Here is a 458,097-nt window from a genome sequence, read left to right on the forward strand (position 1 = left end):
GGCAGGCGAGAAGCGGCGAATACTTCACCACCCATCTGTTCAGCGTCGCGTGGTCAACGGTAACGCCGCGCTCGGCCATGATCTCTTCCAGATCACGATAGGAGACTGCATATCGGACGTAGAAAAATACCGCGTATAGAATAACCTCTTTCGGGTAATGGCTGCCTTTGAAATCGACCATGATCTGGAACTCAACCTGCCTGCTCATCTTCAACCCAGATCTATGGCATCACCAACCTGGCGGCAAATGTGCTGAGAAATTTGCGACAGAACCGCGGCTATTTCCACTCTTTGCCGAGATCTAATCGGAAGTCGCAAGGCGGAACTGCAGTCTACCCCGCATTGACCTTGGCTGCGCCCACGGATTGCCTTTTGTCTCCGACTTTGCTAGGAAATCGCTGTCGAAAGAGTGCTGGCCGGATGGTAGCCCGGTCGCCGTCCCCTTGGACGGCAACTCCTCCCATTTGGGTATCCGCGACACCTGGACCGGCTCGCCGGTCGTCGAGGTGTGTCCGCTGATAACCCTGAGGTCATTGTCGGCTCACCTTTCAAACTCGATGGAAGGACGCACGACTTTGACTATTACAGGAAACACAATTCTTATCACCGGTGGCGCGACCGGCATCGGTCTGGCGCTTGCGCGGGGCCTTGCCGAGAGGGGCAACAAACTCATCATCTGCGGGCGAAGTGGCGATGCGCTGGCCAAGGCACAGGCGGACTTGCCGGCGCTGGTCACGCGGGTTTGCGACGTTGCCGATGCCGGGAGCCGCCGTTCGATGGTCGAATGGCTGAAGGCGGAACATCGCGATCTCAACGCAGTCATCAACAACGCCGGTGTTCAGAACCACCGCGACTTCACCTCCGATCCCGGTATGCAGACACTCGACCAGGAAGTGGCCATCAATCTTACGGCACCGATCCACCTGATCGCCGAACTCCTGCCAATGCTAAAGGAAAAAAGCCACGCGTTGATCGTCAACGTAAGTTCCGGTCTCGCTTTTTCGCCGATGGCTGATGTCCCCGTCTATTGTGCCACCAAGGCAGGGATCCACTCTTTCACGCTCAGCCTGCGCCACCAGTTGAAGGCGACGGGGATACGTGTGGTGGAAGTCGCCCCACCGATCGTCGATACCGGTCTTGGCGGCGACAAGCGCAGCGAGGGGACGGCTAACAATATGATGGTCACTCCCGAAGCGTTCGCAACCGAAGCGCTGGCCCAACTGGAGGCTGGCAATGACGAGGTTCTTGTCGGGGTTTCTGTTCAGACGCGCAAATTGGGTGAAGCCATGTTCGAGCGCATGAACAGCCGCTCCTGATACATGATGCGGATTGTCGCGATCAATCGCGGCAATGCCGAGTGCACATGCCTTTCGGGTCGATATCGCATTCGGATAGAAGGCAGCACGCGCACGTCGGGGAGGTGATGAGTGTGACTATTCTGGCAGTCGGAGCGGCCGGCGACCTGGCGGGGCTCGTGATCCCCGCGCTCGTCGATCGCGGTGCACTGGTTCGCGGCCTGGTTCGCAAACCGGAGCAGGTTCAAACCGCAAAAGATCGCGGCGCTCATGAGGTGGCCGCAGGGATCTCTCTAACCCAAAAAGCCTTGATGCGGCTTTGCAAGGCGTGAGCGGTGTCTTCTACATCGGCCCTGTGTTCGAGCCGAATGAAGTCCAATTTGGACTAAACATGATCGCGGCGGCTCAGCGCGCTGGCGTGCGCAAGTTCGTGTTCTCGTCGGTGATCCACCCGATCCTTAGCCTGCCCAACCATGCGGCTAAGACGCCGGTCGAGAACGAACTGATCAACTCGGATCTCGATTACACGATACTTCCCATGCGTGTAGTTTCAGAACTACGCGCCCCTTCATGGGAACGGATCGTCGAGACCAGTTGCCTGGCTGAGCCGTGGTCAGCCGAGACCCGTTTCAGCCGCGTGGATTACCGGGACGTCGCGGAGGTTGCCGCCATCGCGCTCACCGAAGATCGCCTGGCCTATGGAACTTTTCGAGCTGTGTGCGCCTGATATCATGAACCGCAACGATGTGGCGGCGCTCATTGGTCAAGTTATGAGAAGGAAGATCAGGGGCAACGGTCGATCGGGCAAAGAATTCCACCCCGAAACTGAACCGGCTCAGTTCCGGATGGAAATCAACCGAACGACCTGAGCCGGTAACGCGGCAATAGTTCGCGCTTCATGTTCAGGTCGTCGACGAGGCCGTCTCCTGCAGATGGCGCCTGCGCCAGGCAGCGGGCGCCTCGCCGGTACGCTTGCGGAAGAAGCGAGTGAAATAGGCCGGATCCTCGACACCGATTTCGCGCCCAATGTCTTCCACCGATCGGACGGTGAACATCAGAAGACGCTTCGCCTCCAGCAGCCGCCGCTCCAGCAGCAACTCCTTGACGGACAATCCGAAGACTTCGCGGGCCGCCTTGTCGAGCAGATGTGGCGTGGTCGCAAGCTCATTCACGTAGGCCCTGACAGGCCAATCCTCCTTGTAGTGAAGGTCGATGACACGGCGTAGCGCAAGACCGAGTGAGACCGTCGTCGAGGTGGACGGCAACGCCACGCGACCGCCGATGCGGCCCATCAGTGACAGCACGACGCCGATCAGACCACACAGCACCTTCTCGTCTTCCGTACCGCGATCACGATAATCTTCGGCAATCATGTCGAGGAGTGTGCCGAGCTTCGACCATACCGGGTCCGACGGCTGGCCGGCCAGGAAGGTCGGCACGTCGAGATTGAGCGCGACCTGCGGCACGATCGCCTTCAGCATGTCGTCCGAGATCGACACGACAATCGCGTCGGACTGTTCGTCGACATCGAAACCATGCACCACGTTGCTCGGCACGAAGCTCACGGCGGGAGCGGAAAAATTCCAAGTCTCCTCTTCGATCCGATAGGCTCCGCCACCTTGAAACCAGTAAGTGATCTGCCCCATCAGCGGATGTTTGTGCGGCGAAACATGTCCGAAATGCAGGGTTTTTCGCTCCATCACTGTTTCGACATGCAGGAATCCCACATCGAGCGAGCGGCTCGGCTCGCCATAGACGAAAAAAATCGGAACGTCGCTTCGTGTCGCCATGCCGGAAAAAGTACCAGCGAATTCCCTTCTTTGTCCATGGTCTATCCGCGGCTCCCGTTTTAGCTTCTGACAATATTCCAAGGGAGGAACCTGAGATGCGAGCTGAAGACCACCGCGGCGACAAGACCCGTCCGTTTACCGGCGCCGAATATCTCGCCAGCCTGCGCGACGGTCGCGAGGTCTATATCAACGGCGAGCGCATCGCCGACGTCACCAGCCATCCGTCGATGCGTAATTCCGCGCGTTCGATCGCGCGGATGTATGATGCGCTGCATAACGAAAAGACCAAAGACCGGCTGACATCGCCGACCGATACCGGCAATGGCGGCTATACCCACAAATATTTCCGGGTGGCGAAATCTTCAGCTGAGCTCGTCGCCCAGCAGGGCGCCATCGCCGATTGGGCTCGCATGTCCTATGGCTGGATGGGCCGCACCGCCGATTACAAGGCGGCGCTGATGAACACGCTCGGTGCCAATGCCGACTGGTATGGGCCGTTCAAGGACAATGCACTCGCCTGGCACAAACGCGCGCAGGAAGCAGCGCTGTTCATGAACCACGCGATCGTCAATCCGCCGATCGACCGGCACAAGCAGGCCGATGCCGTCAAGGATGTCTTCGTCCACATCACCAAGGAAACCGATGCCGGCATCTACGTGTCCGGCGCCAAGGTGGTCGCCACGTCCTCGGCGCTGACGCATTACAACTTTCTCGCCCAAAGCTCGGCGACGGTGACGGAAGACCCCTCGCTCTCGGTCATGTTCATCGTTCCGATGAATGCGCCCGGGATCAAGATGTTCTGCCGCGTCTCCTACGAGCAGACCGCCAACACGATCGGCCAGCCCTTCGACTATCCCTTGTCCTCCCGCTTTGACGAGAACGATGCAATCCTGGTGCTCGACAACGTCTTCGTCCCCTGGGAGGACGTGCTGGTCCTGCGCGATGCGGCCAAGATCCTGTCCTTCCATCCGGCCTCCGGCTTCATGCACGGCTATTGCTTCCAAGGCTGCACGCGCTTTGCCGTCAAGCTTGACTTTATGGCGGGGCTGCTTGCAAAGGCACTGCGGGCCACCGGCGGTGATGCCTTCCGCGGCAATCAGGCGGCGCTCGGCGAGGTCATTGCGCTGCGCCACATGTTCTGGTCCTTTTCCAACGCCATGGCCCACAATCCGCAACCATGGGCGAACGGCGCCGTGCTGCCCAACATGGAAGCGGCGCTTTCCTACCGCACCTTCATGTCGGAGGCCTATCCGCGCGTCATCGAGACGGTGCGCAAGGTCGTAGCCTCGGGGCTGATCTATCTCCCCTCCTCCACCAAGGATTTCGGCAATCCCGAGATCGACCGCTATCTCGCCCAATATGTGCGCGGTTCCAACGACATGGGCCATATCGAGCGCATCAAGATCATGAAACTGCTTTGGGATGCGACCGGCACCGAATTCGGTGGGCGTCACGCGCTCTACGAACTTAACTATGCCGGCGCGCCTGAGGAAGTTCGGCTGCAGGTGCTGAAGGGCGCCGAGCGCGGCGGACGGCTGAAGGAGATGGAAGCGCTCGTCGACCAATGCATGAGCGACTACGACGAAAATGGCTGGACCAGCGACACCTGGCTGCCGCCGCTCGATGCAGCGTCTCCCGTGCGTAACGCGGCCGAATGAGGCGACGACCATGGAGGAGCAAGTCTCGAAAACCGAGTTCCGCAATGCGATGGCCAGGGTCTGCGCCCCGGTCAACGTCATCACCACCAACGGACCCGCCGGGCGCGGCGGGTTCACCGCCACCGCCATGTGCAGCGTCACCGACGAACCGCCGACACTGCTCGTTTGCATGAACGGTCGCTCAGCCCAATGCGGCGTCTTTCTCGAAAACCACCGCTTTTGCGTCAACGTACTCGCAGATGATCACCAGGAGCTGGCCGGCTATTTCGCCGGCCGCCAGGCGGATATGGCGGCCCGGTATGCCGCGGCGGAATGGGTCGATATGCCATCGGGAACCCAGGCACTGGCCGGCGCCATGGTCTCCTTCGACTGCCGGCTCGCCGAGGCGCGCCTGGTCGGCACGCACCATATCTTCATCGGCCAGGTCATTGGCATTCGCTCGCGGGCGGATGGCAATGCACTGCTTTACTTCGACCGCAACTATATCAACGTGCCGACGCAGGTGGGCAGTTTCGGTGGCTAGTGCATCGGGCCGATGCCTGGCGTCAAAGTGGTACAGCGCCTGAAAAAACTCCTGCGCTGTACCACCTATCGCAGCGTGACGTTCGATGTCGAGGGAGCGCTGAATTCCCAGCCGCGAATCTGCACCGGGCCGTCATCACGGAGCGCGATCTCCGGCGGTTTGTCGATCAGATAGGGGGACGCCGAAGTGATCTACTGCCGGGCAAACCAGCGCCCTGCACAAAAGTGATGGCCGAAGCCGAAGGCCGCGTGACTTCCCTCGTACGGTGAATGTCGAAGCGTCCCGGATCCGTGAACCGCTCTCGCAATACGAGGCCGAGGCGAGCACGGCGGCGACCGGTTGATTGGCGGGATCGTCACGCCACCGATTTCGACGGCCTGTGTCGTCTGTCGCGTCTGCGTAGCGATCGGCGTGATCCAGCGCAAGGCTTCGTCGACGGAGCGCGGAAGAAGCGCATCGAGATCGCCCTTCACTTCCGCGAACTGATCCGGGTTCTGCAAAGGGCCTGCCATGATCGAACCCGCTCCGTGGCCAGGCTCCTGCATGCCGCCGAGCTGCACGATTTTGAGTGTCGGCAGCACGAATTCTATGGTGCGAGTCTGGTCCTCGGGCATGCGGTCATGCAGCATAAGCGACAAGGCGGAATCGTCCGGCTCTTCGATGAGCTTCTGCATCACGGGCGTCACGGTGATTTCGGTGCTGACTGCTGGCCGAAATTCCTGTTTTAGAGCTGGATCCACGCGGTTTTCAGATCGACATATTTGTCCAGCGCATGCAACGATTTGTCATGACCATTGCCCGATTGCTTGACGCCGCCGAGCGGAACGCTGTTGTCTGACCCGCCATAGGTATTGACATGCACGACGCCGGCGCGGATTCCGCGCACCATCCGGTGGGCGCGCGACAGGTTCGACGTCCAGACGGCGGAGGCCAGGCCGTATTCCGTGGCGTTGGCGATCTGCAGGGCTTGCGCCTCCGTCTCGAACGGAATGACCGACAGGATCGGCCCGAAGACCTCCTCACGGGCAAGCGCCATCGATGGCGTCACGTCGAAGACCGCCGGCCGCATGTAATAGCCGCCCGTCTCCTCCAGGATGCGGGCGCCGCCGGTGCGCAGCAGAGCGCCCTCCGACACGGCCTGGGCGACATGGCCGAGGTCTTTCTGCAACTGGATCTCGCTTGAGATCGCGCCCGCTTCGGTGGAAAGCTGCAGCGGGTCTCCGACCCTCATGGAGGCGGCAATGCCGGCGACCTTTTCCGAAAATTCCTCGTGGATCGATTTTTCCACAAGCAGGCGGGAGCCCGCGACGCAGACCTGGCCGGAATTGCGGAAGATGCCGTGGGCCGACACCGTGGCCGCCTGATCGAGATCCGGCGCATCGGCAAAGACTATGTTCGGAGATTTGCCCCCGAGTTCGAGATAAACGCGCTTCAGGTTGGAGTGCGCCGAATATTCCAGCAGCCGGCGCCCGACCGGGCCTGAACCGGTAAAGGCCAGCACATCGATATCCATGTGCAGCCCGAGTGCTTCGCCGCTGACGGCGCCGCGCCCGGTGACGACGTTGAGCACGCCATCCGGCAATCCCGCCTCTGCGCAAAGTTCGGCGAGCCGCAACAGCGTCAGCGACGCGCCCTCGGCCGGCTTCAGGACCACGGAATTGCCGGCCACTAGTGCCGGTGCAATTTTCCAGGCGCCGATCATCATCGGGAAATTCCACGGCACGATGGCGGCGACGACGCCCACCGGCACGCGGTGAACGAGACCGAGAATATTGTCGACCGTCGGAGCGATCTCGCCATAGACCTTGTCGATCGCCTCGGCATAGTAGCGGAAGGTGCCGGCGGCACTGCCCGGCTCGGCCTTCAGCGCCATGGAGATTTCCGTGCCGTTGTCGCGCACGCCGAGCACGGCGAGTTCGAGCGCGCTCTTCTCGATCAATTCGGCAATCTTCAGCAGCACTTTCTTGCGCTCAGCAGGTGCTGCCTTCGACCAACTGCCCTTTTCGAAGGCACGCCGCGCTGCCTTGACGGCGAGATCGACATCGTCGGCGCCGGCATCGGCGATCGTCGTCAACCGGGTTCCGTCGATCGGCGAGATGACATCCATCGCAGCACCGCTGACAGGCGGTCGCCATGCGCCGCCGATGAACAGCGACCGAGGTGCAATGTCGAGCATCCGGAGTTGATTGATCTTGTCCTGCATCTCAATCCTCGCAAAATTAAAGCATGTCGCGCAAAACTGTGCAGCGATTTTGCGCGCGTTAGATCGGCGGGCGATGCGCCCCGCCCGCCAATCTAACCAGTTTCATCAGGCTTCCTGGCCCGCGCCGAGACGTCCGAAGCTCACTGAATCCGCCGATCTCAACCGCGCGGCAGCCATGAAGCCGATGATCGCTGCGATCAGCACGAGACCCGGAAGGAAGACGGCCAGAACGCCGCTCGCTCCGGCAATGCTGCCGAAATAGATGGTGATATAGACCACCAGCGCCATCAGGATTACGCCTGTCACAACCGGGAGCACCTTGGTCACCAGCATATTGTTTTCGAGACCTGGATTGCGGCCGAAGAAGGCAACGATCGCAAATGCGGTAAACGCCATCAGCAGGATGATTGCCAGCGTGCCGACATTGGTGAGCCAGGAAAACAGCGCCAGCACCGGATCCTGCCCGGTGAAGGCAAAGAGAGCGACGACGACAGCCGCAATGACTGTCTGGATCACTGAGCCGACATGCGGGCTCTGGAATACCGGATGGGTGACGCCGACAGACTTCGGCAGCAAGCCTTCGCGGCCGGCGACATACATGTAACGGGCAACGCCGTTGTGGAAGGCAAGCACGCCGGCAAACAGGCTGGTGACAAACAGGATGTTCATGACCACGACAATCCAGTGGCCGACATAGCGCTCGGCGAGGCCGAACAGGAACGTCGTCGGATCGGCAAGGCCCTGCAGTTCGGGAACAAGCTTGTCGGCGCCGCTGCCGGCCACCATCAGCCAGGAGGTCAGCATGTAGAAGAGGCCGATGATCAGCACGGAAATATAGGTCGCACGCGGCACGGTCTTGTGCGGCTCGCGGGCTTCCTCGCTGTAGATAGTGGTGGCTTCGAAGCCGATGAAGGCGGCAAAGCAGAAAAGGATGCCGATTGCCGGCGTGCCGCTCATGAACGCAGCTGGCGTGAAGGGGGTGGCCGAAAGGCCGCTGTCGCCGCCCTTCAAGAAGATCGCCGCATCGATGACCAGGACGACCAGATATTCGAGAATGACGAGAACGGTCAGAACTTTGGCCGAGAGATCGACACGGCGATAGCCGAAGACGGCCACGATCGCGATACCGATAAAGGTCCAGACCCACCAGGGCAATTGCAGGCCGAGGCCGGCGAAGAGGCCCGAGGTTGCTGCGCCGAACAGGCCGAAGACGCCGATCTGCATCGCATTATAGGCCAGGATGGCGATCAACGCCGCTGCTCCTCCCATCATGCCGCCCAGACCTTGGGCCGTGTAGGCATAGAATGCGCCGGCATTGCGGATGTGCCGGGCCATGGCGACGTAGCCGACGGCAAAGAGCAGCAGGATCAGCGTGACCAGCAGAAAAGTGAGCGGAATGCCCGGTCCATTGCCAAGCATCATCGACAGCGGCACGCCGCCGGCAACCGCCGTCAGAGGGGCTGCGGCCGAAACCACCAGGAAGGTCACGGCACCGACGCCGAGGCTGTTCTTGCGCAGCTGGTTCTCAGCCGTGCCTTGCGAGTTTTGCGTATTCATCTGCCTTCGTTCCCCTTGTTAAGAACATCCGATAATCCCTGCGATTGCGCGCAGGCGACCTCCACCAGAACCGGACTGACAAACGGGCGCTTATGCTTTTGTTGATTTTACCGCCGTCAGCGCTTATGGTTCATTATTTGAACCGCAGCTTCAAATATAGACTTGCAAACAATCCCTGCGTCTGTCAAGTTATTTCGCATGTTAAGTATCTTGGGTCGCCGCCATCGTGCCGCGGCGCAGGGTCTGCGGCCTGATTTGACCGATGGCGCCGAGCCGACGCGGGGAAACCTGGGCATGACCCGACCCAAGAGGAGGAACGATGAGCACGATCGGAAAGGCGCTTTCATTGCTGGATACGCTGTCGCGACTGGATAAGGAGGCGGGTCTGACGGACATCGCCCGCCTGTGCGCGCTCGACAAGGCGACGACCCGCCGCTTTCTGGTGGAATTGGAAAAACACGGTTTCGTCGAGCAGGATCCCGATACCCGCCGCTATCGGATCGGATCGGCGCCGGTTCGTCTCGCACGCATTCGCGAGGCCCGCTATCCGTTCCTGCGCGTTGCCATTCCCTTCATCAAGGCGCTCGCCGAAACATCGATGGAAACGGTGCATTTCTCCGAGTTCTCCGGTGGCCAGCTTTCGACCATCCACGTGGAGGATTCGCCGCGGGCTCACCGCGTCATCGTCGAAGTCGGCATCCCCCTGCCCTTTCACGCCACCGCATCCGGCCTGGCCTTCCTCGCCTTCTGCCCGCCGACGGAGATCGACGAAGCGCTTGAAAAGCCACTCGAAAAGTTCACAGACCACACCGTCGTCGATCCCGCACGGGTGCGCGATCTGCTCCAGGAGACGGCTGCGCGAGGCTTTTCCATCAGCCATCAAGGTCTCGAAGCCGGTGTCGTCAGCACGGCTGCGCCGATCCGCGCACCCGGCGGTCATCCGGTCGGCTGCGTCGCCATCGCCGCCCCGCTGGCCCGCATCACAAAGGCGGCGATCGACGAATTCGGGGCTCAGGCCATCACGGCCGCCGATGCGATTTCAGAAAAATACTACGGATCGGAAAGGCCCATGGGAACCAGTGTAAAAATCAGGAGGACGGATCGATGAGCCCTGTGGCTCCTTCGCCAAGAATACTCGTCATCGGAACCGGTGACACCAAATGCGACGAACTGCAATTCATGGCGTCCGTCATAGAAGAAGCCGGCGGCCGACCGGTCATGGTCGATGTCAGTGTTCTCGGCGACCCGCCCTACCTACCCGATTATTCCAAACATGACATCGCGCAAGCCGCCGCGACCTCGATTGCGGCGATCACCGAAAGCGGTAACGAAAACAGTGCCATGGCCGCCATGGCGAAGGGGGCGACTGCACTTGTCCGTAAGCTCTACGATCAAGGATTGGTGGACGGCATCATCGTGCTCGGCGGCTCCATGGGCACGGATCTGGCGCTTGACGTCGCAGCCGTCCTGCCGCTCGGCGTGCCGAAATTCGTGGTTTCGACCATCGCCTACTCCCATCTGATCCCGCCCGAGCGCATCGCGCCCGATCTGATGATGATCCTCTGGGCCGGCGGCCTCTACGGCCTCAACGGTATCTGCCGCTCAGTCCTGTCACAGGCCTGCGGCGCCGTTGTCGGGGCCGCCAAGCACGGAAGCAAGCCCGACTGCGAACGCCCGCTCATCGGCATGACTTCGCTCGGCTCCTCCTGCCTGAAATACATGAAGCATCTGAGGCCCGAGTTGGAAAAGCGCGGCTACGACGTCGCCGTGTTCCATTCCACCGGCATGGGCGGGCGCGCCTTCGAAGCCATTGCCTCCCAGCGCGGCTTTGCCGCCGTCTTCGATTTCTGCATCCAGGAGGTCAGCAACCATCATTACGGCACGGTGGTCACCTCGGGACCGGACAGGCTTGAAAATGCCGGCCGCGCCGGCATCCCTCAGATCGTCGCTCCGGGAGCCATCGATATGGTCGATCTGCAGGCCTGGCAGCCCCTGCCCGACATCTTTACTGACCGTCCGTATCACGCTCACAACCGGCTGATCGGATCGGTGACGACATCGCCCGAGGGACGGCGGGAAGTCGCCCGGCTGATCGGGCGAAAGCTCGAGCGCGCCGATGCGAAGGTCGCCTTCCTGCTGCCGACCGAAGGGCTGCAGGAATGGGACAAAGCCGACGAGCCGCTGCATGATCCGGAAGGGCTGACCGCCTTCCTCGACGAGATGCGCCGGGCCCTCCCAGCCTCCGTCGCCCTTCACGAGGTCGATGCCCATATCAATGCGCCGTCCTTCTCGGCCGCCGCGCTCGCCATTTTCGACAATTGGGTCGCCGAAGGCGTGATCCCGAAAGGACGGCCATGACTGCAAACCGCGCCCTCATCCTCGACTTCGGCGGCGTGGTCACCCGCACCCTGTTCGAGACGCATGACATCACAGAACGCACGCTCGGGCTTGCGAAAGGCTCGCTCGGCTGGCTCGGGCCTTTCGACACCACAACCGATCCGCTGTGGGTGGCGATGCAGAACCGCGAGATCACCGAGCGCGATTACTGGCTGAGTCGCACCAGTGAAGTCGGCGCCCTGCTCGGCGAAACCTGGACGGATATGCGGACTTTCGTGCGCCGGGCCCGTGGCGCCGAGCCCGAACTCGTGCTGCGTCCGGAAGCCCGCGACGCCATCCTGCGCGTCAAGGACGCAGGGCTGAAGCTTGCGATCCTGTCGAACGAGCTCGATCTTTTCTACGGCGTCGAGTTCCGCAAGCGCTTCCCGCTGATCGAACTCTTCGACGTCATCGTCGATGCCACCTACACCAAGATCCTGAAACCCGATCCGCGCGCTTACGAACAGGTGCTTTCCGAGCTCGGCCTGCCGCGCGAAGCCTGCGTTTTCGTGGACGACCAGAAGAAGAACATCGAAGGCGCTGAAGCCGTCGGATTGCCGCATGTGCATTTCGACGTCACCCGGCCTGCCGAAAGCTATGCCCGCGCACTTGCGATGCTGGGGCTCTGAACCGAAGGGAATAGAGATGCGTGAAACCAATTTCATAGCCGAAAACAATGCCCGTCACATGTGGCACCCGATGGCCCACCCGGCCGAAATGCAAGCGCATCCGCCGCGCATCATCAGCGCCGGCGAGGGCGTGGAGATCGTCGATATCCAGGGCAAGAAGGTGCTGGATGCGGTCGGCGGCCTCTGGAACGTCAATCTCGGCTATTCCTGCGAACCGGTGAAGAAGGCGATCCGCGACCAGCTCGACGAGCTGCCCTACTATTCGACGTTCCGCGGCACGACGAATTCGCCGCTGATCGAACTGTCCTACGAGCTTGCCGAATGGTTCCGGGAAGACGGGCTCAACCGCTCCTTCTTCACGTCGGGCGGCTCGGATTCGGTCGAAACCTGCCTCCGGCTCGCGCGGCAATATCACAAGATCAACGGCCAGCCCGAGCGCACCAAATTCGTTGCGCTGAAGAAGGGATATCACGGCACCCATTTCGGCGGGGCATCCGTCAACGGCAACCAGAATTTCCGCCGCAACTACGAGCCGCTGCTGCCGGGCGTCTTTCACCTGCCCGCACCCTTTGCCTATCGCAATCCGTTCGGTATGAGCGACGCCGCAGAGATCGCGGCGGCCATCGGCCGGCTGTTCGAAGACGAGATCGCCTTCCAGGGGGCGGACACCATCGCCGCCCTGATCGTCGAACCGGTGCTCGGCGCCGGCGGCGTCATCGTCCCGCATGAGACATTCCTGCCGCTGATGCGCGAGATCTGTGACCGCCACGGCATTCTGCTGATCGCCGACGAAGTCATCACCGCCTTCGGTCGTGCCGGCGCCTGGACGGGATCGCGCCTTTGGGGCGTCAAACCCGATCTCATGTCCACCGCCAAGGCGATCACCAACGGCTACTTCCCCTTCGGCGCCGTCATGATCGCCGACAACGTCGCCGAAGTTTTCGAAAGCAACAAGAACGGGGTCGGCACGATCGGCCACGGCTATACCTATTCCGGCCATCCGGTCGGCGCCGCCGCCGCACTTGCGACGCTGAAGGAGACCAAGCGGCTGGATGTCGCCGCCAATGCCGCCGCCCGCGGCGACGAACTGCTGGCCGGCCTGAAAAAACTGCAGGAGAAGCACGAGCTGATCGGCGACGTGCGCGGCAAGGGCCTGATGTGCGCGCTCGAACTCGTCAGCGATCGAGGCAAGAAGAGCGCGGCGTCGAAGGATGTCCTGCAAAAGGTGCAGGATGCTGCCTATGATGCCGGCGCCCTCGTCCGCACCTCGGGAGCCAATGTCATCATGTCGCCGCCGCTCGTCATCACGGCCGGGGACGTGCAGACGATATTGACGGCGCTTGACGCCGGTCTCACCGCCGCGGGAGCCTGATCATGTCCAACAATGCTGCCCTCATCGCCCGTCGCGAGCGCCTTCTCGGCCGGAACATGTCGCTCTTCTACGAGGAGCCGGTCCACCTTGTCCGTGGCGAGGGCGTCTGGCTTTGGGATGCCGACGGCCGCAAATTTCTCGACTGCTACAACAACGTGCCGCATGTCGGCCATTGCCATCCGCGCGTGGTCGAGGCGATCACACGACAGGCCTCGACGCTCAATACCCATACGCGCTATCTGCATGAAGGCATTCTCGACTATGTCGAACGCCTGACCGCGACCTTCGATAGGAGCCTTGACGCCGCGATCCTCACCTGCACCGGCAGCGAGGCGAACGACATCGCGCTGCGCATGGCGCAGGCCGTCACCGGCAAGACCGGCGTGATCGCCACCGACCATACCTATCACGGCAACACAGCTGCCGTGTCGCAGCTGTCGACCCGCATGCCGCCGGTCGGCGGCTTCGGCGGTCATGTCAGGCACGTGCCGGCGCCCGATAGCTACCGTCCGCTCGGCGGCGAAGGCGGCGATGCCTTTGCCGCGGCCTTCGCTGCCGAGGTCGAGAAGGCGATCGCCTCGCTTCAGGACGGCCCGCACGGGTTTTCGGCGCTGATCATCGATCCGTTCTTTGCCAATGAAGGTTTTCCGGATCTGCCGCCGGGCTTCCTCGTCAAGACGGTGGCTGCCGTGCGCAAGGCCGGCGGCCTTGTCATCACCGACGAGGTGCAGCCGGGTTTCGGCCGCACCGGCTCGCATATGTGGGGCCATCAGCGCGCCGGCATCGTTCCCGACATCGTGACGCTCGGCAAGCCGATGGCCAATGGTCATCCCGTCGGCGGCGTCGTCGCCAATGCCGATACGCTGAACGCTTTCCGCAAGGCGTTCCGCTATTTCAATACGTTCGGCGGCAATCCGGTCTCCTGCGCCGCCGCCATGGCGGTCCTCGATGTGATCGAGGATGAGAAGCTCGTCGAGAACGCCCGCCATGTCGGCGAATATACACGCGGCGCCTTCAAGCGGCTTGCGGAAAAACATGCGATCATCGGCGACGTGCGCGGCAGCGGCCTGTTCATGGGCATGGAATTCGTGCTGGACCAGACGACCAGGGAACCGGCCGTCACGCAGGCGACCCGGATCGTCAATGCGATGCGCGAGCGTGGCGTGCTGATGGGCAAGATCGGCATCCATCAATGCGCCACCAAGATCCGCCCGCCGATGCCGTTCTCCAGGGATCATGCCGACCTGATGCTGTCGGTCTTCGACGACGTCCTTGGCAGCTTGTGAGGCAGGGATGGGCGATCAACTGCCGCAAACCATCCGGGATGCCCTGCAGGAACGGGCGCTGGAAGCGCTCGGCCACTGGTCGGCCTTGGCGGACGACCCGGTTCTGCTGAAATACCGGGAAAACGCCGTCTTCCGTATCACGCTTGCCGATGGCCGATCTGCCGCCCTGCGGCTGCATCGGCCGGGCTATCATGACGAGACGAGCCTGCGCTCGGAACTGGACCTTATGGCAGCGCTGCGGTTCGGCGGCCTCGATGTGCCGTGCCCCGTGCCGACCGGAAACGGGCAAAACCTCATTTGCCTTCCGGAGAGCTGCCGGTTTCCCGAGCAATATGCCGACGTCGTCAGCTGGGTCGACGGCGCGGCCCTTGGGCAGAGCGGTACGCCGCTGTCGCAACCGGCTGAAACGCAGGCAGATATCTTCTTCTGCATCGGCCATGCCATGGCGACCATGCATGATCTGGCCGACGCGTGGGCTCTGCCGGCAGATTTCCGCCGTCCGGCATGGGACGCCGAAGGCCTGCTCGGAGAAAAACCCCTCTGGGGCCGCTTCTGGGATTGCCCGGGACTTTCACGCGACGAGGCCTCGGCGCTCTCGGCGTTGCGCGACGACTTGCGGCACCGCCTCGCCAATGCGCAGCGACACGGCCTCGACTACGGCCTGATCCATGCCGATCTTGTACGCGAAAACATCTTCCTGACGGGAGATGAAGATCGTGTCGCCTTTATCGACTTCGACGATGCGGGATATGGCTTCCTCTTGTTCGATCTCGCCACGGCACTGCTGAAGAACCGCCAAGAGCCAGCCTACCCCGCCATCGAGAATGCCTTGATCACAGGCTATCGCAGCCGGCGCGGTCTTTCCGATGCGGCGCTGGAATGCCTGCCGTTGTTCATGGTGTTGAGGAGCCTCACCTATATCGGCTGGCTTGCCGAGCGGCCCGAAATCCCGAACGCCGCCGAGCGCCTGTCGCGTTATGTCGCCGAAAGTCTGGAACTCGCAAGAAAGCTCGATACCGGAGCTTGACATCCACGGTCAATTTATTAACATGTTAAGTAAATAGAGATCGGGGAGGATCGATGCCACATCTCACCATCGAATATTCGGCCAATCTCGACGATCGCGCTGATATCGGCGCGCTCTGCGAGGCGCTGCTGAAGACCGTGCTGGAGACGGGCCTCTTCGAACTCGGCGCGGTGCGCGTCCGCGCCCTTCGCGCCGATCATTATGCGATTGCCGACCAGCTCCCGGAAAACGCTTTCGTCGACCTGAACTTCCGCATCGGCAAGGGCCGCACGGCTGAGGAGAAGAAGGGCACGGGCGAAGCGATCTTTGCGGCGGCGGCGGACGTTCTCGGCCCGCTCTTCGAGACGCCGCATTTCGCGCTGTCGCTGGAGATCCGCGAGATCGATGCGGAGCTGAGCTGGAAGAAGAACGCCATCCATCCGCGGCTTCGCGGCAAGTGACAACGCCCGCGTCGCGGGATGAGACAACATCGAGGAAATAGACGATGTCCAAACTGCAGGAAAACATCGCAAAGGCCGAAACCTATCTTGCGCGGCTGAAGGAACGCGGTGTCCTGAACCGGATCGGCGGCGAGGATGTGACGGCCGATGACGGCTCGACCTTCGAGACGATTTCGCCGGTCGATCTGCAGCCGCTCGCCACCGTCGCGCGCGGCAAGGCCGCCGACATCGACCGGGCCGCCAGGGCCGCCAAATCAGCCTTTGCCGAGTGGGCCGCCATGCCGGGCGATGCCCGCAAGAAGCTGCTGCACAGGATCGCCGACGCGATCGTCGCGCGGGCCGAAGAGATCGCTTTTGTCGAATGCATGGACACGGGGCAGTCGCTGAAGTTCATGGCCAAGGCGGCGCTGCGCGGTGCGGAGAACTTCCGTTTCTTCGCCGATCGCGCCCCTGAAGCCCGCGACGGCAAATCGATTCGCGCCGACGGCCAGGTCAACATCACGACCCGCAATCCGATCGGCCCCGTCGGCATCATCACGCCCTGGAACACGCCGTTCATGCTGTCGACCTGGAAGATTGCGCCGGCACTCGCCGCCGGCTGCACCATCGTCCACAAGCCGGCCGAGTTCTCGCCGCTGACGGCACGCCTGCTCGTCGAAATCGCCGAAGAGGCCGGCCTGCCGAAGGGGGTCTGGAACCTCGTCAACGGCTTCGGCGAGGATGCCGGCAAGGCGCTGACCGAACATCCGCTAATCAAGGCGATCGGCTTCGTCGGCGAGAGCCGCACCGGCTCGATGATCATGAAGCAGGGCGCCGACACGCTGAAGCGGGTGCATTTCGAGCTTGGCGGCAAGAACCCGGTCGTCGTCTTCGCTGATGCCGATCTGGAGCGCGCCGCCGATGCCGCCGTCTTCATGATCTACTCGCTGAACGGCGAGCGCTGCACCTCGTCCTCGCGCCTATTGGTCGAGGACAGCGTCTATGACAGGTTCACTGCGCTCGTCGCCGAAAAGGCGAGCCGCATCAACGTCGGCCATCCCCTCGATCCCGAGACGGTCATCGGACCGCTGATCCATCCGGTACACGAGAAGAAGGTGCTGGAATATATCGCGATCGGCAAGTCGGAAGGCGCAACGGTCGCGGCCGGCGGTGCCAAATATGACGGTCCGGGCGGCGGCTGCTATGTCTCGCCGACCCTGTTTATCGGCGCCGACAACGGAATGCGCATAGCCCAAGAAGAGATCTTCGGGCCGGTGCTGACCGCCATTCCGTTCAAGGACGAAGCCGAGGCGCTCGCCCTTGCCAACGACGTCCAGTACGGCCTGACCGGCTATCTCTGGACATCGGACGTCACCCGCGCCTTCCGTTTCACCGATCATCTCGAGGCCGGCATGATCTGGGTGAACTCGGAAAACGTCCGCCACCTGCCCACCCCCTTCGGTGGAGTGAAGAACTCGGGCATCGGCCGCGACGGCGGCGATTGGTCTTTCGACTTTTACATGGAAACCAAGAACGTCGCCTTTGCCACCAAGCCGCACGCCATCCAGAAGCTCGGCGGCTGAACGACAGCAGCAGGTATAAAGAGGAGGAACCCCCATGCCCTTGCCGCAACCCAATCTCTACCCGCCCTTCAACATCGTGCGCCTCAGCCATGTCGAATACGGCGTCAAGGATCTTGCCAAATCGCGCGCCTTCTATGTCGATACGCTCGGCCTTCAGGTGACCGACGAGACGGCCGACACCATTTATCTGCGCGCCATGGAAGAGCGCGGCCACCACTGTATCGTCCTGAGGAAGTCGGAGATATCGGAGGCCCGCGACCTCGGCTTCAAGGTCTTTGGCGACGAGGATCTCGACAAGGCTGCGCACTTCTTCAAGGGCAAGGGCCTGCCGGTGGAATGGGTCGAGCGGCCCTACCAGGCGCGCACCTTCCGCACCCGCGATCCGCTCGGCATTCCGCTCGAATTCTATTCGAAGATGGACCGCCTGCCGCCGATCCACCAGAAATATGCGCTCTACAAGGGCGTCAAGCCGCTCAGGATCGACCACTTCAACTGCTTCTCGCCCAATGTCGATGAATCGGTGGCCTTCTACAACGAGATCGGTTTCCGCGTCACCGAATACACCGCCGACGAGGAAACCGGCCGGCTCTGGGCCGCCTGGACGCATCGCAAAGGCGGCGTGCACGACATTGCTTTTACCAATGGCAAGGGTCCGCGGCTGCACCACACCGCCTTCTGGGTGCCGACACCACTCAACATCATCGACCTGCTCGACCTGATGGCGACGACCGGCTGGGTGTCCAACATCGAGCGCGGCCCCGGCCGCCATGGCATCTCCAACGCCTTCTTCCTCTATATCCTCGATCCGGACGGCCACCGCATCGAGATCTACTGCTCGGATTATCAAACGGTCGATCCCGACCTCGAGCCGATCAAGTGGGATCTGAAAGATCCGCAGCGCCAGACGCTCTGGGGCGCCACGGCGCCGAAATCCTGGTTCGAGCATGGCAGCCTGTTTGCCGGGACGCCGATACGGGAAGCCGATCTCAAAGCGCAGCCGATCGTTGCCCCATGATCGGCATCAGCCCATGATGCGACGCCGCGCGTCGGCTTCGCATCAACTCCATCGATAAAGGACCGTCACCATGCAGCTCAAAGATATCAGTCTGTTCTGCCAGGCAGCCCTCGTCGGCGATCACTGGATTGAGGCTGACCGGGAGACGGGTATCGCGGTCACCAATCCGGCCACGGGCGAGACCATCGGCTACGTCCCGAAGCTCGGGGCCGCCGAGACCCGGGCCGCGATCGAGGCCGCGCGGATCGCGCAGAAGGGCTGGGCTGCCAGGACCGCCAAGGAGCGCTGCGGCATCCTGCGCAAATGGTATGAGCTGATGATCGAGAACAAGGACGATCTCGGCCGCATCCTGACGCTGGAGCAAGGCAAGCCGCTGGCGGAGGCCACCGGTGAGATCGTCTATGGCGCGAGCTTCATCGAATGGTTCGCCGAGGAAGGCCGCCGGATTTACGGCGACCTGATCCCCGGCCATCAGCCCGACAAGCGCATCATGGTGATGAAGCAGCCGATCGGCGTGGTGGCCGCGGTTACGCCGTGGAACTTTCCGAACGCCATGATCACCCGCAAGGCCGGGCCCGCCCTGGCCGCTGGCTGCGCCATGGTGCTGAAGCCGGCCAGCCAGACGCCGTTTTCGGCGATCGCCATCGCCATCCTTGCCGAACGCGCCGGACTTCCCAAGGGCCTCTTCAGTGTGATCACCGGCTCCGCACGGGAGATCGGCGGCGAAATGACCGCCAATCCCGTCGTGCGCAAGCTGACCTTCACCGGCTCGACCGAGGTCGGCGCCGAGCTTTACAAGCAGAGCGCGCCGACCATCAAGAAGCTCGGCCTGGAGCTCGGCGGCAATGCGCCGTTCATCGTCTTCGACGATGCCGATCTCGATGCGGCGGTAGAGGGCGCCCTGATCGCGAAGTTTCGCAACAATGGTCAGACCTGTGTCTGCGCCAACCGCATCTATGTGCAGGAAAAGGTCTACGACGCCTTTGCCGAGAAACTCGCTGCCGCCGTATCCAAGCTCAAGACCGGCAACGGCTACGACGAGGGCGTGATCCTCGGGCCGCTGATCGACAAGGCAGCGCTTGATAAGGTCGAGGAGCACGTGGCCGATGCCGTCGACAAGGGCGCCCGCATCGTTCAGGGCGGCAAGAAACACGCGCTCGGGGGCACTTTTTACGAAGCGACCATCCTCGCCGATGTCACCAGGGAGATGGCGGTTGCCCGCGAGGAGACCTTCGGTCCGCTGGCACCGCTCTTCCGCTTCAAGGACGAAGCCGACGTGATCGCCCAGGCCAACGACACCGAGTTCGGTCTCGCCTCCTATTTCTATGCCAAGGATCTCGCCCGCGTCTTCCGGGTCGCCGAGGCGCTGGAATACGGCATGGTCGGCGTCAATACCGGGCTGATCTCGACGGCCGAAGCCCCCTTCGGCGGCGTCAAGCTCTCCGGCCTCGGCCGCGAAGGCTCGAAATACGGCATCGAGGAATTCACCGAAATCAAATATGTCTGCCTCGGCGGCATCGCCTGAGGCCAAAGCAAGGCCCGAGAGAAAAGCATGACCCATCCAAGATTCCTGTCCTTCTCCAGAAACGGCCGTCATGGCTACGGGCTTGCCATCGACGGCGGTGTCGTCGACCTGTCGGCCCGCCACGGCGCGACCTGGCCGAGCCTGCGCGAGGTCATCGAGGCAGGCCGCCTCGCTCAGCTCGCCAACGAAGGCAAGACATTGAAGCCGGATTATACGTTGGATGAGATCCGCTTCGAGATCCCCATTCCGTCGCCGGAAAAGATCATCTGCGTCGGGGTCAACTTCCCCGACCGCAACGAGGAATATAAGGACGGCCAGGCGGCCCCCTCCAATCCCTCCCTGTTCATCCGTTTTCCCCGGTCGTTTACCGGCCACGGCCAGCCGCTGATCCGGCCGCCGGAAAGCCCGCAGCTCGACTATGAAGGCGAGATCGTTATCGTCATCGGCAAAGGCGGCCGGCGGATTGCCGAAGCGGATGCATTTTCCCACATCGCCGCCCTGTCGCTTTGCAACGAGGGCACGATCCGAGACTGGGTGCGGCATGCGAAATTCAACGTCACCCAGGGCAAGAACTTCGATCGGACCGGCTCGATCGGTCCGTGGCTGATCCCGTTCACGGATGAGAGCCAACTCGCCAATATCAAGCTTGAGACGCGGGTCAACGGCGAAGTGCGCCAAAGCGACCGCACCAGTCGGATGATCTTTTCCTTTGCCAGAATCATCAACTACGTCTCGACCTTCACCACCCTGGTTCCCGGCGACGTGATCGTCACCGGCACGCCGACGGGCGCCGGCGCCCGCTTCGATCCGCCGATCTGGCTAAAGCCCGGCGACGTCGTCGAAGTCGAGGCGAACGACATGGGCGTCCTCACGAACACGATCGCCGACGAGGTGTGAGATGCTGACGTCAGACGAGATCAGGCAGGCCGCCGAGCGGCTCGATATAGCAGAACGGACGCGCGTCCAGACGGAGCTTCTGTCGCTGAAGTATCCGCACATGACGATGGACGATGCCTACGGCGTACAAGCCGCCTGGGTGAAGAAGAAGATCGCCGCCGGCCGCAAGCCGATCGGCTGGAAGATCGGACTGACCTCGAAGGCGATGCAGTATGCATTGAACATCGACACGCCGGACTCCGGCGTGCTCTTCGACGACATGCTATTCGAGGACGGCGCGACAGTGCCCGCCGACCGCTTCATCCAGCCGCGCATCGAAGCCGAAATCGCCTTCGTCATGAAGGCGCCGCTGAAGGGGCCTGGGATCTCGATCTTCGATGTGCTGAACGCCACCGATTACGTGACGCCTGCGCTCGAAATCCTCGACACCCGCATCCTGCGCGCCGATCCTGGGACAAAAAAGGCGCGCACCATCGTCGACACCATTTCCGACAACGCCGCCAATGCCGGCATCGTCACCGGTGGCCGCGCCGTAAAGCCCGACCAGATCGACATGCGCTGGATGGGCGCGATCGTCAGCCGCAATGCCGAGGTCGAAGAGACGGGGCTCGGGGCCGGCGTTCTCAATCAGCCCTCCCGCGGCGTCGCCTGGCTTGCCAATCGCCTGGCGCAATATGGTGACGGCATCGACGCCGGCCAGATCGTGCTGGCGGGTTCCTTCATTCGTCCGATCGAGGCGCGGCACGGCGATACCATCGTCGCCGACTTCGGCCCCTATGGCTCCGTCAGCCTCTTCTTTGCCTAAGGATCAGCACCATGCCCGCGCCCAAAAACCTCTTCAAGCAGGCTCTGAAGGAAGGCCGCGCCCAGATCGGCCTCTGGCAGGCGCTCGCCAACCCCTACACGGTCGAAATCTCAGCCGGCGCCGGTTATGACTGGCTGCTGCTCGACGCCGAACATGCGCCGAACGACGTACCGCTTCTGGTCTCGCAGTTGCAGGCTATGAAAGGCGCGGCGAGCCATGCGGTGATCCGCCCGCCGGTCGGCGAGACCTGGATCATCAAGCAGATGCTCGATATCGGCGCGCAGACGCTGCTCATTCCGATGGTCGACAGCAAGGAGATGGCGGAGGCCATGGTCCGCGCCATGCGTTATCCGCCGCAGGGTGTGCGCGGCGTCGGCGCCGCCCTTGCCCGGGCGTCGGCTTTCAACCGCATTCCCGACTACCTGCAAACCGCCAATGACGAGATCTGCCTGCTGCTGCAGGTGGAGAGCCGTGCAGGGCTTGCCGCACTCGATGCGATCGCTTCGACCGACGGCGTCGACGGCGTCTTCATCGGCCCGGCCGATCTTGCCGCCGATATGGGGCATCTCGGCAAGCCGGGCGCGCGCGCGGTGCAGGCGGAGGTTGAAAAGGCACTTGCCAGGATCCAGTCGCACGGCAAAGCCGCCGGTATTCTCATCGGCGATCTCTCTCTGGCCAAGCGCTATCTCGAGCTCGGCGCCACCTTCGTCGCCATCGGCAACGATGTCACGCTGCTCACCAATGCGACGACCAGGCTCCTCGACGACTTCAAGAAAGCGGAACCTTCTAGACCCGCAACCGATGCGAAGGTCTACTGACACTTTCCGCCTGTATTGTTTTGCACGGCCTGCATCATTTTGCACGCTCAGTCAAAACCAACTGCACAAATAGACGCTACGCCTCGGCATGCTTCGATCATGATTGCGAAGGTCAAGAGGAGGCAGCATGCGTTTCAAGAACAAAACAGCCATAATCACCGGCGGCGGCACGGGCATCGGCGCGGCGGTTGCCCGCCGCATCCGGCAGGAAGGCGGCAATGTCACGCTCGTCGGGCGACGTCCCGAGCCGCTTCGGGCCGTCGCCGATGAAATCGGCGCGACCGTCGTTGCCGCCGACGCGGCCGATGGTGCGGCGATGAAGGCTGCCGTCGAGAAGGTCAACGAGACTTTCGGCGGGCTCGATATCCTGATTGCCAATGCCGGTGGCCACGGGGTCAGGCCGACGGTCAGCATGATGGATGAGACCTGGGATCTCGCCGTGATTGACCACCAAAATACTGGCTCTGACAGACGCCCTAGGAAATCTGGTTCGCTTCGAACTCCTGCCCGGCAACCGACACGACACAGTTGGTGTCGCGCCCCTCATTGACGGCATCGAATTTGGCGGGTTGCTGGCAGACAAGGCTTTCGACAGCAATTGTGCCCGATCGACGAGGCTGCGATTCTGCAATAGATCCAACTCTGCCTCCCAAACAGCGTTAGCATAATTGGAGACTGCTACAGTTCATACGGATCGTCAATTTTATTTAACATATTAATTAGTTCAGGTATCAGGCGCTTCTTCGAGCCTTAAAGCGGTGAGCTCTTCCAGCATGTCGAGAAGTCTCTCCATTCGCTCGGCTCCAAATCGCCTATCGATGTCAGCATACACCTTCAAGCTTTCCGGCATAACTTCTTCGACGATAGCCTGTCCTGCCGAAGTAATCTGTAACAGCACCCGTCGGCCGTCGTCGTCATCCCTATGTTTGGTAATGAAACCGCGCTCCTCAAGCGACCTGATCATCCGCGTCAGGCTCGGGGCGAGAATTGAGGCCTTATCTGCCACCTCGCTCGCATCCAACTTGTCCGCCTCGTACAGAACACGAATGACGCGCCACTGCTGTTCTGTCACATCATGCGCTGCCAGGATCGGCCGAAAATGGCTCATCACCCCTTCGCGAGCACGCAAAAGTGAAATTGCCAGAGAGCGGCGGGCGCGCTGCGGCTGAGTCGTCTCGTCGGACGAGGGTTCAGACGGAAGTTGAGTGTGGCTACCAGCTGTTTTTTGCTGCATTTTGGCGATCCGCTCGCATCAACATGCTGATTCCATTAACATGGTAACGACCAAACACAAGTCCTAACGTCTTTTCAACCACCCGAATGACGGGCTTCACCAACCTGGGACGAATTTGTTGCCGCAGGGCCTGCATTGAAGGCGGCCGTGAGGCCTCGCTCATCTCACCGTCACGCTAACATACCGCTACGAACTCAAGACCCAACAGCTTTCCCAGCTTTTCGATGCGCCCGGCAATATGCCCGACGCCGACGGCGCAGTGATGGGCCGGTCCTTGCGCATTCCACGCTTCGACAAAGCGCCGCGCTCCCAGCGGAAACTGATACCGGCTGTTGGTATTGCCGATTTCGAGGATCGGGCCTGCGACTGAGGCGCCCTCTGCGCAGAGCAGCTTGATCTTGCCGGCGCTCTCGACGACCGAAAGCAGCGTCACCGGTCCATGCTTGACAGACATCTCGACGCTGACGCCGAAGCCGACCTTGCCGTGGAAAACCTGCAGCGGGCGGATCTTGGTGCGCCCCTCGGCAATTCCGGTATGCCCGGGCCCGTCATGCCCCATCAGCACGACGTCTGCGGCGAAATCCATGGCATAGTATTCCGTGAACGAGCCGCCGACACCGAAGCTATCCATGATCTTCATGGCCTGAGCGTTCTTGATCTCGTACTCACCGGCAACCGGCACGCCATTGGCCGTCAGCATCGAACAGCCGACGATGACCGAGGTGATAATGTCCTCGTATTCGTTGCCGGGCTGAGATTCGTAATAATAGGCCAGCGACCCGAGCGATTTCTTGATCACCAGTCTTCGCAGCGCCACTGCGGTTTTTGCCGCACGCGCCAGCTCCTTGGGGTCGCAGTCGGGCTGCACATCGAATTCGGCTTTGATCGTCGCCAGACAGGCGAAGACATCCGCCTCGCTTACGTCATTGCGGAGCCGCGCCAGCTCGTCGATTTCCAGCACTTCGATATGTGTTCCGAAGGCTGCCGCTTGCGCGGTCAGATCCGAATAGATATCGAGCATGCCATTGTAGTAGCGGCCCATGACGCCGAGCCGATTATGCGCCATTACATGGGCGACGCGCGCAGCCTCGATCCAGTCGTTGATCTCCTCCTCGACGATCGGATCGCCGGTGAGAACGCCGGTCACCTGATGAAAGCTAATGCCCGCCCGGTGGAAGACATTGGCAATTTCCGGGACGGGGCAGGCCGAGCAATGCGCCAGCCAGTCGCCGGTCATCGCGGTGCGATCGCCGAGCGCGTTGAAGCTGGCATAGTCAATGGCTGCGGTCGGTTGCAGATTGAGAATGATCACCGGAACCTTTGCACGACGGACCACCGGCAGAACGGTCGACGAGAGGGCATAGGTGGTGATGTAGAGAAAGATTATGTCGACATCGGCCTGACGAAACTGATGGCCGGCTTCCAGCGCTTTTTCGGGCGTATCGATCAGCCCAAGGTTGACGACCTCGACGCCGGGGCGCGCAAGCTTTTCCTCGACGGTATCGACATAGCCGCGCAAACGCGTTTCAAGACCTTTGAATTGCGGCCAGTAGGCCTCCAGGCCGATGCCGAATAGGCCGGCCTTCAATGGGCGTTCAGACATTTGTATTTCTCCGATGCAATATGGAATGGCGTCAGCTTTGCAGGCGCACGCGCAATTGATCGAGGCCGACAGCCATCAAGAGAACGACGCCGCGGGTCACATCCTGCCAGAAGGAGGACACGTTCATCAGCGTCAGACCGTTATTGAGTGTGCCGAGAATGAGGACTGCGATCAGCGTGCCCCAGACGCTGCCGCGTCCGCCAAACAGGCTGGTGCCTCCAAGGATGATGGCAGCAATGATGGTCAGCAGATGCTGTCCGGCGGCATTCGGTGCTGCAGCGCCAAGCATTGCGGCAAGGATGATGCCGGCCGCAGCGCCTGAAAGTCCGGAGACGATATAGAGCACCATCTGGGTCCGCTCGACGGGCACGCCGAGCAAGCTGCTAGCCTCTGGATTGCCGCCGGTCGCATAGACGAAGCGTCCGAACGGTGTCTTCGACAGGATTAGCCACAGCGCGACGAACACGAGCAGCATCAGGATGATCGGAAACGAGATGCCGAACAGGCGGCCGGATCCGAGCCAGTTGAAGGCTGGAATGAAGAGGGGCTTCGACAGGCCGCCGGTCATGACCATGGAGAGACCGGAAAATATGCTCATCGTCCCGAGCGTGGCGATGAGGGGATTGAGCTTCAGCCGAGTGACGATAAATCCGTTTAGTACGCCAACCGCGCAGCCAATAACAAGCGCCGTGAGGCAGCCAGCCCAGATATTGATGCCGTTGGCATGCATCAGCGCCACGATGACGCCGGCAAGACCGGCAACGGCGGCAACCGACAGGTCGAGTCCGCCGCCGATGATCAGCGGCGTACCGGCGGCAGCCATCAAGCCGATGAAGGCCATGTTGGTGCCGATGTTGGACAGGTTGCTCAGCGTCAGGAAATAGGGCGAGAGAAGCGAGAACGCGGCCAGAAGCAGGATGTAGAACACCAGGAGGAGCACGATGCCGGCGGCCGGGCGGCCGAGAAAGTCGGTCAGCGAACTTGGCTGCTTCTTCGAAACACCTGGCGCTGCGGGAATGGAGGACGACTTGCTCATGATTTCTCCGGTTCATTCGTATCGCGGACGGCAGGCCGAAGCTCGGCTGCGCGCATCAGGTCCGTCGCGGTCGCATCCTGTCCAAGCTCGGCCACGACCTTTCCATCCTCCAGAACGAGGCTGCGATCGGCGAGCCCCGCCACCTCTTCCGCGTCGGAGGAGACGATCAGGATCGCAAGTCCCGCTTCCGCCAGGCGGCGGATTTCCGCGTAAATCTCGCGCCGGGCGCCAAGATCGACGCCACGTGTCGGCTCTTCGAGGATCAGGAAACTGGGGCTTCCGAGCAACCAGCGGGCCAGGCAGATCTTCTGCTGGTTGCCGCCGGACAAAAGGCGGATCTCCTGATCCGGGCCAGATGTCTTGACCCGCAAGGTTTTGATCCAGTCGCTGGTACTCGCGTCTTCGCGCTTCTGATCGACGACGCCGGATTGCGTGAAAAGGCTGAGATAGGGCAGCGTGGTGTTGGTGCGCACCGACAGATTGCCGATCAGCCCCTGACGCTTGCGCTCGGCGGCGACAAAGCCGATACCCGCGCGTACGCTCTTTCGCGGCCCGGACAGGCCGATGTCGATATCGTTCAGCCGGACGGCTTTGGCACGCGCGGCAGACTCGGCGCCGTAGATGGCAGGGCCGATCTTTTCGGCGCCGGAACCGATCAGGCCGAAAACACCAAATACCTCACCGCGCCGCACGGAAAGCGACACGCCGTTAAGCCACCCGGGAAGAGACAGGCTCTCGACGGACAGGACGATCTTGGCATCCGAACGCGCTGCTGATTTGGCCGGATAGAGGTCGCCGAGATCGCTGCCGAGCATTGCCGTCAGCACCTCGTCGCGACAGGTCTCCGCCGTCTTGAACGCGCCACGAACCTCGCCGTCGCGCAACACGACGATACGGTCGCTGAGCCGGAAGACCTCGTCCAGATAATGCGAAATATAGATGATGGTGACACCCTGGGCTTTCAGCGCCTCGATCACCTCGAATAGATTGTTGGCGTCAGCCTCGCCCAGCGATGCCGTCGGCTCGTCCATGATAAGGATCTGCGCCTTGCCGGAAAGCGCGCGGGCGATTTCGACAATTCGCTGTTCGGACAAAGGCAGCGAGCCCATGCGCCGACCGGTCGCGACATGATCGAGCCGCAATCGCTTGAGCAGCGTCTCCGCCTGTCCGTCCATTGCCGGCCGGTCGATCATGGGAATGCCCGCAAACCTCCGCTTCGGCATGAAGCCAAGCGCGATGTTTTCAGCGACAGACAGGTCCGGATGCACCGAAAGCTCCTGCGGCATCAGCCGGATGCCGGCCGCAATCGCATCCTGTGGGGTGGCGATCGTCGTGATTTTGTCGTCGATTCGGATTTGTCCGCTGTCCAGCGTGTAGACGCCTGACAAAATTTTCATAAGCGTCGACTTGCCGGCCCCATTGGCACCGAGAAGTGCAACGATTTCGCCCGCATGGGCCGCAAGGGACACGTTCTTCAAAACCGTCACGCCAGCAAACGCTTTCGTGACATTGGCGATCTGGAGCCGCTGATTGCGGCTCCCTTCAGTTCTCTCGTCCATCACGTGACGCTCCCTTGACGGCATCCCTCTTACTGCTGAGGGAGAATTGCCTCGTAGCCTTTCAGCCAGTCCTGCTTCTTCAGGTCTGCGAGGTAACTTGCGAATTCCGTTTCCGGAAACACGTACGCATCAGCCTCGCCGACGCATTGAAATTCCTTGTAGAACTGGCAGATATTGGACTTGGTGACCATCTGGTGGGTGACGAACGTCGCCTCCGGGACGGGTTTTCCGGCAAGGGCCGAGAGCGCGATCGGGATCAGGTAGTTTCCGTAGCTGCCGGGGAACGAACCGGTAGCGGCAACCAGGTTCGGATCGGTGGCAAGCGCCTCGGCCTCGTCTGCCCCGTTGCCGACCGCAATCGCCTGATCGGCGCGGCCCGCAGCCCGCACGGCCTGCAGCATCCCCATCGTCGCTTGGTCATTGATGGCGATGAGCAGAATTGGCACGCCCGGCGGAATGCGGCCGATGACGTTGTTCATCTGCGCAAAGGATTCCTGCAGCGTGTTCTTGGTATCGATTTCGATGATGTGATCGGCCGGGAAGTCCTTGGTCAGCGCCAGGAAACCGGCCCGCTGGCCTTCCGTGCGCATGCGCGGGATGACGCCCGATTGCGGCAGGGCGCCGATGACCAGATAGCCGGTCTTGACGGCATCGACGCCAAATTTCTTCTGCGCCGCCGTTGCCAGATAGGACCCGCCCATAAACCCGGACTTCGGATTGTTGACGCCAAAGAAGCTCGCGCCCGGCATCGGAATGTCGATTGCCGTCACCTTCGTGCCGTCCGCTTTGAAGACGTCCATTACGGTCTGGCCGAAATTGGCATCGGTCTGGAATTCGATGACGTAGTCAACCTTGCGCTCGGCAAACGATTTGGCATTGGCCAGCGCCGTCGGCCCGTCGAGACGGTTATCCGCGATCAGGAGTTCGACGCCTGCGGCATCCGCATTCTGCTGAATGCCTTTTTCGACAAGTACGCCGAAGGAAATATCGCGCTGCAGATTGGCAAAACCGATGCTGTAGGTCTTGCCGTTTTTCGGCGGGGTGATTTTGGCGGCATCTGCCGCCATCGCCTTCAGATTATCGGCCGACAGCATGTTGCCGCCGAATTTTAGCGGATCGAACCCGTGGAAATCCTCGGCATAGGCAGCAGAAGCCGCAAGGCAAGCGGCCACCACCAGCAGTCTGGCTTGATGTTTCATGTCTCTCTCCTCCCGGCCCCTGCCCTCCCTGGCAACGGCAGCGCTGATGATCTCAGCGCAGATGTTCAGGTCATCCGAAAACTGACCTTACCTATTGACGTTAACACCAAGCATTCTCGTTGACACGACAGCATATTCCGCAAAAATGATCTTTTGCATACAAAATATGATCCTCAGGCGCAGCAAGGAACATGCAGAACTATTTCGTTTACATGCCAGACAATCGTCTTTGCGCCGCCTGGGGATGCACGGCCGTTTCTACCGGCTATACAGAAATCGCGCCCCATTCCGACTACCCACCGAGCCGTCATCCGGACGATCATCATTTCAGTTGGTCGCGCGGCCGTATCCTGAACGCCTACCAGGTGGTGCGCATTAGCGCCGGAAGCGGACGGTTGGAATTTGGGCATGAACGTCGACAGGTCACGATCGCCGGAGGCTCGATTTTCCTGCTCTTTCCAGGGGTATGGCACCGGTTTGCCCCCGATCGTCGCACGGGGTGGGTCGAGCACTGGATCGAATGTCGGGGAAGTGCTTTCGACTTTGCCTGCGATGCAGGCCTGCTGCAACCGGAGCGGCCAGTTCATCAGAGCAGCGCGGAAGTTTCCGATGTTTTCGCCTCGATCCACGCGCTGGCGCAGGACGATACCTTGCGCAATCAGCCGCTGATTTCGACCTTAGGCCTCCAACTGCTTGCTCTCTTATGCCGGCCCACCGACATCAGCAGCAACGCATCAGGCAGGCTTGTCGATCGCGCGCGTATGACCTTGATGGAGCGTTGCGGCCATGCGCTTTCTGTCGAGCAACTCGCCGAGGAGCTAGGCGTCAGCTATCCCTACTTCCGGCGCCTGTTCCGGGAGCAGACCGGCATGTCGGCCAAGCAATATCAAATGACCGTGCGCATTCAGCGGGCTGGAGATTTTTTAGTAAACACCGACAAATCGATCAAGGAGATCGCCGGTATTCTCGGTTTTCATTCGGCGTTTCACTTTTCGACTCAGTTTCGTCAACTGATGGGCGCAAGTCCGACGGATTTCAGGGCGACGAGCCACCGGTAAGCTTGCCACGCTTTGGGTTTCCGATGCCGTTATCTTCTTCAGCCGGACAGCAAAGGGTTTCGTCGCAAATTTTTCCGGTCATTTGCAACCTGATTTATGATGGCATAGACCCGGGGTGAAGATGCACCGGCGGGTTGAGTTCTCGGTCATGGTCGATTTCAAGGGCAGCCACTATTCGAGAGACGTGATTTTGTATTCGGTGTTTTTCCGATCCCCGGTCCGACATGCTTGTCACCAGGCTCGAGCGAAAAACCGTGTTTCGGCGACGCCCGGAAGTCGGACGTGGCCAACAACTTGTTGCTGCCAACGTCGATACACTGTTGATCGTGACGTCGTGCAACGCCGACTTCAATACTGACCGGCTAGAACGTTACCTGATCATGGCCAACCAGGCAGGAAGCAAAGCGGTGATCGTGTTGACGAAGGCTGACACTGTGGACGACGTTAGCCTATTTCAGGCCAAAGCCGAGGCTTTGCAGCGTGACCTACCTGCCGTTGCAAGCTCTTTTTTGAGTTCCTGGTGCGGCGTTGGCCAAACGATTGCCCTGGTGGGATCTTCCGGCGTTGGAAAATCGACGCTGGTGAACACGCTGACCGGACCTGCATCTGACTCAGTGCAGAAAACCGGGACTATTCGCGAATATGACGCCCAAGGCCGTCACACCACAACGGCGCGATCGCTGCATGCTATTCCAGGCGGCGGCTGGGTCATAGATAATCCAGGAATAAGAACACTTTACCTCAGTGATGTGACCGACGGGATCGATACGCTTTTTGCCGACATAACGGAACTGGCACTGCTTTGCCGATTTCGCGATTGTACCCATGCGCATGAACCGGGCTGCGCAGTTCAGGGCGCTGTCAAAAGCGGCACTTTGGCCGACCACCGCCTCGAACGGTGGCGAAGCCTTGTGGCTGAAAACGGCGATAGAACACCAGTCCTCAGCGGACCACGCGGCAACAAGATCGTTCGCAAAAAGAAATATTGAAGGTCTGCACGGCTTCAAACGATACGAACCAACGACCACGATCTTTGGACGTCGGTCTGTCAAAGCTGGTTAGAGCCGCGACGGTTCCAGCCAATTAGAAACGCGACACTTGTTCCTCGGATCAGCCCCCGATCCGACCGGCTGGGCCGGGTTGCTAGGGAGGAGCGGGGGCGGATGAGATGCCTTCGGCTTTAGCTTTGAGATATGCTCGCCACCATTCATTCTGCAGCTTCCATACGAGCCAGAGCTTTCTGTCGCTTAGCAATCACGTCCGGATCGCTCATGAAATCCTTCCTTTTACCCGGCTTGCGCCCGCGCTTCTGATATCCGTTGCTCGTGCTGCCGTCGCGAATGCCAAACATATGATCTGTCTGTCCAGTGCGACGAGGGCCGCTTTTGCTGCGCTGCTGGTCCCGCCCTGCCTGCTGTTCTATGATGACCGAGAGCACGTCATCCAGACGCTTGTTCTCGACAACAACTGACCGATGAACCGAGCGCAAGGTGTCAAAGGTTCTATAAGGTAGGACGTAACTCTCATGCATGATCTCGAGGCGTCCATCCGGATAGTCGCAAACCACGACCTTCTTGCCTGCCAAGGGCCTGGAGACGGCACTGGGTTCGAGAACGAAGAGGACTTTGTCATAGCGCAGTGTCAGGGATTGCGACAGCGTGCGAGCTTCTTTCCTACACATGGCGCCGTCAAGGTTCTCATGATCGGCAAGCGGCCGGTGCATGTCCTTCGGATTGCGCGGCGATTTGCCGAAGCGGGAATTGAAATCCGCAATGAATTCTGATGCATAGGCGTTGGCAGCCTCGATCGTGTCGATACTGCGAAGCCGCAACTCCTTCACCAGCCGATCCTGCAGCGTCTGGTTGGCGCGTTCCACGCGGCCTTTGGCTTGCGGAGTGTTGGCGCAGATGATGTCGATGTTCAGCTCATAGAGCGCACGTCCAAACTGCGTTAGCCCGCTCGTCCGGTCTTTCTCCGATGCATTAGTCGAGCGAAAGACGCTGTGCTTGTCGCTGTAGAACGCCAGTGGTTTACCCCATTGCTGCAGATACGCCTTCGTCGCATGCAGATAGTCGAACGTGTTCTCTGATCCGGCGAACCGCAGATGCAGCAGCTTGCCGGTAGCATCATCGATGTAGACGAGCAGGGCGCATTTAGGACCGCGGTTCTCAAACCACCAGTGATGCGATCCATCGATCTGAACCAGCTCCCCGAAACAATCGCGCCGGCCGCGCGGCTGGAAAACCCGCTTCTTGCGCTCACGCCGCGAGATCCAGATGCCGGCCTCTGTCATCCATTGCCGCAGCGTCTCCTTGGCGACCGAAATATGATGCAGTTCGATCAGCTTCTCGCGAGCCAGCGTCGGACCGAAATCCAGATAGCGTTCGCGGATGAGATCCAGCGCCGCATTGCGAAACTCCTCGCTATGGCGCCGATTGCTTGGTCTCGATCGCTTCTTCGAAACCAGGCCGGCCGCACCGGCATGGTCATACGCCTGCAGCAGCCTGTGCATCTGACTTCGGCTAAGGCCCAGCAGTTCGGCGGCCTGGACAACGCTAAGGCGCCGATCGCGGATCTTCTGGACAACTTCGAGGCGATGCAATTCTTTCTGCGACATGGTGATCATAAAGGACATGACGACTCCGACCGCTCCTGGTCTCGACCAGGCTGAAGATCGTCATCCTTGCTCCCAACGTTGGCATTAACCAGTGCACCAAGAGGCAAGATTGTCGCATCTCTAACTGGCCCAACTGTCGCATTACTAAATAGCCGCTACAAGTGTCGGTGGCGTAAGAGGTATTTATGGAACTGGAACATGCAGCAGGCGCGAACGAGCGGGTTTACTTCGGCCGGATGATTGGCATCACGCCAGAAAAAGAAGATAATCGCTCATGCAGCTCAATCGAGCGCACTGCCGAGGAGGGCGTAAAACTCCGGGAGTTTGTCTCGCTCGTCATCGAGGCTCATGCACATCTCCCGTCAGAGCGGTGACATGCGTGCGGTTTAGGGCTGCTTTTCAATTTCACAATAGACAACGCTCCGATTCGAGCCGGGCCAAACAGACACCTTCAGATCCGCCCCAGCCGCGCTTTCACTGGCGATCAAGCCCATCTCGCGTTCTGACCGCAACAGCAGTTCCCAGTTCATAAATGTCTCCATATAGCCATCGACGTCCGTCTCCGGGGAGAAGTTGGCGAACAGGAATGTGCCGCCGGGCTTGAGCATGCTGACGCACTTCTTGGTCAGCTTTACGGCTACGGCATCCGGCAAATAGTCATAAAGACCCGCGGCATAGACGAAATCGAACATTCCCAGCGCATGCCTTCCACCGAGCAAGGATTTGACCGACCCGTTGATTGACTCGACGGACGTGCCGGCGAAATCGCGGGCTACGGTTCCAACGCTCATCGGGTCCTGATCCAAAGCCACCCAGCGTTTGATCGCGCCGGCGCCGAGAGCGCGCGACAAAGGCCCCTCGCGAAGATGGCCCGACGCGATGGCCAAGACTTCGGCGGAACCGGGCCGAGCCGAAGCGATTTCGTCTACTCTGCGCGCCAGAATGTCCCGGCGCTCCCTTACCGCGACGGATGACGAAGCATTTCGAGTGTAGGCATAGATTGAACGTCCCAAGGTGCTCGATGATGCGACGGCGTCCTCGATCTCGGGCCTGCCGTAGATGAAGTCGAGAAGACGTGCGTCGCCAGAATAGCCGCGGGGTTTTTCAAACGACCAGCGGGTCAACGGATCCTGATTTAGATAGTGAGCAACTGGATGAGATTGCGCGATAGGAACGATGATATCCCACACCTCTGGATGAACGCGACGCCGTAACCGATGCAAGGCGTCGGTAAGACGCTCGATTATCGCACTTGCCTCGACGCCGGATTTGAACTGACGGATCGACACGTCAAGGCTGACAGCAAGGTCGGCTTTGGCAACTGTAAAGTCGCAGGGATTTGGCGCAGCAAACCTCCTTGTTGCCTGACGAATTTCACCCGGCGCAACAAGACTTTCACCGTCCAAGACAAGACTTCGTGCCATTTCGAGACTCCCTTGACCTCGCGTTAAGCATAATCACCCTCGAAATTAGATGCGACTAGAATCTGCACGGGATAAGGGTATTTCTACTGTTGCGGGTGGGAACCTGCTCCTCTACGAATGTTAAGTAATAAGACAAACCGGTTGCAGGTTGCCGAACGTAATTTTGGAGGGCGCCCAAGCATGGCTTACTTTTTACGCTCGTTAGCTCGCTGTCGGGCTGGTGTTGTTGAATGATCGCGGCTTACGCTAATGTTCAGCGCGACGAATCAACCGCCAGCTTTTCATTCGCCGAGGCTCGTAACTCTCTGGAAATTGAGAATGATACTGTCCGAAGGCGAAGCTCACGGCATGGCCTTTGGATCGCGGTTGCCGTTTATGTGGCCTTCGCACTTCCCGACCGATGGCTCATCCCCGATGTTGCGCCTGTGACGATCGCCGCGCGATTCGTTGTTGCAACGATCGCGCTGCTGGCTTTCGAAGCCTTGCGACTGGCAAAAGCGAAAACCGTCTGGCTGGACATCACATGCGCCTCTGCATTGCTTGTGGGCTATGTGGGCTGGCTTTACCCGGCGATCGGCACCCGCGATGTCACTGCCATGTCATACTACATGATATTTGGCGCCATCTTCATGATGGGCGCCAACCTCTTTTTCAGTTTTCCGTTTCGGCTCTCCGTGATCACCTCCAGCTTCGTTCTCGGCGCATTTTTTGTTACCATCGAGGAGTTCTTTCCTTCAGGCCAAACCTACAAGCTTGCCTTCGGGATGTTCTACATTTCGTGCTTTGTCTTCACGTCTTTCGTCAATTGGCGATTGAACGTGGAGCGTCGAAACGTGTTGCTGAACGCGGCAGAGGCTCGCTACCAGCACTGGGAAGCGTCCGAGCGTGGAAGATCACTGCTCGAGCTTTCAAATACCGATTACCTGACAGGCATAAGCAACCGACGCGCGCTGGATCGGCGACTCGACGAATGCTGGGCCATCTGGAAAGACGAGCGCCGCGACTTCGTCGTCTTCCTGATCGACGTCGATTTTTTCAAACGCTTCAATGACCGCTACGGGCATCAGGAAGGAGACCGATGCCTGACTGTCATCGCCAATGCGCTGAAGGCGGTTGTGGAGTCGTCCGGCGGCATGATCGGCAGGTATGGCGGCGAGGAGTTTATCGTGGTCTTGCCGGTTGAAACTCCTAAGATCGCGATGAGCCTGGCCGAAAAGATCAGAATGGAAGTCGAGTTTCTTGCGATTGCTCACGACGGGCGACCAGATGATAGCCCGATCGTAACCGTCAGCATTGGCGTCGCGTTCACTCGCGAGAAAGTTGGAGAGAAAGTCGAACGAATAGTGCGTGAGGCCGATCTTGCTCTCTACAATGCCAAAGCAAGTGGCCGAAATTGCATTCGCAGGTTTGATCCGTTGTTGCCTCGCCCCGACGACAATGCTGGTAAACTCGTCCCGCTGCTGACGGCCGCCATTGATCGCAAACTGGTCTCGCTCGTTTACCAACCGATCTTCGATGTGACCAACGAGAAAGCAAGAGCTGTCGAGGCTTTGATGCGCCTTAGGATGCCGGACGGCACCGCGGTTTCGCCGAAGACTTTCATTCCGGTTGCAGAACGGACGGGCGCTATCCTCGAATTGGGTAAGTGGGCGATCGAGACGGCATGCCGTGACATACTGATGACCGATCGCATGGCGACCGTCAGCGTCAACGTGTCGCCCATACAACTACGTTCCCCCGGCTTTGCTGCGAGTGTCGCTGATATTCTTGCCCGGTGCGGGGTCTGCGGGTCGCGACTGGCCTTAGAAGTCACCGAGGGCCTGGACATGGATATGCAGTCGGAGGTGCTCAAATGCATTGCAGATCTGCGGGCTCTCGGCGTCGAGATCTGGCTTGACGATTTCGGCTCCGGCTTCGCAGGCCTCTCTTGGCTGAGGGCGATCGAGTTTCAGACGGTCAAGGTCGATCGCACCTTCCTGCACGACTGCTCCAACCCGCGCGGGTTGACGATGCTTCAGGACATGATTGCTCTCATCCGCAATCGTGGGAATACGATCCTGGTGGAAGGCGTCGAAACTGCAGCACAATTGTCGCTGCTCAAGGATCTTCGCATTGACCGCGTCCAGGGCTTTCATATGGGGATGCCGGTTAGCGCTGAACTTCTAAGCGCGGCATAACTGGATCTCAAGGCTTCCAGAAGAACGTTGATTGCAGACGCGACGTCGCCCGCGATCTTGGGCCTGAACCGGCCCACGGCGCCGGAGGCACTTAGAAATTCTTTAGATGAAAGCGCACTGAACGCCTGAATTCCCGATCCGCGCTCGCAAGCGATCTTCGTTTCTTGAGGTGGTCGACTTAGACGGACATTCGATTACCGAGGAAAAATTTGTATCGCTCGGGTCGGATGAAGAATTCCGACCACTCGGCGCAGGCGCCATGATCGAAATATGAGGTTCGTTCAAGGACGAGCAAGACCGCATGTGCAGCAGTACCGATAAAGGACGATATTTGCGGCGGGACGGCGCGCGCGCCTATCGCGATCTCGGCGGAGGCAATATCGGCGCCTGCTTTCTCTTTAAGGAGGGCATAGGTCGGCCGTTGTTCGGCCGTTTCCAAAGCCAGCTCGGACATGACGGCGGGCAGGAGGCTCCGACCCAAGGCAATGGGCTCGTCATCCACCATGTGAAGACGCTCCAACAGCGCGCATTTTGCTCCGAACAACGGGACAAACGCCGACGGTGTGTCAATCGCCGTCAGTGCGACGATCCGCATCGTGGCATCGAAACCCTGCACTTTCAGCGACTCGTGGGACGCTGCCGTGGAGACTATCCATAGCCTCAACGAGCCCGGCCGCTTCGTCTGTTATCCGGGCACCGAATGGTGCGGCAACTCGGCAGCCGGCGGCGACCGCAACGTCGTCTTCCTTCGTGATGGCAAACCCTTCGATCAAGAGGGGCGGTCCCTTCGCTCTTTCGAATGGAATGAGACGACGGCCGGAACAATCCGACCCGGCATCTGGCCTGTAGAGCGGCTCCATACCGCCTATGAGGACGATCCAAAGGGCCATTTGCTGATCCCACATGTGGGCGGCCGGCGCTGCATTCTGGATTGGAACCATCCCGAGCTGGAGCGGCTGATCGAGATTGGGTCCGCCTGGGGACAATTCCATTGGCTCTACACCGAGGCGCTCGCGCGCGGATACAGGGTCGGAGCTTCCGCGGCGAGTGACGAGCACCAGGGCCGATGGGGTGGCGGCGCACCGGCAACCGGCACCTTCGGGTCGCGCGGCGGTCTGACCGGCGTCATCGCCGACCGCTTCGACCGTGCCGGCGTCGGCAGCGCACTCAGGGCACGGCGCACCTTCGTCACGACCGGTGAACGCAGTTTTGCTGTTCTGTCGCAAGGACGGCATTTCATGGGCGAGGTGTTCCATGCCGAACCGGAAAAGCCGCTGGCCTACCGCCTGCTCGGCCAGGTCGGCTGGGAAGAGGTTCAGCTTTATGACGGCGATCGCCTCGTGTGGAGCCGCGACCTGCATGTGGAGGCGGGTCTCAGCCAACGCAGCGTCCGGGTCCGTTTCGGCGGTGCGCGGATCAAGGACCGCTATCGGGCCGCCTATTGGAGCGGCGAGGTTGCTGTGATCGGCGCGGGGCTTCTTGATGCGCACGGAGTTGGCTTTGACCACCCTGAACAAAGCGTATGGCGTACCGGACTCGGCAAACTCCGCTTTAGAACGGCAACACATGGCGATGTCGACGGGATCGAGCTCAAGCTTTCCGACCTAAACGATGCTCACATCACGATTGCCGCGGACCTTCATGGTTACAGCAAGATCGGCGACCCGCTGCAGCCGCCACCGCATGTGCATGCCCCGGAAGCAAGACTAGAGGTAAATGGGAAGGATCTCCTTGCGAAGGGCTCGGTCACACTCGATCTACCAGGCGTCGAGCTGCGCCTTATCGTGGAAAGGGTGACAGACCAACCGCTACCGAGAGATCTTGCGGGTGAGATATTGCTGCGCGAACTGAAGCTCGATCCGGAACGCGAACATCCATTGTTCATCACGGCGCGCCAGCGTGACCAATCCCGAATTTGGACGTCTCCGTTGTTCTTGAAGCCTCGGTAGTTAATGCTCCTACAACAGGATGATTTTTGGCCGGATCGGCCTAAAATCTGAATCCTGTTCTACATCAAGGAGTTAGGCGCGACGATTGAGTCGCAGCTTGGGCGGCCCTTAGCCTGTCGAGTGTCGGCGGGTTGGGGCAACGGGAGGCGATTGATGCAGAAGGCGCCATGCCAACTCGGCAAAGAACGCAGCCGTTCCGCCGATAGTCGAAGACAGGAGGATCGACGGCGCCGATCTCAAAGGCCACCCGCCGTCATTGAGCGCAATTGGCTGATATGGGCGTGCCCAAGGGATCCATGAGGATGAAATTCGCAGAAACGTTGCGCGGGTTTGTGGCCAGCCAGCGCTCTGTCGAAAAATACGCCTTAGTCCTCACCTGCGAAGCTGAAGTCGCCTTAAGGCCAAGAACAAAATCAAAATTGTTTCCGCTGCCGGCTTCGCGCGTGAAGCTGAGATAGGCCCCGAATCGTTCATATTCGACATTTCGAAGGTTTTGGATCGCCTCAAGAGTATCCTCGAAATCACGCCAGCATGCCTGCTTCACAATGATCGCGAAAAGGTGCAGGACGGCGGGGGCTAGGCGCCCCTTCGCGTCTGTCGTCGGCTTAACGATCTTGGCGCGGATCTCAAGAATATCGCCGGTTTCATTGCCACGAACCTTGAGGAAGGTGGAACTGAGGGGACGCACCTCGTCCCGTTCGTAGATGCGCTGAAAATAACATTCATAATTGCGATTGCGCATCGATGCGGCTTTCCATTCGCTCATCTCGATGCCGGCCTCCCGAAGAGCACCGCAAATAACCGGCCCCGAGACGCGCCACGTCCGCAGAAATTGACTTGCCAACTCCGGCTTCGGGACCTCGATCAGCCGCGGCGATATAGACATCGGCGGGAGAAGAGAGGGAGCCGCCGTATCAGGACGGACGGCTATGGGCGCCGATCGGGCAGCGTTATGGAGAGCTCGATTTTCGGAGAGCCCGACCGGATCTTCGACGCGGTGGATTTCACGGTAAAAAACAACGCCTGCAAGAAGCAAAACGGATATCAAAAGCACTGGCCAACGCAGCCAGCGGCGGTCGCTCCGCAATAGGAATTTCCAGTGCCAAAACGGGATGTCGCGAGGCGGATCGACTGCTGATAACACCTTATCCACGGCGCGACCTCACGAGAAAAATAGCAGCGGATGCGAGTTCGAACGCAATCAACCTCGATCCTGTTTGCGACCAACCGGCGTCGGTCGGCGCGTGAGCCAAAGCTCCTGCTGGCGACTCCTTCTGAGGTGGGCAACGGATGTGAACAACGGTACAGTCTGTCCGACTCACCTTCGATACCGCGAGTGTGAGGTCGCGTGTGTGGAGCGTCAAGCAGCAACCCCGGTGGACGGCGTTCGCCCCCAAAATTCGCGCGGAAGAACGCACCGGCGGCCCTCAAGACAATCACATCAGCTAGAGCCTGTCTCGCAAAAGTGTGCTGCGGTTTTGCGTTAAAGACATGCGTAAAAACAAAGACCTAAAGCGTGACAAGCGAATCTGAAAGATCGCGACACGCTTTAGCGTCGCGACAACTGCGCAGGTCCTGAGTGGAGATGCTCAGCGTCGCATTTCTAACTGGCTGGCAGCGTCCCGTCTCTGATCCGTCGCGTCATCGCCACGTCCGCGCGAGCGATCATTGTGAATTCCAGATGAAAACAATGAAGCCGAAAGCGATCGCCATTGTCGTGGTGGCGGCGTAAAGCATGGTGAACCGGGCGGGACCGACGGATGCTGCCAGTATCACGCGGCCAATTGCGTTTGCAGCCATGGCGCCCAGTACCGCGTGGACGACGATGTCCGAAGCCTGGAGGTCGGTCCGGCGCAGCGCCGTCAACACTGCGACGTCGACGTCGAAGCTGCCAGAGATGATCGAGGCCAACAGGACCGCAGAATTTCCCAGGTATGCGACCAGGACTTCGCTCGCAGAAAGCGCCAGTACGTATATCGTCGCAAAAAGGAAAAGCGAGCGGACCTCGAAGGGGTTGCGGGCCGAGACGTCGACGGCGGCCCGCTTGTGTTCAGACCTCGTCAAGAACACGGCCATGCAGGCGAAAACCACTGCCGCGACCGTTGCCACAGGCGCTATCTTCGGCAAGACTGCGGGACCAACGATCAAGGTCAGCCCAGCCACGCGCAGGATAGACACCGTGGCCGCCAAACACGCGGCGCCGGCAAGTCTCCAAAATTCCGCTCCATCCTTGGCGGAACGAGCCAGCGTTAGCGTCACGGCCGTGGACGAGACCAAGGCGCCGGCGGCTGCGCCGATCAAAGTGCCCTTCCTCTCGCCGAATAGGCGTACGGTGATATAGCCTGCAAAAGAGATGGTCGCGGTCAAGACGGTGAAAAGCCATACTTCAAAGGGGTCACCGTCAGTGCCCGACCTACATCGCGGTTTGGTAAAAGAGGAAGTATGACGGCCGTCATGACCGCAAGCATCAGAGCCGAGCGCAGCTCGACCCAAGTCAAACGCCTGAGGAAGGCGTGAAGAACGTCGCGGCTCGCCAGTATGGCTGCAAGGGCAGTGCCGCCCGCCGCCGCGGCGACGGGATCGCCATCGACTGCAAGAGCGCCGAGTCCGAAAACGCATAGCGCGGCAATGATCGAGGTGACGCTGTAGTCTTCGTCGTCCCAGGCCTCCCGCAGCTTGAAGAGTCCGAATACGGCGGCAAAACTCATGAAGCCGCAAGCCAGGAGCAGCGAGGACCCGGTCGCGTTGGCCAAGGCCGCAATTACACCTCCAAGCAACCCCGAGATGCCAAAGGTTCGGATGCCCCCGGTTCTGCTCCCTGCAGGAGAATCCCGCTCCCGCCAGCCACGTTCCAGCCCGACCAGGAGACCGATGGAAAGCGCTAATGCAAATCTTGCAACGACCATGGAATTCACAAGGGCCTCCCTATGTCAAAGTTGCTGCGAGTCAGTCAGCACGCGCAGTACCGCCCGGACTGGTTTGGCAGACATCGTCGTCTGCGGTCCGACGTCAGTTTGTCCGGGTTGCGCTCCGACCGGACACGGCGGTGCTTTGACGAAGCGCAATGCGAAGTTCGGCTCGGGATGCATCATGGCGGAGGTATAACCTCAGGAGGTCAGCATGAAACCACAATTCCATCTCCCTTTGTCAACTTATCCCGATGCAAGTTCCTTCACCATCGTTGACAACGCGATCGACCTCGCCCGCCAGATTGGCGCCGACCTCCTCGCCAGTATCCCGCAGGTGCGGATCCCACCGATCCACCCGCCGTTTCCAACGGTGGTCGATGTAGACTCATGGCGGGGGCAAGCGGAAGGGTATAGCCGCGACAGTGGGGCCTCGCTTCGAAAATACATTGCCGACGCGGCCTCGGAGAGCGGCGTCGAGGTGCGAATTCATGGCTTCGACGCCAGGGAGCCGTTCGTCTTTGAGTGCTTCGCGAAAATCGCCAGGAGCCACGACCTGTCCATAGTGGAGGCATCGGAACTCTCTCGCCAGCTTTCGGAGACGCTGTTGCTCGAGAGCGGCCGTCCGTTGATTCTGTTTCCTGCCAGTAGCGTCTGTGGTCGCGTCGATACCGTTGCGATCGCCTGGGACGGCAGCGCGACCGCGGCACGAGCGATCTCCTGCGCCCGTATATTCGCCGAGCGGCTGACGAAGATGCAGGTCATCTCGGTGATCGACGACAAGCAGGTCGACGAAGCGAACCGTTCGCTCCTGATATCCTCGTTGAGGCACTCCGGGTTCGAGGTAGAAGACGTATCGATTCAGGCCGGCGGGCAGTCCCCGGCTGCCGCCCTTCAAGCGGCCGCGCTCGAACGGAATGCGGATCTCCTGGTGGCGGGCGGATTTGGCCACTCCCGGCTTCGGAGTTTATCCTTGGCGGCGTCACTCGGGAACTCCTTTGCAATGCTGACATGCCGGTCCTTCTCGCGCACTAGAAGGCGCGAGGGGCGTGCCGATTCAGGCGGCGGGAGAGACCTCTGCAGCGGCGTTGAATTGGCAGCATTGGAACGGTGCCCAGAATGGATGCCAGGCGCTCCTGAGACGATGGCCTTCCGTGACCAAGATCAAAGACATCAACTTCGGCATCGCTGGCAGCAGACGCTTTTCGGGGGCGTGACCCGCAGCATGATCGAAAACGGTAGGACGCCGATATTCCTGTCGCATTGATTGGAACTCGCTTTAACAGATTACCTTTGACGGTCGCGCAAAGTTCATAGGCGTCATCATCGGCCAGGGCCATTTGATGGCCGTGGCCTTGTGCAGCAGGTCCTACAAACGGGCGCAGCTCGTCCGACGAATAAGTCAGCGAACAGCTCGCCGACCCGCTTGAAGGCGCGGTTGACCGCGACCGCGAGATGCGCGACTTCCCGCGGCATTTCGTCGAACCCAAATGCGAACGGGAATCCATTGGGTCGATGCGATCGGCCGCTTCTGCCGCGGCCCGCACCGGACGCAATGCCTGCCGGACGGACAACAAGGTTCCACCGAGGACGAGGACCAGGAGAATGCTCATCGGCACGATCAGGTGTTCTATCACCTCGTTCCAAAAGGACATCGGACATGACGTCGGAAGGATCATCGATCGTTGCGATATCGACAAGGAAACGCTGATTTCCAATGAAAAATGCCCTGCCGCCAACAAGCGACAACGGCTTGCCGGGCGTCAAGGATCGCAACCAGAAATCCGGCGGGTTGACATCGGCCGGAAGGACGATCTCCTCGAACATGCTCTGGTCAACGCTGTCGAGCCGCGCGAGAGCGGTGAGCTGGCCAACGAAACGGACGAGATCATCGACGTCGGCCTCCGCCTGCCTCGCACGAGGATGGTCGATATGCCCGAGTTCCAGCTTCAAAGCCGCAAGCGGCGTTCGGACTTCATGGGCGATCCCAGATGTCAGGATCTTTTGCGACTTCATTAAACAGCGTGGGGGCACCCTGCAGCCCAGCGGCTTGGACCTGACAAACGAACTTCCAGCGAATGATTGTTTTCGTAGACCCACGGGGCGAGTTAAAGCGCTCCTCGCAGGCGGCATCGCAAGACTCGAACAGGAGCGCGCCGCTTGCTTGACGAACACGGGCCACGTAGCCGGTGCTACCCTGACTGTAACGCTGCTGCACATTTTCAGGAATTCGGTATCGAACGCCTGCACCATCGACCACGATCCCAGATGCGAGCCGCTCCGTTTCCTGCTCGACGAACAGTCGAGAAAGCTCCCCTACATTCCAGTAGTAGTCCGAGAAGACGACGGCGAGCTGCAAGAGCATGGCCAGGATCGCGAAGAATGCAATCCGGCGCGCCAGAATGGCTCCGAGCGTCGGGCGGGATCGGCTCAATCGCGTACCTCGCGCATCATATAGCCAACCCCTCTGATTGTTTCGATCGATGAGTAGGTCCCATGACCTTCCAACTTCTTGCGCAAACGGGAGATTGCCAGCTCGACGGCGTTGCTACTTCTTTCAGCGCCAAATTCCGAGAACGTGTGCTCGATCCTTGATTTTGCGACCACCTTGCCACCGTTACGCATCAGAAGCTCGAGCAATCCTTTCTCCGATGGGGCAAGCGCAATCTCTGTGCCGGCGCACATTACCTGTCGTGAAGCGACATCGAATTGAATTGCCGCATATTCCAGCACTGGCATGGAAGTGAGGGGCGCCCGGCGCATGATTGCGCGTATCCGGGCAACCAGTTCGCCATTGTGAAACGGCTTGGCCAGATAGTCGTCGGCGCCTGCATCAAGCCCGACTATCCGCTCGTCGATCGCACCACGCGCCGTCAAAAGAAGCACCGGTGTCTGCATGCCAGCGGCCCGAAGAGACTTCAAGACGTCAATGCCATCTTCGTCAGGCAGACCGAGATCGAGGAGCAGGAGATCGTACTCGCCCTCACGGAGCGCAAGCCGGCCTTCCTGCGCTGTCCCGAAGGCGTCGATCTTCCAACCTTCGTCCCTGATCGCCTCGCAAAGAAGATCGCGAAGCCGGGCGCTGTCCTCGATGAGCAGAACTCTCATGCCTTCTTTCGACCTGTAACCATCGACCAGACGAGATTTTATCGATGCCGCCAGCTTTCCAAAATAGCAGCGCCGCCATGGATGAAAGCAAGCACTATAATGCTGTTGGCAATCGTGCCGTGCAATCGCTCCAACCATTTTTCGCCCCAGAAGGCATCCAGTGTCGTCATCCAACCAGTCGTGGCAGTTGCCACAAGAAGCACGATCAGCAACAGCATCATCACAGATGCCAGGGGACTGTGGCCGAGATGGCGCTTCTCGTTCCGACCGACAATGCCGCGGATTTGATCCATGACCTTACGCGGCGTCGGAAAGAAATCGCTAAAGAGCGCGTGCTTCGTGCCAACGAAACCCCATATCAAGCGAATGCCGATCGCAGCGGCCACCACGCCCGTAATGCGATGCCAGTATTTGCCCTCTTCCAAAATGAAAAGATTGAGGGTGCAGGCAACGACGATGGTCCAGTGGAATACCCGGACAACCGGATCCCAGACCTTGACGCTTTTCGGAGCGACGTCGGAGGGCGATGCGCCCTCCTTCCTTAGCGAGATCACCGTCATCCTCATTCGCCCTTCTGGACAATATCACCGGATACCGGATTGAAATAGACCTCGGCTCGCTTGCCGTCCTTGTCCTTGCCGTAGATTTCATAGCAATTGCCAGTGATTTCGAATGTCTTCACCTTGTAGCCAAGCGTATCGACCTTGGCCTTCATGGCGTCTTCGGACATCCACTTTGATTTCGGCTCCTTGGTGCAACTTGGGCTAGCCGATGCCAATATCGGCGTGGCGGCGATGATTGCGACAGCGGCGATCAGTTTCAACATGATGTTTTTATCCTTTGAGTAACCCGTCCGGGCGACCTCCGATCAATAGAGGTCACTAGCTGTCGGTTTACTGTCAGGACTTTCGAAACGCTCTCGGGGATTGAGATCGGAATCATTTCGTCAATATGTGAAGGCCACATCGGGTACCGCTCATCCAAGTGCTTTCTTAGCCCTACGTCTGGCGTACACGAAGTCCGCAACCAGAATCAGCCCGGCGACGGCAAATCCAGAATAGTCCCCTCTTTTCCCGCTGACCGGCTCCTTCGACGCGATATCGTCGGAAATCGTCTGGCCATACTGCGACGCGTGGTTCGTGACCGCGGTTTCGATGCATATGGTCTCCCTGGGGCGGGCGTGGGCATGAAGTCACCCGGATCGAGGACCTGCGAAGTCACTCGGGATCTCGTTCGGGGCGAACTGATCCATCGCGTCCTACGGTTCGCGTATTGCGTTATCGAGGCCACGCAGCAACGGATACAGAAAATAGGAGATCACCGTGCGGTTGCCGACCTTGATTTCCGTGGATACGGTCATGCCGGGAAGCAGCCGCACCGGCACATCTGCGGCATTCAGCCTTGTATCGGCAAGCAGTATCCGGGCCTTGAAGAAGGGGGCTGCCGGCTGGCCGGGGGTGGCGCTCTGTTCCTGTTGGCCGGTGAGGAACGTGTCCTGGCTGATGGTTCTCACCTCGCCCGAGGCGGTGCCGTATTTCTGGAAGGGATAGGCGTCGAGCTTGACACGCGCTTCCTTGCCGACGGCGACACGGCCGATGTCGCGGGTGTTGATCGAGACTTCGGCTTCGAGCGGCACGTTGATCGGCACCAGCGTCACCACCGGTTCGGCCTCGCGCACGACGGAGCCGACCGAGCGTTGCGCCAGGTCGAGCACGACGGCATCGGCGGGTGCGGTCAGCGCCACCATGTTGCGGCGCAGCTCCATCTTTTTCAGTTCCTCGTCAGCCATGTCGCGCTGGCCGCGCAGCTCCACCAGCTGCTCCATTGCAGCGCGGCGGAAATCCTCGATGAAGGCCTGGCGGTCGGCTCGGAGCTTGGCATACGAGTGGGCGGCCTCGTCGGCCCGGCCGCGGACGGCGGTCAGATCGGATTCGACGTCGAGGCGGGCGTCGCGGGAGCCGAGCAGCGTGATCAGCGAGCCGCTCTGTGTGTTATAAAGCCGCTCCCGCGCTGCCTCGATCTGCGAGAGCCCATCGCGCCTTTGGGTCAACACCGCTTCCTGGTTCTTGCTGGCGGTGAGCGACGCCGACTGGCCGGCGATTTGCTGCTCGAAATTCTGCAGCTGCGCCGCGTAGAAGGCCTGTCGCTGGCCGAAGAGCTGCGACTGCAGTATCTGGTCGGGCGTATCTCCCGCCATCTTCGTATAGTCGACGCCGGCAAGCTCGGCCTCGATGCGTCTCACCTGGGCGTCGAGTGCGGAGAATTTCGCCTGCTGCTGGTCGACATCGGCCTGGCTGAAAGTGGCATCGAGGGTCGCCAGCGTCTGCCCGGCATGCACCACCTCGCCGGCCTTCACCTCGATCGTGCGAATGATCGATGTTTCGAGCGGCTGGACGACGATGGTCGGCTGGGTGGTGACGAGCTTGCCGGGCGCAATCACCACCTCGTCGATGGAGGAAACCGAGGCCCAGATGATCGCTGAGGCAAGCAGCGCCGTCACGCAGTAGAGCGTCATGCGCGCCACCCGCGGCGGCGCGCGCTCCTCGAGCTCGACGGCATCGGACTGAAATTCCGCTATTGCCGGCGGCAGCGGCGGCCGGGCAGTCAGTTGCCTTCCCGTGTCTGAGGGGCCCTTGTCTGAGAGGCCTTGGCCTGTGGAGCCTTTGTCTGAAGGAACCGGCAGGTTTTCGCTGGATTTTCTGGCGTGCGCGTTCATGCGACCTGCCTCATTTGTTGGGACCACAGGTGGCGGTAGGTCATGCAGCGCGACACGAGCTGATCGTGCCGGCCGATATCGGCGACCTTGCCGCGATCGATGACGAGAATGGCATCGGCATCGACGAGCGTCGAAAGCCGGTGCGAGACGATGACCACGGTCCGGCCGGCGGCGATGCGGCTGAGGTTGTCGCGGATGATCGCCTCGCTGTCAGGGTCGAGCGCGCTCGTCGCCTCATCGAAGATCAACAGCTTCGGATCGGTGATCAGCGCGCGGGCAATCGCCAGGCGCTGCTTCTGGCCGCCCGACAGGTTGGCGGCGTTTTCTTCCAGCATGGTGTCGAAACCGCGCGGCAGACGCTCGATGAACTCCTCGGCGCCGGCGATGCGGGCGGCTTCCATGATCTCCTCGATGCTGGCATCGGGCTTGGCGGCGGCGATATTCTCGCGAACCGAGCCGCGAAACAGGAAACTATCCTGGAGCACCACGCCGATGCTGGTTCTTAAGTGCACCAGGTCGATCTCGCGGCTGTCATAGCCATCCATGCGCACGAGGCCTTCCTGGCTCTGATAAAGCCCCTGGATGAGCCTTGTGATCGTCGTCTTGCCCGACCCGCTCTTGCCGACCACGCCGAAGACGCAGCCCGCCGGAATGGCGAATGAGACATTGTCGAGCGCAGGCGCACTATCAGGCGCATAGCGGAAGGTGACCCTGTCGAATTCGATGCGGCCCTTCAGATGCGGCCGAACACCTCGCCCGCGGCCCGCCTGCTCCGGCCGCTGGTTCATGATCTCGCCGAGCATGCGCACGGAGAGCGCCACTTCCTGATATTCGTGCACCATGGTGACGATCTGCACCAGCGGTCCGGAGACCCGGCCGGCGAGCATGTTGAAGGCGACCAGCGCACCGATGGTCATCGAGCCGTTAAACACATCGAGCGCGCCGAGGCCGATGATCGCGACACTCATCAGCTTCTCCAGAAGCCCGGTCAGCGACTGGGCGATGGTCGAAATCTTGTCGACCCGGAAACGCACGGAGATCGACTGGGCTGAATAATCGTCCCACACCTTGCGCTGGCGCGGCTCCAGTGCCAGCGATTTGACGGTGCGCATGCCGTGCACGGTTTCCACCAGTAATGCCTGCCGGTCGCCTTCGGCCTGGTAAAGCGCCTGCAACCGGCGCTGGAACGGCCCGACGAGCATCATCACCACGAGGCCGACGAGCGCTGCGAAACCGAGCACCACAAGCGTCAGCTTGACGCTGTAGAGAAGCAGGATCGGCACGAAGACGAAGAGCGAAACGCCGTCGAGAAGCGTCAGGAACAGGCGCCCCGTCAGGAATTCGCGGATGCGCCCCGTCTGCTGCATATGCTTGACGAGAACGCCGGCCGAGGCCTGCTCGAAAAGTGCGATCGGCAGGTTGAGCAGATGGCCGAAGGTGCGTGTCGCGACGCGGATGTCGATCCTGTTCGTCGCGTAGAGCAGCAGATAGCGACGCAGGAAGCTGAAGGTCGCGTCGAAGACGAGCGCGATAGCAATACCGATAGTCAGAACCGTCAGCGTCGCATAGCTCTGGTGCACCAGCACCTTGTCGATGACAAGCTGGAAGAAGATCGGCGTCGTCAGGCCCAGCCCGTAGAGCACGAAGGCAGCGAGCGCGACATCGCGGAAGAAGCTACGCTGCTTGATGATCTCGGGCACGAACCAGCGAAATCCGAAGGGCCGGTCCTCGTCGGACATGCGATAGTTGCGCTTCAGTAGGATCACCGATCCGAGCCAGGCCTTGGCGAACTGCTCTTCGCTGAGCATCATCACTTCGGCGCGTGACGCGAGCGGGTCAAGAACGCGAATTCTCTCCTCCTCACCCTCCCCGACGGCGCCGGCGATGACCACCCAGTTGCCGTTCGTCAGTTCCGCGATCACCGGAAAGGCTTCGCCGAGCTGAAACAGGGATCGCCAGCCGAGCGTCAGATGCCGGGCTCTGAGGCCGGCATCCTTGGCCATGCGCAGCAGCTGCCGCACGGCAACGGGATCGTTGCCGACGGCATAGTCGTGCTGCAATCGCTCAGGCGCGAGATCGACGCCGTGATGACGCGCGACGAGCGCTAGACAGTGCAGGTTGGTATGCAGAAAACCACTCATGGCCCACCCGAAACAATACGAGACCCAGTCACTATTTGCTTTATCAGTTGAAGTTCGGCGAAGCGTTCGAAGCGCCGGGCTGTACCGACTGGATATCGGCAGCCGCCGCAGCTGACATATCGCCGATACGACGGACCGCACCCGCCTCGACCAACCCGCCGAGCGCCTTTTGCATGAGGTCGACCGCATTGGCGAAGGCATCGACAGGCATGATGATGCGCTGACGGAAGACCGGCTTCGGGTTGTTGTTGGCGTCACGATCGGTTGCCGAAAGCGACATCAGGTCGATGCGCACGATCGTTCCGGTAATGGTGATTTCGCCGATGCCATCTGCATAAAGTTCGTCACTCATTGTTCTCTCCTCTGGTTGGTAATCAAAACGTCTTCACACTAGGCCGTCTTACGCCCATCATGACACTTCTAACTATTTGAATGTGCGAGGATATGTACGTGCTGCCATGCCGGAAACGGATCGCGGAGGCCGACGGCGGCTTGCGGATCGAAACCCGCCTCCTCGCCGGTCAGGCAATCGCCGAGCGCAGCACGGATCGCTTCCTCGTCGAAGCCGGAACCGATGAAGACGATCTCCTGGCGGCGATCGCCCCAGACATCGTCCCAATGCCGGTCGATGAGCTGGCGGAACTGCGGAAAGCGCGGCCATTGCACCCGCGGCACCGAGGCCCACCAGTACCCCCTGGTCTCGATGCGGCACTGGGTGCCGGCAATCGACAGAAGGCCGATCTCGTCCGGCCTCGTCGCCAGCCAGAAATGGCCCTTTGCGCGGATGAGGCCCGCCCATTTCCGGTCGAGGAAATCCTTGAGCCTCAGGGGATCGAAGGGCCGGCGACTGCGATAGACGAAGCTTGTTATGCCGTATTCCTCGGTCTCCGGCACATGATCGCCCCAGCCGAAAAGTTCCTTGTGCCAGAGCGGATGGCGGGCGGCCTTCGCTTCGCTGAAGAGGCCGGTATCCAGGATCGCGCCAAGCGGCACCTGGCCAAAAACCGCCTCGACGACCTGGGCATCCGGATTGAGCGCCGCGACGACCCGGCGAACCTCGGCAAGGTCGGCGCACGGCACATCGCCTGCCTTGTTGATGATGACGACATCGGAAAATTCGATCTGCTCGACGAGCAGGTCCACGAGCTTGCGCTCATCGTCCCCGTCACGCCTTTCGCCGCGATCGGCAAGGAATTCGGCGCTCTGGTAATCGGTGAGAAGATTGACCGCATCGACGACGCAGACCATCGCGTCGAGACGCGCCACGTCGCAGAGGGCAGCCCCGCTCTCGTCGCGGAAGGAGAAGGTGGCTGCGACCGGCAGCGGCTCGGCAATGCCGGTTCCCTCGATCAGCAGATAGTCGAAACGGCCGGCGGCTGCGAGCCGGCGCACTTCGCTCAGAAGATCGTCGCGCAGGGTGCAGCAGATGCACCCGTTGGTAAGCTCTACCAGCGTCTCGTCGGTGCGCGAGAGGTCTGCACCGCCCTCGCGCACGAGATCCGCATCGATATTGACCTCGCTCATATCGTTGACGATGACAGCAACCCGGCGACCCTCCCGATTACTCAGGACATGATTGAGCACAGTCGTCTTGCCGGCGCCGAGAAACCCGGCGAGAACCGTTACGGGCAATCTGTTGTCTGCACTCATCATCGAAACTCTCACTCTTTACGGCATGCTTGGCCTTGCATCCTCGCGGGCTTTACGCCGCGAGCTGCGGTTTGAACGCCACATCCACATAGTAGTTCGTGCTGTTGTAGCTGGCTGTCGGGAACAACCCGCCCGCCCCGTAGGCATAGACGCCGTTGCTGCCGCCGGGCGCCTTGAGATCGCCGTTCGTCACATCGCTGGCAAAGTAATTGCCGGTCGCCGAGTAATTGCCGTTGCTCGAATAAGAAACGACATAGCTCGTATCCGCCTGGACCGCGATCTGCTGGGTGAGCTGCGCAGTCTGCCAGCCGCTGGCCGTCTCGTTGTTGAAGGTGACGCTGCCGAGCAGCGTGCCCGAGGCGGTCCAGAGATAGCCGTTATGCGGGCCGGTGTTGTCGGCCCCCTTGTAGAAGCGGACGCCGGTGATCCAGCCTGACGTATCGGCCTGGAATTTCATGCCGAGATTGATTTGCTGGTTGTCGTTGATGGAGACGATCGACGGCGTCGCACCGGCGGCAAAGAGGTTCTGCTCCGGCCCTCCCGTCTGGCCGCCGTTGATGGTGAGGGCAACCTGCGCCGACGCCGTGCCGCCCTTGCCGTCTGCTATCGCGTAGCTGAAGCTCGCCGGTCCCGAATAGCCTGCCGTCGGCGTGAAGGTCACCGTCTGGGCCTGGGCATCGTAGGCGACCGAGCCGTTGACCCCGCCGCTGACGCCGGTGATGACAAGCGGATCGCCATCGGCATCCACGTCGTTTGCCAGCAGCACGGAGGCCTGGATGGTAATCGGCGTGCCGGTATTGGTCGAGAAGCCGCTGTCATTGGCGGCGACCGGAACCGCATTCTGCGCGCCGCCCTGCTGATAGAGCACGTCGACCCAATAATTGCTGGCATTGTAGGAAGCGGTCGGGAACAGGTTGCCCGAGCCATAGGCATAAAGGCCGTTGCCGCCGCTCGCCGCACTCGACGGCGCCGTCAGCGCCCCGTTCGTATGATCCGTCGTGAAGTAGTTCGCCGTTGCGGAATAGAAGCCGTTCGAATGGTAGCTCGCCACATAGGTGGCGCCGGCCGTCACATTGATCGGCTGGATGAAGGAAACCGTCTGCCAGCCGCTCACCGTCTCGTTGATGAAGGTCGCCTGAGCCAGAAGCTGGCCGCTCGCTGTCCAGAGCGAGCCGGCATGCGTGCCGGTATCCTGGGCGCTCCTGTAATAGGTGAGCCCGGTGATCTGGCCGCTGGCGGAAGCGATGAACTTGACGCCGAGTTCGACCGAGTTGGCATCATTGGCGGCGGTAACGCCCGACGTGTCGGCGCCGGTGAACAGGCTTGCGGTCGTGCCGCCGCCAGACTGCGAATTGACCGCGAGGCTTACGGTGGCCGACGACGTGCCGCCATATCCATCCGAGATCGAATAGGAGAAGCTTGCTGAACCCGTATAGCCAGAGTTCGGGGTGAAGATCACCGTTTTGCTCTGGCTGTTGAACGACACGGTTCCGTTGACCGCACCATTCGCGCCGGTGATGCTGAGCGGATCGCCATCGGCGTCATGGTCGTTTGCAAGCAGGCTGGCTGCGGCAATCGAAAGTGCGGTGTTGGAATAGGTCGTGTAGCCATTGTCATTGGCGGCGACCGGCACCGCATTGGTTGTCTGGTTGAAGACGACATCCACCCAGTAGTTCGACGACTGGTAGCTGGAAGTCGGGAAATCCGTGCCATTGCCGAAGACGCCGTTACTGCCGGCAAGCGCCGTCAGCGCGCCGTTGGTATGGGCTGAGGTGAAATAGTCTGATGTCGCCACATAGGAGCCTGTCGTGTGGTAGGAGGCGACATAGGTTGTGCCGGCTGCGATATGCACCAGGTTGGCGAATGTCGCGGTCTGCCAGCCGCTCACCGATCCGCTGTCGGCGAAAGTGACGGTCGCGACCAGCGTGCCGTCGGCCGTCCAGAGGGAGCCGGTATGGGCGCCGGTATCGCCGGCCGCCTTGTAGTAGCGGATGCCGGAAATCATGCCGCTGGACGAAGCGACGAACCTCATCCCGAGTTCCAGCGACTGACCGTCGTTGAAGCTTGCGCCCGTCGGCCCTTCGCTTGAGGTAAACAGTGCTTCCCCGGCAGGGCCCTGGTTTACGGTGAGGCTGACGTTGCCCTGATCCGTGCCGCCGCGCCCGTCCGACAGCGTATAGGTGAAGCTTGCAGGCCCCGAATAATTGTTGGTTGGCGTGAAGATGACGGCGCCGTTCTGCTTGTTGAGCGTCACCGTGCCGTTGACGGCATTGCCGACGGCCGAAATCGTCATCGCATCGCCATTCGGATCCGTATCGTTTCCGATGAGCGAGGCGATCGAGATGACGACGCTGTCGTTGCGGGTGATGGTCAGCCCCGTATCGTCGGTCGCAACCGGGGCGCTGTTGGGCCCGGCATCGAAGACTACGTCGACCCAGTAATTGGTGCCGGTGCCGGGGCTTTGGCCGGGGAACGTGCCGGCAGTGGTGCCGTAGGCGAAGACGCCGCCGCCATCGACGGCCTTCACCGCGCCGCTGGCATAGGTGCCGCCGGTGAAATAATTGTTTGTCAGCGAGAAGAAACCGCCGCTGTGATAGGAGGCCACGTAGGTCGTGCCGGCGGCAATCTGGATCGGCGAAGAGAACATCACCGTCTGCCAGCCGGAGAGCGGTTCGTCGACGGACACGCCTGATGCCAGCAGCGTTCCGTTGGCGCTCCAGAGGCTGACGACATGGTCGCCGATATTGGAGAAGCCCTTGTAGAAGCGGATGCCCTCCACGGAGCCTGCTGTCGTCGTCTGGAAGCGCAGGCCGAGCTCGACGGAATCGCGATCGATCGCCACTTCGACCGCCGGCTTTTCCGCAAGCGTCCAGAGGCCTGTCGTTCCCGGCAAGGTGACGGTGACTTGCTTGCCGGCCGATGACGCCTCCATATTGACGCTGTCGTCGACGGCCCGTGACATGATCGTGTAGGTTCCGCTCGCCTGGACGACCCAGTTATAGCTCCAGCTCTCGCGGCCGGTGGCCTTGAACCAGTGCTGGCCGCCATCGGTCGAGACTTCCACGCCGGCAATGATGCCGCCGCCGAAATCCTGCGCCGTGCCCGTGATCGTCACATGCTGCCCTTCGAGGAAGCTTGCGCCGACGATCGGCGACGTGACCGACGAGGTGGGCTTCAGCGTGTCGGTCGATTGTGTCGCAAGGATCAGGCTCGCATCCAGCGTCGTCGGCTGAATGCCCATGTCCGCGAACATGTTGACCATCGCCTGTTGCACATTGCGATCGGTTGACGTCGCCGCGCCCTGATGGTTGTCACTCAGCCCCCAGGACCAGAAGACCGTGCCGGCGCCGAAGACCAGCGCGCCGCTTGCCGCCCGGTACATGGTCAGGCTGTGGGTCGCCACCGCATCGCCGACCGTCGTGCCGTAATCGCGCAGATAGGTGCTTACCGAGACCGAGGAGAGTGACAGGTCGATCAGCCCATCCGGACGGAAGCCGTTCTCGACATCGGAATCCCATTCGTAGCCGAGCAGGTTCTGCACGAGATTGTAGCTCTCGCCCTGCTGCAGCTCCGCAACATCGGTGTTGCGCCAGAAGCGCAGGTTCGAATAGTCGTAGGGAATGGAGATCGTATCGGAGCGGTAGCTGTCCACCTGGAACATCGTGCCCGTCAGCGAATTCTCCGGCTCCTGTCCCGCATCGGCATAACGCGGATCGCGCCAGGTGCCGGTGCCGACATTGCTCGGATCCGTGCTCGTGCCCCAGGTTTCCTTGTAGCAGACCATGGTGCGGTAGGCCTGGCCGCTGCCGTCGATGCTGCTTTCCCAGCGGACCTTCCAGTAGCACTCGTTGCCGCTCCAGAAGGCGAGGTTGACGCCGGCATCGCGCGCCGCCTCGACATTGGCGCGCTGTTCGGCAGACCAGTATTCGTCATGCCCGACGGAGAGATAGGCGTCGTGGTTGAGCAGCAGGCTGCCGCTGCGCGCTGCATCGACGCCCGAAATATAAGATACGTCGTAGCCGTTCTGCTCCAGCCACGAGATGGCAGAGGATTCGGCGCCGAAGATGTAGTCGTGCGAACCGCCGATCGGGCTCGTATTGGTAATGATCGGTCTGTTATAGCTGACCGCCGAGGCCCGGCCGATGGCCTGCAGGCCGCAGCTGCAGTTCGGTGGCAGGTAGCCGATCATGCTTGCGGGATCGACGGGCACTTCGCCATAGTAGAGGCTGGCGCCGCCCCAGGCATTATAGGCCTGCCATGTCGTGTCGGACGTCTGGAAGACGATATTGCTGGTGGAGGCGTCGTCGCGCACAACGAAAGGAATGATGCTGGCGTCTGCGGTGCCGTCCTCGCGCACCAGCTTGGCGAAATAGACGCCGGAGACCGCGTCCGTCGGAATCTGCCAGCTCGCCGAGACCGACCAGTTGCCGCAGTCGATGAGGCCGAGTGACATATCGACGATCGGATGCGGCTGGATCTGCGCCGTGGTCAGCGATTGCTCGATCGAGTCGACCTTGCGCGCCCCGGCCCCGCCATAATAGCCCATGCGGTAGATATCGATGCGGTAATGGGTGGAATCGGTGGCGATCTTGAAATCGACCGTCTGGCCGATATTCGTGCTGATTTCGGTGGCGAAGCCCTGAATGGTGCCGCCGCCGTCACCCTCCAGACCCCACTCGCTGATCGGGTTGCCCTGCTTCAGGTTTTCGAGCGCGATCTTGTTGGGCGTCGCCGCAGCCGAAGCTGCCGGTATCGATGCCATCAGTGCCGTCGGGGCCGCGGTCGTCTCAGCAGAAACGTCCTGGCTCGGCTCCACCGAGATGGATGCTATCGAGGCCTGAAGGCGCAACGAAGCCGTGCCGAGACTGCTGGAAGAACTGACCGGCGCCGCCGTTTTGGCGCTGCCGGTATCGGCATCGCTGGTAACACCCGTAAGCGCGGGAGCAGCAGGCAGTGTCGCAGCCTCCTCGGCCGGATCCGGGCCAAGCACAGTGCGTTGCAATGTCGAGGAAGGCGTCTGGAAGACCGTCGCAGCCGACGCCGTCTTCGTGGACGTATCCTGCGCGCCGCCATCGGCAGCAGGCGCAGGCATCGCCGTCGACGACGCAGGGGACGATTGCATGTCGCCTGATGATATCAGGAAAGATGTGACCGTGCCGGTGAAGGAGGATTGGACGGTTGCGCTGCCCTGATTGGCAAAGCTTGGGGAGCCATCGGTACTTCTCGACGATACGACCGTCGCGGATGCAAGTACTGCGCTCCAGGCGGAGGATGCACGAAAGATACTCAACGCTCCACCAAATGTACTCAGGTACTCACGATTACTCACATGAATTCTCCGCATCAGCGGCGTCCCCTTCCGCATCGGCCGGCTCTTCGCCCGCTGTAGCATGACGTTCATTCTGGCACCTTTGCTAAGGGAACGTACGACAGCAATCCGGGGTATGAGGGAGGTATCCCCCTACGCCCATAGGATGACCCTCGCCGCATGCCGGCCGACAAGGCTCCAAAGCTGCCCACCGTTCTGCCAAGTGGCCGACGCTGGTTGAAAGGAATTCTGATTCCGTATCATTTTGCCGGTCCGGCTGGTCGAGGTGGTCAACTCGAGCGTTGTCCTGCGCCGCCCCGTGCTACCAGGCCGGAAACGGATCCTCGAGGGTGGCCCAGTCGCGCGGATCGGCGCTGGCGAGGCATCCGTCCAGCGCGGTCCGTACACCTATCTCGTCCATATCAACGCCGATAAAAACCAATTCCTGCCGGCGGTCGCCCCAAGCGCTGTCCCACCGGCTCTCAAGATGCTGACGAAACTGCTGATGGCCCGGCCAGTCCTGCCGGGGCACGGCTGCCCACCAAAGCCCCATGGGCTCGCAGCGCCGTTGCACGCCAGCGGCCGACATTAGGCCAACGTGACGCGGGCGCGTGGCAAGCCAGAAATGGCCTTTGGCGCGGATCACCCCCGGCCACGGCTCGTCCAGGAATGCTCGAAACCGCTTGGGGTCGAAGGGGCGCCTCGTGCGATAGACAAAGCTCGAGACCCCGTACTCCTCCGTCTCCGGAACATGCTTATCAGGGCTGTACAGTTCCTTGTGCCACAACGGGTGCGCTGCCGCCTTTGCTTCATCAAAGAGGCCCGTATTGAGGAGGGTTGCGAGCGAAACCTCACCGAAATCCGTCTCCACCTGGCGTGCGTCCGGGTTGAGTGCAGAAATGATCTTGCGAACTTCCGCGCGGATCCCTTCGGTCGCCTCCGAGATCTTGTTGATCACGACGACATCGGCAAACTCGATCTGATCCACCAGCAGATCGATGAGTGTGCGCCGGTCCTCACCGTCGCGCTGCAGGCCGCGGTCGGCAAGCAGATCGGCACTGCTGTAGTCGGCTAACAGGTTTGCAGCGTCGACCACGGTGACCATTGTGTCGAGCCTGGCAAAATCGGCGAGCGAGACGCCGTTCTCGTCGCGGAAGGAAAAGGTTGCCGCGATGGGGAGCGGCTCGGCAATGCCGGTACCTTCTATCAACAGATAGTCGTATCGCCGGTCTTCGGCCAGCCGTCGTACTTCCGTCAGGAGGTCGTTGCGCAGGGTGCAGCATATGCAGCCATTGCTGAGCTCGATCAATGTCTCCGTCGTATGCGACAGGTTGCAGCCGCCGTCTCGAATGAGACTGGCGTCTATGTTCACTTCGCTCATATCGTTGACGATGACGGCGACCCGCAGGCCCTGACGGTTATTCAGGACGTGGCTGAGGAGCGTCGTCTTACCAGCGCCGAGGAAGCCGGCCAGCACGGTTACCGGGAGCCGCTCGATCCTGTTCATCGGCATTCCTCGAATGTGGGGTCGGAGCGCCTCCCGCCGCGACCAGCATTTGCGTCGTATCAGAGCATGATGCCGAAAAGTGTGAGCGGTTTTCTTATGACATCATGCTCTAACTCTTTAAATTAGAACAGGATTCAGATTTTAGGCCAACCGGGCCTAAAATCATCCTGTTCTACCCTCATTCGAAATCGGTCCGTAACCTTGTCCTTTCTTCACCCGGCGAGCTGCGGCCGGAAGACGACGTCGGCATAGTAATTCGATGAATCGAAGGAGTTGGTCGGGAAGAGACCTGTGGTGGCGGAGCCGCCATACGCATAGACACCGTTGCCACCGGCGACCGCGCTTGTTTGGGCCGTCAACGGACCGTTGGTGACGGCAGTGGCGAAGAAGGCATCCGTTGCCACGTAGCCTCCGGTGGTGTGGTAGGACGCGACATAGTTGGTATTGGCGGCGATGGTGACGGGCGTTGTGAAGTTCACCGTCTGCCAACCGCTCCCTGTGGTGCTGGCGAAGGTGGCGGTGGCGAGCTTGGTGCCCGTCGTGGTCCACAGGTCGACGACGTTCTGGCCGTTGTCGTTGGCGCTGCGATAGAACTTGATGCCGGTAACGTCACCGGCAACGTTCGACTGGAACTTGACGCCAAGCTCGAGCTGCTGACCATCGTTGAGGTTCGTCTGGGTCGGCGTGCTGGAGGCGGAGAACAGGCTGTAGGTCGTTGACGTCGCCGACACCGCGACATTGAAGCTCTCGTTGGTGGCAAGGCCGCCAAGATCTGTCGCCGTCACCTTGACGCCATAGGTGCCCGATGCCGTCGGTGTGCCGGAAAAAGTCCGCGTCGTGGCATTGAAGCTCAGCCAGGCGGGCAGCGCCGTGCCATCGGCAGCCGTTGCCGAGTAGGTCAGCGTCTCGCCGCTGTCGACATCGGTGAAGGTCGTCGTCGGCAGCACGAAGGAGAAGGCCGAGCCCACGGTGGCATTCTGGGCGACGGTCTGGACGGCCAGCACCGGCGCATCGTTGGCGCCATGGATGGTGACGGTAAGACTTGCCGTGGCCGTCGCGCCGGCGGTATCGCGCATCGTATAGCTGAAGACATCGCTCAGCGTGTTGGTCGACTGGCGCAGCCCCTGGACGGCGGTATTGCTCTCGTTGACGGCATAACTATAGGCGCCCGATGCACTGAGCACGAGACTGCCATAGGTGCCGCTCAGTGCCGTGCCGAGCGTGCCTGATGTCGCACCAAAGATCACTGCCGTGACGGTCTTGGTGTCACCGGCATCCGGATCGGTGTCGTTGGTCAGCACGTTGCCGCTCGCAACCACGCCGCCAGAACCGTTGGCCACCCCGCCCTTCTCGGTCGCATTACCCACATCGGCAACCGCCGTCGGTGTCGTGTTCGAGCTCGGCGTCGTGAACATCACATCGACCCAATAGTTCGTCGACTGGAAGGTGCTCGTCGGATACAGGCTGGCGCTACCATAGGTGTATACGCCGTTGCCGCTGGCTGGCGCCGTCAGCGGTCCGCTCGTCACATTGGCGATGAAGTAGTCGGTGGTTGTCGAGTAATTGCCGGTATTGGTGTGATAGGATGCCGTGTAGGTCTGCCCGGGCGTCAGGCTCACCGGGCTGGTAAAATAGGCAGTCTGCCAGCCGCTGGCGGTCTCGTTTGTGAAGGTGAGGGTCGCAACCCGCGTACCCGTGCTCGACCACAGTGAGCCTGTATGCGTACCGGTGTCCAGGCTGCCCTTGTAGAAACGAATACCGGTGACGGTGCCTGCCACGGAGGTCTGGAATTTGACACCGAGCTCGACGGCTGACGTATCGTCGGTATTGACGACCGCCGGCGTCGCCGCGCCAAAGAGAGAGGTAAAACTTGCCCCGGTCACGGTGACCGTGCGTCCTGTCGAGGGTGTTTCAAGGTTGATGTTATCGTCGACGGCCCGCGACCGAATCGTGTAGCTGCCCGCGACCTGCGGCGACCAAGTATAAGTCCAGTTCTCATCGCCTGTCGCCGGATGCCAGCTCGCGCCATTGTCGGTCGAAACCTCGACACTGGCGATGACACCGCCGCCCGTATCGGTGGCGGTACCTGTAATCGTGACTGTGGAGCCAACCGTCGCCGCTGACGGCCCCGTGATAACGGAAGTCGGTGCAACATGGTCCGTAGAACCGGTTGCGGCGGCGAGCCCGGATTGCAGCGTCCCAGGCTGAATACCCATGTCGGCCAGCAAATTCACCATTGCCTGCTGCACGCGGGGATCGGTCGCGGTCGCCTCGTTATCGTGATTGTCGCTCAGGCCCCATGTCCAGTAGACTGTGCCGGCCCCGAACACCAGTGCACCGCTCGGCGCACGATAGAGCGTCAGATTGTGGGTCGCGGTCGCATTGCCGGTCGTGTTTCCGTAGTCGAGCAGGTAACTGCTGACCGGAAGCGTCGTCGACGACAGCTTGACGAGGCCGGCCGGATCGAAGCCGTTATCAGGCGCTTCGTCCCATTCGTAACCAAGATAGTTTTTGGTGAGCGTTGCCGTCTGGCCAGGCTGGAGATTGGCGACGCTCGTATTGCGCCAGAAGCGCAGGTTGGCGTCGTCATATCCGACCGTGATCGCGCCGAGATTGCTACCGACATCGTCGACCTTGAATAATTGACCCGTTAGCGAGTTCTCAGGATTGCCGCCGCCGATAGCAGGTGGGCTGAGGCGTGGGTCGCGGAAGGTGCCGGTCCATTGGTCGGAAGGATCGAGGCTGGTACCGGGTGGTCCCCATGTCTCCTTGTAGGAGATCAGGGTGCGATAAGGCGTTCCGTCGGCGCTGTAGGCATTGCCCCAACGGGTGCGCCAGTAGACCTCGTTACCGCTCCAGAACATCAGATTGACGCCCGCATCGCGTGCGGCTTCGACATTGGTCCTCTGCTGTCCCGACCAGTATTCGTCGTGCCCGGCATCGATATAGGTCTTGTGATTGAGCAACAGGCTGCCATAACGGTCGGCGTCGACACCCGACATGTACGAAACATCGTAGCCGTTCTGCTCCAGCCAGGAGATGCCCGCATATTCGGCGCCGAACAGGTAATCCTGCGGACCGGCATAGGTGCCGACGCCGCCGCGGGTCGCAATCGGCCTGTTGTAGCTGACCGCATAGGCACGACCCGCCCCCTGCCCCGTCGCCGGACCGTTGCCGCCGTAGAAGTTTGCACCACCCCAGCCGTTGTATGCCTGCCAGGTCTCGTCGGCGGTCTGGAAAACGATGTCGCTGTGGCTGGCATCGTCGCGCACGATGAACGGGATCTGATTTTCGCCGGAGGTGCCATCCTGGCGCACGAGCTTGGCGATATAGACGCCTGAGACGGCATCATCAGGTACCGCCCACGAGGCGGAGACTGCCCAGTTGCCGGCATCGACCGTGCCGGTCGTAGCATTGCGCAACGGATTGGGCTGGGTCTGCAATCCGGTGTGCTGCATGGTCGCAACCTTGCGGGCGCCCATGCCGCCATAATAGCCGAGCCGGTATATATCGATCCGGTAGTTGGTGGAATTGGTGTTGATCTTGAAGCTGACGGTCTTGCCGTTGTCGACGCTGATGTCAGTCGCAAACCCCTCGATGTTGGTGCTGCCGGCACCGTCGATGCCCCACTCGCTTTCCGGATTACCCTGCTTCTGGTTTTCCAGCACGATCGCGTTGCTGGCCGTCGCCGCAGCGGCCGCCAGATTTTGCGTCGTCAACGAGCGCTGCGCAGAAGTTTGAGGCGGCGTCGTCACCGAGCCGGAAAGGACGCCGACACCTTTCGTGGTGGTGCCCTTTCCGGTCTCTCCGCCGCCTGGCAATGATCCGTTCAGGGCCGTTGATTCTGTCCAATTTGCGGTTCCGCGCCAGCCCGAGAGAGGAGACAGGCTACGATCGAGAAGCGGGTCGCTGACCGAGGCTCCGATGGCCTTCTTGATCGACTCCACATAGTCCGGTCCTTCGGTCAGCCTTGTTCCCGGCAACTGACCATCTTGCTGAAGCAAGGCGCCGCCATGGGCCCAATCGAGAATCCGTGTGGGGGACGTATAGTAGCCGCACCCGCACACACCAAAGGGCATGCCAAACGCCAGCGCATTTGCTCCAGCATGCTGCCCGGTCGTCTGCGCCGTTGGCGTCGATTCCAGAATGACGACTTTGCCCGAGTGTGCACGCTCGCTAGCGACGGTGGCAGAACCGTGGCTCGACGCTGTCGGTGAAGGGCTTTGCGGCAGATACGGCGCCAAAGGATCGTCGCCTATGAGGTTCATCCCAGCGTAGGTGCGTAAAAGGGGTGATGCCGCCCCGAATGCAACTCCGTTCGCGTTCCCCTCGAAATGGGCAAAATCCGGCATATGAACTGACAATACGGACGCGGCTCTATCACCGCTTCGCTCTCCGATTTCGCGATTGATTACGAAAGCGTCAGGCAAGGGCGGCGCTACGAGGCTGTCGTCGGCCCGACCGTCAGCGTCGCCGTTCACGCCCGCGCTCTGCCCAACCTCATGCTCGTTGAGCGCCGCGTCCTTATGGGGATCGCCGACGAGGGGGGCCTGCTTGTTTCCATCCGCCGTTTGCACCTCTGCCGCGAGTTGAGCATCGTCCCCGTGCTTTCCGGCAGGCTTGCGCGGCCTTTCCTTTCCGCCGACAGTCAACCATCGGGGAACCAACGAATCCAGCAGGAGTGAGCGCGAAGTCCACCGGCGAGCGTTGCGATACATGGCAGGTACCTCTCGCGAGATTGTCAGGGTCGAATCTATGAGGATCGCTTAAAGGCGAAGCTCTGAAGTATAGTCGAAATTAGCAGAGTATATCCTACGCCTTTCGCTCTACCGGCGGCATCCTTTGGGCAAGCGGCCGTGTTGCGTCGCCCACGCTACGTATCAGATGCCTGAGGACAGAGATTCGCCGTTTCCTGGGCAAGGCTCGAAGCCGCAGAGGTGGCGAAGCGGCGGGGCATCGTGCGGTAAAATCGGCGATCCGGAGCATAAAGACGCTGCCGGAGGGGTTGCGCTTTACCGAAGCGAGCGCGCCTATTTCTGCGTGCAGAACCTATTGATTTTCTGTGACGACGTCTGTGTGGCGCACCGACGATATATGTTTCTACCCAATTTAGTCTCCGCACCCTCCCCACCTCATCAATATTGATGTGGCAAAGCAGGCGACCTCCACCTTCCTCAAGGCTTCGCCAGACTGCACACTGGCGAAGCAGCTTCGGAATTGGCTTCCGGCGTTCGAGCAGAGTTCAAGTTATCGTATCAGCGTCCGTGTAAGAATGTTTTGCAGGCGAGACATATACATGAATCTATCGCACCGCGCCCCTAGCGTGTTCTTTCGCGCGACGTTTGTCGTCAGCGCACTCGTCTTTCTCGCCGGGGCTGTGTCGCCCGCTGTTGCCGACAGCGCCCCCTTGGCTCCACAAACGAGAATCCGCCTGACGATCGTCCAATGGATCCAGTCCAAAGGCCAGTTTGAGCGATGGGATGGGATTGGAGGCGACTATACGGTTTCGGATGCAGGTACGGTCTCCCTACCCTTTCTGGGGGCGCTGTCGGTTGGAAATCTGGACAATGCGAGCCTCACCAACGAGATTGCCAAGCGCCTTCAGGCGAAGATGGGTCTGGCCCAGGCACCTGCAGTGACCATCGATATCCTCGACTATCCGTCCATTTACGTCGTCGGAGACGTGGTGGCGCCGGGAGAATACAAGTTTCGCTCCGGCCTCAGCGTCCTGCAATCCCTGGCCATGAGCGGCGGCCCGTTGCGGGCTGCGGCACAGCAGCAATCGCAGACGATCAGGCTTGCCGGCGATTTGCAGGAAATCGACCATTCGCTGCTGCGCGGTTCGGCAAAGCTCGCGCGGCTGCAAGCGGAGATGGCCGACGCGAAGGAGATCGCCTTCGATCTGCCGCCCGCTGCCGATCGGCAATATGCCGAGAGTATCGACCAGGAGGAGCGGGTCATTTTTCAGGCCCGTGCAAACGCGCTGGACAAGCAGTCGGTGGCGCTCGTCGAATTGCGCAATCTCTTGACGGCGGAAATCGATACACTGGAAGAAAAGCTGAAAGGTTCGGATGACAATATCCAGTCGGTCGAAGAGCAACTGACGAGCGTGAAGACGCTGGTCCAGAAGGGGCTTACGATCACCTCACGCCAGATGGATCTGGAACGATTGCTCACCACCTATCGCTCCGACCGGCTCGACCTCGTGACTGCCATCATGCGGGGCCGCCAGGCGATCAACGAGACGACGCGCAATCTCGAGGGACTTTCCGACACTCGCCGCAGCGAGGTCGCTTCCGAGGTGCAGGCGGAAAAAGCCAATCTCGATCAGCTCAAATTGAAGCGCGACACCACGCAACAACTGCTTCTCGAAGAATTTTCGAACGGCGCCAACGTGAATGACCGCCGTGAAGAACTCCCTCTGACGTTCGTCGTGAACCGGCGGGACAAGGGACAAGTCAATCAATTCCAGGCCTCCGAAACGACCGAGCTAGCGCCGGGCGACGTGATCAGGGTAACCCGAGGCCGCATCGCCGATGCGCCGTCCGAAGACGCCGCTGCCCCGCCTGTTCAGACCGAGGCGCATGTCAGTCAGGTAAGCCGGTGATACGCGAAAAGCATGTGCTGCAATCGAGCCTGCGGCGGGCCGTTGAACGCCAGCACGGGATAAACGGCTCGAACAGGATGATTTTAGGCCTGATCGGCCTAAAGTCTGAATCCTGTTTCAAATTAAGGGTTAGAGCATGATGTCGTCCGAAAACCGCGCACACTTTTCGGCATCATGCTCTAGGGGCTTCCGATGACTTTGCGCATCACCCCACCCACCAGCCAGACCTACACTCAGATCCTCAAGTCGACGATGCTGATGGGCGGCGCTTCGCTCGTGAATGTCGCACTCAGCATTATCAGAAACAAGGCGATGGCCGTTCTGCTCGGGCCGGAAGGCATCGGGCTTATGGGCCTTTATAGCTCGATCGTCGATATCGCGCAGTCTATCGCGGGGCTGGGCGTTGGCGGCAGTGGCGTGCGTCAGGTCGCGGAGGCTGCCGGCACCGGCGACGCAGCGAGGATTGCCCAGTCGGCGACCGTACTGAGACGTATATCGGTGGTGCTGGCGCTGCTTGGCGCGCTTCTTCTGGCCGCTTTGGCATATCCTGTCTCAGGTTTCACCTTTGGTGATTACCAGCACGTCGGCGGCATTGTGCTGCTGTCGCTCGCCGTTTTCTTCCGGCTGGTATCTGCGGGGCAGAGTGCATTGATCCAAGGCATGCGCGGCATTGCGGATCTTGCTCGCATCAACGTGCTTGCCGGGCTCTTCGGTACAGCCGTGAGTATCCCGCTGATCTACCTGTTCGGGATCCAGGCGATCGCACCGTCGCTCGTGGTAATTGCAGCTGCCTCCATCCTTCCGACCTGGTGGTACAGCCGGCGGATCTTCCCGAATCCCTCGCCCATGTCGACGCGCCAGTTCAGCGGGGAGGTGTCGGCGCTGCTCCGGCTCGGTTTCGTCTTCATGGCAAGCGGACTTCTGACCTTTGGTGCGGCCTATGCCATCCGCATCATCGTGCTGAAGGAGGGCGGCGTCATGGCGGCGGGATTGTATCAAGCAGCTTGGGGCCTCGGCGGTCTTTACGCCGGTTTCATCCTGCAGGCCATGGGAACGGATTTCTATCCGCGCCTGACCGCAACGATCGACAACAATGCCGAATGCAATCGGCTGGTCAATGAACAGGCCGAAATCAGCATGCTGCTCGCTGGCCCCGGCCTGCTCGGCACGCTGACGCTCGCGCCGCTCATGATGAGCCTGTTCTATTCGGCGGAATTTCACGGGGCAGTCGAGCTTCTGCGCTGGATCTGCCTTGGAATGATGCTGCGGATTATTTCCTGGCCGATGGGTTTCATCGTCGTGGCGAAGCGTACCCAGGCGATTTTCTTCTGGACGGAAGTTGCGGCGGCAGTCGTGCACGTGGGGCTTGCCTGGCTCTTCGTATCGCTGCTCGGTACGCAAGGAGCCGGCATGGCGTTTTTTGGCCTCTATGTCTGGCACAGCATCCTGATCTATGGGATCGTGCGGAAGCTGACCGGTTTTCGCTGGTCCGCCGCCAATCGCAGACACGCGCTGCTTTTCTTGCCCGCATCGGCAGTGGTTTTCCTGACGTTCTCAATTATGCCGCTATGGCCGGCGACGGTGATTGGCTTCGTCGCCGTCGTTCTCTGCGGGCTCTATTCGCTGCGCATGCTGATCGACCTGCTTCCGCCGGAGTCCGTGCCAGCAACCATCCGCGGATGGCTCACGAAATCGGCATAACGAACAATGCGCGCATCCGGAGACACGCGCATTGTTCGGTATGCCGATTGTTGCGTCAGGCAAATTGCGGGTTCAGGCGACAGCGACATCCATGGCACGTTGCACGCTGGCGGCTCCGATGATCGCTTCCGCAAGGGCTGCGCGAAGTGCCTCAACAACCCGGTCCACGTCAGACACCGTCATCTGGGCATAAAGCGGCAGGATGATCGTTTGCTGCTGCGCAGATACGCCCCGCGTCAGGCTCGTGGCAGCGCGGTGGGAACTCTCATCGGAATAGGCTCCCTCCAGATGAATGTTCATCACACCACGCCGGGTCGAGACACCCTGATCGAGCAGGGTTTGCATGACGGCCCGCTGGTCGGCCGTATCGGGCAATCTCACACAGAAGCTCTGCCAGTTGCTGCGAGCCCAGCGCGGCTCGACCGGCAAAGATAGCCCGGCAATCGTCGACAGCTGTTCGCAATATTGCTCGGCAAGCAGCCTGCGCTGGGCAACCAACTCCGGCAGCCGCCGCAACTGCTCGCGTCCGACGGCAGCCTGAAGATCGGTCATCCGGTAATTGTAACCCAACTCGTCATAGTCTTCGAAGATGACCTGTTTCGAGCCGTGACGAACGGCATCGGTGACGCTCATGCCATGCTGGCGCCAGAGCCGGAACTTCCGGTCATATTCGGGATTGGCCGTGGTCAACATGCCGCCATCTCCCGTCGTGACGACCTTCCGGGGGTGGAACGAGAAGCAGGCAATGTCGCCATGCGCTTTGCCGATCTTTTCCCAACGTCCATCCCACAGGATTTCGCTTCCCGTCGCACAGGCGGCATCCTCGATGACCGGTATCTGATGGCGCTTGCCGACCTCGACGATGGCGCGGAGATCGCAAGGCATGCCGAGTTGATGCACGCAGAGAATTGCCTTGGTGCGGGGTGTGATCGCTCTTTCGATCAGACTGGCTTCGATGTTGTAACCATCTTCTTCGATATCGACGAAAACAGGCACTGCATCGCAGTATCGAACCGCGTTTGCGGTCGCGATGAAAGAATGGCTGACCGTGACGACTTCATCGCCGGCGGATACGCCGACCGCCTTCAGCGCCAGATGCAACGCGGTCGTGCAATTGGACATGGCGCAGGCATGCACGGCGCCCACAAAGGCAGCGAATTCACGCTCGAAAGCCGCGACTTCCGGCCCCTGCGTCACCCATCCCGACAGAATAACGCGGCGCGCAGCCTCAGCCTCTTCCTCGCCGAGGACGGGTTTGGCGACCGGAATTGTGGCCGGAATTGTGGATTGAGATGAACTCATGCTGCCTGCCCCCCTGCATCGGTCTGCTTTTGCCACCAGGCAACAAGATCACGAAGCCCTTGCTCCATAGAGATCTCCGCCTTGAAGCCGAGGAGCCGCTCGGCCTTGCTGATATCGGCGAGACGACGGGTCACGCCGTTGACCGTGCGGGCTTCCTTGTGCTGCGGTTCGAGTGAGGAACCCATAATGTCGCTTAGCATTTTCGCGAGTTCCAGCAGGCTTATTTCCTTGCCGCTGGCGACGTTGAACACCTCGTCCGTGACATCGCTTTTCGCGGCCAGAATGTTTGCGCGGGCGATGTCGCGGGCATCGACGAAGTCCATCGTCTGGCTACCGTCCCCGTAGATGAGGGGCGGCATTCCGGCCACTAGACGTTCCATCCAACGGATCAGAACTTCCGTATAGGCGCCGTAGACGTCCATGCGCGGGCCGTAGACGTTGAAATAGCGGAGCGCGACATAGCGCAGGCCATACATCTCCGCAAAGCTGCGCATCAGCCCCTCGTTGAATGTCTTCGCCGCGCCGTAGATCGTCCGGTTATTGTAGGGATGATGCTCTTCGGTCGTTGGAAAGCTCTCGGCCAGCCCCAGCACGGAAGCCGAGGAAGCAGCAACCACCTTCGAGACACCTGCCTTGACGGCAGATTCGAGAACGTTGAACGTGCCCTCTGCAAGGACATCGAAAGCCAGTCGTGGCTCTTCCGCGCATTGCGTGATGCGGATTGCGGCCTGATGAAAGACGATGTCGACGCCTTCGAAGATTTTGGCCAGAAGCGCCCTGTCGCGGATATCTCCCTCGATGATGTTGACGGACCCGCTGGCTATTGCCGTGCTGAGATTGTCCCGGCGTCCGCGCACGAAGTTGTCGAGGATGATGATCTCACGCGGTTTTTCCAATGCGACGAGATCGGCAATATGCGACCCGATCAGGCCGGCTCCGCCGGTAATGAGCACCCGTTGATTTCTCATGATCTTCCCTCACGCGACATGTTCGTCATCGGATCATTATCCGAACGCCAACGTATGAATTTCGCAGGTACACCTGCGACAACTGAGAACGGCTCGACGTCTGAAACGACAACTGCCCCCGCTCCAACGATCGCTCCCTTCCCGATGGTCACACCGGGTAGAATGGTCGCATTCGTCCCGATATCGGCCTCTGCACAGATGCGTACCGGCTTGATTTCAAGATCCGTGCGAATGATCGGCACATCCATCGGCAGTGCCGTGTGGGTCGAGCCAAGCACCTTGGCGCCAGGTCCCCACCCGACAGAATCCTCGATCACCAGATCGCGAGCGTCGAAATAAGCCATCGGCCCGATCCAGACATTGTCGCCGATCACGCAAGTACCGTCAAAGCGTCCCTGGATATAGGCCTGGGCGCCAATGAACACGCCATCGCCGATTTCGAAAGTTTCCGGATGTTTGAAACCGGCACCGCCTGCAACCTGCAATCCTGTGCCGCAGCTCCGCGCAATGGCTTGCCAGATGGCTTTTCGCATCAGCGTATCGATGACACCGTCACCGACCGCGAAACGACCGTAGAGCTCAATCAGGCCAGGGCGGCCATAAGATTGCCTGAGTTCTTCGGCCAACCCAGCTTGGTAGGCAGGGTCCGCCGGCCTTTCATGACGGCCATGGACCGCCTGCACGACCCGGGCCTCGTCGGCACGACTAGCTGACATAGGCGTACTCCAGCGCGGCGGCCACCTGATCGACGTGCCGCGCCGGCATCTCGGGATAGATCGGCAGCGACAGGACCTCCCGTGCGGCGACTTCCGAGATTGGGAAATCGCCGGGTCGGTAACCAAGGTCGGCATGGGCCTTCTGCAGATGAACGGGAATCGGATAGTGCAACCCGGACTGAATGCCCTCCGCGCTCAATACGCGCTGAAGCTCATCGCGATCGCGACTTCTGATGGCATAGACGTGATAGACGTGGCGCCGGTCGGTGATTTCGACAGGCGTCCTCAAATTCGCCGAACCGCCAAGCAGCAACGAGTAGCGGCGTCCATGGGCGCGCCGCGCTTCGGTCCAGGCTTCGAGATGCCGGAGCTTGATGCGCAGGATCGCACCCTGAATGGCATCCATGCGGTAGTTGAAGCCCTTCAGCAGATGGTGATAGCGCTGTTCCTGACCCCAGTCGCGCAACATGCGCATCGTTTTGGCCTGATCGTCGCTGTTCGTGACGACGATACCCCCCTCGCCGCAGGCCCCGAGATTTTTGCCGGGATAGAAGCTGAAACAGCCGGATGCGCCGATGCTGCCGGCACGCGCGCCTTTGTATTGCGCTCCGTGCGCCTGGCAGGCATCCTCGATCACCGGTATCCGGTAGTGGTCAGCAATCGCCCTGATCGCGTCCATATCGGCCATCTGACCATAGAGATGGACGGGAACAATGGCCTTGGTTCTGGGTGTGATCTTTGCCTCGAGCTGAGCTGGATCCATCGTGAGCGTCACGGGCTCGACATCGACGAATACTGGTCGTGCACCTGCGTAGCAGATCGCCGATACGGTCGCGACGAAGGTAAATGGCACGGTGATGACTTCATCGCCGGGGCCGACGCCTGCCGCAAGAAGCGACAGATGCAGGGCACTCGTCCCGGTATTGACGGCTATCGCATGTTTGACATCGCAATAGTCCGCGAATTCCTGCTCGAGGCTGGCGACCTCCTCGCCCAGTATGTATTGCCCCGAGGCAAGCACGCCGAGCACGGCGGCGTCAATTTCGCTCTTGATCGATTGATATTGTGCTTTGAGGTCCAGGAACGGGATCATGCGATGCGCCTCGCCTCTTCAAGCTCGATGATGCGACCGCGCTGGGCAAGCGACCGGCTTGCGGCTTCAAGGATGCGGACGACGCGCAGCCCGGCCTGGCCATCAGTGATGGGCCGCGAATTGTGCTCGATGCAATCGACGAACTGATCCAGTTCGCGTTTCAACGCTTCGGTCATATCGAGCTTGGGCGCCCACATGTCGCCGCTGCGGTAACCGACCATCATCTGATGCACCTTCTCGCCATACGCGTCGGAATTCGGGCACATGGTGATGCCCTTGTCATAGACCTTGATCTTTTCACTGGGCTCCAGATCGTCATAAACGATCATCTTGTTGCTGCCGCCGATCAACGTGCGGCGGACCTTGACAGGGGCTAGCCAATTGACGTGGATGTGCGCGATGAGCTTGCTCTCGAAGAAGAGCGTCAGATAGGCGATGTTCTCCGGCTCGCCGAGTACATGGCTCATGCCCGTCGCAGAAACAGCCACCGGCCTTTCCTGCAGGACATGGTCCAGGATGGACAGGTCGTGCACCGCGAGATCCCAGATGACGCTGACATCGTGCTGGAAGAGCCCCAGATTGACCCGGACGGAGTCATAATAATACATGTCGCCGAGGCCGCTTTCGACGAGTTCGCGCATCTTGCGGACGGCGCCGGTGTGGACGAAGGTATGATCCACGGCCAGCACCAGGCGTCTGCGCGCGGCTTCCTCGACCATCCGCGCGGCTTCCTCCGTCGTCGATGCCATCGGCTTTTCGACGAAGACATGTTTTCCGGCCATCATAGCCTGCATTGCGAGCTTGAAATGGGTCGAGACCGGCGTTGCGATGGCGATTGCATCCACCCTCGGATCGCGCAGAACTTCCTCGAAATTGTCAGTGATCGTTACTGCGGGATACCGGCTTTTAACAGCCGCCAACCGTTCGACGTTCAGATCACAAACTGAAAGGAGGTTCGCGCCGGCCGCTTCCGAGATGTTACGAACCAGGTTCGGACCCCAATACCCATACCCAATAACAGCAATGCCGATCATCGCATTCCTCCCAACTCTTGCATGTTGACTGACCGGTCATGAACGCGACCGGTGATCCTCGCCGGAACGCCGGCAACAATGGTGCCGTCAGGCACATCCTTCGTTACAACCGCGCCCGCGCCGACTTGTGCGGCCTCTCCGATGGTCACGCCAGGCAGAATGGTGGCGTTGCTGCCGATCGACGCGTGGCGCTTGACCAGAGTGGGGATGACAACCCAGTCAGCCTCCGTCTGCAGACTGCCGTCCGAATTGACGGCGCGCGGGTAAGTATCATTGGTGAACATGACCCCGTGACCGATAAAAACGCCGTCCTCCAGCGTCACGCCTTCACACAGGAAGGAATGGCTGGAGATCTTGCAGTCTTTTCCGACGAGGACGTTTTTCTGGATTTCAACGAAGGTGCCGATGCGCGTTCCCGCGCCGATCGTGCAGCCGTAGAGATTGACAAGATCCCGATGGTGGATAACGCAGCCGTCACCCAGGTTGACGTTCGATGCAATCATCCCAACTCGCCCCCTACTCCTCAACAAACCCTGACTTGGGTGAAACCGGCAATCGCAAGAATGCATCCAAGGTTTCGTTTCGTCAGAGCAAATATTTCTTCCGCTTCAAAAAGAATTGTTTTCTTCCTTTTAGTAAAGAAACAAAACGTGGAAGCTCATCCACCTAAAGGCGTATCTGCTTACGAAATTTGATGACGATCGCATGCGAACGTCTATGGCCATCGATCATCAGCAGCGACAGGTCACGCAACGATCGATCCTGATCCTCCACGTCGAAGACGGGCATAGTTTACATGGGTTTAGCGAGTTAAATTGAATATGTGTAGCAACCCCATGGATCGACATACAAATGAACTAGACTCAGATTGATCAGTTTTAGAGATTCAACCATTTGTATCTTTCCATGGAACCTATGTGCTGAGGTAACCACTATTAATTAGTTTAACATCCCCGAAACTGTGGTATTAAATTAGCACTTTTGCTAATTAAACTCCCATATTTGCAGAGGAGTTTGATATTCGACTTTGAAGTACCGCGTAAAAAAGGCTGGGAGGATGGGGCGTTGGATACAATAAATATAAGCCACAGGCAGGAATCCGTATCTCTTCCGATAGAGATAGAAGATGGCTCGACGGCGTTTACCCGACCGTCGAAGTCAAAGCACTCACTAGTCATTCTTGACAGGAGGGAACTTGATCGGCACTGCCTTGCGCAATGCATGGCCGCCCACACGGCGGATTTCGTGATTCTGGCGTTCGGATCGATTGAAGAGTGGAAGCAAAAGCGCGAAGAATATCCTCCGCTTTCGGCAATCCTCTTGAACGTCGGTGGCAAGACGGTCGACGACCCTGTCGTTTCGGAGCAGATCAAGAGCCTTTCGTCGGAATTCGTGTCGACACCGGTCATCATATTGTCGGATAGTGACGATTTCGCTCAAATCGTCAGGGCGATCGACTACGGAGCCAAGGGTTATATTCCTGCCTCCGTCAGCATTAGCGTGTGCATGGAGCTGATTGCGCTATCGGTAGCAGGAGGACTCTTCGTGCCCGCAAGCGCCCTGTTCGCCATGCGTCACTTGCTGCAGTCGAACAACCCGACAGCGCACCCGCTGGCCGGGATATTCACGGACCGCCAGGCCGAAGTCGTCGCGGCACTGCGGCGCGGAAAGGCGAACAAGATCATTGCCTATGAGCTCAACCTGCGAGAAAGCACCGTCAAGGTACACGTTCGCAACATCATGAAAAAGGTCAAGGCAACCAACAGGACGGAAGTCGTGTTCAAGCTTAACGACTTGTTCCAGAGTGGAATTCCGGCACTAGCGTGAACAATACGTAGTGATGATACTAGGGCTTGGACAAATCTTTTCTTGCAACCACATTCTTGCTCAAATCACCCCCGGTGGCGCGAATGCGTCACCGGGTCTTCTTATACCAAGGCGATCTATTACGCTTCCCGCGATTTTGGCATGAGTAGCAATCGGGCGCTCAACCACGGCCTGTTTTTACCATACTTGCGGATGAACTGACCCGGCCCGATCCTGCCCATTCACGCCGCAACTCTTCGCCGCACAGAATTCAAGGCATACCAGCATTTTGGCCCGATCGTTTGCTTGCAGATCAACTTGATCCAGGGCAACGAATTTCGCACCTCAGGAGAAACCTCCAGTGCAAAACGCTGAATAGCCACGGCCGTCGCAACGTCGAAGTTGTTGAATGCAATACCAGCCTGTCGAAGCGCCTGTTTTCCGAGATCTCTGGCAAGAAAGCGTCGCAACATCTCATCTTTCCTGAGGCTATCGGCCGCTTGGTTAAACAGGATATCAAAAGCCATTTTTCTTTGTAGAAGGTCGGAGAGGATATTTTCCCCATAGTATTGCAGCGACATATTCGAAGCATGCTGGCGATAGACTGCTTGGTCGTCATTGATGTAGCCAACGCCGGCATGTGATGCGAGTCGCAGCCACATTTCCATATCGCCGGCATGCGGCAGTTCCTTGCGATAGCCGCCGACCTGCTTTTGCAGCGCCGTCCTCACAACAGCTGTCGGCGTTGGAACGAGATTGCGCGCTCCACTCAACCGCATGAATTGCCGACCGGACAAGACCTGCATGGGGTGCACGTTATTGTCGCCGAGAGGATCCGCGCGCTTGCTCGTAGTACCATCTGGCTCAGCTATGAGCGCGTTCCCGAACACCAACCCCACATCCGGATACTTGCGCATCAGCTCCGCCGAGCGGTCCAGCGCGCCCGGCAGAAGATAATCATCCGCAGAAAGAAGCAGGAATAAGTCACCGCCTGCCCAATCGATCCCTTCATTGTAGGTAGCGATGTGCCGCATGTTTGCAGTGTGCCGCCGATAAGTGACCCGCGTGTCGCGGGATGCCAGGGCCATCCCGACTTCCGGCGTATTGTCTGGCGAGCAGTCATCTATAATGAGCACGCGCACATCGACGCCCGCCTGCGAAAGGACGCTTTCAACGCATTCCTGCAAGAAATGGGAATAATTATAGCAGGGGACTACGACATCAACACGTTGCAAACTTCTTCCTCCGTAAGCACTGCGTCACTCCTGGTTTGACAAATCTTTCGGACGCGGCATCGTTTCTTTGTTATGCGTAATTTGTTTTCCGATTATTCTCGCATGCGTTGAGAATGTTTTCGCCTGGCTGATTTCACGCGAGGCCAGACAGTTGCCAACAAGGCGGACCGGGCAAGAAGACGGGATATTGCCGGCTCGGCAAGACTTTGGGTGTTCATATTTTGGCGCCGAGATAAGAGGTGGGGGAAAGCCTTGACAGCGCATATTGGCCGACCAGCTTTGCCACCGTGCGGCGCCTGAGGGGAAAGCCGAAATCCTGCCAGATGCGCCAGCGGTCCCGAGCCGGGAGAGACTTGAACCAGTGATATGGCTGGTCGGTGAACGCGAGGGTCTTGCTGCCTGCAGGAACAGGTTCTCCCATTCGCTTGTAGTCGGCTTCCCAAGTCGTCCGGTAGCATACCGTCGCGGTCGGTTCATGAGAGAGCGACAGCCGAGAGCTTCGGATCGAGCTCCAATAGACGGAATCTCCGACTGGATAGAGTTCCCTCGGCATGTGAGCCCAGCGCGCAATGATCGGCAGGGACGGTCGCGTGAGAAATAAGCAGTTCGTATCCACGTGCGTGCGACCGTCGCTCTTTGAGTCGTCGAACATGTAGGTGCCGTCCGCACGGTGCATCGAACGTCTCGATGTGCAAACCGCAGCACCGGTACAGCGGTGAAGCTCAAGCAAGCGCTGGATGTGGTCGGATCTGTACCAGTTGTCCGCATCGAGAAACGCCACCGCGTCATAGCCCTGGGCAAAGGCGCTGAGGCTGCCGATCACGCGAGCCATGTTGCCGGCGTCGCCGTGAGCATTCGGCAGAATGAAATGTTTTGCGCGCCAGCCACCGACGATAGCGTTCGGAAACCCGTCGGCAACAAAAACATGGTCGCATGCAACGGTTTGGTCGAGAACGCTCGCCCGGCATTGCTCAAGGAGCTCGTTAGGCTCCTTGTAGTATGGCGTAACAACGGCAACGCGCATGCCTCATTTCCTCATTGTTGTTTTTGCAGCGATTTGCACGTCCGACGGTTGCCGCTCATTTTGCAAACCGCGATTTGGGGCTCGGTCTATTGAAGAAACCGAGCCTTGATTTTCGCTTGCCGTTTCTGTTCACGTTCCCAGGGGCGCAGCTTGCGCAACAGGAAGGCCGACGGCCGGAGTAGGCAGATAGGTGTAAGCCGTTCGCGAGGACCGGACGCCAGGCACGCTCTTGGCTCCGCCAGAAAGCTTCCACTCGAAATACGCGATCGTTTTCTCGAGCCCCTCACGCAGGTTCACCGTCGGCTGCCAGCCCAGGTCCTGCTTTGCCCGGCTGATGTCGGGCTTGCGCTGTGTGGGATCGTCAATCGGCAGAGGATTGTAAACGATGCTTGATTTCGATCCGGTCATCTCGATGACCATTTCGGCCAGTTCCCGGACCTGGAATTCTCCTGGGTTGCCGAGATTGATCGGACCCGTGACGCCGGCCGGCGTACCCATCAGGCGGATGAAGCCCTCGATCAGATCGTCTACATAGCAGAAGGAGCGCGTCTGCGTGCCCTTGCCGAAGATGGTGATCGGCTCGTTTTGAAGCGCCTGAACGATGAAATTGGAGACGACGCGGCCGTCGTTGGTCTGCATACGCGGCCCATAAGTATTGAAGATCCGCGCCACGCGGATTTCCACACCGTATTGGCGATGATAGTCGAAGAATAATGTTTCGGCACACCGCTTGCCTTCGTCATAACATGCCCGCGGGCCTATCGGATTGACGCTGCCTCGATACTCCTCGGGTTGAGGGTGCACGGCCGGATCGCCATAAACTTCGCTGGTGGAGGCCTGGAAGATCTTCGCCTTGGTGCGTTTTGCCAAGCCGAGCATGTTGATGGCCCCGTGCACATTGGTCTTCACCGTTTGCACGGGGTCGTGCTGATAGTGGACCGGAGATGCCGGGCAGGCGAGGTTGTAGATCTCGTCGACCTCCACATACAGCGGGAAGGTAATGTCGTGGCGAAGAATCTCAAAGCGCGGGTCGTCGAGAAGGTGCAGCACGTTGTCGCGCGAACCGGTGTAGTAATTGTCCACGCAGAGGACGTCATTGCCCTCTCGCAAAAGCCTTTCGCACAGGAATGATCCCAGAAACCCGGTGCCGCCGGTAACCATAATTCTCTTGTGTCCGTGCATTGGTGTGCTCCGTTGTTGATGGTTGCCTCGTGGAAGTGGTCAGCAGGCTCCCCTGCGCTTGAAAACCGCGGGGATTGTGCCGAGAAGAATTTGGCAGTCGAACCACAGGGACCGGTTGTCGATGTAGAACTCGTCGAGTTGCTGCTGCAGCTCGATGTCCGCATCGCTTCGTTCAGAAATTTGCCAAAGGCCCGTGAGCCCCGGCGTGACGGAACGGCGCTTGTCCCGAAATTCGCCGTCCATCGCCGAAAGGTGATACTCCGGGAACGGGCGTGGTCCCACAAAGGCCATCTCGCCCGCAATGATGTTTGCCAATTGCGGGAGCTCGTCGATGCTCGATGAGCGCAGCATATGTCCTATAATCGGAAGGACGCGCGGATCGTCCTTGAGCTTGAAGTGGCTCAACCACTCGGCGCGCATGGCAGGGTTGTCTCGGAATAGTGCTTCGAGGCGCTTTTCCGCGTCTTGGTACATCGTCCTCAGTTTCAGGACGTGCACCGGCCTGCCGGACCGTCCTTCCCTGGCATGCCGAAAGAAGACAGGGCCTGGATCGATGGCATAGATTGCGGCCGCTGCCATCGCGATGAATGGCGCGACCACGATCGTTGCAGGGACGGCGATTGCGAGATCGAGGATCCGGCGAACCGGATCCGAGTTGATCGAACTCCCACCGGTGGTGAGGCGAATACCGATCTCTCCGCCGATATCCGCAGGTCGCAATCCACTTACCTTAAGGCTCGGCGTGTCGGACAGCAAAATGATTTCGGCGAACTTCCGACGCATCGCCGGCAAGTCGGACACAAGCGAGCCAGTGTCGCCGGCAATCACCGCAATGGATGGCCCGCCACCCGGCAATGCCTCCAAAGTATCGGAGGAAGAGGGCTCCGGCCTGATGCCATACTGCCAGTGGTCGTTGAAATGTGCCACGAGCGCGGGAGCAAGGTTGCGCCCCCCTATGACAACCGCGCGCTCCCCCCAAATTCCAAGTCTCCAGCACAGGCCACGTGCAAGCCAATGCACAAATGGCTGAACAATCAGCCCGAGACCGAGGAACACAATAGTGGCAAGCAGCAGTCGTTCCCCCTCCGGCAGGACAATCGCTGCGAATGCCGCCAGGACAGCCACCTTGACGGCAGCCATAGTGCGCCGCCGCAGATGTTCGTGGTCATGCAGCCGATATCCAGGATAGAGGCCGGCCGATGCGTAAAGAACAATCGCAGCCAGTGCGGCGATCGTGAACGCACGCTCCACGAGCGTGCCCTCCGAACCACTGGGAAGAAAGAACAGGAGAACGAAATAGGCAGTCAGATAGCTGGCAATGTCGCCGGCGACCAGGAAGGACGACGTTGCAAGCCGAGGAAGCTGGCGCCCTAGTGCGACGGGCATATTCAGTCCAGCCGGCGCAAAGGCATCGGCAGTCCTGGCTGCTATGGGCGGCACGGACCCTGCCGGAATCGCCCGCGATGTCATGTCATTTGGTGTGGATGCCTTCGACGGACCCGGTGTCATAGCTGACGGCACAAATATGGACATGACGCTTTTACCCCTCTACTGCATTTGTCCCGACGCGCCCGATTCAGAAATGGCGTCTTCGATCGGAAACTTCCGAAGTCCCAGTCTCTGGAATGCTGACAGTGAGATGAAGGTCGGCACGACGAGCGCATAGCGCCGCCACAGCCGCCGCGGCTCGCACAGAAGACGAAACGCCCATTCGAAGCCGCTTCTTTGAATGAACCTCGGAGCCTGCCGCTTGAGGCCGGCGTGGAAATCGAACGCAGCTCCGACACCGATGAGCATCGATGCTTCCAGACGATCGCGCATGCGCGCCATCCAGAGTTCCTGTTTGGGACTGCTCAGCCCGACCCAGATGACATCGGCGCCCGACCGGTTGAGCCGGTCAGCAATATCCGTTTCCTCCCGCGTCGACAGTTTGCGAAAAGGCGGTGCATAGGAGCCGACGATCCGCGCTTGCGGATATTTTGCGAGAAGGCGCGCCTGCAGTTGTTCGAGCGTTTCGGCCGTTGCGCCATAAAGGAAATGGCGCAAGCCCTTGGCGCTGCCGGCATCGAAAACGGATAGCATGAGATCTGGTCCATAGACCCTGTCGCTTTCGGCATGACCAGCATGTCTCAGCGCCCAAACAAGCGGCATGCCGTCGGGGGTTACGAGGAACGCCCGGTTATGGATCGACCGGAGCTCGGGATCATCCTGACATCGGACGATGCCGTGTGCGTCGCGAACGCATACATATTCCTTCCTGCCGTCTTCGACCGCTTTTTGAATAAATCCCGTCGCGCTTTTGAGATTGACTGCCGAGACGCGAACACCAAGGACATTCGTCCATCCTAAAGAGCCCCCTGGATGAAGAACTGAAGTTGGGCTGCTGCCTACTGATTGTTTTCTCATGACCTACGCTTTCGCGACTGAAACTGTCATCAGAATATCCCGGCAGGTCGATTGCCTCCATACTTGCCGCTCCAGCTATTGGACGTAGAAGAGACTTCACGTTTACGTCTTACGCCGGGATGGCGTACGATATTCGAAGTAAGTCTACGTACCCCATGGCTTGCCATGTTGCTCTTTTTGATGACCGAAGAGCTGCAGAAGATATTCGCTCGCGCGAACAAAGCCGGGGAGGATCGTGTTCTATCGCCAGAATCGGAATGAACTCGCCGGCGACATTGAAGGTTCGACCGAAATCTCATCTCAAGGGTCTGGTAAAGGCCTTGCTAGAGAAGAGCCTGCGCGTACGAGCTGGCAATGCCATCATCTTTGATGTGCGGATCGAACATGCCCGGCAAATGCCGACGCTGGTTGACAGGAGCCAGCAGATCTTCGAGGCGATCTGGCTGCGGCTTCGCCTGACCCTCAAAAGGCCTTCGCCTTGACGCGATTGATCATTCGACGGATCGGCAGATCCCGGCGAACATTATCGCCGCAGAACACCGCTCGTCGCGGGGCGCGCGCCTTTTGTTACTCGGGCGGCGCGGCCACGCTCCCGGTGTCCGCCCCAGCCTTCTGAAGATCGCCTAGACTGCCAAATTCTCCCGAACGCATGATCCTCGGATCTATTCGGAAGCTCTTGTCGTTCAAGTTGCCGCTGTAGCGGTTGCGCGCGAATTGCACAAATCCAAGCCCAAGATCGGGAGCGTTGACGTACGCGACAATGCCGCTGTCACTGTCAACCGATACAACGTTCTCCTCAATACGATTGGGGCGTGCCCACGGTGGACGCCAACCCCTGCCGGTACCGTCATCAACGCGAAAAGCAGCGCCCGATCCGTTCGTGATGACGTTTCCCGCCACCAGGTTGCTCCAACCGCCATTGATACCGATCGCCGCGACGTTGCCCGAGAGCGTATTTCCCTCGATGCGCAGCCCGCTCGCCTTCCCATCCGTATAGATCGCCCAGCTGATAGGGGACGGCCATTCACCGGTATTTTCATATCCGGGAGGCCAGAACGTCCCATCGGCCCTGTTCATGAGATGACCGGTGCCGGTCACGAGATTGGAGCGGATGGTGCTGTTCAGAGGGTCGGCCTGCTCGCCCATCATCTTGATGGCACCGCCATCTGCCGTCTGCTGATTGGCGTTATGGATCACGTTGTGCTCGATGACAGCGTTATAGACGGCGTCATTGGAACCCCACAGCGAACCGCCGGCGATTCCGAACTGCGCCGTGTTTTCGATCAGATTGTCGGCGATCCTGACATTGTCAGCCGCCTGAAACCATATTCCGGCGGTTTCAATGTAAACCTTTCCGATGTCATGGATATGGTTTGAAAGGATCCTGGCGCCGTTCGACTTGCCGAAGGTGCCATAATTTGTGCCGACGTAGATCCCGTTGCCAGCCACATCCGCAATCACATTGGCGGCAATCAACGCATCCTTGCTTTCCGTCACATGGATCCCGACGCCGACATTCTCGATGCTGTTGCCGACAATCTTGACGCCATCAGCGTGTTCGATCCGAATGGCGCCAAATCCTCTGGTTTCCGTATAGAACTTGCCGCTGCCTTCGGGAGCTCCATCTCTAAACTCGAACCCTGATACAACCATCCCGCTGGCCCCATCCAACTTGAAGAATGTCGGCAGGATGCCAGCAACGACGACGGAATTGGGCAACGACTGATCGACAGGGATATAATGAAGCTCGCCCGCGACAAGGTCGTACCACCACTCTCCGGGAGCATCGAGCAAGGTCTTGGCTCCGGCAAGGAAATAGCGGCTGCCTTCTGCGGTAAAGAAATAGCCTGTGCCTTTCGTATGGACAGTCCGGCCGGCGTCATCGATGGATACAACGGGGAGCGTATCATTGCCCCACTGGCTTCCGGGTTGATACCCCCCAACGATGTCCACGACCAGTCCACTTGTATCACCCACTGCCGGAAGATCGCCGGCATGGAAACAAAAGCCCGTGTTTCCTTCCGACGCGTCGACGGTAGGCTGGCACTTTGCGGCAAACAACCATCCCTTGCGTGGATCGCCATCAGCGGGGGCGTTGGGGAATCGAGCTCTGGTTTGGCGTATCCCATCGACGAAAAGGTCACCGACCCCTTCATCCGGCGGCAACTTCAGCGGCGCCGTCCAGCGACCATCGGCTTGCTGCGCGAAGTCGCGCACGCGCGGCCCCCCATGCAAAATCGGCGCTTCATTGCATCTTGCCGTCAGGATCAAGCCCGTATCGCGGGCATCAAAGACGATCGGCTGAGTAAGGTAGTAATCGCCTTTACCCAGCGCGATGGTGTTGGTGCCGCCCTTCTCACGGGCAGCATCACGGGCTCTTTCAATGCTGGCGAAAGGGCCGTCGCCACCCTGCTGAGTTGCGGTCGGAAGGAGGCCACTCCAGGTGTCTTTGCCATCGGGAGAAACGTAAAATATCGTCCGCACCCCGGTGCTGCTGCTCAATTCGTCGCTTAAAGAAGTCCCCTTCAACTTGGCTGACAAAGTCGCGGAAGCTTCCGCGCAAGTCGCCTCCCTGACGAGCACCTGCAGGCGCTCGGGCCCATCTATCTCTGTCCCAACTGGCGCCGGATTGCCGGGCTGGGGAAAGAGCATGACAGGCAAAATGCTCAGGATCCGTCCAAAACGCCGCCTCATGATGTCTGCAACCCGCTCGTAAGGCCATGCGCGGGCGCCTGCCAAGCTGGCGAACGGCTGGTCGAAACGACGGGCGCGTATAGCGAAAACATGATGATGGCTGTGGTAAACAGGATGAAGATGGCGTCATTCTGAACGAAAAAAATACTCTCGGTCAGATTCATCACCGGAATCATGATCGTAAGGACATTGAGCCAGAGCCACCCGTACTGCGGATCATGACAGTGAAGGAACGCGCCCTGGCGAATTGCGTAGGGAAGCATCAGAGCGAACGGAATCATTCCAATGATGCCAAAGCTCAACAGGATATCGCGGTATCCATTATGCGCGTGGGGCGCCGGCCATCCGATTTTTAACCAGATGTGCGTCGCTTCAGGGTTCGCGACTGTCCAGAAAGCCTGGTAACCGTAGCCAAGCAACCAACGATCGGATATTTCGCGGTCAACCAGCTCCCACAATGGCACCCGACCCGTCAAAGTCGCGTCCTTGCCGAGCGCTACAAGGGCCGGAACCAGGAATTCGTGCAGCGAAATCAGAATGCCGACAGACAGCTGAACGAAAAACAGGACGATGACGACGCGGCCAATGCTGCTGCTTCTTTGCAGGAGGGAATAAAAGCCGATCAGGCAATACGCCACTGACGTTGCAATGATCGCGGTCATCGATCCGGAGCTTGCAAGGCAGATCACACCCGCCGCCAACAAGATGAACGCGGTTCGCCGCAGACCGAGCGTGCCGTCGATCAGCACCGCGGTCGCCACCAAGATCATCAGAGCCGCGTACCAGCCCAGGACGTTCTTGTGAATGAAGACGCCCCGCATAGCACCGTCCGGCATACTGGCGAGGCTTGGTGACACCACGGAGATAACCACACTCAGGCCGATACAGGCTCCAAGCGTCACAAATAGCAGGAACAGCAGCTGCCTTGGCGTGAAACGTATCGCCAGGACATAGGAAAGAAGCATGCAAAACAAAAGGCCGATTGCGCGCCTCAAGGTCGTTGGCGGTGATATTGACCACAGGGCAGACAAAAACGGCAAGACGAGCATCAGGGGAAGAATCAGATTTCGTCTGAGCGCCGTTAGAAACTGCGGAAAATTGCGTATCAGGATCACGATTGTAAATGCATAAACAGGAAAGCAAGGAAGACGCAGTATAGATTTGGCAGATTCGCTGAGCGTTCCGTCCGCATCAGCCAGGATAAGTGGCAGAAGAGCGCCTGCCTGAAGAAAAAGGGATATGCCGGCGCCCCAGCATTCTATGGCCCGCCAACTGATGGTTGGTCCGCTGGCAGTTCTGAGGCTATCTACTCTCATTATCCGTCCCGACTGACTTGAACAGACAAGCGGCTGTTGATCGCGGCAGATCAAAAAAACAGGTGTCGGCCTTTGTGGCTGCGCTGCTCTCAAGCAATCATCCGGCCACATCCCCGGTCAACCTGTTCTAGTGAAGGGCGGGCTACGCCTAATGCACCTTCGCTCCACCCAAAGACGATGTTGCGCCTAAGCTTTCAGCCGGCATTTACCCAAAAGGTGGGTCTTCATGCCCGCGAATTGCCCTTAAGAGCAGATGTTGCGCTTGTCCGTTCACCGGTACCGTGGCGATGAATCTCTCGTGAAGCGTGGTGGGTAAGCCGCGGTTCCACTGCAATGAGGCAACAATTCTGACAGAGGCTATCTCTGCAGTCGAAGCCTGGAAGGTTAGGATTACTATGTTTCTGCGTCATGATCCTAGTTCTCTATGCAACACGACCGGCGCTCTGCTCGTCGTGGCATTTTCAGCGGCGATCTCATCGGCTCTGCGCGAGATGCTGTTCGGCCGACATGGTATTTTGAATATCACCATCACCGAGGCTCCAAGCCTCGATGGCTACCTAAAGGTCGACCTCTCAAGCAACTTTGCGCTGCTGCACAGCAGCGCATCGCGGCAACCCGCCTGAGCGCGCGCCATGGAGCGGCCGGCCCTCAGTGTCCTCATCAATAATTACAACTACGCTCGCTTCGTTGGGCGGGCGATAGACAGCGTGTTGAGCCAGGACGCGCGCAACGTCGAGATAATCGTCGTCGATGACGGCTCTACCGACCAGTCGCGGTCTGTTCTGGAAGTGTATGACAACCGAGTAAAGGTGATCTTCCAGGAGAACGCAGGACAGGCGGCTGCGATCAATACCGCTGTGAGATCAAGCACGGGCGAGATCCTCTGTTTTCTGGATGCTGACGACTGGTGGGCGCCGAGCAAGCTGTCGGCGACGGCTGCAGCGTTCCGCGCAAACCCGCAAGCATCGCTCGTCTATCACCGACTGCAGCCAACGCTTGTCGATGGCACGCCGACTTCCAAGCCGATCCCTCGAACCCTGTGTTCGGGCGCTTTGTCGCCGCTACTCACCAGATCGGCTGGCTGGTGGCCTTTTCCGATGACGTCAGCCGTCGCGGTACGGCGTAGCGCATGGAATGCTGCCGGCAGCATTCCCGAACAATTCCGCATATCGGCCGACGCCTGGCTCGTGGGGATCTATCCGTTTCTGGGGGACGTCATTGCCATGCCGGATCCGCTTGGATTCTACCGCATCCACAATAACAACTGGTATCGCTCGACCGAGGATGCCACCACGCTAAGGAGGCGGATGACGCACTGGCAGCGTACCGTTGAAGCGACGAACCTGTTTCTCTCAACCCATCAACTGCCGGCAAGACTACGTCTGACGGATCACCATCCCTATCGCATCGCGTCGGCAAAGCTGCAGGGAGCCGATACACGCACCCGGTTCAAGCTTGCCGTCGAAGGCCTCTTCTTTGCCGGCGAACCGAACCTGCTCCGACGGACGCGCGATAGTTTGCGCTCTGCGCGCGGCCTGTCACGGCTCGGCCTGGACGTCGGCTTGTCGGAGGCAGCGAAATGAAGGCGCTGCTATTGGTTTCCGAACTGGAAGACTATACCATCTCCTTCGCCAGCGGCGTTGCCCAACACCTGAACGTTGTGCTTGCCGTGCCTCGCCGGCGCTATGCACATCTCGCCTCTTCTTTCGATCCGGCTGTCGATCTGCACCTTCTGGACTGGCCGAGACACCGTTCTCTCTCCAATCCCTGGTTTCTCTACCAGCTTACGCGTCTGATCCGGCGGGAACAGCCAAACCTCATCCATCTCCTCAGCAATTCTACGCTTTGGCTGAACCTTGCCGTGCCGTTCTGGCGCCCGATCCCGCTTGTGACGACCGTTCATGACGTGGAAATCCATCCCGGCGATTCCGATACGCGTACGCTGCCCGACTGGGCCCCCGAATTGATGGTGAAACAATCCGGACATGTTGTCGTCCACGGCGAGGGACTGAAGCGGCTTGTCCTCGATCGATATTCAAAATCGCCGGACTGTGTCCATGTCCTGTCGCATCCCTCCATCCTTCGCTATGCGGAACTCGCGCGGCGACAGAAGATGGCACCGCGCGAAGCGGATGGTACCATACGCGTCCTGCTCTTCGGACGGATTTTCGCCTACAAGGGCCTGGAACATCTGGTTCGGGCCGAGGCGATGCTCAAGGACGCCCTTCCCAACCTGCGCATCACGGTCGCAGGCCGTGGCGACAATCCGCTGATATTCCAGCCGCTTATGGGGGATGCCGGCCGCTACGACATTCGCAATCGTTTTATCGAGGATGCAGAGGTCGCCCAGCTTTTCCTGGACACCGACATTGTCGTGCTTCCCTATACTGAAGCATCCCAAAGCGGTGTACTCAACCTTGCTGCCGCATTTGGCAAACCGGTGATCGTCACGGATGTCGGCGAGTTGCGGGGCACCGTTCAGCCCAACGGGTTGGGAATGGTGGTCCCTCCCGGAGATGCCAAAGAGCTCTCGGCAGCAATCAGGACATTGGCAGACAACGGCGAACTGAGAAACAATTTCGGCGCCAATGCGCTCGAATGGGCCAAAGGACCGAATTCGCCTGAACGGGTCGGCGCCCAGGCCGCGGCCGTTTATCGGGAGGTGATCGGGTCATGCTGATGGAGGCCGTGACGGACAGAAGTCGAATGGCACTACGGAGCACGGCCAGCGTCCGCCACTATGTTCCGGGCGGCTGCGAGAACGGCGGCGGCATTGGCAGGCTGGTCGGCTATATAACAGAGACAGCGAACGAGACCGGCACCGAACATTTCGTCACCGATACCAGAGGGGCTCGATGGTCCAAGGTGACGTCACCCGCACGCCTGCTCGGCGCCATCCTGACGATGGCAAAGGACCGGATTGTCGCGCCGGCCCGCATTCACCATATCCATATCGCCGGCCGCGGCAGCACCTCCCGAAAACTGATCCTGACCGAGGCTGCCCGTTTGTTCGGGTGCTGCCACATATTGCACCTGCACGACTACGACTATGCCGGCGACTTTGCGCAACGCTCGCCGCGCCAGCAACGGCTCATCCGTCGGATGTTTCAGAATGCCGATTGCGTTGTGGCGCTCGGCCGGCGCGATCGCATGACGCTGACCACACTTCTGGGCGTTGACGAGCGTCGCACGGTCGTTGCCCATAATTGCGTCCCCGATCCCGGGGCGCACGATATTCGCGTCGGCCAGACACCGCTGATCGTATTCCTCGGCCGGTTGAGCGAACGCAAGGGCGTCACGGAGCTTTTGTTGGCCCTGAGCCACCCGCTCATGAAAGAACTCCAGTGGCGGGCTGTACTGGCAGGCGACGGACCTGTCGAGGATTATCGCCGTCAGGCTGACGCCATGGCGCTTTCCGATCTGGTAGAGATGCCCGGCTGGCTCGACGCCGGTGAGGCGCGAGCCCTGTGTGCGCGTGCAGATATCCTGGTTCTGCCTTCGCACGCCGAAGGTCTGGCAATGGCCCTGCTCGAAGGGCTGTCCCACGGGCTCGCGGTCGTCACCACGCGTGTCGGAGCGCATGACGAAGTCATTACCGACGGTGAAACCGGGATTTTCGTGCCCGTCGGAGATCCGAATGCCTTGGCTGCAGCCATGGCGAAACTGGTGACCGATCCAGAAACCTGCATCCGCCTCTCAGTCCGGGGGCGCACGCATTACCTCAACCATTTCAGCATGAAGGCCTACATGCGGTCGCTCGAGAAACTATACGAAACCGTTTCCGCGAAACCTCAAGCAATGGTTGGCGCACGATGACGATTTCCACTCTTCCGCCGGACCGCAATCTTCCGATCTCGCCGATGCGCTATGACCCACGCTTTCAGGTAGAGACCAAGGCGGACAACTTCGATCTGGCATCCATTTACCGTCTCGTTCGCCGAAGAATGATCATGATCATCACGATAACCATGCTGCTCATGGCGCCCGCGGCGATTATGATCTTTGGGCTGAAGCCCACCTACCAGGGCTGGGCCCGGTTGATTGTCCACCAGCCCCTCGCAACATCGCTTGATACGGACGATGCCAACCACAGTGATCTACTTGACGCGAAATCGGAGACTGAGCGGCTTCTATCCAGAAGTATCGCAGAGCGAGTTGTCCGCGAACTGCAGCTTGACGTGCGGGAGGAATTCAATCCAGCGCTGCGGGAGACCTCGTTCATCGAAAGGATCCGGACAAAGGTGCGCGCCCTGTTCGACACAAAAAACCCCACCTCGCCTTTACGGGACAACATCAACGCCATCATCCCGGAATATTTTAGGGCGCTCGGCGTGTGGCATGAAGATAAGAGTGACGTTATCCAGATCAGCTTCAATTCGACTGATCCTGAACTCGCAGCCGCGGTTCCGAACCGGGTCATCGGCATTTACCTCGATGAGCGGAAGGAGAGTGTCCGTGGCCGCCTGGATGCGGCGGAAGAGTGGATACGACAGCGCATCACGGAACAGCAGGTTCGCGCTGACACTTCTCGAGACGCTGCCCGCAACTATCAAGAATCGATGGACGTCGTCTCGAAAGAGGACGCTCAGGAGGAACGGATCAAGTCATTTCTGGAACTCACTGGCCGAGAAGGGAAAATCGAAGAAAGCCGGGTTGAGGTAGAGGCGGCGATCTCGACGCTGGAAACAGCCGATAACGCTTCGGTCGCAGCGCAGAACATCGTCGTCCCCGACAGCATTGCCATAAAGCAACGCGATCTTCGCGGACAGGAACAGGATCTCGCCCGTCTTCTCGAGACATATGACGGCAATGCCGACGCCGTGGTGGAGCTACGTGGAGAGATCCAAGAATCCCGTGCCGATCTCGAACTTGCGACCAAACAATATCTCCAGACAATGCGGATCAAGCTCGTCGCACTTGATCATGAAGCTGAAGCAGTACAATCCAGGTTGGTTGTTGCTAATGAAAAACGCATACGCGATGCGCTGGTGCAGACGGAATTGTTGCGACTTCAGAAGATCGCGGAAAAGGAACAAACGGCACTCGACAAGCTTGAGAACCAGCGCCGTGACCTCGCCGCGAGGGCCCTGCTGCCGGGGGCGGAGTTGGAAGTTTTAACACCGGCTACAGTGCCGCTTGCATCACAGGGACGTGGACGGCTTTCCTATCTGGTGGGCGCCCTCCTGGCCGCAATCTCGGCCGCCATAACGGCCGCTTTCGTGATCGAAATGTGGGACCGGACGGTCCGGAGCTTCGACCAGATATCTGGAATGGCGCGCACGATACCGGCTGGACTTATCCCGCGCCTGGCGCGAAGGGAACATTCGAAGACGATGTTCACACATATACCGGTCCCGATGTTTGACGAAGCAATCCGTACCGTGGTGCTTTCACTCAAGCAGTCCAATGGCGGTAAGTTGCCGAACAGCATCGTCGTTACGTCGGCTCACAGCGGGGACGGCAAGTCGCTTGTCGCGCGATCGCTGGCTATCGAACTTGCCGCCGCCGCGATTCCGGTGCTGCTGGTCGATGGCGACCTTCGGCGGGGAAAACTCGATTCGTTTTTCAGGTCGGAGCTAACGCACGGATTGAACGAATTCCTGAATGGTCAAGCCGATTTCCGCGACATCGTCTACCACCATCCAAGCGGTATCGATTTCATTCCGTCTGGAAATTTCAGTCTCCAGCGGCGCGTCCGTCCGAACGGCCTCGCAGAAATCATCGAGATGGCGGTCGCGGCCGGCCAGGTTGTCATCTTCGACAGCGCGCCTGTGCTCGCCTCGACAGATACCGTGCATTTGACTGCCCTGGCGGAAAGAACACTGGCAATCGTTGGATGGGGAAAGACGAGCCGCCGCGCCGTCGAGTTCAGCCTGCAGCAAATGAAAAGCTCGCGGAACTCGGAAATCGTTGTCGCGATCAACAAGGTAAATCCCGAAAAGCACGCACTGTATAATTTCAGCGACTCGGAGCTTTTTTCAAAATCCCTGATGAAATACTACAAACTCAAAGTGTGAATACATCACACGCACTGATTAAATGCTCATTTTTTGAAATTGCACGAACTACACAGCATAATTTGCTTCTGCATTGGCATCCAAGTTGGAGGACCCATGGATACGAGAATGAGAGAGAACCGAAAAGTTGCGCTGATTACCGGTATAACAGGTCAGGACGGCGCGTATCTGGCCGAAATGCTCTTGGAGAAGGGCTATATCGTTCACGGCCTCAAGCGACGCTCATCGTCCTTCAACACCAGTCGTATCGAGCATCTCTACGAGGATCCCCACATCGAGAATCCTCGCTTTATTCTGCATTTCGGGGACATGACCGATTCAACGAATCTCATCCGTGTCGTTCAGGAAACGCAGCCGGACGAGATCTATAATCTCGCCGCACAGAGCCACGTTCAAGTCTCTTTCGAGACGCCGGAATACACGGCTAACGCGGATGGAACCGGCACTCTTCGGCTACTTGAAGCAATTCGCCTCCTGGGGCTGACCAAAAAGACCCGCTTCTATCAAGCGTCCACCTCAGAGCTCTACGGCAAAGTCCAGGAAGTCCCGCAGAGCGAAACGACGCCTTTCTACCCCCGATCACCCTACGCGGCGGCCAAGCTCTACGCCTATTGGATTGTGGTCAATTATCGCGAGGCATACGGCATGCACGCCTCGAACGGCATTTTGTTCAATCATGAAAGCCCAATCCGCGGCGAAACATTCGTGACACGCAAGATCACCCGGGCGGCGGCGGCGATCCATCTTGGCCTGCAGGAAAGGCTCTATCTCGGCAATCTGGATGCCAAGCGCGACTGGGGACATGCACGAGAATATGTCCGCGGCATGTGGCTGATGCTGCAACAGGACGAACCGGAGGATTATGTCCTGGCGACAGGCGAAACGCACTCGGTTCGTTCCTTTGTCGATAAGGCTTTTGCCAAGGTGGGCATGCCAATTGATTGGCGTGGGAACGGGGTTGAGGAAAAGGGATACGATAAGACATCCGGTCAGTGTGTGGTGGAGATCGATCCAGCTTACTTTCGTCCGACTGAAGTTGATCTTTTGATCGGCGATCCGACGAAGGCGCACACCAAGCTTGGCTGGAAACACGAGACCAGCCTTGATCAGCTGGTTGCGGAGATGGTTCGCGAGGATCTGAAAGTCATGGCACGAAATGTTCCGTCGCTAGGCGCAACCAAAGGCTTTGCTCATGCCTGAGGTGATCTACAGCCTTGCCGGAAAAAGGGTCTATGTCGCGGGCCACCGCGGCATGGTGGGCTCTGCGATCGTGCGGCGTCTCGCTTCCGAGGGTTGCGAGATTTTGACGGCCACCCGCGCCGAGGTCGACCTCAGACGGCAGGAGCAGGTGGAGGCCTGGATGAGTAAGAATCGTCCCGACGCCGTCTTCCTGGCTGCGGCGAGGGTCGGCGGCATTCTGGAGAACGCTACCTATCCGGCCGACTTTCTTTACGACAACTTGATTCTCCAAGCGAACGTCATCCACGCAGCCCATAGAACTCACGTCGAAAAACTGATGTTTTTGGGCTCGTCCTGCATTTATCCGAAATTCGCCGACCAGCCGATCGTGGAGGACTCCCTTCTGACTGGATCGCTTGAGCCCACGAATGAATGGTATGCGATCGCCAAAATTGCCGGATTAAAGCTCTGCCACGCCTATCGCAAACAGCACGGTAGAGATTTCATCTCGGCCATGCCGACCAATCTTTATGGTCCCGAGGACAATTTTGACCTCGGGTCAAGCCATGTCATGCCGGCGCTCATACGCAAGGCGCATGAAGCCAAGGTCAACCAGCAGCAAGAGATCTGCATCTGGGGTACTGGCACGCCGCGGCGCGAATTCCTGCATGTTGACGATTGTGCCGACGCCTGCCTCCATCTCATGAAGACCTATTCCGCCGAAAGTCATGTGAATGTCGGTTCCGGCGAAGACATTTCCATCCTCGAATTGGGACAACTCGTCTCCAAGGTCGTTGGCTTCGAAGGCAAGATCAAGCACGACCTCACCAAGCCAGATGGAACGCCACGTAAACTCTTGAGCATCGACAAGCTTCGCGCTCTCGGCTGGTCTCCCAAGATCGGTCTGAAGGAGGGTATCGAAGACGCCTATCGCTCTTTCCTTGACGGTCATTATCTCGAACGCAGCAACAGGATTATTTCCGGCGACCTGGTCGGCCAAAGCGACATCGGTATTGAGAGAGCCGAGACTTCGGCGCTGCATGCGTCCACGCTCTCTTCGGTCGCACATCATCCTCGCGCATAGCGAATTTGCGCGAGGCACAATGAGCTTTTGTCTCGGGGGGGACGCATATGCGGGGATGGAGCAAACAATGCGACCGGTAGAAATCAGGATTGTAGCGCTCATTTTCCTGATAGTCGTGTGGGCGCTGATTATCGGTGCGGCAATGGATTTTTTCGCGGTCGAGATGCCGATATCGCTTGTCGCTCTATTAAACGGATAACCACGTCGGATGGCTCCACGAGATCGCCTTCGGCCGGGCTGTCGGACGACGATTGCTACGGTAAAGTCGGCAGGCGCGGCCGCACCCACATGCAAACCGTTGCTCGAGCCAGTTTGCCAAACCAGCTCCGACTTTGCCGGGCTGCGCCTTGAGACAGGGTGGTTTCTGGAGCAATAGAATCAGTTAGTTACGCGCATCCACAGGAAAAATTGTTACGAGCATCGACCGGAAGCGTGGTACACAATCGAAATGGTGCTTTAGAACAGGATGATTTTAGGCCCGGTCGGCCTAAAATCTGAATCCTGTTCTACATTAGATAGTTAGAGCATGATGTCATGAGAAAACCGCTCACACTTTTCGGCATCATGCTCCAGGGAAGACGATCATGCGGTATCTTCGATCAGGGCCGCGTCGGCTTCAAACCCAGGACATGGGTGCCCCGCGCGCCAAAACAATTGGCCTCAGGTCCGGTGAAATCGCCGATCGAAATATTCGCGTCATTCTGGAAGCCATCCGCCGCCATGGTCCGTTGACGCGGATGGAGCTTGGCCGGCATAGCGGCCTGTCAGGCCCCGGCATCACCAATATTCTTCGCCGATTGGCCGACCAGAAGCTTGTCACCTCCCATCGCCGCAGCGGTCCCGGTGGCGGGGCGACCGCCACCGAGTTCGCCTTGCGTCCGGAAGGCGCCTTTTCGATCGGCGTCAAACTCCGCCAGCGGCGCGGCGAGATCGTGCTCATCGATCTCAGCGGCCAGGCTCATGATCGGGTCTATTTCAGCCTGGGCCCCACAGACAGGGTCGGCGCGGTGCACGCCGCCGTCAAGGACATCGCCGATCGCCACGCCGCCATGCCGATCCTCGGCCTTGGCATCGCCGCCAACGATTGGACGGACGAGCAAAGCGATCAAATCGCCGCACTGTCGGCGATCGCCCGTCCCTATGCCGAGAACGAGTGCACCGCGAGCCTACTCGCAGAGCGCACGATCGGCAGCTCTACGCGGGAGGGCGGGCTGGCGATGATCATCATCGATGACGACGTTCAGGCTGGTTTTCTCATTCGCGGCATTCCCTATTCCGGCGTCCACGGCAGGGCGGGCAGCATCGGCGAAATGCTGACCGGCCCCGACAATGTCCAGCTGAACACCGTCGTCGGTTTCGAGTCCCTGCGGTCGAGGATCGGCGACCAGGAATTCACGCGCTTGCTGGACGGGGAAGAATTCTCCTCGCCATCATTGTCGCAATGGATACGCGAGGCCGCCGGCCATCTGCTCGACCCGATCATCGCCATGGCCGGCTTTCTTGCGCCCAGCGTCGTCATGATCGGGAGCGATTTGCCACAAGGCGTGATCGAAGCCCTGATCCATCAACTTTCCATCGAGCGGCGCGACACCTCGACGAGGCCGTTGCTGACACCATGGATTTCGCCGATGAAACCGGCGAGCTTCAGCGGCGGCGGGGTGGCACTCGGTGCCGCCCTCCTGCCCTTCCTCAACACTTTACTGCTGCCGCCAGCTTCCGCCTGACGCCATTGCGTATCATGCATCACGCTAGAGCATGATGCCGAAAAGTCTGGGCGGTTTTCGGACGACATCATGCTCTAGCTATCTAATGTAGAACAGGAATCAGATTTTAGGCCGACCGGGCCTAAAATCATCCTGTTCTAGCGCTTCGTCGGCATGGCTGAGATCGGATGCCAGCGCCTTGTCGAGGATCTTCTGGATATTGGCGGCGCGGCGGAACGACGGTTCCTGCGTCCTGCCGGCTCGCACGGCCTGGACGAAACGCTGGTAGTTGGTCTCGACAGGATCGAACGGCACGTCGCTCCAGGTCGCAGTATGCACGTCTTCGCCGAGACAGGCGCGCAGCGTCGATTGTCCCGTATCGTAAATCATCTCGATCGAGCCGGTTTCGCCGTAGACCCTGAGGCGCAACTGATCCATCTGGCCGGCTGCCGTGCGTGTGGCCTGAATCGTGCCGATCGCACCATTGGTGAAATCGACATTCATCGTGAAGCTGTCGTTCGCATCGAGATCATATTCGCCGATCTTGTGGCCTGGCGCCTTGTCGAAGGTTTTCAGCCGCGCGAAGACATGGGCGACGTCGAGCCCCGAACCGTATGAGGCGAAATCGACGATGTGGATGCCGATATCGCCGAGTGCGCCGTTCGATCCATGCTTCTTGCTCAGCCGCCACAGCCATTTGCTTTCGCTCTTCCAGTCGCCCCAGTGTCGACCGACCAGCCAGCTTTGAAGGTGGGAGGCCTCGACATGGCGCACCGCGCCGATTTCGCCGGCGAGCACCATCTGCCGACCTTTCTGCAGCGCCGGCGAGTTGCGATAGGTGAAATTGACCATGCCGACCTTGCCCGATCGCTCGATCGCCTCGGTCATCTCCATCGCCTTGACCGCATCGGTGGCAAGCGGCTTTTCGCAGAAGACGTGTTTTTCGGCGGCGATCGCCTGAAGCGTCGTCGGGTGGTGGATGTTATCAGGCGTGACATTGGCGACCGCATCGAACTCGCCCCAGGCGAGAGCCTCTTCGAGGGAAGTGAATTGATTGGCGATGCCATGTTCGGTGCAAAAGGCAGTAAGCCTTTCCGCAACGACATCGACGCCTCCAACGACGCTGACGCCTTCGATCGCCTTGAATCTCGCGGCGTGCTGGTTGGCCATGCCGCCTGTGCCGAGAATGAGTAACCGCATCTTATCCTCCATGAGTTCGCTTCCGGCTACCGCGCAGCCGGACAAAACCTTTGCCTTGCCATCGCGGCCATCCGCGATCGCCTCGTGCTCTTCTTCAGGAAAATTGCGGATGGATGCGCCACGTGTCCGAAAGGCACGCGCTCCGTCACTTTAATTGGCGCATATCCCTTCCGAAAACCAGCGTGCGCGCTAGCTGCTGTTGAATGTCGCCAGCATTTCGATCCTCCCAAAAGCTCTGGCTTGACATCAAATCAAAGTAACTTAATCTATTTAATGCAGCACGGAAATGAGGAGAGGTCAACTGACCGCCAGGCTGTATTCGTTCCAAATGGGGAGGAGACCCATCATGAAGAGCGCCACCGTCAGCGCATTTGCGCTGAGCACAATGTTATTTTCAGCATCCGTTTCATTTGCCCAGGAACTCGCTACCAAGGACAGGATCGGCTTGGCCGATGCCCCGAAATCCCTCGTCGTCCGTCTGACGAACGACAGTCCGAACAATGCGGATCCGGCGATCGCCGAGGGCTATCAGAAGCTCTTCGTCGATTTCATCAAGAAGCATCCCGACTGGAAACTGCAGATGCAGTTCATGTCGTCGGACATCGGCACCGAACAAGCCAAGATGCTGGAGCAGGCCAAGGCCGGCAATGCGCCCGATTGCGCCGCCGTCGATTCCTTCGTGCTTTCACAGTTCATGGTCAATCACGTGCTTGCGGACTTCACACCCTACTTCTCGAAGGAAGAAGTGGCTGACCTCTTCCCCTTCATCCGCAGCGGCATCACCGACAAAGACCAGACGGTCCGGGCATGGTGGTGGGACACGGACCTTCGGGTGCTCTACCGCAACAAGTCGATCGTCGCGGATGCGCCGCAGACATGGGACGACCTGAAAAAGGCCGCGCTCGCCTCCACCAAGGAAGGCATGGAAGGCGTGCTCTTCAATGGCGGGCGCTGGGAAGGGACGACGTTCGACTGGCTCGCAAATTATTGGGCGCTCGGCGGCAAGCTCGTCGACGACTCCGGCAAGCCGGTCTTCGGCGAAGGCGAGAACAAGGAGAAATTCCTCAAAGCGCTGAATTACTTCAAGGATCTCGTCGATTCCGGCGCAGCGCCCAAGCGCGTCAGCACGATCGCCAATTACGACGACATGAATGCTGCGGCCGCAGCGGCGACGACGGCGCTCTTCATCGGCGGCAACTGGCAATATGCGCAGTTGAAGACGACGCTCGACGCGGACGAATTCAAGAACTGGACCTTCTCGCCAATCCCCGGTCCCAGTGCCGATCAGCGCTCGACCGGCACCGGCGGCTGGACGATCGCCTCCTTCAGCAAGGACAAGGACAAGGTCGAGATGTGCGCCAACCTCGCACGCGAGGTCTATATGGGGCCGGCAAACGCGCTGCAGCAGCAGCTGCCGACCCGCAAATCGCTCTTCGACAAATATGAGGTGTTCTCCACGGAGGCCAACAAGACCTTCGCCGCGGCTCTGGTCGACGGCCAGGCACGCCCCGGTGTGCCGATCTATCCGGAGATCTCCAACCAGATCCAGATCATGATGGGCGACGTGCTCTCCGGGACCAAAAAGCCGGAGGACGCTTTGAATGCCGCCTTCAACGCGGCAATGGAGGCTTACAAGCGCCTGTAACCCCGCGCCAAGCAATCGTAACACTTCAGACAGCGGCGACGCCTGCCCTTCAGGCGTCGCCGACTTTGCCAAACCCGGACAGAGAGCTAATGAGCCCCATTGCCATCGAGGCTGACAGCCCGCCTCAAAGCAGAACGTTCATGCGCCGTTTCGCCGGCGCGCCCTTGCCCTGGATCATGCCCGTGATCATCGTCATCGGCATTTTCTATCTTTATCCGGTCATCGACGTTTTCAGGCTGTCATTTACCAATGCGACGCTGATCGGCGACAATCAGCAATATACGCTGGGCTCGATCACCAATGCCTTGAGTTCGCCGCAGCTGCCCGACATTTTATGGGCGACGCTGATTTTCGTCGGCGGCAGCGTTATCGGCCAGCAAATTCTGGGCATTGCCGTTGCCGTCGTGGTTATCCGCGGCGAAAAACGCGGCCTGTTCGGCACCACGATCCTGAGAACGACGGCGCTGATCGCCTGGGTCGTCCCCGGCATTGCCGGCGGCATCATCTGGCAGATGCTGTTTTCCGAAGCGCCTTACGGCGCATTGAACAGCATTTTGCGGCTGATGCACATGCCTGTTGTCGCCTGGCTTTCCGATCCCGCAATCGCCCCATGGTCGACGCTGATCTCCAACATATGGCGCGGCACGGCCTTTTCGATGGTCGTCATGTATGCCGCGCTGAAGGCGATCGATCCCTCGCTCTACGAAGCCGCCGAGGTCGATGGCGCAACCGCATCGCAGCAGTTCTTCTTCATTACCCTGCCGCAGCTGCGCGCGGCGATCCTCGTCAATATGATCCTCATCACGATTCAGACGGTGAATACTTTCGATGCGATCATCACGCTGACCGGCGGTGGTCCGGGGCGCGCGACCGAGGTCATCTCGCTCTACGTTTTCAATATCGTCTTTAGAAACTACGATCTATCAGGCGGCAGCGTGCTCTCCGTGCTCATGCTGATCATCAGCCTCGGGCTTGCTTTCGTCTATGCGTCATTCCTACCGAAGGAGGAAGAGCAATGAGCGGACGGACCGGAACGCGGCTCGGCGATGCCTTCAGCTATCTCTTCATGCTGGTGATGTTCATCTTCTTCGCCGGCCCCCTCACCTATCTCCTGTCGATGGCGATGCGTGACAAGCGCGAGATCTATCGCGGCGCGGCGCGCTATATTCCCCAGAATCCCACCATCGACAATTTCATCACCGTTCTGAACAACAGCTATTTCCCGGTCTATCTCTGGAACGGTCTCAAGCTTGCGGCCTTGAGCGGCTTCGGCGTGCTGATCGTAGCACTGCCCGCGGCTTACGCCTTTTCCCGCTTTCAATTCCGCGGCAAGGGCCTGTCGATGATGGGTCTGCTGCTTTTCCAGATGATTTCGCCGCTTGTCATCATGGTGCCGCTCTACCGCTACATGAACCGCCTCGGAATGCTGGACACCCATTTTGCCGTCGTCATGGTCTATATCGCCCTCGGCGTTCCGCTGGCGACCTGGCTTTTAAAGAGCACCGTGGACGGCATTCCGCGCAGCCTCGACGAGGCCGCCATGATCGATGGCTGCAACAGGTTTTCGGTGTTCTGGCGTATTGTTCTGCCCTTGTCGGCGCCGGGCATCGCCTCGGTCTTCATCATCACGGTGATTGCCGGCTGGTCGCAATTCCTGGTGCCTTTCCTGCTACTCACCAAAAATGACCTGATGCCGATCGGCGTCGGAATCTTTAACTTCCGCGGCATGCAGACCGACTCGTCCATCCAGCTTCTCGCCGCCGCCTGCCTGATCTCGGTCGTTCCGGCGATCGTGGCCTTCCTGTCGCTCCAGAGGCTGATCCTCGGCGCAATGACCAGCGGCGCGGTGAAGGGATGAGGGACGGTCAATCTCCATGCGTGAGGAAGGATACGACCCCATGAACCAAACGCTCGGCGCCAGGCTTTCCCCGGATTTGACCGGCGCCAATGTCGAAGATGCAGGCGAGCACAACAGGGCCGTCGTCCTGCGCTGCATCCATCGCCAGGCACCGATTTCACGCGCCGAAATCGCTCGGCAGACGGGTTTTACCAAACCGGCAATCGCCCGCATCGTCGATCGTTTGCTGGATGAGGGCCTGATCATGGAAGCCCGTCGGCGGCATGGGCTGAGAGGGCAGCCGGCGATTGAACTGGAGATCAATCCGGACGCCTGTTTTGCGATCGGCATCAATATCGATCGCGATCATCTGACAGTCCTGGCCGTCGATGCCGTCGGCAATGTCCGTGCCCGCGTGCATCATGAAAAGCGCTTCATCCTGCCGGTAGAATTCCTGCAGCTGACATCAGATGCGATTTCGCATTTCCAGCGCAGCCGGCTGATCGACGACGCGCGCCTGGCCGGCATCGGTCTGGCGATGCCGGATTGGCTTGGGGAGATTTCGCTGCTCGGTAAGCCCAAGGCCTATCAGGAATGGACGGCATTCGATGTGCGCGCGGCACTGGAAAACCTGACACAGCATCCTGTCTTCATCGAAAATGAAGCCAATGCCGCAGCCCTTGCCGAGCTCGATTATGGACTGGGGGCCGAAAGCAGCAGCTTCTTCTACATCGCCATCAATGCCTGCCCCGGCGGAGGTCTCGTGCTTGACGGCAACGGTCATCGCGGCGCCATGGGCCTCAGCGGCGAGATTGGCTGGCTTCCAATTGCCGACGGCAGAGACGAAAAGAGCCAAAAGGTCCAGCTTCTCGGCGAGATATTTTCGCTGTTTTCCCTTTACGATTTTCTTGCGCGGCACGCCGTCGAGGTGAGTGTTCCGCACGACCTCCTGAGCCTGGATGCGCATGGCAGGCGCCTGGTTTCGCAGTGGCTGAAGGAAATGAGCGCGCACCTGGCCGTCGCCGTCAAGCATATCGGCATGATCGTCGATCCCGACGCCGTCCTCGTCGGCGGCAGACTGCCGATCCGCATCGTCGACGAGTTGCTGCGTTATGTGCACGAGCATCTCGACCCCGAGGATACCAACCTGCCCTCGCTTCATCGCGCCTCGCTCGGCGAGGATGCCTCGGCGATGGGGGCGGCGGCCATGCCGATGGCGGCAGCACTGATGCTCGCATCGGCCGACGCGGCTCAACGCACCCGGTCGCCGCTCAAAAACATGGATCGCCTGAACAGCTGAAAACGGCCGGCACGGCCCCAGGCATTTGGTGAAGATGGGAGGATTTTGGTGAAGATCGGCTTTTACACCTCGACATTCAATGATCGCCCACTGGAGGAAGTGGTGGATTTCGCCGCATTGGCGGGGTTCGATGCCATCGAAATCGATGTCGGCGGCCATATCAAAACGCCCGACCGGGTTGAGGCCGCCGTCGCCCTCGCCCGCAGCCGCGGCCTCTTCGTCTCCTCGATCACCTATTTCGGCAATCAGCTCGACGCCGACCGCGACAAGCGCCGGGAGCTTCGGGCGAAAACCGCCGATTTTGCCAAGGCAATCGGTGAGGCCGGCGTCCCGATCTTCGTGATTTTTCCCGGCCGCGACGACAGCGCCAGCGAAGACGCCAATTATGACGACTTCGCCGAATTCGCAATCAGGCTGATCGGAGAGACGCAATCCGCCGGCCTGACCTTCGCGATCGAAAACTGGCCGGGTCCGAAGGACAATTTCATCGGCACGACGCCGAGAGGATGGCAGGAGCTTTTTCGGCGAATCTCGGATCCTCGCTTCGGCTTGGAATTCGACCCGTCGCATCTCATCCGCATCGGCGTCGATCCTTATCAGGCGATGGAAGCAGTGAAGGATCGCATCGCCATCCTGCACGCCAAGGATACGGCGATCGATAAAGATGTGCTGGAGGCTGTGGGGTATCACGGCAAGGGCTGGTGGCAATACAAGCTGCCGGGTCTCGGCCTCATCGACTGGCCGCGCTTTCTGCGCCAGGCGCGTGGGGCCGGCTTCGACGGCACGCTGTCGATCGAGCACGAGGACGCCGCCTATGGCTGGCCCGGCAAGGATTTGTCGGCGCGTAAGGAGGGCGAGCGTCTCGGCCTCGATTATCTCAGAAATGTCTTGAGCAGGCTTTGATAGCGATTTCAGGAGGACTGCAATGGCCCATGTTTCGGTCAACAATGCACGCAAGGATTACGGCGCTTTCAAAGCCATTAAAGGCGTATCGGTCGACATCGGCGACGGCGAGTTCGTCGTTCTGGTCGGCCCCTCGGGCTGCGGAAAATCCACGTTGCTCAGGATGATCGCCGGCCTGGAAGGCATCACCTCAGGGCAGATCCAGATCGGCAGGCATATCGTCAACGAGCTTGCGCCCAAGGATCGGGACATCGCCATGGTGTTTCAGAATTACGCGCTCTATCCGCACATGACCGTTGCAAAGAATATGGGTTTTTCGCTGCGGCTGAAACGAATGCCGAAGACGGAGATCGATCAGCGGGTCGGCAATGCCGCCAAGATCCTCGGCCTGGAAAGTCTGCTGGAGAGATATCCGAAACAGCTGTCGGGCGGCCAGAGGCAGCGTGTCGCCATGGGCCGGGCGATCGTGCGCGACCCGGCCGTCTTCCTCTTCGACGAGCCGTTGTCGAACCTCGACGCCAAGCTCAGAGTACAGATGCGCTCAGAGATCAAGGAACTGCATCAACGGCTGCAGACGACCACCATCTACGTCACCCACGACCAGATCGAAGCCATGACCATGGCCGACAAGATCGTCGTGATGAAGGACGGAGTGATCGAACAGTCAGGCTCGCCGCTGGAATTGTACGACCGCCCCAACAACCTTTTCGTTGCTGGCTTTATCGGCTCACCCGCGATGAATTTCATCAGCGGCAACATGACGCAAGACGGGTTCCGAACCGCCGACGGGCTGCTGCTGCCGAGCGAGCGCCGCCCGGATGATGCCGTGACTTATGGCATCCGTCCCGAGCATATTTTGCTGGATTCCAACGGCATCGAAGTGACGACCGTCGTCGTGGAGCCTACGGGTTCGGAAACGCTGGTTATCGTCCGGTTAGGAACGCAGACGCTCACCTGCGTCTTCCGGGAGCGGATCAGGGCGGCCCCCGGCGAGGTGCTGAGGGTTGCTCCGGTCCCTGATGCCGTTCACCTGTTTGCCGCCGGCGAGCAACGCATCACATCAGGCGAAACCCCGGTGAATTAAGCCGGCCGATTGCCCCTCCCCTTCGGCCGGGTGTCGGCCGGGGGCGCGTTTTCCGCGCCCCCGGCCGCGAAAACTCTTAAGTCTTCAGGCACTACAGCGCAAAGGACGCTGTAACTTGGAATTGCTGCAGCACCGGCCAAGTGCTTGAACCAACGCCGAAAAGGTTAATATGCGTTAACCTTAAAATTCTTGGCTGGCATCGGAGAATCGCGGATAATAACGGTTAGAAGGGCTTTTGGTCCCGAAAATCGTTATCCGAGAGATTGCTGCCAATGAACGCTAGTTTGATGCCTTTGAACAAGGCGCCGTTGCAATTCGAGGATCAGATCCTCGAACATGGCGACGTGATTTCAAAGAAGCTGCATCTGCTCAGCGTGCAGCGCTTTCCGCCCAATGCGAAGAAAACGCTGCGCAACTTCTCCCTGGCGGAGGTCGCGAATTTCGTCGGTGCCTCGCAAAGCACGCTGAAGAAACTCCATCTCGAAGGCAAAGGCCCCTGCCCGCAGACGTCGCCCTCCGGACGCCGCTCCTACACCGCCGAGCAGATGCTGGAACTGAGACGATATCTCGATGTCCACGGCCGCTCCGAAAGCCGCATGTATGTTCCCCATCGCCGCGGCAATGAGAAGCTGCAGGTGCTGGCCGTCGTCAATTTCAAAGGCGGCTCCGGCAAGACGACGACGGCCGCCCATCTTGCCCAGCATCTTGCGCTGACCGGCCACCGCGTGCTTGCCGTCGATCTCGATCCGCAGGCATCGCTCTCGTCCCTGCATGGGTTCCAGCCGGAGTTCGACCAGGCCGCATCCATCTACGAAGCGATCCGCTACGACGGCGAGAAGAAGTCGCTCGCCGACATCATCCACAGGACGAATTTTCCCGGCCTCGATATCGTGCCGGCCAATCTCGATCTGCAGGAATACGAATACGACACGCCGCTCGCCATGGCCGACAAATCGACCAATGAGGGCAAGACGTTTTTCACCCGCATCTCGCGCGCCCTTGCCGAAGTCGACGATCGCTACGATGTCGTCGTCATCGATTGCCCCCCACAGCTCGGTTACCTCACCTTGACGGCGCTGACGGCGGCAACAAGCGTGCTGATCACCATCCATCCGCAGATGCTCGACGTCATGTCGATGGGCCAGTTCCTGCTGATGCTCGGCGGCATCCTGAAGCCGATCCGCGCGGCCGGCGCCGAAGTGAACCTCTCCTGGTACCGCTATCTGATCACCCGCTACGAGCCGACCGACGTGCCGCAGGCGCAAATGGTCGGCTTCATGTCGACGATGTTCCACGAGTTCATGCTCCGGAACCAGATGGTCAAATCGACGGCGATCTCGGATGCCGGGATCACCAAGCAGACGCTCTACGAGGTCGAGCGTTCGTCGATGAACCGGGGAACCTACGATCGGGCGCTGGAGGCGATGGGCTCGGTCAACGCAGAGATTGCCGATCTCATTCACCAGGCATGGGGGCGATGAACTTGTCGGCTGACAAATTCATCGTTTCCTTAAACCGAATCAATTGATTGACCGCAATCGGGGGACGTGATGGCACGAAAGAATCTTCTGGAAGGGCTGGGCGACATGCCTGACGAGGGCGCAGGCGCGCCGAACTATCCGATGCGCGGGGCAGGCCGGTCGCTTGTCCGCTCGCTGGATGAACTGGCCAAACAGGCGGAGAAGTTCCTGGAGGGCGAGGCGGTCGTCGATCTCGACCCGGATGTCGTCGATGTCTCCTTCGTCAAGGACCGCCTGTCCGAGGACGACGAGGAATTCCGCGCGCTGGTCGAAGCGATCCGCGCCCGCGGGCAGGATACGCCGATCCTGGTGCGTCCCCATGGCAAGATCGACGGACGCTATCAGGTTGTCTTCGGCCATCGGCGCCTGCGCGCGGCCCGCCAACTCGGCCGCAATGTCAGGGCCGTCGTCAAGGCGATCGACGATCGGACCCATGTCATCGCCCAAGGGCAGGAGAATTCGGCCCGGGCCAACCTTACCTTCATCGAGCGCGCCCTCTTTGCCAGCCGGCTGGAGGAGCTTGGCTACGACAGGGAGGTCATCTCGACCGCACTCGCCGCCAATGCGGCGTCGATTTCGAAGATGATAACGGTAATGGATCGCATCTCGCCGGAGGTCGTCCAGGCGATCGGCGCGGCGCCCGGCATCGGCCGTGAACGCTGGGTGGAGCTTTCGCTGCTCGCCGGCAAGTCGGCCAATGCGGCCGATATCGCCAAGATCCTGGAAGACGACGATTTTCTTGGATCGCCCTCCGACAAACGTTTCGAAGCGCTCTACACGGCGCTGAACAAAAGCGCCCGGCCGGTGAAGAAAACCCAAGCCGCGGCAGGCAAGGTCAAATGGCAGCCGCGGGACAAGGCAGTTCAGGCAGAAATGAAGAATGACGGCAAGGCATTTTCGCTTTCGATGAAAGCCAGGAATGCCGGCCGCTTCGGAAAATTTCTCTCCAGCAGGCTGGATGTGCTCTATGAGCAATTCCTCGCCGAGGAGAGCAATCAAGGAGACTGAAACCGCAAAAGAAAAAGGCCCCCAAACGACCAGGTCGTGGAAGCCCTTCTCCTATCCTTAAGCAAGACAGAGAATCGCATTTTCACGAATCCCAGTCAAGAGTCCTGCAGCGCCGCCCGTGTCTTTTTCAGACACGCAAGGAACGCTGTAGCGCTTTGAAGCTACGCGCCGTTTGGTGAGCGGATTTCTTTTGCCTGATGAAAGGTGAAGGAAATGGAGAGTGAATGTGTGACGACGCCCTTCGGGCGGCGGCCAATGTCGCTTGCCATGCTGCTGAAACAGCGGCGAGGCGAAGCGATCGAGCCCGGGACGAGACGCAACAAGTGGAAACTGTTCAGATCTGTCTGCGAGGCCCGCGCGCGTCTCGGCGTGAGCGACCGCGCGCTGACGGTGCTCGATGCCCTGCTGACATTTTTTCCCGACGACGAGCTGTCCGGTGGGAAAGGACTGGTCGTCTTTCCCTCGAACGCGCAACTTTGCCTCAGGGCACGCGGCATGGCCGCCGCGACATTGCGCCGGCATCTCGCAGGTCTCGTTGAAGCCGGCCTCATCTCCCGCAAGGACAGCCCGAACGGCAAGCGCTATATCAGGCGCCACAGGGAAGGCGGGCTCGACGAGGCCTATGGCTTCAGCCTGGCGCCGCTTCTTGCCCGCGCCACCGAGATCGAAACGATCGCCGCCCGCATCGCCGCTGACCGACAGATGCTGCGCGCAATGAAGGAGCGGCTGACGATCTGCCGGCGCGATATCGCCAAGCTCGTTTCCGCAGCCGTCGCGGAAGCGGTTCCCGGTGACTGGGAGCGCACCTCTTCGATGTTCCAGGCGCTCCTGCAGCGCATTCCGAGGGCAGCAACGCCCGAAAACCTCTCGCCGGTCCTCGAAGAGCTCGAGACGGCGCGCCGAAACATCATCAACACATTGGAATCGCACGATAAAATTCAGATAGCGAGCACCAATGAATCCCAGATTGAGCGCCACATACAGAATTCGAACCCTGAATCCACATCTGAATCTGAACCGGGCTTGGAAACGGGGCAGAAGGCGAACCGAGATTGCGAGCCGAGGGCAGGGCTGGAAAGGTGCGAACCCAGAATGGTGGGGAAGGACGGGGAGGGATCGCGGGCCATCGCCCGGACGAATGCTGCGGGATTGAAATCTTTCCCGCTCGGCATGGTTCTGCAGGCCTGCCCTGACATTGTCGACTATGGGCCAGGCGCCGCGATCGCCAGTTGGCGGGACCTGATGATGGCGGCGGTCGTCGTGCGCTCGATGCTGGGCGTCGGCCCGTCGGCCTATGAGGAAGCGGCGAAGGTGATGGGACCGGAGAACACCGCCGCCGTCATGGCCTGCATTCTGCAGCGGGGAGAGAGCATCAACTCCGCCGGCGGTTATCTCAGGGACCTGACGCGACGCGCCGAACGCGGCGAATTCGCGCTCGGTCCGGTGCTGATGGCGCAGTTGCGCACGAGGGGCTCATCTCCCTCGCACCCCGCTCAGGCAGCATTGCGATAGGCCCGCGTGCCGGACGCCGCCCTGCCCAGTTCGAACTGGGTAACCAGCTCGCGCAGGCGCTCGGCCTCGCCGGCAAGCGTGACGCTGGCGGCTGTGGTTTCCTCCACCATTGCGGCGTTTTGCTGGGTCACCTGGTCGAGCTGGTGCATGGCCGCATTGACTTCCGACAGGTTGGTAGACTGTTCGCGCGCCGCGCCTGCCAGTGCTTCCATGAACCGATTGATATCGACGATGAAGCGGCCGATATCACCAAGTGCTGCGCCGGTCTGGTTGACCAGTTCGACGCCGGTGGTGACCTTGGCGGACGACCGCCCGATAAGGTCCTTGATCTCCTTGGCGGCCTGGGCCGAGCGCTGTGCGAGTTCGCGCACCTCCTGGGCGACAACGGCAAAACCCTTGCCGGCCTCGCCGGCCCGGGCAGCCTCGACACCAGCATTGAGCGCCAAGAGGTTGGTTTGGAAGGCAATCTGGTCGATGACGCTGATGATGTTGTTGATCTGCTTGGACGATTCCTCGATCTGCCCCATGGCATCGACTGTCTGGGCCACGACCTTGCCCGAGCCTACGGCGCTGCGATTGGCACTGTCGGCGACACCGCGGGCCTCTTCGGCGATCTTGGAGGCTTCGTTGACCTTGGCAGTCACGGCGCTGAGCGCCGCGGCGGTCTGTTCGAGCGTCGCCGCCTGCCGCTCGGTGCGGCCGGAGAGTTCGTTGGAGCCGTTGCTGATCTCGCGAGTGCCGGAATTGATGATCGATACGCTTTCGGAAACGGAAAGGAGCGTGCCGCCGAGCTGCTCGACGGAGGCGTTGAAATCATTTCGGAGGGGCTCGAATTCCGGCGCGAACCGGTCCAAGAGCTTGAAGGCGAGATCGCCCTCCGCGAGCCGCTTCAGCCCGGCCGCGAGACCCGACGTGGCAACCGTCAGCCGCTCGGCCGCGCTCGCCTCCGCCTGCTCCTGGTCAGCCAGCCGGTTTGCTTCCGCCAGCCGCCGGTTTTCCGCGGCTTCGCCTTCGAGCCGGGTGCGGGCGATGGCGTTCTGGCGGAAGACTTCCACCGAGCCCGCCATCAGGCCGATCTCGTCGCGGCGCCCCGCATAGGGGATCGCCTTGTCCGTCTCGCCGCTCGCGAGCTCCTGCATGGAGTGCGTGATGCGCTGGATCGGGCGCGACACGTGCCGGGCGATGGCGATCAGTATGCCGAGACCGATGATGGCGGCAAGGCCCGCCAAGGCCAATTCGATTTCGATCTTCGTCTCCAACGCGCTGCCGGCGTCAGCCACACTCTCCGTCGCAATCTGATCGACGATGGCATTGACGGCGGCAATTCCGGTCAGGATCGCCTGCTGCGAACGCGCCAGCTTTTCGGCCGTCGGGACCTCTTCCGCCTGCTGCAGTCCAAGGCTGATCCTGACATTCTTATCCCAGACCTCATGCGCCTGGCGGAGCGATCGTACCCCCTCGGTCAGCGAAGCGGCGAGATCGATGCGGCCAAGCTCATCGAGCGATTGCGAGAGCACGCTGTCGGTCGCGTCAAACTCGGCCTTGACCTCGGTCGCCGGCACGAAGTTCGTCATCGACAGCACCCGCTCGACCACCGATGTGGCTTGCCGGAACTGCTGTTCGATATGAGCGGAGGCCAGCTTGGCGTTCACCGCCTCCTGCACCACCGCGGCGACCCGGGTCTGGCCGGTGACCGCCTGGTAGCCGATCAGGAATGCGCTGCCGAAGCCGACGACGATCGTTGCCACCATCGGCACGAGAATCTGCATGCGTATCGAGAGTTTCATTGCCTGCACCTCAGTTCGGCAGCGTCGGCAAGGGGATGTCTTGCTTTTCCGCGGTCAAAGTTCCCAGAAAGGCGATCAAATCTTTGCTCTCCTCTTCCGTCAGCAGGAAGGGCGACATCGCCGGATCGAGCGACGGACGGCTGACGCCGCCGCTTTCATAATGGGCGATCACCTCGTCCATGCTCTTCAGGCTTCCGTCATGCATATAGGGACCACGGTAGAGCGTGTTGCGCAGGCCGGGTGTCTTGAAGGCGTATTTATTGTTCGGGCTGCTCGCGTCGATCTTGTAGCGGCCGATATCGTCGCCTGGCAGACCGATGTCATGGAATTTGTTGTCGGTGAAATTCCAGCCCGTGTGGCAGGAGGAACAGCCCACAGTGCCGGTGAACAACTCAAAGCCCCGCTTGGCGCTGTCCGAAACCGCCTTCTCGTCGCCATCCACCCAGCGATCGAACGGCGACCAGTTGGAAACCACCGTCCGCTCATATGTGGCGATCGCCGTCAGCAGGGTCTCCTTGCTGATGCCCTTGTCGGGAAACACCTCACCGAACCAGTTCTTGTAATCGGGTATGCCCTGCATTTCGATCACGGCGTCGTCGAGCTTTCCGTTCATTTCGGCGGCAGCGGTGATCGGACCTGCCGCCTGCTGCTCCAGGTTCGGCGCGCGCCCGTCCCAGAAGAAGGGCGACACCCAGGCAACGTTCAGAACCGTCGGCGCCTGGCGCGCCAACGGGGTATTGGCGGCGCCGATCGGCGTCGTCACCGGCGTCTCGAAGCCGAAGGAAGGATTATGACAGCTGGCGCAGGTCATGTTCTTGTTGCCGGAAAGCCGGGGATCGAAGAACAGCATCTTGCCGAGCGTCGCCAATTGCGGGGAATAGGCCGTCACCCCCTCGAAAGGGACCGTCAGCGGTCTTTTATAGGCGGAAAGATCCGCGGCCGCGCTGGGCTGGACTGCGGCCAATGCGAAGAGGGAAGCTGCAATCAGGAGACGCGTCATTCTAGCAGGTCCGGAGAACGTTTCTGGCTGATGCTAAAATTAGCGCAATTGCATTAATGGTATGTAAAGCAAAATATATTTGAGGCCGACGTGAAGATTTTGCCAGCCAGCATTGCAATGCGGATATTTATCCCAGCGAAATACAATACCAGGTCTACTTATATCGATGTTGCGGATGCACGAACGACTTAAAGGAAGCCGGATATGGGCAAACCCAATGTCATCCTGCTCTGGCCGACGCGCCCTTCTTGCCGAGAAGAGCTGCGCGGATCTGTTCGCTCTTGCTCAGCAGGGGAAGGGGAACCGGTACTGGCGCTTCGGGCGCTTCGGCCTTGCCGGTGCTCTGCTTGAGACTCAGGAAGCGTTTTTGCGCGACCAGCCGGTCTTCGGGCGTCATTGGTTCGACGGGTTCGCCCTCGAGGCCGTGGCGCATGGAATCGGGCTGGGCGCTTGCAAAATAGTAGCGCCGGCAGTGAACATAGGCGGCGGTCGCCCGACGCAGCGTCGTCACGCCGGCTTCGGGCTTCAGCAGCGGACGCAGTTCGTTGAAAAGGCCGACGGCAAAGGGAAGGATCGGATCTCCTGCTTTGGCCGGAAGGACGGCGACCGACCGGATCAACAGCATGTTGATCGCGGTTGCCTTCTCAACGTCGAGCTCGGTTGCCGCAATCGGTCCGCGGCTGATCTTCCAGGGCTTGTCCATGCGTCCTCCATATAACGTCCATAGCGACCGACTATGATGGTATTTTGACGAAAAGGGCGAGTAACGGACGTGGCACATCGTCGGTCCGGCTGCAAGCCGCACTGAAGCGGTGCGGCAGCCCTGTGGCGAAATGCCGTTTCCTGGGTTGATGTCGCTCGGTGTTTTCGGAATGCCGTTTCATCTAATCGTTTTTATCGAGCAATATGCATTGACCTCCAGCATCGATTACAGTCCTTATCCGCGCCCAAGATAGAGTGACCGGCCGCGGGGAGGATGTATGCGGGTTTTCTCGAGTATTGACGAGCTGCGCCACACGCTGGATGCGCTGAAGCGGCAGGGGAGGACTGTCGGCCTCGTTCCGACGATGGGCTATCTTCATGCCGGTCATATGGAACTCGTCTCGCGCGCGCGCGCCGAGAACGACATCGTCGTCGTCTCGATTTTCGTCAATCCGCTGCAGTTCGGCCCGGCCGAAGACCTGAGCAAATATCCGCGCGATCCGGAACGCGACGCAGCCATGCTGAAGCAGGTCGGGGTCAATTTCCTTTTTTCGCCCGACGTCGAGGATATGTATCCCCAGCCGATGCTGACCGTCGTCGACGTTCCCGATCTCGGACACGAGCTCGAAGGGGCGGTCAGGCCTGGGCACTTTGCCGGTGTCGCCACCGTCGTCAACAAGCTCTTCAACATCGTGCAGCCGCAGACCGCCTATTTCGGAGAAAAGGACTATCAGCAGGTCGTCATCATCAAGCGCATGGTGGATGATCTGGCCGTGCCGGTGCGGGTGATATCGGTGCCGACGGTTCGGGACGGCGACGGCCTCGCATTGTCGTCGCGCAACGTCTATCTCAGCGAGGCGGAGCGGCGTGCCGCGGTGATCGTGCCTCAGACCCTCGACGAAGCGGAGCGTCTCATCGCCGGCGGCCTGACGGATCCAGCTGAACTCGAGAAAAAGCTCAAGGCGTTTCTCGGTCGAGAGCCTCTGGCAAAGCCCGAGGTCGTTGCCGTCAGGGATGCTTCGACGCTGCAGCCGGTCGCGTCGATCACAGAACCCGTCGTCGTGGCGCTCTTCGTTCGGCTCGGCACGACACGGCTTCTCGACAACCGGGTCCTCGGGGGTAACAGAGTGATCGGCGGGCGGGGCTTGCCGGGAAAGGGAGTGACCAGATGAGTGCGGCCGGGATTCAAAAGCGCCTTACGCCAGCCCGCATTTTAGCAATGAAGGGCGGCAAACCGATCGTCTGCCTCACCGCCTATACGACGCCGATGGCGCGGCTGCTCGATGAGCATTGCGATTTGCTCCTGGTCGGGGATTCGCTCGGCATGGTGCTCTACGGCATGGAGAACACCATTGGCGTCACGCTCGACATGATGATCGCACATGGCAAGGCGGTGATGCGCGGCGTCGGCAAGGCTTGCGTCGTCGTCGACATGCCGTTCGGCAGTTATCAGGAATCGAAAGAGGTTGCCTTCCGCAACGCCGTCCGCATCCTGCAGGAAACTGGCTGTGATGCCGTCAAGCTGGAGGGGGGCGAAGAGATGGCCGAGACCATCGCCTTTCTGACGAAGCGAGGGGTCCCGGTGATGGGGCATATCGGCCTGATGCCGCAGCAGATTAATACCGCAGGCGGTTATCGTTCCGTCGGCCATTCCGAACACGAGACGTCGAAGATCCGGCGTGACGCGCACGCCATCGGCGGCTCGGGCGCCTTTGCCGTTGTCATCGAGGGCACGGTGGAACCGCTCGCCCGAGAGGTGACTTCAGCCATGCACATCCCGAGCATCGGTATCGGCGCCTCCTCAGCCTGCGACGGCCAGGTTCTGGTCTCTGACGACATTCTCGGGCTCTTCAACGATTTCACGCCGCGTTTCGTCAAACGCTACGACGAGCTCGGCAAGCGGGTCACCGAGGCTGCCGCCGCCTATGCCGCCGAGGTGCGATCGCGAAAGTTTCCGGCAGCAGAGCACACGTTCAAGCGGCGATCCTGAGGACATCCGGCCATCACCGTGCGACCTGTCGTTCGCGCATAATGTCGGCCGACCGGCGAACCGCCTCGGAGACCTGCAGGAGCTGTTTGGCCATGGGGGTCGAATTGCGCCAGACCATGCCGATCGTTCGCGACGGCTGCGGAGACTGGAAGCGGGAGATCGAAACGTGCGCCGAGCGCGTTTCCACAGGAACCGCCATCTCCGGGATCAATGTGATGCCGATGCCGGCGCTGACCATCTGGACCAGGGTGGAGAGCGAGCTGCCTTCCATGACTTCCCGGGGGCGGGCCGACCCGATCTTGCAGAACGACAAGGCCTGGTCGCGGAAGCAATGGCCTTCTTCCAGCAGCAGCAACCGCATTTCGCGCAGCGCCTCGCGTTCGGGCACCGGCTTGCCCTCGTCTTCTGGCCGCCGCACCAACACGAATTCTTCCTTGAAGAGCTCGAGCTCGGTCAGCGACGGTTCCGACACGGGCAAGGCGACGATTGCCGTGTCCAACTGGCCTTGGGTAAGCTCCTGAACAAGCTTTGCCGTCTGCGTCTCGCGCACCTCGATCTGAATTCCGGCGAAAGTTTTGTTCAGATCGTTTATGATGACCGGCAGCAGATAAGGCGCGATGGTCGGTATGATACCGATGCGCAGCCGCGTCAGGAAGGAGTCGCTGGAGGCGCGCGCCAGCTCCCCCAGCTCGTCCACGCCGCGCAGGATCGCGCGGACCTTGAGAGCGAAGGTCTGGCCGAAGGCCGTCAGCTTTACTTCACGCGCGCTGCGCTCGAAAAGCGCGCTGCCCAACTCCTGCTCAAGTTCTTTGATCTGCATTGAGAGTGCCGGCTGGGAGATGGCGCAGGCGTCGGCAGCGCGCCGGAAGCGGCCATCCCTCGCCAGGGCTTCAAAATAACGCAGCTGTTTCAAGGTCAGGTTCTTCATAAGCTCAGCTTATCGCAGCAATCAGTAAATCCAACTTAAAATTATCATATGCTTCCGATATGAAGACAGCAAGGGAGAGCGGGGCGCCCACTCGGCTCAACGTTTGAATGGCAGACAGATCAAGCAATGAAGGAGACAATCATGGACAACCCCGCTGACAGCACAGGCAAATGTCCTGTTGCGCATCACAAGGCTCCAGCCGCCCGGTCGAACCGTGACTGGTGGCCGAACCAGCTGAACGTGCAGATTCTTCACCACAACTCCGGCCGCGCCGACCCGCTCGGCCAAGCCTTCGATTATGCCGAGGAGTTCAAGAAGCTCGATCTCGAGGCGCTGAAGCAGGATCTTCATGCGCTGATGACGGATTCGCAGGATTGGTGGCCGGCCGACTTCGGACATTACGGCGGCCTGTTCATCCGCATGGCCTGGCACAGCGCCGGCACCTACCGCATCACCGACGGCCGCGGCGGCGCCGGCCAGGGCCAGCAGCGTTTTGCGCCGCTCAACAGCTGGCCTGACAATGCCAACCTCGACAAGGCCCGCCGCCTGCTGTGGCCGATCAAGCAGAAATACGGCAACCGCATCTCCTGGGCCGACCTTCTGATCCTCACCGGCAACGTCGCCTTGGAATCCATGGGCTTCGAGACCTTCGGCTTTGCCGGCGGCCGTGCCGACGTGTGGGAGCCCGAGGAACTGTTCTGGGGTCCTGAGGGAACCTGGCTGGGCGACGAGCGCTACAGCGGTGAACGCCAGCTGGCAGAGCCACTCGGCGCCGTGCAGATGGGTCTCATCTACGTCAATCCGGAAGGCCCTGGCGGCAATCCCGATCCGATCGCTTCGGCGCGCGACATCCGCGAAACCTTTGCCCGCATGGCGATGAACGACGAAGAGACCGTGGCGCTGATCGCCGGCGGCCACACCTTTGGCAAGACGCATGGCGCAGGCGATCCGTCCCTTATCGGCGCCGAGCCGGAAGGCGGCGCGATCGAGGATCAGGGCCTCGGCTGGAAGAGCTCGTTCGGCAGCGGCGTCGGCAAGGATGCCATCACCGCCGGTCTGGAAGTGACTTGGTCGCAGACGCCGACCAAGTGGAGCAACTACTTCTTCGAAAACCTCTTCGCTTTCGAGTGGGAACTGACGAAGAGCCCGGCCGGCGCGCATCAGTGGCAGGCCAAGAACGCCGCCGCCTCCATTCCGGATGCCTATGATGCCTCGAAGAAACATCTGCCGACCATGCTGACCAGCGACCTGGCACTGCGTTTCGATCCGGTCTACGAGAAGATCTCGCGCCGCTTCCTCGAAAATCCAGATCAGTTCGCCGACGCCTTCGCCCGCGCCTGGTTCAAGCTGACCCACCGCGACATGGGACCGAAGGTCCGTTACCTCGGCCCTGAAGTGCCGGCCGAAGACCTGATCTGGCAGGATGTGATCCCGGCCGTCGATCATCCGCTGGTCGACGACAAGGACATCGCCGAGCTGAAGGCAAAGGTGCTGACAACCGGTCTTAGCGTGCAGGAACTGGTCTCGACCGCCTGGGCGTCGGCCTCGACCTTCCGCGGTTCCGACAAGCGCGGCGGCGCCAATGGCGCGCGCATCCGCCTTGCCCCGCAGAAGGACTGGGACGTCAACCAGCCGGCACAGCTCACCAAGGTGCTCGGCGTTCTTGAAGGCATCCAGAAGGACTTCAACGCTGCCCAGACCGGCGGCAAGAAGATCTCGCTCGCCGACCTGATCGTTCTCGCCGGTGCTGCCGGTGTGGAGAAAGCGGCAGCCGCCGGGGGTCATCCCGTCAGCGTGCCGTTTACGCCGGGCCGCACGGATGCATCGCAGGAACAGACCGATGCTGCCTCCTTCGCTGCCCTTGAACCGCGCATCGACGGCTTCCGCAACTATGTGAACGGCAAGCGCCTGCAGTTCATGAAGCCGGAGGAAGCCTTGGTGGATCGCGCCGAGCTTCTGACGCTGACTGGACCCGAAATGACGGTCCTCGTCGGCGGCCTGCGAGTCCTGAAAGCCGGCACGCCCGATCATGGCGTCTTCACCTCCGGCCCGGAAACGCTGACGAACGACTTCTTCGTCAACCTGCTCGACATGGCCACGCAGTGGTCGCCCGCAGCTGGCAAAGAAGGCGTTTACGAAGGCCGCGACCGCAATACGAACGCAGTCAAGTGGACCGGCACCCGCGTCGACCTGATCTTCGGCTCGCATTCGCAGCTTCGCGCCTTTGCCGAAGTCTACGGCCAATCCGACGCCAAGGAGAAGTTCGTGAGAGACTTCGTCGCGGCCTGGACCAAGGTCATGAACGCCGACCGTTTCGACCTCATCTGATCGGTAAGCATTCCCCCGGGCGCAGCTTCGGCTGCACCCGGGCATTTCTTTCTTTATGGAATGCCGCGCATCGGGAACTACCGCCCGACCATCCAATCCTCGACGCGCAAGCCATCCACGCGCCGGAACTCCCCGACATTGTTGGTAATGACAAACAGATCCCGGGCCTTCGCCTGGGCGGCGATCAGAACATCGTAGGGACCGATTGGCCTTCCCTTTGCCGCCAATGCCGCGCGGATCTCGCCGGCGGCCAGCGCATCCTCGCGTTCGAAACCAATGGCTGGGAAATCCGCCATGAACAGGCGCAGGGTCTCAAGATTGTAGGAAATTTTCGCGCTCCCATAGGCGCCGTAATAAAGCTCGTGCATCACGATCGTCGACAGTCCGATCGATCCCTCGTCGCTCTCAATCACGCGGCTCAAGAGTATGTCGGACTTCCGGCCGATCAAAGCGATCACTGCATTGGTGTCGACGAGATGGGTGATCACTTGAACAGGTCCTGTAGCCCAGGCCTCTCCTGATCCTCCGGCTGCCCGCGTCCTTCCGCCATGAAATCGTCACTGAAGCCGCGCTCCAAGGCGCTCTGCAACGACGCCCAGCGCCTGCCGTGATCGGTCCGCGGCCGCAGGATTATGGCATCGCCTTCCCGCGTCACTTCTACCTGGTCAACGTCGAAACGGAATTCCTTCGGCAGACGAACCGCTTGTGAATTGCCGGATTGAAACACTCGTGCATATTGCGGCATAGGAGCCTCCGCGATTTGTATATATTAGAACGTATATACGCGGTGCGCCATGTTTTTAAAAGAAGGAGAAGGCGTGCCAGGCACACCCCTCCTGTGTCATGCCGGCTCCGTGCCTCGAGCATCTGCCATCGATCGATGACAGATGCTCGAGGCACAAGCCGCGCACAACGAATATGCAGTCAGCAGTAGGAGACCCCGTGTGGGGTGAACACGGGATCTCCCTGCCGGACCAATAAGTCGATGAAACGTTACTTCTCCGGCATCATCGACGAGTGGTGCGAGGTGATCAGCCAGCTGCCATCCTTGAACTCATAGGTGTAGGTATAGCGGGCCGGCACCTTCGAACCGTCCTTCAGCGCGAATGTATAGGTGCCGGTATCGACTGCCCAGTTGCAGCCGGTCTTGATGTCGCGGCTGTCGATGTGGCCCTTGGGCTCCTTCGCCAGGAAGTGCTCGAAATAATCGATCCGTTCCGCCTGGGTCAGGCGAGGTTTGTCGGACAGGGTGGCGAGAAGCACGGAATCCTCGCTATAGTTCTTTGCGACTTCCTGCGGGCTCAGCGTCGCCAGCGACGTATTCCAGCGGTCGAAAAGCTTTGCCACTTCCTCCTCGCTGACTGGCGCGCAAGTCGCCGTTTCGGCCGCTGCCGCCGACTGGACCTGAACGAAACCGAGGACGAGGGCGGCAGCGATGATCGTACGCATGTTTGACTTTCCTTTATGGCGGCTCCGGCGGACATCGCATCGGTCAACCGCATGACCAATATCTAAGCGGCCGGCGCTGCGGCCCCATCTGCCGGGTGGCTCCGATCCGATTTGCCGAACGGCATAGATGACATTCCCACCGGAATGACTATCGTGCCCGCGTCATTCATTTCAGGAGCAGTCCCGTTGGGTCTGGAGCATAACACAGATACGGCGCATTCGCCTGATGTCGCGGAGATGAGAGCCCTTTACAGCGCGGGCGGCACGTCTGCGTTTCATCATCGAAGTGCGGAACCTTCTCGACACACACGCCTTCGAAACGGCCGCCCCAGAGGTCTTGTCCCGGCTTGCCGATTTCGCCGGAGCGCCGCTTGCCAGGCTCGTCTTTCCGCCCTTGCAGGGAGAGGCGCCCGTGCAGCTTACGGTCGGGCAATCGAGGAGCTCGGAAAGCGACGGCATCCTGTTTGCCTCGCAGGATGGTTCCGCTCTCCATCTGACGCTCATCGGTCCTTCGAGGGCGCGCGCATACGATGCCGACGACCGGCAGACCTTGGAGGTGGTGGCGGGCCAGCTCGCCGACGCCTGCAATCTCGAACGTCAGGCGGCAGAAAAGCAGGCGCTGCTCGGCGATCTCGAACGGCAGCGCAGCGAGCTTGCCGCCCTGGTCGCGCAGCTGATCCAGGCACAGGAGCAGGAGCGGCAACGGGTGGCGCTCGATCTGCATGACGGCTCGGCGCAGCCGATCCTGGTTCTCACCGCCGACGCGACCTTGCCGACGCGCAGGCGGGCGCTGTCCCTCGGCGCTAAGGATTTCCTGACGAAACCCTTCGATGCGATCGAGGCGGTCCTGCGCATCTTCAACCTTCTTGAAACTCGCATTCTGACGTTGGAGCTCGCCAGACACGGGCTGGCGACGCCGAAGTCGGAACGGCCGTGGGTCGATCCACCCTTATCTTGAAGGGGCGTTGGCCGTCGGCGGCGGTTTGCGCGCTCGCGTGTCAGGCGAGCAGCACCTTACCGCCCGTCCGGAAGGGAAGGGCGGATTGCAGCGCCTGGCGGATATTTTCCAAGGGAAAAACCTCCCGCACCTCGGTCGCGATGACCTTCGAGGCGATCTGCGCCGCCACCTCGGCATAGGCGCGCTGGACGTCGCCCACGGCTTCGGAATGAACCCATTCGCGAAGATGGAAGAAGGAAAAAGCGACATCTGGATGCGACGACCAGAAAGACGGCGGGATGCTTTGTCCCGAGAGCAGGCCGTAATGCACGAAATGCCCGCCGGGTTTGAGCGCAACGGCAAGGAGGCCGGCGCGCGTGCCGCCGACGCAGTCGAGCACCGCGTCGAGCCCATGCCGGCCAGCCATCCCCGCTGCCAGGTCGCCGTCCGCCCTGTCGACGATGACGGCCTCGAGGCGGCCGCGGAGGCGCTGGAGGGATTCCTCGCTGCGGACGATCGCCACCGGCTCAACATCGACGGCATTGGCCAGACCGATCAGGATCGATCCGATCGAAGAGGCAGCGGCATTGATGGCGATGCGCATGCCCGGCCTCAGCCCGATCTTCTTGTGCAGCATCAGCCAGGCCGTCATCGGGTTGACATAGCTCGTCGCAGCCTCGAAGTCGGACAGCTCGTCCGGAACACGCAGGCACCAGCTGGGATCGGTATCCTTGTATTCCTGCCATCCGCCGACGCTGCGCACCGGCAGCACGCGTGTGCCGGGGACAACCCCATGGACCTCTTCGCCGCACGCTTCGACCACCCCGAAGGCTTCGAAGCCGGGAATGAAGGGCAGGGTGGTGCGTCCGGCATAGGTGCCCGATATGGTGATGATATCGGACGGATTGATCGACCGCGCAAGCAGCCGCACGCGCACCTGGTCGCGCCGCAGCACCGGCAGTGCGGCCCGCTCGATCTCAACGACCTCCTCGGCCGGCCCGAATTTTCGCACGACCGCCTGATATTGCATTGCATCCCCCAGACAACAGCGGTTAGAACACGCCTTCGAAATTTCGGTGATCGAATGAGTGTTGACGACAGGCCTTTAGCATCGTTCCGGGTCTCGATGCGAGACATCGACATCTATGGTCATGTCCACAATTCGGTGTATCTCGATTATTGCGAGGATGCCGTCGTCGAATTCCTGCGGCACCGGCAAATTCTCAGCCACTTCCGCCACACCTCCTCGGGTGTCGCCTATCACGTGAAGAAGGCGGAAATCATTTTTCACAGCCCCATCGACGTCGACGATGTCGTCGAAGCGAAGGTGGCCGTCGGGAAAATCGGGCGCACGAGCCTCTCCTTCGCGCTCGAGCTCTTTCGCCAGCGCGACGGCGCCCATTGCGCCTCGGCCGGCCTTGTCTGGGTCTGCGTCGGCCTTTCCGACGGCCGCCCGACGCCGATTCCGGAAGCGACCAGAGCCGCTTTGGGCTGACGGCAGATCTTCAAACCAGCGGGTGTCCATGCCGATCCATGCGCAGCTTCTTCGACATGCAACGGAAAGGCCGGATAAACCGGCCCTGGTGATCGACGGCCGCTCCTTGAGCTACCGCGAGCTCTATTCGCGCGCCAAGGCGATTTACCGTTTTCTCCAGGAATTGCCGCGCTCGAGCCGCCGCAAGCTCGAGCTGCCCTCGGTGGAGAAGCTTGCTGCGCTCAGCCTCGGCAATCATATCGGCTTCGCCGAGTATTTTGTCGCCGCCACCGCCATCCCGAATGCCTGCGCAGTGATCGACCCGATGATGCCGCCGGAGAGGATCGAGCGCATCATCGAGCGGCTGGCGCCGGACGTGCTTGTTGTCGACGACGATGCCGGGCCGAACGCCGAGATCGGCCGCAGGTTCGGCGTTCCCGTCGTCGTCGCCGGAACCGAACCCTTTGATGTTGGCGCAGCGGCAGGCGACCTGCCTGATGATGCCGAGGGAATTTTTCTGATCGGCTTTACCTCAGGCACCACCGCCGAGCCGAAAGCCTATTATCGCTCGCGCGAGCAATGGCGCAGCAGCCTCGACCGGGGCCGTCTCGTTTTCGAGCTCGAAGACGCGCCATCGACCCTATGCCCGGGAGCGCTGGCGCATGGGCTGGCGCTTTACGCCTTGGTCGAAGCCTTGGATGCCGGCGGCACCTTTTATTCGGTGAGGAAATGGGATGCCGAGGCCGTCGCGCGCACGCTCTCGGCCGAAGAGATCGAGCGGCTGGTCGCCGTGCCCACCCATATAGCCGGCATATCAAGGGCCTGGGCCGCCAAACCGGCTCTGACATCCCTGCGCGATGTCCTGACCGCCGGCGCAAAATTGGACGTGAACGGGGTCGAATCCATGCGCCGTCTTTTTCCGAAGGCGCGCATAAGGGAATATTACGGCGCATCCGAAATCGGTTTCATGACGGTCTCGACGCTCGTCGGCGGCGCGGTCGATTTTCCGATCGATCGGGTGGGACAAGCCTATCCCGGCGTGGAAATTTCCATTCGCGACCCTGATGAAAACAACGTCGGGACCGATGTGCCGGGAACCATATTCGTCAGGAGCGACCTGATCGCCGACGGCTATCTCTGGGGTGACGACGGTCAGGCATTCCGGGTCACCGAGGCGGGAGCGACGGTCGGGGACCTCGGCGAACTCGATGAAAACGGCATGCTGCGGGTGATCGGCAGGGCAGGCGGCATGATGATATCCGGCGGCAATAATGTTTATCCCGCCGAAGTCGAAAGCGCCCTAAAAGCTTGCCCGGGGGTCGACGATGCCGTCGTCTTCGGGCTGCCGGATGCCTATTACGGCCAGCGGATCGTCGCGGTCGTGTCGGGAGAGGCGACAGATCCAAAAATCCTGGCCGATTATTGCGCGGATAAGCTCGTCAGGTACAAGATCCCCAGGCAATTCTACCATATCGGATCCTGGCCGATGACGAGCAGCGGCAAGATTGCCAGGGGGCACGTGGAAACGGCTGTGATCTCGGGAGACGATCTTGTCCTACGCCTATCAGCCTGACGAGGATTGGCAGCCGGTCGTGGTTGCCGCTTACCGCACGCCGATCGGGCGGGCTTTCGGATCGCTTTCGACAGTTGCGGCGGAAGACCTGCTCGCGCCGATCATCCGTCGGATCCTTTCCGAAACGGCAATTGCGCCCGACGTTATAGACGACGTCCTGGTCGGTAACGCCGCCGGCGGTGGTGGCAACATCGCGCGGCTGGCGGCACTCGCCGCAGGCCTGCCCATGGCGGTTCCGGGTGTGACGATCGACCGGCAATGCGGTTCAGGCCTGGAAGCGATCATCATGGCCGCCCGCCTGATCCAGGCGAAAGCGGGCTGCTGCTTTCTGGCCGGCGGCGTCGAGAGCGTCAGCACCGCGCCATGGCGTGTCGAACGACCAAAAGCCAATGGGGCACTACCGCGCTTTTATGGGCGCGCCCGGTTTTCGCCTGATGCCGTCGGCGATCCTGAGATGGGAATTGCCGCCGAAAACGTCGCCCGTCAATTCGGCATATCGCGGCAGAGACAGGATGAATTCGCGCTCCGCAGTCACCAGCTCGCCGCCGCGGCGGCCGATGCCGGCATCTTTCGGCCCGAGATCGTCGAAATCTCCACCGGCCACGGACTGGTCGAACGCGACGAATGCCCGCGCCCATCCACATCGCTCAAGGCGCTCGCAAACCTCCGGCCGGTCTTTCTCCCCGGCGGTTCGGTGACAGCAGGCAATGCCTGCCCTGTGAATGACGGCGCCTGCCTGGTGCTGGTCATGAGCCGCGGGATGGCGAAAAGTCTCGGCATCGACAAGGGCCTCGCCTTCATCGACAGCGCGGCGGCCGGTGTCGACCCCAACCTGCTTGGCATCGGTCCGGTTGCCTCGACCAAAAAGCTCTTTCAGCGTCAGCCCGGGCTCTCGCTCGCCGCCGTCGATGCCATCGAATTCAACGAGGCTTTCGCGGCCCAGGTTCTGGCATCGCTGGATCAACTCGAAGTTTCCGCGGACGCGGTCAACAGCAATGGCGGCGCCATTGCCTTGGGTCATCCGTTCGGCGCATCCGGTGCAATCCTCGTCACCCGGCTCTACAGCCAGCTGATCCGCGCCCATAAAAGCGGCTCAGCTGCCGGCGCGACCGGCCTGGCAATGATCGGCATCGGCGGCGGCATCGGGCTGACCGCCATGTTCGAGACCGCCACGCTTTCCTGATCATAAGGGTATCGTGTGTCGTCGCCACCAAACATCACACCGAGTAACAAACCAGGTTTTTAGCAAACTGAGCCGGGCGAAGCTCTTCGCCCGGTCCGTTCTTCATGCTGCGATCCCGTCAGGCGGCGATGCGATTGTGATCCGCGGGGTGCTGAAGCCGGAAGCCGATCGCCAGCCTGTTCCAGGCGTTGATCATCGCAATGCCGATCGAAAGGGCCACGAGTTCGTCATCCGAAAAATTGCTATGCGCCTCTTCATAAACATTATCAGGCGCATGGCTTTTCGCGATTTCTGTGAGCGCCTCGGCCCAGGCGAGGGCGGCCCGCTCCCGTTGGGTGAAGAGCTGCGACTCGCGCCACGCATTCAGAAGCAGCAGCCGGTCGTCCGTTTCGCCGAGCTTCAGGGCGTCCTGACGGTGCATATGCAGGCAGTGAGCGCATCCGTTCATCTGGGAAACGCGCACTTTGACAAGTTCGAGCAGCTTCGGGTCGAAGCTCTTGGCGATCCAGGCTTCGACGGCGACCAGACCGTCAACGCCGCTGTTCTTATGGGCTATGAAGTTCAAACGCTTGATCATTCTCGTCTCCATCGAGAGGGTTGATGACGCAAGCCACGGCTTGCCCGACAGTGGATACGCCGTGCCATCAGGCTCGCCTATCTGCTCCGAGGGTAGGTTCGGCCGATCCCGGATGACGTGAAACTCCTCCATTTCGGCCGGATGGATCGAGCGCAGGGCGAGCCCGGCTACTGCCTACGCATAGGGTGACCGCGACTGGGGGAGAATGGTTCGGGGCCGCGATCCGGCGCATTCTGCAGCCCGTCGGTTCCGGCCGGCCGCGCCGGAAAATCCCCGCGGCGACGGTCCCCATTCCGATGAAGTCGCTTGCCTCGCCGAGGAGGCGATTTCGGCAGCCACCTCAGGTCAACAGAGGAAATCCTCGCAAGGACAAGGAGACTACCCATGAAGATCGTCATTATCGGCGGCACCGGGCTGATCGGCTCGAAGACCGTGGAAAGATTGCGCAACAAGGGACACGAGGTGCTGGCGGCGTCGCCGAATTCGGGCGTCGATACGATCACCGGCAAGGGCCTGACGGAGGCGCTCGCAGGTGCCCAGGTGGTGCTCGATCTCGCCAACTCACCCTCCTTCGAGGACAAGGCGGTCCTCGAATTCTTCCAGACTTCGGGCCGCAACCTGCTCAAGGCAGCGGCTGCCGCCGGCGTGAAGCATCACATCGCGCTGTCGATCGTCGGCATGGAGCGGCTGCAGGGCAGCGGCTACATGCGCGCCAAGATGGCCCAGGAACAGCTGATCAAGGCTTCCGGCATCCCCTACACCATCGTGCACTCGACGCAGTTCCATGAATTCATGGCCGGCATCGCCCAGTCGGGCACGGTCGGTCAGATGGTGCATCTGTCGCCGGCCTATGTGCAGCCGATCGCATCGGACGATGTCGCCGACGTCATGGCCGAAGTGGCGCTTGCCGAGCCTGCGAACGGCACGATCGAGATTGGCGGACCGGAGAAAATCCGCCTCACCGACATCGTGACGCGCCTCCTGAAAGCGACGAACGATCCGCGCCAGGTGATGGCGGATCCCCACGCCCGCTATTTCGGCGTCGAGCTCGAAGACGACTCGCTGGTAACCGGAGCCAAGGCGCGGCTCGGCCGGATCCGCTTCGACGATTGGCTCAGCCGGCAGCCGCCGCAGAAAAAGAGCGCCTAACAGCGAGACCACGTCCCATCAACGCAGGAGACCACACATGCTCAGGAAAATGATCTCGGCGGCCGCGCTCGCCATTGTCCTTGCCGCCGGCACTCAGGCTTATGCTGCAGGCGGCGACGCGAAGGTTCGCGTCGTTTTCGACCAGAAGCTTCCCAATGTTCCCGGCAAGAGCATGCGGGCGGTGCTCGTCGAATATGGGCCGGGCGGCTCGTCGCCCGGCCATACGCACCCGGCCTCGGCCTTCATCTACGCCACCGTTCTCGAAGGGGCGATCACCAGCAAGGTGAATGACGGGCCGGAGAAGGTCTATAAGGCCGGCGAAAGCTTTCCCGAATTTCCGGGTGATCATCACGCCGTCAGCAAGAATGCCAGCAAGACAAAGCCGGCCCGCCTGCTTGCGGTCTTCGTGCTGAATACCGACGAGACGGAACTGACAACCGACGACAAGTGACGTCCCCACGATGCCCGGCGCCGCCGGGCATCGATTTCCCCGCCGTATCAGGCCGCCTGCAGCGCCATCTCCAGGTCGGCGATCAGATCGTCCGGATGCTCGATGCCGATCGACAGGCGGATCGTCGATTCCAGCACGCCGATGCGCTGGCGGACATCGGCGGGCACGCCGGAATGCGTCATGGCGGCCGGATGGCTCGCAAGCGATTCCGTGCCGCCGAGGCTGACCGCAAGTTTGAAGACCTGCAGCGCGTTCAGGAATTTGAAGGCGGCCGGCTGGCCGCCGCGAATGTCGAAGGAGAAGGTGGAGCCGGCGCCGGTGCATTGCGCGGCGAAGGTCCGGCCGGATGGTGAATCCGGATCGTGATAGGGCAGGTAGTGGACTTTCTCGACCTTCGGATGATCGCGCAGAAAATCGGCAACGGCCCGCGCATTGCTGTTTGCCCGTTCCATGCGCAGCTGCAGCGTTTCCAGCGACCGGCCGAGCATCCAGCAGGAATGCGGATCGAGCTGCGTGCCGATCGCGCCGCGCAGCGCCTTGACCTGCTTGATGACAGCCTTGCGGCCGAGAACGGCGCCGGCGATCAGGTCGGAATGGCCGCCGACATATTTGGTCAGCGAATAGAGCGAGATATCGGCGCCGTGTTCGATCGGCCGCTGGAAAACCGGGCCGAGCAGGGTATTGTCGCAGACGATGATCGGCGTATGCCCCTGCTTTGCGCCGATCGTGTGGGCCACGCGCCGGATCATCGCGACATCGACCAGGCTGTTGGTCGGATTGGCGGGTGTTTCGATCAGGATGACGGAAACGCGGCCCTTCGCCATCGCCTCTTCCGCCGCCTTCTGCACCGATCCCTCGCTGACGCCATCGGCAAAGCCGACGGCGCCGACGCCGAAATTGAGGAACGTCTTTGCCAGCAAGGTTTCCGTGCCGCCATAAAGCGGCTGCGAATGCAGGATCGCATCGCCCGGCCGGACGAAGGCGAACAAGGTCGTGGCGATCGCCGACATGCCTGAGGAAAACAGCGCGCCGCTTTCCGTCCGCTCGTAAACGGCGAGCCTGTCCTCGACGATCTCGCTATTGGGATGATTGAAGCGCGAATAGACGAGACCCGCGCCTTTCCCCGCCGGCGGCTCGCGGCGGCCCGAGACGTAATCGAAGAAATCGCGGCCATCCTCGGCCGACTTGAAGACGAAGGTGGAGGTGAGGAATACCGGCGGCTTGACCGCCCCTTCCGAGAGTTCGGGATCGTAGCCGTAATTCAGCATCTGCGTTTCGGGATGCAGTGCATGATTGCCGATATGGGTTTTGGAAGGATGCGGGGCCGTCATGATCGTCTCCTCTGTCGGGGTTGCGGAAGGATAAAATACATCAAAACCACAGGTGAGGCGCAGTCATTGATGATGCTCCTCAATGATCAGTTGACGGCCTCGCCCAGAGTGTCTGCAACATAGGCGCCACGCGCGCCCATCGGCAGCGGCGTGCCCGTCGTCGTATCCCTCGCGGTCTGATGCTCCAGTTCGGCGTTGAGCTCCGCGCCGATGACGAGAATGACGACGGAAAGCCAGATCCAGATGAGGAGGCCGATCAGCGCACCGAGCGTGCCGTAGGTCGCGTTATAATTGGCAAAATGATCGAGGTAGAAGGAGAAGCCGAGAGACATGGCGGCCCAGGCGACCGTCGTCAGAACGGCGCCCCACGTCATCCACCGGAGCTTGGCAGGCTCCCGGCTGGGGCCAAAGCGGTAGACTGAGGTAACCGCCACCGCGACGACCAGCAGCAGCAGCGGCCACCGCAGGAGAAGGGCCATGTGCTCGTTGAACTGATCGAGCCAGAGATAGGAAAGCACAACCGGCATGACGCCGACAAGCGCCACCATCACCACCGTCAGAAGCATCGCGCTCAAGGTGAAGCAGAGTCCGACGAGGTTCAACCGGATAAGACCGCGCTTTTCATTCTCCTCATAGGCGACGTTCATCGCATCGAAGATCGCCAGCGTGCCGCTATGCGTGCTCCATAGCGCGATGCCGAGACCGACGAAAAAGGTGATGCCAAGTGCACTGTCGCGCTTATTGACGAGTTCCTTGATCTGATCGGCAAGTAGATCGAACGCTCCCGGCGGCATGAGGCCGGCCAATTCGCGAAGATGTTCGGATATGGTGATCGGATCGGCAACCAGCCCGTAGAGCGCCACCAGAGCCGCCATGGCGGGAAACAGCGCCAGCAGCAGATAAAAGGTCACACCCGCGGCAATGAGTGTGACCCGGTCGTTCAGGACTTCATGGTAGACGCGCCAGAACACATCGCGAAGTCCGCGGAGCGGAATAGCCTCGGGCGTCGCGGCGCTGCGGCCATGATCGTCAACCGCGCGGCGGGGTTCGGCACTCGGGGGAACGGAACTGCGCTCCGTTGCCTGCATCAACGCAAGTGCGCCGATCGCCGCAGCCACCATCGCCGCTGCGATCGACATCTTCTTGAGGTGAAGCACATCTGGCATGAGGATGCTCTCCGCTCTGGTGCGGGGATAACGCAGAGTGCCGCTAAAGGATGCAAGCCGCTGCCTCCCGCGACCATTCGAGCGGGGGGCAAAATCATTCCGTTCCTCGAGCCTGTCGAGTAACGGCAATTTTGACCGATTCGGGCTTGTCAAACCGGTCGCTGCGGGGGAATCTATCGCCTGGTGGCGGGGGGTATGGTGCAGCTTACAAAATTCTAAGCCATTGATCTCGTTATTATCACTTCCAGTTATGGAAGTGAATTCGCACTTTAGTTTCGTTACTGACTGGGCGGTCTTTTCGACAAGCCTGCCCGACAACCATCGTTTCGGTCTCAAAGGCAGCGAATTCTGGCTCCAAGCGTCTGCAATGTTGCGACCACAGCGCCTGTCAGCGATCGACAAAACAATAACGCCAGTGGCAATCCCCTGCAATAGCTGCTCTCGTTATCGACCGCGAATATCGGGAACCGGACGCGGAGGTGCTTCTGCCCGGCATCATCCATGTTGCCCGCCGCCGAAGCCGGAGCATTGCCTGCCCGCGATCGAGATCGAGATCTCAATACCTCGGTCGCAGCCGGACAACGCATTCACGATACGCCCCCGAAAGTCTCGTCTGCAGACCGGGTCGGCGCTGCTTGAGAACCAGCCCCTGCCGTGCGCCTCGACCAGCCATCGCGCGATGGATGCGGTGTCACATGGCGGAAGGGCAATCGGCTCGATATCTCCAAGCATCGACCGATGAAAAATGCACGTCCGACGATGCACGCGATCGCCTCGTCACGGGCGTGCGACAGCCGAGCCTCGGCCGGGTCAGACCTCGGCCAAAGGCTCTTCCCGGCACGAGGCCTGGCGCGTCACCAGGCGAATCCCTGAACTCGGATGTAGGTCCGCTTGCCTGATTGCCCGTTGTCCGCGGACAACTTCCAATCAGACGATGGCCGCAAAGCCTATTCAACACGCCCCGCAACTGGTGTGCATGGCAGCGAAATGCGAGGGGCGCACCGACGCCGAATGGATGCAAAGAGCAGCGCTGCGGCGTCTCCCTCGAGGCAATGGCCTTCGGCCTGTGCCCCTTAGGATGAGGGACGCCTAGAGGGTGCCGCCGTCCATAGGAGACGCCAGGAATCTGCGCCCAACAACGAGCGCTGGAGAATGCCGTGCCGTGGCCCACGAGAGCCTCATCCCGAGGCGCACCGCCTCGAAGGACGAGGCGGGCGCGCCGACGTCGAAGGAATGCAAGGAGCAGCGCTGGAGCGGACCCTTCGAGGCTCCGGCCGTCGGCCTGCGCGCCTCAGGATGAGGAACGCCCTGAGGGTGCCGTCCTCAACAAGGGACACTGCGGATCTGCGCTCCAATAGTGCGCGTTGAAGAACCCGCGCCACCGCACACGAGAGCATCATCCTGAGGCGCCCCGCAAGAGGCCTCGAAGGGCGAGGCCGGTGCGCCGACGCCGAAGGAGTGCAAGGAACGGCGCTGAGCACGTCCTTCGAGGCTCCGGCTGTCGGCCTGCGTGTCTCAAGATGAGGCGCACGCTGGAGGATGCGCCCCCAACAAGGGGCGGTAGATTTCCTGCGTCTCAATTTCAGGCGTTGAAGATTCCGATACTACCCCCGAGAGCCTCACCCTGAAGCGCGCCGCTCGGGGCCTCGACGGGCGATGCGGGTGCGCCGACGTCGAGGGAAATGCAAGGAGCAGCGTCGGCGCCGCGCGCTAAAGGTGAGGAAGGATCAGCTATGCAAAAGCCTGAGCGTCGAGAATACGGGATTGATCGTAAATGGGTTGTCCGCGGACAACCCGGTGACCATCGAGACAGAACAAGTTCTCGAGAACACTTCACCTTACGCTGTCGTCCAATTGAGCCTGAGGCGCTCCCCGCAAACGCCTCAAAGGACGCAGCGACCTGCTCGCTTCGGGAATGAGTGGCGGCGCAGCGCAAGTTGTCCGCGGACAACGCCGCCGAATCCGGCCGCGAGCAATAATCAAAAGCTGCGCCCAATTCGACCCTCTTGCAGCGTCACCCGTCTTGCCACCCAGCCGCCAAGCTTGAATTTGCCGCGTCGCGGCACTACCTCGTGATGGACCGAAGCGCTTCACCCCTCCGAGCCGCTTGGGTCCGACAGACAGTCATTCCTCCTCCCAGGCTGTCGCTCACTATCGAAGCCCGGTGCCTCTCCCGCGCCGGGCTTTCGCTGTTTCGGCAAACCACTGGAGTAGCCGGACAGGCCACATCCTCCATTTCTTCCGCTCCTATCGATCCGGTCCTCAAACGGGATCGGCGGAGCCGGCGGCAAAGTTCATTGCCTGCGTCGCCAACCTGCGCCGAAGCTGCCGCCTTGCCGCCGGCGGTGGTGCGCAATTCATATGAACTTTCGCCGCATGGCCGCGGCTCGAATACTCGGCGCCTCCGGCTCGATCTCGAAGATCATCGACAGCAAATTTCAACAGCAGAGCTTCCCGCTTCAACTGGGGAGAGGCGCCGTTGGCGAGCTTGCGCTAAGCTTCGGGAAGGCCGGATCTAAGGTCGACACTCCGAACGTGTCATCGCCCATACCATCTCCGCCGGATGCTCGGGTGTTGCGATGTCGTCGCTGATCAAACCTGCGGCCGACTGATCGCGCCGGGCGAAGGGGCGAGGGGCATCGAGATCTTCGGCGTGGTGGGCTGCGTCGCTGTTCGCAACGGAGATGCAGCAGTCGGCACTCTGGAAGGAATGCTTCAGGGATCGTCATAGCAGAGCGCCCATTGGTCGCCGATATACCAGCAGCGTCCTATCCGCGGGTCCGTCTTCCAGAGCAGGCTTTTGATGAACTCGATGCCGCCGCGCTGGAAGGCGGTCGTCAGCGCCTCGATCTCGTTCTCCTCGATCATCAATCCACCATCGGCGCAGACAAAATAGGCTGTGCCGATCCAACGCGCTGCAAATCCACTCGCGCCGCGCTCAATACGAAGTGCGGCGCCGTGAGAGGCATGACGACCGCCATTCGCCGGCCGGCCCTGGCGCGGTACGCCGAGGGGCAACACCAGGCGCCCTCCGGCTCGCAGCTTTTCGATCCACGGCGCTGCGGGACGCCCGACGGCGAAATTCACGCAGATCGCATCCACTTCTTGCTGCGGCCATTGGTTGCCGTCGGCGGTGATGACGCTGACATTGGACCGGTCGGCAAGCGCTGCTTGGGCATGGCCGGCCAGATCGGGGTCCATTTCTACGGCATAGACATGCCCGGTGGCGCCCACCAGCTCCGCGAGAATGGCGCTATAATAACCGGTGCCGGCACCGATATGAGCGATGCGATCACCGATCTGGGCGTCCAATTCCGCCAGGAGACGGGCATGCAGCGACGGGCTGCCATTGTTGACGCCCTTGTCGGGCTGCAAGGCGAACAGCGCATCCTAATAGGCCAGAACCACATCTGAGGAGAGCAGGGGGCGATATCCGCCACCGAGATTGGCGATCTGCCATGGCGGCGCACCGAGGAATTTTTCGCGGGGGACAGCGGCAAAGGCAGCCTCGATCCGCGGGTTCGTCGTTCCGGCGGTTGCTGCCACCTGATGGGCGTAAGCGCGGCGGATCAACGCAAGTTCGTCGGTCGTGAACATCGCAGCGGACATGGCTAATCTCCGGACATGACTTTGATCTGTGCCGTTTTCTCCGTCTTTGCGCCTGCAAATCTATCCACGCTCGACACCTGGCCGCTGTCGACGGCGGATAGCATCCTGCAGCAGTCTGCACGTATGGCGGAAGTTAAGCCCATGTTTGCTTCCATTACAGAAAACTACGTTGTTACGTCATAGACTTAACATGGCAACGCTATATAATTCGAACCCGCCGCCGCAGGTCAGAACCGACCTGCACGCGGGCATCACCGGCGCGTGGCGTCGACACCTCCCCATAACGTCGTCGAGGCATTCAGCCGTGCGGCGTCGCGCGACCCATGGCGTTTACGCTGAAACGCTTCTTGATCCTGTCGACTTGCGTTCCGTCCTGAAGCGGAACCTGAACCAGCCTGTCATAGGTCTCAAAGCCCATCTTCGCGTAATAGCCAAGTCCGCTGATATTGTCGGCGCGGATGGTCGCATTGATGAATTCCAGCCCGAGCTCTTTTGCTGCCGCTCTTGTCGCGGGAAAAAGCGCGCTGCCGACGCCCGCGGTCTTTGGGCTCAGGCGGGCAAAGGTCGCAATGTCGGCGACGCCTTTCGGCGGATCGCCGTATAAGCTCAGCGATTGAAAGCCGACAAGCGACTGATCGTGCTCTGCAACATGGCAGACAAGCGGAAACTCGCCGTCGATGAACCAATCGACGAACTCGCCGGCCGAAAGCGGGGTCTCGAGCGCTGTCGTTCCGCCTGCCCGGATGAGCTCGTTCAGGAGAGCGCTCAGCTCCTCTGCGTCGGAGGAGGCGGCTTTTCGGATGTGCATGTCTTGGCTACCTCGTCGTTCGCCAACAACCTATCGGCGAAATTTCGAGATGACAAGTCACCATTTCGTCTGCCAGATGAGGCATCGTCCAGCGCACCCGACACCGATTTCGCGTTCGCCGATTGCGCGCAAACTGTCGTCAGGCGTTCAATCGCTGCTGCGTCTGCCGGTCGAAGAAATGAACCTTGGAGGTTTCGAAGGAAAGCTTCACCGGCTGTTCCGGGACGAGCTCGACACGTTCGCGCACGACCCATGTCAGCTCCCGGCCGTCGACTTCCACGGCGACATGGGTTTCCGATCCTGTCGGTTCGACCACCTTGACCACGGCATCCACCCCGTTCTCGTCGCCGAAGGCGATGTCTTCGGGACGGATGCCGAGTGTCAGCGGCCGTTTGGCGGAATTGGCCGGCGCCCGCGAGAGCGCTACGCGCGAACCGCTGGACAGCGCCAATGCCGGCTTTCCCCCATCGTCGATCGTCCCTTCGAGAAAATTCATGGCGGGGGAGCCGAGGAAACCGGCGACGAAGATGTTGCGCGGCCTGTCATAGAGCTCGAGCGGGCTGCCGATCTGCTCGACGCGGCCGGCATGCAGCACGACGATCTTGTCGGCCATGGTCATGGCTTCGATCTGGTCATGGGTGACGTAGACGATGGTGGTCTTCAGCCGCTGGTGCAGGGCCTTGATCTCCGCCCGCATCTTTACACGCAGTTTCGCATCGAGATTGGAGAGCGGCTCGTCGAACAGAAAGACTTTGGGATCACGAACGATGGCGCGGCCCATGGCGACGCGCTGGCGTTGCCCACCGGAAAGCTGGGCCGGCTTGCGGTGGAGAAGCGGCTGCAAGCCGAGAATAGCGGCGGCTTCGCCGACCTTCTTCTCGATCTCAGGCCGCTTGGCGCCGGCAAGCTCCAGCGCGAAGCCCATGTTCTGGGAGACGGTCATCTGTGGGTACAGCGCGTAGTTCTGGAAGACCATCGCGATATCGCGATCCTTCGGCTGCAGATTGTTCACCACCCGGCCGTCGATGCTGATCTGGCCGCCGGTGACGTCTTCGAGCCCGGCGATCATGCGCAGCAAGGTCGACTTGCCGCAGCCGGAGGGGCCGACGAGAATGGTGAATTCACCATCGGCGATCTCGACGTCGACACCATGAATAATATCGACGGTGCCGAAGGATTTCTTGACGTTTCTGATGCTCAAGCCTGACATTTTGGACCCCTTGATTAGTTCTTCCCGCGCCGGCGCACGCGCAGCGCCTGGTATGGCTTGGGCGGGATTTTGACGCCGAAGGCCGCGTCCGGCTTGCCGCCGCGCACGATCGAGCCATGGCGGGTCGGATGCGGAACGGGCGCGGCCACCTTTTCAGCCGGCGTGATCGTCATCTCCCAGGTGTCGATGATATCGACATCGTAATCGTCGCCATCGACAGGCAGGCCAGTGGACCAGATGACCGGCTGATGTTCGCCGAAATAGATCAGCCGGAAATCGCCGTCGCCGTCACGCGCGCCCGATACCCGCGACCAGGGCCATTCGCCGATGATACCGAGCGGCTCGAGCCCATGTTTGACGTCGGCCTCCAGCAGATCGCGAAGGAAGCCGATGCGCTTCCAGGCCTCGCCGCGCAGCTCGCCGCCCTTGGCCCACCAGATCAGATCCTCGGGATGGGAATAGGTCTCGCCATGGCCGGCATAACCGCCGCGCGCCATGGTGATCCAGAAGCGATGCACGAGTTCCCCCGCATGGAGATTGCCCCATGACTGCAGGATGTCGCCCTCATATTCCGGCTCGTCGTTGACGACAGGCTTGCCATAGGCATCGCGCCATTCCTGGGTGCGCTTGACGTCAGGGTTCTGAATGCAGCTATGCGTGACCCACGGCTTGCGATGATCGAAATTCGCCGTAACGTCGCCATTGTGGATGGAACGCAGGTGCTGGTAGGGGTCGTTTTCCTCCAGGATGTGGAAGTAGCGGTCCCACTGCGCCATCGGTTTGGTGTCGATGAGGAAATCATATTCATTGGCGAGCGACCACCAGACGTTCCGGCAGGCGGAAAGACGCGCGGCCAGATATTCGACATAGCGGAAATCCTGCGCGGCCGACATGTCGGCATAGCCCCAGCGGTCATAGGGGTGGAAGATGATGATATCGGCCTCGATGCCGAGTTCGCAAAGCGCCGCGACCTGCTTTTCGAAATGCTGGAAGGCGGCGGGGTTGGGCCGGTCGAAATCTTGGCCGCCATCCGCGCCGCGTTCGAAGCAGGCATGCAGCGGCTCGTTGACATTATAGGGATAGTCCTTTGGAAACACGCCCATGCGCATCTTGTTGAAACGCGCCGTCTTGAGGGTTTCCAGCGTCTGCTTCTGCATGTCGAGCGGCTGGTGCGTCCAGGCGTAGCAGGTTGTTCCGAAGGAGAGGAACGGCGTGCCGTCGGCATAGGCGAAATGGAATTTGTTGCGCACGCGCACCGGGCCGTGATTGCCGGCCGAAGGTGCGGTCGCGGTCAAAACACCGGTCTTGCCGTCGAGGGCCGCGGTCTTGGAGCGCATCTTGAACGACCACTCACCCTCACTGTCGGGCATGAAACGGATGCGATAAGTGCCGTTGCCGTCATAGAAGCCCGGTACGCGCACATCGCGGCTCTTCTGGGTGAACACGGCATCGAATGCCACGTCGAGATAGGGATTGCCGCCGGCCGGCCCCTCGAAGGCGGCCTCGAACACACCCCATTTTTCGACTGTTGCATCAGACATTCTGTCTCTCCTCGTGAGATAAGATTTCGCGATCAGCCCTTGACGGCGCCGGAGGTGAGGCCGGAGACGAAGTAGCGCTGGAACATGAGATAGACGATCGTCGCCGGCAGAACGGTCATGACGATCGCCGCGTTGAGCTGGCCGTAATTGCTGGAGAACTGCCCCTGGAATGACATCAGGCCGAGCGGCAATGTCCACATGTGCTGGTCCTGCAGCAGCACCAGCGCCATGGCGAATTCGTTCCAGGTGGAAACGAAATCGAGGATGAGCAGCGCGGCAAGCACGGGCAGGCACACCGGTAGGAAGATCCGCCGGAAGATGGTGAAGTGGGTTGCGCCGTCGATCAGGGCCGCTTCCGACAGCTCCTTGGGAATGCCCTTGAAGAAGCCATGCAGGATGAAGACCTGATAGGGAACGCCAAAGGCGATATAGGGAAGGATGACGCCGGGATAGGTGTCGATCAGGCCGAAGGAATTGACCAGGGTGAAGAGCGGCGCCAGCATCACCTGGAAGGGGATCATCGTGCCGAAGACGACGACGAGCAGCAGGGCCTTGCTGATCTTCAGCTTGATCTTGGCCAGAGCATAGGCGGCCATGGCCGACAGGAACAGGCCGAGCGGCACCTTGATGACGGTGATGACGACGCTGTTCAGAAAGGAGTTGGCGAAATTGCCGCGGCTCCAGGCAGCGCTGTAATTGTCATAGGCAAGCTGGGTCGGCGGCATGAAGGCGCCGGTGCTCGTCACCGCCGCCGGCGTCTTCAGCGAGGTAAAGACGATGAACACGAAGGGCGCGACCCAGACGAGGGCGACGATGATAAGCGTGATCCAGAGGCCGATCAGAACGGGATCGCGCTTCATCGACGACGGCTGGACTTCGAGATGCACGGCGGCGGTATCGCTCGGCACTGCTGTCACGATTCGACCTCCTCGTGCTTCTGGGTCCATCTCAAATAGGGAATGACGACGGCCATGGTGATCAGCAGCAGGACGACGGAGATCGCCGCACCCCGGCCGAAATCGAAGATCTGCATGGCCTGCGTGAAGGCCCAGAGCGCCAGCATCTGGGTGGACTGCGCCGGCCCGCCGCCGGTCAGGCCGTAGACGATATCGAAGGCCTTCAGCGAGGAGATGATCGAAAGAACGAGAACGATGGTGATCGTCGGGCGCAATGCCGGCAGCGTCACATGCTTGAACACCGCCCAGCGGCCGGCGCCGTCGATGCGCGCGGCCTCCACCAGCGTCTGCGAGACATTCTGCAGGCCGGCCAGGAACAGCACCATCGAGAAACCCACCGTCTGCCAGAGATAGGCGACGAAGACGGAATAGAGGGCGATATCCCTGTTGCCGAGCCAGTCCTTGATCCAGCTCTGCATGCCCCAGGAGGTCAGCAGCTGGGCGAACAGGCCAAAGAAGGGATCGTACATCCATTTCCACATGGTGGCGACGGCGATCGGCGCGATGATGACGGGCAGATAGAAAATCGCCCTCAGGCCGTTGCGGCCGAAGATCTTCTGATTGAGGCTGAGCGCCAGGAGCAGTCCGACCATCGGCGGGAAGATCAGGCTCATCAAAGTCCAGATCACCGTGTTGCGGAAGGCAACCCAGAAGACCGGGTCCCGGGTGAAGATCGCCGAATAATTGGCAATGCCCACGAATTGCCGGTTGGCATCCAGCCCGTTCCACTTCTGGAAGCTCAGGATGACGACGTTGAGCATCGGGTAGAGCGCAAAGACCGCATAGATCGCCAGCGCCGGCACCAGCAGGATCGCCGCTTGCACGCGCGGATCATGAGTCGATTGTCGAAGTGACATGCTTTCCTCCTGAGGGCAAAGCAGCCGCCAGCTGATGAAAGAATGTGCCAGCCGATCAACTCAGCGGTCGATCGACTGGCGCCTTGGAAGGAATCAGCTTCTGCTTGCGATGAAGCTCTGCAGCTGCTTGACCGCGTCGGCCGGCTCGGTGTTGCCGGAGGCGACGTCGTTGATGACACGGAAATATTCCGTCGTGACATCGAGCGGGAAGGCCTGATCGCCGTTCATGTAGACCTTGCCGAATTTCTGGAAGATCCCCAGCCATTCCGCCTCGAGCGGCTTCTGGTTGGCGTACTGCACGTTCTTGTTGACGGAAGTCGAGCTCAGCTGGCCGAGCAGATCCTGCTGCACCTTCGTCGACAGGAAATAGTCGAGGAATTTCGCGGCGGTGTCAGGATTTTTGCTCTTGGTGCTGATGTAATTGTACTCGGCGAAGCCATAGAGACGGTCGGTATTGGTCGGGAAGGGGAAGATGCCGTAATCGTCGAGATTGGCGCCGGAGCCGTTGAGCTGGCTGACCAACCAGTCGCCTTCGAGCATCATCGCCGCGCGGCCTGCGGTGAAGAGGCTGTAGGACTGCTTGTTGTCGATGCCCATGAACGGCTGCAGCGTATAATCCTTCGTCCACTTCGCAAACTCGGCGAAGGCCTCCGTCGCACAGGGTTCCTTGGTCCAATCCAGCGTCATAGCCTTCAGTGCATCATGCTTTTCGGCGCCGCACTTGGTTTCGAGGATGACGTCCATCAGGCGCATGACGTGCCAGTTGACCGTGCCACCGAAGGTGAAGGCAGGGATGCCGGCGGCTTTCAGCTTGTCGGCCGCGGCGAGAAATTCCTCATAGGTCTTCGGCTCTTCCTTGATGCCGGCCTGTTCGAAAAGCTTCTTGTTGTAATAGACGGCTTCGCCCTTGAAGGTGAAGGGAACGCCATGCTTGCCACCCGGATAGAGGTCGGCGAAAGCCGCAGCGGCGGGCAGCAATTCGTCGTTCCATTTATATTCGGCATAATATTTGTCGAGCGGCAGGGAGAGACCGGCCTTCACATATTCGCCGCCAAGGCCGAGGCCCGCCCAGCTGAAATAAATGTCGGGGCCTTTGTCGGAACCGGCCGCGACGCGGAGCGCCGTCTTATGCTCGTCGACGGCGCGCTGAACGATCTCGACATGGGTTCCCGGGTTTGCCGCTTCAAAATCCGTCGCAACCTTCTTGAGCGCGCCGTTGGCGGCGTTGTTGTCGAAGTTGAGGGTCCAGAGCGTGATGTCTTCGGCAAGAACCGGCGTCGCGGCGAAAGACGCCATGGCGATCGCGACGATGCTCGCAGTCTTCAATTTCGCGGATAGGGTCAGCATTACCGTCCTCCTCTTGATAAGCGGCCCCCTTGTTGCAGATAGTCATTCACATGTCAACTGGTATGATGAGATAACCATCATGCTGCCGAACGAATTTTGCGATCGCGGTGATGATGATGACGGCCGAGGCCGCTCCGGGGTCGATATGGCCGATCGCTCGTTTCCCCAGCCGCGATGCCCGCCCCTTGGCCGCCGTCATATCCCGGGTCGCTTCGCAGCCTTGGCGCGCTGCCCGCTCCGCCATGTCGAAGCATTCAGGAAGGGCGGTTCCCGACGCCCAGGCCTTGAGCGCCGCATCGGCCGCCGGCTTCCAGGCGTCGACCATGGTCTTTTCGCCGGGCTCCGCCTTGCCGCGTTCCTGAATGCCTTGCGCCATCGCCGCGAAAGCCCGCACAAAATTGTCATCGCTCAGGTTAGACCTGTCCTTGACCGAAGCGCCTGCGCGCATAAAGGCGGTGGCATAGAGCGGGCCCGATGACGCGCCGACCGCATTCAGAAATGCCTTTGCCGCAGCGTTGAAGGCAGGCGTCGGCGCAGTCTGCGCGGCATCGAGCCCGCCGACGGCCTTGGCGGCGGCTTCACAGCCGGCGTCCATGGCAAGGCCGTGATCTCCGTCGCCGATGGCGCCATCCAACTCGCAGAGATGATCGCGCTGCGCGGCGATGCCCTCGGCGATCAAGGCAAAGAGGTGCTGCAGGTCTTTCGTCGTGATCAGCATCGATCACCTCGTAAACATGGCGCAATCGCAGGGATGGTCGATTAGCCGCTGAAGCTCGTCGTCGAGGTGCATGAGCGTCACCGAAGCGCCGGCCATTTCGAGCGACGTGCAGTAATTCCCGACGAGCGAGCTATGGATGACAAGCCCCGCCTCGTCGAGCCGCGCCTTCACGCGCCGCATCATGATGTAGAGCTCCATCATCGGCGTGGAGCCCAGCGAGTTGACGAGCACGGCGACACGGTCGCCCCGTTCTGCCTTCATCTCGCGGAGGATGCTGTCCATCAGTTCGTCGGTCACCGCGTCGGCCGCCTTCAGCGGCTCGCGAGCCATGCCGGGCTCGCCATGGATGCCCATGCCGATCTCCATCTCGCCGTCGCCGATCAGGAAATTCGGTTTCAAGGTCTGCGGCAGCGAACAAGGCGCGAGCGCCACACCCATCGTATAGGTTCGCGAATTGGCATGGCGGGCGGCGCGCTCGACCTCGTCGAAGGAATAGAGAAGATCGCAGGCAGCACCAGCGGCCTTGAAGATGAAGACATTGCCCGCCACGCCGCGCCGCCTGTCCCTCTGATCGGCGGGGGCGGACGCGACATCGTCGGTGGTCAGGACGGTGCGCACCTCGATCTCGTCAAGCGCCAGCATTTCGGCGGCCATGTCGAAGTTCATGACGTCGCCGGCATAATTGCCGTACATGAAGAGCACGCCGGCGCCGCCGTCGACGGCTTTGGCGCAGGCGATGATCGGATCGGGGGGCGGCGAGGCGAAGACATTGCCGATCGCGGCGGCATCCGCCAGCCCCTTGCCGACATAGCCGAGGAATGTCGGTTCGTGCCCGGACCCGCCGCCGATCACCAGCCCGACCTTGCCCTTGCGCGGTCCGTTTCGGGCAATGATGGCGCGCGGCATGTCGTCCACGGCATAAAGGTGCCCGGGATGGGCCGCGAGAACGCCTTGCAGCATCTCATCGACGGCATCTGCGCCTGCATTGATAAGCTTCTTCGTCTTCACGCCGATCCTCCCCAGAACGAGCTCCGACTGCATAGATGCGGCTGGCGCGCCGGACGTCAATCCGCCCGCGGCAAGACGACCGTTCCGAAAGGCGCGAGCCGCAGCTCTTTATCCAGTGCGCCGCCGTCGACCCTTCGCTCTTCGCTGGTCAGATTGACCACAAAGATCCTGGCGCCTGCGGCATCCCGCGCCATGAAGGACAGCACTTCGGACGGCGAAGACGAGACGCATTCCTGCCAGGACGCGCCGGCGAGGGCCGACAAGGTCCGCACCGTGTTGAACAGCGGCCGCCGCCCGCCTTGCTCGACCGGTTCATCCGGGCCGGCGATCAGGCCGAAAGGGCCGGTCAGGGCCGAAAGCGTCAGGCATTCGAGATCGGCATCCAGCACCCGGATCGCGTAGCCGAGCGCGAAAGCCTCCGCGAAACGCCCGTTGTGGCGCGGGTCGCGATTGGCCATCGGGATGCGTCCGCCCGCAGGATTGTCCATGGTGCGGCTACCATAAGGGTTCTGCCGCATCGGGATCGTCGACGGGCCGATGCGATAGGGCTTGTCGCCGTAGACCGCGCGGACGGATCGCGTGATGAACGGCAGCGCTTCCAATGTCTGCATGACGCTGAGATCGTCGGCCGCATGCACGATCGGATTGGTGCAATGGCTGACGAAATCGATCTCGCCTGATGGCACGCGCTTGCGGTTGAGTTCGGTGAAATAGCTCAGCATGCCGCCGCCGATGCGAGTGCCGGGGAAGGCGGCGCGGGCCGCGGCATAGATCTCTTCGAGGGGAGGGCAGTCCGGCCATTTGCTGCCAGGCGGCGTCGATTGCCGATCGACGGAAGGCGAGATCAGGATCGCTTCCGGTTCGAAGTCCGCGCGCTGCATCTGGCGGGCAATCTCGGCCGCTTCGCTCGATGGCGACGACTTGCAGGCAAGCGCGATCTCCAGCGTCGTACGGCCCCGATGGGCGGCAGCGATCGCGGCAAATTTCTGCAGCGCTTCGGCGCCATGTCCAGCGTTCGCATCGAAATGGAAGACAAGCTCGCGCGGCGCGATCTCCGACAGGAGGGACCGGGCCGAGAGCGTCGCATCGGCCTCCTGCGGCGTAACGACCACGCCGATATCGGGCATGGTGCCGGTCCGTGTTCCAAGTTCGAGCCTTATGACATCGCTCGACGTCGCGGCTGAGACCGCTGCGGAACGGCTGGCGTCGCTGATCATCAGCGACGTCTTCTGCCGAACCGGTTGGTTGGCGAAAATCCGATAGGGCCAGGGCAGGGCGAGCGGCCTGACATAGGTCTTGTAGGAGGCATCGGACCAGTTCCTCTGATCCTCCATTTCGAAAATGTCGCCTTCCATCCGGCATTCCGCCGCAACTCCGGGCACGACCTCATGGGAAATAGCGCGCATATCCTGGAACGGCTGCCAGGGTTCGATCACATCGGGAAAGCGTGTCTCGACGATCCGGCCGTCGACATGCTCGACCGTCGCCGCTGAACCGGCCACACCGACGATCGGATGCAGGATGCAGAAGCCGCAGCGATTGGTCTCGAAGCCGGTCTCGCTCGTGGCTTCGGCTTCGGCTTCGAAGTCGAGCCGGTCCGCCCGTCCCACGATGCGGACGTCGATGACGAGCCTCGTCTCGTCGGGTCCCTTGCAGCGGGCCTGATAGCCAACTTCGAAACGATCGTCATCCTGCTCAATCCTGAGATCGGCGATCTCGGGGCCGTAGGTTCCCCAGTCCCGGTCGCGAACGAGGTAGGAAATCGCCCGCAGCACCTCGACCCCATCGTAGCAGATGGTGCGGAGGTTGCCGTCGGCGAGATCGACGGTCAACTTTCCGGCCGTCAGGCGAACCGGCGGCCTTTCCTGGGCGCGGGTGCCGTAAAGCTGGAACGAATCGGCCGTCATCGCAGCATCGCCCCGACATCGATCGTCTGCCCCCGCGCCGCACTGTCATAGGCGGCCTCGACGAGAGCGAAGGTCTTCAGATTGTCGGCCCCTGACGTCGAGTGCTCCGCGCCGCGCTTGAGCTGATCGACCCAATGCTGCTGGATCGCGTAGACGCTCTCCTGGATATTGTGCCAGGGCCGCGAGGCCCAGGATAGCAGCTTCGGAGAGACGTCCGTGGTGGTGGTGCCCTTGGCGTTGGTCACTTCAAGGCTGTAGCCCTGGGTCAAGCGAATCGTGCCCTCGGCGCCGTCGAGTTCGATCAGGGTCTCGGGGAAGGGCTCTTTCGAGAGCTTGGTGGCGTAGCTGACGTCGACGACCGAAGTCACTCCGTTCTCATGATCGAGCAGAATGGTAGCGACATCCTCGCCCTTGATTTTTGGATTGACCCGCCTGGTGCGAGCCGTCAGCGAGCGGATGTCGCCGAGGATATAGCGAGCGATGTCGAGTGTATGAATGCCGAGATCTTCGATGATGAAGCGCTCGCCTTCGGCGAGATAGGGCTGGCCGGAAAAAACGTCGTAGCCCGAGCGGAAGGAGAAGCGGCCCCAGAAGGGCGTGCCGATCGCGCCGGCAGCGAGCGCCTTGCGAACCGCCTGGATCGGCGCCTGCCAACGAAAATTCTCGTGCACCATCAGGGCGACGCCGGCATTGCGGCAGGCCTCGACCATCGCCTTCGCATCCGACAGCGTCTTGGCGAACGGCTTCTGGCAGATGGCCGGCACCCTATTGCCGGCGGCCATTTCCACCAGCGCGCGGTGGCTCTGGACGGTGGTGGCGATATCGACGAAATCGAAGCCGCCATCGGTAAACAAGGCCTCGGCATCGCTATAGCGGCGCTCGATGCCGAACTGGTCGCCGACGATCTTCAGCCGCTCCGGATCGCGGTCGCAGATCGCGACGATCGTGGCGCCGTCGACATCGCTCCAGGCGTGCATCTGGTTGATCGCAAAGAAGCCGCAGCCGATCAACGCGCCTTTCAATTCGGTCATCTCAACCTGCCCTTGCCATTTGCATGAGGGTGACGCGCTGCTGCAGGCGGCGCTGCGCCTGGTCGACGACCACGGCGATGATGATGACGAGACCCTTGATGACCATTTGCCAGAAGGAGGAAACGCCCATCATGACGAGCCCGTCGGAAAGGATGCCGATGACGAAGGCGCCGATAATCGTTCCGCCGATCGTGCCGCGGCCACCCGACATCGAGGTGCCGCCGAGCACGGCTGCCGCGATCGCATTGAGCTCGAAGCTCTCGCCCGTGGCCGGATGGGCGGCCATCAGTTCCGAGGAGATGACGACGCCGACGATGGCGGCGCAAAGACCGGAGAACATGTAGACGAAGATCTTCACGACATCGACGCGGATACCGGACATGCGCGCGGCTCGCTCATTGCCGCCGACGGCAAAGATGTGGCGGCCGATCGGCGTCGAGCGGGCGACATAGGCGGCCACAAGCGCCAGCACGATCAGGATCCAGATCGAGACAGGCAGGCCGAGAATGCGTCCAGCGCCGAAGAAGTCGAAGCCGGTCGTGGCATATTCCGGCCGGCCGACGAGGTTCGGAAAAGTCTGACCATCAGACGACAGCAGCGCCAGGCCGCGGGCGACATAGAGCGTGCCGAGCGTCGCGATGAACGGCGCGACGTTGAGCTTGGTGATCAAGAGGCCGTTGATCAGACCGATGATAAGGCCGATCGACAGCGTGATCAGCACGATCTCGAAGAGGTTGAAATAGATGGTGTAGCCGATTGGCAGTTCGATGCCGTAGAGGATCAGGCCGCCGGCAACCATGCCGCACAGCCCGACGATCGAACCGACGGAGAGGTCGATGCCGCCGGTGATGATGACGAAGGTCATGCCCATCGCCAGGAAGGCGTTCAGCGCCACATGTTTCGACATCAGGATCATGTTCGCTGTCGAGGTGAAGTTCGGCGCGAAGATCGCAAAGAAGATGATGACGGCGAAAAGCGCGATGAAGGTCCTGAGCTTCATCAGTGTCAGAAGCGCGGAGCCGTTGGCGCCTTTTGGCGCAAGAGTGGTAGATGTAGCCGCCATCATGACGCGAGTTTCCCTTGATGTCCGTGTCCCTTGGCCGAAGCCGCGATGATCGCTTCCTCAGTCGCCTCATCCCTGTCGAAGACAGCGACCAGCTGGCCGTTGCTCAAGACCGCGATGCGATCGGAAAGCGCCATGACCTCTTCGAGGTCGGAGGTCGAAAACAGAATGGCGAGCCCGTTTGCCGCCAGCCGGCGCATGGTGCGGAAGACGTCTGCCTTGGCGCCGACATCGATGCCGCGGCTCGGCTCGTCCATCAGCAGCACCTTCGGATTGGTCATCAACGCCTTACCGATGACGACCTTCTGCTGGTTGCCGCCGGACATCGAGGTAACCTCGAAATCCGGATTGGGCGCCTTGATCGAGAGATCGCGGATCGCCTCCTGAATGGCGTTCTTTTCCGCGCTGCTGTCGATATGGAAGAGCCGGGTGAAGCGCGAAAGGCTTGCAAGCGTCAGGTTGGAGGCGATGGAGAGCACCTGCACCAATCCCTCCCGCTGCCGGTCTTCCGGGATCAGAGCAAGGCCGCGGCGGATGCGCCGCGTGGTGTCGCGGGCGCGCACTTCCTTGCCGTCGATGAAGATCCTGCCGGTCGAATGCGCATGGCGCCCGATCACGCATTCGAAGAATTCGCTGCGCCCGGCGCCCATCAGGCCGTAGATGCCGAGGATCTCGCCTGCCTTGACCGACAGGGAGACATCGTTGACGGCAAGCCCGCCGGTCGGCCTGGGAAGGCTGATATTTTCGGCGCGGAAGACCTCTTGGCCGATGGAATGGGTAACGGATTTTGCAAAATCCTTGGCGTCCGAGCCGATCATCGAGCGCACGATCCAGCGCGTGTCGATATCGCGCACCATGGCATGGCCGGTGATCTGGCCGTCGCGCAGCACCGTGATGTAGTCGCCGATCCGCATCAGCTCTTCCAGCCGGTGCGAGATATAGACGATCGCCACACCGTGGGCTTTCAGCTCGGCGATCACCTTGAACAGGATTTCGACTTCCGCCGCCGAAAGCGCGGAGGTCGGCTCGTCCATGATCAGGATGCGGGCATCGAGCGACATCGCCTTGGCGATCTCGACGAGTTGCTGCTGGCCGATCGGCAGATCCTCGACCATCGTATCCGCCTCGATGCCGGCATCGAGACGCCGCAGAAATTCATTGGCCTTTTCGACCTGCGCCTTGTGATCGATGCCGAGCAGGCCGCGGGTGATCTCGCGCCTTGTGAAAATGTTTTCGGCCACCGACATGTTGGCGAAGAGATTGAGCTCCTGGAAGATCATGCCGATGCCATTGGCCTGCGCGTCGGCCGGACTGTCGAAGGATATGGGCTTGCCATCCAGGATGATGCGGCCGAGCGTCGGGCGCTCGACGCCGGCGATGATTTTCATCAGCGTCGATTTGCCGGCGCCATTTTCGCCAACCAGAACGTTCACCGCGCCGCGGCGCAGCTCCAGATTGGCGCGCTTGACGGCGACGATGCCCGAATAGACCTTCGACACATCGTCGAGGCGCAGGATGATGTCGTCCTCTTGTGCCTCTGCCGCTGTCATGAGCCCACCTTCAGTTCCGAAGGTGTCACGAGCGGAAGCTCGCCGCTTTTCGGCAGCGGAAAGGCGCCGATCACCGTCACCGTCTTGCCGGCCAGGCCGTCGCGCGGAACGGCGGAGAGAACAGCGGCATTGGCCTTCTCGTTGAACGCCTTACCGAACTGCGCCCATTCGATCTGGTTCTTGAATTCATTGAAATTGACGAAGTCTAGCGTGTCGCGCAGTGCGGTGCCGCGCAGCGCCGGCCCGATCTGCACCTTGGCATCGGCCTTGCCGTCGCCATCGGCGTCGAGATCGAGCGTTGCCGCGCGCGACGCCGTGTCGGCCGCAACGACCGTGCCGGTGATCTTCACCGCATAGGTCCAGGGCGAGCTGCTCTGCTTGCGAGTATTGCCGTATTTCTCGCCGGCGGCATCCGGGTTGGAGGCGGCAAGCTGCATGACGTCCTTCAGCTCGCCGGCGCGCTTTTCGAAATACGGCACGACGTCAGGCTGCCAGATCGCCTCGACCTTGGCATTCGGGTCGAAAGCGGTCTTGGCCGCTGCCGCCGCCTTCTCCTCTGTAGTCGGCGTCTTGATGATCTTGCAGCCGGGCAAGGCCGCCGCCACGACGGCGGCTAGCAGGGCGCCCTTCATTCTCAACATGCGATGAACCTCGACGTCTTGCAAAATGCATTGCGGAGGGCGCAACACTGCACCCTCCGCAATTGGCGCTGATCAGTTCGTCAGGGCGAAGGTCTCGAGCTTGCCGGCATTGTCGGCATTGACGAGAACACAATCCATCAGCTGCTTCTCTTCCTTCGGCGTCGTCTTGTTCTTGATGTAGGCGTCCGCCTGTTCCACCGCCAACTGGGCCTGCGCATAGGCGGGCTGCAGCACGGTCGCCTTGATGCCACCCGACTTGATGGAGTCGCGCACGTCGTTGGAGCCGTCGAAGCCGACGACGATCACGTCCTTGCGGCCGGCCGCCTGAAGGGCTGCGATCGCGCCCATGGCCATGGTGTCGTTGCCGGAGATGACGCCCTTGATATCGGGGTTGGCCTGGAGGATGGTTTCCATCTTCGAATAGGCTTCCGTCTGGCTCCAGTTGGCCGACTGCTTGGCGACGGACTTCAGCTCCGGATAATCGTCGATGACGTCGTGATAGCCCTGTGAGCGGATGCCGGCATTGGTGTCGGACTCCTTGCCCACCAGCTCGACGTAATTGCCCTTCTCGCCCATCAGCTTGACGAATTCCTGCGCCCCGAGCTGGGCGCCCTGATAGTTGTTCGAGACGATCTGGGCGACGGCAACGCCGGTCGCATTGATTTCGCGGTCGATCAGGAAGGAGGGGATGCCGGCATCCTTCGCCTTCTTGACGGCGGCGACGGAAGCGTCCGCGCCGGCATTGTCGAGGATGATCGCCTTGGCGCCGCGCCCGATCGCCGTATCGATCATTTCCGACTGCTTGTTGGCGTCGTCGTCATGGGTCATGACGAGGGTCTCGTAGCCGAGTTCCTTCGCCTTGGCTTCGGCGCCGACGGCTTCGGCCTTGAAGAAGGGGTTGTCATGTGCCGGCGTGATGATGGCGATGAGGTCGGCCGCAAAGGCCGGCATGGCAGTTCCGAGCGCCAGCGCGCCGGCAAAGGCTGCAAGTGTTAGTCTGCGCGTCAGTTTCATTTTTTTCCTCCCGTTGTGAATGAAGCCCCGTTCTCCCCGGAGCGGTTGCCCCGTCTCCGGGGCGGTAGAGGGGGAGGGACTTGCCTCCCCGGGCCGGTTCAGGTGATGCGCCGGATGCTCTCGGCGATCTCCTGCGGTTCGAATACTTTCTTCCAGTCGTCGCGCATCAGCGCCGGAATGCCGAACTCGATCGCCTTGTTGCAGGCGTCCGAGAACACGCCGTCGACCTCCTTGAAGATGACCGCGCCGAGCACGTTCATATGGCCGAGCAGAAAGTCGCGGGCTGCTTGTTCAGGCACGCCGCGCGCCACGCATTCGTCCATGGCCTGGCGCATGACGACGAGCAGCGATGCGCAGACGGTTTCGGAAAGGCCGGGTTCGAGCATGGCGAGCTGGTCGACAGTAACCCGGTGCGAGCGCATGACCGGCGCCCAGATGAGCTTGGCAATTTCCTCGCCGAGTGCATAGGCGCTGTCGGGCCCCTGCATCAGCGCTGAGACGATGTGCTGCTTGGCGAACAGGCCGCCGAAATGGTCCTTCTTGGCCTGCATATCCGTCTCGTCGTTGAAGATCGGCGGATGGCAGGGATGGGTGACGAAATAGGTGAGGTCGTCGCGCTTCGGCAGGTGGCCGGCAAAGGGAGCGGCGGCATCGAGCGCAACCACCATCGTGCCGGGTGCGAGCTTGTCGACGATGCCGGCTGCGACCTTGCCGATCGCCGTATCCGGTACGGCGAGGATGACAACATCAGCGCCGTCGAGCGCGGCCTCGACAGGCACGCAATCGAGACCGAGATCGTTCTTCAAACGCGCCTTGCCCGCGTCGCTCACCTCGACATGGCGCACCTGGAAGCGTGAGCCTTTGAGATTTTTGGCAAGCCGGTATCCCATTTTGCCGCCGGCGCCGAAGAGAGCAATCTTGGTCATGTTTTCCTCACTTTTTCAGTTCTGGATAGGATCATAAACTGGTATGATGAGTCAATCACCATATCACTACTTTAGTTGTTCAAGACCCATGTTTTTCGGCGTCGAGCCGGTCGATCGCCTCAACGTTGCCTGCCGATGGGCCGTCAGGGTCGAATTCGGATGCAAGCCAGACGTCGACGATCGATTTCGCCAGTTCCGGCCCGATGACGCGCGCCCCCATCGTGATGATCTGGGCGTTGTTCGATTTGGCCGCGCGTTCCGCCGAATAGGTATCGTGCGTCAGCGCGGCGCGGATGCCCGGCACCTTGTTTGCGGAAATGCACACACCGATGCCGGTGCCGCAGAACAGGATGCCGCGCTGATGTTCGCCGTCGACAATCGTCTGCGCGAGACGCTGGGAGAGATCGGCGTAGAAGCCGGCCTGACTGAGATCGTGAACTTCGAGATCCGCCTTGCCGGCGAGATGGGCGGCAATAACATCCAGGAGCGGTTTGCCGGCGCTGTCGGCGCCAATTGCAATCTTCATAGCAGTTTCCTTTCATCGCCCTCGGGCATGGAAATCACCTTTCGATCGCCGCGCTGACGCGGCGAAGAATGTCGAGGTAACCGTCGACGCCCCAGGCGGAGCGGCCGATGAACAGGCCGTCGATATGCGCCTCGGTGATCAGTTCCTCGCAATTTTCCGGATTGACGCTGCCGCCGTAGAGAACCGGCACCGCACGTCCAACAATGGACTTCGCCACCTCGGCGATCTTTCCGTGTCGCTCCGACGCGTAGTCGGCGGTCGCCGGTATACCCTTGGCGCCGATCGCCCAGACCGGCTCATAGGCAAGCAGGACCGGAGCCTCGGCCCCGGCGTCGACGCCCCTCAAGGCGGCCTCGACCTGCCGCCGTAAAACCGCGTCGGCCCGACCCTCCCGGCGCTCCTGCAACGTCTCGCCGATGCAGATCAGCGGCGTCAGGCCATGGCGGATCGCGGCGGAAACCTTGAGGCCGACGGTTTCGTCGGTCTCGCCGAAATGCTCGCGCCGCTCGGAATGACCGAGTTCGACGATATCGAGTTCGCAGTCCTTCAGCATCAGAGGCGAAATCTCGCCGGTCCAGGCGCCGGCGTCTTCCCAGTGCATGTTCTGGGCGCCGACCTTGACCGATGTCTCGGCCAGCACACGCTTGACCTCGCGCATCGCGGTAAAGGCGGGAATGACGAAGCGCTGCACGCGGATGTCGCGTTCGCTGTCTGCCTGGGCGAGGTGGCGCGCGAAGGCGAGCGCTTCCTCAACGGTCTTGTTCATCTTGAAACTGGTGCCGACCCAGACGACCATCAGCTTTTCCTTCCGTCGCGGATCTGCGCGAAATAGCCGTCCGTCCCGACCTGGCCGCCTTTGAGCGCGATCTGCAGGCCGTTGGTCGGCGGAAAGTCGCCATGGGCGAGGCACAGCGGCGACCCCGGCGTCTGGGGAAGCGGCAGAAGCGTCGTCAGCGCGTCGATCTTCAATTGCCGGAGTGCGTGACTGGAGGTGTCGCCGCCGGCGACGACCGCACGCGACAGCCCTTCCGCCTCGACCAACCGGCAGAGGATTGTGCCAAGCGCGCTTCCCAGCCGGTGACGCGCGCCAGGCAGCCGGTCGATATCGGCGCCGCGGTCCGCGGAGGGGCCGAGAGCCGTGTAGAGGATGACGCTCTTGCCTTCTTTCAGCTTTTGAATGCCTGCCTGTATCGCTCCATCCACGGCGCCTTCGCCATTCGAGACCAGCGTCAGCGGATCGAGCGCAATGCTTTCGAAGCCGTTCTCGACAGCGGTGCGGATTTGCCGCTCGGTCGTCGGCGAGACGCTACCCGAGACGACGGCGAGGCGGTCGACGGGGCCGACATCGGGAAATTCGCCGCTGCTCGCGCCGATCAAGCCGGCCCGCCGCCATGCGCTGAGCAGGGCATATTCGACCCCCGAGGAGCCGGCGACAAAGCTTGCCGAGCGGCTGGTGACACGCAGCATCTGCCCGCCTGCCGCGATCTGTGTTGCCTCGGAGTCGACATCGAGGAGCAGGATCCCGTCCGGGCTCGACGCTAGCGCGTCTATCCGTTGATCGGCGTCCGCCGCGGTGATCGTGACAAGATCGGCAAGCAGGACGGGGAGGGAGGTCTGCTTCGACAGGTGGACCGTAAGGTCCGCCTCGTCCATCGGCGTGACCGGGTGGCGGCTCATGACGGGATGGCGGTCGATGCGGAAGACGCGGCCCTGATAAGCGGCGAAGAGATTGCCGAAGGCGGTATAACGCTTCAATTGCGGCGCGCCGACGATAACTGGCACAATGGATTGCCCGAATATCGTGCGGCCGATTTCGATCGCCTTGCCGATATTGCCGATCTCGGGGCTGGAATCGAAAGTCGAGCAGACCTTGTAATGGCAGATGGCAGCGCCGAGCGATTTCAGCCAATCGAAAGCAGGCGCAAGGTGCTCCTCCATCCAGTCCGGCGTCTCGGAGCGGCTCGTTCCGGCAATGCCGATCGCCCGGCAGTGTTTGAAGCGAGCGAGCAATCCCGGCGTCGGAATGTCGAGGAAGAGTGCCGTCTCGACACCGCTCGAGGCGAGCGCCTCCATGACATCGGTCGAGCCGGTAAAATCATCCCCGTAATAGCTGACGAGAAGTCGATCCATATCGGTCACGCGCCTTTGCCGTCGCTGAATTTCGCAATCGAGGCGGCAAGCTCCGGATGATCTCTCGCGTAGATCTCAAGTGGTATGTCGGCGACAGCCGCCTGCCAGGCCTGCTGCACCGCCCGGACGCCGGCAGCCGGGCCGCCGGGATGGCTGACGATGCCGCCGCCGCAGAGATAGAGCAGATCGACAGTGCGGCCGGTGCGGCGATAGGTTTCCGGCGCCTGTCCGCCCCACTGGCCGGAGCCCGCGACCGGAAGCGGGCAATCGGCGGCGTCGAACAGCGGCGTGCTGACCGCCTTGAAGGATGAGACGAAGCTGTCGTCCGGCTCCCAGTATTTGACCCTGATGCCGTTGATCTGAAACTGATCGACCCCGAGCAGCCGCCAGAACTGCTGATAGACCTTGAAATCCAAGCCGGCGCCCGGATCGCGGGTCAGCACGTCCCAGCCGTTTCGATGCGCGTGCAGCACCAGGCTCGAGCGTTTGCGTAGAAAGCTCATGCCGCCGAAGCCGATCGAGTTGATGTTGACGACGGCGCAATTACCGCCGGCCGCAGCCACGATGTCGTGGTTGCGCATCATCTCGTCGGGGTCGGCATGCGAGATGCCGAAGGCATACATGACCTTTTTGCCGGTCTTCTGCTCGTGATCGAGAATGCGCGGCATGATCGCCGCGACGCGGTCCTTGAGCGGCGAGTAGGCCGGGCTCATCAGCTTCTCGTCGTCCTTGATGAAGTCGACGCCTGACGCAATCAGCTCGCCGACGAGTTCCGCCGTCTCGTGCGGCCTCAGCCCAAGCGCCGGCTTGACGATCGTTCCGATGATCGGCCGGCCTTCAACGCCGGTGAGGCGGCGGCTTCCAGGAATGCCGAACTGCGGCCCGGGATGGGCGCTCTTGAAGGCGTCGGGCAGCTTCATGTCGACGATGCGAATGCCGGTCATGCCCTTGATCGAATAAACGCCGCCGATCGCGATGGTCATCAAGGCCGAGAGATCGGTGCCGATCGCCTCCAGCGGAAAGCCGATGTCGACATCGGCGCGTCGGAGCAGCGTGCCGGCAGCGACCTCAGGCCAGGTCGGATGGCGCGCATCGTCGAGCGGCCGGATGGCCAGCACGCGGGCGGCGACACGCGCTTTCAGCTCCTCGGTTTCGCCCGGGACCGGCACGAAGGTTCCGGTCGACTGGTCGCTGGCGATCTTGTCCGCCATCGCCTCGACGCTGCCGGCCGTTTCGATGCGGTAGGTCAGGGTAATCATCATGAAACGGACGGCTGCTCCTCTCGCCAATGCAGATTGCCATGGCGTCAACTCATGATCTGGTATAATGAGTATTCCAACCAATGAAAAGCGAATTTTTTGAGTGTGCAAATTTCCAGTCGCAAGCTTTGTCCTTGGTCCGGAAAACTGTTAGGAGGAGACGATTTGAGCCAGCGAGATGTTATGACCCAGCCCCTCGAACAGATCGTCCGCCGCAAACTCTCTGACGAAGTGTTTGATCGACTTGAGCGATTGATCACCTCAGGCGAGCTTCAGCCCGGCGATGAAATGCCCTCCGAACGGGTGCTGATGGAGCGCTTTGGGGTCGGCCGGCCGGCGATCCGCGAGGCCATGCAGTCGCTTGCCAACAAGGGTCTCGTCAACATTTCGCACGGCGAGCGGGCGAAGGTTCTGAGGCTGACGGCAAAGTCGATCTTCCGCCAGGTCGATCTCACCGCCAAGATCATGCTGGCACAATCGGCTGACTCGCTGGAGCATCTGAAGAGCGCCCGCATCTTCTTCGAGCGCGGCATGGCGCGCGAGGCCGCGCAGCGCGCCTCGGCAAATGATATTGGCGACCTCAGGGAGATCATCGAGCGCCAGCGCAGGTCACTCGGGCAGCCCGAAGAATTCATCGATGCCGATATGGAGTTCCATACCCGCATCGCCCAAATCTCAGGCAACCCGATCTACATCGCCGTCAGCGAAGCCATGCTCGCCTGGCTGAAGGAATATCATACCGAAATGCTGATCTGGACCGGCAAGGAAAAGTTCACGCTCGCCGAACACGACGAAATCGTCGGCCGCCTTGAAGCCAATGACGTGGACGGCTCGGAAATAGCGCTGCTCAAGCATCTCGAACGCTCGCGCGCGCTTTACGCGAAATAGCCTCAACTCTGTATGTGAGCGGTGCGCCGCCCACCTTCCTGCTGACGCTCAACCCTCGGCCGGCCCGGCTTCCGAACGGTAGCGTGCATTTATCCGCAGCAGCGGAACAATGCTGTGCCGGCGAGGTTGTGGATAGGCCAAGCACGCAAAGATCCCCAAGGAGGACACCACATGCGTATGAAACTCGTAGCAGCTTCGCTTCTCGCCCTCGGCATGGCCACTTCAGCCTTCGCCCAATCCAATCCGGCGCCGGCCGGTGCCACGATCGACAAGAACCAGGCCGATCAGGGTGGTGGTGCAACCAGCGACCCGAAGACTAAAAAGCCGATGGCAACCGATTCCACCATGACCAATTCGACGACCGGCGGCACGATGAAAATGGACAAGACCAAGTGCCCCAACCCGGTCAACAACTCCGCCAATCTCCAGACCCAGGGCGGCACCAGCAACGCCACACCGATGGATGAGGCCTGCGCGGCCCATAACAACTGATCGGCCTCACCACAAAAAACCCCGCTTCGGCGGGGTTATTGCGCGAGCCGCCCCCCCGGCAGGCGGCATTTGCGTCAGCGATTCCATCATAACTTGACTTACTGCAAAACGCGCGATATCAATTTGGGTAATCGATAACCCAAAAGAGATCCCGTGACCGCCTCACTCAACGACATAGCCGCCCGTGCAGGTGTCTCCGTTAAGACCGTGTCAGGTGCATTGCATGGCGGCTCGGCGCGCATGTCGGAAGACACCCGCCAGCGGATCAAGGAGATCGCCGCGGAGCTCGGATATGTCACCAACTTCGCCGCACGCAGCATGCGGCAAGGCTGGATGCCACTTGTCGGCCTGGTCGCGGACGACTTGATCACCTCGCCTTTCGCGACCGAAATCATTAGGGGGCTCGATGGCGCCGTGCGCGCCGCCGACATGGCCGTCTTCGCCATGACGCTCGGCGGCCATCGCAGCGTAGCGTCGATCCTCGACGAGATGCGCCGCTTTCGCCCGCGGGCGATTGCCTATGCCGCCATGTATCACAAGAGCGTCGACCTGCCGCCCGAATTTGCCGACACGGTCGGAGTCATGATCAACTGCCGTGATGCCAACGACCGCGTGACCTCACTGGTGCCGGATGAAACGGGGGCAGCGCTCGAGATTACCAACTATCTGATCGATGCCGGCCGGCGCAATATCGCCTTCATCAATCTGCCGGGGCTGCTCGCCGGGGACCTTCGTGAACTCGGCTTCCGACAGGCGCTCGATCATGCGGGCATCGACGGAGCCGGCGCCATCGTCTTGCCTGCCGTCAGCAAGGCGATCTACAGCGACCGGGCGCACAGCCTCGTGGCCACACATGTGCATGAGCTGATGAGCGGCGCCCGGCGCCCCGATGCCATCCTGTGCGGCAATGACCGCGTGGCCATGGAGGTCTATGCCGCGCTGCACCGGACAGGCGCGGCCATTCCCGACGATGTCGCCATTGCGAGTTTCGACAACCAGGTCGAGATCGCCTCGCGTCTCGACCCGCCGCTGACCACCATGGCGCTGCCGCACCGCGCCATGGGCCGCCAGGCGGCGCAAATCCTGCTTGCCGAAGACCGGGTCCCGGTCGGGGTGCAGAAACTGCCGTTCCAGCTGGTGGAGCGGGCATCCGTATAAATTGAGATAGGCCCATCCAATTGAGGAGGAATTCTAATGGGTAAACGTTTACTTTGGTCTCTGATCCTGTCCTCGGCGTTGACCGCGCCATGGGCGCAGGCAGCCGAGAAAACCACAATCCAGGTCATGCATCAGGGCGATCCCGGCTTTGTCGCCGCCTATGGCAAGGTCGCCGAGCGGTTCGAGGCGGCCAACCCCGATGTCGACGTGCAGTTCATCTATGCGCCGCACGATGCCTATAACGAGAAGTTCAGCGCGGCCGTCATGGCCAAACAACTGCCCGACGTCATGGAACTCGATGCGCCGTTCCTCGCCAATTACGTCTGGTCGGGCTATCTTCAACCCATCAAGCCGCTGATCGACAAGGACCTCCTCGACGATATGACGGAGTCCAATATCGCCCAGGGCACATACCCGATCGACAAGGACCTCTATGCACTCGGACTGACCGACTCGTCGGTCGTCCTTTACGGCAACAAGAAATATCTCGAAGCGATCGGCGCCCGCATCCCGAAATCCGTCGACGATGCCTGGACTCGGGAAGAATTCGAAACCTATCTCGAAAAGCTTTCCAAGCTCGACGGCGTGAAGTGGCCGATCGATACCTTCCGCGGCTACGGCATCAAGACCGAATGGATCACCTATGCCTATGGCCCGATCCTGCAATCGGCCGGCTGCGATCTCATCGACCGCAAGGCTTGGAAATCCGAGGGCACGCTGGATAGCGACGCCTGCGTCGATGCTCTCGCCATGATGCAGAAATGGGTCAAGAACGGCTGGGTCGTGCCGCAGTCGGCCGGAACCAACCAGTTCTTTGCCGAAGGCAATCCGGCGGCGCTGGCGCTCGGCGGACACTGGGTCTATGCGGAGGCCGCCGCGACCATGAAGGACAACATCGTCGTGCTGCCGCTTCCAAAGTTCGGCGCCAAGGGCGCGAGCCCGAATGGCACCTGGATCTGGGCGGTCACCAAGACCTCGACGCATCCCGAGATATCAGGCAAGTTCATCAGCTTCCTGCTGAAGGACAAGGAGTTCCGGACCTTCGCCGCAAGCCAGTCGGGCTATCCCGGCTTGAAGAGCTTCGCTGCCGAATCTCCGCTCTATGCCACTGGCGGCCCGATGGCGATCGCCTTCGAGCAGGCATCGAAGACGGCCGTCGCCCGCCCGCCACATCCTGCCTATCCCACAATCACCTCGGCCTTCATGCAGGCCGTCGACCAGGTGTTCAATGGCGGCGATCCCAAGGAGGCGCTGACGTCAGCCGCCAAGAAAATCGATCAGGATATCGAGGACAATGACGGCTATCCGCCATTCGGCGACGGGCAATAAGCGTGATCGCTGCCGATAGGCGAACCCCTGCGATGTCTCAGGCAGATATCGCAGGGCGCGACCGGCATCTAAAGCGCGTCGCGATCTTTCAGATTCGCTCCTCGCGCTTTAGCTCTTTGTTTTTACGCATGTCGTTTGCGGCAAAAGCGCTCAGCGCTTTGCCTGGCAAAGCCGCTGCTCACTTTTGCGCGACATGCTTTAGGCTTGGAAAGGAGGAGTTGCATGGTCATGCAACAATCGACATCTTCGACATCCGTCCGAAAGGCTCCGGCGCGCCGGCATAACAAGGGACGGCTGATGCAGGAAGCCGCCATGCTCGCGCCGGCCATGATCCTGTTGACCCTCTTTCTGATCCTGCCGTTCCTCTTGTCATTCTGGACGGCAATGACCAACCAGCCTCTGGTGCCGCGGCCGACGCCCGTCCGGTTCGTCTGGTTCAACAATTTCATCCGCATCTTCCAGGACGATCTTTTCTGGACCGCCCTTTGGAACGTCGCGCGCTTCACCTTCTGGATCATTCCAGCGCAGTGCGGCCTCGCTTTCGCGACGGCGCTGCTGCTTCATCAAAAGCTGCCGTTCCGCAATCTGCTGCGCGGCATGTTCTTCCTGCCGGCGATCACCTCGATGGTCGTGGTCTGCGTCATCTGGGGCACCCTGTTCCAATATCCCACGGGGCCGTTCAACCAAATCCTCGGCTTTCTCTCAGGCGGAGCGATCCAGCCGATCGATTGGCTCGGCGATCCGCAATGGGCGATGTTCTCGCTCGTCCTGCTCTCGGCCTGGCAGGCCTACGGCTTCCAGATGATCGTCTATCTCGCCGGCCTCCAGGGCATTCCGGACGAACTCTACGATGCCGCCAAGATCGACGGTGCGAACGCTTTCCGGCGCTTCTGGCATGTGACCATGCCCGGCCTGCGGCCGACCCATGTCTTTGTCCTGGTGATCACCACCATCCAGGCGTTCAAGCTCTATACCCAGGTCGCCATCCTCACGCAGGGCGGACCGAAAAGCAGCACCGAAACGGTGGTGCACTACATGGTCCGCGCCGGCTTCGAAGAGCAGAAGATGGGCTACGCATCCGCCGTTTCGGTCATATTGTTCGTGATCGTTCTCGTCATCGCGCTGATCCAGCGCCAGCTGCTGAGGCGCTTCGATGTCTGATATCGCACTCTCGATCCCGCAGGCCCGCACAGCGCGGCCCCGTTCCGCCGTAAAGGTTCTTCGTATCATCCAGACGACGTGCATTTTCATCATCGCATTGGTGATCGTCTCTCCATTGCTGCTCCTGGTCGTGGCAAGCCTCAAGGATGACCGGTTCCAAATTCTGGCCGATATGGGCAGCTTCCGGGCCTTCTGGGTTTCGAACCCCACGCTTAACAACTATGCCGAGGTCGGCCACCTCTCGGGTGAACTCGCCTTCGGACGCTACCTCATCAACTCGCTGATCATTCTGGTCACGACGGTCTGTTCCGGCCTGATTGTCAATTCGATGGCGGCGTTTGTCCTGGCCTGGGGATCGCTCAGGGGCCGCGCCGTCATCCTGTCGATCGTGATCGCACTCTATGTGATCCCGCAGGAAAGCATCATCATGCCGCTCGTTATCATGGTCTCGCGGGCGGGAATGTCCGATACCTTCGCGGTGCAGATCGTGCCGTGGATCGCCAGCCCCCTCTATATCTTCCTGCTCTACCAGTTCTTCGCGCAACTGCCGAAGGAATTGCTGGAAGCCGCCGAGATGGATGGCGCATCTTTTTTCCGGGCCTATCGTTCCATCTTCCTTCCGCTCAGCCTGCCTGCACTCGCCACCGTGTCGATCCTCATGGGTATCGAGACCTGGAACCAGTATCTCTGGCCGATCTTGGTGACGCAGACGGACTATGCCCGGCCGATCGCCGTCGCCATCGCGACCTTCTTCGGGCAGGACAGCATCTACTGGGATCGTGCGATGGCAGCCTCCGTTTTAATGATGATCCCGATCCTGGGGCTCTACCTCGCATTCCAGCGCTGGTTCGTGAGTTCCTTTATCGGCTCTGCCGTGAAAGGTTGAATTGATGACAAGCCAAGCGACTTCTCCGTCCGATGAAGCGGAGCTGGAGACGATCAGCGCCTTCCTGCCCGCAGGGTCCACGATTCATGCCTGGATCAGGGCGTCGCATGGCGACGCTCCGGGAAGGTTGACGGCACATGTCGATGGGAATCCGGCCTGTGCTGTCGAAACTTCAAATCCGCATGAGTTTGAGTTTCGGCTGCTGACGCTGGAAAGAGGCGGAGAGGCTGCTTTCTCCTACGATCCCATGACGACCGACGTCTCGGTCCTCTATGCCTTCCTTCAGCCCCACGTTCTCGAAGAAGGCGTCCGGCTGCTGCATATCAGCCCTGCCAATGCCACACCCGAGGTCCCCGGCAGCTATCACTTCCGCCCGCCTTTCGGCTGGATGAACGATCCCAACGGGTTTGGAAGGTTCGGCGGCAAGCTGCACCTCTTCTACCAGCACTATCCCCACAGCCTTCGGTGGAACAACATGCATTGGGGTCATGCGGTCTCGGAGGACTATCTTCGCTGGAAGCATCTGCCGATCTTTCTTTTCCCTTCGGATGAACTCGCTGCGCGGGCCGACGGGCGGGGCGGGGCATTTTCCGGCTCCGCGATCGCTCTTCCCGGCGATGAAGCCGGCCTTCGCATTTTCTTCACCGAGCATATGAAGGATCGGGAACCGGAGGAACAGGTTCAGTTCACGGCCACCAGCCGCGATCTTGTCAATGTCGAGCCGGCGAGCCTGATCCTGCCGGCGCGTCCCGCCGGGCTCGGTCTGACGACCGACTTCCGCGATCCCTATGTCTTCCTCGGGCCCGACGGCCAATGGAAGATGTTGCTCGGCACGCGAGACCGCGAGGGCGGCGTTATCCTGCTCTACCAAACCGATGACCCGGCTGCGGCGACGGGATGGAACTTCCTCGGCATGCTTCACCGTGAGAACCGCTTCGGGATGACGGCGGCGGAGTGCCCCTGCATGGTGCCGCTCGATGGTCCCGCCAATGATCCGACGACGCGCTGGGCCCTGATCTTCGGTCTGCTCACCAGCCGCGACCCGGCAACGGGCCGGCGCAACATGACGCTTGCGACTGTCGGCCGTTTCGATGGCCAACGGTTCTCAATGGAATTCGAACAGGAACTGGACTTCGGCACCGACGCCTACGCGTTCCAGGCCTTCGTCGACGAGGGCGACCCGATCGGCATCGCGTGGCTTGCGAACTGGACGGATATTTCCAGAGAGATCGACATGCCGACGGCGATGACCCTGCCGCGCCGGCTGGCATTGCAAAGTGGGGCGCTGATCACGCCGCCGGTGTCAGGTGTCGAAAGCCTGCGGCAACGGCGACTGGATGCCGGAGGTTTTCTCCATGGCCGGACCGTCGATCTTGCCAACGGCTCCGTCGAAATCCTTCTCACTCTCAGGCAAGCCGGCAATGCGTTCCGCCTCGATCTCGAACATCCCGAGGCGACGGTCGCGGTTCAGTTGGATGAGGCCGGGCTGAGCATTCCCTTCTCGGTGGCGAATGCCAAGGCATCGCCCCGCTATATCACCGCCGGCGCACGCCCATCGACCATCCGGATATTCCTCGATGCAGGCTCGATCGAGGTCTTCGCCGACGATGGCCGCTGGACGGGAACCAAGCGGCTGCCCGGCGTCAAGGGGGTAAGTGCTGCGCGTCTGACCGCATCCGAGGGAAATATAATCGCCGCTGAAATCTGGCAGCTCGGTCTTTAATCGCTGGAGGATAAAACGACATGGCATCGGTTACGATAGACGAAGCCCGCAAGCATTATGGCGCCGTTCCGGTGATCCACGGCGTCTCCGTCGATATCGAGGACGGCGAATTCGTCACGCTCGTCGGTCCCTCTGGCTGCGGCAAGTCTACCCTGCTCAGAATGCTAGCAGGGCTGGAGGAGATCAGCGACGGCGAAATCCGCATCGGCGGCCGGGTCGTGAACGACGTGGCGCCGAAAGAGCGGGATATTGCTATGGTGTTCCAGAGCTACGCGCTCTACCCGCACATGACCGTCGCGGAGAATATGGGCTTCGCTCTGAAGCTCCAGGGCCAGAACAAGTCGACGATCGAAAAGCAGGTGAAGGAGGCGGCTGACATCCTGGCGCTCGGACCTCTCCTCGACAGATTGCCCAAACAGCTGTCGGGCGGCCAGCGCCAGCGCGTCGCCATGGGCCGCGCGATCGTCCGTCACCCGCAGGTCTTTCTCTTCGACGAGCCGCTCTCGAACCTCGACGCCAAGCTGCGTGTGACGATGCGGGCGGAAATCAAGGAGCTTCACCAGCGACTGAAGACCACCACCGTCTATGTCACCCATGATCAAGTCGAAGCCATGACCATGGCCGACAAAATCGTCGTGATGCGCAGCGGCCGCGTGGAGCAGATCGGCAAGCCGCTCGAGCTCTTCGACCGTCCGGCAAACACCTTCGTCGCCTCTTTCATCGGCTCGCCCGCGATGAACCTGTTCGAAGGTGAAGTCAGGAACGGCAGCTTCGTTTTGGGCGGAACCAGCCTGCCTCTGCCGCCCGGCCGGCAAGAGGCGGACGCCGTCACCTATGGCATCCGCCCGGAGCATATGGCGATCCGCGAGGACGGCGTGCCGGCCACCATCGTCGTCGTCGAGCCGACCGGATCGGAAACCCACATCAACGCTAGGCTTGGAAGTGCCGATATCACGCTGCTTCTGCGTGAACGGGTCGACTTCAAGCCGGGACAACAAATCTCGATCGCCCCTGACCTGTCGAAGGTGCATTTGTTTGGAACAGGCGGCAATCGCCTAAATTAAGATGAATGCCCTGTGGGTCGCTTTGGGCGGCGTGCCGATTGTGAGTGTCGCAGAGGTCCCTCGCAAAAATGCCCAACTTTTGCGAGGGACTTCTTCCATAGATCGTTCGGGAAGATCAAAGCGGGTGGCTCCGCAGGATTTGTGCAGCAACGGGCTCCGTGATTACGCTGGAGACTTGCGGTCCCTCACGCCGTTTATGGATGGCCCTTCTGAAAATCTGAGGTTTCTGATGTCTCAACCGACAGATTGGGGCCGAGAGCGCCCAGGAAACTCGCGGCATGGAAAATGGCAGCCGGCGGCTTTGCGCCGGTATCGCGGATATCACCGGACAAGATACGCTGGACCGCTTCGCAGATGATCGGCGCCGTGACGGCATAGATGTCCTGTCCCTGGGCGAGAATCCGGCGGCGCAGGTCGCCTTGCGTGACGATCACCTCAACGGCGAAGCGCTGCGCCAAACGTCCGGTTTCATCGATGGCCTGGGGCGGGGGCGTCGATGGATCCCGAACATCCCGCAGGGCTGTCGTGCTGAGAAAGGTGTGCAACTCCTTCGTCCGGACGTGGCGGGCGATCAGCGGCACTTCCGAAAATGGAAGCTCGACGAATGTCTGCTGGCCGAACGGAGCCGGTAAAACGGATACCTTCTCGGCCGGCGGCTGATGCACGGGTCCAAGCTGCCCGCCGCTGACGGCCAGGCGCTGCGCGGTGTTCTTCTCCCCGGTCACGCGCGTGCCTTTCGTGGGCAGCCAGCTGTCGAGCGCAACCCGGATTTCGACAGTGTCGGCATGCAGCCATTCGTCCATCAGGGCTGCCACCAGCAGGTCTGCCAATCCGCCGTAAAATCCCATGGCCGGGATGACGGCTACGCCCGCTTCCCGGGCCGCAACCTCATGCCGGTCGAATGTGGCCTGTACGCTCGGCTGTTCAGCCGTTACGTCGAGATAATGGATGCCGGCCCGGAGCGCGGCACGCACGACCGCGTCGGCCGTGTCCATGAACGGGCCGGCGCAGTTGATGACCGCCGCCGCTCCTGCGAACGCGCTGTCCAGCGCCTCGTCATCCTCTATCGCTGCTTCGCGGCATTCGACGCCGCGTTCCGGAAAGCCCGCCTCTGCCAATCGTCTGGCACTCCGTCCGATCGCAATCGGCGTCAGCCCGCGCCGCAACAGTTCGGCGACGACAAACCGGCCGGTATGGCCGTTCGCTCCAAGGACTGCCACCACGGCGTGGAGTGTTCCAGTGTTGTCGGTTTGATGAATGGTCATTGCTCTCTCCTGCGCTACCGACCTGTCTGTAGCTATAAACATACAGGTCTGTAGCGTGTCAATCCGCTTTCTGCTAGTGTGGCTGAATTGGAGATGAGCGAATGACGAAAAACACAGCGAACGCCCCGGCCGTGAATGAGGTACGGGATAGAATTCTCGAGACTGCATCGGAACTCTTCTACCGGCGCGGTGTACGCGCCGTGGGCGTCGATCTGGTGGTGGAAAAATCAGGTGTCGCCAAAACCAGCCTTTACCGCCATTTCGGCACAAAGGACGATTTGATCGCGGCCTTCCTGAAGCGCGAGGACCTGGATTTCTGGAACACCTGGGATAGGGTAACCGAGCGGCATGCGGATGACGCCTTAGCCGAACTCGACGCCCATTTCGAGTGGATCGGCGAAAGGGTCGGGCGGGATAATTACCGGGGCTGCCCGCAGATCAACACGGCGGCCGAGTTCCCGGAAGCCGGTCACCCCGCCCGCAAAGTCGCCGAAGCCCATATGCATGAAATGCGGCGGCGCTTGATGGCCATCGCCGGGAGACTGGCGGTTGCTGCACCCGACCGGCTTGCCGGGCAACTCGCGGTGCTGATCAACGGCGCTTTTGTCAGCATGCAGGTCTTCGAACCCGGCGAGGCGACGGGTTTGCTCCGCGATGCCGCGCACGCCCTGATCGCCGCTGGCCGCAATTGATTCACTGGAGGCACATTTCCCAGAATTGGGAAATGGGTCAATAGGAACTGGCCACGCATCGGGATCGAGAGTTCCCGACATTCGTCGACGTGCGGCACAGCCAAAATTTGTACCGCAACATCTACTGTCGGCGCTTTTGGCCGCCGGTTCGGATCCCTTCAAGGCGATCAAGCGGGGCCAACTTCGTCAAAGACGCGACGAACCCTCGCATGAGCCGGGCTACAAGGTGCGCGTTCACCCGAATGACCGCAACAACAGATTAAGAGAGACGGCAACCTTGTCGATGTCGCGAATATCCCGCGAATATTGACCGGTGTAGAGTTTGACAATCATGCTGTCGCGAGCAGCGCCGCTGAGTTCGAAATACAGGTGCAGGTAATAGGCTTGCTTGTCGCCGCTGCGACTTACGCTCCTTCGTCGCTGAGTGACCTGTCCGAGCTCCGCTTTGAACGGGGCGAAGCCGGGGAGTTTCTCCCGCTTTGACCAATATGGTCAAGCCATCTCCGGCGCGGCGACTGACGTGATGGGTGATGATGGAGTGGGAAATCACTGCGCCGCGCCTGACAGTGCTGCCATCTCATTCAGTCAGAAACAGCATAATTCCACGCGATCTTTTTTCTAGAGCATGATGCCGAAAAGTGTGAGCGGTTTTCTCATGACATCATGCTCTAACTCTTTAATCTAGAACAGGATTCAGATTTTAGGCTGGGTCGGTCTAAAATCATCCGGTTCTAATGCGGTCGAACCCTTTTGGTCGCGATCAGCATGACGAGATCTTCGGAGGCATCTGCGAGCTCCAATGCCAATTCCGCAGCCGACCATCCACGTTTCTGCAAAGTGACGAGCATTTCCACCATCGCGACTTCGACCTCTCGTCTGCAGCTCGAAATCGGCTTCAATTCGATATGTTTCTCATCACATGCGGTGGTCATCTTAGCCTCCGATCTGCCATAGAAATGGGCAGCGTTACAAAATTCGCCAATGGGTGGATATGGTAAGGGTTGCGTGCAAGCCTCGGCCTCATTACGCATCGACACAGACGGCCTCGGCCTGCGCGCAACCCCTTCGCGTCCTTATTTGCCGATTTCCGGCATCAGGAGCGTCTCGCACGAAGGTGAGCAGAGGAAACCCGCACTATTGGCGATAGGAATTTTTCCCGGCGCCTGAGGGTTATGCGGAGAAGAATTCCTGTCGTAAGCCGATGCTCGCGCAAAGCGCGCACGAATATTGCCCCGATAGTTCACGACCTATCCTCCTCTGCTTGCATATTTTGTTGTGAATTAGTGTCGTTTCACGTTGAGAGTGCTTTGAAACTGCATTGCACTGGCAAGTGAGTATTTGGGCTTTCCGAACGTCCTTCGGAACTAACCCTTGCTCATTTAGATACAGGAACAGGACGCAATTGTCGTTATCGCCGCATCCCGAAAATTATCGGTCCGTCCATTTCTGCTCGTAAAGGAATATGATAAGTAGCTTATGCACGTAGGACTTCAGTCGATTCGGTTTTGTCGGATGGGCTGCGCGGACGTTTCAGCCGCGAAAACGATTTTTTGCCTCAGTTTCAACAGCCCGGATCGGCTTATGCGCTGGAGGAATTGGATGGTTACGGAGTCTGGAGATGACCCCGCTGCTGGACAGGAATGGCCGGCCCACCTCGAGCGGCGGCGCTGGCCGCGCGAACCGTCCTCGCAGAAAGAACATCGGGTGGACGTTCCGCCTGCATTGGTGCCCTTGCGATTTTCGACGCGAGACCTGCCGCCGAAAGAACAATTCCAGTCCTGGCGATCACATATGGCGCCGCTTGTGGATGTTCATCTGCCGGACGGACAACCAGAGGACGACGGTTTTCTCGCGGAACAGACCGGCTGGCATCTCGGCGATATCCTCATCGTCCAGCAGCGGACGCAGGCATGCAGCTATGTTCGCGATCAGGCCATGCTGCGATCGAGCCCAATCGATCACTGGAACGTCGGCGTACTTCGCAGCGGCCGGGCCTGGACCGAGGCCAATCGGCATGTAACGGAGACCGGCCCGGGTGAGATATTTTTCAGGTCTCTTGGTTACCCATACCGCGGGCGGATGACCGATTCAGCCGCTGTGCTCGTCTTCTTGCCCTATGAACTGTTGACCCGTGATACGCCTCTTCTGCAGAGCGCCAACAACATCGCCCCCTCCGGTAGCCTCGCCGAATTGCTCGTCAGCTATATCAACGGCCTGGAGGCGAACCTGGGCAATTTGACGGTGGAGGAGGTGCCGCGGATCATACGGACGATCGGCGATATGGTCGTTGCATGCGCTGCATCGTCCGCAAGTTTGGATCGCGGTCAGGAACAGAACAATATGGGCCTGATGGAGCGGGCGCATCGCTATATTCACCTCAATCTTCTTTCAGATAGCTTGACGCCTGACGTCATGTGCCGTGCGCTGGGCATCTCGCGGACGCGGCTCTACCAATTGTTCGAAACGAGCGGGGGCGTCTTCAACTACATTCGCAAACGTCGATTGCTGCAGGCATATGCGGATCTTACCAACCCGACCGACAACAGGCCGATCTCGGAGATTGCCCAGGCCGCCGGCTTCGACGTTGCAGCCAATTTCACGCGCGCGTTCAGCCATGAATTCGGGCTCAGCCCGCGTGAAGTGAGAAAGACCATAGCAACTGAGCGCCCCGCCATCCCCACAACACGTTCCATGCAACGTTTTGGGACAACGATCGGCGATTGGCTAACGCTCGCACGTTGATGCGGTGGGCTAAGCTTTCCTCAACTCAGTCTGAGATCCACCCGAGGATTCACCTCGGTCAGATGATTTTCGACATCGCACGGCAGATCGAATATTGCTCCAGTTTCACGCGCCTGGAGTCGGGCGATGTCATTGTCAGCGGCACGCCAGGCGGCATTGGCTCGTAGGGAGGCAGCCGAATGAACTGGCATTCACAGTCTCAAAGCTGAAGCCGAAGAGGCAATTCCCTCACCCGCCCGCTCCTCCCTTGCAACCCGGCCCAGCCGGTCGGATCGGGGGCTGATCAACAGTGCCAGTGTCGCATCTCTAACTGGCTGGCGGCGTCGCATCTCTATCAGCTTTGACATTATTTGTAGCCGCAAAGTTAGAATGTCCTGTTTCTGCAAAGTTGGAATGCCACACTCTGCCCGTTTTGATGACGGCGGAGATTGCAGAAGGGATTGATAGCGATGAGCGAGCGTGATCTGCAGCGGATGACCTAATCCTGATTGGCAGCCACCGGCAAACTGCCTTCGCTCGAATGACGGGTTTCGGTCTGCCGGGCGGCAGAGACGACGCGGCGTTTTGCGCGGATGGCGTGCCATTGTTGGTCGATCAGGACGCCGATGAGGATCACGCCGCCCATGACGGCGAAATTCAGAGACGACGGGATGCCGAGCAGATTGACGAGGTTCTGCAACTCCTGGAGCAGGACTGTACCCAGCACGACGCCGACGATCGATCCCTCGCCGCCGCGGAGCGAGAAGCCGCCGAGCACGGCCGCGGCAATCGCGTAGAGTTCGTAGAACTGGCCATGGCTCGCCGGCGAGATCGAGCGCGTGTACATGGCGAAATAAATCGCCGAAAGCGCCGTCAGCAGCCCGCAGATGACATATGCCGACATGATCATGCGGCTGGTCCGAATACCGGAATAGCGGGCCGCCTCCTCATTCTTCCCGATCGCGTAGAGATAACGCCCGAAGACGGAGCGATGCAGCATGATCCACATGACCACGGCAATGATCACGAGGGCAGTGAAGGTATTGGGAACACCGTAGAACCGTCCGGCGGTCAGGAATTCGAGGTCCGGAAAATTTTGGCCAAAAGCAAAGCCCGCCGTTCCGTCGGCCGTATAGAAGCGCGCTGCCCCACGATAAATCAGCAGGCCGCAGAGGGTGACGACGAAGGGTTGCAGGTTGAGCCGGGTGATCAACCAGCCGTGGACGGCACCAACGACTGCGCCAAGCACGAGAATGAGCGGCAGCGCCAGCATCCACGACATATCCTGGACGGCGATGAAATCGACGAACAGCACACCGAGAAGAGCGACGAGTGAGCCCACGGAAAGCTCGATGCCGCCGGTAATGATGACAAAGGCCTGACCGATCGACAGAATGCCGAACAGGCCGATCAGGTTGGCGGTGTTGGCCAGGTTGATCGGCAGCAGGAAGCGCGGATTGATGACGGCGACGACAATGCCGACGACGACGATCAACAGCAGCAGTCCGAGATCTTTCTTGATCATTCGAGATCCATTCCCCGATACCTATTTGTATTGCCGCAGCCGCTATTTTACCCTTTTGCCGACCGCAAGCAAAAGGACGTTTTCCTGGCTGAATGCGTCCTCTTCCAATATGCCGGCGATCTGGCCCTCGTGCATGACGGCGATGCGGTCGGAAACGCCGATCACCTCTTCCATGTCGCTGGAGATCATCAGGATCGCCACTCCGGCATCGGCTAGCGCTCGCATCAGGCCGTAGATCTCGTTCTTCGCGCCGATATCGATGCCGCGCGTCGGCTCGTCGAAGATCATCACCCTCGGGCTCATCGACAACCATTTGGCAAGCACGACCTTTTGCTGGTTGCCGCCGGACAGAGTGCCGGTTCGCGTCGAAACGGATGGCGCCTTGATCCCGAGGCGAACCCGCTGCTTTTCGGCCGCCGCCGTCTCCCGTTCAGCAGAAAGCATGAAGCGGCTGGAAAGCCTGGGAAGATCGGAAAGGGTTATGTTCTGGGCGATCGGGAAATCGAGAAGAATGCCGTTGCGCTTGCGATCCTCCGGCACCAGGAAGATGCCGCGAGCGACGGCGTCACGGGCAGAACGGACCGAAATTTCCCGGCCGTCCTGCAGGATGGTTCCGCCGTAGCTCCGGTCGATGCCGAAGAATACCCTTGCAAGCTCGGTGCGGCCCGACCCGACGAGGCCTGCAAGCCCCATGATTTCCCCATACCTGATCTCCAGATCAACGGGACGGCCGGGATAGGCTTCAGTGCGCACGCCGCTTGCCTTCAGCGCAACCGAGCCGGGCGAGCGCTGCGGTTTTGCGGTCCGGGCCGCAAGCACCCGGCCGATCATCAGCTTGACCATCTGGTCGTGGCCAATGTCCTTCCTGGCGAGCGTGCCCACAAGCGTACCGTCCCGCAGGACGACGACCCGGTCTGCGACGCGCTCTACCTCGTGGAGGCGATGCGAGATGAAAATGACGCTGATTCCGTCGGCTTTCAGCGATTTGATAATGCTCAGAAGCCGCTCGGTTTCGGCCAGCGGCAGGCTGGAAGTGGGTTCGTCGAAGATGACCAGCCTGGCGTTGATCGACAGCGCCTTGGCGATTTCCACCATCTGCTGCTCGGCAAGGGAAAGCGACGCCACCGGTGTGTCGGCGGAAAAATGAGCCCCGACGCGTTTCAAGAGCGGCTTCACCATGTCGCGCAGCCGATCGCGATCGACGAGCTTGAAAGGTCCCGCCTTCAGCGGTTCGCGACCCAGGAAGATGTTGGCGGCAACGTCGAGATTTTCAAAGAGATTGAGTTCTTGGTGCACGAAGGCAATGCCGGATGAGATGCTCGATTCCACCGTCAGAGAACGAAGCTCCGCACCGTCGAGCAGGATCGTGCCTCGGTCGGGTGCGATCACGCCGCCAAGGATTTTCATCAGCGTCGATTTTCCAGCCCCGTTCTCGCCGACGAGGCCGATGACCTCTCCCGGCATGATGTCGAGCGACAGGCCCTCAAGCGCCACGACGCCCGGATAGGTCTTGCCAACGCCGGAAAGCGAGAGGAACGGCGTTGCAAGCGGGTCCGGTGACGTGATGTCGGAGCTATGGTTCATCGCCTGTCCATGGCAGCTAATGCTGTGTCGGCATAAGACGTCTATCGCGGCAGCGGCGAGTGCCGCCGCCGCGAAGGAGGGCTATTTTCCAGACATAGCCTTCAGGCTGGCGGCATACTTGTCAACGTCATCCTTGCCGATGACCACCGTCGGGATGATGATCAAGCCGTTGCTGGGAACGCCGGATTTGTCGCCCTTGAGGTAGGCGGCCATCAGCTTCATACCCTGATAGGCCCACTCGAATGGCTGCTGCACGACGGTTGCTGCGATCGTGCCTTCCTTGACGCCGCCCAGTGTGATCGGATCGTCATCAAAGCCAACGACGGTGATCTGGCCGAGTTTGCCGGCGTCGCGCAGCGCCTCATAGATGCGCGGCGTATTGTAGGAATAGAAGCCGACCATGCAGGTGACGTCGGGGCTCGCCACCAGCGCATCCTCGACGTTCTTCTTTGCACGCGTCTGGTCGATATCGTCGCCGCGTACATCTGTCAGCTCGATTTTCGTGCCCTTCAGGCCGTCTTTCATGCCCTGGATACGTTCCTTGGCATTATCGGCGCCGAGCAGGCCGACGAAGCCGATGCACTTGCCGCCGTCCGGCATCGCCTTCTTGGCGATTTCGGCGGCCTGCATCCCGGCGTCGACATTGGATGAGCCGATATAGGCGACGCGGTTGGTCTGCGGCGCGTCACTATCGGTCGTGAAGAGAGCCGTCTGCGAGCCGATCTTGCTCAAGCCCTCCGTCTGGGTCTTGGGATCGACCGCGGAGACCATGACACCCTTGACGCCGGCACTGACCAAGTCTTCCATCAGGCGTTGCTGAACGGCAACCGATGCCTGCTCAGGGTATTTCAGCTCCATCTGATAGTCCGGCATTTCGGCCTGCGCCTTCTTCACACCGGCCTCTGCGGCTTTCCAGAAGTCGGACGCTCCGTTGACGACGAATGCAAGCGTCGGTTTGTCGGCGGCATGGGATACGGCAATCGGGGCCGCGCTCAGCATCAACCCGGCGAAGAACAAGGCTGCATTGCGTTTCAGCTGTTTCATAATACACCTCCCGAGGGGCCGCAGTGCATGGGCCCGTTTTCGACTTACGGCCGGCCGGATGCGCCCCCTCCCAGGGCCGCCGCAAAGCGACGAGTGGCATTGGTTCCGATCGCTCCGTGACGGTATAGAAGAATTTTAATTAGTAAATAGTATTATCAATCCAGATCAAAACATTTCATCGTGCGTCGACACGGACGCGATTTTGTACTGGAAATTACCATTAACTGGCGGCGTTGCAGCAATTGATGCAATTGCCAGCGCTTTCAGATGGATGCTAATAGTAATTACCAAAACGGCAAATCCAGGCAAAGACAGTTTTCCGCGAATGCGACAACCCACGACCCAAAAGAGCAATAAGCCCGCCGCGGACAAGCCTGCCCGCGTGACGATGATGGATATCGCCGCCGCCGCCGGCTGCTCGCAGGCGGCCGTGTCCTTCGTTCTCAACGATACACCCGGCACCCGTATCTCACAGCAGACCCGCGACCGCGTATGGGAGGCGGCGCGCGCACTTGGCTACACGGGAACGACTTATACGACGAAAGCCTCTTATTCGGGGCTGGACAATGTGATCGGTTTCGCGGTGGATCAACTCGCCACCAGCCCGGAAGCGATCGTTGCGATCGAAGGCGCGCGGCAAGCCTCATGGAACGCCGGCAATGTCCTGTTGGTAACCCAGACACTCAGTGATCCCGTCATGGAGCCGAAAGCCATCAAGGCGTTGACGAGCGGAGGCATTTCGGCGCTCATCTATATGACGATCTATACCCGCCAGGTAGAGCTTCCTTCTTACGTCAGCAAGCTCAACATCCCGACGGTCCTGCTGAATTGTTATACGGCGGACCATGCCTTTCCGGCGGTGGTGCCGAGCGAGATCGCCGGAGGGCAGAGCTCCACCCGGCATCTGATCACGCACGGGCACCATCGCATCGCGACGATCACCGGTGAAATCTGGATGCAGGCTGCACAGGACCGCCTGACCGGATATCGGCGCGCGCTTTCGACCGCCGATATCCCCTTCGATCCGGAATTGGTCATCGAAGGCGACTGGTCGGCCGGTGCCGGCTATGCCTCCACGATGAAGCTGCTTGCTCTGAAAGAGCCGCCGACCGCGATCTTCTGTCAGAACGACCGCACCGCCATCGGGTGTTATGAAGCGCTCAAGGATGCAGGGCTTCGCATTCCCCAGGACATGTCGGTGGTGGGTTATGACGACGAGGAAATTTCACGGCATCTCGTCCCCCCGCTGACGACTTCGGTCCTTCCACATCTTGCCATGGGGCAATGGGCGATCGAACATCTCAACCCGGAAACCATGCCCGGCAAACGCTATCCGATTGCCAAGCTCGAATGCTCGCTCGTCAAGCGTCATTCCGTCGCCGCGCCAAGGGCCGAGGCGCGGCAGATGCTCGATGGCGTACATACCTCGCCATAGGCGCCGGACCGAAGGCCGGCAGCGGTGGCCGGGAACAGATCACCGACGAAACCCTTGCAAAGAACCTCACCTGTCGGTCGATCCTCCGACCGCGAACGCGATGCTGACCGCACGTTTCACGGCGGTCGCAAGAACGGACATGTGGGTCTCACCGGCGTAAAGCTCGAATTCGGCACGCAACCCGTCGGCCGTGCTATTTAATCGCTCCGCCATCTCCTGCGCCAGGAGGATCGTCCGCTCCATCTTCCTCTTCTCCAGGCGTATGGCGGCATCCTCGTTCCGATACTGAAAGGGTGCCAGTTCATCGCCTTCGTATTCTCCGGCGGACAAATGCAGGAAGGCGGAATTTCCCGGGATGAGTTGACGCTGCGCCTCATGGACAGGAATATGCGATAAGGCTCGCCGCCCGCAGCCGGAGCCAGATCGAAAAAGCCCGTTCCGGGCAATGAATAGACGCTGACAGGATTAGTCATGAGAAGGTTTTCTGATGTTTGCACGAGAGGATAGGAGGAGCAAAATTGATGTTGGTGCGATTCATTGGTTGCTTTTGAAGGGTGGGGTCAAGGATGAAGCCTGACTTGCGACGGGCAATGATTTATCACCCGCAAGGAAAGCGCAATGAACCTCACCTACTCTCACGTCAACCTGGATAAACGCTGCAAGATCGCTCGGCAGCGCATGGCCGGCATCAATTGAAATCATTGCCGAGAAACTCGGGCGGCATCGCTCGCCGATATGGGATGCGGGCAAGGCGCCTATATCGGGTTGGCGGCAGCTGGAACAGTAAGGGTGTTCGCACCGAACGAGTAATCGAGGCACAAACGCAGCACGCGAAATGCGCGTCCACCACGGTGGCTGTTGTCACTGCGTCTTAGCTGACGCCAAGAAACTGTTTCAGTTCTGCAGTCTGTGGATTGGCGAAGACTTCCTCCGGGACGCCGACTTCGTGGACCCGGCCCTGATGCATGAAGACGACGCGGCTGCAGACGTCGCGGGCAAACTTCATCTCGTGCGTTACCATCAGCAGCGTCATTCCCTCAGCGGCAAGCTCGCGCACGACGGCCAGAACTTCGGCAACCAGCTCCGGATCCAGCGCCGAGGTGATCTCGTCGCAAAGAAGCGCGCTCGGCTGCATGGCGAGCGCGCGGGCGATGGCGACGCGCTGCTGCTGACCACCCGAGAGCTCATCGGGATAGGCGTCGAACCTGTGGGCCAGCCCCACGCGCTCCAGCATCTTGCGGGCGATGGCTTCGGCATCGGGCTTTGAAGTCCTCTTGACCACGGTCTGAGACAGCATGACGTTGCCGCCAACGGTCAGGTGGGGAAAGAGGTTGAACTGCTGAAAGATCATGCCGACCTTAAGGCGCAGCGCCTTGAGATGCATCTCGTCACCGATGAGTTGCGCACCGGCCACGGAGATGGAGCCGTCGGTGATGGTCTCCAGGCCGTTGATGCAGCGAAGCAGGGTCGATTTGCCCGAACCGCTTTTGCCGATAATGGCGATGACTTCGCCCACCTCCACATCGAGATTGATGCCTTTCAGCACTTCTGTGGTTCCGAAGCTCTTTCGGACTTCAGTGATTTCGATGAGCGACATTAAGCTTCCTTTCCAGGATCTGGCTGCTTTTTGACAAAGGCCAGCAAAGGGCAAAGTAGATAAGGGCGACGAGCCCGTAGACGATGAAGGGTTGGAAGGTCGCATTGGTGACCACCGTGCCCGCTTTCGACAATTCGACGAAGCCGATGATCGAGGTCAGCGCTGTTCCCTTGACGATTTGCACGGAGAAGCCGACCGTGGGCGGTATGGCGACCCTCAACGCCTGCGGGAGGATGACGTAACGCATCTGCTGCAGCCGGCCCATGCCAAGGCTGGCTGAGGCTTCCCATTGCCCCCCGGCGACCGCTTCAACGCAGCCTCGCCCGATTTCGGCGAGGAAGGCGGCGCTCCACAGGGTGAGCGCCAGCCCAGCAGCAAGCCAGGCCGGCACATCGATGCCGAAAAGGCCGAGACCGAAAAAAGCGATGAAGAGCTGCATCAGCAGCGGGGTGCCCTGGAAAAGTTCGATGTAATATTTCGCGAGCACCTTGAATGCCTTGCGCTTGCCGATGCGCAGGAACAGCAATCCCAGTCCGACCGCACCGCCGCCGACGAACGAGACGAGCGAAAGCAGGATCGTCCAGCGAGTGGCGAGCAACAGGTTGCGCAGGATATCCCAGAATGTGAACTCGATCATCGTGCTTCTCTCGGCGGGAAAATAAAGCCGCCGACGATCCCCAGCACCTGCCGGAGCAGGATTGCCAGCATCAGATAGATGGTTGTCGAGACGATGTAGGCCTCGAAGGCGCGGAAGGTTCGCGATTGTATGAAGTTCGCGGCAAAGGTCAGATCCTCGGCAGCGATCTGCGACACGACCGATGAGCCGAGCATGACGATGACGACTTGCGACGACAGCGCCGGCCAGATGCGCTGCAGTGACGGCACGAGAACGACATAGCGGAAAGTTTCGAAGCGCGTCATGGCAAGGCTTTCGCCTGCTTCGAACTGACCCTTCGGGGTTGCCTGGATGCCGGCGCGGATAATCTCGCAGCTATAGGCGCCGAGGTTGACGACCATCGCGAGGTTGGCGGCCGTCAGTTCGGAAAGCCGGAAGCCGAGCGATGGCAACCCGAAGAAGATGAAAAACAGCTGGATCAGGAACGGCGTGTTGCGGATCAGTTCGACATAGGTGGCAATGGCAGGCTTCAGCCAGATCGGGCCGAGTGCGCGCACCCAGGCGCAGAAGATGCCGAGCGAAATGCCGAGCACTCCGCCGACCGCGATAAGCTCCAAGGTGATCAGTATGCCCTTGATGATCTCAGGGTAATATTGAAGCAGCCAGCCGAATTCGAAATGGTAGCTCAAGAAATTCTCCCCTCTTGCGGTGACGGAGCGGATGTCATCCCGCCAGCCAGTGCGGGATGACGTCCGTGAAACCGGTTTCCTTACAGATCCGACGGGAGATCGGTGCCGAGCCACTTCTGCGATATGGTGTTCAGCGCGCCATCGGCTTTGGCGGCAGCAATAATGCCGTTTACCTTCTCCAGAAGAGCCGTCTGCTCCTTGTTGAGACCGATGTAGCAGGGCGAGTTCTTGATGAGGAACTTCAGCTCGGGGCGCTTGGGGGGATTTTTGGCGAGGATCGCAGCAGCCACCACGTTGCCGGTAGCGACAGTGTCAACCTGGCCGGACAGGAAGGCCGAGATAGTGCCGTTATTGTCCTCGTAACGCTTGATCGTCGCGTCGGCCGGCGCGATCTTCGTCAGCTCCAAGTCCTCCACGGCGCCGCGCGTAACGCCGATGCTCTTGCCGGCGAGATCTTCCGCCTTGGCGACCGAAAGATCGGCCGGCGCGAAAACGCCGTTGAAAAAGGGGGCGTAGGCGACAGAGAAATCGATCACCTTTTCACGCTCCGCATTTTTTCCGAGGCTGGAAATGACCAAGTCGACTTTGTTCGTCTGCAGATAGGGAACGCGGTTGGCGCTGGTGACCGGCACGAGCTCGGCTTTGACGCCCAGCTTTTCGGCAATGAGATTGGCCATATCGATGTCATAGCCCATCGGCGCCATATCGGTGCCGACACTGCCGAAGGGCGGAAAATCCTGCGGCACAGCGACGCGCAGCGTACCGCGTGCCATGATGTCGGAGAGAGTATCGGCGTGAGACGGCGAGCTGAAGCCGAAGCTTGCCGCCAGGGTCGCGATTCCGATGAGTGCTCGTCTTGTCAGCATGTGTTCATTGCTCCTTTGGAGTTGTGGTTTTGAAGTTTAACGATGGAGGAGAGGAGGACACGGTCTTGGGAGGGAGTGAGAGGGAGCTGCGCAGTTCCGAGAGCGGGTCCGGGCGCGTGGTGAGGTCGAGGCCCATTTCCACTTCATCAAGATGTTCGACAGAAAGCGCCGCAGCTCTGAAGAAATCGCCCGCCTGCATGGCCTCGAAGATACGGCAATGCCCGTCATGAGATTGCGCTGCGTGAAATTCAGACTGATAAAGCATCGAAATGAGGATCGTCCTCGCCGTTAGATCGCGAAGGATATCGACGATGATGGCGTTCCCGCTCAATTCGGCGATGCGGATGTGGAAATCGCCCATCAAATAGGTCAAGCGCTGGCGATCGGCGGCAGCCATTGCGCTTTTTTCCTCGTTCAAATGTTGCGGCAAGAGCCTTGCGTCCGTCATCTGTCAGCACGCGCATGCCGCGCAGCGATCCAGCCTCGACGACACGCCGTGCCTCATAGACAGCGATCGCCTCTTCTGCGGACGGCTCAACGACAAACCAACCCCGCCGGGGACTTACATGCACGGTGCCGCGTGTCTCCAAGCGCATCATGGCTTCCCTGACCCGGGTCCGGGACACCCCGAAGAGCGCGGCCAGCTGGTTTTCGCTGAGACGCGTACCGGGCCGAATCTTTGCCGAAAGGATCCCGGAGACGATCGTTGCCTCGATGGACTTCTGCGCGGTCTCGGGTGTGTGGCTATCTTGCATAAAAGAGAGAAAGCAAAGCATATGCCAAAATCCTGCGTTCAGGATTTTCAAGATGTCTCGAAGGCTTGGCCGGGAATTTGCCTGCCGGGAATGCAGATTGACCGAAATTTGTGCGCGCGCCCGCACCTCCTCGTCCCGACATTTGGTCCGGTCGTCATTGCCGCCGGCGCCCACTGGCAACGAGGACTAACAGTTCCCTCGATCGGTTGCCCTGTTGGCAGATTTCTTTCTTGAAGACGGAGCGGCCGCGCGTCGAAACTCGCCTTGGATCGGGCGCCATGCAGGTAAGCAACGCTGATGGTCCACGCGGCCTCTTTTTCGTCTAAAGCGCGTCGCATCAAATTTGATGCATGCGACGCGCTTTTGCCATTTGTTTTTATGCATGTCGTTGTCCCGGAACCGCTGCACACTTCCGGGCGACATGCATTAGTTGAAACTCGAGGTTTTGAGGAATTCTGCGAGCCGTTCGGTCTTCGGCCGCACGAACATTTCCTTCGGATCTCCCTCCTCGCAGATAACGCCCTGGTTCATGAAGATGACGCGCGATGAAACCTCGTAGGCGAAGCGCATTTCATGGGTGACGAGCAGCATGGTCATGCCGTCGGAGGCAAGCCCCTTGATGACCTGCAGCACTTCGCCCACCAGCTCCGGATCCAGCGCCGAGGTCACTTCGTCGAACAGCATCAGCCTCGGCGACATGGCGATGGCGCGGGCGATCGCGACGCGCTGCTGCTGGCCGCCGGAAAGCTGTCCGGGATAGTGGTTGGTGCGCGCGGCGAGGCCGACACGATCGAGCCATTTTTCCGCGATGGCGCGGGCTTCCGGCTTCGTCATTTTCTTCACCTTGACGAGACCGAGCATGACGTTTTCAGCGGCACTCATATGCGGGAAGAGATTGAACTGCTGAAAAGCCATGCCGGTCAGCGCGCGCTGGCGTGCAATTTCCTTCTCGCTCTTGCGGCGCCGCGTAGCGCCTTCGGCGCGGTAGCCGATCTCCTCGCCATCGAGGCTGATCGTGCCGCCCTGGAATTCCTCCAGCATGTTGACGCAGCGCAGCAAAGTGGTTTTCCCGGAGCCGGACGAGCCGATGATGGAAATGACCTCGCCTTCCGCTACGGCGCAATCGACGCCTTTGAGAACCTCGTGGATGCCGTAAGTCTTGCGCAGGCCTTTGATGTCGAGAATGGTGTTGGCCATCGGGGGAACTCCTCAGGACGGCAGGGCGGTCTTGCGCTCGACATATTTGCCGAAGTGCTCGATGCCGTAATTGACGATGAAATAGAGACCGCCGGCCAGGAAATAGAACTGGAGGCTCATGAAATTGCGGGAGATGATCTCCTGCGTGCGCAGCAGAAGCTCCGCGACGCCGATGACCGAGAGCAGCGTCGAGGCCTTCACCATCTCGGCTGCGGTATTCACCCAGGCCGGCAGGCACTGGCGCATGGCCTGCGGCCACAGCACCGAGGTGAAGGTCTGGGTAAAGGTCAGGCCGATCGCCTTGGCGGCTTCAGTCTGCCCCTTCGGGATCGCCTGAAGCGCACCGCGGACGATTTCGCCGACATGCGAGGAGCAGAAGATAGCAAGGGCGAGCACACCGGCTGAAAACGGCCCGAGATCGAGACCGACAGCGGCAGAGACATAGTAGCTCGCCAGCACCAGCACCAGCACCGGCGTGCCGCGGATGATATCGGTATAGGCGCGCACGGCCACACGTAAAACAACGCCGCCATAGACGAGCGCCAGGCCGACGAAAACGCCGAGGACGGAACCCGCGAGGATGGCCAGCAGAGAGATCGATACGGTCACACCGACGCCATTGATGATGACGTAGCGGGCGATCCAGAGTTGTTCGAGAAAGGTGTGGGTCATCAGGTCTATCTCGGCAGGGCCAGGCGGCGCTCGACGAAGCGCATCACGGCAGCGATGAGGAAACAGGTCACGACGTAGAGGGCCGATGTGACCATCCAGGTTTCGATGACGCGAAAGCTCTCGACATTGATCTTGCGGGCAGCAAAGGTCAGCTCCGGCACGGCGATGGCGGCGGCGAGCGAGGTGTCCTTGAAGAGCGAGATGATCGTCGAGGATAACGATGGCAGCACGTTACGCAGCATCAACGGCGCGATGATAGAGCTGCGGATCTGCATTCCCGTCAGGCCGATGGCGAGGCCGGCTTCCGTCAATCCTCTCGGGATCGACAACAGCCCGGCGCGGAACACCTCGGCCAGATAGGCGCCGGAATAGAGCGATAGGACCAGCACGAAGCTTTTTATCTTGTCGAGGCGCAAGCCCATCTGCGGCAGCGCGAAAAAGACGAAAAGCACCAGGACGAGAATCGGCAGGTTGCGGATTACCGTGACATAGAGCCGTGCAGGCACGACCGCGAAGCGGCTTTTGGACGTCAGCGCGAATGCCACGGCGAGACCGATCGCAGCCCCGATCAGGATCGAGATCACCGCAAGGCCGAGGCTGAGCGCGAGCCCGCTCAAAAGGAAATCGAAATTGCGCCAGACGGCGCCGAAATTCAACGTGTAACCCATACGGGCCGCCCTTTCAGACTGAACATGATGCCGAAAATTGTGCGCGGTTTTCTTATGACATCATGCTCGCACTGTTTAATTGAAAACAGGATTCAGATTTCAGGACGACCCGGCGTGAAATCATCCTGCGCAGCGGAGCGGGAGAACAGTCCCGCTCCGCATGGCCGTTACTTGAATTCAACAGGAAAGCCGATCTGCGGTGGCGTCAGATCCTTGCCGAACCAGGTCTTGAAGGACTTGGCGTAGAAGTCGAACTCGACGCCGGTCATGGCTTCATGCAGGGCGGTGTTGACGAAGTTCAGCCAGTCCTGGTCGCCGCGCTTGACCGCGCAGGCGTAGGTCTGCGGGTTCCAGCCGTAACCAGCGTCCTTATAGCGGCCCGGATTTTGGGTCATGTACCAGGCGAGCGACGACTGGTCGGTGGCGACGGCGTCGGCGCGTCCCGACTCCAGGGCCTGATAGATCAGGTCGACGGAATCATACTGATCGACGGCCGCCTCCGGCAATGCCGCATGCACCATTGTCTCGGCGTAGACGTTCTGGAGAACCGAGATGGTGACGGAAGAACCAGCCGCCTTGAGAGCGGCGTAGTCGGCATATTTTGCGTCCGCCTTGAGCATCAGGCCCACACCCTCGCGATAATAGGGAATGGTAAAGGCAACCTGCTGGGCGCGTTCGCCGGTAACGGTCATGAACTGGCAGGTGATGTCGACCTTGTCAGTGGTAATGTTCGGGATGCGGGCGTCGGAGGACTGGTTCACATATTCAATTTTCTCAGGATCGCCGAAGAGAGCTTTGGCGATGATATGGCCCATGTCGACGTCGAAGCCCTGAAGCTTGTCGTCTGCGCTCTTAAAGTGCCAAGGCGCGTTGGTGCTGCCGGTGCCGAGGACGAGGTGGCCGCGGGCCAGCACTTCATCGAGCTTGCTGCCGTCGGCCAGCACAGGCGTGGACAACATGGCGGCGGCGACCAGCGACATCACGCCGGTGCGAAAGGAAATGGTCATGGCGTTCCCCTTATGGATGGTTCCCATTATTCCAGTATAATGGACGTATGTCTGTTTTACTGGAATAATGTATCAAGTGCCATGAAGGATGAATTGTCAATGGGTACTGCCGAAAAAACGCGCAGTGAAATGCGTGGCGATTTTTTTGGCAGCGCAGCATTTTCCTGTTGCCACCGAGGCTGATCGCCTTGGGGCTTGCTGACCGTTTCAATGAAGGGATATCGAATCGAACAGTGCCGCGTCTCAACGGTCGGCGATGTCTTCGCTGTTTGGAAGCGAGGCAGACTTTAAAGCCGTCGGCATCAAGGCCGAACGCAGTTGATTGCTCGTGCGCCGCCGCCATGATCGCCGTGGCGTTGGTATTGATTTCATGCGCCTGACTGGCGATCTTGGCTTCTCAGCAATCGCGGTCTCGGTCGGCATTCACGCAATACTGATAAATCGGGTAATTTTGCGCGCTAAACGCCATTGCCGACGCATCGCGAACAGCTTCCGTCACCTTGCACAGATCGTCTCATTTAGGCAGGCGAACGATACTGGTTTTCGGCCTCCAGCCCGCGGGCGGGTTCATTGCCGGAAGATTTGTCGTTTGCATCACGGGTTTCAGGATCGCGGCGTGACGGAACGAGCCCGAGCATTTGTTCGAGACGGACAGCATTGAGCGGAGCGCTTATTCCCTTGAAGTTCATGATCCATCTTTCGTCTGCGCATGGCCTGTGTGACGCCGGAGAGATAAGCGCAATTTGAACCCGCCGAGAACAACCCGTGGCAGTTATCACCATCTTTTCCCAAGCGAAAAAGGGGAGGGGCCTCCAGAGCTGCCGCTAACCCGGTTGACCAAATCGCATCTCCATCTTCCGCAAACGGGCACTCTTTCCTGTCGGGGCTTTTTTGGTTGGTTCGCCCCGGGCAGTGGAGTTGGAGCCTATCGCGCCTTCGTTGCCTCTCGATTCGTGAAATGCGCATTGCCCAGACCCGTACCGATCGTCAGTACCGCCCACCTCGACACGTCGGTCATAAATGGGATCTGCGACAATCCCTGCACGACGGCGTCGTTGTGCATCATCACGAATGTGCTGTCGTCACCAATCTCAGGAATGGCCTTCATCAGCGCGGCGGGAAGGTTGAAGCTGTCGCTTTCCCAGTTTCCGCCCGGCAGGTTCTGTCCGCCGCGTTCGATTGAGCCATCGGCTTTGATGATGCCGGGGCAGGCGATCCCGATGATGGGCGCAGGTTTGAGATTGGCCTTCTCCGCCTTGCCGATCAGTTCGTGCAACATCGCGGCCAACTTCTCGATGGTTGCGGTGCGACTTGGCTCATCATCGGCATGACGCCAGATGGCTGATTCCCATACGCTCGCATCCGCGAAGTTCGGCGCGTCGTCCTTTCCGAATTTTACGACGCCGGCGCGAACGTTAGTGCCGCCGATATCAACGGCCAGGATCGCCTCGTGGCCCTTGAACATCCAGCGCGGCATCAGGTGGACCGAGCCGATCAGTCCAGCCTCGTCAGGATGGTGAACGATCGGCACGACCTCGACGTCTATGCCGGCCGCCTTGAGAATAACCATGGTCCTGGCGATGGTCAGCTCGCCGAACCGGCTCTGCCGGAAGCCGCCGCCAACGACGATGCGTTCCGTCTTGACCCAGCGCTTGTCCTTAAGGAACTTTCCGATCACGTCGGCAAAGTCCTGAGCGAAGTCTTCCACCGCCCCCATGATCAATGCCGCTGCCTCCATATCGTCGCCCTTGAGGAAGGCATCAATCTTCTTCTTGGAAAGCTTCGGCGTCGCGGTCTTGCCGATCGGGTCGTCTCCGACCTTGCGGATGCGTTTTCTCCAATCGTCGAGCTTCATTTGAAAAGTCTTCTTGTTGGCGTTGTCGCCAACGAAACCATTCTTGTCACGCAGCTCGTTGTTGTAGTCGTCGATCGTCACCAATGGCAGGTTTAACGCGCCATGTGCCAGTGGGGCATTGAGCGCATCACGGGGCTCGGAACTGCTTTTGGCCATCAAAATACCTTCTACGGCGCGAGTGCTCGAACGGGCGGCGAGATACAACGCGGACCAGCCGCTTGATGTTCCGGAGTCTGAAAGCTCACCTTGCCCTCGTCGCTTGGCGACCTAGCTTCAATGACTGCAGCGTTTGGAGAATCCCGTGCAGGACGATAGCGCCACCCAGGAAATGCTTTCACTGGTCTTGGAAGAGCCGGATCATTGGGCGATGTTTCTCGATATCGACGGGACGCTGCTCAATCTTGCGCCCACGCCGGACGCGATCGAAGTTCCGGAGGCGCTTCCCGGGCAACTTCACCGCCTGTCGAACAAGCTTGGCGGCGCCTTGGCACTGGTCACCGGACGGTCGCTTGCTTATGCAGACACGCTGTTCAAACCCTTTGCATTTCCGACGGCAGGCCTTCATGGCGCGGAAATCAGGAGCGCCGCGGGAATGCAGACGGTCGAGGCGACACCTGAGTTTCAGGCGCTGAAGCACGCGCTGACTGCGGAAGCCGAGCACTATCCGGGAGTCTTGATCGAGGACAAGGGCGCCGCCGTTGCCGCCCATTACCGGCTGGCGCCCGAATATGAAAAGGTACTCGAGGACCGCATGCACCACTATGCGGAGCTGGCAGGGTCGAACTGGGCGTTGCAGCTCGGCAAGATGGTCTTCGAGCTGCGTCCCGCACGATCGAGCAAGGGCGATGCGCTGGAACGGTTTTTCCAGTCCGACCCTTTCAGGAACCGCTGCCCGATTACCATCGGCGATGATCTGACCGACGAGTCGATGTTTGCGATCGCCAATGCGCGCGGCGGCGTTTCCGTACGGGTCGGCGCGATCGGCGCCCCGAGCTGTGCCACGAGCCGGCTGTCCTCCTCTGCACTGGTCAGAAACGTCATTGCCGCCTTGGCCGGCTGAAGCATGTCCTCGGATGATGTGCAATGCCGATTGCTGTCGTCTTTCCGCCAGCTGCGAAGCGTCGATCGTCAAAAAAGTATCAGTTTTGCCTGGGAATCGTGGTGGCGGGCGTGAGACGTGCCCACTACACTCCGCTTAACAATAAAGCCAAAAAGGGAATTTGGCACGCGGGCTTACCACCCGTCCTCGGAGGAGGAAACAATGGAACCTGACTTGGAAGTCATTCAGATCAGACCGGGCGAATCCTTCGCAACGAAGGCGCATGGCTATCCCTATCATACGGTTCGTTGGCATTTTCATCCGGAATACGAACTTCATCTCGTCGTGGCGACAACCGGACGATATTTCGTTGGCGACTTCATCGGCGAGTTCGAGCCAGGCAACCTTGTGCTTGCCGGGCCTAATCTTCCTCATAACTGGATCAGCGATGTCCCGAAAGGATCGAGCATTCCGCTTCGATGCCAGCTCATCCAGTTCAGCGAGAATTTCATCAGCGACACCATGAAGGTGCTGGCCGAGCTCGGCCCGTTCGATCCTGTTCTCGAAGCCTCCCGCCGCGGCGTGCTCTTCGGCGCCGAGACGAGCCGGCAGGTTGCTCCCCTGATGAACGAGGTGCAGCAGGCTCACGGTGTGCGTCGCATCGAGCTCTTCATGATGATCGTCGGCCTGCTCAGCCGGGCGCAGGATTCCCAGTTTCTTGCCAGCCCGAACTATCTGCCCGATCCGTCGGGCTACATGTCGGCCGGCATCAACAAGGCACTCGCCTACATCAGGGAAAATCTGACCAAATCCTTCGATGAAGCCGATCTCGCCAGGATTGCCGGGCAATCGGCCGGCGCCTTTTCGCGTGCCTTCCGCCGCCATACCGGCATGTCGCTGGTGCAATATGTGAAGCGACTGCGCATCAACCTCGCCTGTCAGATCCTGATGAGCGACGACCATGCATCGATCACCGACATCTGCTTCGAGGTCGGCTTCAACAATCTGTCCAATTTCAACCGGCAATTTCTCGCGGAAAAAGGCATGACGCCTTCCCGTTTCCGGCGGCTATTGGGCGACAATATCAACATAGCGAAAGCGGCCTGAGCCAGCCGAGCGAACAGGAACCCGGGAATAGGACGACGTTTCGCCGAAGACGGCGATAGGGAGGACGAGGAGGAGGAACGAAAACTGACATTGATTGAACGCGAGCGCGCAGTGAGCGGTTCGCGAGAGGAGACGCTTGTCCTCAGAAAACGGCAAACCGCCGGGACAGGCGTGGCGGTTCGCTCAGCCGAACGGCCACAGCGAAACACTGCAACGAAGAAGCTACACAATTTTTTCCAACGGGAGGATATGGAAATGATGAAATTCTCAACCAAGGTGGCAGGTGCGACAGCAGTTGTCCTATCCCTGCTCGGCGGCACGTCCGCCTTCGCGCAAAACGCCGTTTCGGATGCGACGGTCGCATTCCTTATGCCCGACCAGGGCTCGACCCGTTACGAAGAGCACGACCATCCAGGATTCGTCGCGGAAATGAAGAAGCTTTGCGCCTCGTGCAAGGTTCTCTATCAGAATGCCGATGCCGATATTGCCAAACAGCAGCAGCAGTTCAATTCGGCCATTACCCAGGGCGCCAAGGTTATCGTGCTCGATCCGGTGGATTCGGCAGCCGCCGCGTCTCTCGTCCAGCTCGCCCAGAGCCAGGGCGTTAAGGTCATTGCCTATGACCGTCCTATCCCGAAGGGGAAAGCCGATTTCTACGTCTCCTTCGATAACAAGGCGATCGGCAAGGCAATCGCGGAATCGCTCGTCCAGCATCTGAAGGCTAAGAAAGTGCCGACCGATGGCGGCGGCATCCTGCAGATCAACGGTTCACCGACCGACGCGGCTGCCGGGCTGATCAAGGACGGTATTCATGATGGTCTTGCCAGTGGCGGATACAAGACGCTTGCCGAATTCGACACGCCGAACTGGCAGCCGGCGAATGCCCAGCAATGGGCAGCCGGTCAGATCACCCGCTTCAGCAAACAGATCGTCGGCGTGGTCGCCGCCAATGACGGCACCGGTGGCGGCGCCATTGCAGCCTTCAAGGCAGCGGGTGTCGATCCCGTGCCGCCGGTGACCGGCAATGATGCGACGATCGCTGCACTGCAGCTGATCATATCGGGGGATCAGTACAACACGATCTCCAAACCGAGCGAAATCGTTGCGGCTGCCGCTGCCGACGTTGCCGTCAAGCTCCTGGCTGGAGAAACGCCGAAGGCCGAAATGACGCTTTACGACACGCCGGCACAGCTTTTCGTGCCTGCGGTCGTCACTGCCGAGAACCTCAAGGCCGAGATCATCGACAAGAAGATCAACACCGCCGAGGAGCTGTGCACCGGCCGCTACGCCGACGGCTGCAAGAAGCTCGGCATCACCAAGTAATCGAACCAAGGGAAAGCGCGGCCGGTCCGCCGGTCGCGCTTGCCGTTTCGCTTTTTCCAAAAGGCCAGGCGATGTCTGAAACCTCTCATACTCTTGACCCTTCCCGCCAGCCCGTCCTCAGCCTGCGCGGAATATCGAAGAACTTCGGGGCGGTGTCGGCACTCACCGATATCGAACTCGATGTCCATGCCGGCGAGGTCGTGGCACTCGTCGGCGACAACGGCGCCGGCAAATCGACGCTGGTCAAGATCCTGGCCGGTGTACACCAACCAAGCTCAGGCGCGATCCTGTTTGAGGGTGAGCCAGTCAATCTGCCGAGCCCAAGTGCTGCCCTCGGGCTCGGCATTGCAACCGTCTTTCAGGATTTGGCGCTTTGCGAGAATCTCGATGTCGTCGCCAATATCTTTCTCGGCAAGGAGCTCAATCCTTTCCAGCTCGATGAGGTCGCCATGGAGATCCGTGCCTGGAAGCTTTTGAACGAGCTTTCGGCCCGAATCCCAAGCGTACGCGAGCCCGTCGCCTCATTGTCCGGCGGACAGCGCCAGACCGTGGCGATCGCCCGATCGCTACTGCTCGAGCCGAAATTGATCATGCTCGACGAACCCACCGCAGCGCTTGGCGTCGCCCAGACCGCCGAAGTGCTGGATCTGATCGAGCGCGTACGGGAACGCGGACTCGCCGTCATCATGATCAGCCACAATATGGAGGATGTGCGCGCCGTTGCCGATCGCATTGTCGTCCTTCGGCTCGGCCGCAACAACGGCACTCTGCTGCCCGATGCTTCCAACGAAGAGCTCGTCAGCGCGATCACCGGCGCATCCAACAATTCCGTCTCCCGCCGCGCGTCGCGCCGCCAGGCGCAAAGCCAGCAGAACGAGGAGGGCAGGCCATGATGAAGACCATCCAGAATGAACCGGCAGCACCTGCGCTCCTCGACCGGCGTGACGAAAGAGTGCGCCATGACGATAGTCTTGCCGGCTCGATCCGCGCCTTTTGGGATCGCATCCGCGCCGGCGACCTCGGCTCGCTGCCGGTCATTGTCGGCCTGGCAATCATCTGGACGGTGTTCCAGGCGCTCAATCCAGTGTTTCTCTCCAGCGCCAATCTCGTCAACATGCTGTTCGACTGCTCGACGGTCGGCGTCATCTCGCTGGGTATCGTCTGCATCCTGATGGTGGGCGAGATCGATCTTTCCGTCGGCTCGGTCAGCGGCTTCGCCTCGGCACTGGTCGGCGTCTTCTGGGTCAACCAGGGCTGGCCAGTGGTCCTGGCGGTCCTCGCCGCCATGGTCGTCGGCGCTCTGATCGGCTCTCTCTACGCCTTCCTGTTCAACCGCTTCGGCATGCCGAGCTTCGTCTCCACCCTATCCGGGCTGCTCGCGGTTCTCGGCCTGCAGCTCTATATCCTCGGAGCGACCGGTTCGATCAATCTGCCCTATGGTTCCTGGCTCGTGAGTTTCGGCCAGATCATGGTCATGCCGGACCCGATCGCCTATCTGCTGGTAGCCCTTGCCGGCATTGCATTCTTCTTCTCCAGCTACCGCACGGCGGCGCGCCGGCGGGCAGCCGGCCTGTCGGCAAAATCGGCCCGCGGGCTGCTCCTTCGCGCCGTCATCATCACGGCCGCTTTGGAAGCTGTCGCATTCTATCTCAACCAGTCGCGCGGCGTTCCATGGATGTTCGGCCTTTTCGTCGGGCTCGTTGCCGTCATGAACTATGCGCTGATGCGCACCAAATGGGGACGCTCCATGCATGCCGTCGGCGGCAACAGGGAGGCCGCCCGCCGCTCTGGCATCAACGTCTCGCGCATCTATACGAGCGCCTTCGTCATATGCGCGTTGCTTGCGGCAACCGGCGGCGTGCTTTCAGCTGCCCGGCTGGCGACAGCAAGTCAGCAGGCCGGCACCGGCGACGTCAATCTCAACGCCATCGCTGCGGCGGTCATCGGCGGCACGAGCCTGTTCGGCGGGCGCGGCAGCGCCTATTCAGCCCTTCTCGGCATCATCGTCATTCAGTCGATCGCCAGCGGGCTGACGCTTCTCGATCTGTCGTCATCGCTTCGATACATGATCACCGGCGCCGTTCTCGCCGTCGCCGTCATCGTCGACTCGTTGGCACGCCGATCGCGGATTTCGCACGGCCGGGCCTAAAACCCATCAAGAAAGCAGAGGAAGAAAATGAGACAGGATCTGTCTGGAAAAGTCGCGGCCGTCACCGGAGCGGCATCGGGTATCGGCCTCGAATGCGCCAAGGCCCTGCTTGCCGCCGGCGCCCAGGTGGTGTTGGTCGATCGTAACGAGGAGGCATTGAAGGAAATCTGCTCGAAACTCGACGCGAACGCCATTCCGTTGGTCATCGATCTAACCGATCCGAAAAGCGTCGAAGGGATGATGCCGCAGATTCTGAAGAAGGCAGGCCAGTTGGATATCTTCCACGCCAATGCCGGCTCCTATATCGGCGGCGAGGTACTGGGCGGCGACCCCGACGCGTGGGACCGGATGCTCAACCTGAACGTCAATGCCGCCTTCCGCTCGGTGCATGCCGTGCTGCCGCACATGGTCGAACGCAGGACCGGAGATATCATCCTCACCAGTTCCGTCGCCGGCTTGATCCCCGTCGTCTGGGAGCCGATCTACACGGCCTCGAAACATGCGGTTCAGGCATTCGTCCATACACTGAGGCGACAGGTGGCCAAACATGGCTTGCGCGTCGGCGCCGTCGCTCCAGGCCCAGTCGTCACGGCCCTTCTCAGCGACTGGCCGCAGGAGAAGTTGGATGAAGCACTTGCCGCCGGCGGCCTGATGGAGCCGAAGGAGGTGGCCGAAGCGGTGCTCTTCATGCTGACGCGTCCGCGCAACATCACGATCCGCGATCTCGTCATCCTGCCGCAGAGCACGGATATCTGACGCGTTTGTACCGGCTCTGAAAATCACGGAAGGAAACGGAGATGATCTTCGATAGGTTTCGCTTAGATGGAAAGGTAGCGCTGGTGACCGGCGGCACGCGCGGCATCGGGCTTGCCATCGCCGAGGCGCTCGGCGAGGCTGGCGCCAAAGTCCTCATCACGGGAAGGACGCGCAATGCAGCGGCGGAGGACAGGCTCGCCAAGGCCGGTGTCGATTGCGATTTCGTCGCCGCCGACCTGATGAAAGACGATGCCGCCGACGCGCTCGTCACGGAGACGCTCCTACGGGCGGGCCAGCTCGACATCCTCGTCAACAATGCCGGCATCGCCATTCATGGCGACAGCGGCGCGTTCTCCGACGCGATTTGGCGCGAGATCATGACCGTCAATGTCGACGCCGTCTTCCGCGCCTGCCGCGCCGCACTCGCCCCCATGCGGCGTCAGGGCGGCGGTGTCATCCTCAATATCGGCTCGATGTCGGGCATCGTCTCCAACATTCCCCAGAACCAGGTCGCCTACAACACCTCCAAGGCGGCGGTTCATATGATGACGAAGAGCCTCGCCAGCGAAGTTGCCGCCGAGAATATTCGCGTCAACGCCATTGCGCCGGGCTATATCGAGACCGATCTGTCGCGCGGCGGCATCGCCAATCCCGACTGGTTCCCGACCTGGCGCAGCATGACCCCGATGGGACGGGTCGGGCAGCCGGAAGAGGTGGCGGGGGCCGCCTTGTTCCTCTGCTCGGCAGCGGCAAGCTATGTCACCGGCGAAGTGCTGGTGATCGATGGCGGCTATACGACACGATAATGGCCAGACACTGAGAGGAGAGCGAAGCATATCGCCCATGAGCGGCATATGCTCACGCCAAGCAGTCGAGCATCCACTGGACACCAAAACGATCCGTGAGTTTGCCGTAATAGCTCCCCCATGGCTGGACCGCGAGCGGTGTCGTTATCTTGCCGCCTTCGGCGAGCCGGGCGAAAAGCCCGTCGGTCCTGTCGCGGTCATCCAAGATCAACATGTGGGCGGAGCCTCGCATCGGCTCCGCATCGTGATTGTCCGAGGCGAAGAACAAGACACCAAGCCCTTCGAAGCGAGCGTGCATCACCTTGCCCCGCATAGCTTCGCTGGCAATGGGCATTCCGTCCGCGCCGTGGCGCTTCAATTGCGTGACCCGGCCAAGCCCGCATTCGGCATAAAAGGCCAGCGCCTCCTCGCAGCGGGTGGAAAAGAATAGATAGTTGGCAAGCTGCATGATCTCGCTCCGTCGCGCCGCCGGATGGCGACGCATTGCTGAATCAGGTCTGAGATTTCCGCGCATGCACCGCGACCCTTACAACGCGGCGGCCGTGCCCTGGATGGCGCCGACGAAATCCGCATTGCTGTAGCTGTGGCCGGCGATTCCCCACGCCCCTTCGGGCGCGTAGACGATGTTCGACCAAATATGATCGCGCTTGAGCCGGCCTTCGGCGGCCTGTTCGACGACATCGGCCGCTTTTTCGATGAAGGCCTGTTTCGCTTCGGCGCTTACCAGCGCGACCTCCGGCAATTTGAGTTCGACGAATGCCGCAGCGATCGGCTTTCCCGCCGCAAGCACGTGCTCGCGCGGCAGCACGTTGATCGTGCCGATGACATTGGCGGTCATGAAGGCATTGCCGGTCAAACCGGCTACATCGAGCAACGCGTCCGTCAAGCCGGCAAAGGCTTGCGCCTGGGCCTCCGGCGAGAGCAGGCCTTCCGGAACGGTGAGTGTGATAGGCATCGGATATCTCCCTCTTTGAATCGTGACCGCTTGTGATATACCGATCACTCTTTATAGATACACAGCGATCGCTCTCTTAGCAAGCAATAAAGAGCGTTCACTCTTATTGAGGCATTCATGCGTTATAGCGCCGAACACAAATCAGAAACCCGCGCCCGCGTCCTCGCAGCCGCAGGACAGATCTTCCGCAAGGACGGCTATGGCGGTGCCGGTATCGATGCGCTGACGAAGGCCGCCGGCGTGACAAACGGCGCCTTCTACGGACATTTCAAGTCGAAGGCCGAAGCCTTTCGCACAGCCGTGCTGGAAGGCCTCGAAGAACTGCGGCAAGGAATCGCCGCGTTGAAGACCAATCAACCGAAAGACTGGCTGACGACCTTCGTCGGCTACTATCTCGGTTATAAAAGAACCTGCGATCTGGGCGAGAGCTGTGCTCTGCCGAGCCTTTCGCCCGATGTGATGCGTGCGGACGATGAAACGCGAAGCGCTTATACGGCAGAGATCAAACGCCTCGTCGAAGAAGTCGCCGCCGGCCTGCCGGAGATAGACGGCCGATCCGACATTGTGCGGGAAGACCAGGCGATCCTGCTCCTCGCCATGCTGAGTGGCGGTGTTACCCTCGCGCGCGCCGTTTCCGACCCGGCACTCTCCGAACGCATTGCAGAGGTCATCGCGCAGGCTGCGTTGACAGCGATAAAGCCTGGAAGCTAATCCGCATGCGGCGATGGCGTTTGGGTTCAGGACTGCGCACACGTGTTCCCAACCCTGCGAGAACTACACGGGCATGGTGATTTCGAACTCGGCACCTGCGCCGGTCGTCGGCAGCAGGCGGATCGTACCGCCATGGGAGCTCAGCATGGCGCGAACGATGCCGAGACCCATGCCGGTGCCGCCCTGTTCGCGGCGGGTTGAAAAGAACGGCTGAAAGACATGTTGGCGATTTGCCTCGGAAATACCGCCGCCGTCGTCTCGGACAAGAACAACGGTTGTCCGGACATCGGCTGACGCGCTGAGTTCCAATAGCGTGGCGCCATGCTGAAAGGCATTCTCGGCGAGATTGGCAAAAACGATGCCGGCTGCTTCTCGGGGAAGAGCAACCGATATGTCCGTATCGCCTTTACCGGAGATATCGAGGGATGGAAATTGCCGGCGCAGCGAGGACAGGATGTCCCTGATGCTGCTTTTGCCCTCGGCTAGAGGGATTTCTGCTTGGGCAAGCTCCCTCAGCCGCAGCAACAGCGCGTCGAGCCGAGCTGCATCGACGACGATATTATCGAGAAAGTGCAAACGCTGCGCCTTCGTCATCGCCTTTTCGGCATCGTCGTCGCGCAAAAGCTCCGCCGCACCGCGGATCGCCGTCAGCGGCGACTTTAGTTCGTGGGAGACGTGGGCGGCAAAGGAGCGGACATATTCGGTGCGATCGACCAGTCTTCCGGCGAGATCGAGGAAGCTCTGCGACAGGACGGCGATCTCGCGCGTTCCATAGCTGTCCAGCGGCCGGATCGCCCGCTTACCGCCCCGGGCGATCTCTTCCGTGCGGGCGATCAAGGCGTCGATCGGGCCGGTGATGGTGCGCGTCAGCACATAGGCGACGCCGAGCGTCAATATGAAGACGACGGCGAGGGCGACCATTTCCGCCGGCGCCATCCGGTTCGAACTCACTTCCACGGCGCGGAACCAGATGACGATCAGGATCGGCAGCGCCATGACGGCGAGAAGCACGACATAGACGATCAGCGCCAGCGTCGGGCGCCATTTCATCCTGACTTTCGGTACCGGCATCAGGCATTCCTCCCGATTTCACCGCCGAGTTTGAAGCCGATGCCGTGAACCGTCGCGATGATCCCCTGGCCGCCGGCCGCCAGGAACTTGGCCCTGATGTTGCGGATATGACTGTCGATCGTTCGGTCGGCGACATAGGTTCCAGCGCCATAGGCCGCCTCCATCAGTCGTTCGCGGCTGAAGACCATGTCGGGGCGTGACAACAATGCGTCCAGGATGGCGAATTCGAGCGCCGTCATCGTGATGGCCCTGTCGCCGAACATGACCGTCCTGCCGTGGCGATCGAGGCTGAGTTCGCCGGCGATAAAGATGGCGTGACGCCTTTCAGGCGCGGGTTCATTGCCGCTGCGCTTCAAGATCGCCTTGACCCTGGCGACGAGTTCGCGCGGGCTGAACGGTTTGGTGACGTAATCGTCTCCGCCGATTTCCAACCCCAGCACCCTGTCGATCTCCTCGTCGCGTGCGGAAAGAAACAGGATCGGCAATCCCGATGTCTTGCGGATCTGGCGGCACACTTCCAGACCATCCATATCGGGCATGCCGATATCGAGAATGATGAGATCGATGTTGGCGCGCCGGAATGCCGTCATCGCCTCGGTTCCGCTGCGGACCGCCGTCGGTGTCAAGCCGGCACGCTCGAGGGCGAAGCAGATCACATCGCGGATGTGAGGTTCGTCATCGACGACGAGAATTCGGGGCGCCATCCACCAGTCCTGCGTTGTTTGTCGTGCCTGTTGTTATCGTTCTCGTTCTATTTTGCAATGGCTGCAGGAGACAGAAGATAGGTCTCCAGCCGCGCTGCCCGGAAGGTCCAGTTCCGCCAGTCGTGCGGGCGCCGCGCGAAGTCCCTGACGAGATAGTACCGAATCGCCAGTGCCTGATTCCTCTTGTCGATCAGCTGATCCGGCAGCATGTGGAGATAGAGATCGATCGCCGGAATGGCGGAAGGGCCAAGCGAGGAGAGATAATCGAGATCGAGCGGTGGACCTTCCTCAGTGATTTCCTGGCTGTGGGCGACATTGAAGCGGGCGATAATATCAGGGAAATCAATGAAGGCGCTGATGTAGACGACGACAAGCAGAGAGGCGAGATTCATCGCGATCAGCCACTCGTTGGATCGGCTGAGCAGAATGCGCAGCAGGATCAAGAAAAGACCGATGGCGACGAGGCCCATCCAGAGACCGGCGGCGACACGCAATTCCGTCAGCGAATAGACCTCGACGTAAAGCCCAAGCCGCAGCATCGACGACAGGCAAAGCAGAATATTCTGGCCGATCCAGGTGTGGACGAGGCCGCGGATCAGCGGGCTGTGATCGCCGGGACCACCGCGCCGCATAGCGACCAGCACGAAACCGGCGGCAAGAAGCGCTGTCGCAATCAGCGGATAGGCGCCGCGATGAGCATATTCGGCACGGCTCATGTGATCGGGCAGATCTGCGCCGCCCCAGAGATAGACGAGATCGAGGAGCGTCTGCACGGCAAAGAGCGCGTTGAACAGGACGAGCGCCCGCAACAACGAGGCATAACCGAGCGGCGCATTTCTGGTGGGCACGATCATGAAGGCCCTGGCGGCCTGCGACCTCGCACCGCGGCGCTTGAGGCGCGGCCGCAACATCGCCCAAACCACAATAGCGACGATCATCCAGAAGCCGATCCGCCAGAGATCGAGGAACTGCAGCAGAACGGCAAAATCGATGCTGCGCAGAGCGATCTCGATAAGTGGGTTGGCCGCCGCAAAGAGAGATACGAAGACCGCTGCAAGAATGAGCGGCATGATCCAGAGGGCGATGCTCTGTCGGGTTCCGGCGAAAGAGTAACGTTTCCCCGGTGTCGCAAGATATTTCCTGATATCCTCGGCAAGCCGCAGGGGAACGACAAGGGCGAAACGGAAGAAAACCAGGGGCAGGGCGGACAGGCGACGCGGCAGGAGCCTGGCGCTGACGAGCGCAACCGACATCAGGGCGCCGAGGCAAAAGGCAATGCCCGTAAGCGAAGGCGATTCCAGCAGCGGCGCCGACGCCAGAACCGAAAAGCCGAGCAACATGATCGCTTGGGAAAGCCGAGGTCTCTTGCTGGCCGAAAGCAAAGTGGCGGCGCAGACGGCGAGCGCAAAAAGGAAGATATTTATCCCGGGTTCATGGCCAAAGATCAGAAAATCTGAAAGCGCCACGAGCGCCAACAGCCCGGTCATCCGGCCACTGCCCCGCCTCATCGGCATTGCTTCCGTCAGGATATCTGTTGTGTCCATTGCTGCTCCTCTCGTAGATGCGGCTTTTCGATCGTCATGAGCATGACTGCGGAACTCGCATGGGAAGGCGGGCCTTGTGTCCCGCACGTCTCCGTCAGCCACCAACCGTCGTTGCGAAGGCGGTCCGGCAAAGTGGGAGGTATAACGCGGGGCGGCATGTCGTTCTGGTTCATGGCAGGAAGATGCCGCGCCGGATTGCAGATTTTGTGCAGAGAGTGAGGAGCAATTCAGGAATCGCCCGCGGGGCGGAAACGCCGGGAAAGTCTCGCGAGGTCGTATCGGGCGTGAAAACGGCTTGTCATTTCCGCTTTTCGGGGAGGCCCCGGTCGCAGAGGACGGCGCCGCACTCATTTCAGCAATCGGGGAAAGCAATCCGCCAAGCGAACGAGCCTCACCCAATCAATACATTCCTGGCGCAGTCTCATTTGCCGGCTGACTTTGCCGGCATTTGTGAAAAGATCATCGAAGGAATGAAGGGAGGTTTATCTGAACCTCGGCGCGCGCCTGGCATTGTGGAGTAGTTCGCAGGCTGTCGCGAACGGTCCGAAAAGTTTGAGCAACAGCGCTTGTTCCTCGGTATCTATTCGATGGCGAGCGCAGAACTCGGTAACGGACCAGACTTTCGTCAGCTCATCGGTCTCAATTTGCTTGGGTTCGATGTGTTCGGTCAAGGGCGTATCCTCCGAACTTCGAGACTACGCCTCCCCGGCATTTATAAGAACTAGCTAAAAAGAATTATATCGACCGAATATGTCAGGTGCCGCCAGGCCCCGCATCAAGAGAGGCGGAGATGCAAAAACGCCCGCCGATTGCGCGGCGGGCGTTGTGTCATGCTGATCTATTGATCAAGCGATATGGGGAAGAGCATCCGTGCCGGTGATGTTGAGGGTCACCTTGGCAGTGTCCGTGTGGCCGTCACCATCGGAGATCTTGTAGTAGCGCAGAACTTCCGTGACATGATCGCCAGCAGCGATATCGTGCGTCAGCTCGTAGGTGAATTCGCCGTTCGACTTGACATGGAACGTACCATAGGTGCCGGCGACGTCGGTGGTTGCGCTCGGGTTGCCGTCGACCTTCGTGGTCAGGAACTGACGGAGGAACATCTTGCCGTTGTCGCCGGCAATGTCGTTGTCCAGAACGTTGCCGCCGATGGCATGGCCTTCGGTGAAGCTGTAGACATCGTCAACTGCGATCGGCTTGACCTGGGTTACGCCCTGAATGTTCAGGGTGAACAGGCCGACGTCGGTATGACCGCTGCCGTCGGAGATCTTGTAGGAAACCTTTTCCTGGTACGATTCGCCGTTGGCGAAGCCAATCTTGGCAGCATCGCTCAGGACATAGGTGTAGCTGCCGTCCGGCTTGACGAAGAACGTGCCGTAGTCGCCATGGATTTCGGTGATCTGGCTGTTGCCGCTTTTGGCGCCAACGGTCTCGCCGTCGAAGGCGCGCAGGAAAAGGTGGCCATTATCGGATGTATCGTTGGAAAGGAGATTTCCGGAAATAACGTCAGTTTCTAGAAATGTTGCACTATCATCAGTTGCGTGTATCGGCGAAGCCATCGCTCTCTCCTCAAATTGTTATAGACGGGTCAGTTTCGACCTCAGCGAGCGGCTCCTTTAACAACCTATTAATACTGCAAGTCAATGGGTTATTTAACGAAAGGTTAATTTCGTAACCGATATGGGCGTTGCTTAATTCCTGGGCGAATAATTTCGTTTTCACACCAAATTGAAGAAAATTTTACCGAATCTATACCCGGCTAACTTGAACATCGGCAATGAATATATCTAAGGATGATTCCGGCCGTTAAACCGAGCCATCGGGGTCAGCTGTTGCAATCGCGCGCTCCGCCAACTATTTTAGGGCTAAAGCGGAAATCGAAGCCGTCGCCGGCTTGGGAACGAGACGCTTGTACATCGGCTGAATCGGCGCATGCCCTTGAGGCAGCGCGATGGTCAAATCCACAACGATCGATGAAGCCGGCAATGGCCGGTATAAGGATTTCTTTTTGAACGACACAAATACAGCCACTGCGATTGCGGTGGTGAACTCGCGTGAGGGTGACGTGGCCGTCCGCCGCGCTGCCAAGACTTGGAAGCCATCACCCTGCCTTCTCACCCGCCGCGAGTTGCGGGCGCTCATCGCCGAGCAGCTCGGCTGAGCGTCCCTTACATAGGAGAATTCGAAATGCAGGTACTCGTCAGAGAAAACAACGTCGATCAGGCCCTCAGGGTTTTGAAAAAGAAAATGCAGCGCGAAGGGCTGTTCCGCGAAATGAAGGAACGGCGCGCCTATGAGAAGCCCTCCGAACGACGCGTCAGGGAAAAGGCGCAGGCGATCAGTCGGCACCGTAAAGCCGCACGCAAGAAGCTGCAGCGTGAAGGCCTGATCGCCGGGCCGAAGCGGACGGCCGCCCGTTAACGGGCCATCCCGGCCGGCCTTCCCAGGCTTCGACGACAACATTCCCCGGAAAGGACAGACAATGGACGAACTCAATAGCCTCACCGTTTCAGAAGAACGCCTCGAGGATTGCCGCGATGTCGTGGAGCCGGATCTGCAGGATCTGATCCAACGCGCATTGACGTCGGGCTTTTCCCGCGAGGAGGTCCTGATCGCCGTCAGTGAACTGGTCGCTGAGGACTTCGCCATGGTCATGGAAACCCCAAGCGTGCATTGAGGATAAACGCAGGCAGCAGGAACATTCCATCCCGCCTGTCGATCGATTGCGGGAATTGGCGGGATGAACCACGGGAACATCGGCGCCGGCAGACGGTTATTTCGTCTTTTGCACAGATGGAGATGACGATGGCCGAGCATGATGATGCGACACGGGTGTGGGAGCTGATCGACAGAATAGGGTTTTGCATGCTGACGACCCGCAGCAGTGACGATCTGCGCGCCCGCCCGATGTCCGCCTATACCGCCCAGATGGAGAATGCGGTCTATTTTCTGACGGATGTGGCCAGCCACAAGGACGACGAGATCGCCCACTGGCCAAATGTGTGCCTGGCCTTTGCCGACACCAAGGGACAGAAATATGTTTCCGTGTCTGGGACGGCCGAGGTGCAGAACGATCGCGAGAAGATCAGGGAATTATGGGCAACGCCGGCCAAGGCGTGGTGGGACAATCCCGACGATCCCTCCATCCGCATCCTCAAGATTACCCCGTCCTCGGCGGAATATTGGGATAGCCCGGGCACCATCATCAGCTATATCAAAATGGCAGCTGCAGCGGTCTCGAACAGCAAACCGGATATGGGCGACAACGCCGAGGTCAAGCTTTAACGGATCGCAGCGCTCTTCAAGCCTGCTTGGCCGAGGCCTTGACGAAATCAATGAAGGCCCGCAGCGGCGCTGGCACCAGCCGCCGTCCAGGATAATAGAGAAATGGCCCGGAAAACCGCTGCCACCAGGGTTCGAGAATTGGCTCGAGAGCGCCGCTGTCAATATACGGGCGCAGCCAGTCCTCGAAAACGCAGATGATCCCAGTGCCCGATATCGCTGCATCGACGGTAAGATCGGTCGCGCCGCCGACCCTGACGATCAATGGTCCTGAAGGTTCGACCCGCACCACCTCGCCATCTCGTTCGAACTCCCATGGCGTCGTCAGCACACCACTGGCAAAGCGGCCCAACAGACAGGCATGGCCGAGCAGATCGCTCGGATGTTGCGGCCGGCCATGGCGGTCGAGATAGTCAGGGGAGGCGGCGGTGGCAAAGCGCTGAACACGCGGGCCGATCGGCACGGCAATCATATCCTGCTCCAGCCGCTCGTCATAGCGGATGCCGGCGTCGCACCCGGCAGCAAGCACATCGACGAAGCTCTCGTCGGCGATCACCTCCAGCCGAATGTCGGGATAGGCGGCGAGGAATGGCGGAACGATGGCGGGCAGCACCAGCCGCGCCGCGCTGACCGGCACATTGAGCCGCAACGCACCGGCCGGCCTGTCGCGATATCCGTTGACCACATCGAGTGCGGACTCCACTTCGGTCAAGGCAGGGCCGAGCCGTTCCAGCAGGCCCTTGCCGGCTTCGGTCGGCACGACGCTGCGTGTCGTGCGGTTGAGCAGCCTCACACCGAGCTCGGCCTCCAGCCGACGCACCGCCTCGCTGAGGAAGGAAGCACTGCCGCCGTTTGCACGCGCGCCCTCGCGAAAACCACCGGCCCGCGCCACGGCAAGGAAGGCATTCAGATCACCCAAATCGACTTTCACTGTTCGCCACTCCGCACAGCCTGTGCGGATTGTAACGAATTATCAGGCGCGCCGACAACGCCTATCTTGGCGTCGACTCTTGAAAGGAGTGAGTTCATGTCCACCATCGATCAGGCCGGCACCTTCAATCTCGGCGACAGCAGCATCAAACGGCTCGGCTACGGCGCCATGCAGCTTGCCGGGCCCGGCGTGTTTGGCCCGCCCAAGGATCACGGCGCGGCCTTGGCGGTGCTGCGCGAGGCTGTCGCAAGCGGCGTAAACCACATCGACACCAGCGATTTCTATGGTCCGCACGTCACCAACCGGATCATCCGTGAAGCGCTCCATCCCTATCGTGACGACCTCGTCATCGTCACCAAGATCGGCGCACGGCGCGGCGCGGATGGATCATGGATTCCGGCCTTTTCGCCAGAAGAACTGACGGCGGCAGTCCACGACAATCTTCGTCACTTAGGTCAGGATGTGCTTGACGTCGTCAACCTCAGGCTCATGTTCGACGTGCATGGCCCTGCCGAAGGCTCGATCGAAGGACCCCTGACGGTGCTTGCCGATCTCCAACGGCAGGGACTGATCCGTCACCTGGGCTTAAGCAACGCCACAGCGAAGCAGATCGCCGAAGGGCGCGGGATCACCGAGATCGTCTGCGTGCAGAACCAGTACAATCTTGCGCATCGGGCCGACGATCGCCTGATCGACGAGCTCGCCCGCGAGGGCACCGCCTATGTGCCCTTCTTCCCGCTCGGCGGCTTCACACCGCTGCAGTCGTCCAGCCTGTCTAATGTCGCCGCACGCCTTGATGCTACGCCCATGCAGGTCGCACTTGCCTGGCTGCTGCGCCGCGCCCCGAACGTCCTGCTGATCCCCGGCACCTCGTCCGTCGGCCACCTCAAGGAGAACCTCGCCGCTGCCGCGCTTGTTCTGCCGGATGAGGCTGTCGACGAACTCAACCAGATCGGGAACATCGCCGCCTGATCGCATTCAAAGGCCGCGAGCTACCGCCACACCACGCTCACACGTGGTGTGGCGGAGCCGAAAGCGTCAGCGACGCTGAAATCCGCTCGTCATCTCCGGCCGGGAAGGCCGGTATGGTTATGCCTTCAATAGCGCTCCGGCACGAGCATTTCAGACGCAACCGGCGCCCTGTTGTAATCGGCATGGCGGATGCGATCCGGCAACTCGATTTCCGGTTTCGGAACATCCTCGTACGGGATTTGTTCGAGAAGATGGGCGATGCAGTTCAAACGCGCCCGTTTCTTGTCTACCGCCTGCACCACCCACCAGGGTGCATCCTTGGTGTGCGTCCGCGCCAGCATTTCTTCCTTGGCCTTGGTATATTCCTCCCAATGGACGCGACTTTCCATATCCATCGGTGAAAGCTTCCATTGCTTCAGCGGATCGTGGATACGCATCTTGAAGCGGAATTCCTGCTCCTCGTCGGTGATCGAAAACCAGTATTTGATCAGCACGATTCCGGAACGGACCAGCATCCGCTCGAATTCAGGCACCGAGCGGAAGAACTCCTCGAGTTCATCAGGGGTGCAGAAGCCCATCACGCGCTCGACACCGGCGCGGTTGTACCAGCTTCGGTCGAAGAGCACCATTTCGCCGGCTGTGGGAAGATGCGGGACATAGCGCTGGAAATACCATTGATGGCGTTCCCGTTCGGTCGGGGCGGGCAACGCAACCGTCCGGCAGACGCGTGGATTGAGCCGCTGGGTCACCCGCTTGATCGCGCCGCCCTTGCCGGCCGAATCGCGGCCTTCGAAAAGCACCACCACTTTCAACTTCGTGTGCTGAACCCAATCCTGCAGCCGCACCAACTCGTGCTGCAGCCGAAACAGTTCCCGGAAGTAGGTCTTTCGCTCGAGCGTCGGCTCCGCCGCTTCCGACATTCCTTCGGCGACCAGATCGTCCAGCCGGTCTTCCTCCATCTGCATTTCCAGCTCTTCATCGAAGCTGTCGGCGATTTCGGCCTTTATCCGGCTGAGTTGGTCCTGATGGTTTTGAGACATGGGCTTTTCCTTCCTGCTTTTTTTGACAGGAGCATGTCACTGCGAAGTTTGTATGACGGTTCAAGTAGCGATGGTGGACCATCGGCGCTCTGCCTTGGCCGTGGTCGCTCACGTCACGGTCCGGCGCTGACGCGCATCGGCCTGTTTCATCAGCTTGGCGTATTCTATCTCGGTGATATCATCCAACGGGAACATGCATTCGATCCTCAGTTCCTGGGTCGTTATTGTCTGTGCGGTGCCGACCGTCGTCACCAGCGAGAAGAAACTTAGAAGCTGCCCATCCTTCATGAACGACAAGGGGATGACGGGTGTGCTGTCCGCTGTCGTGGAGACCTTCCAGGCACTATCCACATCCGGATAGGCAAGCAGCGCGTCGATCAGTGCCTTGGTGCGCATGTCGATGACGCGGCCGACGGACTCCCTGAATATCCGCGCCATCAGGCTTCTTGCCGTTTCCTCCCAGTTCGGAATGAAGGGCCGCAAACCGGCCGGATCGAATATCAGATGCAGCAGATTGCGCGGTTTTTCCCGTGCTGCCATGTCGATGAAGCAATTGAAGAAGCGCTGCGTCGCATCGTTGGCCATCACCACGTTCCAATACCGGTCCATCACCACGGCCGGAAATGGTTCATGCTGAAAAAGCATGCGTTTAAGCACATCCGTGACGCTTTTCATTTCAAGATCGTCGATACCGTTTTCTGCATAAATAGGCGCATAGCCGGCGGCGAGCAGCAGCGTATTGCGCTCCCGGAACGGCACATCCAGGGCGTCGGCGAGATGCAGCAGATTGTGGCGGCCAGGCGTGCTCCGGCCACTTTCGATGAAGCTGATTTGGCGCTGCGATATGCCGGTGTCGAGCGAGAGTGCCAACTGGCTCTTGCCTCGCGTGCCGCGCCAGGCACGCAACTGCGCCCCAAGCTCGGTCGGCGCTCTGCTTAAACGGTTGTGCGTCGAGCTCATCTTCCGGCGGTCTCCGTTATCCGTCCCGTTGGTAACTGGCGGGCAATAGCGCTCCCGCCAGCGATTTGTGGATTAAAATGCAACGGGGCCGACAGACCCGTACCAGCGACCAACTTTGGCAGGTTCTCGTTCGTCCATGTAGAAAAAGTGTGTCATGACAGGCTTGACGACCGGTTGCGCCTTCTCGTCGGGTGTCATGGTGACAGTGCCGCGAAAGATCTTAAGCGAGCCGCCGTCCCAATATTCCGTCACATCGTGAAGCGCTGAAAAACCCGTATCGATGAAAGCGCGCAGGTTCTCGCGAATGGCCTCCCGCCCCTTCCAGTCGGCGACGCCGAGATTGCAGGTGGCGTTTTGCGCCAGGCAATCGAAGCCTTCGCCGAAGGTCTTGTCATCGATTTCTTTCCAGAAAGCCAGCAGCCATTCCGGGGGCTCTCGCTTGGTAAAGTTCACCGTCGTCATCGTCGTTCTCCTCGGCCGCCTCGTACGGTTGACAGCGGTTTGGCCGTCGACATCCTCCGGATTGGCCGCTTCTGTTTGAGGACTGGAATGTTCCTCCTGCAGGAAGGCCGTTCACTGATATCGCGGGAGGGGGAATGCCCTCAATTACATCGGGTGTAATAAGCCAGGCGAAAACGCATCGTCTTCCGATTTCGCAGCCTTTGTTGCTGGCGAGACCGATCTCATCGACTTCGCAGAACGTTGAGGCAAGCTAAGACCGGCAGGGAAGGCCGGACCAGCAGGCCGGGTGTGTTTGCCATTGGCAATGCGGACGCGGTCGCTCACCTTGCGCATGCCTCCGCGGCAGGCACAGCCGTCGGCCCGGTTGTCACCATGGACCTGTTCGAACAGATCCTTGCCGAGCGTCGGGACGCCAAAGCGGCGTGAACGATCTTGCAGTACAGCCGCTGAGGCGCAGCTACAGCTGTCCTGTCCGGTATTGCGAGACAAGATTCCGGCAGGCGCGGATCGTCAGAGCCATGACGGTGAGTGTGGTGCCGGCGATGCCGCTGCCGGGGAAGGCGCTGGCGTCGGTGACAATCAGGTTCGGGACATCCCAGACCTGGTTGTAGGGGTTGAGCACCGAAGCTTCCGGGGTTTCACCCATGCGCGCGCCGCCCGTTTCATGGATTGCCGCGCCCATGCACATGGTCTTGCGGAACCAACTGCGGAACATGAAGCGGCTGAAGGCATCGGCCTCGGGAAAGGCGCCCTTGCCCATCTCCTTGAGGCCGGTGGGCGAACCGATGAATTCAAGATCGCCTCCGACCTCGCTGATCATGGCGATCAGCGTCTCTTCCTGCCGGCGAAGCAGCGCCTGCTCCTCCGCTTGCATCACGCAGCGGATATGCGCAACGGGAATGTTCCAGGCGTCCTTGCGCCTGACATCAAGCGTAATGCGATTGTCGGCATAGGGCAGCATGCGGCCGAAACCGAAGAAGGCGAGACGCGCATCAGCGTCGCCGGAGACCGGCGCTCGGCCGACGCTTCCCTGGTAGTCGAAATCGCCGCGGGCAGCGTCGCCCTCACCGAAGCGGGGAATGAAGATCCCGCCTGATGGATTGTAGAACGGATCCGTCGGGGCGGAGCCATCGGGCGCCCAGCCCTTCGCCTGCGAAAAGGAACCGAAGGCGAGGCACGGAAGCTGGTCCATGAAATAGCGGCCAAGAGCGCCTGAGCTGTTGCCGAGCCCATCCGGATGTTTTGCCGAAGCCGAATTCAAGAGCAGCCGCACGCTCTCTATCGGCGAGGCGGAGAGAACCACCGTCGCGGCGCGGGCCGTCGATACTTGTCCGGTATTGCGATCGGTGAACTCCGCGCCGGTGGCACGTCCGGTTCTCCCGTCCGTGGTGATGCGGCGAACGACGGCATCGTAGCGGACTGTCAGCCTGCCGGTGGCCTTGGCTTCCCGCAGCGGTCGCGGCATGCGTTCGGCATCCGGCGCGATGTAGCGCCAGGAGACAACGTGCCTTTCCGGCCAGCGGCTTTCGACCGCCTGCTTGAAGATCTGTTCGGCGGGCGTCAGGCTTGCCGGCTTCGCATAGACGCCGTCCGGCAGGGTCGGCACATCGTCCTTGTTGCCGTAGAGCCCGAGATAAGTCTCCACTTCGTCGTAGAAAGGCGCCAATTCGCCATATGAGACCGGCCAGTCAACGCCCTTTCCGGCGCGTGATCGGATCTTGAAATCATCATCGGTCCAGCGCAGCAGCACGCGGCCAAAACTGTGGAGGCGGCCGCCGCCCTGGCGGCCACGGATCCAGAGGAAAGGCTCGCCCTTCGGCGTGGTATAGGGGTTCTTGCGGTCGTTGACGAAGAAGTGGCTGAAGCGCTCGGTAAAAAACGCCGCCCGCGCCTGGATCGGCTGGCCCTTGAGTGTCGCCCGCGCACGCTCCCAGATATTGATGCTGCTTGCAGGCGCCTTCTTGCGGGCGGGATCGAAATCCTTCGGCCCAACAGCGGGGCCGGCCTCGAGAAGCAGCACCGAAAGGCCCTGCGCTGTCAGCTCTTTGACCGCGAAGGAACCCGCCGCGCCGGAGCCGATCACCAGCGCATCGTAGACAATCTCAGACATTTCCAAATCCTGTCCTGGAGCAATTGCTCAAAACCGCGCGCAACGCGCCGGCAATTGCGGGAAAACAAAGGGACGAGGCATCACAGCCGCGATCCGTCGGCGCCGAAGAGCGACGCCTTGGCGATATCGAGCCCGGGAGCCAGGGCATCGCCGGGCTGCAGGGTGACGTCGCCCATCAGCCTCAGCGAGAGGCTTTGATCCGCCCAGTCAAACCAAACGACGGCGTCCGAACCCATCGGCTCGACGACGGAAACACAGCCGGGAATGATGGGCAGGCTGCTTACCGCCCTATCGAGCACAAGATGCTCAGGGCGAAAGCCGAGCGTTGCCGGTCCTTCCGCCGCGCCTGCGCTAAAGGAATAGCCGGAGAGATCGACGGCGAGCCCCTTGCTCCGGAAGACCGGTGAGGAGGCGGCGCGCTCGATCCTGCCTTCGATGAAATTCATTGCCGGCGCGCCGATGAAACCGGCAACGAAGAGATTGGCCGGGCGGCGATAGATCTCAGCCGGCGAAGCGAGCTGCTGGATCACGCCGTCGCGCATGATGGCGATGCGATCGGCAAGCGTCAGCGCCTCTACCTGATCATGGGTCACGTAGATCATAGTGTTGCCGAGGCGCTGATGCAGCTTCTTGATCTCGACGCGCAATTCGTTGCGCAGCTTGGCATCGAGGTTCGACAGCGGTTCGTCGAAAAGGAAAACATCGACTTCGCGCACCAGCGCCCGGCCGATGGCGACGCGCTGGCGCTGGCCGCCCGACAGCTCGGCAGGGCGCCTGTCGAGCAGCGTGTCGAGATGGAGGAGCGCGGCCGTGCGGGCGACGCGGGCCTCGATCTCGGCTTTCGGCAGACCGGCGACGCGAAGGCCGAAGGACAGGTTCTTGCGAACCGACATGCGTGGATAGAGCGCGTAGGACTGAAAGACCATGCCGATGCCGCGGTCCTTCGGCTCCTCCCAGCTGACGTTCTTGCCTGAGATCCACACCTCGCCTGATGTAATGTCCTGGAGGCCTGCAATGGCGCTCAGAAGCGTTGACTTGCCGCAGCCGGAAGGGCCGAGCAGAACCAGGAATTCCCGGGGAGCGATATCGATCGACAGCTTCTCGATCACCGTATGGTCGCCATAGGCGATCTTCAGGTCCTTGACGGAGACGGCAGATTGCATGGAAGCATTACCCCTTGACTGCGCCGGCCGCGATGCCGCGCACGAACCAGCGGCCGGACAGGAAATAGATGGCGAGCGGAACGATGGCGGTCAGGATCGTCGCCGCCATGTTGACGTTGTAGGTCCGCTCGCCCATCGTGGTGTTGACGATATTGTTGAGCTGCACGGTCATCGGCAGGTTGTCACGCCCGGCAAATACCAGACCGAGCAGGAAGTCGTTCCAGATGCCGGTGAACTGCAGCATCGAGACCACCACCACCATCGGCACGGCGATCGGCAGCATGATCTCGAAAAAGATACGCCAGAAGCCGGCGCCGTCGACGCGCGCCGCCTTGCAGAGCTCCTCCGGCACGCTGATGAAATAATTGCGGAAGAGCAGCGTCACCAGCGGCAGGCCGAAGATGACATGCACGAGAATGATGCCGGCGAGCGAATTGTAGAGGGCGATATTCGCCATCGCCCGGACCATCGGATAGAGAAAGATCTGGTAGGGGATGAGGCCGCCGGCCATCAGCAGGCCGAAGAGCAGGTTTGCCCCTCGCGGCCGCCAGAGCGACAGCGCATAGCCGTTGACGGCGCCGATAAAGACCGAGAGCGCAACCGCGGGAAGGGTGATCGCCACCGAATTCCAGAAGCCGCTGCGAATGCCGACACAGACGGTCCCCATGCAGGCGCCCGACCAGGCGGTCGTCCAGGCGGAAAAATCGAGCGTCGCCGGCAGGGCGAAGATCTGCCCGAGCCGGATTTCCTCCATCGACTTCAGCGAGGTGACGACCATCGTGTAAAGCGGCAGAAGAAAGAAAAGTGCGGCAACGACCAGGAAGGCATAGAGGCCGATGCGCCCGACGGTGATCTGCGCCGGCTTCGGACCGTTCGGATGAGGACCGGCCATCACGCGGCTCCCTTCGCTCTGTCGCGCATGTGCATCGCGTAGCGGAACGGCGCGACTGCGATGATCACACCGAGGACAAGCACCGTCGCGCCGGCAGTGGCGAGGCCGAGGTTCTGACGTCCGAACAAATTGTCCATGATGAATTTCGCCGGCACCTCCGTCGCATTGCCGGGGCCGCCGTTCGTCATGGCGACGACGATGTCATAGGTCTTGATCACCCCCATAGCGAGCAGCATGCCGGCCGCGGCCAGCGCCGGTCCGAGCTGCGGCAGGACGATCGAGACATAGATCCGCCAGACGGGAATTCCGTCTATCCGCGCCGCCTTCCATTGCTCGCCTTCGATGCCGCGCATGCCGGCGAGCGCAATGACCATCACCAGCCCCGCACCCTGCCATACGCCGGCAAGCACCAGCGCATAGATCGCCATGTCACGATTGACCACCCAGTCGAGGACAAAACTCTCCCAGCCGAGCGAACGCACGCTCGCCTGGATGCCAAGGGTCGGATTGAGCATCCATTGCCAGATCAGCCCGGTCACCACGAAGGACATGGCATAGGGATAAAGAAATATGGTTCTGAAGGCGCTTTCAAAACGGATCTTGCGGTCCAGCGCCGCGGCCAGCAGGAAGCCGAGCAACAGGCAGCCCGCGACGTAGAGGACGCCGAAGATCAACACGTTTTGCAGCGACGCAAGCCACTTGGCGGAAGAGAACAGCTTCGAATACTGCGAAAAGCCGACATAGGTTGAAGATGGAAAGAGCGTCGAATTGGTGAAGGACAGGCGGATCGACCAGGCCATGGTGCCGATGAAGACCACGACCGCGACGAACCAAGTCGGCAGCAGCGCAATGGTGGCGGAAAGATTGGATTTGCGTTTGATGGGCATCGGCCGGCTCGTTGACTGAAAAAGCGGGGCACACGCCACCGCGAGGCAGCGACGTCGGCCGCGGCGTCGGGATCAGGCCGACGCCGCGGGCACTATTCTACTCGAAGACAGCGAAGAAATTCTCGGCCCCAGTAGCTGCATCGTTCGAGCCACCGCTCCAGTATTCGTCGACGAAATCGTCGAGCGCGCCGACCTGCTGAGGAGTAAGCACGATCGCCTGATCCGGGACGATCGCACCGGCAGCCATCAGCTCGACACCCTTCTGAGCGCAGACATCAAGCTTCGACTTGTCGACATCGGTTCGCATCGGAACCGAGCCCTTCTTCAAGGCGAATTCGACCTGCACCTTCGGATCCATCACGACTTCGGCGAGAAGTTTCTGCGCCTTGTCGGTCGCGGCATTGCCGGTCTTCGGGAACCAGAGGGAGTCGGCGATATAGACCATACCCTTGGACTCCGGCACGATCATGCAGCCATAGTCTTTACCCGGCTCCTTGCCGGCAACGGTGAATTCGCCCTTCGCCCAGTCGCCCATGAACTGCACGCCGGCCTTGGCGGTGATCAGCATGGCCGTTGCGTCGTTCCAGTTGCGGCCGGCGGCACCCGCATCGACATAGCCGCGCAGCTTGGCGAGAATTTCGAGGGTCTTCTTCACGCCGTCGACCGAGGCCTGGTTCTTGTCCTTGTCGACATAGATCTTCAGGAAGCCGTCGATCCCGACCTGCGAGAGCAGGATCATATTGAAGACCTTGGTCTGCTGCCAGGGCTGGCCACCCCAGGCAACGGGAACGATGCCGGCAGCCTTCAGCTTGTCGAAGTCGGCGAAGAACTCGTCCCAGGTCTTGGGCTCCTCGGCGATGCCGGCCTTGCCGAAGGCTTCCTTGGAATAAAAGACCCAGCTTTCGCCATGGGCGCCGGTCGGCGCGAGATAGACCTTGCCGTCATAGGAGATGAGATCATGGATCGATTTCGGCAGGACGTCGGCCCATTTGCCGGCACCGGCTACGTCGTCGATCGGATTGAACAGACCTTGGTTGATGAAATCTGCGGCCGCGAGGCCGATGACGCCCTGCTTGGCCCCGGGCGCGTCACCGGCGACGATACGGTTCTGGAAGGCGGCATCGGCGGCGCCGAAGCCGGCGATCGAGGAATCCTTCCAGACGCCGCCGCGCTTTTCGAACTCGTTCTTGATGACGTTGAGGGCTGCCGCTTCGCCGCCCGACGTCCAGGACGACATGATCTCGATCGTCGGTTTGTCCTCGGCATGCGCCGAAGCGAAGAGACCGGCGAATGCCACACCGGCAAGAAAAAGCTTCATCATTGTCTTCATTGTTCCACCTCTTGAAAATGCCCTCTTTGCGGGGCGTTCGTTGTCTTGGGAATAATCGTCAGCGATAGATCGGCAGGAGCGCCTGCCGGACGAGCGTCAGCCCGTTGGCGATGTCGCGGACGGGATCCGGCGCGGCATCGAGTTCGAGAATTGCCCAACCTTCAAAGGCACGGTCGCGCAGCAGTCGGATCCAGGCCGGCCAGTCGACCCGTCCAAAGCCGAAGCTGCAGAAATACGGCTGGTGGCGATCGTGTATGTGCTTGTCGATCGGCGTGTCGGCGGGCATAGGCCCGACCGCATCCTTCCAGTGGGCAATGATCATGCGCTCGTGGTGGCGATCAACGAGCTGGATGGGATCGGAGCCGGCAACGATGATATGGGCAGTGTCCGGGCACATATGCACATAGGCTGGGTCGGTCAGCAGCATCATCAGGTCGACGTCGCGTGCAGCGGCAAAAATCGAATGCGCCTCGGTGTGCAGCGCCAGCCGCACGCCCCTGGCATAGAGGGTCGCGCCGAGCCGGTTCAGGAAATCGGCGATCACCTTGGCGCGGTCGAAATCGTAAAACTGCACCGGCTGGGCGCCGAGCGTCTGGCGAAGCGGGGCGCCGATCACCATGATGTCGCTGCCGCAGGCTTTCAGGAAGTCGGCATATCGCTCCGCCTTGTCGATCAGCGCGCGCTGGGCTTCGGGCTCGGCGAAGTCGCCCGCCGCCTCCAGTTCCGCGAAGAAGCCGCTGCAGAGCGTCAGGCGGCGTCTTGCCAGCTCGGCTGCAAAAGCATCGACGGAACCATAGGTCTTGATCGCATCCTGCCAGTTGAACGGAGAAAAGGTCAGCTCGACGCCGGTGACGCCGGAGGCCTGGACGCTGTCGAGAATCTTGTCCCAGAAGGCGCGCGGTTCGGTGCGCGCATAGTCGATGATCGCGTCATGGCTATCGACGCCCCAGAAGCCGGGATCGAAGAACGTCACGAGATCGACGCCGAATCGGAGCCTGTCGCCAGTAGCCATAATCCATCCATTTCTTAAGGCATGACCTACTCGCGTGCGGAAGATCAGTTCCGCAATCAATAAATCATGAATTTTCAACGCATTAAGGAATGGCAATCGTTTGCCATGCCTAGATGATAATCAAGCTGGTTTTTTAAGCAAGCGATTTTTGGCAAACGTTTGCTATAAATCGGCGGCTGCCTTAGAGTTGCAAATCGAAGCATCCGGGAGAATGAAACAAACGTGAATAAAAACAAGGATGTGGCCATAGAGGAGCAGCCGGGCGCGCTGATGGCCGATGTCGCGCGGCTCGCCGGTGTCGCGATCTCAACGGTCAGCCGCGCGCTCGCCAATCCAGGACGGGTCAACGAGAAGACGCGCGCCAAGATCAACGCGGCGGCCAAGCAGCTCGGCTATACTCCCAATGCGATGGCGCGCGGTCTCAGGGTCGGCAAATCCAACATCATCATGATCATCCTGCCCGGATCGCTCTATTATGGCGTCTCACAGATCATTCCGCAGGTCCTGCAGAGCATCAACAAGTCGCTGATCCAGGGCGGCTACAACCTGATGATCGCCAACCTCGATCGCGACGAGATTTCCGAGCGGCACATTCTCGACCTCGCCTTCGGCGGCAGCGTGCGCGGAGCCATTATCCTGTCGTCGAAGCTTCCGGAGGTCGATGGGCGCTCGCTGGCAAGTTCCGGCCTGCCGATCGTTTCGATGCTGCTCGACATGAGCGATGCGGGACTGCAGAGCGTCGTGACGAACGACCGCGAGGCTGTGCGCGACGTCACCGCCGAACTGATCCGGCTTGGCCATCGCCGGTTCTTCTACCTTGCAGGACCTGAAGGCAATTATCATGACGTCGAGCGCTATGGCGGCGTGCTCGAGGCGCTTGCGGCAGCCGGCCTATCGAAGGAGGCCGTGCGTCGCTCGGGCGGTCGTCTCGATTATCAGCATGGTTTCGACATCGGCGTGCAGGCGGCAGACGATTTCGCTGGATTGGACGAGAAACCAACGGCAGTCATCGCCACCAGCGATGACATGGCCATCTCGTTTGTCAGTTGCGTCAAGCGAGCAGGCTTGAGCATTCCCGATGATCTGTCCGTCGTCTCCTTCGACGGTTCGCCCGTCTGCGAATTCTCCTCGCCACCGCTCTCGACGATCGAGCAGCCGGTGGAAGAGATGGGCCGCGCCGCAGTGGATCTCCTGCTCGACGCCCTTGGCCAGAGCCAGAACCCTGCTTCTGTGCCCACCGTCATCCGCAGCAGGCTTATCCTGCGGGAAAGTATTGCCCCTCCGAAGAGTTGACGATGGGGAACCGGTTCGCGCATCCCGTACAGAAACGCCAGGCCCTCATTCGGAGGGTGCCACCCTGAAGCGCCGTGTGCAACTTCTCGCTGCCGTAATCCGCGACCTCGAGGCTCTCCGGGAGTTCTTACGGGCGAGACGGCGATTTTAGTTGTCAGTCATACGATCGTCCGGCAACATTACTGGCTAGCTTCTCGAATTGAATAGTATTGCCACCAGCACGTTGGGGAGACGGGCATGTGTGCAGAGCTTGTCGAGCGTCGATTGACGGCTATTCTGGCTGCCGATGTGGTGGGGTACAGCCGTCTCCTGGAGGCAAACGAAGAGGAGACGCTCAATGCCCTTCGGCAGCATCGCCGCGAGCTCTTCGAACCAGCTGTCACGACCCACGACGGGCGTATAATCAAGGTGATGGGCGACGGTTTCCTGGTCGAGTTCGGCAGCGTGCTCAGTGCTGCACGATGCGCAGTCGATATCCAGCGCGGCATGCTGGAGCGCAACATGGGGATTCCAGCCGACAGGCACTTTGCGTTTCGAATAGGCTTGAATTTGGGCGACATCGTCTTCGATGCGGATGACTTTCATGGGGACGGCATTAATGTGGCGGTCCGGCTACAAGCCCTTGCAGCTCCGGGCGGTATTGCCTGTTCGGCGGCTGTGCGCCACGAAGTCGGAAACAAACTCGGGCTCGATTTCGCAGACCAGGGCGAAAAGACCGTCAAGAACATCTCCCGTCCTGTGCATGTCTATTTTGCCGATTGGGGCAATGTCGCCTCCGGTGAAGGGGTGCCGCTTGCGGCAAACGGCCACACGCAGGCACCCGTCAACAAACCATCCGTGGCAATCCTGCCATTTGCCAACATCAGCGACGATCCCGCCCAGGAGTTTTTCAGCGACGGCATTACCGAGGACATCATCACTGATCTGTCGAATGTTTCAGGCCTGTTTGTCCTGAGCCGCTACACTGTCTTCACATGGAAAGGCCGGAGCGAGAACCTGCAGCGCATCGCCAGGGAACTCGGGGTTGCCTATGTCGTAGAGGGCAGCGTCCGCAAGGCCGGCAACCACGTGAGGATCAATGCCGAATTGATCGACGCAGCCAGCGACGGCCACGTCTGGGCCGCGCGTTACGATCGCGACCTCACCGATATCTTCGAAGTGCAGGACGAGATCACGAAGGCAATTGTCGAGCAACTCAAGGTCAAGCTGCTCCCTGAGGAAAAGGAGGCAATCGAGCTGGCGCCGACAGAGAGCGTCGAAGCTTATACGCACTTCCTCAGGGGGCGCGAATACTACCATATTGCCTCGCGCTCGAACCATCTGATGGCCAGGCAGAGCTTCGCCCGAGCCATCGAACTGGATCCGAATTATGCGCGCGCCTATGCCGGTATCGCGGTTTGCGATGCGCGTCTGCGATCTCAGTTCGGCGCCGAGATTTCGGTGGAGGACATTCTCGCGAATACGACGATGGCGCTCGTTATCGATCCCAATCTGGCGGAGGCCCATGCGGCCAAGGGATTTGCGTTGGCGGTGGCCGGCAATCGCACCGAGGCAGTTTCTGCGTTCGAACAGGCTTTGTCGCTCGACGCCAATTGCCATGAGGCAAATCGGTACTATGCCGAATTTTGCGTCACCGAAGGTCATTTCGAACTCGCGGCTACGCACTTTCAGCGTGCGATGGAAATCAAGCCTGCCGATTATGGCGCGCCGATCATGCTTGTGAACGTCCTTCGTTCGCTCGGGCAAACAGACAAGGCCAGAAGCTATGCTCGGATCGCGTTGAAAAAGGCGGAGGAAGAACTGCGGCGACATCCGGAGAATGCCAATGTTGCCTGCCTGGGAGCGACGGCGCTGGCCTTTCTCGGTGTCCGCGATCAGGCTCTGGAGTGGTTGGCCCGCTCTTTGGCGACGGATCCCGACGATATCAACATTCAGTACAATGCCGCTTGCACTTATGCACTGCTTGGCGAGATTGAGCGAGCGATAGACTTGCTCGAGGTCTGGATGCCTCAGGTCGGCATCGAGATGCGGCTATGGTTCAAGAACGATTCCGACCTCGATCCCATTCGCAGTCACCCACGCTATTTAAGCTTGGTTGAGCTGTCAGAATAACGCCCCGTAGATTTTGGCAGGTTAGTTCTAATTCTATTTTATTACTTGCTAAACTTCTTGCAAGCGCCGATCGTCAACTTAAACTGGCAATCATAAAAGTCTTTTGAGGGGGAGCGGATGGGCACCCGGTTCAGGCTTTTTGTACAGCCTCCATTTGAAGATGCTCGGTCTCGTCCCGAGATCGTCGAAGTTTCGTCTCCGTTGGGTAGCGCGACAGCCGGCCCGGCCGACGATCGCATGTTCGTTGTGGAGCCGGTCGGCAAGACCGGTCCTTACGGTGTGAACCGCGGGCCGCTCGGAACGCCGTACATCTATCTGCCGCCCTGGACCGGGAAAATCCTCGAGCCCGCCACCCCCGACGCGTGCGGCAATTTCGACTATCTCCGACCTTCGATGGCTGGCTTCGAAGCCGCGCATGTTTTTGGATGCGTGCGATTCACGCTGGATGTGTGGGAGCGCTATCTCGGCCAGCCGCTCACCTGGCATTTTCGTGATCATTATGACCGCCTGGAAATCTCGATCCTGCCGCAATGGGACAACGCCCAGTACGGTTATGGTTTCCTCGAAGTCGGGAGCCAGTTCGAGAGCGACGGGCGCATCCTTCCCTTCAGCCTGGATTTCGACGTCATCGCGCATGAGGTGGGGCACGCGATCATCTTCAGCGTTTTGGGCGTGCCGCGTCCGGGAGCCGAGTATCCTGAATATCTTGGCTTCCAGGAGGCCTTCTCCGACTGCGTGTCGCTGATCGCGGCCATGCATTTTCCGTCCGTGATCGACAATGTTCTCGAAGAGACGCGCGGTAACCTCTACCGCGCAAACCGCCTATCACGCTTTTCGGAATTTTCGCCGCATCGCCAGATACGGTCGGCAAATAACAAACGGACGATGGCCGAGTTCGCGCGTGGTTGGAAAGACGAGCATGAGCTCTCGCAACCGCTCACCGGTGCGATATTCGACATCCTCGTCGACATCTTTCATGAGAGCCTAGTGGCGCGCGGCTTGATCTCCCATGCGGTTGAAGATCTCGCCGATATTGCGGAGTTCGATCCGGCCGCCGAGGCGCCGGTGCAGCATACTTTCGACCGCGCTTTCGCGCAGAACGCTGATGGCTTTGTCGAGGCACTGCTCGACGCACGCGATATCGTCGGGACGTATCTGGCGGAAACCTTGTGGGCTCTCGCTCCCGATTTTCTCGACTACGGCGACGTAGCGAGAACGATGCTTGCAATTGATCAGGACGAAAGCGGCGGTCAGTTCGCACGGATCATCAACAGAAACTTCAGACGGCGGGCGATTGGTGAGATGCACGCGGGCCTGCACCTCAAAGGCGGCGAGCATGACAGTCATGTCCACTCTGCTCGGACGTTACTGCCGATAGACTATCTCGGGCTTCCGAAGATGAGCTATCGCGAGAAAATTTTGCTGTCGAGATCAGGCATCGGTCAATAATCAGTAGATGGAGGCAGACGTGGCTGACGAAGAAACCTTACTCGGAGTATCAGCGGTATATCTGTTTGGGCGTGAACTCAGTGATCTGATTGTTAGAGGCAGCGTTTACGGGTCTCTCAAGATACCTAAAACAGGGAAGAACAATTTTCTGAGGCGCCAGCTTGGTTCGGGCGAGGCCACTCTCGCGCGAATCTATGCCTTCTCTTTCGAGGGAGTTTTCGTTGAACTGGGGCGGCCAGCAATCTTCATTGTCCACGGCTCCGGCGCGGATCCCGACGGTCCCCCTCCGAGCTCCCTCAGGTACGACAGCTTGTCTCGCTCCCCTGGTTCAAGTGCTCGAACGGGCCTCGGTTCCCAAATTGGAGCTCTCGCTAGGGAGATGAGGGTCTGGATCTATGACAAGGCCGATCTCTCGATGAGACTCGATGCCGAGACGGGAACCTTTGAGCAAATCCTGCTCTCGGCCGAGGTTTCAGCCGATCCCAGAGGAATGGCGAGTGGCGGAATGTCCCGATCGGGCGGCGCCCTGTCCCGCTCCGGCGGCGTGATGTCAAGATCAGGCGGATTCATACCGCGCAGATCGGGCGACAACGATTAATCTATAGTTGGGGACAGACCAGGGAGGCTAACATGTCCGACGACAAGTCTGAAGTAGAGGTTAAAATCGACAATTTAGACCCGGATCCTGTAGAGGCTCCGTTATTTGCCAATAAGAGTTTTAAACTCGTAGGTCATGGCTTCGGCAAAAAAGAGCTCGATGTATATATATCAACCGACAAAAATGGCGGTAATAAAATTTCAAAAATCAAAGTATCTATTGATGACCATGCTACGATTGCGGATGACTTTTTGATGGTGGTTGCCAAGCCCGAGCTTGGCGCTCCGATGGAGACGGTCTTGTGGGTTGCCGTAGAATTGAACGGTAAGTTTCAAGACGCCAAAGAAGGATTCAAAGTCGTCTGATTTTCGAGCGATCACCTCGACGCTGGTTGGCGGTCTGCGACTTCGCCAGCCACCGCCTTAATGCGCAGTCTGTCTGTCAGTCGCGCCATCCGATGAGACTGAACCGAGCAAGAAACGAGTGCTCGCCGGTTCGAATCTCCCATCAAGAGCGGGCATCGCCGAACGACCTGTTCTCATTGGAGGATTCCGGCGGGGCCGGCGACAGGTCCCCGCCGGGCCGATTGCACTCCATCAAAACTTCGTCTGACCCCATCAACCCATACGTCGTGCTACGAAAATCACGACACCGGGCGATCTGAAACTTCAGCTATGCGCGGTGGAATTTTGAAATTCCGAGCACGCACATGGACCTCTCGAAGATCAAGACGCTGATCGACTTTGTCGGACGATCGAACATTACCGAGCTGACCGTGACGGAAAAGGCCGTGACGGTTCGGATTTTCCGCACGTCGCCGGGAGAGGCAGACGCTGCTGAGCCCCCGCAAAAGCCGGAATCGGCGATAAGCCTCGTCTCCGATACGCCTCCGAGTGTCGAGAAAACCTCCCATGCGGTGAAGGCGCCCGTCTTCGGCGTTCTGCACCGGGCGCCGACGCCCGGCGAGCCGCCGTTCGTCGCGATCGGCGACGCGGTGGAGGAGGGGCAGACCCTTTTCATCATCGAAGCGATGAAGGTCTTCAACACGATCGCCGCGCCGCGGTCCGGGCGCATCACGCACCTGACCGATATCGACAATGGCGAGGTTGAGACCGGCGATCTGCTGGCGGAGATCGCCTGATGCCGGAAACATCTGAACAATCCGCCGCTTCAGGCCGCCGTTTCGATACCGTCCTCATCGCCAATCGCGGCGAGATCGCTGTCCGGATTCAACGCGCCTGCCGCGAACTCGGCCTGAAGACGGTCGCCATCTGCTCCGAGGCGGACAGGCAAGCGCCCTACGGCAAGACTGCCGACAGTTTTCTCTGCATCGGCCCGTCGACTGCGGGCAAGAGCTATCTCAATCAGGATGCCATTCTGCTCGCGGCACGTCTGACCGGCGCTGGCGCCATCCATCCGGGTTATGGCTTTCTGTCGGAAAACGCCGCCTTCGCCGACGCCGTCGAAAGGGCCGGGCTGGTCTTCATCGGCCCGACGGCGTCATCGATCGCGACCATGGGCGACAAGATCGTGGCAAAGCGAGCAATGATGGCCGCCGGCGTCCCCTGTGTTCCGGGTCCCGATACCGCGCTGCCCGACGACCCGGCCTCGATCGAGCGCATCGCGCTGGAGATCGGCTATCCCGTCATCGTCAAGGCGTCAGGCGGCGGCGGTGGACGCGGCATGCGCGTCGTGGTGAAGGCCGACCAGCTGCATGAGGCAATCGCGCTGACCCGCGAGGAGGCGCGCAAGGCCTTCGGCTCGCCGTCGCTCTACATCGAGAAATTCTTAGAGCATCCGCGCCACATCGAGATCCAGGTCATCTGCGACGATCACGGCAATGCGGTGTGGCTGGGTCACCGGGATTGCTCGATGCAGCGCCGCCACCAGAAAGTGGTTGAGGAAGCGCCGGCGCCCGGCATCGCGCCCGAGATCATCCAGCCGGTCGGCAGGGCTTGTGTCCAGGCCTGCCTTCAGATCGGCTACCGCGGCGTCGGCACCTTCGAATTCCTCTATGAGGATGGCGCCTTCTATTTCATCGAGATGAACACGCGGCTTCAGGTCGAGCATCCCGTCACCGAGCTGACCAGCGGGGTCGATATCGTCCAGGCGCAGATAAAGGTGGCCCAGGGTGACGTTCTGGATCTCGCCCAGAGCAATGTCACCTGCGAGGGCCACTCTTTCGAATGCCGCATCAACGCCGAGGATCCCGACACCTTCCTGCCGTCGGCAGGTGTCGTCACGCATCTGGCTTTGCCGCAGGGATCAGGCATCCGCGTCGATACGCATATTCATTCCGGCTACAGGGTCTCGCCCTATTACGACTCGCTGATCGCCAAGCTGATCGTCCACGCACCGACGCGGGCGAAAGCGATGGCCAGAATGTGCGAGGCGCTTGCCGGCATCGAGATCGAGGGCATCGCCACCAATATCCCCTTCCTGCGCGCCCTGTTCGAGGATCACGCATTCGCGCGCGGTGAGACCGATATCCACTATCTCGAGCAATGGCTGAAGCTGAGGAGGACGGCGGCATGAGCACCATCGATTTCAGCGATCCCGCAACCATCGCATTCCTCGCCGACGCGCTGACGGCCGCCGGCGTGGAGGGCCTCGAAATCTCCCGGCCGGACGGGCAGATTCGCATCGTCATTTCAGGGGAGGGCGGCGCCCGGATCGGCGTACAAGAAGCTACACCCCGCGCTCCAGGCCACGCGCCTGTCATCGTGAAGGCGCCGATCGCAGGACATTTCTGCGCCGAACATCCGGCCGCCGCCGTCCTGCCCCAAACTTTGCCGCGCTCCGTATCCGATGCGGATATCCTCGGCTTCATCAAGATAGGGCATGTGCTGCTTCCCCTTCGCGCCGGCTATTCCGGTGTTTTGTCCAAAGAGCTCGCTGAGTCCGGCGCATTGGTCGGCTTCGGCGATCCTCTGTTCGAAATCGAGCTGCCATCATGATCGTCACGACAACCCGACATGCATCCAGACATGCAGCGCAGCGCGAAATCGTTCCGGCCACCCAAAGCCGGGCACGGGTTTCCTCGATCGGGGCCAGATCCTTCCTGCTCGAGGCGCCAGGCGAGTTCGACCTCATCGCGCAGCGGCGGATCTGGGCCCTGTCCCAGACGGTGAAGGGTTGGACGGATCTTGCCGAAAACATTCCCGGGATGACCAACCTGCTGGTGATCTTCAAGGAGACGCCCGAAGACCCCGATGCAGTGGTCACCCGGCTGCTGGAGGCATGGGAGAATGCGCAGAGCATCGATCTCGATGGCAACACTATCGAGATCCCCGTCACTTACGGCGGCGAACATGCGACGGATCTTCCCGCCCTTTGCGATCTCTCCGGCTTGAGCGACCACGAAGTCGTCCGCATCCATCATGAAGCGACCTACCGTGTCTTCGCCCTGGGCAGCGCGCCCGGTTTCGGCTATCTGCATGGCCTCGATCCGCGCATCTATATGCCGCGAAAGACCGTGCCGTCGCTGAAGATGCCGAAGGGCTGCGTGACCATCGGCGGCATGCAGACCGGCGTCGCCATGCTGACCGGTCCTAATGGCTGGAATTCCATCGGCTTCGCATCACTGCAGATGTTCGACCCAACCTCGCCGACCCCCGCCATGATGGCGCCGGGAGATACGGTGCGGTTCCTGCCGGCAAGGATCGAACTATGATCGAGATCTTGGAAACCGGCCCGTTCAACACGGCGCAGGATCTCGGGCGTTCCGGCTATCGCGACATCGGCGTATCGGCGAGCGGCGCCATGGACCCGCTTGCGGTCAGGATCGGCAATATTCTTGCCGGCAATGATGAGAATGCGGCCGTGATCGAGGTGCAGACCTTCCCGTTCAGCCTGTGTTTCGAGCGTCGCACCGTCTTTGTCGTGACCGGGGCCGACGGCGGTCCGCATCTCGATGGATCGGAACTGCTTCCATGGTGCGCCTATACGGCAGAGCCCGGACAGGTCCTTGAATTGAAGCAGCCCCCGAGGCTCGCGCGCTCCTATATTTCGGTCGGAGGAGGGCTGGATATCCCAGTCGTCATGGGGTCGCGGAGCACGTCGCTGCGCGGCGGTTTCGGCGGCAATGCCGGCCGGCCTCTGACGAAGGGCGATCGGATCGCGGTCGGCGAGGATGCGGAGATCGCCATGCTGCCCGCCTCGGGTCTCGCCGTCGTCGAGCCCGCGGTGGCGCTACGTGAAGTCTTTCCGGCTCCTATCGACGGCGCCTTGCCAATCCGTGGTCTGCCTGCCGGCGAGCACGATCTTTTCGCCGGCGACGGCGAAGCCTTCTGGAGCCAGACCTGGAGGATTTCCTCCCGCAGCGACCGGACGGGCTACCGCCTGTCCGGCGAGCCGGTCACGCCGACCGCATCCATCGAAATGCGCTCCCATGGCGTCGTGCCCGGCGTGATCCAGGTTCCGCCGGGCGGCGAACCGATCGTACAGATGAGCGATGCCAACACCGCCGGCGGATATCCGAAGATTGCCGGCGTGATCGAGTGCGATCTGTGGCGGCTCGGGCAGGCCCGCATCGGCGCCCGCCTGAAGTTCGTCCGGTCAACGCATGCGGAAGCGCGCGCCGTCGAACAGGCCGTCGCCCGCTATGTCGACGATGTCAGGCAAACATCGGGGATGGTCAAGCGCGCCCTGAAGGCGATGGCTTAAGGGAGGCGAAAGGAGGAACTGATGAAGATCGATCTGAATTCCGACATGGGCGAAGGATTTGGTCCTTACCGGCTGTGCGATGACGAAGCGATGATGAAAATCGTCTCCTCGGCCAACATCGCCTGCGGCTTCCACGGCGGCGACCCCGAGACGATGGGGCGCATGGTGCGGCTTGCGAAACTGAACGGTGTCGGCATCGGCGCCCATCCCGGCCTGCCCGATCGGCTGGGCTTCGGCCGACGCGAAATACCGTTCCAGGCAGACGAGCTTCGCCAGCAGATGCTCTATCAGCTCGGCGCACTGATGGCGATCGCCAGAAGCGAGCGGGTCGCTGTCTCCCATATCAGCTTCCATGCGGCCATGGGCAATATGGTCAACCGCGATCCTGTCCTCGCCGACCTGATGATGGACTCGATTGCCACCGTCGACGCCAATCTCGTCGTCTTCGTCACATCGGGCAGCGGAATTGAGCAGGCGGCGAAACGCGCGCGCCTGAAGACATTGGCGCTATTCCTTGCCGACCGGGCCTATGACGCCGGCGGCAGGCTGGTTGCGCGCGGGCTTCCCGGCGCCGTGATCAAGGATGAAGCTGCGGTGCGCGCCCGCGTCCGAAAATTCCTGCTCGACGGTAGCGTCGAGACGATCGACGGCGCCGTGATCGCCATGCCGGCGCGCTCCATTCTCGTCCACAGCGACACGCCGGGCGCGCTTGAGCTTGCCGGCATCGTGCGCGGCGAGATCGAGGCCAGGGGCGAGACGCTCGCTCCGGCCACCGAACTCGCCGACTGACGCAATCCCGATCGCCTGCCGGCGGTCTTTCTTCCAAAGTCTCATCGAAGGACCATCGTGATGTCCGCCATATCGGATCGCCTGAAAAACGTCTCCATATCCGCATCCGCCGCCATGACACAGCGCGCCCGGGAATTGGCCGCCAAGGGGATCAAGGTCGTCAGCCTCTCATCCGGCGAGCCGGATTTCCCCACTCCGGCACACGCGATCGAGGCAGCCAATGCGGCGGCGCTTGCCGGCGATACGAAATATCCGCCGATGGACGGGACGCCGGCCCTCAAGTCAGCCATCATCAGGAAGTTCAAGCGCGACAACAATCTCGACTACGATGCCAGCCAGATCGTCGTCTCGGCCGGCGGCAAGCAGGTGATCTTCAATGCCATGCTGGCAACCTGCAATCCGGGTGACGAGGTGGTCATTCCCACACCCTCCTGGGTCAGCTATGCCGACATCGTCAAATTCGCCGGCGGCGTCCCGGTCGCGGTCCCCTGCTACGAGCAGACCGGCTTCAAACTGCGTCCGGAGGATCTGGAAGCGGCAATCACGCCGCGCACCAAATGGCTCTTCCTGAATTTCCCGAATAATCCCACAGGAGCAGCCTGCACCCGGGCGGAGATGGCGGCCATCGCCGAGGTCATGCTGCGCCATCCCGATGTCTGGATCATGACCGATGATATCTACGAACACCTGGTCTATGACGACTTCCAGTTCTGCACGATCGCGGAGGTCGAGCCCGGACTGTACGATCGCGTCCTGACGATGAACGGCGTCTCCAAGGCTTACGCGATGACCGGCTGGCGGCTCGGCTTTTGCGCCGGACCGAAAGACCTGATCTCCGCCATCAGCAACGTCAACGGCCAGAATGGCGGCGGCATCGCGACATTGACGCAGGCGGCTGCGACCGCAGCGCTCGACGGGCCTCAGCATCTGCTGAAGGAGCGTGCGGCGATCTACAAGGAAAGACGCGACTTCGTGCTCGCCAAATTGTCGGAAGTGGAAGGGCTGCGCTGCCATCGGCCCGAAGGCGCCTTCTACATCTATCCCAACATTTCAGGGCTGATCGGCAAGACCAGCAAAGGCGGTCGAAAGATCGGGACTGACGTCGATTTCGTTATGGGGCTGGTGGAAGAGCATCATGTCGCAACCGTGCAAGGCGCCGCTTACGGAATGAGCCCCTTCTTCCGCATTTCCTACGCCACGAGCATGGAGAAACTGGATGAAGGCTGCGCGCGCATAGCCCAGTTCTGCAAGGACATGCGCTGACCGGCAATTGCGTCTCAGGCTTTCAGCCGCGCCGTCAACTCCAGAAGGATGTCTCGGACGGCAAGGGCCGGTTCCGACAAGGGATTCTGGTCGGAAACGCAAAGCGAAAGGGTTTCCTCGATCCGGGGCGAGACGAGCCGGCAAATCAGCGGCTCGCTCGATTCAGAGACGATGCGGTCGGCGATGGCTTTCGGCATGATCGTCGCGCCGAGACCGCCGTCCACCGCGCGGGCGAGCGTGCGGACGATTTCGACTTCCGCCACGACTTTCAAATTGGTGCGCGTGCGGGTGAAGGCGGTATCGACCGCGCGGCGGACGAAATTATAGACCGGGGGCAGGAGCAGCGGTATTCCGTCGAGAGTGTTGACCGGAACCGGTTTCGCATCCGCTTCAATGGCAAAGTCGCGATGGGCGACCAGGAAAAACTCTTCGCTGAGGATCGGTTCGAACCGCACGCCCTTGATCGGTCCGGTTCCGTGGAGAAGCGCCATCTCCAGCCGCCCGTTCATGATCATCTGGCTATAGGTCTGACCGACACTTTCGGTCAGATGCAGGAGAATTCCGGGATGCCGTTTCCGGGTCTCCGCCAGCAGGTCGACCGAGAGCGTCGCCGCACTGCTGAACGGCACGAGGCCGACGGAGACGCGTCCGGCAAGCGAATTTCCGGCCGCCGATGCATCGGCCTGCGCCTGCTCCATCTGCCGAAGGATAATCTGCGCATGGCGATACACCGCGTGTCCCGCATCGGTCATGCTGACGCCCTGCTGGCTGCGGATCAGCAGCTTGTGGCCGAAATGCTCTTCCAGCGCCGCAAGCTGCTGACTGAGAGCCGGCTGGGCGATATGCAAAAGATCCGCCGCTCGCGTGATGCTGCCGCTGTCGACGATCACGATGAAAGATTTGAGGCGTCTGATGTCCATGGGGATCGGGGTACCGTGCTGATCTGCGGATGGCATGTTTGCAGACGCGCGTCGCTTTTGCAACGCGACGCGGCCTGAGGCAAGGCCGCGAGAGAATGCCGGCATCGCCGCTTTCTCTTCTTCGGCAGACCGCACCGGCTCCATAACCGTTGCTTATTGCTCCAGAGATAATCGGTCTTAGGCAAGGGGTTGAAGCTTCGCTACTCTCTCTTTCAACAACAAGGGAACGACAATGCCATTCTCCGACTACAAGACCGCACTGGTGACCGGCGCATCCTCCGGTATCGGCGCAGCCGTGGTTGAGCGGCTTCGCCGAGAGAACATCGAAGTCCATGCCGTTGCCCGCAGTGCCGAAGCACTGAAACAGTTGGCGACACGCACAGGCTGCGTCGCCCACACCATCGATGTGACCGACCGTGAGGCGATCGCCGAGCTCGCGCGTCGGGTGGAATTCGACATCCTCGTCAACAATGCCGGCGTCGACCGGCCGAAGAAGTTTCTGGAAGCCGACGAAAGCGATATCGATCTCATCGTCGACGTCAATCTGCGAGCCGTCCTGCACATCTGCCGCCTGGTCGTGCCGGGCATGGTGGCGCGGGACCGCGGCCACGTCATCAACATCTCGTCGATCGCCGGCGCCTATAATTTCGGCGGCAATTCCTCCTATCACGCCACCAAGGCAGGGGTGAGCATGCTGTCCAACCAGCTGCGCATCGACGCTTTCGGCAAGCGGGTACGGGTCACGGAAATCTGCCCCGGCCGCGTCGCCACGGATATTTTCAATCACGTCCACGGCGATGATCCGAGCATTCGGGAAAAGTTCATCGACGGTTTCGAACTGCCGCAGGCGGGCGATATCGCCGACGCGATCGCCTTCGCCATATCGGCCCCCGTCGCCGTCAACATCGGACATATGGAGATCACGCCGACGCTGCAGGTCATGGGTGGCCTGCAGACCGCAAGGCCGCAGCTAAAGACAGATCCCTCCGGGGAGCCAACTCCGTGAGCGGTTTCGACCTTTCGGCAATCCTCGGAAATCCGGAATATGTCGCCATGCTGCTGCATGGCATCGAGATGACCTTCATCATCTTTGCCGGATCCTGGTCGCTAGCGATGGCGCTGGCAGTTCTGCTGCTCAGTTTGCGTCTGTCGCCCTTTCGCTTCGGCGATCCGATAGTTGCCGCTTACGTATCCTACCACCGCAACGTCCCCACCCTGGTCCAGCTGATGCTGTGGTATTTCGGGATCTTCACCCTGATGCCGAGCGGGCTGGGAGAATGGCTGGCCATCCATAATGCCGAGGCCATCTTCGCGGTGATCGGGCTTGGGCTTTGCCAGGCGGCCTATTTCAGCGAAGATCTTCGTTCGGGCGTGCGCTCGGTCGGTCCCGGCCAAATGGAGGCGGCTCGGGCGCTGGGCCACGGTTATGTCTCGGCGATGCGTTTCGTCATCATGCCGCAGGGCGTGCGCAACGCGCTGCCGCCGCTCGTCAATCATAGTGTCTCGCTGTTCAAGAACAGCAGTCTCGCCGTCATCATCGGGGCGTCGGAACTGACGCATGCGGTCAAGGAAATCGAGAACCTCAGCTTCCGGACCTTCGAAATCTACCTGATCGGCACCGTTCTCTACCTCTTCTTCTCGCTCGTGATCATGAGCATCGGCGCCTATCTGTCGATGCGCGCGGATCCTGCCAGGAGCGCGCGCGCATGATCCACGATATGATCGCCATTGTCCGAGACTATTGGCTGCTGCTCTTGATCGGCCAATATCCGAACGGACCGCTCGGCGGGCTCGCCAATACGCTGATCCTGTCGGCGCTGAGCATCGCTCTCGCCTTTCCGGTCAGCATCGTATTTGCAATGGCGCGGCTCTCTCAGTCGCCGCTGCTGCGCTGGCCAGTCACTGCCCTTGTTTATTTCACCAGGGGCGTGCCGCTGCTGATGCTCATCCTGTGGAGCTATTTCCTGGTTCCGCTGCTGACCGGCGCCGACGTGCCAAGCTTCGTCACCATGCTGACGACACTCGTGGTCTACCAGAGCGCGTTCCTGAGCGAGGTCGTCCGTGCGGGCATCGTCGCGCTCGGACCGGGCCAGATGGATGCGGCGCGTGCGCTTGGCCACGGTCATATCGGCGCGATGCGCTACATCATCCTGCCGCAGGCGCTCTACAACATGATCCCGAGCATCCTCTCCACCTTCGTGTCGACGATCAAGGACACGACGCTCGGCTACGTGATCAACGTGCCGGACCTGACCTTTGCGGCAAGCCAGGTCAACAATCAGCTGCTGACGCAGCCTTTCCAGGTCTTCCTCATCCTGGCGATCGTCTACTTCGCCATCTGCTGGACGCTGACCTACTTCGCAAATCGCCTCGAGCGGCGCATCACGCGGCGGCGTGCGGGACTTCTCAACGTCCCCGCCGCCCTGGTCACGCCGTCGAAAATCGTATCGGAGCAGCTATGACCATGTCCGTTTCAACGCAGGAATCGCAGACGATCCGGCTTTCGCAGGTCTGCAAGAGCTACGGCGACTATCCGGTCCTGAAGGACATCGATGCGCAGGTTGCGCGCGGCGAGGTCGTGGTCATCTGCGGACCGTCCGGTTCGGGAAAATCCACGCTGATCCGCACGATCAATCGCCTTGAGGAGATCAATAGCGGATCGATCACGCTCGACGGGCAAAACATTCACGCCTCGATGCGGGCGAGAGAACTCAATACGATGCGCAGCCGGATCGGTTTCGTATTCCAGAATTTCAACCTGTTTCCGCATCTTTCGGTCGCCGAAAACGTATCGATGTCGCCGATCCGGGTGAAAGGCGTGGCAGCCGCTGCCGCGCACGAAAAGGCCCTTAAGCTGCTCGATCGGGTCGGCCTCGCCGACAAGGCCCGGTCCTATCCCGGTCAACTGTCGGGCGGCCAGCAGCAGCGGGTGGCGATCGCCCGCGCCCTTGCCATGGAACCGCCGGTGATGCTGTTCGACGAGCCGACGAGTGCGCTCGATCCCGAAATGGTCGGCGAGGTGCTCGCCGTCATGAAGAGCCTGGCGTCCGAAGGCATGACCATGCTCTGCGTCACCCACGAAATGGGTTTCGCGCGCGACGTCGCCGATCGGATCTGGTTCATCGATGCGGGCCAGATCATCGAAACGGCGACTCCCGAGGACTTCTTCAACAATCCGACCCATCCCCGGGCTCAGCGTTTCCTCGCTGATCTCAGGCATTGAGACCAACGACCAAAAACAAAGGAGAACAGCAATGAACTGGAAATACCTGAGCCTCACCGTCGCATTTGCCGGCATGGCGGCCGCCTTGCCCGCGAAAGCCGATCAGCTCGACACCATCATGTCGGCGAAGACCCTGCGCTGCGCGACTTTCGCCGACGTTCCCCCCTTCGCTTCGCCGGATCCGAAGACCCGCGAAATGGCCGGTTTCGACGTCGATCTCTGCGGCGCCATCGCCAAGGAATTGGGCGTCAAGGCTGAAATCAAGCCGGTTTCGGTCGAAGCCCGCGTGCCCGAGGTCAAGCTCGGCCGCGTCGACATCACCGTTGCAAACCTCGCCTATACGGTGAGCCGCGCCGAGCAGATCCAGTTCAGCGATCCCTATTATCTCGCAAAGGAGATGCTGATCGTGCCGGCCGACGATGCCGGCAAGAAGAAGGCCGATTATGCAGGCCAGCGCCTCGCTTCGACCAAGGGTTCGACCTCGGAAATGTCGATCAAGCTTAACAAATCCGACCCGCTGACATTCCAGGATACAGCCTCGGCCTATCTCGCCGTCCAGCAGGGCAAGGCCCGCGGCATGGTGGCCAACACCATGACGACGACCAAGTTCGTCAATGAATCGAAGAGCAAGGGCAAGGAAATGCGGATGATCGAGGAGCCGATGCTTTACCAGCCGATCGGCATCGGCATGGCCAAGGATCAGCCGGCGCTGACCGCCAAGGTCAACGAAATCCTTCACAAGCTCGACGCAGCGGGCGAGATCAACAAGATCTGGGACAAGTGGCTCGGCCCGGATACCGAATACAAGATGACCCGCACCGATAAGGTCGTGCCGCTCTCCGAGCTGAAGTTCGACCCGATCCCGTGAGGCCTCCCGGCCTCAACGTCCTCAAGTGACGATTTCCAAACGAAATCCGACGGCGGGGCATGCCCGCCGTCACCAACGATGTGAGGCATCCATGATCCATATAAAAGATATCACTGAGCGGCCTGATAAAGCCGATATAGACGCCGTTTCCAAGTTTTCGCCGGCGACGATCCACGAAGCCCAGGGACGCCGCGGCGCACTTTCCTCCCGCCTCAAGCCCGTCGACTACCGCATGAAACTGTGCGGCCCGGCCTTTACGGTGAAATGTGCGCCGCGCGACAACATCATGCTGCAGCTTGCCATCAACTACGCAAAGCCCGGCGATATCATCGTCGTATCGGCAGGGGAATACGAGGAGGCCGGATCCTTCGGCGATGTGCTCGCCAATGCCTGCCTGGCGAAGGGCATCGGCGGTCTCGTCACCGACACCGGCGTGCGCGACACGCTGCAACTGCGGGAACTCGGTTTCCCGGTCTTCTCGCTCAGCGTCTGCATCAAGGGCACGGTGAAGGAAACTATTGCGGCGGTGAACGACCCAATCATCGTCGGCGGCGAAACCATCAATCCCGGCGACATCATCGTCGGCGATGCCGACGGACTGGTGGTCGTGCGCAGGCAGGAAGCGCGGGAAGCCGCCCGGCTCTCGCAGGCCCGCGAAGACGCCGAAGCCGGCTATATCGCCGCGTACAAAGAGGGCAAGTCGGTCATCGAGGTCAGCAATCTCGACGCGGTGCTGAAAGCCAAGGGCCTTGTCGTGGATATTTGATGCACGGCGGGAGCGCCGAAGGCCTGCACCCAAAGATCAGCCTGGACACTATTATGGACACGTGTTCTATAAAGTGGACAGTTTTGGGAGCGCGCCATGCATCTTTCCATGTGGACTTACCCCTGGGATATCCATGATCAGGGGGTCGACACGATTGCCGCCGAGCTTCGCAACCGGGCCGGCCTCAATACGGTCAGCCTTGCGACCTCTTATCATGCCGGCCGCTTTCTCCAGCCGCGCAGCCCGCAACAGAAGGCCTATTTTCCCGAGGACGGGACGGTTTATTTCCGGCCGGATGAAAGCCTGTGGCAGGACAAGATGATCCGGCCGTTGATGGCCAGGAATGTAGCCGAGCGCGGCGACATGCTGGAAGCGCTCGTCAGGGAGCGTGAGACAACCGGTCTCAAGGTCTCCTGCTGGACGGTCTGCCTCCATAATAGCCGCCTCGGCATGCTGCACCCCGACCACGCGACGCAGAACGCCTTCGGCAATCCCAACTATTACAACCTTTGCCCCTCCAGCCCGGCGGCGCGTGCCTATGCCGTCACTCTCGTGCGCGACATCACGACGAACTACCGGCCGGACATGGTGGAACTCGAAAGCCCGAACTTCATGGGTTTCGCGCATGAATACCATCACGAAAAAGATGGTGTCGGCCTGAACGCCGAAGACGATTTCCTGCTGTCGCTCTGCTTCTGCGACCATTGCACGGCGCGCGCCACCAAGGCCGGCGTACCGGTCGAAGGCGCGCGCCGATCGGTCAAGCGCTTCATCACCGAACTCTGCGAAAGGGCTGTCCCGGAGCGGCAGTTCCCGGACTTTCCGGCAGCGGGCAACGACGCCTTCCGCGACCACCCCGATCTGCATGCCTTTCTTGCCTGGCGCAGCGAACCGGTGACCAGCCTGATCGGCGAGATCAAGGCGGCAGCCGATCCGGCGACACGCATCGTGCTCATCGACCTGAAGGATGGCTGGCTCGGCGGCGTCGATCTCGCAGCCGTCGGCAGGCTCTGCGACGGGGCGATCCTCTGCTGCTACGACATGGAGCCGGATTCGATCGGCGATGTCATCCGCACCGGCCGGGCAGCCCTTGGATCGGAAAAGTTCCTCGGGGTCGGCCTGCGCGTCTTCTATCCCGAGGTCGGTGAAGCCGCTGTGCTGGCGGCCCGCTCCAAGGCGGCCGTTGATGCCGGTGCCGACGGCGTGAACTTCTACAATTACGGCCTCATCCCCGCAAAGCGTCTCGACTGGGTCAAGGCGGCCGTCGCCGCCATCACCTAAGCTGCAATGGGTTCGGCGACCTGGATTAAACAGTCGCCGGCCTGGCTGTCGCAATGCAGACGCTGGGAAATGACGATGCCGCTCTCGGCAAAGCGGAGCTCTTCCTCCGGCTGCTCCAGCCGTTCCAGATCGTGATACCATCCGGCCAGATCGCCGGCAGAAACGGTGGCTTCAAGCGTGACGGCCGGTTCGAACCAGCCTCTGCGGTTGGCATAGATGCCCTGGCTGTGCCGGGACAGCGAGAGAAGCTGCAACGGCCCCGGTTCGGCGAGGGTCGCTCGCGACAGGATCGGGTGTTTGACGATACGGAGCGTGAGGAGCAACCGGTCGATCGCTGCCGCGGTGAAGGCCATCGTCGCAGGCGTCACGGTCCCGCCACCGCCGAACTCGCCGGAAAGACCGACAGTCCCCACCCGTGCCGCAGCCCCCATCGATGTCGGCGCCGCCGGCCCGTTGTCGGCGATGAAGGCATGCGATGCTCCGATCGCCCGCATCAGCGAGACGGATCGCTCGAAGCGGGCGGCGTCGGCCTGCCGCTCGATCAGCGTGCAGGGCAGGTGCGCCATCGACGTGCCGCCCGAGTGCAGGTCGAGCATGACGTCGTGGCGCGGAAAGAGTTCGTGTTCGAGGAAATGCGCCAGCCGCGCCGTCGGCAACCCCAAGGGATCGCCGGGAAAGGCCCGGTTGAGGTTGCCGCCGTCGAAGGGCGAGCAGCGTTTGGCCGCCATCACCGCCGGCAGGTTCGCCATCGGCAGGATGGTGACGGCACCGCGGATCTGAGTAACTTCAAGCAGGCGGATCAGCCGGGAGAGCTGGAGTTCGCCCTCGTATTCGTCGCCATGATTACCGGCCATCAGCAGCAAAGACGGTCCCTCACCATTTCTGAGACGGAGGATCGGAATGCGGATCTGATAATAGGGCGAACGATCGATCGAATAGGGAATGGCGAGATGGCCAGCCTGTCGGCCCTCGCGCGAAAAGTCGATCGGATTGACGAGGCCGCTGTGCATGAAGTCTCCAGTGCGGGCGGTTGCCGTGCAATTATAGCGCCGCGACCGCGGTCATTTCGACGCGCAGATCCGGATCGGCGAGGCGCGCCTCGACGCAGGCGCGGGCCGGCGGGTTTTCCATGTCGATCCAGCTGTCATAAACGCCGTTCATCGCCTCGAAATCGGTAATCGCCGGCAGGAAGACATTGACAGCGAGGAGACGCGAGCGGTCGATACCGGCTTCCTTCAGAAGGGCGTCGATCTTGCCGAGCACGTCGCGGGTCTGCTCCTCGATATCAGCCTTGCGATTTTCCGCGACCTGACCGGCAATATAGACGAGACCGCCATAGCTGACGGCTTGGCTCATGCGCGAACCTTTCTGGTAACGCTGGATCATGCGGGTTTTCCTTTTCTTGGCTTTGCAGGGAGAATTCAGCCGAAGCTGGTCAGATAGGCCGCCGTCACCGAATGATCCGGGTCGAGGCCATACAGGATTGCATGCCGGTCAAGGCAGGTGCAGGGATGCGAGATGCCGAACTCGATGACGTCGCCGACCGCGATATCACTGCCATCGGCGAGCGTGACGAAGGCATGTTGATCGTTGAGCCGGATAACGTCGGCACTTCCCAAATCGGTAAGGCGGGCGCCATGGCGATAGAGCGCCAGCGGCCGCGGCAGGCCCTGGTCCATTGCCACGTCGCGCATGCCCATGCCGCAGATCGCAAGCTGCGGCTCCGGCCGCGACAGAACCTCGGCCCAGACGCGCAGCGCCGGACGGAAACCGGCCGCCGCCGAAACCGTCTCGCCGCCGATACGCAAACCGCCGCGCGCGTCGAGGCCGGCAAGGCCACGCTCGTAGATGCCGTGATCGTGGAAGAAGATCGCGCCGCTGCGCAGCACCAGCCGGCAGGCGGGATCGGCTGCGACGGCGGCTGAAAGCCGGGCCACCACGATGTCGAAAAACACCGAACCGCCTGATGTGACGAGAAGCGGCCGCTCCTTGCCGATGCGGGCGCGTATCTTCGGCAGGAATTCGGCGGTCAGGGCCATCAGCGCGCCGATGCGGTGCATCGTCTCGTCGGCATTGGCGGTCGCGGCCGCACCTTCATAGGCGGCGATGCCGGTGAGCCGGAAGGCCGGCGTCTCAATGGCCAGGATCGCATCGAGGATTGCCTCGGCAGCGGCGGCGCTTCGAAGACCGGCGCGGCCGGCGCCGAACTCAACCAATAGGCCGAGAGGCGGCAGATCTGCGCGCTCACGCCATGCGGAGCGAAGCGCCTCGACGAGCGTTGTCGAATCCACGAAGATATGGAATTCCGCATCCGGATAGTGGCCGAGCAGGGCAGCAAGCCGGCGAGCAGCGGCGATCCCACCGATCTCGTTGGCGAGGATCAGCCGGCGTTGTCCCGCCTTGAGCAGGACGGCTGCCTGGCGGATATCGGCAACGGTCGTGCCCCAGGCGCCTGCCGAAAGAAGCGCGTCTGCCAGCACCGTCGACATCGGGGTCTTGGCGTGCGGCGCGATGTCGGCGCCATGGCTTTTCACATAGGCCATCATCAGTTCGACATTGCCGGTGAAGGCCCGGCGGTCGAGCGAGATCAGCGGCAGGGCCATCCTGCCGTCATAGGGCTTCCACCCCTGCGTTCCGATTGCAGCAGGCGAAAGCGGAGGGTTGTCCGGCGGAAAGCCGCGAACCCGGTCGTCGATCAGCCGGTTTTCCGTCGTGGCATGAAGGTCAGACATGGCGGCCTCGCCCGATCTCGGCCGGATCGCCCAAACCGAGGCGATAGGTGTCGTTGGCGGTGGCAAAGAACAGATCGCGCTGCTCGTCGGGAGAAAGTTGCGCGGCGACCGTGCGGAAAACCTGATAGACCTCGTCGAATGAGGCGTGCAGGCCCGCGACCGGAAAGTCGCTGGCGAACATCGAACGTTCAGGGCCGAAACAATCGAAGCAGTGCTCGATCACCGGCCGCAGGCTTTCGAGCGTCCAGTCATTGTCGTAGGCGACGAGGTCGGAGATCTTTAACCGCACGTTCGGCTCTTTGCCGAGCGCTCGCAGGCCGTGACGCCAGAGCGCCATGCCGTCCTCCGATCGGTCGGCGGGGCTGCCGCCGTGGTTGAGCACGAACAGCGTTTGCGGAAAATCGCGCACCAGCTCGAGGGCCTGATCCATCTGCCAGGGGTAGAGCATCAGCTCGAAGACCAGCCCCAACTGTGAAGCGTGAGCAAGCCCCGCCCGCCAAGCGGGATCGGCCATGCGATCTGCGCGCAGAGCAAAACTCTTCGCCGGCTCCGAATGCCAACTCAGAATATCGCGGATGCCGACGACATAAGGGCTCGCCGCTTCCGCTTCGAGCAGGCGCGCGGCGTCCGGCCCGTCGAGGGGAACCCGTGCGATATAACGCTTCGCCACGCCGGAGCTGCGGTCGAGACCCTCCAGCCAGCGGCTCTCTTCCAACGGATGCGCATCGGACCAGCCAGCCTCCACATGCACGGTTGCAATGACGTTCTGACGCCCGGCATCGGCACGATAATCATCGATGCCGTAGTCGCGCAGGATCGGCGCGAGGCTCCCGAAAACCATCTCTTCGCCGGAAGCCCGCGCCTTCTGAAGCCAGGGGTGGCGCTGCAGGCTGAGGTCCCAGAGATGGTGGTGCGGATCGATCACCGGCCCGTCGTAGCGCGCCGTCATCTGCGTGCCTCACGGCCGGACACGAGCAGAAGGGCGAGGATCAGCGTGCCGAACATGATAGACCGCCAGCCGGGGGAGGCGTTGACGACGGTGATCAGCGCCGTCGTGGTGACGAGCAGGATCGCCCCCGGTATCGTGCCGGCATAGGTGCCGCGGCCGCCGAGGATGGAGGTGCCGCCGAGCACGACGGCGGCGATCGACGTCAGCAGATAGGGATCGCCGATGCCGACATAACCTTGCCGGTTCATGCCCAGCACGAGAATGCCGGCAAGCCCGGCGAAAAAGCCGGACAGAGTATGGACGATCAGCGTGTTGAGGGTGACGCTGACGCCGGAAAGCCGGGCGGCGAGCGGGTTCGCCCCGAGCGCCAGAAACCGTGCGCCGATCGGCATGCGATGAATGAGCAGCAGGACGACGACCGAGACGACGAGCCACAGCAGGATGCCCGAGGGGATGCCGAACGGCCGCGCCTGCCCGAGCAGAATGACCGCCGGATTGCTGACGGTGACGGCGCTGCCGCCGGCGACGATGACGAGCAGGCCCTGCAGGAAGGTCGCCATCGCGAGCGTCATGATGATCGGCGGCACACGAAGATAGGCGGCCCCCGCGCCGTTCATCAGGCCGATGCCGGTGGCGATGGCAAGGGCCGCCGCGATGCCGGCAAGGCCGGTTGGATCCCAGGCGGGCGAAATCAGCGGCAGCAGCATCGCCGTGACGGTGATGACAGCACCGACGGAAAGATCGATGCCGCCCATCAGGATGACGAGCGTCTGGCCGGCAGCGACGATGCCGATCACCGCGGCAAGCTCCAGCAGATAACGCAGATGGCCGTAGGCGCCGAAACCGCGAAGCGTGAAGCTTGCAACGATCCAGACGAGCGCGACCAGAAGAAAGGTCAGGAGCGGCGGATTGCGGAACGCAGACCGGATGATGTTCATCGTCTTGCCCTCCATACTCCAAGAAGTTCCGGAACGGCGACTGCGCCGACGATGATCAAGCCTTGCGCGACATATTGCGCGACGGGCGGAAAGCCCAGGAAGAACATCACGTTGATCATCACCGAGAGCAGCAGGCTGCCGCAGATCGCGCCGCGCATCGTGCCCTTGCCGCCGAGGAAACCCACGCCGCCGAGCACGGCGGCGGCGATCGAGTTCAGCGTGAAGGGCGTGCCGATGATGGGATCGCCCGAGCCGGTCTGCGCCGCAACGAAGAGACCGGTGAGAGCAGCAAGAAGGCCGGAGAGCGCGAAGGCTGCGACCTTCACCCGTTCGACCGGCACGCCGGAGCGGAATGCGCCGACCGGGTTGTCGCCGGCCGCATAGATGCCGAGGCCGAGCGGCGTTGCCAGAAAGGCTTTCCAGAGTATGAGGATGACGACGAGCAGCAGGAAGGCGACGGGCGTATGGCCGGCAAGCACCGTCGACAGCCAATCGGGAATGAATCCGCCCGGCCGCGGCAGCAGGATGAGCGCGACGCCGCCGATGATGAAGGAGCCGGCCAGCGTGACGATGATCGCCGGCAATCTCAGATGTGTCACGATGGCGCCGGTGACGGCGCCGATCAATAGGCCGGCGACGGCGACCGCGACAATGCCGCCGGGCACACCGAGCGGCCCTTCCATCGTCGTCGCGGCGATCACCGCGCCGAGACTGACCAGCGGCCCGATCGCCAGCGTGATGCCGCCATTCAGCATCAGCAGCGCCTGCGCCATGGTGACCAGCGCGAGCGGAAACCAGTTCTGCGTGAACTTCGAAAAGCCGCCGATGGAAAGGATGCCGGGAAAGAGCAGCGCATAGAGGATGAGAAAGGCAGCGACGACCAGATAGAGGCCGGCGAGGCCGCGGTTGCGGCGGAGTTGGATCGCGCCGTAGAGACGGGATGCCGAAATTGTATTCATGCCGCCTCTCCCTGCGTCGTGGTCGTCACGCCCATGGCCGCGCCGACGATCGCTCCTTCGCTGATCCGATCTTTTGACAGCGTCGCCGCGACGCGCCCCTCGCGCAGGACCACGACACGGTCGCAGAGATGCACGAGTTCCGGCGTATCGGAACTGGCCAGAATGACGAGCCGCCCCTCGGCGGCGAAGGCGCGCAGCATCAGGTAGATCTCACGTTTGGTCTCGATGTCGACGCCGCGCGTCGGATCGTTGAGGAGCAGCACAGACGGATCGAGCGGCAGCCATTTGGCGAGCGCCACCTTCTGCTGGTTGCCGCCGGAAAGCGCCTGCACCGGCCGGGCCGCATCGCCCTTGATCGTCAGCCGGCGCGCGAGATCGGCGACCAGGCCGTTTTCCGCCTTCGCGTCGCGCAGCCCCTTGCGGGCAAGCCGCCCGAGCGAGGGCAGGATGAGATTGGAGGCGATCGAATGCGGCAGCACCAGTCCCTCGTGCTTGCGGTCCGCCGGGACGTAGACGATACCAGCCGCATTCGCCGCGCCGACATGGGCGGGCAGGTGGGGATTGCCCGCTACCTCCGCCCGGGTCGCCGAGGCTGGAATCGCGCCATAGAGGCCGAGCAGCAGGTCTTCTTGACCCTGCCCGACAAGCCCGCCGATGCCGACGATCTCGCCGACGCGAGCGGAGAAACCAATGTCACGCACGATGCCGGCCGAAAAACCTTCGACGCTGATGCGCATCGCACCGGGTACCGCGGCCGGGCGCGGCGGAAACAGGTCGCCGGTTTCGCGACCAACCATCAGGCGCACCAGACCCTCGCCGTCGATGCCGGACAGCGACTGGTCGGCCGTTACGCCGCCGTCCTTCAGCACGGTGACATGCGAGCAGAGCGCCTGCACCTCGTTGAGGCGGTGGGAAATATAGAGAAGTGCCGTGCCGCGACCCTTGAGCGTCTCGATCAGCTGGGCAAGAATGCCGGCTTCATGCGCGGAGAGCGACGAGGTCGGTTCATCCAGAATAAGCACACGCGGCCTGCGGAACAGCGCCTTAGCGATCTCCACCATCTGACGGCGGCCGAGCGCGAGATCGGCAACCGGCACGTCGAGCGGTTCTGTCAGCCCGACCAGGTCGCAAACCTCTTGCACGCCGCGATGAAGCGCTCCGTAATCGATGAGACCGAACCGGCGCGGAAACGCGCCGATCCCGATGTTTTCGGCAATCGACAGGTTGGCCGTGAGGCTCAGCTCCTGTTGCACGACAGCGATGCCGGCCGCGCGCGCCGCCGCCGGGCTGAAACGCCCGACCGGCCTGCCGTCGACGAGGATGGACCCGCCGTCGGGCTGGAGGGAGCCGGACAGGAGATTGATCAGCGTCGACTTGCCGGCGCCGTTTTCACCGAGCAGGGCGTGAACCCTGCCCGGCAGAAGGGCGATGTCGACGCCCTTCAAAACGGGATTGCCGAAAAATCCCTTGAACACCTGCCGGGCTTCCAGCAGGGGCGCTTCTTCCGTCATGACGGCGTCCCCCAACCGCGGATTACTTGGCAAGCAGCTTGTCGAACAGCGCCTTGTCGTAATCCGAGTAGATATAGCCGTCGGCCGGGAACTTGTCGGCCCGTGCGAGGTAGCTGCCGATCGTGCTGTCGTCAATGACAGGCAGCGGCACCTTGAGGAAGGCCGGCACGTTCTTGCCTTGCAGCGCCTGCACCGCAGTGTAGACGGAAAGGGCGCCGAGCCAGTTGGGCTGCATCGTCGCCCAGCCTTTCAGGCTCTTCTCCTTCCAGAGTTCCAGGAACTGCCTTGCATTTTCACCTGTGGTCGGCACCTGGTCGCGGCCCTGGCGCTCGAAGGCGAGGACGGAGCCGGCAGACAGCGCGCCGCCGAGCGACAGCACGCCGTCGATTTCGGGATTGGCGAAGAGCAGGCTGGTCATCGCTTCCTGTGCCGGCGCGACGTTATATTCGGTGTTCGTCTCGGTGATCACCTTGAGACCTGGATTGGCATCGAGGACCGGCTGGGCGCCCTTGCGGCGGTCGTCGCTGACCGAGATGCCGGCCGGGCCGTTCATGATGATGATCTTGCCCTTGCCGCCGAGCTGGCTGACCATCCACTTGGCAGCGGTCGCACCCCATTCGCTGGAATCGGTATTGATCTTCGCCGTCACCTTGTCGGTGTTGACCAAGCTGTCGAAATTGACCACGGCGATGCCCTTGTCGCAGGCATCCGATATGACGCGGTCGAGCGCGTTGGAGGAGCCGGCGATGACGACGATGGCGTCGACATTGGCGTCGATCATCGACTGGATATGCTGGATCTGCGTCTGGGCGTTGCCCTGCGCGTCAGTGATCATCAGGTCCTTGACGAGGCCGGCCTTCTTCAGCTCCTCCACTTCAGCGGTAATGGTGCCTTCGGTCTGTTTCATCCAGGTCGGCACGGAGTAGATGTTCGCCCAGCCGATCGTATAGGGCGCTTTTCTGTCGCCCTTGATGCAATTGGCAGCGGCCGAGGCAGTGCCGGTGGAAAAGACCAGGAGGGTGGCTGCTGCGGCAGCGCCCGCGAGGAGGCGGCGGCGCAGCGAAGCGGAAATGCTGTTTTCAAAATTCTTCATGTCGATCCCCTTTTTTGTGCGGCAACCTTGACGGTTTGCCATCTATGTCCAATATATCGTACATGTGATCTTTATACCGGACGAGGCGATCTTATGCCGATTTTTTTACCCCGCAAGAGGGGTGGGGAAATTTCATTCGCGATTGAATGACGGGATCAATTGACAGATACGGCAGGCGGCTTGAAAAGCTTGGCCGGACAAAAGAACAGGACGATAGCAATGGATGCAGTTAAGGACGAAGCAGCCGGCAAACGCGCCCGAGGGCTCGACCGCGCCTTCGAAATCCTCGATTTCCTGCGCCAGAAACGGCAGGCCTTGAAGCCGAACGAAATCGCCGCGCAGATCGGTGCGCCGCGTTCGTCCGTCTACGAACTCGTCAACCTGCTGCTCAGTAACGGCATTCTCGAATTCACCGGCGGCGAGGGGCGCGTCTATCTCGGCCGCAAGCTCTATTTCCTCGGCGCCGCCTATGAGAACCATTTCGACTTCACCCGCGAATGCGAGGCGACGCTGGAACGGCTTGCCGATGAAACGCGGGAAACGGCGCAGTTCTGCATGCTGGATGGAAACAGGTATACGGTCGTGCGCATGCGCGAGGGGGCGCGGCCGTTCCGCATTTCGACGGATGTGGGACAGTCGGTGCCGATTCCGTGGACGGCGTCGGGGCGCCTGCTCGTCGCGCATCTGTCGGATCAGGACATCCTGAACTTCATTCCGTCGCAGGATTTCCGTCTGCCGGGCGGTGAATGGCTCGAGCCCCAGACCTTCATCGCCGAGGTGCGCCAGGCCGAGCGTGAAGGCTTCTTCACCTTCAACAGCATCGTCGACAGCTTTACCCATTGTTTTGCCGTGCCGGTGCGGGGCGAGGAAGGCCATGCAGCTGCAACGCTCTGCCTCGTCACCCCACGCGACGACGGTATCGCGAACCGGGACCGCTACCTCGACTGCCTGAAGAAGGCCGCCGCCGGCCTGGAGCATGCCCCTTCCCGGCCAAAACGGGGCTGATGCCCAAGCATAGCCAGGCACCGCTATCCGGCGGCACGCACCGCTCATGCATGACCCGTGCCCGGCTGCATGTTCCCATAATCATATCACGAAACAGGACGTCGCTCGTCGACCTGTCTGACATGGAAAACATCAAAGACGGCCGCAAGACGACATATCTCTTGTTGGCCGCCTCGATCGTCGATTTCCAGATTCAAGCCAATCCCGCAAAACTATTCACTCTTCCTCCGAAATTATGAAATGAAGTTTCTCTATAAAATTTATGGAGAACGTAGTGTAGAGTCCTGACAGCCAACCTATACCATGGCCCTGGAAAACACCGGGCTGTGGGCGGCAAACGGAGAGGACGCGAAATGACACGCAAAATCAGGCTTGGGGCATTTCTTCCCGGTGGCGGACAGCATGTTGCATCCTGGCGGCATCCTGACCAGCCGGCCGACGGTGCCACCAGTTTCGAGTTTCACAAGCAACTCGCCCTGACAGCCGAGCGCGGACTCTTCGATGCGTATTTCCTGGCCGACGGACTGGCTGTCGGTTTTGGCGGAGCGCGCGAAGGCGGCAATGCCCGCGTCGCCGGCTTCGAACCCGTCACATTGTTTTCCGCGCTTGCGCCTTTCACCACCCATCTCGGCTTTATCGCGACGTCTTCCACCACCTATGAGGAGCCCTATACGACTGCTCGCAAATTCGCCTCGCTGGATCTGATCTCCGAGGGCCGCGCCGGCTGGAATGTCGTGACCACGACGGGCGACCTCACGGCACAGAACTTCAACCGCGATACGCAGCTTCCACATGCCGATCGATATCGCCGTGCTGCCGAGCATGTCGACGTTGTCCGCAAACTCTGGGAAAGCTTCGAGGACGACGCGTTCATCCGCGACAAGGAGTCGGGCGTATTCTTCGATCCGGCGAAGCTGCACGACACCGACCACCGCGGCGAGCATTTCAGCGTGCGTGGCCCGCTCAACGTCTCGCGCTCGCCCCAGGGACATCCGGTCATCGTGCAAGCCGGGCAGTCCGACGACGGGCGCGGGCTTGCCGCGGCAACGGCCGAAGTCATCTTCACCGCCCATCAGCACATCGAAACAGCCCAGGAATTCTACCGCGATATCAAGGCACGCGCCCGCGGCCTCGGCCGCAACCCCGATCACATCCTCGTCATGCCCGGCGTCTCCGCTTTCGTCGGCAGGACCGAAGCGGAAGCACGCGAGAAGTACGACCGTCTGACCTCGCTGATTGTCGAAGAGGATGGAATCGGCCTCCTTAACGGCCTGACCGGCGGTACGCTCGACCTGCACGGTTATGATCTCGACGGGCCGCTGCCGCCGGCGCCGCCGACGGAAGGCATGAAGAGCCGCCAGGCCCTCATCCGCCAGATCGCAGACGAAAACAATTTTTCCATCCGCCAGCTCTATCAATGGATCGCGTCGGCCCGCGGTCACTACACCATCGTCGGAACGCCTGAAAAGATCGCCGATACGCTACAGCAATGGTTCGAGAACGAAGCGGCCGACGGCTTCAACATTCTGCCGCCCTGGCTGCCGACGGCCCTCGACGATTTCGTCGATCTGGTCATCCCGGAGTTGCAGCGCCGCGGACTGTTTCGCACGGCCTATGAGGGCAAGACGCTCCGGGAAAACCTCGGCCTGCCTTTCCCCGCCAATCGATGGGCTGCCGGACACGCAGCTCTCCAGGCAGCAGAATGAGGGAACGGACCATGGCCTATGAAATCAACCAGACTCTCCCGAGAAGCTTCGGCCGCCTGAAAAGCAGCGAAAGCACCATTTCCACTCTCGGCTCCCATGGGCGCGGGTTGCTCGCATCGTTTTTGCCGCGTTATGGCCTGCTCCTCGCCTTCCTCGCGCTCTGGCAGGTGTCGAGCACCAGGGGCTGGATCAATCCGGCCATCTTCCCGCCCCTGAACGTGATCCTGTCTGCTCTTTGGACCAATCTTGCCAACGGCGCGTTGCTGGACGACATCGCCATCAGCCTGCAGCGAGCCGGAACCGCCTTCGCCTTTGCCGTCGTGATCGGCATTCCGCTCGGCCTGTTCATGGGCCAGGTTCGTGCGGTCGAGCAGGCGCTCGATCCGATCCTGCAGCTCTTCCGCCAGACCTCGGCGCTGGCGCTCTATCCGATCTTCATCCTGCTGCTCGGCCTCGGCGAAACCTCCAAAATCTTCGTGATCTTCTGGGCCACCCTGTTTCCGGTGCTGCTCGCCACGATCGGCGGCGTCAAGGAGGTGGACCAGAAGCTTATTGAGATGGCGCGGACTTATGGCGCCGGACCGCTGACCATCTTCCGCCGCGTCATTCTGCCGGCGTCCGTCCCTGCGATCTTCGTCGGCCTGCGTCTCTCGGCGACGACTGCGCTTCTCCTGTTGATTGCCGCCGAGATGATCGGCGCCAACAAGGGTATCGGCTTCCAGGTGATGAACGCCCAGTACAATTTCCAGATCCCGCTGATGTTTGCGGCGATCCTTCTGCTCGCCTTTCTCGGGCTTGCCGCCAATGCCTTGCTCGTTCTCCTGCAGCGCCGTCTCTGCCGCTGGTCTCAGCCGAGCCGCTAACCTGCTTCCCCCGATTTTCCTCTTCCGAAAGGGATACGTCATGACATTCCATCCCCGCAACCTTCTCCTCCCGGCCGTCATCGCGCTCGGCCTTGCTACGCCGGCCGCAGCTGCCGACACGATCAAGCTGCGCTACCTCGCCAGCCAAGGCGGTCTTGCCGCCCATGAGCTCGCCGACGAGCTCGGCTATTTCAAGGGCACCGGCATCACGTTCGAAAATGTCGGTTATGCTCAAGGCGGGCCGGCCTCTCTGATCGCCCTCGCATCCGGTGATGTCGAGATCGGCAGTGCGGCCACCTCCGCCGTGCTGAATTCGATCATCGGCGGCAATGACTTCGTCGCCGCCTATCCGTCGAACGGCATCAATGACGAGGTGCAGTCGACCTTCTATGTGCTGGAAGACAGCCCGATCAAGAGTATCAAGGACATTGCCGGCAAGAGCATAGCAGTCAATACGCTTGGCGCGCACCTCGATTATACCATCCGCGAGGCCTTGCATTCCGTCGGCCTGCCGAGCGACTCCGCCAATCAGATCGTCGTTCCCGGGCCGCAACTCGAACAGGTGCTGCGCTCCAAGCAGGTCGATATTGCCGCCTTCGGTTATTGGCAGACGACCTTCGAGGGTGCGGCGCTCAAAAATGGCGGCCTGCGCGCGGTTTTTGACGATACCGACGTGCTCGGCGACATTGCCGGGGGGTTTGTGGTCCTGCGCCGCGATTTCATTCAGCAACATCCCGAGGCCGCAAAGATTTTCGTCGAGCAGTCGGCCCGCGCGCTCGACTATGCCCGCGAACATCCTGAAGAAACCAAGAAGATCCTGGCCAAGGCGCTCAGCGAGCGTGGCGAGAACGCTGATATCGCGCAATATTTCCGCGGCTATGGCGTGCGCGCCGGCGGTCTGCCGGTCGAGCGCGACATCCAGTTCTGGATCGACGTCCTGGTTCGCGAAGGCAAGCTGAAGCAAGGCCAGTTGGCGGCCAAGGACATCCTCTTCACGGCCGATGCCAAGCCGGCAAGCAACTGAGGAACCGAGATGAGCATTGCTGAGGACATTCGCCGCGGCGAGGTGACGATCCGTCGCCTCTCCAAATCCTACAAGTTGAACGGCACGCCGCTGCAGGTTCTCAAGGATATCAATCTCCACATCCGCTCCGGCGAAAGCCTCGCCATCGTCGGTGCCAGCGGCTCGGGCAAAACGACCCTGCTCAGGGTTCTTGCAGGTCTCGAGGATGCCGACACCGGAGAGGTCCTCGTCGACGGCAAGGTGGTGCGGGGCGTCGGCGCAGAGCGCGCCGTCATCTTTCAAGAACCGCGCCTTCTGCCCTGGCTTGATGTGCTCGACAATGTCGCCTTCGGGCTGGAAACAAGTGGTCTCACCCGTCAGCGGGCGAGGGCGCGGGCGCGCCACTATGTCAAGCTTGTCGGCCTGCAGCAATTCGAGGCCGCCTATCCCCGGCAGCTCTCCGGAGGCATGGCGCAGCGCGTCGGGATCGCCCGGGCGCTGGCTGTTCAGCCCGAGATCCTGCTGCTCGACGAACCGCTCGGCGCGCTCGACGCGATGACCAAGATCGGCATGCAGCAGGAACTCGCCCGGATCTGGCGCGATGAGGATGTGACGACCATTCTCGTCACGCACGATCTCGAGGAGGCGATTTATCTCGCCGACCGGATCCTCATCCTGCCACGGGAGAAGGGCGGCGAACCGCGCCTGATCGACATCGATCTGCCGCGACCGCGCGACCGCAGCGCACCGGAATTCGTTCGCCACCGCGAGGAGCTGCTGAACCTGTTCGGATTGCATTGACGGCTGCGCTGTAGCCTTCGCCAGGACTAAAGGATCCAGGGATTGATCAGTTCGATCCCCAAGCCGTCGAAATCCTTCGTGTTGCGCGTCGCGAGCGTGAGATCGTGAGCAACCGCGGTGGCAGCGATCAGGCCATCCATCGACGGCAGGCCACGGCCGCTCCGCTTTGCATGACCCATGAGGTCCCCCCAGGCCAGGGCAACCGATTCATCCACCGGGATGATGCGGTGCTCGAAGCGCTGCGTCAGGTCCCGGGCAAGCCATTCAGCCAGCGCGTCGCGTTTTCGTCCCTCGTCCATCAGGGCAACACCACGTCGGATCTCTGCGACCGAGACGATGCTGATGAAGGAGCGATCCTCGTCGAGCCTGTCCAACCATTGCAAGACGTGCGCATCAGGCTTCGGCTTCGTCACCTCGGACAGGACGTTGGTGTCCAGCAAAAGTCTCACAGCGCCGGATCACGCGGTTCGTCGCGTTGACGCTCAAGGTCCAGATTGGCGCCGCGCAGCGGCGACTCCATCAGAAATTCGGCAAGCGTCCCTTGGCGAGCGGTCTTGCGCTGCCATTCCTCGGCAGAGACGACGACAACGCTCGGCTTGCCGTTCCTTGTGATTGTCTGTGGCGCGGATTGCGCGCGTTCGATGACTTCGGAAAGCTTCGCCTTTGCACTGGCAACGGTCCAGCTTTCATTGTCTTGCCGTGATGGCTGCATTGCTCAGCTCCTGACCAGAATGACTATAGTGACTATATAACTGGACTGGGGTGAGTTTGCAAGCGGCGGGATCGAGCGGTTCAATTGGCGGGGCCGAAGAAACCTGAGGCGGCTATCACGATTTGCTCCTCGCCCCGGCAGTCAGATACGGCCGCCGATCCAGTTCCTGCGACCTCAAGGAACTGCGTAGCCGCAGCAGATCCTTGCGGGCGATCAGGCCGCACAGCTTGCCGGAAGCGGGATCGACGATCGGAATACGCCCATCGCCCGTCGACAGCATGAGGTCGGCGATAAAGGCAACGGTATCATCAGGATGCCCGACGGGAACGGAATCGTCGGTGACGTTTTCGGCAAGCGTCTGGAGGGTCAGGTCCGGCGTCCCCTGCCAGCGCAGGGCATCGGCCCGCGAGACGATGCCCGCCAATCTGCCTGCCGCGTCGATCACCGGGTAGATCCGATGGGTTTTCTCCTGAGAGGCGAAGAAATCGCAGGCCTCCCCCACCGTCATGGTGACGGGAAGCGTGTCGACATTGCTGATCATGATCTCCCGTGCACGGGAGAGCTCGAACGGATCGACGCCATATTCGCGGGTGATGTGCTGCCCGCGGCGCGCAATCTTCTCGGTAAGGATCGAGCGGCGCAGCAGAAGAACCGTGACGGCATAGGCCACCACCGTTGCGGCGAGCAGCGGAACGAGCGTGCTCACATCGCCGGTTATCTCCATCGCAAAAAAGGTCCCCGTCAGCGGCGCGCGCATGGTTCCGCCCATCATCGCCGCCATTCCGAGCAGCGCCCAGAAGCCGGGATCGTTGCCCGGCATGACAAGGCCGACCAGCCATCCGAGAGCACCGCCGAAGATGAGAAGCGGAGCAAGCACGCCGCCCGAGGTGCCGGACGACAGCGCAAACAGCCAGATGATCGTCTTCACCAGCAGGATCGACATCACCGCCGGTGCGAGCAGCCGGTTGTTGAGCAGGCCATCGATGATGTCGTAGCCGACGCCCATGGCACGCGGTTCGATCAGACCGCCGAGGCCGATGACAAGACCGCCAAGCATCGGCCACCACATCCAGTGGATCGGCAGTGCCTCGAAGAGGTCCTCGATCCGGTAGAGCAGCGTCGTCAGCAACCCCGATTGCAGCCCCGATATGATGCCCATCGCCGCACAGGCGAAGATCCCCCACCAGGGCAAATCTACTTGGAAATGGGTCGGAAACAGCGGGCCGGTGCCGAACAGCAGCGGGCGCCAGCAGATCGACACGCAGGCGGCAACGGCGACAGGAATGAAGCTGCGCGGCTTCCATTCGAACAACAGCAGTTCGACCGCCAGCATGACCGCGGCAATCGGTGAGCCGAAGATCGCCGTCATGCCTGCGGCTGCACCGGCGACGAGCAGCGTCTTCCGCTCGGCAGCGCTCATGTGAAAGAATTGCGCGAAGAGCGATCCGATCGCCCCGCCGGTCATGATGATCGGCCCCTCGGCGCCGAACGGACCACCCGTTCCGATCGAGATTGCCGAGGACAGCGGCTTCAGGACCGCGACCTTCGGCGACATCCGGCTGCCGCCGATCAGGATCGCCTCTATGGCCTCGGGAATGCCGTGGCCGCGGATCTTCTCCGATCCGAAGCGGGCCATCAGGCCGATGACCAGCCCGCCGAGCGGCGGCACCAGCACCACCCACAGCGAGCGCGGCACGGCAGCCAGCGAAGCAGGCTGAATGCCGATCTGCCCGAACCAGATGACATTCGTCACCAGCGCGATCAGGCTGACGAGACACCAGGCCGCAAACGCGCCGCCGGTGCCGACGATGATGGACATTCCGATCAGCAGGAGGACCCGCCTGTCGGTGGTGAAATCGCCGGCCTCGCGCCGGGAAAGGCCGCCCGTGAAATCGTGCGGCCGGTTGCTTGGTTGATGCTGCGCCATGGAAGCCTCTGCTACGCCGGAAATGGATACACTTGAGCGACGTCAATATATCGTGATACGATATAAATCAATGGGTGAAGGCATGAAGGTGAAAATGTCTGTAGAGATGCCTCACTTGACCGGCTGTCGGATGCCCATCTATTCGAGATGGCGGGATGGCTCGCGACCTTGGCAGCCGTTGCGGCAGAGGAGAATGCGTTTGAAGAAAACCGTGCCGGCGCTGAGACAGGAGGATTATGAGGCGCTCGCCGATCTCAGATTCGCACTTCGGCAATTCATGGACTTCAGCGCCTCTGCCGCCCAGCTGGAAGGGCTGCCTGTACAGCAGCATCAGGCGCTGCTGGCGATCAAGGGGCACCGCGGCGATGCCATGACCATCGGCATGCTGGCCGAGCGGCTGATCATCGCGCCGCATACGGCGACCGAGCTTGTCGGGCGGCTGTCGGACGCGGGCCTGGTCGAACGCCATGCCGATCCGACCGACAGGCGCCGTCAGACGATACTTCTGACGGAGAAGGCCGACGCGCTTCTGGTGAGACTGAGCGCCGCCCACCTCTCGGAAATAAGGGAGATGGCGCCGAAGCTGATCGAGCTTCTCCTCGAGCTGCAGAAGACCGCCCAAGCCTGATGAGCCGACCGGCGTCGAGCCTATCTTAAAAGCGTCTTGCTGAGGCGATGGATATGGGCGGCGCCGATGCCGCAGCAGCCGCCGATGATCGTCGCACCGGCTTCGGCCCAGGAGCACGCAAAGCGCGAATAGGCGTCGTCGTTCAGATCGTCACGGGTCTCATGCAGCCCTTCATTGGCGGCTGATGTGCCTTGTTCGCCTTCGAAGGCATTGGCATAAACGCCGATTTCGATCTGAGCGTCCGTCTTCCGGAATACGCGCGCTACCGTCTCTACCGCCGCCTGCATGACTTCAGGCTTGCTGCAATTGAAGAGCAAGGCCTTCGCACCCGATGAAACTGCCCAGGATGCCGCGTCCTCGACGCTTTCGCCGGAGCGAAGCTTCGGCCCGCCGCTTTCGATGTCTGCCTCGTCATCCGCCAAGGTGAAGGAAATCCAGAACGGCTTGCCTGATGCCGCCACCGCCTGGCGCACGGCCTCTCCCTCGGCGATCAGGCTCAACGTCTCGCCGAGCCAGACATCGACGAAGGGAGCGAGGTTTTCGACCAGCACCTTGAGATAGTCTTGCACCCGTGAAGGCTGAAAATTTTGCGGCTCGTAGGAGCCGAAGATCGGCGGCAGCGAACCGGCGACCAGCACCTTGCGATCGGTGGCGGCATCGGCCGCCTCGCGCGCCAAACGACCGGCGAGACGGGTCAGCGCCGCCCCCTCCTTCTGGAACCGGTCCTCACCGATATGGAAAGGCACCAGCGCATAGCTGTTCGTGGTGATGACCTGCGAACCGGCCGCGATGAATTCCTTGTGGACCTCACGGACGATGTCCGGCGCGTTGATCAGCGCCAGTGCCGACCATTCCGGTTGTTTCAGTTCGGCGCCCAGCCGCAGCAACTCGCGGCTCATGCCGCCATCGAGAATTCGTGTCGTGCTCATGAAGAGGTTTCCATTCAGGCTGTCGCGCCGTCACCGACGGCGGGCTTTTCATAACAAAGTGGGCGGATTGCAAGTGATTGGTGCGCGAGGGAGTTCATGGCCGGTTCCTTTTTCGTCGGCCTAACGACGAACGGGTACCTGCGCTTCGAGACCTCGAAAGACGCGGGCAATTACTGCGGTCAAAGCGAGATAGAAGACGGTGACGACAAGCAGCGGCTCATAGACCAGCAGCGTGTCCTGGCGAACCTTGTTGGCCACGGCGTAGAGATCCATCACCGTCACCGTGAAGGCAAGCGGCGTCGCCTTCAGCTGCATGACGATCTCTCCGGCAATCGTCGGCAAGGCGATGCGGATGGCGCGCGGCAGCCAGATGCGGCGGACGAGCTTCCATGGCGACAGGCCGAAGGCCCGGCCGGCTTCCAGCTCGCCTTTGGGAACGGCGAGCAGCGCACCGCGCAACACCTCCGCCTCATAGGCCGCATAGTTCAGCGTGAAACTGACGGCCGCAAAGAAGAAGCCCTCGCGCAGGATCGGCCAGAACAGGCTCTGGCGGATGCCGGGAACCATGGGCAGCAGCGAGCCGACCCCATAATAGAGAAGCCATAGCTGGATCAGCAGCGGCGTGCCGCGGAAGAAGGTGCAATAGCCGCGGGCGAGCAGCCGCGTCAGCCTGCCGCCGCTGACCTGCGCGAAAGCGAGACCGATGGCGATGGCAAAGCCGAACACCACGGAGATCACCAGCAGCGCAACGGTCTGCCAGGCGCCGGTCAGAAGCAGCGGCCAATAGGAAGAGATCCAGCTGAAATTCATGCGACGCTTTCTTCAGGCAAGGCGCGGCTGTCCCCGCCGCACCCGCGCCTCGATCAGTTTGAAGGCGACGTTGGAAACGAGCGTGATGGCGAGGTAGAGGAGGGCCGAAGCCAGGAAAAACACGAAGTAATGTTTGGTGCTTGCCCCGGCGAGGCGGGTGGCAAGCGCCAGTTCCTGGTAGCCGACGACCGCCACCAGCGCGCTGTCCTTGGTGACCGACATCCACAGATTGGCAAGCCCCGGCAGCGCGTTCGGCAATAGCGCCGGCAGCAGGACGCGGCGGAAGCGCAGCATCGGTCCCATGCCGAAGGCCTTGGCGGCCTCGATCTGGCCGGCGGGAATAGCAAGGATCGCGCCGCGCAGCACCTCCGTCATATAGGCGCCCTGCACGAAGCCGAGCACGGCGACGGCCGCGACGAAGCCGTTCACGTTGATTGGCGGCAGGTCCAATGCCGCCAGCAGCCGATTGAGACCGTCGGTGCCGGCATAATAGAGCCCAACGATCAGGATCAGCTCGGGAACCGCGCGGATCACCGTCGTATAGAGATCGAGCAGCAGGCGGAGGGCGCGATTGCTGGACAGCTTTCCAAGCGCGCCGCCCGTGCCGAGCAACAGGCCGATTGCGAAGGCGCAGGCCGAGATGGCGACCGTGGAGACTGCACCTGTCAAAAGAACGCCGCCCCATCCCGGAGGATAGGGAGACAGCAGGTCCAGAATGCCTTGTTGCGCGGTCGCCATCAACGAGACCGCTTACTTCGCGCCGTAGATATCGAAATCGAAGTATTTCTTGTTGATGGCGTCATACTGACCGTTGGCGCGAACGGCAGCGATCGCCGCATTCAGCTTGGCTTTCAGCGCCGTGTCTTCCTTGCGCAACCCGCCCGAAACGCCGGCTCCGAGAATCTCCTTGTCGTCGGCGACATCACCCATCTTGGCGCAGCAATCTTTGCCGCCATCGCTTTTCAGGAAAGCGTCGAGCGCCAGTGAATCACCGAAGACGTAGTCGATGCGGCCGGAGGCGAGATCCTGGAAAGCCTCGTCGAGCGTCTGGTAGGTCTTTTCCTCGGCAGCGCCTGCAAAATACTTCTTGTAATATTCCGACTGGATCGTCGACACCTGGATGCCAATCGTCTTGCCCTTCACGTCCTCGGCAGTGGCGCCCGGCTTCTGGTCCTTGGGGCCGATCAGTGTGCTCGGCGTATTGTAATATTTGTCGGTGAAATCGATCACCTTCGAGCGTTCGGCGGTGTTCGACATCGACGACCAGATCACATCGAACTTCTTGCTCTGGAGAGCTGGAATGAGACCATCCCAGGAAATCTCGACGATTGAGCATTTCTCCTTCATCTCGTCGCAGACGGCGTTCATCAGATCGATTTCCCATCCGTGCCACTCACCAGAGGCATCCTTGGCGAAGAAGGGCGGATAGGATTCGTTCATGACGCCGAAGCGGACTTCGGCCTGTGCCGTGACGGCGGAAAGCGCAAGTGCAACGCCGGCGAAAAGCGTGGGGAGCAGTTTCATTCGCGGGATTCTCCTGGTTCGTGTGGTGTCGATGATGGCTGGTGTGATCAATGGGCGCTGAGACGGGTGAACTCCCGACAGCGGGCACTGACCGGCGCCCCGAAAACTTGTTCCGGCGGACCTTCTTCCTCGATCCGTCCCTGATGCAGGTAGAGAACTCGGCTCGAAACATCCCGGGCAAAGCGCATTTCATGCGTGACGATCAGCATGGTCCGGCCTTCTTCCGCAAGATCGCGGATGACTTTGAGAACCTCGCCGACCAGCTCCGGATCGAGCGCCGATGTCGGCTCGTCGAACAGCATGACGGCGGGATCGACGCAGAGCGCCCTCGCAATCGCCGCGCGCTGCTGCTGGCCGCCGGACAGGAAGGCGGGATAGGCGTCGCGCTTGTCAAAGAGCCCGACCTTGTGGAGCAGGGCTTCGGCCTTTTCGATCGCCTCGCGCTTTGAAATGCCCATGACGTGCACTGGCGCCTCGATGACGTTTTCCAGCACGGTGCGATGGGCCCAGAGATTGAAACTCTGAAAGACCATGCCGAGCCCTGTCCGCAGCCGTTCGATCTGCCGCCAGCTCTGCGGCTGCAGCCGGCCGCCGCGACCGATTTTCAGCGCGACTTCCTCGCCGTTCACCGCAATGCGGCCGCGATCCGGCGTTTCCAGGAAATTGATGCATCGGAGGAAGGTGCTCTTGCCGGAGCCGGACGAGCCGATGATCGAAATCACATCAGACTTGTGGGCCTCCGTCGAGATACCCTTGAGGACCTGTTGCGAGCCGAAGCTTTTATGGAGATCTTCGACGCGAAGAGCAGGAAAGGGTTGATCCGACATGCAGTGGTCCGGCTGAACTGAATTTGCGAAGGATAATGATAAAATAACGCGGTTTTTTCGCGCAATTATCACCTCTTTTGCATATTATGTGCAAAATAATCTTCCTCGCGCATCGAATGCGGCAGAATGTATGAAGTGCCGCAACTGGAATTGGACTGAATGATGGAACAGCTGGATCGTTTTGACCGTGACATTCTCGACATCGTTCAGCGTGACTGCCAGCTGAAGGCCGAAACGATTGCCGAACGGATCGGGTTGTCGGTCTCGGCCGTGCAGCGACGGTTGAAGCGGTTGCGCGAGGAAGGGATCATCAAGGCGGAGGTCGCCGTCGTCGACCGGAAGGCGACGGGAACATCGATGGTGTTCATCGTCGGGATGGAGATCGAGCGGGACAATTACGACGCACTGGCGAAGTTCCGCCTTTGGGCGGAGAAGCAGGATCATATCCAACAGGTCTATTACGTCACCGGCGCGGTCGATCTGATCGCCATCATTACCGCCCGCGACGTCGAGCACTATGACGACATCGCGGCTCTGATCATGGCGGAAAACGCGCAGATCCGCCGCATGCACACCAATGTCGTGCTGCGCGACGTCAAACTCGGCCTGTTCGTGCCCCTGAAATAGCGATCGTCCTGTCTCACCTGCAGCGACTGGACTCACATAGGACAAAGGGCATAATTCCGCGTGCAGATCCCCGGGGAGGAATGACCATTGACGTTACGACACCAGATCATCGCATTGGCGATCGTCCCGCTCGTCATCTCGATCCTTGCGATCACCACCTTTATCACCTGGCAATCGGCAAACCTCGCCAAGAACAGCATCGACACGTTCGAGCAGAACATGCTGAAGACCAAGGAAGCCGAGATCCTCAATCTGACCAACCTTGCGCTGTCGGCCATCCAGACGATCTATGACAAGGCCGGGGCCGACGACGAGGCCGCCAAGGAGCAGGTGGCGGCGATCCTGACCTCGCTCGACTACGGCAAGGATGGATATTTCTTCGTCTACGACTATGACGGCAACAATATCGTCCACCCGCGCCAGAGCTTCCGGCATGGGCACAATTGGCTCGATCTCACCGATCCGGATGGCGACAAGGTGATTGCGGAACTGATCGCCACGGCAAGAGCGGGCGGCGGCCTGCATCAGTACAAATGGCAAAAGCCATCGACCGGACAGATCGCCGACAAACTCTCCTTCGTCGTCAGTCTCGACAAATGGCACTGGGTCGTCGGCACCGGCGTCTATCTCGATGACGTCTTTGCCCAGAGTGCCGCCGCCAACAAGGTGATGCGCGTCAACATAAGACGGACCTTCGTCATCGTCGCGCTGATCGCCGTGCCTTCGGTGCTCGTCGTGTTCACCACCTGCATGCTGCTGACCTTCCACGAGCGCCGCATGGCCGATAGCCGGCTCAAGGCGCTGACGCAGCGGGTCATCGACACCCAGGAAGAAGAGCGCGCGCGGCTTTCCCGCGAACTACATGACGGCATTTCCCAAAATCTCGTCGGCGTACGCTATGCGATGGATCTCGCCGGCCGCAAGGTCAGGACCAATGTCGACGATGCGGCGCTGACCATCGACCGCGGCGTCGAGGCGCTGAACGGCGCCATCAAGGAGATCAGGCGGCTCTCGCACGACCTGCGCCCACGCGTGCTCGACGACCTCGGCCTGAAGGCGGCGCTTGAGGCGCTCTGCTACAATTTCGCCGAGCGGACAGGGATCGAGACGGAAATCGACGCTTCCGCGTTCACCGACAGGCTGAAAGCCGAAGCCAACACCGCACTTTATCGCGTCGCACAGGAAGCATTCAACAATGTCGAGCGCCATGCGGGCGCCTCCCGGCTTACGGTCAAGCTCTGGAGCGACGGCGGCCGCGCCCGCATGACCATCTCCGACAACGGCAGCGGCTTCGACGACAGCAAGGACGGCGCCTCAGGCAGAGCGGGACTCGGCCTGCGCAACATGCAGGAGCGGATGGCACATTTCCGCGGTCTGTTGTTGATCAATAGCAGCGAGGCCGGCACGACGCTGACGGCCATGATGCCGAGATCGGCCAATCTTGCCGCCGGTAAGCAGGCGGAAGCCGCATGACGGCACGCCCGAAAATCAAGGTGCTGCTGATCGACAACCATCCGCTGGTGCTGGACGGGCTGAAAGCCGTGCTCGAAACATTCGACCATATCGAAGTCGCCGGCACCGCCGGCTTGGCTCAAACCGGGCTCGACATCGCCCTGCAGGTTCAGCCGCAGGTGGTGCTGATGGATATCAACATGCCGAAGCTCAGCGGCATCGATGCGATCGAATTGTTCAGGAACGAACTTCCGCAAACTCGCGTCGTGATGCTCTCCATGCATGACAGCCGCGAGTATATTTCCTCGTCGGTCATGCATGGCGCCGCCGGCTACGTCCTCAAAGACGTCTCGACCGACGAGATCGTCGCAGCTATCGAAACCGTCGCCGGCGGCGGCACCTATTTCTCCTCCGGCGTCTTCGATGCGCTGATGGGCGAACGCGCGGAGGAGGGGAGCGATCCCTTGACGCCGCGTGAGCGCGACACTCTCGGGCTGATCGTTGCAGGCAGGAGCAACCGCGAGATCGCAGAGGTGCTGGGGATAAGCTCCGCCACGGCCGAAACACATCGCAAGAACCTCAAGAAAAAGCTCGGCATCGCAACGACAGCAGGTCTCATCCGCTATGCGCTCGACCACGGCATCGTCCCGAAAGTCGGCGTGGATCCGCGCCTACCCACTTCTGGGTAGAGCCCGGCACTTCAGCTCCTCGCCCATCTTGTGAGGATAAATCCGACGCCCTAGGACTCCATTCGCCGCTAGCCAAGTGCAAGCCGCTGGGAGGAATTCACATGCGTTACATCAGCTTCCGAACGTCCGGAAAAGCTCGAGCGACCCGAACAGGGCCTGCTGCCGCCGCCGGCTGACAGACCTGCCTTCCACGCCGACAACTGGAACATGGCGACCGCCGCCCGCGGCGCCTGAAAGGTATTCCGACATGGAAAAACCACGTAGCAAGGCAGCGCTCTGGCTGCTGATCATTCCGTATATAGGCCTGCTCTGGCCGGCATTTTACAATGTCCGCGAGCCGTCCCTTTTCGGCTTTCCGTTCTTCTACTGGTATCAGCTTCTCTGGGTGCCGATCACCGCGACGCTAACCTGGATCGCTTATCGGAGCACCCGCCATGACGACTGATATCAACGGCCAGGCGCTTGCCGTCTTCATCTTCTTCTTCGTCCTCGTCACGGTCATGGGCTTCGTCGCCAGCCGCTGGCGCAAGCCCGAGACGCTCGCCCATATCGATGAATGGGGCCTCGGCGGCCGCAACTTCGGCACCTGGATCACCTGGTTCCTCGTCGGCGGCGATTTCTATACCGCCTATACGGTGATCGCCGTCCCGGCGCTGGTCTATACGGTCGGCGCCTACGGCTTCTTCGCGCTGCCCTACACCATCGTCGTCTACCCCTTCGTCTTCATGGTCATGCCGGTTCTGTGGAAACGCGCCAAAGAGTTCGGTTATGTGACGGCTGCCGACGTCGTCCACGGCCAATACGGATCGCGCGGCCTCGAACTCGCCGTCGCGGCAACGGGCGTCATCGCCACCATGCCCTACATCGCCCTCCAGCTCGTCGGTATGACTGCGGTCCTGAAGGCGCTCGGGCTGCATGGCGAATTGCCGCTCGCGATCGCCTTCATCGTGCTGGCGCTCTATACCTATTCGGCGGGCCTGCGCGCGCCGGCCCTGATCGCCTTTGTCAAGGACATCATGATCTACATCGTGGTGATCGCAGCCGTCGCACTGATCCCGTCGAAGCTCGGCGGCTACGCCAATGTCTTCGCCTCGGCCGATGCGGCCTTCCAGGCCAAGGGCTCCGGCAACCTGCTGCTCGGCGGCAATCAATATGTCGCCTATGCCACGCTGGCGCTGGGTTCGGCGCTTGCCGCCTTCATGTATCCGCATACGCTGACAGGCATCTTTGCCTCCAACAGCGGCAAGACGATCCGCAAGAACGCGATCATGCTGCCCGCCTATACGCTGCTGCTCGGTCTTCTGGCACTGCTCGGCTATATGGGTCATGCCGCCAATCTGAAGCTCGACAGTGCCAATGATGTCGTTCCGACCCTGTTCAAGACGCTGTTTTCGGGCTGGTTCTCCGGCTTCGCCTTTGCGGCGATCGCCATCGGCGCGCTGGTGCCGGCGGCGGTGATGAGCATTGGTGCCGCCAATCTCTTCACCCGCAACTTCTGGAAAGCCTATGTCGATCCGAAGGTCAGCGATGCGGGAGAGGCGAAGGTCGCAAAGATCACCTCGTTGGTGGTGAAGGTCGGTGCGCTGCTCGTCATCATCTTCCTGCCGACGCAGTTCGCACTCGACCTGCAGCTGCTCGGCGGCATCTGGATCCTGCAGACACTTCCGGCCCTGGTCTTCGGCCTTTACACCAACTGGTTTCGAGCACCCGCTTTGCTGGCCGGTTGGTTCGTCGGCTTCTGCGGCGGCACCTTCCTGGTCTGGGATGCCGGTTGGAAACCGCTGCATATGATCAGCCTCGGCGGCGAGCCCTTCACCGTCTACACGGGACTGCTGGCGCTTGCGGCAAACATCGCGGTCGCAGTCGTGCTCAATGCCCTGCTTCCGGCCAAGGTTCCGGCCCGGGCGTGAGACCAATCAAAGCAAAGGGCGGCACACGCCGCCCTTTGCAATTTGCTATCCAGCAGAAGCTGACCGGAAATCAGTCCGATTTAAAACTCTTCCCAATCGCCGGCCAATGCTGCGTTCCCCTGGGCCGCATTTCCCTGGCCCGCGCTTCGCTGAAACGACCTGCCTACCTTGGCAATCATCTGGCGCGCCGGCGAGGACACCGGCTGAGCATGTTGTGCCGCGGCAGCGGGCTGCGTTGAGCGCTTCGATACCACCGCGCCCCCGATGCTGAACTGGCCTAGGAGCTGGAACAGCGCGTCGGCTTCCTTGGCGAGGTTATGGGCGGCGGCCGTCGCTTCTTCCACCATGGCTGCGTTCTGCTGCGTGCCCTGATCCATCCTGTTGACAGCGGTGTTGATCTCCTTCAGACTCGTTGCCTGCTCTTGCGAAGCGCCGACAATAGCGCCGACATTGCCGTCGACCTGCTGCACTTGTGCGACGATCTCTTGCAAGGCTTTTCCGGTCTCGCCGACCAAGGCGACGCCGTTTTTCACGTGGCCGTTCGACGCGTTGATCAGCTCTTTGATTTCCTTTGCAGCCTTGGCGGAACGTTGCGCCAATTCGCGCACCTCCTGGGCAACGACGGCAAAACCCTTGCCTGCTTCACCGGCGCGGGCGGCTTCGACACCGGCATTCAACGCAAGCAGGTTGGTCTGGAAGGCGATTTCATCGATGACACCGATGATGCTTCCGATTTCAGTAGCGGAGGATTCGATCTTGCCCATCGCGTCGACCGCACCCCGGACGACGCTGCCCGAACGCTCCGCGCTGTCCTTCGTCTTGCGAACGAGCTGCCCTGCTTCCTGGGCCTTGTTGCTCGAGTCGGCGACAGTGGTGGTGATTTCCTCGAGCGCAGCAGCGGTTTCCTCAACGGATGCGGCCTGCTGTTCGGTCCGCTTGGCGAGATCATCCGACGAAGATCGGATCTCCTGTGCGCCGGCGGCGATCGCACTTGCGTTCTGAGCAACCTTCTGCATGGCGGCGCGGAGCTTTTCGACAGCGGTATTGAAGTCGGCTCTGAGCTTTTCCAGAGACGGGATGAACGGCGTGTCGATCTGCTGTGTGAGGTCGCCGTCGGCCAGCGCCTGCAATGCATCGCCAAGCTGGCCGACAGCCCGGTCGGTCTGCTCGGCAAGAGTGCGGCGTTCATCGGCATCCTGTTCGAGCCGATGCCGTTCTGCGACAGCCCGCTTGGCTTCCGTGTCAGCTTCCCGTTCGGCCTTTGTCGAAATGGCGTCACGCAAGCCGGCCACAGCGCGCGCAAGCTTGCCGATCTCATCACCTCGCGCTTCGAGGCGACGATCGCCGTCGAGATTGCCCTCCGCCATCGCTTTCAACGAAAGCTGCAATTTTGCCAGCGGGCCGACGATCGTACGCGCGGTAATCGCAGCCGCAATGATCGAAAGAAGAGCCGCGATACCCAACGCCGTCAGCACGATCGGCTTGAAGCCGCTTGCCGTGCTGCGAACCTCGCCACCAATCGATTTGTTCAGTGCTTCCTGATAATCGATGAATTTGTTGATGGCGCCCAGCCAGGAAATGAAGGCCGGTCTTGCCTGTTCGAGCAGGATCTTGCGGGCCGCGTCGCCATCGCCCTTTTCCTGCAGCGCAATGATCTGAGCGACCAAAGGATTGGTTTTCGCCTGTATGTCGGCGATGTCGCCCAGAATGGTCTTTTCCTGATCCGTCGCACCTGCCGGAGATGCAACCATATCCGCCATGCGCTTTTCATTCTCGGCGTAGGTGGCGGCCAGCTTTTCGATCAATGCCTCGGCCGCTTTGCGTTCATCGGCAGAGGTCACCAGAGTGACGTCGCGAATGGCAATCGCCCGATCGTGCACGCTGCCGCGATAGTTGATGGCAAACCGCTGCTTGACGCTGTTGACGTCGTTGATCGTTCCAAGGTTGCTGTTGATCTCATCGACCTGTACCGCCGAGTAGATGCTCAGGCCGGCCATCAGCACAATCAGGAAGCTGAAGCCAAGAGCGAGACGCATCGCGATCCCGAAACTTTTAATAGTATCCATTGCCACGCTCCATCGTGTTGGCGAGGTTTGTCAAAGGTGTCTATGACCAGGATCTGTGCCCGAATGCGTCCGCCGTGCACTACTGCGCGCGTCGCGCCTAAAGCGGGGCGAGCGTCAGCGTAACAACGTCGATTCATGCGAGATTTCGGTATACCTGGCCGGCCATCATGGCGTAGGTGACGATCCTCAGAACGTCGCTCCGATACCCTTAAAAATAGGGGGAGATATTTTAGAGAGTGTAAACGAAGCCGGCAGGGCGTCATATTGCTGCGCTTTTTGACTATTTTGTCGCATTTTTCGTCTTAAACGGCTCGACGTCCGCGCGGAAAACCTACACCAAGTTGTTGGTTTGAAGTGACGCACATCTCCTGTTGCAAACGGACGGTTTGAATCCACTTGCCAAGAGCCAAGCATTGATCTGCCTAGGCGTAGTCGATGTTCAGCGATGCAATCGGCATGAATTGCAGCTTCTGCGCCGCGTTGCTGGGCGACACTGGACAGGAAGGCTGTCTGACGATCCGGATGGGCGGCGAGGAATTCCTGCTGTTGTTTCCCGGGCGAGTGCCGGGGACACCTTTGCCGATGTCGAGCGGCTGCGGACCACGAATGGCCAAGGTGACCCCGAAGCTTGAAGTCACCTGTTCCATCGGCCGACTGCCTGGGGGCGGCGCTGCATATGGCGGACGCCAACCTTTATATCGCCAGGAATTCCGGCCGCAATCGATGAGTTGCGACGGCGACCTGACGCAGTCATCAAGACCATCACCCGGAAAACATGCGTTGCTTGCCGAAATCGATGCGCCGATCTCAGGCGGTATGCGGCGAGTATTCGTTGGCCTGGAAGACGTGATGATGCACCTTGCCGGTGAAGAGCTGGAGGAGTTCGCCGGTGACCTCGCGGCTCTCGAAGCGCACATCGGAGCGAAGCGCTGCGTTCACTGCATCCATATCCGGGTAACGAATGGCCAAGGCCATGGCATAGACCGGGGCGCCTTCGTCGCGCTCCATCCCGTCCAGCACCCGGACTTCCTCGGCGCCCGGAAATTTCGTCCAGAGCGGGACGAGCCGCTGTTTCACGAAGTCGCGGAATTCCTCTTCCCGACCGGGATGGATTTCACCTTCAAATAAAGCATAACGAATAATCATAGCTTCTCTTTTCCAAAACTCGCCGGAGCTGGATCGATGGGGATGCGAGGAAGTGAGGGCGTATCGACCGATACGCCCTGATCGGAGGCTTATTTGCCCCAGACTTTCTTGTATTGATCGCGATAGCCGTTATCGGGATCGAAGCTGTTCTTCGGTCCGCCGTCGAACTCGACGTTGGCGCTGGTCACCACATGCAGTGGCGACACGTAACCCGACCACGGAACGCCCGCAAAGGCGCGGTTAAGCTCGTCGACGAGCTGCCAGCCCTGGAGGTTGAGCGGCTCGGCGACCGTGACGGCCTGAAACTGCTTGGCGCGGATACGTTGATAGGCGCTCTCCGAACCATCGCCTGCTGCAACGTTCACCGGTTTTCCGTCGCCGGCAATGCCGGCTGAAGCGAGCGAAGGCCCCATGAAGTCGTAATAGAGGTCGTTGATCGCCAGAGAATGCGTCCACTTGGCGCCATACTTCTGCAGCAGCGACGTGGTCAATTGCGGCATGCGCTGAGAGGTTTCGGCAATCGGCGTGTCGACATATTCGAGCACCGTGCCGCCGAGATCCTCGATCTCCTTCTTCATGCGGTCGGCCTTGGCGATCGCGATCGCATAGGTGGAGTCGGTAAAGATGATGACGCCAGGCTTGCCGCCTGCGTCGACGAAGGCCCAATCGGCCGCAGACTTCGATACTTCCATCGCATCGGTCGTCACGTTAGCGAAGACGCCGACTTCGGGAACGGGGCCGACAGCCGAGGCGGCGTGCCAGGAAACCATTGGAATACCGGCCGCCTTGGCCGCTTCCATCGCCGGCTTCTGCTCGACCGCGTCGAAGCCGTTGATGATGATGCCATCCGGCTTCAGGGCCATCGCCTGGCCGAACGCCGCGGTCCGCCCGCCGATCGAACCGGCGCCGTCAAGCGCCTTGACCGTCCACCCCAGCGCGCCCGCCGCTTCCTGAACGCCATTGACCACGCCGAGAATGCCGCCATTCTTCATGTCGCCGGCCAGAATGACGATGTTCTTTCCGCTGGCGCCCTTGGGGCCGCTCGTCGGGCCATCCCAGGCGCTCACCTTGGAAGCATACTTGCCGACAACGGCCTTGGCGTCGGCCATTGAATCGGCCAATGCCGGCATGCTGAGCATAACGGCGACGGTTGCGACCGTTGCCTGCAATAATGTTCTGCGCTTCATGTCCACTCCTCCATTTTGTTTGTTGTAAGATGCCGGGATGAGCCGGCATCCTCATTTGGATGCGGGTGTGATCCTCCTCACAGCTCCGCGCTTGCGCTGGGCATACCCTGCTATGCCGATCGCAATCAGCAGGGTTACGCCGTTGAACAGCGGCTCGACGAAGAACGACCCGCCGAATTGCTGAATTCCGGATATGCCGACCGCCAGAATGATGACGCCGATCAAAGTGCCCCAGACGTTCACCCGCCCCGGCTTGATCGTCGTCGATCCGAGAAATGCGCCGACAAGCGCCGGTAGCAGATATTCGAGGCCGACGCTGGCCTGGCCGATGCGCAGCTTCGAGGCGAGAAGGACCCCGGTCAGCGCTGCCAGCAGGCCTGAGGTGACGAATGCGCCGATCACGAATTTGCGGACCGGAATGCCATTGAGGGCTGCCGCCTTGGGATTGGCGCCGATGGCGTAGAGATAGCGGCCGATCGGCAGGTATTCGAGCACGACCCACATGCAGATGGCGATCAGCAGCACGTAGAAGCCGGTGATCGGCAGGCCGAACAGCATGGTGCCATTCAGCGCATAGAAACCCTCCGGCAAGACGCCGACCACCTGCCGCCCGCCGGTGTGCCAGAGGGCAAGCGCGTAGAGAACCGTTCCCGTACCGAGCGTGGCGATGAAGCTGTCGATCTTTGCGACTTCGACCAACAGCCCGTTGATGAAGCCGGTGAGGACGCCGAGCGCCAGAACGATGATCACGGCGACCGGCCAGGGCAGGCCATAAGCGGTCTGCAGGCTGATGGCGAGAATATGCCAGAGCACGATGCCGTAGCCAACGGTCAGATCGATGCGGCCCGATGCCATCGGGATCATCGCGGCGAGCGACAGAAGCGCGATGATTGCCTTGTCTGAGACAATCGAGCGAACGTTCAGCACGGTGGGGAACGTATCCGGCAGAAGGATCGAGAAGATCACGATCAGGCCGACGGTCAGGATCACCAGCCCGTAGACCGGGATCAGGCGTCCGATCTTCTGGCCTGTGGACAGGCCGGCCATTTCGCTCTTGGTTGGCTCCAGCGCGGTGGATTCAATGGATTGCATGGCTGTTCTCCCGATGGCTCAAGCCGCTTCCGACGCGGAGGCGGCGGTGATGACCGCCTCCGTCGTGAGGGCGCTTCCAGTCAGTTCGCTGACGATTTTGCCGCGCGAGAAGACCAGCGCGCGGTGGCATATATGGGCGATTTCCTCGAAATCGGTCGAGACGACGACAACCGCGAGACCCGCCTCGAGCGCCTGGGTGATCAGACGGTAGATCTCGGCACGCGCGCCGATGTCGACGCCGGCGGTCGGATCTTCCGCGACCAGCAGCTTGCGGCCGGTCGCCAGCCAGCGACCGACGACCACCTTCTGCTGGTTGCCGCCCGACAGGGCCTCGACCGGCAGATCCGGATCGTTCGGCCGCAGGCCGACGGTGTGGCCGATCGCATGGGCAAGGTCGGCTTCGCCGCGCGGCGACAGGAAGGACAAAAGCCCGCGGCCGACGGCGCCTGGATTGAGATAGGTATTTTCCCGGATGGAAAGCGACAGAGCAACGGATTCTTCCGTCCGGTCACGGGCAATCAATCCGATCCCCGACGCCATGGCCCGTCGCGGGCTCGAAAGATCCGGGGCCTCGTCATGCAGCAGAACCGTGCCGTTGAAGGGCTCGCAACCGAACAGCGCCCGGCCGATCCGTTCCTGGCCGGCGCCACGCAATCCGGCCAGGCCGAGCAGCTCACCTTCGCGGATATCGAAGGATATCGGGCTCGTGCCGGCACAGATGAGGTCACGAACCTTGACGATCGCCTTGCCGGGCGTAATCGCGGCCTTGGAAAAGAGACTATCGCCGCTGCGACCGATGATCATCGTCACCAGCTCGTCGGGCGCCGTTTCGCTGACCGGCTTCTGTCCGACCATGCATCCGTCACGCAGAACGGCGACCCGATCGGCAATACGGAAAATCTCGTCGAGCCTGTGGGAGACATAGATCATGCCGACGCCGCGATCCTTTAGAGGACGGATCGCATTGAACAGCCGGTCGACTTCATCGGCGGGCAGGCTCGCCGTCGGCTCGTCGAGCACCAGAACGTCAGCTTCGACGGCAAGTGCGCGAGCGATGGCGACAAGCGATTTTTCGGTGCGCGACAACGTCGAGACCCGCGTGGTGGGGTCAAAATCGCAGCCAACCAGTTTCAGGGCTTCCTTGGCGCGCGCTTGCGTCCTGTTCCAATCGATCAGGCCGCGGCGCATCGAGAAGCCCTGCGACAGGCCCATATTCTCGCCGACCGTCATCCACTCGATCAAACCGAGATCCTGGTGGATGAAGGCAACCGGCTGCCGCTCGTTCGGCTTCGGGGGGCGATGGTGGTAGCTCTCGCCGCGGAAAAGGATGTCGCCGCTATCTGGCTTGTAGATGCCGGCGAGCGTCTTGATGAGCGTCGATTTGCCGGCGCCGTTTTCTCCGAGCAGCGCGAGAATTTCTCCCTCGCGCAAATCGATCGAGACATCACGCAGCGCTTGCGTGCCGCCGAAGCTCTTGGTGATCGATTGGAACTCCAGCAGTCTCCTGGCTTCCACTGTGGCTCCTCCCAAAGCTGCGGTTGTCATTGGCTGTATGTTATCGATAACATTTGCTGATGGTCAAGCAGAAAGTTGACAATCTCGAATTTCGAATAAAGATTGGCGTCAGCCGGGCTGAAGCCCGTCGAGAAGGCGCATCATTTCGGCGGAGTCCTTCGGCCCGAGCCCGGCGGCGCAGAGCAGTCGGTGGATTTCGACTACCGCGCCGGTCATCGGCAAGGGCGTCTTTGTCTTCAGCGCAAAGGCCTGCAGCGAATCCAGGTCCTTCAGCATGTTGTCGATCCTGCCGGTCGGTGAGAAATCCCGGGCGGCGAATTTTGCCATGAATTCCTGCATGATCCGATTGTCCGCCCGACCGCCGGCAAGAGCTGCCGGGATGGCTGAGGGATCGACGCCGCCGGCTTCGGCAAGCTTGACGGCTTCAGCGACGGCCTGAAACAGCACGGCGCAAAACAGCTGGTTGATCAGCTTCGTGGTCTGCCCGGCGCCGGATCCGCCCATCAGCGTGTAATTGGCGGCAAGATGCCGCATCACCACGCGCGCCCGTTCGAAATCCTCAGGGCTGCCGCCGGCCATGATCGTCAGGCGCCCGCTCAGCGCACCGGGCACGCCGCCGGAAAGCGGGCAATCCACCCATGCCATGCCCGTTTCCCGGCGCAGTCGCATCGCCATGTCCGCGGTCTCGGCGGGATCGATGGAGGACATGTCGATCAGCAGCTTGTCGGCGCTCGCCGCCGCTGCAACGCCCTTCTCGCCGAAGACGACGGCACGCACGATGTTCGCATGATTGAGGCTGAGCACGCAGAATTCCGACGCCGCGACCGCATCTTGCACGGAACTCGCCGCGTGGGCGCCCTTGGCTGCTAATGCCGCAACTTTTTCGGCATCCAGGTCAAAGGCCGATACTTTGTGGCCGGTTTCGATCAGTCGGCTGACGATCGCCGTTCCCATGATGCCCGCGCCGATGACGGCGACATCTGCTCTATAGTCACACTGCATGAAACCCTCCCTTGACAGCCACGCCGCTCAGCCCTTTGCAAGCCAGCGCCACAATATCGTCCAACACATTATCGATCGGCACCGTCACCACGTGAGGTTCACCGGCCGGCGGCTCCAGCGCCTGCAGTTGGCTGTCAAGCAAGGACGCCGGCATGAAATGACCCTTGCGGGCCTGCATCCGCGACAGCAATAGATCGCGAGACCCTTCCAGGAAAACGAAGGCCAGACGCCCGCTTGCCGCCTGCCGCAGCCTGTCCCGATAGGCTTTCTTCAGCGCCGAACACGAGATCACCAATCCCTGCGACGCGCCTTGCGCAGTGGTTATTTCCTCACCAATCCGGTCGAGCCAGGGCAGCCGGTCGGCGTCGGTGAGCGGGGTGCCCTCAGCCATTTTCGCGACATTTCCGACGGGGTGGAGTTGATCGCCCTCGACAAATCGCATGCCGTATTCAGCGGCGATGCGCTCTCCAACCGAGGATTTGCCGCAGCCGCTTACGCCCATGACAACGACGGCAAGAGGCGGTGCCTTTCTTTCGAAGTCCATTGTCTCGTCTCTGTCAGAGGCAGGTCGTGATGCCGCCGTCGACATAAAGCGTGTGGCCGTTGATGAAGGACGAACCGCCGCCCGACAGGAAAACGGCAGCGCCGACCAGTTCCTCGACATTGCCCCACCGTCCGGCCGGCGTCCGCTTCTCGAGCCAAGACGAGAATTCGGGGTTGTCGACGAGCGCCTGGTTGAGCGGCGTCTTGAAATAACCTGGCGCAATCGCGTTGATCTGCAGGCCGTACTTGGCCCAGTCGGCGCACATGCCGCGCGTCAGATTGCGCACCGCGCCCTTGGTTGCCGTATAAGGAGCAATGCCGGGGCGGGCGAGTTCGCTTTGAACCGAGGCGATGTTGATAATCTTGCCCTTGCCGCGGGCGATCATGGCTTTGGCGGCTGCCTGGCCGACGTAAAACACGCTCGAAATATTGGTGGTCAACAGCAGTTCCCATTTGTCCGCCGGAAAATCTTCCAGCGGGCTTCGAAACTGCATGCCGGCATTGTTGATCAGGATGTCGAGCGACCCGATATCGGCTTCGACCGCGTCAATGCCCTGTTTGGCCGCATCCTTGCTGGTCACGTCGAAGATCGCCGCATGGGCAGACAGGCCCTGAGCCTTGAGGCTCTCGACTGCGCGCTTGACGCTTTCGGGCGTGCGGCCGTTGATGATGACCTCGGCGCCGTGTTGGGCCAGGCCTTCCGCCAGGGCATAGCCGATCCCCTGGCTCGAGCCGGTGATCAGGGCAAGCCGTCCGGTCAGATCAAACAGGTTCTTCATGCAAATAACTCCTCCAGTGTCGCTGCGAATGACCGCTTATACCGCCACTCGCGGTGAAACTCACTTGACATCCCGCCTTCGAATTATATGTTATCGATAACATAATCAACTGTCAAAATGCCGGATGGAGACGGAATGCCTGAGGTAGAAATCTTGATGACCGGAGCCTATCCGGAGTGGGACATGGTGGATCTGGAGGCGAAGTATCGCGTCCATCGCCTGTGGGAAGCGGCAGACCGGCAAGAACTGATCGTAAGGGTCGGCAGGGATATTCGCGCGATCGCGACGCGTGGTGAACTCGGCGCCTCCGCCGAGCTGATGAAGCAACTGCCGAAGCTGGAGATCGTCTCCTGTTACGGCGTCGGCACCGACGCGATCGACCTGTCCTTTTCCCGCGCCAATGGCATTCGCGTGACCAATACCCCCGATGTGCTCACCGAAGATGTCGCCGACATCGCCATCGGGCTGCTGCTTGCCACGGCGAGACAGGTTCCGCAGGCCGACGTTTTCGTCCGCTCCGGCCAATGGGGCAGTGTCGCCATGCCGCTGGTGACGCGCGTCTCCGGCAAGAAGGTCGGGATCATCGGCATGGGCCGGATCGGCCAGGCAATCGCCAGAAGGGCTGCCGGTTTCGGCTGCGACATCGCCTATTTCACTCGCCACGAGCACACGGATGTCGCCTATGCCTACCAGCCGGACCTGGTGGCGCTTGCCGATTGGGCCGATTTTCTGATCGTCATCGTTCCGGGAGGGGAGGCGACTGTGAAGATCATCGACGCCGATGTGCTTAAAGCCCTCGGCCCCAACGGCATTTTGATCAATGTTTCGCGCGGGACGACCGTCGACGAAGAGGCGCTGATCGCCGCACTGCAAGACCGTAGCATTCAGGCTGCAGGCCTCGATGTCTTCCTGAACGAACCCAAGATCGATGCGCGTTTCCTGACGCTCAAAAACGTTGTGTTGCAGCCCCATCATGGCTCCGGTACCGTCGAGACACGCAAGGCAATGGGCCAACTGGTCAGAGACAATCTCGCTGCGCATTTTGCCGGTCGCCCGCTTCCAACTCCCGTCGTGTAAGGATTTCGATATGAAGGCCATCGTCATTCATGCCGCCAAGGATCTGAGGATCGAAGAGCGAGAGCCGGAGGTTGTAGGCGCGGGGCAGGTTGAGATTGCCATCGAAGCCGGCGGCATCTGCGGTTCCGACCTGCACTATTACAATCACGGCGGCTTCGGCACCGTTCGTCTGCGCGAACCGATGATTCTCGGCCATGAGATTGCCGGGACGGTCAAGGCACTGGGCGCCGGCGTTGCCGATCTTGCCATGGGAGACCGTGTTGCGGTTTCCCCAAGCCGGCCGTGCAATCATTGCCAATATTGCCTGAAGGGACAGCAGAACCACTGCCTCAACATGCGGTTTTATGGCAGCGCCATGCCGATGCCGCATATTCAGGGCGGTTTTCGCCAGCGGCTGGTGGCGGAGCGCTGGCAATGCCACAAGGTCACTGAGGGCATTTCCATTCATGAGGCCGCCTTCGCAGAACCTTTTGCTGTAACTTTACATGCGGCAAACCGCGCCGGATCGCTGCTGGGCAAACGGGTGCTCGTCACCGGCTGCGGCCCGATCGGGATGTTGGCAATCATTGCGGCGCGCGTTCTCGGCGCCCGCGAAATCGTCGCGACTGACGTGACGGATAGCGTTCTGGCCATCGCCCGCACCAGCGGCGCGGATCGAACGATCAATGTTGCCACCCATGCTTCCGACCTTGCGGCCTACAGTGCCGAAAAGGGATACTTCGATGTGATGTTCGAGGCGTCAGGTAATGAGCGAGCCGTGCGCGCCGGCCTGGAAACGCTGAAGCCTCGCGCCGTTCTGGTGCAACTGGGCCTTGGCGGTGATGTCTCCATCCCACAGAACATGATCGTTGCCAAAGAAATCGAGATGCGCGGGACGTTCCGTTTTCACGAGGAATTCGCGCTCGCCGTCGAGCTGATTAACGCGCGCCGCGTCGATCTGAAACCGTTGCTGACGGGCGTTTTTGCCATCGATGAGGCCGTTGCCGCCTTTGAGCTGGCAGGTGACCGCAGCAAATCGATGAAAGTGCAGATCGCCTTCTGATATCGGCATCCGACTATTGGGCGGCGCTGCGGCCCGTGCTTTCGCGCAGGACGACCCTATAGCCGGTCAATATGATCTCGTCGCCGGTCGCCTCGCCGCTGCCCTGCAGCGCGTCCAGCAGGCGGGCGGCGGCCTGGCGGCCGATGCCGTAACAGTCGACATTGATGGTCGTGATGCTGGGATGACAGATCGACGAAATCTCGTAGTCGCCGAAACCGGCGATGGCGATATCACCCGGCACTTTCATTCCCCTGCGCTTGCATTCCATGATCGCACCGAAAGCGGAAAGGTCGGAGACGCAGAGAACGACTTCCGTGTCCGGCCAGCGCTCCAAGAGGCTGACGATCGCCTGGCCGCCCTGTTCCATGGTGATCGGCGGTACGCCGAAGGAAATCATCCGCCCCGGTCCCAGGCCGAGTTCTTCGACAGCCTTCTGGAAACCGCTTCGCCGCTGACTGCCGCGCGTATCGCGTGCCGTCGTTCCGCCGATATAGCCAAACTTCCGGTATCCCTGGCCGGCGAGCGCCCGCACCAGAAGGGCCATCGCCTCGCTGTTGGAAAAGCCGACGACATGATTGATCGGGTCTTCTGGAAGCTCCCAGGTCTCGACAACAGGAATGCCGGCTTTTGCAAGCATCCGCCGGGCGCGCGCCGTGTGCGAACCACCGGTCAGGATAATGCCCTCAGGACGACGGCGCAGCATCGCCTCGATCAGCTCTTCTTCTTTCTCCGCCGCGTAGTCGGTATAGCCGAGAAGAAGCTGAAGGCCGGTATTCTCCAGCGCATCGGTGATGCCGCGCGCGGTGTCGGAAAAATTCGAATTGTTGATGGAGGGCACCAGCGCGGCGATGAAGCCGCTGCGCCTTGACGAAAGACTGCCGGCCGACAGGTCGAGCACGTAGCCGAGCGCGTCGACAGCTTCCATGATGCGCTTTCGCGTCTCCTCGGAAACGCTTGCATCCTGGCGGAAGGCCCGCGAAACGGTCATGGCGGATACGCCGACATATTTGGCAACCTCCGCCATCGTCAGCTTTTGAGCGTCTCCCGGCTTCAGACGCTTGTCTTTCGGCTCATCCTCGTTTTTCACTGGTCTCCGCTTTCAAACACGCTTCCTGCGCTCGACAATCCAGACACGATAAAGTTATCGCTATCATCGCACAATCGATATTTTCACAAGAATGCGCCACTTCCTCCGGCAAAAACCTGCGTTTCTGGTGCAATGCACCGGAACGACGTCAGGTCGGATGGCTGTACGAAGCCTACAAAACACGACATTATGATATCGATAACACTCAAGAGTAACGGAGGAACAGATGTTCGGGGAAATTGACGGTACAGGTTTTGAGGTTCTCGACCCGCGCTTTGAAAGCTGCTTCGTCGGTCACGCACGTGTCGAACGGCTTTGGACCGGCGGCCGCTGGCTGGAGGGGCCAGCCTGGTTTGCCGCCGGGCGTTATCTGGTTTTCTCGGACATCCCCAATAACCGAATGATGCGCTACGACCATACCAGCGGCCATACGTCGGTCTTCCGCGCCCCCAGCGACAATTCGAACGGCAATACCGTCGACACTCAGGGCCGGCTCATCACCTGCGAGCATCTGACGCGTCGCGTCACGCGAACCGACTTCAACGGCCAGATCAGCATTCTGGCCGACCGAATTGCCGGCAACCGGCTCAACTCTCCAAACGACGTCACCGTCAAATCCGATGGAACTATCTGGTTCACCGACCCGAGCTACGGCATCCTTCACGACTATGAAGGCGACTACGGCGAAGAGGAAATCGGCGGATGCCACGTCTACCGGCATGACCCGGCAACGGGCACGACAGACCAGATGACGTCCGATTTCGTCAAGCCGAACGGGCTGGCTTTTTCCCCCGACGAAAAGCTGCTCTATGTCGCCGACACCGGAGGTACGCATCTATCAGGCGGTCCGCGCCATATACGAAAGCTTGCTGTATCCGACGATGGAAAGCTGACCGATCTCGGTATTTTCGCCGAATGCACCTCGGGCTTTTTCGACGGTTTTCGTGTCGACCGGAAGGGAAGGATCTGGACGAGCGCCGGCGACGGTGTGCACGCTTACGATCCGGATGGCACGCTGATCGGCAAAATCCATATTCCCGAGATCGTCTCCAATGTCGCCTTCGGCGGCGAGAAATTGAATCGCCTGTTCATCACGGCAACAACGTCCCTTTATGCTGTCTACCTTACGGCCAATGGATCAAGACCCGGCTAAACACCAAGCAGGAGAGGCCGCCTTTCCGGGCGGCCTCTCCTTTGCGCTTCTCCACTTATCGTTGGCTGAGGCCATCCGCCAGCCGGACCAGCCCGAGGAAATCCGATCGATAGCCGAACGGATCCGTGCCCCGCGACGCCGCCGCGAGATCGACAATCGCCTGATAGGAATAGGCATCGAGGGCGGCGCTGCGGCTCAGTTTCTGGCCGAAGGCGGCGACGGCCACCGAGAAACGGACATCCTGAGGCGCGGCGTCGACAGTGGCGACCACGTTGCCGTTGTCGACAGGTGTGGTGATGAGGGCGCTCTTATCCTCGCCCGGCCGCTTGTAGCGCATCTTGACGAAGGCAAGCTCGCCGCCATGAGCGCTATCGGAGGCCTGTGCCGGCGCCTTGTCGGCTGCGCCATAACGCAGGTCGTCATTCATGACCGCAGGGCTTCCTTTGGGGGTAATCTCGTAGATCGCCGTGACGCTGTGGCCGGAGCCGATATCGCCGGCATCGACACGGTCATTGTTGAAATCCTCGCGGTTGAGGGCGCGTGTCTCGTAGCCGATCAGCCGGTATTCGGCGATCCGTTCCGGATTGAACTCGACCTGGAACTTGACGTCCTTGGCGATCGGAAACAGCGTCGACCCGGCCTCTTCAACGAGCGTCTTCTGCGCCTCCGCCAAGGTGTCGATATAGGCGGCGCTGCCATTGCCGTTCTGCGCCAGCGTCTGCATCAGCGAGTCGTTGAGATTGCCGCGTCCGAAGCCAAGAACAGTGAGGAAGATGCCGTCCTTGCGCCTCTCTTCGATGATGCGCTTCAAATCCTCGTCGCTTGATGGGCCGACATTGAAGTCGCCGTCCGTCGCCAGCATCACCCGATTGACGCCGTCCTTGACGAATGCCTGTTTGGCAAGGTCGTAAGCTGCCTCGATGCCCTCGGCGCCGCCGGTCGAACCTCCAGCTTCCAGCCTGTCGATTGCCGACAGGATCTTTGACTTCTCCATCACGCGCGTCGGCTGAAGCACGGTCCCGGCATTGCCGGCATAGGTGACGATCGAGACTGTATCGTCAGCCTTCAGCCGGTTGACCAGAAGGCGGAAGGCGCTTTTCAGCAGCGGCAGCTTATCCGGCTCGTCCATCGAGCCCGAGACGTCGATCAGGAAGACCAGATTGGCGTGCGGCGCAGTCGCCGGCGCGATGTCATAGCCCTTGATCGCCACATGCATCAATTCCGTGTCGTGGTTCCACGGCGTCGGCATCACCGTCACAGTCGCCTTGAAGGGCTGCTCGGCCTTATCGGGACCCGGCCAGTCATAGGGGAAATAATTGATCATCTCCTCGACGCGGACCGATTGCGGATCGGGCATCGCCCCGCCCGTTAACGACCGGCGGACGAAGGAATAGGATGCGCTGTCGACATCGGCTGAGAAAGTCGAGACCGGATCGGTCGCGACACTCTTGATCGGATTAGCCGCGGCATTGGCAAAGCGCTCGTGGCTGGGATCGAGCTGAAGCTGGACACGTCCGTCCGCCGGCGGAGCAGGGGAAGGGGCGACAGCAGCCATCGGTTCGGCTGGCTGCTGTTGGGGGGCGATGCCGGGTGCAATGGAGCGTTTGGCTTCGCCGAGCGTTGTGGCGGAACCCTCCGACTTATTCAGAAGAGTCGACATTTCATCGGCATCGAACTCAGAGGTCTGCGGCGCCTTGGCTTTCGCGGCAGCTTGCTGCTCCTTGTCCTGCAACGCTTCGGCGTTGCCGGCCGCTGACGATCGAGCCAGTTTGTTCTCTTCGGCCGCTGCCTCGGGAAGTTGAGGCGCAGCCGCAACTGGGTCTGCCGGCTTGCCTGCCGGTTCGGCCGGTTTCGACGTCCCATTCTGCGAAAGATTGCCGGCGATCTCAGTCTGGTCGATGATCGGCAATCCGTTTCGGGTCAGCTCGACTACGAGATAACCGGCGGCGGGAATGACAAGCAGCGTCGCAAGCGCTGAACCGGCAAGGAATTTCTTGTTCATGGCTGGGCTCCATATCCAGTTGATGACGGAGCTTTGACGCCAGCCTCTCGCATTTCCTTGGGCTGCCGCCACATTATTTTCTGCGCCGTCGAAGGCCTGCATCGCCGCGGCAAGGGCGCGTACGCGCGCCTCCGGATCGGCTGCCGGCGGGGTGAGGCGGGAGAGCTTTTCAAGTTCCTTGTCCACGGTCATACCTCTTCCTTGCCGAGCATGGCCTTCAACCTTTTGCGCGCCTCATGCACCTGCCAGGACACGGTCGTTTCCGAACAGCCCATGATATCGGCGGCAGCGGAATGGCTAAGGCCTTCGCCATAGACGAGCAGCACGGCGTCGCATTGCCTTTCCGGCAAGGCGCGCACGGCTGCCCATAATTCACTCGATAACTCGTCGTCGTTTGCGGCCGGCGCATCCTGCCGCGGTTCGGCGGCGAATGCGCGAAATGTCTGCTCTTCTCGCGCAAGCTTCCGTCTATGGTCGCGGGCCGCGTTGAGCGTCAGCGTATAGAGCCATGTCCTGAAGCGGCTGGCGCCACGAAAGCCGCGAATGGCTGCGCCGAGTTTGACGCAAACCTCCTGGGCAATATCGTCCGCGTCGGTGGAACTGCCCGACCACCGCCATGCCGCCGCATGGACGAAATCATAGTGGCGCGAAACCAGTTGCCCGAAGGCCTCCCGGTCGCCGCCCTGTGCTCGTTCTATGAGCTCCGCATCCAATGCGCACCTACCCCCAAGCTATCCAGCAAGATGCTATTTCGGAATTGAGACGTTTCTCCGAAGGCTTTCCTTGGGTCGATGACGAAAAAATATCGGATTTTTGAAAAAAAGCCGAAATCTGGAAATGCGGGTTCAAAATAATCGAGTGTCGCGACATTTATGGGTCGCGACCAGACAGATTGCCTCCGTCACCTTGACGCATGATGAGCGCAGAGTCGGCCAGGGACATGGGTCTGCATGTCCCAAATCGAAAGGACCTTCAATGTCCGCTCCATCGCCTGCGCCCACCGAAAAGGGCATCCTGCAGTTTCTTGAGATCTGCGATAGCTTCTATCCCGCGGACGCCGTTGACGCGTCGGCCGAGCAGCAGCGGCATTGGTACGACGCTCTTTGCGCCCGCTTCGACCGACCGTTGCCCCCGGAGATGATCTTTGCGGACGGCATGCTCCAGCGCATACCGATTCGGCGCTACCGCCCACGGAAGATCGTCACGCGGACCATCCTGCTCTATCTGCATGGCGGCGGCTTCGTTGTCGGTTCGCTCGAGAGCCACCATGCCATCTGCGCCGAGATTGCCGATTTTGCCGGCGCGGAACTCGTTTCCGTCGATTACCGGCTGGCCCCGGAATATCGCTGGCCGGCACAGACGGATGACGGCTTTACCGTGTTGAAGCATCTGCTTTCCGCCAACAGCAAGGTCGTGCTGATCGGCGACAGCGCCGGCGGCAATCTTGCGGCGGGCCTTGCATTGCGTGCACGCGACGAGGGCCTGTCCGGCCTCATTGGCCAGGTCCTGATCTACCCCGCGCTCGGCGGGGACCTTACGGCAGGCTCTTACGTCGAGATGGCCGAGGCCCCAGGGCTGACGACGGCGGATGTCGCCTATTATCGCGACATCCTGCAGGCGACGGCAGGCAGTGAGATCGCTGAGCCGCTGCAGGCAGCCTCGCTGGCCGGGCTGCCGCCGGCCTTCATCACGGTCGCGCATTTCGATCCTCTCCGCGACGACGGCCGGCACTATGCCGCCCGGCTTACCGCGGAGGGCGTCGAAGTCTGGTTTCGGGAGGAGCCGCAAATGGTGCATGCTTGGCTGCGCGCCCGCCACATCAGCGATGGCGCACGCGATGGTTTCCATGCCGTCTGCGAGGCCGTCCGGCATTTCGCGGCGCCCTGACGATCACATCAGGTCGCGTCGGATCCGCTTTTCCGCAAAGACCTTTTCGAAGATCTGCACGTCGTCCTCGAAAGCGGTGACGACGGCGCTGATGATCCAATCGGTCGCAGTGCAGGCAATCCGCGCCGTTGAGACTGTGCGGACGAACCAGCCGGGGCGGCGCATGTCGCAGGTCCAGGTCGATGTTCCTGTCATCGACAGCGGATCATCCGGTGAAATCGACCAGACTTCCTCGCGCAATTGCCGGGTTGACAGGCCCGTCTGCGGATGTTCGTGGAGCCCGGTATCCTCGTGGATGCGATAATCCGTCCGGTTGGCAGACAGGTCGCGGACGACCTGCCGTTTCGTCGCAGCCGCCGCATGTTCAATATATTTTGGCAGAGGATCGGGATTGGCCGGTTCCTCGATTTCAATCCTGCGATGGTCGCCGAGCACCGGCAGCCCCAGGCCGAGCGATGCCATATCGATCTCTACCCCTTCATCCTCAGGCGGCGGAAGGATCATCGGCCAATAGGCCGTCGAAAGCGAAAGACGGATGCGATGCCCCTTGCGGAAGCGATAACCGCAGGCGTCGAGCGCGAGCCGGATCGACACTGTCTCGCCTGGAATCAGCGGCTTGGGATCGGCATTGCCGTCACGGTGGGTAAGATTGACAACGCCGAAGGCGACACGCGTTGCCGTGCCATCCGGATGGACGTCGACGAGCCGGGCGCAGAGATTCCCACCCGCCGCGCCGGGACGTAGCGCAAGCGTCAGCACCGGCCGGCCGAGATAGTCGCAATCGCCGGCAAGCGGCATCGTATCGAAAACCAATGAGCCGGCATCGTCCGAGCGCTGATCGATCGCCATTTCGGCATCCGGCTTCAGCGTGAAATATTCACCCGATGCCGTCCCGATGTCGAGCCGAGAGCTCACATAGACGGGATGCTCGGGCGCATGCGGGATCGGCATGCCCTCCGTCAACCTGCCGAATTGCTCGACATAGAAGCATTGCATGTGCGGCGGCGTCCAGACATCCTTGGCGATCCAGAAACCCCGATCACTATCGCGGCGGGGCGCAGGGCGGATGGCATCGAGAATATAGGCGCGGGCCTGCGGCAAGCGGTCGATGCCATTGTCCTCGCCACGCAGCCACTTGTTCCACCAGGCGATCGCTTCGCCATGGAAATCCGTGCGGGGTTTCGGCCAGGCGAAGTGCGGGTATTTATGCACCCAAGGGCCGATCAACGCCTTGGCTTTATCGCCCAAGCCCTCGACCGCCATCAGCGGCGTATTGCGGTAGCCATCCGCCCAGCCGGCGATCACCAGCGTCGGGATCTCGACGCTTGAAAAATCCTCTGCGATCGAGCCGTGACGCCAGAAATCGTCGCGCCGTTGGTGGGCCAGCCACTCCTCCATGAAGAAGGGTTCGCCTGCCAGGCGCTCCAACCACATTTCCTTCCAGCGCTCGCCGACCAGCGCCGGATCGGGCGGGCGCGACTGGTAGCCGAGCATCGTCGCCGCCCAGGAGAGCTGGGCGGAGAGATGGCAGCCGTTCTTGTAGTGGATATCGTCATTGTAGCGGTCGACGGTCGAGGCGAGCGAGATGACGGCTTTCAGCGCCGGCGGGCGCAGAGCTGCGACCTGCAGGCTGTTGAACCCGCCCCAGGAGATGCCCATCATGCCGACCGAGCCGTTCGACCATGGCTGGGCGGCAATCCACGCGATCAGCTCGCAGGCATCGGCGAGCTCACGCTCGGTATATTCGCCATCGATGACGCCATCGGATTCTCCCGATCCCCGGATATCGACGCGCACGCCGGCAATGCCTGCGGCCGCAAACACTGGATAGGTCGACTCGTCCCTGAGGCAGGTTCCATCGCGTTTGCGATAGGGCAGGAATTCGAAGACGGCGGGAACGGGATCCTGCTCCGCGCCGTCGGGCATCCAGATGCGCGCGGCAAGCCGTGTTCCATCCTTCAGCGTGATCCATTCATTTTCGATCGTGGCAAAGCCGCGCGAGCCCATGTTCATTCCTTTCAGTGATCGGCCCATTCAATGGCCGGCGCTTTCCATGCGTCGCGTCGCAAGCACACGTTCCAGCCAGCCGATTTCCATTTCCGGCACGGATTTCAAAAGCAGATCGGTGTAGTCGTCGAAGGGCGGTGAAAGCGCTGTCGATTTCGGGCCGAAGCGCACCAGCCTGCCGCGATGCATCACCGCCACGCTGTCGGCGATTGCCCGGACGATCGCGATGTCGTGGGTGATGAAGACATAGGACAGCTGCTCTTCTTCCTGTAGGCGGAGCAGCAGCTTGAGGATACCCTCCGCCACCAGCGGGTCGAGCGCCGAAGTCGGCTCATCGCAGAGGATGAGTTCGGGCTTGGCGGCAAGGGCTCTGGCGATCGCCACGCGCTGCTTCTGTCCACCGGACAGTTCGGCCGGATAGCGATCGATGAAGCCGTTGCTCATCTCGATCTGGTCGAGCAATTCCTTCACCCGGGCGGTTTTCTCAGCACCTCTCAGACCATAATAGAAGGTCAGCGGGCGGCCGATGATGTCACGGACCGTCTGCCGCGGGTTCATCGCCGTATCAGCCATCTGGTAGATCAGCTGAATGCGCCTGAGGTCGTCGTTCGGCCGGCTCTTGAGGTGGGGCATCAGCGGTTTGCCGCCAAAGACGATGCGGCCGCCGCTTGGCGGCAACAGGCCGGTAATGACGCGCGCCAAGGATGATTTGCCCGAACCGGATTCGCCGACGATGGCGAGCGTCTGCCCCTTCGGCACGTGCAGCGAGACATCATGCAGCACCTTGAAGCCGTTGGAATATTCGGCGCTGACATTTTCCACCTTGAGAAGTGCGGCAGACTGGTCGGCGGCCTCCTCGCGATAGGCCTGCCTGACATTGACGAGCGCGCGCGTATACTCTTCCCGCGGCGCCTCGATGATCTGCTGGACGCTGCCATATTCCACCTGCCTGCCGTGGCGCAGCACCATGATGTCGTCGGATATCTGGGCAACGACGGCAAGGTCGTGGGTGATGTAGAGGGCGGCCGTGTGCGTTTCCTCGATGGCATGTTTGATTGCCGCCAGCACGTCGATCTGCGTGGTGACGTCAAGGGCTGTGGTCGGCTCGTCGAAAACGATGAGTTCGGGGTTGGAACAGAGCGCCATCGCCGTCATCGCCCGCTGCAATTGGCCGCCGGAGACCTGATGGGCGAAGCGCTCACCGAAGGTTTCAGGATTGGGCAGGCCCAAGACCCGGAACAGATAAAGCGCCCGTTTGCGCGCCTCCTCCCTGGTCATCAACCCATGTTTGAGCGACGCTTCGATCACCTGATCGCCAAGCCGGTGCGCCGGATTGAAGGCGGCGGCGGCCGATTGCGCGACGTAGCAGACCCGGGCGCCACGAATTTTTCGGATGCCGTTCTTGCCGAGTGGCAGGATATCGGCGCCGTCGAGCCGTACCTCGCCGCCGGTGATTTCGGCGCCACCCCGGCCATAGGCCAGCGCCGCAAGGCCGATCGTCGACTTGCCGGCGCCCGATTCACCGATCAGGCCCAGAACCTTGCCCTTCTGCAGGTCGAAGGAAACGCCGTCGACGATCGTCACCCGCTTGGGCGGTTCGCCGGGGGGATAGCTGGTTGCTTCGATCTTCAGATTGCGAACGGAAAGAAGCTCAGGCATCGCCGCGCCCTCCCTTGAGGCTGGATGTACGTTTCAGGAGCCAGTCGACCACGAGGTTGACGCAGACGGCAAGCACGGCGATCGCCGTGCCCGGCACCAGCGCGGCGGAGATGCCGAAGATGATGCCGTCCTTGTTGTCCTTGACCATGCCGCCCCAATCGGCCGCCGGCGGCTGAATGCCGAGGCCGAGGAAGGAAAGCGTCGAGAGGAACAGGATCGAGAAGGCGAAGCGCAGCCCGAACTCGGCAAGCAGAGGCGACAGCGTGTTCGGCAGGATTTCGCGGAAGATGATCCAGAGCCTGCCTTCGCCGCGTAGCTTGGCCGCCTCGACGAATTCCATCACCGCGACATCGAGCGCCACGGCGCGGCCGAGGCGATAAACGCGGGTGGAATCGAGGATCGCCATCACCAGGATCAGGACGATGATGTTCTGCGGCAGGACCGCAAGAACCACCAGCGCAAAGATCAGCGTCGGGATCGACATCATCAGATCGTTGAAGCGCGAGAACACCGTGTCGATGATGCCGCGCGAAACCGCGGCGGTGAAGCTCAGGATGATACCGAGCGAGAAGGAGATGATGGTGGCCGCGGATGAGACCAGCAGTGTCGTGCGCGCGCCGTAGATCAGCCGCGAGAAGATGTCGCGGCCGAGGTTGTCGAGGCCGAAGATATAGTGATCATCCGGCAGTTGCCAGACGTCGCCGACGACCTGCGTCTCGCCATAGGGGGCGAGCCAAGGTGCAAAGAGCGCAAAGATGAAGGCGATGGCGATGCCGGTGATGCCGATCCAGGCGGTGATGGGGATGTCTCTCAATCTCATCGCGGATGCCTCAGCCGGGGATTGGCGACGATCGCGAGGATATCGGCCGTCATATTGAGGAAGATGTAGACCGCCGCGAAGATCAGGCCGCAGGCTTGCACGACCGGCATGTCGCGCACGGTGACCGCATCGACCATATATTGCCCCATGCCGGGATAGACGAAGACCACTTCGACAACGACGACGCCGACGACGAGATAGGCGAGGTTCAGCGCGACGACGTTGATGATCGGCGCCAGCGCATTGGGCGCCGCGTGCTTGACGATCGAGCGGAAGGCGCTGAGGCCTTTCAGCTCGGCGGTCTCCATATAGGCGGAAGACATCACCGAGAGGATGGCGGCCCGCGTCATCCGCATCATGTGGGCGAGCACGACGAGCACCAGGGTGGCCGTCGGTAAGGCGATCGCCTTCAACCGCTCGACGAAGCCCATGCTGTCATAGACCGTCGCCGGAAAGGTGGCGATGCCGAGGTTCACCGCGAAGAAGAGGATGAGCAGATAGCCGATGAAGAATTCCGGCAGCGAGATCGCCGCAAGCGAGATCACATTGATGATCTTGTCCGGCAGCCGGTTGCGGAAATGCACCGAGAACATGCCGAGGCCGACGGCGAGCGGCACTGATATCACCGCGGCGAAACCCGCCAGGAAGAGCGAATTGCCAAGGCGCTTGCCGATCTGCTCGCTCACCGAATTTTTGCTGGCCCAGGATGTGCCGAAGTTCCCTTGAACGGCGTTGCCGAGCCATTCGACGTAGCGCGTCGTGACCGGACGGTTCAGCCCGAGATCCTGACGAATATTGGCGACAGCCTGCGGTGTGGCCGACTGGCCGAGATAGGTGGTGGCAAAATCGCCGGGCAGGGCTTCGAGCCCGCCGAAAATCAGGATGGAAACGGCGAAAAGCAGCACGATGCTGAGCACGAAGCGCTCGAGGATGAGGGCGAGCAGCGGAAAACGCTGCCGGAACCTCAAGCCCGGCAAGATATTGCTCGGGACTGGATTGGTCATGGCGAAGGCCTCTCGTAAAACGTCAGGAGGGACCGCAGGTTTCATCCCGCGGTCCCGGCTTCGTCGGAGATCAAAGGGCGTTGCGCCCCTCAGGCGTCCAGCCAGACGCGGGTTGCGACATAACCATTCGACATGTCGTTGCCGATGTCGTGGACATAACCCTTCACCTGCTTGGTGGAGGCGTTCACGAAGTCGTTGAACATCGGCAGAATCACCCCGCCTTCGTCGCGCACCATCATCGCCATGGCGCGGTACATGTCCTTGCGCTTGGCTTCATCCAGTTCGGAGCGGGCCTGTAGCAGCAGTTTGTCGAAGTCGGGACGCTTGAACTTGGTGTCGTTCCAATCCGCCGTCGAGAGATAGGCGGTGGAATACATCTGGTCCTGCGTCGGCCGGCCACCCCAGTAGGAGGTCGAGAAGGGCTGGACGTTCCAGACGTTGGTCCAGTAGCCGTCGCCCGGTTCGCGCTTCACCTCGATCTCGATCCCGGCCTTCTTGCAACTTTCCTGATAGAGGACGGCCGCATCGACGCCGCCGGGGAAAGCGACTTCCGAGGTGCGCAAGAGGACCGAGCCGCTATGGCCCGATTTCTTGTAGTGGAAGGCGGCCTTGTCGGGATCGTAAACGCGCTGCTCGATGCCCTCGGGGAATAGCGCATAGGTGCTGTTGATCGGAAAGTCGTTGCCGACCTTGCCGTAACCGCCGAGGATCTTCTGCACCATGGTTTCGCGGTCCATGGCGTATTTGAGGGCCAAGCGCAGGTCGTTATTGTCGAACGGCGCCTTGTCGCAGTGCATGATGAAGACGTAATGGCCGCGGCCGGCGGTCGAGAGGATCTCGACGTTGGGGGCGCGTTTCAAGAGGTTGACCGTCTTCGGGTCGACGCGGTTGATATAGTGCACCTGGCCGGACGACAGGGCCGCGATGCGGGCGGTCGCGTCATTCATGCCGATCACTTCGATCGAATCGACATAACCCCGGTCGCTGCGCCAGTCGTCCTTGTTCTTTTCGAAGGTGGCGCGAACGCCGGCCTCGAAGCTCGTCAGCTTATAGGGACCGGTGCCGATCGAGGCGAGCGGATCGTCGACGCCGCCGTTCGGCTGGATGACCAGATGGTAATCGGACAGCAGCAACGGCATGTCGGCATTGCCTTCGCTCAGCGTCAGCACGAGATTGCCGCCGTCAGCCTTGACCTCCTTGATCGACCCGAGAACACCGAGCGCGCCGGATTCCGACTTTTTATCGGTGTGGCGCTTCAGCGTCGCAACGACGTCGTCGATCGTGAGTTCCTTGCCATCGTGGAACTTGACACCCTTGCGGATCTTGAAGGTCCAGGTCACCGCGTCCTTCGACGGCTCCCAGGATTCGGCGAGCGCCGGTACGGCGGCACCGGTCAGCGGGTCGGATTCGACCAGCATGTCACCCCAGCAGCGGCCGACGCAGAACATGAACTGCGACAGGAATTTCGCCGGATCCTTGGAATCGGTGGCCGCCCCCCCTTCGAGGCCGAGCTTCAGGTGGCCGCCGCGTTTCGGTTCGGCGGCTTCGGCACTCTCGGTGAAGAGCTTGTCGGCGACGGCAAGTGTGATGCCTGCCGCCATGGCGCGTCCCATGAATTCGCGGCGGCTGAGCCCGCCTGCGGTGACGCGGCTTGCGAGAACTTTGGTATAGTCGTTCATTCCCCAGTTCCTTCTTTATTGTGCGTTGACAGAACTTCCGGGCAGATCCGCAGGCGGTTTCCTCTCCGCCTTCGGTGCCCGCATCATGCGGGAAAACATTGCGGTTGCCGCCGCCTCGTTATTGTCCTTTCCAGATAGGGTTTCGCTTCTCGGCGAAGGCCCGCGCGCCTTCCAATTGGTCTTGGCTCGAATAGAGCCTGTCGACCGTTGCAAACTGCCGCTTGGTGACCTTGTTCATGGCAGTCTGGAACGTCGAACCCTCCGCATCGCGCACGATTTCCTTGATGGCCGCATAGACGAGCGGCGGCCCGCTCGCGAGCAGGCGGGCAAGCTCCCAGGCTCTCTCCATCAGCCGCTCGGCCGGCAAGACCTCGTTGACGAAACCCCAGCGATGCGCCTCGTGAACGTCGAGCCAGCGTCCGGTCAAAAGCATGTCCATGGCGATATGGTAGGGAATGCGTTTCGGCAGCTTGATCGAGGCCGCATCGGCAACCGTACCGGAGCGGATTTCCGGCAGCGCGAAGGTCGCATGTTCGGCGGCGATGATCAGGTCGGCTGAGAGCGCGATCTCCAGTCCGCCGCCGCAACAGATGCCGTTGACCGCACAGATGACGGGCTTGTTGAGATCGCGCAGCTCCTGCAGCCCGCCGAAGCCGCCGACGCCATAATCGCCGTCGACCGCATCGCCTGATGCAGCCGCCTTGAGGTCCCAGCCGGCGCAAAAGAACTTCTCGCCCGCGCCCGAGACGATGGCGACACGCAATTCAGAATCGTCGCGGAAATCCCGGAAGATCAATCCCAGAGCACGGCTGGTCGCCAGGTCGATGGCGTTCGCCTTCGGCCGGTCGATGACGACTTCGAGGATGCCGCCGTCATGTCGTACGCGAATTTGGTCGCTCAACCTATGCTACCTCCTCCGCCGTATCAGCGCATCGACTGCTGCAACGCCTTGCCCTTCGGGAAGAACCATCAATGGATTAATGTCCAGTTCCTCCAGCCATGCCGCGTTCGTTACGACATAATCTGCCGCTGCTGCGATAGCGACGACCGCGGCGTCGAGATCGCCTTTTGGCCGCCCGCGATAGCCATAGATCAATTTTGCAAGTTTGAGACGAGAAATCGCCGCGTAAATCTCGGTTTTCGTCGCGGGAAGCGGAAGAATGACCGAATCCTCAAGCAATTCAACGAGGATTCCTCCCGCTCCGAGCGTGAGCGACAATCCGAAGACAGGGTCGCGGACGGCGCCGACAATGAGCTCGGCGACCGGCGGATCGATCATCTTCTCGACGAGATAACCGGCATTTAGCGGCATGGCCGCCGCCGCGTTCGAAACCGTTTCAACATCCTTAAGGTTGAGCGCGACAGCCCCGGCCTCGGTCTTGTGAGCGATGCCGAGAGCCTTCAGGACGACGGGAAAACCGAGCCGTTCGGCCTGTTCGCCGGCATCGCGGGGAGAAAAAGCCTGCAGCCCCCGGGGAACAGGGAGGCCGCAGGCAGCAAGTTCGGTCTTCGCATCGGCTTCCGTCAGCGTCTCGATCTCGCCGCCCAAGCACGACACGTTGAGCAGCGGCAGGGCAGGTGGTGCTCCCCAAGCTTGGCCGATGCCGGCCGCGACTTCCACAGCGGTGATGGTTTCGTCGATGCCTGAGAAGGCAATGATTCCATTTGCCATCAGTCGATTGGCGATCGGCTCGGGCATATTTTCCGGAAGTGTCGCCAGAATACCGGCCAGCGCGCCGGTGGCGGAGGCGGCAGTGATGACCGCGTCGGCCGTCATCGCCCATTCGGAGGCATCGCAGCGGTCACCGCGCGGGAAGTCGAGGACCACGAGATTGAGGGCATAACCGCCTTCGAACATGGCGCTGAAGGCTTCGGTCTGGCGCGCGAGATCACCCCAGACGAAGGTGTGGTAGTCGAGCGGATTGGAAAGCGTCACCATCTCGCCGAGGACCCGCCGCAGACGCGGTAATTGTTGCGGCTGCAGGGGTGGGAATTCGACATTGCGGCCGACGGCGGCATCGGCCATCAGCGAAGCCTCGCCGCCCGAGCAGCTCATCGACGAGATCGAACGGCTTGCGAGCGGGCCGGCGACATGCAGCAGCTTCAGGATTTCCAACAGCGCCGGCAAGCTCTGGACGCGGCCGAGGCCGAGACGAGCGAGTACGGCGTCTGCCACGGCATCGCTGCCGGCAAGCGAGGCAGTGTGCGACACCGCCGCGCGTTTTGCCTGCTCGGACCTGCCGACCTTCAGCACGACCACCGGCTTCCTCGATCGGCGGGCAGCGGCAGCCAAGTGTTCCAGGGAAGCAAGATCGCCGAAACCTTCGACATGGAGGCCGACCGCCGTGACGCGCGGATCGTCGATCAGCGCGCAGGCGATATCGGCAAGCGATGTCTGCGCCTGATTGCCGGCCGTGACCACATAGGCGATCGGCAGCCCACGGGTCTGCATGGTCAGGTTGATGGCGATATTGGAGGATTGCGTGAGGATCGCCACACCCCGTTCGATCCGCTGCATGCCGTGCTGATCGGGCCACAGCAGCGCGCCGTCGAGACCGTTGATCAGCCCGTAGCAGTTCGGCCCGAGGATCGGCATATCGCCAGCCGCTTCCAGCAGGGCTTGCTGCAGCTCGGCGCCGTCGCCGAGTTCGCCGGTCGCCTCGCTGAAGCCGGAGGCATAACAGACCGCGCCGCCGGCACCGGCCGCAGAAAGGCTGCGCACGATCTCGACGGTCAGCGTCCTGTTGACGCCGACGAAGGCGGCGTCCGGCGCCGACGGCAGATCGGAGACCGAGCGATAGCAGGCCCGTCCAAGCACCTCGTCGAGTTTGGGATGGACGGGCCAGATCTTGCCTGAAAAGCCCATGCGGTCGCACTGCTCGATCACCCTGCGCGCCTCACGGCCGCCGAAGACGGCGATCGTTTGCGGTCTAAGCAGGCGGTCGAGAGGGCTCGCTGTCATCGGCTCATGCTCCCAGAGGCCGAAGCAGGTCGCGGCTGATGATATGCCGCTGGATTTCCGATGTGCCGTCCCAGATGCGCTCGACGCGGGCATCGCGCCAGAAGCGGGCAAGCGGCAGATCGTCCATCAGCCCCATGCCGCCGAAGATCTGGATCGCCTCATCCGTCACCCTCGCCAGCATTTCCGAGGCGTAGAGCTTGGCCGAAGCGATCTGCCGGTCGGCCGACAGGCCGGCATCGAGCCGCCAGGCGGCTGAAAGCGTCAGCCATTCGGCCGCGTCGATCTCGGTGATCATATCGGCGAGCTTGAACGACACGCCCTGATTGGCGCCGATCGGCCTGCCGAACTGTTTGCGCTCGGCGGCATAGGGCAGGGCCATCTCGAAGACACGCCGCGCCCGGCCGACGCAGGTGGCGGCAACCGTCAGCCGCGTGCCGTAAAGCCATTGATTGGCAATATCGAAGCCGCGATGCACCTCGCCCAACACTTGGGCTTCGGGGATGCGGCAATCTGCGAAGTTGAGCGTCGAGTTGTGGTAGCCGCGATGCGAAACGGAATCGTAGCCCTTCAGGATTTCAAACCCCGGCGTGCCGCGGTCCACCAGGAAAGCGGTGATCTTCTTCTTGATGCCCTTCGGCGTTTCCTCTTCGCCCGTCGCGGCAAAGACGATCACGAAATCGGCGACGTCGGCATGGGAGATGAAATGTTTCGTGCCGTTCAAGACGAAATCGCCGCCGTCGCGGCGGGCAGCACACTTCATGCCGCGCATATCAGAGCCGGCGTCCGGCTCGGTGATGGCAAGCGCGTCGATCTTCTCGCCACGCACCGCAGGCAGCAGGTAACGCTCGCGCTGCTCGCCCTCGCAGGCCATCAGGATGCCCGAGGGCCGACCGAAAAAAACCGTCAGCCCGAGCGAGCCGCGCCCGAGCTCGCGCTCGACCAGCGTGAAGGTGACATGGTCGATGCCGGCGCCGCCGACCTCCTCGGGGAAATTGCAGGCGTAGAAGCCGAGATCGACGCATTTGCGCTGGATCTCGCGGCCGAGTTCCGGCGGGACGATGCCGGTCCGCTCGACCTCGTTCTCATGCGGATAGATTTCGGTTTCAACGAAGGTGCGGACCGTCTCGACGATCATTTCCTGTTCTTGGCTGAGACCGAAATCCATGTTGATCCTCTAGCGCTTCTGGCCGATGTGGCGGCCGACGCCTTCAGGCAGCGCCAACGCCGCATGGGCGTTCGCGATCGCCTTCGCCTTGTCGAGCAGGGCGGCCGGCGCTGGCACAGCCTTGCCGGCCTTGCTGTCGACATGCAGCAGCATGTGCTCGGCGGTTGCCAGAGCTTCGTCCGTCGCCGTGTCGTAGAGAGTATGGAAGAGATGCAGCCGCTTTTCGTCGACGGACAGAATCCGGCAGGTCGCATGGATTGCCTGGCCGAGCTTCGCCTCGCCGAGATGACGGATGTGGGTTTCCACCGTGTAATAGCTCTGCCCCGCCTCGACATAAGCGAGATCGACGCCGATGAGGCGCAGCAATGCGTCGGAGGTGTCGCCGAAAACCTGGAGGTAGCGGTGCTCGGTCATATGGCCGTTATAGTCGACCCAGGCGGGGCTGACTTTTGCCTCGATGAGCCGCAGCGGTTTCGATGGGTCGAAAGACGCGGTCGCACCGCCGCCTTCTGCCCAGAGCGATTGCTCGAAATCCTTCAGCAGCTTGCCGGCGCCCCAGCCCTTGCCGCCATCGCCGCCTTTCAGCGCCTGCAGGATGCCGACGAGGTTTTCGTCGCGGATGCGTTCGAGTTCGCGGATCGAGAGACCGGCCGCCTGTTCGTCGGATTGCCGGCCGATCTTTTCGATCAGTGCATCGTCGAGATCGACGACATCGGTGAGCTTGGTCCAGGGCCAGGCAAGGCAGGGACCGAACTGGGCGAGGAAGTGGCGCATCCCGGCCTCGCCGCCGGCGATGCGGTAGGTCTGGAACAGGCCCATCTGCGCCCAGCGCAGGCCGAAGGAATAGCGGATGACGTCGTCGAGCGTCTCGACGGTGCAGATATCGTCGTGGATGAGCCACAAGGCCTCGCGCCAGAGTGCTTCGAGCAGCCGGTCGCCGACGAAGGCCTCGATCTCCTTGGCGATATGAACGCCCTTCATGCCGATCGGGACCAGTTTTTCCATCGCCGCATGGATGGTCGCCGCCGAGGTCTTCTCTCCGCCGACGATTTCGACGAGCGGCAGCAGATAGACGGGATTATAAGGGTGAGCGACGAACAGGCGTTCGGGATGCTTCATGTCGCGCTGCAGATCGGTTGGCAGCAGCCCTGACGTGGAAGAGCCGATCAGCGCATCCGGACGCGCTGCGGCATCGATCTCGGTCAGCACGCGGCGCTTGAGATCGAGCCTTTCCGGCACGCTTTCCTGGATCCAGTCCGCATCTGTGACGGCTTCCTCTAGCGTCTTGGTGAAGCTAAGCCTGCCGCGCGGCGGCAGCGGTGCGCCGGTTAGCATGGCATAGGCTCTTTCGGCATTGGCGATCACCTCGCCGACGATGCGGCCCGCTTCCGGATGCGGGTCGAACACATCAACGTCGATGCCGGCCAGCAGGAAACGGGCGATCCACCCGCCGCCGATGACGCCGCCGCCGATACAAGCCGCCTTGCTGATCCTTGTCATGCCGTCCTCAGCGCTTCGTCAGTTTGAGTTTCTTGCGCACGTCTTCCGGGCCGATGATCCGCGCCCCCATGCCTTCGACCACCTGCACGGCCTTTTCGACGAGCTGCGCATTGGTGGCGAGCTGGCCCTTGCCGACGAAGAGGTTGTCTTCCAGGCCGACGCGCACATTGCCGCCGGCAAGAACCGCTGCCGCCGGGTAGGCCATGGCGTTGCGGCCAATCGAGAAGGCCGAGAAGGTCCAGCTATCGGGCACGTTGTTGACCATCGCCATGAAGGTATTGAGATCGTCGGGCGCGCCCCACGGAATGCCCATGCAGAGCTGGATCAGCACCGGGTCTTCGATGAGGCCTTCCTCGGCAAGCTGTTTGGCGAACCAGAGATGGCCGGTGTCGAAAGCTTCGATCTCCGGCCGCACGCCGAGATCCGTCATCTTCTTCGCCATCGCCCGCAGCATGGCCGGCGTGTTGGTCATGACATAGTCGCCAAGGTTGAAATTCATGGTGCCGCAGTCGAGCGTGCAGATCTCCGGCAGGCATTCGGCGACATGGCTGACGCGCTCGGTGGCCCCTGCCATATCCGTGCCCTTCGGATTGAGGGGAAGGGGGCTTTCGACATCCCCGAAAATCATATCCCCGCCCATGCCGGCGGTGAGATTGAGGACGACGTCGATATCCGCCGAGCGGATGCGGTCGGTGACTTCCCTATAGAGATCGTTGCGGCGGCTGGCGGCCCCCGTTTCAGGATCGCGGACATGGCAGTGAACAACAGCCGCCCCAGCCTTGGCGGCGTCGATCGCGGAGGCGGCGATCTGCTTGGGAGTAATGGGAACATGGCTGGATCTGGAAATCGTATCGCCGGCGCCGGTGACGGCGCAGGTGATGAAAACATCGCGGTTCATCGCAAGAGGCATGTTTTTTCTCCCCGTCTTACCAACCATTACGCGGCAGGATCGGCGGAGATGCTTTGCATTCTCGGAACTCAACGATACATTATCGGAACAATAGGGAGGTGGCCTTGCTGCAGCGATCGACGGAACGGCTTGATATCGACCTTCTCGTCCTGCCGGATGCGAACCTGATCCTGATCGCGTCTGTCATCGAGCCGCTGCGCGGCGCCAACCGCATCGCCGGCAGTGAACTCTATCGCTGGCGGCTGCTGACGCCGGATGGAGCGCCGGTCCCGACCACCAGCGATATCGCCATCCCGGCCCAGGGGATATTCCAGGCGACGCGGGACGAGGCGCCGCTGTTCGTGCTTGCGAGTTATAATTGGCGCCGCAGCGCGACGCCGGCGCTGAAGATGCAGCTGTCGCAGGCCGCCCGCTACCGTACGACAATCGCCGGCATCGAGTCCGGTACCTGGCTGCTGGCCGAGGCAAGCCTGCTCGACGGCCTGTCGGCAACCGTTCACTGGGAAGACTATGAGGATTTTGCGCTGGCCTATCCTGAGGTGCGGGCCGTCAAGGATCGTTTCGTCATCGACGGCAAGCGGCTGACGACATCGGGATCGCTTCCGACCGTCGATCTGATGCTGGAGGTGATCAGGCAACGGCAAGGCTATTCGCTGGCGCTCGAAGTCAGCCGGCTGTTCCGCTACGAGCATCCGTCTTTCCATGCGGACGAGCCGCTTGCCGCGGCCTCGGCGGGACTGCGCATGCAGGATTCCCGCGTGACGCAGGCGGTGCGGCTGATGGAGGAGCATATCGAGCAGCCATTGGTGCTCGCGCGGCTTGCCCGCAGGGTGGGCATCAGCGCCCGGCATCTGCAGGATCTTTTCCAGCAGAGCATCGGCGCACCGCCGCATGTGCATTATTTGGCGCTACGCCTGAACGCAGCGCGCCGCAAGGTGATCGAGACGACAGCCTCCTTCGCCGACATCGCCGCAGCGACCGGCTTCAATTCGGCTTCGGCCTTTGCGAGAAGCTACCGGGCGAGTTTCTCCGAGAGCCCCTCCGAGACGAGGCGCCGACTGCGCCGCCGCATCACACCATCGCCGGCGCCGCTATAGGCTGGAAGGCTTCGCGCACCATTTCGGCAAGCTCCCGTACGGCTTCGCTGGAACGGAAAGTGCTCCGGCGAAGCACGACCTTCGAGGAATCGACCGGCGGAAAACCGTCTTCGGCGGTCAGCTCCCGGCAGCCGAGCGGGATGCTGCTGCGGGAAAGCGTCGTGACGGCAAGGCCCGCGGTCACGGCATTCTTCAGCCCCGAGCCGGTATCGGCGATGAAGGCGATCCGGTAGTTGCGGCCGATCTGCTCCAGCGACCGGAGCGCAAAATCGCGTGACCACGTGGAGTTGCGATAGGTCGCAACGGGCAGCGGATCGATGTCGTGCAGCCGGTGAACCATCGATGTGACCCAGACTGTCGGATCGACGCAGAGGACTTCGCCTTTGTTCTGGTCGCTCCAGTCGAAAACGACGGCGAGATCGAGTTCGTCCCGTTCCAGGGCGGCAAGGTTGCGGACCGTGTAGTCGCAGGACACCGTGACCTCGACCGCAGGATGGCGCACGGCAAAAGCCGCAAGGGCGGCCGGCAGCACCGTCTGGCTGTATTCCTCGGGAATTCCGATGCGCACCGGCCCGTCGAGAGGCTTGCTGCGGATCGTCGCGGCGGCCTCGTTCAGGAGATCGATCACCCTGCGGGCATAAGGCACCAGTTGCATGCCCTGGCGAGTGAGCAGCACGCCGCGGGCGCCGCGTTCGAAAAGACTTTCGCCGATCGCCTCCTCGAGCCTCTTGACCTGGGTGCTGACGGCCGATTGCGTCCGCCCGATGCGCTGGGCAGCAACGGAGAAGTTCGACGTCTCGGCGACGACCAGGAAGGTTCTCAACAGGTCGCTTTCGATCGGCTGGTGCATTGCTAGCCATAGAAAAAATCGATGATTGCCATCTCTACTATTCGTTTGTCGAATGTCAATTCTCGGCGCAGAACAGGATCGCGTTCGACTTCCTTCTTTGAGACCATCTGCGTGACCATTGAAAATCCGACCACACGCCTCGCAGGCAGCGAGCACGAGAAGGGTGTGCTTCTCATCGTTGCCGCGACGCTCGCCTGGAGTGCGAGCGGCGTTTACGCGCGGCTCCTGACCACCGACGTATGGACGGCGATCGCCTGGCGGTCGTTGTTCGGCGGCCTGTTTCTGCTGATCCCCTGCCTTTTCCTCGAAGGGGGCATCTCGCGGCGGCAATGGCGTTCCGTTTTCCATCCCTCGGGACTTGCGATGATCGCGTGCCAGACCTTCAGTCAGGGCTGCTTCATCGGGGCGCTCTATATGACCACCGTCGCCAATGTGACGATGATCTATGCTACGACGCCGTTCATCGCAGCCTTGTTCGGCTGGCTCATCCTCAAGGAGAGGGTCGCCAGGCGGACGCTGATTGCCGGCGGCGTCTCGCTCTTCGGCGTTGCGGTCATCGTCGCCTCGTCGATCGGCGGGGGCACCGGCTGGGGTGACCTGCTGGCGCTCGGCATGACCGCGTCGTTTGCGCTTGTTATCATCATTCCGCGTATCAATCCCGGCGTGCCGAGCCTGCCGCCGACTGTCGTCAGCGCTTTTCTGACCCTCGTCATCTTCGCGCCGTTCGGTTCGGTCGGCTCACTCGACCTGCACAACTGGATCGTCCTTGCCGCCTTCGGCGCGACTAACTTCTCCCTCGCGCTGGTGCTATTCCTTGCCGGCGCGAAGCGGATGCCGCCGGCCGAGGCAGCGCTGATCGGCACGATGGAAATCGTGCTGACGCCCTTCTGGGTCTGGCTGCTGTTTTCGGAGCAGCCGCCCGTCGCCACCTATTTCGGCGGGGCGATCATCCTCGGCGCCGTGTTCTGGCACACGGCGATCGACTTCAACCTGGGCCGGTGGTCACGTGACTAGATGTCAGGTGGCCGCAACACGAGACGCCACGCAACAAGGCGTGCCAAAACAATAGGTTGACCATTCACAACCAGCAGACAGCGCGTAGCGCTACTGGCCGCTAGCCAAAGAACGCACGGAGCTGAGCGAAAAAACCGCCTGGACTGCGATCTGCCATCTTTCGCACGCGACGAGCGACTGTCGCCGCGCTGACGCGTTCACCAAAATGGCAGAAGCAGACAACATCGTGCAACTGCTCGTCGCTGAGTTCGAAGAACCGTCTGGCCTCTCCATAGCTGTCATTTTCCATTCCTGCCGCCCGCAGGATGGGATCAGCGAATGCAACAGAGATCGGGGTGTCGTCATCCCGCAAGGCAAACCGATCTGCGATCGGCTGATATTCGGTTTCGTGAAGCGTTCTAAGATACGGTCTGGGGCTGCGTTCGAGACATTCAGCCCAGCGTTCAATGCGTTCGCGCCGCGTTAGTTCAAGGCGCTTACAGGTCGTGCTGACCTTTGCAACTGCTTTCAGTTGCTCCAGTGCATACTGTTCCATTCCGGCCTCCTATCTTCGCAAAAATAGATGGTCCGCTCCCAACAATAGCGTGGCTCAGGTCGAAGCCGATGTCCAATCACGATTGAAAACGTCATCTGCTGCGGGCCGAGGAGATGTGATCACAGCGCGACAGCCAATTAGCCAAATCAGGCTCCAGAGCACAAACTGAGGCTCGACAGTGGGCGACATCATGCTCAAACTATTTGATCAGAGGCCTACGATCAAATTTCTGAAGCGATCCGGAAAACCGCCCTATTCGAGGGGCCAACTTATCCGCTGGAGCGGCATGCCGCCGCGGCTTCGCCGACGTCGTCTTTGAATTGCACCCATGTCGTTTTTTTGGGCGCTGTTTTCCGCCGGGCGTGGTTTTCTTGTGGTATTCAAGGCGCCGCCTTGCAAGCTGGCGACATGAACCATTGAAAGGCCGGTCCGGCCGCTCGGCAGCTGTTATAAGAACTGAATCCGCAAGGAGATCGCCGGAGAGAGTTCCGGAAGGATATCGAGATGGATCGAAGGAGGTTCTGGAGCCCGAAACTGGCGCTTACGCAGCAGATCGGCGATGACGAGCGGAACGACAGGCAAGACCTATCGTGTTTACTCTCTCCCTCCATCCAATCTGTCCATTCGTGAAATTCGAATATCGCCCGATGCGGCGATATCCGGCGCGTTGTGAATACCGGGCTGCAGAGGAGGCAGGCCGAAGGAAAGGTTGCCATCGACTGCATCGGTTGCAGCTCGAGGCATCAACAAGTGGGAGGAATCCATGAGCAAGAATAGAGGCGTCGTTTATTTGCGGCCGGGCAAGGTCGAGGTTCGCGATCTCGACGATCCGAAACTGGAAGCGCCCGATGGCCGCCGCATCGAACACGGCGTCATTCTGAAGGTAATATCGACCAACATCTGCGGCTCCGACCAGCACATGGTCCGTGGCCGTACCACGGCAATGCCGGGTCTGGTCCTCGGCCACGAGATCACCGGCGAGATCATCGAGAAAGGCATCGACGTCGAGATGCTCGACATCGGCGATATCGTCTCGGTACCCTTCAATGTCGCCTGCGGCCGTTGCCGCTGCTGCAAGTCCCAGGATACCGGTGTCTGCCTCACCGTAAACCCGTCCCGCGCCGGTGGCGCTTATGGTTATGTCGACATGGGCGGCTGGATCGGCGGACAGGCGCGCTACGTCACCATCCCCTATGCGGATTTCAACCTGCTGAAAATCCCCGATCGGGACAAGGCGATGGCGAAGATCCGCGATCTCACCATGCTCTCCGATATTCTGCCCACCGGTTTCCATGGCGCAGTGCGCGCCGGTGTCGGGGTCGGCTCGACCGTCTACGTCGCTGGCGCCGGCCCTGTCGGCCTTGCGGCTGCGGCTTCGGCACGCATCCTCGGCGCCGCGGTCGTCATGATCGGTGACTTCAACAAGGATCGTCTGGCGCATGCGGCGAGGGTCGGTTTCGAACCGATCGATCTCTCCAAGAGCGACCGTCTTGGCGACATGATCGCCCAGGTCGTCGGCAGCAACGAGGTGGATAGCGCCATCGATGCGGTCGGCTTCGAGGCACGCGGCCATTCGGGCGGCGAACAGCCTGCGATCGTGCTCAACCAGATGATGGAGATTACCCGAGCCGCAGGCTCGATCGGTATTCCCGGCCTCTACGTCACCGAGGATCCGGGCGCCGTCGACAATGCCGCCAAACACGGCAATCTTGCGCTCCGCTTCGGTCTCGGCTGGGCCAAGGCGCAATCTTTCCACACCGGCCAGACGCCGGTGCTCAAATACAATCGTCAGCTCATGCAGGCGATCCTCCACGACCGGCTGCCCATTGCCGATATCGTCAATGCCAAGGTCATCCCGCTCGACGATGCCGCCGCTGGATATGAGAGCTTCGACCATGGAGCCGCGATGAAATATGTCCTCGATCCGCATGGAGACGTCGCGAAAGCCGCATAGCGGCACGATCGAAGATAGCCCTGATGGGATGGTCGGCCGCAAACCGGCCATCCTTCATTTATCAAGCATTTACTGCGAAACTACTGGATGCTGAACGGGAAATATTTTGCGTTGATCATGTCATAGGTCCCGTCCGCCTTGATGCTCTTCAACGCTTCGTTCAAGCGCGTAAGACGTTCCTTGTCATCCAGGCGCAACGCGATGCCGGCACCTTCACCGAAGTATGTGACGTCGACCAGATCCGGTCCTTTGAACTCGCAGCAGGTTCCAGCCTTCGTATTGGCGATCCAGTCGTAGATGGCGAGTTTGTCTTCCAGAATGATATCGACACTGCCGTCCGACAGCCCCTTGTACAATTCAGGCGAAGACCGAAAGACCTTCTTTTTCATCTCCGGATAGAGATGGTTGGCGTAGGATTCCTGCGCTGTCGACGACGTCACCCCGAGAATCTTGCCGCTGAGGGCGGCGGGGCTGACATCGCTGATCGACGAATCTTTCCGAGCGATGAACACGGACGGGCTGTTGTAGTATTTTTCAGTGAAAGCAACCTTTTGACGCCGCTCGAGGCTCATCGACATGGATGAGATGATCGCGTCGTATTTATCGGCAACGAGATCGGGAATTATGTCGTCCCACTTCTCGATGATGAACTGGCATTCGAACTTGCCGACCTCGCAAAGGGCGTTGGCAACATCGATGTCGAAGCCTTGAAGCTTGTTGTTTGCATCGACGTAATTAAAGGGCGGAAATGCCCCTTCGACGGCAATCCTCATCGGCGTACGATCTTGCGCGGTCGCCTGGATTGGCGCGGCCGCGATCAATAACATACCCAAGCCCCCCGCAATCAGTGCTCCGCGCAACATAGTCTGAAGGGATATGCGCAGCATCGGGAGCTCCTTGGGGCGTATTCGATCTCGCCCATAATGCGCCGTAGCTTTTAATTCTACGTGAACGCTTCTTTGTTAGCGTCGGCGAATACGCCCGTGTCGTGGTGTCCAGGGGTCTAGGCTTGCAAATCGTTGTTCCTTCCAGCTCCAATACGTTTCAGCAATCCTGGATCGCCTCGGGAAGAATTCTCTTTCTGATCGCCGTCAGCGGCCTTGGAGCGATTGGACTTGTCGTGCTTTCGGCGCTGTGGGCAGGAACCGAGAGTGACGCTGCCGCCCTTGATCGCCAACGCCAGCTTGTAAATGCGCGCCTGCGCGAACAGGTCGATCAGGTCGCGCATGTTATCGGTCAGTTCGGCAATGGCTACCTCACACGTGTTTATCCTGCCGCCCGATCAACCGGAGGCTCCTCAAGCCTCGAGGCAGTACTGACGGCGGCGGCCGGAAGTGCGATCAGCCAGACCGCAATGTCCGCCTTCGGCTACGACCAGGCTTTCGTCGTCGACGAGAAGGCTCAACTGCTCATGCTGTCGGACGCCCAGACGGAAAAGCGTTATCGCTGGATGAAGCCTCTCTTTTTGCCTCTCCTTCAGGATGCCCGCCTTGGGGTGAGACAAGGGACGGTTTCCGAACGAACGCCGTCCTCGATGGAAAGCCGCCTTGCGAACGCAACCCGCTCCAACCGTGCCTTGGCCAATCTGATGCGGCTGGAAGGCCGGCCGACGATCGTCGGCGTCGTCGCCATCAACGAGGCCGACCAGGGACAGCAGCAGCCGACGCGGCAATTCCTGATCGTCGTTCGGTTTATCGATGGTGCGGCGCTGGACGAATTGAGCCGGCAACAAGGTCTCAACGGCGCGCGCTTCGCGCGCACCGCCGATGCGGACGAAAACGAGGTTGCGTTTCAGATCGACGCCACGGCAAACGGCGAACCGATCGGCTTCATCGTCTGGCGGCCCGATCTTCCGGGTTCAAGAGTGATCGGCCGCTTGATGCCGGCGCTTTCGATTGCCGCCCTGGTGATCGCCATCCTGTTCTCGGTCCTGCTGGTGCGCCTGCGAAGCAGTCTCGGCGAATTGAAGAAAAGCGAGCTGCATGCACGGCAGCTTGCCCTGCATGATGTGCTGACCGACCTTCCCAATCGCGCCTTGTTCGCCATCCGGTTCGACGAGTGCCTGGCCGAGACAAAAAATTCGGCCGAGCGCTCGGCAGTTGCGCTTCTCGACCTCGACCGCTTCAAAGCCGTGAACGACACGTTCGGCCATGCGGCCGGCGATGAACTCATCAGGATGGCTGCGGAGCGGATCCGCTCCATACTGCGTCCAGGCGACACGCTTGCCCGGCTCGGAGGGGACGAATTTGCCCTGCTTCTCCGGGACATCAAAGACCATGATCAAGTTTTGCCGGCAATCTGCGAAGCGATCGTTGCCGAACTTGGCAAGCCCTTCCCGCTTTTGCGAGGCGAGGCGGTCGCCCGCGTCGGCGGCTCGATCGGCGTAACCGTTGTTCCGGATGCCGGCCGGAATGCCGACGACATCATGCGCTACGCCGACGTCGCGCTTTACGAGGCCAAGATGGGCGGGAGAGGTCAATGGCGCGTCTATTCGCCGTCCATGGACGGCGGCAGGAATGCGCGCGACATTCTCAAAAACGAATTGCGCGAAGTTCTGGCTAAAAGCATGGCCTCATCCGGCGACGGTCCACGCTCAGATCCGGCTGCAAACAGGCCGGATTTCGGATCGCTCGAGGTATATTACCAAACCGTGCATCGTGCCGAGGGCGGATACTCGGCGTCGGGCGCGGAAGCTCTGGTGCGCTGGCGTCACAGTCAGCGTGGACTGTTGACGCCTGCCAGCTTCATCCCTGTCGCCGAGGAGGGTGGTCTCATCGACGCTCTCGGTTTCTGGGTATTGCGCGAAGCCTGCCGAGCCGCCTGCAAATGGCCTGAAGATACGTTCGTTGCCGTCAATGTATCTCCCGCCCAGTTAAGAAGACCGAATTTTGCCGAGGAAGTCTTCGCCGTGCTTCAGGAGAGCGGGCTGCCGCCATCCCGGCTCGAACTCGAGCTCACCGAATCCTCGCTCATCGAGGATAACTCGGACGTCTATTCAGTGCTGAAGTCGCTGCGCAGTCGGGGTATTCAGATTTCGCTCGACGATTTCGGGACCGGATTTTCATGCCTCAGCCACCTGATGCGCTTCGATATCGACCGCATCAAGATCGATCGTTCCTTCGTCTCGCTGCTCGGCACAAAAGCCAACGGGGCAGCTATCATTGGCGCTATCGTCGCGCTCAGCCGCAACCTCGGGATCTCGACGACTGCGGAAGGGGTTGAAACCGAATATCAACGCGACTTTCTGGCCGCCCTCGGCTGCACCGACCTCCAAGGCTACTTCTTCTCCAAACCAGTTCCTCTTCGTGAACTCGATTGTTTCCGGGAACCTGAAAGCACCACTCGATTACTGACGATCGCTCCGGGCGCCGTTGCCTGAAAGGCTTCTGCTCTTCCGCTGGTTAGAGGAACTTTCGCCCAGCGCGGCGGTTGACGCCTGAAAACCGAATGGAGGATGTGATGGGCGAGGTCGGGGAGTGGCGGCATCTTTGTGTCGACATGCAGCGGATGTTTGCCGAGGACACGCCGTGGCACGTTCCCTGGATGGCACGGGTCTCTCCCCAGATCGAAGAGCTGGCCGGGCGGCACCCTTCCCGAACGATCTTTACCCGTTTCGTGCCACCCGCACATGCCGACGACATGACGGGAAAATGGAGGGATTATTACCAGAAATGGTGGATGATGACGGGCGAACATCTTCCCCGCAGCTTCATCGATCTCGCCTCATCGCTGGCGTCGCTGGTTCCGCCGGCAAGGCACTTCGACAAACGCACCTATTCCCCTTGGATCGACGGGCGTCTTCATCCGATCCTTCAGTCGGAGCGGGTCGATACCCTCGTCATCACCGGCGGTGAAACGGACGTCTGCGTGCTTGCCACGACACTCGGCGCCATCGATCTCGCCTATCGAGTCATCGTGCTGAAGGATGCCGTCTGCAGTGGCGCCGACGATACGCATGACGCCTCACTGGAACTCCTGCACGATCGGTTTTCCGTGCAGCTTGAACTCATGGAGACCGAGGAGTTTTTGAGAGGCGTTGCTTAAAAGCGCGTCGCACCCAGCGTCACGCCGCTTGCCTGATGGAAATCGCCCCAGTGGGTGAGACCGCTTCAATTAGCTCGACGCTGCTGTCGTTGCCATGCAGCGGCGAAGAACGGAATCATGCGATTTCCTCTTCGAGTATCTTCACCGGCCGGTCCCACTGGATCAGCACGACACAGCCGGTATCGCTCCAGACCGAATGCTCGCTGCCGGGTGCATTGACGATATAACTGCCGCCGATGTAATCGCCCGTCTCGTCGGATTGAACACCATCGAGCACCAGGATGGTCTCGAGCCCCTCGTGGAGATGGCGGGGAACGGAGGCGCCGGGCTCATATTTCAACAGCGCCACGCCCGGCTGGTCGCCCTCGAAGGGGCGGATCCAGTGAATGGTGACATTCTCGCGGAAAGGGACGAATTCCACTTCCTTCCAGCCGCCTGATGTCAGCAGTTCGCGGGTCGTTTCAGGCATTGGCAATGCTTTCCAGAATGTCGTCGACATGGGCGGTCCAGCCGACGATAGCACCCTGGGCGCGGATCATGGCGATGGCTGCGGCTTTGAATTCGGGGAAATAGCTTTCCGTCGCCTCCTCGGCGAGCAGGCATTCATAGCCGCGGTCGTTTGCTTCGCGCATGGTCGTCTGCACGCAGACTTCGGTGGTGACGCCGGCAAAGACGAGCTGACTGATACCCTTCTGCTGCAACATGGCGCCAAGCTCGGTAGCGTAGAAGGCGCCCTTGCCGGGTTTTTCGATGATGATTTCCCCCTTCACAGGAGCAAGTTCCGGAAGAATCGCCGTGCCGGGTTCGCCTGAGATCAGGATGCGGCCCATCGGGCCTTCGTCGCCGATCCTGAGCGAAGGATTGCCGCGGTCGCGTTTCGCCGGCGGCAGGTCGGACAGGTCCGGCCGGTGGCACTCCATCGTATGGATCACAGGCAGGCCGGCATTGCGGAAGCCCTGGATGAGGCGTTTGACATCAGGCACGATGCGGGTGATGCGGCTGACATCGTTACCAAGGCTTGCACCGAAGCCGCCGGCTTCGGCGAAATCGCGCTGCATGTCGATGACGATAAGGGCGAGTTCATCGTGCCTCACCGGAAAAGCGAAAGGTTCGGCTTTAATCCCCACCATCAGTGATGCCCCGCCATGTGGGCGCCGATCACGCCGATATCGGCCGAACGCGCCGGTGTCTCGTAAACCAGCCTGCCTTCCGAAATGACCATGATGCGATCGGACATTTCGAGCAGTTCGTCGAGGTCTTCGGAGAGCAGCAGCACGGCAGCACCCAAATTGCGCGCCTTCATGATGCGGGCGCGGATTTCGGCAACGGCCGAGAAATCGAGACCGAAACACGGGTTGGAGACGATGAGCAGATCGACGTCGCCGGTCAGCTCGCGGGCGAGCACCGCCCGCTGCACGTTGCCGCCTGAAAGCGCTGCAATCGGCGAGGAGGAAGAGGCGGTCCTGACCTTGAAGTCGGAGATCAGCGCCGACGCACGCTTCTTCATGCTGGCCCTGTTCAACCAGATCGCGTCCTTGCCGTCCGGCTTCAAGTCGAAGGTGCGGAACGCAAGGTTCTCGCTCACCGTCATCTTCGGCGCGCAGGCATTCTGCAACGGCTCCTCGGGGATAAAACGCACCCTGTTCTTGCGGGTCTCGTCGCGGGTTGCGCCGTAAGCCTCGCCATTGACCATGACCTGGCCGCTATCGGTCGGGCGCTGGCCGGCGAGGATTTCCGTCAGTTCCTTCTGGCCATTGCCCGATATGCCGGCGATGCCGACGATCTCGCCGGAGCGCACCGTAAGCTCGTCGATTTCGATCGTTTTCAGGCCGGAACGATCCGGGGCTTTCACCCGGCTTACGGACAGCACCGGCCTTGCCGCTTCCGCCACCGGCAGGCGGCTGTCGAGTTCGGCGAGCTTGACGTCGCCGATCATCATCGCCGCCATATCTGATGTGGAGAGCTCACCGACGTTGCCGGCACCGACCAGTTTGCCGCGCCGCAGGATCGAGACGGCATCGGCGAATTTCGTCACTTCGTGGAATTTGTGAGAAATCATCAGCACGGTGAGTTCGCCGCGCTCGGTCATCCCGCGCACGATGCCGAGCATCTCGTCTGCCTCCGCCGGCGTCAGCACCGAGGTCGGCTCGTCGAGAACGAGGAAGGAGCGGCCGAGGTAGAGCTGCTTGACGATTTCGAGCTTCTGTTTTTCGCCGGCGGCAAGCTGGCTCACCGGCCTGTCGAGCGGGATCTTGAACGGCATGCGCTCCATGAAACCCGCCAGATCCTTGCGTTCCCCGGCCCAGTTGATCACCGCAGGTACTTCGGCACGGCTGATGACCAGGTTTTCCGCGCCGGTCAGAGAGGGAACCAAGGTGAAATGCTGGTAGACCATACCGAGCCCGTAGGTCGCGGCATCCTTGGGTGAGCCGATCGCTACCTCGCGGCCGTCGACCGACAGCGAGCCTGACGTGGCGTGATAGAAGCCCATGATGCATTTGACAAGCGTCGACTTGCCGGCGCCGTTTTCGCCGAGAAGCGCGTGAAAAGAGCCGGCCGGAACGGCGATCGAGACGTTGTCGAGCGCGGTAAAGCTGCCGAAGCGCATGGTCATGCCGAGCGTATCGATACCGATCGCCTTGCCGGCCTTGGGAAGGGGCGTGTCGCGAACGGTGCTCATGACAGCTGGCTCACAAAGGTTTCGGAATTGGAGACCGAGCCGAAGACGCCGCCCTGCATCTTCACCATCTTGATGGCGGCGAGGTGGTTTCCATAGTCCGTCGCCCCACAGCAGTCCTCCAGCAGCAGGCATTCGTAGCCGCGGTCGTTCGCCTCGCGCATCGTCGTCGAGACGCAGACATCGGTGGTGATTCCCGTGAGGATGATGTTCTCGATGCGCTTCTGGTTGAGGATGAGCTCAAGATCGGTGGCGCAGAACGAACCCTTGCCGGGCTTGTCGATGATTGTCTCGCCTTCGGTCGGGTAGAGTTCGGGGATGATGTCCCAGCCGGGTTCGCCACGCGTCAGGATGCGGCCGCAGGGGCCGGGATCCCCTATGCCGGCGCCGATCCGCCGCGAGCGCCAGCGTTTGTTGGCCGGCAGATCGGCGAGGTCGGGGCGATGGCCCTCGCGCGTATGGATGATGTGGTAGCCCTTGGCCCGCATGGCGGCAAGCACGCGTTTGATGGGTTCGATCGGCGCCTGCACCAGCGACAGGTCGTAGCCCATGTGGTCGACATAGCCGCCTTTGCCACAGAAATCCGTCTGCATGTCGATGATGATGAGGGCGGTGTTATCAGGCCTGAGAGCGCCGTTATAGGGCCACGGATACGGATCGGCGTCGATAAAACGCCCTTTGGTTTCGACCATCGCGTCCATCATTCTCTCTCCTATTCCGCGGCAGATTTGTTGAGACCGCCAAGTCCGTTCATCACAAGGCTCCGTTATTTCGTCAGCGACAGCGCGCCCGGCGCACCGGCGAGCGAGCGGGTGGGCGAGGAGGTGGCAATCAGGATGATGAGGGTGAGGACATAAGGGGCAGCGTAGAAGAGGTAGTAGCCTTGTGTGACGCCGACCGATTGCAGCGCCGGGCCGAGCGCGCCGGCACCGCCGAAAAGCAGGGCGGCGAGGAAGCAGCCGATTGGGTTCCAGCGCGCGAAGATCACTAGGGCCACGGCCATCAGGCCCTGACCCGACGAGATGCCTTCGTTCCACGAGCCCGGATAATAGAGCGAAAGGTAGGCGCCGCCGATCGCCGCCAGCGAGCCGCCCGCGGCCGTCGCCAGCAGGCGAACCCGGTCAGGGTCGATGCCCATGGCCCGGGCCGCGTCGGTGCTATCGCCGACGACGCGCAGGATCAGACCGATGCGGGTGTTCTTGAAGGCCCAGAACAGGAAGAGAGCAAGTGCGGCGCCGATGAAGAACAGCACGTTGATATTGAGCGCCGCCTGTAGCTGCGGCATGCTCGACCAGCCTCCGAGCGCGATCGAGGGCAGTTTCGGCGCCACGGGTTGAATGAAGGATTTGCCGAGGAAGAACGCCATGCCGAGACCGAACTGCATCATGGCAATGCCGATGGCGATGTCATTGACCTTGGGGAATTTGCAGATCCAGCCGTGGATGACGCCGAAGATCGCGCCGGCCATCATCGCGGCCACCACGCCGAGGGTCGGTGAGCCAGTCATGACGGCCACCGCATAAGCCGTCATGGCGCCGAAGACCAGCGTGCCTTCCAGGCCGAGATTGATGCGGCCGGAGCGTTCGGTGATCGTCTCGCCGAGGCTAACGAAGATGAACGGGGTGGAAACGCGGATGGCGCCTGCAAAGATCGCCAGCGGCACGCCCCAGATGCCGATGCCTGTCTCTTCCATCAGAGGCTCCTTTTCCAGAGATCGGGATTGAAGATCTTAAAGCGGCCGTAGAATGTCTCGCAGAAAAGAATAACGATGAAGAGCGTTCCCTGCAGCACCAGAACGGTCGCATCCGGCAGGCCCATGCGCCGCTGGATGAGGCCGCCCGAGGCTTCGATGCCGCCGAGCAGGATCGCCACTGGAATGATCGCCAGCGGATTGTGCCTGGCGAGGAAGGCGACGAGGATGCCGGTATAACCGTAGCCCGCCGCAAGCGAAGCATTGGCACTTCCCTGCACCGCCGCCACTTCGATCATGCCCGCCAGACCGGCAAAGCTGCCGGCAAGTGCGGTAAATCCCGCGATCAGCTTGCCGACCGGCAGCCCCTGGATCTGGGCGGCTCGCACGTTGCCGCCGGCGATGCGGGCGGCAAAACCGTAGCTCGTCGCCTCGATCACGATCCACGAGACCATGCAGGCGAGGATGCCGATGACAAGACCCCAATGCACGTCCATGCCGGGTATATTGCCGAGCATGTATTCCGCCGGCAGCGGCCTGGTCGACGGCTTGTTGAGGCTTGCCGGATCGCGGAGCACCCCTTCGACGAACTGGTTCATCAGGGCAATGGCGATATAGGAGAGCAGCAGCGACGATATGGTTTCGTTGACGCCGCGGTAGTGGCGCAGGAACCCGGCGAGGCCGATCCAGATGCCGCCGACCACCATGGCCGCCATCGCCATCAGAACGAGGGTGAGGAAGACCGGCGCGGTGCCGGCGAGCGGCAGAGCCATGGCTGCGGCAGCAACGCCGCCCAACACAACCGCTCCTTCCCCGCCGATGATGACGAGGCCGAGACGGGCGGGCAGGGCGACGCAGAGTGCCGTCAGGAGAAGGGGTGCGGCACGGCTTAGGCTGTTTTGCACCGAAAACCAGCTGCCGAAGCCGCCGGTGTACATCAGTTGGAAGAGGGTGGCCGGCGACTTGCCGACCGCCAGGATGAAGAGGGAGAAAAGCGCAAGACCGATCAGGATGGCCGCGAGGCCGATGACGATCGGCTCGGCTCGCCGCGCGGTCCATTCGAGGACCGGGCGCAGCGAAGCCGGTTTTCCCGCGATCGATATTGCAGGATTGGCCTCGATGGTCATGGCGCTTCTCCCTTCGCGGTTTACGATGTGGACCCGACGACGCCCTCGACCAGATAATTCATGCTTTCGAGCTCGATCGCGTCTTCAGCGTAGCTCTTGTCTGCAGCCACGGCGGTGTCGCCCTTGTTGTCCTTCAACGGTCCCTTGAAAACCGAGAAGCCGCCCTTCATCATGTCCGCCTGCGTGGCTTCGAAGGCCTTGCGGCCCTCTGCGGACACGCCGGGGCCGAGCGCGCTCATCTTGACGAAGCCGTCCTTCAGGCCGCCGCGCACGAAATTGCCGAGCTTTTCGCCGGCCTGCGCCTTCTTGACGAAGTCGCCATAGACGTTGCCCCAGGCCCATTCGGCGCCCGTGAGGTACTTTTCGGGAGCGAGCGGGCTCTGGTTGGCGTGATAGCCGCAGACGAAGGCGCCGCGGCCCGCGGCCGTCTCGACAACCACTTTCGGGCTATCGACGTGGCAGGTGATGACGTCGGCGCCTTGGTCGACCAAGGCGTTGGTGGCTTCGGCCTCCTTGACGGCGAGCGACCACTCGCCGGTGAAGATTACCTGGCAGGTGATAGCAGGGTCGACTGCGCGCGCGCCGAGCAGGAAGGCGTTGATGTTCTGCAGAACCTGCGGGATCGGCTTGGCGGCGACAAAGCCGATCTTCTTGCTCTTCGTCGCATGGCCGGCGACGATGCCGTTCAGATACTGGCCCTGGAAGATATAGCCGAAATAGGAGCCCGTATTGGCCGGGTGCTTGCCTTCCTGCCAGAGGCCGCCGCAATGGCGGAACTGAACGTCGGGATGTTTAGCGGCCATGGCCAGCATGTGTGGGTCGAAATAGCCGAAGGAGGTCGGAAACAGCAGGGTCGCACCGTCGAGATTGATCATCGACTCCATGGTCTTCTGAACATCGACGGTCTCCGGAACGTTCTCTTCTTCGACCAGCGTCACGCCCGGCAGCGCCTTGACCACGGCGGCGCCTTCCGCATGCGCCTGGTTGTAGCCGTAGTCGTCCTTGGGGCCGACATAGATGAAGCCGATGGTCAGCGCGGTTTGGGCCGCTGCGGAGGAGCCGATCAGGCCCGGTATGGCGCTGGCCAGCGCTCCGGCAGCGGAAGCCTGCAGGAAATTGCGGCGGTTCATGGAAAGGAGTTTGGTCATTGGAATGCTCCTTGCGGCGCTGGGCCGGTTTGCGAAACAGGACAGTAAAGTGCATGCAATGCTCATGCCAGAACCCAATTTATTGTTTTTTATATATTATTTTTGGAGTAGCAGCCTGTATTGTTTAAAGTGCATGCAGATTGACCGCAGTAACGCATAAAAAATAATCATGAACTGTTTTTTGCTCAATCTAGGTGCGCAGTCAGCGAGTCGACAAGCTGTTGCGGACTGTGCCTTGCATCGGAAAGTGAAAATCTAACAATATCTTCGCCACGTAGTTTGACTTATGGCGTGCTGAGCGGCATCTGTATGCAGAGTGTTGACGTGAGCAGATTCGTATCGTGAAGCAGGCCAAACGCAGAGAAATCATCCGCACCGGAACCACCGTCGAACAGATGGTGAGGGCGATCTCCGACATGATCGTCACAGGCGAAATCCTGCCGGGCGGAAAGCTGGACGAGGTGTCGCTCGCGGTTCGTTTCGACGTTTCGCGCACACCGGTCAGAGAAGCCTTGCGTGAGCTCAGCGCCATGGGATTGGTTGCGCGCGAACCAAACCGCAGTGCCGTCGTTACCAATGTCACCGAGGCTTATCTGCATTCGATGTTCGAGGCGATGGCGGAACTCGAAGCGATCTGTGCCAGGCTCTCGGCCGAGCGTATGACGGTCGATGAGCGGCGGGCGCTGGAACTGGATCATCGGGGATCGGTGAAGCTCGTGCATGCCGGCGCGGAAGAGGAATATTCGGCTCACAACACCGAATTTCACACCCGGCTTTATCGCGGCGCGCATAACGATCATGTCTTCGAGATGGTGACTCAGACGCGGGCGCGGCTCGCGGCTTTTCGGCGGGCGCAGTTCCGTCTGCCCGGACGTCTGGCGAAATCCTATGAAGAGCACGGCCGGATCGTGACTGCAATCATGCGCGCGGACGCAGCCGCCGCGGGGCAGGCGGCATATTCCCACGTGGAAATTGTCAGCGATGCCAGCGCGGTATTTGCAACGGCCGAGGAGTAAGCAGGCTGCGACCGGTCAATCACGCCGTTGTTTCCGGTCTCTACTCCGCGACTTCGATGAAGCGGTGGCGTTCGTAAAGGAACTTCAGCACGGCCTCCCGGCATTTGAGATATGTCCGGTCGGAGGCGAGTTCGATGCGATTGCGGGGACGAGACATGGTCACATCGAGCACTTCGCCTATGCGGGCCGCCGGGCCGTTGGTCATCATCACGATGCGGTCGGAGAGCAGCACCGCCTCATCGACGTCATGGGTGATCATCACCATCGTGTTGCCGAGCCGGGCGTGGATTTCCATCACTGCGTCCTGAAGATGGGCGCGGGTCAGCGCATCCAGCGCACCGAAAGGCTCGTCGAGCAGCAAGATCTTCGGCTCCATCGAAAGCGCGCGGGCAATGCCGACGCGCTGTTTCATGCCACCGGAAATTTCCGAAGGCCGCTTATCCCTCGCATGCGCCATTTGCACAAGGTCGAGGTTGGCCATGACCCAGTCATGCCGCTCGGCCTTGGTCTTCGTTCGGTTGAAGAGCTTGGAGACGGCCAGATTGACGTTCTCGTAAACCGTCAGCCAAGGCAGCAGGGAGTGGTTCTGGAAAACGACGGCGCGTTCGGGACCGGGTCCGTTGACCTCACGATTTTCGAGGAGCACGGCGCCGGCGGAAACCGGGGTCAGGCCGGCAATGAGGTTGAGCAGAGTGGATTTGCCACAGCCCGAATGGCCGATGATCGAGACGAATTCGCCCGCGGAGATCGTCAGGTTGATGTCTTTCAAAACCTCGGCGCGCACGCCGCTGCGATCGAAATGTTTGTCGATATGATCGAGCTTCAGATAGGCATTCATCGGGACGTACCTTAGTTGGCGGTGGCGCCGCGCGTGATGAGTTTGCCGAGCGCAGCCACCAGCTTGTCGAGTGCGAAGCCGACGATACCGATATAGGCGAGCGCGACGATGATGTCCGGCAGGCGCGACGAATTCCATGCGTCCCAGATGAAGAAACCGATGCCGACGCCGCCGGTCAGCATTTCGGCCGCGACGATGGCGAGCCAAGAGAGGCCGACTCCGATCCTCAGGCCGGTGAAGATGTAGGGGGCCGCCGATGGCAGCATGATCTTCCAGAAAAACTCGAACTGATTGAGCCGCAGCACCTCGGCAACGTTGCGGTAGTCCTGCGGGATATTACGTACGCCGACGGCGGTGTTGATAATCACCGGCCAGATCGAGGTGATGAAGATGACGAAAATCGCGGAAGGGTTGGAATCCTGGAAGGCTGCGAGCGATAGCGGCAACCAGGCGAGCGGCGGAACCGTTCGCAACACCTGGAAGATCGGATCGAGACCGCGCATTGCCCAGACCGATTGGCCGATGATCGCTCCGACGATAACGCCGGTGACGGAGGCCAAGCCAAAACCATAGAGCACGCGTTGCAGCGAAACGAGCACGCGCCAGCCAAGCCCGATATCCTGGGAGCCGTTGTTGAAGAACGGATAGGCGATCAGGTCGTAGCTCTCCTGCCAGACCCGATGCGGCGAGGGCAAGGACGCATCCGGCGATGAACAGAGCGCCTGCCAGAAGAGCAGGATGAGTGCCAGCACCACGGCTGGCGGAACGACGTTGCGAAACGTGGCGGTTGCCGCATGACGAAAATCGATCCGTGATCTTTGCTTGCCGGATAATGGCAGAATTTTTGCCGCCGGCTTGGCAGAGACGGCAGTGGAGGGATTTGCTTTATTTGCCAGGGCGGACATCGACGCGCTCCTCACATGAACGAAAGGCCGGCGCGCCCGTGGCGCGCCGGAGGCGGGGTTAGGAGACAACCTTGATCGAAAGGCTGTCGAGATAGGCGGAAGGATTTTCAGGGTCGAAGATCTTGCCGTCGAAGAAGGTCTCCTTGCCACGGGAAGACGAGGCGGGAATATCGGCCGCCGCGACACCGAGATCCTTGGCGGCCTCGCGCCAGATATCTTCACGGTTCACCTGGTTGACCAGCGCCTTGATGTCGGTACTCGCCGGCAGATTTCCCCAGCGGATGTTTTCCGTCATGAACCAGGTATCGTGGCTCTTGAACGGATAGGAGGCGCCGTCTTTCCAGAACTTCATGTAGAGGTCGGTGGCCTTAACCTCGCGGCCGTTGCCATAATTGATGTCTCCCTTGAGGCGGCCGAGCACGTCCTTCGTCGGAACGTTGAACCATTGGCGCTTGCCGAGAATGTCCGCCATCTCCGCCTTGTTATCCATGCTCTCGCACCACTGCTGGGCCTCCATGACAGCCATCAGCAAGGCCTTGGCCGCATTGGGATTCTTTTCGATCCATTCGGCGCGGAGCCCCAGCGCCTTTTCGGGATGACCCTTCCAGAGCTCGCCGGTGGTAGCCGCGGTGAAGCCGATGCCTTGGTTGACGAGCTGCTCGTTCCACGGTTCGCCCACACAGAAGACGTCCATGTTGCCGACCTTCATATTGGCAACCATCTGCGGCGGCGGCACGACGATGGTCGAAACGTCCTTGTTTGGATCGATGCCGCCGGCGGCGAGCCAATAGCGTATCCAGAGGTCGTGTGTGCCGCCCGGGAAGGTCATGGCGGCCTTGATCTCCTTGCCTTCTGCCTTCTTTTTCTCGAACGCGGCCTTCAGCTTCGAGGCATCGAGCTGCACGCCGGTTTCGGCATATTCCTTGGCGACGGAAATGCCCTGGCTGTCGAGGTTGAGGCGGGCGAGGATCGCCATCGGCACCGGCTTATTGTTCTGCGTCACCTTGCCGGTATGCATGAGATAGGGCAGCGGCGAGAGGATATGGGCACCGTCGATACCGTTTGCTGCGCCGCCCAGCACGAGATTGTCGCGGGTCGCGCCCCAGGATGCCTGTTTGGCCACATCCGTTTCCGGAAGGCCATGCTTGTCGAAAAAGCCCTTCTCTCTAGCGATGATCAGCGGCGCGGAATCCGTGAGAGCGATAAAGCCGAGCTTGACGCCTTTCACTTCAGGGCCTGCTCCGGCTGCGAAGGCGCCGGACGGAAAGGCAGTTTTGACGGCGCCGATGAGGGCAGCCGCTGCGGTCGTCTTGAGCATGCTGCGGCGGGTTATGCCTATTGTCGAAATCCCAGTCTTCAAATTCGTTGTCATGCGCAGGTTCCCTCTGCTGGCTGAATTTGGACACAAAAAAACGCCGCTGGAAATTGCGTCCAGGGGATGGGAGCATCCCGGAGAGCAAAGACCTTGCGACGTCGGTGTCTGATGTAGGCGCTTATGCCGCGCCTATCCGCACCGGTCGCCGTTGACCGGTGCGTCTCAGGAGTTGCAAGCAGCGTGCCAATTTCAAGAAGAGTTGGTAACGGCATGAAGCAAAAGGAGAAATGCGAAGAATTGATAAATGCCTATTTTTTGGGCTTTGTTATTTTCTGCTTCCGTTTTGTGCGATTACTGCTGTGGCCGCAGCCATGGGAGCGCTCTATTTGTGCAGTGCACGCAATATGGAAGTCGCGATGACGAGGACGGGGGAATGGATTCTGCCCGCCCTATGCGTCGGTATTGCCACTGGCAAAGCTCAAGAGGGGAGGGTCAATGCGAGGTGATTGCCTCGCCGTCACCTCATTTCATTGCAGCAAAGATACGAGGCCGTAGAACGCTGCGGATATTGCCGCAGCCGCCGGCATCGTTACGATCCAGGCTATCACGATGTTGCCGGCCAATCCCCAGCGCACGGCTGAAACACGACGAGCCGCGCCCACTCCAACGATTGCTCCAGTGATGGTATGCGTCGTCGAAACGGGAATACCGAGCCACGTCGCTCCGAAGAGTGTCAACGCTCCGCCCGTCTCTGCGCAGAAACCTTGCATGGGGTTGAGCCGAGTGATCTTCGACCCCATGGTATGAACGATCCGCCATCCGCCAAAGAGCGTACCGAGAGCCATTGCCGACTGGCAGGAAATGACCACCCAGAAAGGCACGTAGAATGTCGGGCCAAGATATCCTTGGCTGAACAAGAGTACCGCAATGATGCCCATCGTCTTCTGCGCATCGTTCCCGCCGTGGCCAAGCGAGTAGAGCGAAGCGGACACAAATTGCATGACGCGAAATGTCCGATCCACCGCAAACGGCGTTTGCCGGACGAATAACCAGGAGACGGCGAGCACCAGCACGAGGGCGAGCAGGAAGCCGATGGCTGGCGAAAGGAAAATGGCACCGACGGTCTTTAGGAGGCCGTTCCAGACGATCGAACTGAAACCCACCTTTGCCAGGCCGGCCCCCACCAGCCCACCGACAAGCGCATGCGACGAACTGGACGGAATCCCGAAAATCCAGGTGAGAATATTCCAAATGATAGCGCCCATCAGTGCGGCGAAGATCACTTGAGGCGAAACGATCGCAGGATCGATGATGCCGGTTCCCAGCGTTTCGGCCACATGCAGACCGAAGAACAGGAATGCGATGAAATTGAAGAACGCCGCCCAGGCGACCGCATATTGTGGCCGCAGGACGCGGGTCGAGACGATCGTGGCGATCGAATTGGCCGCATCATGCAGACCGTTGAGAAAGTCGAAGAACAGGGCGACAACGACCAGGCCGACGAGCAGCGGCAAAGCGAGGGAGGCATCCATCAGACGTTCTCGATAAGAATGCCGCTGATCTCGTTGGCGACATCCTCGAAGCGGTCGACGACTTTCTCCAGCTCTCCGTAGATTTCGCTTCCGATCATGTAGGCCATCGCATTGCCGCTGGCGCCATAACGCACAAACAGCTCCTTCAAGCCCTGGTCGTGGAGCTCATCGGAACGTCCCTCCACTCGGGTGACCTCCTCCGCGATGGCTGCGAGACGTTGCGCATTGGCTCCCAATTTGTCGAGGAGGGGTATCGCTTCGGCGACAAGGTTTGCCGCCTTGACGATTTCACTGCCCATCTGCTGCATGAGCGGATCGAAGCAGGATTGCTCGAACAAGCGGATCGTCTTGACAGTTTTGTGCATCATGTCGATCGCATCATCCATCGACTGAATAAGGTCTTTGATGTCCCCCCGGTCGAAGGGCGTGATGAAGCTTCGCCGAACGGCAAGAAGAACCTCACGCGTGACGTCGTCGGCCTCGTTTTCCAATGTGACGATACGTTCACAGTTTTTCTGAACGTCATTGCCCTTCAGGAGTTGATCGAGGGCGTGCGCCGCGGCAACGACGGTCTTCGAATGCTTGGAAAACATTTCAAAGAATCTGTCTTCCCGTGGCATCAGCTTGCGAAAAATGCTCATCATGCCTGCGAACCTTCCTCGTGCGGCCGACTGTCATAAATGTGTCATAAACACGCTCAGGCAATTGAAGCAACAAGCAAATCGGCTACTCCATCGCTATGACGCCTAGCAAAAAAGGCAGGAAGCCTAGACTGGACAAAACCCAGCCACTACTGCGGCAGCTCGCTGCTGTTCCTGAAACGCTGTTCGCCGGCGCATTCCGCCAACAATATGGCGCTATTTGCTTCCGCCATTGCAATGCCGGATCCGAGGTCGAAATCCTGGTGATCACATCGCGCGAGAGCGCACGCTGGGTCATCCCGAAAGGGTGGCCGATGAAGGGGAAAAAGCCTTTCGAAGCAGCAGCAATCGAAGCATGGGAGGAGGCAGGCGTGCGCGGGCTGGTGAAGAAGAAGCCGGTCGGACGCTATACCTATCTCAAAGAATTCGACAATGGCGATGTGGCCCCCTGTATCGTCGACATGTTTCAGATTGAAGTCACGGAAATCAGCGGCGATTTCAAGGAGCGGGATCAGCGTATTCTCGAATGGGTCAGCCCGGATGAAGCGGCACGACGCGTTCGCGAGATCGAACTCAAGTCGCTGCTCGTCCAATTTGAAGTGCGCAGTCGCAAGAAACGCGATCGCGGCTGACCGCTGACACCTTTCCGCACGATGCTCTATCGCTCGAATGGTTCGCCCAGTGAAGCGACGCCGTTCAGTTTCAGCAGGCGGCGGTCGGCGGAGATGATGCCGAGCACGATGATCGTGACCAGATAAGGCAGGCTCGAGAGCAATTGCGAGGGAACGTCCAGCCCGCTTGCCTGGGCTGCAAGCCCCATCAGCGAGACCGCACCGAAGAGGCAGGCGCCGAGGAAGATGCGACCGGTGAGCCAGGTCCCGAAGACGACCAGAGCGACGGCGATCCAGCCGCGTCCGGCGATCATTCCGTCGGCCCAAAGTGGTGTGTAGACGACCGCCGCGTAGGCGCCGGCGAAGCCGGCCATCGCGCCGCCGAAGGCGATGGCGAGGATACGGACCGATATGACCGAATAGCCGATAGCGTGGGCGGCCTTCGGGTTCTCGCCAACGGCCCGGACGATGAGACCAAGCTTGGTGTAGGCAAGTATGGCCCAGAGAGCGAGGGTCGCGGCGAGCGAAATCCACACGACGATGTCCTGGACGAAAAGACCGCCGATGACCGGGAGTTCCGACAGCCCTGGAAGAGCAAGCTTTGAAAGACCTTTGACCGTCAGGCTTTCATAGGTCTTGCCGAAAAGCGCCGAGAGGCCCTGGCCAAGGATGCCGATGGCAAGGCCGGCGGCCACCTGGTTTGCCCGGAACCCGAGCGTGACGAAGGCAAAAAGCAGGGAAAGGGCAGCGCTGCCGAGCCCTGCGGCGATGAAGCCGAGAAAATGTCCGCCGCCATGATAAACGACGATGAAGGCGAGCACGGCGCCAAGCGCCATCAATCCCTCGACCCCGAGGTTGAGGACACCGGCGCGCTCGGCCACCAGTTCGCCGAGTGCTGCCAGAAGAAACGGTGTCGCGGCAGCAAGCATGCCGGCAAGAATGAACTCGATGGCGTTCATGGCAGGCTCCGCTGGGCGGTGCGGCGCCATTCAAGACGGTAGCGCACGAAGGCGACGGCGATCAGGTAGGCGAGCAGCAGACTGCCCTGGAAGACACGGACGGCGGCGATCGGCAGGCCGGCCGAGACCATGGCATTGTCGCCGCCGATATAGATGACCGCCATGACCAGCGCCGAGACCACGATGCCGATTGGATGCAGGCCGCCGAGATAGGCGACGATGATGGCCGCATAACCATAGCCGCTCGCGACCGAACGCTGCAGCTGGCCGAGCGGACCGGCAACTTCGGCGGCGCCGGCAAGGCCGGCAGCAAAACCGCCGATCAGCAGCGAAAGCCAGATCGCCCAACCTTCCCTGAAGCCGGCGTAGCCGGCAGCCCTCGGCGCCAGGCCGCCGACCTGCAGCTTATAGCCGATGAAGCTCTTCTGCATGAAGACCCAGGCCGCAACCGACAAAACGAGGGTGATGAGGAAGGAGACGTTGACACGAGTACCGGCAATCAGGGTCGGCACCATCGCATCGTACTGGAACATCACCGACTGCGGGAAATTGAAGCCGTTCGGATCCTTCCAGGGGCCGAGCAGCAGATAGTTCAACAGTTGCGCGGCAACGAGGCTCAGCATCAGCGAAACGAGGATCTCGTTGGCGTTGAGGCGTACGCGCCAGAAGGCGGTAAGAGAAGCCCAGAGTGCGCCGCCGATGGCGCCGAGCAGCAGCATCGCCGGCCAGATCCACTGGCCCGTCGCCTGGGGAAACCAGACCGGAATGGCGGAGGCGAAGATCGCCCCAAGGATAAACTGGCCTTCGGCGCCGATATTGAAAACCTTGGCGCGAAAGCCGATTGCCAGCCCCTGGGCGATGAGGAGGAGGGGCCCAGCCTTTAAGAGCACTTCCGAAAATGAAGCCCAGGAGAGGAAGGGCTCGAAAAGCATCGCATAGACGACCGCGACGGGGTCGCGGCCCATCAAGACATAAAGGCAAAGATTAAGTGCGATCGCCCCCCCGAGCGCGATGACGGGTGCGCAGAGGGCCGCAGCCAGCGATGCACGCTCCCGGCGGACCAGGGTGGGAACGGAAGCGGGTAACCAAGCGCTCATCACTGGACTTTCTCGGGCGAGGTATGTGCCCCGATCATGTATCGGCCGATCTCCTCGGGCTTCGTGTCCCGCGTTGCGAGCGGCGGGCTGAGCCGGCCGTGATGCAGCACCTGGATGGAATCGCAGAGCTCGAACAGTTCTTCCAGTTCCTCGGAAATGACGAGGATCGCCATGCCCTGATTGCGCAATGCGACCAGGCGGCTGCGGATGGCGGATGCAGCGCCGACATCGACGCCCCAGGTCGGCTGCGCCACGAAAAGCAATTTCGGAGACAGCATGATTTCGCGGCCAACGATGAACTTCTGCAGGTTGCCGCCGGACAGGGTGCCGGCTTCCGCATCCGGACCGGGTGTGCGGACATCATACTGACGGATACAATCCTTGGTGAATGTCATCGCTCGTGCCCTTTCGATGAGACCACGCCGTAAAAGCTTGAGTGGATGGGCCGTCAGCAAGCTGTTGAGGACGAGCGACATTTCCGGCACGGCGCCGCGTCCGAGCCGGTCTTCCGGAACGAAGGCAAATCCGAGCTGCCGCCGCGCGGCGGCATCGAGCCTGCCGACATCCATTCCCATCATGTAGATCCGGTCGCGTTGTTCGCGCCCCAGCATGGTCTCGCCCGAAATCAGCGCGGCAAGCTCACTTTGGCCGTTGCCCGAAATACCGGCGATCCCAAGGATTTCGCCGGAACGCACTTCGAGACTGAGGCCGGAGAGCGGCACCGCAAAGGGATCGTCGGGCTGGTGGTCCAAACCGATGATCTCCAGCCGCTTTTCCCCGCCAGACAGCGGCAGCGCCGAGATGGGTGCCGGCATATCGCGGCCGATCATCATCCGGGCAAGGTCATGGGCGTCGTGATCGCGCGGGTCGATATCTCCGGTCACGCGTCCGCTCCGCAGAATCGTCGCGCGGTCACAGATCGCCCGAATTTCTTCGAGCTTGTGGGAAATCAGCAGGATGGAAACGCCGCCGTCGCGCAGCCGACGCAGGGTGTCGAAGAGTTTCTCCACCAGTTGCGGCGGCAGGACGGAGGTAGGCTCGTCAAGGATCAGCAGCTTCGGATTGGTCATCAGGCTTCGGATGATCTCCACCCGTTGCCGCTCGCCGACGGACAGCACATGCACATGGGCAAGCGGATCGACTTCGAGGCCGAACTCCCGTCCAAGCGTCCGGATACGTTCCTTGAGATCAGCTTTGCGACCCGGCACCACCAGCTGAATATTCTCGATGACCGTCAATGTCTCGAACAGCGAAAAGTGCTGGAAGACCATGCCGATGCCCTTGCGCCTCGCCTCCGCGGGGGAGGCGAGGCGCAAGGGTGTTCCTTCCCAGACGACATCTCCGTCGTCCGGCTGCTCGACACCGTAGATCAGCTTCATCAGCGTCGATTTTCCCGCCCCGTTTTCTCCGAGAATCGCATGGATCGATTGCGGAGCCACGTCCAGATCGATTGCCTGATTGGCATGGATCTGGCCGTAGCTTTTCGAAATGCCGCGCAGCGACAGGAGCGGGGTGGTCATGAATTATTTCGGCAGCGGCGTCGAGACGCCCTTGACGTGCCAATTCATGGCGATGATCTCGGGGTCGGCCATAGTTGCGCCCGAGGCGGCACCTTCGCTGCCGTCGGCCTTGGTGATCGGCCCGGTGAAGGGCGAGAAGCTGCCGTCGGCGATCTTTGCCTCGACCTCTTTGATCTTGGTCATTACGTCGGCCGGAATATTGGGGTTCCAGTCGACCACTTCGACGACCTTGTCGGCGACGCCGAGGAACGTATTGGCCCCCTTGAACGTACCGGCGAGATGGGCATCGACCGAAGCCTTGAAGAAGGGCGACCAGTCCGTCGAGATGCAGCCGAGATAGGTTTTCGGCGCATACTTCTTCATCGAGGAGTTGAGGTTGAAGGCGTAGACGCCGGCGTCTTCACAGGCAGAGATGACGGATGGCGTGTCCTGTGCATTGGAGAAGATCACGTCGCACTTCTGCGCGATCAGCGCCTTGGCTGCCTCCTGCTCCTTGGCCGGGTCGAACCAGGAATTGACCCAGACGACGGAGACTTCGATATCCGGCTTCACCGCCTGGGCGCCGAGCGTAAAGGCGTTGATCGAGGTAATGAGCTCGGGAATGGCAAAGGCCGAGACGGAGCCGAGCTTGCCAGTCTTGGAAAGCGCCGCCGCGGCCATGCCGAGCAGATAGGTGCCCTGGAAATATTTGGCGGCGAACGGCGAGAAATTCGGAGCAACCTGGAAGCCGGAGGCATGCAGGACCGTCACGCTCGGATCACGGCGGGCGATCTGCAGGGCGCCGTTCTGATAGCCGAAGGAGCCGGCAATCAGGAACTTGTTTCCGTCGGCGACGGTCTTGGTCATGATGCGGTCGGCGTCCGGGCCTTCGGCGATATTCTCAAGCACCGTGACCTTCACCTTGTCGCCGTAAGCGGCCTTGATCGGCTCGAGACCGGCGGCCAGGGCGTGCCCCCAGCCGACGTCGCCGATCGGCGAAGGGACGACGAGCGTGATGCCGAGCGGCTGGTCGGCGGCGAAGGCAAGACGGCGGCCGAGCGCGCCGGCAAGGCCGGTGGCGGCAGCGGCCGTCATCAGGTTTCTGCGGGTCAATTTGGTCATGTTCACGGGTTCCCTTTTTTGGTTTTTAGAATTTCACGGCTGCGAGTGCAGCCTCGGCGTCGGCAGAAAGCTTGGCCTCGTCGAGACCGGGGAATTCCCCCTTCTGCCAGACGATGCGGCCATTGATCATCGTCATGTCGGTCGCCATGCCGATGCCGACGCGGGCAATCAGGCTCAACGGATCGTGCCGCGTACCGACATAATCCATGCGGCGCGTGTCAATCGCAAACAGGTCGGCTGCCATGCCGGGCGCCAGCCGGCCGATGTCGCGCCTGCCGAGCAGGCTCGCACCGCCTGTCGTGCCGTAGCCGAGGAAATCGACGGGCGGCGGCACGGGATGGGCGCGGCTGGAGGAGACCAGGCACTGCAGCATATAGGCGGAGTGCAGGCAGTGCATCAGGTTGGAATTGTCGTTGGAGGCGGCCCCGTCGCAACCAAGGCCGATGCGCAGGCCGAAGGCGGCCATGGCGGGAATGTCGGTGACTTCAGCGCCGACCAGATAGACCGGCTCCGGGCAGTGCGCCACGCCGGTGCGGCTCGCCGCCATCTTCCTGAGTTCGTCGTGGCTCAACTCCCAGCAATGGGCATAGAAGGTGTCCGGCCCGGCAAAGCCGACTTCTTCCAGATAATCGACCGTGCGCATGCCATGGCGAGCATGAATGACCGGGCTTTCGCCCTCGCCGACATGGGTGTGCATCATGACGCCGCGATCACGCGCCAGCGCCACCGATTCCGCAAAGGTCTCGCGATAGCAATTCACCGGCTGGCAGGGCGCCACCACGACCTGGCGCATGCTGAAGGGGTTGGCATCGTGGTAAGTGTCGATCAGCCGGGCGCAGTCGGCGATGAATTCATCGGTCGTTTCCAGCATCTCGTCGGGAATGGTCGAGCCCTCCGACTTCGGCAGGGTATTGCCGCCGCGGCCGGCGTGGAAGCGCATGCCGAACAGTTCGGCTGCTTCGAACTGGCGGTCGATCAGCCGCTTCCCGGCGTGCCGCGGGAAATTGTATTGATGGTCAAAAGCCGTGGTACAGCCATGTTTGATCATCTCGGCCATCGCCGTGACGGAGGAGTGGTAAAAACACTCCTCGTTGAGCTGCGAAAAGATCGGGTAGATCCAGTCCAGCCACTCGATGACCGAAAGCTTCGTCCAGTCGAGATCGGCGCGATTGCGCACGAAGCATTGGAAAAAATGATGATGGGTGTTGACGAGGCCGGGATAGACGAACCAGCCGGCAGCATCCTGAACAGTCGTGCCGGCGAAAAGCGCGTCCGCCGCCAGATTTTCGCCGATCGCCACAATCGCCGAACCGTCGGTCAGGAGATCGACATGGCGACGGACGACCGGCCCCTTGCCCTCGTCGACGATCACGGCCGCGCAGTTCTTCAGGAGATAGCCGGTCATGTCACGCCTCGCCCGGTTCTTCGATATGAGGTTCGGGCTTCAATTCGTGCAGCCGGTGAATACCCGGCATTTCGATAAACTTGTCGAGGGCTCGCAGCGCCCGCGACCAGAGCCGGATGGCGGGATAAGCATCCAGCGTCACGCCCCCATCGGGCGCCAGCGCCACATAGGGAAAGCAGGCGATGTCGGCAATTGTCGGCCGGTCGGCGGCAAGAAAGCGCACGCCGCGAAGACCCTGCTCGACGAGCCCGGCCTCGAGCTCGCGAAGTGCGGCGATACCCTGGGCCTGCAGCGCGCCGATATCGCCCGGCCGCAGCAGCATCTCATGAAGTCGCGCGCCGCCGAGGCTTGCCGTCAGCCGGCCGGAGAACGACAGCCATTGCTGCACCTGGGCCGCTTCCCACGCCGCGCCATTACCAAGCCATTCGGGTGCTGCCTTGGCGGCGAGATAGACGAGAATCGCCGACGACTCGGTCAGGATCAGATCACCATCCTCCAGGATCGGAATGGAGCCTGCCGGATTGAGGGTGAGAAGCTCGGGGCCGCGATGCTCGGCGCCGGGATGGAAATCCACCGGACGAAGTTCCAGCTTCACGCCGGTCAGCGCCGCCATCAGGCGCACCTTGTAGCAGCTGGGGGAAAGAATGTAGTCGTAGAGCCTCATTGCGCCACCAGCTGTGCGCCGTAAGTATAATTGTGACGCTTGAGCCAACGCCGGTATGCGATCGATGTCAGATCGGCCCGCGTCGGGATTTCCATACCGGGATCAAGCGGCAGGAGCCGCGGGATCTGGTTTTCGAGGATCGAACGGTCTTGCAGGAAGATCGTCTGCTGGAAGTGGATGAGGTCGGTCATCGCAGTTTCGTCGTCGAAGAGCGCCATCCACGGCCAGACGTCGCACAGGTCCTCGGCCAGCGGCTGCACGAAGAGCGTGATGACATCCCATTCGCTCGGGCGCGGCGGGCAGGTCTTGTAGAGCACGGAACAGGTCGGTGCCGGCACGCGGTACATATACTCCGTGGTGATCCCGCCGCTTGCCGACTTGGAGGCCTGCGGCTGGTAAAACTTCACCTGCGTTGCCCAGACTTCGTCTTCCTCCTCGCGGATCTCGACCTTGTAGTTCTGAACCTCCGTGTGCGGCTCTGCACCGAGAATGTCGGTGTGGACGAAGGGGAAATGGGCAATGTCGAGGAAGTTCTCGACGGCGCGCAGGGGCGAGCAGCGTACCCGCACCACGCCGACGTCGACGAAACGGCGGCCGGGCTGGTCGGCCTCGGGGATCGGGAAAATATCCTTCTTCGGCTCGCCGAGGGAAGACCAAACATGGCCGTAACGTACGCGCACCGGCAGAACACGGCCGTCGCCGGCCGTTACCCGCGCATTGCCATCGGCGTCGCTCGCCACTTCGATCGGCTCGCCCATCAACGCCGTCCTGCGACCGGGGCTCTCAAGCTGACTGAAAAGCCCGACCGGATACCATTCGTCGATCATCGCCTGCATCCTCACCGCGCGATCTCCTTTTTCTGAAGACCTTCAGCCCGGCGGCGCAGGCCTTCGGCGGCCCGCGAAGCGCCGATGGCGACGGCGGGGCCGACGTCACCCTTCAGCAGCACATGGATCAGCGTCTGCCCATCTTCCTGAGCGGATAATAGCAGACAGAAGCTGCCCGTGGATGCGTCGATCTCGATAAGACCGTCAGGGTTCGCCTTCACGCCGGCTGCCGCCTCGATCGCGGCAGTGCCGGCAAACGCCGTCAGCGAGCGCAGGGGCATGAGGCCGTCAAGCCTCGGCGGCTTCGAAGTGGGCGTGCCGACCGCCACCCAGATCACGCTGCCCGCTTCCTCGACGTCATGGGTGGCGACACGGATGGTTTCCGGCGGCGCCAGCCCCGGATGGGCGGGAATGCGCAGACAGTTTCCGGCCTGACCATAGCTCCAGCCGTGATAGATGCAGGAAAGTGCCTCGCCGCGCACGAAGCCATGGGACAAACGCATGCCGCGGTGCGGACAGCGATCCGCCGATGCCGATATACGCCCCAAAGCGCTGCGCCAGAGGGCTATCGATCCAGATGCCGTCCGGGCCGGCATGACGGTTGCGGCCGGCAGATCCCGGGAAAGGGCGACTGGCGTCCAAAAGCCGGTCGTATCGGATGGCATGATTAGACTTCCTGAACCATACTATGTTTTGTAGAGCACGCTCCACCTTGGCCTCAAGGCAGTTGCGCTCAAGGCCTCACGTTTGCATAGTTATTTCGCATTGGCAATATTGATTAAATAATATGCACATCGCAAAAAACCGCATCTGGTGTCAGGCCGTTTCTCCGATGATCGCCGTGCGTTCTATGCTCTCGACCCATACGTCGATTGGCCCCAGCGAGCACCCCATCTCCATCATGTCGATCAAATCCTCCGGTCCTGAAAGCTCGAGTTCGATCCGCATCGAACTTGTATGAGATATGCTGTGCGAGAGCCCGAGCTTGGCGGCATGGCGCCGGATCCAGGGGACAAAGGACGCAGCCTCGAGATCACCGACAATCGTCATCCGCTCCTGAAGGTGGCTTGTATCTTGTCCCATGCTCGCCCTTGCTTTTCCTGCACCATAGCGCCTGGATGAACTTGCGAAAGGGTCATCATCGAATCGAGGATACGCCGTCGGAGTTTGCTCTGCAAAAGGCCGGTGACCCTCCACGATGCTCAGCTTGCACCGTGGTGAGCCGACAGGTCGATGACGCCGCCTCGACGGCAAGCCCATAGCCATGACGGCCGTTTCTCGAAAAGAACAGAAATCGTGGATGGGCTATGCTTGTCTTGGGCCTTGTTTTGGCCTCAGGCGATGCCGCCGAGGCAGACATATTTGATTTCGGTGAATTCCTCGATGCCGTATTTCGAGCCTTCGCGGCCGAGGCCGGAGAGCTTGACGCCGCCGAAGGGGGCTTCGGCCGTCGAGATCAGCCCGGTATTGACGCCGACCATGCCGTATTCCAGCGCTTCGGCGACCCGGAAGACCCGGGCGAGATCCTTGGCGTAGAAATAGGAGGCGAGACCGAACTCGGTGTCGTTGGCCTGGGCGATCACATCGCCTTCGTCCTTGAAGCGGAAGAGTGGAGCCACCGGTCCGAACGTCTCTTCCTTCGCCACAGCCATGCCAGCGGCGACGTCGGCCAGCACCGTCGCCTCATAGAAGCGCCCGCCGAGCCGATGGCGATGCCCGCCGGCAATGACCCGGCCGCCCTTGGAAAGCGCATCGGCGACATGCTCTTCGACCTTGGCAAGTGCTGCCTCGTCGATCAGCGGGCCGAGATTGATGCCCTCGTCGAAGCCGTTGCCGGTCTTCAGCGCTCCGACGGCCTTCGACAACTTCTCGGCAAAGGCGTCATAGACACCCTCCTGCACATAGAGGCGGTTGGCGCAGACGCAGGTCTGGCCGTTGTTGCGGAACTTGGCGATCAAAGCACCTTCCACGGCCGCATCGAGATCGGCATCGTCGAAGACGATGAAGGGGGCGTTGCCGCCGAGTTCCAGCCCAAGCTTCTTGATGGTCGCGGCGCTCTGCCTGTAAAGCTCGGTGCCGACTTCGGTCGAGCCGGTGAAGGTCAGCTTGCGTACGACGGGGCTTGCGGTCATCTCGCCACCGATGGCGCGCGCCGAGCCGGTCAAGACGCTGAACAGGCCTTTGGGGAAGCCGGCGCGCTCGGCAAGGATGGCAATGGCAATTGCCGAAAAGGGCGTCTGCGAGGCCGGCTTCAACACCATGGCGCAGCCGGCGGCAAAGGCCGGCCCCGCCTTGCGGGTGATCATCGCATTCGGGAAATTCCACGGGGTGATGGCGGCAACGACACCGATCGGCTGCTTCATCACCAGAATGCGCTTGTCCTTCTGATGGCCGGGAACGATGTCGCCGTAGACACGCCGCGCCTCCTCGGCAAACCATTCGATGAAACTCGCGCCATAGGCGATCTCGCCCTTGGCCTCAGCAAGCGGCTTGCCCTGTTCTGATGTCAGGATGCGGCCGAGATCGTCCTGATTGTCCATCATCAGCTGGAACCAGCGCCGCAGGATCACCGACCGTTCCTTGGCGGTGCGGGCTGCCCATTCCTTCTGCGCAATCTCGGCTGCGGCAATCGCCGCCTTGGTTTCCGCAGCCCCCAGATTGGGAACGCGGCCGATGATCTCGCCGGTCGCGGGATTATCCACGGCGATCGCATTGTCCCCGGCCTCGATCCAATCGCCGCCGACCAATGCGGCCTGCCGAAACAAAGTTGCGTCCTTCAATTCCATGACTGTCTCCTCAGATAGACCATTTCTGTTTCTTCGAGTCGCGGGGATGCTCTATCTCTTTTCGTGTTTGTGCAATCCACCACACAATTTTGCGGGAATGCGCTCGACACCTCAGGCACGCGATCGCGGACAACTGCCCATCCGGCTGCCGCCACCGACCGGGGTCGAGCCACGGGTCTCGACCCGTCCTTCGGACCCCCGTAAACGGGGCGAATGCCGCAGCCTCTCCGTCACCAGGGTCTTGTAGGGCACGTCCCTTCTGCCCGTCAGTACGGGGGAGAAGGTAATCCATCAGCGTAAAATTAGATTTCGCCAGTCCATTACACTAGCTTAGCGCATGGCCGGCCAAACCATAAACCGCCGGTTCGCCGCTCTGCCTATTTAAGAAATTACGCCCCTTGGACATGGTCGTAACGGTATCGGAGACGGCGAGCCGGCTCTGTTGAAGGAACTCGGCGAACAGGCCTTTCTCTCGGGTATCAACACGTGCGAACCCGCCTGCCAAATCCTTGAGATGCACGGCGGCAAGATTGATCGCGTCCTGATCATTGCTTGCCACGATCGGACCAATCACATGGCCACGCCCGAACTCGCGGCACATGGAATAGCCGACGATTTCGTCGCCTCGCCGGAGTGTGCAAATGGACGCCCCCTCAGCAAGCAAAGCGATCAACTTGCCGCGATCGGTGCCGAAGGCTCGCGTATCGAGAGCGTTGATCTCCTCGATTTTATCGCTGGACGGTTCGCTCAACTGCCCATTCAGCTCCGGCAGGGGAGGAAGCTTCGGTCCGACATCTCCCTGGTACTGATAGACAATCGCTTCCTTGGTGAAATCGAGCGAAACATAAAGTCTGTAAGCTGCATGGGTCGAATTCAAGCTCAGATTGCGGTCGCCGCACTGCTCGAACACTTGGTCCATGAGCCATCGCCCGGTCCCTTGCGCCTGCGTGCGAGGCGAGGTGATCACCAGCCCGATCGTGGCGAAATCATCGCCATGCGGAAACCACATCGCACTTCCGAAGACGCGTCCTATGCCATCGACCGCAACGATGCCAAGCCCAGCGCGCCGCAGGAGATCCCAGTCTTTGGGCCGGTGCGGCCAGCCGACGCCGATCGACAGCGCGTGAAGCAGGCTGACATCGACACTGTTTATATCCTGCGCGATCAATTCGAATGATTTCAGGCGCACTGATTTTTGCATTTTCGGATATCCGCTCCGTTCGCCGGATCACCAAGCTCCACTGGAGGTAGACAGTGTCTTTGATCATGCGCCGATTGCAACCAAGTCACAATATTGCACACCAAGGCCGGCAGGATTGGCTTGTTCATCGCAACAATTCGAAATCTTCAGCTGAACCGAAGCCCTACTCAGCAGGTAAAACGCATCCCTGCGCTTAGGCTAGGTAACATCTAGACCACTCTGAAGGCAACTTGGTCACTCCCATGGACGTCAAAGAAATTCTCGCAAGGTTGATCGCATTCCCCTCCGTTGTCGGCACGCCGAATGGCGCGATTACCGACTGGATACGTGACTATTGCCGGAAGGCGGGAGCCGATGTGACAGTCCATCTCGGCCCGGAAGGTGACCGGTACAACCTTTTCGCGACCGCCGGACCGCGCGAAGGCCAGGGTTACATTCTGTCCGGGCACATGGATGTCGTGCCGGCCGGCGAACGGGAATGGAGTTCGGATCCTTTCGTTCTGCGCGCTGAGGGGGACAGACTTTTCGGACGTGGCACCAGCGACATGAAAGGCTTTCTCGCCTGCGCCTTGGCCGCATTGCCGAAGCTTGCCGCCATGAACCTGCGGCGGCCAATTCACCTTGCCTTCTCCTATGACGAGGAGGCAGGCAGCCGCGGCGTACCGCATCTCATCGCTGAGCTGCCAAACCTGTGCAATGCCCCGCTGGGCGCAATCATCGGTGAGCCGAGCCGGATGCAGGCCGTCCGGGCGCACAAAGGCAAAGCAGCTGTCCGCCTCGAGGTGATCGGGCGCTCGGGGCATTCTTCCCGTCCGGATCTCGGACTAAACGCCATTCATGCCATGGCCAATCTGATCACCGAGGTTGCGGAATACGGCAAGTCCCTGACGAACGGTCCGTTCCACGATGATTTCGCGCCTCCCTACTCGTCATTGCAGGTTGGTGTCATTACCGGCGGCCAGGCGGTCAATATCATCCCGGATCGCTGCACCGCCGATATCGAGGCCCGCGCTGTGCCCGGTATCTCCCCGTCATCTCTGCTGGAGCCGGTAAGGGCGAGGCTCGCTGCTCTCAAAGTCCAGGGTTTCGAGGTGGGCTGGCACGAGCTGAGCGCTTACCCCGGACTGGCGCTCCCCGCAGGCAGCGACCTCGCAGCGCTGCTGATGAAATTGACGGGGCAGGAGCCGCTTGCCGCCGTAAGCTATGGCACGGAGGCCGGGCTCTACCAGCAGGCTGGCATCGATTCCATCATCTGCGGTCCTGGGGATATTGGTCGCGCACACCGCCCTGACGAATACATCGAGCTTGGCGAACTCGCAGCATGCCAGACGATGATCGAAGAACTCGGCGCCCATCTTGCCGAAGGCTGAAAGAAGGCGATTTTCATGGCGTTTCTCTTCAACTCCGATGCCACACGCGGTGCGATCTTCCAGGAGATTTTTGCGCGCGAACTGCCGGATCTGGAGTTCGTCGGGCGGGGCCAGCCGGTGGATCCGCAAAGGGTGCGGTATCTTCTGACATGGACGATCCCCAGCGATATCTCGCGTTACCGCAATTTGGAAGTTTTGTTTTGCATCGGCGCCGGCGTCGATCAGCTCAAACAAGACAGCCTACCGGACCACGTAGCGGTCGTCCGCATGGTCGAGGACGGCATTATCCGGATGATGCAGGAATACGTCACTCTCGGCGTCCTGACGCTCCACCGGGAGATGCTCGCTTACCGGGAGCTGCAGCGACAGTCTGTCTGGCAGACGCTCGCCGCGCCGCAGGCCGCACAGCGCCGAATAGGTTTCCTGGGCCTCGGCATCCTGGCGCAGGCGGCGATCGAACGCTTGAAGCCCTTCCAATTTCCACTCGCAGCATGGAGCCGAAGCAAGAAGCAAATCGACGGCGTCACCTGCCATCATGGCACGGATGGACTGGCCGACTTTTTGGCGAAGACCGACGTCCTGGTCTGTCTGCTGCCGCTGACCGACGAGACGCGCGGCATCCTCAATGCCGAGCTCTTCGCACAGCTGCCGGGCGGCGCACGGCTGTTGCATGTGGGCCGCGGGCCGCACCTTGACCACGCGGCTTTGATCGAGGCTCTCGATAGCGGCCGTCTTGCCGCGGCGATTCTCGATGTCACCGATCCCGAGCCGCTGCCGGCAGAACATCCACTCTGGCAACATCCGAAAGTAGCGATTACGCCGCACATCGCCTCCGTCACGCAACCGGAAACGGCAGCGCAATCGGTCACTGAAAATATTCGGCGCCACCGCGCCGGCGAAAAGCTGATCGGCCTGGTCGATCGGACACGCGGTTATTAAACGAGGAAAATGACATGTCGCTTCTTCTGACTATCGATATCGATCCAAATTTCACCCCCAAACAGGCCTTGCCGGACGCAGAACGGCTGATTTCAGGCAATCCCGCCTACAAGACCTGGGCGCAAGATGCCTCAAAAGGCGAGAAGGTGCTGACCGGCATTTGGGAAGCGACGCCCGGCGAGCACCATTCCATCAAGGGCACGGTCTACGAGTTCTGTCACATCATTTCCGGTGTCGTTGAAATCGACGAAAAAGACGGCGAGACGAAGACTTACCGTGCCGGCGATAGCTTCGTGATGAAGCCCGGTTTTGTCGGCGTCTGGCGTACCATCGAGACCATGCGCAAGATCTACGTCTGCGTTTACGACTGAACGACTGCCAACGGCGCTCGCCCGAAAGATGGGCGCGCCTGCCGCATAGAAGCACCGAAGGCCGGCAGAAGGGTAAGCCTCAACATTCGGCGTCCTATCCGCAGACGAGGCCGCTGATCCGGTCAAATCTCCAGGCCTTCGACGATGGCGAAGATCTTCTTGAGGTTGCCGTGGATCGATAGGCGGTTGATCGTCCCGCGACCGACGAAGATCGCGTCTCCCGCCTCGACTGACGTTTTCGTACCGTCTCCATCGGTCACATCAGCCTGCCCCTCCAGGATGTACATCAATTCATGGACGGGATGAGGGCGCGACAGCCGGACGTGCGGCGTCGTCGCCCAGACACCTGTTCGAAAGCCGACCGCCTCGTCGGAAAATGCCCTGAAGTGACTGCACTGAGGTGTGTCCCCCTCCACGAACTGCGCCGGAGGCGGCGGGGAGGGGGCAAGTGCAACCTGCCTATCGATCGCAACGACGCCTTGCGTGCTCAATGTTGCCGCGGTCGTCGCACAGAAGATCCAGCGGGTGCCTTTTTCCGCTTCCGCCGTGATGTCGCTGCCCCGGCCGATGACCACGCTGTCGCCGGATGTGAGATCAAATGTTGAGCCGCCCGAATGCAGGACAAGTCGCCCTGCCACGACAACCAGGGATTCCGTATGGGGAAAGCTGGCGATCGAGGTCTTTCCGTTCAAATGCACGGATCCGGCGGAAACCCCGCCCGAAGCGCTCCAGACGATATTGCGGCCGGCTCCGAATATGTCGTCTGGCCCTAAGGTGCGTCGCTGGCCTTCCGGAGCAGATCCGCTTTTCGCCTCGAAGAGGAGGATGGTCTTACCGGTCATCGTCTGACTCCCAATTTGGTGCGACATTCATAGGTCTGGTGCTGGTGCCGACGGGCCGCAAGCCGATTTATCAGGCCAGGCCAGGCTCGTTCCCAGTCCTTTGGAGTCGGCCCGATGCAGCAGCACTTCGGCAACAGCAGAGCATCATCGGACATGGTCTACTCCTGGAAGCACCTCGGGACCGAATTCTGCGTAGATCCTAATCTGTGGCTTCAAGGGGTGGGCTGCGGAGTTGGCGCATAAACAGAATATCCTGTGGTTTGCTGCCCCCAACACAGGCAATTGTTGCGAAACAAGGCCGCCTGCGCCGCACCTCTCCAGCGCAAGCAGGCATATACTTCAGGCATTCGGATCAGACGAGCATAAGGGCATGCGCCAATGAAATTTGCTTCCTACTGGCATGACACCTCAATCCCATTCGCAGGAGGCATCGTCGACCCCGTCTCGGGAGATTTCGAGGTTGCAGTGATCGGCGCCGGCTTCACGGGGCTCAACGCCGCGCGCACACTGGCGCAATCCGGTGTGAAGGTCGCTCTGTTGGAAGCCGAGCACGTCGGGTATGGTGCCTCCGGCCGCAATGGAGGGCACCTTAACAGCGGTCATTTCGCAAGCTTCAGTGCCGCCAGGCAGCATCTCGGAGAAGACCGGGCGCGGCGCTTGTGGCGAGCCTATGATGACTCGATCGACATGATCGAACGGATCATCGAGGAAGAAAAGATCGCCTGCGATTTCCGCAGGGGCGGCAAGCTCAAGCTTGCCTCGAAGCCCTCTCATGTCGGCAAGCTGCAGGCGATGTCAGACGAAATCCGTCGCGAGGTCGACCCGTCAGCCGAATGGCTCACGCGTGAGGACCTCCGCAAGGAGGTGCTATCGGATGCCTTCCATGGTGGGATTCTCTATCCGAAATCCGCCATGATGCACATGGGACGCTACGCCAACGGCGTGGCGCAGGCGGCCCGTCGCCATGGTGCTGCGATCTGGGAGCGAAACCCGGTCACCGGCCGCGAACGCGTGCCGAATGGATGGCGGCTAACCACACCGACCGGCTCGCTTACTGCGCGCCAGGTCATCCTGGCGACCGATGCCTATACGCCAAGCGTCTTTAACTATTTCCGCCGGAGGCTCATGCCGATCGCTTCCTTCATCATTGCGACGCGCCCGCTCACGCCGCAGGAGGTCGCCGCGACGGTTCCGGGCAACCGCAACTTCACCAACTCGCTCAACATCGCCAACTATTTCCGCCTGACGCCCGACAACCGCATGCTGTTCGGGGGGAGGGCAAGATTTTCGACTGTGTCGAACCAGAAAACCGACGTCAGCTCTGGCCAGCTTCTGCGCCAGCAGATGCTCGGCATGTTTCCGCAGCTTGCCGACGTCGAGATCGACTATTGCTGGGGCGGCCTCGTCGGTTGCACGCAAGACCGTTATCCCCGCGCGGGCAGCGCCGAGGGTGTGATTTACAGCATGGGCTATTCCGGCCACGGAGCCCAGTTGTCGACCTTCATGGGTAACGCCCTGGCGAATATGGCGATGGGGCGCAAAGACGCCAATCCACTCGACGGCTTCGCCTGGCCCGCCGTTCCGATGCATACCGGGAATCCGTGGTTCCTGCCGATCGTCGGCACCTATTACCGCATGAAGGACCTGCTGCCCTGACCGATCCTGGCGCCGCCCCGGTCGCGGCTAGACGGCCTCACCTGGGGACGGCCGACGACGTCATGGACGGCCACCCCTGGTCCCTGCCGATCCTCCGCGCAATTGCCGCATGAAGGACCTTGTAAGATGATCACGCCTCTCGAACACCTGTCCCGCAACGGTCGTCTGGACAAGTTCTTCATCGACGGTCGATGGCTCGAACCCAAGGGCACCGCCAAGGGCGTCGTGGTCAACCCTGCCACGGAAGAGGTGGTGACCCACTTTGCGCTCGGAAACGCCGAGGATGTCGATGCGGCTGTTTCCGCCGCCCGACGGGCCTTCGCCACCTGGAGCCGCACCAAACCGGAATACCGCGCGGGCCTGCTTGAGCGCCTGCAGGCGCTGCTCGAAGCCCGTAGCGAACTGTTTGCGCAGTGCCTGAGCCTCGAAATGGGCGCGGCGATCGGATATTCGCGCACCGCGCAGGTGCCGCTGGCGGTCGCCCATGTCAAGGTCGCTCGCGAGGTCCTGGAAGCCTTCCCCTTCGTCAAGCAGCGCGGCCACACCGCCATCACCCACGAACCGATCGGTGTCTGCGCACTGATCACGCCATGGAACTGGCCGCTCTACCAGATCACTGCCAAAGTTTCGCCGGCACTCGCCGCAGGCTGTACTGTCGTGCTGAAGCCCAGCGAGCTTTCTCCCCTCAACGCGCTGCTGTTTGCTGAGGCGATCGAGGACGCCGGCTTCCCCTCCGGCGTCTTCAACCTCATCAATGGTGACGGCCCGTCCGTCGGTTCGGTCCTCGCGTCGCATCCCGATGTCGACATGATTTCCATTACCGGCTCAACCCGCGCCGGTATCGCGGTGGCTCAGGCTGCCGCGCCGACTGTCAAGCGCGTCGCGCAGGAGCTTGGCGGCAAGTCACCGAACGTGGTCCTGCCGGACGCCGATCTCGATCGAGCCGTTTCCTTAGGCATAGCGGCTGCTTTCCGCAATCTCGGCCAATCATGCAGCGCGCCGACGCGGATGATCGTACCGTGCACGCGGCTCTCCGAGATCGAGTCGCTTGCCAAGAGGGCCGCAGATGAGATCGTCGTCGGTGATCCCCGTTCAAACGCCACCACGCACGGTGCGATCGCCAACCGCGCCCAGTTCGATCGGATCCAGACCATGATCGGCGTCGGAATTGCGGAAGGCGCTACGCTCGTTGCCGGCGGAGAGGGTCGCCCAGCCGGTCTGAATGCCGGGTTCTACGTTAAACCGACGGTTTTCTCGGACGTGCGCACAGACATGCGCATCGCCCAGGAGGAAATCTTCGGCCCGGTCCTCTGCCTTATTCCCTACGACACGGTGGACGAAGCCATCGCCATCGCCAACCATACCGTCTACGGCCTGGCTGCGCATGTGCAGGGCAAGAATATAGACATCGTCAAGGACGTCGCCTCACAGATCCGCTGCGGACAAGTGCATCTCAACTATCCGGCCTGGGATCCACACGCGCCTTTTGGCGGCTTCAAACAATCTGGAAATGGACGCGAATTCGGCATTGAGGGCATGCTCGAATACCTCGAAGTCAAATCCATCCTCGGATACTTCTAGGGCATCCGTCAACGCTGGCCGATGGCTCCTTCTGCACGTCCTCCCGACCTTTGAAGGCCATCAGCCGAAGCGTCAAGGCAACAACCGAATCTGACTGTCGCCTCGCGCAAAACGTTATTTTCCACCGCTCTGGCACCCGCAGTCGATGCATGCTGCTTGCCCTGTTTCGCTAAGCTCAGCCCGGGAACACGTCGAGGGCTGCGATGGCGGCACGGGACGAAATTCATCCATCACGGTGGCTCTTGCAGCCGACGACCAATGGTCCGAGAGGAAACGATATGCTTGAGTTGAAAGACAAAGACCTTTTTCAGCAGGCCGGCCTGATCGACGGGATCTGGTCGAGGGCAGCGTCGGGCAAAACGGTGAGCGTCGCCAATCCGGCCACCCAGGCAAGCCTTGGCACTGTCCCGGATATGGGAACCGCCGAGACCCGCGCGGCGATCGGCGCAGCCCAGGCCGCTTTCACCCTATGGAAGAAGAGGACGCATGCCGAGCGTGCGGTTCTGCTCGAGCGTTGGTATGCGCTGATGATCGAAAATCTCCAGGATCTTGCGCTGCTCATCACGCTCGAGCAGGGCAAGCCTCTCGATGAATCTCGCGCCGAGGTCCGTTACGGTGCCTCCTTCGTCAAATGGTTTGCCGAAGAAGCCCGCCGCATCGGCGGCCACACCATTCCCTCGCCAACACCGGATCGCCGCATCATCGTCCTCAAGGAAGCGGTCGGCGTCTGCGCGATCGTCACCCCGTGGAATTTTCCGATCGCGATGATCACCCGAAAGGTGGCGCCCGCCTTGGCGGCCGGCTGCACGGTTGTCATCAAGCCTTCGGAATTCACCCCCTATTCGGCGCTCGCCATGGGTATCCTTGCCGAGCGCGCCGGCATTCCGGCAGGGGTGATCAATATCGTCACCGGCATGCCGACTGAGATCGGCAACGAGTTCATGGCAAACGCGACGGTGCGGAAAATCTCCTTCACCGGCTCGACCCGGATCGGCTCGCTTCTGATGCGCGGCGCCGCCGACAGCGTCAAGCGGCTCTCCCTCGAACTCGGCGGCAATGCGCCGTTCATCGTCTTCGATGATGCCGATCTCGATCTCGCGGTCGAAGGCGCAATCCTGTCCAAGTTCCGCAACGGCGGCCAGACCTGCGTCTGCGCCAACCGCATCTTGGTACAGGCCGGCGTGTATGATGCCTTTGCCGAGAAACTCGGCGCCAGCGTCAACGCCATGAAGGTCGGCCCCGGTACGGAGCCGGGCAATGTCATCGGCCCGATGATCAACGCTGCGGCGATCGAGAAGATCAACCGCCATGTCGACGACGCTCTGGCCAAAGGCGCCAAGATCGCCGCACGGGGCAGCACGGTGGCGGAAGGCAGGCAATACGCCGCGCCGATGGTGCTGACGGAGGCGACAACCGACATGCTGCTTGCCAGCGAAGAGACCTTCGGCCCGGTTGCACCGCTCTTCCGCTTCGAGACGGAAGACGAAGCGATCACAATCGCCAACGGCACACCCTTCGGCCTTGCCGCCTACTTCTACACCGAAAACCTGAAGCGCTCCTGGCGCGTCGGCGAGGCGCTCGAATTCGGCATGATCGGGCTCAACACCGGCGCGATCTCGACCGAAGTCGCCCCTTTCGGCGGCGTCAAGCAGTCTGGCCTCGGCCGGGAGGGAGCCCAGGTTGGCATCGAGGAATATCTCGAAATGAAGAGCTTCCACATTGGTGGGCTGAGCTGAGCCCGAAACGATCATGAGGTGAGAACCAGCAGCAATGTGGCGCACGCGGGAGCGCCACATTTTTACTTCACGGCGGGCGAACGGATACGGATTAGGCACCGGCCGGGCGGTCGACAATCGACCTTGCCAGTACCGGCAACACGACTTCATGACGTTACCGCAACGAATTGCCTTGGCGGCCTGCGAGCCCGGCCGATACTTAAAAACAAGCGCGGGCGGAAAAGCCGCCCGCGCTTTCCTTCGTTGGCTTTAGAGACCGAAAACACCGGGGAGGCCGGAGATGTCGGCGATCTCGACGTAACCATAGAACGGGTTGGCGGGCTCGTGGCCGCGGTTCACCCACACCTTGTTCTTGATGCCGATATCGTTAGCCGACATATGATCGTAACGGAACGAGGAGGAGCAATGGACGACATCTTCGGGGTCGCAGCAGAGCATGTCGAACAGGTATTCAAAGGCCTGCAGGCGCGGCTTGTAGGCCTGCGCCTGTTCGGCCGTGTAGACCGCATGGAAGGGCGCACCGAGCTTTTCGACGTTCGACATGATCTGCGAATTCATCGCGTTCGACAGGATCACCAGCGGGATCTCCTTGGCAACCTTCGCAAGACCCGCCGGCACATCCGCATGCGGCCCCCAAGTCGGCACCCGCTCATAGACCGTGCGGGCATCTTCGTCGTTGAACTTGACGCCGTTGCGCTTGCAACTGCGCTCGATCGAATTGTGAACGACCTCGGCATAGGGTTTCCAGTCGCCCAGGACCTCGTCGAGGCGATAGGCGGCGAAATTCCGGATGAACTCGGCCATGCGGGGTTCATCGAGCTGGTCGCGGTAAAGGTCGTGTGCCGCTTCCGCCATCTGGAAGTTGGTCAGCGTACCGTAGCAGTCGAAGGTGATGTATTTCGGACGCGACAGGGTCATGGGCATATCCTTTGGAGAGTGGACCGGGGCATTTGAACCCATGATAGACGCGGCCCGCCCCTCGGCTCGCCTGAATGTGGCGGCTAACGAAGCAGATTATTTCGTATCGAAAGGTGGCTTTGGCAGATGGTTGCGGACCCCCGCCGGCTGGCGGGCGCGGAAGGGCGGCGGACGATTGACTACGTCACCCATGCTATATCCCACTGTTTTCACCGGCTCGTTGCGGCGAGTGCAGCGAATTTTGCGCGAGATCCGCCCCGTGGAGCCTACATGCCAGCATAAGATGCGGCGGGCGACAAAGGGAAAACGATAAGATACCGCTCAGAGCGTAGCCTTCAGACGATTAGCCAACCCGCACTCCTTCACACTTCCACCCAGGAAATGAAGGAAGTGTCATGCAGACAAGCCAGATCGATTTCGCCGCTTTCGGCACCGAACACCTGGGTGCCGCTCTCAACCTGTCGCGGCAGGCAGGCTGGCCCCATCGCCCTGAGGATTGGCAGATGGCGCTTGCCTTGAGCGAAGGCGTTGTGGCGATCGAGAACGACCGGGTGGTCGGCACCGTGCTCATGACCCCCTACAAGCAAGAGTGCGCCACGATCAACATGGTCATCGTCGATGAAGCCATGCGCGGCCGCGGGCTTGGCCGCAGGCTGATGGATGCCGCAATAGAGCTTGCCGGCAAACGCCCGCTCCGGCTTGTTGCGACCGCCGACGGCCTTCCGCTCTATGAGAAGCTCGGCTTCCGCCAGACCGGCCGCATTCTGCAGCACCAAGGCATCGCAGCAGAACTCGCCGCGCCGATGGCGACGTCAGCCGCCGCCATTGCCGATTCTCCCGCGATCACCGAACTCGATCGACAGGCCTTCGGCGCCGATCGCGCCGATCTGATCGCATATCTCGCCAAGGTCGGGGAATTTGCCGTCGTCCGCCGTAGCGGAGGCGTCACCGGTTTTGCGGTCATCCGCACCTTCGGCCGGGGCGAGGTCATCGGCCCCGTCGTTGCCGGGAACCTGGAGGACGCCAAAGCGCTCGTCGCTCATTTCATCGCCCGGCGGCCCGGCGTGTTTCTCAGGGTCGATACCACCGCCGCCGCCGGCCTGTCCGACTGGCTGGTCGAACAGGGCTTCGCCCATGTCGGTGGCGGCATCGCCATGATGAAGCCATCGATTCCAGACGCCGATTCCGTCGCCACCATCTTCGCCCTTGCCAACCAGGCGCTCGGCTGATCCGGAGAGTATGATGTACAGCAATTCCCTTGTCGAACTCGACCGCGCCCATCTCGTGCATCCGGTCGCCTCCTACCGCAATCATGAAAAGCTCGGCGTGCGTGTGCTCGCTTCCGCCAAAGGCGCGACGGTGACCGATGCTTCCGGCAAGCAGCTGGTCGACGGCTTTGCCGGCCTGTGGTGCGTCAATGCCGGTTACGGCCATGAATCGATCGTCGAGGCAGCAACGCGGCAGATGCGCGACCTGCCCTATGCGACAACCTATTTCGGTCTCGGCTCGGAACCGGCGATCCGGCTTGCCGCGGCATTGGCCGAACGGGCTCCAGGCGACCTCAACCATGTCTACTTCACCCTGGGCGGATCCGATGCCGTCGACAGCACGATCCGTTTCATCCGCTATTACTGGATCGCCCGCGGGCAGCCGCAGCGCGACCAGTTCATCTCCCTTGAGCAAGGTTATCACGGTTCTTCGACTGTCGGGGCAGGGCTGACGGCACTTCCACTGTTCCACGCCGGCTTCGGCATTCCCTTCGACTGGCAGCATAAAATTCCCTCCCACTACGCCTATCGCAACCCCGTCGGCCAGGACCCGCAGGCGATCATCAACTCCTCCCTCGCAGCCCTGCGTCGCAAGGTCGAAGAGATCGGTCCCGAATGCGTCGCCGCCTTTTATGCCGAACCCATCCAGGGTTCGGGCGGCGTGCTGGTGCCACCGAAGGGCTGGATCAAGGCGATGCGCGCGCTTTGCAGCGAGCTCGGCATCCTCTTTGTCGCCGACGAAGTGATCACCGCTTTCGGCCGCACCGGCCCACTCTTTGCATGCGAGGAGGACGAGATCGTTCCGGACTTCATCACCACGGCAAAGGGTCTGACCTCCGGCTATGTGCCGATGGGGGCGGTCTTCATGGCCGACCACGTCTACCAAACCATTGCGGATGGCGCTGGTGGCGCGGCCGTCGGTCACGGCTATACCTATTCGGCCCACCCCGTCAGCGCCGCCGTCGGCCTCGAAGTGCTGAACCTTTATGAAACCGGTCTCCTGGCGAACGGCCGGAAGGCCGGCGCAAGGCTGATGCAGGGGCTTGAAGGCCTCAAGGACCATCCGCTCGTCGGCGATGTGCGCGGCCGCGGCATGCTCGCCGCCATCGAACTGGTGATCGACAAGGAGAAGAAGACGCCGTTGCCGGCAGCCGCCGATCCGGCGCGCCGGATCTTCGACCGCGCCTGGGAAAACGGCCTGGTCATCCGTGCCTTTGGCAACGGCGTCCTCGGTTATGCGCCGCCGCTCTGTTGCACCGACGCCGACATCGACGCGATCATCGAGCGCACGCGCAAAACCTTGGACGACACCCTTGCTGACCCCGATGTACGCGCGGCCCTGAAGGGCTGAGCGGGCAGGCAGCCGTTTCCGTGATCCCTGCGATAAAACGAAACATATGGCAAAGGCCGATGCCATGTGAGCATCCGGCCCTTGTCACCCCCGCGGCCGCGCACCCTTGACGGGGTCGACCACCAAACTAGAGCCTTTCCTGGTCAGATTGAATCATTCTGTTGGCTCAAACGGAGTCGGATGCTCGACCGGCCGGCGCGCGTCGTAGCTCAGCTCTACGGCCAAGCCGGCCGGTCGAGCAGGCGGCCCGTTTCAGCCAACCCGAAGGGCCGGGCATCTTTCCGCCAGGATCAGAGGCGATCGGCTCGGACGTACCAAAGGGTATGCCCGTCGCCAATCGCCTCTGCCCTGTCGAAAACCTGCTCCGGCAGAATGCTTCAAGCTGACCAGGAAAGGCTCTAGAGCGGAAATAGGCTCGTCAATGGCATGTGCGCCTTGACGATCGGCGATTTCAGAACGACGAAGCTGAAATACTTGTCGATGCCGATCTCCATGTCGGAGAGCCGCTCCATGATCGTCTGGTACTCGCCGATCCCGGCCGTCACGAATTTCAACAGATAATCGTAGCCGCCGGAGACCAGATGACATTCGATCACCTGGTCGATCTTCTCGACCGTCGTCAAAAACCGGGCGAAATCGATCTGCCGGTGGTTCTTCAGGGTGATCTCGGTGAAAACGGTCAACGTCTGTCCGAGCTTGGCGACATTGATCTGTGCGGAGTAGCCCTCGATATATCCTTCCGACTGCAGCTTCTTCACCCGCATCAGGCAGGGGCTCGGCGACAGGTTGACGAGCTCGGCGAGCTCGACATTGGTGACGCGGCCATTCTTCTGCAATTCATGCAGAATTTTTATATCGATCCGGTCGAGTTTCATCGCTCCACTCCGCCTGTCGAACCTGCTAACGCCGCAGCATATTGTGCCGCCACTTTCCCAACACTAACACATTGGAGGTTCGAGTCGATCGCGTTTCGGGGGCTCGGGGAGGGACGAACGGGATGCGGCTTGGCCTAAGACAGCATTTTATGCTGCCCCTGACCGGAGACGCAACGATGTGTGACACCCCGCGGCCGTGTTCTAGATATTGGAGGAATGGATCGCGTCGCAGACGGCCTCCGTGACCTCTTTGGTCGTGGCGGTGCCGCCGAGGTCGGGGGTGAGGATGCCCGCGCCGGTGACCGCTTCGACGGCGCGCATGAGACGAGCCGCGGCCTCCTGCTCGCCGAGATGGTCGAGCATCTGCGCGGCGGTCCAGAAGCTCGCGATAGGGTTGGCGATGCCCTTGCCGGTGATGTCGAAGGCCGAGCCATGGATCGGTTCGAACATCGAGGGAAAACGCCGCTGCGGATCGATATTCGCAGTGGGGGCGACACCGATGCTGCCGGCCAGCGCACCGGCGAGGTCGGAGAGGATGTCGGCATGCAGGTTGGTCGCGACGATCGTGTCGAGGCTCTGCGGCTTCAGCGTCATCCGCACCGTCATGGCGTCGACCAGCATCTTGTCCCAGCTGACGTCAGGAAACTCTGCAGCCACCTCAGCAGCGATCTCGTCCCACATGACCATGCCGTGGCGTTGGGCATTCGACTTGGTCACGACCGTCAGCAACTTGCGCGGCCGCGCCTGCGCCAGTTTGAAGGCGTAGCGCATGATGCGGGTGACGCCGACGCGCGTGAAGATGGCGACCTCGGTCCCGACTTCCTCGGGCAGGCCGCGATGGGCGCGGCCGCCATGGCCGGAGTATTCGCCTTCGGAATTCTCGCGGACAATCACCCAGTCAAGATCGCCCACACCGCAGTTGCGCAGCGGAGGGGTAATGCCCGGAAGGATCCTGGTCGGCCGGACATTGGCATATTGGTCGAAGCCTTGGCAGATCGGCAGTCTGAGCCCCCAGAGGGTGATGTGGTCGGGAACATCCGGCGCGCCGACGGCACCGAAATAGATCGCGTCGAATTTTTTCAGCCGCTCAAGTCCGTCGGACGGCATCATCACGCCGTGCTTCTTGTAGTAGTTGGAACCCCAGTCGAAATTTTCGATGGCGAACCTCACGTCGCCGAGACGTTTTTCCAGACTTGCAAGCACCGTGCACCCGGCAGCAATGACCTCAGGTCCGATCCCGTCGGCGGGGATGGCTGCGATTGAGTATTCACGCATCGATTTTCTCCCGTAACATCTTCCGCAGGTCTTATCCGCTGAGGCCTGCGCGCTCCTGTTTGCGGCAGCCGGCCTGCACCGTGATATCACCCAGGTCGCCGATGAAAAGCAAACCATCGTCAGCATGGTTGCGGCCGGCCTCGGCCTCGCCGTCGTCCCACGATGGACATCCTCTCTTGCCTCTGCCGGGGTTCTCTTTCTGCCGGTGCAAGAGGAAGCCGGGCGACCGACGCCGAAACTGCCGCTGGCGGTGGCCTGGATGAAGGCAGCCCGTGATCCGGAGAGTGATGCGCTGCTCGATCTCCTGAGGCCCAACCGCGAAAGATATTCGGCATCGGCCTGAGCATGTTCATTCGCGATCGCGCCATCGCCGAATGCCGTTAAAAAGGCTCGCGGGCTAGCGGGCAATTCACGCCGATGATCTCGGCACAAGACGCCCAGGCAGAATAATCGTTTCGGCTTCGCGCTTGCCCGTGATCATTGCGACCATGGTGTCAATCATCTCATCGGCAGGCTGCTCGTAAGACGTCAGTTGATAAGCGGGAGCGGCGCTGAGCTCGATATTGTCGAAGCCGACGATCGCCAGGTCATGTGGAACGCGAAGCGCGAATTCGCTGCGGACCACATCCATTGCTCCGAGCGCCAGAATGTCGTTCTCGCACATCAGCACATCGATGCGCGAGGAGGGGGAGGTGGCGTTCAGATAGGCGCGCGCCACCTTAGCCCCGGCCTCGGCGCTGTAGCGCTCTGCAGTCAGCTCGACGACGCCTTCGACGCCCTTCCGCTGCCAGAATTTCAAATAGTGATGTCGTCGGCCGAGCGCGGTCGACAGGGTCTGTCCTCCCGTCATGAAGCCCGGACGGCGATACCCCCTCTCGAACAGGTAATTCACAATTTCGCCGAGAGCGAGTTCGGCATTGCAGGCGACGGCGGGAACGCCGGGGATTTGGCTATCGCGCGCAAGGACGAACATCGGCGGAAAACCGGGGCCAAGCCGTTGACTACCCAGCGTTTCCTCACGAAAGGCGGTTCCGAACAGAATGACGGCGTCGAACTGGCGCTGATCGGCGTTGATCAACGCATGAATGTGATCGAAATGGCGATTGATATTGATCAGGACGGTCAGCAGACCCTCCGCCTGCAAACGCTCGGTCAGCATCTCCAGAACGGGGAGCTTATGTGGGTTGGCGAAGTCGTCGACGAAGACGGCGACCTGATGCGTGATGTTCGTCGCAAGGCTGCGGGCAAGCAGGTTGGGTGAGTAATTCAGAGCCTCTGCCGCCCGAAGCACTTTCTGTCGGCTGGCATCTGTAATCGACGCACCGGAAGTGAAGGCGCGGATGACCGTCCATTTCGATACGCCAGCGGCTTCCGCCACCTCTTTTGCTGTCGCCCGCTTGCGCATTTGCCGCCTCCTTGATTGGAATGAATATTCCACAAAAAAATAAAAATGGAATGGATGCTTGATTTTTGTCGAGGATAAAGTAATTTTGCTCCGCTTGCTACCGGGTGCAAATGGAGTTGCAACCGGTAGCATTGGGAAGATCCACCCGGTGGATCGTTTTGGGAGGGTAAAATGAAATTTGGTCTGAAATCACTTTTCGCAGGCGCCGCCTTTGCGGCCGCGATCATCGGGTCTTCGGCACTTGCCACTGCCGCCGACATTCGCATCGTTGCCGTCACTCACGGTCAGGCCAACGACCCATTCTGGTCCGTCGTCAAGAACGGCGTGAGCGCGGCGGCCAAGGACATGGGTGCCAGTGTCGAATATCGTGCTCCGGAAACTTTCGACATGGTGTCGATGGCGCAGCTTATCGATGCTGCCGTCAATCAGAAACCCGATGGGCTGATCGTCTCCATTCCAGACGCCTCGGCGCTCGGTCCTTCCATTAAGAAAGCCGTCGCTGCCGGGATCCCGGTCATCTCAATCAATTCCGGCTCCGATGTTTCGAAAGAGTTGGGAGCGCTTCTGCATGTCGGTCAGGACGAATATACCGCCGGCAAAGCCGCCGGCGCAAAGCTCCACGATCTCGGCGGCAAGGAAGGCCTGTGCGTGAACCAGGAAGTCGGCAATGTTTCGCTCGATCTGCGTTGCAAGGGCTTTGCCGATGGTTTCGGCGGCAAAGTCACGGTGCTTCCTGTCAGCAACGATCCGGCCGATGTTCGGGCGAAGGTCAAGGCAGCGCTGAGTTCCAACTCGACCGTCGATACCGTTATGGCGCTCGGCGCCAGCACAGCTGGTGAGCCGGCCTTGGCAGCCGTCGAAGATGTCGGCATGACCGGCAAGATCAAGGTGGCAACCTTCGACCTTTCGGCTGATTTTCTGAAGGCGGTGGCAGACGGCAAGGCCGCTTTCGCGATCGATCAGCAGCAATTCCTTCAGGGTTATATGCCTGTCGTGTTTCTGGCCAATTACGCCAAATACGGGCTCATCCCAGGTGGCAACGTCCCCTCCGGTCCGAACCTGATCACCAAAGAAAAGGCCGCTCAGGTAGTCGATCTTTCCGCTAAGGGGATCCGCTGACCGAGATTGCCGAAAGGCATCCTCCCCGAAGTTCCTCCCCGTTATCGGGGAGGGGCTTTGGTTTGATGGAACGCGCTGCGAGGCAGCGCAGATGAAGCGCTAAATTACATTCACAGGGAGGAATCATGGCTTCGCTTGAGCAGAAAGCGGCGGTCGCGCCGAAAGCCGATGAGCGTATCAAGCAGGTGGGCTTTCTGACGCAACTGATGCGTCGGCCCGAGCTTGGAGCCGTGGCCGGCCTGGTGCTCGTCATCGTATTTTTCTTTCTCACCGCAGACCCCACAATGTTTTCGCTTTCGGGCGTAATGACGATCATGGCGCCGGCTTCCCAATTGGGGATCCTCGCCATCGCGGCCGCACTTCTAATGATCGGCGGCGAGTTCGATCTCTCGATCGGTTCTATGGTCGCGTTCGCTGGACTGGTCTTTGGTGTCATCCTGACCAACTTCGGTCAGCCATTGTCGGTCGCCATCGTGATGACGATGCTTTTCGCCGCCTTCATGGGCGCGATCAACGGACAGATCGTGATCCATACGCGTCTGCCATCCTTTATCGTGACGCTGGCGTTCCTCTTTATTCTCCGCGGTCTGACGCTCGTCGGCCTGAAATGGGCGACCGGTGGCTCGACACAGCTCCGCGGCATCAGCGACCATGTCAAAGACAGCCCGCTGCTTGGAATTTTCTCCGGCGAAGCCCTGAAGGGCGCCTTCCTATGGCTCGCGGATCATGATCTGATCGACAAGTTCCCCAATGGCGTGCCGAAGGTCACGGGCGTTCCGGTTTCCGTCTTGTGGTTTGCAGCCCTTGCCCTGCTGGCGACCTGGGTCTTATTGCGTACGCGCACCGGCAACTGGGTCTTTGCGGCCGGCGGCGATCCCAATGCGGCGAGGAACTCGGGTGTCCCGGTCCACAGGGTTAAAACCGGCCTCTTTGCGCTGACGGCATGTGCGGCGGCACTCGTTGCGATCATCACCGTACTCGATGCTGGTTCCACCGACGCCAGGCGCGGATTTCAGAAGGAATTCGAAGCCATCATCGCCGCCGTTATCGGCGGGTGTTTGCTCACCGGCGGCTACGGCTCGGCGATCGGCGCCTTCTTCGGTGCGATTATCTTCGGCTCGGTTTCGATCGGTCTGACCTATACCAAGTTCGACTCCGACTGGTTTCAGGTGTTCCTGGGCTCAATGCTGTTGCTGGCCGTGCTCTTCAACAATTTCATTCGCCGCAAGGTTACTGGGGAGCGCTGATCATGGTTGACGTCAACATCCGAACTCCGGTCATCGAAGTGGCCGATATCGTCAAGCACTACGGTTCGGTGATCGCATTGAACGGCGTGTCAATGCAGGTCTCAGCCGGGGAGGTGCTTTGTCTTCTGGGAGACAATGGCGCGGGCAAATCCACGCTGATCAAGACGCTATCCGGCGTTGTCCGCCCGAGTGGCGGCGAGTTCCGGGTGGAGGGAAAGCCGGTCGATTTCAGAAGCCCCAGGGATGCACTCGATGCCGGGATCGCGACCGTCTACCAGGATCTTGCGATGATCCCCCTGATGTCGATCACCCGCAATTTCTTCATGGGGCGGGAACCTCGTAGAGGCGTCTTCCCATTCCGCCACATCGACTTCGATCACTGCAATGATGTCACGCGCGAGGAAATGCGCAAGATCGGCATCGATATCCGCGATCCCAACCAGGCCGTCGGCACGCTTTCCGGCGGTGAACGCCAGTGCGTGGCCATCGCACGAGCCGTCTATTTCGGCGCCAAGATCCTCATCCTGGACGAACCGACCTCGGCGCTCGGTGTGGCGCAGACCTCAATGGTGTTGAAATACATCCATCAGGTCCGGCAGAAAGGATTGGGCGTCATCTTCATTACCCACAATGTCCGCCACGCCTATGCGGTGGCCGACCGTTTCACCATCCTCAACCGCGGTCAAACGCTTGGCACATACGCAAAGGCGGACATCGCCATGGACGAACTCCAGAACCTGATGGCCGGTGGCAAGGAGCTGCAGCAGTTGTCCGAGGAACTCGGCGGTACGATCTAGACCGCGGCCACACCACAAGCGGTTCGACCGTTGCAAAAAAGCAATCGCCTCTCATTCACGCAATAACGATGGAACACGATCATGAACGATCGATCACGAGATGACTTGCCAACGTTTACACTCGCCGCCTGCGCGGAAATGCTCTGGCGCGACAAGGCGATCGAGTGGCGGGCCTCCCGCCTTAAGGAAATGGGCTTTGGCGTTGGTCTATGGAATTGGCCGGATCACGATCTGAGTAAGTTGGAAGCAACCGGCGCGACCTTCACGATCATGAACGGCTATCTCGCCGGCCGTCTGACGGACGACGAAGGTGCCGCCGAACTTCTCAAGACGGCACGTGAAACGGCGCAGATCGGTAAGCGGCTCGGCGTGCAAAGGCTCAATCTGCACGGCACAGGCCTGGGAGATAGAGGCCTGCCGGTCCAGCCGGTCGAAGTCGTAACCGGCGCCATGTGGTTGAAGGCGCGCGACACCCTCTACCGTGTCGTCGAGATGGCCGAAGAAGAAGGCGTCACCTTCACGCTCGAGAACCTCAACCTGCCGGTCGATCATCCGGGCGTGCCGTTCGGGCGCGCCGAAGACACGCTGGCGCTTGTCTCGAGTGTCAATCATCCGCGGCTCCGCCTTAATCTCGATCTCTACCATGCCCAGATTGGCGAGGGAAACCTGATCGAGCTTTGCCGCAAATGCCTGCCTTGGATCGGCGAAATCCAGGTGGCCGATGTGCCCGGCCGCTGCGAGCCAGGGACTGGCGAGGTCAATTATAAGATGATCGCACGCACGCTCAAGGACATGGGCTATCGCGGCGCCATCGGTATGGAGGCCTGGGCGTCCGGCGACGATGAGGCGGCGCTCGACCGCTTCCGCGATGCCTTCACGGTTTGAACGATCCGACAGTTAACGCTTACAGATAACGGAGAAATATCGATGATCAGGTTTGGAGTGATCGGCGCCGGCCGGATAGGCAAGGTACATGCCGCCACCATCGCGGCGAACCCGAAGGCAAAGCTCGTTTATGTGGCCGATGCTTTCAGGGCCACGGCAGAGGCGCTTGCTGCCCAGACGGGCGCCGAGGTCGCTGACGCGGAGGATATCATCAAGTCTCCAGCGGTGGATGCGATCCTCATAGCAACGCCGACGCCCAGTCATGCCGATCTCATCGAGGCGGCCTCGAAGGCCGGCAAGGCGATCCTCTGCGAAAAGCCGGTATCCTTGTCGGTCGAACGCATCAATGCCTGCCTCGACCTTGTCGAGAAGAACAATTCCACGCTGATGATCGGCTTCAATCGCCGCTTCGATCCCAATTTTGCCAGTGTGGAGGCGCGGCTGCGTCGCGGCGATGTCGGCGACATCGAAATCGTCACCATCACCAGCCGTGATCCCGCCCCGCCGCCAGCCGAATACGTCAAATCCTCCGGCGGCTTGTTCCGCGACATGATGATCCACGACTTCGATATGGCCCGCTTCCTCATGGGCGAGGAATTCGTCGTGGTAAACGCGCTTGGATCGTCTCTCGTCGACAAGGCGATCGGGGCCGAAGGTGATGTGGATACTGCCGCCGTGCAGATGCAGACGGCGTCGGGTCGTATCGCTGTCATCACCAATTCGCGCCGGGCAACCTATGGCTACGATCAACGCATCGAAGTCCATGGCGCTGCCGGCATGCTTGCGGCGCGGAATATCCAGGCAACCAGTGTGGAGCTTTCCAACGCAAGCGGTGTCAGCGGCGATCCCGTCCAATATTTCTTCCTTGAGCGCTACGCGCAGGCCTACGCCAACGAGATCAATGCCTTCATCGACGCAATCGACAATGGCCATCGGTCGCCGCGGCCGAGCGGGTTTGACGGATTGCAAGCTCAGAAACTCGCGGAAGCCGCAACCAAAAGCTGGCAGACCGGCAAACCGGTGACGGTCGATTGATGGAAGGGAACGGGTGCGAACCAATAGTGCTTCACGCGTTATCGGTTCGCACCCGACGCACCGGCTAACCTTTGCAGATCGTCGGATGCTACGCATGACCGGCAGATCCTAGATAGCGACCTTCAGGAGGCAGAAGCCAATGAAGCAGGCTAACGTTGGTCCTCCTCAGACATTGGAGGAGTTGAAATCGCTGATCGCGAGGCGTCAGATTGTCTTTCCCGATCGACTTGAGCAGGTTGCCAGACAAATCATTGAACGACCGGAGATGGTCGCTTTCGAAAGCGCGGCAGCGATCGCGCGCAGTTGCAAGGTATCTCAGACAACCGTTTTGCGCTTGGCTCAGCACTGTGGACTGCAGACATTCGCCGAATTGCGGTCGATGATGAGAAATCATGTTCGGAAGGCTGCCATCACTCACAGGTGACTCGGAGATCGAAAACTTGCGCGACTATCCCGGGCTGGGTTGATCAATAGAAGCCGCCAATCGCCGTTCGTTGCGGAGTTGAGAGCGATCGGCATGCAGAACGGCAACTTTAAAAGAGTGGGACGTTGAGATGGATGACAATGGTATGTGATTGTAATCAGATGACATCTTATTGTTCCATAATAACCCTTACGCCACTTTCTTTTGTAGGAGCTATTTAGTAATGCGACAGTTGGGCCAGTTAGAGATGCGACAGTCTCGCCTCTCGACGTGCTGGTCAATTGGCGGTGTCGCGCCGCTAATCGGCTTTGACAAAGGTTCCCTCCGGTTGCGCGTCCCTTCTTAATCGCTGCAAGTTTGCAGTCGCAGCGACGGTCCGCGCACCAATTCCCTTGCAGCGTGTAGTTTGTTTGCTTGACTCAAAGTGGAGTAGAAAGTTTATTTGGGGCGTTCGGGTCGCCGCCCGACATCCTTTCCACGCTCATCTTCAGGGAGGCGAGCCATGGCAAATCACAAACCAACCGTGCCCAGCGTGTCGATCCACGACTACTCCCCAACGGAAGCCGTCGAAGGTAACCTGCTCGAAAGCGCTTCGGACGCAGATGGCGATCTGCTTCAAGTTCAGTTCGTCAACGGCATGAGAATCCCCAGCAAAGCCGGTGAGCCCGGATATCTTACGGTAGCGGGCGAGCACGGAACGCTGACGATTTGGAGCAACGGCAGCTATGCTTACAACGTCAACGACCCGGCAAGCGTCGAGCCTGGTGGCGTATTTTCGGAGAATTTTTCATTCAAGACCTCCGATGGAAATGGCGGTACTGACGTCAGCAATCTCCACATCGCCGTCAACGCCCCGCCGCAAGGGATGTACTCTATCGATTTCGAAAACGCCCCCAGGGAATATCCCGGGCAGCCCGATATCGCCTCGGGCTATGCAGGCTTCAAATTTGGCGACAAACTTGACGGCAATCTCTGGGAGGTCGCCGAAGCCAACGGCAACGAGTACGTCGTCAGCAATCCCTACAATCCCTTTTTCAATCACGCTGACGGCAAGCTCTTCACGATAGAGGGCGTCGACGTCGCGACCAATTTCGACCCTGGTTACGAAGGGGTCGACGCCCTTGTAACCTTTGAGGGTTATATCGGTGGCAACAAGGTGAGCGAGATGGCCGTTACGGTCTATGGAGACACGATTGCCGACGGCCAGCATATCTCATTGGAGGCCCTCGGAGCAGTCGACTTCGTCCGCTTCGATATTCAGCCTGACGTAGAGCCTACCGGCTTTCCGCAGCTCGCATTTGACAACTTCACCGTCCTGGTCTGACCATTGACAGAGAGGCGGCTTCGCGCGATCCGCACCAACAGGCGTTCGCTTGGCAATAACCACTCATCATCGCCTGCTCCTCGTCAAATATGCAAAGCGCTTCCAAAGCTTTCAGCGCCGCCTCCATGACTGCTTCACTGCGGGTCGGATGGGCGTGGATGGTGCCGGCAATATCTTCCAGGCGCGCACCCATTTCGATCGCCAGCGCAAAGGCCGCCGAGAGTTCGGAGACCCCTGCTCCCACCGCCTGCAGGCCGAGAACGAGATTGGTGTCGGCGCGGGCGACGACGCGCACGAAGCCCTCCTCCGACAGCATCGTCATCGCCCGTCCGTTGGCGCTGAACGGAAACTGGCCCGTGCGGATTTCACGGCCTTGCGCCCGACCAATTCCCCGCAATGCCATTGCCCCTAACATCCGCCCACCACCAAAGTTGAGCGCTTTGGCATGGTGCTCTTGCGAGGAAGCTATGTCGATGCCAGGTCACCGCAGCTGCAGTTGCTCTCGGATGGGCGGCAAAGCCAAGGTGAGGAGCATGGCGAAAACCATGACGACGCCGTAAGGCACCTTCCGACTTGCCCGGATTTCCTCGATGCGCATGAAAAAGGCGAGATGTGCGACGCGCAGCGGCACAGGCAGCCGCAGGATCAGGAGCGTCACGATGCCGAGGACGAGGAGCAAAAGCGAAAACGGCAGCATTCCGTGCCATCCGACAAAAAGGCCGATCGGCATGAAAAGCTTGGCGTCTCCTGCTCCAAACAGCCGGAACGCCCAGAGCACCACCCCAAGCATAAACATCAGCAGACCGGCCCCTACATCGCCGCCGATTCCGCTCGACGCAAACAGCGTAGCGCCGACATCCTCGGAGCCAAGCATCACGGCCACCGCGCGCAGCGCATAAAGTGTCACGAGTGCAAGCACGAGCGTGTTGGGGATCTTCCATGTGCGGAAATCGGTCCAGGCGGCGTAGAGAAAAATAAATACTGAGAGCGAACTAATAAAGTCGGATGCCTGCAGCATAGTACTTAACCTTTTGGGCTATGATAATCTACAACGTGAGTTTGTGTTTCACTGCATGCTGGAAAATTACTCTCGTTTTACGACCAGCTATTACTTTTTAGTCTTAACTATAAGTATAGTTCCAATTTCGTCAAAGTATAAAACGATTGACTAAATTAGAATTAACAGATTATTAATATTCCTAGTCGCAGGGGCGGTCTCGACGACAAGGCAGCCGGGGGATTACGGCGCACAACTTATCTGGAGGAAATTCTCGATGAAAGCATTTGTAAATAGCGTACGCGCTTTCGCGCGGGAAGAAGATGGCGTCGCACTCACTGAATACCTCATTCTGCTTGCCCTGCTGGTTGGCGGCGTGATCACGGCGGTGACGTTGGCCGGCACCAATCTGGCTGCCGTTTGGACGGGATGGGCCGGGTGGTTCACCACCAATCTGACCGTCCCGGCTGCCTGATTGGCGTTCGAAGAAGCGAGGGGTTTTTGTTAACCCCTCTCTCCTAAATTAGCATCAATGGATGGATGTATTCCGTCCAGTGTAGCGAGTAACCGCGATGCGTTCTTCAACCATTTTTAGTTTGGTTATTGCATTTGTGCTGGCGGCAGTCGCAGTTTTCGGCATGCGCGAGTATCTCTCTGATCAGAAGGCCCGGCTGCTGGCGATGAACGGCACGACGGCCGAGGAAAGGACACTTGTCGTCGCCGCCAAGGCAATGCGCTTCGGCGACCGAATCCGGTCCGAAAATCTCAAGGCCATTCCGTGGCCCTCAAACGAAACACCTACAGGCTCGTTCGTCAGCATCGAGGCGGTCGTTGGCAACGATGCCCAGCCGCATTATGCCATGGCGGCGATTGACCCTGGCGAGCCGGTGCTATCCTCGAAAATCACGGGTACCGGCGAACGCGCCACACTGTCGGCGGTGCTCGACCAGGGCATGAAAGCGGTTTCCATCCGCGTCAACGACGTGCTCGGCGTGGCCGGCTTCGTAAGGCCCTCCGATCGCGTCGACGTGCTTCTGACCCGGGTCGTGCGCGGGCCGGCAGGCAACGATCAGACCTTCGTTGACGTGCTGCTGCAAGGCGTCAAGGTGCTAGCGGTGGACCAGACGGCCGACGAGCGCAAGGACGAGCCATCCGTCGTCAAAACCGTCACCTTCGAGGTCACGACCGATGAGGCGCAGCGTCTTACCCTCGGCTCCAGTATCGGCACGCTCTCGCTGGCGCTTCGCAATGTTGCCTCTTCCTCTATCGAACAAACCCGGCCGATCACCGTTGCCGACCTCGGTGGCGGGCCGATGGCGACGGAGCTAGGTAAGGATTTGGAAAATATCAAGTTGCCAGAACCTGAAAAACAAGTGCAGATTGTGGAGCAAAAGGTCGAGCCGGTGTTGGCGGTCGAGCCGAAGTGGGTGACAGTGGGGGTCTGGAACACGACGAAGCGCGAGGAGCACAGAGTCGGCCTGGTCCAGTGATATTTAGGCGGCATGCCGCAGGTGCGGTTAGCAGAATGAGGGGGCTAAAGCAGGCATGGCGAACGGCAAGAGAAGAATCGCAAGGACGAAAAGCCTTGCGGCACTGGCGGCAGTGTTTTCGGCCTGTGTGTGTTTAGTGCCCGGATTTGTCCGCTGCGCCAGCGCACAGGAAAAGTTTGTCACGCTGGGCAAATCGGTCCAGCATGTGACGTTACCTCCGAATGAGACGCTGACGCTCAATACCGGCCAGCCCTTCGGCGATCTCGTCATCGGCAGCGCCGATATGATCGACGTGGTGCCGCTTTCCGACCGGTCGCTGTTCATCCGCGGCAAGAAGACCGGCGCCACCAATATCTCGGTCTATGGCGACGACAAGTCGCTTCTCGGCGTCATCGACATCCGCGTCGCCAGCGATTTCAGCGAAGTCGCCGCCGCCATTCGCTCTGCCGCGCCTTCGGCCCAGGTCAGGGTGGTCAACTCCAACGACCGCATTCGCCTGACAGGCATGGTCCGTGACGGCATCGAATTGCAGCGGGTGATGGAAATCGCCCAGTCCTATTCCGACCAGCCGGTGCTCAATCAGTTGCGCGTCAGTGACAGCCAGCAGGTGATGCTGGAGGTCCGTATCATTGAAGCCTCACGCCAGACGGGTCGTGACCTCGGGATCGGGTGGTCCGGGCGCGGCAACAACGGCATCGGCAAGGCAACGACCAGCCAGGGTATCGGCGTGAACGATGACGGTAGCCTGGCCCGTACCCTCGTTGACCCCAAGGGTGCGGCAACGGGTATGCTGCCCTTCGGCCAGTTGATCGCCAAAGTGCTGGAAATCTCGGGCGGCCGCATCGACGTGGTCATCAACGCGCTCGAGCAGAAGGGATTGGTGCGTCGCCTGGCTCAGCCGAACCTCATCGCAATGAGCGGCTCGACCGCCAGCTTCCATGCCGGCGGTGAAGTGCCGATCCTAAAGACGACGAACAACGGCACGACGGTGGCCACCGAGACGGACTATCGCCCCTTCGGTGTGCGGCTGACCTTCAAGCCGGTGGTTCTTGACGACGGCGTCATCAATTTGGAGATCGAGCCTGAGGTTTCCGAGCTTGATCCATCGATCAACGTCAACGGCAATCCGGGATTCATCTCGCGCGCTGCCAGCACCACGGTAGCGCTTCGCGACGGCCAGAGCTTTGCCATGGCGGGCCTGCTGCAGTCGATCAATGCCAAGGACATCCAGCAGTTGCCGGGCCTCGGGAAGATACCGATCCTCGGCGCACTGTTCCGTTCGACGAGTTTCCAGAAGAAGGAATCCGACCTCGTTATCGTCGTCACCCCGCACATTGTGCGACCGGCCCGCCCGGGTGAGGACCTCTACAGTCCGCTCGATCAGACGCGTTCGTCTAACGACGTCGAGCTTTTCGCACTCGGCGTCTTGGAAGTCGACAAGGACATGCTCCGACGCTTTCGCAATGGCGTAGGTGTGACCGGGCCTTACGGCCATCGTCTCGACCTGAACCAGGGAGGCCAAGTTGTTCTTACAAAACGCTAAGCGCGTCCTTCTCATCCTTGCCGCCACCGGCCTCGCTTCCGGCTGCGCCGACTACATGAACCATCGCGACACGATCACCTTCGGGGCGGGGAACGCCATGGAAGCAAACAAAGCCATCCACACCGAGGACCCCTTCCCGCCGGAAGCCCAGCGAACCCGGATCGCAAGCGACGGCAAGGTGATCCGCAGGGTGGTCACTCAGTACCAGAACGGCGGCGCGGGCGTTATTCAGCCGTCGCCGGCCATGGGGGCTGATGGGACGTCGAATGGGGCGACCGTCAGCCAGTAGATATTTGAAGGGCATGAACGGCGGCAGCGCCGGAAGGGAAAATGCACAAGACAGGGTGGTCACGGCGATAGCGCCGTGATGGGGGTGTGCCAATGCTGAGTAGGGTTGTCAGACGGTTCTGGAACGATCATCGCGGCTATGTCATCGCCTTGACGCTCATCGCCATGCCAATGCTTCTCGGTTTTTCGCTGCTGGTCATCGATGTCGGCCGCAGCGGTAACCTGCATACCGATCTCCAGAACGCGGTCGATGCGATGGCGTTGGCCGGAGCCCGCGAGCTCGATGGCCGCGATGATGCCATTTCGAGGGCGCAGACCGCGATCGAGAAAATCGCCAATGACGCGGCTTTTTCCGGGGGCGGGACCGGCATGTCGCTTGGCTCGCATATTACTGTGGCCTATGACGCCGGAAACGATGCCGGGAGCACGGTTGAAGTGCTTTTTCTGAAGAGCATCCCGGCCAACGACGATACGCCCATCCCGTCTTCGATGGAAACCACAGCGGCCAGCGAAGCTTCCTATGCCTGGGTCATCGCCAAGCCGCAGGCGATGCAGACGATCTTTCCGATCCCGGTTGGCTTCACCCGCAATACGATCAACATCGCTGCCGACGCCGTGGCGGTCTACCACGCCAGCGCCTGCGACGTCACGCCGATCTTTATCTGCAATCCGTTCGAGCCGGCGGGGAACACGAGCGAAAGCGCCAGCGACGTTGCAGCGGCGGCCTTGCACACCAATTTTGCGGCCGGCAATCTCTACGGGCGACAGATCGAGCTTCACAGCACCTCGGCGTCCAGTCCCGGTCCCGGCAATTTCGGGTTCCTCCGGACCCCCTTGGGCAACGGTGCGTCTGTGCTGGCGGAGGCTCTTGCCACCGGCAATCCCGGTACCTGCTATACACAGGACAGCCTCGATACGGAGACCGGCGCAAAGGCGGGGCCCGTCGAGGACGGCGTGAATACGCGCTTCGGCTATTACTCCTCATCGTTCAACAAGACGAACGGTGACTATCGTTACCGACCTGCCCCAAACATACGCTCGGCTCAGACAATCACCGGTAAGGCAAAGAAGGGTTGCGATACCTACAATCCAGTCATGGTCGGAGCCGTTGTCGGCGATGCGACCAAGGCTCTGCCGCTAGGCTACGGAGCGGCCATGACCTCGCTTTCCGGCGGCAAGATCAGCAGCGGCAACAATTGGAAATACACGACATACTGGAACGTCGCGCAGGGAACGACAGCGCCCTCGGTGGGCACGATCCTCAGCAACTACTCCAGTTATCCCGCGCAGGCGACCGGAACACCAGGCCAACCCTCCGCTTACGATGTTTATCGTTACGAGCTTGCAAGCCCGTCTCTCATCAACCATGCCTCGGCGAATGGTGAGACCGGAACACCGGCAACTGGCGGACAGTGCTATAGCGGCCCGGATCTTTCGAACTATACGGCGGCCGAGTATGGTGATCGCCGCGAGATCTTCTCGGCCATCGTCAATTGTGGCTACGAAGCCTCGGTCGGCCATTTAAACGGTCACAAGGCCACGCGCGCCGTGGCTTTCGCGCGCATGTTCCTGACCAAGCCGGCGATAAAGGATGCCGGCGAACGATACCTTTCCCTGGAGATGATCGATATCACCGGCAAAGGTGGTCGCGGTACGCTGGACGAATTCCTGCGGGAAGAAGCGGAGCTTGTCAGATGATGGCGCTCCGCAATTTTATCTGGCATCGGCTTTGTCTCGGCTTCTGGCGGCGGGAGGAAGGCGCGGTGCTGGCCGAAGCGCTGCTCGCAATCCCCTTTGTGACGCTCTTTGCGGCCGGGGTCCTGGAGTTTGGCAGCATCTTCTGGGAGCGTATGCAGATCGACGCTGGCTTGCGCGATGCGGGGCGCTACCTTTCGCGATGCCGACCGGTGTCGGGAACCTACGTTCCGACATGCAATCAGTCGACTGCGAAGACGATCGCCTTTTACGGAACGCAGACACCCACGGCAGACGCCAAGCCCCGTGTACCCGGCTGGAACGACCCTGCCGACATCACCATCACTGCACCCGATGCGGACGGGAACATCACCGTTTCCACTGCTCATCTCTACCAGACATCGCCCGTGTTCGGCTTTCTGGGAATCGGAGCCATCACTATCAATTCCTTCCATGAGGAAAGATACATCGGATGGTGACCTTTCGGGCAATCAAGTCATTCTGGCAGGATAGCAGTGGTGTCAGCCTTGTCGAAGCATTGCTTACCTTTCCGATCGTCATGCTGGTATTCGCCGCCTTCATCGAGTTCGGCTATGCCATGTCGCAGTGGAATCAGACGGTCAAGGCACTGCAATATGGTGCCCGTTTGGCGGCGGTATCCGATCCGTTGACAACGAATTTCAATGCCACCTTCCCGATCGAAGCTGCCGATCCACTCAACAACGGCAAAGCGGCGCCGAACAATGCAACGATATCCTCGACCTGCGGACCGGCTCTTGCGAACTGCACGGCTGCATTGAACCGAATTGTCCTGGGAAGCGACGGCGTTTGCCAAGCGGGAACCGATCCTCACCCCGGCATTTGCGACCTCAACTGGCGCATCCAGCCGCAGAATCTGATGGTCACCTACCAGCGATCGGGGCTCGGCTATTGGGGCCGCCCGGACGGGCCCGTGCTGACGATGCGGCTGGAGGTGCGCAACATCACCTTCGATCTGCCGATCCTCGGCGGGTTGTTAGGACTTAACGACATCACCATCCCGGCCCATCCGGTGACGATCACGACGGAAGATCTAAAGACCTGTTCAACCTGCTGACTTCTTATCACGCGTAGGAAAGCGAAATGACAGCTCACATGAACATTGCTGCATCCACCAAGATCCTGGTCCTCTCCGACGACGCGGCTGCAGCGAGCTTCATGCTCGATACGTTCGGGTCGCTTTCGCGTTATGATGTCCGCCATCTGGCACTGAAGGCGCTCGGTGAAAAGGGCCGGTTCGATCCGACGCAATTTAACCTGATCGTTCTCGACGTCGACAACGGTGAATTGCTGCACCATCCGGAGCTCTCCGCGTTTCGCACCAGCTATCGGGACATCCCGCTCGTTGTCGTTTCCGAAGATTTGCCGGACGACATGCTGCGGCTGCTCTTCCGCCTGAACGGCAACGACTGGCTGAAGAAACCACTCGAGCGGCGCGCACTCATCGACATGATTTCGACCCATGCGCCAGGCACTGGGGCGAGCGACAGCCGGGTGCATGCCGTGGTCTCAGCCGTCGGTGGTGCCGGCGCCAGCATGATTGCTTCATCGCTCGCGCATGTGCTGGCCCAGCCGACCAAGAATTCCAATCCCCGGGTTGACTTGTTCGACACGGATTTTTGCGCCGGGACGCTTGGCTATTATCTTAACCTTGTCAACGACTACGACTTGAAACCGGTCATCGCCAATCCTTCCCGGGTCGATCTGGAATTCATCGATTTGGTCAGAAAGCGTCATTCGGGTGGCTTTTCACTGCTGTCCTTCAAGCAGCCATCAGTCCTTCTGGCGCCGAAGGGCGGTGAACTCGTGCTGCGTATGCTCGACGTGGCCGCCTTCGAGAGCGACCACACGATAATCGACATTCCCTATTATGACACGCCGTGGAAATATGATGTGCTCACATCGGTCAACAGCATCTGCATCGTCACCGAAATGACGGTCCCCGCGCTTTCTCAAGCCAAGGATTTGTTTGCCAATCTGGTACGGCTGCGAGGCAGTTCGGCGCAGATATTCATCGTCATCAACAAATACCGCGCCAAGCTTTTCGGCCTCGGCGTGCGCCGACAACAAACGGAGAAGATATTCAAGGATATCCCAACGCATGTCATTGCGGATGACTGGGATACCTTGAGCGAGGCGGCCAACCGCGGCGTGCTGCCATTTCAAGTGAATTCCCGGGCGCGCTTCTGCACCGCGGTCGGCAAACTCGGAGCACTGGTGCGATGAAGGCGATCGACAGTGGGCGCATGAGGTCCTGCGCCGCCCATGTCGGCCTTGTGGTTTTGGCAATTCTGGCCGTTGCCGGGGATGCCGCGGCAGCCGGGCTTGTGCCACGAAGCCTTGGGCCGACGACAAGCGCCGTGGTGGCGATCGAAAAGAACTATGCGGCTGGGACAATCGTCATCGTCACCGCGAACCGTACGCTGGATCTCGTCATCTCCGATGGACGCGCGATCCGTTACAAAATCGGAGTGGGACGAGACGGATTTCGTTGGAGCGGGACCGTCAAGGTTGGACGCAAGGCTGAGTGGCCTGACTGGCGCCCGCCTGCCGAGATGAAGGCGCGCGCAGCCGGACTTCCGGACATGGTGCCTGCCGGGCCGCTTAATCCATTGGGCGCTCGCGGGATCTATCTCTACAAGGACAGGACCGACACGCTCTACCGCATTCATGGAACGAATGAGCAGTCGACGGTCGGCGGTTTCGCATCATCGGGCTGTTTTCGCATGAGCAATGCCGACGTCATCGATCTCTATGAGAGGGTGAAAGTCGGTTCCACGGTCATTGTTAAATAGTTCAGGGGTGGGAAGCATGGCGAACGGCATCATGGGGCGTTTCTACAAGCAGCGGGAGCCGGAAAGCCGGGAACATCTGGAGGCGGCCGAACTGTCTTTAGCCGCCGCAGTTCAGAATACGCCTGCCCAACCGGCCTCTGGCAGCGCCACGGCGAGTGGCGAAGAGGCTTCGCTCGGGCCGGACATGGTTTCCGAGCGGGTCAATCTGCACCGCTACCTGCTCGATCGTATCAACCTCGGGATCCTCGACACGCTCGACAACGAGGAGATCGCCACCGAGATCCGGCCGTTGGTCAAGGACTATATCCGGAGTAACAACTTTCCGCTGAATGCCAAGGAAATCAATGATCTGATCCGCGATATCACCCACGAGATGCTCGGGCTAGGACCGATCGAGCCGTTGCTGGCCGACGACACAATCGCAGATATTCTCATCAACGGCTACAACAGCGTCTATGTCGAGCGGAGCGGCAAGCTCGAGAGCACCGCCGTGCGGTTCAAAGACGAGGACCATCTACTTCGGGTGATCAACAAGATCGTCTCGGCAGTCGGCCGTCGCGTCGACGAGTCAACGCCGATGGTTGACGCCCGCCTCAAGGATGGCTCGCGTGTCAACGTCGCCATCAGGCCGATCTCGGTCGATGGTCCGCTCGTTTCCATTCGCAAATTCACCCGCAAGCCGCTGACAATGGAGCGCCTCGTGCAATATGGTGCCATGGCCGATGCGATGCGCATCCTTCTTAGCGCCGCGGTCAAGGGCAAAGTGTCCATGGTCATTTCAGGCGGCACCGGTTCTGGCAAGACCACCTTGCTCAACGCTCTCTCGTCGCAGATCTCTCCAAAGGAGCGCCTGATCACCATCGAGGATGCGGCCGAGCTTCAACTGCAGCAGCCACATGTCGGGCGTTTGGAAACTCGACCGCCGACGCTCGACGGACGCAACGAGATCCGCCAGCGCGAACTCTTGAAAAATGCCCTACGCATGCGTCCCGACCGCATTATCGTCGGCGAAGTACGCGGCGACGAGGCGTTCGACATGCTGCAGGCGATGAATACCGGTCATGAGGGGTCGATGACGACCATTCACGCCAATACGCCCCGCGACGCTGTCGGTCGGCTTGAGCAGATGGTCGGCATGGCGGGGATGCCGATGTCGCAGTTGAGCATTCGCTCGCAGATCTCGTCCGCCATCACCATCATCGTGCAGGTCCAGCGCCTGAGCGACGGCAGTCGCAAGATTGTCTCGATTTCCGAGATCACCGGCATGGAGGGCGAAGTCCTGCAGATGCAGGAGATTATGAAATTCAAGAAACTCGGCACCGATGAAGGCGGGCGGATCCATGGAGAATTCCGCGCCACCGGCATTCGGCCGCGGTTCGTCGAGGAATTTGCCGAACTCGGGATCGAGATCCCCGGGACGATTTTTGATCCCGGTAAACCGCTGCAAACGGGACCTGTTCAATGAGCCTGACTCTGCTTTACGCGGCCGTTTTCACCGCGGCCCTTGTTGCTGTCGAAGCGATAATGCGCGGCTACTTCAAGACATCCGAACGCCACCGCGCTGTAAACCATCGGCTGAGCTTGCTCGAGGTCAGCGATGATCATCGTAAGACCTATAGCGACATGCTCAAGGAGCGCGGTGTCGGCGGCAGTTGGCGGCAAACCCCCATGATGCAGCGGCTGCTGCAGTTCTACGCCCAGTCGGGAATTAAGTTCGATGCAAGGCGATTTGCTCTCTTCACAATCGCGGGCGCACTCTTGACGTGGCTGGTCGTTCAGTTCCTCGTGCCGAGCACTCTGCTTAGAGTGCCGGTCTTTCTCCTGATTTGCCTCCTCATCCCCGCACTCGTCGTCTGGCGCGCTCGGGCGCGCCGCATGAAGAAATTCGAACTGAAGCTTCCTGAAGCGCTCGATGTCGCCAATCGCAGCTTGGCCGCCGGCCACCCGCTGCCGGCGGCGATTGCTTTGGTGGCACGCGAGATGCCTGATCCGATCGGCACCGAATTCGGCCTCCTCTCGGATGAACTCACCTACGGCGTTACACTGGACGACGCCCTTGTGAACTTGACGGACCGGGTCGGCGTCGAGGATCTGAACCTGCTTGCGATATCGTTGAGCGTACAGGCGGGAACCGGCGGCAATCTGGTGGAGATCTTGCAGAACCTTTCGAAGACGCTGCGAGACCGGACAATGCTCAGGGCAAAGGTCAGGGCGATTTCCTCGGAAGGACGCATCACGGCGATCTTCATGTCGGTCTATCCGTTTCTGCTCTACGCGATGATCAAGGCGTTGTCGCCGACCTACTTCGATCCTGTCTGGGATAGCGGCCACGGAACCACCGTGGTGAGCGTTTTGTTGGCCGTCATGGCCATCGGGAATGTCATTCTCTACAAGATGGTCAACTTCGAGTACTGAGGCGGTCATGTCGAGTGAGTATGGAATCTACCTCATCGTCTTCTTTGCAGTGCTGATCTTCTCTGCAGCAGCATCGGAGTTGTTTTTTCGGCAGCGCGAGGTCTCGGTTCGGGTGTCGAAGAGCTCGGCGGCGGCCGGCGAGGAGGTCCACCTTGGCGATACGACGATTGCCGATCTCGGCGAGGCGGAAAACCGCCTGATCCGTCGCTATTTCGAAATTACGCGACGTGACACCAATGTGAACTCCACCCAGAACCGGCTGATTCGAGCGGGGTATTTCGCTGCCGGCGCCGTAACCACCTTCCAGGTGGTTCGCGCGGTCGTCTGTATCAGCGTGCTCGTCGCGGCGGTCTGGGCCGCAAACCGGGTCGCGCCGGACATGTCGCAGATCGCGACCCTGATCATTGCCATGTTTGCTGCGGGTGCGACCTTTATTCTCGTCAACATCTATATCGACCGGCGTGGCGCCGCCAAAGAGAGGGAGTACCGCCGCCTCTTTCCCGATTTTATGGATATGCTGATCGTCTGCCTCGATGCGGGGATGAGCATCGAGGCGGCGGCGAACCGTGTTGCCCGAGAATTCGTTAGCAAGCAGCAGGACTTCGGCCTGCATCTCTCGATCATGATGCTGGAAGTGCGGGGCGGCCGGCGATTGCGCGAGTCGCTCGCCAACCTTGCCACCCGCCTAAGGATTGACGAGGCCCGGTCCCTTTCCGTTCTGTTCCGCCAATCGGAGGAACTCGGGACGAGCGTAACGCAGACGCTCCGGGTCTACAGCAAGGAAATGCGCGACGTCCGCATTGTTCGCGCGGAGGAAAAGGCAAACGCCCTGCCGGTCAAGATGCTGCTGCCGCTCGGCGCGTTCCTTTTTCCGGTAAGCCTCGTCATCGTTCTCGTTCCCATTGTTATCCGTGTCGTCAGTCTTCTCGTCAGCATGAAACCCGGCGGTTGAGCCAAGCGAGGTCGTATGCAGTATTCGCTCGAACAGAATCGTAACGATGCCATCATTTCCCTCGACCCGCGAATGCCGATCGCACCGGCAAGCATAGAACAAGCCGGACTGGATTCGTCGTTCCTGCTTCGGCTGGCGTCAAAATGTGCGGCCGAGCAGGATACAATCACGGCATCTCATCTGGCTGCGCGCATGAAACTGCCGAAGGTGATCGTCAACATCCTTATCAAGGAACTCGTGAAACTTGCATACCTCGAGGCTCGCGGCCTGGCTGGTGAGGATGTGAGATCCGATATTCGATATGCGCTTTCAATGAAGGGGTTCGAATATGCCTACGCGGCCTCGCGTCAATGCCAGTATATCGGGCCCGCGCCGGTGTCGCTGGACGCGTTCTGCCGACAAGTGGGTTTGCAGTCCATCCATCACGAGCGCGTGACACCGGAGCGGCTGACCGAGAGCCTTGATGGGCTGGTGCTCGCAGACGCCTTGGTCGAAAAACTCGGGCCGGCCCTGAACTCCGGTCGCTCTATCCTGCTTTACGGACCCGCCGGAAACGGAAAGACAAGCATCGCCGAGCGGACGTCGCAGCTGTTTCGCCAAACAATATGGGTGCCTTATGCCATCGAGGTCGGCGGCCATGTCATCAGTTTCTATGACGAGGCAGTACATCACCCATTGTCGGAGTCTGACGCAGAATCCTATCCGAAAGGGGATCAACGATGGATCGAATGCCGCCGTCCGGTGATCAAGACGGGCGGGGAATTAACCCTCGATCAGCTCGATCTCACCTTCAACGACGGACCGAATGTCTATGAAGCGCCCATACACTTGAAGGCGTCCGGCGGCGTTTTCATCATCGACGACTTCGGGCGCCAGCAAGTGGCGCCGCAGGCGCTCATCAATCGCTGGATCGTGCCGCTCGAGCGCGGATATGACTTCCTGACGCTGCATACCGGCAAGAAGTTCAGGGTTCCCTTTGACGAGCTGGTCGTATTTTCGACGAATATCGCACCGAGGGACCTTTCCGACGAAGCGGGCTTGCGGCGCCTCAAGTATAAGATCTTTGTGAACACTCCGTCGCGCGACGAATATATCAGAATTTTCAGATCGTATGCCAGCGGCAGTGGATTGGTTGTCTGTGATCCGGACCTGAACCTGTTCTACGATCGCAAGTACAATGGCGATGTACTAGCGTCTTGCTATCATCCGAAATATCTTTTGGATTTCGTCGATTCCTACTGCGAATTCAACGGTGTAGAAAGAATCGCGTCGCTCGATATGCTCGAACGGGCGTGGGAAGGTGTATTCACGTCTGGATGATTGCGGACTTCGCGCTAAGCACGGAGTCCTGAATCTATCCAATTAACGACTTACGGGGAGTGAAACGAATGACCAGCATCCCGAATATCGACGGCGAAGTAGGCGGCGCGAGACCAAGCAATATGCGAGTAATTGAGCAGAGAGGCTCAAAAAGCCCGCTCCTCGTCGGTCTTGTCCTAATGCTCTTGCCTATGAGTGCTGGCGTTCTCATCTATACTGCCAAAAACTCAGCGGATGTTCGCGAGAGCCGCGAGACCATGGCCGCGCTTAAAAGGTCCATCGATGGCCTGAGAGGACAAATGGAAAAGCAGTCGGGCAATATCGCAAGCAATGCCAAGGCCGACGAACTCGCCGTTATCCGCCAGGAGATGGATAGCCTCCAAAAGGCGATTCTTTCGATGAATGAACGGATGGGTAACGTCACAAGCGGTACACGCATGGGTTCAGCTTTGGTCCTGAGCGCGCCCGGCAAGGAACCAGCACAATTTTTCGCACCATCGCGCGGTGCCCTGCCAGCGGAAACTCAAAATAGCAGTCTTGCGTCCATCGAAGCCGGGGGCATTGCTGTCAGTGACCTGCCGCGTTACGAACGAACACTCTCGCCGGAAGGCCAGCTCATACTTCGGAAGGCACGATAACAACGACCTCAGCGAAATCTCCAAGGCAATCGCTGGACGCGGCAAGGGGCGCGGCCCGATGCTCGCAATGCGGCAAGGGCGCTAATCTCGACCCAGACGATCGCTGAAGGAACCTATCCCCGCTGAGCGAAATTCGCGCTATTCTTCATCAATTCGAGATTACGGGCAGTGACTTCGTTTCCGGGATCAAGCTCATAGGCTTTCAGGAAATACCCTCTGGCAACGCGCAAGTCACCGCGTAAAAGGTGAGAATATCCGATATTGTTGTAGTAGACCGGGGTGTTGCCGATCATTCGCGAGAGTTGCTGGTAGGCGCGGTCGGACGTATCAAAGCGGGCAACCATGTCGGCCGAGGCTGCTAAGCCCAGCCAAGCGGCCGGATCTTCCGGAAAAACGTCAACCGCTCGCTTGTAGATGGCGTAAGATTTTCCGTAGTTCTTTTCCTGAAACTGCAGTTTTCCGGTGGTTATCAACTCGTCGTTCTTATAGAAGGCGACGGCTGAATCATCCTCGAGGGTCTTTGCACTATCGCCAAAAGCAGCGAGACCATCAACGCTGGATGACTGGCAACCGGCTAAAATTGCTCCGGTCGCTATCAAAAACGCAATGCATTTAGTCCCAGCTCTGATCTGCAACATTCAACTTGATCCCCCATCAGACATTCTTGCCTAAAATTCGGATGCGTTCACCGGAAATCATCGTAAAAAAAAGCTAACAACTCAAGAATTTGAGCAAATAGTCGCAAAAAAGCGACAAACGCGGTATCCGCCGGAATGCGCCAGAGTGATAAACGCCAACGATCCACACGGCGCGAGCTCGCCGAGGAACAGGACTGACATCTCGCCGATGCCTTTCCCCGCGACCAGCATCGAGAGCGCGTATGGTTCAACACGCTGAACGAGGCATATGTTAAGGCGCGGTATTCCAGGCATTTTGAGATCGGCGAGGAGGCTCTCGCCCGGCTTGGAGAGCAATGCCTCATTGCTTGGACTGGTCGACACGGTGTGCTCCGAGTATCTGGCGATCCTTGCGCGGAATAGCGGGTAGCAGCGTTGTGTGAATGCCTTTTGTACGTACCATTCAGTTAAACTAACCGTGCAAGCGAAGCCTTGAGGTTGGCGTTCTTCGCTTGTTCGGAAATCCTGAGACACCTCTTCTTTTTCTTTGTAATTTCCGACATATATTAAATATTATGTACGTTCCGCAGATTGTCACGCGCGGATTAAGGTGTTGGCGATGGCAACCGCCAATCTTCACTTTGTTGTTTTTGCTGTTCTCAGCCTTGGGCTTCGTCGCACCGTCGGCGTCCAGCCGCGTTGCTGTCGTCCTCAAGGTGAACGGCGCCATTGGGCCTGCGATAGCTGACTACGTGGTACGAGGCATTCAGCGTGCTGGCGAACGTGGAGCGGTCTTGGTCATTCTGCAAATGGACACACCAGGTGGTCTTGACACCTCCATGCGGGAAATCATTCGCGCGATCCTTGCCTCACCAGTGCCTGTCGCGGGCTTCGTCGCACCGAGCGGGGCACGGGCTGCCAGCGCCGGCACCTATATTCTCTACGCAAGCCACATTGCGGCAATGGCGCCTGGGACCAATCTAGGTGCGGCGACACCAATCGCGCTCAGCGTAAAGCCTTTCGGCGGTGATGCGGAACCCGAAAAGAAGCCGGGCGAACCTAGTGACAAGCAGGCAGAAGCTCCGGGCAATGCCAGCGAAGCAAAAGCCGTTAACGACGCAGTCGCTTACATTCGCGGGCTTGCGGAATTGCGCAATCGCAACGCCGACTGGGCAGAGCGTGCCGTGCGCGAAGCTGCGAGCCTTTCATCCACTGCGGCAGTGCGCGAACATGCCATCGATTTCACGGCAGTTGATGTCAACGATCTCCTTGCAAAGGCACAAGGGCAGGTGGTGCGGGTCGGTCAAACGGACGCCCGGCTCGATACCTCCGGTTTAGTCGTGCAGGAATTCGAGCCCGACTGGCGCACGCGCCTGCTTTCCGTCATTACCGATCCGAACATCGCAATCATCCTGATGATGGTCGGGATCTATGGCCTGATCTTCGAATTTCTCGCACCTGGGACAATGCTTCCTGGCACGATCGGCGGCATCTGCCTCCTCCTTGGTCTCTATGCCCTGGCATTGCTGCCGGTGAGTTTTGCCGGCCTTGGGCTTATTTTCCTCGGCGTGGGATTGACTGTGGCTGAGGCGCATTCGCCAAGCTTCGGCGCTTTCGGCATTGGCGGCGGGGTAGCCGTGATCCTGGGAGCAACCATTTTGTTTGATACCGATATACCCGGCCTGGAAGTGTCGCGCGCCCTACTGGGCGCAATTGCATTTGCTGCTCTTGCTTTTAGCCTTGTCGTTGCTCGCCTGGCGTTCACCTCGCGCTTGCGCCGGGTTGCCACCGGTGCAGAGCAGATGATTGGCATTTCCGGTAAAGTTGAGAGCTGGATGGGGCTCACGGGGTATGTCATCGCACATGGCGAACGCTGGAAGGCGGTTTCCGCCGAACCACTTGTTGCCGGTGACCCTGTCAGCGTGACCGGCCGCAATGGGCTGGCGCTCGAGGTCGCCAGCCGTCCTAAGGACACTTAACGGCACTCAGCAAGCAGGAGGAGAAGTCATGGATATGTTTGCAGATCTTGCCTTCTATTTGGTGGCCATCGTCATTTTGGTCGCCATCCTCGCATCCGCGGTTAAAATCCTGAGGGAATACGAACGCGGCGTCGTGTTCACACTTGGCCGCTTTACCGGAGTCAAGGGACCCGGCTTGATTCTGCTCATCCCCTATGTCCAGCAGATGATGCGGGTCGACTTGCGCACGCGCGTACTCGATGTCCCTAGCCAGGACGTCATCTCACATGACAATGTCTCGGTTCGTGTCAGCGCGGTGATCTATTTCAGGGTTATTGACCCCGAGAAGTCGACCATCCAGGTCGAGGATTTCATGATGGCAACAAGCCAGCTTGCCCAGACGACGTTGCGCTCCGTGCTCGGCAAGCACGACCTCGATGAGATGCTGGCAGAACGTGACAGGCTCAACTCGGATATTCAGGAAATCCTTGACACTCAGACGGATGCTTGGGGAATTAAAGTAGCCACTGTCGAGATCAAACATGTGGATATCAACGAGTCGATGGTTCGTGCAATTGCTCGCCAAGCGGAAGCCGAACGCGAACGCCGCGCAAAGATCATTAATGCCGAGGGCGAACAGCAAGCTGCAGCGAAGCTACTAGAAGCGGCCGAAATTTTGGCCAGGCAGCCGGAGGCGATGCAACTTCGTTACTTGAGCACTTTGAACGTCATCGCCAGCGAGAAGACTTCGACGATTTTATTCCCCTTCCCGATGGAGTTCGGCAATCTGATGGCCATTAAGCCGAAGTGATCGAACGGCTCTGGCGGTGCTCCGTCGGGCGCGACTTTGCGCGAGACGATAGCTGTCGCCATTCATCTCGAGGATGTTGACGTGGTGGGTGATACGATCGAGTAGCGCACCGGTCTTGGAGAGCGGCACGAAGCCCAGCTCATCGATGATGAGAAGCTGGTAGGTCCGGCGGAACACCGCCACCCCGTGGTCTTGGTCAGCTCGGCTCAGATGTGCAAAGCGCTTCCCAAAGCTTTCAGCGCCGCCTCCATGACTGCTTCACTGCGGGTCGGATGGGCGTGGATGGTGCCGGCAATATCTTCCAGGCGCGCACCCATTTCGATCGCCAGCGCAAAGGCCGCCGAGAGTTCGGAGACCCCTGCTCCCACCGCCTGCAGGCCGAGAACGAGATTGGTGTCGGCGCGGGCGACGACGCGCACGAAGCCCTCCTCCGACAGCATGGTCATCGCCCGTCCGTTGGCGCTGAACGGAAACTGGCCGGTGCGGATTTGATAGCCCTGCGCCTGCGCCTCCGCCGGCGAGAGGCCGGCGCTGACAATNCCCATTTCGATCGCCAGCGCAAAGGCCGCCGAGAGTTCGGAGACCCCTGCTCCCACCGCCTGCAGGCCGAGAACGAGATTGGTGTCGGCGCGGGCGACGACGCGCACGAAGCCCTCCTCCGACAGCATGGTCATCGCCCGTCCGTTGGCGCTGAACGGAAACTGGCCGGTGCGGATTTGATAGCCCTGCGCCTGCGCCTCCGCCGGCGAGAGGCCGGCGCTGACAATCTCCGGATCGGTAAAGCAGATGGCGGGAATGCAGCGCTTGTCCCAGGCCCGCTTCTTGCCGGCGATGATCTCGGCTACCATCTCGCCTTGCGCCATCGCCCGATGGGCCAGCATCGGCTCGCCGGTGACGTCGCCGATCGCATAGATGCCGCGCATGGAGGTGCGGCAGCGATCGTCGATCCTGAGATAAGGGCCGGCGCGATCGAGATCGAGCTCTTCGAGACCGGAGCCTGCCGTCCTCGGGCGGCGGCCGACGGTAACGAGGATGCGGTCCGCCGGCAGGCTCTCTCGCCGGCCATCGGATGTTTCGACGATCAATGTCTCGCCATTATCGGCAAGGCCGATCGCCTTCGCACCTGTCAACACCCGGACGCCGCTTTCGGTCAGCTTGCGCATGACGGGCCGCACCAGCTCGGCATCATATAATGGCAGCACCTGTGGCGTTGCCTCGACCACCGTCACCTCCGATCCCATCTTGGAAAAGGCCGTGCCAAGCTCCAGCCCGATATAACCGCCGCCGACGACGACAAGTTTTTTCGGCAGCTCCGTCAGCGACAGCGCCTCCGTCGAGGAGATCACGCGGCCGTCGAACGGCAGGTTGGCAAGCTCCACCGGATCGGAACCGGTGGCAATCACCACGGTCTCGGCGCGGATGATCTGCTGGCCGGTCTCCGTCTCCACCTCCACCGTCTTGCCGTCGCGGAAGTGGGCCCGGCCATGGACGATCTTGACCCGCGCCTTCTGTAATAGCCCCGAGACGCCGCCTGTAAGCCGGCCGACGATGCCGTCCTTCCAGGCGATCGTCCTCAAAAGATCGATCGAGGCGCCTTCGACGCGGATGCCCATCGGGTTCTTGCCGACAAGCATCTTTTGCGTCGCGTCGAATTCCTCGGCCGCATGAATTAACGCCTTGGAGGGAATGCAGCCGACCGTCAGGCAGGTGCCGCCCGGCTTGCCGGCCTCGACGATGACCGTATCGACGCCGAGCTGGCCGGCGCGGATGGCGCAGACATAACCGCCAGGGCCGGCGCCGATGACGAGGAGCTTGCAGACGATTTCTTTCATGGCTCAGCCTTCGATGAAAATGAGCGCGGGCGATTCGAGCAGCGTACGGATGCGCTGCACGAAGGTTGCCGCGTCCCAGCCGTCGATGATGCGATGATCGAAGCTGGAGGAGAGGTTCATCATCTTGCGCGGTACGAACTGCGCGCCGTCCCATACCGGCCGTGTGGCGATCTTGTTGACGCCGATGATCGCCACTTCGGGATGATTGATCACCGGCGTCGAGACGATGCCGCCGAGAGCGCCCAGCGAGCTGATGGTGATGGTCGAGCCCAAAAGCTCATCGCGGGTCGCCGTCCCCGATCGCGCCGCTTCCGCCAGCCGGTTCATTTCCGCCGCGCAATCCCAGATGCCGCGCGCTTCCGCATGCCGCACCACCGGCACGGTCAGACCGGCCGGCGTCTGCGTGGCGATGCCGATATGCACGGCGCTATGACGCGTGATGATGCCGGCATCGTCGTCGAAGGTGGCGTTGACGTCGGGCTGCCCGGAAATGGCCTTGACCAGCGCCCGCATCAGGAAGGGCAGAACCGTCAGCTTCGGATGATCCGGCCTGCGGTCGCCGTTCATGGTGGCGCGCAACTCCTCGAGCGCGGTCATATCCACTTCCTCCACATAGGTGATGTGGGGGATGCGCGAGGTGGACAGCACCATTTTTTCGGCGATGCGGCGGCGCAGGCCGGTCAGCTTGATCTGCTCGGTCGCCGTCTTCCTGGCAGAACCGTTCCTTGCCGTTGCCGGAGCGGCGCCCAGGGTCAGGAATTGCTCGATATCCTCGCGCAGGATGCGGCCGGCCGGTCCGCTTCCCTGCACCTGTCTGAGATCCACCCCCTTTTCCCTGGCAAACAGCCGCACGGAGGGCGCGGCAAGCGGCTTTTCAACCGGCGCTGGCGCAGAGGCCGGCGCTGCCGGAGTGGGCTTTGCAAGCTCGACCTTAGTCGTTTCGGCAGGTGGCGTCTGCGAGATCCGCACGGGCTGGGCGTCGCCGTCGCCGACATCGCCCGCCGTCTCGATCCGCACCAGCGGCGCCTTGACCGCGATCCGGTCTCCGACCTCGCCGGCAAGCCAGATGACGGTGCCGTTGACGGGAGAAGGAATTTCCACGGTGGCCTTGTCGGTCATGACGGCGGCGATCACCATATCCTCGCGGACCGGATCTCCCGCCTTCACATGCCATTCCACCAGCTCGGCCTCGGCCACCCCTTCCCCGACATCGGGCATCTTGATGATGAATTCGCCCATGGCTCAGGCCTCCATGACTTCGGCAAGTGCCCGCCCGACCCGGGCGGGACCGGGGAAATAGTCCCATTCCTGCGCATGCGGATAGGGCGTGTCCCAGCCGGCGACGCGCACCACCGGCGCTTCGAGATGATAGAAGCAATGTTCCTGTACCAGTGCCGCAACCTCGGCGCCAAAGCCGGAGGTCAGCGTTGCCTCATGCACGACGACGCAACGGCCCGTCTTGGTGACCGATTTGACGATCGTATCGAGATCGAGCGGCAGCAGGCTCCTGAGATCGATCACCTCGGCATCGATGCCGGCATCGTCTGCCGCGGCAAGCGCCACATGCACCATCGTGCCATAGGCAACCACGGTCACCGCAGACCCGGCGCGCCGCACTTCGGCCTTGCCGATCGGGATGGTGTAATGGCCGTCGGGCACCTCTCCCAGCTCATGTTTCGACCACGGCGTCACCGGCCGCTCGTGATGGCCGTCGAAGGGGCCGTTATAGAGCCGCTTCGGCTCCAGGAACATGACGGGGTCGGGATCCTCGATCGCCGCGATCAGCAGGCCCTTGGCGTCATAGGGATTGGAGGGAACGATCACTTTCAGCCCGCAGACATGGGTAAATAGCGCTTCCGGGCTCTGGCTGTGTGTCTGGCCGCCGAAGATGCCGCCGCCGGTCGGCATACGCACGACGATCGGGCAGGTGAAATCGCCGTTGGAACGGTAGCGGATGCGCGCCGCCTCCTGCGTCAGCTGGTCATAGGCCGGATACATGTAATCGGCGAACTGGATTTCGACACAGGGCTTCAGCCCGTAGGCGGCCATGCCGATCGCCGTGCCGACAATGCCGGATTCGCTGATCGGCGTATCGAAGCAGCGCGTCCTGCCGTATTTTGCCTGCAGACCTTGCGTGCTGCGGAAGACCCCGCCGAAATAGCCGACATCCTCGCCGAACACCACGACATCGTCGTCGCGCGCCATCGAGACGTCCATGGCGCTGCGCACCGCCTCGATCATCGTCATCCTGGCCATGTCAGTACCCCGCCTTCTGCCGCTGGCGGCGGATATGCGGCGGCATCTCGGCATAGACGCCCTCGAAAATGTCGCGCACCGAAGGCCTGCCGCCGGCATGCAGCGTGCCATGCGCTTCCGCCTGACGCTGTGCCTCGATCACCTCGTCGGCAATTTCAGCCTCCGCCTGCACATGCCGCTCCTCCGACCACGCGCCCTTGACGATCAGATGTTTCTTCAGCCGCAGCACGGGATCGCCGAGCGGCCAGGCCTCCGATTCCGTCTTCGGCCGATAGGCGCTCGGATCGTCGGAGGTCGAATGCGCGCCGACGCGGTAGGTGACATATTCGATCAGCGTCGGGCCGAGATTGCGCCGGGCGCGTTCGGCCGCCCAGCGGGCGACGGCATGGACGGCGAGATAGTCGTTTCCGTCGACGCGCAGCGCCGGAATGCCGAAGCCGAGGCCGCGGGCGGCGAAAGTGCCGGAACCGCCACGGGCGATGCCTTGAAAGGTGGAGATCGCCCATTGATTGTTGACGATGTTGAGAATGACGGGCGCCTTGTAGGTCGAGGCGAAGACGAGCGCCGAATGAAAGTCCGATTCCGCCGTCGAGCCGTCGCCGATCCATGCCGCGGCAATGCGGCTGTCATTCTTGATCGCCGAGGCCATCGCCCATCCCACGGCCTGCACATATTGGGTGGCGAGATTGCCGGAGATGGTGAAGAAGCCGTGTTCCTTGGAGGAGTACATGATCGGCAGCTGCCGGCCGCGAAGCGGATCGCTCTCGTTCGAGTAGATCTGGTTCATCATCTCGACCATCGGATAGTCGTCTGAAATCAGCAGGCCCGCCTGGCGATAGGTCGGGAAATTCATGTCTCCCTTGATGAGCGCCTTGCGGAAGGCGCAGCTGACGGCTTCTTCGCCGAGATGCTGCATGTAGAAGGAGGTCTTGCCCTGGCGCTGCGCCATCAGCATGCGAGTGTCGAAGGCACGCAGCTTCATCATGTTGCGAAGCCCGGTCAGTAGTTCCTCGTCGGAGAGCGAGCCTGCCCAGGGGCCAACCGCCTCGCCGTCGCGGTTCAGCACGCGGATGATCGAATAGGCGAGCTCGCGGATGTCTTCCGAAGCGACGTCCACCTCCGGCCGCGGCACGGCACCAGCCTTGGCGATCTTGACGTTGGAAAAATCGGGCTGGCCGCCCGGGCGGACGGCGGGTTCGGGGACGTGCAGGCTCAAACGAGCGGAATCCACCATGTTTTTTTATTCCTCCCTTTGCCGGCCATGCATCCCTCCCCTGAAGCAGGGCCGGATATATTGTTACAGATTGCGGGCGATCACCATGCGCTGCACGTCGCTCGTTCCTTCATAGATCTGGCAGATGCGCACATCGCGATAGATGCGCTCGACCGGGTAATCGGCCATGTAGCCATAACCTCCATGGATCTGGATCGCGTCGGAGCAGACGCGCTCGGCCATCTCGGAGGCAAAAAGCTTCGCCATCGAGGCTTCCGACAGGCAGGGCAGCCCGGCTTCCCTCAGGCAGGCGGCGTGAAAGGTGAGCTGCCGGCCGGCCTCGATCCGCACCGCCATATCGGCCAGGCGGAAGGCAACCGCCTGGTGCTCGACGATCGGCTTGCCGAAGGCGGTGCGCTCTCCGGCGTAGTCGCGCGCCGCCTCGAACGCCGCCCGCGCCATGCCGACCGCCTGCGCCGCAATGCCGATCCGCCCGCCTTCAAGATTGGCGAGCGCGATGCGGTAGCCTTCGCCTTCTGCGCCGAGCCTCAACTCGACAGGAATGCGCATGCCGTTGAAAGCGATCTGGCAGGTATCGGTGGAATGCAGGCCAAGCTTATCCTCGACGCGGATCACCTCGTAGCCTGGCGTATCCGTCGGCACGATGAAGGCGGTGATGCCTTTCTTGCCGGCATCAGGATCGGTGACGGCAAAGACGATGATGACATTGCCGTTCTTTCCCGAGGTGATGAATTGCTTGGCGCCATCGAGCACGTAGTCGTCGCCGTCACGCCGCGCCCGGGTCTTCAGGTTTGAGGCATCGGACCCCGCCTGCGGCTCGGTGAGCGCAAAGCCGCCGATCCATTCGCCGCTTGCCAGTTTCGGCAGGAAGCGCTGCCGCTGCTCCTCGGTGCCGAACTTCAGGATCGGCACGCAACCGACGGAGCTGTGCACGCTCATGATCGTCGAACACGGCCCGTCGCCGGCGGCAATCTCCTCAAGGGCGGCGGCATAGGCGACCACACCGGTATCCGAGCCGCCATAGGCCTCCGGAACCAGCATGCCGAGCAGCCCGAGTTCACCCATCTCCTTCAGTTCCTCGCGCGGGAAGAGATGCCCCCGGTCACGCTTGGCCGCCCCCGGCGCCAGCCGGTCGCGGGCAAAATCGCGGGCGAGATCTGAGATCTGCTGCTGAAGATCGGAAAGAATCATCTGTTCAACCTCTCGCCTCGTGCCGCTCGATGGCGACGGCCGTCGCCTCGCCGCCGCCGATGCAGAGCGCGGCCATGCCGCGCTTCAGGTCGTAGCGCTCCAATGCCGAAAGCAGCGTCACCAGAATCCGGGCTCCCGACGCGCCGATCGGATGACCGAGGGCGCAGGCGCCTCCATGCACATTCACTTTTTCATGCGGCAGGTCGAGATCGCGCATCGCCGCCATCGCGACGACGGCGAAAGCCTCGTTGATTTCGAAGAGATCGACGTCCGAGAGCGCCACGCCGGTGCGGTCGGACAGTTTCTGCAGCGCGCCGATCGGCGCAGTGGCGAATAGATTGGGCGCCTGCGAATGCGTGGCATGGCCGAGAATGGTGGCGAGCGGTTGGAGGCCGCGATGCTCCGCCTCGGAGCGGCGCATCAACACGAGGGCCGCGGCGCCATCGGAGATCGAGCTGGAATTGGCGGCGGTCACCGTGCCACCTTCGCGAAAGGCGGGCTTCAGCGTCGGGATCTTGTCGAGCCTGGCCTTGCCGGGCTGTTCGTCGCGGCTCGCCACCTGCTCGGCTTTGCCCGATTTCACCGTGACCGCCACGATCTCGCTTTCGAAACAGCGCTCGGCAATCGCCTTCTGCGCCCGCGTCAGAGAGGCGATGGCGTAGTTGTCCTGCGCCTCGCGCGTAAACTGATAGGCCTCGGCGCAATCCTCCGCAAAGCTGCCCATCAAGCGCCCCTTGTCATAAGCATCCTCCAGCCCGTCGAGGAACATGTGATCCACGACACGCCCATGGCCAAGCCTGTAGCCGGCACGGGCCCTGTCAAGGAGATAGGGCGCATTCGTCATGCTTTCCATGCCGCCTGCGACCGCCACCGAAGCACTGCCGGCGGCGATCAGGTCATGCGCCATCATCACCGCCTTCATGCCCGAACCGCACATCTTGTTGACGGTGCTGGCCGCTGTCGCAAACGGCAGGCCGGCATGGACGGCCGCCTGGCGGGCGGGCGCCTGCCCCTGCCCGGCCGACAGCACGCAGCCGAAGATGACCTCCTCGATCGCCTCGGCCTCGACGCGGCTGCGCTCAAGCGCTGCGAGGATCGCCACTGCTCCGAGTTCGGGTGCTGTCGCCTCCTTCAGCTCTCCCTGAAAACTGCCGATCGGGGTGCGCGCCGCCCCGACGATGACGATGGGGTCCTGCAATGCCATCTTTCCTCCTCGGGCGCCGCTCACCGCGCACCCATTCGCAATGCGCCGTCGAGGCGGATGACCTCGCCGTTCAGCATGTTGTTTTCAAAGACATGGCGCACCAGCCCGGCAAATTCCGCCGGCCGGCCGAGCCGCGGCGGAAAGGGCACGCTCTTGCCGAGTGCGGCCTGAACCTCGGCCGGCATATCAGCCATCATCGGCGTCTCGAAAATCCCGGGCGCGATCGAAACGACGCGAATGCCGTAACGGGCAAGCTCGCGGGCGACCGGCAAGGTCATCGCCGCCACGCCGCCCTTGGAGGCGGCATAGGCCGCCTGGCCGATCTGCCCGTCAAAGGCGGCAACCGAGGCCGTATTGACGATGACGCCGCGTTCGCTTTCCGCATCCGGCTCCGCATTCTGGATCGCAGCAGCGGCAAGCCGGATCATGTTGAAGGTGCCGATGAGATTGATGCCGATGGTGCGGGCAAAACTCTCCAGCCGGTGGGGCCCGTCGCGGCCGATCACCTTTTCGGCCGGTGCCACGCCGGCGCAATTCACCAGGCCGCGCAGGCCGCCGAAGGCCTCGACCGCCGCGGCAACCACTGCTTTTCCCGCCTCGCCATCGGTCACATCCGCCTCGACGAAGCGGACATCGCGCCCGAACTCGCGGGTAATTTCCTCGCCCGCCTGCGGATTGAGATCGGCAATCGTCACGCGCCCGCCCGCCTCGACCAGCGCGCGCACCGTTGCCGCGCCGAGCCCCGAGCCGCCGCCGGTCACGATGAAACCTGCACCTGCGATTAGCATGAACCTATTCCTCCCGCCGCCGCGCCGTCCTCCAGGCACAACCGGCAGCCGCGATTCTATTCGCTCCACCTATTGCAAGCGATGACAGAACTGCTCCATTATCTCGGCCAGTTTTGCCATAGTGGGGATTGATATGGCCGAGATCGAGCGACGCATGATCGCGCCGGGTTTCGTGGAGGAAGCGCTCGACAGCCTGCGGCGGTTGGGCAAGCCGACGGCGCCGATCCTTGCCCGCGTCAGCCTGCCGCCTGGCATCGACCAGCCGGTTTCGGCGGAGACCTATGGCGCGCTCTGGCTGGCGATCGCCGCCGAGCTCGACGACGAATTCTTCGGCATGGGCGCTCGCCCGATGCGCAGCGGCAGCTTCACCCTGCTTTGCCATTGCGTGCTGCATGCGCCGACACTCGGTCACGCGCTCCGCCGGGCGCTGCGCTTCCTCGATGTCGTGCTCGACGATCCCCGGGGACGGCTCGTCGTCCGCGACGGCATGGCTGAGGTCGAGCTCAGCGATGCCGGCGCGCCGCGTTCGGCCTTCGCCTACCGCACCTACTGGATCATCCTGCACGGCATCATTTGCTGGCTGGTCGGCCGGCGCATCCCGATCCGCCTTGTCGATTTCCGCTGCGCCGAGCCCCGCCAAGGCGCCGACTACCAGCTCTTCTTCGGAGCACCGGTGCGGTTTTCTCAAGCCATCAGCCGGCTCGGCTTCGACAGCGCCCTGCTCGACCTGCCGATTTCACGCAGCGAGCAGGCGCTGAAACAGTTCCTGCGCGGCGCGCCCGCCAATATTCTGGTGCGTTATCGTTACGATGCCGGCATCGCCGCCGCCGTCCGCCGGCGCTTGAACCTGGCAACGCCCAATGCCTGGTCGAGCTTCGCCAAGCTTGCCGCCGATATGCGCATGCCGCCCTCCACGCTTCGCCACCGCCTGCACGATGAGGGGCAAAGCTATGCCGCCATCAAGGACGACATCCGCCGCGACCTCGCCGTCGACCTTCTGCTGAGCACATCGAACACCATCGGCGAGATTGCCGTGCAGCTTGGTTATTCCGAACCCAGCGCCTTCTTCCGGGCTTTCCGGAAATGGATGGGCAAGAGCCCCGAGGCTTTCCGGCGGGAAGAAGCGGAAAATCGAAGCTAAGTCAGTCGAACCGCTTGACGCGACCCGACTGGGTTCGCGCTTTCGCGAACGTCGCGCCAATCTTCATCACGAAGGATTTGCTGAAGCGACCAAGAATCTCTTGATGCGGCTCGATGTACCAGGAGTGTTCGACGATATCATAGTTATATTCGTCTACGACGATCCAACTCTGTTTGAGATCACCAATACCGGCACGCCGGCATTCGATATCGGGAATTTCCAGGGCGATCCGCTCCGCCTGCGGCGGCTGCGTTGTGATTGCCAGAAGCACAAGATGCGTATTTCCATCGCCTGCGCTGCGGATTGCGACAACGACACAAACTGGTCGTTGTTTACGCCCTTCGGTCTCGCCCCGCTGCTGCTGCCATGCCCAGAGATAGGGATAGTATATCACTTCCCCGGGGCGAAACTCATGGCTCATCGTCGTAACCGTCACCCTTCGCCAGCCGCTCGATCGCCTCGCCGAATAACTCGGCATGTTCGTCCGGCATCTCCGAGAGGTGATGAGCACGACGTGGGTCCTTGCCGCTGCGCATGCGCTCGTAATGTTCATAGCTCATCAGCACGAAACGCGGCTTGTTATGTCGAGTGAGAACGATCGGCTCCCGGCTTGCAGCATCGGTGACGTCGCCGACCTGCTTGTTGAGATCCCCTGTCGTGAACTGTCGCATGATAATCTCCGGCTTTGTTTCCATATATTCCATATTTCCCATATTTTCAAGAAAACGGCACAACTTCGATACGGAGGCCGTCACCCGCATCCAAATCAGAGACACTTTGAACCTTCCGCAACCCGCGCTACATATTTCAGCGGGAGGACTGCCATGTTTGATTTTTCGCTCGGCGACACCGCGGACGCGATCCGTGAAACGACGGCGCGGTTTGCCGCCGATCATATTGCTCCGATGGCCGCGGAGATCGACGAAAACAATACGTTTCCGCGCCAGCTCTGGCCTCGGATGGGGGCGCTCGGCCTGCATGGGATCACCGTCGAGGAAGAATTCGGCGGGGCCGGTCTCGGTTACCTCGAGCATGTCGTCGCCATGGAGGAGGTTTCCCGCGCCTCCGCTTCCATCGGCTTGAGTTACGGCGCCCATTCCAATCTCTGCGTCAATCAGATCCGCCGCTGGGCCTCGACGGAGCAGAAACGCCGCCATCTGCCGAAGCTGATCTCCGGCGAACATGTCGGCGCGCTTGCCATGTCCGAGGCCGGCGCCGGTTCCGATGTCGTCTCCATGCGGCTGCGGGCCGACCAAAAGGGCGACCGCTACATCCTGAGCGGCACCAAGTTCTGGATCACCAATGCGCCGCATGCCGACGTGCTTGTCGTCTATGCCAAGACCGATCCGGCCGCCGGCCCGAAAGGCATTTCCGCCTTCATCATCGAAAAAGGCCTGCCTGGCTTCAGCGTCTCGAAAAAGCTCTCCAAGCTCGGCATGCGCGGCAGCGACACGGCCGAGCTGGTCTTTCAGGATTGCGAGGTGCCGGCCGAGGCGCTGATGGGGCGGGAGGGGGAAGGCGTGAAGATCCTGATGTCCGGCCTCGATTACGAACGCGCCGTGCTTGCCGGCGGCCCGCTCGGCATCATGCAGGCCTGCCTTGATGTCGTGCTGCCCTATGTGCGCGATCGCAAGCAGTTCGGCAAACCGATCGGCGATTTCCAGCTGATGCAGGCAAAGATCGCCGATATGTATGTCGCGCTGAATTCGGCGCGCGCCTATGTCTATGCCGTCGCCCGCGCCTGCGATGCCGGCCGCGCGACGCGCACGGATGCTGCCGCCGCGATCCTTTTCGCCAGTGAGAATGCCGTCAAGGTCTCGCTGGAGGCGATCCAGGCGCTCGGCGGCGCCGGCTATACCAAGGAATGGCCGGTCGAACGCTTCTTGCGCGATGCCAAGCTCTACGACATCGGCGCCGGCACCAACGAGATTCGCCGCTACCTGATCGGCCGGGAGCTCATTGCGTCATGACGGTGATTTCGACTGCGATCGACCGCGACAGCGACAGCTTCAAGGCCAATGCCGTCAAGAACAAGGCCCTGATCGACGAGCTCCACGAGCGTTCGGTCAAAGCGCGCCAGGGCGGATCGCCAACGGCGCGCGAGCGCCATACCGGCAAGGGCAAGCTCCTGCCGCGCGACCGCATCCAGCTGCTGATCGATGCCGGCAGTCCTTTCCTGGAGATCGGCACGCTGGCCGCCAACGGCATGTATGGCGACGAAGCGCCGGGCGCCGGCATCATATCAGGCATCGGCCGCGTTTCCGGCCGCGAGGTGATGATTGTCGCCAATGACGCGACGGTGAAGGGTGGCGCCTATTACCCCCTGACGGTGAAGAAACATCTGCGGGCGCAGGAGATCGCCATGCAGAACCGATTGCCCTGCCTCTATCTGGTCGACAGCGGCGGCGCCAATCTTCCGCATCAGGCCGAGGTCTTTCCCGACCGCGACCATTTCGGCGCGATCTTCTACAACCAGGCACAGATGTCGGCCGAAGGCATTCCGCAGATTGCCTGCGTGATGGGAAGCTGCACCGCCGGCGGCGCCTATGTGCCGGCCATATCCGACGAAACGGTCATCGTTCGCAATCAAGGCACGATCTTCCTCGCCGGCCCGCCGCTGGTCAAAGCTGCCACCGGCGAGATCATCTCGGCCGAAGAGCTCGGCGGCGCCGAGACCCACGGCCGCCGCTCCGGCGTCGTCGATCATGTCGCCGAAAACGACGAACATGCGCTGCTGCTGATGCGCGATATTACAGCAAGCCTCAACAGTGTGAAATCAATCGATATCGACATCACGCCGCCGCGGCGGCCGAAACTCGGTCCGGAAGATCTCTGCGGCCTCATTCCGGACGACGTCCGCTCGCCCTATGACGTGCGCGAGGTAATCGGCCGGATCGTCGACGGCTCGGAACTGCACGAGTTCAAACCGCTTTACGGCACCACGCTGGTCTGCGGCTTCGCCCGCATCTGGGGCATGCCGGTCGCCATCATCGCCAATAACGGCGTGCTGTTTTCCGAAAGCGCTCTGAAGGGCGCGCATTTCATCGAGCTCGCCTGCCAGCGCCGCGTGCCGTTGCTCTTCCTGCAAAATATCTCCGGCTTCATGGTCGGCGGCCGATACGAGGCCGGCGGCATCGCCAAGGACGGGGCAAAGCTGGTGACGGCGGTGGCAACCGCGACCGTACCGAAAGTGACCGTCATCATCGGCGGCAGCTTCGGCGCCGGCAATTACGGCATGTGCGGCCGCGCCTATCGACCGCGCTTCCTTTTCACCTGGCCGAACAGCCGCATCAGCGTCATGGGCGGCGAACAGGCAGCCTCGGTGCTCGCCACCATCCGCCGCGATGCGATGGAGGCGCGCGGAGAGGACTGGCCGGACGAAGAAGAGGCCGCCTTCAAGGCGCCGATCCGGGCCGCCTACGAGGCCGAGGGCAATCCCTATTATGCGACGGCCCGCCTCTGGGACGACGGCATCATCGACCCGCGCCAGACCCGCGATGTCCTCGGCCTTGCCTTTTCCGCCTGCCTGAATGCGCCGATCCCGAAAGGGCCGCGCTTCGGCCTGTTCCGGATGTGAGGCGGCCATGATGGAAAGCCTTCTCATTGCCAACAGGGGCGAGATCGCCCGCCGCATCATCCGCACCGCCAAGCTGCTCGGCATCCGCACGATCGCCGTCTATTCCGAGGCCGATGCCGGCCTACCCTTCGTGAGCGAAGCGGACGAGGCGATCGCCATCGGCCCGCCGGCGGCCCGCGAAAGCTACCTCTCGCAGCAACGCATCCTGGAGGCCGCCCGGAAAACCGGCACCGCCGCCATCCATCCCGGTTACGGTTTCCTGTCGGAAAATGCCGAATTTGCCGAAGCGGTGGAAAGCGCCGGCATCCTCTGGGTCGGCGCGCCCCCGGCCGCCATCCGCGCCATGGGGCTCAAGGACGCCGCGAAAGAATTGATGCAGGCGGCAGGCGTCCCCGTCACCCCCGGCTATCTCGGCCCGGACCAGAGAGAAGAGCGGCTGTCGGCAGAAGCCGATGCCATCGGTTATCCCGTGCTGATCAAGGCGGTTGCCGGCGGCGGCGGCAAAGGCATGCGCCGCGTCGACCGCCCGCAGGATTTCGCAGAGCTTCTCGCCTCATGCCGCCGTGAGGCCGCCGCCTCCTTCGGCGACGATCGCGTTCTGATCGAACGCTACATTGCCAATCCGCGTCATATCGAGGTGCAGGTCTTTGCCGACAAGCTCGGGAATTGCGTTCACCTCTTCGAACGCGATTGTTCGCTCCAGCGCCGTCACCAGAAAGTCATCGAGGAGGCCCCCGCCCCAGGCCTCGATACCGCCACCCGGGCGGTAATCTGCGATGCGGCGGTGAAGGCTGCAAGAGCGGTAAACTATGTCGGCGCCGGCACTATCGAATTCATCGCCGATGCCTCCGGTGGCCTCAATCCCGACCGCATCTGGTTCATGGAGATGAACACGCGGCTGCAGGTGGAACACCCGGTCACCGAAGCGATAACTGGCGAGGATCTGGTGCTCTGGCAGCTGAAAGTCGCCAGCGGCGAGCCCTTGCCGAAAAGCCAGAACGAGATTGTTGTCAACGGCTGGGCCTTTGAGGCCCGGCTTTACGCCGAAAATCCCGCCGCCGGCTATCTGCCCTCGACCGGCCGGCTAGACCATCTCAAGCTGCCGAAAACGGTCCGCGTCGACAGCGGCGTCGATGAGGGCGATGAGATCACCGCCTTCTACGATCCGATGATCGCCAAGATCATTGCGCATGGGCCGAACCGCGAGGCGGCACTGTCGAAACTCGCGGCCGCCTGCGCCGACGTCGAGGTCTGGCCGGTCAGATCGAATGCCGGTCTTCTCGCCCGCATCGCCGCCGACCCGGATTTTCACGCCGCCCGGATCGATACCGGCTTCCTCGACCGTCACGGTGAAAGCCTTGTGGCGACCGAGCCTGATGAAACCGTGATCGACAGCGCCGCCACCGCGCTTGCAAAGAGCGCATCTGATGAGCCTTGGTCCGCCCTCACCGGTTTTCGCGTCGCTGGGCCGAGCGACAGACGCGTCCGGGTGCGCGTCGGCGGCCACCTCTATTGGGGGCGTCTGCGCCCCGACCTCGAAGCAAAGACCATCGAGACGGACGAGACGACGGTGCTTTTCGACGCCGGCAACGCCTGGCCGATCGGCCTGCCCGTCGCAAGCGAGGTCGAGGCAAGCCACGGCGTGGGTGATGGCGCCATCCTGTCGCCCATGCCCGGCCTGGTCATTTCCGTGGATGTCGCCGAAGGCGACCCGGTCGCCAAGGGCGATCGTCTGCTGACGGTCGAAGCCATGAAAATGGAACATTCGCTGCGGGCGCCCTTCGACGGCATCGTCGGAAAGCTGCAGGTTTCCCCCGGTATCAGGGTCTCGGAAAACCAGCTGGTCGCCAGCGTCATGAAGGGAGAGGATTGATGGCCGGTCGCTACTTCGACGAATGGACGGTCGGCGACCGCATCGCTCATGAGATCCGCCGAACGGTCACCGAGACCGACAACCTGCTGTTTTCGACGCTCTCCCACAATCCGCAGCCGCTACACCTCGATGCCGAGTATGCGGCCAGCACCGAATTCGGCCGGATCGTCGTCAACGGCACCTTCACTTTTGCGCTGACCGTTGGCCTTTCTGTCGGCGACACGACGCTCGGCACGCTCGTCGCCAATCTCGGCTACGACAAGGTGACGATGCCGAAACCGGTCTTCATCGGCGATACGCTGCGGGTGGAAACCGAGGTGATGGAGCTGCGCCGCTCGAACTCCCGCCCAGACGCCGGCATCGTCACCTTCCGGCACATCACTCTGAACCAGCGCGATGAGATCGTCTGTCAGTGCCTGCGCACGGCGATGCTGAAGGTGAAACCGTCATGAGGCTGCGCTCGCTGCTCTTCGTGCCCGGCGACCGGCCGGAACGTTTCGAAAAAGCGCTCGCCTCGGGCGCCGATGCCGTCATTCTCGATCTGGAAGATTCGGTTGCGCCAGCGAGCAAGCCGAAAGCGCGCGAAAACGTACACGAGTTCACCCTGCGCCAGACCGGCGAGACCGCCCTTCTTATCCGTATCAATCCCCTCACCTCCCCGGCATTCGAGGACGACCTTGCCGCTCTGAGCGGCCTTCGCGCTTTCGCGATCATGCTGCCGAAGGCCGAGGGCGCGGCTTCCGTGCGCAAACTCGCGGCCTCGCTGACGTCGGCCGTTCCCGTTTTGCCGATCGCGACCGAAACGCCGTCGGCGATCTTCGAGATCGGCAGTTACCGGGAGGTCTCGACCAGCCTCTGCGGCCTGACCTGGGGTGCTGAGGATCTGCCCGCCGCGATGGGGGCCACGACCGCGCGGAGGACGGATGGCCGTTATACGCCACCTTACGAGCTTGCCCGCTCGCTCACGCTATTCGCAGCCCATGCCGCCGCCGTTCCCGCAATCGAAACCGTCTATCCCGATTTCCACGATCTCAAAGGTCTGAGCGCCTATCTCGGCCGCGCCCGGCGAGACGGCTTTTCCGGCATGATGGCCATCCATCCGAGCCAGATCGAAACGATCAATCACGCCTTTATGCCGGATGCATCCGAGATCGCCTGGGCCGAGAAAGTCGCCGCCGCCTTTGCCGCCAATCCCGACGCAGGCGTCATCCAACTGGACGGGCGCATGCTGGATATACCGCATCTGAAGCTCGCGCTGCGCATTCTGGCAATGGCAGGGCAAATCACTCCTGCCAACTAGAGAATTTCCGTTTTTCTTCGAACCACCGAATTGTTCTATCTCGTTGTTTTCACGCAATTCCGGGCGCAAAACCGCTGCGCACTTTTGCGGGAATTGCTCTAACCCGACTTCGCAATCTGCTTGGAGGCGGCGTGCTCCGGCTCGAGGTAACCGGCACCGATGGCGACATACAGATCCACATAGTCCTTGGCGACCTGTTGAACGCTCGCGGCAAGGCTTGCCTCCGCATCGGAGACCGAACGCTGCGCGTCCAGAATATCGAGCAGCGACGAGGCGCCATCCTTGTAGCTCGTGGTCGAAAGTGCCAGCGATTCCAGCGCCGTCTGCACCTGCCGGCGCAACGGCTCCAGCGTCTGCGTGTCGCGGCGAACCGCCGACAGCGCGTTTTCGACCTCTTCGACCCCGTTCAGCACCGCCGCTTTCCACGCGAGATATTGGGTCTTCGCATCGGATTTTTCGATATCGACATTCGCGCGCAATGTGCCGCCATCGAAGATCGGCAGGTTGAGCGATGGCCCGAAAGACCAGCTCGTCAGGCTTGCGCCGCTGCCTGATGATTTGACCCAGCTCGGCGAGATCGAACCGGACAAGGTGATCGACGGGTAGAGCTGGGCTTCGGCTGCGCCGATATCGGCGACGGCCGCCGCCAGCTCGCGCTCGGCCTTGCGAATATCCGGACGATTGCGGATGAGATCGGCGGGAATGCCAGCGCGAATGTCGCCGCGGAAGACCGGTTGGCCGGCACTCTTCTTCAGCTCGTCCGTCAGCGAAGCCGCTGGCATCCCGAGCAGCGTGGCGATGTGATGGGCCGATTCCGTGAAGCTCTTTTCGAGGCCGGGTACGTCGGCCTTTGTCGACTGCACCAGGCCCTCGGCCTGAACGACATCGAGGCGGGAGGCTGCACCGGCTTTCAGCTGCAGCTGCGTCAGTTCATAGGTCTGCTGGCGGGATTTCAAACTCGCTTGGGAAAGCGCGATGCGCTCCTGGTAGTAACGGGCGTCGATATAGCTCTCGACAAGGTCCTTGAGGAAGGTGAGCTTCGCATTGTCGGCCGTCGCATAGGCGGCCCCCAGCGAGGCGATTGCGCTCTCTTTCGAGCGACGGTACTGGCCGAAGACGTCGAGCAGCCAGGAGAGGCTGGCGTCGCCGCTCGTCGTGTTCGTAGTGCCGATTGTCGTGCGGAGCCGGCCCTTCTCGCCGGATAATGTGTGCGATGCATCGACAGTCAGGCTCGGCAAGCCGCCGGCGCCGGCGACCGTGACATTGGCGGCGGCCGAGTTGATGCTTTCGAGCGCCTGAAGCACATCGAGATTTTCGCTGAGGCCATGGGCCACCAGGCCGTCGAGCCGCTTGTCGCGAAAGGCCGTCCACCACTCAGCCACCACGACATTGCCGTTGCTCTTGTTACCTCCCTCTGCGAATTTCGCGGGAAGCGGCATTTGCGAGGGAACGTGATCCGGGCCGCTGACGCAGCCCGTCAGCAGAATTGTCAGTGCGGATGCAGCGTAGCGGAGGGATGATGGTCTTGTGGGAAACGACGTACTCACGGGCGAGCCTTCTGAACCGGGATCGTGGGTTCAGGCTTAGCGATGCCAGCGTTAATGGCGGTTAAGAAACTGTAAAGTTAGGTAAAATCCGGCACCGCCTCGTCAGGCGATGCGGATCAGGTTTCATCATTGGCCGCGCCATAGGGCGCCGGCACCCTCGGAAGCTCCAGGGTGATCGCCAGGCCGCCGGCCTCCGGCAATGATGCACGCACGCGCCCGCCATGGCGTTCGATCGCCTGCCTGCTGATGGCGAGACCCAGACCGTATCCGCCTCTCGGCACGGCGTCTTTCCCGCGTGAGAACGGCTGGAAGATCCGTTCGAGTTCGTCCCGTCCGACACCTGGCCCCTGATCCGTCACGCAGATCTTGAGGCGGTCGGCCGTCGCCTCGCAGGAGACGGTGATGCGCGAACGATCGGCTGTGTATTTTACGGCGTTGCGGACGACGTTTTCGAGCGCCCGGTAGATCAGTTCGCCTTCGACCTCGGCGCGGAAGATGCCGTCGATACTCTGCGTGATCGAGACCTCGCGCGCCTGGGCTTCGAATGCCGCATCGCCGAGGATTTCGTTGAGCAGCTCAATGACATCCAAGGTCTGCGTTTTCAGCGGCCGGCTGGAACCCGCCGTCAGCCTGGCAAGCGTCAGCACCTCGCCCACCAGCATGTCGAGCCGTTCGACCTCCCGGTCCATACGGTCCAGCATGGCGGTAAGTTTGGCCGGGCTCTGCCGGAGCACGCCGACGGCGGCCTGCAGGCGGGACAAAGGCGAACGCAGTTCGTGGGAGACGTCATGGAACAGCCTCTGCTGCGCATCCTGGAGCTCCTGAAGCCGGGCGGCGCTGGAATCGAAATCATAGGCCAGTGCCGTCACCTCATCCTTTCGGCCGGCCATTTTATCGCCGATGCGGAAGTCGAAGCGGCCATGGGCAAGCGCGCTCAAACCGTCGCGCAGATGGACGACGGGACGAATGAGGTATCGTGCCAGTGCGCCCGCCGCGATCGTGCTCGCGATCAGGATGGTGAGCCACGGCATGAACGGGCCAAGGTCGTCGAAGGTGGAACTGGCCGGCGCCGACACGGAAAGCCGATAGCAGTCGCCATCCTTCAGCACGGATCGCGTAATGACCGTGTTCTTCTCGGCGCAGGCGGCAGCTTCCCCAGGCTTCGAAACGCTCAGGCCGAGCGGCTGCGTCTTCTCGCTTGTGGTCACGAAACGCGCGGCTGCGGCTTCGCCGTCCTCAACCAGAATGTTTGCAGTCAGGTTCAGCACGAGCGTCCGCCGCTCCTGGTCCAGCTCGCCTGCGAAGGGAACCGCCTGAACAAGTTTGACGATAAGGATAATGACAGCGAGGCTTGCCGCCAGCGTCAGCCAGATGATCCTGAAGAATTTCCAGAAAAGCCGGGGCATGATCAGTCCACGAGAAGTTGATAGCCCTGGCCGCGGACGGACTGGATCCAGGATTGCCCGTCCTCCCTCAGCCCGAGCTTCTGGCGAACACTGCTGATATGGACATCGATACGGCGGTCGAACGGCGTGAGCGGCTTGCCGAAGGCCCGCTTCGAAATCTCCTGCTTCGATACAAGCTGGCCGGCGCTGCGGGCGAGAACCTCGAGCAGGCTGAATTCGGTGCCGGTCAACTCCAAGGTCTGGCCGCGCCATTCGGCGCTTCTGCTGCCGGAATGGAGCACGAGCTGTCCTGCTTTGATCGTGTCGGTCGATACACCGGCCGCCGGCTGACCGGCGCGGCGCAGGATGGCCCGCAACCTCGCGGCCAATTCGCCCGGCGAACATGGTTTCGGCACATAGTCGTCGGCGCCGAGATTGAGGCCCGATATCCTGTCGACGTCGTCGCCTCTTGCGGTCAGCATCACAACGGGGACCTGGCTCAGCTTCCGGATCCTCTGCAGGACTTCGATCCCGTTCATCCGGGGCATCATGATGTCGAGCACGATGATATCGACCGTATTGCCGGCTGCCGCGGCAATGGCGGCGCGGCCATCCGTATCCGTTACGACGTCATATCCTTCCTCGACCAGATATTCCTGCAGAAGCGTCGTCAGCTCGGCATCGTCGTCGATGAGGAGAACCTTGTTCATTCGCATTATCCGTCATTAGAACAGGATGATTTTAGACCGGGTCGGCCTAAAATCTGAATCCTGTTCTACATTAAAGAGTGAGAGCATGATGTCGTCCGAAAACCGCTCACACTTTTCGGCATCATGCTCGAATCCGGGCAAGCCATACAGCACGAACACGCTCGCGCGGCCAAGTTTTACCTAACTTAACGCCAACTTGACCGCACTTAACATTCGCCCCGTTACCTATCCTGCCATGACATCGACGCGAGCTGCGATCGGATTGCCGTGCATCAGCCGCAATCCTTCATCGAGCTGATCGCGGATCGGGAAAGGCAGCGATGCCTTTGACCACAAGGAGTGCATCGTTGAGAAAACCATCCAAACCACTCGCCGCCGCGTTCGTTGCGGTCGCGCTTTTCTTCTCCCTCCGCAATGCCGCAGCCGAGCAGGTGGCAGCTCCCGCTCTCACCGTCTCTCTGACGGCGCCGGTGCAGCGGGACTGGCCTGAAACCGTTCCGGCGAGCGGATGGCTGAAACCCTGGCAGGAAGCGGTCATTGCCTCCGAAACCGGCGGCCTGCGCATAACCGATGTCCTGGTCGATGTCGGCTCCGTGGTCACGAAGGGACAGCCGCTCGTCCTGCTTTCCCAGGAAAGCGTGCTCGCCGATCTTCGCAAGCAGGAGGCCGCCGTCGAGACCGCCAAGGCAAGTCTTTCGAAGGCCAAGGCCAACGCCGACCGGGCGCGGCAGCTCCGTCCCTCGGGCGCGCTTTCCGACGAGAAGATTGTCGAATATCTGGCCGACGAGCAGACGGCGACGGCAAGTCTCGCATCTGAAGAGGCGGCACTCGACAGCGAAAAGATCAAGCTTGCGCAGACCACCATCACCGCCGTCGACGACGGTCTCATAACGTCCCGTTCCGCCAATCTCGGCGCTGTCGTCTCCGCCGGCACCGAGCTGTTCCGCATGGTTCGCCAGCAGCGTGTCGAATGGCAGGCCGAAATTTCAGCGCGTTACCTCCCACGCATTTCGGAAGACTTGAGCGTCAAGATCAACGGGCCGGACGGCCATGCCATTGACGGCAAGGTGAGACTTGTCGGGCCTTCGGTCAGCACCGATACCAGTCGGGCAATCATCTATGTGGCGCTTCCCACCGACGTCCGTCCGCGCACCGGCCTCTATGTCACCGGCAACATCGAATTGCAGACCTCTCCGGCGCTGACCGTTCCCGAGACGGCGATCGTGTTCCGGGACGGCATCAGTTACCTCTTCACTTCAGGTGAGGATCAGCGGGTGCAAAAGGTCAGGGTGGAAACCGGCCGCCGCAACAATGGTGAGGTGGAAATCGTCTCCGGAATAGATCGCTCGTCGAAGGTGGTGAGCTCAGGCGGCGCGTTCCTGTCGGACAACGACCTCGTGAAGATTGCGGAGACAAACTGATGAACTTCTCAGCCTGGTCGATCCGCAATCCTGTACCGGCGATATTGCTGTTTGTGATGCTGACAGCCGGTGGGCTCTTGGCCTTCAAACAGCTGCCAATCCAGAATTTCCCCGACATGGACCTTCCCACAATCAACGTCACCGCTACCCTCGACGGCGCGGCGCCGACGCAGCTCGAAACCGAGGTGGCTCGTAAGATCGAGGATAGTCTTGCCGCGCTCAGCTATCTCGACCACATCACCACGACCATCACGGACGGCACCGTTTCGATCAAGGTGTCCTTCAAGCTGGAAAAAAACAGCGAAACGGCCCTGAACGAAGTCCGCAATGCCGTCGACAGCGTCAAGGGCGACCTGCCGGCGCAGATGGAGACGCCTAGCGTCAGCAAGGTCACCGTACAGAGTTCCGCGCTGGTCACCTTTGCCGTTCGCTCGACCGCTCTCAACGAGACCGAACTTTCCTGGTTTGTCGACAATGATCTGACCAAGGCGCTGCTTTCGGTGTCGGGTGTCGGGCAAGTCAACCGCATCGGCGGGATCGACCGTGAGGTTCATGTGGATCTCGATCCCGCGACGATGGCGTCGCTGGGCGTCACCGCGGCCACCGTGTCGTCGCAGCTGAAGGCCGTGCAGACGGATACATCGGGCGGCCTTGGCGAAATCGGCGGCACCCGCCAGACCTTGCGCACGCTCGGCGCCCTGCCATCGGTCGAGGCGCTGAAGGGGCTCAAAATCCCCCTGGCGAACGGCCAGCAGGTTCGCCTCGATGACGTCGCATCCATCACCGACAGTTTCGCCGAGCGCTCCTCGATGGCCTATCTCGACGGCAAGCCGGTGATCGCGGTCGAGATCAAGCGCTCGAACGGATTTTCCGACAGCGGTGTTGCCGCCGATGTCGACAAGGCGATCAAACAGTTCGCCGCCAAGCATTCCGACGTGCAGATCGACGAGGCTTACAGCACGATCGGCCCGATCATCGGCAACTACGATGGTTCGATGCACATGCTGTACGAAGGCGCGATCCTGGCGATCATCGTTGTCTGGCTTTTCCTCCGTGACTGGCGGGCGACGATCCTGTCGGCCGTGGCGCTGCCCTTGTCGGTCATACCGACCTTCCTTGTCATGTACCTCACCGGCTTCAGCCTGAATATCGTCACGCTGCTCGCGCTGTCGCTGGTAGTCGGCATCCTCGTCGACGATGCCATCGTCGAGATCGAGAACATCGCCCGCCACCTGCAGATGGGCAAGCGGCCGATCGATGCCGCCCTCGAAGCGGCCGACGAGATCGGACTTGCCGTCATAGCAACCACCTTCACGCTGGTCTCGGTCTTCCTGCCGACGGCGTTCATGAGCGGCATACCGGGCCTTATATTCCGCCAGTTCGGCATCACCGCCGCCGTCGCCGTGCTCGCCTCGCTCGTGGTCGCGCGCCTGCTGACGCCGATGATGGCCGGCTATTTCATGAAGGCCCATCCGACCGAGGAGAAGGATGGCCGGATCATGCGTGCCTATATCGCCATCGTGAAGGCCGCCATGAACCGCAGGAAGACGACTGTGGCCGTCACTGCCATCGTCGTGGCGCTCTCGCTTTCGACCATCCCCTTGCTGAAATCGGGCTTCCTGCCCGCGTCCGACGATGCGCGGACCCAGATTGCGCTGACCATGCAACCGGGCGCCACCATCGAACAGACGGATGCCACGGCCAGGAAAGCCGCGGATATTATCGGCAAGCTTCCCGACGTGACGCATGTCTTCTCAGCCGTCGGTTCGACGTCCTCGGGCGGCGGTCCCGACGCCAGCACCACGAGCGATGTCGGATCGGCCACAATCGTCGCCGTGCTGCCGCCCATCGACGAGCGCTATCGCAAGCAGTCTGAAATCGAAAACGACATCCGACAGGCGCTCTCCGTCCTCCCCGGCGTGCGTGTGGAGGTCGGCGGCGGCGGCAATGGCACGAAACTCGAGATCACGCTGGCGAGCGACGACGCAAACGTGCTCGACAGCGCCAGCACGGCGCTCGAGGAACAGCTCCGCACACTGCAGGGCATCGGAGCGGTGACATCGACAGCCGCCAGACAGGCGCCCGAGATCCAGATCACACCCGACTTTGCGCGCAGCGCAGCACTCGGGGTAACCTCGAGCGCCATCGCCGAGGCCGTGCGCGTGGCGACGAGCGGGGAATATTCCTCCGACCTGCCGAAGCTCAACCTGCCTCAGCGGCAGATTCCCATCGTCGTCCGCTTCTCGCCCGAGACGCGCACCAATCTGGACGATATCAAGAACATGCGGGTGGCGGGAACCAACGGCAACGTCGATCTCGGATCGATTGCCGACGTGAGGATTGGCGGCAGCCCCTCCCAAATCGATCGTATCGATCGGATGCGCAATGTCACCCTTTCCGTCGAACTCAATGGCCGCATCCTCGGCGACGTCAATCGCGAGGCGCAGGCGCTGCCGGCGCTCCGGCATCTTCCGTCGGGCGTCACTCTTGTCGAACAGGGCGAACTTCAGCGCAGTTCGGAACTGTTTCAGAGTTTTGCGCTGGCGATGGCAATCGGCGTCTTCTGCATCTACGCGGTCCTCGTTCTGCTCTTCCACGATTTCCTGCAGCCGCTCACCCTTCTGATGGCTCTGCCGCTCTCGCTCGGCGGCGCGTTGGTGCCGCTCGTGCTGACCGGAACGAGCTTCTCCATGCCCGTAGTCATCGGCCTGCTCATGCTGATGGGCGTGGTGACGAAGAACTCCATCCTGCTCATCGAATATGCGATCATGTCGCGTCAGCGTGGCATGGCCAGGTTCGACGCCTTGGTGGATGCCTGCCACAAGCGCGCACGGCCGATCGTCATGACCACCATCGCCATGGCATGCGGCATGCTGCCGGCCGCGCTCAGCCTGATGGGCGGGGATTCGAGCTTCCGCCAGCCGATGGCGATCGTGGTGATCGGCGGCGTGGTGATGTCGACGCTGCTCAGCCTCATCGTCATCCCCGTCATCTTCACCTTCGTCGATGATCTCGAACAGGTCCTCAAACGGTTGCTGCGCCGGATCGGCCTGGCTGAGGAGATCGCCGGAGATGAACCGCATGCGTCCAACGATCACGCGGCGGTCGCCTTCCAGCCCGAGCAGTCAAGGCGAGGGCAAGGTCAGAGATGATCTCCGCTCCTCATCTGATCGGCCAGATTGTCCAGCGCCAGACGACGGCCGGTGACGGCAAGCTCTTCGGCCGCGTTCCTCTCCCCCGGAACAAGGCCGCGGGACGTGTTCCCCCGCAGGCGGCCACAAGCCGCTTGCGCGTCCTGCTATCCGACTGACAGCGGCTCCATCGCTTCGAAATCGGGCAAGGCGCCGCTCGCATAGCCGATCGCCCCGAGCGAACCGATGGTAATCCGGCCGTCGCGGATCGACAGGAACGGTCCGTCGGCGCCCTGTTCGTAGAGATCGGCATGGGCTGCGGCAAAGCGCGCCCTCTCCGCCTGCGGTGCAGCTTGCATGCCGGCCACATAGTGATGGCCGTTGCGCTCGGCATGGGAGAGGCCGAGCAGGGAAACCAGCGCCAGATCCTGCTGCACGCTAAGCCCGGCCTGGCAGGTCAGATCCTCGCCCGAGAGGAACAAACCCGGCACCGTTCCTGTTTTGATGCGGATCGCCTTCAGCAGCGAGCGGTAAATGCCCTTGCAGGTTTTTGAGGAGACCCCGGTGTAGCCGAGCCGCCGGGCGTGGGCAAAAGCGCCGTCGCTACCGTCGCTCTCGTCGATCAGGAACGGCAACTGCGCCGCCAGATCCCCGAGCGGCGTTTCCATGGTGATCGCGCGCGCGAACGGCTGCTCGACAAAGGTAATGGCCGCACGCAGCCTCGCCAGCCGGGGCATGGCCTCGATTTGCGCCAGCAAGGCGCCGAGCTGTTCGGCAGCGTCGAACTGTTCGTTGCCGTCGACCGTCACCTGGTAGTCGGGCAGGCGGTCCAGCACGGCGGCAATCCGCGCCAGGCGGTCGATATCGGCATCGACCGTGCCCGAAAGCTTGATCTTGAACCAGCGATTGCCATAGCGCGCGATCACCGCCTCAAGGCTCTGCGGCAGGCCGTCATCGACGGGATCGATGATTTCGCCCTCGGTGATCGGGTCGAGAAGTCCGATCGTATGCCGGGCCGAGATCGACCCGGCCGGGCGAAGGCCGGCAAGCACCGCAGAGGCGCCATCCGCGTCGATATCGCCAGGCAGCATCGAGCCGCCAATGCCGACGAGGTTTTGGCGCACCGCATCGAAGAAGGAAATGCCGGCAAGACGGCAATAGGCATCGAGTGCTGCGCGGGCGATAAGCGAAGGTCCGAAACCGGCGACCAGCGGATTTCCGGGCAGGCGCCGCACGGTTTCCATCTCGTTCAGGCGGGCGGCGGCAAACAATGTCGTCGGCGCTGAAGCTTCGAGCGACGCAGCGGCAGCGGTGCGGATCGAGCCGCGCAATTGATCGACATTCTGCGCCGGTGTCAGCGCCGGGTTTTTGTCGAACCATTTCGGCACCATCATTTCGGCGGCGGCGCCGATGGCGGTTTTGCCCTCTTCATTCTCGACGCGGACTCTGAGGAAGGCTTGCGGCGCCTTTTCCAGCGTCGCCGCGCCGAAGCGGAACGGCAGACGCAGGTTGATCTCGCGCTCGAAAGCGTCGATCTCGACGATCCTGATGCGCGGCGCCGTCACCGAACCTTGCGTGTTTCTGTCCATGCTCATGCCATCCGGTCGAGCATGGCGCGCGACACTTCGTGTTGGAGCGGCTCCCGGCGCAGCAGCCGGCCGATCTCGTCCACCATAGCCTGGCCTTGGGCGAGATGCGCCTCTTCGGTGTGGCCGGCGGCATGGGGCGAAATGGTGACATTGGCGAGACCGGGGTCGCGGAACGGGCTTTCCGGCGGCAGCGGTTCATTGTCGAAGACATCCAGAGCCGCCTCGATGCGGCCGGCGCGGATCTCGGAAAGCAGCGCCACCTCATCGACCAGCTCTGCGCGCGCCGTATTGATGAACAATGCGCCGGGGCGCAACAGCGCCAGTTCGCGGGCGCCGATCATCCGGCGCGTCTCGGGCAGGACGGGCGCATGCAGGGAAATCACATCGCTCTCAGTGAGCGCATCGTCCAGTCCTGTCCTGACGACGCCGAGCGCGGCTGCCTCGCTGCCACTGAGATAGGGATCGACGACCAGCACCCGGCAGCCGAATGGCACGAGCAAGCGCATCACCGCCCGTCCGACATATCCGGCGCCGACGATGCCGACCGTTCTGGCGCCCAGCAATCTTTGCGGCACGGCGGCGCGAACGTCGAGCCATTCACCGCCGCCGCGCAATGCATGATGCAGCCGGTGGATGCCGCGCATGGCGAGCAACGCTTCGGCGACGACGAACTCGGCAACCGAGGCGGCAATTTTCGAGGCGGCATGGGTGACGCGAAGGCCGTCGTCGAACAGACGGGCCGGGACTAGCGTACGGATGCTGCCGGCCGAATGCGCGACAAGGGCGAGTTGCGGATGGCGCTGGCGCGCGGCGAGATCGAAGGGCGGCGTGCCCCATCCGGTAAGGCAGGCCGTAGCGCCCTGCAGCAGCCGGTCGGCATCGACGGCGTCGATCGTGGCGCCGGCCGGCCAGCGCACCTCGCCGAGGGCGTTCAACTCAGCGGTCGCCGCATCGTCCAGCATCATGCGGCGGGTCTTTTCGGTCAAAAGCACGGCAATGATGGGAGCTTGTTTGCTCATGGCTCTACTCTTTCGCTGCGGCGACCAGGCGCCTGAGATGGGCAAGATCGGCGCGGACTTTAGCGAGCGCCTGTTCCCGTGGAACTCGGTATTGGGAATGCATCGAGAGCACGCCGGCAAATCCGGTGGTCACCAGATGCGCAATGATTTCGTTCCAGGGCACCATACCGTCATCGAGCCCATACCAATCCGAGTGCCAGGCACGTTGGCCGTCGGCTCCGTAAGCGCCTGGAAACCAGCCGCAGTTCTTGACGCCCATGCAACAGAACCACGGATCGAGAAGCTCAAGGCTCAGACGCCAGTCCTCGCTCCCCTCGCGAATGATCTGATTGGCCGGATCGGGATAGGCGCCGATCCTGATGGGATCGCGCCCGACGAGCAATTGCATCGCCAGCGCGCCGGAACTGTGCAGGGTCCCGCCGTGCAGCTGGATGGTCAGCTTGACGGCGAACCGTTCGGCGAGACGCTCGAAACCATCCAGGTCGCGCCGCGCCTCATCGACCTGAACCTTCCAGCGCCGCGACGGATCATAGCGCCAGAAGCCGAGCCGGACCTGGCCGATGCCGGCTTCGCCGCAATAGCCGAGAAGCCGGGATGCCGCATCGTCGGGCTGCGTCGAGTCGATGGTCGCCATCGGGCTGCGCAGTCCGGCCGCCGCAAAGAGCTTTACGGCCCTGACAATTTCCTCCGGCCGGCCGGGGGAAACGGCCTGGCCATCGCGAACGAGAAGGTCGGCACAGTCGAACCCCAGGCCCGCCGTGATCTCCGCCGCCTGCTCCAGCGGCAGGCCTTCCAGGGTTTTGGTGAAATAGGCGATATCCATCGTTCAGATCCCAGGCAGGAAGGCGCGCTGTTCAAGCGCGAGAGATACAAAGCTCGCTGCGGCGGCCAAACGCATCGCGGGCGTACACCGCATAACGCGCGCCCTCTGGCGGCGACATATGCAGGAATGCCGTCGAGATCAGCGGCACGGGACTGACCTTTTCAAAAGCCTTGCCGTCGGTGCTGGTGAGGATATCGTAGAAGATGGCCGGGCTGATATCGCCGGCAGCCCAGAACAGCATGCGCTCCTCCCGGCCGCCGAGGCCGAGGTAACGTTCGACGACGAGACCGGTTGGCGCGGCCGGGGGCGCACCTGTGTCGGGCACGACAAGCACCTGCGTCAGCGACGGCAACGGCAAGTCCAGATCGACGCTGACCCGGCCTTCGTCGCAGGCGATGACGCTGATCGGATGCAGTAAGGCCGGCTCCTGGGCGCGGCGCAGGTCGGCAAATTGCGCCTCATCAGGTTCGGGCGGAGCGCCGACCGGCTCGAAGGGGCCGCGCGGATTGTTTTCGTCGCGCTGGGCCTCCCAGACCTCCATCGGATTGGTGAACTCCTCGTCGATCCGCAGCAGGCAAAGCGCGTGGCGGCCGGGAACCAGCCCGTTGACCTCGAGGCGGACGGCAGTCCGGCCCGAACGGTTGATGGAGTCGACGCTGTGGATGAGGCTGATGGAAACGCCGCCGCCCGGCAGCCGTGTCGGCAGGATCGCCAGGCCATCCTGGTCGGGCGTCAGCACCGGTTCGGCCGTCACCCTGCAGACGGTATCGCCGAGCGTTGCCAGCAGTTCCATGGCTGTCAGGCCGGGCTTTTTGATGATGTCGAAGGGCGGCGCACGATCGACATCCGTGACCAGCATGGCGAGATCGGTCTTGTGCTCCCACTGCGCCTTGGTGAAATTGCGCGAACCGAAATAGGCAAAGATCGTGCGCTGGCTCCAGCCGCCGATAAAGGCATGATCATTGCTGAGGAAGGTGAAATTCGCCGCTTTCGGGGCGATGATGCGCCGGTCGTGCTGTTCGATGATGCGGGCGATGATACCGGCGTAATAGGCTTTGCCGTGCCAGCTATGATGATCGCTCCAGCCGAGCTGCGGATCGCATTCGTCGTTGACGATCGGCAGGCCCGCAAGCCGCGGATGATGCTCCTTGAGATAATCGACGACGAGAAGCGTGCGATCGACGATGGCGTTGGTTTTCGGGGTCAGGTCATCCTTGCTGCCGTTGACGCCCTTTTCGTGGATCGAGATGTAATCGATGCGCGGCGGGCCGTCCCCGCTCAGGCAACTCGTACCGCTGTCGCAATGGGCCATGAGAGCGCGAAAGATCGGCGAGAGCGTACGGGCGGTGCCGGGTCCGCCCATCGGCAGCCCGGGACCGATGGCGTCGAGCCCAGCGACGCAGGCGTCGTAATAATTGGTGTAGCCCTTGATGCCATAGGTCCACCAGCCGGAATCGGCCTCATTCGTCGTTTCGAAATACCATGTGCGCAATTCGTCCATGCCGTAGCGGGCGCCATAGCGCTCCACCGTCACCGTCACGAGATCGCGCCAGCGCTTGACCTGGTCCATGTCCTCGTAGTCGGTGAACAGGCCCGACGGGTTGCCCATCAGCTCGAAAAACGGCTTCAGCCGATGTTCGATCATCACGTCGAGAGCGCGGTCAAGCAGCGACCAGTCGTAGCCGCCTGCGTCGCTGGTCGAGCGCAGCAGGTTGTAGAGGTAGTGGACGCGCAGGAACCTGATGCCTTCGTTCGGCAGGCCGCCGATATAGGCGAGCATCTGGCGCATCTCGGGTTCGAGCAGCAGCTCGGCAGGCGAAAAGCCGGTGCCGCGCCAGAACCGCTCGAAGGGGCGCACCGTTTGGCTGGCATCAACGTTTATTCGCGTCCGTTCACGCATGGATCGTCTCTCCTTGGGCGGAAATCTGTCCGTGCCCCGCAAAGCCGGCACGGGAGGTCAAGAGCCTGATTATTTGAACTTTTCACGCATCGCATCGATGCCGGGGATGGTTTTGGTCAGATGCTGATGGGCGGGATCGAAGCGCTGGATCAGCCCGCGGCGATGCTTGCCGACAAGAATGGTGAAGATATAGCCGCGATGGCCGGGCGACGTGACGGTCGGGTGGTAGCCACGATCGACCAGGACAGTATCGCCGTTGCGGGTCATGAGGATCTTGACCGGACCGTCGTCGTCATAAGTAATCTGGCTGCCGAAGCCGGTTTCGGGCTGGAAGCGGTAGTGATAGAGCTCCTCGTGCAGGGTCTCGGCATCGCCGTCTTCCGTATCGTGCTTGTGGGGAGGATAGCCTGACCAGCAGCCCTCGCCGGCATAGAGCTCGCTCACCAGGAGGTTGCCGCAGCGGCCGTTCTGCCGTTGCCCAAGCAGGTGGACGATCCGCCGCTGGCTATGCGTGTCGGGCGAGCCGACATTGACCGCGTCGACCTCCTCGGGCGTGACCCGGAACGGGGCGTAGCGCGTCTCGCAGAGGCCGCCGGCGATCGCAATTTCCGCCGGGCCGCCACGGGCCGATATCCGGACATTGACGTCGACGGGCGCGTAAACCGAGTCCGCATCGCCTCCCCAGATATCGGCTCGCCGGCCCACAGCTTCGAACGTGATCTCATCCACCTCGATATCCACCTGCCCCGACAGCACGACGTAGAGGCTTTCGTGCAAGGGCAGCCGCCGCGTGTCCCGACCATCGGCCGGAAGCGCGAGGAGGTCGAAGTAGATGAGATCGAGCGTCCTGGAGGAGGTATCCACAATGGGACGCTGCTCGGAGCGTGGAATGAATTCGGGCATCAATTGAACTCCGGAACGGTACGATCGGTGAAAGGATTGAGGGTCAGGGATTCGGCGTGGTGACAGGCCACTTCGTGTCCATCGACGGTGACGGTACGCAACGCCGGCAGCTCCTGCCTGCAAAGCTCGGTGGCGTAGCGGCAGCGCGGATGAAAAGCACAGCCGGGAGGCGCATGCGCGGGGTCGGCAACCTCGCCCGCCAGCCGGATGCGCCGGCCGTGGCGGCGCATCCTCGGATCGGCGATTGGCACCGCCGAGAGCAGCGCTTCGGTATAGGGATGGAGCGGACGCGAAAAGATCTGCTCCGTCGGCGCCTTTTCGACGACTCGGCCCACATACATGACGGCGATATTGTCGGAGATGTGCCGGACGACCGAGAGGTCGTGGGCGACGAAGAGATAGGTCAGGCCGAACTGTTCCTGAAGGTCCTGCAGCAGGTTGATGGTTTGCGCCTGCACGCTGACATCGAGCGCCGAGACGGCCTCATCGGCGATCACCAGCCGCGGATTGGACGCCAGCGCCCGGGCAATGCCGATGCGCTGGCGTTCGCCGCCGGAGAAGGCATGCGGATAGCGGCGCATATATTCAGGCCGCAGACCGACGCTCTGCATCAGCTCGGCGACCCGGTGCTCGAGTTCCCGTCCCTTGGCGATGCCGTTGACACTCAGTACTTCGCCGATGATGTCGATCACGGGAAGGCGCGGATTGAGCGAGGATTGCGGATCCTGAAACACGATGCGCAGGTCCCGATGGATTTCCGTGAGGGCGGGGCCTGAGAGTGCCGCGAGATCCACCGTGCCGCCGCTGCGGTCGCGATAGCGGATTTCTCCGCTGGTCGGCCGATAGATGCGCAGGACGGTGCGGGCAAGCGTGGACTTGCCGCAGCCGGATTCCCCGACAATGCCGAGTGTTTCGCCATCTTCGACGCGAAGCGAAACGCCGTCGACCGCCTTGACATGCCCGACCACCTGCCGGAATGCACCCTTGCGGATCGGGAAATGCATCCTGAGATCGTTCAGTTCGAGCAGCGGGCTTCGTTGCGTCATGGGATCGGCCATCATTGTCTTGCCTCGTAAAGCAGGCAGCTGGCGACATGCCCGTCGCCGATGGCGACGGGTTGCGGATCGCTTCGGTCGCACAGGCCCGCCCTCGCCTCTCTGCATCGCGGATGAAAGCTGCAGCCCTCGGGCCGGTCGAAACGCGAGGGCACCATGCCCTCGATGATCGCGAGCCGTTCGGTCGGCTGGCCATGCATGCGCGGCACCGATTGCAGCAGGGCCTTGGTGTAGGGGTGGGCGGGTGCATGGAAGATCGTGTCGACATCGCCCGCCTCCACCACCCGGCCGACATACATGACGACGACTTCGTCGGCGATTTCGGCCACGACGCCGAGATCATGGGTGACGAACAACACCGAGAGCCCGAATTCGGCCTGTAGCGAGGCCAGCAGGTCGAGGATATTGGCCTGGGTGGTCACATCGAGCGCGGTGGTCGGCTCGTCGGCGATCAAGAGCTTGGGACAGCAGGCGAGCGCCAGCGCGATGCAGACGCGCTGGCGCATGCCGCCGGAAAACTGGAAGGCATAATTTTCCATGCGCTCGGCCGGCCGCGGAATGCCGACCAGCGCCAGCGTCTCGATCGCATGTTCGCGCGCCTCCTTCTTTCCCATCTTGAGGTGCAGGCGGATCACTTCCATCATCTGGTTACCGATCGTATGAACGGGTGAAAGTGCGGCCATCGGCTCCTGGCTGATCAGGCCGATCTGGGCGCCGCGGATTGCCCGCATGTCGCGGCCGCGCGGATCGAGCGAGGCGAGATCAATGGCGGGTGCGGCCGGATCGGGCCGATAGCGGATCGCACCCGAGACGATCCGCCCGCCCCGCGGAACCTGATTGAGGATCGAGCGGCCGGTGATGCTCTTGCCCGAACCGGATTCGCCGACGACACAGACCGTCTTGCCGCGGGGGATGGAAAAGGAAACACCGTCGACCGCCCGCACCGTGCCCGCACCGCCGAAGAAGTGGGTCCTGAGGTCGTCGACCGCGATCAGCGCGTCGCCATCGGCGCGCCCACCGCCGGCCGCGGCGAAATTGGAATTAGTATTCATAGGGATCTGCAGCATCGCGTAATCCATCACCGAGGAAATTGAGGGCGAGCACGGTGACGATCACCGCAAGACCAGGAAGAAACAGCCATGGCGCGCTCGAGACCGCGAGAATGTTCTGCGCCTCCTGAAGCAGCACGCCCCAGCTCACCACCGGCGGGCGCAGGCCGATGCCGAGGAAGGAGAGCGCGGTTTCGGCGAGAATCATCGTCGGGATGGCGAGCGTCACCGAGGCGATGATGTGGCTCATGAAGGAAGGAACCATATGCCGCCAGATGATGCGCATTCGCGAACAGCCATCGAGATGAGCGGCGATGACGAAATCCTCAGTCTTCAACGACAGGAACCGTCCGCGCACTACCCGCGCGAGGTCGGTCCAGCCGATCAGCGACAGGATGACCGTGATCCAGAGATAGACCAGGATCGGATCGGCGCTGATCGGAACGGCGGCCGCAAGCCCCATCCACAGCGGGATCGTCGGGATCGAGTTGATGAGTTCGATGCAACGCTGGATGACATCGTCCACCCAGCCGCCATAGAGCCCGGAGATGCCGCCGAGGATAATGCCGAGGATGAGGCTGATCGTGACCCCGATCAGCCCGACGGACATCGAAACACGGGTGCCGTGCACCGTCCGGCTGAAGACGTCACGACCCAGACGGTCGGCGCCGAACAGGTAGAATGGCTTGCCGGCCTCGACCGGGCCGATCAGGTGCCGGTCCAGATCGAACAGCCCCCAAAGCCGATAGGGTTCGCCTTTGACGAAGAAGCCGACGGGAATGACTACAGCTGGATCCGGCACGTAGTTGCGGCTGAGCGCGATCGGATCGATCGTCATCGAATAGCCGTTGACATAAAGCGGGTGGAATCCGCCCGCCGGGTCGTAGCCGGCGAACCTCAGCTGCTGGGGCGGCGCATAGGTGTAGCGGGAATCGTAGGTCTGCGATGAAACCGGGGCGAGAATCTCGGCAAAGATGGCGACAAGGTAGATCAGAAAGATGACGACGCCGGCGGCCAGCGCCAGCCGGTGGCGACGGAAGCGCCGCCAGATGAGTTTCCACTGGCCGGCAACGGCGTCGGAATTGCGGACGGGTTCAGGCGATAGCGCGATGGCTTGATCGGTCATATCTATCGTCCTTCAGCCATTGCGGATACGGGGATCGAGCCAGGCGAGCAGCAGGTCTGAGATCAGCGTGCCGATCAGCGTCAGCATGCTCATCAGCAGGATGAAGGTGCCGGCCAGATACATGTCCTGGGCAAACAGGGCATTGAGCAGAAGCGGCCCGGTGATCGGCAGGCTGAGAACGATGGAGACCACCACCGAACCCGAGACGAGGTGCGGCAGCACCCAGCCGACGGTGGAGACGAAAGGGTTGAGCGCCACCCGCACCGGATATTTCAATAGCAGCCGGATTTCGCTGAGGCCCCGAGCCCGGGCCATATCGACATAAGGCTTGTTGAGCTCGTCCAGCAGGTTGGCACGCATGATGCGGATCAGCGCAGCCGTAGCGCCGGTGCCGAGCACGACGACCGGGATCCACATATGTGACACGAGATCGCCGAGTTTGGCCCAGCTCCAGGCGGCATTTATATAGCTCGGCGAATACAGCCCGCCGACGCTTTGGCCGAAATACTGCGCCGAGACGAACATCAGCACCAGCGCCAGCAGGAAGTTCGGAATGGCGAGGCCGAGGAAACCGAAGAAGGTGGCGAAATAATCGCCCACCGAATATTGCCGCACCGCCGAATAGATGCCGATTGGAAAGGCCACCGCCCAGACGAAGAGCAGCGTGGTCACCGAGACCACCATCGTCAGGCTCATGCGTGCCCAGATCAGTTCGCTGACCGGCTTGTTCCAGTCGAAAGACTGGCCGAAATCGCCATGCAGCAGAATGCCGCTGATCCATTTCCAGTATTGCACCGCCCAGGGCTGATCGAGGCCATAGCGTTCGCGCAGGCCGGCGATAACGCCGGGGTCGATGGTTTCGCTCTGCGAGGCGAGGCGCGCGGTCATCGCGGTCAGGAAGTCACCCGGCGGCAGCTGGATGATGATGAAGGTCACGACGGAGATCGCAAACATCATCGGGATCATGTAAAGCAGACGTCTGATGATGAAGCCGGCCATGTTCAAGCTCCTTCAACCGGCGATCGCCGATCGGTCTGGGTGATTGGGGCGGGGCTGGTGTCGGAAGGGCGCCCGCGGACGCCATTCCGGCCGATCATGTGTCTTATTGCTGGTAGTAGAAGGTCTCGGGCTTCGCCGGTCCCGGCGTCATGTAGAACGACGTGCTGGGGATGACCTTGGGGACGTTGCGCATAGCGGTCTTGACGATGCCGACGCGGTCCGGCTCCAGGTTGGTGCCGATGACGTAGAATTCGTCACGCGTGATCGCCAGCAGTTCTTTCATCGCTTCAAGCTGCTTTTCGAGCGTCGGGGCTTCCTGCACCTGCCGATAGAGATCCATCTGCTTCTTGGCGGCTGGGCTGGGCTCCTCAGCGTTCGGATCCTTGGGGTTCTGGTAGTAGAGGCCCCAGGCTGTCGCGAAGCTTGATTCATACTCATGCGGGAAATACCATTTGGGATCGAGCAGGCCGAGGAAATCGTAGCCCCCGCCGCCGACCCAGGCGAGACCGTCATTCTCGTTGTTCTGCAGGCGGGAGAAGATCAGCGAACGCTCGGCCGGCCGGGGCTGCATGTCGATGCCGACCGCCCGCCAGTAGCGCTGGATCATTTCGAGCGCGTCGACCTGGATCGGGCTTCCGGTCAGCGCATCGATCGCAAAGGTGATCCGCTTGCCGTCCTGACCGAGGCGATAGCCGTCGCCGTCTTTTTTGCTCAGGCCGGCCTTGTCGAGATACTGGTTGGCGAGGTCGACGTTATATTCCAGATATTGCGTCGCCATTTTCTCGTCGTAGAGCGCGGTGCCTTCGCGGGGTGCCGCCTGATAGGGCTTGGCTTGTCCGGCATAGATCAGCTGGTTGAGCTCCTCGCGGTTGATGGCATAGCTGAGGCCGATGCGAAAATCCTTGTTGGAGAAGACGGCGCGCAAGGCCGGATTCTTGTGGGTCTCGTTCAGGGTGATCAAAAGGGCGTTCGACCATGCCGGCCGGGCGATGAACAGGCCGTAACCGGCCTTCTGCTGGTTCTGCACGATGACAGTGCGGGCGTCCGTCGTCTCGATGAAGCGGTTCTGCATGTCGATTTCGCCGCTGATCGCCTTCAGGATGATCGCCTGGGTATCCTGCATCACGTCGATGGTGATGCGATCGAAGTAAGGCAGCTGATTTCCTGAAGTATCCACCTTGGCATAATAGGGATTGCGTTCGGCGACGACCTGGGTGGTGCCGTTATAGGGCGCGGTCAGCACCCAGGCGTCGAGCGTCGGGCGGCCGAGATCACGCCAGCGGCCGGGGAAGCCGATCTTGTTGTTGAAGAGCTGGACCCAGTCGGTCGCGCCGGCCGCCTTTACCAGGGCGTCGACGCCGTCGGGATTGAAATCCTTGTGGAACTGCTTGAGGTAATGGGCCGGTGCGGCAGCGAGGATATCGGAACCGCGCACGGTCGCCATGTTCATCAGGAACAGGCCGTTCGGGGCAGCGAACTTGAAGACCACCTTGTCGTCGGCGAGCTTTTCGACCTTGACGGTCTGACCACCCGCGGTCAGCCAATCCGGCGCTGCAGGCGTGATCTTGGTGTTGCGCAGCACGTTCTCGTTCCACCACACCAGATCGTCGGCGGTGAAGGGCTCGCCGTCCGACCAACGCGTGCCTTCCCGCAGGGTGAACGTGTATTCGGTGGCATTCTCGTTGACCTCGACGCTCTTGGCGATGTCGGGGATCACCTCGGTCCATTCCGGATTCCAGCGGACCAATCTCGTATAGCCGATCGAACGTTCGATCTCGCTGTCGCCGCCGCCAAAGGTGGCCGTGCGCCAGGTGCCGCCATAGGTACCGACCGATTCAAGCGGCGTCAGCACCAGTGGCTCCTTGGGCAGCCGCTTTTCAACCGGCGGCAGCTTGCCGGCGTCGACCAGCGCCTTCAATTCCGGCGACTCCTGAAAGCCGAAAGCGGCGCCGGCCCAACCGACACCCATGAGGATCGCCGCGGCAACGGTCGAAACAACCTGCCGTCTTAGAATTCTGACGTGCTGCATTCTGTCCTCCCAACATTCTGCATAGGCTATCGTTAACGTATTCTCCTCTTTTGCGAACGTTATCGTTATCGTAATCTCTTGTCAAAAAGATTCGTTCCGCCCGATACTCGACCCACAAGGCTTGGCTTTCTCGAAAATCCTGTTAGTTATCGTTATCGTAAATTCCCCGCCCTTCTCAGAGACAGCCGTTGAGCCGCCCCAAAGAACCAGACTCCAAAATAACCATCGCCGATGTCGCCCGCGCCGCAGACGTGTCGCCGATGACGGTATCGCGCGTACTCAACGGCCAGGGCGGCGCCAGCGCGGAAACCAGTCAACGCATCATTTCAGCAGCAAGCGAACTCAATTACCGGCCCAATCCCTTTGCGCGCGGATTGCGGTCCGACCGGTCGAAAACCATCGGCCTTCTGGTTCCAGACATCACCAATCCGTTTTTTCCCGAGGTCATCCGGGGGGCCGAGGATGCCGCGAGCGCCGCCGGCTACAATCTGCTTCTGGCCAATGTCGTCGAGAACAGCAAACGTGAGGAAGAACTCATCGAAACGCTGCTGCGGCATCGAGTCGACGGGATCATCGTCTGCAGCGCCCGACTGCCCGATGCGGCGCTTCATAAGGCGCTGGCGCCCCACCGCGCCGTGGTCCTCATCAACCGCGAGGCGCCCAACGAGATCGCCGGGACGATCGTCACCGACTACGAGACCGGGGCATCGCGTGCCGTCGATCATCTGGTCGAGCGCGGCCGCCGCAAAATCGCGATCGTCGCCGGGCCGCGCAGCTCGTTCGGCGGCAAGAGCCGTCTCGTCGGTTTCCGCAAGACGCTGGCGGCCCATGGGCTGAAGGCGCATGGCATCGTCTATTGCGATCCGACCGCGGCCGGCGGGCAGACGGCGGCCGCGCAGTTGCTGGCGGAAACGCCGGGCATCGATGCCCTTATCTGCTACAACGACCTCAATGCGATCGGCGCCATGAAGGCCTGCCGGGCAGCCCACATCTTGATCCCCGAGCAGATCGCCCTCATCGGCTTCGACGACATCCCGACGGCCGAACTGCTGTCTCCGGCGCTCACCACGCTGCGGGTGCAGAAACGGGAAATGGGAGAGGAAGCCGTGCGCCTGCTGCTCAGCCGCATCGCCACCAAGAACCGTCAGCACGGCATCGTCATCGTGCCCGAACTCATCGTCCGCGAAACGACCTGATTCCACTATCAACAGGAGGAATATCCCATGGATGGCGACAATCTGCATTCACTGGCCTTGCCCGAGGAGAAGAAGGCCTGGTTCGTCCACGAGCGGTTCGGCATGTTCGTGCATTGGGGGCTTTATGCCCTGCCGGCGCGCCATGAATGGGTTAAGAGCCGCGAAGAACTGAACGACGCCGACTACCAGAAATATTTCGATCATTTCGATCCCGATCTCTATGACCCGCGTGAATGGGCGAGACGCGCCAAGGCTGCGGGCATGAAATACGTGGTGCTGACGACCAAGCATCATGAAGGCTTCTGCCTCTGGGATACCAAGGCGACCGACTTCAAGGTGACCAACACGCCTTATGGCAAGGATCTGCTGCGCCCATTCGTCGACGCCTTCCGCGCCGAGGGCCTGAGGATCGGCTTCTACTATTCGCTGATCGACTGGCATCATCGCGACTTCACGGTCGATCCGCGCCATCCGCAGCGCAATCATCCCGATGCGTTAGAGATCAACGAAGGCCGTGATATGCTCCGTTATGCCGCCTTCATGCGCGAACAGGTGCGCGAGTTGCTGACCGAGTTCGGGCAGATCGACATCATGTGGTTCGATTTCAGCTATCCGCAGTGGAAGCTCGGAGAGTTGGTCGGAAAGGGCCATCGGGACTGGGAAAGCGAGAAGCTCGTGCGCATGGTGCGCGAGCTTGCCCCCGACATCATCATCAACAACCGCCTCGATCTCGCCGGTCTGCAGCCCGACATCGTCACGCCGGAACAATATATGCCGCGCGCCTGGCCGAAACGCGACGGCAGGCGCGTCGTCTGGGAAGCCTGCCAGACGCTCAGCGGTTCCTGGGGCTATCACCGCGACGAGGACACCTGGAAAAGCACGGAGCAACTGGTGCAGATGCTGGTCGGCACCGTTGCCATAGGCGGCAATCTGCTGATGAATGTCGGGCCGACGGCGCGCGGCACGCTCGACCACCGCGCAATATCAGCCCTTGCCGCCTATGAGGAGTGGATGGCGCTGCACGAGCGCAGCATCGTCGGCTGCACCCAATCGGACTTCACCGCCCCGCCCGATTGCCGCCTGACCCAGAACGGCGATCGCCTCTATATCCATCTCTTCAACTGGCCCTATAAGCATTTGCATTTCGATGCTTTGGCCGGAAAAGTCGAATATGCGCAATTCTTGCATGATGCCAGCGAAGTGACCTGGCTGCGCCCCTCCGCCAATACCTTATGGACGAACACCCAGTTCGCCGTCGCCGACGACGAACTGACATTCGTCCTGCCGGTGCGCCGACCCGGGGTCGTCGTCCCGGTCATCGAAGTCAAGCTTAAGGCCGGAAGCGCGCCCGCCGTTCAGGATTAAGATGCAACGGCTTGGGCGGGCGAGGCATGGCGTCTGCTCAGGAGAACGGCTCGGTCGGCCCCGTCGCGGGATTGGTAAACCAGCGCGGTCCCTCGGCGGTCATGTAGATATGGTCCTCCAGCCGAATCCCGAATTTTTCGGGAAAGACGATCATCGGCTCGTTGGAAAAACACATGCCGGCGGCAAGTGGCGTGTCGTTGCCGCGAACGATGTAGGGCTCCTCGTGGATCTCCAATCCGAGCCCATGACCGGCGCGGTGCGGCAATCCCGGCAGGCGGTAGTCGGGGCCGAGGGAATGTTTGGCAAGTACCTTGCGGGCGGCATTGTCGAGGCTCGAGCAGGCGGCGCCGATCCGGGCGGCGTCGAAGACGGCCTGCTGTGCCTCGCGTTCGATCCACCAGGCGCGTTCAAAGGCGCTGTTGCCGCCCTCCAGCATGTAAGTCCGGGTAATATCGGAATGATAACCGTCGATCCGGCAGCCGGTGTCGACGAGGATGACGTCGTCACGGCCAAGCACCTGATCGCCGTCGGCGCCATGCGGAAGCGCGGTCGCGGCGCCAAACGAGACGATGCAGAATGTCGAGCCGGAATCGGCGCCGGCCTGGCGATGCCGGTGATCGATGAAATCGACCACTTCGGATGATTTGATGCCGGGTTTCAACAGCGCATGCACCTGCCTGTGGACGTCGAGCGTCAGGTTCATCGCATATTGAATGAGCGCGATCTCGGCAGCCGATTTGATCCGACGCAGATCGCGGACCAGCCGTCCGCCATCGACAAGCCTTCCGGCGCCCATCGCCGCGGCCAGGGCGTGATAGAAGAAAAGCGGCAACCCATCATCGAGGGCGAGCCTGCCGCCTTGGCCGACAAGGCGCGCGATGAGCGCAGCGCTGCTCTCCTCCTCTTCGCAGACCAGGATTTCCCCCGGCAGATGCGGCAGGGTTTCGACGCGGCTGCGCTCGAAACCCGGAACGATGTAGGAAACCGCCGTCGGCGTAACGAGGGCGCCGAGAAACCTTTCGCTCGGATGCCCGACGAGCCCGGTGAAATAACGCAGGCTTTCGGTCGGTCCGAGAAGCATGCCAGCCAATCCGTGGACTTCGATCACTTGCCGAAGCCTGCTGAGGCGGCGCTGCCGCTCCTCATCGGTTATGCGGGGTACGGGGTGCTGCCACGACATTTCGTTTTCCTGCTCTTGCTGTGCGTGCTGACGGGGCCGGCGAGTGTGGACAGCCGCTGCCGGTCTTACCCATCAGCGCTATTTCGTATCGGACCGGGCCAGGCTGTTGCGGCTGACCAGCGACGGTGTCTGGAGAATATGCTCGGATGCGGTGCGACCTTCAATTCTGGAAATGAGGGCCTGGGTGGCAACCTGGCCGAGTTCCCTGCCCGACTGATCGATGCTGGCGAGATTGACAAGGCCGAGGGCTGCGGTCGATGAATTGTCGTATCCGATGACGGCGAGGTCCTCGGGCACGCGCACGCCCATCTCCATCGCCAGGCTGAGAAGCGTGATGGCGTCGAGATCGCTCCAGCAGAACACGGCGCGCGGCCTGTCTTGCCGCGACAGGAACTTTCGCATCGCCTCTTCCCGCTTTGGCGAGGCCATGGGAATTTTGACGATCGGCCCCGGCGAGCCGAGCCCGCCGCGCTGCATCGCCCGGCGGAACCCGATCTCACGCTGGCGGACGACGGAAACCGCGTGCCCCTCGCGCTCGCCGAGGCTCAGCATGCCGATATCGCGGTAGCCGCAGGCAAACAGCGCTTCGACGGCGATCTCCGCCCCCCGCTGGTCGTCGGCATTGATGGTATCGAAGGCCGTGGCGCTGGCATCGTGGTAACCGACCGTGACGATCGGTACCTGAACCGCAAATTTTGCGAGGATCTCCGAGGGCAGCCGCGGCGCAACCAGGATAAGGCCGTCCATCTTGTAGTCGATCATCGACTCGATCAACGAGGTCTCCAGTTGCACGCGCGCATCGCTGACGCCGATCATCGCCTGATAGTGCGACGGCGCCAGCACCCCGTTCACGCCGGCGATCACGTCGGGCAGGAAGGGGTTGCGGATGTCGATCAGCAGCACGCCGATGGTGAAACTCTGGCCGCGCAATCCGCGCGCCGCCCGCGAGGGGCGATATCCGAGCTCCCCGATGGCCTCGGTAACCTTTGCGCGCAGCGCTTCGCTGACGCCGTAGGCGTTCCGCATCACCTTGGAAACCGCCGCGACCGATACGCCTGCATGCGCGGCCACCGTTCGGATCGTCGCGCGATCGTTTCGTTGCGGCTTGTGTTTGTCTTCGACTGACATGAAATCCCGGGCTTGCGGCTACGGGTCGTCAATCGCCCGCAAAACCACCATGGCAGACCGGCAACGAAATTTCTATTGCGCTTTCGAAAAAAATGTAGAACGTTATACGGAGACCGTTCTACAAATCATTGGGAGGTTTTGATGAACTTTCAGCCGGCAGCCATCAGCGGCAACCGCGTTTCGCGCACCTGGTCGGGAGAGATGATCGCGCCGCTGTCGGATGGCGGCCAGGGAACGGCCGCAAGCTTCGTCGCCCAAACCTTCGAACATGACGGCTCCAAGCTTCCGGTCGAGCTGTTCATCTCGGCCCTCGGCCTCTATCGCTGCTTCATCAACGGCGCCCGGGTCGGCGACGACCTGCTGACACCCGGCTGGACGAATTACGACGATCGCCTTGCCTATCAGCGATATGACGTGTCGAACCTGCTCAAGCCAGGCCAGAACCGGATCGAGATCTGGCTTGCCGACGGATGGTACCGCTCGCCCTTGATGTGGGGCGCCAAGGCGATCGCGAACTGCTGGGGCGACAGAATCGGCGCCATCGCGGATCTCATCGGACCGGACGGCACCCTTCTTTCCACCGACACCACATGGCGGAGCGGTCTGTTGCCGATCCTGAAGTCGGGCATCTATTTCGGCGAGATCTACGATGCGCGCGCAGAAAATCTTGTAGGGACCCATGGCACCGAAAGATTGCCGTTCGACAGAGCGCTGCTCGTCGCCCATGAAACCGCGGCGGTGCGGGAATTGCCGCCGCTTGCCCCGATCGAAAGCTGGACCGACGAAGACGGCAGGACGGTTTACGATTTCGGTCAGAATGCCGGCGGTTATATCAGATATACGGTTCGGGGAGCTAGCGGTGCCGAAGTGCAGGTGGAGCATTCGGAAGTGCTCGGCCCCGACCGTCACTTCGACAATCGCAATTATCGCGCGGCCGTGGCGCAGACCGTCTATACACTGCGCGGAGACGGCGACGAGACCTACGCGCCGCATTTCACCTTTCAAGGTTTCCGCTATGCCAGGGTGACCATCACAGGCGATGCTGAGATTCTTGCAATCGCATCCATCCCGATCACGTCGGTGCCCGAGCCTGCCGGCGGCTTCACCTGCGGCAATCCCCTCGTCAATCGCCTCGTCGAGAACACCATCTGGTCGCAGCGCGCCAATTTCGTCGAAGTGCCCACAGATTGCCCGCAGCGCGACGAACGCCTGGGCTGGACGGGCGACGCCCAGGTATTTGCCGCAACCGCCTGCTGGCTGAGCGACAGCCAGTCTTTCCTGAAAAAGTATCTGCGCGATGTGATGGCCGACCAGCGCGAGGACGGCGCCGTCTCGCATTTTTCGCCGGATCCGACACGTCTGCATCCCGCCGATTTCCCGGGCTATGCCGGCTCGACCGGCTGGGGCGACGCGATTGTCGTCATCCCCTGGGTTCTCTACACCCATTACGGCGATCGGGCCGTGCTGTCCGAGTGCCTGGATTCCATGGTCCGCTGGGTCGATTTCGTCTGGTCGATCTCGGATGGTCCGCTGGTGCGCCCGCCGTCCCGCTGGGGCGATCGCGGCTTTACCTTCGGAGACTGGCTGCAGCCGGTCGGCGACAACAGAAAACCCCGTCCGACGATCGCCGACGACTGCGCGGCGACACTCTATCACTTCATCTCGACCGACCTTCTGGCGAAGATCGCAGCCGTTCTCGGCGAGCATAAGCTTGAAGATGAGATGAAGCGGCGGGCCGGCGAGATCCGGCGGGCCTTCGCCAACGAGTTCATCACGCCGGCGGGACGGCTGGCGCATAACGACCAGACGTCCTATGCGCTGGCCTTCCTGCACGATCTGATACCGGCAGAACATCGGCCAGCCGCCGAGCAGCATTTCCGTCAGGTGATCATCGATGCCGACTACAGGATCGGCACCGGCTTCATCGGCACACCTGCCCTGCTGCCGGCCCTGACGAAGCTCGGGATGGACGACCTGGCGGCAAAGGTCTTCCTGCAGGAAGACGTGCCAGGCTGGCTCTACCAGGTCTCGAAGGGGGCGACGACGATCTGGGAGCGCTGGGATTCGATGGCGCCGGACGGCACGATCTACGAACCCGACATGAACAGCTACAACCACTACGCCTATGGCGCCGTCTGCCAATGGCTGTTCGAATCCGTTGCCGGAATTTCGCCGAGCCCTGATGCACCCGGATTTGCCGAGGTGATCGTCGATCCCGCGCCGATTGCCGATCTCTCGCCGGTTGCGGCCCATCATGACATCGACCAGGGCCGCATCGAGGCCGGCTGGCATTGCACCGGCAACAAGGTCACCTATGTGCTGACCCTTCCGGAAGGATGCATCGGCCGCTTCCGGCCCGGGCGGCGGCACCGGAACCCGTCGCTCAACGGCGAGCCTGTCGTCGAGGAAGCCGTCCTTCCCCCGGGCACGCACCAGTTGGTTTTTTGGATACCGGATTCTTGAGGAGCATACACGTCACATCGTTCAGAGGAGGAACGTCATGACACATCGGATAAAGCTTATTCTCGCCGGCGCATCCGCGCTTTTGGCGTTGGTCGCGGCCGGCCCGTCGCATGCGGAAACGACGCTGTCGTTCCTGATCGACAACAACCCCGACACGGTCGCAGCGGCCGAAGCGCTGGTTGCCGCCTACCAGGCCAAGGCGCCTGACGTGACGATCGAAATCGAGCCGCGGGCGGGCGGTGGCGAGGGTGACAACATCATCAAGACGCGCCTGGCAACGGGCGAGATGTCCGATGTGTTCCTCTATAATTCCGGTTCGCTGCTGCAGGCGCTGAAGCCGGCGCAGACGCTCGTCGATCTGAGCGGGCTCGCGTCGCAGGCGAAGGTGGACGACGGCTTCAAGTCGGTGGTCAGCGCCGACGGCAAGCTCTACGGCGTTCCCTTCGGTACGGCGATGGCCGGCGGCATCCTCTACAACAGGAAAATCTACCAGGACCTCGGCCTCACCGTTCCGAAGACATGGGCTGATTTCATGGCCAACAACGCCAAGGTCAAAGCCTCAGGCAAGGTCGCCGTGGCGCAGACCTATCGCGATACCTGGACCTCGCAGCTATTCGTTCTGGCCGACTATTACAACCTGCACGCGGCGGTGCCGAACTTCGCCGCCGACTATACCGCCAACAAGGCGAAATACGCGGAAACGCCGGCGGCCATGAAAGGCTTCGAACGGCTGAAGGACATTCACGACGCCGGCCTGATGAACGAGGACTTCGGCGCGGCAAGCTATGACGACGGCCTGAGAATGGTGGCGACCGGCGAGGCCGCGCATTATCCGATGCTGAGCTTCGCAGTCGGCGCGCTCAAGCAGAATTATCCCGAGAACCTCGCAGATGTCGGGTTCTTTGCGCAGCCGAGCGACGATGCGGCGACGAACGGCCTGACGGTCTGGATGCCGCCGGCCCTTTATATTCCGCTGACCAGCCAGCACGCCGAGGAAGCGAAGAAATTCGTGGATTTCGCCGGAAGCGTCGAAGGCTGCAAGATCATGGTTGAAACCAACACCGTGCAGGGGCCTCCCTTGATCGACGGCTGCGATCTGCCTGCTGACGTACCGCCTGCGGTAAAGGACATGCTCCCCTATTTCGACGCCAAGGACAAGACGACCCCGGCGCTGGAATTCGTTTCGCCGGTCAAGGGGCCGGCCCTCGAGCAGATCACCGTCGAAGTCGGCTCCGGCATTCGCCAGCCGGCCGAAGCGGCGAAACTCTATGACGACGATGTGCGCAAACAGGCCAAGCAGCTCGGCCTGCCGAACTGGTAGCGGTCTTTCGAGACAACCTCGCTCCCGAGGGGCGAGGTTCCACCCGATCGAAGAGATAGATATGATCGAGACACGCCCCCGCTCGCGCAAATCGCCCTACCCGCTGTGGTTTTTCATTCCCGCCGCCATCATCTACGGCGTGCTGTTTCTGGTTCCGACGGTATCGTCTCTCTGGTTCAGCCTGACGCGCTGGGATCTTTCGACGGCCGAATTCATCGGGCTCGAAAACTTTCAGCAGTTCTTTTCCGAACCGTTCCTGGTCAGGGGGCTGGTCAACACGCTGATCTATGCCGTGACGACATCCGGCCTGAAGACGGTCTGCGGGCTGCTGCTGGCGGTGCTCTTGACCAGCAATATCTTCGCCCGCGGCTTCCTGCGCACGCTGGTCTTCTTTCCCGTCCTGGTCTCGACGATCGGCATCGGCATCACCTTCACCGTGATGATGCATCCGACCAAAGGCATCATCAATGTCACGCTCGAAACGCTCGGCATCCCAGGGCCGGGATGGCTCACCAATCCGGCGCTCGCGCTTTTTTCGGTGGCCCTGGTCGACCTCTGGAAGGGTGTCGGCCTCGCCACCCTGATCTTCATCGCCGGCCTTGCTGCGATCAGCCCCGACTATTATGAGGCGGCGAGAATTGACGGAGCCACGCGTCTTCAGCAATTTTTCCGGGTTACCCTGCCGCTTGTGCGTCCCGCCACCGTCACCGTCGTGACATTATCGCTGATCGGCGGGCTTCGCTCATTCGATCTGATATGGGCAATGACCCGCGGCGGGCCGGGTTTTTCCTCCGATGTGATCGCCTCGGTCATCTACAAGCAGTACCAGGCAGGCTTCTACGGTCTGTCGACCGCCGGAAACGTCATCCTGTTTGCGCTGATTGCCGCAATCATCCTGCCACTCACCCTATGGCTCAACCGGCGCGGGGTCGAAGAATGAGAAGCATCCGCCCTTATGTGACCGGCGCGATAGCCCTTGCCGTCGCTGCCGTCATCTTCGTCATGCCCTTCGTTTTCGTCGCTCTCCAGGCGGTCAAGTCGAAGTCCGAAGCGTCCCGCCTCGATTTCGAACTGCCTGCGCAGTGGCTGTTCTGGGACAATCTTGTCGCCGTCTTCAAGGCGCGCGATTATCAGCTGGTGCTTGCCTATTTCAATTCGACCCTGATCACCGTCGTCTCCGTCACCATCCTCATCCTGCTGTCGGCGATGGTCGGATATGTCATGCAGCGCCGCAAGACCGCCTGGAACAGGGTGGCATCCATTGCCCTTTTCATGGGGCTGATGATGCCGCCCGCCGTCGTTCCGACGATCGGCCTGCTGCAGGATATCGGCCTCTTCAAGACCATGACCGGGATGATCCTGATCCAGGTCGCCTATAATCTCTCGTTCTCGACCTTGCTCTACCGGTCGTTCATTTCGACCATACCGCGCGACCTCGACGAGGCGGCGCTGATTGACGGCGCAAAGCCCCGGCAGATTTTCTTCAGGGTGATCCTGCCGCTGCTGAAGCCGGTGACCGTCACCAACATCGTCGTGCAGTCGATTGCGATCTTCAACGATTTCACCAACCCGCTCTACTACCTGCCCGGCAAGGAGAACGTGACGGTGCAGCTGACACTCTATAATTTCCAGAGCATGTATACGAGCCAGTACAATCTTCTCTTCATGAACATCCTCCTCGTTACGATCCCGCCGCTGATCGTCTTCATCTTCTTCAACCGCCAGATCGTCGCGGGCATGACATCAGGCGCAGTCAAAGGGTAGTGGAATGGCTGAGCTCACTCTCAAACAGGTTCGCAAGAGCTTCGGCGCCCTCGAAGTCATCAAGGGGGTCGATCTGGAGGTTGCCTCCGGCGAGTTCGTCGTTTTCGTCGGCCCGTCTGGATGCGGGAAGTCGACGCTGCTGCGCATCATCGCCGGCCTGGAGGAGACGACGTCGGGCGCGCTGACCATCGGCGGCAAGGACGTGACCTATGCCGAACCCTCCGAGCGCGGCATTGCCATGGTGTTCCAGAGCTATGCGCTCTACCCGCATATGACCGTTGCCGAGAATATCGGCTTCGGACTTTCGCTTGCCCGCCGCCCGAAGGCGGAGATCGCCGAAAAGGTTGCTGCCACGGCCGAAACGCTGCAGCTCACCCATCTCTTGCAGAGAAAACCGAAAGCGCTCTCCGGCGGCCAGAGGCAGCGCGTCGCCATCGGCCGCGCGATCGTTCGCGATCCCCAGGTCTTCCTATTCGACGAACCGCTCTCCAATCTGGACGCGTCGCTTAGAGCTCAGATGCGTCTTGAGATCGCCGATCTTCACGCCCGCCTGAAGTCGACGATGATCTATGTCACCCACGACCAGGTCGAGGCGATGACGATGGCGGACAAGATCGTCGTGCTCAACGGCGGAGCAGTCGAGCAGATCGGCAGCCCGATGGAACTCTACCGCAATCCCGCGACACCCTTCGTCGCCGGCTTCATCGGCAGCCCGAAGATGAACCTCTATGGCGGCGAAACCGCACGGCGATTGAACTGCACAACCTACGGCATCCGTCCGGAACATATCAGGCTTTCGGAAGATGCCGGACAATGGCAAGGCAAGATCCGGCATGTCGAACGGCTCGGTGCCGATGCGATCCTCTATCTCGATGTCCCGGAACTCGGCGAGATGGTCGTGCGCGCTGAAGGCGAGACGCCGTTTGCGCCTGACATGACGGTCTGGGCAGACCCGGTCGAGGGAGCCGAACATCGGTTCTGAGGCCGGACCGAAGCCATCACGGCAAGCCGACGAAAATCCGTGTCACGCTTGTTTGTTCAAGAGAGCCGCCAGGTCCTCTTTGAGCCGGATCGGCAGATTCATCCGTTCGTGAAGAATGCTCATGACACCAAGATCACCGTTCTGAAGCTCCCGAAAGAACACATAGTGATGTTCATAGCGACCGAAATAGGCCGAACGCTGGATGTCTGCCGGAACCGCCAGACGTTGCGGAAGCTGTCGCCAGATCGACCGATCCTCGCATAAACGCCGCAAGAAGGCGTGCAGCCCGAGAATATAGGCGTCCGCCTGCTTCTCTCCCCACGCCTCGACCGTGTCACGCCAAATCTTGTCCTGCGCGACGTCGGCGCGCGGATAAAATCGATAGGCCATCACCATGCTTATCGGCGCTTGTTACGGCGGATGACGTCTTCGGCCGAAACGGCGACAAATTCGCTGTCTTCGGCCCGCATCGCGGGCGCAAGCTCCTTTTGCAGCATATCCCAGGCCTCATCACGGGTCTGCAGGTCGCGTCGAATGAGAGCACGAATATATTCGCTGGCGTTTTCATAGAGGCCGTCGTCGCCGACCTGCTGCTGGATATGATCCTGCAACTGCCCGCTGACCTTCACATGAATGCTACCCGATGCCATCGCCATACCCTTTCGTTCTTATTTATCATGGGTAGCGTAGCATATATTGTCAATATTCATCACACCCGCCTTCGCTCATCCGAGCGCATCCGTGGCTCAGAACCGGTCGGGACGCAGCGGCGCCAGATCGATGGCCGGAGTCCGTCCGGCGACAAGCTCAGAAACGAGATAGCCGGTCAAGGCGGACAATGTCAGGCCGAGATGGCCATGACCGAAGGCATAGGTGACGCGGGGCAAGCTGCGGGAGTTGCCGATGACGGGAAGCGAATCCGGCATGGATGGGCGAAAACCCAGCCACTCGTCGCTGCCTTCTCCGGCCGCCGGCAGGAGCTTTTTCACGCCCGCCCGGATCATTGCGGTCCGCCTGGGATTCAAGGGAGCGGCAAGCCCGCCGAGTTCCACCGTCCCGGCCGCACGCAGCCCGTCCGCCATCGGCACCATGTAGAAGCCGTGCTCGGGATAGCAGACCGGGCGCGACAAAAGATGACCCGCCTGCGGGAACAGGACGTGATAGCCGCGCTCGGTGTCGAGCAGCACGCGATCGCCGATCGATGCGGTGAGCTTGCGCGAATGGGCGCCGGCGGCGACGACGGCGTGGTCCGCAAGCATTCCCTTGCCCGCGATCCTGAGACCGATGCCGTCCGTGTGCGGCTCGATTGCCGAGACCTCGCCACAGACGATGTCTCCTCCGCCGTCTACAAAAGCCTGGGCGAGCGCGAAGGCGAGTTGTTTGGGGCTGGAAAACACATACGCGTCGCGGAACAGCACGCCCCTGTGGTAGAGCGGCGCGAGATTGGGCTCGATGCTGCGGATATCGGCTTGGCCCAACCGATCCATGGCGACGCCATGGCGTTCACGCAGATCGTTCTCGGCATTGGCCGCTCGGAATTGCGCTTCGGTCTTGTAGAGATAGAGGCAGCCGTCATGCCGCTTCAACCGCTCGGCGCCCGCCTGCATCACAAGCGGTTGCCAGGCGGCATCGGCGTGAGACAGCAGCACCGCCAATGTCGCGGCGATCCGCTCGACCTCGGCCTTCGTGCTCGATGCCAGGAAGGCGCGCAGCCACGGGACCAGTTGCGGCAGGTATTTCCAGACGATTGCCAGCGGACCGAGCGGATTGAGCAGCATGCCCGGCACGCGCCAGATGACGCCCGGTGTCGCGACGGGGACGACGCCGTGCGGCGCAAAGGTACAGGCATTCCCGTAGGAACAGGCCTGCCTGTAGGATGCGTCGCCCAATGGTGGCGCCGGATCGATGATCGTGACCCGGTGCCCCATTCTCTGCAGCCAGAGAGCCGAGCAGAGGCCGACCAGTCCCGCGCCGACGACTGCCACATGCCGCCGCTCGGCGTCGGGCAAGGGTGAAAGCTCGGGGAGCGGCGTGTGCATCGCCTAAACCAGGCCGGCCAGAGCGCGGGGACGATCGTTCAGCGTGGCGGCGATGATGCGCAGGGCCGTTGCCAGTTCGTCCCGCGACGATGCGCAGCCGACATTGACGCGAACGGCATGCTCGACCGGCTGGCGGTCGCAGGCAAAGGCGGTTGCAGCCATGACGGCAACGCCGTGAGCGCGCAGATTGGCGGCGAAATCCTCGCATCGCCACGGCGCCGGCAGTCTGAGCCACAGAAACATGCAGCGCGGATCGGCGGAGAAGGAATGGCCGGCGAGGATCGTCGTGACGATCGCGTGGCGCGCCCGCAGCTCTGCAAGCTGAGCCTTGAGGATCGCTTCGGCCGTGCCGTCCTCCAGCCAGCGAGTCGCCAGCAGTAGCGGCAGCGGAGAGGGCATCCAGGCAGTCGTGCGGACCGCCTCGGCAGAGAGCAGCGCGCGGCCGGGCGGGCAGGTCAGATAGCCGACGCGCAGACCCGGCGCCAAGGCCTTGGAGAGCGCGGAAATATGATAGGTCCTCGCCGGAGCAAGCGTGATCAGGGCGCTAGCGCGAGCCCCGAGCATCGGCCCATAGACATCGTCCTCGATGATGACGAGATCATGCTTTTCCGCGACCTCGACCAGTTCCCGCCGGCGGGCCTCGCTCATGGTGACGACGGTCGGGTTGTGCATCGAGGGAACCGTGAAGACGGCGCGCACCGGCTCGCGGCTGCAGATGTCGTCCAGTTCCGCCGCCGACATGCCCTCATCGTCGCTTCCAATGCCGATAATGCGGAAACGGAACATCTGGGCGAGCGCGATCAGGCCGTAATAGGTCAGCCGGTCGCAGACGATGGTGTCGCCGGGCTCTATCAGGCTGCTGATGACAGCCAGAAGAGCGTGCTGCGCGCCACTGGTGACCACGATATCGTCCTCGGACGGGTCGAAGCCGTTGAGCCTTATCCATTTCTTCGCCGCGTGACGCGCCCAGGCCGGCCCTTCCGGTGGCTGGTACTCCTGCATCTGGCGGAAGCGTTTGTCCGAGGACAGATCCGGCAGGGACTGGGCGAGGCGCTGCTGAAAATCGTCGACGGCCGGCCGGTTGACCGTCAAGTCGATGACGCCGGCCGGGCTCGCCGCCCGGTCGACCCGCGGCATGGCGCCGTCGCCAATGACGATCGTGCCGCGTCGGGTGCTGCCCATCACAAGATTAAGGTTCTGCAATTCGCGGTAGGCGCGCGTGACCGTGGAGACATTGAGCGACCGCTCCCGTGCGAGGTCACGCTGTGGCGGCAGCTGGCTGCCCGGAGGCAAGGCGCCCGAACGGATCCTCGCCTCGAGCTCGCTTGCAAGCTCCAGATAGGCCGGTATTCGCGCCTCCCGCTGCTGATTTGTCCGGGTTACTTCCGATCTTTCAGACATACAATTCCTGTAACAGGGATACAAATTCCATGTGCATCGTGCACCGCATTGGCTACCCGTGCTGCGATTCAACATCGTTTTGTGCCACATAGCACGCTTTTTCAGTATTTTCGAGATCCGTAGCCGCCACCGTACAAAATTATTTGTGTGGCTTGACAAGCGGAAATAGACCGAGACAATATAGACTAGCATCGAGACAAAGAGGCAGGGACCCGGCCGATGCAAACAGGAGGAATTCATGAGCGAGCGCTTCATTGCCTTCGAAGGCGTGCGTAAATCCTATGACGGCGTCAGCTATGTCGTGCGCGGCCTGGACCTCGATGTCGCCAAGGGCGAGTTTCTGACCCTTCTCGGTCCGTCCGGTTCCGGCAAGACCACGACCTTGATGATGCTGGCGGGCTTCGAGGCTCCGAGCAGCGGGACCATTACCCTTGCCGACACCAGGATCGACAGCGTTCCGCCACATCGCCGCAACATCGGCGTCGTATTCCAGAATTACGCGCTCTTCCCGCATATGACGGTCGGCGAGAACGTCGCCTTTCCACTGAAAATGCGCCGGCTCGGCAAAGCGGAAATTACCGAACGGGTTCGCCGCGCGCTCGACATGGTGCGCATGGCGAGTTTCGAAACGCGGCGGCCCAACCAGCTTTCGGGTGGACAGCAGCAACGCATCGCGCTTGCCCGCGCCCTGGTATTCGAGCCGCAGCTGGTGCTGATGGACGAGCCACTCGGTGCGCTCGATAAGCAGCTTCGCGAACATATGCAGCTCGAGATCAAGCATCTGCATGCCCGCCTCGGCATCAATGTCGTCTACGTTACCCACGACCAGAGCGAGGCGCTGACCATGTCGGATCGGGTCGGCGTGTTCAATGACGGCATCCTGCAGCAGATCGCGCCGCCGCATGCGCTTTACGAAACGCCGGCAAACCCTTTCGTCGCAACCTTTATCGGTGAGAACAATGCGATATCGGGCGAGATCGTCGCAATCGACAATGCGGTCTGCCGAATTCGCGCGCCTGACGGTTCGATCATCACCGGCCATGCCGGAGAAGGATTGAAGGAAGGCGCACGGGCAACTCTGGTTCTGAGGCCCGAGCGGATTCAGCTGTCGCCCGCAGCCGACGTTGCGAACCGGTTCACAGCCACGCTCAGGGAAATCATCTATCACGGCGATCATGTGAGGTTGCGCGTCTCAGCCTGCGGCTGCGATGACATCTTTGTCAAAGTTGCCGCCGCCCAGGACATTCCGGTTCAGGGATTAGGCTCGCATGCCCTCATCGGCTGGGCGCCGGAGGATTGCCGCGCGCTCGCGCTCTCCTGACCGAGTATTGATTCTTTCGTAAACGCAGCAACAAAAAGGGGAACCACCATGATGCGTTTCAACTGCATGCTTCTCAGTTCCGTCATGACTCTGGCAATCGCGGGAGCGGCGTTTGCCGAAGATACGCTGACCGTCACATCCTGGGGCGGCGCCTATACGAAGAGCCAGGAGGAGGCCTTTTTCAAGCCCTTCGCCAAGCAAACCGGCACCAAGATCCTTCAGGATGAATGGGACGGCTCGACCGCCAAGCTGAAGGGCATGGTCGAGACCGGCCAAGTAACCTGGGATGTCGTCGATGTCGAACCCAGCCATGCGCTGCAAGGCTGTGACGAAGGCTGGCTCGAAGCCATCGACTATTCGAAGCTCGGCGGCAAGGACGCCTTCATCGATGGCGCAGCGATGGATTGCGCGGTCGCGACGATCGTCTTCGGCACCATCTATGCCTATGACGCCGCCAAGTTTCCGAATGGCGGGCCGACAACCATGGCCGACCTGTTCGATACCGCCAAATTCCCAGGGCCGCGCGCCTTGCGCAAGTCGCCGAAGACCACGCTGGAATTCGCGCTGATTGCCGATGGCGTCAAACCGTCGGAAGTCTACGACGTGCTCGGGACGCCGGAGGGAGTCGATCGCGCCTTCAAGAAGCTCGACACGATCAAAAAGGATGTGAAGGTCTGGTGGACCGCCGGTGCGCAGCCGCCGCAGCTTCTCGCCGACGGTGAAGTCGTGATGACCACGGCCTGGAACGGCCGCATCTATGACGCCGTCAAGAACAGCGGCAAGAACTTCAAGATCGTCTGGGATGGCCAGGGAATGGACTTCAATCTCTGGGCCGAGCCGAAAGGCTCGAAGAACAAGGAACTGGCGGACAAATTCGTCGCCTTCACCGTCAATCCCGATGTGATGGCGCAGCAGTCGAAATATATCTCCTATGGCCCGACCCTGAAAGCGGCCATCGCCAAGGTTCCGCCGGACATTCTCGTCGATCTGCCGACAGCACCCGAGAACACCAAGACCGCATTCGTCGTCTCCTCCGAGTTCTGGGCCGACCATGATGAGGAATTGACCGAACGCTTCAATAAGTGGCTCGCACAGTAACCTCGTCGGGCGGGCGAGTGTCCCCCGGCTTCGCCCGCCCCTTTTCTCTACCGCAAAAAGGCAAGAGCGATGGTGACCGCGACAATGAATGAAGGCGACGGCTCGATGATTGCCGCCCGCATGCGGGTGAAAAGCCTCGGCAGTGCGAAAAGCAAGGCGCAGCTGCGAGCGCTGCTGCTGGTCGCGCCTTTGCTGATCTTCCTGCTGATCGTCTTCGTGCTGCCCATTGCCCTGTTGCTGACGCGCGCGGTTGACAACAGGGCAGCTTCGGCCGCCCTGCCCTACACGATGTCGGCTCTATCAGCCTGGGATGACCAATCCCCGCCGGACGAAGCGCTGTTTGCCGCCTTTGCTACCGATCTGAAACAATCGCCTCGCGACCAGATCGCCGAGGTGGCCAAGCGTCTCAACTATTATGAGACAGGCATGCGCTCGATGCTCTTGAAAACCGCACGCACGATCCGCAACGCCGAGCCGCCCTACAAGGCCGCTTTTGTTGCCATCGATCCCAAGTGGGATAGCCGGCATTACTGGACGATCATCAAGAATGCATCCCCACCCTTCACTGACTACTACCTGCTCGCCTCCCTCGACCTGGAGCGCGACGCGTCGGGCGCCATCGGCAGGGTCTCGGCGGAGAATGCGGTGCATGTCGACGTGCTGATCCGCACATTCGTCGTCAGCGCTTCGGTCACCGTAATTTGTCTGTTCCTCGGCTATCCCCTCGCCGCCCTGATCGCCCGGTCGAAAGGGGCGGTTGCCAATACGCTGCTGATCCTGGTGCTTTTGCCATTCTGGACCTCGCTTCTGGTCCGCACCAGCGCCTGGGTCGTATTGCTGCAGGGGCGCGGCGTGATCAACTCGGCACTCATCTGGTTTGGCCTGGTCGATCCCGCGCATCCCCTCGACCTGATCTACAATCGCATCGGCGTCCTGATCGCCATGACCCATATTCTGCTGCCCTTCATGGTGCTGCCGATCTACAGCGTCATGAAGAGCATACCCCCGGTCTATCTGAGGGCCGCCTCGTCGCTCGGCGCCCCGCCGGTATCGGCCTTCTTGCGCATATACCTGCCGATGAGCATGCCCGGTGTCAGCGCCGGCGGCTTGCTCGTCTTCATTCTGGCGCTCGGCTATTACATCACGCCGGCTCTGGTCGGTGGACCGGGAGACCAGATGGTGAGCTATTTCATCGCCTATTATTCCAACCAGGTCACGAACTGGGGCATGGCGGCGGCTTTGAGCACGATCCTGCTGGTGGCGGTGCTCATCCTCTACGCCGTTTACAATCGCATCGTCGGCATCGACAGGCTGAGGATAGGCTGATGACAAACTTCCTTTCTTTCCCGCGGCTGTTTTCGATTCTCTTGTGGCTGGTTGGCGGCCTGGTGATCCTGTTCCTGATCGCGCCGATCGTCGCGATCGTGCCGCTGTCCTTCAATGCCGAGCCGTTCTTCACCTATCCCATGCCCGGCCTGTCGCTGCGGTGGTATCGCGAATTCTTCGATTCCAACGTCTGGCAGCTGGCGCTGAGGAACAGCATCATCGTCGCCGTCTGCGCCACGCTTCTGTCGACCTTTCTCGGCACGCTTGCTGCGATCGGCCTCAGCCGGCCATCCTGCCCGGCGCGGGCAACGCTGACCGCGATCCTGATTTCGCCGATGATCGTGCCGGTCATCGTTTCGGCGGTCGGCATCTATTATGCCTTCGCTGCGGTCGGACTGCTCAACAGCCTGACCGGACTGGTGCTGGCCCATACGGCCATCGGTGCCCCCTTCGTGGTGATCACCGTGACGGCGACACTCGCAAGCTTCGATCACAATCTGATGCGAGCGGCATCCAGCCTCGGTGCAACCCCAGTCGAAGCGACGTTGCGCATCATGCTGCCGGTCATCGCCCCAGGGGTGGCATCCGGCGCCCTCTTCGCCTTCGTCACCTCGTTCGACGAAGTGGTGATCGCGCTCTTCATCGCCGGCTCCGAGGAACGCACGCTGCCGCGCCAGATGTGGAGCGGCGTGCGCGAAACGTTGAGCCCGACGATTGCCGCCGTCGCCACCCTCCTCATCCTGTTTTCGACGCTGTTCCTTGCCACGATCCAATGGCTGCAGCGCCGCGCCGAACGCCAGAAGATTGCGCATAGGGATTGATGAAGGAGTTGAACATGCAGATCGAGCGTTACGAAACCGGAAAGCGAATGAGCCAGGCCGTGACCTATGGCGGCTTCGTCTTCCTCGCAGGGCAGGTCGCAATCGACGCGCCGGGTGCGTCCGTCCGCGAGCAGACGACCAACATCCTGGCGCGGGTCACGCGGCTTCTGGACGGCGCGGGCAGCAATTCGACACGAATCCTCAGCGCAACGATCTGGCTTGCGGATATGTCGAGGTTCGAAGACATGAATGCCGTCTGGGATGCCTGGGTGCCTGCGGGCCATGCGCCGGCGCGCGCCACGGTCGAAGCAAGGCTCGCCGGGCCGGAATTCGCCGTGGAGATCGGCATCGTCGCAGCGATCAGGAACTGACGATCGGCCCCTGCTGGAAGGGACTGCCAACCCCTCGCCCACCTGCATGGCATAACCAGCGCGAGCGCTGAAAAGCGCTTGTCGTCGCGGCTCAACTCGATCGGCCGCCCTGAGCCCCGGGCGCAGTCGGTGAATTCAATGCCTGGCGTGACACCCTTAGTTGCAAAGCCGTGACAGTCGCCGACAACCCTTAAAAGAGCGGGTGAGCAACTTGCCTTTATACCATTTAGTCTTTAAGGACGCCCCAATTTCCAAGGCGCAGGACTGAACGAGCATGTCACATCACGAGAACACGTCTTCGGGGCTCGGTGTCACAGCCGGCGATCTGGATCGCTACTTCACATTTCTCCGCCACGCTCTTGTGAATACGACCGCCACGAGGGCAGCCGGAAAGCCGCTGGATTATGCGGCGGCAGTGACGGAATCCATGCAATTGGCCCGTGCCACGCACGATGCCGGCCGAAAGATCATGTTCATCGGCAACGGCGGCAGCGCGGCAATTGCCAGCCATATGGCGACGGACTACTCGTTCGACCGGATCTGTCGATAAGTTATTGAGTTTTATCGATAATTTCAGACGGAAAAAGCCTCTTTTTCTAGTGCTCCACGGCGTCTGTCGTCGGAGACTCTGCAGTGCTCAGATGTCCCTATCCGGGGGTGCGACGGAGTAATCCAACGTACTGAGACCCGGTGACACCGGACGGTTGGCTGGTAGCCTAGACTGGCCACAGTCCCAGGGAAGACGGGTATGGTGAACATATAGTGAACTACCGCAAGGTCCGTCATGTCGAAACGGCCAAACAAGGCTGATAGGCCGTGACCAAAAGGTATGTGGGGCAAGGGCAGTAGGTGAGTAGCTCCTGCCCAGCACTTGTAGCCCCCACCGGATTACGGGGTGGCACCTAACCTCGTCGTGTTCTGGAGAGAGAGGAACCGGGTAAGCCCCACGGACCCCGCGCAAGCGGTATCCCGACCGCAAGGAAGGGGGATGGTCTAGGGGGTAAAAGATGTCAGAGAAAGCGAAGGCCTCCTATTAATAGGGAGGATAGGTCCCCTTGCGGGAAATGGCCGGTCCCAAAGGACGCAGACTTCTGACTGGTGTCAACGGAAGCAAAACTAACGCGATGGCAGAACGGACTAAGACGTTAGACGGCAATGCCGAACGGATAGCCCGACGACCTATTAACACTTGGAACCAGGTCAATTGGGCCAGTGTTGATATGGAAGTACGCCGGATGCAAGAGCGTATCTTCCGGGCTGCAAAGAACAGTGAGCACGCGAAGGTCAAGAACCTCCAAAAGCTCATGATGCGATCCTTCCATGTGAAAGCTGCGGCGGTCCGTCAGGTCACGCAACTCAACTCGGGTAAACACACCGCAGGTGTGGATGGCTACGTCTGTTCCACAGATGCCGAGCGCATGGACCTCTTGAAGAACGGTCTGAGTTTCGACGGGTACCGAGCCTCACCAGTGCGACGGGTCTACATACCCAAAAGCAATGGCAAGCTACGGCCGCTCGGAATACCAACTGTGAAGGACCGGGTGATGCAGGCGATTGTCAAGTTCGCCCTGGAGCCAGAATGGGAGAGCCGTTTCGAGGCGAACTCATATGGTTTCAGGCGGGGACGGTCGGCCCATGATGCGGTCAAAGCCATCTGGCTGGCCGCAAATAAAACTGGCGCAAGCCAGTGGGTGTTGGATGCCGACATCAGTGCGTGCTTCGACATGATCGACCACGATGCACTGATAGCGCTCCTCCCTGAACACTTCCATGACATCGTTCTCCGGTGGCTCAAAGCCGGGGTGGTGGAACTCGGGACGAGAAAGGACAGCGAAGCGGGAACGCCGCAAGGAGGGATCATCTCTCCCTTGTTGGCGAACATCGCGCTCAACGGGATGGAACGGCTCTTCGGGGCTGAATACCCTAGCGGTAAACCAAAACCTCCCAGAAAGCGAAGTGGTCCCAATCACGGTGTTAATCTCATCCGATACGCCGACGACTTTGTCGTGTTTTGCCCTTCGCAGGAAGTAGCGGAACAGTACGTCCTCCCAAAGCTGGGGGAATTTCTAGCCGAAAGAGGACTGGAACTGAGCGAAGCGAAGACCAAGCTGGTCCATATCAGCGAGGGTTTTAATTTCCTCGGCTTCAACCTCAGAACGATGTCCGGGAAGGTGCTGGTGAAACCTCAGAAGGAAAAGGTCTTGGATCATCTGAGACAGATTTCCACCTACCTGAGAAGCAATCGGCAGCTCCGGACAGTATCGATGGTCACGAACCTCAACCTCGTTATACGGGGTTGGTCTCTTTACTATCGCTACGTCGTCGCCAAACGCACGTTTGCGACAGTCGACAACGCTCTATGGCCCATGATCTATAAATGGGCCAAGCGCCGACACCCTCAGAAGCCGCACAAGTGGGTGGCACGGCACTATTTCAAAAATGGTGTTGGTTCCCGCCAATGGCAGCTTAATGACGGAAAACGCGGGCTGCTCAAACACGACTTCTTCAAGATTCTTCGCTGGGTAAAAGTGAAAGGTCGAGCCTCCCCCTTCGACCCAGACCTCAGGATATACTGGGAGCTGCGTCGCAAGGAGAAGCACCTCCGAAGTCGCATTACTGCGTAGCCAGATGCTTGAGCCGTGTGTGGGGAAACTCGCTTGCACGGTTCTTAGAGGGGGGTGCCACCGTGAGGTGGTGCCCCCACTCGATGAAAAACGGTGGGCTGCGCGCGATGGCGATGAACGATGGCGCAACGCTGACATGCCTGTCCAACGATCTCGGATATGATAATGTGTTCGCGACGCAGATCGACATGCACGCGAGCGAAGGTGATCTGCTGGTGGCAATCAGCAGCTCTGGGAGATCGGAAAGCATTACCCGGGCCGTCCGTACGGCACGCGCCAAAGGCTGCGCCATTATGACTTTGAGCGGGTTCGCGCCAGGCAATCCGCTGCGCGACCTGGGTGACCTGAACTTTTATGTCGCTTCCGATCAATATAGTTATGTGGAGATCGCGCATCTGGCGATCTGCCATGCCGTATTGGATTTTTCCTGCGGACTTGTGCCGCCTACCCTTTCTTAAAGAGCCGTTTCACGCGCATGAATTTCCCCCGCATCCACGATCCGGAATTGACGCTTCTGACGCCCGACGATGATGTCGCCAATCCTGAAGTGACGATTCTTGTTCCTTCTCTCAACGAGGAATTGACGATTGGAACCTTCGTCGACTGGTGCCGCGAGGGTATTGCGGCAAGCGGTGCGGCTGTCGAGATCCTCATCGTCGACAGTTCGACCGATCGCACACCCGAAATCGCCCGCGACAGGGGCGCCCGCGTGTTGCGGACACCAAAGCGCGGTTTGGGCAGAGCTTACATCGATGCCATTCCATTCGTGCGCGGCAAGTTCATCATCATGGGCGATGCGGACTGCACCTACGACTTTCGGCAGATAGCGCCGTTTATCGAGGCCTTTCGGAAGGGCTACGACTTCGTGATGGGCTCTCGGTTCAAGGGCTCGATCGAAGACAACGCGATGCCGCCGCTGCATCGCTATTTCGGAACGCCACTGACCACGTGGATCCTCAATCGGATGTTCAGCAGCCGCTTTTCCGACATCCATTGCGGCATGCGGGGCATCAGCGTCGATGCCTTGCTGCGCATGGATCTTCGGTCGCAAGGATGGGAATATGCGTCGGAGATGGTGCTGAAGTCCGTGCATATGGAGCTGCCGACCACCGAAGTGCCGATCCACTTCCTGAAAGATCCGGACGGTCGGCTGAGCCATATGAAGCGGCGGGGTTGGATGGAGCCGTGGCGCGCAGGCTGGCGCAATCTCCAGGCAATGTTCGTCTACGGGTTTGATTTCTTTCTCATCTGGCCGGGCTTCCTGCTTCTGGCCCTCGGCTTGATAATTATGCTGCCCCTGCTCGCCGGGCCTATGTCCATTGCCGGTGTGCGGTTCTCGTCCAATGCCATGCTGTTTTCCATGGCCCTGGCCGTACTTGGTCAATCCATGCTGGTTTCGGCGGCAATCGGACGAGTGATTTTCGACTATTCGGGACGCGCGCAGGCCCGTTTCGAGCGGATTCTGCCTTACAATGCAACGATCTGGGGATCGGTTATCGCCGTTCTGGCAGGTGTTTTGTTGGCGGTTCCGCTCTTCGATTCCTATGTCGGAAACGGATACGTGCTGCCTGAGATCGGCGTCGAGACCAACTGGGCCGTCTTCGGGCTCTGGCTCATCATTACGGCGTTTCAGATCTTTATATCAGGGCTCATGATAAGAGCACTTGGGGTCATGCTGCCCCTCAAGAAGCCTGTGCCTCCTCTCGCGGGATAGGAGCCACGAAAGGGGCGATAATGATCGTAGGCTGGTGCACGGTTCTCTCCACAATTTTATGGGGCCTCGTGGTCGACAGAGGCATCGTTGCTTGGCTCAACCGGCGTTGCGATCAGCCCTTGCGGGACGGTACTGACTTTCTATTAAGCGGTATTCTGCCGTCCCTGGCGATCGCCGGCGGCGCGGCTACCATCCTTGGCGCATTTCACGGGCGGGGAGAGCCTCAGGCTTCTGAACTTGAACTTGAATGACCCGATGACTGCGCTTGCTGGCGAATTCGGCCAAACAGGCGAGGAGCGATCGCGGAGTGAAGCGCGGGCTCTGCTGCAATATCTCGACGCAACAGCCACGGAAATGCAACTCCAGCGGCTTTGCGAAGGGCTTCGGCGCGAAGGGCTGTCGCCGCTCGGTCTTTCCACGACGGTGATCAGGCATCCGCGCCTGCTGGCGCTCTTCGAGCCGTCGGCCAATCGGACGCAGCATCGCCTCGCGCGAGCCCTCTACCTGGCTGACCTCGCGAGCGAACCGGAGAGGCATGCAGGCCACAAGGCCGGGTTTTTCGGCGCAGCATTGACCATCGCCAGCGATGTCCTGCTCTTTCCGCTCCGCGCGCTTTTGGCCGGGAAATATCGATGAATACGCCCGACGCCGACTTCATCATCATCGGCAGCGGTCCTGCGGGCGTCTCCGCTGCGTTTCCGCTGATAGCGGCCGGCCGTCGAGTTCTGATGCTGGATGCCGGCGATGACGCCGGATCGCAGGAGGAAAACCGCAGCGTCCGCGTCCTGGGAAGCGATCTGGAATCGCTGCGTGCCGACGATGGCAGCTCGCCGAAACTGCAAACCCCTGCGTCACGCGGGATTCTCGAACGGTTCAAACGCGTGTCCGGAATCTCAGGCGTTGGCTTCAACCCGATTGGCAGCCTCGCGCGCGGCGGGCTCTCCAATATCTGGGGTGCGCAAGTCAGCTATCTCGACGCTAGGGATATCGCGGATTGGCCGATCGACCTCGCTTCCCTGCAGAACTCTTACGAGCGGGTATCCCAACGCATCGGGATAAGCAGCAATGCCGATGTTACGATCCACGCCAACGGCCGGGCCAGCCTACCGCTTGGTGCGACAGCCGTCCATGTTCTTCGTCGACACGAGGCCGCACAGCCGGCGGATCGGTCGTTTCGGCTATTTCCCGCCGTCAATGCCATACTCTCCAAAGCGCAGCCTGGACGTGCGGCATGCGATCTGCGCGGCGACTGTCTCTACGGTTGCCCGAGCGGTGCGATCTATAACAGCAGGCAGGACCTGCTTGCGTTGCGCAGATCACCGCATTTTCGTTTGCTCGACAACATGCGGGCCGTCTCGTTGACACGCGGCTCGGGCTGGACGGTCGAAACGGCGGATGGATCGTCATTTTCCGCACCGCGGATCATTCTTGCCGCAGGGGTGCTGGGAACGGCCGCCCTGCTCACCGATCTCCTGCCGATTGGCGAGGAGGGATTGCGTCTCCTGAACAGTCCCACGCTGGCTATTCCTCTGCTCTCTCCCGCGAGATTGCTGCGTTCGGCGACGCCGACGCACAGCCTTGCGCAGCTCGGATTGTCTCTGCGCTATGGCGATAGCCCATCCGATTACGTGACGGGAGCGGTCTATGAAGTCGGCTCCCTGCCGGCGCAGAGTTTCGTCAACAGGATGCCGCTCGGCCGAAAGGCCGGGCGAGCCGCGTTCGAACTTATTGCCGGAAGCCTCCTCGTCGCGACGATCTACTATCCCGGCGATCAAAGCCGGAGCTACATTCATCGCGAGGTAACGGCGAAAAAAGGACTGACGGTCCGCGGCGGTTTCGCGGAAGGTTTCGACATCCGCGCCGAGGCTTTGAAAAACGCGCTTCGCCGTGAATGGAAACGGTTGGGGCTCATTCAGCTCCCGGGCGCATCGCTGGCGGAGCCGGGTATCGACGCCCATTTCGCCGGCACTCTGCCTATGGGCGAAGCCGGGCCATTTGGCACCTCCTCGGACGGCGAACTGAATCTCCATCCGGGTCTCTACGTCGTCGACGGCTCCATTCTTCCCGATCTGTCTTCGAAATACGTCACGATGACGATCATGGCCAATGCCGATCGCATCGCCCACCGTCTCGCCGAAATGGAAGCAGCCTCGGCGCTCTGAAATCCGCTGCCTCTTCAAGCTCTCAATTGCGGCAATGCCTCACCGGCCAATGATAGAAGCGGCTCGTAGTCGGCTTCGGAAAGCACGGCAAAATCGGTGAGGCCGAGTATTGCGCGCGTCGCTGTCAGCGATGGCTCGCTGATGGCGGCGTCGAGCGCATTTCGCAGCAGAAGGACCCTGTCGTCCGAGGCATCGCCCGAGGTGATGAATGGCAGGCCTGGACCTTTGGGCGTTTCGGCGATGATGCGGACCCCTTCAATCTGGCCGGGATCGAAGCGGCGAATATTGGCGTAGGTGATGCAATCGATCGCCGCGCTGTCCGCCCTGCCCTCGAGGACGGCGGCGATGCTGCCGCCGTGGCTGCCGGTTTCGATGATCCGGTCGAAGAAGCGACCGTCGCGGGCAAGCGGAGCCACGGCGGCGCGAAAGAGATTGCTGCCGGAATTGCTGTCAGGACTGTTGATCGCAGCCGTGGTGCCGCGCAAATCCTCAAGCGAGCGAAGCGAAGAATCTTTGCGGACGACGATGAAGCTGCGCATCAACGGGCCGTCGCAGCCGGGATGGTCATACACCGGCGTCGCCACCAGGCGAACCCTGCCGCGCAGGCGCCTGGCAAAGGGATAGCCGCATGTCTGCGAGAGGAGAAGGTCGGGCCTCAACCAGGCTTCGTCATAGGGCACCGTCTGGTCGAGCACCTCGGGCAGATCCGTCAGCCCGGCTTGTAAGAGATAATGTCGGAGGAATGACCAGAGTTCGGCCGTCGCATCCGCAAGCGGCGGGGATGTGAGATACATGGCAATGCTGACGAGGTGCATGCTGGGTCTTTCTTTGCGGCAAGGCGCAAATGACGACCAAGGTCAGGCAATGCCGCCCAGGCATACATACTTAAGTTCGGTATATTCGTCCAACCCGTGCCTGGAGCCTTCGCGACCGAGACCCGACATCTTGACGCCGCCGAACGGCGCCTCGGCGGTGGAGACGAGACCGGTATTGACGCCGACCATCCCATATTCGAGCGCTTCGGCGACGCGGAATACCCGCGACAGATCGCGCGCGTAGAAATACGAAGCAAGCCCGTATTCGGTGTCGTTTGCCTGTTCGATGACGTCTTGCTCGTCGCGAAACCGAAAGAGCGGCGCAAGAGGCCCGAAGGTTTCCTCGCGGGCGACCTGCATGCCGGCAGCGACATCGCGCAGAATGGTCGGTTCGAAGAAAAGGCCGCCGAGTGGGTGACGTTTGCCGCCTGAAACGAGTGCTGCACCCTTTGCGACGGCATCGCTGATATGCGTCTCGATCTTGGCGACAGCATTTTCGTCGATGAGCGGGCCAAGCACGACGTCGCGCTCCAGGCCGTTGCCGACCTTCAGCGCCGAAACGGCGGTCGCGAGCTTGGCGGCAAAGGCCTCGTAGACGCCGTCCTGGACATAGAGCCGGTTGGCGCAGACGCAGGTCTGGCCATTGTTGCGGAACTTGGCGATGATTGCGCCTTCGACCGCAGCGTCGAGATCGGCATCATCGAAGACGATGAAGGGTGCATTGCCGCCAAGCTCGAGGCCGAGCTTTTTGATCGTCGGCGCGCATTGCCGGTAAAGCAGCTCGCCCGTCCGCGTGGAGCCGGTGAACGTCAGGACCCTAATGTCACGGCTTGCCGTCAGGACCCCACCAATTGCCGCTGCGTCACCCGTGACGATGTTGAGCAGGCCAGCCGGCAGGCCGGCGCGCTCGGCGAGAATGGCGATGGCGATCGCCGAGAACGGCGTCTGCGGCGCCGGCTTGAGAACGACGGCGCAGCCGGCGGCGAGTGCGGGGCCGACCTTGCGGGTGATCATTGCGTTCGGAAAGTTCCAGGGCGTGATGGCGGCCACCACTCCAGCCGGCTGACGCAGGACGAGAATGCGCTTGTCCGGTTGGTGCCCCGGTATGGTCTCGCCGTTGATGCGTCTTGCCTCTTCGGCGAACCATTCGATAAAGCTCGCGCCATAGGTGATCTCCCCCTTGGCCTCAGCGAGCGGTTTTCCCTGCTCCAGCGTCAGGATCATCGCCAGATCGTCGCGGTTTTCGATCATCAGACGATGCCAAGCCTTGAGAACGGCGGCGCGTTCGCCGGCGGTCTTCTTCGCCCAAAGCTTCTGGGCAATGACGGCAGCTCGAATGGCCTCCTCCGTTTCCGCGGCCCCGAGGTCGGGGACCGCGCCCAGCTTCTCGCCTGTCGCCGGATTGCGGACGGTCGTCGCCGGACGGCCTTCCGCTTCGATCCAGCGGTCGGCGACCGGGCATGCTTGACGGAAAAGCGAGGGATCACTGAGTTTCATAGGACGACTTTCAACAGAAGACGTGAGCGGCACCCGGATCGAATTCCAGATGCACCGTGTCTCCACGGCTGAGCCCGGTGATCGCTTCGTGACCGAACGGCAGGCGAACCGCCAGCGCCTCGCCCCTCGCCGTTTCTGTGGAGACGTGGATATTGTTGCCGAGGAAGGTAATGTCGCTGACGGTGGCGGCGAGACCCGCTCCCGCTTGGGCGCGCGACAGCCGAATGCGCTCCGGCCTCAGCATCAAGGCTGCTTTTGTGCCGGCAGTCCCTTTTCCATGCACCGGAATGCTGTTGAAGACGGTGCCGCCGCCAAGGGAAATTGTGGCCTGCCCGTCGGAGGACGTCAGCAGGTCGCAGGAAATGAAGTCGCTGTCGCCGATGAATTCGGCGACGAAGCGGGTCTTAGGATTGGCGTAGAGTTCAGGGCCTGTGCCGATCTGGTCGATGACGCCCTTGGAAAAGACGGCGATGCGGTCGGAGAGCCGCAGGGCCTCCTCCTGGTCGTGGGTGACGTAGAGGATCGTCACTTCGGTCTGCTGGTGGATGCGGCGGATCTCGTGCTGGATTTCCTCGCGCAGCTTCTTGTCGAGCGCCGACAGCGGCTCGTCCATCAAAAGCACCGGCGGATCATAGGCAAGGGCTCTGGCAAGCGCGACGCGCTGCTGCTGGCCGCCGGACATCTGCGCCGGCTTGCGGTCCTCGAAGCCTTCGAGCCGGACAAGACGCAGCATCTCCTTCACCTTGCTGTCGACCTCGGCCTTGGACTTGCGCCTGACCTTCAGCGGAAACGCGATGTTTTCGCCCACCGTCAGATGCGGAAACAGGGTGTAGCGCTGGAAAACCATGCCGATATTGCGCTTGTGCGACGGCGTAGCGAGCAGGGTCTTGCCCTCGAGCGTAATGTCGCCTTTCGTCGGATTGTCAAATCCCGCCAGAATGTAAAGCGTCGTGCTCTTGCCGGATCCGGACGGTCCGAGAAAGGTGAGGAACTCCCCGCGCCGAACGTCGAGCGTGACGTCGTGCACGGCGACCACGGGGCCGTATTCCTTGCGTATTCCGCGGATCTGAAGGAATGGTTCGTTCATTGTTTCAGTACCTTACGCACGACGGCAACCAGGGCCATCAAGATGATCGTCAAAAGAATGAGAAGGGTCGACGCGGCTGCGACAACAGGCGTCAGGTCTTGCCGCAACGTCGCCCATACCTTCACGGGCAGCGTCTGCAGGGTCGGGCTGGACATGAAGATCGCCACCACCACCTCGTCCCAGGATGTCAGGAAGGAGAAGACGGCCGCCGAAAACAGCCCATGGCTGATCGCGGGAAGGGTGACCCTGATCTTTGCTTCCAGGGGCGAGGCGCCACAGAGCACCGCCGCATCCTCGATCGACTTGTCGAAACCTTCAAGCGCACTCGATATCGACAGGATCGAGAAGGGCAGCGCGAGCACGAGGTGCGAAATGACAAAGCCCGTCAAGGTGCCGCCAAGGCCGATCCTGAGAAAGAAGGCGTAGAGGGCGACCGCGAGAACCACGACCGGCAGGATCATCGGCGTGAGGAACAGCGCTTTCAGCGCATCGCGGAACATGAACGAACCGCGCACCAGTCCGAAGGACGTCACAAGCCCGAGCAGCACCGACAGAACGGTGACGATGACCGCGATCTTCAAGCTCGTCAAAGCCGATTCCAGCCAGCGCGGATCGGCGAAGAGTTCGCCGTACCATTGAAGCGTCCAGCCCGGCGGCGGAAAGATCAGCCACTGCGACGAGCCGAAGGACAGTGCTGCGATAAAGACGATCGGCATCAGCAGAAAGGCTGCGGTCAGAAGTGTAATGCCGAGAAGGGCGTATTTCCACCAGCCGAGACGGTCGAAATTGAGCAACATATCAACGTCCCCCCGGATTCTGGTTGCCGAAGAATCGCAGCTGTACGGTATAAAGCGACAGGGTCACCACCAGCAGGACCAGCGCCGCAGCACCCCCCATTCCCCAGTTGACCAGCGACTGCACGAATTGCGCGATCAATTCGGCGAGCATCATGTTGGCGGTGCCGCCGAGAAGCGACGGCGTGACGAAATAGCCAAGCGACATGACGAAGACCATCAGTGCGCCGGCCGCCATGCCGGGCGTCGCCAACGGCAGGAGAACACGGGTCAGGCACTGCCACCGATTGGCGCCGCAAAGTGCCGCCGCCTGCAGCGTCGACGGGTCGATCTTCTTGATCACGCCATAGAGCGGCAGGATGATGAAAGGCAGCATGATATAGGTCATGCCGATCGTCACGCCCGTCAGATTGTTGACCAGCGCCAGCGGCTGGTCGATCAGGCCCATTCCCATCAGCATCTTGTTGATCAGCCCGGTCCGCTGCAGGAGCACCATCCAGGCATAGGTGCGGGCCAAAAGGTTGGTCCACATCGACAGGAGCAGGATCGCAAAAATCACCGACGTCAGCCGTCCCGGCATGATCGCCAGCGCCCAGGCGACGGGAAAACCGATCGCGAGCGAAATCACCGTGACGAGACCCGAGACGATGAAAGTATTGGCGAAAATCTTGAGATAGGTCGCAGACCCGATCAGCTGCGCATAGTTTCCCAGACCCGGCACGGGTTCCAGCACGCTTCGCAACAGGAGTATCGCCACCGGCACGATGAAAAAGATGCTCACAAAGGCGAAAGCCGGAACGACCCCGCTAAAACCTGTTGGCCTGCGGACCTTTGGCAAGGGCGTAATTACGCCGGAGAGATCGCTATACGTCGACATGACAGTCCTTCCCACCCGTCAATTTCCGCAGGCGCCGAGGTGCAATCGATTTCGCACCGGCGCTGCGCGGGACACGGCGAACCTTCGCCGTGCCCGTTGATCTCAAGTTTCAGCTTATTTCGCCTGCCAAGCGTACCACTTCTCGCCGATGGCATCGCGATTATCGGCCCAGTAGCTCATATCGGCGTTGACCTGGCTTGCCGTCTGCTGGTCCGGCAGGGTCTTTGCCGTTTCCGGATCCATCAGCTTGGCCGAGTCAAGGTTGATCGGCGCATACCCGGTGGCTTTTGCGAGGGCGGCCTGCGGTTCGGCCGAGGTGGCCAGTGCAATGAACTTCATCGAAGCTTCGACATTCGGCGAACCCTTCGGCACGACGAGTGCATCGGCGGCGGTGATGTTCTGTTCCCAGGAGGTTTCCACCTTGATGCCGGTCGCGGCAAGCGCCGTCATGCGGCCGTTCCAGACGCTGCCGAAGGGCGCTTCGGCCGATGCCAGCAGCTGCTGCGACTGTGCGCCGCCCGACCACCAGATGATGTCCGATTTGATCGTATCGAGCTTCTTGAAGGCGCGGTCGAGATCGAGCGGATAAAGCTTGTCGGCAGGCACGCCGTCGGCAAGTAGCGCGGCTTCGATCACGCCGGGAGCCGACCACTTGTAGAATGTGCGCTTGCCGGGAAACTTGGCCGTGTCGAACAGGTCGGCCCATGTCTTCGGGCAGGCTTTGACGGCATCGACATTGCAGCCGATGACGAAGGAATAATAGAAGCTGCCGACCGAATAGTCGGTGACGAAACGCGGATCGAGCTTGGATTTGTCGATGACGGAGAAGTCGAGCTTCTCGAGCTGGCCGGTCTTGCCGGCCTGGGCGGCATAATCGCCTTCGACGTCGACGACGTCCCAGGTGACTTCGCCGGCCTCGACCATGGCCTTGAGCTTGCCGTAGTCGGTCGGGCCGTCCTGCACGACGGTGATGCCGGTCTTTTCGGTGAAGGGGCTTGCCCATGCCGCCTTCTGGGCATCCTGGGTCGTTCCGCCCCAGCTCGAGAAGACCATGTTGTCGGCGTGTGCCGGCGCGGAGACGGCCACGAATGCGGCAACCGCCGCGAATGCAAATGTCGTTTTCATGTTCCCTTATCCCTGTTTTGGTTTGTCCTACGGGTATGCGTTATGTCGTCAGTGCGCGTTGCTCCTGGGAGAAAAGCTTGCTGGCTTCATAATCTTGTTTTCCGCCACCTCGATGAGGTCGCGAATCTTGGGCAGAAAGGCCTGCCACCGGGGATCGGCCAGAAGCCGCTGGCGTCTCGCCTCTCTGTCATCCAGGCTTGTAAACGCCCAGATGTGGACGATCTCGTTGATCGTGCCGATCTCCGAGAAGAAGTAACCGACCAGCGTGCCAAGATGGCTCTTCTGGATCTCGATCCCCTCTTCCTCGACGACCTTGAGATATTGCGGGATCGTTCCGTTCTTCAGCCGATAGGTGCGGATTTCGTAAAACATCGGCGTCACCTCATCACGAAGGGATCGGGGATCGGATCGTCCGAGGTCCTCAGCCAGATCGTTTTGGTCCGGGTATAATCGAGAGCCGCGGCCATGCCGCCTTCCCTGCCGTGGCCCGACAGGCCGAAGCCGCCGAACGGCGCGATCGGCGATACGGCTCGGTAGGTGTTGACCCAGACGATGCCGGCGCGGAGCCCCTTCATCAGCCGGTGCGCCCGGGTGAGGTTCTGGGTGAAGACGCCGGAGGCCAGGCCGTAGCGGGTGTCGTTGGCAAGCCTCAGCGCCTCCGCCTCGGTCTCGAAGGAGACGACGGAGAGAACCGGCCCGAAGAATTCCTCGATCAGCGAGGGCGAGGCGACATCGTCGCAGTCGAGGATCGTCGGTTGGAAGTAATAACCTTCGCCATCGATCTTGCGTCCGCCCGTGACGAGATGGGCGCCGCTTTCGATCGATCTCTCAACGAGGGCGCCGATATTGTCCTGCTGGCGTTTGGTGGCAAGCGGGCCGACTTCGGTCGCCATATCGAGCGGCGCGCCGATCCGGATCGCCTCTGCCTTCTCCCGCAGCAGGGCGACGAACTTGTCCTTGACGCTGCGTTCGACGATCAGTCGCGATCCGGCCACGCAGCTCTGCCCGGTCGCAGCGAAAATGCCCGCAACCTGGGCGTTGGCCGCACTTTCGAGGTCGGCGTCGGCAAAGACGATGAAGGGGGACTTGCCGCCGAGTTCAAGCGAAGTGGAGGCGAGGTTTTCGGCCGAGTTGCGAACGACGTGCCGGGCGGTTTCAGGGCCACCGGTGAAGGCGACATGTGCGACCTTCGGGTGACGGCCGAGGGCGGCCCCACAGGAGGAGCCGAAACCGGTGATGATGTTGACGACACCGGCGGGAAAGCCCGCCTCATGCACCAGGCGTGCAAATTCGAGAAGCGGCGCCGGCCCGTCTTCCGAGGCCTTGACCACCATCGTGCAACCGGCGGCGAGCGCCGGGCCGATCTTGACCGCGGACAGGAAGAGCTGGCTGTTCCAGGGCACCACCATCGCAACGACACCGATCGGCTCGCGGCGAAGCCAGACGTCCATATCCGGCTTGTCGATCGGCAGGTAGGCGCCTTCGATCTTGTCTGCGATGCCGGCATAATAACGATAATATTCGGCGACATAAGCGATCTGCGCGGATGTCTCGCGGATGATCTTGCCGGTGTCCCGCGTCTCCAGTTCCGCCAGGATCTGGGCGTTGGCGGCAACCAGGTCTGCCAGCTTGTAGAGCAGCTTGCCGCGTTGGGTGGCCGTCAGTTTCGCCCACGGGCCGTCATAAAGCGCCTTGTCGGCAGCATTCACAGCCCGATCGACATCCCCTTCGCGGGCTTCGGGCATATCGGCCCAGACCGCGCCGGTCGCCGGATCGATGCTCGGATAGGAAGCCTCGCCGTCCGAGAATTCGCCATCGATATAGTGCTGAAAACGCCGCATGGTCTTACTCCTGAAATGCCGGCATGACCTCGGTAATGAAGCGCTCGAGCGACGCTTTCTTGCGCTCGAAACTCATACCGGTGTCGATCCAGAAGGAATATTCGTCGTAACCGAGCGCCTCATAGGCCTTCAGCCGGTCGATGACGGTCCGGGCGTTACCAACGACATTGTTGGTGCGCATGACCTGATCCGAAAGCATGGCGTTCGCTCGGATTTGCTCGTCCGGAATCCGTTCGATCAGGCCTTGGGTAACCGGCTTCTCATTCTTGAACCAGGCAAAGAAATAATTGTAATAAACGCTCAGTTCATGGGCGGCCTGGGCGACGTCTTCTTCTGACGAGCCGACATAGGTGTGGCGCAGCAGCATGATCTTCGGCCGCTCGATATCCGGGTTCTTGGCGCAGGCATCGTTGAAGCGTTCCATCAGCGACTGAACCTCGTCGTCACCCTGCCAGAGCGGTGTGACCTGAACGTTGCAGCCGTTGGCGACGGCAAATTCGTGCGAGTTCGGATCGCGCGCCGCGACCCAGATCGGCGGGTTCGGCTGCTGCAGCGGCTTCGGCGCCGAGGTGGTTGCGGGGAATTTGAAGAATTCCCCGTCATGGGCATAGTCGCCGTTCCAGATGCCCTTGACCGCCGGGATGAGTTCGCGCATGCGCTGGCCAGCCCCCCAGGCATCGAGGCCGGGCAGCAGGCGTTCGTATTCGAAAGAATAGGCGCCGCGCGCAATCCCGATGTCGAGCCTTCCGTCGCAGATGATGTCGGCCATAGCCGCCTCGCCGGCGAGCTTGATCGGATGCCAGAAAGGGGCGATCACCGTGCCCGTCCCGAGCCTTGCCCGCGATGTGCGGCGGGCGAGATCGGCAATGGTCACGAACGGGTTGGGTGCGATGGTGAAGTCCATGCCATGGTGCTCGCCGGTCCAGATCGCATGCATGCCACCCTCGTCGGCGATCTCGCAGAGCGCGACGAATTCCTCATAGAGGCTCTTATGGCTCTGGCTGGCGTCGAGCCGTTCCATATGGACGAAGAGGGAGAACTTCATGCTTTTGCGCCCTTGGCTGGAATGGGATGAACGGTGCCGCCGGTCTCGTCACCGAAATAGACGCCGAAATTGCCGATCGAGCTTTCCATCGCAAAACGATTGACGATATCGGCGGTCGAACTGGTCTTGAATTTTGCCGCAGCCAGTGCGTCGGGTTTCACGAACCTGCCGCCGGTAGGCTCGCCGTCGCCGGCAACGGCGTGATAGACAATGTGCTGCTTGCCGTCGCTCTTGCCCTGATAAACCGAATAGAGGAAGCCGATGCTGACCTTCAGCCCGGTGAGCGCCTCCAGATACTTTTCCAGCGTCTCGGTCGGGTTGCCGTCATGGGCGTCGACGCTTGGCAGGGAGAGCACATCCTCGCCGAGCAGCAGAACCTCTCCACGGCGCTCAACGACGGCCGCGAGTTCGATATTGCCTTCGCTTGCCGCGGAAACCGCCTTGCTGGCGAGCGTTGGGGTGAAATAACCGCCACGCGCATAGCCGAGACCATTGCGGCCGCTATTGTCGAACGCTTCGATGCGCCCCATCAGAATGACATGGTCGCCAGCCTCGACGACCTGATCCATGGCGCATTCGAACCAGGCCGCCACATTTGAGAAGATCGGGCAGCCCGCCGCCCCCTTGTTCCATTCGACCGCTGCAAACCTGTCTTCGACCGGCCGCGCAAAAGTGTTCGACACGTCTTTCTGGGTTTCCGAAAGCACGTTGATCGCAAAATGCTGTGCTCCGGTCATCGTCGCGAAATTGCGCGACGTCTTGGCAAGACAAACGAGAAGCAAAGGCGGATTGAGCGACACTGATGTGAAGGAGTTCGCCGTGAAGCCGATCGGATTTCCATCCGCGTCGCAGGCAGTGACGACCGTCACGCCGGTCGGAAAAGCTCCGAATGCATCACGCAATGCTCTTGGGTCGACAGTCTGGATTGTCATCGCTCATCCTCCCCGAACGACAGCCACTCAGCGAGCAGCGAATTGACGATATCAGGCGCGGTCAGGTTCACCATATGACGATGACCCTCCACGATGCGGGCCCAGCCCCGGGGCGCGAGCGCCGCCATTTGCGTCGCCATCAAGGGCGTCGAATTCGGATCATCGGACCCCGTCAGAAACAGGGCCGGACCAGCCACGTCTTTCCAACGATCGGCATAGGTCTCGTCTCCTCCGGCGAAGGCGGCGTAAGCGACAGCATACCCTTCCGGATCGACGAGGTTGAGCCATTTCCGCGTCCGTTCCCGCGCAACGACGCTGTCCGGATCATCGCCGAACCAGCGAACCAGCGGGCCTTCCTTGTCCACGCCCGTCACCGGAATGGCGGCTGCCCGTGCGAGCACGGCAGCCTTTGCTTGCCGGTCACGCCTGTAGACGCCGTTGAGGTAAGCGACACGGCTGATACGTTCGCCGAACGTCGCCGCCGCCCCTCCCGATACCAGCGCTCCCATCGAGTGGCCGGCAACGTTCGCTGTGTCGATCGCCATCTCGTCGAGAAAGCGCCCGAACCAGGCGACGAACTCCTCGAGGCGGCTGCCCGCCGGCAATTTTACGCTCTCGCCATGTCCCGGCATGTCGACGGCGATGACGCGATGGCCGGCCGACAGAAATGCGATCTGCGGCGCCCAGGCCTCAAGCCGCATGCCGACGCCATGAATAAGAACCAGCGGCTCGCCGCTGCCGGCCTCGTGATAGGCCGTTCCACTTGCCGTCTTCTTTCGGGGCAGGTCACCGGCGGCGCTCTTTGCTGCAGCGGCGCCTGAGATCGATCCGGCTGTCAGCATCTCAGCGCCCACACTTTCAAACGCCCGCAGGATTGGCGACGTCCTGCCCAAGATCTTTTAGATCCTGATAGCGATCGCCAATGCGGTGATGAGGACGTCCACCCACCGAAGCGCCAAGCGCCACGACGATCTCGTCGGCGGCAGGCGCGTCGGGGATCGAGGTCTGGATGGTCAGATAATGCGAGCGGCGGCCTTCGTCGTTCTTGTCCATCAGCGGGATCATGATCGGCGCATTGGCGGGGCCACGGGTGTTGCAGAAGGCGAGATAGGACTTGGCGCCGACGGCATGACGATAAAAATTGCCGAAGCGCAGCGTGTGGATCAGCGCGGAGGCATGTTCGATCTCGCCGTCCAGGCCGACGACGGCGGCCTTGCCATAGGCTTCGACAGCCTCGCCGGAACCGACCGCATCGATGATCATCTTGGTCAGCAATTCGCCGAGAACCGGAGCGCCCGCATGGATTTCGGGCTTGAGGTCTTCGACGAAGCCGCGGCCCGCCCAGGGGTTCTTCACGACCGCGAAGGCGGAAAACAGCTTTAGCGGCACCGCCGCGGTCTTGCCGCCTTCGATCAGCGTCGTTTCGATCTGCAGTCCGGTCTTGCGAATTTGAATGGCCATGGAGCACCTCATCTCTCTATTCAGTATTATGGTATACCATAATATATGAGTGTCAACTTGGTTTCGGCGAAGACGCAGCAAAGTCCGACGAATCACGAATTTGGCGCGTATGCGCTCCAACGCCCGAAAGCGCTTTGTTCATTCAGCGTGTTGTCGAGAGCCGGACGGCACGGCGGCGGCCTGCAGCGGCGCGACACGTCAGAACGTCAAAATTATCCCAGACCATATGATACCGCCTTATATATTATTGATTATGGCATACCATCACATCGAGCAAAGTTGGGTGTCAAGCTTGGAGTTTGAATTCTCTTCATTCCGCGGAACGTGATTGCGAAATGCGGCAGAGGCATCGACAAATGTCGATGCGACAACGCCATGCTGGCCGTCTTCCAGCGAGACAGGTGCGCGCGAAGAGATGCAACAATAGAGTAGTAGGACGGCGACCGTCTTGAAAACCGCGCGGCGCTACGCCCTATTCGGCAGTCTTCTGGGCGGACAGCACCGCTTCGGCAATTACGCTGGCGGCCGCGACATGATCCATCGCCGCCCGCTGGGCGCCCTCGCCGTCGCCGCGGCGGATGGCGTCGATGATCTTAGACATCTGCAGCGGCCCTTCAATGTCGCGCCTTTCCGTCTTGATGGTCATCGAGCGCAGGTGGTTTATGCGCACGGTGAGGAGGTTGACGACGCCCCAGGCGACATGCCTGTCAACCCTGGTGAACAGCGTTTGATAGAAGGAAGAGGTATTGGCTAGCACAGCCGTCATATCGCCGTCGCGATAACTGTTGCGGATTGCGGTCAGCGATTCTTCGAGCGCGGCGACGATTTCCGGGCTGCCACGCTCCGCACACAGCCGCGCCGCCATGCCTTCGAGCGCACCACGGATCTCATAGATCTGTTTGGCTTCCTCGATATCCAGCAGGGCGACGATCGGTCCCTTGTTCGGCAGATTGGCGACGAGCCCTTCCGATTCCAGATGTCTCAGCACCTCGCGCACGACCGTCCGGCTGACGCCGAGCTGGGCGCAGAGGTCGCGCTCGACAAGGCGGTCTCCGGGACGAAAGTATCCGTTGACGATGGCTTCGCGGACCTTGTCGAGCGCCAATTCCCGCAATGTCTTTGCAGGACGCTCGACTCTGATTGCGTCCTTAAGAGCACCGCTCATGCTGTACCTCAGTGTTGGATTGACTTTCGCATGCTCAAGTTCCGCTGCGGCAGCCGAATTCAGGAATCGTATTATGGCCTACCAAATACTGTAGCCGTCGGCGGCCAGCAATTCAACAGCACCGTGCCGAGGATATTGTCAGCCTAAAGCGCGTCGCGATCTTTCAGATTCGCTTGCCACGCTTTAGGTCTTTGGTTTTGCGCAGGTCGTCATCGCAAAACCGCTGCACACTTTTGCGCGACATGTTCTAAGCGTCGGAATTGGGCCTCGCCCTGACGATCCCTTCGACCACGGCTTTTGCCTGGACCCGAATGTCGGGAACGGCGGTGATCTCCCAGAATTGCCCTGCCGTCAAGGCGCCGACAGCAAACAGCCGAGGAGGCGAGATCCGGGACGGAGCCATCACCTCGGAAGCCGCATCCACCCGGATGCCGAGGCCAAGAGGATCAGGAACGATCAGCTGAAGCCGGTTCATCTCCTTCAAAAGCGGCGAATGGCTGATCCCGGCACGCTCCATTCCCGTGCAGTTGACCAGCCAGTCCGCCCTGATCTCAGAGATCTCACGTTGGGCTCTGACCCTGTAGCCGGCGACGAGCCCGTCTTCCCAAGGGCCGAGCGATTTCAGGAAACCTGCATGGAAGCGAACGGTTCCTTCCGAGATCAGTTTCTCGAACCCGGCGAACACCTCCGGCGCGACCCGGTGACGGTGGATGTTCCACCAGGGAAGCGCATGCCGCAAGAAACGCACCCGCTCCTCGCTCGAAAGCCGCTGCCAGAGAGCCTGTGTGACCGGCCTCAGGCCGTCCATCACGGCGCGCCAGTCGGCGACCTCTCTGCTCCTCGCCCGCAAAGTCTTCAATAGGCCGCTGATCGTACCGGGAAGCGTCTCAACGTCGATCGGCACAGGCGCCGGCGGCGTCCTCGCATGTCCGAGCGGTGCCAACCCGCGCCGCGAAAGCACGTCGATCCTGCCTCTATGGCCATGGGCGCGAAGGGCGAGAACCTGATCGATCATCGTCAGGCCGGAGCCGAGGATGCAGACTGCATCAGACGGTGCGACGCGCCTCAGCCACGAGAGCCGCCACGGGTTCTCGATGATCCGCGATCGCAGAGATGATGGGACGCCGGCCGGATCGACCGGAAGGTTCGCATTTCCGACGCCAAGGCACAGCACGACATTCTTCCCGGCAATCTCGTCGCCGTTGCCGAGTTGGAAGGCGAGCGTAGTCTTGTAGCGTTCCACGCATCCCGCCGCTTTGGCCTTGATGAAATCGACCCGGCAACGGCCGTCCCGCTTTCGAAGCAGCCGCGCAAGCGTGTCCCTGACATAAAGACCGTAATCGCCGCGCGAGGCGAAATCGCCTGCCTGCGTCAGGCGTCCACGGTTTTTCAGCCAGTCGACAAAATCGTCGGGATGATGGGGCAGCAGGCTCATGCGGCCTGCGGGAACGTTGAGGCGATGGAGATAGAGTTCCGTCCGGTATGCCGTTCCGCGCCCGAAACCGGGATCGTCACCCACGACGGCAACCTTCGCCGAAGCGGGAAGCTGCTCGATGAGATTGCAGGTCACAGCTATCGCTGAAAAACCGGAACCGACGACGATCACATCGTATATCAACGCATTCTCCCTGAAGCCTGGTAATCTTTCGTCATTCGGGCCCTGCCGCCACTCGCCGGTCCAGCAGATTGCACAAGCGGCCGAATCGCGAAAACAATTATCTGTATAGTCTATAAATATAGTTTGTTATTTCTCCCGCCAGCCCATTCTCAACCTTAGGCTTTTGAGGGTGAAATCAAGGGGCCGATCGGCTCTCAAACAACGGGGCTCAAGATGAATTTCAGAAATTTGGTTGCCGCAATCGCCGTCGGCGTCGGCACTCTGGCAACGGCGGCCGTCACTGAGGCGGCGGACAAAAAGGTCGTCGTCGGCTATCAAACCGATGCCTTGCCGTCTTCGGTGGCGATCGCAAACGGCGAATTCGCTAGGGATACCGGATACGACATCGATTTCCGCAGGTTCAATTCGGGCGCCGAAATCTTTGCGGCTATTGCCTCAGGCGACGTCCAGGTCGGCTATGTCGGCTCCAGTCCGTTTGCGGCTGCGGTATCGCGCGGGCTCGAGGTCAAGGCCTTCTACCTGGCGTCCATCTCCGGCATCGACGAGGCGCTCGTCGTCCGCAACGGGTCCGGCATCGAAAGCCTGAACGATCTGAAGGGCAAGAAGCTTGCCGCCGCACCTGTTTCCACGGACCACTATCAGCTGCTGGCGCTCGTCAAATCGCTTGGTCTAACCGAGAAAGACGTTCAGGTCTTCGCGATCCCTCAGCCCGAAATCGTCGCGAGCTATAATCGCGGCGATATCGACGGCGGTTTCGTTTGGGATCCGGCTCTGACCGAACTCAAGAAGACCGGAAAGGTTCTCGTGACCTCCAAAGACGTGGCGGACAAGGGTGCGCCGACGTTCTCGGCCTGGGTTGCGACCTCGGCGTTTGCTGCCGACAACCCGGAATTCCTGAAGGGCTTCGCCTCGGTCATCAACAAATACTACGCGTCCTTCGCCTCGGACAAAGCCGCCTGGGGTCCCGACAGCGATAATGCCAAGTCGCTCTCCAAACTTCTCGGCGGAACGCCGGAGCAGCAGGCCTCGGCTCTGAAGAACCTGACGCTGCTGACACCCGAGGCCCAGGCATCAGACGCCTGGCTCGGCGGCGGGGAGAAAGCGGGTGCCGGAAAGATCCTCAAGGACACGGCATCGTTCCTGAAGGAACAGGGCAAAGTCTCCGACGTGCTGGAAAATTACGGCACGTTCGTCACCGCAGACGCGCTTGCCGGCGTCAGCAACTGATCCTCCATGACGCCGGCGCGAAAGTCGCGCGCCGGCGTCGAAACTGCGAGTGGCACCATGCTTAAAGTCGATCACGCCAGCGTTTTCTTCGCAGCCCGCGATGGGCGGACCGTTCACGCGCTCGACCGCGTTTCCTTCGATATTCCCGAACGTGGTTTCGTCGTCGCGCTCGGCGCCTCGGGATGCGGCAAATCAACTCTTCTCAACGCGATTGCCGGCTTCCTTCCGCTTTCCGATGGCCGGATCACGCTCGACGGCCGCGCGGTCGAATGGCCAGGTGCCGATCGCGGCGTCGTCTTTCAGAAAGATGCGCTGCTGCCCTGGAAATCGGTGGCCGACAACGTCGCCCTCGGCCTAAAATTCGCCGGCATAAATCGGAAGGAGCGCCGAACGCGCGCCCTCGAGCTGCTCCGGCTCGTCGGCCTCGACGAATTCGCCGGCGCCTTTCCCTACGAGCTGTCGGGCGGCATGCGCCAGCGGGTCGGCATCGCCCGAGCTCTCGCGACAAATCCCGACATCCTGCTGATGGACGAACCGTTCGGCGCGCTTGACAGCCTGACACGCGAGCAGATGCAGGAACTGCTGGTTTCCATTTGGGATAAAACGGCAAAGAAGGTTTTCTTCATCACCCACTCGATCGAAGAGGCCTTGTTCCTGGGCACGCAGGTCCTGGTCATGTCGCCTCGGCCAGGGCGCGTCGTGGCGCGCTTCGATCTCGATTTCATCCGCCGCTTCGCCGAAACCGGCGATGCAAGATCGATCAAGGCGTCGCCGCAATTTGCCGAGCTGCGCGAGGAAATCCGCGCCATTCTGCACAGCACCGAAGACCTCAGGAGCGCCGCATGAGCGATATCGTCCAGGCTCCGCCGATTGCGGCTGATGTAGAAGACCGCCAGGTCAAGCTGGTGAAAATGGCAAGCTTCGGCGCCGGTGAGAAATCGACTGTGGCCGTCAGCATTGCCGCCGCCCTGGCGATACTGCTGCTGTGGTGGCTTGTGTCCACGCTCGGTGTCGTACCACACCTGTTCCTGCCGCGTCCGGATGAGGTGCTGACGCAGATCGGCGTCATCTATCGCGACGGTTATGCCGGCGCGTCGCTGTCCGAACATGTCTTTGCAAGCCTGTTCCGCATCGTGGTCGCAGCCCTCGTCGCCATCTCCGTCGGCATTCCGCTCGGATTGCTCATGGGCCTGAACCGCTGGGCGAAAGGTGTGCTCGACGCGCCGATCGAGTTCTACTGGCCGCTTCCGCCCCTCTCCTACCTGCCGCTGATGATCATCTGGCTCGGCATTGGCGAAACGTCGAAGATCACGCTGCTCGTGCTTGCGATGTTCGCACCGATCTGCCTCTCGGCCCAGGCGGGCGTTGGGTCACTGCCGATCGAGCGGGTCAATGCCGCCCGTTCGCTGGGCGCGAGCCGGCTGCAGCTTTTCATCGATATCGTCTTTCCCTCCGCCCTGCCCGAGATCCTTACGGGCATCCGCATTGCGCTTGGCGTCGGCTGGGGCACGCTGGTCGCCGCCGAACTGATCGCGTCTACGCGCGGGATCGGTTTCATGATCATGTCGGCGTCGCAGTTCCTGGCGACCGACGTCGTCTTCGTCGGCATCGGCATCATCGCGATCTGCGCCTTCACCTTCTCGGCCGCCCTCCGCTTTCTGGAGGCATTCCTCCTGCCCTGGAAAGGCAAGCTCTGAGGAGGATCAATGCACCGTAAATCTGGCCGCATCGGCCTGACGCCGCTGCAGGCTGCGGATCAGCACCGCCGCCTCCCTGACGATCGCCGCAAATGTCGGATCGTCGGCCTCCGCGATCGTGCCCGTCATGTCGCCGATAATCGTCGTTAAATGGATGATCGAATGGCGATGTTGCGCCTCTTCCGGCCTAATTTCGGCATCGGCCATGGTGAGCAGCGTCTGCACCAAACGCTCCATGGTTTGCCGGCGCCTACTTTTAGGGTCGCTATTCGGATCTTCGCTGAGGCGCAGGAGATCATCGACAATGTCCGACATTCCGCCTCCATTCACATCGCAAAAGCCGGCCGCGCGGAAACGATGCGCGCCGTCAAGGCATCCAGCAGCCGATAGCCGTTACGCCAGCGGCCAAAACCACTGGCGATATTGATGTGCCCGGCAAGGCCGATATTCCTGGTTTCGGCCTTCCACAGCCGGCCGAAAAGGGTCAGCCGATCGACCGTCATGTAGGCGTCGTTCATGCTGCCGACGACGATGCTCGGAAACGGCAGCGGCGCCGTCGGCATGCCGTCGAAGGCGATATGCCCCGGATGCAGAATTTCCGTGACCGGCAGATCGCATGGCGCAACGAGCAATGCCCCTTTCACGCGCCGGGCAGCGCTTCGCCCGGCCAGCCTTGCGGCGAGCAGGCATCCAAGACTATGGGCAACCAGATATGCCTCACCGGCCTCTTCAAGCGCGCCTTCCAGCCGCGGCAGCCAGTTGTCGAGGTCCGGATGATCCCAGTCATCCTGGACGACGCAACAACTGCCCGGCTGATCCTGTAGCCAGTGCTGTTGCCAATGCCCCTCTCCCGAGCCGAAAAGTCCTGGAAGAATAAGAACGTCGCTCATCAGATCAACCCGATCACCAGGGCGAACAGGAAGGTGAAGGAACTGACGACCGTGCGGATCCCTGCCGCATGCCTGAACTGCGAGATGACGCTGCCCGTTGCTCTTCCCTTATCGGGCCGACGGAAGCCGGTCTCAATGACGATTGCCATTACACCACCCTCCTCAATACCAAAGTCCGGGCATCGCGCCCCAATAGTGAAGCTCGTATTCGTGCGCCGACCGGTCCCGCTCTTCGTCCCGGGAGAATGCGTTTACGGGCTCCCGCGCCTTAGGCTCGGGGAGGCGGCCGATCGTGCGCCTCAGCCAGAAATGGAAATCAAGTTTCATGCGAACCTCCTGTCTGGAACCATCTTCCGCGGTTAGGAAATCAGCGAATGACGTCGCGCATTGGCGAGCAGATCGCGAAGCGATGCTGTTGGTCCGTAGAGCATCAGCAGGCGATTCTCTTCACGTTTGGCGAGGCGATATCGCCGAGCAAATTCGAATACGCTCCAGATTTGCTCGCTTGCCCCCGGTCTTTCCGTATCGTTCATCGTGGCCTCCCGAGATCGAACCATGGGAACGATCCCTATTGGGCGGCCGCTATTACCGGTCTTGCTTCAGGAAAGAAGGCTGCCAATTCGCCGATGACTTCGCTGATGCGGCTCGAAAGCGCTTCTGATGAGACCGCGTAATCCGCGAAATCGCGATCGGACGCATAAACAGCCGTCGGCAGCGTATGGGACATGAAAAAACCGAACAGCGGCCGAAGTTGATGCTCGACCATCAATGCATGTCGGTCGCCGCCACCCGTCGCCGTGATGATGATCGGCTTGCCCCGAAGTTCCTGCGGGTCGATCAGATCGATCAGGTGTTTGAACAGACCGGGATAGGAACCCTTGTAGGTCGGCGAGCCGATAATCAAAGCATCGGCCTTGACGATCTCGTCGACGACACGCCTGGCTTGCTCGTCGAGGTCCTTGCGCCACAAGGCGCGGCCGAGCGACGGACCAAGATCGTGCAGATCATAGGTCTTGCTCGCAAAGCCGTATCGGAGGCTCGCGCGGTCGGCGACATGCCGAACAAGTGCCAGTGTCTTCGACGGACGGTTGAAGCTGCCGGCGATGCCGACGAGTTTGAAACCTGACATGGTTTTTCCTCTCTATGGTTGCTTCAAATATTGTCTATAAAATTACTGGATTAAAGGAATGGGCGTCTCTCGTTCGGCGCTCGGTTGAAAAAACATTCGTCTTGATGATCCAACCTAAGGCCTGTCGCCGCGAAGATGACGTTCGAGGAAAGGCAAATTGTCCTGCCCCCAGTAAATCTCGCGATGATAGACATAGGTGGGAAAGCCGAAGACGCCGCTGTCGCGCGCATGCACGCGGTCTGCCGACCATTTATTCTGGACATCGTCGTCGGCTTGCCGCCGGAGAAGCGCTGCGCCATCGAAACCCGCTGCGGCAACGATCGCCTCGCGCACATCGGGCTTGCCGATATCTCTCGCCTCGCTCCAGAAGGCATGCTGCAAGGCCCTGGTAACGCCGATCCAATCTTGCCCGTCGAGATAGGCGGCAATCACGAAGAGGGAGGCCGGCGTCGGATCGCTGAGCTCCGGGCGATGTTCGAGCCGCAAATCCTTGCCGCGCACGCGCGCCCAGCGTTTGAGGTCCCGCGTCCAGTAGGCGCGCCGGATCTCCGGACGGTTGCGTGAGAAGATGCCACCATTTTCCTCGACCACCGTCGTCAGATAGGGCGTGATGACGACGTCGTTCTCTGCGGCAAGTTCGGTGAAGGCGTCGAAGCCGATGTAGGACCAGGGGGACCCAATCGAAAAGAAGTATTCTATCGTTCTGGCCACTGATGGCGTTCCTCGTAGATGATCGTTCTGGCGTCGAATAGGGCATCGGCTCGATGGCCTTCAGGAAGCGGCCTGAATTTCCGGCTGCGCTTTCCATCCGAGTTCCGATGCGATTGTTGTCACGAAGTCGTGGAGGATCTGGCGATATTCCTCGTGCTCGAACTCGTAAGGAAGCTCCAGCCGCAACTCGCCGACGTCAGGCAGGATCGGATCGGCGAAAAGCTGCTCCAATATCTCGTCCGACGTGCCGATGACATCGCGGGCGAACAAGGTCCGCCGTTCGCCCTGGGGCGAAAGCGTCCGTTCATGGCGGCCCTCGGCATAATCCCGGTAGCGGCGGCGCGTGACCGCGTCGGCATTGTCGAAAGGCACGATGACGCGGCGAGCGCGACGCGCCGCGCGGTTCCGGCGGCGCGATGGGTTTTGATCAATCTGGATTGAGCGACGAAGAAATCATCCGTCCCCTCACCCGTTATCACGTTGCCGGTCAACAGGTTGAAGCCGTTGCGGCCGGCCCACTCGGCCGAGCGTTGCGACCCGCCGCCATACCAGATCCGGTCAATCAGGCCCTTGGCATAGGGCTGCAGGCGCGGCCGCTGCTGCCCGAAAGGCGTTTTGATGAAAGTCTGCTCGTCGCCGAGATAAGTGCCGCGCAGATTGTCGGCAAAGCGCAGCACGCGATCATGCGAGAAATCGTAGCCCGTCCAGTCACCGTCGAACACGAGCGGGGCAATCAGGTCGGCATGCAGCGGCCGGCCGGCGCTGACGCCGATATTCAGCCGGCCGCGCGACAGAATATCGACGGTGGCGAGATCTTCGGCCAGCCGGTAGGGGCTTTCATAGCCGATCGGAATGACCGCGGTTCCGAGTTCGATCCGGCTGGTTCGCTGGGTCGCCGCCGCCAGGAAGGCGCTGGCGGAAGAGATGCCCGGCTCAAGATGCCGCTGGCGGACCCAGGCACTGTCGAAGCCCAACTCCTCGCCATATTGCAGTTGCTGGAGCGTCTGCTCCAATCCCGACAACGGATCGTCGGTGATATAGTTGCCGGGAGTGAGGAAGCCTATATGGCTGATGGATATATTGCCGGGGCTCATGTCGTCCCTTCCACAGGTGCTATCCGATATCAATATTTTGGAAGGCCGGGCGGGTTGGTCTCGGATGCCGGCAGGGCTTCCTCGGAGAGATGCCAGTGGTCGAGGATTTTGGCGTAGGTGCCGTTGTTGATCAGGCCATTGGTGGCAACGGTCAGCGCATCGGCGAGCCCGCTTCCCTTGCGGGTGGTGATCGCGACGTCGGAACGATCAGGCCATCCGGCGCTCAGCGTGCCGACGCGCTTGATGTTCTTGTCGCGCGCGGCGATGAAGACGAGCTCGGCGTGCGGCTGGACGATGACATCGGCCCGGCCGGAACGCAGTGCGAGAAGGCTTGCCGCCTCGTCGTCGTAATATTGCAGTTCGATCGGCTTCAGCCCCGCGGTGACATCCTCGTCGCTCCATTTCAGTAGAATGCGCTCCTGGTTGGTGCCGGCACCGACGATGATCCTGAGGCCCGCCGCATCCCTGGGTTCCTTGATTGAGATGACCGGGTTGTCGGATTTCACGAAAAAACCGTGCAGTCCCTGGCGGTAGGTGGAGAAATCGAACTTCTCCTTGCGCTGCTCGGTGACCCCGACATTGGAGATGACGGCATCATACTTGCCCGAGGTGAGGCCGAGCGGCCAGTCGATCCAGGCGACGGGCACGATTTCCAGCGTCAGGCCAAGGCTGTCGGCGATGGCATAGGCATAGTCGGGATCTGCCCCAACTACGGTTTTGGCGTCGGTGGCATAGGTGCCAAGCGGAGCACCGCCGGGGCTGACGGCGATGGTGAACTTGCCTGGCGTGACGAACTTGAAGTGCTTCGGGATCGCGGTGATCGCCGCCTCGTTCCTGGCGGCATGCAGCCTGCCCGGCTGTTGCGGGCTGAGGTCGAAATCGTCGGCTGAATGGGCCGCCCCGAAGCCGGCCAAGGCAGACGTCAGCGCCGCAAGCAGCAAGGCGCGGATTGTCGAAAAAATCGTCACGTTCGATATCTCTCCGTTTGCATTGAGAAGCAGCGGCGGACCGGCGTTTGAACGCCAGCCCGTCGGGCAATGTCAGGAGCCGCTCTTCGGCAGGCCGGGAGGATTGGTCTTTGCTTGGTCGATCGCCTCGGGGCCAAGATTCCAGGTATCGAGGATCTTCTTGTAGGCTCCGCTGGCGATCAGGTCGTTGACAACATCGGTCAAGGGAGCCGCCAGACCGCTGCCTTTGCGCGTCGTGACCGCAATCTCGGCAGTGATCGGCCAACCGCCGCTGACGGTGCCGACGAGCTTGGTCTTGCCATTGATGCGCGCCGAGTAGGCCTGCGTCGCGTTGACGCTGAAGACCGCGTCGGCTCTGCCGGACTGGACGGCGAGATCCTTGACCGCGTCGTCGTCATAATATTGCACCTCGATCGGCTTTAGGCTGGCCGCGACGTTCTCGCGGTCCCATTCCAGCAGGATCTTCTCCTGGTTGGTTCCGGCATCGGTGATGACCTTCAGGCCGGCAATATCCTTCGGCTGCTTGAGCGCCGTAATCGGGCTGTCGGCCTTGACGTAGAAGCCAAGCTCGTCCTTGCGGTAGGTCGAAAAGTCGAATTTCTGCTTGCGCTCTTCCGTGACGGTCACGTTCGAGATCACCGCGTCGAACTTGCCCGACGTCAGTCCCAGCGGCCAGTCGGCCCAGGCAACGGAAACCAGTTCCAGCTTCAGGCCGAGGCTGTCGGCGATGGCCTGCGCTAGATCGACGTCATAGCCGATGACCGTCTTGGAATCGGAGGCATAATCATGCAGCGGCAGATTGCCGCTCGAGCTGATGCCGACGGTAAAGGCGCCGTTTTCGACGAACTTGAAGCCCTTGACTTCGTCAACGCGCTTCTCGTTCTTCTCGACCCGCAGCCGGTTCGGCTGCTCGGGGCTGAGATCGAACTTCTGCTGCGCCTGAGCCGAACCGAAACCGAGTGCGGCGATGGTGACGGCCCCTGCTATGAGAAGCCTTGTTCTATCTGCAAATGCCATGTCCCGTCTCCATTTTCATTTTTAAGTTGTGGTTGTTGTCAGTCGGCCGGTGCAGCCCGTCGCGGCCCGGCATTTCGCCAGCGCTGTCGGGCGCTAGAGAACCTTGGCGAGGAATTCGCGCGTGCGGGGATGTTCCGCTTTGTTGAAGATGCGCGCCGGCGGGCCGGCCTCCAGAATGTGGCCACTGTCCATGAAGACGACGGTGTCGGCGACTTCGCGGGCAAAGCCAACCTCATGGGTGACGATGACGAGCGTCGTGCCGGTACGGGCAAGCTCCTTGATGACATCGAGCACTTCGCCGACGAGCTCGGGATCGAGCGCCGAGGTCGGCTCGTCGAAGAGCAGCACCTTAGGGCGGAGCGCCAGTGCGCGGGCGATCGCCACACGCTGCTGCTGGCCGCCGGAGAGCTGGCGTGGATAGGCGTCGATCTTGTTGCTGAGCCCGATGCGCGCGAGCAGCTCCTGCGCCAGCTGCACCGCTTCCTCGCGGCCGATGCCGCGAACCTGGATCGGTGCCTCGATGAGGTTTTCGAGCACGGTCAGATGTGGGAAGAGATTGAAGTTCTGGAAGACCATGCCGATATCGGCGCGGCGTTTGAGAATTTCGTTTTCCTTGAGTTCGTAGAGCGTATCGCCCTTTCTGCTGTAGCCGACGAAATCGCCATCGACGGAGATGAAGCCCTCATCGACACGCTCCAGATGATTGATGGCACGCAAAAGCGTCGACTTGCCGGAGCCGGACGGGCCAAGGATGGCGGTCACGCTGCCGGCAGGCAGGCTGAGCTCGATGTCATCGAGCACCTTCAGCGAACCGAAGCTCTTCGAGATACCGTGGATGCGCACCGCGCCGCCCGCGGCCCGCAGGGCCGCCGCATCCTGAAAGCCGATCTTGCGCACGGTGTCGATCGCCGTATCGAGGACAGGCAGCGGACGCCGGAAGCGCGCGAAAAATGCCTGAAAGGGAAGCGGCGTCGGATTGCGCACGGCGCCTTTGGAAAAATAGCGTTCGATATAGTGCTGGGCAACCGACAGCACCGTCATGATGATCAGATACCAGACGGTCGCGACCATCAGCAGCGGAATGACTTCGAGATTGCGGCGGTAGATCACCTGGACCGTGTAGAAGAGTTCCGGCAGCGCCAGCACGTAGACCATGGATGTGCTCTTCGCCAATCCGATGAGCTCGTTGAAGCCTGTCGGCAGGATGGAGCGCATGGCCTGCGGCAGTACGATGCGGAAGGCCTGGCGGCGGTGCGGCAGGCCGAGTGCGGCTGCAGCCTCCAATTGCCCATGATCCACCGAAAGAATGCCGCCGCGCACGATCTCGGCGAAGAAGGCCGACTGGTTGAGCGTGAGGCCGAGGAAGGCAGCGGCAAAGGGCGTCAGCAGTTGCACCGTCGGATAGTCGATGAAGACCGTATCGGTGAAAGGGATGCCGATCTTGATCGTCTCGTAGAGGTAGCCAAGATTGTTCAGTATCAGCAGCAGCACGATGACGGGGATCGAGCGCAGTAGCCAGATATAGCCCCATGAGAGACCGGAAAGCAGCGGCGACCTGGAAACGCGGGCAAGCGCCAGAGCCGTTCCGAGAATGGAACCGGATATGGCGGCAAGCGCGGTCAAAAGCAGTGTCCTGCCGAGGCCGACGAGCACCGGTTCGGCAAAGAACCATTCGGCAAAGACGCCCCAACCCCAGCGTGGATTGGTGAAGGTGGAATAAAGCACGGCGATGATGACGAAGGCGGCGAAGATCGTGCCCACGAGCTGGCCGGGATGGCGCGCCGGTACGATGCGGTAACGGGAGTGATCCTGCTTCGGTTCTGCCGTCCTGCTGCCGGGGTCGATGCCCACGAAATCCGTCGTCAGTGCCATTGTGCTTCCCTTTTATGATTGTCGGTCTTTGCCGCTTTCAGTGATTTGCGCTGGCGACGCGCAGGCGTGGCTCGGCCGCTTCGTTTTCGGGAGCCGGCTGAGCGAGATGGGTGATGTCCTTCTCGAAGGGCAGGCTCTTGTAGATCTCGGGATCGACAGCAGTGTCGAAGAGAGCGGTGTAGCCATAGGTCAGATAGAGGCCGACTGCCTCGGGCTGGCGAAAGCCGGTCGTAAGATAGATGCGGGCATAGCCCTGGCGGGCGGCCTGGGCCTCCAGTTCCACCAGCACCTTGCGGGCAAGGCCCTGGCGGCGCAGATCGGAGCGCGTCCAGATGCGTTTGAACTCGGCCGTGCGCTCGTCATACTGCTTGAAGGCGCCGCCGCCGATGGTTTGACCATTCCGCATCAACAGGAGGAAGTTGCCGTGCGGCGGCGCAAAGGCTTCGGAGGGATAGCGATTGAGCTCGGCCGCTGCACCTTCGGCATTGAAATAGGTGCCGTAGCGGCTGTCATATTCGTGGATCAACTCATCGATCAGCGGCTTGGCGCGGGGGTCGAGAGGGCTCGTATAGAGAAACGTATCGCTCATATCGTTCATCACCCGTTGTCATCAGTGAGGAAGGCCTCAACGAGCCGCACCCAGTAGCGGGCGGCAGGCGCAATGACCGAGTCGTTGAAATCATAGTGGGCGCTGTGGAGGGGAGCGCTGTCGCCATTGCCGACGAACAGGTAGCTGCCGGGATTGGCCTTCAGCATGAAGGCGAAATCCTCACTCGCGGTTCTCGGCCGGAAATCCTTCTCGATCGCCGCCAGACCGAGTGCGTCCTGTGCGACATCACGGGCAAATGCCGTTTCCTTGGCGTGATTGACCAACGCCGGAAAGCCGAGGCGATAATTCACGTCCGCTTCGGCGCCGAAGCTTTCGGCCTGGGCGCGGGCAAGGGCTGGAATACGCTCCTGCAGCAATTGGCGAACCGTCTCGCTGAAGGCCCGCATGGTGAGCTTCATCTCCACGCTCTCAGGGATGACGTTCGAGGCGGAGCCGGCATGGATCGAGCCGACGGTGGCAACCGCCATGTCCTGCGGATCGACATTGCGCGAGACCACGCTTTGCAGGGCGGTGATGAAGGAGGCGGACGCCAGCACCGGATCGACGGCGCGGTGCGGTTCCGCGCCATGGCCGCCCTTGCCGACAATCTTGATCACCGCCTGATCGACCGAAGCCATGGCAGGACCGGTGACGAAGCCGAATTGCCCCGTCGGCACACCCGGCCAGTTATGCAGCCCGAAGACCGCATCGACAGGAAACCGTTCGAACATGCCTTCCGAGATCATCTTGCGTGCGCCGGCGCCGATTTCCTCGGCGGGCTGGAAGATCAGCCTGAGCGTGCCGCTGAGATTACCGCTCTCTGAGAGATAACGGGCGGCCGCCAGCAGGATCGAGGTATGCCCGTCATGGCCGCAGGCATGCATGACGCCGGGATTGCTGCTGGCATAGGCAAGACCGGTTGCCTCCTCGATCGGCAGCGCGTCCATGTCGGCGCGAATGCCGATCCGCTTCCTGCCGTCGCCGCGCCTGAGGGTGGCGACGATGCCGGTGCCGGCAATGCCCGTCGCCACCTCGTAGCCCCAGGAGGAAAGGCGGGATGCCACGAGCTTGCTGGTCCTGAGTTCCTGGAACGCAAGCTCCGGATACTGGTGCAGATCGTGGCGAAGCGCGATGATCTCGTCGAGATAGGCGGCGATGCCCTTTTCGACCGGATCGTTGCTGCGCGGGTTCCGAGCGATGATGTCCATGACGGTTCGTCAGCGCCTCAGGCGCCGACGGCCTTTCCGCGCTCGAGGCGGTCCGCACCGGCCGCATACCGACTTTCGCGGAAGGGCAGACCCAAATGGTCGCGCAGCGTCTCGCCTTTCAGGACCGGATCGAAATAACCGCGCTCCGTGAGGATCGGCAGGACGTATTCGGCAAAGTCGGCGAAACCCTCGGCGATGACGGGAAAACCGAGAATAAAGCCGTCGGCAGCGCCATGGTCCACCCAGCGGATGATCTCGTCGGCGATATGCTCCGCGGTACCGATGAAGGCGGTGCGCGGCGTCGCGGAATCAAGCGCGACCTGGCGGAGCGTCAGGCCCTTATCGCGCGCCGTCCTCTTGATGCGGTCGGTGGTAGCGCGGAAATTGTTTCTGCCGATATCGCCAAGTTCGGGGAACGGCTCGTCCAGCGGATAGACGGCGAAATCATGATGATCAAAGAAGCGGCCGAGATAGAGCAGCGCCTCCTCGATAGTGACGAGGTTGCGGATCGCTTGGTACTTGGCTTCCGCTTCCTCGGCCGTCTTCCCGACGATCGGGCCGATGCCGGGATAGATGCCGACCTCCGCCGCCGGGCGGCCATGCGCAATCACGCTGTCCTTGAGCTGGCGGTAGAAGGCCTGCGCCTCCTCGATAGGCCCGCCATTGGTGAAAACGGCATCGGCATGTTTGCCGGCGAGCCTGATGCCGGAATCCGAAGCGCCCGCCTGGAAGACGACCGGTTGACCCTGCTTCGAACGGCCGATGTTGAGCGGCCCCTCGACGCGGAAGAAGCGGCCCTTATGGTCGAGGCGATGCATCTTGGTCTTGTCGACAAAGACGCCGGTCTCGCGGTTGCGGACGAAGGCGTCGTCGTCCCAGGAATCCCACAGACCCTTGATCGCATCGATATAGTCCTCGGCGATCTCGTAGCGCAGTTCATGTTCGGGATGTTCGCGGCTGTAGTTGCGCCCCGAGCCCTCGAGCGGCGAGGTCACCGCGTTCCACCCTGCCCGGCCGCCACTGATGAGGTCGATCGAAGCGAACTGCCGGGCAATGGTGAAGGGATCGCTGTAGGAGGTCGAGACCGTGCCGACGAGACCGATTTTCGAGGTCGATGCCGCCAGCGCCGAGAGAATGGCGATCGGCTCGAAGCGGTTGAGGAAATGCGGAATCGACTGCTCGTTGATATAGAGCCCGTCGGCGACGAAGGCGAAAGCGATGCCGGCCGCCTCCGCGCTACGCGCCGTCGTGACGAAGAAGTCGAAATTGACACTGGCATCCGCCGGCCCGCTTGGATGCTTCCAGGCATTCATGTGACCGCCGGGACCCTGCAGCATGATGCCGAACGTGACGTGTTTCTGAGCCATGGGATCGATCTCCTTGAAAACGGTCAGGCGACGAGGGAAAGCCGCTCCTCGGCGAGCAGCTCGATGGAGGCCAGGCGCTCGGCGGTTGAAAGCGCCGGCGTGTCGAGCACGAATTCGTTGACGCCGTAGCGGCGGTGAAACTCGTCCAATTCCTTGCGGATCTGCGTTGCGGTGCCGTGCAGCACACTCGGCACCTTCTCCTCGATGCGGTAATCGGTGACGCCGGCCTGGCGGGCAAATTCAGCCGCCTGCTCCTCGCTGCCGACATTGACGGTCTGGCCGTTCGGCAGAAACACCTTGACGATGCGCAGATTGCCGACGCGCTCGCGGGCATAATCCTCGCTTTCGGCGGCAAAGGCTGCGAGCGCCAGGATCGGCCGCTTGCCGCCGGATGCCTGCTCATAGGCCTCAAAGGTCCTGCGCAGATTGTCGGGATCGCCGTTCAGGTGACCGGCAAAAACCAGTTCCCAGCCCTTCTCGGCAGCAAGTTTGGCGCTGTCGACGCTGGCGCCGAGCAGGAAACGTTCGGGAGCGGTGGGCGGGAAAGGGGTCGCCTGCGCACCCTCGTAATTCGGGTCGGCTGCGAGATAGGTGTTAAGATCGGAAAGCTGGCTGGCAAAATCCGGTTTGCTTGCCGGATCGACGCCAAGCTGCAGCGCGCGTGTCGAAAGCGGAAAGCCGCCCGGCGCCTTGCCGACACCGAGATCGACGCGGCCGGGTGCAAGCGATGCCAGAAGATTGAAGGTCTCGGCAACCTTGTAGGCGCTGTAATGCTGCAGCATGACGCCGCCCGAGCCGATACGGATTTTCGAGGTCCTGGCGAGAAGGTAGGCGATCAGCGCTTCCGGCGCCGAGCTCGCCAGATTGGACATGTTATGATGCTCGGCCACCCAGAAACGGTGATAACCGAGTTCCTCGGCTCGGGCAGCAATCTTGACCGTCGTCCGCAACGCATCCGCAGCGGTGAAACCCTGTTCGATCGGACTTTTGTCGAGAAGACTGAGGAGATAGGTCATGACATCACGAGCCGATCGCTGGTTGCAAAGTATAATCTATAAAATCAGTAGACAAACTTCGTTATAAGAAATGACATTCTCTTTCGCAGAGGTTTCGTGAAAAAAGCGGCCGCGCCTGAGATGGAAATCGGAGCCTCTCCAGGCCAGGCCTGGGGCGTTCGATATTCTGGGCCAAAGGGCGTTACCGCAGGACGCTGTCGGCGCATGTCAAGCCGATCAGCTACCTCAAAGCGCATGCGCCCGGGAATATCCGGTCACTCAAGGACAAGCTGCAGCTGATCGCCATCACGCTTCAGTCGGTCAATACGAAAACCCACGAGGCACCGGCGCCCCTGAAGGTGCCGGCGCCTATCAACCGGCAAGTCGAGGCAGGCAATTCATCCCGCTGCCAAGTCCTTCGCGACGCCGCGAACGTCTGGCAGACAGCCAATCTTGATGTGGGCGGGTCCTCACGAACCGGGGAGTAAAGATCTCTCAGCCGCTTTTCAACTGCGCCATTGCAAGCAGCGTGTCAGAGCTTATCGTCGCTGAGCCGGTGAGGATCGAAAGTGCTGTCGACGTGGTGCCGGTGCCGTTGGCGACATCATACATGGCGGTGAAGCGTTTGATCAGATCGTCGACTTTGTCAGGATCCGCCAGATCCTTGATGTCGATGAAATTGTTGACCATCTCGGCTTGCTTGTCGACGTCCATGTTGGAGACATAACTGGACAGGTTGAAGGTCGTGGTAAAAAACTCGAAGAGCGCGCTGTCACCCAGAATGTCATAGGCGCTCGAAATCTCCGGCGCCTTGCGCTGGAAATAGAGCGCGAGGCGCACGCCGGTGTTGCTATCGCCCTGATCGTCCTCAAGCGTCAGCCTGACATAGGAGTCGATGGTGTCGAGCACATCGCCGCGCTGCTGCACCGTCCCGGTGGGATCGGTGGAAATATTGCCGTCCTGGTCGAAATTGAACGAGCCGACGAGTTCGGCGAAACGATTGTCGTCCAGCTTGTTGACATAACTATCTTCGTCGTCGAGATCGGAAGAAAACATCTTCTCCAATTCGTCCGACGTGACATCGTCAGGGTCGAGCCCCTTGGCCTCGAGCGCCAGGGAAACCAGGCGATCGTCGGCCAGAAATTCGCTCGCCGTGGTGATCGTCGCCATCTGCTCGCGAAAATAGCTGATCTCGTCATCCGCCGCATCGGTCGCCTCGGTCAGTTCGTTCCCTTCGAGGTAGCGGATCTTGTTCTGCTTGTAATAGGCGGCATAGTCGTCGACGACGGATTCCGACATGGCCTGCAAGGGAACGGTGACGTCGCCGTCGCTGTCGAAGTTGAAGGCTTTGCGAAAGGCGACGAACCGGTCATCGTTCAGGCTGTTGACATAGCTTTTGGCGTCCGTTGGATCGCTTTCGAGTATCTTCCGGACCTCGCTTCTCGAAACCTCGGTGGAATCGATGCCATAGGCGCGCAACGCCATTTCCCACATTTCCGGGAGATCGTCGTTGTCGTCATCGTCGTCATCGGCATTCGATACGAGGAAATCATCGATCGAGGTAACGCTGGCGATGCGCGTCGTATAGTTGTCGGTGGCGTCTTCCGTGCTGGTATTGGCGACCAGCACCTGGTAATTTTCATCGAAGGCTGCCGTGGTCGTGGCGGTCTGTTCCGACGTCTGGGCGGTGTCGCCATCGGCAAGCGCGCCGTCTTCATCGAAATTGAAGGCGTCGTGCAAATCGGACAGGCCGATCGCGTCGGCGATGTCGGCGCTTTTCAGCGCCGCGGAAATGAAAGTGTCGGATTCGTCGTCGGTCAGCCCGTAGGCGATCCTGAGATAGCCGACCAGCTTATCGTCGCTCATCAACTGATCGACGGAGGTGACGTTTCCAATTTCTGCAGCGAAATAGGTGTCATAGGCCTCTCCGGTGTCCGAAGACGCAGTGGTCGACGAGGCCACCGCATACCCACTCGTCATCAGCGAGATCTGATCTTCCGACATCACGTCGCCGTCGGTCGAGCCGTCCTCGTTGAAGTTGAAGGCTTTTGCCAGGCTGACATAGACGTCGTCGCCGAGCTGGTTGACGAAACTGTCGGGATCGTCGAGATCGCTCGTCAAAACCTCCTTCAAGAAGCTGCTTGACGTATAGTCGGTGCTGAGACCGAAGGCCGTCAGCGCATAGTTCTTCAGCCTCGAACTCGACAGGAAATCATCGACGGAGGTGATCGACGAGATATTCTCTTCGAAATAATCCGTCTCATCCGCGATGTCGTCCGCCTCGGTGTCGAAGGACGTCTCATAAGCATCGAGCAGATTGTCCCGCTGCACGTCCGATTGCGCCGTCTTCGTCTCGCCGGAAAATTTGAAGGCGGCTGCAAACTCGGCATAGCGGCTGTCACTCAAGCTGTTGGCGAAGCTCGATGAATCGCTGAGGTCGCTTTCCAGCACCTTCTTCATGAAGGCCTTGGCATAGGTCATGTCGTCGAGCCCGTAGGCCTTCATGGCATAGGAATAGAGCTTGTAATCACCCATGAAGTCATCGACCGTCGTGACCTTGCCGATGTTTTCCTTGTAATAGGCGCTGTCGCGGGCAACCGTGGCCTGGGATGCGACGTTCGAAAGACTGGCGCCGAGATTTCGAGCGACCGAGAGGTAGCTTACATAAGTGGAAACCAACGTTTGTCCCTCTAACCTCTGGTTTTTACGCGTTTCCGAACGCAAAATCGCTCTGCGGCTTTTGCTGGATTTGCGCTAAAGCGCGTCGCATCAAACTTGATTCATGCGACGCGCTTTAGTCCTCTGTTTTTATGCATGTCGTTATCCCGGAACCGCTGCACACTTCCGGGCGACATGCTTTAAGCACGGCGGCGCCGCGCGAAAGCCTGCCGGCAATCACGGGGGAACTTTTCATCTCTGCGGGAATGTCGGCGCCGATCATGGCGAAGCACAGCCACGTCCATGTGGCCGAATCAATTTAATAGAACTCCATAGTTCTATAATTCATCTGATGCGGAATTGGAAGTTGAAAAATGCGATGCGCTTCAGGCGGCGCCGACGCCAGCGGCAAAGATGGCGATGCAACGGCGAAGATGGGCAAGCAGCCTCGCCCGATCGGGCCACGCCTGGGCCCGCCCTTCCGGCGGGCCCATACCGCCGAAGATCATGTCCATCAGCATGCGGGCGCCGCTTGCCGGGTCGTCGAGCGCCAACCTGCCTTCGGCCCGGCGATCGTTCAACCAGTCGGCAAGGTGTTGGCGGCTGGCAAGCATGCCTTCATGCTGCAGAATGTCGACAAGCTCAGGAAACTGAGCCGCCTCGCGAAAGACGAGCTGCAGGAAACCGGCACGATCCGCGTCCTTCTCCTCATCCATGTCGATCATGAAGATACGTTCGAGGCTCTCGGCGATCGAGAGATCTTCCGCGGGCCTGGGCAGATCGAGCATCATGCGCCGATGCGCGCCGACGACGGCGGCAAACAGCTCTTCCTTGCTCTGGAACAGTTTGTAGAGCGTCTGTTTCGAAACGCCTGCCTCCGTGGCGACGACCGCGGTCGTGCTTCCGGCATAGCCGCATTTTACAAAAACACGGCGAGCGATTTCGACGATATGTGCCCGCTTGTCCTCATCGCTGGAGACTTTCGGCCGGCCTCGCTTGCGCGGCTCATCTGCGGGCTCGTCGACACCATCCATGACGATCTAGACCGCCTTACCGAAGCGCATGCCGACGAGCCTGAAAAGCGGACTGCGATTTCTGAGGGATGATTTTTTCGGTTGTGGCATTAGCAATTTCGATTTAGAGAACTCATAAGTTCTGTAATGCGTTGCATCCCCACCCTCTAGCGATGGAGCGCTTATGACGACCATTTCGGCCGCAACATCAATTTCTTCCTATTCCTATAGCAAGAGCTCGACATCCGCATCCCAGGACATCCTATCCTGTAATACGGTTTCGGCAAAAAAATCAACCACAAGCCAGCAGTCCGACGAAGACACGACCAACAGTGCCGAGAAACTCATGGCCCAGTTGATGTCGCTGGCGATGAACGGCCTCACCGGTCAGTCCGGCTCCAGCCAAGAGCAGGGCGGCGGCGCCGGCATGGACGTTGCGCAGTTGGACAGCGATGGCGACGGCTATGTGAGCAAGGCCGAGTTCGTCGCAGCCCGGCCGTCCGACGTGACAGAGGATCAGGCCGGTACGCTGTTCGACAGCTTCGACAGCGAAGATTCCGGCTCGCTATCGGTCGATGCGCTCACTGAGGACATGTCCGCCCTGCAATCGCAACGTCCCGACGGACCGCCACCGCCGCCGCCGGCCGACGACGATCAGTCTGCATCCCTGATCTCCGATCTCGATACCGATGGTGACGGGCTGGTGAGCAAGGCGGAGTTCGTCGCAGGCCGGCCGTCCGATGTGACGGAAGATCAGGCCGGCACGCTTTTCGATAGCTTCGACAGCGAAAGCGCCGGGTCCCTATCGGTCGATGCGCTGACCGAGGCCATGTCCTCTCAGTCATCGCAACGTCCCGACGGACCGCCGCCACCGCCGCCCGCCGACAATGACCAGTCTGCATCCCTGCTCTCAGATCTCGATACGAATGGAGACGGACTCGTGACATTGGACGAATTCATGGCCGGTAGGCCGGACGACGTCACCGAAAGCCAGGCGAGCCAGCTCTTTGATCTGCTCGACACATCCGGCACCGGTTCATTGTCCACTGCCACGGGCTGACGACCGCCTAGTTGTTTAGACCAGGATGATTTTAGGCCCGGTCGGCCTAAATTCTGAATCCTGTTCTAAATTAGAGAGTTAGCGCATGATGTCATAAGAAAACCGCTCACACTTTTCGGCATCATGCTCTAGCAGGAACGCCGCCATAGCCGTCAGCCGAACAAATGGTGCGCCGCAATAGGCGCACGACACCAGCGCACGGATGAGCCGAAGCGCCTATCGCCATCACGGGGTCAGTCCAGACAATCAGATCATCGACCGGTGTGGGCTTTGCCCGGCGCGAGCGATGTCGTGCGCCCGCAATCCGGGATCTGGAAGCCTGTCGCCACATGGCATGTTCCCCAACCTTTAAGGATTGAGCCATGAGCATTTTTGGAAGTATGAAAACCGCCGTCTCAGGCATGAGCGCCCAGGCAAACCGGCTGAGCACGGTTTCCGACAATATCGCCAACGCAAACACGGTCGGCTACAAAGCCGTTTCCACCTCCTTCTCGTCGCTGGTCCTGCCGTCGTCCTCAGGCAATTACAATTCCGGCGGCGTCCAGACATCCGTGCGCCAGGCGATTTCCGAACAGGGCGACATCTCCTATACGACCTCGGATTACGACCTGGCGATATCAGGAGACGGGTTCTTCATCGTGCAAAGCCCCGACGGCACGCCGGTTCTTACCCGGGCCGGCGACTTCTCGGTCGATAGCGACGGCAATCTGGTCAACAGCGCCGGTTTCACCCTTATGGGGTATTCTTATGATTCCGGCGTGCCGGCGGTTGTCGTCAACGGTTTCGACGGCCTGGTGCCGGTTAACGTCGCCCAATCGGGCTTGAGCGCGATCGCTTCGACCAGCGCCTATTTCAGCGGCAACCTGAATTCCGAGGCAATTGTCGTCACGGATGCGACGACGCTGCCGAGCGCCAATTCCTCTGGTGTCACCGACGATACGCAGAAGATGTCGCTGGTTGCCTATGACAGCCTCGGCGGCACCGTCCAGTACGACTACTATTTCACCAAGACGGGTGTCACGACGGATTCAGCCGGCGCGGTCACTGGAAGCACCTGGGAAGTCTCGGTTTACCGCAATGCCGATGCAGCGACCGGCGGCACGACGTCCTTCCCCTACTCCTCCAGTGCGGTGAGCGTCGCGACGCTCTCCTTCGACGCCGACGGCCAGCTGACGTCTGCGACCGACACGGATATCGTCGATCCGGTCACGGCAAAGACGATCACCATGGATTATTCGGACTTCACCCAGCTTGCCTCCGACTTCTCGGCGACGGGCTCTACCGATGGTCAGGCAGCCAGTGCCGTCAGCTCGGTGTCCATAGGGACGGACGGCGTGGTATCGGTCTCCTATGCGAATGGCGCGACGAAGGCGCTCTATCAGATCCCGCTTGCGACGGTCGCCAGCCCCGACAATCTGACGCTGCTCAGCGGCAACGTCTACAGCGCCAACGGATTGTCCGGCGTCACGGTCACCGGCTTTCCGCAGACGAACGGGCTCGGCTCCATCCGGTCCGGCGCCCTCGAGAGTTCGAACGTCGATCTCGCCGGCGAACTGACGGAAATGATCGAGGCGCAGCGCAGCTATACCGCCAATTCGAAGGTGTTTCAGACCGGCTCCGACATCATGGATGTCCTCGTCAACCTGAAACGATAAAGGGAGCGCCTAGATGTCGCTTACCTCCGCCTTGAACAGCGTCCAAAGTATTTTCAACAATACCGGCCAGCAAAGCAGCGTCGTCTCGACCAACATCGCCAATGTCGGAAATTCCGACTATGTCAGACGCGAGGCGTCGATAACGACGTCTCTGTCCGGCGCTCAGGTCGTCAGCATCAGCCGGGCGCAGGAAACCGCGCTGCTGGCCCAGTATCTGCAATCGAACGCCAAGGACAGCGCCCAGCAGACGCTTGTGACCGGCCTCGAAAGCCTGAAGTCGCTGACGGGCGGCAATGACTACGAGACCTCGCCGAGCACTTATCTCTCGGCATTTCAGCAGGCGCTGCAGACATTCGCTACATCGCCGAGCAGCACGACCGCCGCGCAATCGGCTGTCACCGCCGCGCAGGATCTGGCCAATTCGCTGAATACCGCAAGCGACGGCGTCCAGTCGATCAGAGCCGATGCCGATGCGGAGATCGCCACGCAGGTCTCATCGCTGAATACGCTATTGTCGCAGTTCGAAACCGCCAACAATGCGGTCAAGGGGGCAACAGCGACGGGCGCCGATACGTCCTCGGCTCTCGACGAGCGTGAAAAGCTTCTGAAGCAGATCTCCTCGATCGTCGGTGTGACCACCGCCGTCCGCGACAATAACGACATGGCGCTCTACACCTCTGACGGCACCGTGCTGTTCGAGACCATACCGCGCACCGTCACATACGTGCCCACGACAACCTACGTCGCCGGAACGGAGGGCAATTCCGTCTATATAGACGGCGTTGCGCTCGACGCCGGCGAGGGATCGACGACAAGTGCCTCGGGCAGCCTGCAGGCGCTGCTGCAGCTTCGCGACGAAATCGCCCCGACATTCCAGGCTCAGCTCGACGAGATCGCCAAGTCCCTCGTCCAGGCCTTCTCGGAAACCGACGGCAGCACCAGCGCACCCGCACTTTTCGTCTGGACGACGGCGGCCGGAGCAACTGGAGGAACACCCTCGGATTCCGACGATATCACCGGCATCGCGTCCTCGATCTCGGTCAATCTTGCCGTCGTTACCAGCGAGGGCGGGGATGCAACGAAGCTGCGCGACGGAACGATCAGCGGCATCACCGATCTCAACAGCTCGGGCGACAGCGGCTTCTCGGACAATCTCGACGCCCTGTATACGGCGTTGACGGAACAGCGCTCGTTCTCCTCCGACGCCGGTCTTTCCACATCGCAAAGCCTGATGGACTATGCCAGTTCCTCGATCGGCTGGCTCGAACAATACCGCAGCGATGCGACGGCGGCCTCCGAAAACACATCTGCGGCGCTATCGCGCTCCGACGAGGCCTATTCCAACGAGGCCGGCGTCAACCTCGACGAGGAGCTGACGCTCCTCCTCGATATCGAACAATCCTACAAAGCGGCGACAAAGATCCTGAACGTCATCGACGAGATGTTCCAGTCGCTCCTCGATATAGCGAGCTAGTCATGAAAGCCTCTTTTGTCTCGTCATCGGCGATGCAGAACGTCCTGCGTCTGACCATCAGCCAGTCCCAAACCAAGCTGCAGCAGGCCTCGACGGAGGCGACGACCGGAACCTACGCCGATATCGGCGTCTCCCTTGGCGCCGGCGCCGCGAAAACGATCAATCTGACCAGCGCCATCGACCAGGCCGCCTCGTTCCAGTCAAGTAATGCCGTCGTCGGATTGCGCATGGACGCATCGCAGACCGCCCTTTCGAGCCTCAAGGATGCCGGCGATAGCCTGGTCTCGAACCTGACAGCGCTCCAGGCGAGCCAGGATACGACCAGCATCGCCGTTGCCCTGCAGACGGCGGGCGCCACGATTTCTCAGCTGATCTCGACGGCGAACACCGAGGTGAATGGCGAGTTCCTGTTTGGCGGAACGAACCTCGACAGCCAGCCTCTGACCGATCAGTCCTCTACGGTCTCGGATGCGATCGTGACCGCGCTGGGCGATTATGCAACCGGCCTTGGAAAAGACGTCAACGATCTGACCGGCGAGGAAATCGGCACTTTCATCACCGATACCGTCGAGCCGATGTTTTCCGAAAGCGCCTGGACGGACGCTTCGGGAGGCTGGTCGACCGCTTCCAGCACCGACATGACAAGCCGGATCAGCGGCTCGGAAACCATCACCTCGTCCACCAACGCCAATTCCGAAGGCATGCGTTATCTGGCGCTTGCCTCCGTCGTCGTCTCCGCGCTCTTCGGCCAGGATCTCAGCGCCGACGCACAGAGCACGGTGGCATCGAAGGCGATCGGTTATGCCGCGCAGGCGACTTCAGGCATCGTGACGCAGCAAAGCCAGCTCGGCCTCTCGCAAGAACGGGTCGAAAAGGCAAATGACGCGCTCGATGCCCAGTCGAGCCTGCTTCAGGGAAACCTCGTCGATCTCCAGGGCGTGGATGCCTATGAGGCTTCGACGCTCGTCAACCAGCTGCAGACGCAACTGGAAACGGCCTACACGCTCGTCTCAAAACTCCAGGGCCTGAGCCTGGTCAACTATCTCTGACGGATTGAAAATGCGGGAATTCAAGCGGCTGCAAATACCGGCCTTAACGAGAGAGCCCAACACGAGCTGCTCCGAAATCGTGGCTGAGGCCGCCTTTGCGCTTGCCTCAGGCATCATCAATACGATCCCTTTCGTCGGCAGCAAGCTCGACGAGCAACAGGCCCAGGCGTGGCCGCGATCGGGGATTTTCACCGACGACGGTGTAGAGATGACGGGAACGCCCCCCGAAATCTTCGAGCTTTGCGAGCTCCTGGCCTCCTACATCGAGAAAGGCTCGTCATTCGACGTCTTCGAGGTTTTCCACAAGATTGCTCGAATCGACCGGTTGATCGACTGGCGCCAGGGCGCCTTGCTGTCCCCCGAGTCGGAGAACACAAGACATTGATAGAATAAGAAAAATACCTTCAGGAAGGCGTCGCGATCGTGCGCGCGCCGCCAGGGAGCATGGCAAGGACCGGGCTTGCTTGTCGCCTGTGCGTTGCGGCAGTGTGGACTTTGCCATAGGGAAGACCAAGGACGATTGTCGAAGTCTGCCGGCAATGGTCTTTCACAGGCCGAGTGTTTCTTGATGTCAAAGCCGCGCGCGAAGCTTCCGTTCTCCGAAGAGACCTTGCAGGCCATGCTGGTCCGCGTGCTCCGCCCGCTGGTCAAACTCGCTCTCGCCTCCGGCTTCAACTTCACCGCTTTTTCGGTCGTCCTTCGCCGGCTTTATATCGAGGTGGCGGAGAAGGAATTCGCGCTGCCGAACAAGCAGCAGACGGATAGCCGCATCTCGCTGCTGACAGGCATCCACCGCAAGGACGTCAACCGGCTGCGCGGACTGGCGCTTGATCCATCGTTCCTGACCGTGGGCGTTTCGCAGACGAGCCGCATCCTTGCGCGGTGGCTTGCCGATCCGCTTTATTG

Annotated in this window: 415 protein-coding genes and 22 pseudogenes (1 of these 437 only partly in view); 194 read left to right on the top strand and 243 right to left on the bottom strand. The window is 60.9% G+C overall.

The window, feature by feature from the left end; all coding sequences use genetic code 11:
- A pseudogene (locus HJB83_RS03830) lies at nt 1-181 on the bottom strand (IS6 family transposase); the annotation flags it as partial.
- 262 nt (nt 182-443) lie between these two features.
- On the opposite strand from HJB83_RS03830, the gene HJB83_RS03835 reads away from it, so the two are divergent.
- From HJB83_RS03835 to HJB83_RS03845, 3 genes are all read left to right on the top strand, one after another.
- A complete protein-coding gene (locus HJB83_RS03835; RefSeq protein WP_259669684.1) occupies nt 444-1,316 on the top strand; it encodes an SDR family oxidoreductase in 873 nt (290 codons plus the stop codon).
- Nucleotides 1,317-1,423: 107 nt separating this feature from the next.
- Nucleotides 1,424-1,627 carry an NmrA family NAD(P)-binding protein gene (locus tag HJB83_RS03840; protein WP_207584446.1) on the top strand — a complete coding sequence of 68 codons (204 nt, stop codon included), beginning with the start codon at nt 1,424-1,426 and terminating at the stop codon, nt 1,625-1,627.
- Nucleotides 1,624-2,022: an NmrA family NAD(P)-binding protein gene (locus HJB83_RS03845; RefSeq protein ID WP_221166554.1), complete on the top strand. Its 399-nt coding sequence runs from the start codon at nt 1,624-1,626 to the stop codon at nt 2,020-2,022. The genes HJB83_RS03840 and HJB83_RS03845 overlap by 4 nt, the downstream gene beginning before the upstream one ends.
- A 175-nt stretch (nt 2,023-2,197) precedes the next feature.
- On the opposite strand, the gene HJB83_RS03850 is transcribed toward HJB83_RS03845, so the two are convergent.
- On the bottom strand, nt 2,198-3,085 hold the full coding sequence (locus HJB83_RS03850) for a helix-turn-helix domain-containing protein (RefSeq protein WP_207584444.1): 888 nt from the start codon (nt 3,083-3,085) through the stop codon (nt 2,198-2,200).
- Nucleotides 3,086-3,180: 95 nt separating this feature from the next.
- Here HJB83_RS03850 and HJB83_RS03855 point away from each other — a divergent pair, with 95 nt between their 5' ends.
- Together HJB83_RS03855 and HJB83_RS03860 are read left to right on the top strand one after the other, a co-directional pair.
- Complete coding sequence (locus HJB83_RS03855) at nt 3,181-4,743, top strand: 4-hydroxyphenylacetate 3-hydroxylase N-terminal domain-containing protein (protein ID WP_207584443.1); 1,563 nt, start codon at nt 3,181-3,183, stop codon at nt 4,741-4,743.
- Between the two features lie 10 nt (nt 4,744-4,753).
- Entirely contained in the window at nt 4,754-5,266 is a 513-nt protein-coding gene (locus HJB83_RS03860; protein ID WP_207584442.1) for a flavin reductase, read from the top strand.
- Nucleotides 5,267-5,457: 191 nt separating this feature from the next.
- Here HJB83_RS03860 and HJB83_RS03865 read toward each other — a convergent pair whose 3' ends face one another.
- The 3 genes from HJB83_RS03865 to HJB83_RS03875 all read right to left on the bottom strand — a co-directional run bounded on the left by HJB83_RS03865 (nt 5,458) and on the right by HJB83_RS03875 (nt 9,026).
- Entirely contained in the window at nt 5,458-5,952 is a 495-nt protein-coding gene (locus tag HJB83_RS03865; protein ID WP_221131291.1) for a cytochrome P450, read from the bottom strand.
- A 38-nt stretch (nt 5,953-5,990) separates the two neighbouring features.
- Nucleotides 5,991-7,469, bottom strand: a complete 1,479-nt coding sequence (locus tag HJB83_RS03870) for an aldehyde dehydrogenase (protein WP_221131292.1) — start codon at nt 7,467-7,469, stop codon at nt 5,991-5,993.
- A gap of 105 nt (nt 7,470-7,574) precedes the next feature.
- Nucleotides 7,575-9,026, bottom strand: coding sequence for an APC family permease (locus HJB83_RS03875; protein ID WP_221117654.1), 1,452 nt, complete (start codon nt 9,024-9,026; stop codon nt 7,575-7,577).
- 319 nt (nt 9,027-9,345) lie between these two features.
- Here HJB83_RS03875 and HJB83_RS03880 point away from each other — a divergent pair, with 319 nt between their 5' ends.
- From HJB83_RS03880 to HJB83_RS34670, 15 genes and pseudogenes are all read left to right on the top strand, one after another.
- Nucleotides 9,346-10,134, top strand: coding sequence for an IclR family transcriptional regulator (locus HJB83_RS03880; protein WP_221117653.1), 789 nt, complete (start codon nt 9,346-9,348; stop codon nt 10,132-10,134).
- Nucleotides 10,131-11,384, top strand: a complete 1,254-nt coding sequence (locus HJB83_RS03885) for a Tm-1-like ATP-binding domain-containing protein (protein WP_221131293.1) — start codon at nt 10,131-10,133, stop codon at nt 11,382-11,384. Before HJB83_RS03880 ends, HJB83_RS03885 begins: the two co-directional genes overlap by 4 nt.
- Nucleotides 11,381-12,031 (top strand): HAD family hydrolase, encoded by a 651-nt coding sequence (locus tag HJB83_RS03890; RefSeq protein ID WP_221131294.1) that lies wholly within the window; start codon nt 11,381-11,383, stop codon nt 12,029-12,031. Before HJB83_RS03885 ends, HJB83_RS03890 begins: the two co-directional genes overlap by 4 nt.
- Before the next feature lie 16 nt (nt 12,032-12,047).
- Entirely contained in the window at nt 12,048-13,403 is a 1,356-nt protein-coding gene (locus tag HJB83_RS03895; RefSeq protein ID WP_221131295.1) for an aspartate aminotransferase family protein, read from the top strand.
- Nucleotides 13,404-13,405: 2 nt separating this feature from the next.
- Nucleotides 13,406-14,689 (top strand): aspartate aminotransferase family protein, encoded by a 1,284-nt coding sequence (locus HJB83_RS03900; protein ID WP_221131296.1) that lies wholly within the window; start codon nt 13,406-13,408, stop codon nt 14,687-14,689.
- A gap of 7 nt (nt 14,690-14,696) precedes the next feature.
- Complete coding sequence (locus HJB83_RS03905; protein ID WP_207584433.1) at nt 14,697-15,716, top strand: homoserine kinase; 1,020 nt, start codon at nt 14,697-14,699, stop codon at nt 15,714-15,716.
- Nucleotides 15,717-15,769: 53 nt separating this feature from the next.
- Entirely contained in the window at nt 15,770-16,156 is a 387-nt protein-coding gene (locus tag HJB83_RS03910) for a 5-carboxymethyl-2-hydroxymuconate Delta-isomerase (RefSeq protein WP_221131297.1), read from the top strand.
- A gap of 44 nt (nt 16,157-16,200) precedes the next feature.
- On the top strand, nt 16,201-17,718 hold the full coding sequence (hpaE, locus tag HJB83_RS03915) for a 5-carboxymethyl-2-hydroxymuconate semialdehyde dehydrogenase (protein WP_221131298.1): 1,518 nt from the start codon (nt 16,201-16,203) through the stop codon (nt 17,716-17,718).
- A gap of 34 nt (nt 17,719-17,752) precedes the next feature.
- A complete protein-coding gene (gene hpaD / locus HJB83_RS03920; protein WP_207584430.1) occupies nt 17,753-18,733 on the top strand; it encodes a 3,4-dihydroxyphenylacetate 2,3-dioxygenase in 981 nt (326 codons plus the stop codon).
- Nucleotides 18,734-18,803: 70 nt separating this feature from the next.
- Nucleotides 18,804-20,258 (top strand): NADP-dependent succinate-semialdehyde dehydrogenase, encoded by a 1,455-nt coding sequence (gabD, locus tag HJB83_RS03925; RefSeq protein ID WP_221117644.1) that lies wholly within the window; start codon nt 18,804-18,806, stop codon nt 20,256-20,258.
- A gap of 27 nt (nt 20,259-20,285) precedes the next feature.
- A complete protein-coding gene (locus tag HJB83_RS03930) occupies nt 20,286-21,155 on the top strand; it encodes a fumarylacetoacetate hydrolase family protein (RefSeq protein WP_207584428.1) in 870 nt (289 codons plus the stop codon).
- Nucleotide 21,156: 1 nt separating this feature from the next.
- The gene (gene hpaH / locus HJB83_RS03935) at nt 21,157-21,960 is read left to right on the top strand and encodes a 2-oxo-hept-4-ene-1,7-dioate hydratase (RefSeq protein WP_207584427.1); all 804 of its coding nucleotides are present in this window, start codon (nt 21,157-21,159) and stop codon (nt 21,958-21,960) included.
- 11 nt (nt 21,961-21,971) lie between these two features.
- Entirely contained in the window at nt 21,972-22,778 is an 807-nt protein-coding gene (gene hpaI / locus HJB83_RS03940) for a 4-hydroxy-2-oxoheptanedioate aldolase (RefSeq protein WP_221131299.1), read from the top strand.
- Between the two features lie 127 nt (nt 22,779-22,905).
- A pseudogene (locus HJB83_RS03945) lies at nt 22,906-23,238 on the top strand (SDR family NAD(P)-dependent oxidoreductase); the annotation flags it as partial.
- Nucleotides 23,222-23,386: pseudogene (locus HJB83_RS34670) on the top strand (IS5/IS1182 family transposase); the annotation flags it as partial. The pseudogenes HJB83_RS03945 and HJB83_RS34670, both read left to right, overlap by 17 nt.
- Before the next feature lie 116 nt (nt 23,387-23,502).
- Here HJB83_RS34670 and hpaR read toward each other — a convergent pair.
- The 5 genes from hpaR to HJB83_RS03975 all read right to left on the bottom strand — a co-directional run bounded on the left by hpaR (nt 23,503) and on the right by HJB83_RS03975 (nt 29,409).
- Nucleotides 23,503-24,012 (bottom strand): homoprotocatechuate degradation operon regulator HpaR, encoded by a 510-nt coding sequence (gene hpaR / locus HJB83_RS03955; RefSeq protein WP_207584425.1) that lies wholly within the window; start codon nt 24,010-24,012, stop codon nt 23,503-23,505.
- A gap of 175 nt (nt 24,013-24,187) precedes the next feature.
- Nucleotides 24,188-25,615, bottom strand: a complete 1,428-nt coding sequence (locus tag HJB83_RS03960) for an arabinose isomerase (RefSeq protein ID WP_207584424.1) — start codon at nt 25,613-25,615, stop codon at nt 24,188-24,190.
- A gap of 31 nt (nt 25,616-25,646) precedes the next feature.
- Nucleotides 25,647-26,651, bottom strand: coding sequence for an ABC transporter permease (locus HJB83_RS03965; protein WP_221131300.1), 1,005 nt, complete (start codon nt 26,649-26,651; stop codon nt 25,647-25,649).
- The gene (locus tag HJB83_RS03970; protein ID WP_259671281.1) at nt 26,648-28,210 is read right to left on the bottom strand and encodes a sugar ABC transporter ATP-binding protein; all 1,563 of its coding nucleotides are present in this window, start codon (nt 28,208-28,210) and stop codon (nt 26,648-26,650) included. Before HJB83_RS03970 ends, HJB83_RS03965 begins: the two co-directional genes overlap by 4 nt.
- A 29-nt stretch (nt 28,211-28,239) precedes the next feature.
- Entirely contained in the window at nt 28,240-29,409 is a 1,170-nt protein-coding gene (locus HJB83_RS03975; RefSeq protein WP_207584421.1) for a substrate-binding domain-containing protein, read from the bottom strand.
- Between the two features lie 191 nt (nt 29,410-29,600).
- Here HJB83_RS03975 and HJB83_RS03980 point away from each other — a divergent pair, with 191 nt between their 5' ends.
- On the top strand, nt 29,601-30,467 hold the full coding sequence (locus HJB83_RS03980) for an AraC family transcriptional regulator (RefSeq protein WP_207584420.1): 867 nt from the start codon (nt 29,601-29,603) through the stop codon (nt 30,465-30,467).
- Between the two features lie 206 nt (nt 30,468-30,673).
- A pseudogene (rsgA, locus tag HJB83_RS03985) lies at nt 30,674-31,456 on the top strand (ribosome small subunit-dependent GTPase A); the annotation flags it as partial.
- 218 nt (nt 31,457-31,674) lie between these two features.
- Here the strand turns inward: rsgA and HJB83_RS03990 are convergent.
- Complete coding sequence (locus HJB83_RS03990) at nt 31,675-33,102, bottom strand: ISNCY family transposase (protein ID WP_221131302.1); 1,428 nt, start codon at nt 33,100-33,102, stop codon at nt 31,675-31,677.
- A 167-nt stretch (nt 33,103-33,269) separates the two neighbouring features.
- Between HJB83_RS03990 and HJB83_RS03995 the strand changes: the two genes are divergently transcribed.
- A complete protein-coding gene (locus tag HJB83_RS03995) occupies nt 33,270-33,458 on the top strand; it encodes a hypothetical protein (protein WP_207584419.1) in 189 nt (62 codons plus the stop codon).
- Nucleotides 33,459-33,470: 12 nt separating this feature from the next.
- Here HJB83_RS03995 and HJB83_RS04000 read toward each other — a convergent pair whose 3' ends face one another.
- Nucleotides 33,471-34,508, bottom strand: a complete 1,038-nt coding sequence (locus HJB83_RS04000) for a class I SAM-dependent methyltransferase (RefSeq protein WP_221131303.1) — start codon at nt 34,506-34,508, stop codon at nt 33,471-33,473.
- A 230-nt stretch (nt 34,509-34,738) separates the two neighbouring features.
- On the opposite strand from HJB83_RS04000, the gene HJB83_RS04005 reads away from it, so the two are divergent.
- Nucleotides 34,739-36,685 (top strand): bifunctional diguanylate cyclase/phosphodiesterase, encoded by a 1,947-nt coding sequence (locus HJB83_RS04005; protein ID WP_221117637.1) that lies wholly within the window; start codon nt 34,739-34,741, stop codon nt 36,683-36,685.
- 178 nt (nt 36,686-36,863) lie between these two features.
- Here the strand turns inward: HJB83_RS04005 and HJB83_RS04010 are convergent, their stop codons facing one another.
- Complete coding sequence (locus HJB83_RS04010; protein ID WP_311044269.1) at nt 36,864-37,301, bottom strand: UTRA domain-containing protein; 438 nt, start codon at nt 37,299-37,301, stop codon at nt 36,864-36,866.
- A gap of 25 nt (nt 37,302-37,326) precedes the next feature.
- On the opposite strand from HJB83_RS04010, the gene HJB83_RS04015 reads away from it, so the two are divergent.
- Nucleotides 37,327-38,634, top strand: a complete 1,308-nt coding sequence (locus HJB83_RS04015; RefSeq protein ID WP_259671282.1) for a hypothetical protein — start codon at nt 37,327-37,329, stop codon at nt 38,632-38,634.
- A 253-nt stretch (nt 38,635-38,887) separates the two neighbouring features.
- Here HJB83_RS04015 and HJB83_RS04020 read toward each other — a convergent pair whose 3' ends face one another.
- The 3 genes from HJB83_RS04020 to HJB83_RS33960 all read right to left on the bottom strand — a co-directional run bounded on the left by HJB83_RS04020 (nt 38,888) and on the right by HJB83_RS33960 (nt 41,540).
- Nucleotides 38,888-39,787, bottom strand: coding sequence for a DUF6030 family protein (locus HJB83_RS04020; RefSeq protein ID WP_405049164.1), 900 nt, complete (start codon nt 39,785-39,787; stop codon nt 38,888-38,890).
- A 512-nt stretch (nt 39,788-40,299) separates the two neighbouring features.
- Complete coding sequence (locus HJB83_RS33955; protein ID WP_259671283.1) at nt 40,300-41,001, bottom strand: DUF4010 domain-containing protein; 702 nt, start codon at nt 40,999-41,001, stop codon at nt 40,300-40,302.
- The gene (locus HJB83_RS33960) at nt 40,998-41,540 is read right to left on the bottom strand and encodes an MgtC/SapB family protein (RefSeq protein ID WP_259671291.1); all 543 of its coding nucleotides are present in this window, start codon (nt 41,538-41,540) and stop codon (nt 40,998-41,000) included. Before HJB83_RS33960 ends, HJB83_RS33955 begins: the two co-directional genes overlap by 4 nt.
- A 214-nt stretch (nt 41,541-41,754) precedes the next feature.
- Between HJB83_RS33960 and HJB83_RS04030 the strand changes: the two are divergent.
- A pseudogene (locus HJB83_RS04030) lies at nt 41,755-42,575 on the top strand (universal stress protein).
- A gap of 375 nt (nt 42,576-42,950) precedes the next feature.
- Here the strand turns inward: HJB83_RS04030 and HJB83_RS33965 are convergent.
- The 12 genes and pseudogenes from HJB83_RS33965 to HJB83_RS04090 form a co-directional block, all read right to left on the bottom strand.
- Nucleotides 42,951-43,361: pseudogene (locus HJB83_RS33965) on the bottom strand (two-component sensor histidine kinase); the annotation flags it as partial.
- 289 nt (nt 43,362-43,650) lie between these two features.
- Nucleotides 43,651-43,974 (bottom strand): annotated as a pseudogene (locus HJB83_RS04040) (two-component sensor histidine kinase); the annotation flags it as partial.
- Nucleotides 43,971-44,648: a response regulator transcription factor gene (locus HJB83_RS04045; RefSeq protein ID WP_207584415.1), complete on the bottom strand. Its 678-nt coding sequence runs from the start codon at nt 44,646-44,648 to the stop codon at nt 43,971-43,973. The pseudogene HJB83_RS04040 and the gene HJB83_RS04045, both read right to left, overlap by 4 nt.
- A gap of 38 nt (nt 44,649-44,686) precedes the next feature.
- Nucleotides 44,687-45,208, bottom strand: coding sequence for a cytochrome b/b6 domain-containing protein (locus HJB83_RS04050; RefSeq protein WP_221131304.1), 522 nt, complete (start codon nt 45,206-45,208; stop codon nt 44,687-44,689).
- 2 nt (nt 45,209-45,210) lie between these two features.
- Nucleotides 45,211-45,477, bottom strand: coding sequence for a PepSY domain-containing protein (locus HJB83_RS04055; protein WP_207585179.1), 267 nt, complete (start codon nt 45,475-45,477; stop codon nt 45,211-45,213).
- A gap of 429 nt (nt 45,478-45,906) precedes the next feature.
- A complete protein-coding gene (locus tag HJB83_RS04060) occupies nt 45,907-47,364 on the bottom strand; it encodes an HlyD family type I secretion periplasmic adaptor subunit (protein ID WP_221131305.1) in 1,458 nt (485 codons plus the stop codon).
- Entirely contained in the window at nt 47,361-49,505 is a 2,145-nt protein-coding gene (locus HJB83_RS04065; RefSeq protein ID WP_221117634.1) for a peptidase domain-containing ABC transporter, read from the bottom strand. Before HJB83_RS04065 ends, HJB83_RS04060 begins: the two co-directional genes overlap by 4 nt.
- Nucleotides 49,506-49,548: 43 nt before the next feature.
- The gene (locus HJB83_RS04070; RefSeq protein WP_207584412.1) at nt 49,549-49,857 is read right to left on the bottom strand and encodes a hypothetical protein; all 309 of its coding nucleotides are present in this window, start codon (nt 49,855-49,857) and stop codon (nt 49,549-49,551) included.
- A 68-nt stretch (nt 49,858-49,925) separates the two neighbouring features.
- Nucleotides 49,926-51,158: a GTP-binding protein gene (locus HJB83_RS04075; RefSeq protein WP_221131306.1), complete on the bottom strand. Its 1,233-nt coding sequence runs from the start codon at nt 51,156-51,158 to the stop codon at nt 49,926-49,928.
- A gap of 49 nt (nt 51,159-51,207) precedes the next feature.
- Nucleotides 51,208-56,556: a DUF4082 domain-containing protein gene (locus HJB83_RS04080; RefSeq protein ID WP_221131307.1), complete on the bottom strand. Its 5,349-nt coding sequence runs from the start codon at nt 56,554-56,556 to the stop codon at nt 51,208-51,210.
- 229 nt (nt 56,557-56,785) lie between these two features.
- Nucleotides 56,786-57,970: a GTP-binding protein gene (locus HJB83_RS04085; protein ID WP_221131308.1), complete on the bottom strand. Its 1,185-nt coding sequence runs from the start codon at nt 57,968-57,970 to the stop codon at nt 56,786-56,788.
- Nucleotides 57,971-58,182: 212 nt separating this feature from the next.
- A complete protein-coding gene (locus HJB83_RS04090; RefSeq protein ID WP_221131309.1) occupies nt 58,183-62,688 on the bottom strand; it encodes a N,N-dimethylformamidase beta subunit family domain-containing protein in 4,506 nt (1,501 codons plus the stop codon).
- Nucleotides 62,689-63,266: 578 nt separating this feature from the next.
- On the opposite strand from HJB83_RS04090, the gene HJB83_RS04095 reads away from it, so the two are divergent.
- On the top strand, nt 63,267-64,577 hold the full coding sequence (locus HJB83_RS04095; protein WP_221131310.1) for a polysaccharide biosynthesis/export family protein: 1,311 nt from the start codon (nt 63,267-63,269) through the stop codon (nt 64,575-64,577).
- A 192-nt stretch (nt 64,578-64,769) separates the two neighbouring features.
- Entirely contained in the window at nt 64,770-66,278 is a 1,509-nt protein-coding gene (locus HJB83_RS04100; RefSeq protein WP_207585162.1) for an O-antigen translocase, read from the top strand.
- 72 nt (nt 66,279-66,350) lie between these two features.
- Here HJB83_RS04100 and HJB83_RS04105 read toward each other — a convergent pair whose 3' ends face one another.
- From HJB83_RS04105 to HJB83_RS04130, 6 genes are read right to left on the bottom strand one after another with little or no spacing between them, the layout of a single operon-like run.
- Nucleotides 66,351-67,580 carry a DegT/DnrJ/EryC1/StrS aminotransferase family protein gene (locus HJB83_RS04105; RefSeq protein ID WP_221131311.1) on the bottom strand — a complete coding sequence of 410 codons (1,230 nt, stop codon included), beginning with the start codon at nt 67,578-67,580 and terminating at the stop codon, nt 66,351-66,353.
- Nucleotides 67,577-68,548: an NAD-dependent epimerase/dehydratase family protein gene (locus HJB83_RS04110; RefSeq protein ID WP_207585160.1), complete on the bottom strand. Its 972-nt coding sequence runs from the start codon at nt 68,546-68,548 to the stop codon at nt 67,577-67,579. The genes HJB83_RS04105 and HJB83_RS04110 overlap by 4 nt, the downstream gene beginning before the upstream one ends.
- Nucleotides 68,545-69,264: a DapH/DapD/GlmU-related protein gene (locus HJB83_RS04115; RefSeq protein WP_207585159.1), complete on the bottom strand. Its 720-nt coding sequence runs from the start codon at nt 69,262-69,264 to the stop codon at nt 68,545-68,547. The genes HJB83_RS04110 and HJB83_RS04115 overlap by 4 nt, the downstream gene beginning before the upstream one ends.
- A complete protein-coding gene (locus HJB83_RS04120; protein WP_207585158.1) occupies nt 69,254-70,357 on the bottom strand; it encodes a DegT/DnrJ/EryC1/StrS aminotransferase family protein in 1,104 nt (367 codons plus the stop codon). Before HJB83_RS04120 ends, HJB83_RS04115 begins: the two co-directional genes overlap by 11 nt.
- Complete coding sequence (locus HJB83_RS04125) at nt 70,354-71,391, bottom strand: Gfo/Idh/MocA family protein (RefSeq protein WP_207585157.1); 1,038 nt, start codon at nt 71,389-71,391, stop codon at nt 70,354-70,356. Before HJB83_RS04125 ends, HJB83_RS04120 begins: the two co-directional genes overlap by 4 nt.
- Nucleotides 71,388-71,894 (bottom strand): acyltransferase, encoded by a 507-nt coding sequence (locus tag HJB83_RS04130; RefSeq protein WP_207585156.1) that lies wholly within the window; start codon nt 71,892-71,894, stop codon nt 71,388-71,390. Before HJB83_RS04130 ends, HJB83_RS04125 begins: the two co-directional genes overlap by 4 nt.
- Nucleotides 71,895-72,456: 562 nt before the next feature.
- On the opposite strand from HJB83_RS04130, the gene HJB83_RS04135 reads away from it, so the two are divergent.
- Nucleotides 72,457-73,218 (top strand): response regulator transcription factor, encoded by a 762-nt coding sequence (locus HJB83_RS04135; RefSeq protein WP_207585155.1) that lies wholly within the window; start codon nt 72,457-72,459, stop codon nt 73,216-73,218.
- Between the two features lie 221 nt (nt 73,219-73,439).
- Here HJB83_RS04135 and HJB83_RS04140 read toward each other — a convergent pair whose 3' ends face one another.
- From HJB83_RS04140 to HJB83_RS04160, 5 genes are all read right to left on the bottom strand, one after another.
- A complete protein-coding gene (locus HJB83_RS04140) occupies nt 73,440-74,432 on the bottom strand; it encodes a glycosyltransferase (protein ID WP_207585154.1) in 993 nt (330 codons plus the stop codon).
- Between the two features lie 214 nt (nt 74,433-74,646).
- Nucleotides 74,647-75,456, bottom strand: a complete 810-nt coding sequence (locus HJB83_RS04145) for a glycosyltransferase family 2 protein (protein ID WP_221131312.1) — start codon at nt 75,454-75,456, stop codon at nt 74,647-74,649.
- Nucleotides 75,457-75,585: 129 nt separating this feature from the next.
- Entirely contained in the window at nt 75,586-76,638 is a 1,053-nt protein-coding gene (locus tag HJB83_RS04150) for a UDP-glucuronic acid decarboxylase family protein (protein ID WP_207585152.1), read from the bottom strand.
- A 39-nt stretch (nt 76,639-76,677) separates the two neighbouring features.
- Entirely contained in the window at nt 76,678-78,171 is a 1,494-nt protein-coding gene (locus HJB83_RS04155) for a sugar transferase (RefSeq protein ID WP_221131313.1), read from the bottom strand.
- Nucleotides 78,172-78,186: 15 nt separating this feature from the next.
- A complete protein-coding gene (locus HJB83_RS04160) occupies nt 78,187-79,044 on the bottom strand; it encodes a WecB/TagA/CpsF family glycosyltransferase (protein ID WP_221131314.1) in 858 nt (285 codons plus the stop codon).
- Between the two features lie 155 nt (nt 79,045-79,199).
- Here HJB83_RS04160 and HJB83_RS04165 point away from each other — a divergent pair, with 155 nt between their 5' ends.
- Nucleotides 79,200-79,526 (top strand): hypothetical protein, encoded by a 327-nt coding sequence (locus HJB83_RS04165; RefSeq protein ID WP_207585149.1) that lies wholly within the window; start codon nt 79,200-79,202, stop codon nt 79,524-79,526.
- A gap of 85 nt (nt 79,527-79,611) precedes the next feature.
- Here the strand turns inward: HJB83_RS04165 and HJB83_RS04170 are convergent, their stop codons facing one another.
- Nucleotides 79,612-81,738, bottom strand: coding sequence for a right-handed parallel beta-helix repeat-containing protein (locus tag HJB83_RS04170; protein WP_221117629.1), 2,127 nt, complete (start codon nt 81,736-81,738; stop codon nt 79,612-79,614).
- Nucleotides 81,735-83,054, bottom strand: coding sequence for an O-antigen ligase (locus HJB83_RS04175; protein ID WP_207585147.1), 1,320 nt, complete (start codon nt 83,052-83,054; stop codon nt 81,735-81,737). The genes HJB83_RS04170 and HJB83_RS04175 overlap by 4 nt, the downstream gene beginning before the upstream one ends.
- A 395-nt stretch (nt 83,055-83,449) precedes the next feature.
- Between HJB83_RS04175 and HJB83_RS04180 the strand changes: the two genes are divergently transcribed.
- From HJB83_RS04180 to HJB83_RS04215, 8 genes are all read left to right on the top strand, one after another.
- Entirely contained in the window at nt 83,450-83,677 is a 228-nt protein-coding gene (locus tag HJB83_RS04180; RefSeq protein ID WP_221131315.1) for a hypothetical protein, read from the top strand.
- A gap of 9 nt (nt 83,678-83,686) precedes the next feature.
- Nucleotides 83,687-84,637 carry a glycosyltransferase gene (locus HJB83_RS04185; RefSeq protein ID WP_207585145.1) on the top strand — a complete coding sequence of 317 codons (951 nt, stop codon included), beginning with the start codon at nt 83,687-83,689 and terminating at the stop codon, nt 84,635-84,637.
- Complete coding sequence (locus tag HJB83_RS04190; protein ID WP_207585144.1) at nt 84,634-85,734, top strand: glycosyltransferase family 4 protein; 1,101 nt, start codon at nt 84,634-84,636, stop codon at nt 85,732-85,734. Before HJB83_RS04185 ends, HJB83_RS04190 begins: the two co-directional genes overlap by 4 nt.
- Entirely contained in the window at nt 85,728-86,870 is a 1,143-nt protein-coding gene (locus tag HJB83_RS04195) for a glycosyltransferase family 4 protein (RefSeq protein ID WP_221117627.1), read from the top strand. The genes HJB83_RS04190 and HJB83_RS04195 overlap by 7 nt, the downstream gene beginning before the upstream one ends.
- On the top strand, nt 86,867-89,071 hold the full coding sequence (locus tag HJB83_RS04200) for a polysaccharide biosynthesis tyrosine autokinase (RefSeq protein ID WP_207585142.1): 2,205 nt from the start codon (nt 86,867-86,869) through the stop codon (nt 89,069-89,071). Before HJB83_RS04195 ends, HJB83_RS04200 begins: the two co-directional genes overlap by 4 nt.
- A 96-nt stretch (nt 89,072-89,167) precedes the next feature.
- The gene (gene gmd, locus HJB83_RS04205; protein WP_207585141.1) at nt 89,168-90,271 is read left to right on the top strand and encodes a GDP-mannose 4,6-dehydratase; all 1,104 of its coding nucleotides are present in this window, start codon (nt 89,168-89,170) and stop codon (nt 90,269-90,271) included.
- Nucleotides 90,264-91,334 carry a GDP-L-fucose synthase gene (locus HJB83_RS04210; RefSeq protein WP_207585140.1) on the top strand — a complete coding sequence of 357 codons (1,071 nt, stop codon included), beginning with the start codon at nt 90,264-90,266 and terminating at the stop codon, nt 91,332-91,334. The genes gmd and HJB83_RS04210 overlap by 8 nt, the downstream gene beginning before the upstream one ends.
- A 584-nt stretch (nt 91,335-91,918) precedes the next feature.
- Entirely contained in the window at nt 91,919-93,058 is a 1,140-nt protein-coding gene (locus tag HJB83_RS04215) for an ROK family transcriptional regulator (RefSeq protein ID WP_221117625.1), read from the top strand.
- 99 nt (nt 93,059-93,157) lie between these two features.
- On the opposite strand, the gene HJB83_RS04220 is transcribed toward HJB83_RS04215, so the two are convergent.
- The gene (locus HJB83_RS04220) at nt 93,158-94,237 is read right to left on the bottom strand and encodes a Gfo/Idh/MocA family protein (protein ID WP_207585138.1); all 1,080 of its coding nucleotides are present in this window, start codon (nt 94,235-94,237) and stop codon (nt 93,158-93,160) included.
- Between the two features lie 346 nt (nt 94,238-94,583).
- Between HJB83_RS04220 and HJB83_RS04225 the strand changes: the two genes are divergently transcribed.
- The 9 genes from HJB83_RS04225 to repC all read left to right on the top strand — a co-directional run bounded on the left by HJB83_RS04225 (nt 94,584) and on the right by repC (nt 105,046).
- The gene (locus HJB83_RS04225) at nt 94,584-95,882 is read left to right on the top strand and encodes an ABC transporter substrate-binding protein (protein WP_221116882.1); all 1,299 of its coding nucleotides are present in this window, start codon (nt 94,584-94,586) and stop codon (nt 95,880-95,882) included.
- Nucleotides 95,883-95,971: 89 nt separating this feature from the next.
- A complete protein-coding gene (locus HJB83_RS04230) occupies nt 95,972-96,901 on the top strand; it encodes a carbohydrate ABC transporter permease (RefSeq protein ID WP_207585136.1) in 930 nt (309 codons plus the stop codon).
- A complete protein-coding gene (locus HJB83_RS04235) occupies nt 96,898-97,740 on the top strand; it encodes a carbohydrate ABC transporter permease (RefSeq protein ID WP_007635896.1) in 843 nt (280 codons plus the stop codon). The genes HJB83_RS04230 and HJB83_RS04235 overlap by 4 nt, the downstream gene beginning before the upstream one ends.
- Nucleotides 97,741-97,780: 40 nt before the next feature.
- Complete coding sequence (locus HJB83_RS04240) at nt 97,781-99,019, top strand: ROK family transcriptional regulator (protein WP_221116881.1); 1,239 nt, start codon at nt 97,781-97,783, stop codon at nt 99,017-99,019.
- Nucleotides 99,020-99,067: 48 nt separating this feature from the next.
- The gene (locus HJB83_RS04245; protein WP_221116880.1) at nt 99,068-99,922 is read left to right on the top strand and encodes a sugar phosphate isomerase/epimerase; all 855 of its coding nucleotides are present in this window, start codon (nt 99,068-99,070) and stop codon (nt 99,920-99,922) included.
- A 22-nt stretch (nt 99,923-99,944) separates the two neighbouring features.
- The gene (locus tag HJB83_RS04250) at nt 99,945-101,006 is read left to right on the top strand and encodes an ABC transporter ATP-binding protein (protein WP_221116879.1); all 1,062 of its coding nucleotides are present in this window, start codon (nt 99,945-99,947) and stop codon (nt 101,004-101,006) included.
- A 272-nt stretch (nt 101,007-101,278) separates the two neighbouring features.
- Nucleotides 101,279-102,487, top strand: coding sequence for a plasmid partitioning protein RepA (repA, locus tag HJB83_RS04255; protein WP_221116878.1), 1,209 nt, complete (start codon nt 101,279-101,281; stop codon nt 102,485-102,487).
- Nucleotides 102,488-102,556: 69 nt separating this feature from the next.
- Nucleotides 102,557-103,534 carry a plasmid partitioning protein RepB gene (gene repB, locus HJB83_RS04260; RefSeq protein WP_221131316.1) on the top strand — a complete coding sequence of 326 codons (978 nt, stop codon included), beginning with the start codon at nt 102,557-102,559 and terminating at the stop codon, nt 103,532-103,534.
- 213 nt (nt 103,535-103,747) lie between these two features.
- Complete coding sequence (gene repC / locus HJB83_RS04265) at nt 103,748-105,046, top strand: plasmid replication protein RepC (protein ID WP_221116876.1); 1,299 nt, start codon at nt 103,748-103,750, stop codon at nt 105,044-105,046.
- Here the strand turns inward: repC and HJB83_RS04270 are convergent.
- The 3 genes from HJB83_RS04270 to HJB83_RS04280 all read right to left on the bottom strand — a co-directional run bounded on the left by HJB83_RS04270 (nt 105,028) and on the right by HJB83_RS04280 (nt 108,536).
- Complete coding sequence (locus HJB83_RS04270; protein ID WP_221131317.1) at nt 105,028-106,833, bottom strand: methyl-accepting chemotaxis protein; 1,806 nt, start codon at nt 106,831-106,833, stop codon at nt 105,028-105,030. The genes repC and HJB83_RS04270 overlap by 19 nt on opposite strands.
- 10 nt (nt 106,834-106,843) lie before the next feature.
- Nucleotides 106,844-107,833: a cytochrome-c peroxidase gene (locus HJB83_RS04275; RefSeq protein ID WP_207585128.1), complete on the bottom strand. Its 990-nt coding sequence runs from the start codon at nt 107,831-107,833 to the stop codon at nt 106,844-106,846.
- A 220-nt stretch (nt 107,834-108,053) separates the two neighbouring features.
- Nucleotides 108,054-108,536: a ProQ/FINO family protein gene (locus HJB83_RS04280; RefSeq protein ID WP_207585127.1), complete on the bottom strand. Its 483-nt coding sequence runs from the start codon at nt 108,534-108,536 to the stop codon at nt 108,054-108,056.
- A 277-nt stretch (nt 108,537-108,813) separates the two neighbouring features.
- Between HJB83_RS04280 and panC the strand changes: the two genes are divergently transcribed.
- Nucleotides 108,814-109,707 carry a pantoate--beta-alanine ligase gene (gene panC, locus HJB83_RS04285; RefSeq protein ID WP_207585126.1) on the top strand — a complete coding sequence of 298 codons (894 nt, stop codon included), beginning with the start codon at nt 108,814-108,816 and terminating at the stop codon, nt 109,705-109,707.
- Nucleotides 109,704-110,525, top strand: a complete 822-nt coding sequence (panB, locus tag HJB83_RS04290) for a 3-methyl-2-oxobutanoate hydroxymethyltransferase (RefSeq protein ID WP_207585125.1) — start codon at nt 109,704-109,706, stop codon at nt 110,523-110,525. Before panC ends, panB begins: the two co-directional genes overlap by 4 nt.
- A 13-nt stretch (nt 110,526-110,538) precedes the next feature.
- Here panB and HJB83_RS04295 read toward each other — a convergent pair whose 3' ends face one another.
- Entirely contained in the window at nt 110,539-111,453 is a 915-nt protein-coding gene (locus HJB83_RS04295) for a hydrogen peroxide-inducible genes activator (protein ID WP_207585124.1), read from the bottom strand.
- 141 nt (nt 111,454-111,594) lie between these two features.
- Here HJB83_RS04295 and katG point away from each other — a divergent pair, with 141 nt between their 5' ends.
- Nucleotides 111,595-113,781, top strand: a complete 2,187-nt coding sequence (katG, locus tag HJB83_RS04300) for a catalase/peroxidase HPI (protein WP_221131318.1) — start codon at nt 111,595-111,597, stop codon at nt 113,779-113,781.
- 77 nt (nt 113,782-113,858) lie between these two features.
- Here the strand turns inward: katG and HJB83_RS04305 are convergent, their stop codons facing one another.
- From HJB83_RS04305 to HJB83_RS04315, 3 genes are all read right to left on the bottom strand, one after another.
- Nucleotides 113,859-114,269, bottom strand: coding sequence for a type II toxin-antitoxin system VapC family toxin (locus HJB83_RS04305; protein WP_207585122.1), 411 nt, complete (start codon nt 114,267-114,269; stop codon nt 113,859-113,861).
- On the bottom strand, nt 114,266-114,526 hold the full coding sequence (locus HJB83_RS04310; RefSeq protein WP_207585121.1) for an antitoxin: 261 nt from the start codon (nt 114,524-114,526) through the stop codon (nt 114,266-114,268). The genes HJB83_RS04305 and HJB83_RS04310 overlap by 4 nt, the downstream gene beginning before the upstream one ends.
- A 248-nt stretch (nt 114,527-114,774) precedes the next feature.
- Nucleotides 114,775-115,230 carry an SgcJ/EcaC family oxidoreductase gene (locus tag HJB83_RS04315; protein ID WP_221131319.1) on the bottom strand — a complete coding sequence of 152 codons (456 nt, stop codon included), beginning with the start codon at nt 115,228-115,230 and terminating at the stop codon, nt 114,775-114,777.
- 412 nt (nt 115,231-115,642) lie between these two features.
- On the opposite strand from HJB83_RS04315, the gene HJB83_RS33970 reads away from it, so the two are divergent.
- Nucleotides 115,643-116,188: a hypothetical protein gene (locus HJB83_RS33970; protein ID WP_311044272.1), complete on the top strand. Its 546-nt coding sequence runs from the start codon at nt 115,643-115,645 to the stop codon at nt 116,186-116,188.
- Nucleotides 116,189-116,228: 40 nt separating this feature from the next.
- Here HJB83_RS33970 and HJB83_RS04330 read toward each other — a convergent pair whose 3' ends face one another.
- Nucleotides 116,229-117,197, bottom strand: coding sequence for a zinc-dependent alcohol dehydrogenase family protein (locus HJB83_RS04330; RefSeq protein ID WP_221131320.1), 969 nt, complete (start codon nt 117,195-117,197; stop codon nt 116,229-116,231).
- Between the two features lie 54 nt (nt 117,198-117,251).
- Between HJB83_RS04330 and HJB83_RS04335 the strand changes: the two genes are divergently transcribed.
- From HJB83_RS04335 to HJB83_RS04345, 3 genes are read left to right on the top strand one after another with little or no spacing between them, the layout of a single operon-like run.
- Nucleotides 117,252-117,662 (top strand): thioesterase family protein, encoded by a 411-nt coding sequence (locus HJB83_RS04335; protein WP_221116866.1) that lies wholly within the window; start codon nt 117,252-117,254, stop codon nt 117,660-117,662.
- Nucleotides 117,663-117,690: 28 nt separating this feature from the next.
- Nucleotides 117,691-119,214, top strand: coding sequence for a class I adenylate-forming enzyme family protein (locus HJB83_RS04340; RefSeq protein ID WP_221131321.1), 1,524 nt, complete (start codon nt 117,691-117,693; stop codon nt 119,212-119,214).
- Nucleotides 119,192-120,397, top strand: coding sequence for a thiolase family protein (locus tag HJB83_RS04345; protein ID WP_207585116.1), 1,206 nt, complete (start codon nt 119,192-119,194; stop codon nt 120,395-120,397). Before HJB83_RS04340 ends, HJB83_RS04345 begins: the two co-directional genes overlap by 23 nt.
- A 118-nt stretch (nt 120,398-120,515) precedes the next feature.
- On the opposite strand, the gene HJB83_RS04350 is transcribed toward HJB83_RS04345, so the two are convergent.
- On the bottom strand, nt 120,516-120,974 hold the full coding sequence (locus HJB83_RS04350; protein ID WP_221131322.1) for a carboxymuconolactone decarboxylase family protein: 459 nt from the start codon (nt 120,972-120,974) through the stop codon (nt 120,516-120,518).
- 384 nt (nt 120,975-121,358) lie between these two features.
- On the opposite strand from HJB83_RS04350, the gene HJB83_RS04355 reads away from it, so the two are divergent.
- Both HJB83_RS04355 and HJB83_RS04360 read left to right on the top strand, forming a co-directional pair.
- Nucleotides 121,359-122,123 carry an SDR family oxidoreductase gene (locus HJB83_RS04355; RefSeq protein WP_221131323.1) on the top strand — a complete coding sequence of 255 codons (765 nt, stop codon included), beginning with the start codon at nt 121,359-121,361 and terminating at the stop codon, nt 122,121-122,123.
- Nucleotides 122,124-122,160: 37 nt separating this feature from the next.
- Nucleotides 122,161-122,574 (top strand): cupin domain-containing protein, encoded by a 414-nt coding sequence (locus HJB83_RS04360; protein ID WP_207585113.1) that lies wholly within the window; start codon nt 122,161-122,163, stop codon nt 122,572-122,574.
- 47 nt (nt 122,575-122,621) lie between these two features.
- On the opposite strand, the gene HJB83_RS04365 is transcribed toward HJB83_RS04360, so the two are convergent.
- Together HJB83_RS04365 and HJB83_RS04370 are read right to left on the bottom strand one after the other, a co-directional pair.
- On the bottom strand, nt 122,622-123,905 hold the full coding sequence (locus HJB83_RS04365) for a cystathionine gamma-synthase family protein (protein WP_207585112.1): 1,284 nt from the start codon (nt 123,903-123,905) through the stop codon (nt 122,622-122,624).
- A gap of 86 nt (nt 123,906-123,991) precedes the next feature.
- Nucleotides 123,992-125,071 carry a YihY/virulence factor BrkB family protein gene (locus HJB83_RS04370; RefSeq protein ID WP_207585111.1) on the bottom strand — a complete coding sequence of 360 codons (1,080 nt, stop codon included), beginning with the start codon at nt 125,069-125,071 and terminating at the stop codon, nt 123,992-123,994.
- 1,162 nt (nt 125,072-126,233) lie between these two features.
- Between HJB83_RS04370 and HJB83_RS04375 the strand changes: the two genes are divergently transcribed.
- The gene (locus HJB83_RS04375; RefSeq protein WP_207585110.1) at nt 126,234-126,371 is read left to right on the top strand and encodes a hypothetical protein; all 138 of its coding nucleotides are present in this window, start codon (nt 126,234-126,236) and stop codon (nt 126,369-126,371) included.
- A 1,415-nt stretch (nt 126,372-127,786) separates the two neighbouring features.
- Here the strand turns inward: HJB83_RS04375 and HJB83_RS04380 are convergent.
- The 20 genes and pseudogenes from HJB83_RS04380 to oiaX form a co-directional block, all read right to left on the bottom strand.
- Nucleotides 127,787-128,680, bottom strand: a pseudogene (locus tag HJB83_RS04380) (protein-L-isoaspartate O-methyltransferase family protein).
- Between the two features lie 298 nt (nt 128,681-128,978).
- Entirely contained in the window at nt 128,979-129,488 is a 510-nt protein-coding gene (locus tag HJB83_RS04385) for a GNAT family N-acetyltransferase (protein ID WP_207585108.1), read from the bottom strand.
- Nucleotides 129,489-129,627: 139 nt separating this feature from the next.
- On the bottom strand, nt 129,628-130,698 hold the full coding sequence (locus tag HJB83_RS04390; RefSeq protein ID WP_207585107.1) for an ABC transporter ATP-binding protein: 1,071 nt from the start codon (nt 130,696-130,698) through the stop codon (nt 129,628-129,630).
- A gap of 14 nt (nt 130,699-130,712) precedes the next feature.
- On the bottom strand, nt 130,713-132,239 hold the full coding sequence (locus HJB83_RS04395; protein ID WP_221131324.1) for a DUF5060 domain-containing protein: 1,527 nt from the start codon (nt 132,237-132,239) through the stop codon (nt 130,713-130,715).
- A gap of 32 nt (nt 132,240-132,271) precedes the next feature.
- On the bottom strand, nt 132,272-133,099 hold the full coding sequence (locus tag HJB83_RS04400; RefSeq protein ID WP_259669695.1) for a carbohydrate ABC transporter permease: 828 nt from the start codon (nt 133,097-133,099) through the stop codon (nt 132,272-132,274).
- 53 nt (nt 133,100-133,152) lie between these two features.
- Nucleotides 133,153-134,052 (bottom strand): carbohydrate ABC transporter permease, encoded by a 900-nt coding sequence (locus HJB83_RS04405; protein WP_207585104.1) that lies wholly within the window; start codon nt 134,050-134,052, stop codon nt 133,153-133,155.
- Nucleotides 134,053-134,145: 93 nt separating this feature from the next.
- On the bottom strand, nt 134,146-135,399 hold the full coding sequence (locus HJB83_RS04410; RefSeq protein WP_207585103.1) for an ABC transporter substrate-binding protein: 1,254 nt from the start codon (nt 135,397-135,399) through the stop codon (nt 134,146-134,148).
- Nucleotides 135,400-135,445: 46 nt separating this feature from the next.
- The gene (gene dhaL / locus HJB83_RS04415) at nt 135,446-136,117 is read right to left on the bottom strand and encodes a dihydroxyacetone kinase subunit DhaL (protein WP_207585102.1); all 672 of its coding nucleotides are present in this window, start codon (nt 136,115-136,117) and stop codon (nt 135,446-135,448) included.
- A 3-nt stretch (nt 136,118-136,120) separates the two neighbouring features.
- Nucleotides 136,121-137,125 (bottom strand): dihydroxyacetone kinase subunit DhaK, encoded by a 1,005-nt coding sequence (locus HJB83_RS04420; protein ID WP_221131325.1) that lies wholly within the window; start codon nt 137,123-137,125, stop codon nt 136,121-136,123.
- Nucleotides 137,126-137,181: 56 nt separating this feature from the next.
- Nucleotides 137,182-139,032 carry a hypothetical protein gene (locus tag HJB83_RS04425; RefSeq protein ID WP_221131326.1) on the bottom strand — a complete coding sequence of 617 codons (1,851 nt, stop codon included), beginning with the start codon at nt 139,030-139,032 and terminating at the stop codon, nt 137,182-137,184.
- Nucleotides 139,029-140,063, bottom strand: a complete 1,035-nt coding sequence (locus HJB83_RS04430) for a Gfo/Idh/MocA family protein (RefSeq protein ID WP_221131327.1) — start codon at nt 140,061-140,063, stop codon at nt 139,029-139,031. The genes HJB83_RS04425 and HJB83_RS04430 overlap by 4 nt, the downstream gene beginning before the upstream one ends.
- Nucleotide 140,064: 1 nt before the next feature.
- Nucleotides 140,065-141,129 (bottom strand): ABC transporter permease, encoded by a 1,065-nt coding sequence (locus HJB83_RS04435; RefSeq protein WP_221131328.1) that lies wholly within the window; start codon nt 141,127-141,129, stop codon nt 140,065-140,067.
- Nucleotides 141,126-142,676, bottom strand: a complete 1,551-nt coding sequence (locus HJB83_RS04440) for a sugar ABC transporter ATP-binding protein (RefSeq protein ID WP_207585097.1) — start codon at nt 142,674-142,676, stop codon at nt 141,126-141,128. Before HJB83_RS04440 ends, HJB83_RS04435 begins: the two co-directional genes overlap by 4 nt.
- Nucleotides 142,673-143,317 (bottom strand): DUF2291 family protein, encoded by a 645-nt coding sequence (locus tag HJB83_RS04445; RefSeq protein ID WP_207585096.1) that lies wholly within the window; start codon nt 143,315-143,317, stop codon nt 142,673-142,675. The genes HJB83_RS04440 and HJB83_RS04445 overlap by 4 nt, the downstream gene beginning before the upstream one ends.
- 72 nt (nt 143,318-143,389) lie before the next feature.
- Entirely contained in the window at nt 143,390-144,331 is a 942-nt protein-coding gene (locus HJB83_RS04450; RefSeq protein ID WP_221116846.1) for a D-ribose ABC transporter substrate-binding protein, read from the bottom strand.
- A 98-nt stretch (nt 144,332-144,429) separates the two neighbouring features.
- On the bottom strand, nt 144,430-145,257 hold the full coding sequence (locus HJB83_RS04455) for a phosphogluconate dehydrogenase C-terminal domain-containing protein (RefSeq protein WP_221131329.1): 828 nt from the start codon (nt 145,255-145,257) through the stop codon (nt 144,430-144,432).
- A 79-nt stretch (nt 145,258-145,336) separates the two neighbouring features.
- Nucleotides 145,337-145,783: an RpiB/LacA/LacB family sugar-phosphate isomerase gene (locus HJB83_RS04460; RefSeq protein WP_207585093.1), complete on the bottom strand. Its 447-nt coding sequence runs from the start codon at nt 145,781-145,783 to the stop codon at nt 145,337-145,339.
- 34 nt (nt 145,784-145,817) lie between these two features.
- Nucleotides 145,818-146,579 (bottom strand): triose-phosphate isomerase, encoded by a 762-nt coding sequence (locus tag HJB83_RS04465; RefSeq protein ID WP_221131330.1) that lies wholly within the window; start codon nt 146,577-146,579, stop codon nt 145,818-145,820.
- The gene (locus HJB83_RS04470) at nt 146,579-147,913 is read right to left on the bottom strand and encodes a four-carbon acid sugar kinase family protein (RefSeq protein WP_221131445.1); all 1,335 of its coding nucleotides are present in this window, start codon (nt 147,911-147,913) and stop codon (nt 146,579-146,581) included. Before HJB83_RS04470 ends, HJB83_RS04465 begins: the two co-directional genes overlap by 1 nt.
- 5 nt (nt 147,914-147,918) lie before the next feature.
- Nucleotides 147,919-149,175, bottom strand: a complete 1,257-nt coding sequence (gene oiaX, locus HJB83_RS04475) for a 3-oxo-isoapionate-4-phosphate decarboxylase OiaX (protein WP_207585091.1) — start codon at nt 149,173-149,175, stop codon at nt 147,919-147,921.
- A gap of 180 nt (nt 149,176-149,355) precedes the next feature.
- Here oiaX and HJB83_RS04480 point away from each other — a divergent pair, with 180 nt between their 5' ends.
- The 9 genes from HJB83_RS04480 (at nt 149,356) to HJB83_RS04520 (ending at nt 157,873) form a co-directional block, all read left to right on the top strand.
- Nucleotides 149,356-150,060, top strand: coding sequence for a transcriptional regulator NanR (locus HJB83_RS04480; protein WP_221131331.1), 705 nt, complete (start codon nt 149,356-149,358; stop codon nt 150,058-150,060).
- A 171-nt stretch (nt 150,061-150,231) separates the two neighbouring features.
- Nucleotides 150,232-150,552: a hypothetical protein gene (locus HJB83_RS04485; RefSeq protein WP_207585089.1), complete on the top strand. Its 321-nt coding sequence runs from the start codon at nt 150,232-150,234 to the stop codon at nt 150,550-150,552.
- A 153-nt stretch (nt 150,553-150,705) separates the two neighbouring features.
- Nucleotides 150,706-151,710, top strand: a complete 1,005-nt coding sequence (locus tag HJB83_RS04490) for a LacI family DNA-binding transcriptional regulator (RefSeq protein ID WP_221116840.1) — start codon at nt 150,706-150,708, stop codon at nt 151,708-151,710.
- A 36-nt stretch (nt 151,711-151,746) separates the two neighbouring features.
- Nucleotides 151,747-153,039: a sugar ABC transporter substrate-binding protein gene (locus tag HJB83_RS04495; RefSeq protein WP_207585087.1), complete on the top strand. Its 1,293-nt coding sequence runs from the start codon at nt 151,747-151,749 to the stop codon at nt 153,037-153,039.
- A gap of 32 nt (nt 153,040-153,071) precedes the next feature.
- Nucleotides 153,072-153,323: a hypothetical protein gene (locus tag HJB83_RS04500; RefSeq protein WP_207585207.1), complete on the top strand. Its 252-nt coding sequence runs from the start codon at nt 153,072-153,074 to the stop codon at nt 153,321-153,323.
- Nucleotides 153,262-154,200, top strand: coding sequence for a carbohydrate ABC transporter permease (locus tag HJB83_RS04505; protein WP_207585086.1), 939 nt, complete (start codon nt 153,262-153,264; stop codon nt 154,198-154,200). The genes HJB83_RS04500 and HJB83_RS04505 overlap by 62 nt, the downstream gene beginning before the upstream one ends.
- Nucleotides 154,193-155,086 (top strand): carbohydrate ABC transporter permease, encoded by an 894-nt coding sequence (locus tag HJB83_RS04510; RefSeq protein WP_207585085.1) that lies wholly within the window; start codon nt 154,193-154,195, stop codon nt 155,084-155,086. The genes HJB83_RS04505 and HJB83_RS04510 overlap by 8 nt, the downstream gene beginning before the upstream one ends.
- Before the next feature lie 4 nt (nt 155,087-155,090).
- Nucleotides 155,091-156,809, top strand: a complete 1,719-nt coding sequence (locus tag HJB83_RS04515) for a GH32 C-terminal domain-containing protein (protein ID WP_221131332.1) — start codon at nt 155,091-155,093, stop codon at nt 156,807-156,809.
- Nucleotides 156,810-156,829: 20 nt separating this feature from the next.
- Nucleotides 156,830-157,873, top strand: coding sequence for an ABC transporter ATP-binding protein (locus HJB83_RS04520; RefSeq protein WP_207585083.1), 1,044 nt, complete (start codon nt 156,830-156,832; stop codon nt 157,871-157,873).
- A gap of 194 nt (nt 157,874-158,067) precedes the next feature.
- Here the strand turns inward: HJB83_RS04520 and HJB83_RS04525 are convergent, their stop codons facing one another.
- Nucleotides 158,068-159,138: a trans-acting enoyl reductase family protein gene (locus HJB83_RS04525; RefSeq protein WP_221131333.1), complete on the bottom strand. Its 1,071-nt coding sequence runs from the start codon at nt 159,136-159,138 to the stop codon at nt 158,068-158,070.
- A 101-nt stretch (nt 159,139-159,239) separates the two neighbouring features.
- On the opposite strand from HJB83_RS04525, the gene HJB83_RS04530 reads away from it, so the two are divergent.
- Nucleotides 159,240-159,830 (top strand): TetR/AcrR family transcriptional regulator, encoded by a 591-nt coding sequence (locus HJB83_RS04530; protein ID WP_221116838.1) that lies wholly within the window; start codon nt 159,240-159,242, stop codon nt 159,828-159,830.
- A gap of 234 nt (nt 159,831-160,064) precedes the next feature.
- Here the strand turns inward: HJB83_RS04530 and HJB83_RS33975 are convergent.
- A pseudogene (locus HJB83_RS33975) lies at nt 160,065-160,301 on the bottom strand (Curdlan synthase); the annotation flags it as partial.
- A gap of 260 nt (nt 160,302-160,561) precedes the next feature.
- Nucleotides 160,562-160,762, bottom strand: coding sequence for a hypothetical protein (locus HJB83_RS04535; RefSeq protein ID WP_207585080.1), 201 nt, complete (start codon nt 160,760-160,762; stop codon nt 160,562-160,564).
- 667 nt (nt 160,763-161,429) lie between these two features.
- On the opposite strand from HJB83_RS04535, the gene HJB83_RS04540 reads away from it, so the two are divergent.
- Complete coding sequence (locus HJB83_RS04540; RefSeq protein ID WP_207585079.1) at nt 161,430-162,572, top strand: AraC family transcriptional regulator; 1,143 nt, start codon at nt 161,430-161,432, stop codon at nt 162,570-162,572.
- Nucleotides 162,572-162,736: pseudogene (locus tag HJB83_RS04545) on the top strand (fumarylacetoacetate hydrolase family protein); the annotation flags it as partial. The gene HJB83_RS04540 and the pseudogene HJB83_RS04545, both read left to right, overlap by 1 nt.
- Before the next feature lie 314 nt (nt 162,737-163,050).
- Here the strand turns inward: HJB83_RS04545 and HJB83_RS04550 are convergent.
- The 3 genes from HJB83_RS04550 to HJB83_RS04560 form a co-directional block, all read right to left on the bottom strand.
- Nucleotides 163,051-164,076, bottom strand: a complete 1,026-nt coding sequence (locus HJB83_RS04550; protein ID WP_207585078.1) for an ABC transporter permease — start codon at nt 164,074-164,076, stop codon at nt 163,051-163,053.
- A 42-nt stretch (nt 164,077-164,118) separates the two neighbouring features.
- Nucleotides 164,119-165,660 (bottom strand): sugar ABC transporter ATP-binding protein, encoded by a 1,542-nt coding sequence (locus tag HJB83_RS04555; protein WP_207585077.1) that lies wholly within the window; start codon nt 165,658-165,660, stop codon nt 164,119-164,121.
- An 81-nt stretch (nt 165,661-165,741) separates the two neighbouring features.
- On the bottom strand, nt 165,742-166,704 hold the full coding sequence (locus HJB83_RS04560) for a sugar-binding protein (protein WP_207585076.1): 963 nt from the start codon (nt 166,702-166,704) through the stop codon (nt 165,742-165,744).
- Between the two features lie 325 nt (nt 166,705-167,029).
- On the opposite strand from HJB83_RS04560, the gene HJB83_RS04565 reads away from it, so the two are divergent.
- The gene (locus HJB83_RS04565; RefSeq protein ID WP_207585075.1) at nt 167,030-168,139 is read left to right on the top strand and encodes a substrate-binding domain-containing protein; all 1,110 of its coding nucleotides are present in this window, start codon (nt 167,030-167,032) and stop codon (nt 168,137-168,139) included.
- A gap of 66 nt (nt 168,140-168,205) precedes the next feature.
- On the opposite strand, the pseudogene HJB83_RS04570 reads toward HJB83_RS04565, so the two are convergent.
- The 13 genes and pseudogenes from HJB83_RS04570 to HJB83_RS04625 form a co-directional block, all read right to left on the bottom strand.
- A pseudogene (locus HJB83_RS04570) lies at nt 168,206-168,532 on the bottom strand (alpha/beta hydrolase); the annotation flags it as partial.
- Nucleotides 168,533-169,010: 478 nt separating this feature from the next.
- Nucleotides 169,011-169,736 (bottom strand): amino acid ABC transporter ATP-binding protein, encoded by a 726-nt coding sequence (locus HJB83_RS04575; protein WP_207585073.1) that lies wholly within the window; start codon nt 169,734-169,736, stop codon nt 169,011-169,013.
- A complete protein-coding gene (locus HJB83_RS04580) occupies nt 169,714-170,373 on the bottom strand; it encodes an amino acid ABC transporter permease (protein ID WP_221131334.1) in 660 nt (219 codons plus the stop codon). The genes HJB83_RS04575 and HJB83_RS04580 overlap by 23 nt, the downstream gene beginning before the upstream one ends.
- Nucleotides 170,370-171,041, bottom strand: coding sequence for an amino acid ABC transporter permease (locus HJB83_RS04585; protein ID WP_221131335.1), 672 nt, complete (start codon nt 171,039-171,041; stop codon nt 170,370-170,372). The genes HJB83_RS04580 and HJB83_RS04585 overlap by 4 nt, the downstream gene beginning before the upstream one ends.
- A gap of 80 nt (nt 171,042-171,121) precedes the next feature.
- Complete coding sequence (locus HJB83_RS04590; protein ID WP_221116831.1) at nt 171,122-171,907, bottom strand: transporter substrate-binding domain-containing protein; 786 nt, start codon at nt 171,905-171,907, stop codon at nt 171,122-171,124.
- Nucleotides 171,908-171,911: 4 nt separating this feature from the next.
- Nucleotides 171,912-172,304: an FCD domain-containing protein gene (locus tag HJB83_RS34675; RefSeq protein WP_405048954.1), complete on the bottom strand. Its 393-nt coding sequence runs from the start codon at nt 172,302-172,304 to the stop codon at nt 171,912-171,914.
- Nucleotides 172,305-172,506: 202 nt separating this feature from the next.
- Nucleotides 172,507-172,683, bottom strand: a pseudogene (locus HJB83_RS34680) (GntR family transcriptional regulator); the annotation flags it as partial.
- A 405-nt stretch (nt 172,684-173,088) separates the two neighbouring features.
- Complete coding sequence (locus HJB83_RS04600; RefSeq protein ID WP_207585069.1) at nt 173,089-173,859, bottom strand: amino acid ABC transporter ATP-binding protein; 771 nt, start codon at nt 173,857-173,859, stop codon at nt 173,089-173,091.
- Nucleotides 173,860-173,871: 12 nt separating this feature from the next.
- Nucleotides 173,872-174,531 carry an amino acid ABC transporter permease gene (locus HJB83_RS04605; protein ID WP_207585068.1) on the bottom strand — a complete coding sequence of 220 codons (660 nt, stop codon included), beginning with the start codon at nt 174,529-174,531 and terminating at the stop codon, nt 173,872-173,874.
- 5 nt (nt 174,532-174,536) lie between these two features.
- Nucleotides 174,537-175,199: an amino acid ABC transporter permease gene (locus tag HJB83_RS04610; RefSeq protein WP_207585067.1), complete on the bottom strand. Its 663-nt coding sequence runs from the start codon at nt 175,197-175,199 to the stop codon at nt 174,537-174,539.
- Nucleotides 175,200-175,366: 167 nt separating this feature from the next.
- Nucleotides 175,367-176,206: a transporter substrate-binding domain-containing protein gene (locus HJB83_RS04615; protein WP_207585066.1), complete on the bottom strand. Its 840-nt coding sequence runs from the start codon at nt 176,204-176,206 to the stop codon at nt 175,367-175,369.
- Nucleotides 176,207-176,724: 518 nt separating this feature from the next.
- A complete protein-coding gene (locus HJB83_RS04620; RefSeq protein ID WP_221116830.1) occupies nt 176,725-176,895 on the bottom strand; it encodes a hypothetical protein in 171 nt (56 codons plus the stop codon).
- Between the two features lie 236 nt (nt 176,896-177,131).
- Nucleotides 177,132-178,217, bottom strand: a complete 1,086-nt coding sequence (locus HJB83_RS04625) for an ROK family protein (protein WP_221116829.1) — start codon at nt 178,215-178,217, stop codon at nt 177,132-177,134.
- A gap of 124 nt (nt 178,218-178,341) precedes the next feature.
- On the opposite strand from HJB83_RS04625, the gene otsB reads away from it, so the two are divergent.
- From otsB to HJB83_RS04660, 7 genes are all read left to right on the top strand, one after another.
- Nucleotides 178,342-179,121, top strand: a complete 780-nt coding sequence (gene otsB / locus HJB83_RS04630; RefSeq protein WP_221116885.1) for a trehalose-phosphatase — start codon at nt 178,342-178,344, stop codon at nt 179,119-179,121.
- 201 nt (nt 179,122-179,322) lie between these two features.
- A complete protein-coding gene (locus HJB83_RS04635) occupies nt 179,323-180,207 on the top strand; it encodes an AraC family transcriptional regulator (protein WP_207585064.1) in 885 nt (294 codons plus the stop codon).
- 249 nt (nt 180,208-180,456) lie between these two features.
- Nucleotides 180,457-181,530, top strand: coding sequence for a sugar ABC transporter substrate-binding protein (locus tag HJB83_RS04640; protein WP_207585063.1), 1,074 nt, complete (start codon nt 180,457-180,459; stop codon nt 181,528-181,530).
- 71 nt (nt 181,531-181,601) lie between these two features.
- Nucleotides 181,602-182,423, top strand: coding sequence for an ATP-binding cassette domain-containing protein (locus HJB83_RS04645; protein WP_207585062.1), 822 nt, complete (start codon nt 181,602-181,604; stop codon nt 182,421-182,423).
- Complete coding sequence (locus tag HJB83_RS04650) at nt 182,420-183,679, top strand: sugar ABC transporter permease (protein ID WP_221131336.1); 1,260 nt, start codon at nt 182,420-182,422, stop codon at nt 183,677-183,679. The genes HJB83_RS04645 and HJB83_RS04650 overlap by 4 nt, the downstream gene beginning before the upstream one ends.
- Before the next feature lie 27 nt (nt 183,680-183,706).
- The gene (locus tag HJB83_RS04655; RefSeq protein WP_207585060.1) at nt 183,707-184,435 is read left to right on the top strand and encodes an SDR family oxidoreductase; all 729 of its coding nucleotides are present in this window, start codon (nt 183,707-183,709) and stop codon (nt 184,433-184,435) included.
- A 41-nt stretch (nt 184,436-184,476) separates the two neighbouring features.
- Entirely contained in the window at nt 184,477-185,241 is a 765-nt protein-coding gene (locus HJB83_RS04660; RefSeq protein ID WP_207585059.1) for an SDR family NAD(P)-dependent oxidoreductase, read from the top strand.
- A 52-nt stretch (nt 185,242-185,293) separates the two neighbouring features.
- Here HJB83_RS04660 and HJB83_RS04665 read toward each other — a convergent pair whose 3' ends face one another.
- Entirely contained in the window at nt 185,294-185,689 is a 396-nt protein-coding gene (locus HJB83_RS04665; RefSeq protein ID WP_221131337.1) for a VOC family protein, read from the bottom strand.
- 78 nt (nt 185,690-185,767) lie between these two features.
- The gene (locus HJB83_RS04670; RefSeq protein WP_207585057.1) at nt 185,768-186,196 is read right to left on the bottom strand and encodes a Tautomerase enzyme; all 429 of its coding nucleotides are present in this window, start codon (nt 186,194-186,196) and stop codon (nt 185,768-185,770) included.
- A gap of 117 nt (nt 186,197-186,313) precedes the next feature.
- Between HJB83_RS04670 and HJB83_RS04675 the strand changes: the two genes are divergently transcribed.
- Nucleotides 186,314-186,907, top strand: coding sequence for a TetR/AcrR family transcriptional regulator (locus HJB83_RS04675; protein WP_221116826.1), 594 nt, complete (start codon nt 186,314-186,316; stop codon nt 186,905-186,907).
- Between the two features lie 63 nt (nt 186,908-186,970).
- Here HJB83_RS04675 and HJB83_RS04680 read toward each other — a convergent pair whose 3' ends face one another.
- The 5 genes from HJB83_RS04680 to HJB83_RS04700 all read right to left on the bottom strand — a co-directional run bounded on the left by HJB83_RS04680 (nt 186,971) and on the right by HJB83_RS04700 (nt 191,785).
- Nucleotides 186,971-187,978 (bottom strand): HAMP domain-containing sensor histidine kinase, encoded by a 1,008-nt coding sequence (locus tag HJB83_RS04680; protein WP_221116825.1) that lies wholly within the window; start codon nt 187,976-187,978, stop codon nt 186,971-186,973.
- Nucleotides 187,978-188,682 carry a response regulator gene (locus HJB83_RS04685; RefSeq protein ID WP_207585054.1) on the bottom strand — a complete coding sequence of 235 codons (705 nt, stop codon included), beginning with the start codon at nt 188,680-188,682 and terminating at the stop codon, nt 187,978-187,980. Before HJB83_RS04685 ends, HJB83_RS04680 begins: the two co-directional genes overlap by 1 nt.
- A 47-nt stretch (nt 188,683-188,729) precedes the next feature.
- Complete coding sequence (locus HJB83_RS04690) at nt 188,730-190,226, bottom strand: DUF4173 domain-containing protein (RefSeq protein WP_221131338.1); 1,497 nt, start codon at nt 190,224-190,226, stop codon at nt 188,730-188,732.
- 482 nt (nt 190,227-190,708) lie between these two features.
- On the bottom strand, nt 190,709-190,897 hold the full coding sequence (locus HJB83_RS04695) for a hypothetical protein (RefSeq protein ID WP_207585052.1): 189 nt from the start codon (nt 190,895-190,897) through the stop codon (nt 190,709-190,711).
- A gap of 174 nt (nt 190,898-191,071) precedes the next feature.
- A complete protein-coding gene (locus tag HJB83_RS04700; protein WP_207585051.1) occupies nt 191,072-191,785 on the bottom strand; it encodes an Ig-like domain-containing protein in 714 nt (237 codons plus the stop codon).
- Between the two features lie 392 nt (nt 191,786-192,177).
- Here HJB83_RS04700 and HJB83_RS04705 point away from each other — a divergent pair, with 392 nt between their 5' ends.
- The 4 genes from HJB83_RS04705 to HJB83_RS04720 all read left to right on the top strand — a co-directional run bounded on the left by HJB83_RS04705 (nt 192,178) and on the right by HJB83_RS04720 (nt 193,511).
- Nucleotides 192,178-192,387, top strand: coding sequence for a hypothetical protein (locus tag HJB83_RS04705; RefSeq protein WP_207585206.1), 210 nt, complete (start codon nt 192,178-192,180; stop codon nt 192,385-192,387).
- Nucleotides 192,388-192,413: 26 nt separating this feature from the next.
- Nucleotides 192,414-192,647, top strand: coding sequence for a 30S ribosomal protein S21 (rpsU, locus tag HJB83_RS04710; protein ID WP_207585050.1), 234 nt, complete (start codon nt 192,414-192,416; stop codon nt 192,645-192,647).
- Nucleotides 192,648-192,708: 61 nt separating this feature from the next.
- Nucleotides 192,709-192,903, top strand: a complete 195-nt coding sequence (locus tag HJB83_RS04715; protein WP_116409581.1) for a hypothetical protein — start codon at nt 192,709-192,711, stop codon at nt 192,901-192,903.
- A gap of 128 nt (nt 192,904-193,031) precedes the next feature.
- Nucleotides 193,032-193,511: a pyridoxamine 5'-phosphate oxidase family protein gene (locus HJB83_RS04720; RefSeq protein ID WP_207585049.1), complete on the top strand. Its 480-nt coding sequence runs from the start codon at nt 193,032-193,034 to the stop codon at nt 193,509-193,511.
- A gap of 16 nt (nt 193,512-193,527) precedes the next feature.
- Here the strand turns inward: HJB83_RS04720 and HJB83_RS04725 are convergent, their stop codons facing one another.
- A complete protein-coding gene (locus HJB83_RS04725; protein WP_207585048.1) occupies nt 193,528-194,439 on the bottom strand; it encodes a LysR family transcriptional regulator in 912 nt (303 codons plus the stop codon).
- 96 nt (nt 194,440-194,535) lie between these two features.
- Between HJB83_RS04725 and HJB83_RS04730 the strand changes: the two genes are divergently transcribed.
- Nucleotides 194,536-195,411, top strand: coding sequence for an aldo/keto reductase family oxidoreductase (locus HJB83_RS04730; RefSeq protein ID WP_207585047.1), 876 nt, complete (start codon nt 194,536-194,538; stop codon nt 195,409-195,411).
- A 125-nt stretch (nt 195,412-195,536) separates the two neighbouring features.
- Here HJB83_RS04730 and ppk2 read toward each other — a convergent pair whose 3' ends face one another.
- From ppk2 to HJB83_RS04775, 9 genes are all read right to left on the bottom strand, one after another.
- A complete protein-coding gene (gene ppk2, locus HJB83_RS04735; protein WP_141335705.1) occupies nt 195,537-196,451 on the bottom strand; it encodes a polyphosphate kinase 2 in 915 nt (304 codons plus the stop codon).
- A gap of 108 nt (nt 196,452-196,559) precedes the next feature.
- Nucleotides 196,560-197,411, bottom strand: coding sequence for a helix-turn-helix domain-containing protein (locus HJB83_RS04740; RefSeq protein WP_207585046.1), 852 nt, complete (start codon nt 197,409-197,411; stop codon nt 196,560-196,562).
- 72 nt (nt 197,412-197,483) lie between these two features.
- Nucleotides 197,484-197,873, bottom strand: coding sequence for a nuclear transport factor 2 family protein (locus HJB83_RS04745; RefSeq protein ID WP_207585045.1), 390 nt, complete (start codon nt 197,871-197,873; stop codon nt 197,484-197,486).
- A gap of 457 nt (nt 197,874-198,330) precedes the next feature.
- Nucleotides 198,331-199,983, bottom strand: coding sequence for a GMC oxidoreductase (locus HJB83_RS04750; RefSeq protein WP_221131339.1), 1,653 nt, complete (start codon nt 199,981-199,983; stop codon nt 198,331-198,333).
- 80 nt (nt 199,984-200,063) lie between these two features.
- Nucleotides 200,064-201,146 carry an ABC transporter ATP-binding protein gene (locus HJB83_RS04755; protein WP_207585043.1) on the bottom strand — a complete coding sequence of 361 codons (1,083 nt, stop codon included), beginning with the start codon at nt 201,144-201,146 and terminating at the stop codon, nt 200,064-200,066.
- Nucleotides 201,147-201,153: 7 nt separating this feature from the next.
- Nucleotides 201,154-202,038, bottom strand: a complete 885-nt coding sequence (locus tag HJB83_RS04760; protein WP_207585042.1) for a carbohydrate ABC transporter permease — start codon at nt 202,036-202,038, stop codon at nt 201,154-201,156.
- Nucleotides 202,038-202,925, bottom strand: coding sequence for a carbohydrate ABC transporter permease (locus HJB83_RS04765; RefSeq protein ID WP_221116820.1), 888 nt, complete (start codon nt 202,923-202,925; stop codon nt 202,038-202,040). Before HJB83_RS04765 ends, HJB83_RS04760 begins: the two co-directional genes overlap by 1 nt.
- Before the next feature lie 97 nt (nt 202,926-203,022).
- Nucleotides 203,023-204,255 (bottom strand): ABC transporter substrate-binding protein, encoded by a 1,233-nt coding sequence (locus HJB83_RS04770; RefSeq protein WP_221131340.1) that lies wholly within the window; start codon nt 204,253-204,255, stop codon nt 203,023-203,025.
- A gap of 58 nt (nt 204,256-204,313) precedes the next feature.
- On the bottom strand, nt 204,314-205,267 hold the full coding sequence (locus HJB83_RS04775; RefSeq protein ID WP_221131341.1) for a sugar phosphate isomerase/epimerase: 954 nt from the start codon (nt 205,265-205,267) through the stop codon (nt 204,314-204,316).
- A 222-nt stretch (nt 205,268-205,489) separates the two neighbouring features.
- Between HJB83_RS04775 and HJB83_RS04780 the strand changes: the two genes are divergently transcribed.
- From HJB83_RS04780 to HJB83_RS04830, 12 genes are all read left to right on the top strand, one after another.
- Nucleotides 205,490-206,560: a LacI family DNA-binding transcriptional regulator gene (locus tag HJB83_RS04780; protein WP_221116817.1), complete on the top strand. Its 1,071-nt coding sequence runs from the start codon at nt 205,490-205,492 to the stop codon at nt 206,558-206,560.
- Between the two features lie 237 nt (nt 206,561-206,797).
- Nucleotides 206,798-208,672 (top strand): adenylate/guanylate cyclase domain-containing protein, encoded by a 1,875-nt coding sequence (locus HJB83_RS04785; protein WP_221116816.1) that lies wholly within the window; start codon nt 206,798-206,800, stop codon nt 208,670-208,672.
- 117 nt (nt 208,673-208,789) lie between these two features.
- Nucleotides 208,790-210,121, top strand: coding sequence for a hypothetical protein (locus tag HJB83_RS04790; protein ID WP_221131342.1), 1,332 nt, complete (start codon nt 208,790-208,792; stop codon nt 210,119-210,121).
- A 7-nt stretch (nt 210,122-210,128) separates the two neighbouring features.
- Nucleotides 210,129-210,719, top strand: a complete 591-nt coding sequence (locus HJB83_RS33980; RefSeq protein WP_259671284.1) for a hypothetical protein — start codon at nt 210,129-210,131, stop codon at nt 210,717-210,719.
- A 32-nt stretch (nt 210,720-210,751) separates the two neighbouring features.
- A complete protein-coding gene (locus HJB83_RS04795) occupies nt 210,752-211,084 on the top strand; it encodes a hypothetical protein (RefSeq protein ID WP_221116813.1) in 333 nt (110 codons plus the stop codon).
- A gap of 344 nt (nt 211,085-211,428) precedes the next feature.
- Nucleotides 211,429-211,860: a biotin/lipoyl-containing protein gene (locus HJB83_RS04800; protein WP_221116812.1), complete on the top strand. Its 432-nt coding sequence runs from the start codon at nt 211,429-211,431 to the stop codon at nt 211,858-211,860.
- Nucleotides 211,860-213,254 (top strand): acetyl-CoA carboxylase biotin carboxylase subunit, encoded by a 1,395-nt coding sequence (accC, locus tag HJB83_RS04805; RefSeq protein WP_221131343.1) that lies wholly within the window; start codon nt 211,860-211,862, stop codon nt 213,252-213,254. Before HJB83_RS04800 ends, accC begins: the two co-directional genes overlap by 1 nt.
- Nucleotides 213,251-213,676 carry an acetyl-CoA carboxylase gene (locus HJB83_RS04810; protein WP_221116810.1) on the top strand — a complete coding sequence of 142 codons (426 nt, stop codon included), beginning with the start codon at nt 213,251-213,253 and terminating at the stop codon, nt 213,674-213,676. Before accC ends, HJB83_RS04810 begins: the two co-directional genes overlap by 4 nt.
- Complete coding sequence (pxpB, locus tag HJB83_RS04815) at nt 213,673-214,392, top strand: 5-oxoprolinase subunit PxpB (protein ID WP_207585030.1); 720 nt, start codon at nt 213,673-213,675, stop codon at nt 214,390-214,392. Before HJB83_RS04810 ends, pxpB begins: the two co-directional genes overlap by 4 nt.
- Nucleotides 214,389-215,384, top strand: coding sequence for a biotin-dependent carboxyltransferase family protein (locus tag HJB83_RS04820; RefSeq protein WP_221131344.1), 996 nt, complete (start codon nt 214,389-214,391; stop codon nt 215,382-215,384). Before pxpB ends, HJB83_RS04820 begins: the two co-directional genes overlap by 4 nt.
- A gap of 21 nt (nt 215,385-215,405) precedes the next feature.
- The gene (locus tag HJB83_RS04825) at nt 215,406-216,173 is read left to right on the top strand and encodes a 5-oxoprolinase subunit PxpA (RefSeq protein ID WP_221159540.1); all 768 of its coding nucleotides are present in this window, start codon (nt 215,406-215,408) and stop codon (nt 216,171-216,173) included.
- A 60-nt stretch (nt 216,174-216,233) separates the two neighbouring features.
- Nucleotides 216,234-217,436, top strand: coding sequence for a pyridoxal phosphate-dependent aminotransferase (locus HJB83_RS04830; RefSeq protein WP_221131345.1), 1,203 nt, complete (start codon nt 216,234-216,236; stop codon nt 217,434-217,436).
- 14 nt (nt 217,437-217,450) lie between these two features.
- Here HJB83_RS04830 and nac read toward each other — a convergent pair whose 3' ends face one another.
- Complete coding sequence (gene nac, locus HJB83_RS04835) at nt 217,451-218,356, bottom strand: nitrogen assimilation transcriptional regulator NAC (RefSeq protein ID WP_207585026.1); 906 nt, start codon at nt 218,354-218,356, stop codon at nt 217,451-217,453.
- 232 nt (nt 218,357-218,588) lie between these two features.
- On the opposite strand from nac, the gene HJB83_RS04840 reads away from it, so the two are divergent.
- The 7 genes from HJB83_RS04840 to HJB83_RS04870 all read left to right on the top strand — a co-directional run bounded on the left by HJB83_RS04840 (nt 218,589) and on the right by HJB83_RS04870 (nt 224,494).
- The gene (locus HJB83_RS04840) at nt 218,589-219,362 is read left to right on the top strand and encodes an SDR family oxidoreductase (protein ID WP_207585025.1); all 774 of its coding nucleotides are present in this window, start codon (nt 218,589-218,591) and stop codon (nt 219,360-219,362) included.
- A complete protein-coding gene (locus HJB83_RS04845) occupies nt 219,359-220,066 on the top strand; it encodes an amino acid ABC transporter permease (protein WP_207585024.1) in 708 nt (235 codons plus the stop codon). Before HJB83_RS04840 ends, HJB83_RS04845 begins: the two co-directional genes overlap by 4 nt.
- A complete protein-coding gene (locus HJB83_RS04850; RefSeq protein ID WP_207585023.1) occupies nt 220,063-220,818 on the top strand; it encodes an amino acid ABC transporter permease in 756 nt (251 codons plus the stop codon). Before HJB83_RS04845 ends, HJB83_RS04850 begins: the two co-directional genes overlap by 4 nt.
- The gene (locus HJB83_RS04855) at nt 220,815-221,579 is read left to right on the top strand and encodes an amino acid ABC transporter ATP-binding protein (RefSeq protein WP_207585022.1); all 765 of its coding nucleotides are present in this window, start codon (nt 220,815-220,817) and stop codon (nt 221,577-221,579) included. Before HJB83_RS04850 ends, HJB83_RS04855 begins: the two co-directional genes overlap by 4 nt.
- Before the next feature lie 31 nt (nt 221,580-221,610).
- Nucleotides 221,611-222,447, top strand: coding sequence for an ABC transporter substrate-binding protein (locus HJB83_RS04860; protein ID WP_207585021.1), 837 nt, complete (start codon nt 221,611-221,613; stop codon nt 222,445-222,447).
- A gap of 91 nt (nt 222,448-222,538) precedes the next feature.
- Nucleotides 222,539-223,213: a 4-carboxy-4-hydroxy-2-oxoadipate aldolase/oxaloacetate decarboxylase gene (locus HJB83_RS04865; protein WP_207585020.1), complete on the top strand. Its 675-nt coding sequence runs from the start codon at nt 222,539-222,541 to the stop codon at nt 223,211-223,213.
- Between the two features lie 96 nt (nt 223,214-223,309).
- Complete coding sequence (locus HJB83_RS04870; protein ID WP_221131346.1) at nt 223,310-224,494, top strand: hypothetical protein; 1,185 nt, start codon at nt 223,310-223,312, stop codon at nt 224,492-224,494.
- On the opposite strand, the gene HJB83_RS04875 is transcribed toward HJB83_RS04870, so the two are convergent.
- Genes HJB83_RS04875 through HJB83_RS04910 form a run of 8 tightly spaced genes read right to left on the bottom strand, consistent with a single transcriptional unit; the run spans nt 224,491 to nt 232,676 of the window.
- On the bottom strand, nt 224,491-225,504 hold the full coding sequence (locus HJB83_RS04875; protein WP_221131347.1) for a succinylglutamate desuccinylase/aspartoacylase family protein: 1,014 nt from the start codon (nt 225,502-225,504) through the stop codon (nt 224,491-224,493). The genes HJB83_RS04870 and HJB83_RS04875 overlap by 4 nt on opposite strands.
- A 31-nt stretch (nt 225,505-225,535) precedes the next feature.
- Complete coding sequence (locus tag HJB83_RS04880) at nt 225,536-225,880, bottom strand: RidA family protein (protein ID WP_207585017.1); 345 nt, start codon at nt 225,878-225,880, stop codon at nt 225,536-225,538.
- A gap of 35 nt (nt 225,881-225,915) precedes the next feature.
- Nucleotides 225,916-227,226 carry an alanine racemase gene (locus HJB83_RS04885; protein WP_221139412.1) on the bottom strand — a complete coding sequence of 437 codons (1,311 nt, stop codon included), beginning with the start codon at nt 227,224-227,226 and terminating at the stop codon, nt 225,916-225,918.
- Complete coding sequence (locus HJB83_RS04890; protein ID WP_207585015.1) at nt 227,219-228,175, bottom strand: amidohydrolase; 957 nt, start codon at nt 228,173-228,175, stop codon at nt 227,219-227,221. Before HJB83_RS04890 ends, HJB83_RS04885 begins: the two co-directional genes overlap by 8 nt.
- Nucleotides 228,172-229,113, bottom strand: coding sequence for an ABC transporter permease (locus tag HJB83_RS04895; protein ID WP_221131348.1), 942 nt, complete (start codon nt 229,111-229,113; stop codon nt 228,172-228,174). Before HJB83_RS04895 ends, HJB83_RS04890 begins: the two co-directional genes overlap by 4 nt.
- On the bottom strand, nt 229,110-230,072 hold the full coding sequence (locus HJB83_RS04900; protein ID WP_207585013.1) for an ABC transporter permease: 963 nt from the start codon (nt 230,070-230,072) through the stop codon (nt 229,110-229,112). Before HJB83_RS04900 ends, HJB83_RS04895 begins: the two co-directional genes overlap by 4 nt.
- Nucleotides 230,069-231,583: a sugar ABC transporter ATP-binding protein gene (locus tag HJB83_RS04905; RefSeq protein ID WP_221131349.1), complete on the bottom strand. Its 1,515-nt coding sequence runs from the start codon at nt 231,581-231,583 to the stop codon at nt 230,069-230,071. Before HJB83_RS04905 ends, HJB83_RS04900 begins: the two co-directional genes overlap by 4 nt.
- 22 nt (nt 231,584-231,605) lie before the next feature.
- Nucleotides 231,606-232,676: an ABC transporter substrate-binding protein gene (locus HJB83_RS04910; RefSeq protein WP_221131350.1), complete on the bottom strand. Its 1,071-nt coding sequence runs from the start codon at nt 232,674-232,676 to the stop codon at nt 231,606-231,608.
- Nucleotides 232,677-232,895: 219 nt separating this feature from the next.
- On the opposite strand from HJB83_RS04910, the gene HJB83_RS04915 reads away from it, so the two are divergent.
- The 5 genes from HJB83_RS04915 to HJB83_RS04935 all read left to right on the top strand — a co-directional run bounded on the left by HJB83_RS04915 (nt 232,896) and on the right by HJB83_RS04935 (nt 238,054).
- On the top strand, nt 232,896-233,681 hold the full coding sequence (locus HJB83_RS04915; protein WP_221131351.1) for an IclR family transcriptional regulator: 786 nt from the start codon (nt 232,896-232,898) through the stop codon (nt 233,679-233,681).
- Between the two features lie 353 nt (nt 233,682-234,034).
- The gene (locus HJB83_RS04920; protein WP_207585009.1) at nt 234,035-235,387 is read left to right on the top strand and encodes an LLM class flavin-dependent oxidoreductase; all 1,353 of its coding nucleotides are present in this window, start codon (nt 234,035-234,037) and stop codon (nt 235,385-235,387) included.
- Nucleotides 235,388-235,398: 11 nt separating this feature from the next.
- Complete coding sequence (locus HJB83_RS04925; protein ID WP_207585008.1) at nt 235,399-236,250, top strand: ABC transporter permease; 852 nt, start codon at nt 235,399-235,401, stop codon at nt 236,248-236,250.
- A 40-nt stretch (nt 236,251-236,290) separates the two neighbouring features.
- Nucleotides 236,291-237,274, top strand: coding sequence for an ABC transporter substrate-binding protein (locus tag HJB83_RS04930; RefSeq protein ID WP_207585007.1), 984 nt, complete (start codon nt 236,291-236,293; stop codon nt 237,272-237,274).
- Between the two features lie 9 nt (nt 237,275-237,283).
- Nucleotides 237,284-238,054, top strand: a complete 771-nt coding sequence (locus HJB83_RS04935) for an ABC transporter ATP-binding protein (RefSeq protein WP_207585006.1) — start codon at nt 237,284-237,286, stop codon at nt 238,052-238,054.
- Between the two features lie 26 nt (nt 238,055-238,080).
- Here HJB83_RS04935 and HJB83_RS04940 read toward each other — a convergent pair whose 3' ends face one another.
- From HJB83_RS04940 to HJB83_RS04950, 3 genes are all read right to left on the bottom strand, one after another.
- Nucleotides 238,081-238,503, bottom strand: a complete 423-nt coding sequence (locus HJB83_RS04940) for a type II toxin-antitoxin system VapC family toxin (RefSeq protein ID WP_221116797.1) — start codon at nt 238,501-238,503, stop codon at nt 238,081-238,083.
- A complete protein-coding gene (locus tag HJB83_RS04945) occupies nt 238,500-238,766 on the bottom strand; it encodes a type II toxin-antitoxin system Phd/YefM family antitoxin (RefSeq protein ID WP_207585004.1) in 267 nt (88 codons plus the stop codon). Before HJB83_RS04945 ends, HJB83_RS04940 begins: the two co-directional genes overlap by 4 nt.
- Before the next feature lie 115 nt (nt 238,767-238,881).
- Nucleotides 238,882-240,693 carry a chloride channel protein gene (locus HJB83_RS04950; RefSeq protein WP_207585003.1) on the bottom strand — a complete coding sequence of 604 codons (1,812 nt, stop codon included), beginning with the start codon at nt 240,691-240,693 and terminating at the stop codon, nt 238,882-238,884.
- Nucleotides 240,694-240,892: 199 nt separating this feature from the next.
- Here HJB83_RS04950 and HJB83_RS04955 point away from each other — a divergent pair, with 199 nt between their 5' ends.
- On the top strand, nt 240,893-241,321 hold the full coding sequence (locus HJB83_RS04955; RefSeq protein WP_207585176.1) for a MarR family winged helix-turn-helix transcriptional regulator: 429 nt from the start codon (nt 240,893-240,895) through the stop codon (nt 241,319-241,321).
- A gap of 20 nt (nt 241,322-241,341) precedes the next feature.
- Here HJB83_RS04955 and HJB83_RS04960 read toward each other — a convergent pair whose 3' ends face one another.
- From HJB83_RS04960 to HJB83_RS04980, 5 genes are all read right to left on the bottom strand, one after another.
- Nucleotides 241,342-242,250, bottom strand: a complete 909-nt coding sequence (locus HJB83_RS04960) for a homocysteine S-methyltransferase family protein (protein ID WP_207585002.1) — start codon at nt 242,248-242,250, stop codon at nt 241,342-241,344.
- A gap of 120 nt (nt 242,251-242,370) precedes the next feature.
- Complete coding sequence (locus HJB83_RS04965) at nt 242,371-243,060, bottom strand: ABC transporter permease (RefSeq protein WP_207585001.1); 690 nt, start codon at nt 243,058-243,060, stop codon at nt 242,371-242,373.
- Nucleotides 243,061-243,072: 12 nt separating this feature from the next.
- Nucleotides 243,073-243,798, bottom strand: coding sequence for an ABC transporter permease (locus HJB83_RS04970; RefSeq protein WP_207585000.1), 726 nt, complete (start codon nt 243,796-243,798; stop codon nt 243,073-243,075).
- A 12-nt stretch (nt 243,799-243,810) separates the two neighbouring features.
- The gene (locus HJB83_RS04975) at nt 243,811-244,584 is read right to left on the bottom strand and encodes a transporter substrate-binding domain-containing protein (RefSeq protein WP_207584999.1); all 774 of its coding nucleotides are present in this window, start codon (nt 244,582-244,584) and stop codon (nt 243,811-243,813) included.
- A gap of 47 nt (nt 244,585-244,631) precedes the next feature.
- Complete coding sequence (locus HJB83_RS04980) at nt 244,632-245,411, bottom strand: ABC transporter ATP-binding protein (RefSeq protein ID WP_207584998.1); 780 nt, start codon at nt 245,409-245,411, stop codon at nt 244,632-244,634.
- Between the two features lie 162 nt (nt 245,412-245,573).
- Between HJB83_RS04980 and HJB83_RS04985 the strand changes: the two genes are divergently transcribed.
- The 5 genes from HJB83_RS04985 (at nt 245,574) to mctP (ending at nt 250,089) form a co-directional block, all read left to right on the top strand.
- Nucleotides 245,574-246,038, top strand: coding sequence for an Lrp/AsnC family transcriptional regulator (locus HJB83_RS04985; RefSeq protein WP_221131446.1), 465 nt, complete (start codon nt 245,574-245,576; stop codon nt 246,036-246,038).
- Nucleotides 246,039-246,125: 87 nt separating this feature from the next.
- Nucleotides 246,126-247,511: a cache domain-containing protein gene (locus tag HJB83_RS04990; RefSeq protein WP_221131353.1), complete on the top strand. Its 1,386-nt coding sequence runs from the start codon at nt 246,126-246,128 to the stop codon at nt 247,509-247,511.
- Entirely contained in the window at nt 247,508-248,179 is a 672-nt protein-coding gene (locus HJB83_RS04995) for a response regulator transcription factor (RefSeq protein ID WP_221131354.1), read from the top strand. Before HJB83_RS04990 ends, HJB83_RS04995 begins: the two co-directional genes overlap by 4 nt.
- 247 nt (nt 248,180-248,426) lie before the next feature.
- Nucleotides 248,427-248,624: a DUF3311 domain-containing protein gene (locus tag HJB83_RS05000; protein ID WP_164012938.1), complete on the top strand. Its 198-nt coding sequence runs from the start codon at nt 248,427-248,429 to the stop codon at nt 248,622-248,624.
- Nucleotides 248,614-250,089, top strand: coding sequence for a monocarboxylate uptake permease MctP (gene mctP, locus HJB83_RS05005; RefSeq protein ID WP_221114913.1), 1,476 nt, complete (start codon nt 248,614-248,616; stop codon nt 250,087-250,089). The genes HJB83_RS05000 and mctP overlap by 11 nt, the downstream gene beginning before the upstream one ends.
- A gap of 80 nt (nt 250,090-250,169) precedes the next feature.
- Here the strand turns inward: mctP and HJB83_RS05010 are convergent, their stop codons facing one another.
- The 9 genes from HJB83_RS05010 to HJB83_RS05050 form a co-directional block, all read right to left on the bottom strand.
- Entirely contained in the window at nt 250,170-252,155 is a 1,986-nt protein-coding gene (locus tag HJB83_RS05010; protein ID WP_221131355.1) for a methyl-accepting chemotaxis protein, read from the bottom strand.
- Nucleotides 252,156-252,577: 422 nt separating this feature from the next.
- Nucleotides 252,578-252,802 (bottom strand): hypothetical protein, encoded by a 225-nt coding sequence (locus tag HJB83_RS05015; protein WP_207584993.1) that lies wholly within the window; start codon nt 252,800-252,802, stop codon nt 252,578-252,580.
- Between the two features lie 160 nt (nt 252,803-252,962).
- The gene (locus tag HJB83_RS05020; RefSeq protein ID WP_207584992.1) at nt 252,963-253,301 is read right to left on the bottom strand and encodes a hypothetical protein; all 339 of its coding nucleotides are present in this window, start codon (nt 253,299-253,301) and stop codon (nt 252,963-252,965) included.
- Nucleotides 253,302-253,390: 89 nt separating this feature from the next.
- Nucleotides 253,391-254,488, bottom strand: coding sequence for a substrate-binding domain-containing protein (locus HJB83_RS05025; RefSeq protein ID WP_221114915.1), 1,098 nt, complete (start codon nt 254,486-254,488; stop codon nt 253,391-253,393).
- Between the two features lie 51 nt (nt 254,489-254,539).
- Nucleotides 254,540-255,580: an ABC transporter permease gene (locus HJB83_RS05030; protein WP_164012916.1), complete on the bottom strand. Its 1,041-nt coding sequence runs from the start codon at nt 255,578-255,580 to the stop codon at nt 254,540-254,542.
- Nucleotides 255,581-255,598: 18 nt separating this feature from the next.
- Nucleotides 255,599-257,095, bottom strand: a complete 1,497-nt coding sequence (locus HJB83_RS05035) for a sugar ABC transporter ATP-binding protein (RefSeq protein WP_207584990.1) — start codon at nt 257,093-257,095, stop codon at nt 255,599-255,601.
- Between the two features lie 108 nt (nt 257,096-257,203).
- Nucleotides 257,204-258,097, bottom strand: coding sequence for an NAD(P)-dependent oxidoreductase (locus tag HJB83_RS05040; RefSeq protein WP_221131356.1), 894 nt, complete (start codon nt 258,095-258,097; stop codon nt 257,204-257,206).
- The gene (locus HJB83_RS05045; protein WP_207584988.1) at nt 258,087-258,641 is read right to left on the bottom strand and encodes a gluconokinase; all 555 of its coding nucleotides are present in this window, start codon (nt 258,639-258,641) and stop codon (nt 258,087-258,089) included. Before HJB83_RS05045 ends, HJB83_RS05040 begins: the two co-directional genes overlap by 11 nt.
- Nucleotides 258,642-258,654: 13 nt before the next feature.
- On the bottom strand, nt 258,655-259,419 hold the full coding sequence (locus tag HJB83_RS05050; RefSeq protein ID WP_207584987.1) for an SDR family oxidoreductase: 765 nt from the start codon (nt 259,417-259,419) through the stop codon (nt 258,655-258,657).
- Between the two features lie 135 nt (nt 259,420-259,554).
- On the opposite strand from HJB83_RS05050, the gene HJB83_RS05055 reads away from it, so the two are divergent.
- A complete protein-coding gene (locus tag HJB83_RS05055) occupies nt 259,555-260,496 on the top strand; it encodes a 2-hydroxyacid dehydrogenase (RefSeq protein ID WP_221114916.1) in 942 nt (313 codons plus the stop codon).
- A gap of 10 nt (nt 260,497-260,506) precedes the next feature.
- A complete protein-coding gene (locus tag HJB83_RS05060; RefSeq protein ID WP_221114917.1) occupies nt 260,507-261,538 on the top strand; it encodes an L-idonate 5-dehydrogenase in 1,032 nt (343 codons plus the stop codon).
- 13 nt (nt 261,539-261,551) lie between these two features.
- Here the strand turns inward: HJB83_RS05060 and HJB83_RS05065 are convergent, their stop codons facing one another.
- Entirely contained in the window at nt 261,552-262,625 is a 1,074-nt protein-coding gene (locus tag HJB83_RS05065) for a LacI family DNA-binding transcriptional regulator (protein ID WP_221114918.1), read from the bottom strand.
- A 226-nt stretch (nt 262,626-262,851) separates the two neighbouring features.
- Between HJB83_RS05065 and HJB83_RS05070 the strand changes: the two genes are divergently transcribed.
- Entirely contained in the window at nt 262,852-263,778 is a 927-nt protein-coding gene (locus HJB83_RS05070; RefSeq protein ID WP_221114919.1) for an SMP-30/gluconolactonase/LRE family protein, read from the top strand.
- Between the two features lie 55 nt (nt 263,779-263,833).
- Here the strand turns inward: HJB83_RS05070 and HJB83_RS05075 are convergent, their stop codons facing one another.
- Together HJB83_RS05075 and HJB83_RS05080 are read right to left on the bottom strand one after the other, a co-directional pair.
- Nucleotides 263,834-265,972 carry a VWA domain-containing protein gene (locus HJB83_RS05075; protein ID WP_207584982.1) on the bottom strand — a complete coding sequence of 713 codons (2,139 nt, stop codon included), beginning with the start codon at nt 265,970-265,972 and terminating at the stop codon, nt 263,834-263,836.
- Nucleotides 265,969-266,493: an RNA polymerase sigma factor gene (locus tag HJB83_RS05080; protein ID WP_207584981.1), complete on the bottom strand. Its 525-nt coding sequence runs from the start codon at nt 266,491-266,493 to the stop codon at nt 265,969-265,971. The genes HJB83_RS05075 and HJB83_RS05080 overlap by 4 nt, the downstream gene beginning before the upstream one ends.
- Before the next feature lie 262 nt (nt 266,494-266,755).
- On the opposite strand from HJB83_RS05080, the gene HJB83_RS05085 reads away from it, so the two are divergent.
- Nucleotides 266,756-267,667 (top strand): alpha/beta hydrolase, encoded by a 912-nt coding sequence (locus HJB83_RS05085; protein WP_221114920.1) that lies wholly within the window; start codon nt 266,756-266,758, stop codon nt 267,665-267,667.
- 3 nt (nt 267,668-267,670) lie between these two features.
- Here the strand turns inward: HJB83_RS05085 and HJB83_RS05090 are convergent, their stop codons facing one another.
- The 10 genes from HJB83_RS05090 to HJB83_RS05135 form a co-directional block, all read right to left on the bottom strand.
- Nucleotides 267,671-269,674 carry a CocE/NonD family hydrolase gene (locus HJB83_RS05090; RefSeq protein ID WP_405049106.1) on the bottom strand — a complete coding sequence of 668 codons (2,004 nt, stop codon included), beginning with the start codon at nt 269,672-269,674 and terminating at the stop codon, nt 267,671-267,673.
- A 27-nt stretch (nt 269,675-269,701) separates the two neighbouring features.
- Complete coding sequence (locus HJB83_RS05095) at nt 269,702-271,333, bottom strand: ABC transporter ATP-binding protein (protein ID WP_221131357.1); 1,632 nt, start codon at nt 271,331-271,333, stop codon at nt 269,702-269,704.
- Nucleotides 271,326-272,153, bottom strand: coding sequence for an ABC transporter permease (locus HJB83_RS05100; RefSeq protein WP_207584979.1), 828 nt, complete (start codon nt 272,151-272,153; stop codon nt 271,326-271,328). The genes HJB83_RS05095 and HJB83_RS05100 overlap by 8 nt, the downstream gene beginning before the upstream one ends.
- Nucleotides 272,150-273,157 (bottom strand): ABC transporter permease, encoded by a 1,008-nt coding sequence (locus tag HJB83_RS05105; protein WP_207584978.1) that lies wholly within the window; start codon nt 273,155-273,157, stop codon nt 272,150-272,152. The genes HJB83_RS05100 and HJB83_RS05105 overlap by 4 nt, the downstream gene beginning before the upstream one ends.
- Nucleotides 273,158-273,246: 89 nt before the next feature.
- On the bottom strand, nt 273,247-274,836 hold the full coding sequence (locus tag HJB83_RS05110) for an ABC transporter substrate-binding protein (protein ID WP_221131358.1): 1,590 nt from the start codon (nt 274,834-274,836) through the stop codon (nt 273,247-273,249).
- 118 nt (nt 274,837-274,954) lie between these two features.
- Nucleotides 274,955-275,737 (bottom strand): carnitinyl-CoA dehydratase, encoded by a 783-nt coding sequence (locus HJB83_RS05115; RefSeq protein ID WP_221131359.1) that lies wholly within the window; start codon nt 275,735-275,737, stop codon nt 274,955-274,957.
- Nucleotides 275,738-275,743: 6 nt separating this feature from the next.
- Nucleotides 275,744-277,798: an acetate--CoA ligase family protein gene (locus tag HJB83_RS05120; RefSeq protein ID WP_221131360.1), complete on the bottom strand. Its 2,055-nt coding sequence runs from the start codon at nt 277,796-277,798 to the stop codon at nt 275,744-275,746.
- Nucleotides 277,799-277,802: 4 nt separating this feature from the next.
- The gene (locus HJB83_RS05125; RefSeq protein WP_221131361.1) at nt 277,803-278,963 is read right to left on the bottom strand and encodes an acyl-CoA dehydrogenase family protein; all 1,161 of its coding nucleotides are present in this window, start codon (nt 278,961-278,963) and stop codon (nt 277,803-277,805) included.
- A gap of 9 nt (nt 278,964-278,972) precedes the next feature.
- Nucleotides 278,973-280,463, bottom strand: coding sequence for a carnitine 3-dehydrogenase (locus HJB83_RS05130; protein WP_221131362.1), 1,491 nt, complete (start codon nt 280,461-280,463; stop codon nt 278,973-278,975).
- A 7-nt stretch (nt 280,464-280,470) separates the two neighbouring features.
- Complete coding sequence (locus tag HJB83_RS05135; RefSeq protein ID WP_207584972.1) at nt 280,471-281,373, bottom strand: 3-keto-5-aminohexanoate cleavage protein; 903 nt, start codon at nt 281,371-281,373, stop codon at nt 280,471-280,473.
- Between the two features lie 104 nt (nt 281,374-281,477).
- On the opposite strand from HJB83_RS05135, the gene HJB83_RS05140 reads away from it, so the two are divergent.
- Nucleotides 281,478-282,470: a GlxA family transcriptional regulator gene (locus tag HJB83_RS05140; protein WP_259671285.1), complete on the top strand. Its 993-nt coding sequence runs from the start codon at nt 281,478-281,480 to the stop codon at nt 282,468-282,470.
- Here the strand turns inward: HJB83_RS05140 and HJB83_RS05145 are convergent.
- Entirely contained in the window at nt 282,445-283,320 is an 876-nt protein-coding gene (locus tag HJB83_RS05145; protein WP_221131364.1) for a LysR substrate-binding domain-containing protein, read from the bottom strand. The two genes, HJB83_RS05140 and HJB83_RS05145, sit on opposite strands and share 26 nt — an antisense overlap.
- A 111-nt stretch (nt 283,321-283,431) precedes the next feature.
- Between HJB83_RS05145 and HJB83_RS05150 the strand changes: the two genes are divergently transcribed.
- Complete coding sequence (locus tag HJB83_RS05150) at nt 283,432-284,334, top strand: DMT family transporter (protein WP_207584969.1); 903 nt, start codon at nt 283,432-283,434, stop codon at nt 284,332-284,334.
- A gap of 100 nt (nt 284,335-284,434) precedes the next feature.
- Here the strand turns inward: HJB83_RS05150 and HJB83_RS05155 are convergent, their stop codons facing one another.
- The gene (locus tag HJB83_RS05155) at nt 284,435-284,869 is read right to left on the bottom strand and encodes a hypothetical protein (RefSeq protein ID WP_207584968.1); all 435 of its coding nucleotides are present in this window, start codon (nt 284,867-284,869) and stop codon (nt 284,435-284,437) included.
- A 763-nt stretch (nt 284,870-285,632) separates the two neighbouring features.
- Here HJB83_RS05155 and fdhA point away from each other — a divergent pair.
- Nucleotides 285,633-286,823, top strand: a complete 1,191-nt coding sequence (fdhA, locus tag HJB83_RS05160) for a formaldehyde dehydrogenase, glutathione-independent (protein ID WP_207584967.1) — start codon at nt 285,633-285,635, stop codon at nt 286,821-286,823.
- Nucleotides 286,824-286,903: 80 nt separating this feature from the next.
- Here the strand turns inward: fdhA and HJB83_RS05165 are convergent, their stop codons facing one another.
- On the bottom strand, nt 286,904-287,710 hold the full coding sequence (locus HJB83_RS05165; RefSeq protein ID WP_221131365.1) for a transporter substrate-binding domain-containing protein: 807 nt from the start codon (nt 287,708-287,710) through the stop codon (nt 286,904-286,906).
- Between the two features lie 101 nt (nt 287,711-287,811).
- Here HJB83_RS05165 and HJB83_RS05170 point away from each other — a divergent pair, with 101 nt between their 5' ends.
- Nucleotides 287,812-290,202, top strand: a complete 2,391-nt coding sequence (locus HJB83_RS05170; protein ID WP_221131366.1) for an EAL domain-containing protein — start codon at nt 287,812-287,814, stop codon at nt 290,200-290,202.
- Nucleotides 290,203-290,282: 80 nt separating this feature from the next.
- Complete coding sequence (locus HJB83_RS05175; protein WP_207584964.1) at nt 290,283-290,867, top strand: cysteine hydrolase family protein; 585 nt, start codon at nt 290,283-290,285, stop codon at nt 290,865-290,867.
- Between the two features lie 115 nt (nt 290,868-290,982).
- Here the strand turns inward: HJB83_RS05175 and HJB83_RS05180 are convergent, their stop codons facing one another.
- From HJB83_RS05180 to HJB83_RS05210, 7 genes are all read right to left on the bottom strand, one after another.
- Entirely contained in the window at nt 290,983-291,336 is a 354-nt protein-coding gene (locus tag HJB83_RS05180) for a cupin domain-containing protein (protein ID WP_221131367.1), read from the bottom strand.
- The gene (locus HJB83_RS05185) at nt 291,329-291,997 is read right to left on the bottom strand and encodes a cysteine hydrolase family protein (protein WP_221131368.1); all 669 of its coding nucleotides are present in this window, start codon (nt 291,995-291,997) and stop codon (nt 291,329-291,331) included. Before HJB83_RS05185 ends, HJB83_RS05180 begins: the two co-directional genes overlap by 8 nt.
- Complete coding sequence (locus tag HJB83_RS05190) at nt 291,997-293,547, bottom strand: ABC transporter ATP-binding protein (protein ID WP_221131369.1); 1,551 nt, start codon at nt 293,545-293,547, stop codon at nt 291,997-291,999. Before HJB83_RS05190 ends, HJB83_RS05185 begins: the two co-directional genes overlap by 1 nt.
- Nucleotides 293,544-294,245 (bottom strand): cysteine hydrolase family protein, encoded by a 702-nt coding sequence (locus HJB83_RS05195; RefSeq protein WP_207585174.1) that lies wholly within the window; start codon nt 294,243-294,245, stop codon nt 293,544-293,546. Before HJB83_RS05195 ends, HJB83_RS05190 begins: the two co-directional genes overlap by 4 nt.
- Before the next feature lie 65 nt (nt 294,246-294,310).
- Nucleotides 294,311-295,237 carry an ABC transporter permease gene (locus tag HJB83_RS05200; protein ID WP_207584960.1) on the bottom strand — a complete coding sequence of 309 codons (927 nt, stop codon included), beginning with the start codon at nt 295,235-295,237 and terminating at the stop codon, nt 294,311-294,313.
- A complete protein-coding gene (locus HJB83_RS05205; protein ID WP_207584959.1) occupies nt 295,237-296,361 on the bottom strand; it encodes an ABC transporter permease in 1,125 nt (374 codons plus the stop codon). Before HJB83_RS05205 ends, HJB83_RS05200 begins: the two co-directional genes overlap by 1 nt.
- Before the next feature lie 20 nt (nt 296,362-296,381).
- Nucleotides 296,382-297,509 carry a BMP family ABC transporter substrate-binding protein gene (locus tag HJB83_RS05210; protein ID WP_221131370.1) on the bottom strand — a complete coding sequence of 376 codons (1,128 nt, stop codon included), beginning with the start codon at nt 297,507-297,509 and terminating at the stop codon, nt 296,382-296,384.
- A gap of 341 nt (nt 297,510-297,850) precedes the next feature.
- Between HJB83_RS05210 and HJB83_RS05215 the strand changes: the two genes are divergently transcribed.
- The gene (locus HJB83_RS05215) at nt 297,851-298,525 is read left to right on the top strand and encodes a GntR family transcriptional regulator (RefSeq protein ID WP_207584957.1); all 675 of its coding nucleotides are present in this window, start codon (nt 297,851-297,853) and stop codon (nt 298,523-298,525) included.
- A gap of 40 nt (nt 298,526-298,565) precedes the next feature.
- Here the strand turns inward: HJB83_RS05215 and HJB83_RS05220 are convergent, their stop codons facing one another.
- From HJB83_RS05220 to HJB83_RS05240, 5 genes are all read right to left on the bottom strand, one after another.
- Nucleotides 298,566-299,363 carry an ABC transporter ATP-binding protein gene (locus HJB83_RS05220; RefSeq protein WP_207584956.1) on the bottom strand — a complete coding sequence of 266 codons (798 nt, stop codon included), beginning with the start codon at nt 299,361-299,363 and terminating at the stop codon, nt 298,566-298,568.
- Nucleotides 299,364-299,374: 11 nt separating this feature from the next.
- Nucleotides 299,375-300,268 (bottom strand): nitrate ABC transporter permease, encoded by an 894-nt coding sequence (ntrB, locus tag HJB83_RS05225; protein WP_207584955.1) that lies wholly within the window; start codon nt 300,266-300,268, stop codon nt 299,375-299,377.
- Nucleotides 300,269-300,326: 58 nt separating this feature from the next.
- Nucleotides 300,327-301,640, bottom strand: a complete 1,314-nt coding sequence (locus HJB83_RS05230; protein ID WP_207584954.1) for a CmpA/NrtA family ABC transporter substrate-binding protein — start codon at nt 301,638-301,640, stop codon at nt 300,327-300,329.
- A gap of 470 nt (nt 301,641-302,110) precedes the next feature.
- A complete protein-coding gene (locus HJB83_RS05235) occupies nt 302,111-303,115 on the bottom strand; it encodes an inorganic phosphate transporter (RefSeq protein ID WP_033184194.1) in 1,005 nt (334 codons plus the stop codon).
- Entirely contained in the window at nt 303,115-303,759 is a 645-nt protein-coding gene (locus tag HJB83_RS05240) for a DUF47 domain-containing protein (protein ID WP_207584952.1), read from the bottom strand. The genes HJB83_RS05235 and HJB83_RS05240 overlap by 1 nt, the downstream gene beginning before the upstream one ends.
- Before the next feature lie 95 nt (nt 303,760-303,854).
- On the opposite strand from HJB83_RS05240, the gene HJB83_RS05245 reads away from it, so the two are divergent.
- Entirely contained in the window at nt 303,855-304,388 is a 534-nt protein-coding gene (locus tag HJB83_RS05245) for an NUDIX hydrolase (protein ID WP_207584951.1), read from the top strand.
- A gap of 26 nt (nt 304,389-304,414) precedes the next feature.
- Here HJB83_RS05245 and HJB83_RS05250 read toward each other — a convergent pair whose 3' ends face one another.
- The 11 genes from HJB83_RS05250 to HJB83_RS05300 form a co-directional block, all read right to left on the bottom strand.
- Complete coding sequence (locus HJB83_RS05250; protein WP_207584950.1) at nt 304,415-305,326, bottom strand: ABC transporter permease; 912 nt, start codon at nt 305,324-305,326, stop codon at nt 304,415-304,417.
- Entirely contained in the window at nt 305,323-306,423 is a 1,101-nt protein-coding gene (locus HJB83_RS05255) for an ABC transporter permease (protein WP_207584949.1), read from the bottom strand. The genes HJB83_RS05250 and HJB83_RS05255 overlap by 4 nt, the downstream gene beginning before the upstream one ends.
- Nucleotides 306,423-307,943, bottom strand: a complete 1,521-nt coding sequence (locus HJB83_RS05260; RefSeq protein WP_221131371.1) for an ABC transporter ATP-binding protein — start codon at nt 307,941-307,943, stop codon at nt 306,423-306,425. Before HJB83_RS05260 ends, HJB83_RS05255 begins: the two co-directional genes overlap by 1 nt.
- A gap of 3 nt (nt 307,944-307,946) precedes the next feature.
- Entirely contained in the window at nt 307,947-309,044 is a 1,098-nt protein-coding gene (locus HJB83_RS05265) for a BMP family ABC transporter substrate-binding protein (RefSeq protein WP_221131372.1), read from the bottom strand.
- Nucleotides 309,045-309,069: 25 nt separating this feature from the next.
- A complete protein-coding gene (locus tag HJB83_RS05270) occupies nt 309,070-310,449 on the bottom strand; it encodes an amidohydrolase (protein ID WP_207584946.1) in 1,380 nt (459 codons plus the stop codon).
- A gap of 1 nt (nt 310,450) precedes the next feature.
- Nucleotides 310,451-311,113: a glutathione S-transferase family protein gene (locus HJB83_RS05275; RefSeq protein ID WP_221114936.1), complete on the bottom strand. Its 663-nt coding sequence runs from the start codon at nt 311,111-311,113 to the stop codon at nt 310,451-310,453.
- Nucleotides 311,110-311,955, bottom strand: a complete 846-nt coding sequence (locus HJB83_RS05280; RefSeq protein ID WP_207584944.1) for an aromatic ring-hydroxylating dioxygenase subunit alpha — start codon at nt 311,953-311,955, stop codon at nt 311,110-311,112. The genes HJB83_RS05275 and HJB83_RS05280 overlap by 4 nt, the downstream gene beginning before the upstream one ends.
- On the bottom strand, nt 311,952-312,605 hold the full coding sequence (locus HJB83_RS05285) for a Rieske 2Fe-2S domain-containing protein (RefSeq protein WP_207584943.1): 654 nt from the start codon (nt 312,603-312,605) through the stop codon (nt 311,952-311,954). The genes HJB83_RS05280 and HJB83_RS05285 overlap by 4 nt, the downstream gene beginning before the upstream one ends.
- 151 nt (nt 312,606-312,756) lie before the next feature.
- A complete protein-coding gene (locus HJB83_RS05290; protein WP_221131373.1) occupies nt 312,757-313,023 on the bottom strand; it encodes an acylphosphatase in 267 nt (88 codons plus the stop codon).
- 251 nt (nt 313,024-313,274) lie between these two features.
- Nucleotides 313,275-314,726: an NADP-dependent succinate-semialdehyde dehydrogenase gene (gabD, locus tag HJB83_RS05295; protein WP_207584941.1), complete on the bottom strand. Its 1,452-nt coding sequence runs from the start codon at nt 314,724-314,726 to the stop codon at nt 313,275-313,277.
- A gap of 325 nt (nt 314,727-315,051) precedes the next feature.
- A complete protein-coding gene (locus HJB83_RS05300) occupies nt 315,052-315,927 on the bottom strand; it encodes a GNAT family N-acetyltransferase (protein ID WP_221131374.1) in 876 nt (291 codons plus the stop codon).
- 242 nt (nt 315,928-316,169) lie between these two features.
- Between HJB83_RS05300 and argE the strand changes: the two genes are divergently transcribed.
- From argE to HJB83_RS05315, 3 genes are read left to right on the top strand one after another with little or no spacing between them, the layout of a single operon-like run.
- Complete coding sequence (gene argE, locus HJB83_RS05305; RefSeq protein WP_221131375.1) at nt 316,170-317,297, top strand: acetylornithine deacetylase; 1,128 nt, start codon at nt 316,170-316,172, stop codon at nt 317,295-317,297.
- A 15-nt stretch (nt 317,298-317,312) separates the two neighbouring features.
- Nucleotides 317,313-318,236 (top strand): glyoxylate/hydroxypyruvate reductase A, encoded by a 924-nt coding sequence (locus HJB83_RS05310; RefSeq protein ID WP_221131376.1) that lies wholly within the window; start codon nt 317,313-317,315, stop codon nt 318,234-318,236.
- 14 nt (nt 318,237-318,250) lie between these two features.
- Nucleotides 318,251-318,607: a cupin domain-containing protein gene (locus HJB83_RS05315; protein WP_221131377.1), complete on the top strand. Its 357-nt coding sequence runs from the start codon at nt 318,251-318,253 to the stop codon at nt 318,605-318,607.
- Nucleotides 318,608-318,729: 122 nt separating this feature from the next.
- Here the strand turns inward: HJB83_RS05315 and HJB83_RS05320 are convergent, their stop codons facing one another.
- Nucleotides 318,730-319,449: a cupin domain-containing protein gene (locus tag HJB83_RS05320; RefSeq protein WP_221131378.1), complete on the bottom strand. Its 720-nt coding sequence runs from the start codon at nt 319,447-319,449 to the stop codon at nt 318,730-318,732.
- 378 nt (nt 319,450-319,827) lie between these two features.
- Between HJB83_RS05320 and HJB83_RS05325 the strand changes: the two genes are divergently transcribed.
- The 3 genes from HJB83_RS05325 to HJB83_RS05335 all read left to right on the top strand — a co-directional run bounded on the left by HJB83_RS05325 (nt 319,828) and on the right by HJB83_RS05335 (nt 324,422).
- On the top strand, nt 319,828-321,105 hold the full coding sequence (locus tag HJB83_RS05325) for an FAD-binding oxidoreductase (RefSeq protein WP_221114943.1): 1,278 nt from the start codon (nt 319,828-319,830) through the stop codon (nt 321,103-321,105).
- 126 nt (nt 321,106-321,231) lie between these two features.
- Nucleotides 321,232-322,686: an aldehyde dehydrogenase family protein gene (locus HJB83_RS05330; protein WP_207584934.1), complete on the top strand. Its 1,455-nt coding sequence runs from the start codon at nt 321,232-321,234 to the stop codon at nt 322,684-322,686.
- 278 nt (nt 322,687-322,964) lie between these two features.
- Entirely contained in the window at nt 322,965-324,422 is a 1,458-nt protein-coding gene (locus HJB83_RS05335) for an NAD-dependent succinate-semialdehyde dehydrogenase (RefSeq protein ID WP_207584933.1), read from the top strand.
- Nucleotides 324,423-324,671: 249 nt separating this feature from the next.
- On the opposite strand, the gene HJB83_RS05340 is transcribed toward HJB83_RS05335, so the two are convergent.
- Nucleotides 324,672-325,340, bottom strand: coding sequence for a haloacid dehalogenase type II (locus HJB83_RS05340; RefSeq protein WP_207584932.1), 669 nt, complete (start codon nt 325,338-325,340; stop codon nt 324,672-324,674).
- A gap of 395 nt (nt 325,341-325,735) precedes the next feature.
- On the opposite strand from HJB83_RS05340, the gene HJB83_RS05345 reads away from it, so the two are divergent.
- Together HJB83_RS05345 and HJB83_RS05350 are read left to right on the top strand one after the other, a co-directional pair.
- A complete protein-coding gene (locus HJB83_RS05345; protein WP_221131379.1) occupies nt 325,736-326,569 on the top strand; it encodes a GNAT family N-acetyltransferase in 834 nt (277 codons plus the stop codon).
- A gap of 13 nt (nt 326,570-326,582) precedes the next feature.
- Nucleotides 326,583-327,959, top strand: coding sequence for an aspartate aminotransferase family protein (locus tag HJB83_RS05350; protein WP_221159541.1), 1,377 nt, complete (start codon nt 326,583-326,585; stop codon nt 327,957-327,959).
- Nucleotides 327,960-328,357: 398 nt separating this feature from the next.
- On the opposite strand, the gene HJB83_RS05355 is transcribed toward HJB83_RS05350, so the two are convergent.
- Together HJB83_RS05355 and HJB83_RS05360 are read right to left on the bottom strand one after the other, a co-directional pair.
- Nucleotides 328,358-328,834: an Lrp/AsnC family transcriptional regulator gene (locus HJB83_RS05355; RefSeq protein WP_007634620.1), complete on the bottom strand. Its 477-nt coding sequence runs from the start codon at nt 328,832-328,834 to the stop codon at nt 328,358-328,360.
- Between the two features lie 201 nt (nt 328,835-329,035).
- Nucleotides 329,036-330,109 (bottom strand): tartrate dehydrogenase, encoded by a 1,074-nt coding sequence (locus HJB83_RS05360; protein ID WP_207584929.1) that lies wholly within the window; start codon nt 330,107-330,109, stop codon nt 329,036-329,038.
- 115 nt (nt 330,110-330,224) lie between these two features.
- On the opposite strand from HJB83_RS05360, the gene HJB83_RS05365 reads away from it, so the two are divergent.
- On the top strand, nt 330,225-330,452 hold the full coding sequence (locus HJB83_RS05365; RefSeq protein WP_405049165.1) for a LysR substrate-binding domain-containing protein: 228 nt from the start codon (nt 330,225-330,227) through the stop codon (nt 330,450-330,452).
- Between the two features lie 66 nt (nt 330,453-330,518).
- On the opposite strand, the gene HJB83_RS05370 is transcribed toward HJB83_RS05365, so the two are convergent.
- Complete coding sequence (locus tag HJB83_RS05370) at nt 330,519-331,514, bottom strand: LacI family DNA-binding transcriptional regulator (RefSeq protein ID WP_207585173.1); 996 nt, start codon at nt 331,512-331,514, stop codon at nt 330,519-330,521.
- 171 nt (nt 331,515-331,685) lie between these two features.
- On the opposite strand from HJB83_RS05370, the gene HJB83_RS05375 reads away from it, so the two are divergent.
- The 7 genes from HJB83_RS05375 to HJB83_RS05405 all read left to right on the top strand — a co-directional run bounded on the left by HJB83_RS05375 (nt 331,686) and on the right by HJB83_RS05405 (nt 338,345).
- Nucleotides 331,686-332,633 (top strand): sugar ABC transporter substrate-binding protein, encoded by a 948-nt coding sequence (locus HJB83_RS05375; RefSeq protein ID WP_221114947.1) that lies wholly within the window; start codon nt 331,686-331,688, stop codon nt 332,631-332,633.
- Between the two features lie 125 nt (nt 332,634-332,758).
- Entirely contained in the window at nt 332,759-333,880 is a 1,122-nt protein-coding gene (locus HJB83_RS05380; RefSeq protein WP_221114948.1) for an ABC transporter permease, read from the top strand.
- A gap of 2 nt (nt 333,881-333,882) precedes the next feature.
- Nucleotides 333,883-334,677: an ATP-binding cassette domain-containing protein gene (locus HJB83_RS05385; RefSeq protein WP_207584926.1), complete on the top strand. Its 795-nt coding sequence runs from the start codon at nt 333,883-333,885 to the stop codon at nt 334,675-334,677.
- Nucleotides 334,678-334,758: 81 nt separating this feature from the next.
- Nucleotides 334,759-335,562, top strand: coding sequence for a TIM barrel protein (locus tag HJB83_RS05390; protein ID WP_221131380.1), 804 nt, complete (start codon nt 334,759-334,761; stop codon nt 335,560-335,562).
- Nucleotides 335,563-335,604: 42 nt separating this feature from the next.
- Nucleotides 335,605-336,597 carry an inositol 2-dehydrogenase gene (gene iolG, locus HJB83_RS05395; RefSeq protein ID WP_221131381.1) on the top strand — a complete coding sequence of 331 codons (993 nt, stop codon included), beginning with the start codon at nt 335,605-335,607 and terminating at the stop codon, nt 336,595-336,597.
- 139 nt (nt 336,598-336,736) lie between these two features.
- Entirely contained in the window at nt 336,737-337,021 is a 285-nt protein-coding gene (locus tag HJB83_RS05400) for a MurR/RpiR family transcriptional regulator (RefSeq protein ID WP_207584923.1), read from the top strand.
- A 502-nt stretch (nt 337,022-337,523) separates the two neighbouring features.
- Nucleotides 337,524-338,345, top strand: a complete 822-nt coding sequence (locus HJB83_RS05405) for an Ig-like domain-containing protein (protein ID WP_221131382.1) — start codon at nt 337,524-337,526, stop codon at nt 338,343-338,345.
- An 83-nt stretch (nt 338,346-338,428) separates the two neighbouring features.
- Here the strand turns inward: HJB83_RS05405 and HJB83_RS05410 are convergent.
- Nucleotides 338,429-338,727 (bottom strand): annotated as a pseudogene (locus tag HJB83_RS05410) (dihydrolipoyl dehydrogenase); the annotation flags it as partial.
- A 99-nt stretch (nt 338,728-338,826) separates the two neighbouring features.
- Nucleotides 338,827-339,363 (bottom strand): prepilin peptidase, encoded by a 537-nt coding sequence (locus HJB83_RS05415; RefSeq protein ID WP_207584921.1) that lies wholly within the window; start codon nt 339,361-339,363, stop codon nt 338,827-338,829.
- Between the two features lie 256 nt (nt 339,364-339,619).
- On the opposite strand from HJB83_RS05415, the gene HJB83_RS05420 reads away from it, so the two are divergent.
- The 14 genes from HJB83_RS05420 (at nt 339,620) to HJB83_RS05485 (ending at nt 352,517) form a co-directional block, all read left to right on the top strand.
- Complete coding sequence (locus tag HJB83_RS05420) at nt 339,620-339,817, top strand: Flp family type IVb pilin (protein WP_207584920.1); 198 nt, start codon at nt 339,620-339,622, stop codon at nt 339,815-339,817.
- 97 nt (nt 339,818-339,914) lie between these two features.
- On the top strand, nt 339,915-340,832 hold the full coding sequence (gene cpaB / locus HJB83_RS05425) for a Flp pilus assembly protein CpaB (RefSeq protein ID WP_207584919.1): 918 nt from the start codon (nt 339,915-339,917) through the stop codon (nt 340,830-340,832).
- A gap of 55 nt (nt 340,833-340,887) precedes the next feature.
- Nucleotides 340,888-342,375 (top strand): type II and III secretion system protein family protein, encoded by a 1,488-nt coding sequence (locus HJB83_RS05430; RefSeq protein WP_207584918.1) that lies wholly within the window; start codon nt 340,888-340,890, stop codon nt 342,373-342,375.
- Nucleotides 342,356-342,664: a hypothetical protein gene (locus HJB83_RS05435; RefSeq protein WP_207584917.1), complete on the top strand. Its 309-nt coding sequence runs from the start codon at nt 342,356-342,358 to the stop codon at nt 342,662-342,664. Before HJB83_RS05430 ends, HJB83_RS05435 begins: the two co-directional genes overlap by 20 nt.
- Nucleotides 342,665-342,756: 92 nt before the next feature.
- A complete protein-coding gene (locus HJB83_RS05440; protein ID WP_207584916.1) occupies nt 342,757-344,361 on the top strand; it encodes a TadE/TadG family type IV pilus assembly protein in 1,605 nt (534 codons plus the stop codon).
- Complete coding sequence (locus HJB83_RS05445) at nt 344,358-344,837, top strand: TadE/TadG family type IV pilus assembly protein (protein ID WP_207584915.1); 480 nt, start codon at nt 344,358-344,360, stop codon at nt 344,835-344,837. Before HJB83_RS05440 ends, HJB83_RS05445 begins: the two co-directional genes overlap by 4 nt.
- Nucleotides 344,831-345,454, top strand: coding sequence for a TadE/TadG family type IV pilus assembly protein (locus HJB83_RS05450; protein WP_207584914.1), 624 nt, complete (start codon nt 344,831-344,833; stop codon nt 345,452-345,454). Before HJB83_RS05445 ends, HJB83_RS05450 begins: the two co-directional genes overlap by 7 nt.
- Nucleotides 345,455-345,480: 26 nt before the next feature.
- Nucleotides 345,481-346,623, top strand: coding sequence for a pilus assembly protein (locus HJB83_RS05455; RefSeq protein ID WP_207584913.1), 1,143 nt, complete (start codon nt 345,481-345,483; stop codon nt 346,621-346,623).
- Complete coding sequence (locus HJB83_RS05460) at nt 346,620-347,192, top strand: L,D-transpeptidase (RefSeq protein ID WP_207584912.1); 573 nt, start codon at nt 346,620-346,622, stop codon at nt 347,190-347,192. The genes HJB83_RS05455 and HJB83_RS05460 overlap by 4 nt, the downstream gene beginning before the upstream one ends.
- A 16-nt stretch (nt 347,193-347,208) precedes the next feature.
- Nucleotides 347,209-348,657: a CpaF family protein gene (locus HJB83_RS05465; RefSeq protein ID WP_207584911.1), complete on the top strand. Its 1,449-nt coding sequence runs from the start codon at nt 347,209-347,211 to the stop codon at nt 348,655-348,657.
- Nucleotides 348,654-349,607, top strand: coding sequence for a type II secretion system F family protein (locus tag HJB83_RS05470; protein ID WP_207584910.1), 954 nt, complete (start codon nt 348,654-348,656; stop codon nt 349,605-349,607). Before HJB83_RS05465 ends, HJB83_RS05470 begins: the two co-directional genes overlap by 4 nt.
- Nucleotides 349,608-349,614: 7 nt before the next feature.
- Nucleotides 349,615-350,559, top strand: a complete 945-nt coding sequence (locus tag HJB83_RS05475; protein WP_221131383.1) for a type II secretion system F family protein — start codon at nt 349,615-349,617, stop codon at nt 350,557-350,559.
- A gap of 15 nt (nt 350,560-350,574) precedes the next feature.
- The gene (locus tag HJB83_RS05480) at nt 350,575-351,879 is read left to right on the top strand and encodes an AAA family ATPase (protein ID WP_221131384.1); all 1,305 of its coding nucleotides are present in this window, start codon (nt 350,575-350,577) and stop codon (nt 351,877-351,879) included.
- A 68-nt stretch (nt 351,880-351,947) separates the two neighbouring features.
- Nucleotides 351,948-352,517, top strand: coding sequence for a hypothetical protein (locus tag HJB83_RS05485; protein ID WP_207584907.1), 570 nt, complete (start codon nt 351,948-351,950; stop codon nt 352,515-352,517).
- 113 nt (nt 352,518-352,630) lie between these two features.
- Here HJB83_RS05485 and HJB83_RS05490 read toward each other — a convergent pair whose 3' ends face one another.
- A complete protein-coding gene (locus HJB83_RS05490) occupies nt 352,631-353,155 on the bottom strand; it encodes a tetratricopeptide repeat protein (protein ID WP_207584906.1) in 525 nt (174 codons plus the stop codon).
- A 171-nt stretch (nt 353,156-353,326) separates the two neighbouring features.
- Between HJB83_RS05490 and HJB83_RS33985 the strand changes: the two are divergent.
- The 3 genes and pseudogenes from HJB83_RS33985 to HJB83_RS05500 all read left to right on the top strand — a co-directional run.
- Nucleotides 353,327-353,564: pseudogene (locus HJB83_RS33985) on the top strand (nucleotidyltransferase); the annotation flags it as partial.
- A 145-nt stretch (nt 353,565-353,709) separates the two neighbouring features.
- Entirely contained in the window at nt 353,710-355,113 is a 1,404-nt protein-coding gene (locus HJB83_RS05495) for a nodulation protein NfeD (RefSeq protein ID WP_221131447.1), read from the top strand.
- A 28-nt stretch (nt 355,114-355,141) separates the two neighbouring features.
- Nucleotides 355,142-355,903: a slipin family protein gene (locus HJB83_RS05500; protein ID WP_207584905.1), complete on the top strand. Its 762-nt coding sequence runs from the start codon at nt 355,142-355,144 to the stop codon at nt 355,901-355,903.
- Here the strand turns inward: HJB83_RS05500 and HJB83_RS05505 are convergent.
- From HJB83_RS05505 to HJB83_RS05545, 9 genes and pseudogenes are all read right to left on the bottom strand, one after another.
- Nucleotides 355,850-356,065 (bottom strand): annotated as a pseudogene (locus tag HJB83_RS05505) (ATP-binding protein); the annotation flags it as partial. The gene HJB83_RS05500 and the pseudogene HJB83_RS05505 overlap by 54 nt on opposite strands.
- A gap of 44 nt (nt 356,066-356,109) precedes the next feature.
- Nucleotides 356,110-356,448 (bottom strand): hypothetical protein, encoded by a 339-nt coding sequence (locus HJB83_RS34560; protein WP_405049166.1) that lies wholly within the window; start codon nt 356,446-356,448, stop codon nt 356,110-356,112.
- A pseudogene (gene lpdA / locus HJB83_RS05515) lies at nt 356,446-357,735 on the bottom strand (dihydrolipoyl dehydrogenase); the annotation flags it as partial. The gene HJB83_RS34560 and the pseudogene lpdA, both read right to left, overlap by 3 nt.
- Before the next feature lie 3 nt (nt 357,736-357,738).
- Nucleotides 357,739-358,974, bottom strand: coding sequence for a dihydrolipoamide acetyltransferase family protein (locus tag HJB83_RS05520; RefSeq protein WP_221131385.1), 1,236 nt, complete (start codon nt 358,972-358,974; stop codon nt 357,739-357,741).
- Nucleotides 358,975-358,977: 3 nt separating this feature from the next.
- Nucleotides 358,978-359,991, bottom strand: coding sequence for an alpha-ketoacid dehydrogenase subunit beta (locus HJB83_RS05525; RefSeq protein ID WP_221114958.1), 1,014 nt, complete (start codon nt 359,989-359,991; stop codon nt 358,978-358,980).
- Nucleotide 359,992: 1 nt separating this feature from the next.
- The gene (locus tag HJB83_RS05530) at nt 359,993-361,225 is read right to left on the bottom strand and encodes a 3-methyl-2-oxobutanoate dehydrogenase (2-methylpropanoyl-transferring) subunit alpha (RefSeq protein WP_221131386.1); all 1,233 of its coding nucleotides are present in this window, start codon (nt 361,223-361,225) and stop codon (nt 359,993-359,995) included.
- A 63-nt stretch (nt 361,226-361,288) separates the two neighbouring features.
- On the bottom strand, nt 361,289-362,416 hold the full coding sequence (locus tag HJB83_RS05535) for an acyl-CoA dehydrogenase family protein (protein WP_221131387.1): 1,128 nt from the start codon (nt 362,414-362,416) through the stop codon (nt 361,289-361,291).
- Between the two features lie 4 nt (nt 362,417-362,420).
- Entirely contained in the window at nt 362,421-363,620 is a 1,200-nt protein-coding gene (locus tag HJB83_RS05540; protein WP_207584899.1) for an acetyl-CoA C-acyltransferase, read from the bottom strand.
- A gap of 20 nt (nt 363,621-363,640) precedes the next feature.
- Nucleotides 363,641-364,408, bottom strand: a complete 768-nt coding sequence (locus HJB83_RS05545) for an SDR family NAD(P)-dependent oxidoreductase (RefSeq protein ID WP_207584898.1) — start codon at nt 364,406-364,408, stop codon at nt 363,641-363,643.
- Between the two features lie 133 nt (nt 364,409-364,541).
- Between HJB83_RS05545 and HJB83_RS05550 the strand changes: the two genes are divergently transcribed.
- Nucleotides 364,542-365,549: an AraC family transcriptional regulator gene (locus tag HJB83_RS05550; RefSeq protein WP_207584897.1), complete on the top strand. Its 1,008-nt coding sequence runs from the start codon at nt 364,542-364,544 to the stop codon at nt 365,547-365,549.
- A gap of 1 nt (nt 365,550) precedes the next feature.
- Here HJB83_RS05550 and HJB83_RS05555 read toward each other — a convergent pair whose 3' ends face one another.
- On the bottom strand, nt 365,551-365,970 hold the full coding sequence (locus HJB83_RS05555) for a hypothetical protein (protein ID WP_207584896.1): 420 nt from the start codon (nt 365,968-365,970) through the stop codon (nt 365,551-365,553).
- Nucleotides 365,960-366,220 (bottom strand): type II toxin-antitoxin system Phd/YefM family antitoxin, encoded by a 261-nt coding sequence (locus HJB83_RS05560; RefSeq protein ID WP_207584895.1) that lies wholly within the window; start codon nt 366,218-366,220, stop codon nt 365,960-365,962. The genes HJB83_RS05555 and HJB83_RS05560 overlap by 11 nt, the downstream gene beginning before the upstream one ends.
- A 153-nt stretch (nt 366,221-366,373) precedes the next feature.
- On the opposite strand from HJB83_RS05560, the gene HJB83_RS05565 reads away from it, so the two are divergent.
- From HJB83_RS05565 to HJB83_RS05585, 5 genes are read left to right on the top strand one after another with little or no spacing between them, the layout of a single operon-like run.
- Nucleotides 366,374-367,519 (top strand): isovaleryl-CoA dehydrogenase, encoded by a 1,146-nt coding sequence (locus HJB83_RS05565; RefSeq protein WP_221114963.1) that lies wholly within the window; start codon nt 366,374-366,376, stop codon nt 367,517-367,519.
- The gene (locus HJB83_RS05570; RefSeq protein ID WP_221114964.1) at nt 367,516-369,126 is read left to right on the top strand and encodes a carboxyl transferase domain-containing protein; all 1,611 of its coding nucleotides are present in this window, start codon (nt 367,516-367,518) and stop codon (nt 369,124-369,126) included. The genes HJB83_RS05565 and HJB83_RS05570 overlap by 4 nt, the downstream gene beginning before the upstream one ends.
- 7 nt (nt 369,127-369,133) lie before the next feature.
- Nucleotides 369,134-370,999, top strand: coding sequence for an acetyl/propionyl/methylcrotonyl-CoA carboxylase subunit alpha (locus HJB83_RS05575; RefSeq protein ID WP_221131388.1), 1,866 nt, complete (start codon nt 369,134-369,136; stop codon nt 370,997-370,999).
- Nucleotides 370,999-371,451 carry a MaoC family dehydratase gene (locus HJB83_RS05580; protein WP_221131389.1) on the top strand — a complete coding sequence of 151 codons (453 nt, stop codon included), beginning with the start codon at nt 370,999-371,001 and terminating at the stop codon, nt 371,449-371,451. The genes HJB83_RS05575 and HJB83_RS05580 overlap by 1 nt, the downstream gene beginning before the upstream one ends.
- Complete coding sequence (locus tag HJB83_RS05585) at nt 371,448-372,299, top strand: CoA ester lyase (protein WP_221131390.1); 852 nt, start codon at nt 371,448-371,450, stop codon at nt 372,297-372,299. The genes HJB83_RS05580 and HJB83_RS05585 overlap by 4 nt, the downstream gene beginning before the upstream one ends.
- 98 nt (nt 372,300-372,397) lie before the next feature.
- On the opposite strand, the gene HJB83_RS05590 is transcribed toward HJB83_RS05585, so the two are convergent.
- The 3 genes from HJB83_RS05590 to HJB83_RS05600 all read right to left on the bottom strand — a co-directional run bounded on the left by HJB83_RS05590 (nt 372,398) and on the right by HJB83_RS05600 (nt 375,941).
- Entirely contained in the window at nt 372,398-373,846 is a 1,449-nt protein-coding gene (locus tag HJB83_RS05590) for an efflux transporter outer membrane subunit (protein WP_221131391.1), read from the bottom strand.
- 116 nt (nt 373,847-373,962) lie between these two features.
- Complete coding sequence (locus tag HJB83_RS05595; protein WP_221131392.1) at nt 373,963-375,252, bottom strand: ATP-binding protein; 1,290 nt, start codon at nt 375,250-375,252, stop codon at nt 373,963-373,965.
- 2 nt (nt 375,253-375,254) lie between these two features.
- Nucleotides 375,255-375,941: a response regulator gene (locus HJB83_RS05600; RefSeq protein ID WP_221114970.1), complete on the bottom strand. Its 687-nt coding sequence runs from the start codon at nt 375,939-375,941 to the stop codon at nt 375,255-375,257.
- A 320-nt stretch (nt 375,942-376,261) separates the two neighbouring features.
- Here HJB83_RS05600 and HJB83_RS05605 point away from each other — a divergent pair, with 320 nt between their 5' ends.
- Both HJB83_RS05605 and HJB83_RS05610 read left to right on the top strand, forming a co-directional pair.
- Nucleotides 376,262-377,362 (top strand): efflux RND transporter periplasmic adaptor subunit, encoded by a 1,101-nt coding sequence (locus tag HJB83_RS05605; protein ID WP_221131393.1) that lies wholly within the window; start codon nt 376,262-376,264, stop codon nt 377,360-377,362.
- Nucleotides 377,362-380,514, top strand: coding sequence for an efflux RND transporter permease subunit (locus tag HJB83_RS05610; RefSeq protein WP_221131394.1), 3,153 nt, complete (start codon nt 377,362-377,364; stop codon nt 380,512-380,514). The genes HJB83_RS05605 and HJB83_RS05610 overlap by 1 nt, the downstream gene beginning before the upstream one ends.
- 146 nt (nt 380,515-380,660) lie before the next feature.
- Here HJB83_RS05610 and HJB83_RS05615 read toward each other — a convergent pair whose 3' ends face one another.
- From HJB83_RS05615 to HJB83_RS05660, 10 genes are all read right to left on the bottom strand, one after another.
- The gene (locus HJB83_RS05615) at nt 380,661-382,088 is read right to left on the bottom strand and encodes a mandelate racemase (RefSeq protein ID WP_221131395.1); all 1,428 of its coding nucleotides are present in this window, start codon (nt 382,086-382,088) and stop codon (nt 380,661-380,663) included.
- Nucleotides 382,085-383,101, bottom strand: coding sequence for a hydroxyacid dehydrogenase (locus HJB83_RS05620; RefSeq protein ID WP_221114974.1), 1,017 nt, complete (start codon nt 383,099-383,101; stop codon nt 382,085-382,087). Before HJB83_RS05620 ends, HJB83_RS05615 begins: the two co-directional genes overlap by 4 nt.
- Nucleotides 383,102-383,105: 4 nt before the next feature.
- Nucleotides 383,106-383,924 carry a sugar phosphate isomerase/epimerase gene (locus tag HJB83_RS05625; RefSeq protein ID WP_221131396.1) on the bottom strand — a complete coding sequence of 273 codons (819 nt, stop codon included), beginning with the start codon at nt 383,922-383,924 and terminating at the stop codon, nt 383,106-383,108.
- Between the two features lie 31 nt (nt 383,925-383,955).
- Nucleotides 383,956-385,824: a GH39 family glycosyl hydrolase gene (locus tag HJB83_RS05630; RefSeq protein WP_221159542.1), complete on the bottom strand. Its 1,869-nt coding sequence runs from the start codon at nt 385,822-385,824 to the stop codon at nt 383,956-383,958.
- Nucleotides 385,825-385,893: 69 nt separating this feature from the next.
- Complete coding sequence (locus HJB83_RS05635; protein ID WP_221114977.1) at nt 385,894-386,727, bottom strand: 5-deoxy-glucuronate isomerase; 834 nt, start codon at nt 386,725-386,727, stop codon at nt 385,894-385,896.
- On the bottom strand, nt 386,727-387,785 hold the full coding sequence (locus tag HJB83_RS05640; RefSeq protein WP_221115167.1) for an ABC transporter ATP-binding protein: 1,059 nt from the start codon (nt 387,783-387,785) through the stop codon (nt 386,727-386,729). Before HJB83_RS05640 ends, HJB83_RS05635 begins: the two co-directional genes overlap by 1 nt.
- A complete protein-coding gene (locus tag HJB83_RS05645) occupies nt 387,785-388,834 on the bottom strand; it encodes an ABC transporter ATP-binding protein (RefSeq protein ID WP_259671288.1) in 1,050 nt (349 codons plus the stop codon). The genes HJB83_RS05640 and HJB83_RS05645 overlap by 1 nt, the downstream gene beginning before the upstream one ends.
- Nucleotides 388,824-389,957: an ABC transporter permease gene (locus HJB83_RS05650; protein ID WP_221114979.1), complete on the bottom strand. Its 1,134-nt coding sequence runs from the start codon at nt 389,955-389,957 to the stop codon at nt 388,824-388,826. Before HJB83_RS05650 ends, HJB83_RS05645 begins: the two co-directional genes overlap by 11 nt.
- 12 nt (nt 389,958-389,969) lie before the next feature.
- The gene (locus HJB83_RS05655; protein ID WP_207584875.1) at nt 389,970-390,956 is read right to left on the bottom strand and encodes an ABC transporter permease; all 987 of its coding nucleotides are present in this window, start codon (nt 390,954-390,956) and stop codon (nt 389,970-389,972) included.
- 103 nt (nt 390,957-391,059) lie between these two features.
- Nucleotides 391,060-392,985 (bottom strand): ABC transporter substrate-binding protein, encoded by a 1,926-nt coding sequence (locus HJB83_RS05660; RefSeq protein WP_221114980.1) that lies wholly within the window; start codon nt 392,983-392,985, stop codon nt 391,060-391,062.
- 188 nt (nt 392,986-393,173) lie between these two features.
- On the opposite strand from HJB83_RS05660, the gene HJB83_RS05665 reads away from it, so the two are divergent.
- On the top strand, nt 393,174-394,181 hold the full coding sequence (locus HJB83_RS05665) for a LacI family DNA-binding transcriptional regulator (protein WP_207584873.1): 1,008 nt from the start codon (nt 393,174-393,176) through the stop codon (nt 394,179-394,181).
- Nucleotides 394,182-394,205: 24 nt separating this feature from the next.
- Nucleotides 394,206-395,546 (top strand): annotated as a pseudogene (locus HJB83_RS05670) (alpha-L-fucosidase); the annotation flags it as partial.
- A 37-nt stretch (nt 395,547-395,583) separates the two neighbouring features.
- Here HJB83_RS05670 and HJB83_RS05675 read toward each other — a convergent pair.
- The gene (locus HJB83_RS05675) at nt 395,584-396,726 is read right to left on the bottom strand and encodes a Xaa-Pro peptidase family protein (protein WP_221114982.1); all 1,143 of its coding nucleotides are present in this window, start codon (nt 396,724-396,726) and stop codon (nt 395,584-395,586) included.
- A 78-nt stretch (nt 396,727-396,804) separates the two neighbouring features.
- The gene (locus tag HJB83_RS05680) at nt 396,805-397,854 is read right to left on the bottom strand and encodes a LacI family DNA-binding transcriptional regulator (RefSeq protein ID WP_221114983.1); all 1,050 of its coding nucleotides are present in this window, start codon (nt 397,852-397,854) and stop codon (nt 396,805-396,807) included.
- A 141-nt stretch (nt 397,855-397,995) separates the two neighbouring features.
- Between HJB83_RS05680 and HJB83_RS05685 the strand changes: the two genes are divergently transcribed.
- From HJB83_RS05685 to HJB83_RS05705, 5 genes are all read left to right on the top strand, one after another.
- Nucleotides 397,996-400,317: an alpha-L-rhamnosidase gene (locus HJB83_RS05685; protein WP_221114984.1), complete on the top strand. Its 2,322-nt coding sequence runs from the start codon at nt 397,996-397,998 to the stop codon at nt 400,315-400,317.
- 37 nt (nt 400,318-400,354) lie between these two features.
- Nucleotides 400,355-401,638, top strand: coding sequence for an ABC transporter substrate-binding protein (locus tag HJB83_RS05690; protein ID WP_221114985.1), 1,284 nt, complete (start codon nt 400,355-400,357; stop codon nt 401,636-401,638).
- 61 nt (nt 401,639-401,699) lie between these two features.
- Entirely contained in the window at nt 401,700-402,578 is an 879-nt protein-coding gene (locus tag HJB83_RS05695; RefSeq protein WP_207584865.1) for a carbohydrate ABC transporter permease, read from the top strand.
- Nucleotides 402,575-403,402, top strand: a complete 828-nt coding sequence (locus HJB83_RS05700; RefSeq protein WP_207584864.1) for a carbohydrate ABC transporter permease — start codon at nt 402,575-402,577, stop codon at nt 403,400-403,402. Before HJB83_RS05695 ends, HJB83_RS05700 begins: the two co-directional genes overlap by 4 nt.
- 4 nt (nt 403,403-403,406) lie before the next feature.
- The gene (locus HJB83_RS05705; protein ID WP_207584863.1) at nt 403,407-404,384 is read left to right on the top strand and encodes an ABC transporter ATP-binding protein; all 978 of its coding nucleotides are present in this window, start codon (nt 403,407-403,409) and stop codon (nt 404,382-404,384) included.
- Nucleotides 404,385-404,426: 42 nt separating this feature from the next.
- Here HJB83_RS05705 and HJB83_RS05710 read toward each other — a convergent pair whose 3' ends face one another.
- The 4 genes from HJB83_RS05710 to HJB83_RS05725 form a co-directional block, all read right to left on the bottom strand.
- The gene (locus HJB83_RS05710; RefSeq protein WP_221115168.1) at nt 404,427-404,777 is read right to left on the bottom strand and encodes a type II toxin-antitoxin system RelE/ParE family toxin; all 351 of its coding nucleotides are present in this window, start codon (nt 404,775-404,777) and stop codon (nt 404,427-404,429) included.
- A gap of 5 nt (nt 404,778-404,782) precedes the next feature.
- Nucleotides 404,783-405,034: a transcriptional regulator gene (locus HJB83_RS05715; protein ID WP_097621406.1), complete on the bottom strand. Its 252-nt coding sequence runs from the start codon at nt 405,032-405,034 to the stop codon at nt 404,783-404,785.
- Nucleotides 405,035-405,130: 96 nt separating this feature from the next.
- Nucleotides 405,131-406,423 carry an FAD-binding oxidoreductase gene (locus tag HJB83_RS05720; protein ID WP_221114986.1) on the bottom strand — a complete coding sequence of 431 codons (1,293 nt, stop codon included), beginning with the start codon at nt 406,421-406,423 and terminating at the stop codon, nt 405,131-405,133.
- 3 nt (nt 406,424-406,426) lie between these two features.
- Complete coding sequence (locus HJB83_RS05725; protein WP_221114987.1) at nt 406,427-407,824, bottom strand: PLP-dependent aminotransferase family protein; 1,398 nt, start codon at nt 407,822-407,824, stop codon at nt 406,427-406,429.
- A 238-nt stretch (nt 407,825-408,062) separates the two neighbouring features.
- Here HJB83_RS05725 and HJB83_RS05730 point away from each other — a divergent pair, with 238 nt between their 5' ends.
- The 12 genes and pseudogenes from HJB83_RS05730 (at nt 408,063) to HJB83_RS05780 (ending at nt 419,261) form a co-directional block, all read left to right on the top strand.
- Nucleotides 408,063-409,145: an ABC transporter ATP-binding protein gene (locus HJB83_RS05730; RefSeq protein WP_221114988.1), complete on the top strand. Its 1,083-nt coding sequence runs from the start codon at nt 408,063-408,065 to the stop codon at nt 409,143-409,145.
- Nucleotides 409,146-409,193: 48 nt separating this feature from the next.
- Entirely contained in the window at nt 409,194-410,243 is a 1,050-nt protein-coding gene (locus HJB83_RS05735; protein WP_221114989.1) for an ABC transporter substrate-binding protein, read from the top strand.
- A gap of 69 nt (nt 410,244-410,312) precedes the next feature.
- A complete protein-coding gene (locus tag HJB83_RS05740) occupies nt 410,313-411,569 on the top strand; it encodes an ABC transporter permease (RefSeq protein WP_221114990.1) in 1,257 nt (418 codons plus the stop codon).
- A complete protein-coding gene (locus HJB83_RS05745) occupies nt 411,569-412,390 on the top strand; it encodes an ABC transporter permease (RefSeq protein ID WP_221114991.1) in 822 nt (273 codons plus the stop codon). The genes HJB83_RS05740 and HJB83_RS05745 overlap by 1 nt, the downstream gene beginning before the upstream one ends.
- Before the next feature lie 14 nt (nt 412,391-412,404).
- The gene (locus tag HJB83_RS05750; RefSeq protein WP_221114992.1) at nt 412,405-412,761 is read left to right on the top strand and encodes a RidA family protein; all 357 of its coding nucleotides are present in this window, start codon (nt 412,405-412,407) and stop codon (nt 412,759-412,761) included.
- Nucleotides 412,762-413,035: 274 nt separating this feature from the next.
- Nucleotides 413,036-413,290: pseudogene (locus HJB83_RS05755) on the top strand (phosphoheptose isomerase); the annotation flags it as partial.
- Nucleotides 413,291-413,825: 535 nt separating this feature from the next.
- The gene (ltrA, locus tag HJB83_RS05760; RefSeq protein ID WP_259671295.1) at nt 413,826-415,385 is read left to right on the top strand and encodes a group II intron reverse transcriptase/maturase; all 1,560 of its coding nucleotides are present in this window, start codon (nt 413,826-413,828) and stop codon (nt 415,383-415,385) included.
- An 86-nt stretch (nt 415,386-415,471) separates the two neighbouring features.
- A pseudogene (locus HJB83_RS05765) lies at nt 415,472-415,843 on the top strand (SIS domain-containing protein); the annotation flags it as partial.
- 17 nt (nt 415,844-415,860) lie between these two features.
- Nucleotides 415,861-417,099: a glycosyltransferase family 2 protein gene (locus HJB83_RS05770; RefSeq protein WP_207584853.1), complete on the top strand. Its 1,239-nt coding sequence runs from the start codon at nt 415,861-415,863 to the stop codon at nt 417,097-417,099.
- A 20-nt stretch (nt 417,100-417,119) separates the two neighbouring features.
- Nucleotides 417,120-417,311, top strand: a pseudogene (locus tag HJB83_RS34565) (hypothetical protein); the annotation flags it as partial.
- Nucleotides 417,312-417,354: 43 nt separating this feature from the next.
- Nucleotides 417,355-417,735 (top strand): hypothetical protein, encoded by a 381-nt coding sequence (locus tag HJB83_RS05775; protein WP_246762844.1) that lies wholly within the window; start codon nt 417,355-417,357, stop codon nt 417,733-417,735.
- Complete coding sequence (locus tag HJB83_RS05780) at nt 417,732-419,261, top strand: FAD-dependent oxidoreductase (protein WP_221131399.1); 1,530 nt, start codon at nt 417,732-417,734, stop codon at nt 419,259-419,261. Before HJB83_RS05775 ends, HJB83_RS05780 begins: the two co-directional genes overlap by 4 nt.
- Nucleotides 419,262-419,275: 14 nt before the next feature.
- Here HJB83_RS05780 and HJB83_RS05785 read toward each other — a convergent pair whose 3' ends face one another.
- From HJB83_RS05785 to HJB83_RS05850, 14 genes are all read right to left on the bottom strand, one after another.
- The gene (locus tag HJB83_RS05785; RefSeq protein WP_207584851.1) at nt 419,276-420,076 is read right to left on the bottom strand and encodes a phosphate/phosphite/phosphonate ABC transporter substrate-binding protein; all 801 of its coding nucleotides are present in this window, start codon (nt 420,074-420,076) and stop codon (nt 419,276-419,278) included.
- Nucleotides 420,077-420,118: 42 nt separating this feature from the next.
- Entirely contained in the window at nt 420,119-421,573 is a 1,455-nt protein-coding gene (locus tag HJB83_RS05790; RefSeq protein WP_221115002.1) for an NAD-dependent succinate-semialdehyde dehydrogenase, read from the bottom strand.
- Between the two features lie 10 nt (nt 421,574-421,583).
- Entirely contained in the window at nt 421,584-422,660 is a 1,077-nt protein-coding gene (locus tag HJB83_RS05795; RefSeq protein WP_207584850.1) for an ABC transporter ATP-binding protein, read from the bottom strand.
- Nucleotides 422,657-423,457, bottom strand: coding sequence for an ABC transporter permease (locus HJB83_RS05800; protein ID WP_164006719.1), 801 nt, complete (start codon nt 423,455-423,457; stop codon nt 422,657-422,659). The genes HJB83_RS05795 and HJB83_RS05800 overlap by 4 nt, the downstream gene beginning before the upstream one ends.
- Before the next feature lies 1 nt (nt 423,458).
- Nucleotides 423,459-424,331: an ABC transporter permease gene (locus tag HJB83_RS05805; protein WP_207584849.1), complete on the bottom strand. Its 873-nt coding sequence runs from the start codon at nt 424,329-424,331 to the stop codon at nt 423,459-423,461.
- A 114-nt stretch (nt 424,332-424,445) separates the two neighbouring features.
- On the bottom strand, nt 424,446-425,456 hold the full coding sequence (locus tag HJB83_RS05810) for an ABC transporter substrate-binding protein (RefSeq protein ID WP_221131400.1): 1,011 nt from the start codon (nt 425,454-425,456) through the stop codon (nt 424,446-424,448).
- 48 nt (nt 425,457-425,504) lie between these two features.
- Nucleotides 425,505-425,828, bottom strand: coding sequence for an NIPSNAP family protein (locus HJB83_RS05815; RefSeq protein WP_207584847.1), 324 nt, complete (start codon nt 425,826-425,828; stop codon nt 425,505-425,507).
- 5 nt (nt 425,829-425,833) lie between these two features.
- A complete protein-coding gene (locus HJB83_RS05820) occupies nt 425,834-427,297 on the bottom strand; it encodes an aldehyde dehydrogenase (protein WP_221131401.1) in 1,464 nt (487 codons plus the stop codon).
- Between the two features lie 4 nt (nt 427,298-427,301).
- Nucleotides 427,302-428,342, bottom strand: a complete 1,041-nt coding sequence (locus HJB83_RS05825; protein WP_207584845.1) for an LLM class flavin-dependent oxidoreductase — start codon at nt 428,340-428,342, stop codon at nt 427,302-427,304.
- Nucleotides 428,339-429,274, bottom strand: a complete 936-nt coding sequence (locus tag HJB83_RS05830; RefSeq protein ID WP_207584844.1) for a flavin reductase family protein — start codon at nt 429,272-429,274, stop codon at nt 428,339-428,341. The genes HJB83_RS05825 and HJB83_RS05830 overlap by 4 nt, the downstream gene beginning before the upstream one ends.
- Nucleotides 429,271-430,116, bottom strand: a complete 846-nt coding sequence (locus HJB83_RS05835) for an alpha/beta fold hydrolase (RefSeq protein ID WP_207584843.1) — start codon at nt 430,114-430,116, stop codon at nt 429,271-429,273. Before HJB83_RS05835 ends, HJB83_RS05830 begins: the two co-directional genes overlap by 4 nt.
- A gap of 16 nt (nt 430,117-430,132) precedes the next feature.
- Entirely contained in the window at nt 430,133-430,735 is a 603-nt protein-coding gene (locus tag HJB83_RS05840) for an amino acid synthesis family protein (RefSeq protein ID WP_207584842.1), read from the bottom strand.
- A gap of 472 nt (nt 430,736-431,207) precedes the next feature.
- Nucleotides 431,208-431,900 (bottom strand): GntR family transcriptional regulator, encoded by a 693-nt coding sequence (locus tag HJB83_RS05845; RefSeq protein WP_207584841.1) that lies wholly within the window; start codon nt 431,898-431,900, stop codon nt 431,208-431,210.
- Nucleotides 431,901-432,147: 247 nt separating this feature from the next.
- Nucleotides 432,148-433,518 carry an FAD/NAD(P)-binding protein gene (locus tag HJB83_RS05850; protein ID WP_221131402.1) on the bottom strand — a complete coding sequence of 457 codons (1,371 nt, stop codon included), beginning with the start codon at nt 433,516-433,518 and terminating at the stop codon, nt 432,148-432,150.
- 213 nt (nt 433,519-433,731) lie between these two features.
- Here HJB83_RS05850 and tauA point away from each other — a divergent pair, with 213 nt between their 5' ends.
- Genes tauA through HJB83_RS05865 form a run of 3 tightly spaced genes read left to right on the top strand, consistent with a single transcriptional unit; the run spans nt 433,732 to nt 436,442 of the window.
- Entirely contained in the window at nt 433,732-434,745 is a 1,014-nt protein-coding gene (gene tauA, locus HJB83_RS05855) for a taurine ABC transporter substrate-binding protein (RefSeq protein ID WP_207584839.1), read from the top strand.
- A gap of 57 nt (nt 434,746-434,802) precedes the next feature.
- Complete coding sequence (locus HJB83_RS05860) at nt 434,803-435,591, top strand: taurine ABC transporter ATP-binding protein (RefSeq protein WP_221131403.1); 789 nt, start codon at nt 434,803-434,805, stop codon at nt 435,589-435,591.
- Nucleotides 435,588-436,442 carry an ABC transporter permease subunit gene (locus HJB83_RS05865; protein WP_221131404.1) on the top strand — a complete coding sequence of 285 codons (855 nt, stop codon included), beginning with the start codon at nt 435,588-435,590 and terminating at the stop codon, nt 436,440-436,442. The genes HJB83_RS05860 and HJB83_RS05865 overlap by 4 nt, the downstream gene beginning before the upstream one ends.
- 6 nt (nt 436,443-436,448) lie before the next feature.
- Here the strand turns inward: HJB83_RS05865 and HJB83_RS05870 are convergent, their stop codons facing one another.
- From HJB83_RS05870 to HJB83_RS05940, 15 genes and pseudogenes are all read right to left on the bottom strand, one after another.
- Entirely contained in the window at nt 436,449-436,757 is a 309-nt protein-coding gene (locus HJB83_RS05870; protein WP_221131405.1) for a hypothetical protein, read from the bottom strand.
- A gap of 11 nt (nt 436,758-436,768) precedes the next feature.
- Entirely contained in the window at nt 436,769-437,332 is a 564-nt protein-coding gene (locus HJB83_RS05875) for an alpha/beta hydrolase (protein WP_207584835.1), read from the bottom strand.
- Nucleotides 437,332-437,481, bottom strand: coding sequence for a hypothetical protein (locus tag HJB83_RS05880; protein WP_207584834.1), 150 nt, complete (start codon nt 437,479-437,481; stop codon nt 437,332-437,334). Before HJB83_RS05880 ends, HJB83_RS05875 begins: the two co-directional genes overlap by 1 nt.
- Nucleotides 437,482-437,494: 13 nt before the next feature.
- Nucleotides 437,495-437,659, bottom strand: coding sequence for a hypothetical protein (locus HJB83_RS05885; protein ID WP_207584833.1), 165 nt, complete (start codon nt 437,657-437,659; stop codon nt 437,495-437,497).
- A gap of 32 nt (nt 437,660-437,691) precedes the next feature.
- The gene (locus tag HJB83_RS05890; RefSeq protein WP_207584832.1) at nt 437,692-437,889 is read right to left on the bottom strand and encodes a hypothetical protein; all 198 of its coding nucleotides are present in this window, start codon (nt 437,887-437,889) and stop codon (nt 437,692-437,694) included.
- A gap of 11 nt (nt 437,890-437,900) precedes the next feature.
- Nucleotides 437,901-438,461, bottom strand: a complete 561-nt coding sequence (gene msuE / locus HJB83_RS05895; protein ID WP_221115011.1) for an FMN reductase — start codon at nt 438,459-438,461, stop codon at nt 437,901-437,903.
- A 114-nt stretch (nt 438,462-438,575) separates the two neighbouring features.
- Entirely contained in the window at nt 438,576-439,172 is a 597-nt protein-coding gene (locus HJB83_RS05900; protein ID WP_207584830.1) for a 2-hydroxychromene-2-carboxylate isomerase, read from the bottom strand.
- Between the two features lie 60 nt (nt 439,173-439,232).
- Nucleotides 439,233-440,266: pseudogene (locus tag HJB83_RS05905) on the bottom strand (LLM class flavin-dependent oxidoreductase).
- A 29-nt stretch (nt 440,267-440,295) separates the two neighbouring features.
- On the bottom strand, nt 440,296-441,234 hold the full coding sequence (locus tag HJB83_RS05910; RefSeq protein WP_221115012.1) for an ABC transporter substrate-binding protein: 939 nt from the start codon (nt 441,232-441,234) through the stop codon (nt 440,296-440,298).
- A 72-nt stretch (nt 441,235-441,306) separates the two neighbouring features.
- The gene (locus tag HJB83_RS05915; protein WP_221115013.1) at nt 441,307-442,251 is read right to left on the bottom strand and encodes an ABC transporter substrate-binding protein; all 945 of its coding nucleotides are present in this window, start codon (nt 442,249-442,251) and stop codon (nt 441,307-441,309) included.
- Between the two features lie 93 nt (nt 442,252-442,344).
- Nucleotides 442,345-444,123, bottom strand: a complete 1,779-nt coding sequence (locus HJB83_RS34570) for an amino acid ABC transporter permease/ATP-binding protein (protein ID WP_221115014.1) — start codon at nt 444,121-444,123, stop codon at nt 442,345-442,347.
- 37 nt (nt 444,124-444,160) lie between these two features.
- Nucleotides 444,161-444,712 (bottom strand): GNAT family N-acetyltransferase, encoded by a 552-nt coding sequence (locus HJB83_RS05925; RefSeq protein ID WP_207584826.1) that lies wholly within the window; start codon nt 444,710-444,712, stop codon nt 444,161-444,163.
- 8 nt (nt 444,713-444,720) lie between these two features.
- Nucleotides 444,721-445,920: a M20 aminoacylase family protein gene (locus tag HJB83_RS05930; protein WP_221115016.1), complete on the bottom strand. Its 1,200-nt coding sequence runs from the start codon at nt 445,918-445,920 to the stop codon at nt 444,721-444,723.
- A gap of 17 nt (nt 445,921-445,937) precedes the next feature.
- Entirely contained in the window at nt 445,938-447,287 is a 1,350-nt protein-coding gene (locus HJB83_RS05935) for an LLM class flavin-dependent oxidoreductase (RefSeq protein WP_221115017.1), read from the bottom strand.
- A gap of 23 nt (nt 447,288-447,310) precedes the next feature.
- The gene (locus HJB83_RS05940) at nt 447,311-448,303 is read right to left on the bottom strand and encodes an LLM class flavin-dependent oxidoreductase (protein ID WP_207584823.1); all 993 of its coding nucleotides are present in this window, start codon (nt 448,301-448,303) and stop codon (nt 447,311-447,313) included.
- A 161-nt stretch (nt 448,304-448,464) separates the two neighbouring features.
- On the opposite strand from HJB83_RS05940, the pseudogene HJB83_RS34685 reads away from it, so the two are divergent.
- A pseudogene (locus HJB83_RS34685) lies at nt 448,465-448,739 on the top strand (prevent-host-death protein).
- A gap of 38 nt (nt 448,740-448,777) precedes the next feature.
- On the opposite strand, the gene HJB83_RS05945 reads toward HJB83_RS34685, so the two are convergent.
- The gene (locus HJB83_RS05945) at nt 448,778-450,961 is read right to left on the bottom strand and encodes a DUF1217 domain-containing protein (protein WP_207584822.1); all 2,184 of its coding nucleotides are present in this window, start codon (nt 450,959-450,961) and stop codon (nt 448,778-448,780) included.
- Between the two features lie 365 nt (nt 450,962-451,326).
- Nucleotides 451,327-451,974 carry a TetR/AcrR family transcriptional regulator gene (locus HJB83_RS05950; RefSeq protein ID WP_207584821.1) on the bottom strand — a complete coding sequence of 216 codons (648 nt, stop codon included), beginning with the start codon at nt 451,972-451,974 and terminating at the stop codon, nt 451,327-451,329.
- 163 nt (nt 451,975-452,137) lie between these two features.
- Here HJB83_RS05950 and HJB83_RS05955 point away from each other — a divergent pair, with 163 nt between their 5' ends.
- From HJB83_RS05955 to HJB83_RS05980, 6 genes are all read left to right on the top strand, one after another.
- Nucleotides 452,138-453,013 (top strand): EF-hand domain-containing protein, encoded by an 876-nt coding sequence (locus tag HJB83_RS05955; protein ID WP_221115018.1) that lies wholly within the window; start codon nt 452,138-452,140, stop codon nt 453,011-453,013.
- 362 nt (nt 453,014-453,375) lie between these two features.
- Nucleotides 453,376-454,668, top strand: coding sequence for a flagellar hook protein FlgE (locus tag HJB83_RS05960; RefSeq protein ID WP_221131406.1), 1,293 nt, complete (start codon nt 453,376-453,378; stop codon nt 454,666-454,668).
- Between the two features lie 13 nt (nt 454,669-454,681).
- Nucleotides 454,682-456,142, top strand: a complete 1,461-nt coding sequence (flgK, locus tag HJB83_RS05965; RefSeq protein WP_221131407.1) for a flagellar hook-associated protein FlgK — start codon at nt 454,682-454,684, stop codon at nt 456,140-456,142.
- A 2-nt stretch (nt 456,143-456,144) separates the two neighbouring features.
- Nucleotides 456,145-457,191, top strand: coding sequence for a flagellar hook-associated family protein (locus HJB83_RS05970; protein ID WP_221131408.1), 1,047 nt, complete (start codon nt 456,145-456,147; stop codon nt 457,189-457,191).
- Nucleotides 457,192-457,201: 10 nt separating this feature from the next.
- A complete protein-coding gene (locus tag HJB83_RS05975) occupies nt 457,202-457,576 on the top strand; it encodes a hypothetical protein (RefSeq protein ID WP_207584816.1) in 375 nt (124 codons plus the stop codon).
- 183 nt (nt 457,577-457,759) lie between these two features.
- Nucleotides 457,760-458,097, top strand: partial view of a DUF6502 family protein gene (locus tag HJB83_RS05980; RefSeq protein ID WP_207584815.1) — the beginning only. Its footprint extends 526 nt past the window's final position; only the first 338 of its 864 coding nucleotides appear in the window; its start codon is at nt 457,760-457,762; its stop codon lies off the right edge, out of view.

This window comes from Rhizobium sp. NZLR11 (assembly GCF_019685115.1).
Lineage (GTDB): Bacteria > Pseudomonadota > Alphaproteobacteria > Rhizobiales > Rhizobiaceae > Rhizobium.

Bases quoted from the DNA above. Each gene is read 5' to 3' on its own strand.
- HJB83_RS05725 (WP_221114987.1), bottom strand. From the start codon at position 407,824: ATGTCTGAAAGATCGGAAGTAACCCGGACAAATCAGCAGCGGGAGGCG.
- HJB83_RS05330 (WP_207584934.1), top strand. From the start codon at position 321,232: ATGATCACGCCTCTCGAACACCTGTCCCGCAACGGTCGTCTGGACAAG.
- HJB83_RS04355 (WP_221131323.1), top strand. From the start codon at position 121,359: ATGAAGATCGTCATTATCGGCGGCACCGGGCTGATCGGCTCGAAGACC.
- HJB83_RS04865 (WP_207585020.1), top strand. From the start codon at position 222,539: ATGATCCATATAAAAGATATCACTGAGCGGCCTGATAAAGCCGATATA.
- HJB83_RS05770 (WP_207584853.1), top strand. From the start codon at position 415,861: ATGAATTTCCCCCGCATCCACGATCCGGAATTGACGCTTCTGACGCCC.
- HJB83_RS04220 (WP_207585138.1), bottom strand. From the start codon at position 94,237: ATGCGGTTACTCATTCTCGGCACAGGCGGCATGGCCAACCAGCACGCC.
- HJB83_RS05145 (WP_221131364.1), bottom strand. From the start codon at position 283,320: ATGCACCAGCCGATCGAAAGCGACCTGTTGAGAACCTTCCTGGTCGTC.
- HJB83_RS05440 (WP_207584916.1), top strand. From the start codon at position 342,757: ATGCTGAGTAGGGTTGTCAGACGGTTCTGGAACGATCATCGCGGCTAT.
- HJB83_RS04740 (WP_207585046.1), bottom strand. From the start codon at position 197,411: ATGAGCTCGACGCACAACCGTTTAAGCAGAGCGCCGACCGAGCTTGGG.
- HJB83_RS05720 (WP_221114986.1), bottom strand. From the start codon at position 406,423: ATGCACACGCCGCTCCCCGAGCTTTCACCCTTGCCCGACGCCGAGCGG.
- HJB83_RS05700 (WP_207584864.1), top strand. From the start codon at position 402,575: ATGAGAAGCATCCGCCCTTATGTGACCGGCGCGATAGCCCTTGCCGTC.
- HJB83_RS05465 (WP_207584911.1), top strand. From the start codon at position 347,209: ATGGCGAACGGCATCATGGGGCGTTTCTACAAGCAGCGGGAGCCGGAA.
- HJB83_RS04755 (WP_207585043.1), bottom strand. From the start codon at position 201,146: ATGCAATCTGCCGTCTCCGTCAAGGACCTGAAGATCGCCTATGGCGAC.
- HJB83_RS05010 (WP_221131355.1), bottom strand. From the start codon at position 252,155: ATGGATACTATTAAAAGTTTCGGGATCGCGATGCGTCTCGCTCTTGGC.
- HJB83_RS04280 (WP_207585127.1), bottom strand. From the start codon at position 108,536: ATGGACAAGCCCTGGAAGATCAGCCGCGGACCGATTGCGGCAACCGAG.
- HJB83_RS04920 (WP_207585009.1), top strand. From the start codon at position 234,035: ATGACACGCAAAATCAGGCTTGGGGCATTTCTTCCCGGTGGCGGACAG.
- HJB83_RS04275 (WP_207585128.1), bottom strand. From the start codon at position 107,833: ATGACGCGTCTCCTGATTGCAGCTTCCCTCTTCGCATTGGCCGCAGTC.
- HJB83_RS04215 (WP_221117625.1), top strand. From the start codon at position 91,919: ATGCGGTATCTTCGATCAGGGCCGCGTCGGCTTCAAACCCAGGACATG.
- HJB83_RS05095 (WP_221131357.1), bottom strand. From the start codon at position 271,333: ATGCCTGAGCTTCTTTCCGTTCGCAATCTGAAGATCGAAGCAACCAGC.
- HJB83_RS05260 (WP_221131371.1), bottom strand. From the start codon at position 307,943: ATGACCACCCCGCTCCTGTCGCTGCGCGGCATTTCGAAAAGCTACGGC.
- HJB83_RS05250 (WP_207584950.1), bottom strand. From the start codon at position 305,326: ATGAACGCCATCGAGTTCATTCTTGCCGGCATGCTTGCTGCCGCGACA.
- HJB83_RS05110 (WP_221131358.1), bottom strand. From the start codon at position 274,836: ATGAACGACTATACCAAAGTTCTCGCAAGCCGCGTCACCGCAGGCGGG.
- HJB83_RS05485 (WP_207584907.1), top strand. From the start codon at position 351,948: ATGACCAGCATCCCGAATATCGACGGCGAAGTAGGCGGCGCGAGACCA.
- HJB83_RS05085 (WP_221114920.1), top strand. From the start codon at position 266,756: ATGTCCGCTCCATCGCCTGCGCCCACCGAAAAGGGCATCCTGCAGTTT.
- gmd (WP_207585141.1), top strand. From the start codon at position 89,168: ATGGATACGAGAATGAGAGAGAACCGAAAAGTTGCGCTGATTACCGGT.
- HJB83_RS05400 (WP_207584923.1), top strand. From the start codon at position 336,737: ATGAAGCAGGCTAACGTTGGTCCTCCTCAGACATTGGAGGAGTTGAAA.
- HJB83_RS04465 (WP_221131330.1), bottom strand. From the start codon at position 146,579: ATGGTCGTCTGGGTCGGCACCAGTTTCAAGATGAACAAGACCGTTGAG.
- HJB83_RS04965 (WP_207585001.1), bottom strand. From the start codon at position 243,060: ATGAATTTCAGCTGGATCTCTTCCTATTGGCCGCTGCTTCTGACCGGC.
- HJB83_RS05860 (WP_221131403.1), top strand. From the start codon at position 434,803: ATGCTTAAAGTCGATCACGCCAGCGTTTTCTTCGCAGCCCGCGATGGG.
- HJB83_RS04525 (WP_221131333.1), bottom strand. From the start codon at position 159,138: ATGACCATTCATCAAACCGACAACACTGGAACACTCCACGCCGTGGTG.
- HJB83_RS05825 (WP_207584845.1), bottom strand. From the start codon at position 428,342: ATGAAGTTCTCCCTCTTCGTCCATATGGAACGGCTCGACGCCAGCCAG.
- HJB83_RS05545 (WP_207584898.1), bottom strand. From the start codon at position 364,408: ATGCTAATCGCAGGTGCAGGTTTCATCGTGACCGGCGGCGGCTCGGGG.
- HJB83_RS03885 (WP_221131293.1), top strand. From the start codon at position 10,131: ATGAGCCCTGTGGCTCCTTCGCCAAGAATACTCGTCATCGGAACCGGT.
- HJB83_RS05875 (WP_207584835.1), bottom strand. From the start codon at position 437,332: ATGAGCGACGTTCTTATTCTTCCAGGACTTTTCGGCTCGGGAGAGGGG.
- HJB83_RS05870 (WP_221131405.1), bottom strand. From the start codon at position 436,757: ATGTCGGACATTGTCGATGATCTCCTGCGCCTCAGCGAAGATCCGAAT.
- HJB83_RS05540 (WP_207584899.1), bottom strand. From the start codon at position 363,620: ATGGCATTGCAGGACCCCATCGTCATCGTCGGGGCGGCGCGCACCCCG.
- HJB83_RS05620 (WP_221114974.1), bottom strand. From the start codon at position 383,101: ATGAGCAAACAAGCTCCCATCATTGCCGTGCTTTTGACCGAAAAGACC.
- HJB83_RS04045 (WP_207584415.1), bottom strand. From the start codon at position 44,648: ATGAGAGTTCTGCTCATCGAGGACAGCGCCCGGCTTCGCGATCTTCTT.
- HJB83_RS04505 (WP_207585086.1), top strand. From the start codon at position 153,262: ATGGTCATGCAACAATCGACATCTTCGACATCCGTCCGAAAGGCTCCG.
- HJB83_RS04360 (WP_207585113.1), top strand. From the start codon at position 122,161: ATGCTCAGGAAAATGATCTCGGCGGCCGCGCTCGCCATTGTCCTTGCC.
- HJB83_RS04950 (WP_207585003.1), bottom strand. From the start codon at position 240,693: ATGGCGCAGCATCAACCAAGCAACCGGCCGCACGATTTCACGGGCGGC.
- HJB83_RS04720 (WP_207585049.1), top strand. From the start codon at position 193,032: ATGGCCGAGCATGATGATGCGACACGGGTGTGGGAGCTGATCGACAGA.
- HJB83_RS05075 (WP_207584982.1), bottom strand. From the start codon at position 265,972: ATGACCGTGGACAAGGAACTTGAAAAGCTCTCCCGCCTCACCCCGCCG.
- HJB83_RS05780 (WP_221131399.1), top strand. From the start codon at position 417,732: ATGAATACGCCCGACGCCGACTTCATCATCATCGGCAGCGGTCCTGCG.
- HJB83_RS05935 (WP_221115017.1), bottom strand. From the start codon at position 447,287: ATGGCTCAGAAACACGTCACGTTCGGCATCATGCTGCAGGGTCCCGGC.
- HJB83_RS03965 (WP_221131300.1), bottom strand. From the start codon at position 26,651: ATGAGCAAGTCGTCCTCCATTCCCGCAGCGCCAGGTGTTTCGAAGAAG.
- HJB83_RS05630 (WP_221159542.1), bottom strand. From the start codon at position 385,824: ATGCGTGAACGGACGCGAATAAACGTTGATGCCAGCCAAACGGTGCGC.
- panB (WP_207585125.1), top strand. From the start codon at position 109,704: ATGAGTGCGGCCGGGATTCAAAAGCGCCTTACGCCAGCCCGCATTTTA.
- HJB83_RS04195 (WP_221117627.1), top strand. From the start codon at position 85,728: ATGCTGATGGAGGCCGTGACGGACAGAAGTCGAATGGCACTACGGAGC.
- HJB83_RS05385 (WP_207584926.1), top strand. From the start codon at position 333,883: ATGGTTGACGTCAACATCCGAACTCCGGTCATCGAAGTGGCCGATATC.
- HJB83_RS05735 (WP_221114989.1), top strand. From the start codon at position 409,194: ATGATGCGTTTCAACTGCATGCTTCTCAGTTCCGTCATGACTCTGGCA.
- HJB83_RS04625 (WP_221116829.1), bottom strand. From the start codon at position 178,217: ATGGCCAAAAGCAGTTCCGAGCCCCGTGATGCGCTCAATGCCCCACTG.
- HJB83_RS05325 (WP_221114943.1), top strand. From the start codon at position 319,828: ATGAAATTTGCTTCCTACTGGCATGACACCTCAATCCCATTCGCAGGA.
- HJB83_RS05455 (WP_207584913.1), top strand. From the start codon at position 345,481: ATGACAGCTCACATGAACATTGCTGCATCCACCAAGATCCTGGTCCTC.
- HJB83_RS34675 (WP_405048954.1), bottom strand. From the start codon at position 172,304: ATGGCTGCCGCCGATCGCCAGCGCTTGACCTATTTGATGGGCGATTTC.
- HJB83_RS04910 (WP_221131350.1), bottom strand. From the start codon at position 232,676: ATGAAGAATTTTGAAAACAGCATTTCCGCTTCGCTGCGCCGCCGCCTC.
- HJB83_RS05685 (WP_221114984.1), top strand. From the start codon at position 397,996: ATGAACTTTCAGCCGGCAGCCATCAGCGGCAACCGCGTTTCGCGCACC.
- HJB83_RS04565 (WP_207585075.1), top strand. From the start codon at position 167,030: ATGCGACAACCCACGACCCAAAAGAGCAATAAGCCCGCCGCGGACAAG.
- HJB83_RS03905 (WP_207584433.1), top strand. From the start codon at position 14,697: ATGGGCGATCAACTGCCGCAAACCATCCGGGATGCCCTGCAGGAACGG.
- HJB83_RS04675 (WP_221116826.1), top strand. From the start codon at position 186,314: ATGCGTTATAGCGCCGAACACAAATCAGAAACCCGCGCCCGCGTCCTC.
- HJB83_RS03850 (WP_207584444.1), bottom strand. From the start codon at position 3,085: ATGGCGACACGAAGCGACGTTCCGATTTTTTTCGTCTATGGCGAGCCG.
- HJB83_RS04535 (WP_207585080.1), bottom strand. From the start codon at position 160,762: ATGACCACCGCATGTGATGAGAAACATATCGAATTGAAGCCGATTTCG.
- HJB83_RS05200 (WP_207584960.1), bottom strand. From the start codon at position 295,237: ATGGAAGAGACAGGCATCGGCATCTGGGGCGTGCCGCTGGCGATCTTT.
- HJB83_RS04200 (WP_207585142.1), top strand. From the start codon at position 86,867: ATGACGATTTCCACTCTTCCGCCGGACCGCAATCTTCCGATCTCGCCG.
- HJB83_RS04495 (WP_207585087.1), top strand. From the start codon at position 151,747: ATGGGTAAACGTTTACTTTGGTCTCTGATCCTGTCCTCGGCGTTGACC.
- HJB83_RS05835 (WP_207584843.1), bottom strand. From the start codon at position 430,116: ATGCTGACAGCCGGATCGATCTCAGGCGCCGCTGCAGCAAAGAGCGCC.
- HJB83_RS05265 (WP_221131372.1), bottom strand. From the start codon at position 309,044: ATGACCAAATTGACCCGCAGAAACCTGATGACGGCCGCTGCCGCCACC.
- HJB83_RS04970 (WP_207585000.1), bottom strand. From the start codon at position 243,798: ATGGCGACCGCGCAACAAGGCATTCTGGACCTGCTGTCTCCCTATCCT.
- katG (WP_221131318.1), top strand. From the start codon at position 111,595: ATGGACAACCCCGCTGACAGCACAGGCAAATGTCCTGTTGCGCATCAC.
- gabD (WP_221117644.1), top strand. From the start codon at position 18,804: ATGCAGCTCAAAGATATCAGTCTGTTCTGCCAGGCAGCCCTCGTCGGC.
- HJB83_RS05535 (WP_221131387.1), bottom strand. From the start codon at position 362,416: ATGATTCTTTCCGATCTTCAGCAGCAGATCTCAGATCTCGCCCGCGAT.
- HJB83_RS04895 (WP_221131348.1), bottom strand. From the start codon at position 229,113: ATGAACATCATCCGGTCTGCGTTCCGCAATCCGCCGCTCCTGACCTTT.
- HJB83_RS04795 (WP_221116813.1), top strand. From the start codon at position 210,752: ATGTCCGACGACAAGTCTGAAGTAGAGGTTAAAATCGACAATTTAGAC.
- HJB83_RS33980 (WP_259671284.1), top strand. From the start codon at position 210,129: ATGGAGGCAGACGTGGCTGACGAAGAAACCTTACTCGGAGTATCAGCG.
- HJB83_RS03995 (WP_207584419.1), top strand. From the start codon at position 33,270: ATGGAACTGGAACATGCAGCAGGCGCGAACGAGCGGGTTTACTTCGGC.
- HJB83_RS03910 (WP_221131297.1), top strand. From the start codon at position 15,770: ATGCCACATCTCACCATCGAATATTCGGCCAATCTCGACGATCGCGCT.
- HJB83_RS05490 (WP_207584906.1), bottom strand. From the start codon at position 353,155: ATGTTGCAGATCAGAGCTGGGACTAAATGCATTGCGTTTTTGATAGCG.
- HJB83_RS05915 (WP_221115013.1), bottom strand. From the start codon at position 442,251: ATGGCATTTGCAGATAGAACAAGGCTTCTCATAGCAGGGGCCGTCACC.
- HJB83_RS05970 (WP_221131408.1), top strand. From the start codon at position 456,145: ATGAAAGCCTCTTTTGTCTCGTCATCGGCGATGCAGAACGTCCTGCGT.
- HJB83_RS04750 (WP_221131339.1), bottom strand. From the start codon at position 199,983: ATGTCTGAGATTGTCTACGATGCGCTGGTGATCGGCTCCGGCGCGGCG.
- HJB83_RS04210 (WP_207585140.1), top strand. From the start codon at position 90,264: ATGCCTGAGGTGATCTACAGCCTTGCCGGAAAAAGGGTCTATGTCGCG.
- HJB83_RS05640 (WP_221115167.1), bottom strand. From the start codon at position 387,785: ATGGCCGATCCCATGACGCAACGAAGCCCGCTGCTCGAACTGAACGAT.
- HJB83_RS05645 (WP_259671288.1), bottom strand. From the start codon at position 388,834: ATGAATACTAATTCCAATTTCGCCGCGGCCGGCGGTGGGCGCGCCGAT.
- HJB83_RS04400 (WP_259669695.1), bottom strand. From the start codon at position 133,099: ATGAAGCGCGATCCCGTTCTGATCGGCCTCTGGATCACGCTTATCATC.
- HJB83_RS04800 (WP_221116812.1), top strand. From the start codon at position 211,429: ATGGACCTCTCGAAGATCAAGACGCTGATCGACTTTGTCGGACGATCG.
- HJB83_RS05450 (WP_207584914.1), top strand. From the start codon at position 344,831: ATGGTGACCTTTCGGGCAATCAAGTCATTCTGGCAGGATAGCAGTGGT.
- HJB83_RS05800 (WP_164006719.1), bottom strand. From the start codon at position 423,457: ATGTTGCTCAATTTCGACCGTCTCGGCTGGTGGAAATACGCCCTTCTC.
- HJB83_RS04840 (WP_207585025.1), top strand. From the start codon at position 218,589: ATGCCATTCTCCGACTACAAGACCGCACTGGTGACCGGCGCATCCTCC.
- HJB83_RS04230 (WP_207585136.1), top strand. From the start codon at position 95,972: ATGAGCCCCATTGCCATCGAGGCTGACAGCCCGCCTCAAAGCAGAACG.
- HJB83_RS05245 (WP_207584951.1), top strand. From the start codon at position 303,855: ATGACGCCTAGCAAAAAAGGCAGGAAGCCTAGACTGGACAAAACCCAG.
- HJB83_RS04510 (WP_207585085.1), top strand. From the start codon at position 154,193: ATGTCTGATATCGCACTCTCGATCCCGCAGGCCCGCACAGCGCGGCCC.
- HJB83_RS05370 (WP_207585173.1), bottom strand. From the start codon at position 331,514: ATGCGCAAGCGGGCGACAGCAAAAGAGGTGGCGGAAGCCGCTGGCGTA.
- HJB83_RS33960 (WP_259671291.1), bottom strand. From the start codon at position 41,540: ATGGTCGTTGCAAGATTTGCATTAGCGCTTTCCATCGGTCTCCTGGTC.
- HJB83_RS04060 (WP_221131305.1), bottom strand. From the start codon at position 47,364: ATGAACGCGCACGCCAGAAAATCCAGCGAAAACCTGCCGGTTCCTTCA.
- hpaD (WP_207584430.1), top strand. From the start codon at position 17,753: ATGCCCTTGCCGCAACCCAATCTCTACCCGCCCTTCAACATCGTGCGC.
- HJB83_RS05690 (WP_221114985.1), top strand. From the start codon at position 400,355: ATGACACATCGGATAAAGCTTATTCTCGCCGGCGCATCCGCGCTTTTG.
- HJB83_RS05165 (WP_221131365.1), bottom strand. From the start codon at position 287,710: ATGCTGCGCATATCCCTTCAGACTATGTTGCGCGGAGCACTGATTGCG.
- HJB83_RS05805 (WP_207584849.1), bottom strand. From the start codon at position 424,331: ATGTCGACGTATAGCGATCTCTCCGGCGTAATTACGCCCTTGCCAAAG.
- HJB83_RS05680 (WP_221114983.1), bottom strand. From the start codon at position 397,854: ATGTCAGTCGAAGACAAACACAAGCCGCAACGAAACGATCGCGCGACG.
- HJB83_RS05430 (WP_207584918.1), top strand. From the start codon at position 340,888: ATGGCGAACGGCAAGAGAAGAATCGCAAGGACGAAAAGCCTTGCGGCA.
- HJB83_RS04960 (WP_207585002.1), bottom strand. From the start codon at position 242,250: ATGAGCACGACACGAATTCTCGATGGCGGCATGAGCCGCGAGTTGCTG.
- HJB83_RS04125 (WP_207585157.1), bottom strand. From the start codon at position 71,391: ATGATCGGCATTGCTGTTATTGGGTATGGGTATTGGGGTCCGAACCTG.
- HJB83_RS05285 (WP_207584943.1), bottom strand. From the start codon at position 312,605: ATGCCATCCGATACGACCGGCTTTTGGACGCCAGTCGCCCTTTCCCGG.
- HJB83_RS03840 (WP_207584446.1), top strand. From the start codon at position 1,424: ATGAGTGTGACTATTCTGGCAGTCGGAGCGGCCGGCGACCTGGCGGGG.
- HJB83_RS04235 (WP_007635896.1), top strand. From the start codon at position 96,898: ATGAGCGGACGGACCGGAACGCGGCTCGGCGATGCCTTCAGCTATCTC.
- HJB83_RS05635 (WP_221114977.1), bottom strand. From the start codon at position 386,727: ATGCCCGAATTCATTCCACGCTCCGAGCAGCGTCCCATTGTGGATACC.
- HJB83_RS04240 (WP_221116881.1), top strand. From the start codon at position 97,781: ATGAACCAAACGCTCGGCGCCAGGCTTTCCCCGGATTTGACCGGCGCC.
- HJB83_RS05605 (WP_221131393.1), top strand. From the start codon at position 376,262: ATGCCTTTGACCACAAGGAGTGCATCGTTGAGAAAACCATCCAAACCA.
- tauA (WP_207584839.1), top strand. From the start codon at position 433,732: ATGAATTTCAGAAATTTGGTTGCCGCAATCGCCGTCGGCGTCGGCACT.
- HJB83_RS05090 (WP_405049106.1), bottom strand. From the start codon at position 269,674: ATGGGCTCGCGCGGCTTTGCCACGATCGAAAATGAATGGATCACGCTG.
- HJB83_RS04145 (WP_221131312.1), bottom strand. From the start codon at position 75,456: ATGCGCGTTGCCGTTGTTACGCCATACTACAAGGAGCCTAACGAGCTC.
- HJB83_RS04615 (WP_207585066.1), bottom strand. From the start codon at position 176,206: ATGACCATTTCCTTTCGCACCGGCGTGATGTCGCTGGTCGCCGCCGCC.
- HJB83_RS04395 (WP_221131324.1), bottom strand. From the start codon at position 132,239: ATGTCTGATGCAACAGTCGAAAAATGGGGTGTGTTCGAGGCCGCCTTC.
- HJB83_RS05940 (WP_207584823.1), bottom strand. From the start codon at position 448,303: ATGACCTATCTCCTCAGTCTTCTCGACAAAAGTCCGATCGAACAGGGT.
- HJB83_RS04640 (WP_207585063.1), top strand. From the start codon at position 180,457: ATGGAAATGATGAAATTCTCAACCAAGGTGGCAGGTGCGACAGCAGTT.
- HJB83_RS05120 (WP_221131360.1), bottom strand. From the start codon at position 277,798: ATGACAGCGAGCCCTCTCGACCGCCTGCTTAGACCGCAAACGATCGCC.
- HJB83_RS04875 (WP_221131347.1), bottom strand. From the start codon at position 225,504: ATGCACAGCGGCCTCGTCAATCCGATCGACTTTTCGCGCGAGGGCCGA.
- HJB83_RS05240 (WP_207584952.1), bottom strand. From the start codon at position 303,759: ATGATGAGCATTTTTCGCAAGCTGATGCCACGGGAAGACAGATTCTTT.
- HJB83_RS05045 (WP_207584988.1), bottom strand. From the start codon at position 258,641: ATGGACTTCGAAAGAAAGGCACCGCCTCTTGCCGTCGTTGTCATGGGC.
- HJB83_RS04770 (WP_221131340.1), bottom strand. From the start codon at position 204,255: ATGAAGACAATGATGAAGCTTTTTCTTGCCGGTGTGGCATTCGCCGGT.
- HJB83_RS05335 (WP_207584933.1), top strand. From the start codon at position 322,965: ATGCTTGAGTTGAAAGACAAAGACCTTTTTCAGCAGGCCGGCCTGATC.
- HJB83_RS05355 (WP_007634620.1), bottom strand. From the start codon at position 328,834: ATGAAACTCGACCGGATCGATATAAAAATTCTGCATGAATTGCAGAAG.
- HJB83_RS05880 (WP_207584834.1), bottom strand. From the start codon at position 437,481: ATGGCAATCGTCATTGAGACCGGCTTCCGTCGGCCCGATAAGGGAAGA.
- HJB83_RS05955 (WP_221115018.1), top strand. From the start codon at position 452,138: ATGACGACCATTTCGGCCGCAACATCAATTTCTTCCTATTCCTATAGC.
- HJB83_RS05310 (WP_221131376.1), top strand. From the start codon at position 317,313: ATGGCGTTTCTCTTCAACTCCGATGCCACACGCGGTGCGATCTTCCAG.
- HJB83_RS05750 (WP_221114992.1), top strand. From the start codon at position 412,405: ATGCAGATCGAGCGTTACGAAACCGGAAAGCGAATGAGCCAGGCCGTG.
- HJB83_RS04330 (WP_221131320.1), bottom strand. From the start codon at position 117,197: ATGCAATATCAGGCGGTCGTGCGAAAATTCGGGCCGGCCGAGGAGGTC.
- HJB83_RS05695 (WP_207584865.1), top strand. From the start codon at position 401,700: ATGATCGAGACACGCCCCCGCTCGCGCAAATCGCCCTACCCGCTGTGG.
- HJB83_RS05555 (WP_207584896.1), bottom strand. From the start codon at position 365,970: ATGAGCCATGAGTTTCGCCCCGGGGAAGTGATATACTATCCCTATCTC.
- HJB83_RS04860 (WP_207585021.1), top strand. From the start codon at position 221,611: ATGAACTGGAAATACCTGAGCCTCACCGTCGCATTTGCCGGCATGGCG.
- HJB83_RS04075 (WP_221131306.1), bottom strand. From the start codon at position 51,158: ATGATGAGTGCAGACAACAGATTGCCCGTAACGGTTCTCGCCGGGTTT.
- HJB83_RS04500 (WP_207585207.1), top strand. From the start codon at position 153,072: ATGTCTCAGGCAGATATCGCAGGGCGCGACCGGCATCTAAAGCGCGTC.
- HJB83_RS05960 (WP_221131406.1), top strand. From the start codon at position 453,376: ATGAGCATTTTTGGAAGTATGAAAACCGCCGTCTCAGGCATGAGCGCC.
- HJB83_RS05315 (WP_221131377.1), top strand. From the start codon at position 318,251: ATGTCGCTTCTTCTGACTATCGATATCGATCCAAATTTCACCCCCAAA.
- HJB83_RS04190 (WP_207585144.1), top strand. From the start codon at position 84,634: ATGAAGGCGCTGCTATTGGTTTCCGAACTGGAAGACTATACCATCTCC.
- HJB83_RS05275 (WP_221114936.1), bottom strand. From the start codon at position 311,113: ATGAGGCTCTACGACTACATTCTTTCCCCCAGCTGCTACAAGGTGCGC.
- HJB83_RS04945 (WP_207585004.1), bottom strand. From the start codon at position 238,766: ATGCAGCCATCACGGCAAGACAATGAAAGCTGGACCGTTGCCAGTGCA.
- HJB83_RS05885 (WP_207584833.1), bottom strand. From the start codon at position 437,659: ATGAAACTTGATTTCCATTTCTGGCTGAGGCGCACGATCGGCCGCCTC.
- HJB83_RS05790 (WP_221115002.1), bottom strand. From the start codon at position 421,573: ATGAAACTCAGTGATCCCTCGCTTTTCCGTCAAGCATGCCCGGTCGCC.
- HJB83_RS03855 (WP_207584443.1), top strand. From the start codon at position 3,181: ATGCGAGCTGAAGACCACCGCGGCGACAAGACCCGTCCGTTTACCGGC.
- HJB83_RS04560 (WP_207585076.1), bottom strand. From the start codon at position 166,704: ATGAAACAGCTGAAACGCAATGCAGCCTTGTTCTTCGCCGGGTTGATG.
- HJB83_RS05270 (WP_207584946.1), bottom strand. From the start codon at position 310,449: ATGACCGGCTATCTCCTGAAGAACTGCGCGGCCGTGATCGTCGACGAG.
- HJB83_RS05660 (WP_221114980.1), bottom strand. From the start codon at position 392,985: ATGCAGCACGTCAGAATTCTAAGACGGCAGGTTGTTTCGACCGTTGCC.
- HJB83_RS05030 (WP_164012916.1), bottom strand. From the start codon at position 255,580: ATGCAATCCATTGAATCCACCGCGCTGGAGCCAACCAAGAGCGAAATG.
- HJB83_RS04310 (WP_207585121.1), bottom strand. From the start codon at position 114,526: ATGCCGCAATATGCACGAGTGTTTCAATCCGGCAATTCACAAGCGGTT.
- HJB83_RS34570 (WP_221115014.1), bottom strand. From the start codon at position 444,123: ATGGCACTGACGACGGATTTCGTGGGCATCGACCCCGGCAGCAGGACG.
- HJB83_RS04485 (WP_207585089.1), top strand. From the start codon at position 150,232: ATGCGTATGAAACTCGTAGCAGCTTCGCTTCTCGCCCTCGGCATGGCC.
- HJB83_RS04890 (WP_207585015.1), bottom strand. From the start codon at position 228,175: ATGACGGCGCGCTACGACGGGCCGGTGATCGATCCGCACCACCATCTC.
- HJB83_RS05575 (WP_221131388.1), top strand. From the start codon at position 369,134: ATGATGGAAAGCCTTCTCATTGCCAACAGGGGCGAGATCGCCCGCCGC.
- HJB83_RS04080 (WP_221131307.1), bottom strand. From the start codon at position 56,556: ATGAACGTCATGCTACAGCGGGCGAAGAGCCGGCCGATGCGGAAGGGG.
- HJB83_RS05190 (WP_221131369.1), bottom strand. From the start codon at position 293,547: ATGAGCACCGTTCGCGACACGCCCCTTCCCAAGGCCGGCAAGGCGATC.
- HJB83_RS05815 (WP_207584847.1), bottom strand. From the start codon at position 425,828: ATGTTTTACGAAATCCGCACCTATCGGCTGAAGAACGGAACGATCCCG.
- HJB83_RS05500 (WP_207584905.1), top strand. From the start codon at position 355,142: ATGGATATGTTTGCAGATCTTGCCTTCTATTTGGTGGCCATCGTCATT.
- HJB83_RS04575 (WP_207585073.1), bottom strand. From the start codon at position 169,736: ATGTCGCTCATCGAAATCACTGAAGTCCGAAAGAGCTTCGGAACCACA.
- dhaL (WP_207585102.1), bottom strand. From the start codon at position 136,117: ATGCTGATCACGACGAAAGACCTGCAGCACCTCTTTGCCTTGATCGCC.
- HJB83_RS04980 (WP_207584998.1), bottom strand. From the start codon at position 245,411: ATGTCGGATCAACCCTTTCCTGCTCTTCGCGTCGAAGATCTCCATAAA.
- HJB83_RS04090 (WP_221131309.1), bottom strand. From the start codon at position 62,688: ATGTATCGCAACGCTCGCCGGTGGACTTCGCGCTCACTCCTGCTGGAT.
- HJB83_RS05175 (WP_207584964.1), top strand. From the start codon at position 290,283: ATGGGCGAGGTCGGGGAGTGGCGGCATCTTTGTGTCGACATGCAGCGG.
- mctP (WP_221114913.1), top strand. From the start codon at position 248,614: ATGACGACTGATATCAACGGCCAGGCGCTTGCCGTCTTCATCTTCTTC.
- HJB83_RS04370 (WP_207585111.1), bottom strand. From the start codon at position 125,071: ATGCCAGATGTGCTTCACCTCAAGAAGATGTCGATCGCAGCGGCGATG.
- HJB83_RS05135 (WP_207584972.1), bottom strand. From the start codon at position 281,373: ATGCCTCTTGCGATGAACCGCGATGTTTTCATCACCTGCGCCGTCACC.
- HJB83_RS05480 (WP_221131384.1), top strand. From the start codon at position 350,575: ATGCAGTATTCGCTCGAACAGAATCGTAACGATGCCATCATTTCCCTC.
- HJB83_RS05040 (WP_221131356.1), bottom strand. From the start codon at position 258,097: ATGCAGTGTGACTATAGAGCAGATGTCGCCGTCATCGGCGCGGGCATC.
- oiaX (WP_207585091.1), bottom strand. From the start codon at position 149,175: ATGATGATTACCCTGACCTACCGCATCGAAACGGCCGGCAGCGTCGAG.
- repA (WP_221116878.1), top strand. From the start codon at position 101,279: ATGAACGCTAGTTTGATGCCTTTGAACAAGGCGCCGTTGCAATTCGAG.
- HJB83_RS04935 (WP_207585006.1), top strand. From the start codon at position 237,284: ATGAGCATTGCTGAGGACATTCGCCGCGGCGAGGTGACGATCCGTCGC.
- HJB83_RS05195 (WP_207585174.1), bottom strand. From the start codon at position 294,245: ATGGACGCGATGGTCGAAACCAAAGGGCGTTTTATCGACGCCGATCCG.
- HJB83_RS05610 (WP_221131394.1), top strand. From the start codon at position 377,362: ATGAACTTCTCAGCCTGGTCGATCCGCAATCCTGTACCGGCGATATTG.
- HJB83_RS04365 (WP_207585112.1), bottom strand. From the start codon at position 123,905: ATGACGGCCCCGCATCCTTCCAAAACCCATATCGGCAATCATGCACTG.
- HJB83_RS05300 (WP_221131374.1), bottom strand. From the start codon at position 315,927: ATGCAAAAATCAGTGCGCCTGAAATCATTCGAATTGATCGCGCAGGAT.
- HJB83_RS04160 (WP_221131314.1), bottom strand. From the start codon at position 79,044: ATGAGAAAACAATCAGTAGGCAGCAGCCCAACTTCAGTTCTTCATCCA.
- HJB83_RS05470 (WP_207584910.1), top strand. From the start codon at position 348,654: ATGAGCCTGACTCTGCTTTACGCGGCCGTTTTCACCGCGGCCCTTGTT.
- HJB83_RS04825 (WP_221159540.1), top strand. From the start codon at position 215,406: ATGAAGATCGATCTGAATTCCGACATGGGCGAAGGATTTGGTCCTTAC.
- HJB83_RS04340 (WP_221131321.1), top strand. From the start codon at position 117,691: ATGCCGATCCATGCGCAGCTTCTTCGACATGCAACGGAAAGGCCGGAT.
- HJB83_RS04885 (WP_221139412.1), bottom strand. From the start codon at position 227,226: ATGTCTGACCTTCATGCCACGACGGAAAACCGGCTGATCGACGACCGG.
- HJB83_RS05705 (WP_207584863.1), top strand. From the start codon at position 403,407: ATGGCTGAGCTCACTCTCAAACAGGTTCGCAAGAGCTTCGGCGCCCTC.
- HJB83_RS05975 (WP_207584816.1), top strand. From the start codon at position 457,202: ATGCGGGAATTCAAGCGGCTGCAAATACCGGCCTTAACGAGAGAGCCC.
- HJB83_RS05675 (WP_221114982.1), bottom strand. From the start codon at position 396,726: ATGTCGTGGCAGCACCCCGTACCCCGCATAACCGATGAGGAGCGGCAG.
- HJB83_RS04690 (WP_221131338.1), bottom strand. From the start codon at position 190,226: ATGGACACAACAGATATCCTGACGGAAGCAATGCCGATGAGGCGGGGC.
- HJB83_RS04685 (WP_207585054.1), bottom strand. From the start codon at position 188,682: ATGGCGCCCCGAATTCTCGTCGTCGATGACGAACCTCACATCCGCGAT.
- gabD (WP_207584941.1), bottom strand. From the start codon at position 314,726: ATGGAATTGAAGGACGCAACTTTGTTTCGGCAGGCCGCATTGGTCGGC.
- HJB83_RS04855 (WP_207585022.1), top strand. From the start codon at position 220,815: ATGACCATGTCCGTTTCAACGCAGGAATCGCAGACGATCCGGCTTTCG.
- fdhA (WP_207584967.1), top strand. From the start codon at position 285,633: ATGAGCAAGAATAGAGGCGTCGTTTATTTGCGGCCGGGCAAGGTCGAG.
- HJB83_RS04470 (WP_221131445.1), bottom strand. From the start codon at position 147,913: ATGGATCGACTTCTCGTCAGCTATTACGGGGATGATTTTACCGGCTCG.
- HJB83_RS04760 (WP_207585042.1), bottom strand. From the start codon at position 202,038: ATGGCCGGTCCTCATCCGAACGGTCCGAAGCCGGCGCAGATCACCGTC.
- HJB83_RS04870 (WP_221131346.1), top strand. From the start codon at position 223,310: ATGCATCTTTCCATGTGGACTTACCCCTGGGATATCCATGATCAGGGG.
- HJB83_RS05125 (WP_221131361.1), bottom strand. From the start codon at position 278,963: ATGGATTTCGGTCTCAGCCAAGAACAGGAAATGATCGTCGAGACGGTC.
- HJB83_RS05625 (WP_221131396.1), bottom strand. From the start codon at position 383,924: ATGGATATCGCCTATTTCACCAAAACCCTGGAAGGCCTGCCGCTGGAG.
- HJB83_RS04095 (WP_221131310.1), top strand. From the start codon at position 63,267: ATGAATCTATCGCACCGCGCCCCTAGCGTGTTCTTTCGCGCGACGTTT.
- HJB83_RS05715 (WP_097621406.1), bottom strand. From the start codon at position 405,034: ATGGCATCGGGTAGCATTCATGTGAAGGTCAGCGGGCAGTTGCAGGAT.
- HJB83_RS04590 (WP_221116831.1), bottom strand. From the start codon at position 171,907: ATGCTGACAAGACGAGCACTCATCGGAATCGCGACCCTGGCGGCAAGC.
- HJB83_RS05585 (WP_221131390.1), top strand. From the start codon at position 371,448: ATGAGGCTGCGCTCGCTGCTCTTCGTGCCCGGCGACCGGCCGGAACGT.
- HJB83_RS03890 (WP_221131294.1), top strand. From the start codon at position 11,381: ATGACTGCAAACCGCGCCCTCATCCTCGACTTCGGCGGCGTGGTCACC.
- HJB83_RS05340 (WP_207584932.1), bottom strand. From the start codon at position 325,340: ATGACCCTGTCGCGTCCGAAATACATCACCTTCGACTGCTACGGTACG.
- HJB83_RS04730 (WP_207585047.1), top strand. From the start codon at position 194,536: ATGTCCACCATCGATCAGGCCGGCACCTTCAATCTCGGCGACAGCAGC.
- HJB83_RS04600 (WP_207585069.1), bottom strand. From the start codon at position 173,859: ATGGCCAACACCATTCTCGACATCAAAGGCCTGCGCAAGACTTACGGC.
- HJB83_RS04700 (WP_207585051.1), bottom strand. From the start codon at position 191,785: ATGGCTTCGCCGATACACGCAACTGATGATAGTGCAACATTTCTAGAA.
- HJB83_RS05820 (WP_221131401.1), bottom strand. From the start codon at position 427,297: ATGCGGCGTTTTCAGCACTATATCGATGGCGAATTCTCGGACGGCGAG.
- HJB83_RS05070 (WP_221114919.1), top strand. From the start codon at position 262,852: ATGTTCGGGGAAATTGACGGTACAGGTTTTGAGGTTCTCGACCCGCGC.
- HJB83_RS04580 (WP_221131334.1), bottom strand. From the start codon at position 170,373: ATGATCGAGTTCACATTCTGGGATATCCTGCGCAACCTGTTGCTCGCC.
- hpaH (WP_207584427.1), top strand. From the start codon at position 21,157: ATGCTGACGTCAGACGAGATCAGGCAGGCCGCCGAGCGGCTCGATATA.
- HJB83_RS05925 (WP_207584826.1), bottom strand. From the start codon at position 444,712: ATGAGCGATACGTTTCTCTATACGAGCCCTCTCGACCCCCGCGCCAAG.
- HJB83_RS04975 (WP_207584999.1), bottom strand. From the start codon at position 244,584: ATGAAACTGCTCCCCACGCTTTTCGCCGGCGTTGCACTTGCGCTTTCC.
- rpsU (WP_207585050.1), top strand. From the start codon at position 192,414: ATGCAGGTACTCGTCAGAGAAAACAACGTCGATCAGGCCCTCAGGGTT.
- HJB83_RS05785 (WP_207584851.1), bottom strand. From the start codon at position 420,076: ATGCACCTCGTCAGCATTGCCATGTATCTCACATCCCCGCCGCTTGCG.
- HJB83_RS05360 (WP_207584929.1), bottom strand. From the start codon at position 330,109: ATGCGTGAATACTCAATCGCAGCCATCCCCGCCGACGGGATCGGACCT.
- HJB83_RS05840 (WP_207584842.1), bottom strand. From the start codon at position 430,735: ATGGCCATTCAAATTCGCAAGACCGGACTGCAGATCGAAACGACGCTG.
- ltrA (WP_259671295.1), top strand. From the start codon at position 413,826: ATGGCCGGTCCCAAAGGACGCAGACTTCTGACTGGTGTCAACGGAAGC.
- HJB83_RS04000 (WP_221131303.1), bottom strand. From the start codon at position 34,508: ATGGCACGAAGTCTTGTCTTGGACGGTGAAAGTCTTGTTGCGCCGGGT.
- HJB83_RS04670 (WP_207585057.1), bottom strand. From the start codon at position 186,196: ATGCCTATCACACTCACCGTTCCGGAAGGCCTGCTCTCGCCGGAGGCC.
- HJB83_RS04705 (WP_207585206.1), top strand. From the start codon at position 192,178: ATGGTCAAATCCACAACGATCGATGAAGCCGGCAATGGCCGGTATAAG.
- HJB83_RS05350 (WP_221159541.1), top strand. From the start codon at position 326,583: ATGTACAGCAATTCCCTTGTCGAACTCGACCGCGCCCATCTCGTGCAT.
- HJB83_RS05100 (WP_207584979.1), bottom strand. From the start codon at position 272,153: ATGAGATTGAGAGACATCCCCATCACCGCCTGGATCGGCATCACCGGC.
- HJB83_RS05180 (WP_221131367.1), bottom strand. From the start codon at position 291,336: ATGCCTGAAACGACCCGCGAACTGCTGACATCAGGCGGCTGGAAGGAA.
- HJB83_RS04515 (WP_221131332.1), top strand. From the start codon at position 155,091: ATGACAAGCCAAGCGACTTCTCCGTCCGATGAAGCGGAGCTGGAGACG.
- HJB83_RS04660 (WP_207585059.1), top strand. From the start codon at position 184,477: ATGATCTTCGATAGGTTTCGCTTAGATGGAAAGGTAGCGCTGGTGACC.
- HJB83_RS04480 (WP_221131331.1), top strand. From the start codon at position 149,356: ATGACCCAGCCCCTCGAACAGATCGTCCGCCGCAAACTCTCTGACGAA.
- pxpB (WP_207585030.1), top strand. From the start codon at position 213,673: ATGATCGTCACGACAACCCGACATGCATCCAGACATGCAGCGCAGCGC.
- cpaB (WP_207584919.1), top strand. From the start codon at position 339,915: ATGCGTTCTTCAACCATTTTTAGTTTGGTTATTGCATTTGTGCTGGCG.
- HJB83_RS04850 (WP_207585023.1), top strand. From the start codon at position 220,063: ATGATCCACGATATGATCGCCATTGTCCGAGACTATTGGCTGCTGCTC.
- HJB83_RS03960 (WP_207584424.1), bottom strand. From the start codon at position 25,615: ATGTCTGAACGCCCATTGAAGGCCGGCCTATTCGGCATCGGCCTGGAG.
- HJB83_RS05205 (WP_207584959.1), bottom strand. From the start codon at position 296,361: ATGACCATCGAGGCCAATCCTGCAATATCGATCGCGGGAAAACCGGCT.
- HJB83_RS05390 (WP_221131380.1), top strand. From the start codon at position 334,759: ATGAACGATCGATCACGAGATGACTTGCCAACGTTTACACTCGCCGCC.
- HJB83_RS04820 (WP_221131344.1), top strand. From the start codon at position 214,389: ATGATCGAGATCTTGGAAACCGGCCCGTTCAACACGGCGCAGGATCTC.
- HJB83_RS05460 (WP_207584912.1), top strand. From the start codon at position 346,620: ATGAAGGCGATCGACAGTGGGCGCATGAGGTCCTGCGCCGCCCATGTC.
- argE (WP_221131375.1), top strand. From the start codon at position 316,170: ATGGACGTCAAAGAAATTCTCGCAAGGTTGATCGCATTCCCCTCCGTT.
- HJB83_RS04985 (WP_221131446.1), top strand. From the start codon at position 245,574: ATGGAACAGCTGGATCGTTTTGACCGTGACATTCTCGACATCGTTCAG.
- iolG (WP_221131381.1), top strand. From the start codon at position 335,605: ATGATCAGGTTTGGAGTGATCGGCGCCGGCCGGATAGGCAAGGTACAT.
- HJB83_RS05235 (WP_033184194.1), bottom strand. From the start codon at position 303,115: ATGGATGCCTCCCTCGCTTTGCCGCTGCTCGTCGGCCTGGTCGTTGTC.
- HJB83_RS04765 (WP_221116820.1), bottom strand. From the start codon at position 202,925: ATGCCCATCAAACGCAAATCCAATCTTTCCGCCACCATTGCGCTGCTG.
- HJB83_RS04150 (WP_207585152.1), bottom strand. From the start codon at position 76,638: ATGCACGGACACAAGAGAATTATGGTTACCGGCGGCACCGGGTTTCTG.
- HJB83_RS04085 (WP_221131308.1), bottom strand. From the start codon at position 57,970: ATGAACAGGATCGAGCGGCTCCCGGTAACCGTGCTGGCCGGCTTCCTC.
- HJB83_RS05050 (WP_207584987.1), bottom strand. From the start codon at position 259,419: ATGAAGAACCTGTTTGATCTGACCGGACGGCTTGCCCTGATCACCGGC.
- ppk2 (WP_141335705.1), bottom strand. From the start codon at position 196,451: ATGTCTCAAAACCATCAGGACCAACTCAGCCGGATAAAGGCCGAAATC.
- HJB83_RS04620 (WP_221116830.1), bottom strand. From the start codon at position 176,895: ATGAACTTCAAGGGAATAAGCGCTCCGCTCAATGCTGTCCGTCTCGAA.
- HJB83_RS05475 (WP_221131383.1), top strand. From the start codon at position 349,615: ATGTCGAGTGAGTATGGAATCTACCTCATCGTCTTCTTTGCAGTGCTG.
- HJB83_RS04650 (WP_221131336.1), top strand. From the start codon at position 182,420: ATGATGAAGACCATCCAGAATGAACCGGCAGCACCTGCGCTCCTCGAC.
- HJB83_RS04185 (WP_207585145.1), top strand. From the start codon at position 83,687: ATGGAGCGGCCGGCCCTCAGTGTCCTCATCAATAATTACAACTACGCT.
- HJB83_RS05565 (WP_221114963.1), top strand. From the start codon at position 366,374: ATGTTTGATTTTTCGCTCGGCGACACCGCGGACGCGATCCGTGAAACG.
- hpaI (WP_221131299.1), top strand. From the start codon at position 21,972: ATGCCCGCGCCCAAAAACCTCTTCAAGCAGGCTCTGAAGGAAGGCCGC.
- HJB83_RS04450 (WP_221116846.1), bottom strand. From the start codon at position 144,331: ATGAAACTGACGCGCAGACTAACACTTGCAGCCTTTGCCGGCGCGCTG.
- HJB83_RS04775 (WP_221131341.1), bottom strand. From the start codon at position 205,267: ATGGCTACTGGCGACAGGCTCCGATTCGGCGTCGATCTCGTGACGTTC.
- HJB83_RS03975 (WP_207584421.1), bottom strand. From the start codon at position 29,409: ATGAAACATCAAGCCAGACTGCTGGTGGTGGCCGCTTGCCTTGCGGCT.
- HJB83_RS03970 (WP_259671281.1), bottom strand. From the start codon at position 28,210: ATGGACGAGAGAACTGAAGGGAGCCGCAATCAGCGGCTCCAGATCGCC.
- hpaE (WP_221131298.1), top strand. From the start codon at position 16,201: ATGTCCAAACTGCAGGAAAACATCGCAAAGGCCGAAACCTATCTTGCG.
- HJB83_RS03880 (WP_221117653.1), top strand. From the start codon at position 9,346: ATGAGCACGATCGGAAAGGCGCTTTCATTGCTGGATACGCTGTCGCGA.
- HJB83_RS05060 (WP_221114917.1), top strand. From the start codon at position 260,507: ATGAAGGCCATCGTCATTCATGCCGCCAAGGATCTGAGGATCGAAGAG.
- HJB83_RS04680 (WP_221116825.1), bottom strand. From the start codon at position 187,978: ATGCCGGTACCGAAAGTCAGGATGAAATGGCGCCCGACGCTGGCGCTG.
- HJB83_RS04105 (WP_221131311.1), bottom strand. From the start codon at position 67,580: ATGAGTTCATCTCAATCCACAATTCCGGCCACAATTCCGGTCGCCAAA.
- HJB83_RS05740 (WP_221114990.1), top strand. From the start codon at position 410,313: ATGGTGACCGCGACAATGAATGAAGGCGACGGCTCGATGATTGCCGCC.
- HJB83_RS03990 (WP_221131302.1), bottom strand. From the start codon at position 33,102: ATGTCCTTTATGATCACCATGTCGCAGAAAGAATTGCATCGCCTCGAA.
- HJB83_RS05525 (WP_221114958.1), bottom strand. From the start codon at position 359,991: ATGGCCAGGATGACGATGATCGAGGCGGTGCGCAGCGCCATGGACGTC.
- HJB83_RS05930 (WP_221115016.1), bottom strand. From the start codon at position 445,920: ATGGACATCATCGCTCGGAACCCGCGCAGCAACGATCCGGTCGAAAAG.
- HJB83_RS04385 (WP_207585108.1), bottom strand. From the start codon at position 129,488: ATGCACATCCGAAAAGCCGCCTCCTCCGACGCAGAGGAGCTGAGCGCT.
- HJB83_RS05375 (WP_221114947.1), top strand. From the start codon at position 331,686: ATGAAATTTGGTCTGAAATCACTTTTCGCAGGCGCCGCCTTTGCGGCC.
- HJB83_RS04785 (WP_221116816.1), top strand. From the start codon at position 206,798: ATGTGTGCAGAGCTTGTCGAGCGTCGATTGACGGCTATTCTGGCTGCC.
- HJB83_RS04115 (WP_207585159.1), bottom strand. From the start codon at position 69,264: ATGTCAGCTAGTCGTGCCGACGAGGCCCGGGTCGTGCAGGCGGTCCAT.
- HJB83_RS05025 (WP_221114915.1), bottom strand. From the start codon at position 254,488: ATGAAGCGCAGAACATTATTGCAGGCAACGGTCGCAACCGTCGCCGTT.
- HJB83_RS04555 (WP_207585077.1), bottom strand. From the start codon at position 165,660: ATGAACCATAGCTCCGACATCACGTCACCGGACCCGCTTGCAACGCCG.
- hpaR (WP_207584425.1), bottom strand. From the start codon at position 24,012: ATGCAGCAAAAAACAGCTGGTAGCCACACTCAACTTCCGTCTGAACCC.
- HJB83_RS04915 (WP_221131351.1), top strand. From the start codon at position 232,896: ATGGATGCAGTTAAGGACGAAGCAGCCGGCAAACGCGCCCGAGGGCTC.
- HJB83_RS05730 (WP_221114988.1), top strand. From the start codon at position 408,063: ATGAGCGAGCGCTTCATTGCCTTCGAAGGCGTGCGTAAATCCTATGAC.
- HJB83_RS04270 (WP_221131317.1), bottom strand. From the start codon at position 106,833: ATGAAACTCTCGATACGCATGCAGATTCTCGTGCCGATGGTGGCAACG.
- HJB83_RS05015 (WP_207584993.1), bottom strand. From the start codon at position 252,802: ATGGAACAGGTGACTTCAAGCTTCGGGGTCACCTTGGCCATTCGTGGT.
- HJB83_RS04605 (WP_207585068.1), bottom strand. From the start codon at position 174,531: ATGACCCACACCTTTCTCGAACAACTCTGGATCGCCCGCTACGTCATC.
- HJB83_RS04100 (WP_207585162.1), top strand. From the start codon at position 64,770: ATGACTTTGCGCATCACCCCACCCACCAGCCAGACCTACACTCAGATC.
- HJB83_RS04440 (WP_207585097.1), bottom strand. From the start codon at position 142,676: ATGACAGCGGCAGAGGCACAAGAGGACGACATCATCCTGCGCCTCGAC.
- HJB83_RS04250 (WP_221116879.1), top strand. From the start codon at position 99,945: ATGGCCCATGTTTCGGTCAACAATGCACGCAAGGATTACGGCGCTTTC.
- HJB83_RS05950 (WP_207584821.1), bottom strand. From the start codon at position 451,974: ATGGATGGTGTCGACGAGCCCGCAGATGAGCCGCGCAAGCGAGGCCGG.
- HJB83_RS04925 (WP_207585008.1), top strand. From the start codon at position 235,399: ATGGCCTATGAAATCAACCAGACTCTCCCGAGAAGCTTCGGCCGCCTG.
- HJB83_RS05320 (WP_221131378.1), bottom strand. From the start codon at position 319,449: ATGACCGGTAAGACCATCCTCCTCTTCGAGGCGAAAAGCGGATCTGCT.
- HJB83_RS05230 (WP_207584954.1), bottom strand. From the start codon at position 301,640: ATGACAACGAATTTGAAGACTGGGATTTCGACAATAGGCATAACCCGC.
- HJB83_RS05595 (WP_221131392.1), bottom strand. From the start codon at position 375,252: ATGCCCCGGCTTTTCTGGAAATTCTTCAGGATCATCTGGCTGACGCTG.
- HJB83_RS04830 (WP_221131345.1), top strand. From the start codon at position 216,234: ATGTCCGCCATATCGGATCGCCTGAAAAACGTCTCCATATCCGCATCC.
- panC (WP_207585126.1), top strand. From the start codon at position 108,814: ATGCGGGTTTTCTCGAGTATTGACGAGCTGCGCCACACGCTGGATGCG.
- HJB83_RS05795 (WP_207584850.1), bottom strand. From the start codon at position 422,660: ATGAACGAACCATTCCTTCAGATCCGCGGAATACGCAAGGAATACGGC.
- HJB83_RS03870 (WP_221131292.1), bottom strand. From the start codon at position 7,469: ATGCAGGACAAGATCAATCAACTCCGGATGCTCGACATTGCACCTCGG.
- HJB83_RS04610 (WP_207585067.1), bottom strand. From the start codon at position 175,199: ATGGGTTACACGTTGAATTTCGGCGCCGTCTGGCGCAATTTCGATTTC.
- nac (WP_207585026.1), bottom strand. From the start codon at position 218,356: ATGGACATCAGACGCCTCAAATCTTTCATCGTGATCGTCGACAGCGGC.
- HJB83_RS04155 (WP_221131313.1), bottom strand. From the start codon at position 78,171: ATGTCCATATTTGTGCCGTCAGCTATGACACCGGGTCCGTCGAAGGCA.
- HJB83_RS05345 (WP_221131379.1), top strand. From the start codon at position 325,736: ATGCAGACAAGCCAGATCGATTTCGCCGCTTTCGGCACCGAACACCTG.
- HJB83_RS03980 (WP_207584420.1), top strand. From the start codon at position 29,601: ATGCAGAACTATTTCGTTTACATGCCAGACAATCGTCTTTGCGCCGCC.
- HJB83_RS04110 (WP_207585160.1), bottom strand. From the start codon at position 68,548: ATGAGAAATCAACGGGTGCTCATTACCGGCGGAGCCGGCCTGATCGGG.
- HJB83_RS04540 (WP_207585079.1), top strand. From the start codon at position 161,430: ATGGTTACGGAGTCTGGAGATGACCCCGCTGCTGGACAGGAATGGCCG.
- HJB83_RS04455 (WP_221131329.1), bottom strand. From the start codon at position 145,257: ATGACCAAGATTGCTCTCTTCGGCGCCGGCGGCAAAATGGGATACCGG.
- HJB83_RS04180 (WP_221131315.1), top strand. From the start codon at position 83,450: ATGTTTCTGCGTCATGATCCTAGTTCTCTATGCAACACGACCGGCGCT.
- HJB83_RS04050 (WP_221131304.1), bottom strand. From the start codon at position 45,208: ATGACGGTGATCTCGCTAAGGAAGGAGGGCGCATCGCCCTCCGACGTC.
- HJB83_RS03860 (WP_207584442.1), top strand. From the start codon at position 4,754: ATGGAGGAGCAAGTCTCGAAAACCGAGTTCCGCAATGCGATGGCCAGG.
- HJB83_RS05810 (WP_221131400.1), bottom strand. From the start codon at position 425,456: ATGAAAACGACATTTGCATTCGCGGCGGTTGCCGCATTCGTGGCCGTC.
- HJB83_RS04435 (WP_221131328.1), bottom strand. From the start codon at position 141,129: ATGATGGCGGCTACATCTACCACTCTTGCGCCAAAAGGCGCCAACGGC.
- HJB83_RS05570 (WP_221114964.1), top strand. From the start codon at position 367,516: ATGACGGTGATTTCGACTGCGATCGACCGCGACAGCGACAGCTTCAAG.
- HJB83_RS04295 (WP_207585124.1), bottom strand. From the start codon at position 111,453: ATGAAGAACCTGACCTTGAAACAGCTGCGTTATTTTGAAGCCCTGGCG.
- flgK (WP_221131407.1), top strand. From the start codon at position 454,682: ATGTCGCTTACCTCCGCCTTGAACAGCGTCCAAAGTATTTTCAACAAT.
- HJB83_RS03900 (WP_221131296.1), top strand. From the start codon at position 13,406: ATGTCCAACAATGCTGCCCTCATCGCCCGTCGCGAGCGCCTTCTCGGC.
- HJB83_RS05255 (WP_207584949.1), bottom strand. From the start codon at position 306,423: ATGAGCGCTTGGTTACCCGCTTCCGTTCCCACCCTGGTCCGCCGGGAG.
- HJB83_RS04715 (WP_116409581.1), top strand. From the start codon at position 192,709: ATGGACGAACTCAATAGCCTCACCGTTTCAGAAGAACGCCTCGAGGAT.
- HJB83_RS04425 (WP_221131326.1), bottom strand. From the start codon at position 139,032: ATGACGGCCGATTCGTTCCAGCTTTACGGCACCCGCGCCCAGGAAAGG.
- HJB83_RS04175 (WP_207585147.1), bottom strand. From the start codon at position 83,054: ATGAGAGTAGATAGCCTCAGAACTGCCAGCGGACCAACCATCAGTTGG.
- HJB83_RS04900 (WP_207585013.1), bottom strand. From the start codon at position 230,072: ATGAATACAATTTCGGCATCCCGTCTCTACGGCGCGATCCAACTCCGC.
- HJB83_RS05745 (WP_221114991.1), top strand. From the start codon at position 411,569: ATGACAAACTTCCTTTCTTTCCCGCGGCTGTTTTCGATTCTCTTGTGG.
- HJB83_RS05220 (WP_207584956.1), bottom strand. From the start codon at position 299,363: ATGAATGCCTATCTGAAGCTCGATCATATCGACAAACATTTCGATCGC.
- HJB83_RS05405 (WP_221131382.1), top strand. From the start codon at position 337,524: ATGGCAAATCACAAACCAACCGTGCCCAGCGTGTCGATCCACGACTAC.
- HJB83_RS04335 (WP_221116866.1), top strand. From the start codon at position 117,252: ATGAGTGTTGACGACAGGCCTTTAGCATCGTTCCGGGTCTCGATGCGA.
- HJB83_RS04315 (WP_221131319.1), bottom strand. From the start codon at position 115,230: ATGCGTACGATCATCGCTGCCGCCCTCGTCCTCGGTTTCGTTCAGGTC.
- HJB83_RS05830 (WP_207584844.1), bottom strand. From the start codon at position 429,274: ATGACAATCCAGACTGTCGACCCAAGAGCATTGCGTGATGCATTCGGA.
- HJB83_RS04530 (WP_221116838.1), top strand. From the start codon at position 159,240: ATGACGAAAAACACAGCGAACGCCCCGGCCGTGAATGAGGTACGGGAT.
- HJB83_RS04410 (WP_207585103.1), bottom strand. From the start codon at position 135,399: ATGCTGACCCTATCCGCGAAATTGAAGACTGCGAGCATCGTCGCGATC.
- HJB83_RS04405 (WP_207585104.1), bottom strand. From the start codon at position 134,052: ATGTCACTTCGACAATCGACTCATGATCCGCGCGTGCAAGCGGCGATC.
- HJB83_RS04445 (WP_207585096.1), bottom strand. From the start codon at position 143,317: ATGTTGAGAATGAAGGGCGCCCTGCTAGCCGCCGTCGTGGCGGCGGCC.
- HJB83_RS05550 (WP_207584897.1), top strand. From the start codon at position 364,542: ATGGCCGAGATCGAGCGACGCATGATCGCGCCGGGTTTCGTGGAGGAA.
- HJB83_RS05105 (WP_207584978.1), bottom strand. From the start codon at position 273,157: ATGACCAATCCAGTCCCGAGCAATATCTTGCCGGGCTTGAGGTTCCGG.
- HJB83_RS05560 (WP_207584895.1), bottom strand. From the start codon at position 366,220: ATGCGACAGTTCACGACAGGGGATCTCAACAAGCAGGTCGGCGACGTC.
- HJB83_RS04130 (WP_207585156.1), bottom strand. From the start codon at position 71,894: ATGATTGCATCGAACGTCAACCTGGGTGACGGCTGCGTTATCCACCAT.
- HJB83_RS04550 (WP_207585078.1), bottom strand. From the start codon at position 164,076: ATGATCAAGAAAGATCTCGGACTGCTGCTGTTGATCGTCGTCGTCGGC.
- HJB83_RS04430 (WP_221131327.1), bottom strand. From the start codon at position 140,063: ATGACCGAATTGAAAGGCGCGTTGATCGGCTGCGGCTTCTTTGCGATC.
- HJB83_RS03930 (WP_207584428.1), top strand. From the start codon at position 20,286: ATGACCCATCCAAGATTCCTGTCCTTCTCCAGAAACGGCCGTCATGGC.
- HJB83_RS05290 (WP_221131373.1), bottom strand. From the start codon at position 313,023: ATGGGACAAGATACAAGCCACCTTCAGGAGCGGATGACGATTGTCGGT.
- HJB83_RS04225 (WP_221116882.1), top strand. From the start codon at position 94,584: ATGAAGAGCGCCACCGTCAGCGCATTTGCGCTGAGCACAATGTTATTT.
- HJB83_RS05890 (WP_207584832.1), bottom strand. From the start codon at position 437,889: ATGGTTCGATCTCGGGAGGCCACGATGAACGATACGGAAAGACCGGGG.
- HJB83_RS04350 (WP_221131322.1), bottom strand. From the start codon at position 120,974: ATGATCAAGCGTTTGAACTTCATAGCCCATAAGAACAGCGGCGTTGAC.
- HJB83_RS05520 (WP_221131385.1), bottom strand. From the start codon at position 358,974: ATGGGCGAATTCATCATCAAGATGCCCGATGTCGGGGAAGGGGTGGCC.
- HJB83_RS04745 (WP_207585045.1), bottom strand. From the start codon at position 197,873: ATGACGACGGTGAACTTTACCAAGCGAGAGCCCCCGGAATGGCTGCTG.
- ntrB (WP_207584955.1), bottom strand. From the start codon at position 300,268: ATGTCCGCCCTGGCAAATAAAGCAAATCCCTCCACTGCCGTCTCTGCC.
- HJB83_RS04005 (WP_221117637.1), top strand. From the start codon at position 34,739: ATGATCGCGGCTTACGCTAATGTTCAGCGCGACGAATCAACCGCCAGC.
- HJB83_RS05650 (WP_221114979.1), bottom strand. From the start codon at position 389,957: ATGACCGATCAAGCCATCGCGCTATCGCCTGAACCCGTCCGCAATTCC.
- HJB83_RS04655 (WP_207585060.1), top strand. From the start codon at position 183,707: ATGAGACAGGATCTGTCTGGAAAAGTCGCGGCCGTCACCGGAGCGGCA.
- HJB83_RS04065 (WP_221117634.1), bottom strand. From the start codon at position 49,505: ATGAGTGGTTTTCTGCATACCAACCTGCACTGTCTAGCGCTCGTCGCG.
- msuE (WP_221115011.1), bottom strand. From the start codon at position 438,461: ATGTCAGGTTTCAAACTCGTCGGCATCGCCGGCAGCTTCAACCGTCCG.
- HJB83_RS05580 (WP_221131389.1), top strand. From the start codon at position 370,999: ATGGCCGGTCGCTACTTCGACGAATGGACGGTCGGCGACCGCATCGCT.
- HJB83_RS04120 (WP_207585158.1), bottom strand. From the start codon at position 70,357: ATGATCCCGTTCCTGGACCTCAAAGCACAATATCAATCGATCAAGAGC.
- HJB83_RS04790 (WP_221131342.1), top strand. From the start codon at position 208,790: ATGGGCACCCGGTTCAGGCTTTTTGTACAGCCTCCATTTGAAGATGCT.
- HJB83_RS05865 (WP_221131404.1), top strand. From the start codon at position 435,588: ATGAGCGATATCGTCCAGGCTCCGCCGATTGCGGCTGATGTAGAAGAC.
- HJB83_RS05600 (WP_221114970.1), bottom strand. From the start codon at position 375,941: ATGAACAAGGTTCTCCTCATCGACGACGATGCCGAGCTGACGACGCTT.
- HJB83_RS05495 (WP_221131447.1), top strand. From the start codon at position 353,710: ATGTACGTTCCGCAGATTGTCACGCGCGGATTAAGGTGTTGGCGATGG.
- HJB83_RS05155 (WP_207584968.1), bottom strand. From the start codon at position 284,869: ATGGAACAGTATGCACTGGAGCAACTGAAAGCAGTTGCAAAGGTCAGC.
- HJB83_RS05775 (WP_246762844.1), top strand. From the start codon at position 417,355: ATGACTGCGCTTGCTGGCGAATTCGGCCAAACAGGCGAGGAGCGATCG.
- HJB83_RS05415 (WP_207584921.1), bottom strand. From the start codon at position 339,363: ATGCTGCAGGCATCCGACTTTATTAGTTCGCTCTCAGTATTTATTTTT.
- HJB83_RS05130 (WP_221131362.1), bottom strand. From the start codon at position 280,463: ATGACAAGGATCAGCAAGGCGGCTTGTATCGGCGGCGGCGTCATCGGC.
- HJB83_RS05530 (WP_221131386.1), bottom strand. From the start codon at position 361,225: ATGGTGGATTCCGCTCGTTTGAGCCTGCACGTCCCCGAACCCGCCGTC.
- accC (WP_221131343.1), top strand. From the start codon at position 211,860: ATGCCGGAAACATCTGAACAATCCGCCGCTTCAGGCCGCCGTTTCGAT.
- HJB83_RS04635 (WP_207585064.1), top strand. From the start codon at position 179,323: ATGGAACCTGACTTGGAAGTCATTCAGATCAGACCGGGCGAATCCTTC.
- HJB83_RS03875 (WP_221117654.1), bottom strand. From the start codon at position 9,026: ATGAATACGCAAAACTCGCAAGGCACGGCTGAGAACCAGCTGCGCAAG.
- HJB83_RS05055 (WP_221114916.1), top strand. From the start codon at position 259,555: ATGCCTGAGGTAGAAATCTTGATGACCGGAGCCTATCCGGAGTGGGAC.
- HJB83_RS04930 (WP_207585007.1), top strand. From the start codon at position 236,291: ATGACATTCCATCCCCGCAACCTTCTCCTCCCGGCCGTCATCGCGCTC.
- HJB83_RS05655 (WP_207584875.1), bottom strand. From the start codon at position 390,956: ATGGCCGGCTTCATCATCAGACGTCTGCTTTACATGATCCCGATGATG.
- HJB83_RS05615 (WP_221131395.1), bottom strand. From the start codon at position 382,088: ATGAGCATGGACAGAAACACGCAAGGTTCGGTGACGGCGCCGCGCATC.
- HJB83_RS05020 (WP_207584992.1), bottom strand. From the start codon at position 253,301: ATGATTATTCGTTATGCTTTATTTGAAGGTGAAATCCATCCCGGTCGG.
- HJB83_RS05380 (WP_221114948.1), top strand. From the start codon at position 332,759: ATGGCTTCGCTTGAGCAGAAAGCGGCGGTCGCGCCGAAAGCCGATGAG.
- HJB83_RS04070 (WP_207584412.1), bottom strand. From the start codon at position 49,857: ATGAGTGACGAACTTTATGCAGATGGCATCGGCGAAATCACCATTACC.
- HJB83_RS03895 (WP_221131295.1), top strand. From the start codon at position 12,048: ATGCGTGAAACCAATTTCATAGCCGAAAACAATGCCCGTCACATGTGG.
- HJB83_RS05000 (WP_164012938.1), top strand. From the start codon at position 248,427: ATGGAAAAACCACGTAGCAAGGCAGCGCTCTGGCTGCTGATCATTCCG.
- HJB83_RS04995 (WP_221131354.1), top strand. From the start codon at position 247,508: ATGACGGCACGCCCGAAAATCAAGGTGCTGCTGATCGACAACCATCCG.
- HJB83_RS04170 (WP_221117629.1), bottom strand. From the start codon at position 81,738: ATGAGGCGGCGTTTTGGACGGATCCTGAGCATTTTGCCTGTCATGCTC.
- HJB83_RS05845 (WP_207584841.1), bottom strand. From the start codon at position 431,900: ATGAGCGGTGCTCTTAAGGACGCAATCAGAGTCGAGCGTCCTGCAAAG.
- HJB83_RS05210 (WP_221131370.1), bottom strand. From the start codon at position 297,509: ATGACCAAACTCCTTTCCATGAACCGCCGCAATTTCCTGCAGGCTTCC.
- HJB83_RS04520 (WP_207585083.1), top strand. From the start codon at position 156,830: ATGGCATCGGTTACGATAGACGAAGCCCGCAAGCATTATGGCGCCGTT.
- repC (WP_221116876.1), top strand. From the start codon at position 103,748: ATGGAGAGTGAATGTGTGACGACGCCCTTCGGGCGGCGGCCAATGTCG.
- HJB83_RS04665 (WP_221131337.1), bottom strand. From the start codon at position 185,689: ATGCAGCTTGCCAACTATCTATTCTTTTCCACCCGCTGCGAGGAGGCG.
- repB (WP_221131316.1), top strand. From the start codon at position 102,557: ATGGCACGAAAGAATCTTCTGGAAGGGCTGGGCGACATGCCTGACGAG.
- HJB83_RS05420 (WP_207584920.1), top strand. From the start codon at position 339,620: ATGAAAGCATTTGTAAATAGCGTACGCGCTTTCGCGCGGGAAGAAGAT.
- HJB83_RS04810 (WP_221116810.1), top strand. From the start codon at position 213,251: ATGAGCACCATCGATTTCAGCGATCCCGCAACCATCGCATTCCTCGCC.
- HJB83_RS04390 (WP_207585107.1), bottom strand. From the start codon at position 130,698: ATGTCAGGCTTGAGCATCAGAAACGTCAAGAAATCCTTCGGCACCGTC.
- HJB83_RS04645 (WP_207585062.1), top strand. From the start codon at position 181,602: ATGTCTGAAACCTCTCATACTCTTGACCCTTCCCGCCAGCCCGTCCTC.
- HJB83_RS04880 (WP_207585017.1), bottom strand. From the start codon at position 225,880: ATGATCCAGCGTTACCAGAAAGGTTCGCGCATGAGCCAAGCCGTCAGC.
- HJB83_RS04460 (WP_207585093.1), bottom strand. From the start codon at position 145,783: ATGAAGATTGCAATTGGCGCCGACAGCGCCGGCAAACCGCTCCTGGAT.
- HJB83_RS05185 (WP_221131368.1), bottom strand. From the start codon at position 291,997: ATGGTGGGGATTAAAGCCGAACCTTTCGCTTTTCCGGTGAGGCACGAT.
- HJB83_RS04165 (WP_207585149.1), top strand. From the start codon at position 79,200: ATGGCTTGCCATGTTGCTCTTTTTGATGACCGAAGAGCTGCAGAAGAT.
- HJB83_RS04905 (WP_221131349.1), bottom strand. From the start codon at position 231,583: ATGACGGAAGAAGCGCCCCTGCTGGAAGCCCGGCAGGTGTTCAAGGGA.
- HJB83_RS05445 (WP_207584915.1), top strand. From the start codon at position 344,358: ATGATGGCGCTCCGCAATTTTATCTGGCATCGGCTTTGTCTCGGCTTC.